Below are 444168 nucleotides of genomic sequence, written 5' to 3' on the forward strand. Positions count from 1 at the left end.
TGCTGGTTGCCGCCGGAGAGTTTGCGGACTTCCGTCTCGATGGAGGGGGTGCGCACCCGTAGGCGGTCGGCGTAGTGCCGGGCGAGTTCGCGCTCCGCGCCGCGGCGCACGAAGCGCAGGCGGCGCAGGCGTTGCAGGACGACGGTGGAGGTGTTGTCGCGGATGGAGCGGTGCAGGAACAGGGCTTGGGCTTTGCGTTCCTCGGGAGCCAGGCCGAGGCCGGCCCGGATGACGGCGCCGGGTTTCCCGGAGGGCAGGCGGTGGCCGTCGAGGGTGACGGTGCCGGTGTGGATGGGGCGGTCGCCGGCCAGGGCGAGGGCGAGTTCGGAGCGGCCGGCGCCGATCAGGCCGGCCAGGCCGACGACTTCGCCGGCGCGCACCTGCAGGTCGATGTCGTGGACGTCGTCGGTGCTGACGCCGCGGACGTCCAGGACGATGCGGTCGGTGGCGACGTGTTCGCGGGAGAACATGGCGGACAGGTCGCGGCCGACCATCAGGCGTACCAGTTCGCCCTCGTGGGTGGCGGCGGTCTCCAGGACGCCGGCCAGGGCGCCGTCGCGCAGCACCGCGATGCGGTCGGCGAGTCGGAAGATCTCCTGCATGCGGTGGGAGACGTAGATGACGGCGATGCCGTTTTCGCGCAGGCGGCGGATGAGGGCGAAGAGCGCTTCGACCTCGTGGTCGGAGAGCGAGGAGGTGGGCTCGTCGAAGGCGATGACCTTGGCCTGGCCGGTCAGGGCGCGCATGATCTCGACCAGTTGGCGTTGGGCGGGGGTGAGTTGGGAGCCGAGCAGGTCGGGGTCCAGGACGCCGGCGAAGCCCAGGTGTTCGAGGTCGGCGCGGATGCGGCGGCGTAGTTCGGCGCGGTCCAGGCGGCGTCCGGCCGCGCGGGGCAGGGAGCCGGCGTAGACGTTCTCGGCGACCGAGACGTGCGGGATGATCTCGGGTTCCTGCGGGATGATCCGGATGCCGGCGCGGCGGGCGTCGATGGGCGAGGAGAGCTGGACGGGCTCGCCGTCCAGCAGCACCCGGCCCTCGGTGGGCTGGTGGTCACCGGTGAGGATCTTCAACAGGGTCGACTTCCCGGCCCCGTTCTCCCCCATCAACGCGGTCACCCGACCGGCCGGGAAATCCAGGGTGACACCGGCAAGAGCCTGCACGGCATCGAAGCGTTTGACGAGGTTCTCGACGCCTGCGCCGCTGCCGGGGCTGCCGGTGGCGGGGGAGGGCGGCCTCTCGGCGGGTGTGGTCATGGCGGGCCTCGCTGGAGAGTCTGGGCGGTGGGGCGGAGGGAGAAGGGGTGCCGGTGCGGCCCGCGAAGGGGTGGACACGGGGCCGCACCGGCGGTCACGCGGGGAGCGTCAGCTGCAGGAGGCGCCGGCGCTCTTCCAGGTGGTGGCGTCGACCATGGTGGTGGGGGCGAACGCCTCGGCGGGGAAGTCCTTGCCGTTCTTGAGCTTGTCGTACATGGTCTGGACGGCCAGCGCGCCGACGTCCTTGCCGTTGATGAACAGCGCCGCCTTCATCCCGGTCGGCGCGGCGCTCTGCCAGTCCTTGCACGCCAGGTAGGCGCCCAGGCCCACACCGATCACGTCGTCGGCCTTGAAACCGGCGTTGGCCAGCGCGGTCACACCGCCCTGCACGTTCTCGTCGTTGCAGCCCCACACGATCCAGTGCTTGACCCCCGCGTTGGCCGTCACCGTCGCGGCGATCTTGTCCTGCGCACCGGTGGGCGTGTTGTCGGTGGCCACGTCGATCTTCTGCACCTGCGCGCCCGCGGCCGCCGCGAACGCCGCGTCGGCCGCGCCGACCCGGTCGCCGCACACGGTGACGTCCTGCTTCCACGCCGAGACGATCCGGGTGTCGGCCGCGCTCCAGCCCGCCTTCTTGAACTCCTCCGCGGCCCGCTTGCCCACCTCCCCGCCCATCTGCTGGCCCGAGAACCCGATCCGCGCGATCAGCCCCGCCTTGTCACACGAGGACGGGTCCGGGCCGGTCGCGCAGATCTGGTCGTCCGAGGTCAGCAGCGCCACCTTCGCGTCCTTCGCGGTCTGCACCACCTGCGGGCCCACCGCCGGGTCCGGCACTACGATGATCAGACCGTTGCTCTTCTGCGCGATGGCCGACTGCACCTCGCTGATCGTCTTGTTCGCGTCGTTGCCCAGGTTCACGACCTTCAGGTCGATCCCCAACTCCGCGGCCTTCGCCTTCGCACCGTCCGCCTCACCGATGAAGTACTCCTGATCACCCTGCTTCTGCAGGTACGTCAACGAGATCTTCCCGTTGACCGGGGCCACGCTGCCGGCGGAGGAGGTGGACTCCTTGCCGGTGGAGCAGCCGGTCAGCGCGAGGGAGGCGACCAGGGCGGCGGCGCCGAGGGCGGCGGCTCTCCGAGTGGTGGGGGTGAGGGACATGTTCGGCTCCAGGAGGGGTGGGGGTGCTGAGTGGAAGGGGCGGTACGGGGGAAAGGTGGTCGGGGGCCCGGGCGGCGGCGGTGGCGCGGCGCTCAGGCGAAGCGGGCGGAGACGCCGCCGTCGACGGGCCAGTCCGCGCCGGTGACGAACCCGGAGAGGTCGGAGAGCAGGAAGGCCACCACGGCGGCGATGTCCCCGGGGGTGCCGAGGCGGCCGAGGATGTGCTTGTCCAGCGCTTCCCGGCGGACCTGCGGGGGGTTCTGGGCGAAGTACTCGGCGAGCAGGTCGGTCTCGATGTAGCCGGGGCTGACCGCGTTCACCCGCACGCCCCGGGGTCCGACCTCCAGGGCCAGGCTGCGGGTCAGGCCGACCAGGCCGGACTTGGCCGCCGCGTACGGGAACATGCCGGGGCAGGTCAGCGAGGCGTGCATGGAGGCGATGTTGACGATCGAGCCGCTGCCGCGGTCGAGCAGGTCGGGCAGGACGGCGCGGGCCACCAGCCAGGCGCCCTTGAGGTCGACGCCGAACACCTCCTCCCACTGGTCGACCGTCATGGCGACCGGGTCGGCGTAGGAGTTGCGGCCGGCGTTGTTGACCAGGCCGGTGGCGGGGCCGAGCCGCTCGCGCAGGGCCGCGACGGCGGTCGCGACCCGCGCCTCGTCGGTGATGTCGCAGGCGGCCGCGGCGGTGGCCGGGCCGAGCCGGTCGGCGAGCCGGGCGGCGCCGTCGCCGTCGATGTCCAGCAGGCCGACCCGGGCCCCGGCGCCCACCAGGGTGGTCGCGATGGCGGCGCCGATGCCCCGGGCGGCGCCGGTGACGAGGACGGTGTGGCCGGAGAGGTCGATCATGTGGTGCTTCCGTTCCGGACGGGGTGCAGGAACTCCTCGAACTCGGCGAGGAACCGGTCGACGCCGGCGGTCTCCTGCGGGTCCAGGGCGCGCGCGGGGCGGCGGCAGTACGGGCTGTCGATCAGACCGCGGCGGAACGAGACCAGCTTCTCGACCGCGATGATCAGCTCGACCTCCTGCATCCAGTACGCGAGGTAGGGGGTGAGCCGGGCGTGCAGTCGCAGGGCGTCGTCGTGCGCCCCATCGTGCCAGAGCTCCCATATCCGCTGGTAGACCTCGGTGAAGGAACAGCCCGGCTGCACCCCGGTGATGCCGCGGCGCAGGCCGTCGGCCAGTTGCAGGCCGGCGTAGCCGACGAAGGCGCGCAGGGCGGGGGTGCCGCCGGCCAGGTCCTCGGCGAGGCGGCCGGGCAGCGCGGTCTCGATCTTCACCGCGACCAGGTTGGGGTGCTCGTCGGCCAGGCGGCGCAGCCCGTCCGCGGTGAACGAGGAGCCGGTCTGGGCGGGCGCGTACTGGAGGATCACCGGGACGGGGGCGACGGCGGCCAGCACCGCGGTGACGTGCCGGTGGACCTCGGCGGCCGACGGCCCGAGGAAGTGCGGCGGCAGCAGGTTGACCGCGTCCGCGCCCGCCCCGACGGCCTCGGTGGCGCGCCGGACGGCCAGCCGGGTGGCGTGGTCGGGGATCGAGACCACGGCGGCCACGTCGGGCCGGGCGCCGGTCAGGTCGAGCAGCCGGTGGGTGAGCAGTTCCCGTTCGGCGTCGGAGAGTTTGTGGAACTCGCTGGCGAAGCCGGGGAACATGACGGCGCTGACGCCGGTGTCCAGGACGTGGCGCACCACCCGGTCGAAGCCCTCGAGGTCGAGGTCGCCGTCGTCGGTGAACGGCACTTCGAGCACCGGCATGACGCCGCGCAGCAGGCTCGCGGCCCCGGGCCGGTCGGTGGAGGCCGGGCCGGTCGCGTCGGTCGGGTCGGTCGCGCTCATCAGAAGGGGGCCTTTCCGGGCTGGTCGCCGCTGCGGCCGACCAGGAAGTCCAGGTCGACGCCCTGGTCGGCCTGCAGGACGCGCTCGACGTACAGCCGGGTCCAGCCGCGCTCGCCCTGGGCGGGGCGGGGCGGGGGCGTCCAGGCGGTGCGGCGGGCGAGCAGTTCGCCCGGGTCGACGTCCAGGTGCAGGGTGCGGGCGGCGACGTCGAGTTCGACGGTGTCGCCGGTGCGGACCAGGGCGAGCGGGCCGCCGACGGCGGCCTCGGGCGCCACGTGCAGCACGACGGTGCCGTAGGCGGTGCCGCTCATCCGGGCGTCGGAGATCCGCACCATGTCGGTGACGCCCTGGGCGAGCAGCTTGGCGGGCAGCGGCAGGTTGCCGAGTTCGGGCATGCCCGGGTAGCCGCGCGGGCCGAGGTTGCGCACCACCAGGACGGTGTCGGCGTCGACCGCCAGCTCCGGGTCGTCGGCGGCGCGCAGGTACTCCTCGATGCCGTCGAAGACCAGGGCCGGGCCCCGGTGGTGGAGCAGCGCGGGGGAGGCGGCGGACTGCTTGAGGACGGCGCCGCCGGGGGCCAGGTTGCCGCGCAGCACGGCGGTGCCGTTGTCGGCGCTCTGCACCGGGTTGTCCAGGGGCCGGATCACCTCGCGGTCCCAGACCCGGTGCCCGGCGAGGTTCTCGCCCAGGGTGCGGCCGGTGACGGTGGGCGCGCCGAGGTCCAGCAGGTCGCCGAGCTCGGCCATCAGGGCGGGCAGGCCGCCGGCGTAGGCGAAGTCCTCCATCAGGAAGCGGCCGCTGGGCATCAGGTCGGCCAGCAGCGGGACGCGGCGGCCGATCTCGTCGATGTCGTCCAGGGCCAGCGGGACGCCGACCCGGCCGGCGATGGCGAGCAGGTGCAGGACGGCGTTGGTGGAGCCGCCGATGGCCGCGTTGACGACCACGGCGTTGGTGAACGCCTCCCGGGTGAGCAGGTCGGAGGGGCGCAGCCCCTCGCGGGCCAGCTCGACGGCGCGGGCGCCGGACTGCTCGGCGAGCTGGGCGCGGCGGGCGTCGGCGGCGGGCAGCGCGGCGGCGGCGGGCAGCGACAGGCCGAGCGCCTCGGTGACGCAGCCCATGGTGGAGGCCGTCCCCATCGTCATGCAGTGGCCGGCCGAGCGGGCCAGGCAGCCCTCGAACTCGTCGAAGTCGTCCTGGGTGATGCGCTTGGCCCGCAGGTCCTCGCTCATCTTCCAGATGTCGGTGCCCGAGCCGACCGTCCTGCCGCGGAAGCGCCCGGTGAGCATGGGGCCGCCGGACAGCGCGATGGCGGGCAGGTCGACGCTGGCCGCGCCCATCAGCTGGGCGGGGAGGGTCTTGTCGCAGCCGCCGAGCAGGACGACCGCGTCCAGCGGGTTGGCCCGGATCGTCTCCTCGACGTCCATGCTCATCAGGTTGCGGAACATCATCGACGTGGGCCGCATCAGCGGTTCGCCGATCGACATGGTCGGGAACTCCAGGGCCAGCCCGCCGGCGGCGGTGATCCCGCGCCGAACCGACTCCGCGAGGGTGCGCAGGTGGGCGTTGCACGGGGTCAGTTCCGACCAGCTGTTGCAGATGCCCACGACGGGCTTGCCGCGCAGCTGGTCGCGGGTCAGGCCGAGCTGGCGCATGTGGTGGCGGGCGATGAAGCCCGCCTTGCCGGGGTCGTCCCACCAGGTGGAACTGCGCAGGGGGCTCATGGCTGACCGCCCTGGCGGGATGCTGCGGCGTGCTGTCGGCGCATCGGTGCGCGCCTCCTCAGAAAGTGCTCGGGGTCCGGACCGCGGAAGGGGGCCGGCGGACGGCGGGGCCGGCACCCGGGGCGGGTGCGGCGGTGGGCCGCCGGGGGATGTGGATCGATCGTGATACCTAGCAGCTAAGCTGTCAATGCTTCTCTTCATAACTTCTTAGCAGCTAGGCTCGGACCCCGCTCCGGCGCGTTCGAACGAAAGGGGAATGGCCTCATGACCATCGCGAGGGAGACCCTGAGCGACCTCGTCGTCCGGGAGATCATCGGGGAGATCGCCCAGCGGCGGCTGCGGGAGGGGGACGAGATCCCCTCCGAGGGCGAGCTCTCCGAGCGGCACGAGGTGAACCGGCTGGTGGTCCGGGAGGCGATCCGGATCCTGGTGGCCCGCGGCGTGCTGGCCTCCAGCCAGGGCAGGCGGGCCAGGGTCGCGGTCCCCAGTCCGGCGGTGCTCGGGCAGATCCTGGAGTTCCGGCTCAACCAGAACTCCATGGACGTGCGCGACCTGCTGGACACCCGCCGGGTGATCGAGGGCGAGCTCGCCCGGCGCGCCGCGATCCGGATCGCCGCCGGGCAGGGCTCCGCCGCTGGGGCCGCGCGGGCCCTGGAGGTGATGCGCGAGTCGGCCGCGGACAGCGAGGCGTTCGTCGCCGCCGACCTGGCCTTCCACCAGGCGGTGGCCGAACTGGCCTCCTCCGAGGTCTTCTCGTTCATCCTGGCGGCCATGAACGGCGCCCTGCTGGAGGCCCGGCGCGCCAGCTACCGCGGCCGGCAGCGGCGCGGCAGCGGCCAGGGCGACACGGTCGAGGCCCACCGGCTCATCCTGGACGCCATCACCTCGGGCGACGCCGAACGGGCCTCGGCGGCCATGACCGGCCACCTGGAGGAGACCAGCCGCGACCTCGGCCTGCTGTGAGCGCCGCCGACTGCGCGCCCGGCCGACCGTGCGCCCTGTCGTCGCGGGGCAGGCCCCTTGGCAACTAGGCTGCTAAGCAGCTATAAGTAGGGGGTTGGGCCCACCGGTGCACCCCAGCGCACCGGCGGGCCCGGCATCCAGGCCCGGCCTCCCGTGCCCCGTCCGCACCGCGACCGGCCTGCACCGCGACCGGCCCGCACCGGTCCGCCGCGCCCGCGACCGCCCGGCCAGTCCGCGACCGCCCGGCCCGCCCCCGGCCACCCTCCGGCCGCACCCGCCGCCCGGCCCCGGCCGCCACCGCGCCACCACCCAAGGGACCCGCCATGCTCACCGACCTGCCGTACCGGACGATCGCCATCGTGCGCGGGAAGGACCGCGACGCCGCGCTGCGCACGGTGCTCACCCTCGCCGAGGAGGGCATCACCGCCGCCGAGGTGTCGTTCACCACCCCCGACGCCCCCTGGGTGATCGACCGGGCCCGCCGCGAACTCGGCCCCGACGCCCTGCTCGGCGCGGGCACCGTACTGACCGCCACCGCCGCCGCCCGCGCCGCCGACGCCGGGGCGAACTTCCTGGTCACCCCCGGCCTGGGCACCGACCTGCGCCGCGCCGCGCCCTTCGCGCTGCCCCTCCTCGCCGGGGCCCTCACCCCGGGCGAGGTGATGGACGCCGTCGAGCACGGCGCCACCGCCGTCAAGCTCTTCCCCGCCTCGTTCGGCGGCCCCGACTACCTCGCCGCCCTGCGCGCCCCCTTCCCGGACGTCCCGTTCGTCCCGGTGGGCGGCGTCGACGCGGACGCCGCCCGGGCCTACCTGGCCGCCGGGGCGGTCGCCGTCGGCGTCGGCTCCCCGCTGATCGGCGACGCCGCCGACACCGGCGACCTCGGCCCGCTGCGGGCCCGGATCGCCGCCTGGCGCACCGCGCTCGCCGAGGAGGCCGCCGCGTGAGCGCCGCCACCGCGCCCGAGGTCGTCACCGTCGGAGAGGCGATGGCCGCGCTGCGGGCCACCGGCCCGATCAAGCTCGGCCCCGCGATGGAGCTGTCCGTGGCCGGTGCGGAGTCCAACGTCGCCATCGGCCTGGCCCGGCTCGGCCACCGGGCCGCCTGGGTGGGCGCGGTGGGCGACGACGCGTTCGGCGCACTGGTCCTGCGCACCCTGCGGGCCGAGGGCGTCGACACCACCCACGCCCGCACCGACCGGGAGGGGCGGCCCACCGGCCTGCTGATCCGCGAGAACGGCATCGGCGACCTGGCCCGGGTCGGCTACTACCGGGCGGGCTCCGCCGGGTCCGCGCTCCGGCACCACGACGTCCTGCCCGCGCTGGACCCCGCCGTGCGGATCCTGCACCTGACCGGCATCACCCCGGCGCTGAGCGGGACCGCCGCCGAGGCGGTCCTGGCCGCCGCCGAACGGGCCCGCACGCTCGGCATCCTGGTCTGCCTGGACGTCAACTACCGGGCCCGGCTGTGGAATCCGGACCGGGCCGGGAAGGTGCTGCGGCCCCTGGCCCGGTTCGCCGACATCCTGGTCGCCTCCGCCGACGAACTGCACCTGGTCTGCGACCGGCCCGGCCTCGACGAGGACGACGCGGTCGCCGAACTGCTCGCCCAGGGCCGCCGCGAGGTGGTCCTCACCCGCGGCGCGGACGGCGCCGGCGTCACCACCGCCGACGGCACCGTCACCGCCGCGGCCCGCCGGGTGCCGGTCGCGGACGTGATCGGCGCCGGCGACGCCTTCGTGGCCGGGTACCTCTCCGCCACCCTCGACGGGCTCGACCCGGCGGCCCGCCTGCACCGGGCCACCGCCACCGGCGCCTTCGCCGTCGCCACCCGCGGCGACTGGGAGGGCCTGCCCGTCCGCGACGACCTCGACCTGCTGGACCGGCCCGCCGGCACCACCCTGCGCTGAACCCGGAGACCGCCCATGGCACCGGAACCCACCCCCCGCACCGTCCACGCCCCCGGCGACCACGAGCTCGCCGAAGGCGCCCGCTGGGTCGACGGGCGGCTGGTCTTCGTCGACATCCCGACCGGACGGCTGCTCGAACTCCCGCCCGCCACCCCGCACACCCCCCGGGAACTGCTGCGCCTGGACGTCCCCCTCGGGGCGGTCGCGCCGCTCGCCGACCGCCCCGGCCACTGGATCGCCGCCGCCGGGACGGGCATCGCCCTGCTCACCCCGCACGGGCTGGTGCGCTGGCTGGCCCGGCCCGAGGACGGACGCCCGTTCCCGGTCCGGATGAACGACGGCGTCTGCGACCCGGCCGGCCGCTTCTGGGCGGGCAGCATGTCCGAAGGCGGTGCCGTCCCCGGCGCGGGCTCGCTCTACCGCACCGACCCGGACGGCTCGGTGCACCGCGTGCTGAGCGGGCTGACCGTCGCCAACGGCCCGGCCTTCAACGCCGACGCCACCGTGCTCTACCTCGCCGACAGCGCCCTCGGCACGATCCACCGCCTCACCCTCGACCCGGACGGGGAGCCCACCGGCACCGAGGAGTTCACCCGACTCGCCGCCGGCGCGCCCGACGGCATGACCGTCGACACCGAAGGCTGCCTGTGGGTGGCCGTCTGGGACGGGGCGGCCGTCCACCGCTACCACCCCGACGGCGCCCTGCTCGACGTCCTGCGCCTGCCCACCCCCCGGCCCACCTCGGTCTGCCTGCGCCCCGAGGGCGGCCTGCTGCTGGTCACCACCGCCCGCCAGGGCCTGAGTGGCGACGTCGGCCCCGCCGGGTCGGTGCTCGCCGTCCCCGTGGACGCGGCGGCACCCCCCGCCGCCGCCTTCCGCCTGCACTGACGCCTGCGCTGACGCCTGTCCCGACGCCTGCGCCGACCACCCCCGCACCCCGGGGGAGCTCCACCGCCGACCGCCGCGCCGCACGACCTGCCGCGGCGGTCGTCGGCATGCCCGCACGCGTTCCGACCAGGGCGGCAGTCGGCGGCGGGAGCCGGCGGTCCGGCAGCGGGCGGGAGGCGGGAAACGGCGGCGGGCGGGTGGCGGGTTGGCGGAAATCCGCCGGAAACATCTGCTGCGCGGGGTATTGCCGCCGGGGCCCGCGTCCCCTTATATCTGCTTAGAAGCTTAGCTGCTAAGAAAGGCACGCCGGTGACGCCACCCCGCCACACCGCCCCCACCCCGTCCGACTCCACCGGTGGCGGCTTCTCGCGCCGCGCCGCGCTGAAGGGCCTCGCCGCCGCCGGACTGCTCACCGCCGTCGGGACCGGCGGCCTGTTCCTCGCCGCCCCCGCCGGCGCGGCCACCGCCACCCCCGAGATCCCGCCGCTGCCCGACACCGTCTCCGGGGTCGCCACCCCCCGGCTGCCGATCACCTCGGGCTGGCGCTACACCACCACCCCGCCCGCCTCGTTCTGGACCACGGGCACCGACACCTCGTCCTGGGCGCAGGTCACCGTCCCCGGCGAGCCCGCCCTACAGAGCCAGGACGTCAAGTCCGGCACCGAGTGCGCCTACTCCGTCCAGGTCACCGTCCCCGCCGACTACGCCGGACGCCGCGTCCTGCTGCGCTTCGACGGCGTCTACAACTACGCCCGGCTGTGGGTCAACGGCACCCTGGTGCGCACCCACGACGGCGGCTTCACCACCTGGTACGCCGACATCACCTCGCTGGTCACCCCCGGCCAGCAGGCCACCGTCACCCTCGGCGTCACCGACAGGCCCACCAGCATCGCCGGGCAGTCCGACTACGCGCACCACGTCATCGGCGGCATCCTGCGCGACGTGACGCTGGTGGCGCTGCCCGCCGCCTACCTCACCCGGCTGCACGCCGACACCACGTTCGACTCCTCCTACACCAACGCCACCCTCACCGTCACCGCCGCCGCCGCGCTGCTGCCGGCCGGCACCAGCGGCACCGTCGCCCTGACCCTGACCGACCCCGACGGCCAGCAGGTCGCGCTCTCCCCGGCCACCCTCACGGTCAGCGCCACCGCGCCGCAGACCTCGGTGGCGATCCCGGTCACCGCCCCGCGCAAGTGGGACGCCGAGCACCCCGACCTCTACACCCTCAAGGCCACCTTCCAGGCCCAGGGGCAGACCCAGACCGTCACCCGGCAGATCGGCTTCCGGCAGGTCAAGGTCCAGGGCAACCAGCTGCTCGTCAACGGCAAGCCGGTGCACCTGCTGGGCGTCTGCCACCACAGCATCACCGAGACCCTGGGCCGCTCCACCACCCCCGCCCAGGAGGAGCAGGCCGCCCGCCTCTACAAGGAGGCGAACTGCAACTTCATCCGCACCTCGCACTACCCGCCGACCCCCGCCCTGCTGGAGTGGGCCGACAGGCTGGGCCTGTACGTCGAGGTCGAGGCGCCGGTCTGCTTCCAGTACAACACCGTCGACGACGCCAACTACACCGAGCAGTACATGACGCAGTACGCCGAGATGCTGGAGCGCGACCGCAGCCACGCCTGCGTGGTGGAGTGGTCGGTCGGCAACGAGAGCGGGATGGGCACCAACTTCGCCCAGGAGAACACCTACTCGCACCAGACCGACCCGTCCCGGCCCACCGTCTTCGAGGACGTCAGCCAGAAGAACGGCGGCACCCAGACCGACGTCTACAGCGGCCACTACCCGACCCTGACCAACTCCAACGGCAACGCCAACCAGCCCGTCCAGTACGGCGAGTTCTCCCACGTGCCGTGCTACAACACCGGCACCCTGCAGGTCGACCCCGGCGCCCGGGACTTCTGGGGCCACAGCATCGCCAAGCACGCCGAGAAGTTCCGCACCACCAGCGGCGTGGTCGGCGGCGCGATCTGGGCGGCCATCGACGAGGTCTTCCACCTCGACTCCGGGCCGATCGGCTACGGCGAGTGGGGCGTCATCGACCTGTGGCGCCGCCGCAAGCCGGAGTTCTGGCTGACCAAGAAGGCGTTCTCGCCGGTGCGGATCGCCGACGGCGTGCTGACCGGGCTCACCCCCGGCGGGGCGATCCCGGTGCCGGTCACCAACTGGTACGACCACACCGACCTCTCCGAACTGACCATCACCTGGAAGATCGGCAGCCGGTCCGGCACCCTCACCGGCGTCGGCGTCCCCGCCCGGCAGAGCGGCACGCTCACCGTCCCGGCCGGCGCCTGGTCCGCGGGCGACGCGCTGCGGCTGACCTTCTCGCGCTCCGGCGCCCTGGTCGACGACTACAGCCTGTGGCTCAACACCCGCACCACGCCCAGCTTCCCCGCCCCCGGCGGCACCACCCCCACCGTCCAGGACGCCGCCGGGCGGATCACCGTCACCGGCGTCGACACCCCCTTCACCGTCGTCTTCGACAAGGCCACCGCCCGCCTCGTCCAGGCCACCGCGGGCAGCGCCACCGTCCTCACCGGCGGCCCCGACCTGGTCATCTCCCGCACCTCCCCCGGCCAGTGGACCGGCAGCTCGGCCGCCGTCACCACCACCGGCGGCCAGGCGGTGGTCACCCTCACCGGCCAGTTCGGCTCGATCAACACCACCGTCAAGATCGCCATCGACGGCCGCGGCCTGCTCACCACCACCTACACCATCGCCAACCCGCCCGCCGGCTCGCCCAGCGACGTCGGCATCCGCTACACCCTCGCCGAGGGCACCGACACCCTGAACTGGCAGCGCGACGCCCAGTGGACGGTCTACCCCGACGACCACATCGGCCGGGCCGCCGGCACCGCCACCAGGACCCGGGCCTCCGGCACCGACGGCTACCGCACCGCACCGACCTGGCCCTGGTCCCAGGACACCCACAGCTACTTCCTGTTCGGCAAGGACAGCGCCGCCCACTGGACCAACGACTTCCGCAGCACCAAGGCGAACGTCCGCCTCGCCAAGGCCACCGCCGGAGCCTCCGGCCCCGGCGCCCAGGTCGAGTCCGACGGCAGCGACTCGGTCCGCCTGGAACCCGCCGCCCCGGCCGTCATCGACGACTCCTCGTCCCAGATCGTCTACACCGGCGCCTGGACCCACGCCGACCCGTCGAGCAGCTACACCGGCGGCGACCTCTTCTCCACCGAGTCCTTCAGCAACGCCACCGGCGCCAACGCCCAGCTCACCTTCACCGGCACCGGCGTCGGCCTCTACTCCGCCCGCGCCAACAACCTCGGCATCGTCAAGATCTCCATCGACGGCACCCAGGTCGCCACCGTCGACCTCTACGGCCCCGGCAAGATCCCCGCCCAGCTGGTCTTCCGCAGCGCCGACCTCCCCTACGGGCAGCACACCGTCAAGGTCGAGTGCACCGGCACCAAGAACACCGCCTCCAGCGGCACCTACGCCCTGATCGACGCCTTCAAGGTGGTCAGTTCGGTCATCGACGACGCCTCCGGCCAGGTCACCTACACCGGCACCTGGACCCACGGCGACGCCACCCAGTCCTGGACCTCCGGCGACCTGGCCCGCACCGAGTCCTTCAGCCGGACGAACGGCGACACCGCCACCACCACCTTCCGCGGCACCGGCATCCGGGTGATCGCCCCCAAGAGCTCCAACCAGGGCATCGCCGAGATCTCCGTCGACGGCGGCACCCCCACCCAGGTCGACCTGTACGCCGCCGGCAAGCAGTTCGCCCAGACCGTCTTCGAGAAGACCGGCCTCACCGACGGCCTCCACACGGTGAAGATCAAGGTCACCGGCACCAAGAACGCCTCGTCCTCCGACACCTACGTCGTGCTCGACGCCTTCGAGGTCATCACCCCCGACCCCTACGCCGCCCTGCCCGGCGTCAACCTCGTCATCAGCTCCAAGCTCAACTACCCCGACCTCGCCTGGGGCAACTACACCGACCCGGCGATCACCCTGCCCGCCAACTACAGCGCCACCGCGAAGCTGCGGCTGCTCGGCTGACGGGCCGACCGGCCGTTCGCCGACCCGTGACACCGGCCGGGGCCGCTTCCCGCGAGGGGGAGCGGCCCCGGCTGCTTTCGGTGCGGGGAGGGCGCAGCGGGTGCCGTGCGGGCGCGTCGGTCAGGAGTCGACCGACGGGCCGGCTGGTGTGCCGACCGACGGGCCGGCCGGTGTGCAGACCGACGGGCCGGAGGACGGGCCGGCCGGTGTGCCGCAGCGGGCCGCCAGGACGGCGCCGGCCCGGTACAGCCAGTGCGCCGGCTCCCGGCAGGCGGCGGCGGACGAGCCCGCCAGGGCGGAGAGCGTCAGCACCTCCGGGGCGTCCGCCGCACCCGCCACCACCACCGAGGGGACCCCGGCCGCCGAGGCCAGCCGCACCACCTCGCCGACCGCCTTCCCCTGCAGGCTGGTCGCGTCGAACCGGCCCTCCCCGGTGATCACCAGGTCGGCCGAGGCCACCGCCGCGGGCAGCCCCAGCAACCGCGCCACCGCCGCCGCACCGGGCTCGACCACCGCGCCCCAGCCGGCCGCCAGGCCGTACCCGGTGCCACCGGCCGCCCCCGCGCCCGGCGCGGCCGGGTCGCCGCCCAGCAGCTCGGCCAGCCGCGCCAACCGCCGCTCCAACAGGGCGACCTCGGGCTCACCGGCCCCCTTCTGCGGGCCGTACACGGCCGCCGCGCCGCGCCCGCCCAGCAGCGGGTTGGTCACGTCGGTCAGCAGCACCACCCCGCCGGGCGGCGCCGTCCGCAGCGCGGAGCGGTCGAGCACCCGGGCCGCCTCCAGGGCCCGGTCGAGACCGGCCGGACCGTCGTCCAGCACCCGGCCCGCGCCGTCCCGCAGCCGCGCGCCGAGCGCGGCCAGCAGCCCGTAGCCGCCGTCGGTCGACGCCGACCCGCCGAGGCCGATCACCAGCCGCCGGGCACCGGCGTCCAGGGCGGCCGCGACGGTCTCCCCGGTGCCCCGGGTGGTGGCCGTCAGCGGGCGCAACCGGCCGCCCAGCAGCGGCAGTCCACTGGCCACCGCGAGCTCCACCACCGCCGTCCCGTCCGGCAGCAGGGCGAACCGCCCCCGCACCGGCCGGCCGTCCGGCCCGCTCACGTCCGGCACCTCGACCAGCCGTACGCCCGCGCCCGCGCCCGGGGCCGGGGCCGCTTCCGCGTCGGTGTCGGTGCTCGTGCCGGTGCTCGTGCCGGTACTCGTGCTCGTGCCGGTGCTCGCCGAGACGACCGCCGCGAGGGTGCCCTCGCCCCCGTCCGCCATCGGCAGGCAGCGCAGCTCGTCCCACCCGCGCACCGAACGCCACCCGGCGGTCAGCGCACCGGCCGCGTCCGCCGCGTCGATCGTCCCCTTGAACGAGTCCGGTGCCACCACGACCCGCATCAGCCCGCCTCCGCCCTGCCCGCGCCCATCGCCGTCAGCACCGGACGACGTGCGTCCGGTGGCGCTCCCGCACCGTCGCCAGGGTCTGCGCGCCAGGAGTGTTCCACACCGCCTCGTTGAACAGCTCGACCTCGATCCAGCCGGTGTAGCCGGCCTCCGTGACCCGGTCGGTCAGCCACCCGAAGTCGATGTGGCCGTCGCCGACGTGCCCCCGGCCCAGCAGCGCGTCCGCCGGCAGCGGCAGCGTCCAGTCGCACACCTGGTAGGCGGCGATCCGGCCGCCCGCCCCGGCGCGGGCCAGCTGCCGCGCCAACTCCGGGTCCCACCACACGTGGTAGCTGTCCACCACGACGCCCACCCGGTCCGCCGGGTGCGCCTCGGCGAGGTCGAGGGCCTGGCCGAGGGTGGAGACGACGGCGCGGTCCGCGCAGAACATCGGGTGCAGCGGCTCGATCGCCAGCCGGACGCCGAAGTCCCCCGCGTGCGGGGCCAGTTCACCGATCAGGTCGGTGACCTGGCGGCGGGCGCCCACCAGGTCCCGGCTGCCGGGCGGCAGGCCGCCCACCACCAGCACCAGGGTGTCGGTGCCGAGTTCGGCGGCCTCCTCGATCGCCGCCAGGTTGTCCGCCAGCGCCGCGCGCCGCGCCGCCTCGTCACCCGCCGTCAGGAAACCGCCCCGGCACAGGCTGCTCACCGCCAGGCCCGCGTCCCGGCACAGCCGGGCCGCCCGGGCCACGCCGGTCTCCGCGACCTTGTCCCGCCACAGTCCGATCGCCGGGACGCCCGCCGCCACGCACCCGCGCACCGCCTCCTCCAGCGTCCACCCCTTGGTGGTGATCTGGTTCAGCGACAGCCGCTCGCAGCCCTCGGCCGCCCCCGGCGCCCGCCCCGCGCTCACGCCCGCACCCCCGCCAGCGCCAGGAACTCCCGCATCCGGCCCGCGGCCAGCTCCGGATCGCCCAACACCCCTGCGGCGTCCGCGAGCCGGAACAGCTCCACCAGGTGGCTGACCGACCGCCCGCTCTGCGCGCCCGCGACCATCGTGAAGTGCTCCTGGTACCCGCACAGCCAGGCCAGGAACACGATGCCCGTCTTGTAGTGGAACGTCGGCGCCGCGAACAGGTGCCGCGCCAGCGGCACGGTCGGCGCGAACAGCGCGTCGTAGCGCGCCGGGTCACCGGCGTCCAGCGCGTGCAGCGCGGCCGCGGCGACCTGCGCGATCGGGTCGAAGACGCCCAGCAGTGCGTGGCTGTGGCCGAGTTCGTCGCCCTTGACCAACTCCGGGTAGTGGAAGTCGTCGCCCGTGTACAGCCGCACCCCGGACGGCAGTTCGCGCCGCAGCGCGACCTCCCGGCCCGCGTCCAGCAGCGACACCTTGATGCCGTCGATCCGCCCCGGGTGGCTGCGGATCAGCTCCAGCACCGTCGCCGCCGCCGCGTCCAGGTCGTCCGCGCCCCAGTAGCCGGCCAGCGCCGGGTCGAACATCTCGCCCAACCAGTGCAGCACCACCGGCCGCTGCGACTGCTCGACCAGCCGCCCGTACACCTCCAGGTAGTCCTCCGGCCCGCGCGCCGACGCCGCCAGCGCCCGGCTCGCCATCAGGATCGGCTGCGCCCCGGCCTCCTCCACCACCGCCAACTGCTCCTCGTACGCGGCCAGTACCGCCGTCAACGGGACGTCGGTGCCGTTCAGTTGGTCGGTGCCCGCGCCGCAGGCCAGCCGCCCGCCGACCGAGCGGGCCGCCGCGCCCGAGCGGCGGATCAGCTCCCGGGTCGCCGCCCAGTCCAGGCCCATGCCGCGCTGCGCGGTGTCCATCGCGTCGGCCACCCCCAGGCCCAGCGACCACAGCCGGTGGCGGAACGCGAGCGTGGCCTCCCAGTCCACGGCCGCTGGCGCGCCCGGCGCGTTGCCGCCGAACGGGTCGGCCACCACGTGGGCGGCGGCGAACGCCACCCGGGAGGCGGCCGGCTCGGACGGGACGCCGTCCAGCGGCTGCGGGTCGCGCAGGCGGTACCGGCCGGTGCCGGGCAGATCGAGATGCGTCATGGGTCAGACCTCGCTGGTCGGGCGGTCCCGCGCGGGCGGGACCGGGGTGGGAGCGGGGGCGGGGTGGGAACGGCTTGAGCGGCGGGATCGCGGGGATCGCCGGGATCGCTGGGAGCGCTGGGAGCGGCGGGGCCGGGTCAGAGGCTGAGCTCGGGCACCTCGAGGCGGCGGCCCTCGCGGGCGGAGCGCAGCCCCAACTCGGCGAACTGCACGCCCTTCGCACCCTCCAGCAGGTCCCACCGGTACGGCGCGCCGGTCGCCACGTGCCGCAGGAACAGCTCCCACTGCACCTTGAAGCCGTTGTCGAACTCGTCGTTGTCCGGCACCTGCTGCCACTGCCCGCGGAACCGCTCGGTGGCCGGCAGGTCCGGGTTCCACACCGGCTTCGGCGTCGAACCACGGTGCTGGATGCGGCAGTTGCGCAGACCGGCGACCGCGCTGCCCTCGGTGCCGTCCACCTGGAACTCCACCAGCTCGTCCCGGTCGACCCGCACCGCCCAGGACGAGTTGATCTGCGCGACGATCCCGCCCTCCAGCTCGAACACCCCGTACGCGGCGTCGTCCGCCGTCGCCCGGTACGGCCGGCCCGACTCGTCCACCCGCTGCGGGACGTGGGTGGCGGTGTGCGCGTACACCGAGCGGACCGGGGCGATGATGCCGTCCAGCACGTACCGCCAGTGCGGGAACATGTCGAGGATCATGCCGCCGCCGTCCTCGGCCCGGTAGTTCCAGGACGGGCGCTGCGCGCTCTGCCAGTCGCCCTCGAACACCCAGTAGCCGAACTCGCCGCGCACCGACAGGATGCGGCCGAAGAAGCCGCCGTCGACCAGCCGCTTGAGCTTCAGCAGGCCCGGCAGGAACAGCTTGTCCTGCACCGCGCCGTTGCGGACCCCGGCCTCCCGGGCCAGCCGCGCCAACTCCAGTGCGCCCGCCAGCGATTCGGCGGTCGGCTTCTCCGTGTAGATGTGCTTGCCGGCGGCGATCGCCGCCTTGATCGACGCCTCCCGGGCCGGGGTGACCTGGGCGTCGAAGTAGATCTCCGCGAGCGGGTGGGCGAGCGCCTCGTCCAGCGAGGTGCTCCAGTGCTCCAGCCCGTGCCGGGCGGCCAGCGCCTCCAGCTTGGCGGCGCTGCGCCCGACCAGGATCGGCTCGGGCCACAGCACCTCGCCGTCGCCGAGCGGCAGGCCGCCCTGTTCGCGGATGGCCAGGATCGAGCGCACCAGGTGCTGGCGGTAGCCCATCCGACCGGTGACGCCGTTCATGACGATGCCGATGACCTTGCGGGACATGGGGGTTCCTTGTCTGAGTGGTGACGAGGGGGCGGGGAGGGGGAAGAGGGGGTGACGGCGGAGGAGCCTCCGGGTCCGGACGGCCGGAAATCGCTCTCCGAACCGGCTTCCGACCGGGGCGGGACGTGGCGTCCGGGAGGTTCGGAGGCAAGATGGAAAGCGCTTTCCGGGATGGCCCTCAGAGGTGCTGGAAAGCGCTTTCCAAGCACTGAGGCTAGGCGGCCGGATCGCCCCGGTCAAGGCGCTCCGGTCAGGCGGTAGCCTGTTCCCTCGGTCAGCGAGGGAACAGGGCGAGGGAACGAGGAGCACCCGTGGCAGTCACTCTCGGCGACGTGGCCCGGCACGCCGGGGTCTCGCTCGCCACCGCCTCCCGGGCCCTGAACGGCTCGGCCCGCTCGGTGACGGAGGAACTGTCGGCGCGGGTGCGGGCGAGCGCCGCCGCCCTCGGCTACCTCCCCAACGCCCCGGCCCAGGCGCTGGCCCGCTCCTCCGGCACGACGGTCGGTGTGCTGCTGCACGACGTCGCGGACCCGTACTTCGGCGGGATCGCCCGCGGCGTGGGCGACGCCGCCGCCCGGGACGGGCTGCTCACGCTGGTCACCAGCACGGACGGCGATCCCCGGCGGGAGTTGCAGACCATCCGGATGCTGCACGCGCACCGGGTACGGGCGATCGTGCTGGCCGGGTCGGCGTACAGCGACGTCACGGCGGTCCGCGAACTGGACGAGGCGCTGACCGCCTACGAGGCCCAGGGCGGCCGGGTGGTGGCGATCGGCGACCACGGCCCGCTGTACGACACCGTGCACGTCCACAACCGCGAGGGCGCCGCCTCGCTGACGTACGCGCTGGCCCAGCTGGGGCACCGCCGCTTCGCGGTGATCACCGGGCCGTGGCGGCTGCGGGTCTCCGCCGACCGGCTGGAGGGCGTGCTGGAGGCGCTGGGCGAGGCGGGCCTCACGCTGCCCGAAGGGATGGTCCAGCACACGGAGTTCACCCGCGAGGGCGGGAAGGCGGCCATGGCGCGCATCCTGGACACCGCCCGGGAGCACGGCACCCCCGGCCCCACGGCGGTGATCGCCCTCTCCGACATCTGCGCCGCCGGGGCGCTCGCCGAACTGCGCGACCGGGACATCCCCGTCCCGGCCGGGATCTCGGTGGCCGGCTTCGACGACATCCCCCTGGCGACCGACCTGGCCCCGGCCCTCAGCACCGTCCGACTGCCGCTCACCGCGATGGGCGAGTCCGCCGTCCGGCTCGCCCTCCGCGAGCGCGGCGCGACCGCCCAGCGGAGCGAGGTCTTCGCCGAGGTGGTGCTGCGCGACAGCACTGCGGCCCCGGCGAGGGACTGAGGCCCTGGCAGCCGCCGCCGGTGGCGGTGGCGGTGGCGGTGGTGGTCGGCGGGAGCCGGGTTCGGCGGCGGCCCGGCCGTCCCGTGGGTTCGGGGCGGGGTGCGTCCGCCCGGCGGGAGGGTCGGGGCGATCGGTGGCCTGGGGCGCGGCAGCCCGGAGGTCGGATGCCCGCCCCGCTGAGTTCGCCGCCGTGTCGGCGGCCGTCCTGCTCCGTCCGTGCGGGAAGAGCGCTCTCGTCCGGGTCCGTTCCGTCCGGGTCCGTTCCGGCCGGGGCCGGGGCTGCGTGCTCTCGGATCCGTGGACGGCGCCGCCGTGCCCGGTGGTCGGCGGGAGCCGGGTTCGGCGGCGGCCCGGCCGTCCCGTGCGTTCGGGGGTGGGTCCGCCCGGGGGCGGTGGTTGGGGGCGGGCGGTTCTCGCTCGGGCCCCGGTACCGGTCGGGGCGGTTCGGACGGTCGGTCGGCGGGGTCAGGGGTGCGGCCGGGTGGCCAGGTAGGCGAGCCAGTCGCCGTGGTGGGTGATGTCGGGGCCGGTGGCCGCGGTGTGCGGGTCGCACTGGAAGCCCAGGACCCAGGTGGCGTCGTCGAGTTGGATGCGGCCCAGGGACATCGGGGCGGGGAGGTCGGCGAGGAAGCGGCCCAGGGCGGCGGGGGAGAGGGTCCACCGTTCGCCGGTGACCGTGCCGCCCCCGTCCGGGCCGACGTGGACCAGGCCGGGTTTGGGGGGTGTGGTGGGGAGGGCGGTCAGGCGGTAGGCGGGGGCGGTGCGGACGGGGCCCGCGTAGCGGGCGCCGGGGTCGGTGAGGTGGTGGTTGAGGGGCTGGCCGCGGCGGTGGGCGCCGAGCACGACCAGGTCGATGCCGGTGTCGGGAAGGGGGGTCGGGAGGTCCTCGCCGGTGAGGCGGGCGGCCAGGTCGAGGCCGACCTGGTCGTCGAAGGCGCGGGTGAGGACGCTGACGCCGAACGGGCTGCCGTCCGCCTCGCCGGCCGGGACGGCGACGGCGGCCAGGTCGAGCAGGTTGACGAAGTTGGTGTAGGTGCCGAGCCGGGAGTTGACGCCGACGGGGTCGGCCCGGACGGCGGCGAGGGTGGGGTGCTCGGTGGTGGTGGGCAGCAGGAGCGCGTCGAAGCCGGCCAGCAGGCGGGCGGCGTCGGCCCGGTGGCGGTCGAGGCGTTCCTGGTCGGCGGCGAGGGCGTGGGCGGGCAGGTCGGCCGCGGCGAGGACGATGGCGGCGACGGTGGGGTCGGCGCCCTCCGGGTCGCGGGCGAGGAACTCCCCGACGGCCGCGTACCGTTCGGCGACCAGGGCGCCGTCGTAGAGCAGCCGGGCCGCCGCCAGCAGGGGCGAGACGTCGACGGCGGCGGTCTCCGCGCCGGTCTCCCGCAGGCGGGCGGCGGCCGCGTGGAAGGCGGCCCGGGCCTGCTCGGACAGCGGCGCGAGGTCCTGCTCGCGGGGCAGCGCCACCCGGGGCCGCTCCGGTGCCGCCAGCCGGACGGCGTCGGGCCAGGCGCGGCTGCGCGGGTCGGCCGGGTCGGGGCCGGTCAGCACGGCCAGCGCGGGCAGCGCCTCGGCCAGGGTGCGGGCGAAGACGGTGACGGCGTCGTAGGGGCGGGCGGCGGGGACGACCCCGGTGGTGGGGACCAGGCCGAGGGTCGGTTTGACGCCGACGATGCCGTTGAACGCGGCGGGCACCCGGCCCGAGCCCGCGGTGTCGGTGCCGAGCGCGAAGTCCGCGATGCCGAGCGCGACGGCGACCGCGGAGCCGGAGCTGGAGCCGCCGGAGACCTTCTCCGGGTGGTGGGCCGCGCGCACCGCGCCGTACGGGCTGCGGGTGCCGACCAGCCCGGTGGCGAACTGGTCCATGTTGGTCTTGCCGAGCACGATCGCGCCTGCGGCGGCCAGCCGCCGCACGGCGGTGGCGGACACCTCCGGGTGCCGGGCGTAGCCGGGGCAGGCGGCGGTGGTGGGCAGGCCCGCGACGTCGATGTTGTCCTTGACGGCGTACAACAGGCCCCGCAGCGGCAGGAGTTCACCGGCCGCCGCGCGGGCGTCGAGGGCGCGGGCCTCGGCCGCGACCTCCTCCCGGGGGCGCAGGGTGATCCAGACCTCCGGCCGGTCGGCCTCCGCGATGCGCCGGTAGGCGGCGGCGACGCGCTCCTCGGCCGTGGCGGCCGTGGCGGCCGTGGCGGCCGTGACGGTCCCGGCGGTCCCGGCGGTCCCGGGGGCGGGGGCGGCGGGGGCGGCGCTCTCGGGGGTGGTGCGGTTCACGCTGCTTCCTCTCGCAGGACGACGGTCAACGGGGTGCCGGCGTCGATCTGCTGGCCGGGGGCGACCAGCACGTCGGCGACGACGCCGGCCGACGGGGCGCGGACGACGACCTCCATCTTCATGGCCTCCAGCACGATCAGCGGCTGCCCCGCCGCGACCCGGGTGCCGGGCGCGGCGGCCACCTTCCACACGCTGGAGCTGAGCGGCGCCTCCACCAGCCCGGCGCCGGGCGGCAGCGCGCGGGGCGCCGCCGCCGGGGCCGGGACGGGCTCGGGCCGGTCGGCGAGTTCGCCCGCGGCCTCCCAGGCCCGCCGCTCGGCGGCGAAGGCGGCGGACTGGCGGGCCCGGAAGGCGGCGATGCCGTCGGCGTTCTCGGCCAGGAAGCGTTCGTGCGCGGCCAGCGAGAAGGTGCCGGGGCGGATGTCGAGCGCGCGGCGGCCGGCGGCCAGGTCCGCCCGGACGTCGAGGAGTTCGGCCGGGGAGACGGGGTGCCAGACGATCCGGTCGAAGAAGCGCAGCAGCCAGGGGATGCCGTCCGCGAAGGACCGGCCGGGGCGCAGGCCGCCCCAGATCGGGACGGTGCGGCCGATCAGCTGGTAGCCGCCGGGGCTCTCCATGCCGTAGACGCACAGGTAGGAGCCGCCGATGCCGACGCCGGCCTCGGCGGTCCAGGTGCGGGCCGGGTTGTACTTGGTGGTGACCAGGCGGTGGCGGGGGTCGAGCGGGGTGGCGGCGGGGGCGCCCAGGTAGACGTCGCCGAGGCCGAGCACCAGGTACCGGGCGTCGAAGACGGTCCGGCGGACGTCGTCGACCGAGTCGAGGCCGTTGATCCGGCGGATGAACTCGATGTTGGACGGGTTCCACGGGGCGTCGTCGCGCACCGAGGTGCGGTAGCGGGAGATCGCCTCGTCCACCGTGGGGTCGTCCCAGGACAGCGGCAGGTGGACCTCCCGGCTGGGCACGGTGAGGTCGTGCGCGGCGGGGAGCCGGTCCTCGGCCTCCTGGAGCAGGCCGAGCAGGGTGCGCAGCGGGAGCGCGTCGGGGTCGGTGTGCAGGTGCAGCGAGCGGACGCCGGGGGTGATGTCGACCAGGCCGCGGGGCCGGTGCGCGGCGAGGTGCCCGGCCAGGGCGTGCACCCGCATCCGCAGGGCCAGGTCGAGGGCCATCGGGCCGTACTCGACCAGGATGTTGTCGTCGGCGCCGCGCCGGTAGACCACCTCGGGCGCGGTGTCGGTGGCGGGGCGGCGGGCGAGGACGCCGTCGTCGGGGTCGGGGCCGTCGGCGGGCAGGGTGCGCGGGGCGGGGGAGCGGCGCAGCTCGGCGGCGCGGGCCTCGGTGACGGGGACGAAGCGGACGGTGTCGCCGGGGCGCAGCTGTCCGGCCTTCCAGCGCTCGCCGGCCACCACGGTGAACGGGCAGGCGAAGCCGCCGAGGCTGGGGCCGTCGGGGCCGAGGATGGCGGGGGTGTCGCCGGTGAGGTTGACGGCGCCGACGGAGTACGCGGTGTCGTGGACGTTGGAGGGGTGCAGTCCGGCCTCGCCGCCGTCGGGCCGGGCCCACTCGGGGCGGGGGCCGATCAGCCGCACGCCGGTGCGGGCGGACTGGGCGGAGACCTTCCAGTCGGCGCCGTACACCGTCCGCAGGCCGGCCCGGGTGAGGAAGTCCGGTGCGGGGTGCGGGCCTTCGGAGACCGCGAGCCGCCAGCGGGTGGTGAAGTGCGGGCGCCGGGCGGCGGGGACGGCGGCGGGCGCGGGCGCGGCGGGCGCGGGGTCGGCCGGGCGCAGCACGTCGCCGGTGCGCAGGGCCCGTCCGGCGTGGCCGCCGAAGCCGCCCAGGGTGAAGGTGGCGGTGCTGCCGAGGTAGGCGGGCAGGTCGAGGCCGCCGCGCACCAGCACGTACGTCCGCATGCCGGGCCCGGCGGAGGTGCCGACCTCCAGCAGGGCGCCGGCGGGCAGGTCGAGCGGCTCCCACTGGGCGGCGGGGGCGCCGTCGACCGTGACCGGGGCCGGGGCGCCGGTGACGCAGACGACGGCGGGCCGGGAGAAGCGCAGGGCCGGGCCCTCCAGGGTGCACTCCAGGCCGGGGGCGCCCTGCGGGTTGCCGACGGCGGTGTTGCCGAGCCGGAAGGAGAGGTCGTCCATCGGACCGCCGGGCGGTATGCCGACGTCCCAGTGGCCGGTGCGGCCGGGCCAGTCCTGCACGGTGGTGAGGGTGCCGCCGCGGACCACGTCGATCCGCGGGCGCGGGTCGGTGACGCCGGCCAGGGTGGCGGTGGTGTGCCGGGCCGCCAGCACCTCGGGGGTGCGGCAGGCGGCGCGCAGCAGACCGAGGTTGGTCTCGACGCCGTCGATCCGGGTGGCTTCCAGGGCCTCGGCCAGCCGGGCGAACGCCTCGGCGCGGTCGCGGCCGGTGGCGATCACCTTGGCGAGCATCGGGTCGTAGGCGGGCGAGACCTCCTGGCCGGTCTCCACCCAGCCGTCCACCCGCACCCCGGCGCCGGGAGCACCGCCGGTGGCGCCGTCGGGAGCACCGCCGGGGAGTTCGACCCGGGTGAGCAGGCCGGAGCTGGGCCGGTGGTCCTGGCCCGGGTCCTCGGCGTAGAGCCGGGCCTCGACGGCGTGCCCGCGGACGGGCGGGCCGTCGGGGCCGACGCCGGCCAGCAGGTCCCGCTCGCCGCGGGCCAGCCGCAGCATCCAGCCGACCAGGTCGACGCCGGTGATCTGCTCGGTGACCGGGTGCTCCACCTGGAGGCGGGTGTTGACCTCCAGGAAGGCGGCCTCCTCGCGTTCGGCGTCGTAGACGAACTCCACGGTGCCGGCCGAGCGGTAGCCGACCGAGGCGCACAACTCCCGCGCGCTGCGGTGCAGTTGCTCGCGCAGTGCGGCCGGGAGGCCGGGGGCCGGGGCCTCCTCCAGGACCTTCTGGTGGCGGCGCTGCAACGAGCAGTCCCGGTCGCCCAGGCTGACGACCCGTCCGGTGCCGTCGCCGAAGACCTGCACCTCGACGTGCCGGGCCCGGGCGACGTACCGCTCCAGGAAGACCCCGCCGTCGCCGAAGTTGCCCCGGGCCAGCCGGGTGACCTGGTCGTGGGCGGCCCGCAGTTCGTCCGGCCCGGCGCAGGCCCGCATGCCGATGCCGCCCCCGCCGCCGGTGGCCTTGAGCATCACCGGGTAGCCGATCTCCTCGGCCGCGCGCAGCGCCTCCTCCGGTCCGGCCAGCAGCCCGGTGCCGGCCAGCAGCGGAACCCCGGCGGCCTCGGCCGCCGCGCGGGCGGTGTGCTTGGCGCCGAAGACCTCCAGCTGGCGGGGGGTGGGGCCGACGAAGACCAGGCCGGCGGCCTCCGCGGCAGCGGCGAACGCCGCGTTCTCGGACAGGAAGCCGTACCCGGGGTGGACCGCCCCGGCGCCCGTCGCGCGGGCCGCGGCCAGCACCAGGTCGGCCCGCAGGTAGCTCTCGGCGGCGGGCGCCGGGCCCAGCCGGACGGCCTCGTCGGCCATCCGGACGTGCGGGGCGGTGCGGTCGGCGTCGGAGTACACGGCGACGGTCCGCAGACCGAGCGCGGACGCGGAGCGGATGACGCGGCAGGCGATCTCGCCGCGGTTGGCGACGAGCAGGGTGTCGAACACGACGGCGGCTCCTCAGGGGCGGGCCGGACGGGGCCGGGCGGGGTCGGGCGGGCCGGTACGGGGCGGGCCGGTCCGCCCCGTACCGGTGGCGGAGCGGGTTACGCGGTGGCGGACGCGGCGGGCGTGACGGGTGCGGCGGGCGCGGCGGGCAGCACGTGGTCGCCGACCCGGTCGGTGCTCAGGCACAGCGAGCAGACGATGGCGTCGTGGGTGGCGCAGGCGGCCAGGTCGGGGCGCTCGTACGGCTGGTGGCAGACGTGGCAGACCAGGGTGGCCGCGCTCGGGTTGCCCTCGTCGTCCAGCAGCGGCTCGGCCAGGCCGTCGTCGGTGCGGCGCAGGTAGTACCGGCCCCGGGTGAGGACGGCCATCAGCGGGGTGAGGACGAAGGCGATCAGGGCGGCGGCCACCGGGGAGTACGGCTGGAGGGTGTCGCCCAGGGCGTGGAAGTACAGCGCGATGGACAGGCCCGAGGCGGCGGTGAAGGCGACCACGCCGACCGGGTTGACGGCGTACAGCATGCCGCGGCGGAACTCCGGTCGCAGCGGGGAGATCCGCAGCAGGTGCTTGTTGACGCCGATGTCGGTCGCGACGGTGACCACCCAGGCGATCGCGCAGTTCGAGTAGAAGCCCAGGACCCCGTTGAGGAAGCTGAACATGTCGGCCTCCATCAGGACGAGCGCGATGCCCAGGTTGACCAGGACGAAGACCATCCGCCCGGGGTAGCGCCGGGTGACCCGGGTGAAGGAGTTCGTCCAGGCGAGCGAGCCGGAGTAGGCGTTCGTCACGTTGATCTTGATCTGGCTGATCACCACCAGCACCACCGCCAGCGGGACGACCAGCCAGGACGGCAGCATCGCGTCGAAGGCGCCCTTGAACTGCCGGATCGGCTCGGGCGCGAGGCCGGGCCCGACCGCCGAGAGGATGTGCACGGCGAGGAAGACCCCGATCGCCTGCTTCAGCGCGCCGACCACCACCCAGCCCGGGCCGGCCAGCACCACCGCCGTCCACCACCCGCGCCGGTTGGCCGCCGTCCGGGGCGGCATGAAGCGCAGGTAGTCGATCTGCTCGCCGATCTGCGCGATCAGCGACAGGCAGACCCCGGCGCCCAGCAGCACCGAGGCGGTGTTGACCCCGCCCGCGCCGTCGGTGCCCGGGTAGGACAGGAAGCGGTGCACGCTGCCCGGGTCGGTGGAGATCAGGTACACCAGCGGGGAGACCATCAGCACCAGCCAGACCGGGGTGGTCCACACCTGGAGCCGGCTGAGCGCCTTCATGCCGTAGACCACCAGCGGGATCACCATCAGGGTGGAGACCAGGTAGCCCAGCCAGAGCGGCAGACCGAGGCCCAGCTTGAGGCCCTGGGCCATGATCGAGCCCTCGAGGGCGAAGAAGATGAAGGTGAAGCTGGCGAAGATGACGCTGGTCAGCACCGAGCCGTAGTAGCCGAAGCCGGAGCCGCGGGTGATCAGGTCCAGGTCGATGTTGTAGCGGGCGCCGTAGTACGCCAGCGGGTAGCCGGTGACGAAGATGACCACGGCGGCCACGGCGATCGCCACCAGCGCGTTGCCGGTGCCGTGGGCCAGGCCGATGCCGGCGCCGATCGAGAAGTCGGCCAGGTAGGCGATGCCGCCGAGGGCGGTGGTGGCCACCACCATCGGGGTCCAGCGGCGGTAACTGCGCGGCGCGAAGCGGAGGGTGTAGTCCTCCAGGGTCTCCTTCACCGCCTGCCCGGTGCCCGGTGCCGCCGACTGCGGGGGGCCGGGCTCGGCGGCTTTCACCAGGCGTGGCTCGACGTTCATGCGGTGCCTCCTTGCCGTGCGGAAGAGCGGAAGGGTGCGCGGGTACGCAGGTATGCGGGTGCGGGTGCGGGTGCGGGTGCGGGTGCGCGGGCATGCGGGTGCGCGGGACGGCGTGCGAAGGGGGCACGCGGCGGCGACGGGCGGTGCGCGGGCGGAGCGGCCGGACGGGGCGGACGGGGCGGACCCGGGGTCAGACCCGGTCCGCGTGCAGGGCCATCTGCGTCAGGGCACGCCGGGCGCGCTCCAGGACGACGTCCATGGAGGCCCCGACGTGGCTGTGCAGGGCGCGGTACGCCTCGTCCAGACGGCCGTCCCGGACGTGCTCCATGATCTCGATGTGCTCGGTGACGGTGGAGTCCACCCGGTCCCGGGTGAGGAAGTCGTACATCCGGACCCGGCGGATCCGCCGGTTGACCGCGACCAGCGCCTCGGTGAGCGCGGGGTTGCCCGCGGCCCGGGACAGCGCGGTGTGGAACTCCTCGTCCAGCACGACGAACCGGGGGTCCGGCTCGGGGGGCGCCTCCCGGATCGCGTACCAGCGCCGCAGCTCCGCCTCGACCACCGCCGGGTCGTGCCGCAGCGAAGGGTCCTCCAACGCCCGTGCCACGCCGCGCAGTTCGAGCGTGACGCGGAGCTCGTACAGGTCCCGCAGCTGCGGGAGGTTCGGCACCACCGGGAAGTAGCCGCCGTCGCCGCGCTCGATCATCCCGTCCGACCGCAGCCGGGCCAGCGCCTCCCGCACCGGCGTCCGGGAGACCCCGAACCGGGCCGCCAGCCGCTCCTCGGTCAGCCGTTCGCGCAGCCCGATCCGACCGGACAGCAGCTCCTCGCTCAGCTCCGCGTGGACCCGCTCGCGGTGCGGGAGGCTCGGTGTGTCCGGGGATGTATACAGCGCTGTGTCCATGGCCGGAGACGCTAGGCAGCGGCCGTTTCCGCCGGACGCGCCCCGGGTGAAGGAGGCGTTTCGGAAGCCTCCCCGGGCAACGGCACGGTTAACGGCGCTGCTCACGGCCGGGCCTGACGGCCGCTCAGCCGCTCAGCCGTGCTCCCCGGCCCCGCCCCCGCCCCCGGCCCCGCCCCCGCCCCCGGCCCCGCCCCCGGCCCCGGTGCGGGCGGGGCCGAAGCCCTCGCTGGTGAGCAGGTAGAACGCGGGCACCAGCAGGAACACCCCCAGCGCGACCAGCGGGGCCAGCGCCGCGCCCAGCACGCCGGCCGCCGCGTAGAGGCCCACGCCGATCCACGACCGCAGGCTGCCGTGCCGCAGGTAGGACGGCTCCACCCCGGTGGCGAGCAGCTCCGGGCGGCGGCGCAGGCAGTGGTAGAGCACCACCCAGCTCAGGCACATCGCCGCGGCGACGCCCGCGTACAGGGCCACCGCCGTCCGGGCGTCCGCGCCGTCGAAGTCCTCCTGCAGCGCGCGGGAGAGCACCCCGGTGGGGAACGGCAGGGCCGCGGTGGTGAACAGCACCAGCAGGTTCGCGGCCTGCAGGCCGCGGTCGAGCGAGCGCACCCGGACGAACGCCTGGTGGTGGTTCAGCCAGATCACCGCCACGTAGCTGAACGAGGCCGCGTAGCCGACGTAGGCCGGCCACTGCTGGGCCAGCGCGTGCGCCAGACCCCCGCTGCGGTGCGGCGGGTCGGACAGGTCCAGCACCAGGATGGTCACGGCGATGGCGAACACCCCGTCGCTGAACGCCTCGGCCCGCGCGGTGTCCGACCGGGTGAAGCGCGTCCCGGCGCGCATCACCGGCCGCCGTCCGGCACGGGCACTCCCCGGGGGACCGCCACGAGGACCGCCACCAGGACCGACACGAGCGACTCCACCGGGGCCGTCACCTCACCTTCGTCCGCCACCGGCGCCGGGCCGGCGGTCCGTGCCGCCCGCGGGCACGGGCGGCGCGGCATCCGTTCCCGCTGTCGCCGCCCGCCCCGGCCGCCGGGGCCCGACGTCCTCCGACCGGCCCACCCGCGGCCGCCCGGTCAGGCCACTGCGCCGTCCGCGCCGCCCGCGCCGTGCGGGCTGAGCGCGGCGAGCCGGGCGAGCAGCAGGTCCAGCACGTCCGGGAAGGCGGAGCCGGCCATCTCGGGCAGGTGGTCCCGGACGGCGTGCAGGTGCGGGTACTCCGCGGCGGGGAGGTTGCCGTGGACGGAGCGCCAGGAGCGGTCCTGCTGGTCGCGCTGCTGCGCGGTGAGGGTGCGGACGTCGGCGTCGAGGGCGGCGTGGGCGAGGACGGTGTCGATGAAGGCGCGGTAGTGCCGCACCGCGTCGGCGGGGGAGAAGCCGGCCGCCAGCAGCAGGCCGATGCCGGTGTCGACCGCGCGGCACTCGGCCGGGCCGGCGGTGACCCGGGAGGCGCGGACGGCGGCCAGCCGCGGGTGGCGCAGCACCGAGCTGTGCACCCGCACCCCGAACTCGCGCAGGTCGGCCCGCCAGTCGGCGGTGGGGGCGAAGCCGTCGAGCGAGTCGCCGATCAGCCGGTCGGCGACCGCGAGCAGCAGGGCGTCGGTGTCGGCGAAGTAGCGGTAGACGGTGGACGGGTCGCAGCCGAGGGCGGTGCCGAGCCGGCGCACGGTCAGGGCGTTCCCGCCGGGCGCCTCGATCAGGTCGAGCGCCGCGGTGACGATCAGCTCCTCGGTGAGCACGGTGCCGTTGCGGGTGGGGCGCCTGCGGCGGCGTTCGGCGGGGATGCGCGTCGGTTCCGGCACGTCGGGGCTCCTGGGGCGGGATCGGCGGCGCTGCGGGGCGTCCGCTCTTACGACAACTTATTGACGTAACTATGGCAGGGTTGTTTCATCGGTGCACCCCCCTCCGCCCGCCCCGCGCCGCTCAGGCCCGGGCGGAGGGTCCCCCACGAGTCGAGGAGACCGACATGGCCGCTGGCATCCCCGCCAGGCCCCCCGCACCGGAGCTGCGGCGCACCCTGGGCGTGCGCGACGGCGTGGCGATCGCGGCGTCCAGCACAGCCGCCACCACCAGCATCGGCATCGGCATGGGCGCGCTCGCGGTGTACGCGGGCCGGCAGACCCCGGCGCTGCTGCTGGTCGCGTTCCTGCCGATCCTCGGCATCGCGCTCTCCTACGCCCGGCTCAACCGCACCGAGCCGAACTGCGGCAACGGCTACACCTGGGTCGGCCGCTCGGTCGGCGCCTGGCCGGGCTTCCTGACCGGCTGGGTGGTGCTGGTCGCCAACGTGGTCTTCATGGCCTACACCAGCGCGATCACCGGCTCGGTGGTGCTCCAGTTCGTCAACAAGGCCGGACTGCACCGCCTGCTCGGCGTCGGCCTCGACCCGGGCTCCACCGGGATCAGCACCGTGGTCGGCCTGGTCGCCCTGGTCGCCGTCACCGTCACCGCGGTGACCGGCGTGCGCTCCGCGACCCGCCTGCAGTGGGCGCTGCTCGCCTTCGAGTACACCGTGCTGCTGGTGTTCTGCACCTGGGCGATGCTCGCCGGGCACGAGTCGTTCTCCTGGAACTGGCTCGACCCGTTCGCCATCGACTCCTTCCGCTCCCTCGCCCAGGGCCTGGTGCTGGCGGTGTTCGTCTTCTGGGGCTGGGACGCCGCCTTCACCGTCAACGAGGAGACCAGGAACGCCTCCGACGCCTCCCGGGGCGGCCTGATCGCCCTGCTGGCGATGCTCGGCCTGCTGGTGTTCGCCGCGATCTCCTTCCAGCGCATCCTGGGCAACGACGAACTCGTCGCCCAGGGCCCGCAGGCCCTCACCTACCTCGGCGCGAAGCTCGCCCCCGAGCCGTGGGCCTCGCTCCCGCTGGCCGCGCTGATGTGCTCGGCGTTCGCCTCGCTCCAGTCCAGCGTCATCCCGACCGCGCGCGGCGCGCTCGCGATGGGCCGGGACCGGACCCTCGGCCGGCTGTGGACCAGAGTGCACCCCCGCTACGGCTCCCCGGCCGTCGGCACCCTGCTCATCATGGCGACGTCCGCCGCCGTGGCCGTCCTCGCCGTCGGCATCCCGAAGATCAACCTGATGATCCTCACCGCCGTGAACTCCATCGGCCTGATCGTCGCGCTCTACTACGGCCTGACCGCCCTGGCCTGCGCCGTCCGCTTCCGCGCCGACCTGCGCGCGGGCCTGTCGCCCGCCCTGCGCGGCGTCATCGTGCCCGGCCTCAGCGCCCTGGTGCTGTTCGGCCTCGGCGGGTACCTCGCCTACCAGTACGCCACCATGAGCGACCACTTCGAGGCCACCCCCGACAACGGCTGGTTCATGCTGCTGATCCCGGCGCTGATCGTCGGCTCCGGCCTGCTCGTCGCCGCCGTCGCCAAGTGGCGCCGCCGCTCCCCGTACTTCACCACCGGCCGGGGCACCGACGCCGACGCCATCGCCCTGCCCATGGACGCCACCGCCTGACCCGCCCGTCCGCCTTCTGCCCGTCCTCCGCCCGCCCTCCGTCCGTCCGCACCCCCGTCCTGGAGCCCGCATGCACGCCGCCACCGCCGACCTCGTGTTCACCGGAGGGCCGGTCCACACCGTCGACCCGGTCCGCCCGTACGCCACCTCGGTGGCGGTGCGCGGCGACCGCGTCCTCGCGGTCGGCCACGACGAGGTGCGCGACCTGGTCGGACCGGCCACCGAGGTCGTCGACCTGCGCGGCCGGCTGCTGATCCCGGGCTTCCAGGACGCCCACGTCCACCCCGTCGGCGCGGGCGTGGAGGCGGGCCAGTGCGACCTGTCCGGCGCCACCGGCCCGGCGGAGTGCGCCGCCCGGATCCGCGCCTACGCCGACGCCCACCCCGACCGCCCCTGGATCACCGGCGGCGGCTGGTCGATGGAGTCCTTCCCCGGCGGCACCCCCGACCGCCACCTGCTCGACACCCTGGTGCCGGACCGCCCGGTCTACCTGGTCAACCGCGACCACCACGGCGCCTGGACCAACACCCGGGCCCTCGAACTCGCCGGCCTCGACCGCCGCACCCCCGACCCCGCCGACGGCCGGATCGAACGCGAGGCCGACGGCACGCCCGGCGGGACGCTCCAGGAGGGCGCCATGCGCCTGGTTGCCGACCACGTCCCCGCGGTGACCGCCGACGAGCAGCTGGCCGGCCTGCTGCACGCCCAGGCCGTCCTGCACGGGTACGGCATCACCGCCTGGCAGGACGCCCTGCTCGGCACGCACGCCTCCACCCCCGACGCCGCGCCGGTCTACCGCCGCGCCGTGCGGGAGGGGCTGCTGACCGCCCGGGTCCGCGGCGCGCTGTGGTGGGAGCGGTCCGAGGGCCTCGGGCAACTGCCCGAACTCCTGCGCCGCCGGGAGGAGTTCACCCTCGGCGGGCTGAACGCCCACACCGTGAAGATCATGCAGGACGGCATCGCCGAGAACGGCACCGCCGCCCTGCTCGGCCCCTACCTGGACGCCTGCGGCTGCGCCTCCGGCAACTCCGGCCTCTCCTTCGTCGACCCCCGCGAACTCGCCGAGGCCGTCACCGCGCTGGACGCCGAGGGGTTCCAGGTCCACTTCCACGCCCTCGGCGACCGGGCCGTGCGCGAGGCGCTGGACGCCGTCGAGGCCGCCCTCCGGGCCAACGGCCGGCGCGACAACCGGCACCACCTGGCCCACCTCCAGGTGGTCGACCCGGCGGACGTCCCGCGCTTCCGCGCGCTCGGCGCCACCGCCAACGTCCAGGCCCTGTGGGCGGCCCACGAACCCCAGATGGACGAGCTCACCATCCCCTTCCTCGGCCGGGACCGGGCCGCCCGCCAGTACCCGTTCGCCGACCTCGTCCGCAGCGGCGCCACCCTCGCCGCCGGCAGCGACTGGCCGGTCTCCAGCCCCGACCCGATCGCCGCCCTGCACACCGCCGTCAACCGCCACCAGCCCGGCTCCGACCGCCCGGTCTTCCTCCCCGAGCAGCGCATCCCGCTGCACACCGCGCTCGCCGCCTACACCGCGGGCAGCGCCCACGTGAACCACCTCGACGACACCGGCACCATCACCCCCGGCAAGCTCGCCGACCTCGCCGTGCTCGACCGCGACGTCTTCGCCCGCCCCGCCGAGGAGATCGCGCTGGCCCGCGTCCTGGAGACCTTCGTCGGCGGCCGCCGGGTCCACCGCGCCCCCGACGCCTGACCCGGTGCGGCGACCGGCTCCGGGGGCCGGGCGTCAGGCGTGCGGGGCCCGCTCGGCGCCGACCCGGACCTCGCGCTGCCGGGCCGCCCACGCGCGCATCCGCTCCACGGACTCCGGGTCGTCGGCCGCGCCGGTGTCCAGCACCGTGGTCGCGCCGTCGCCGAGGTCGACGAACCGGTGCTCCATGGTGCCGGTGGCGACGATCGACAGCACGGCGAGGAGTTCCTCCTCCACCTCGCGGGTCAGGTGCGCCCGGTCCTCGGGGGCGAGGTCGAGGACGTGGTCCTCGGCGGGGGCGGCGAGGGAGGCCACCGCGGGGGCGAGGAGGCGGCCCAGCACCCGGAACTCGTCGGGGGACATCCGGGCCCGCAGGGTGTCGAGGTAGAGGCGGACCCGCTCGGCCCGGGTGGGGGTGGTGTCGTCGTGCACCAGGCCATCCTGCCAGCGCCCGCGTCCCGCTCCAGGCCCGGGGAGGAGAACGTTTCCGATCCGGGCGGTGAACCGTGCCGCTTCCCCGGGGTGCACCCCCTGACGCCGGGGGCGGGTCCGGGCGGGACGGCGGAGGGAGGGCCCGCCCGCCGCACCCGCTGGAAGCGATCGCCGTGGCCGCGACCGAGATCCCGACGGCTCCCCGCCCCGCCCGTCCCGGCCGTCGTCCCCGGGCCGGGACGGGCGGGGGAGTGCCGGGCGGCAGGTCAAGATTCGGCAATGATTTTCATCTCGGCCATGAACTCGTGGTGATGAAAACCGTTTCCATCTATGGTGAGGGGGTTCGCACCCCCCTGCCGAGGAGCACCACCGCCATGCGCATCTCCGCGCCCGCCCGACCTGCCCGATCCGTTCGACCTGCCCGATCCGTTCGACCGGTCCGGCTCGCCGCCGCCACTGCCGCCGCGCTGGCGCTGGCCGCCACCGCCGCCTGCTCGACCAGCCCCGCCAAGTCCGACGCCGCCACGGGGGCGGCGGACGCGGCGGCGGGTGTGGCGGCGGGTGCGGCAGGTGCGGCGGGGAGGACCATCCGGGTCGCCGCCGCGGAGAGCTTCTGGGGGTCCCTCGCCGCCCAACTCGGCGGCGAGCACGTCGAGGTGAGCGACATCATCAGCAACCCGGACGCCGACCCGCACGACTACGAGCCGACCGCCGCCGACGGCCGCACCGTGGCCGGCGCCCGGTACGTCATCACCAACGGCATCGGCTACGACGCCTGGGCGGACAAGCTGCTCGCCGCCAACCCCGCCCCCGACCGCACCGCGCTCAAGGTCGGCGACCTGGTCGGCGTCCAGGAGGGCGGCAACCCGCACCAGTGGTACTCCCCGGCCGGCGTGCACCGGGTGATCGACCGGATCACCGAGGACTACCAGAAGCTCGACCCCGCCGACGCCGCCTACTTCGACCAGCGCCGGACCGAGTTCCTCGGCACCGCGCTCGCCCCCTACGACCAGCTGATCGCGCAGATCAAGGCCACCTACGCCGGCACCCCGATCGGCGCCTCCGAGTCGATCGTCACCCCGCTCGCCGAGGGCCTCGGCCTCCGGCTCCTCACCCCCGAGGGCCTGCTCGACGCCGTCAGCGAGGGCGCCGACCCGACGGCCGCCGACAAGTCCACCGCCGACCGGCAGATCAGCGGCAGGCAGATCGGCATCTACGTCTACAACAGCCAGAACGACACCCCGGACATCAAGGCCCAGGTCCAGGCCGCCAAGGCGCAGGGCATACCCGTCGCCACCGTCACCGAGACGCCGGACCCGGCCACCGCCTCCTTCCAGGACTGGCAGCTCGCCGAACTCCGGGGCATCGCGGACGCGTTGAAGCAGGCGACCGGCAAGTGACCGCCGCACCCGCCGAGCGCGCCACGACCCGCCCGTCCGACCCCGGTCCCGGCCCCGCCGCCGGAAGCGGCCCCGACCCCGACCCCGGCCCCGCCGTCCGCCGGCCCGTGCTCGAACTGCGCGGCGCCGCCGCCCGGGCCGGTGGGCGCACGCTCTGGTCCGACGTCGAACTCACCGCCCGGGAAGGGGAGTTCACCGCCGTCCTCGGCCCCAATGGGGTCGGCAAGTCCACCCTGGTCAAGCTGCTGCTCGGCGCGGTGCCGGCCGCCGCCGGCGAGGTCCGCGTCCCGGAGCGCACCGCCATCGGCTACCTGCCGCAGCGCCGCACCTTCGACGCGGGCGTCCGGATCCGCGGCACCGACCTCGTCCGCCTCGGCCTCGACGGCCACCGCTGGGGCGTCCCGCTCCCCGGACTGCGCGCCGCCACCCGGGCCCGCCGCCGCCTCGCCCGCCAACGCGTCGACGAGGCCATCGAGTTGACCGGTGCCACCGGCTACGCCCGGCGGCCGGTCGGCCAGTGCTCCGGCGGCGAGCAGCAGCGCCTGCTGCTCGCCCAGGCCCTGGTCACCCGCCCCCGGCTGCTGCTGCTCGACGAACCGCTCGACAGCCTCGACCTGCCCAACCAGGGTGCCGTCGCCGCGCTGCTCGGCCGGATCTGCCGGGAGAGCGGGGTGTGCGTCGTCATGGTCGCCCACGACGTCAACCCGATCCTGCACCACCTCGACCGGGTGGTGTACCTCGCCGAGGGCCGGGCCGTCTCCGGCCCGCCGGCCGAGGTGATCACCTCCGCCACCCTCAGCCGCCTGTACGGCGCCCCCGTCGAGGTGCTGCGCACCGGGGACGGCCGACTGGTCGTGGTCGGCGTGCCCGAGGACTGCCGGAGCTGTGGCCCGTGCTGCTAGCCGACACCGCCGCACCGGCCTTCTCCTGGAACCTCGCCGCCGACCTCCGGGAGATGTGGTCCTACCTCTTCATGGTCAACGCGTTCCGGGCCGGGGCCGTGGTCGCCGTGGTCGCGTCCGCCGCCGGCTGGTTCATGGTGCTGCGCCGGCAGACCTTCGCCGGGCACACCCTGTCCGTGGTGGCCTTCCCCGGCGCCGCGCTCGCCACCCTGCTCGGCCTGCCCGTCCCGCTCGGCTACCTCGGCGCCTGCACGGCCGCCGCCCTCGGCCTCGCCCTGCTGCGCGACAGCGGCCGGGCCGGGGCGGCGCAGGAGTCCGCGGCCACCGGCACCGTGCAGTCGTCCGCCCTGGCCTGCGGCTTCCTCTTCGTCACCCTCTACAAGGGCCTGCTCGGCGGCCCGCAGGCCCTGCTGTTCGGGACCTTCCTGGGCATCACCACCGGCCAGGTCGTGCTGCTCACCGCGGTCGGCGCGGCCGTCCTGCTGGCACTGGCCCTGATCGCCCGGCCGCTGCTGTTCGCCACCCTCGACCCGGACGTCGCCGCCGCCCGCGGCGTCCCCGTCCGGCTGCTCGGCGCCGCCTTCCTGCTCCTGCTGGGCACCGCGACGGCCGAGGCCGGGCAGATCACCGGCAGCCTGCTGGTCTTCGCCCTGCTGGTGATGCCCGCCGCCACCGCCCAGGTGCTGACCGCCCGGCCCGCCCTCGGCCTGCTGCTGAGCGCCCTGATCGGCCTCGCGGCCTGCTGGCTCGGCCTGTTCGCCGCCTACTACCAGCCCTACCCGCTCGGCTTCTTCGTCACCACCTTCGCCTTCGCCGGCTACCTGCTGGCCCACCTCGGCCGCGCCCTGCACACCGCCCTCGGCCGCACCCGCGGCCCGCTGCCCACCGGAGCACCGGCATGACCGACGCCCGCCGCCGGTCCTGCCACCGGCTCCTCCACCGGCCCGCCCCGTCGGCCGGCACCGCGATCGCCGTCGCCGTCGCCGTCGCCGTCGCCGTCGTCCTCGCCATCGGTGACGCCTTCGCCATCGGTGACGCCCCGCCGCCCGGTGCGTCCGGCCGCCGCCCGCCCCTCGGAGCACCGGAACGATGAACGCCCTCCACCAGCCCTTCTTCCAGCACGCCCTGCTGGCCGGCACCGCGATCGCCCTCGCCTCCGGCCTGGTCGGGTACTTCCTGGTGCTGCGCGCCCAGACCTTCACCGGCGACACCCTCAGCCACGTCGCCTTCACCGGTGCCATGGCCGCCCTCGCCGGCGGCTACGACCTGCGGCTCGGCCTGTTCGCCGCCACGGTCGGCGCCGCCCTGCTGCTCGGCGCGCTCGGCCGCCGGGGCCGACCCGACGACGTGGTCATCGGCACCCTGTTCTCCTGGATCCTCGGCCTCGGCACCTTCTTCCTCACCCTGTACGCGACCCACCGCGGCGCCGACCGGGGCAACGCCGGGATCAGCGTCCTGTTCGGCTCCGTCTACGGCCTGGACGGCGCCCGGGCCGCCACCGCCGCCGCGATCGCGGCGGTCATCGCCGCGGCCGTCCTGCTGATCGCCCGCCCGCTGCTGTTCGCCACCCTCGACGAAGCCGTCGCCGCCGCCCGCGGCGTGCGCACCGGCACGCTCGGCCTGGTCTTCCTCGCGCTGGTCGGCGCCTGCGCGGCCGAGGCCACCCAGGCGGTCGGCTCGCTGCTCCTGCTCGGGCTGCTCGCCGCGCCCGCCGGCGCCGCCGTCCGGCTCACCAACCGCCCCTACCGGGCGCTCGGCCTCTCCGCCGCCCTCGCCGTCCTGGAGATGTGGGCCGGACTCGCCCTCTCCGTCACGGTGCCCCGACTGCCGCCCAGCTTCAGCATCATGGCGGTCGCCACCACCTGCTACGCCACCGCGCTGCTGGTCCGCCCGCAGGCCCGGGTCCGTCCGGCGGCAGGCTGATCGCGCCCCACGGCCGGGGCGGAAACCGCTCCCCGGAAACTGACCCCCGGAAACAGGGTGGGTTCGGGGCCGACGGAGAGTAACCTGGAGATCACCGAAGGCACTTCGCATGCCGGCACCGGATACTGGCGTCGTCTCCGGCGAACGGCAATGCCGGACCGGCCCGTTCGGGCCAGGCCCGGAGACAGGTGCTTGGCCATGACCGCGATGCTCGATCGTGCGACGACGCCCACCGCCCTGGAATCCACCCCACGGCTCTCCCTCGCCCCCCAGGGGGTCCGGCCCGGCCGGCTGGACGGGGCCTGGTGGCCCCGCTCGCGGGACCTCCTCCTCGAACTGCCCTCCCTGGCCGCCGAACTCGACCGGCGGTGGGGCCGGGTCACCCGGATCACCGTCAACCCCGCGCAGTGGCCCGTCATCCCCCGGCGCATCCCGGTCACCGGGCACGTCGTCCACGCGGGCTGGTTCACCGTCGAGCAGGACGAGCACCTGATCAGGGTCTGCTCGTACACCCCGCGCAGGCTGGACCTGCTGGTCGTCCCGCCGGAGACGGACCCCGCCGACGCGGCCCGGCTGATGACCGCGGCGGCCGACCCGGCCAACGTCCGGACGGCGAGCGCGCTGCTCGCCGCGCCCGCGCAGCCGGACGACGACCCGGCGGGGGAGGCGGCCCGCTCCGGCTTCCTGCCGTCGGCCGCCGAGCCCGCCGACGGAGCCGGCGCGGCCGGGGAACGGGCCGAGGTCGCCCGCGACCGGGCCGCCGCCTGGCCCGGACGGGTGTAACGAGGGGCGGCCGACGGGCCGTTCGTGGGCGCGGGGCGCCCGGTCGATCGTGACCGGGCGCCCCGTCCGTGCTGCGGGTGGACGGTGCCGGGTCACCAGTAGTGGCGGCGGCCGGCGATCTCGTGCCCGAGCGCGCCCGCGAGCATCAGGCCGAGGCCGATGACCGCGAGGATGATGCCGATGGTCCACAGGACCGGGATGCCGGCGATGAAGCCGATGACGAGGAGGATGACTCCGAGGGTGATCATGGTGGCCTTCGTTCCTGTTCCCCCTGGTGAAACGGTGCTCCGCTGGGCGGAGGCGGTGCTGTTCCCTTCGATGGCGGTGGCGGTCCCCGGTGCGACGGAGGTCAGGGCGGTGCGGCGGGGGTCAGGGCGGCTCGGCGGCGAGGCCGGAGAGGAGGAGGTCGAGGCCGCGTTCGAGTTCGGCGGCTCCGTCGTAGCAGACGAGTGCGGGGGCGAGGCCGCGCAGGACGGGGAACTCGCGGATCGGGAGCCGGTACAGGCCCAGCCGGAGTAGGGCGTCGGTCTCGTCGGGGTTGTCGACGAGTTCCTGCAGCTCGTTGAGGACGTGACCGTGCAGCAGCCCGATCAGGGAGCGGTAGGCGTGCAGGGCGGCGGTGCCCGTGAAGCCCGCCCTGACGAGCAGGGCGAGGATGGCTTCGAGCGGGCGGAGGGTGCCGGTGGGCCGCAGTGCGAGCGGCGTGGCGAGGGGACGGGTGACCAGGAGGGGGACGGCGTTGGGGTGGTCGAGGGCGAGTCGGCGGTAACCGCGGGCGAAGGCGCGCAACTGGCCGGTCCAGTCCGGGTCGTCGGCGTCGACGGTGAGCCGGCGCAGCAGCGTGTCGGCGACGCCGTCGAGCAGGGCGGCCTTGTTGGGGGCGTGCCGGTACAGGCTCATCGGATCGCGACCGAGGGCCCGGGCCAGCCGCCGCATGGACAGCTTCTCGACGCCGTCCCGGTCGACGATCTCCAGCGCGCAGCCCAGCACCCGCTCCAGGCTGAGCCGCTCCACGGCGGGTGGTTCGACCTCCCGCGCGGAGGCGGGAGCCTCGGAAACGGCCATCGTGGCGCCTCCTCGTCGGGCGGGCCTCGTCGTGCCGGGGTGAGCACCGGTGACGCAAAGTTCGTGGACATCCGGTGTGGACACCAGTGTAGTCCGGACGTTGACTGTAGGCATACGACGTAGACCCCTTGGGAGCACGTCATGCTCGTCATCCTCGGACTTGTCCTCCTGGTCGTCGCGGCCGTCGTCGCGGTGGCGGGAATCCTCGGCAACACCGGCAGCGCGCACCAACTCACCGACTCCTTCGCGGTGTTCGGACACCACATGACCGGCTCCACCGGAATGCTGTTCCTCTGGGGCGTCGTGGTCGGAGCGGTCGGCATGCTCGGCCTGGCCCTCCTGCTGGCCGGCGCCCGGCGCGGCGCGACCGCCCGGCGCGGACCGCGACACTCCCGCCGCGCGGCGGCGGACGCCCGCGAACGCCGCGACACCCTTGCGGAGGAGCACGCCCACGCGGAGGAGCGCGCCCGGGACGAGGAACGTGCCGAGGTCGAGGAGCATGCCCGCGCCGAGGAGCGCGTCCGCGCCGAGGAACGTGCCGAGGTCGAGGAGCATGCCCGCGCCGACGCGGAGTCGGCCGAGGGGCGCCGCGAGAAACGCCGCGGGGAGCGTCGTGAGGCGTACCGCCAGGAGTTCGCCCGACAGCGCGAGGCCCTGGCCAAGGAGCCGGATCACGCGCGGGAGCAGACCGCGGGCACCCGGACCGGCCCGATGCCGCAGGACGGCCCCGAACCCGGGAGCGCCGACCGGAGCCGCCACTCGCACCTGCTGTGACCCGGGACGTCGCCGACGCGCGGGACGGTCGGGCAGCGAGGCGGCGGGGCGGCCGGGCCGCCGGGCCGCCGGTCGGGCGTCGGCCGCCGGTCCGTTCTCCGCCGCCTCCTGGAAGTTGACGACGGCCTCCCCGTGCGCCCGCGCCCAGTCCGGCAGGGCGGCGATCGGCTCGACGAGGGTCGTGCCCAGTGCGGTCAGGCGGTACTCGACCCGTGGCGGGGCCTCGGCGTACGCGCGGCGCTCGACCAGGCCGTAACCCTGCAGCCTGCGCAGCGTCTGGGTGAGCACCTTGCGCGAGACGCCGCCGATCAGGTCGACGAGTTCGCCGTGCCGGCACGGTCGGCGGCTGAGCGCGAACGGGACGACCACCGCCCACTTGTCGGCGATGATCTCGATGGCCGGCCGGGCCGGGCAGTCGGCGCGGAAGACGTCCTCCGCAGGGTCGCGCACGGGCCGAAAGGTACCAAGGGGTACCTGTCGGCTGCGTAGCGTCCTGGACATGAGTACACCGCGAACGGAAACCTACATCCTCGTCCACGGCGCCTGGCACAACGGGCGCGTCTGGGACCGGGTGGCACCCCTGCTGACCCGGGCCGGGCACCGCGTCCTCGCCCCCTCGCTCACCGGCCACGGCGAGCGGGAGCACCTGCTCGGCCCGGAGGTCGGGCTCGACACCCACGTCGCCGACGTCACCGGCCTGATACTGGCGGAGGACCTCACCGACGTGGTGCTGGTCGGGCACAGCTACGCGGGATTGGTCACGTCCGCCGTGGCCGACCGGCTCCCGGACCGGATCGCCGCACTGGTCCACCTCGACGCGATGGTTCCGGCCGACGGCGAGAGCGCGCTCGACATCATGCCCGTGACCGAGCACCTGCTCGAACTCGCCGCCGGCACCGACACCCCCTGGCGCATCCCGCCGCTGCCGGAACTGCCGCCGCCCGCCGGCCTGTTCGGCGTCACCGACCCGGCGGACGCGGCCTGGCTGCGCACCCTGCTCTCCGACGAGTCCGCGCGCTGCTTCCAGCAGCCGGTCCGGCTGACCGACCCGGCCGCGGACGCCATCCCCCGCACCCACATCCACTGCGTCGGCAGCGTGCCGGAGGGCGTCGTCCGCCGCCCCGTCCCCGCGACGCAACCCAACGGCACCCCGTCGCGGGTGTGGCAGCTGAGGAGCGGCCACGACTGCATGGTCACCGTGCCGGACCAACTGGCCGAACTCCTGCTGAAGGTCGTCCACGGCAGCGAGGAACCGCAGCCCGCCTGATCGTGCGGCGGGTCGGTCGGAAGGTGCGCCGTGGGTGACTGCCGGGTGCCGACGGATTCCCGGCGGGGTCGTCAGCCTGGCGCAGACCTGGCCGCCACGGGGGAGGCGGCTACGGGGGGACGATGTCCACCACTGTGCACGAGATCGGCTGTGGACCGGGCGAGGACCGCCAGGGGGCGGCGGGTGCGAGAGGAAGTGCAGCTCGCCTGATTGTGCGGCGGGTCGGTCGGAAGGTGCGCCGTGGGTGGTTCCCCGGCGTCGACGGATTCCCGGCGGGGTCGTCAGCCCGGCGCAGACCCGGTCAGCACGGGGGAGGCGGCCCCGGGGAGGACGTCCACCGCCGCGCACGAGACCGGCTCCGGACCGGACGAGGACCGCCAGGGGGCGGCGGGTGCGACGGGAACGGTGAGCGGGACGGGTGCGGCAGGCGTGACCGGACGGTGGCTGCCCCGCTCGGCCGGATGCTGACGGGAGGGTCGGCGTCGGCGTGACCTCGGGGCTGACGGCGACCGGGCCCGGCGCCAGTGCCGGGCGCGGTCGCCGCCGACGCGCGGGCCGCCGAGGGGGGATGTCCGGTGCAGGTCCGACCGGACCCCGGTCGGTCGAGGCCCTCGACGATGCGGACGTCGCGCTCGACGCCGTTGGGGAGCACGGCCAACGCCTCTCGGTAGGCCGCGCTCTCGCGTGCCGCGACGGTCTGCTCGAAGCTGTCGAACTCGATCAGGACGGTGCGCTCGGCGAGTCCGGCCTCGTGCGCCACGACCCGGCCGTCACGGGCGAGGACCCGGCCGCCCTGCGGCCCGGGCGGTCGGGCTTCTCCGGGTCCGACACGGCGCGGTAGACGCTGACCCAGTGGCCCTCGGGCATGGCACCTCCAGCGGAGGGGCGGGTCCATGGTGCATCCCGCTCACGGGTCTGCCCCGGACGGGGATCGGGTCGACGCTCTGCGAACCGGCCCGCCGTGGACCGGCCCGCCGTGGACCGGCCCGCCGTGGACCGGCCCGCCGTGAACCGGGACCCGCGCGGGCGGTGGCGCGGCGGACTCCCAACTCGTCTTCCTCCAGCCGGACTTGATCCATTCGGCCGCGCGGAGCCACCCCGTTTACACGCACTTGACCGCCCGTTACTTTGGGCCTTGGGAGCGCTCCCACAGAACCCTCCGCTCATGGCATGAGCATGGCTTTTCCCCAGTCAGACGGCCTGCCCGGCCGGGACGGCACGGGCGGGTCCCCTCCACCAAGGCGGTGAAAGTTTCATGTCACGACGCAAGACCTCATCGATCGTCGCGGCCCTCGCAACCGCGGCCGCGACGATCTGCGCGCTGCTGCTGGGGCTGCCCTCGGCGCACGCGCACGGCGTGGCGATCGTGCCGGGCTCGCGCACGTACCTGTGCTACCAGGACGGGCTCACCGGGACCGGTGCGCTGACGCCGACCAACCCGGCCTGCAAGGCCGCCGTCGCGCAGAGCGGGACGACCCCGCTCTACAACTGGTTCGCGGTGCTGGACTCCAACGCGAACGGACGCGGCCAGGGCTACGTCCCGGACGGCACCCTGTGCAGCGCCGGCAACAAGTCCCCCTACGACTTCTCCGCCTACAACGCGGCCCGGGACGACTGGCCCAAGACGCACCTCACCTCCGGTGCCGCGATCGAGGTCGACTACTCCAACTGGGCTGCCCACCCGGGTGAGTTCAGGATCTACCTGACCAGGCAGGGCTGGTCCCCGACCACCCCGCTGGCCTGGGCCGACCTGAGCCTGCTCACCACCGTCGCCAACCCGCCGCAGGTGGGCACCCCCGGGACCGACGGCGGCCACTACCGCTGGAACATGACCCTCCCGTCGGGTCGCAGCGGCCCCGCCGAGATGTTCATCCAGTGGGTGCGCTCGGACAGCCAGGAGAACTTCTTCTCCTGCTCCGACCTGGTTTTCGACGGCGGCAACGGCGAGGTGACCGGCATCCACCTGCCGACCTCCCCGTCCTCGCCGACGCCCTCGCCCTCCCCGTCCGCGTCCGCGTCCCCGTCCTCCTCGCCGACGCCCTCGCCCTCCCCGTCCTCCCCGGGCAACTCCCCTTCCCCGAGCCCCTCGTCCTCCCCGAGCAGCTCGCCCACCGGTCCGATGCCAAGCAGCGGCTGCATGGCGACGTACAGCGTCGTCAGCTCCTGGAACGGCGGCTTCCAGGCCGCGGTCGAGGTGATGAACCACAACACCTCGCCGATCAAGTCCTGGACGCTCCAGTGGCAGACGGGCACCGGCACCACGATCACCAGCCTGTGGAACGGTGTGCTGACCACCTCGGGCAGCGGCGTGACGGTGAAGAACGCCGCCTACAACGGCACCATCGCGGCGGACTCCAGCACCACCCTCGGCTTCACCGCCAACTCCACCGGCAACAACTTCCCGACCGGCTCCATCTCCTGCACCGCCGCCTGACCCCCGCGCCCCGGTCCGGGCCCACCGCAGCCCGCGGCCGGTCCGGACCGGGGCCCGCACGACCGTACGACCCACAGCCAACGTACCGACGACACAAGGAGGTTCGACATGGTGCGGAGTGACGCGAGCGCGCGCGGTGGTCGGCGCGGCCGGGAGGTGGTGTTCGCCGTGTGCACGGTGCTCGCGGTGGCCCTCGGACTGCTGACCGGGCTCGGCCAGCGTCCGGCCCCGGCCTGGGGCGCGGGCGGCGGGGCCTGCCAGGTCTCGTGGACGGGCAACCAGTGGACCGGCGGCTTCACCGCCCAGGTGTCGATCATCAACTCGGGTGCTGCGGTGAGTAGTTGGACGCTGACCTGGACGTTCGCAGCCGGTCAGCAGGTGACCTCGGGGTGGAACGCGCAGGTGAGCCAGAGCGGCACGGCCGTCACGGCGAGCAGCCTGAGCTACAACGGGTCGGTGGCCGCCGGTGGTTCGGTGGCCTTCGGGTTGCAGGGCACCTGGTCGGGCGGCAACCCGACCCCGACCGACTTCGCCTTCAACGGCGCCTCCTGCCAAGGCGGTTCGGCCACCGCGTCCCCGACCCCGTCCCCGTCCCCGACCCCGTCTCCCACCCCCAGTCCCAGCCCCACCCCCTCGCCCTCGGCCAGTTCCGGTGGGGGCTCCGGCTGTTCCGCGGCCGTGGTCTGCTCGGGCTTCGAGGACCAGAGCGGCAGCAGCCTGGGCGGTGACTGGACGGTCGCCGCCCCCGACTGCTCGGGCGCCGGCACGGTGACCGTCGACACCGCGGTCGCCCACGGCGGCAGCCGCTCGCTGCGGATCGACGGCCGGGCCGGCTACTGCAACCACGTGTTCGCGGCCACCACCAAGAACGTCTCCGCCGTCGGCCCCGTGGTCTACGGCCGGTACTGGGTCCGCCACACCACCGCGCTGCCGGCCGACCACATCGCCATGGTCACCATGGAGGACGCCGCCAACGGCAACAAGCACCTGCGCCTGGGCGGCCAGAACGGCGCCCTGCAGTGGAACCGCGAGTCCGACGACGCCACGCTGCCCGCGCAGAGCCCGGTCGGCGTCGCGCAGAGCGTGCCGCTGCCGGTCAACCAGTGGTCCTGCGTCCGCTTCGCCGTCGACACCACCAGGCAGTCCATGGACACCTGGCTGAACGACCAGCAGGTGCCCGGCCTGCACGACGACGGCGTCCCCACCGCGGACATCGACCAGCAGTGGCTCACCCGCACCACCGCCCCGCGGCCGACCACCCTGGACCTCGGCTGGGAGTCCTACGGCAACGGCGCCGACACCCTCTGGTACGACGACGTGGCCCTGGGCTCCGCACCGATCGCCTGCTGAACCGCGCCACCGTCGTTCCTGCGGCTGCCGCGGCAGCCGTCACCGCCGCCCCGCCGGAGAGCAGACCGGGGCCGGTTCGGCAAGGGTTTCGGCAGAACGTCCGATTATCGATCGTACTGGAAGGGGTAGCTGAGGTTCCGTCAGTTAATGGAGCGGGAGCGGCCGTACGGGGTGCGGCCCGCTCCCGCGTGATTCCGTCGGCTGACGAAAGACCAGGAGACCACCGTGCGCATGCTCTTCACCGGACCGGCCGCGCCCACCCACCTGTTCCCGATGGTGCCGACCGCGCAGGCGCTGCGGGCCGCCGGGCACGAGGTGCTGTTCGCCTCGCCGGCGCCCTTCGACCAGCTCCGCCAGGCCGGGTTCCCGATCGTCGAGATCGGTGACGGCCGTTCGCTGCGCGACTCGTTCGAGGCGGTCACCCCCGCGGGGGAGTCCGTCCGCTACGCCCGGCCGCACCTGACCCAGGACGAGATCCTCGACCGGGCGGCGGTCGCCTTCGCCCACGCCTCCCGGGCCACCGTGGACGGCCTGTACGCCGTCGCCGACGAGTGGGGCGCGGACCTGCTGGTGCACGACTCCTGCCTGGCGTCCGCCCAACTGGTCGCCGCCAAGCTGAAGATCCCGGCGGCGCTGCACAACTTCGGCTTCACCTCCGGCCTGGACCTGGCGGCCCGGCTGGCCGACCACTTCACCGACCTCTACGCGGCGCACGGCGTCGCGGGACCGGCCGCCACCACCCCGCTGAACATCGTCCCGGAGTCGCTCGGCGGCGACCCCGGCGGGCTGCGGATGCGCTACCTGCCCTACAACGGCGGCGGCGTGGTGCCGGCCGACCTGCTGCGCCGCGGCGGGCGGGCCCGGGTCGCCGTCACGCTGGGCACCGTGGTCACCGAGGTGGACGGCGTGGACGCGATCGCCCGGCTGGTGGCCGCCGCCGCCGAGGTCGACGCGGACTTCCTGCTCGCCGTCGGCGGCGCCGACCTCGCCGCCCTCGGTACCCTCCCGGCCAACGTCCGGCCGCTGCCCTGGGTGCCGCTGGCGGAACTGCTGCGGGTCTGCGACGCGGTGGTGCACCACGGCGGTTCCGGCAGCGCGCTCACCGCCCTCCAGGCCGGCATCCCGCAGCTCGTGCTGCCCCAGGGCGCCGACAACTTCACCGTCGCCGACACCCTGGTCGCGGCCGGCGCGGGCCTGCGCGCCACCTCCGGCGACGTCGACACCGCCCTGCTCGCCCGCCTGGCCACCGACCCGGCCCTGCGCGCCGCCGCCACCCGGCTGCGCGTCGAGAACGAGGCCCTGCCGACCCCCGCCGCGACCGTCCCCGCGATCGAGGCCCTGGCGGCCGACCGCCGCTGAGCCCCGGCCGGGGCCGCCGGGCGCCCCGATGCGCAGTCCGCCGTTGCCGGCGGCCGGGAACCGGCCTTTCCCGACCGCCGGCAACGGCGGTGGCGGTGGGCGGGGCGGCGGTGGCGGAACGTGTGCGGAAACATGTGCGGAAACGGGTACCGGGGCGGTCGTGGAAAGGGCGGGGAGAGAATGATCTGACGGGCAGTAATTCCTATCGCCGGATGGGCACTTCAATCAATTCCTGGTGCGCGGAGTATTTGCATTCGGGTACTCTCTGTCCGAACGGCATGGAATTCCGGGTCGGTTCGACGGGCCTGGCGTGCGCGGCGGTGGGTGAAGGTGGGCGAGCTCGGTGAACGGTTCTGCGGCTGACCCGGAGGGGGCGGCGGAGGGGGCGTCGGCGGAGGTGCGGGCCGCCTTGGAGGCGGTCTTCGACCCCGGGCTCCGGGCCGATCCGTACGGGCCGCTGGCGGTGCTGCGCGAGGCCGCCCCGGTGCTGTACGACGAGGAGTCGGGGACGCGCTTCCTGACCGGGTTCGCCGACTGCCAGGCCGTGCTGGCGGGCCCCGACTTCGTGGTGCCGGACGGGCCGTGGCTGGCGCGGGAGCACCCCGAGTGGGCGGCCCGCCCGGCGGCGGACTTCTTCTACGCCTCGCTGCTGGGGACGAACGGGGCCGCGCACGAGCGGCTGCGCGGGCCGCTGACGGCCGTGTTCGGGCCGCGCCGGGCGGCGGAGCTGTCGGCGGGCGTGGAGAAGGTCGTCGACGAATTGCTCGACCGTTTCGAGGACGCCACCTCGGACGGCGGGGCGGCGGATTTCCAGGCGCTGGTCGGGTACCCGCTGCCGGTCGCCGTGGTCGGCGAGCTGATCGGCGTGCCCCGGGCGGAGCAGGAGCGCTTCCACCGGCTGGGGCGGGACGCCGCGCGGCTGCTGGAGCCGGTGCGCTCGGACGAGGACTGGCGGCGGGCGGACACCGCGGTGACCGCGCTGCGGGAGTACTTCACTGGCCTGCTGCGCGAACGCCGCGCCCGCCCGGCCGAGGACCTCGCCTCCGCGCTGCTGGCCCGCGAGGGGGCGGCCGGTTCCGCCCCTGCGCGGCGGGTCCGCGAGCCGGCCGCCGGTCCGTCCGGCGGGCGCGCGCGGCCGTCCGCCGCCCGCGAACGGCCGCCCGCCGAGAACGGACACCCGCTCGGCGAGCGGGAGCTGGCGGATCTGCTGCTGCTGGTCTTCGTCGCCGGGTTCGAGACCACGGCCGGCCTGCTGGGCACCGCGGTGTCCGCGCTGCTGGCCCACCCGGAGCAGGCCGCGCTGCTGCGGGCCGACCCGGGGCTGCTGCCCGGCGCGGTCGAGGAGGCGCTGCGCTGGGACGGGCCGGTGCTGATGGCCGAGCGGCTGGCCGCCCGTCCCACCGAGGTGGGCGGGGTGGCCGTCCCGGCCGGGGGCAGCGTGACCGCGGTGCTGGGCGCCGCGAACCGGGACCCGCGCCGCTACCCGGACCCGGACGCGTTCCTGGTCACCCGCCCGGACGTCCGCGTGCTGAGCTTCGGCGCCGGGCCGCACTACTGCTTCGGCGCGGCCCTGGCCCGGCTGGAGGCGGCCGTCCTGCTGGGCCGGCTGTCGGCCCGCTTCCCCCGGCTCGCCCCGGCCGGCCCGCCGGTGCGCCGCGCCTCCGCCTGCCTGCGCTCGTTCGACGTGCTGCCGCTGGCGGCCACCGGCTAGCGCCGCGCCGGTCGCCCGCCGAACGACCCCAGGCCGGGTCGTACCGCCCCTCCCCGAAGGACGTGCCCGTGAACTTCCTGCACCGCGAACGCGCCGAACTCGAAACGCTCATGCCCGGGTTGGACCGGGCGCTGGCCCGCCACCCGCTGGCCGAACTGGAGCAGGCGCCCAGCCCGGCGATCGCCGCCTTCAAGGAGGCCGGCGGCCCCGGGCTGCTGGTGCCCGCCGCCCACTCCGGCGCCGGGGCGAGCGCGCTGCAGGCCGTCCGGGTGCAGCGCGCGGTCGGCGCCCGCTGCCCCTCGCTCGCGGTGGCCACCACCATGCACCACTTCTCGGTCGCGGGCCTGGTCGAGGCCGCCGAGTACTCCGACGGCCCGGAGGGGATGCTGCTGGAGACCGTCGCCAAGCAGCGGCTGCTGGTCGCCTCCGCCTTCGCCGAGGGCCGCCCGGGCCGGAACATCCTCACCCCGCACCTCACCGCCGAGCGGCGCGGCGACCGGATCGTGCTGAACGGCAGCAAGATGCCGTGCAGCCTCTCCCGCTCGATGGACCTGCTGACCGCCTCCGTCGCCCTGCCCGGCCCGGACGGCGTACCGCGGCTGGCGGTCGCGCTGATCCCGGCCGACAGCCCCGGCATCACCGTCCACCCGTTCTGGGGCACGCCGATCCTGGCGGGCGCCGAGAGCGAGGAAGTCCGGCTCACCGAGGTCGAGTTGGACCCGAGCATGGTGGTGGCCACCGAGGTCACCGCCGACGCGGTGCCGGACGCGCTCAACGTCGCGGGCTTCCTCTGGTTCGAACTGCTGCTGACCGCCGGCTACCTCGGCGTCGCCAGCGCCCTGGTCGAGCGCGTCCTCCGGCGTCCCGGCGCCGACCGGGACGACCCGACGCCGTACCTCGTCCCGGTCGAGGGCGCGATGCTGGCCGTGGAGGCCGTCGCCCGGGCGATGGCCGAGGAGGAGTGGGACGAGGCGCTGCTGGTCCGGGCGCTGACCGCCCGCTACGCCGCGCAGGACGCGATCGCCGAGACCACCCGGACCTGCCTGGCCGCGCTCGGCGGAATGTCCTTCATCGGCTCGCCGGACGGCGCCTACCTCGCCTCCGCCGCCGTCGGCCTGACCTTCCACCCGCCCGCCCGCACCAGGATGGCCCGCCCGCTGCGGGAGTACCTGGACGGCCGCCCGCTGCGGATCGGCTGAACCGGTGGAACGAGCGGACGCGCCACCGGCCGATCGTTCGGACGCGCCACCGGCGGAGCGGTCGGACGCGCCACCGGTCCGGCTCGAAGTGCTGCGCAGCATCGACCAGTTGCCGCCCGGCAGCTGGGAACGGCTGGCCCCCGCGGGCGACCCGATGTGGTCCCGGAGCGTCTTCCGGGCCCTGGAGCGCAGCCGGGTCGGGCCCGCCGGGTACGCCTACCTGACGGTGCGCCGGGGCGGCGAGACAGTCGCGGTGCTGCCGCTCTGCCTCTTCCCCGACCTGCGGCTGGACCGGATCGTCGGCCCGCACGAGCGCCGCCTGCTCGCCCCGCTGCGCCGCCTGGCGCCCCGCCTGCTGCGGGTGCCGATGCTGTTCTGCGGCCACCTGCTCGGCCAAGGCCACGTCCTGGCGGCCGAGCCGCTCGACGGGCCGACCGGGCGGCTGCTGGTCACCGCCGTCCTGGACTTCGCCCGGCGCGAACGGCTCGGCACCGTGGTCTTCAAGGACTTCGCCGGGCCCGACCTCGCCCCGCTGCGCGCCCCGCTCACGGAGGCCGGCTTCTTCCTCGCCCCGAGCCTGCCCGACACCGAACTCGCCCTGCCCACCGACTCGTTCGAGCAGTACCTGGCCGCCCTCCCGGCCAAACCGCGCCGCAACGCCCGGGCCAAGATCCGCCGCTTCGGCTCCCGTCCCGGCCTGCGGATCGAGGTACTGGCCGCGTTCGACCACCTGCTGCCCGACCTGCTCGCCCTGTACGGGCAGGTGATGGACCGCGCCGACCAGACCCTGGACGTGCTGGACCACGCCTTCCTGGCCGCCCTCGCCGCCGACCCGCTCAGCCGCCTGGTGGCCTGCTTCGAGGGCGAACGGCTGGTCGGCTTCCTGCTCTGCCTCTTCACCGCGCAGCCCGGCGCGGGCGGTGCGGGCGGCGCGGGCGGTGCGGGCGGCGCGGGCGGTGCGGAGAGCGCGGGCCGCGAAGGCGGTGCGGGTGGCACGGGCGGCGCGGACGGGATCGCGCCGGGGGCGACTGGGGCCCGGATCGGCCTGGACTACCGGCTGGCCCACGACGCCGCGCTCTACCACAACCTGCACTACGCGGCCGTCCGGCTGGCGATGGACACCGGCTGCCGGCACATCCGCTTCGCCCAGACCGCGTACCTGCCCAAGGTGGAGATGGGCTGCGCGCTGATCGAGCAGTGGCACGCGATGACCCACGTCCGGCCGCTGCCCCGCGCGGTGCTCCGCCGGCTCCTCCCGCCCGCCCTGGCCGCCGCCCGCGCCCAGGCGCTGGACCCGCCCGGCGGCACCGGCCCCGCACCCCGTCCCCACACCGAAGAGAGGCCCCCGCATGCCGCACGTTGAAGTGGAACTGCCCGTCGCCGCGGCGCCCGAGGACGCCTGGCCGGTGGTGGTGGACGTCCTCGGCTACCCCGACTGCATGGAGAGCGTCGACTCGGTCGAACTCGTCGAGCAGCCCGACGAGCGGCACCGCACCACCGCCTGGTCGGTCCGGCTCAAGGGCTCGGTGCTGCGCTGGACCGAGGCCGAGGTGATCGACCACGCCGCCCGCCGCTTCGACTTCGAACAGGCCAGCGGCGACCTCGGCGCGTTCACCGGCCACTGGTCGGTGTCGCCCGCGCCCGGCGGCGGCAGCACCGTCGCCCTGCACGTCGACTTCGACATCGGCATCCCGCTGCTCGCCGAGATGCTCAACCCGGTCGCGGCGGACGCCCTGCGCGAGAGCGCCGCCCAGATGCTCGGCGCCCTCGAACAGCGGCTCCTGCTCCAGGGGGCCGCCCGGTGACCACCACCGTCCCCGGCACCGCCACCGACCCCGCGGTGGTCTTCGACCGGCTGCGGCGCCACCTCTCCCCGAAGCTCGCCCTGACCGGCGGCTTCGCCGGGCGCGGCGCGGTGGAGGCGGCCGGCGAGGGCTGCCGGGTGACGCTCTCCGACGGCCGGACCGCGCTGGACTTCGGCTCCTACGCCGTCACCCTGCTCGGCCACCGCCACCCCGCGGTCACCGCGGCCGTCCGCGCCCAGCTGGACACCATGCCCACCGCGACCCGCAGCCTGGCCAACCCGGTCACCGCCGAGGCCGCCGCCCGGCTCAGCGGCTACCTCGGGGACGTCCTCCCGAAGGTGTACTTCGGCCTGAACGGGGCCGACGTGGTCGAGGTCGCCGTCAAACTGGCCCGGCTGGCCACCGGCCGCCCCCGGGTGCTGGCGGTGCGCGGCGGCTTCCACGGCAAGTCGCAGGGCGCCCTCGCGCTCACCCACAGCCCGCTCTACCGCCGGGGCCTGCTCGGCTGCGAGGTGGACGTGGTCCACGTCGACGCCGAGGACCCGGCGGCGGTCGGCCGGGAGACCGCCGGCGGCCGGGTGGCCGCCGTGGTGCTGGAACCGGTGCAGGGCGAGAACGGCGCCCTGCCGCTGCCCACCGGGGTGCTGCGGCAGTGGTGCGCGGACGCGGCCCGGCACGGCGCCTTCGTGATCGCCGACGAGATCCAGTGCGGCCTGCGCCGCTGCGGCGAACGCTCGGTCGCCCTCGCCGACGGGCTGCCCGTCGACGCGGTCCTGCTCGGCAAGCCGCTGGGCGGCGGCGTCGTCCCGCTCTCCGCGCTGCTCTGCTCGGAGCGGCTGTACGCGCCGCTGGCGGCCGACCCGTTCCTGCACTCGGCGACCTTCGGCGGCCACCCGCTGAGCTGCGCCGCCGTCCCCGCCGCCCTCGAAGCGATCGAGGAACTCGCCGACCACGGACGCGAGTTGGCCGCCCAGCTGGACGCCGCACTGACCGGCCTGCACGAGCGCCACCCGGACGTGGTGCGGGCCGTGCCCGGCCGCGGCCTGCTGCGCGGCCTCGACTGCGCCTCCCCGCAGGCGGCCGGCGCGATGGTGCTCGAACTGGCCGCCGCCGGGCTGCTGGTCTCCCCGTGCCTGAGCCGCCCGACCACCGTCCGGCTGCTCCCGCCGCTGATCGGCACGGCGGCCGAACTCGCCGAGGCGACCGCCATCCTGGACGCCGCGCTCACCGCCACCGGACGCACCCTGCGGACGGGCGGCACCGGCTGACCCCGGGACGCCGGGACGCCGGCTGAGCACGCCCGGCGCACGTGCACGGGCACGGACACCGGCCGACCGCGGCCGGTGCGGAGTACGGAGCAAGCCGCCCGGTGCGGCGAAAGGAGCGAACCCAGGTGCCCACACGAGAGGAACTGGCCGTGACGGTCAGGGCGGTCATCTCCGACGTCCTCGGCACGGACCCGGACGAGCTGCGGGAACGGACCAGCCTGGCCGAGGACTACGGCGTCGACAGCCTCGAACTCATGGAGATCGGCGCCCGGTTGGAGCGGACGCTGCGCCTGCGGATCGACCCCGACGACCTGGTCTCGGCCCGCGACGTCGGCCACGCCATCGACCTGCTGCGCGCCCGGCTGGACGACCCCGCGACCGCCGCGCCCGGCAGCCGGCTGCACGGCGCGGTGATCGACCTGTCGGCCCCGGCACCCGTCCCCGCCCCGCCCGCCGCCGTCGCCGTCACCGCCGCCCCGGCGCCGGAGGGCCCCGCGTGAGCCCGCAGGACCGGCACCCCTCGGGCGGGCACCGGGTCGCCGTCACCGGCATCGGCGTGAAGTCCCCGGCGGGCAACAGCCTCGACGAGGTGTTCGCCGCGGTGCTGGCCGGCCGGTCCGTCGCGGCCCGGGTGGAGCGGCTGGTCGAGGCCGACCTGCCGGTCCACTTCGCCTGCCTGGTACCGGAGTTCGACCCGGAGCGCTACCTCAGCCGGCGCGAGGCCCGGCAGATCGACCGCCCGGCCCAACTGCTGCTGTGCGCCGCCGACGACGCGCTGGCCGACGCCGCCCTGCCCGCCGACCGCCGGCCCGACCGGATCGGCGTGCAGATCGGCACCGGCATCGGCGGGCTGTCCAGCATGGAGGCCGCCACCGCGGGCTTCGTCGACCGCCCCCGGGACCTGCCGGTGCACACCGTCCCGCGCACCATGGCCAACTCGCCCGCCTGCCGCATCGCGCTGCGCCACGGCTTCCAGGGCGTCTGCACCACCTACTCCAGCGCCTGCGCCAGCGGCGGCACCGCCCTGGGCGAGGCCGCCCGACGCATCCGGTACGGCGAGCTGGACGTGGCGGTGGCCGGCGGCGTCGACGCGGCGGTCAGCACGGTGGTGATGGGCGCCTTCGCCCGGATGCGCGCGCTCTCCACCCGCAACGACCGGCCCGCCCTGGCCAGCCGCCCGTTCGACGCCGACCGGGACGGCTTCGTGATGGGCGAGGGCGCCGCCGTCCTGGTGCTCGAACGCTGGGAGTCCGCCCGGGCCCGCGGCGCCGTCATCCACGGCGAGATCGCCGGCTACGCCGAGAACTGCGACGCCTTCCACATCGCCGCCCCGCACGAGGACGGCGAGGTCGCCGCCCGCTGCATGCGGCAGGCCGTCGCCGACGCCGGGCTCTCCCTCGCCGACATCGGCCACATCAGCGCGCACGGCACCTCCACCGTGCCGGGCGACCGCGCCGAGGCCCGGGCCATCGAACGCTGCTACGACGGCCAGTCGCCGCCGGTCACCGCGGTCAAGGGCGTCACCGGCCACCTGATCGGCGCGGCGGGCGCGCTGGCGGCCGCCCTCGCCCTGCGCAGCGCGTCCCGCGCGCTGGTGCCGCCGATCGCCAACCTGCACGACAGCCCCGAGGGCGGCCGGATCGACCTGGTGCACGGCGCGCCGCGCGCCCTCGCGCCCGCGCCGGTGCTCTCCAACGCCTTCGGGTTCGGCGGCCAGAACTCCTGCCTGGTGCTCGCGCCCCCGCCCTGAGCCGCTCCCGCTCTGAGCCGCCCCGTCCTGACCCACCCCCCGTCCTGACCCACCCCTCCAGCAGACCTCCAGCAGAGGAACCAAGCAGATGCGAGTCCTTCTCACCGGGGCGACCGGAGTGGTCGGCACCGAACTCGCCCACCAGCTGCGCACCGTGGCCGCCGCCCACGGCCGCCCGCTCGACCTCGTCCCGGTCGCCCGGCGCGGCGGCGGCACCGCACTGCCCTGGCGGATGGGCGCCGAACCGCCGCCCGCCGCCCTCGCCGGGCACTGGGACGTCATCGTGCACGCCGCGGCCAGCACCCGCTGGACCCTCGGCCGGGACGAGGCGGTCGCCGCCAACCTCGACCCGCTGCGCGCCGTCCTCGCCCTCGCCGACCGAGAGACCCACCTCGTCCAGGTCTCCACCGCGTACGTCGGCGGCGAGCGCAACCCCGAGGACCTGCGCGGCGCCGAGTTCGAGGGCTACCGCAACGGCTACGAGTGGTCGAAGGCCCGCTGCGAGGAGATCGCCCGCGACGAGCACCCCGGACCGCTCACCCTGGTCCGCCCGCCGCTGGTGGTCGGCCGCCGCACCACCGGCGAGATCGCCCGCTTCTCCGGCCCGTACACCATGCTCCAGGCCCTCGTCTCCGGCACCGCCGCCGTGGTGGTCGGCGACCCGGCGGGCCACGCCGAGATCAGCCCCGTCGACGAGGTCGCCGCCGCCCTGACCGCCGCGGTCCTGGACGCCCCGCCCGACCGGCCGCGCACCGAGGTGATCGCCGCCGGCCCCGACAGCCTCGACCTCGACACCCTGCTCGACGTCATCTGCACCACCCTCAACGACTTCCGCGCCGCGCACGGCGTCACCCCCGTCGAACGGCCGCCGCTGGTGTCCGTCGACAGCTGGGAGCGCTTCTTCCTCCCGCTCTCCGACCAGTACCTCTCCCCGATCCAGAGCCAGGCCGTCAGACTCCTCGCCATGTTCCAGAGCTACACCAGCATGCGCCGCCCCTTCGAACCCACCTGGAAGGTCCCCGACCCGGCCGCCGCCATGGCCGCCTCCGTCCGCCACTGGGCCGAACGCCGTCCCCGCCTCGCCCTGGCCCGCCCCGAACCCTGGACCCTGCTCGGCCCCGGCCGCTGAGCGCACCCGCCGGTGCGCCCGACGGCCGGGGCCGGGGGAGTCGTGATCAGCCGGTGGTGCAGGTGGCGGTGGGCCAGGTGGTGGAGCCGTTCTTCATGATGGTCATGCCCCAGGTGTTGCCGGAGCCGTTGGGGGTGGCGACGAGGGTCTGGGCGTCGGGGTAGGTGGTGGTGGCGTTCCAGGTGGAGCTGACCTTCTCCGGCGAGGGCACCTTGACGGTGACCTTCCAGGTGCTGGAGCCGGTGACGGCGACGTTGAGGTTGTAGCGGTCGCTCCAGGAGGTGCTGGCGGAGAGGGTGGCGGTGCAGCTCCCGCCGCCGGTGCCACCGCCCCCGGTACCGCCGCCCCCGGTGGAGGAGCCGAGGGTGAGGTTGGAGCTGCCGCTGCTCTGGTAGCCCTCGGTGGCCAGGATCTCGTAGTTCATGCTGCCGAGGTTCATGCCGTACTTGGCCCACGCGTCGAAGTGGTTGCCGACCGTGATGGTGCCGCCGGTCCGCTTCGACTGGCGGACGCTCCAGTACTGGTTGAAGGTCTTGTTGCCCTCGATGGAGGGGGCGTTGACCCGGGTGGTCTCGTAGATGTCGTAGGTGCCGCCGTCGCTGGTGACGGTGCCCTTGTAGGTGCCGGTGGGCTTGTACGAGCCGTAGTTCTCGACCACGTAGTACTCGACCAGCGGGTTGGTGGTCCAGCCGTACAGCGACAGGTAGGCGTTGCCGCTGGTGCTCCAGGTGCCCGAGTAGGTCACCGGGTTGCGCGAGCCGGTGCTCCAGCCCTTGCCGGCCACGAAGTTCCCGGCGTTGGTCCAGGAGGTGCTGTAGTTGCCGCCGCCGTTCAGGGACATCGAGGCCGCACCGCTGCCCTCGGTCCAGAACGAGTAGAAGTACCCGCCGTCGTTGCCGGTCTGGTTGCTGGTGACGGTCGCGGCGTCGGCGGTGCCCGGCAGCACCACGACCGCCGCGAGGGCCAGCGGGAGGATGCGTGCCTTGCGGACCAGCCGCCACATCCGGCCGGCTCGGGGGCTCTTGGGGTGGGGGAGTGTCACGAGGGGATCCGTTCTGCGAGGGGTGGGTGGGGGTGCCGCGCCGCGCTGTCCCTGATCCAGCGTCAACAGGCGTGCGCCGGACGCGGATTGGCGCGTACGGCCCGGGCCCTGGGCCGTACGGACTTGTCGACGGCGACAGTGTTGGGCGGCGCTCGACGGGCTGTCAACGCTTTCGACAGGACTTCCGAATGCGTCGGTCGCCGACTCGGCGGGGTGTGGTCGGTGAAATCGCTGGTGGGGGCGGTTTTTCCGGCTTCCGGCCTCCGGTGTCGAGCGCGGATCGTGCGGTTTCGATGGCGTTCGGCTGGTCAGCGCGGCACAATTTTCGGCAACATGCTTTCGAAACTTTCGAAGCCGGGGAGGGATGGGCCGGGGCTCCGGAGCGGCTCGGCAGGAGGGTGGGAATTCCCCGGGGAGGGCGGCGCGGATGCGGCGGGATTTCCCCGGCGGGGAATTCTTTCCGCCGCGCTCGATTTCTTCTGGTGCGTACACGGTTCAGCGGCGGGGAATTCCCGGTGCGGCCCCGGCGGCGGGGGTCAGCTGGTGGTGCAGGTGGCGGTGGGCCAGGTGGTGGAGCCGTTCTTCATGATGGTCATGCCCCAGGTGTTGCCGGAGCCGTTGGGGGTGGCGACGAGGGTCTGGGCGTCGGGGTAGGTGGTGGTGGCGTTCCAGGTGGAGCTGACCTTCTCGGGGGTGGGCACCTTGACGGTGACCTTCCAGGTGCTGGAGCCGGTGACGGCGACGTTGAGGTTGTAGCGGTCGCTCCAGGAGGTGCCGGCGGAGAGGGTGGCGGTGCAGCTCCCGCCGCCGGTGCCACCGCCCGTGCCCCCGCCGGTACCGCCGCCCGTGCTGCCGCCGCCGTTGTCGGTGGGAGCGACGGCGCGGCCGGTCTGCGGGGAGATCATGCCGGCGCACAGCCCGCGGGAGGCCAGGTTCTGGGCGATCTGCGGGATCGCGGCCAGGGTGTTGGCGGGCCACTCGTGCATCAGGATGACCTGGCCGTTGCCGAGCCGGCCGACGGCCTGCACGATCGCGGCGGTGCCGGCGCCGTTCCAGTCCTGCGAGTCCACGTCCCAGATCACCTCGGTCAGGCCGTACTTGGCCTCGACCGACTTCAGGGTCGCGTTGGTCTCGCCGTACGGCGGGCGGAACAGCTTCGGCGTGCCGCCGCCCGCGTTGGCGATGGCCGACTGGGTGCCGCCGACCTCGGAGTCGATCTGGGCCTGGCTCTCCTGGGTCAGGTGGGGGTGGGTGTAGCTGTGGTTGCCGATCCACATCCCGGCCGCCGACTCGGCCTTCACCTGGGCCGGGTAGGCGGCGGCGAACTGGCCCTCGTTGAACACGGTGGCCCGCAGCCCGTTCTGCTTGAGTGCGTTCAGCAGGGCCGGGGTGTGGTCGTTGGACGGGCCGTCGTCGAAGGTCAGCCCGACGTAGCCGGTGCAGGCGGCGGCCCGGGCCGGGGCGGGATCGACGGCGGTGGCGGTCAGGCCGGCCGCCACGGTGGCGGCGACGGCGAGGCCCGCGATCAGCGGGCGCGGCGAGAGGCTGGTGCTGCGCATGGGGGTGCGACTCCTCGTGGTTCGCTGGGGAGCCCGGGAGGCGGATGGAACCGGCGACCCGGCTCGACTGGAAGGTCGGCGACGGCCGACTGCGAAGAGTTTTGACCCGGGCAGTTCACGTGTCAATGATCCGGTTGAAACTTTCGGATGCTATTCGGTGCGCGACGGCAATGACGGCCGGAAGCGGCAGCCGTTTCGGCCGGAATAGGGGCGTGCGCCGCTCCGGAACGGCGGGAAATGTGCGTCCGGGCGGGTCCGATCCGCACCGATCGTCTTTCGGGCGGCGGGCGGCGGACGGCGGGCGGGTCACAGCGGGTGGGTGACAGCGGGCGGGGGCGGGGGCGCCCGGGCAGCCTGGATCGGCCGTCGGCGGGTTCCGCGCCGTTGCGGGCCGACGGCCGATCGGCCCGGCCCCGGTGCGTGCCGCGGGCCCGGCCGTGCCCGGGCCGGTGGCCGGGCGCGGGCGGTGCGGCGGAGCAGGGGGACGGGCACCGTCGGCCGGGCGGGCGAAGCGGGGTGCCGCCCGGCCGACGGAGTGGCGGGCGTCGGCCGGGGCGGCCGACGCGGGGGAGGAGACAGGGGGGAGGAGACAGGGGACGGGGACGGGGGAGCGGCGGCGGCCGCGGGGTCAGTCGGCGGTTCCGGCCAGCTGCTCGGTGAAGCGGTTGGCGAACTTGCCGTCCGGGTCGAGTTCCCGGCGCAGCGCCAGGAAGTCGCCCAGCCGCTCGTAGGCGGTGCCGACGGCGGCCCGCGGCGCGTGCGTGATCTTCCCCCAGTGCGGGCGTCCGCCGAGCGGCAGGAGGGCGCGTTCGACCGCGGCGAGGGCCGGGGCGACGGCGGCGGGGTCGGGCTTCCAGGTGAAGTGGAAGGCGACCGAGTCGCGCCCGTGGGAGGGGCTCAGCCAGAGTTCGTCGGCGGCCACCGTGCGCACCTCGGAGATGTGCAGTACTGGCGCCAACTGCTGTCCCAGCGAGCGCAGTTCGGCGACGGCGGCGCGGGCCGCGGCGCGCGGCAGCAGGTACTCGGACTGGAGTTCCGCGCCGCTGCTGGGGGTGAACTCGGGGCGGAAGTGCGGCAGCCGCCGGTACCAGGGGCCGGGGGCGCCGAGCTGCGGGGTGCAGGCGTCGGTGGGCAGGCCGGGCACCGGGTGCTCGGGGCGGTCGGCGGGCCGCGCGCCGGGGACGGCGGCGGGCGGGGTGCCGTCGTCGAGCTGCTTGACCCAGACCCGGCCGGTGTCCGAGCCCCAGTCGGTGAACAGGCTGACGCTGTAGCCGACGGCGTGGATCTCGTCCAGGTGGGCGGTGTAGTCGGCGAGGGCGAGCCCGGTGTGGACGTACTGCCGGACGTCGAAGGCGGGCACCGTGTCGAGGGTGAGCGCGGTGACGATGCCGAGCGCGCCCAGGTGCACCACCGCGCCGGGGTGGGTGGTGGTGCGCAGTTCGCCGTCGGCGCCGACGACCTCCAGCGAGCGGACGGCGGCGGCGAGCGAGCGGCGGGTGTCGCCCGAGCCGTGGGTGCCGGTCGCGGTGGCCCCGGCGACGGAGATGTGCGGCAGCGAGGCCAGGTTCTCCAGGGCCAGGCCCGCCGCGTGCAGGACGGTGGCGAGTTCCGCGTAGCGGGTGGCGGCGGAGACGGTGACGCTGCGGCGGTCGGGGGCGATCTCGATCCGGGTGGGCAGGCCGTCCAGCCGGACCAGGTCGCCCTCGGTGTCGGCGACCGGGCTGAAGGAGTGGCCGCTGCCCAGGGCCCGGACGCGGTCGCTGCGCCGGACCAGTTCCCGCAACTCGTCCAGGTCGCGCGGGCGGTGGACGGCGCGGGCGCCGAAGGTGAGGTTGCCCGCCCAGTTGGTCAGCGGGCCGGCGGGCGGCGTGCCGTCGGGCGGCGGGCCGACCGGCCGGGGGCCGGTGGTGGACGGGCCGGTGTCGGAGGAGCCGGTGGTCGTCATCGGGTCACACCCAGGGGGTCGGGGGCGGGTCGCCGGAGCGGGCGGACGGCCGCCCGTCCGGCACCCCGATTCGTCATGGCGGAAAACAAATTAGTCCGCCCAGGTCGACGGGGCAAGGGCGGCCGGACCTCGAAACTTTCGAAACCCGATGCTGGGCGGTCCGGGTCGCGGCCCGGGTCGCAGCCCGGTCGGTCCGGGCGGTCCGGTCAGCCCCCGGCGGGGCCGGGTGCCACGGTACTGGAGCGCACCACCAGGGTGGTGGAGAGTTCGAGCCGGGTGGGGGCGGCCGGGGCCTCGCCGGTGCGCAGGGCGAGGATCAGCCGGGTGGCCTGCTCGGCCATCTCGCGCAACGGCTGGCGGACGGTGGTCAGCGCGGGGCTGGTCCACTGGGCGATGTCCAGGTCGTCGTAGCCGACCACGGACAGGTCCTCGGGGACGCGCAGCCCGCGGACCCGGGCGGCCTCCATGACGCCGAGCGCCTGTAGGTCGCTGCCCGCGAAGATCGCGGTGGGGCGGTCGGGCAGCTCCAACAGTCGCTTGGCGCAGGCGAGTCCGCCCTCGGCGTGGAAGTCGCCGAAGGCGATCAGGGCGGGGTCGGTCTCCAGCCCGGCCATCGACATCGCCGAGCGGTAGCCGTCGAGCCGGGCCAGCGAGCAGAGGGTGTCCTCGGGGCCGGTGACGATGCCGATCCGCCGGTGGCCGAGCTCGATCAGGTGCCGGGTGGCGGCGAGGCCGCCGGCCCAGTTCGCCGAGCCCACCGAGGGCACGTCCGGGTCGGGGTTGCCGGCCGGGTCGATGATGACGAACGGGATGGAGCGGGCCCGCAGTTGGCGCTTGAGCTCGGGCGGGAGGCCGGAGAGGACCAGCACCACGCCGAGCGGCCGCCGCCGCAGCACCGCGTCGATCCAGCCGGGCCCCGGCGCGTGCCGGGAGCCGCTGTGGGCGACCACCACGGCCGCCCCGTGCTCGTTGGCCACCGTCTCGACGCCGCGCAGGAGTTCCATCGCCCAGAGGCTGTCGAGCTCGTGGAAGACGATCTCGATCAGCGGGGCCTCGCCGCCGTTGCGGGCGGCGCGCTGGTAGTCGTGCTCGCGCAGGACCCGTTCGACCCGGCCGCGGGTGGACGCCGAGACGTCGGTACGTCCGTTCAGGACCTTCGAAACCGTCGAAACGGAGACTTCGGCCTCTCGCGCGATGTCCGCGAGGGTGACCCGTCCCAGTTCATCGCCCTTTTCCATGCCCGCAGCATAGGGCACGGGCGGCGCGGGACGACCCCCGGATCACGCTTCAGTAACCCTCGGTACGAGGGGTTGACCCGAAACATGCCCGCAACTTAACGTCCCGGCCAGGCACTGATTTCGAGAATGGCCTCGAAACTTTAGGAGACTCCTGATGAAGAGACGCGCGTTCGCTGTGGCACTCGGGCTGTCCCTGGCGACGGTGGGGGTGACGGCCTGCGGCAGCGGCGCCTCCACCGGCGGCGGCTCCAACACGATCCACGTGCTGGTCTACGGCGACGCCAGCAACAAGGTCGAGAAGCAGATGGTCGACACCTTCAACAAGACCTCGAAGGTCAAGGTGGTGCTGGACACCATCCCCGGCGCCGACTACCAGGCCAAGCTCAACACCATCATCAACACCGCCCAGGCGCCGGACGTCTTCTTCAACTGGGGCGGCGGCAGCATCCAGCCCTACGTCAAGGCGGACCTGCTGCTCCCGCTGGACGACATGATCGCCGCGGACCCGGGCCTGAAGGACAACTTCCTCTCCTCGGTGTTCAACACCGCCGTGATCGACGGCAAGTCGTACGGCATCCCGATGCGCGGCACCCAGCCGGTGCTGCTGTTCGACAACAAGAAGGTGCTGGCCGACGCGGGCCTGAGCGTCCCGAAGACCTGGGACGACCTGCTGAACGCCGTGCAGGTGCTCAAGGGCAAGGGCGTCACCCCGTTCGCCCTCGGCGGCGGCGACCAGTGGCCGACCCTGATGTGGTACGAGTACGTCTTCGACCGGGTGGCCGGCCCCGAGCTGTTCCAGCGGGCGCTGTCCGGCGACAAGGCCGCCTGGGAGAGCGAGGACGCCAAGAAGGCGCTGGGCATGCTCAAGCAGCTGGTCGACGCCGGCGCGTTCGGCTCGAACTTCGACTCGGTCAAGTTCACCGACGGCGGCTCCCCGGCCCTGCTGGCCAAGGGCAAGGCGGCGTTCGAGCTGATGGGCTCCTGGGCGTACTCCACCCAGCAGGACGCCAACCCCGACTTCGCCAAGAACGACCTCGGTTACAGCGGCTTCCCGTCCGTCGCGGGCGGCAAGGGCGATCCGGCGGACGTGGTCGGCAACACCAACAACTTCTACTCGGTGCTGAAGAAGAGCAAGCACCCCGAGACCGCCGCCGCCTTCCTCAAGCTCATGTACTCCGACGAGTTCGTGAAGGCCCAGCTGGCGATCGGCAACCTGCCGACCACCACCAACACCGAGCAGTTCCTCGACACCGCCGCCAGCCCGGACTACTCGAAGTACCAGTACGAGCTGGTCAAGGCCGCCCCGTCGTTCCAGCTCTCCTGGGACCAGGCGTACCCGCCGGCCGCCACCACGCCGATCCACACCGCCGTCCAGCAGTTCTTCAACGGCAAGCTCGACGTGGACGGCTTCATCAAGGCCATGCAGGCCCTGCCCGCCTCCTGAGACGAATGCCGATGAGTGCTCCCTCCTTCGCGTCCGCGTCCGGCCGCCGCCCGCGGGCCGGGCGCCGGACCGGCGTCGGGGTGACCCGCCCGGGCCTGGTCTGGGCGGTCCCCGCGACCGTCTTCTTCCTGCTGTTCGCCCTCCTGCCGCTGGTGCTGGTCGCGGTGCTCTCCTTCACCAGCTGGGACGGCGTCGGCGCGCCCCGCTTCAACGGCCTGGACAACTGGACCGAGCTGCTGCACGACCCGGTGATGACCCAGAGCGTCTGGCTGACCCTGGTGCTGACCGCGGCCGGCGTGCTCGTGCAGACCCCGGTCAGCGTCCTGCTGGGCGTCTGGGCGGCCGGCCACCAGCGCAACCGGGCCGTGCTGTCCGCGGTCTTCTTCATCCCGCTGCTGCTGTCCGCGACCGCGGTCTCGGTGGTCTGGCGGGCCATCCTCGACCCCAACTTCGGCGTCCCCTCGCAGCTGACCTGGCTGTTCGGCGACGGCAACCTGATGGGCAGCCGGAGCGGCGCCATCGCGGTGCTCACCTTCGTCGGCATGTGGCAGTGGACGCCCATGCACGCCCTGCTCTACCAGGGCGGCGCCCGGGCGATCCCGCAGGTGCTCTACCAGGCCGCCGCGATCGACGGCGCCGGCAAGTTCCGGCAGTTCGTCCACATCACCCTGCCGCAGCTGCGCAACACCATGATCACCTCGGTGATCCTGATGCTGGTCGGCGGCCTCACCACCTTCGACACCGTCCTCATCCTCACCCAGGGCGGCCCCGGCACCGACACCACGAACAGCGCCTACTACATGTACCAACAGGCTTTCAAGAGCTTCGACTTCGGCTCCGGCTCGGCCATCGCCCTGGTCCTGGTGGTGGTCGCCACCCTGATCTCGCTCGCGGTCGTCCGGTTCTCCGGCTACGACAAGATGCGCGGCACCACGGAGGGACTGTGATGCGCAGGCGTCCCAACCACCTCGCCGGGCTGGGCTCGCTGGTCTGGCTGGTCCTGGTCGGCTTCCCGCTGTACGTCCTGCTGATCTCGACCTTCCGGACCCGCTCCAACTACTCCACCCAGGGCCCGCTCACCTTCCCCTCGCAGCTCACCCTGCAGAACTACGTCGACGACTTCTCCAACGGCTTCGGGCAGGACTTCCTCAACACCGTCGTCGTCACCGCGAGCGTGGTCGCGATCGTGCTGCTCGTCGTGCCCCCGCTGGCCTACGCGATCGTCCGGGCCCGGGGCAGGACCATCAGCACGGTCTTCCGGATCTTCCTGCTGGGCCTGGCGATCCCCGCGCAGGCCGTGATCGTGCCGATGTTCTACGTCATCAGCAAGGCCGGCCTGTACGACCACCTGATCGGCGTGATCCTGCCGACCGCCGCGTTCTGCCTGCCGGTGTGCACGCTGGTGCTCACCGGCGCGATGCGGGACATCACCGGCGAGCTGTACGAGGCGATGGCCATGGACGGCGCCAGCCCCTGGCGGGTGTTCTGGCAGCTGGTGGTGCCGCTGTCCAGGGGCGGCCTGTCCTCCGTCGTGGTCTTCTCGGCGCTCCAGGCGTGGAACGGCTTCCTGTTCCCGCTGATCCTCACCCAGTCGGAGAGCAGCAAGGTCATCACCCTCGGCCTGTACGACTTCCAGACCGAGCACGGCGTCGACGTGCCCGGCCTGCTCAGCGCCGTCGTGCTGTCGATGCTCCCGATCTTCATCGTCTACCTGTTCGCCCGGCGTGCCTTGGTCCAGGGCCTCATGGGCGTCGGAGGAAAGTGACCGACAAGATGAACCTGGCCGTTCCCGCCGAAGCCCCCACCCCGCCCGCCGCGACCGCGGCCCCCCGCTGGCGCGACCGCGCACTGGGCCCCGAGGAGCGCGCGGACGCCCTGATCGCCGAGCTGACCCTGCCGGAGAAACTGGCCCAGCTGGTCGGCGTCTGGGTCGGCGCCTCCGACGAGGGCGGCGACGTCGCCCCGCACCAGCACGACATGGAGGAGCCGCCCGACCTCGACGACCTGCTCCCGAACGGACTGGGCCAGCTGACCCGCCCGTTCGGCACCGTCCCGGTCGACCCGGCGCTCGGCGCGCTCTCGCTGGCCCGCAGCCAGCAGCGGATCGCCGCCGCCAACCGGTTCGGCATCCCCGCCCTGGCCCACGAGGAGTGCCTGGCCGGCTTCGCCGCCTGGGGCGCCACCGCCTACCCGGTGCCGCTCTCCTGGGGCGCCACCTTCGACCCCGAGCTGATCCGGCGGATGGCGGCGGCGATCGGCCGCGACATGCGCGCCGTCGGCGTCCACCAGGGGCTGGCCCCCGTCCTCGACGTGGTCCGCGACGCCCGCTGGGGCCGGGTCGAGGAGACCATCGGCGAGGACCCGTACCTGGTCGGCACGGTGGCCACCGCCTACGTGCAGGGCCTGGAGTCCGCGGGCGTCGTCGCCACCCTCAAGCACTTCGCCGGCTACTCCGCCTCCCGCGCCGGACGCAACCTCGCCCCCGTCGGCATGGGCCCCCGCGAACGCGCCGACGTCATCCTGCCGCCCTTCGAGATGGCCGTCCGCGAGGGCCGCCCCCGCTCCGTCATGCACGCCTACACCGACACCGACGGCATCCCCTCGGCCGCCGACGAGGCCCTGCTGACCGGACTGCTGCGCGACACCTGGGGCTTCGACGGGACGGTGGTCGCCGACTACTTCGGCATCGCCTTCCTCCGACTGCTGCACGGCGTGGCCGGCGACTGGGCCGAGGCCGCCGCGCTCGCCCTGGCCAGCGGCGTGGACGTGGAGCTGCCCACCGTCAAGACCTTCGGCGAACCGCTGCTGCGGGCCGTCGAGGACGGCACCGTCCCCGTCGCGCTGGTCGACCGGGCGCTGCGCCGGGTCCTGGTGCAGAAGGCCCAGCTCGGCCTGCTCGACGCGGACTGGGACGCCGTCCCCGCCGCGCTGGCCGGCCGCCCGCTGGACGACCCGCGCGCCCTGCGCGGCACCGTCGACCTGGACCGCCCCGAGAACCGGGAGCTGGCCCGGGAGATCGCCGAACGGGCCGTGGTGCTGCTCAGCAACGACGGCACCCTGCCGCTGCGCGCCCCCCGCCGGATCGCCCTGATCGGCCCCAACGCCGACACCCCGACCGCGGTGCTCGGCTGCTACGCCTTCCCCGTGCACGTCGGCAGCCAGCACCCGGACACCCCGATCGGCATCGAACTGCCCACGCTGCGCCAGGCGTTGGCGGCCGAGTTCCCCGACAGCGAGATCCGGACGGCGGCCGGGGCGGGCATCGACGGCACCGACACCTCCGGCTTCGCCGAGGCCCTCGACGCGGCCCGCCGGGCCGACGTGGTGATCGTCGCGCTCGGCGACCGGGCCGGCCTGTTCGGACGCGGCACCAGCGGCGAGGGATGCGACGTGGAACTCCTCGAACTGCCGGGCGTGCAGCGGCAGTTGCTGGACGCCCTGCTGGACACCGGCACCCCGGTGGTGCCGGTGCTGCTGGCCGGCCGGCCCTACGCGCTGGGCCGCGCGGTCACCGAGGCGGCGGCCCTGGTGCAGACCTTCTTCCCCGGCGAGGCCGGGACCGAGGCGGTCGCCGCCGTGCTCAGCGGACGCACCAACCCCTCGGGCCGGCTCCCCGTCAGCATCCCGGCCCGGCCCGGCGTCCAGCCCTCCACCTACCTGGCCGCCCGGCTGGCCGGACCCAGCGAGGTCTCCAGCACCGACCCCACCCCGGCGTTCGGCTTCGGACACGGCATCGGCTACACCTCGTTCGACTGGAGCGGCCTCGAAGTGGAGCGCGAACTCGCTTCCACCGACGGCGAGTTCACTCTCTCCTTCACCCTGCGCAACACCGGCGACCGGGCCGGCAGCGAGACCGTCCAGCTCTACCTGCACGACCCCGTCGCCAGCGTGGTCCAGCCCGTCCAACGACTGATCGGCTACCGGCGGATCACCCTCGACGCGGGCGAACACGCCCGGGTCGAGATCACCGTCCCCGCCGACCTCGCCTCCTTCACCGGCCGCGACGGCCACCGCGTCGTCGAGCCCGGCGCCCTGGAACTCCGCCTCGCCGCCTCCAGCACCGCCCCCCGCCTCACCACCACCGTCCACCTGGAAGGCCCGCCCCGCGTCCTCGACCACACCCGCCGCCTCCACGCGCACTTCCGCACCACCTGACGGCCCGCCCGGCACCACCACCCCGGCCGCGCCCCTTCCCGGAGGGGTGCGGCCGGTGCGTGTCCGGAACACCGGCGGTCAGACGGGTAGTCGCCAGGCCGGCCCCGACGGGGAGCCGATCCACACCCGCTGTTCCTCGCCGTCGACAGTGAGCCCGAAGGCGTCCTGGGCGGGTGCGCCCACCTCCTCCCACTGCGCGAAGGCGTGCTCGACGGCGTCCCAGAGCGGCAGCGGCCCGTGCTGGTGGACGATCGGGCCGGAGCCGGTGTCCTCGGTCCACGCCTGGGAACCGGTGGCGGTGTCCACCAGGATCGCCCTGGGGCCGGCGCCCAACAGTTCGGCGGACGGCGCGGCGAGCTGGGCGAGGAAGCGGCCGGTCCACGACCAGATCCGGGCCGGGGCGAGAAAGGTCCTCCGCTCGTGGCCCGTGTGCAGGGTGAAGGTCGGCCGGGGCGGCGGCTGGTGGGCGCGGGCGAGCATGAACGCCACCTCTTCGCCGGTGAACCTTCCCTCCGCGGTGCCGTCGCCCCGGACAGTGAGGTTGACCAGGCCGGAGGCCTGCGACCAGCCGCCGAGGCAGGTCGTGACGGTCCCGCCGGGACGGACCTGCCAGACCCAGGGGTACGGGATGCCGCGGACCGAGCACGTGGCGACGATCCGGTCGAAGTCGGTGCCGGCCTCGCGGGCGTCGAGGCCGTCGGCGATGACGAGGTCCGGGGCGTGCCCGGCCGCGTGCAGGGCGTCGCGGGCCCGGGCCCCGGTGGCCGGGTCCACCTCGACGGAGGTCACCTGCCGGTCGCCGACGCGATGGCAGAGGATCGCCGTCGAGTAGCCGGTGCCGGTTCCGATCTCCTGTACGCGGTCGCCCTCACCGATGTCCGCGGCCTCCAGCATCCGGACGACGAGCGAGGGCAGGGTCGAGGAGGAGGTCGGCAGGCCGTACACCGGCCCGGTCGCGGTGACGGCGTCGACGCCTCCGACCTGGGTCACCCAGGTCTCGTTGCGGTAGGCCATCGAGAGCCATTCGGCCTCCGGTACGTCCTGGCGCCGCACCGGATGGTAGACGGTCGAGCCCCGGGCGTCGGTGGCGGGCCGGAACACGGCGTCGCCGAGGAAGACCTCCCGGGGTACGGCTTCGACGGCCTTCCGCCAAGCAGGGTCGGTCAGGCCGTGCCCGGTGATCCGGTCGGCGAGCCGCTGCCGCAGGCGCGCGGTGCCGGTCATGCGGTTCCTCGCTGGAGCAGGTCCGCCAGAGCGGCGGTCATCGGCAGTCCGGTCGGCGGTTCCATCCAGGCCCATTGGCCGGACGGGTTGCACTCCATCCACACCCAGCTGTCCTCGTCGTCGGTGGGACCGGTGAGTGCGAAGTCGAACGCGCCGAAGACCAGACCGAAGTGCGCGAGGTAGGCGAAGATCGCGCGTTCGACGCGCTCGGGGACGGAGGTCGCGGTGTAGGTGTGGGTGGAGTAGTCGACCCGCCAGTCCAGCAGACCGCTGTCGATGCGGACGGCGAACACCTGCTCGCCGATCACGGTGACGCGGATGTCGGCGGTCTTGTCGACGCGCTGCTGGAACAGGTGCATGGTGCCGGACACGGTGCCGTCGATCTCGTCGGCGGTGACCTCGGTGACGGGCACGGTCTGGGCGATGCCGTCGACCAGGTACGTCGGCATGCTGATGGGTTTGTGGACCACGGGCCCGTGGGCCCTGACGAACTCGCGGGCCCGGTCGGGCTCGTTGGTGACGACGGTCGGCGGCAGTCGAAAGCCGCACGCCGCCGCGGCGGCGAGGCCGGCGGGCTTGTACTCCGCGTCGCCGATCCGGTGAGGGTGGTTGACGTACAGGCAGTGGGGGAGGGACACCAGGACGCCGCCGAGTCCGTAACGCGCCTGGGCGGCGGCGACGCGTGCGTCCTGCGGACCGAGGTGGGCGAACGTGAACGCGGACGGGCGCCGGTAGTACAGCGACCGGACCGCGCCGAGCCCGGCCTGCCGGGTGGGCGTCCGCAGGCTACCCCGCCACCCGGTGTCCTCGCCGCCGACGAGGGCGGTGCAGGACAGGGCGGCCGGGAAGTCGCCGGCGTCGAACCGTACGACCGGGACGTTCCGGCGGTGCAGCTCGGCGATCACCAGGTCGGCGGTCGGGTCCTGCAGGTTGGTGACGACCGCCACCGGTCGTGCGTCGGGAACGGTCATTGGTCGGTGTCGTTCCCGGTGTCGCTGTCCGGAGCGTCCCCACCCTGGGTGTCGCCCTGACCGGTGGTGCCGGTCGGCGGATTGGTGCCCGAGGAGGTGCCGTGCTCCGGCGTCATCAGCGGTTCGCCGTCGAGGCCGAAGTAGCGGGCGGTCTGGGAGGCCGGGTCGAGCGTGATGCGGCCGACCGCGGGGCCTCCCCGGAACGGCGGGTACGGGGCGATCCGGCCGAGAACGAACGGGGCCGGAGTCGGGCGGCCCTGGGGGAGCGGGCTCCCGGTCGGGAACCGCTCGGCGTGAACGAACATCGACTGCCTCCTGCTGTGCGTCAGCTGTGCCGGTGCCTCCGGAAGGCGGTGTCCTTCGGGTCCCCCGGGCGAACCGGTGCCGCTGCCCGTGGCCACCACGAGGAGTTCCCGCTCGTCCGCCGGGCCTTCCTCCGTGACACGACGTTAGGGGCGGGCCGACCGGGCCCTCCAGCGAGTTGCACGCGGTTGCACGAGTTCACCCGACAGCGTTGACCGCCGTGGTGACCAACGCCCGGGCGCCGTCGCCGTGCACGGCCAGCTTCGCCAACTCGGAGAACGCGCGCAGGTAGGTCCGGATCTCTCCGGGCGCGGTGATGTTGATCTCCGCCGTCAGTGTCTCGACCGCCACGAGGGATTCGTCGAAGGCGTAGAACGCTTCGAGGGGCCAGACGGTGCGTCGGCGCCGGAACGGGATGACGCCGAGCGACACGTTCGGCCGGGCCATGACGGCCAGCAGGTGGCGCAGTTGCCCGACCATCACCTCGTCGTCGGCCACGGCGTGGTACAGCGCGGCTTCCTCCAGGACGAGGGCGAAGCGATGATCCCCCTCGGTGAGGACGCGGGAGCGGCTGAGGCGGGCTGCGACGGCCTGCTCGACGTCGTTCGGCGTTCCTTGGAACGCCGCGATCGAGCCGAGCAGGCCGGCGGCGTACGGCCCTGTCTGCACCATGCCGGGCACGACGGTGGAGGCGTAGACCCGGAAACCCCGGGTGCGCTGGTACAGCGGCACCGTCCTCCGGTGGACGTGCCGCATTCCGTCGCGGTGGATATCGGTCCACTGGGCGTACATCGACTCCGCGGTACGTGACGCGGCGATGATGTCGGCAGCCTGGTCCTCCGCGCCGCAAGCCGCGCACCACGCCCGGACATCGGCATCGGACGGCACCGTCCTGCCGTTGGCGATCCGGGACGACTTCGACTTGTGCCACCCGCACAGTTCGGCCAGTTCGAGCCCTGAGATCCCGGCACCGCGGCGCAGGGCGTCAAGCCGTTCGGCGACGGCGAGGCGCGCTGCCCGCGCGTTGGAGAGGGGGGAAGTGGACATGTGCCGGCTGAACCGCGACTCGGCGGATCAGACGGTGAACCGGTCGTGCGGAGTGGCCCGCTCCCAGACCGCGTCGAACGCGGAGGAGCAGAAGAGCGCCACCGCCGGGTCGTCCGTCTCGTCGGTGTGCACCCACCGCCCTTCGCCGTCGAAGACGTTGAACTGCACGGTCCGGCGGTCGAAGACCCAGAAGTCGTTCCCCGGCAGGGGCAGGACCGAGGCTTCGCGGCGCGGAAGCCACCGGATCTCCTCGCCGGCCGCGATGTTGGTGAAGGAGAACGAGTGCTCGTACGCGACGTACTCGGACACCGGCTCCGAGACGACCCGGGCCCGACGGACCGAGACCCCCTTGGCGGTCACCTCCCTCACGAGGTCGAGCCACGGGCGCCACCAAGTCCCCGGAGCACTCGGATCGAGCCGGTGCCCGTCCTTCCACGACCGGAAGCCCACCGCCTCGCTCTCGACGGTGTACACGTCGCGCAGTTCGAGGTGCACGGCGGACTCCTCCGCGGAGCGCAGGAGAGCCGCGAAGTCACTCAGCGTCTGCGACACCCAGGGCCTCCTTCAGGTACTTCGCCATCCGAGCCGGAACGCGAACGACGGTCTCGTGAGCGGGAATCGGTCCGGCGGCCCGTACCTCGGCCTCTGTACCCGGGTCGAGCTTCCAGCCCTGGACGATGAGATCGGACGTCTCCTCGTCAACGAAGATCGTCGGCGAGCCGTGGTCGCCCGACTTGTCATCCTTGCCCACGAACCGTAACGCCATCTGGGGCCTCCCCGGACCGATTGCGGCTGGTCGTTCTCGGAACCCATGGTGGCTTCTCCGTGCCCCGGCCGCCCGGGGTTCGGCGGAAGTGAGGCGGCCCGCGGGGACGCCCCGTGGGGGGTTACCGCGGGTCCTGGTGTGCGCCGAGGGCCCGTCCGCGCCGTCCGCGGGCGCGGTACCGGGGGCGTGCGGGTACCGCGGGCGTGGTACGGCGGGTGTCTGCGGGCGGGGGACGACAGGGGGCGGCTCGGGACCGCAGGGTGGAGGAGACCGGGAGAAGGCCGAATTCTGGAGCGCGCATGTCCGTTCTCGCCCGCTGGTGCCATCGGCACCGGCTCGTCACCGTGCTGTTGTGGCTGGGCCTGCTGGTGGGGCTCGGAGCCGTCTCCGGCGCCGTCGGGACGAAGTACAGCGACAGCATGGCGATGCCGGCCACCGAGTCCAGCCGGGCGATGGACCTGCTCAGGGCGCAGATGCCCGCCGCGGCCGGCGACACCGACACCGTGGTGTGGCACACCGCGAACGGGACGGTGCGCGACCCGGCCGTCCAGGAGCGGATGACCGGAGCCCTGGACGCCATCGCCCACAGCCCCTCCGTCGCCTCGGTCGGCAGCCCGTACGCCGAGCAGGGCGCGGCGCAGGTCAGCGCCGACGGCACCACCGCCTATGCGCAGGTGACCTTCAGCGGTGCCGCCCACGACGTCCCCAAGGCGGACGTCGAGCACGTGGTCGACCTGGCGAAGCAGGCCCGCGCCGACGGCCTGGACGTCCAGCTCGGCGGGCAGGCCGTGCAGAACGCCGAGACCGAGATGGGCGGCACCAGCGAGATCATCGGCATCGTCGCCGCGCTGATCGTGATGACGCTGGTGTTCCGCTCGGTGTGGGCCGCCGCGCTGCCGATCCTCACCGCCGTGGCCGGCGTCGGCACCGGCGTGATCGGCACCGGCCTGCTCAGCCACGGCATGAGCATCGCCTCGGTCGCCCCCACCCTGGGCGTCCTGGTCGGTCTCGGCGTCGGCATCGACTACGCCCTGTTCATCGTCAACCGGCACCGCAAGGGCCTGATGGCCGGCCTGGAGGTCGGGGAGGCGTCCGCCAAGGCGCTGAACACCTCCGGCCGCGCGGTGCTGTTCGCCGGACTGACCGTGGTGATCGCCCTGCTCGGCATGCTGATCCTCGGCATGGGCTTCCTCAACGGCATGGCGGTCTCGGCCGCCCTCACCGTCGCGCTCACCGTGCTGGCCGCGATCACCCTGCTGCCCGCCCTGCTCGGCCTGCTCGGCCACCGGGTGCTCAGCCGCGCCCAGCGCCACCGCCTGGCCGAGCACGGCCCCGGCGAGGCGCACGCCACCGGCTTCTGGCCGCGCTGGGCCGCCCGGGTGCAGGCCCGGCCGACCGGCAAGGCGCTGGTCGCCCTGGTGCTGATGCTCGCCGTGTCGCTGCCGGTGCTGTCGCTGCGCCTGGGCAGCTCGGACGCCGGCAACAACCCGAGGACCACCACCACCCGGCAGGCGTACGACCTGATGGCCGACGGCTTCGGCCCCGGCTCGAACGGCCCGCTGCTGCTGGTCGCCGAGGCCCCCGGCGCGGCGGACCGGGCCGCCCTGGACGGGCTGGTGGCCGACCTGAAGGGCCTGGACGGCGTCGCCCGGGTCGCGGCCGTGCCGATGCGCGAGGGCCAGCAGGTCGGCATCGTCCAGGTGGTGCCCACCACCTCCCCGCAGTCCGCGCAGACCTCCGCGCTGATCACCGAGCTGCGCGAGCACACCGTCCCCGGCGCCGAGGCCGGCACCGGCCTGCGGGTGTACGTCGGCGGCGCGACCGCGACCGCCGCGGACTTCGCGGACGTGCTGATCTCCAAGCTGCCGCTGTTCATCGCGATCATCGTCGGCCTGGGCTGCCTGCTGATGATGGTGGCCTTCCGCAGCCTGCTGGTGCCGCTGATCGGCGTGGTGATGAACCTGCTGACCATGGGCGTGGCGTTCGGCGCGATCGTCGCGGTCTTCCAGTGGGGCTGGGGCTCCGAGGCGCTCGGGGCCGGCGCGGCCGGGCCGGTCGAGGCGTTCGCCCCCGTGATGATCATCGCGATCCTGTTCGGCCTCTCGATGGACTACCAGGTCTTCCTGATCAGCCGGATGCACGAGGAGTGGACCCACACCCGGGACAACCACCGCGCCGTCCGGGTCGGCCACGGCGAGACCGGCCAGGTCATCACCGCCGCCGCCGTCATCATGGCCTGCGTGTTCGCCGCCTTCCTGTTCGGCGGCCAGCGCATGATCGCCGAGTTCGGGCTCGGCCTGGCCCTGGCCGTCCTGCTCGACGTGCTGGTGCTGCGGATGGTCCTCGTCCCGGCCCTGATGCACCGCTTCGGCGCCGCCAACTGGTGGCTGCCCGGCTGGCTCGACCGCCTGCTGCCGCACGTCTCGGTGGAGGGCGAGCCCGACCCGGCCCCCGCCCCCGCCGCCGTCCGGCAGCCCGAACCGGCCGACGCCGGGCGTTGACACCCCGCGGGGCCCGGCCGGTCAGTGCCACCGGCCGGGCCCTGCTGCGTACGGTGAAGGAGTGCGAATGACGCAGACGGTCAGACGGTGGTGCGGCGGACGGCCGGGGCGCACCGACGTGGCGGTGGCGCTGGCCTGCTTCGTGCTCGCCACGCCGATCACCGCCGCCACCGCGTACCACCGCGACGCCTCGATCACCGGCTACCTGCTGTTCCTGCTGCTGTCCTGCCTGCCGCTGCTGGCCCGCAGCCGGTGGCCGGTGCCGGTGGCCGCCGCGACGGTGCTGATCGGCGTGGTCGAACTGGTGCTGATCCCGTTCTCGCCCGGCCCGCGCCCGGAGGCCCTCGGGATCTCGATGTTCGCCGTCGGCGTCGCCCTGTACGCCGTCGCCACCCGCACCGACCGGCCCACCGCCTGGCGCACCGGCTGCTGCGCCGCCGCCGCGCTCACCCTCACCGCGCTGATCGTCCGCCCCGGCCTGGAGGAGATCCCGCAGAACCTCGGCCTGATCGCCTGGCCGTTCCTCTCGGTGGCGATCGGCGACGCCGTCCGCAGCCGCCGCGAACTGCTCGCCTCCGCCGTCGAACGCGCCGAACGCGCCGAACGCACCCGCGAGGAGGAGGCCCGCCGCAGGGTCACCGAGGAACGGATGCGGATCGCCCGCGAACTGCACGACGTGGTCGCCCACCACATCACCCTGGTCAACGCCCAGGCCGGCGTCGCCCACCACCTGATGCGCACCGACCCCGACCACGCGTACCAGGCCCTGGAACGCATCCGCGACACCAGCCGCGCCGCCCTCGACGAACTGCGCGCCACCGTCGGCCTGCTGCGCCACAGCGGCGAGCCGGCCGCGCCGCGCGAACCCGCCCCCGGCCTGGCCGGACTCGACGACCTGCTGGACGCCTTCCGGCACTCCGGCCTGGACGTCACCCTGGAACGCGACGACGCCGCCGGCCTCGACGACGCCCCCGCACGCGACGACGCCCCCGCACGCGACGGCGCTGCCGGACCCGACGGCGCCGCCGGACGCGACGGCCCCTCCGCGGTCCTGCCGCCGATCCTCGACCTGACGGCCTACCGGATCATCCAGGAAGCGCTCACCAACACCCACAAGCACGCCGGGCCCACCACCGCGCGCGTCCGCCTCGACTTCGGCCCCGACACGCTGCGGCTCACCGTCGAGGACGACGGCCGGGCCGACGGCGGCGGGGCGCCCGACGGCACCGGCACCGGTCACGGCATGATCGGCATGTACGAGCGCGCCCGCGCCGTCGGCGGCACCCTGAGCGCCGGACCGCGCCCCGGCCGGGGCTTCCGGGTCCACGCCGAACTGCCGCTGCCCGCCGGCCCCGCCCGCAAGGCCGGCCGACCGTGAGCCGCCCGGCGGTCGGGGGTGCGGCACCGGCTACCGCGGGAACCCCGCGAACCCCGCGAACCGCACGAACCGCACCGAGGACCACCCGAAGGAGCCGCCGACCATGACCGTCCGCGTCCTGCTCGCTGACGACCAGGCCCTGCTGCGCGGCACCTTCCGCCTGTTGATCGACTCCGCCCCCGACCTGGAGGTGGTCGGCGAGGCCGGCACCGGCCGGGAGGCCGTCGCGCTGGCCCGCACCCTGCGCGCCGACCTGGTCCTGATGGACATCCGGATGCCCGACCTGGACGGCCTCGCCGCGACCAGGCTGATCACCGCCGACGAGGACCTGGCGGGCGTCAAGGTGCTGGTCCTGACCACCTTCGAGAGCGACGAGTACGTCGCCGAGGCGCTGCGCGCCGGGGCCAGCGGCTTCCTCGGCAAGGGCATCGACCCGGAGGAGCTGCTGGACGCCATCCGGGTCGTCGCGGCCGGGGACGCCCTGCTCTCCCCGGCCGCCACCAAGGCCCTGATCGGCCGCTTCCTCGCCCAGCCCGACCCGGGGCGGCGCGCCGCGCTGCCCCGGCTGGACGTGCTCACCGCCCGCGAGCAGGAGGTGGTCGCCCTGGTCGCGGCCGGCCTGTCCAACGACGACATCGCCGAACGGCTGTTCGTCACCCCGCTCACCGCCAAGACCCACGTCAACCGCGCGATGACCAAGCTCGGCGCCCGCGACCGCGCCCAACTGGTGGTCATCGCCTACGAGACCGGCCTGGTCCGCCCGGGCGGGGCGTGAGCTGCGGGCCGTGAGCTGCGGGTGCGCGACCGGCGGGACGCGCGGCCCGGCCGGTCAGCCCGCGCCGCGGTCGGCGGACAGGTAGGCGAGGACGGCCCGGACCCGGCGGTTGGTGTCGTCGTCGTTCGCCAGGCCGAGCTTGGCGAAGATCGTGGTGGTGTACTTGCTGACCGAGCCCTCGGAGAGGAACAGCAGCGCGCCGCGCACCCACAGGAAGGGCGTGGTCGGCTGCCCGGCCAGCGCCAGCACGGCGACGGTGCCCAGCACCACCGCGCCGATCGCGCCGAACAGGGTCACCCAGGTCCGCGCGGTGTCGAACACGTCCTGCGTGCGGGTCTCGGTCTCGGTCACTGCCATCGTTCCGCTCTCCTCCGTGGCGTCGTCTCCTGCCGACCACGACGCTACGGAGCCGCCGCCCGCCCCGACATGGGCCTGCCCGTACACCGGGGTGGGCCCAGACCCACTCCCGCCCCCGCCCCCGCCCCCGGCCCCGGGCGGGAGCGGGAGCGGGGGCGGGGGCGGGAGTGGGTCCGGTGGGGGCGGGGCGAGGGTTCAGTGCCGAGCGGTGAGGGCCGGGTCGGTGGCGTCCAGGGACTGGAGGATCTGCTCGACGCTCTGCCGGGCGTCGCCGAAGAGCATGGCGGTGTTGTCGCGGAAGAACAGCGGGTTCTGGACGCCCGCGTAGCCGGAGGCCATCGAGCGCTTGAAGACGACGACCCGGTCGGCCTCCCAGACCTTGAGGACGGGCATGCCGGCGATCGGGCTGGCGGGGTCGTCGAGGGCGGCGGGGTTGACGGTGTCGTTGGCGCCGATCACCAGGACGACCGAGGTGTCCGCGAAGTCCTCGTTGATCTCGTCCATCTCCAGCACGATGTCGTAGGGGACCTTGGCCTCGGCGAGCAGCACGTTCATGTGGCCGGGCAGCCGGCCGGCCACCGGGTGGACGCCGAAGCGGACCCCGACGCCCCGCTCGCGCAGCCGGCGGGTGAGGTCGGCGACGGGGTGCTGGGCCTGGGCGACGGCCATGCCGTAGCCGGGGGTGATGATCACGGACCTGGCGGCGGCCAGCAGCTCGGCGGCCTCCCGGGCCCGGATCTCCTGGTGCTCGCCCTGCTCGGCGTCGCCGCCGGAGGGGGCCTCGATGCCGAAGCCGCCCGCGATGACGGACAGGAAGGAGCGGTTCATCGCCCGGCACATGATGTAGGAGAGGTAGGCGCCGGAGGAGCCGACCAGCGCGCCGGTGACGATCAGCAGGTCGTTGTCGAGCAGGAAGCCCGCGGCGGCGGCCGCCCAGCCCGAGTAGCTGTTGAGCATCGAGACCACGACCGGCATGTCGCCGCCGCCGATCGAGGCCACCAGGTGCCAGCCCAGCAGCAGGGCCAGCACCGTCACGGCGACCATCAGGCCGAGGCCGGGGGAGGCGGTGAACCAGACGGTCAGGGCGAGGAACGCGCCCAGCGCGCCCAGGTTGAGGGCGTTCTTGCCGGGCAGCACCAGCGGGCGGGAGGCGATCTTCGCGGAGAGCTTCAGGTAGGCGACGATCGAGCCGGTGAAGGTGACCGCGCCGATGAAGATGCCGATGAACACCTCGGCGTGGTGGATCGTCAGCAGGTCGGCGGCCACCGCGGTCTGCGCGGCGCCGTGCCGCTCCACCTCCAGGTAGCTGTTCCAGCCCACCAGCACGGCGGCCAGGCCGACGAAGCTGTGCAGGACGGCGATCAGCTCCGGCATCTGGGTCATCTCGACCCGGCGGGCCCGCCACAGGCCGATCGCGGCGCCCAGCGCCATCGCGACCAGGATCAGCGCGACCGCGCCCGCGCTGATGCTGCGGGAGGCGACCACGACGGTGGCGACCAGCGCCAGGGCCATGCCGGCGATGCCGTAGACCACCCCGGCCCGCGAGGTGCGGTGCTGGGAGAGCCCGGCCAGGCTCAGGATGAACAGCAGGGCGGCGACCAGGTCCGCGGCGTGCGCGGCGGTGAGGGACGTCATCTCGGCTCAGCCTTTCGAGAACATGCTCAGCATGCGGCGGGTGACGGCGAAACCGCCGAAGACGTTCACGCTGGTCAGCAGGATCGCCACCGCGGACAGCACGGTCACCAGGGCGCTCTCGTGCCCGATCTGCAGCAGCGCGCCGATCACCACGATCCCGGAGATCGCGTTGGTCACCGACATCAGCGGCGTGTGCAGGGCGTGGTGGACCTTCCCGATCACGTAGTAGCCGATCACCACGGCCAGCGCGAACACCGTGAAGTTCTCCGCCAGTTGGGCCGGGGCGAAGGCGATCAGCAGGAACAGCGCGAGCATCCCGAGACCGATCAGGCCGAACCGGACGGCGGGCGTGACCCGGGCGGGCCCCGCCCCGGCGGCGGCCGGGGGAGCCGCGGGCGGCGCGGCGGGCGGCGCGGCGGGCGCGGCCGAGACCGCGACCGGCGGGGGCGGCCAGGTGGTCTCGCCCTCCCGGACGACCGTCACCGCGCGCTGCACCACGTCCTCGAAGTCGATCGCCAGCCGCCCGTCCCGGCCCGGGGTGAGCAGCTTCAGCAGGTTGACCAGGTTGGTGCCGAACAGCTGCGAGGCCTGCGCGGGCAGCCGGGACGCCAGGTCGGTGTAGCCGATCAGGGTCACCCCGTTGTCGGTGACCACCGTCCGCCCCGGCACCGTGCCCGCCACGTTGCCGCCCTGCGCGGCGGCCATGTCGACCACCACGCTGCCGGGCTTCATCGCCGCCACGTCCTCGGCGGTCAGCAGCCGGGGCGCGGGCCGGCCGGGGATCAGCGCCGTGGTGACCACGACGTCCACGTCCGCGGCCTGCGCCCGGTACAGCACGGCCGCGGCCCGGTCGTAGTCCGCCGAGGTGGCCTTCGCGTACCCGTCGGCGCTCGCCTCCTGGACCGCCTCCACCGCCAGGTACTCGCCGCCCAACGACCGCACCTGGTCCGCGACCTCGGGACGCGGGTCGGTGGCCCGGACGATCGCCCCGAGGCTGGACGCGGCCCCGATCGCGGCCAGCCCGGCCACGCCCGCGCCCGCCACCAGCACCTTCGCCGGCGGCACCTTGCCCGCCGCGGTGACCTGCCCGGTGAAGAACCGGCCGAAGGCGTGCGCGGCCTCGATCACCGCCCGGTACCCGGCGATGTTGGCCATCGAGCTGAGCACGTCCATCGACTGCGCCCGGGAGATCCGCGGCACCGCGTCCAGCGACAGCGCCGTCACCCCGCGCGCCGCCAGCGCCGCCAGCAGTTCCGGCCGCTGCGCCGGGGCCAACAGCCCCACCAGCACGGCCCCTTCGCGCAGCCGCCCGACCTCGGCCTCCGACGGCGCGTTCACCTTCAGCACCACCTCGGCCGCCCAGGCGTCCCCGACGGCGGCGCCCGCCGCCCGGTACGCCGCGTCGTCGAACCCGGAGGCCGCGCCGGCCCCCGACTCGACGACCACCTCGTAGCCCAGGCCCAGCAGTCCGCGCACCGTGGCCGGGGTCGCCGCGACCCGGGTCTCCCCGGGCACGGACTCGGCGACCACGCCGACCCGTTGGGGCGGGCGTGCGGAGGAGTCGTTTCCAGACATCGCTCGTTCTCTCTCGTCGGAGGAGGTGGTGCCGGACGTGTTCCGCGCTCGAAGGGGAGTACTTCCCCCTGGTCGCAGGAACCTAGACTCCCGACCCCCTCCGGCAGAACCGGGCGAACGGTGAAATGTGTCACCACAACTCCCACCGACCGGACTACACCCCGCCCTCCGGGGACGGTCGGCGCTCAGGACGCGGGGGCCTCCTGCTCGGCCTCGACGACGGCGTTCCACTCCCGCTTGGACGCCTGCCAGCCGTCCTCGTCGTGGCCCAGGCGCCAGTACCCGGAGACCGACAGGTCCTCGCGCGGCACGCCGAGCTCCACCCGCAGCAGCGCCCGCAGCTCCTTCACGAACCCGGCCTCGCCGTGCACGAACGCCTGCACCCGGCCCGCCGGGAACTCCAGCGCGCGGACCGCCCCGACCAGCGCCTCGCCGACCGGCCGGTCCCCGCGGTGCAGCCAGACCACCTTCGCGGCGGTGTCGACCGGCTGCTCGTCCCCGGGCCCGGAGACCTCGACGAAGGCGTGCACCAGGGCGTCGGCGGGCAGCGCCTCCAGGGCGGCGGCGATCGCGGGCAGCGCGCTCTCGTCGCCCGCCAGCAGGTGCCAGTCGGCGGCCGGGTCGGGCGCGTAGCCGCCGCCGGGGCCGAGCAGCCGCACGGTGTCGCCGGGCCGGGCGCGCACCGCCCACGGCCCGGCCAGGCCCTGGTCGCCGTGCACCACGAAGTCCAGGGTCAGCTCGCGCCGCCCGGCGTCCCAGGCGCGCACGGTGTACGTCCGGGTGGTCGGCCACTGCTCGCGCGGGAACTCGGCCCGGATCCGCTCCAGGTCGTACGGCTCCGGGTAGGCCGCCCCCGGCGCGTCGAACAGCACCTTCACGTAGTGGTCGGTGTACGTGCCCGCGTCGAACGCGGCCAGCCCGTCGCCGCCGAGCACCACCCGCTGCATGTGGGGGGTGAGCCGCTCAGTGCGGACGACCTGCGCGGTGTGCGGCGTGCGGGGCTTGCGGGGCGGACGCTCTGCCATGGGACGGCTCCTCGGTGGACGGACCGCTCGGCCGGCCGGCCGGGTCGGTGCGGGACCAGTCTGCGCCACGGGCCCGCCGCCCCCGGCCGCCCGGGGCTGCGCGGACCGGCTCCGGGGCCGGATCATCGAGGTGGGCGGATCGGCGGCCGGGGGACCGATGAGTTCGCCCGCCCCGATCCGTCCGTACTCGTGACCGGACCACCGACCGACCCCCAGGGGAGCACGTCATGGGCTTCATCCACATCGAGCTGTTCACCACCCTCGACCTCGTCGGCCAGGCGCCCGGCGGGCCCGACGAGGACCCGGTCGACTTCCCCTTCGGCGGCTGGCAGGCCCCGCTGGTGGACGACGTCTCCGGTGCGCAGGTCGACGCCGCCTACGCGGGCACGGACGCCCTGCTGCTCGGCCGCCGCACCTACGACATCTTCGCCGCCTACTGGCCGAAGGCCGGGGACAACCCCTTCGCCAACCTCTTCAACGGCATCCCCAAGTACGTCGCCTCCCGCGGCGAGCCCGAGCTGACCTGGGCCGGGTCCGAACTGCTCGGGCCGGACCTGCCCGCCGCGGTGCGCGGCCTGCGCGAGCGGCACCAGCAGGTGACGGTGGTCGGCAGCCTGGACCTGGTGCAGACCCTGCTCCGGGAGAAGCTGTACGACCGCCTGGACCTGTGGGTGCACCCGGTCATCCTCGGCACCGGCAAGCAGGTCTTCGCCGGGGGAGCCGTCCCCACCAACGTCACCCTGCTGGAGCCGCCTGCCGCCGGCCCCCGCGGCACCGTGCTGCTGCGCTACGGGCTGGCCGAGGGCGTCCCCGCCACCGGCGACATGAGCGCGCCCCGCGAGGACTGAGCCCCGGACCGCGACCACCGGCCGTCGGCTGCCCGCGCACCGGCCGTCGGCGTCCCGGCCGCCCGCGCGGCGGCCGGGACGCCCGGCGCTTTTCGAACGGCGGGTTCGCCTCGCCGCCGTCCCGGGGCTATCCTCGGGCCCAGGTTTCGGGCATGGGGCCCAAAAGGTGTCTTGGGGGTTGGCATGGTTGCCGGTCGCGTGGTGCGGTTCGACGGTTCGCGGGGTTACGGGTTCATCGCTCCGGATCAGGGCGGGGAGGACGTCTTCCTGCACGTCAACGACCTGCTGATCCCCGAGTCGTACATCCGGGCGGGCCTGGCGGTGGTCTTCGAGGTCGAGGAGGGCGACCGCGGCCCGAAGGCGTCCTCCGTCCAGCTCGCCCCCGGCGCCGAGCTGAAGGCCCCCGGCGCGCCGGTCGCCGAACGCGTGGTGCGCGCGCCCGTGGACGACGACGAGCAGCTCGCCTCCGACGACTACCTGGACGACGTCACCGAGGCGCTGCTGGAGTACGCCCCGTCGCTGACGGGCACCCAGATCCTCCAGGTCCGCTCGGCGATGCTCCAGCTGGCCAAGAGCCACGGCTGGATCGGCTGAGCAGGGCGAGGGCGGCGGCGGACGGGCTGTCGGGGGCGGCACCGTAGAGCAGGACGCGGTGGGTGGTGCCGTCGGAGAGCGGCAGGCTCTCGAAGTGCAGCTCCATCGGGCCGACCAGCGGGTGCCGGAAGGACTTGCTGCCCACCGCGCAGTCGCGGACCGGGTGGCGGGCCCACAGCGCGGCGAACTCCGGGCTCTGGATGGCGAGTTGGCCGACCAGGTGGGCCAGTCGCCGGTCCTGCGGGTGGCGGCCGACGGCGAGCCGGAGCGCCGCCACGGCGACCTTCGCGTCCTCCTCCCAGCGGGCGTGCAGTTCGCGGGTGTGCGGGTCGAGGAACAGCAGCCGGGTGAGGTTGGGGCGGTCGGCGGGCCGGTCGGGGGCGGTCGGGTCGAGGTGGCCGGCCAGCAGGGCGTGGCCGAGGGCGTTCCAGGCCAGCACGTCGTTGCCCCGGTCCAGGACGACGGCGGGCACTTGCGGCATCGCGTCGATCAGGTGCCTGGTGGCGGGCCGGACCCTGGCGGGCCGGTCCTGCGGGGTGCGCCCGGCCCGGGCGGGGCGGGCCAGGTCGTACAGGTGGGCGCGTTCGTCGCCGGTCAGCCGCAGGGCGCGGGCGAGCGCGTCCAGGACGCCGTCGGAGGCGTTGGCGCTGTGGCCCTGTTCGAGCCGGGTGTAGTAGGTGACGCTGACCCCGGCGAGCATGGCGAGTTCCTCGCGGCGCAGCCCGGGCACCCGGCGCCGGTTGGGGTAGGGGGTCAGCCCCGCGTCCTCGGGACGCAGGCGGGCGCGCCGGTTGCGCAGGAACTCCCCGAGGGCGGTCGATGTCTCCATGCCCCCAGTCTGCCCGGGCGGGGCGCTCCGGTGGCCGCCGCAGGGTATCCCCGCGAGTGCTACCTTCCGCAGGGCCCTGGGTGGGCCGTCCGGTCCGGTGCAGGCTCCTTCCCGTCACGCCGAACCCGACGAGAAGGAGGCCCGCCATGGCGACGGCCGAAGCGACCGGAACAGTCGAACGACCGCAACAGGCAAGCGGCACAAGCAGATTGACGAGCCGTCAGCGCGTCGTCCTGGTCGTCCTGCTGGTCGCCCAGTTCATGCTGGCGGTGGACTTCTCCATCCTGAACGTGGCCCTCCCGGCGATCGGCGCGGGCCTCGGCTTCCCGCTGGGCGACCTCCAGTGGATCGGGACGGCGTTCGCGCTCTCCGCCGCCGGGTTCACCCTGCTGTTCGGCCGGGTCGCCGACCTGTTCGGCCGACGGCGGCTGTTCCTGCTCGGACTGGCCCTGCTCGGGGCGTCCTCGCTGGCCGGCGGCCTGGCCACCGGACCGGCGGTGCTGATCGCCGCCCGGGTCGCCCAGGGCCTGGCCACCGCGGCGGTCACCCCGGCCGGGCTGGCGCTGCTGACCACCTCCTTCCCGGAGGGGCCGCTGCGCGACCGGGCGCTGGGCCTCAACGGCGCGCTGATGTCGGCCGGGTTCACCGCCGGAGCGGTCCTCGGCGGGGTGCTCACCGACCTGCTGTCCTGGCGCTGGGCGTTCTTCGTCAACGTGCCGGTGGCGCTCGGGGTGCTGCTGATCGCGCCCGGCGTGATCCGGGAGAGCCGCCCGGACGCCCGTCCGAGGCTCGACCTGCCCGGCGCGCTCTCGGTCACCCTCGGCCTGCTCTCCCTGGTGTACGGCCTGACCCGGGCCGGGCTGGCCGGCTGGGGCGACCCGCTCGCGCTGGGCGCGCTCGGCCTGGGCGCCGCCCTGCTGCTGGTCTTCCACGCCGTCGAACGGCGCGCCCCGGCGCCGCTGGTGCCGGTGGCGGTCCTGCGCCGCCGCAGCGTGGTCTGGGGCAACCTGGCCGGGCTGATCGCCTTCCTCACCGAGACCTCGCTGGTCTTCCTGCTGACCCTCTACCTCCAGGAGGTGCTGGACTTCTCCGCGCTCGCGGCGGGCCTGTCCTTCGGCGTGCTGGGCCTGGGCACGGTGCTCGGCGGCGCCACCGCCGCCCGCCTGATCGCCGCCACGGGCACCCGCGCCACCCTGGTGGTCGGCGGCCTGGTGCAGGCCGCGGCCACCGCCGCCCTGCTGCTGCTCGGCCAGGGCCAGTCCTCGCTGTGGCTGCTGCTGGCGGCGACCTTCGTCGGCGGCGTCGGCAACATGTTCGTCATCGTCGGCTTCATGGTCACCGCCACCTCCGGCCTGCCCGACCACGAACAGGGCCTGGCCACCGGGCTGGCCACCATGACCCAGCAGATCGGCATCACCCTGGGCACCCCGGTGATGAGCGCGATCGTCGCCGCCCGGGCCGGCGGCGCCCCGTCCGTCCCGGCCGTCCTGGACGGCATCGCCCTCGCCGTCCTGGTGAACGCCGCCCTGGTCCTGGTCGGCGTCCTGGCCACCGCCTTCCTCCGGCCCCGCGAGGGCTGACGCCGACCGGCACGCCCCGGCACCGGCCCCCGTCCCGATCGGACGGGGGCTCAGCGGCGGGCGGCGGCCAGCCGGAGGAAGTCGGCGGCCAGCGCGCCCGCGTCCAGGGCGTCCGGCTCGCGGCCGCTGAGGATCCAGAAGAAGACCGGCCCGACCAGCAGCGCGGTGGCCTGCGGCATCGGGACGGCCAGGGCGTCGCCGGGCAGGGCGCGGTCGATGACGGCCGCCGCGCTGGCGCCGATCGGGTCGGTGCCGCGCAGCAGGTCGCGGACGGCCGTGTCGTGCTGGGCCTCGCCGACCAGGGCCCGGTAGGCGGCGCCCGCGTCGGAGGTGGTCAGGAAGGCGACCAGGGCCCCGAGGTAGGCGGCGAGGTCGGCGGCGGGGTCCTCGTGCGGGGGGACGTCCAGCTCCTGGCGGGCGTCGATCGCGCTGGCCTCCAGCAGGATCTCGGCCTTGGTCGACCACCAGCGGTAGACGGTCTGGCGGGAGACGCCCGCGCGCTCGGCGATGCCCTTGAGGGTGACCGCGCCGTAGCCCAGCTCGACCACCAGGTCGTCGACGGCGTGCAGGACGGCCGCCCGGGCCTGCTCGCTGCGCGGACGACCGACCTTGCCCTGTTCGCCGACCATGCCGCTTCCTCTCCCGGACCTCTGGTCCGGCCATCGTAGGTGACGAGAAAGAATGTACACAAATGTGACAAAAGCCTTGCCCGGCCGCCCGGTTGGCGGCCCGGTGCCCGTGGCGGCGTCCACCGTGGTGCCCGTGGCCGGGTCCGTCGCGGCGTCCGCCTATTAATGGACACTGTGCACCGGATCTGTTAGTTTCGGTGCATCGTGAACAGTAATTGTCGGCGACGCCGGCACCGTGCCCGACAGGGCAGAGAGGAGACCGCGCGATGCGCGTCTTCGTGACGGGTTCCACCGGCTGGATCGGCTCGGCCACCGTGGACGAACTGCTCGCCGCCGGCCACCAGGTCCTCGGGCTCGCCCGCTCCGACCGGGCCGCGGCCGCGCTGGCGGCCAAGGGCGCCCAGGTCCACCGGGGCGACCTCGACCACCCCGACTCCTTCCGGGCCGGCGCGAGCGCCGCCGACGCGGTGGTGCACCTGGCCAACAAGCACGACTGGGCCGACCCGGCGGGCACCGACCGCGCCGAACGGGCCGCCGTGGAGGCGATCCTGGACGGCCTCGAAGGCTCCGGGAAGCCGTTCGTGATCGCCAACGGCCTCTCCGGCCTCGTCACCGGCCGCCCGGCGCTGGAGACCGACCCCTCGCCCGAGGTCGGCCCCGGCGCCGACCGCGGCGGTTCGGAGAACCTCGCCCTGGAGGCCGCCGCGCGCGGCATCCGCCCGATCGCGGTCCGCTTCGCCCCGAGCGTGCACGGACGCGGCGACTGGGGCTTCGTCAACTGGCTCACCGCCGCCGCCCGCAAGCACGGCGTCAGCGGCTACCTCGGGGACGGCACCAGCGAGTGGTCCGCCGTCCACGTCACCGACGCGGCCCGGCTCATCCGCCTCGGCCTGGAACGCGCCCCGGCCGGCACCCGCCTGCACGCCGTCGCCGAACAGGCCGTCACCACCAAGGCGATCGCCGCGGCGCTCGGCACGGCCCTCGACCTGCCCGTGGTCGCCGTCGACCCCGCGGACGCCGCGGAGCACTTCGGCGTCGTCGGCCACTTCTTCGGGCAGACCCTGACCGGCTCCAGCGAACTGACCCGCGAGCTGCTCTCCTGGCAGCCCGCCGGCCCGACGCTGCTCGGCGACATCCTCGCCGGCGCCTACACCACCGACTGACCAGGCCCGCTCCCGTGAACGAGAAGCCCATGACCGCGACACCCCCCGACCGCGCCGCCTCTCCCGGCACCGCGACACCCGCTCCCGTGACACCCGCTCCCGCGCCGACCGCCCCCGTGACACCCCCCGCCCCCGAACCGGCCGCCCCCGCGGGCGTGCGGCGCGCCGAGACGCTCGTGCTGGCCTGCGTCTCGGTCTGCAGCGTGCTGGTGGTCGGCCTGGTGGCGGCGATCAACCTGGCCGTGCCGATGCTGGCCGCCGGGCCGCTGCACCCCAGCTCCGCGCAACTGCTGTGGATCATCGACGCCTACGTCCTGGTCTTCGCCTGCCTGGTCATCCCCGGCGGCGCGGCGGGCGACCGGTTCGGCCGCAAGGGCACCCTGCTCGCCGGGCTGCTCACCTTCGCCGCCGGGGCCGCGCTCACCGCGCTGGCGCCGAACATCGGCGTCATGCTCGCGGGCCGGGTGGTCAGCGGGGTCGGGGCCGCGCTCGTCCTGCCCAACAGCGTCGGCGTGCTGGTGCACGCCACCCGCCCGCAGCGGCGCGGCCACGCCCTGGCGCTGTGGGGCGCGGTCACCGGGCTGGGCGGCCTGGTCGGCAACCTCGGCGGCGGCGCGCTGCTGTCGTCCGGCTCCTGGCGGCTGCTGTTCTGGGCCGTCGTCCCGCTCGCCCTGGCCTGCGCCCTGGGCGTCGCGCTCGCCGTCCGCCGCAGCGGGCGCAGCCCCCGCTCGCTCGACCCGGTCGGCACCGTCCTGCTCGTGCTCGCCACCGTCGCCCTGCTGATCGGCATCATCGAGGGCCCCGGCTCCGGCTGGGGGAGCCCGCTGGTGGTCGGCGCCTTCGCGGTCAGCGCCCTGCTCTGGGCGGCCTGGGTGCTGGCCGGGCTCCGCACCGCGCACCCGCTGCTCGACCCGCGGCTGTTCCGGATCCCGATGCTGAGCGCGGCGAGCCTGGGCATGTTCGTGATGTTCTTCGGCAGCTTCGGCCTGTTCTACCTGAACGCCTCGCTGCTCCAGTACGGCCGCGGCTTCTCCCTGGTGCAGACCGGGTTCGGGGTGCTGCCGGTCGCGCTGCCGATCGTGGTGGTGGCCCGGTTCGTGCCCGCGCTGGCGAAGCGGATCGGCTTCGCGGCCGCCCTGCTGATCGCCTTCCCGTGCATCGGCGGCGGCCTGTTCGGGCTGGCCTCGGCCGCGCACGCCCCCTACCCCGTCTACGCGCTCTGGCTGGTGGTGGTCGGCGTCGGCTTCGCCCTCGCGATGCCGGTCCTGACCGTCGAACTGACCTCGTCGCTGCCCCCGCACCGGGCGGGCGTCGCGGGCGGCCTCCAGTCCGCCACCCGCGAACTGGGCAGCGCCCTCGGCGTCGCCGTCGTCGGCACCGTCCTCACCGCCGCGTTCACCGCCGCCCTGCCCGCCGCCGCGCACGGACAGCACTCCGTCCCCGCCGCCCTGGCCGCGGCACCGGCCGAACGGACCGCCGTGGTCGACGCGTTCGTCACCGGGGCGGGCAGCGCCCTGCACGTCGCGGGCGCGGTCACCCTGGCCGCCGGAGCCGTCGTCGTCCTCGCCGCCCGGCGGGCCGCCCGCAAGCCCGCGGGCGCGGACACCGCCGCGCCCTGACGTCCGTACGATGGCCCGCCTGTACGCCTGTACGCCTGCACCCTTGCCCGCCCGTACGTCCCGCCTGCCCGCCCGTACGTCCGCCCGTACGTCCGCCCGGAGAAGGACCCCCATGCCACGCCGCCTGCTCGACGCCTTCCTGCTCCCCGCCACCGTCGCCGCCAACGAGCCGCTGGGCAGGCGCTGGCGCGCCCTCACCCTCGAAGGGCCGCGGCTCGCGGACCTGACCGCCCTGCCCGGGCAGCAGGTGCGCGTCCAGGTCGGCGCGGCGAACCCGCTGGTCGACCGGCTGGTCGGCACCCTGCGCACCTACTCGGTCTGGGCCCACCGCGGCGAGCGGCTCGACCTGCGGGTGCTCGACCACGGCGGGGGTCCCGGCGCCGCGTGGGGCCGCACCGCGCGGCCCGGCGACCGGGTGCACCTCGGCAAGCCGGAGGGCAGGTTCGTCACCCGCCCCTCCTCGTACCACCTGTTCGTCGGGGAGGAGACCGCCTCCGCCGCGTTCGGCCCGATGCTGGCCGCGCTGGGGCCGGGGGCCGAGACGCACGCCGTGGTCGAGGTCGACACCGAGGACGACCAGTTGCCCGTCCCGGGCGTCCGGTGGGTCCGGCGCGACGGGCGGTCCGCGGCCCGCTCGGCCGGACTCGTCGCGGCGGTCGCGGCGCTCGACCTGCCGGCCGCGCCCGGCACCGCCTACCTGGCGGGCGAGGCCGGGACCATCCAGCTCGTCCGCGACCACCTGGTGCGCGAACGGGGCTGGGACCGGCGCGACGTCCTCACCAAGCCGTTCTGGACGCCCGGCCGCACCGGCCTGGAGTAGCGGGCGGCCGGGGACGTGGCTGGGTACGTGGGCGGGCACGTGGGCGGGGGCTGGCATGATCGGGGGATGGTTGAACGAGTCATCGCCGCCTGCGACGGAGCGGCCAAGGGCAACCCCGGGCCCGCCGGGTGGGCCTTCGTGGTCGCCGACGGGAACGGCGCCCCGCAGCGCTGGGAGGCCGGTCCGCTGGGCCGCAACACCAACAACGTCGGGGAGTTGACCGCCCTGCAACGCCTGCTGGAGGCCACCGACCCGGCGCTGCCGCTGGAGGTGCGGCTGGACAGCACCTACACCCGGGACGCGGTCACCAAGTGGCTGCACGGCTGGAAGCGCAACGGCTGGAAGACCGCCGCGGGCAAGCCCGTCGCCAACCAGGAACTGATCCAGCGGATCGACGCGCTGCTCACCGGCCGGGACGTCGCCTTCGTCTACGTGCCCGCCCACCAGGTGGACGGCGACCCGCTGAACGCCATCGCCGACAAGGCCGCCAGCGACGCCGCCCGCACCCAGCAGGCCGCCGCCGGCACCGCCGCCGACCTGCCGGTGCCCGACCCGGTGACCGCCCCCGCCCCGCGCGCCCGCCGCACCGCCCCGTCCGCTTCGTCCGGCTCGGCGTCCGCGGCCTCGAACGGCGGTGCGGCCCGGCGCAGTTCGGGCGGTGGTGGCGGCGGCCGGACGCTGGCCGCGAAGTTCCCCGGCCGGTGCCCGTGCGGGCGCCCCTACGGCAAGGGCGAGAAGATCACCAAGGTCGGCGGCAGCTGGGGCCACCCGGAGTGCGCCGCCGCCCACGTCTGACCGGAGGACCCGCCCGGACCGGGCCGGGCCGGACCGGGTGCCGCGTGCCCGGTTCCGCCCGGCCGCGCCCGGTCCGGCCCGGTCTGTCAACGGCGTTTGTCCGCGCCGCCGCCGGTGTGTCAGATTGCCACGGAGCGCGTGCTCCCGTACCCGCACTGTCACCCGAGCGAAAAGGACCCCATGAGCACCGAGACGCTGGAGTTCCAGGCCGAGGCGCGGCAACTGCTGCAGCTGATGGTCCACTCGATCTACTCGAACAAGGACGTCTTCCTGCGCGAGCTGATCTCCAACGCGTCGGACGCCCTGGACAAGCGGCGCCTGGCCGGCCTCACCGAGGAGCGGCTGCGCGCCGACGACCTGCACATCGCCGTCGACACCGACCCGGACGCCCGCACCCTGACCGTCCGCGACAACGGCATCGGCATGACCCGCGACGAGGTCGTCGCGCTGATCGGCACCATCGCCCGCTCCGGCACCGCCGAGACACTGCGCCGCCTGCGCGAGAGCAAGGAACCGGCCGAGCTGATCGGCCAGTTCGGCGTCGGCTTCTACTCCACCTTCATGGTCGCCGACCGGGTCACCCTGCTGACCCGCAAGGCCGGCGAGCCCACCGGCACCCGCTGGGAGTCGGCCGGCGGGGGCACCTACACCGTCGAGACCGTCGAGGACGCCCCCGAGGGCACCTCGGTCACCGTCCACCTGCGCCCCGAGGACGGCGAGGACGGCCTGCACGACTACACCGACCCGTCGACCGTCCGGCGGATCGTCAAGCGCTACTCCGACTTCATCGCCTTCCCGATCCGCACCACCGGACCGGACGGCACCGAGCAGACCCTCAACTCGATGAAGGCGCTCTGGGCCCGGCCGCGCGCCGAGGTCGCGGACGAGGAGTACCGGGAGTTCTACCGGCACGTCGCCCACGACTGGACCGACCCGCTGGAGACGATCCGGATGCGGGCCGAGGGCACCTTCGAGTACGAGGCCCTGCTGTTCATCCCGGCCCGCCGCCCGCACGACCTGTTCCAGCGCGACGGCCGCCACGGCGTCCAGCTGTACGTGAAGCGGGTGTTCATCATGGAGGACAGCCGCGAGCTGCTCCCCGACCACCTGCGCTTCGTCAAGGGCGTGGTGGACGCCGCCGACCTCTCGCTCAACATCTCCCGCGAGATCCTCCAGCAGGACCGGCACATCCAGCTGATCCGCCGCCGGCTGGCCAAGAAGGTGATGGCCACCGTCAAGGAGATGATGACGGCCGACGCCGACAAGTACCGCACGTTCTGGCGCGAGTTCGGCCCCGCCGTCAAGGAGGGCCTGCTCGACCCGGCCGAGGACCGCAAGGCCATCCTCGACGTCGCCTCCTTCCCGAGCACCGCCGGCGAGGAGCCCACCACGCTCGCCGACTACCTGGCCCGGATGAAGGACGGCCAGGACAGGATCTACTACATGACCGGCGAGAGCCGCGCCCAGGTCGAGAACTCCCCGCACCTGGAGGCGTTCCGGGCCCAGGGCTACGAGGTCCTGCTGCTCACCGACCCGGTGGACGAGATCTGGATCGAGGGCGTCCCCGACTACGAGGGCAAGGAGTTCAGCTCGGTCGCCCGCGGCGCCGTCGACCTCCCCGCCGAGGACGTCCCCGAGGAGCGCACCGGCTCCTACGCGCCGCTGCTCGGCTGGCTCGGCGAGACGCTCGCCGACGTCAAGGACGTCCGCCTCACCACCCGCCTCACCAACTCGCCCGCCTGCCTGGTCAGCGACGCCGACGGGCTCACCCCCACCCTGGAGAAGATGTACCGGGCCATGGGCCAGGACGTCCCGCCCGCCCGCCGCATCCTCGAACTCAACCCCGACCACCCCCTGGTCACCGCCCTGCGCACCGCCCACGAGGAGCGCCCCGAGGACCCGGCCCTCCCCGAGACCGCCGAACTCCTCTACGGCACCGCCCTGCTGGCCGAGGGCGGCGACCTCGCCGACCCCGCCCGGTTCGCCAAGCTCCTCGCCGACCGCCTCACCCGGACGGTCTGACCGCCGCGCCGTCCCCGCCGGCGCCGTCCCCGCCGGCGCCGGCGCCGTTCAGGCGGTCTCCTCCTGGCGGCGTCGGCGGCGGGGGCGGCGGGGGCGGAAGCGTTCGCCGCGGGCGAGGCGGCGCAGGCCCGCGAAGCGGGAGAAGCGGTCGCGGTTGGCGACCGAGGCGCGGTCGAGCTCCTCCATCAGGCGGCGGCCGCGGTGTTCGAGGTCGAGTTCGTCCAGGATGCGGTCGACCTCGGCGAGCAGGGAGCCGTGCAGCTGCCACGCCTCGGGGCTCTCCTGGACGCGGCGCAGCAGCAGTTGGGCGACGTTCTCCCGGACGGACCAGGCGGCGGCGAGTTCGGCGGCCAGCCGCTGCTCGGCCTCCTCGGCGTTGCGGCTGACCTGGGTGGTGACCAGCACCGCGAAGCTCACCAGCGCCCCGCCGACGTGTTCGAACAGCTCCTCCAGGGCCACCGCGACGTCCGCCGGGAAGAGCCGTTCGCCCGGGGCGCGGCGCTTGGCCAGGTCGGTCAGCGAACGGGCGATGACCCGGATGACGACCACGCAGATCTCCAGCGTGTCCAGCCCGGTGCGCAGCACCAGCCGGGACAGCAGGCCCTCGCTGATCCGCGGGTTCAGCCGCAGGCTGTCCTCGGCCTGCCGCAGCGCCCCGTCCACCTCGGCGATCGCCTGGTCCAGCTGCCGGGCCTCGTGCAGCCGTTCGGCGGCCCGCTCGACCGGGACGGGGCGGTCCAGCTCCTCGGCCAGGCCGAGCAGCAGGTGGCGGGCCCGGCGGGCCAGGTCCTCGATCGACTCGCCGGCCTTGTCGACCCAGACCGGTGGCGCTATCACCAGGTTGAACACCAGGCCGACGGTCGCGCCGATCACCGTCTCCAGCACCCGGTCCCACGCCTGCGTGGTGACCTGCGAGACGCCCAGGATCAGCATCGCGCTGATCGCGACCTCCTGGACGAACTCGTCGACCCGGACGAACCGTCCGACCACCAGCGAGGCCATGATGATCAGCCCCAGGCTCCACCAGGACAGCCCCACCACGGCCGAGAACCCGATCGCGATCAGCACCCCGACCACCACCGAGTTGACCCGCCGGATGCTGGTGGTCAGCGTCGAGTAGACCGTCACCTGCACCACCAGCAGCGCCGTCAGCGGCGCGGTCAGCGGCACCGGTTCCCTGCTCAGCCAGGTCGCCACCACGTACGACAGCGTCGCCGCGACGGTGGCCCGCACCGTCTGCACGACGAACGCATCCCTGGCACCACGGCGTACCACCGCGGCCACCGACTCCGGAACAAAGCGCATGCTGTCCCTTCTATCCCTCCGGTGTCCGCACACACCGCCGCGACCCGCGCAAAAGGGGCTGATGGGGACGGTGGGGCTGGTGGGGCGGCCGGTACCTCAGGCCGTCGGGCGCGGCGGGCGGGCGGCCAGGCCGGCCATCCGGGCGGTGTCGGCGGCGGTGGCGGGGGTGAACAGCAGGACCAGCGCGGACGGGTCGTCGACGGGGTGGAAGGAGCTGAGGGCGAGGCGGACGGGACCGACGCCGGGGGGCTCCACCAGGACGGTGCGGGCGGTGAGTTCGGCGACCGAGTGGCAGCCCCACCAGTGGCGCAGCTCGGGGGCGTCGGCCTCCAGGCGGCGGTAGACCTGGTCGGTGCGCGGGTCGGCGAGGGCCGGGCCGGCCTGGGCGCGGAAGTGCTGGAAGACGTTCATGGCGAGCGGCTCCCAGTCGGGCAGGACGCCGCGCAGGCGCCGGTCGACGGCCATCAGCCACATCAGGTTGCGGCGGTCGGCCGGGACGGCCTCGGGGGCGCCCCACAGCGCGGACCAGGCCGCGTTCCAGGCCAGCAGGTCGAAGTGCCGGTCGACCAGGACGGCGGGGCTGGCGGGCCAGGAGTCGAGCACCGGGCGGACCGTGTCGGCGAGCCGCCCGGCGGCGGTGCGGTCGGTGTCGACGGGGACGGGCTCGTGGTGGCCGGCCAGCCGCATCGCGTGCCGCAGACCCGCCGCGTCCAGGCGCAGCGCCCGCGCCACCGCCTCCAGCACCTGCCGGGAGGCGCTGACCCGGCCCTGTTCGAGCCAGGTGTACCAGGCGAGGCCGACGCCGGACAGCGAGGCGACCTCCTCGCGGCGCAGCCCCGGGGTGCGCCGCCTGGCGGTGGCGGCGAGGCCGACGTCGGCGGGTTGCAGCAGGGCGCGGTGGGCGCGCAGGAACGCGCCGAGTTCCTGGCCGGTGGCGGGGGTGGACACGGTGCTCGCTCCTCGTCGCGGACGGTTCTCCGGTGCGGTGACCCGCCCGGGGCGTCGGTGGGCGGGTACGTCGACATGCCAGTACGTCGGTACGCCGGTACGTCAGTAGGTCGGTACGCCGGTACGCCGGTACGCCGGTCCCAGGCTAGGCCGGACCGGGGGCCGGTTCCGCTCCCGGCAGCGGACTCCTCGCGTCCGGCCGGTCCTATGACCACCGGTACCCGTACGAACGCCTGCCTGGCTGCCCCGCCCGCCGTCCGCGAGCCTCGTCCGAACAGCCCCGACGGCCCTCGCCGCCCTCGCCGCCCTCGCCGCTCGATGGCGCCGCCGTCCGAACCGGAGGACCCGCCCCGTGACCGCCACCGCCACCGCGACCACCGCCACCGCCACCGCCCGCCAGCCCGCCTGGGGCATCACCCTGCCGCTGCCCGGCCTGACCGTCGACCGGCACCGCTTCCTGGTCGAACGGCTCCCCGACCTCGGCTACGGCGACGTCTGGAGCGCCGAGGGCGGCGGCACCGACGCCTTCACCCCGCTGGCCGCCACCGCCGCCTGGTCCCCGCGCCTGCGGATCGCCACCGGCGTCGTCCCGGTCCACACCCGCGGGCCCGCCGTGCTCGCCCAGACCGCCGCCACCCTCGCCCAACTCGCCCCCGGACGCGTCCTGCTGGGCATCGGGGCGTCGGTGCCCGCGCACGTCACCGACATCAACGGCATCCCGTTCGACGAGCCCTTCAAGCGCACCCGCGACGTGCTGCGCTTCCTCACCGCCGCCCTGCGCGGCGAACACGTCGCCGGCGACTTCGACACCTTCTCCATCGCCGGCTACCGCCTGCCCCACCCGCCCGCCGCCCCCGTCAAGGTCATCCTCGGCGCGCTGCGCCCCGGCATGCTCCGGCTCGCCTTCGCCGAGGGCGACGGCGCCATCACCAACCTGCTGCGCGCCCGCGACCTGCCCAGGGTGCTGGACGCCGTCGGCCCGCAGCCGCCCGGCAAGGAACTCGTGGTCAAGGTGTTCGTCTGCCCCACCGAGGACACCGCGTACGCGCGCCGCACCGCCCGGCCCTTCCTCGCCTGGATCCTCAACCGCGAGCCCTACCGCAAGTTCCACCAGTGGCTCGGCAACGGCGACCTGCTCGCCGAGACGCACCGCCGCTGGGCCGACGGCGACCACGCGGGCGCCCGACGCGCCCTGCCCGACGAACTGGTCGACGCCCTCTTCCTGCACGGCTCCCCGGAGCAGTGCCACGAACAGATCCTCCGCTACCGGCAGCCCGGCGTCACCGCCATCCAGCTCTACGTCTCCCCGCCCCCCGAGACACCCGCCCACCACCCCCACCTCCTCGACACCCTCGCCCGCCTCGGCCCCGCCGCCCGCTGACCGCCCCCGCCGGCCCGCCGGCCCGCCGGGCCCGGCCCACCGGGACCGGGCGGGTCAGGGGAGGAGGCGGAGTTTGTCGGGGTTGGAGATCGCGTGGATGCCGGAGATCAGGTCGCTGTCCGGGAGCAGGTCCAGGACCAGGACGGCGAAGGGGCGGCCGGAGGCGGAGAAGAGGACGGCGGGGGCGCCGTTGACGTCGCGCCAGGTGAGGGAGAGGCCGGGGCCGGACTCGGGGGCCAGGGCGGTGAGCAGCCGGGCGACCTTGGTGCGGCCGGTGAGGGGGCGACGGCCGCCGGGGGCCTTGCCGCCGCCGTCGCCGACGAGGGTGACGTCGGGGGCGAGGAGCCGGAGGAGGGCGGCCAGGTCGCCGCCGAGGGCGGCGGCCAGGAAGCGTTCGGTGACCTGGCGGCGCAGGCCGGGTTCGGGCTCGTAGCGGGGGCGGCGGGAGCGGACGTGCGCGCGGGCCCGCTTGACCAACTGGCGTACCGCGGCCGGGCTGCGGCCCAGGATCGCGGCGACCTCCGGGCCGGTGTACCCGAACACCTCGTGCAGGACGAACGCCGCGCGTTCCAGCGGTGAGAGCGTCTCCAGCACCACCAGCAGGGCCAGCGACACCGACTCGGCCCGTTCGGCGGCCAGCGCCGCGTCCCCGGCCGCGCCGTCCGACCCGGCCAGTGACCCGGTCAGCGATCCGGTCAGCGACTCGGACGGTGATCCGGTCGGCGGGCCGATGAGCGGTTCCGGCAGCCACGGGCCGACGTACGTCTCGCGCCGCCGGCTGACCGCGGCCCGCTGGGCCAGCGCCCGGTTCACCGCGATCCGCACCAGGTACGCCTTCGGGTGCTCGATCGGCTCGGCGGCCGGGCCGGTGGCCCCGGTGGCCCCGGTGGTCCGGGTCGCTCGGGCGGCCCAGGCCAGCCAGGTGTCCTGGAGGACGTCCTCGGTGTCGGCGACGCTGCCGAGCAGGTCGTAGACCAGAGAGAACAGCAACCCCCGGTGCTCCGCGTACTGGTGCGTCGCCCGCTCCGTCGCTGTCGCTGTCGTCGTCGCTGTCGCCGCCGGGTCCGCCCCGTCCGGCCCGCCCCCGTCGCTGCCGCTCATCCCGGTCGGCCTTCCTCTCGATCGTGTCGGGAACAGCGAGCCCGACCGGCCCGCCGGATGTCACGCGAAACCCGCGAATGTGGCCCGGATCACAACGGTGTCCCGGGTTCGAACGGCCGTGCGCGCGGCTCAAGTACGCTGAGCGCGGCCGGAAGTGACGGTGCCGCGACGAACCGGGGAACACCCGGCTCCGCCCGGGCACCCGCCGAGGGGGACGGCCGACGGGGAACGAGCACGGGGGACTGGCACCAGTGGACAGCGACAACCGCACCGGCGTCCGACTCGCGGACCGGGCGGAGGACGGCACCCCGGAACGGGGCGGGCCGGCGGTCTGGCAGTACCTGCTGGACGACGGCCTCGACCCCGCCGGACGGATACCCGTGCACGCCGTCCGCGGCAGCACCCCGCCCGGCAGCGGCCCCGGTGACAGCGGCAGCACCTACCGCCCCCACCCGCGCCACGGCCGCCCGCTGCCCCCGCCCCCGGCCGCGCCCGCCGACGCCCCCGCGCCCGGCCTGCCCCCGCTCGGGGCGGGGCGCCGCCCCGCCGGGCGCGCCCTGCTGTCCTGGCTGGAGGACGGCCGCGCGCCCCGGCTGTGCCGCATCGCCGGCTCCTCCGGCAGCGGCCGCACCCACCTGCTGACCTGGCTCGCCGCCGCCTGCCCGCCCGACCACCCGCGCCCCGGCCGCCGCGTCCACGCCCTGCTGGACGCCGAGGGGCTGACGGTCCGTTCGGCCACCGCCCGGCTCGCCGACCTGCTCGGCCTCACCGCCGGCGAACCCGCCGACCTGCTCGAAGCGCTCCAGGACGGCACCCCGCGCACCGTCGTGGTCACCGACCTCGACCGGGCCGGCGGCCCCCGACTGCCCGGCACGCCCGAACGGCTGGCCCGCGAACTCCTCGTCCCGCTGCTGTCCGTCCCCTGGCTGCTGCTGATCGTCGAGGCCGCCCACGGCCCCGCCGCCGACGCGCTCGCCGACGCCGCCCCCACCGGCGCCGTCCTCGACCTCGACCAGCCGCAGTGGACCGACCCCGCCCCGTACGCCGCCTGGTGCGCGGGCCTGACCGGCCACCCCGTCGACCCGGCCGCCACCCACCCCAGCCCCGGCCTCGCCCAACTCGCCGCCCGCACCCCCGGCGCCGCCCCCGACCCCGCGCTGCCGCCCGCCGACCGGGCCGCCGCGCTCGCCGCCGCCTGGTGGCGGGCCGTCCCCGCCCCCGAACGCGCCGCCCTCACCGCCCTGGCCGCCGCCGACGGCCCGCTCAGCACCGCCCTGTGGGCCACCCTCCCCGGCGCCGACCCGGCCGCCGTCGCCGCCGCCGCGGACCTGCTGCCGCCGCCCCCGATCGCCGACCGCTGGCGGCTGCGCCCCGCCGCCCTCGCCGACCTGGTCGCCGCCGACGGCCCGCCGGTCGACCACGCCGCGATGATGTGGGCGGTGGCCGGCGGCATCCCGGTCCGCGCCGACGGCGGCCCCGACCTCGCCGCCAGCGACCCCGAACGCCTCGCCCTGCTGGTCCGGCACGCCTCCGCGGGCGACCCCGGCAGCCCGATGCTCGCCGAGATCGACCTGCTGCTGCACGCCGAACCCGCCACCGTCACCGCCGCGTTCCAACGCGCCGAGGACGCCGGACTGCCGCCCACCCCGCTCGCCGAAGCCTGGCGCCGGGCCGCCCCCGACCGGGCCGCCGCCGCCCGTCCCGCCGACCGCGCCGCCGTCCTGCACGCCCACCTCACCGGCCGCCACGACGCCGCCGCCGCGCACTGCGCCGACCTCGCCCGGCAGGCCGACACCCGCTGGCGCGCCGTCTGGCAGCACGCCCCCGCCGCCGGCCCGTGCGCCGCCGCCCTCGGCACCGGCCCGCTCGCCGGACACCTGCTGCTCGCCGACGGCGCCGGACTGCACCTGGCCGACCCCGCCACCGGCCGACCGCTGGGCCCGCCCGAACCGCTGGTCGAACCCCACCCGCGCGCCCTGGCCGCCACCCCGTTCGGCGGCGCCCTGCTGCTGAACGCCTCCGGCACGCTGCGCCCGCTCACCGTCCGCGGCGCACCGGCCCTCCCGCCGGCCCTCCCGGCGGCCGGCGCGCCGGCCGTGCCGGTGGTCGTTCCCGCGGCGTGCACCGCCGTCGCCGGGCACCAGGGCGTGCTGGTGTTCGGCGGTCCGGACGGGCTGGCCACCTGCACCGAGACCGCCACCGGCGCCGTCCACCGGCCCGAGCACCCGCTGCACGAGGGCCCGGTCACCGCCCTGGCCGCGGCCGCGGCCGACGGCGGCACCCTGGTCGCCAGCGGCGGCGAGGACGGCCGGGTCTGGACCTGGATGCCCGGCCGCCCGCCGCTGCCCGCCCCGGTCGACCGGCGCCCGTGGCCGGTCACGGCCGTCGGCCTCGCCGCCACCCCCGCCGGGCTGCTGCTGGCCGCCGCCTGGTCCGACGGCCTGCTGCGGCTGCGCCGCTGGGGCGAGCGCCACCGCGGCGCCGACCTCCGGCTCGGCGCGGCCGTCCGCACCCTCGCGGTCACCCCCGACGGGCTGGTGGTCGCCGCGCTGCCCGGCTCGGTGCTCGCGCTCACCCTGGTCGGCTGAGCGCCGCCGTCCGAGCGGTGACCGGCGGCCGATGTTGAAAGCCGTCGAAATCGACGCGATCTTCAACCGAAGACCGCGCAATTCGCCGTTTCCGGGTGGTTCCTGATCGAGTTTGATCACCGGAAGGGCATTCAGCGTCAACGAGGCCGCTGCTCCTTCCCCCTCAACGGATGAATCCCCTGCTGGACCCCCAGAGAACACGCACCGCGCGTCGCGGACCAAGCCCGACCGGAAACGAGGAATCGATGTCTGACCACCGAGACGGGGCCGACCACGTGGAGAAGGAGTGCGCCGCCCTCGCCGGGCTGCCCGCCGCCCAGCGGCTGGCCGAACTGGAGAAGCTCTGCCGCCGCACCGAGCGGGCCCTCGGCCGGGCCGTCCTGGACACCGCCGCCGAGGTCTACGAGCAGGGCCACGACACCGCCCTGCACCGCTCCCCGTACGCCTACGGCTACCTGCGCCGCAGCCTGGGCTTCCGCAGCGAACACCGAACGGACGGCTGACCGTTGTACACCTACATGTGCCGCACCCGCTGGGGCGACATGGACGCCTTCGGCCACGTCAACAACCTCAAGGTGCTCCAGTACGTCCAGGAGGCCGTCTACTGCCTGCTGTACGACGACACCGAGGGACAGGACCTGTTCGAGGACGGGTTCATGATCGCCCGTCACGAGATCGACTACCGCTCCCCGCTCTACCACTGCCCCACCCCGCTGCCCGTGCAGATCTGGGTGGAGCGCCTCGGCCGGTCCTCGATCAGCACCACCTGCGAGGCCCGCCGACGCGGACAGCTGGTGTTCCAGGCCCGGACGGTCACCGTGCCGACCGACGCCGCGACCCGGCGCAGCCGGCCGCTGCGCGAGGCCGAACGCCACCACCTCAACCGCTACCGGGTCCGCCCGGCCGGACCGGTCGCCCCCGTCGCCCCCGTCGGCCGCGTCCCCGTGCGCTCCCCCGGCCGGATCAGGGTCCCCGTCCTCGGCGAACGGGCCTCCTGAGCGCGGCACGGGAACACCCTCCCCGCCCCCGGGAGGAGCACCGCCGGCCCCGGCCCGGGCACCCCACCCCGGCCCCGGGGCCGGCCCCGTTCCGCCGGTGCGCCGCCGTCCACCGCCGGAGCCCCGGGCGCCCCGGGGACTCCGGGGGCCGGTGCGGGCTCCGGGGACGGTGCCTCCGGCGCCTCCGGGGACGGCGGCCACGGGGGGACGGGTGAGACCAGCGGGTAGTACGAGGGATCGTTCATACCCCCATTGACCACCCGCCGCCCCGGCCCGCCAAGCAACCGGCCCGCCCGGCTCACCCCCCGGCCCGCCCGGCTCACCCCCCGGCCGGGCCGGGCCTCCGCCTGCCCCCGGGCCTCCGTCTGCCCCCGGGGCGGGCGGGCCCGGGGAACTCGGCTACCCGCCCAGCCGGGCGAACCGGCTCTCCAGGCGCGACAGTCGCAGCGTCGTCGCCGGGGAGCGCAGCGCGTCCTGCCGCTCCCGGAAGCTCGTGTACGCCCGCCGGGCCTGGTGGATGTTCCCCGCGTCCAGCTCCAGGTGCGCCAGTTGCAGCAGCGACACCCCGATCGTCCGGTGCTCGCCGGCCGGCCGGGCCCGCAGCGAGGCCCGCAGGTACGACAGCGACAGATCGGTGGCCCGCAGCGAGCGGTGCACCTGCGCGGCCTGGTAGAGCAGGGCGGGCTCCGGGTACCGGTGCGGGCCGCCCTCCGCGGTCGCCCGCCCGGCCCACTGCTGCGCCCCCTCCAGGTGCCTGAGCGCCTCCGCCGCCCGGCGCAGCCGGGCCGCCGCCACCGCCTGCTGGGCCAGCACGAAGGCCCGCACGCCCGGTGCCGCGTCCGGCGGCAGGTGCTCGGCCGCCGCGTCCGCCAGCCGGGCCGCGTACGCCTGGTGCCCGAGCGCCCCGGCCTGGGTGCTCTGGTCGCGCAGCGCCATCGCCTGGGCCTGCCCGTCCTGCGCCTCGGCGGCCAGCTGGTACGCCAGCCGGTAGTGCCGCTGGGCCTCGCCGTGCCGGTTGTCGTCGGTGTACGTCCGCCCGACCAGGCGGACCAGCTGGGAGGCGGCGACCAGCAGTTCGCGGTGCCGCGCGCCCCCGGCGGGGGACTTCGCCCAGGGCAGCACGTGGTCCCGCAGGTAGCCCAGCAGCAGGCTCCGGGCGATCGCCCCGCCGTACCCGTCGTAGTGCCGGGCGCCGAACGCCGTCATCTCCCGCACCGCCTCCACCTGCCGGGCCCCGACCCGCTCCGGGCCGGGCCGCCGTCCGGCCGGGACCAGCGGCGGCCGGGGCGCGGATTCCGCGGCCGGGGCGGATCCCACCGGGGAGCGGGGGGAGGGCAGCGTCCGGATCTGGAACAGCGGGGGCTGGGACGCCTCGTCCTGCGGTTCGCCGGAATTCGGCCAGGAATGCAGCAGGCGCAGCCCCGTCAGGGCGTCCGTCGGATCGGTCTCCGGCTCCTCGGCGGCGCTCTGCTCGGTCGGCTGGAGACCGAGTTCGCTCTGGGAGACCGGGCGGCCCAGCCGCCGGGCGAACGCCTCCTCCAGCAACTGCGGCCCGGGCGGGCGGGGCTGGGTGCCGGACAGCCAGTGCGCCACCGTCGTCCGGTCGTAGCCCACGCTGAAGCCGCTCTCCCGGGCCACCTTCTGCAACGCGGCCGCCAGCGCGGGGCCGTTCCACCCGGCCTCCGCCATGCAGCCGCGCAGCGCGACGTTCGGACCGCGGGCGTGTGACATCGACGACTCCTCGTGCGGACCACCTCGGGGCTGGCCTCAGAATAACGGGCGGCGCCGACCGCGAATACCGATTTCCGGCGAATACCGGCCGTTCCACGGCCGGGACGGAAATCGACATCGCGGCGGCCGTCTCCGTTCGGTGGCGAAGGAGTGATTGACGCTGCGGTGGCCGGGTTCTCGGCCGTGGAGAATGTGATGACCCGACAGGAATATGATCGGCCCGGTGTTATTCGTATTTCTCCGGTCCCACGGCCTCGGCCAGAATCCGGCGCAGCAGCCCCCCGGCGTCCAGCAGCAGGTGCTCGGTGCCGGCCGGCACCACCCGGTGGGTCAGCTCCAGGAACTCGCGGACCGGCCCGGCCGGGGTGTGCAGCACCGCGGTCTGCCCCGGCGTGCTCAGCGCGATCGCCAGCAGGTCCCCGTCCGCGCTCGACCGCCGGATCGTCACGTCGCCGATCCCGGCCCACCCCTCCAGGCCCTCCACCAGCAGCTCGCGGGCGAACAGCCAGGTGATCGGCTCCTCCAGGTCCACGTGGCAGTCCAGGTGCACGGCGTACGGGTCGGCCCGGTGGTAGCGCAGCCGGGCGGGCACCGAGACCCGCAGCCCCGGGCACGGCAACACCGTCACGTCCAGCAGCAGCACGCAGTCCGGCCCGCCGTTGCGCCGGAGCCAGGCGCGCGGGGTGTTCTGGTGGGTCACCGGTCCTCCCTCGGACGGACGACGGACGGGGTGGTGGGGGACGTGACGGGCGGGGCGGTAAGCGGAGCGGGTGGCGGGGCGGCGGGGGCCGGATCGGGCGGGGGGTGCGGGGAGAGGCGCTCCCGTTCGGGGGCCGGGTGGGCGGAGAACCGGGGCGGGGTGACCAGCCGGGACCACTCGTGGTCCCGGCGGCCGGGCACGGTGCGGCCGGACTGGTGCCAGAGGGTCACCAACCGTGCGTAGATGGGAGCTTGCTGAATCGTTTCGTCTCGGACGCCCATAGGGGCCCATGGGTCGGCACTCACGTTCGGGGATAACGACCGAACCCGGGGGCGGTCACGGCACTCGTCACCCCTCGCACCGGACGGGTGCCGTCCCGCCGCCACGGCCCCGCCGCGGTGCCCCCGTAGTGGTGAACCGGCCGCCCCGGACGCCCGTCCGACTCGTCCCGACGACGGGCGCCGGGAGGGAGGGGCGTGGCGGGGGACGGGACGCGGGGCCGGGTCAGGCGGGCGCGGCCGTCCGGTCGTCGCCCGTCCCGTCCGCGGCGGCCAGGGACGCGGCCAGCGCGCGGGCCCGGTCGAAGGCCCGGACCGGGTCGGGCCCGGCCGACCACGGGTGGGCGCCGCACCACGGGCCGATCCGCCGGAACTGCTCCAGCGCCAGCGCGGGCTGTCGGGACGTCAGGGCGAAGTGCGCCAGCAGGTGCCGCAGCAGCGGCACCTGGTCGTTCGACGCGGGGGTGCCGTCCAGCGCCGCCGCCACCCGGGGCAGCAGCTCCCGGTACCGGCGACCGCCGGGCAGCCCGCGCGGGCCGTGCCGCGACTCCAGCTCGGTGAGCGCCTGGAGGTACAGCCCGGGCAGCGGAGACCCGGCCGGGGCGGAGTGCACCGCGCGCACCGCGAACCGCAGCATCAGCGCGTCGCTGCCGTGCCACTTGGCGCACCAGTACTGCATCGCCTGCCAGTGCCCGCCGACGTGGTGCGGGGCCCGCGCGACCACCTCCCCCCACAGCTCCCGGAACTCCCGCCGCGGCAGCCGCACCCCGCGCGCCGCCGCGATCATCACCACCCACGGGCCCGGATCGCGCCCGTCCGACTCGGCCGCCCGCCGCGCGAGTTCGTACGCCGCGGTCAGCTGCGTCCGGAACGCGGCCAGCCGCTCCGGCGCGACCTGCGCCGGGAAGCCGCTGCCGCGCGCCTCCCAGGCCCGCTGCACCAGCAGCCGGGCCCGGACCGTCGCGGCGGCGCACGGCGCCGTCCCCGCCTCCTCCCAGGCGGTCAGCCAGGCGTCGCGCTCGGCCGCCACCCGGGTCAGGAAGTCCAGCCGGGACCAGCGCTCGTCCCAGTCCGTCCCCGCCGCCGCCACGTACGCCTCGGCGGCCCGCCAGCCACCCGCCAGGCAGGAGTCCGCCAGCGCCCCCAGCTCCTTGCGGCGCAGCAGCCGCATCGGCGGCCCGGCCCGCCCCGGGTCCAACTCCGCCGAGGGCACCAGCCCGTACGCGGCCGGATCGAACCCCGCCGGGACGGCCCCCGCCCGCTCCGCCACCGGCCCCGGCCGGGGCCCGCCGGTCCGCCGCCGCGTCCACAGCATGATCATCGCGGCGAGGCCGAACACCAGAACGGGGGTCATACCGAGAATGATCGCCCACCCCCGCCCGACCCCCGGCCACGACCGCCCGTCGGCAGGCTCACCCCGCCACCGACCAGTCGAGGCCCCCGTCCGCGCCGACGACGGCGGTGACCGGCGGGGCGGAGCCGCCGAGGGCGCGGTGGCCGAGCAGGGCGGGAGCGCCGGTCGTCAGGGCGCGCGCGATGTCGTGCAGCATCGCGGTGACGGACGGCCACAGCGGGGCGTCCGGCCGCCAGGTCTCGTGGTCCCAGAGCCGGACGGCGCCGCGGGCGTCCCCCGGGCCCAGATCCACGAACAGGGTGTCGCCGCCCGGGCTCTCCGCGATCGGCAGGAACTCCGGCCGGTAGCGGGGCGCGGGACGGCCGTCCGGGCCGACGGACTCGCCCTCGGCCGCGGCCACCTGGAGCTGGACCTCGCGGTACTCCAGGGCCGCCGGGAGCGCGAGCGGCGCGAAGGCGCCGGGGAGCCAGTGGTCCCCGTCCACGTCCGGCAACAGCCACCAGCACCGCAGCTCGGCGGGCAGCGACAGCCCGAGCGCCGCCCCGGCGGCGTCCAGCGCGTCGGGACCGGCGGCCGGCCGGAGCGGGCCCGGGCGGGTGCGGTCGTCCAACCAGGCGCGGATCGGGGCCCAGACGGCCGGGAGCGCGGATGCGGAGGTGTTCACGGCGGGTCAGTCTGCCGTACTCCGCCGACACCTCGCGGGGTGGCTCAGGACAGGTCGTGGCAGAGGCGGAACGGGTGCCCGGCCGGGTCGAACAGGGCGCGGACGCGGGGCTGCGGCTGGTGGTCGGTGAGGGTGGCCCGCTGCTGGTAGGCGAGTTGGATCGGCAGTGGGAGGCGAAGGAGTGGTGCGGATCGGGCCGGATGGCGGACGGCCTGGCCCGGTTCGGCCCGGCCGCCGCGGCGGCGGCTCGGTCGCTGCACCGGTTCTGGGCGCACACCCCGCACAGCTACGAACGCCCCGCCCACCTGCGGGCGTTGCACGCGATCGACCCCGGTGCGGCGGGCCCGCTGCTGGTCGAGTCGCTCTGGGACTGTGAGGCGGACGCCCGGCACTACGCCGTCCGGCACGCACCCGGGGGCGGGCGGCCCGGCGGATGGCCGGGTTGCGGGACAGCCCGCTGGAGTCCGCGGAGCTGCGGGCGGACGCCGCGCGGCGGGTGGGGTGAACGTGCCGGCGGGCAGGGCGGAGGTGTCGAGGCCGTGGTGGACCGCGTACCCGCCCGGGTGGCCGCCGGTGCGGAAGCGGTCGAGCATCCGGTGTACGTCCGCCGGGTGCTGCTCGAACATGGAGCGGACGGCCAGGTGGCCTCACGGGCCGGCCCGGGTGGAGTCGGCGTTGTCGTACGTGTTCTGGAGGACGGTGGACAGGCGGGAGGTGTGTTTGCCTGCCTCGGCCACTGCCCGGGTGTCGGTGGCGCCCTTCAGGCCCTAGACCATGAACGCGGTATCACACGGCGGGGGAGTGGGCCGCGCGGTGGCCGGGCCTGGGCTCAGGTGCGGGGTGGGCGGAACGTCCGGGTGGCCCAGTCGTGCAGGTGGGGGGCCTCGCCGGCGAGTTCCCGGTATGCGGCGGTGGCGGCCCCGGACAGGGTGTCGGCCAGGTCCGGGTCGATCGCGGCGCGGCGCCGCAGCAGGACGTGGCGCAGCCACAGGGGCGTTCCCAGCAGCGGCCTGACCGCGACGCCCGGTACCGGTGCGGTGCTGCCCGGCACCGGCGCCGCGCCCAGTCCGGGGGCCACCGGGTCGAGCACCTCCCGTCGCCCGTAAGGCAGTTCGCGTACCGCGGCGGGGGTGAACGGGGTCGACTCGTGGGCTGCCCGGAACAGCGCGAGCCAGCACCCGCCGTCGGCGGTCGGCAGCAGCCGGCACTCGCCGGCCAGGTCGGTCGGCGCGGGTTCGGCGTGGTGGCGCAGTGGGTGGGCGGCGGGCAGGGCGACGAACACCGGCTCGGTGGCGCCCGCGCGGCCCGCCGACGGTGGCGTCGGGCGCAGTCCGGAGCCGGGGTGGTCGAGCAGCAGCGCGAGGTCGGCGGGCGGTTCGGCGTCCCCGGGCGGGGTCAGGACGAAGCGCAGTTCGGGCCGCAGGTGCCGGACCCGGGCCAGGGTGCCGGGCAGCAGGGCGGTCGGTCGGCGGCAAGCCGCAGTTCGCGGTGCGGGCGCCCGCCGCCCGGGATGGCGCCCCGCCCGAGCCGGTCGACCCGGGCGAGTACCTCGCGGGCGGCGGCCAGCACCTCGGCCCCGAAGATGGTGGGCACCACCCCGGCGGCCGTCCGGTCGAACACCGCAGCACCCAAGCGCCTTTCGATCCGCCGCAGTTGGGTGCTGGTGGCGGGCTGGGACACACCGATCGCCGCCGCCGCCCGGCCCACGCTGCCACTGTCGGCGATCGCGCAGAGCACCCGCAGGTGTCGCAGTTCCAGATCCACGGCCGACCCTCCTCGCGCGCGGGCGGCCCCGCCCCGGCGGTGACATCGGGCACTCCACGCAATGCCGCACGCGACATGTCAGTCGATTTCGCTCGCCTTCGTCTCCCGGAACTGCCGCGTCGAGCCCCCGGACGCCGAGGGCGCGCCCGGCAGCGGGTGGTGCTGGTACCACTCGGTGCCCGCCATCCGGGCCCGGTCCGCCGGGGTCGCGGCGGCCAGCCGCCCCGGCAGGGCGCCGCGCTCCACCTCCGAGCGGTGCGCGAACACCGCCGCGAGCTTGCGGTCCAGCCAGGGGGAGACGTCCAGCGCCGTCACCTCCGCGTCCGGCACGGTGTACGCCGTCCGGCCGGGGCGCAGCAGCAGCGGGGCCAACTCGCGCGCCGCGCCGTCCGGATGGGTGGCGAGCAGCAGGCGCCGCACCCGCCAGGGGTCGCCGAGCTCCGGGTACAGGGCGGGCAGCGCGGCGGCCTGGACGGCGAGCAGCGTCAGCCGGTGGGTCTGCCGGTGGTCCGGGTGTCCGGTCATCCCCCCGTACGCGTCGTGCGTCACCACCCAGTCCGGCCGGAACTCGCGCAGCTGCGCGACCAGTTGCCGCACCGCCGGTTCCACCGGCACGTCCACCAGCCGGTCCGCGCCCGGGGCCGACTCCGGCACCTTCGCGTCCGCGTACCCCAGCAGCCGCGGCGCACCCGCCCCCAACTCGGCCAGCGCCCGAGCCAGTTCCGGCACCCGGTGGGTCCCCTCCGCCCAGGTCGCGGTCACCACGCCGGTCCGCGCCCCCGCCGCCGCGTGCCGGGCCAGCAGCCCGCCCGCCGACAGCGACTCGTCGTCCGGGTGCGCGAACACCCCCAGTACGTCCGGCAGTTCCATCCCGCCACCCACCTCTCCCGCTCCGCGCCACCGCGCGCACTCGCCGTCACGCTAGCCGGGGTGGGTCGGCGGAGGCGGGGGAAAGGGCGCGGAGACGCACCGGCGGGTGAGGGGAGGCGAACGCCAGATCAGGTCGGGGGGCCGTCGAGTGCGGTGCGGGGGTGTTCAGGGGGTCGGGGCGGCGGGGCAGGTGCAGAGCGGGGCGAAGGCGCGGGTGGCGGCCGTGGCGAGGGCGGTGGCGACGGTGGCGGGCGGGTCGCCGGCCAGGACGCGGCGGCGCAGTTCGCGCAGGGTCGCCCGGTGGAGGCCGGCCAGGGCGCCGGCCAGCAGGGGCGCGGTGGGGGAGGGGGGCAGGGCGGCGGCGAGGGCGGACTCGACGCGTTCGCCGATCTCGCGTTCGCGGGCGCGCAGCGCGGGGCTGGCCTCGACGGTGCGGAAGAAGCCGGCCGAGCCGGGGCCGAGCCCGATCGCCGGGTCGCCCCGTTCGAGCGCGGCGCACAGGTCGTCGCGGACGGCCGCCGCCGGGCAGCAGGTGCCGGGCGGCAGCGGGTCGACCAGGGCGGCGAGGTGGCGCTCGACCTCGGACTGCCGGTCGAAGAACAGGTCCTCCTTGGTCGGGAAGTAGTTGAACACCGTGTTGGTCGACACGCCCGCGTGCCGGGCCACCTCGGCGACGGTGACCCGGTCGAAGCCGTGCTCCAGGAACAGCGGGAGCGCGGCGTCCGCGATCGCGGTGCGGGTCTGCTGCTTCTTGGTCTCGCGAAGGCCCATGGCGCCCATCGTACGGAATGGTAGGGTCACTGAAAAATTGGTGTGACACCAAGATTCTCTCGGGGTGCCCGGTGCCGGGCGGTGAGGAGGCCGGAATGAACGGAACGACCGGAGCGAATGGGACGGGCGGCTCCGGGTTCGGGTTCGGGATCTACCCGGGCGCGCTGCTCGGCGACGAGCGCGGCGTCCTCCACCCCGTCCGGCCCGACGACCCGGTCCGGCTGGCCCGGGCGCTCGACCTGTTGCAGGGCGCCGAACCCGGCTTCCGGATCCGGATCTACCGGTCCTTCGCCCGCACCGTCACCCCGCCGCCGCAGACCCCCGACGGCTGGCAGCCGTACCTCGACCGGCCGGGTCGACGGATCGACCTGGTCCTCCAGTTCCGCGAACCGAGCGGCAGCCTGGACGGCTGGGAGGCGTACGTCCGGGCCCAGGTGCGCGAACTCGGCGGCCGGCTCGGCGCGGTGCAGGTCTGCGAGGAGCCCAACGCCGACCAGCCGGTGCTGGACGGCAGCACCCCCAACGTGCTGGCCGCCCTGGTCGCCGGGGTGGTCGCCGCCAAGGACGAGGTGCGCGCGCTCGGCCTCGACGCCGTCGTCGGCTTCAACGCCGTCCCGTCCTTCGATCCCGCCGCGACCTTCTGGCCCGAGTTGGGGCGCCTCGCCGACCGGGCCTTCCTGGACGCGCTCGACTACGTCGGCCTGGACTTCTTCCCGGACGTCTTCCACCCCGTCCCGCCCGAGCGCCTCGCTGACGCCACCGCCTGGGTGCTGCACGCCTTCCGGCACGCCGACCTGCCGAAAGCCGGCATCCCGGCCGGAACGCCGATCCGGATCTGCGAGAACGGCTGGCCCACCGGACCCGGCCGCCCCGAGGACGCGCAGGCCAGGGCGCTGGAGACGGTGATCCGCACCGTCGCCGACCGGGCCGGGCCGCTCAACATCGACGGCTACAGCCTGTTCGCCCTGCGCGACGCGGACAGCTCCGGCGAGAGCCTGTTCCACCACTTCGGACTGCTGCGCGACGACCACTCGCCCAAGCCGGCCTTCGACACCTACTGCCGCCTGATCGCCGAACTCGGGCCAGAGCTACGGGGGTTGGTGAGGGAGGGCTGAGGTCGGGGGCCCGACGGCCACTCAGGGCGCGGGTACCTCACCCGCCTTGTCGGTGACCGCGCGGCGCAGCACGGCGGTGTCGAAGGTGGCACCGACGGGGTCGCCGCCCTCGAAGGTGACGAGGCGGACGCTGTGGCTGCCGAGGTACTCGCAGCTGTGTGGGTCGAAGATCAGCTCCGTCCGGTCGGTCGCGTCCGCCCGGATCACGCCGATGCCGTGACGCCCGGTCAGGTCGACGGCGGCGAGGTCGAAGGTGGCGCCCGGGACGGCGGCGGCGGCCTGGCAGAAGGCGGCGGCGGTCCGGGGGGTGAGCAGTTGGGTGGAGACGAGGTTGGAGATGACCCGGAACGCGGCACCGTCCGCGTCGCCGTCGCCGCCCTCGGGGTGCTGGGCGCGGATCTGCTCCAGGAGTGCCTGCGGGTCGGTGGGCAGGGCGGCCAGGTAGGCGTGGTTCGGGACGAGCAGACCGGTCGGCAGGCCACCGGAGTTGGGGCTGAAGGACATCCGGCCGTTGTGCGGATCGATGATCACGCCGTCGGTGCGGCCGTCCAGCGCGATCCACTCCCGGCGCACGCAGGCGTCCTCGCCGGAGAAGCGCTGGAGCGTCTCGCTGTAGAGGAACTGACTGTCGTCCACCTGCGGCACCGGCTTCGACGCGGCGGCCTGCGCGGCGGCGGCGAACGCCTGCCGGGCGTCCGTCACCCCGGCGGGCGCGGAGCCGGGTGCCGGGGTGGCGGGCGCGGAGGCCCGGTCGGTGGGGGCGGTGCCGTCCGGGCAGGTGGAGGGGGTGGCGGAGGTGGGGAAGAGGGGTGCGGCGCCGGCCCGGGTCGTCGGGGCCGGGTCGCCCGCCGGGTGGCCGGTGGCGAGCAGGGCCACGGCCGCGGCCAGGCCGACCACCAGCGGGGGCGCGACCAGCCAGCCCCGCCGCCTGCGCGGCCGTCGCGCCGCGGTGGTGGCGTGGTCCCTGGCGATCTCGTTCATCAGGTGCTCCTTCAGCAGCCGCTCGCGGTCGGCGGGGAGCGTTCCGGGTTCGTGGTTCATCGCGCGTTCCCCTGGATCGACCGGGCGACTCCGTAGCCGCCGTCCCGTACCTGTCCGCCGCTCGGCCCGGGTTCCCGGTCCTCCGTCAACTCCCGTTCGGCCAGGGCCCGCAGCCGCGCCCTGGCCCGGGACAGCCGGGACCGCACGGTGCCGACCGGCACCCCGAGCGCCTCGGCGGCGGACGCGTAGTCCAGCCCGACCCACACGCACAGCCGGAAGACCTCCCGTTCGCCGCGCCGCAGCCCGGCCAACGCGCGCTGCACCGCCGCGAGTTGGGCGTGGTCGTCGAGCCGGGTCACCAGCTCCTCGGCGAAGTCCGGCACCGGCTCGCGCTCCGGCAGCCGGGCCATCGCCGCCCGGTGCCGCCGCCCGGCCCGCGCCGTGTTCCGCAGCACGTTGGTGGCGATGCCGAACAGCCACGGCCGGACCGACTCCCCGTCCTCCCGGAGCTTCCCGCGCAGCCGCCACGCCTCCAGGAAGGTCAGCGACACCACGTCCTCCGCCGCCGCCCAGTCCCCCAGCGCCCGCAGCGCGTAGCCGTACAGGGCCTGGGCGTGCTCGTCGAAGAGCTCCCCCAGCGCCGTCTGTTCCCCCGCCCGCAGCCGGGCCCGTTGCGACAGTTCCACACCCCTCCCTGTCCGTCCGCCCGCCCGGGTTCCCGTGAGCCGCGTCACACCGGGGATCGACGGGGATCGACGGGGGCCGGGGCCGGGAGAACGTCAGGGGAGCCGGACCACCGTCCTGGCGCCGGTGTGCTTGACGCAGGTCACCCAGCGGTTGGCGGCGAGTGCGTCGTGGGGTTCGGTGCGCAGGCGGGAGGCGGGGGCGTGGTCGAAGGGGGTGCGGACGGTGGTGGTCCAGCCGTGGGCGGCCAGGGTGGCGGCGGTGTTCGGGCGGGGGCCGGGGGCGAACAGGGCCAGCAGGTCGACGCCGAGCCGTTCGCGGGCGTCCGCGTAGACGGGGGCGGCCCGGACGGTGGGGGACTCCAGGCCGGTCTTGATCTCGTAGGCGAGGGTGCTGCCGGGGGCGCTGAGGCCGTCCAGGGCGGTGGCGACGGCGAGTTCGCTCTCGGCGGGGAGGTACAGGAACAGGCCCTCGGCCAGCCAGGCGACCGGCCGGGACGGGTCGAGTCCGGTGGCGGTCAGGGCGCCCGTCCAGTCGTCGCGCAGGTCGACCGGGACGGTGCGGCGGTGGGCGGTGGGGGCCGCGTCCAGGCGGTCCAGGACGCGCTGCTTGAAGCGGAGCACCTCGGGGCGGTCCAGCTCCCACACGGTGGTGCCGGCCGGCCAGGGCAGCCGGTGGGCCCGGCTGTCCAGCCCGGCGCCGAGCAGGACGACCTGCCGGGTGCCGGCGGCGGTCGCGGCGAGCAGGTGGTCGTCCAACACCCGGGTGCGCAGGGCGAAGTAGGTGGCCAGCCGTTCCCAGACCGGGTCGCCCGGGACCACCCGGGCCGGGTCGTCCGGCCAGTCGGCGCAGCCGGGCGAGGCGCGGACGAAGTGGGCCGCGAACGGGTCGACGGCCAGCGCCTCGCTCCGGCGCGCCTCCAGCGCGCGGGCGTTGGCGACCAGCAGGGCGGTCCGGCCGACCCCGGCTTCGACCCCGGGATCGGGGCGGGCGGAAGCGGGGTGGGCGGGGCCGGTGGTACCGGGGCTGGTGGTGCCGAGTGCGGTCACTGCCGGACCGCCGTGGTGCGGTGGGTCTCGTGGGTCCCGTGGGTTCCGGGCATGGCTCTCTCGCAGAGGGTAGGTGTGCGGGTGGTGCGGGGTGCGGCCGGGCGGGGGTGGTCACCGCCGGGTCGCTGCGGCCCCGGTCTGCTCCGGCTCCGCGCCGGTGGCACCGGCGGGACGGATGGGCTCGGCGGGCTCGGCGGGCTCGGCGGGGTCGGGGAAGGCGGGGAACTCCGTGAGTTCGGTGAAGGGCCGGCGGTCCAGTTCGGTGATCCGCGCGCCGTAGACCCGGCTCATGAAGCGCAGGATGTCGGCGTCCGCCAGGTGCAGGGCGGTGGTGCAGTCGCGCAGCACGGTGAGGTGGAAGCCGCGCTGGAAGGCGGTGCGGGCGGTGGAGTCCACGCAGACGTCGGTGAACAGGCCCGCCAGGACGAGGTGGCGCAGGCCGCGGCGGCGCAGGTGGGGTTCGAAGTCCGGGTCCTGGAAGGTGTCGAAGCAGGCGCGCTTGGTGAACACCGCCTCCTCGGGGCGGGGCCGCACGCCGTGGAACTCGGCGCCCCAGCTGCCCTCCAGGCACTTGGGCCGCTTGCCGAGCCGGGCGTCCCGGCGCTGCCAGGCCGAGCCCTGGTAGGCGGGGTCGCCGAGGAAGCGGACGAACAGCACCTCGACGCCCGCCTCCCGGGCCAGCCGCACCGCGCGGACGCTGCCCTCGACGGCCCGGGCCAGCAGCGCGGGGTCGCCGGGGAAGCGGGCGGCGGCGACCTCGCCCGCGCAGAAGTCGTTCTGGAGGTCGACCACCACCAGCGCCGTCCCGGCGGAGGCGTCCGGGCCCCGGTCGTCCCGGTCGTCCCGGTCGTCCCGGGCCCCGGGCACCGCGGCGGCCACGCCCTCAGCGCCCTCAGCGCCCGCCGGGCCCGCCGGACCTGCCGCGCCCTCAGTGCCCGCCGCGCCCTCAGCGTTCATCGGGAGCCCGCCGGCGCGGCAGCGGTGTCGGCCGTGGCACCGTCGGCGGCTCCGGCCGGGCTCGGCACGAACGTTCCTGCAAAGGCGGAAAGGACCGCGTCCACGACCGCGGTGGTCCCGGCCGTCCCGCCGAGGTCGGGGGTGCGGGCCCCGGCGGCCTGGGCGGCGGTGATCGCGGCTTCCACGGCGGCCTCCGCGCCCGGGCAGTCGGCGTGCCGTTCGGCGATCCGAGCGGCGGCCCGGATGGTGGCGACGGGGTTGACCAGGTCGCGGCCCGCGAGGTCGTCGGCGGAGCCGTGCACGGTCTGGTACTCGGTGAGTCCGGCCAGCTCCGGGTGCAGGTGGACGTTCTCGGTGCAGCGGTTCTCCTGCCGCTCGGAGCCGTAGCGGTCGAGCAGGACGACGTGCATGATGTCGGCCCACTCGTTGCCGGCGACCAGCAGGGTGCGGTCCTCGGGGCCGTGCGCGATCAGGTTGCGGTTCACCGTGTCGGGCTGGAACAGGGCGACGTCCAGGCCGAGTTCGGCGGACAGGCCCTCCGCCCAGTCATCCAGCGCCCCGTCCAGCAGGTGGTACTTGTAGGCGAGTTGCACCCGGGCGGGGCCCTCGGCCCACAGTTCGCGGGCGCGGCGCACCGCGTAGCGCACCACCTGTTCGGTGACGTCGCGGCTGAACTCCATGGTGCGCACCACCCTGCCGGGGGTGTGCAGGTTCTCGCCGGTGTAGAAGCCCTGGGCCTGGTCGCGGACCAGCAGCAGCCGGGCCGTCCCGGCGGTGAGCGGTTCGACCTTGACGGCGGCCAGCCGCTGCCGGACCAGGTACAGCGACTGGGCGTTGATCGCGGTGCGGAAGACCGCCCGGGCCCCGGCGGCGGCCTGGTCGCGGCAGAACCGCTCGTAGTGCGCGGCGTCCTGCTCGGTGAGCGCGGCGATCTCCGCGGTGCCGGCGGCCTCGGCGCGCAGGGACACGTACGAGTGGTAGGTGCGCGGTGACCGCTCCACCCGGACCGGTCGGCCGTGCAGCCGGGTGATCCGGTCGAGCACCCGCTCGAAGACGGGGGCGAGGTCCGGGCCGGTGCCGCGGCCGACGGCGAGGGCGATGAGGGGTGCGGTCACTGCGGGGCTCCTTGGGAGGTGGTGCGGGAGGCGTCGGCGGCCGGGTGGTTCCGGCCGCCGTCCGGCCGGGCACTCGGGGTGCCGAGTACCCGGCTGGACGGCGGCGTGGCTGGCGCCGGCGCCGGCGGGGCCGGCGTCGGTGCGGACGTTCCGGTGTCGGAGGGGACGTTCCGGTGTCGGGGCGGCGGGTCGGGTCAGAAGGTCTCCGGGACCAGCTGGTCGCCGGGGATGCCGGTCTTCTCGGGGGAGTAGTAGTCGCGGATGCCCTCGGCCCACACGCCGACGGTGATCCGGTCCTCGGCGTCCGGCCCGAAGGCGTCGAACAGCGACTCGATGTTGGGCTTCTCGAAGCCGATCGCGGTCATCAGGGAGAGGAACCGGGGCCGTTCGATCAGGCCGTCCCCGTCCGGGTCGCCGAGGACGGCCAGCGCGTCGGCGAAGGCCGCGGCGGTGGCGCCGAACACCTCGGTGTTGAGCACGAAGCCGCGGAACTCCTCCGGGCTGATCAGTCCGTCCCGGTTGGTGTCCAGCGTCTCCGCCAGCACCTGCCAGTAGCGGCTGAGGCTGTCGGCGAGCGCCTGCCGGTCGGCGGCCGGCGAGTCGTCGGCCACGGTCAGCAGGCGCTCCGTCATCAGGTCGAAGTCCTCGACGTCGAGCACCCCGTTCCCGTTGGTGTCGAACAGGGTGAACACCAGTGCGGCCCGCTGGAAGGCCTCATGTCCCATGGGTAGTCGTCCCGTCGCTCGCGGCGGGCCCGACCTGCGCGGCCTGGCCTCGGCCGGGAACTCCTACTCTGCCGGTAAACCGGGCCCGTTGTCCCGGAAACTGACCGCTCGTCACTCACGGGAGTGACTAATGTTACCCAAGTGATTATTGTCACGTCCTGTGACCGTTCGGGCGGCAACTGACGGGCCGTCATGTCCGGTGGTCCGTCCGGCCCGACCGGCCGCCGCCGGAGGGCGGTGTGGCGGCCGTCACGCCCGGTGGGCCGCCCGGGGGCGGGCGGGCGCGGGCGGCCGGGGGGAGCGGCACCGGGCGGGCGCGGAAGCCGAAGCTAGCATGGGGCGCGCCTTAGCTCGGCCAACCCTCAGAACCGGCCGACCCTCAGCTCGGCCCACCCCCCGAAAGTTGAATTGTGACTGTCAACGACGACGTGTTCACGGACTGGAAGAACCGCGAGGAGCTCGCGGAGACGATGATCCCGATCATCGGACGGCTCCACCGCGAGCGGGACGTCACCGTCCTGCTGCACAGCCGCTCCCTGGTGAACAAGTCGGTGGTCAGCATCCTGAAGACGCACCGCTTCGCCCGCCAGATATCCGGCGAGGAACTCTCGATCACCGAGACCTTCCCCTTCCTCCGGGCCCTCTCCTCGCTCGACCTCGGCCCGTCCCAGATCGACCTCGGCCTGCTCGTCGCCGCCCACCGCGCCGACGACCGCGGCCTGTCCGTGGCGGAGTTCACCGCCGAGGCGGTGTCGGGTGCGACCGGCGCCCACAAGATCGAGCGGCAGGCCCCGCGCGACGTGGTGCTGTACGGCTTCGGCCGGATCGGCCGCCTGCTGGCCCGCCTGCTGGTCGAGAAGGCCGGCGGCCTGCGGCTGCGCGCCATCGTGGTGCGCGACGGCGGCGGCGACGACCTGGTCAAGCGCGCCTCGCTGCTGCGCCGCGACTCCATCCACGGCCAGTTCCAGGGCACCATCACCGTGGACGAGGCGACCAACACCATCGTCGCCAACGGCAACGCGATCCAGGTGATCTACTCGAACGACCCGAGCGAGGTGGACTACACCGCGTACGGGATCGACGACGCCATCCTGATCGACAACACCGGCCGCTGGCGCGACCGCGAGGGCCTGTCCAAGCACCTGCGCCCCGGCATCGCCAAGGTCGTGCTGACCGCCCCGGGCAAGGGCGACGTCCCGAACGTCGTGCACGGCGTCAACCACGACACCGTCAAGCCGGACGAGCGGATCATCTCCTGCGCGTCCTGCACCACCAACGCGATCGTGCCGCCGCTCAAGGCGATGGACGAGGCGTACGGCGTGCTGCGCGGCCACGTGGAGACCGTCCACTCGTTCACCAACGACCAGAACCTGCTGGACAACTACCACAAGGCCGACCGCCGGGGCCGCTCCGCGCCGCTCAACATGGTGATCACCGAGACCGGCGCCGCCTCCGCCGTCGCCAAGGCGCTCCCGGACCTCAAGGCGAAGATCACCGGCAGCTCGATCCGCGTCCCCGTGCCGGACGTCTCGATCGCCATCCTCAACCTCCAGCTTGCCCGCGAGACCACCCGCGAGGAGGTCCTCGACCACCTGCGGGACGTCTCGCTGACCTCCCCGCTCAAGCGGCAGATCGACTTCATCGACTCGCCCGACGCGGTCTCCAGCGACTTCATCGGTTCCCGGCACGCCTCGATCGTGGACGCGGGCGCGACCAAGGTCGAGGGCGACAACGCGATCCTGTACCTGTGGTACGACAACGAGTTCGGCTACTCCTGCCAGGTCGTCCGGGTCGTCCAGCACGTCTCCGGCGTCGAGTACCCGACCTTCCCGGCCGCGCACTGACGCGACGGCGGACGGCGGTAGCGGACCCCGGTCGGCCTGCGGGCCGGCCGGGGTCCCCGCATCTCCCCGACGGCCCGTCAGCCCTGTTCCGCCGCGCGCTTCCTGGCGTAGGCGCGGGCCGCCCGGACGCGGTCGCCGCAGCGGGTCGAGCACCAGTGCCGGGCGGCGTGGGTGCGGACGTAGAACCGGGTGCACGGGGTGCCGCCGCAGCGGGCCAGCCGGGCCGCGTCCGGGCCGGTGAGCAGCTCGGCGGCGTCGGCGGCGAGCCGGGCCATCGCCCCGTCGGCGATCCGGTCGGCCGGGTGCGGCGGGCTGCGGTGCAGGCCCCGCTCGGCGTCCCAGCGCAGTAGCGGTACCGCCGGGGCCGCGGTCAGCGCCCCGTTCACCGCCGCCAGCGCCCCGGGCGGGGCGGGCCGCCCGGCGACCGCGGCGTCCAGCAGCTCGCGCACCGCGTTCCGGAACGTCCGCAGCCGGACGGTGCACGGCTCCAGCACCCGCCCGCCCTCCGGGGCCAGCCCGTGCTCCACCAGCCACGCGGAGGCCGGTCCGGGCGCCGCCAGCAGGTCCAGCGGCCCGGCCGGGAGGGCCAGGAGCGAGTTGGCGAAGTCCAGCGCCGGGTACTGCTCGGCCCCGGGCGCGGGCGGCGGCGCGGCGGGGGCGGCGGAGGTGGTCGGGCTCATGTCCCTCATGGTAAAGGCCGGTATTGGCCGTGAGGAGGGGTGTGGAGGTTGATATGTCGACTGATCGATCCGCGGTGGGAGGTGGCCGTCCCCTCGCTCGATCTCACGGGAAAGCTTGCCGTTCTCCGTGAGGTGTCGCTAGATTCTCCTCACGGAGAAAATCCAGTTTTCCCGTGAGGGAACTGACGTCGCGTGAGGTGCGCCATGACCGCTGTCCCCGCTCTGCCCACCGTTCCCGTCCGGGTCTTCGGCGGCCCCACCGCCCTGATCGAGTACGGCGGCCTGCGCCTGCTCACCGACCCGACCTTCGACGCCCCCGGCGACTACCCGCGCGGCGACGGCCGGTTCCTCACCAAGACCCTTCCGGGCACCGTCGACCCCGCCGCCCTCGGACCGGTCGACGCCGTCCTGCTCTCGCACGACGAGCACCCCGACAACCTCGACCACGGCGGGCGCGCCCTGCTCGCCGACGTCCCGCTCACCCTCACCACCCGCGGCGGAGCCGAACGCCTCGGCGGCACCGCCCGCGGCCTCGCCCCCTGGGAGCGCGTCGAGTTGGGGCCCGTCACCATCACGGCCGTGCCCGCCCAGCACGGCCCCGACGGCAGCGAACCACTGGTCGGCGAGGTGATCGGCTTCGTCCTCACCGGCGACGGCCTGCCCGTCGTCTACGTCAGCGGCGACAACGCCTCGCTCGACGTCGTCCAGCGGATCGCCGACCGGGTCGGCCCCGTCGACACCGCCGTCCTGTTCGCCGGCGCCGCCCGCGTCGGCATCCTCGACAACGCCCTGCTCACCCTCGACAGCACCCGCGCCGCCCGGGCCGCCCGCATCCTCGGCGCCCGCCGCGTCGTCCCCGTCCACTACGACGGCTGGGCCCACTTCACCGAGGGCCGCGAGCCGCTGCTCGCCGCCTTCACCGAGGCCGGGCTCGCCGACGTCCTCGAACTGCCCTGACCCCGTCCGCGCCGACGGGAAGCCCGCACACGGCCCCGGCCCGGCACCCGAACGAATCGGGCCTCGGGCCGGTGGGTGCGGTGGGGAAGCTCTGCCGGAGCGAGAGGTTGAACAGGTGGGCGAACAGGCCGTCGGTCTGGAAGAACCGGTCCAGTTCGTCCGGCAGTTCGAGCGGGATCGGCCGGTCCGCCGTCTCCACGTCGGCGATCACGGTCTTCCCGCGCCGGAGTTCGTCGGCGAGCATCGCGGGGGAGGGGCCGCGCTGCTTGCGGAGCTTGCGCAGTCGGTAGCCGAAGAGGTCCCGTGCCGAGCGGTCGGGGTGGAGGACTCGTTCCGGCGTGACCATGGTTCTTCTCCCTGGGTGCGCGGCGGGGTGCGTGCGGTCCAGGCTAGCCGCAGGCGGTTACGCGCTGAGAGGAGAGCGTGACAAAAGGTCATCAGGGAACGTCCGTGCGGATTCGGCCCTCGATCGGCCTGGGAGACAACGCATGGTTGTGGAGGGGGCGCGTGCTGGTTGTTTGACCTGCGGTTGCCCTGCTTGCTTGGCTCTCCCCGGTCAACGGTGGTGTGTGCGACGGGGAGCGGCCGGGTGGGCAGGAGAGCGCTGGGGCGGCGGTTCGACCGGCTGTGGGCGGCGTACGCGGTCAGTGCGTACGGGTCCGGGCTGGGGTTCGGGGCGCTGCCGCTGATCGCCGTGCTGGTGCTGCACGCCGGGCCCGCCGAGGTGTCGGTGCTGTCGGCGGTGGGACCGGCGGTGGGGGCGCTGGTCGCGGTGCCGTTGGCGCCCCGGGTGGAGTTCCGGCGCAAGCGGCCGGTGATGGTGGCGGCGGACCTGGCCCGGTGCGCGGCGATGGCGAGCGTTCCGGCGGCGTACGCGCTCGGCCTGCTCGGGTTCGGCCAGTTGCTGCTGGTCTCGGTGGTGGTCGCCGCCGCGAAGATCGCGTTCAACGCGGCCAGTGGCGCCCACCTCAAGGCGCTGGTCCGGCCGGAGGACCTGCTGGTGGCCAACTCCCGGCTGGAGTCGACCAACTGGAGCTCGATCGCGATCGGCCCGCCGCTCGGCGGGGCCGCGATCGGGGCGTTCGGGCCGGTCGTCACCGTGCTGGCCGACGCGGTCAGCTACCTGCTCTCCGCGCTCGGCATCGCCGCGATCGGCGGCCGGGAGGAGCCGCCGCCGCCCCGGCCCGGCGGCCCCGGCCCGGTCCGGGCGGGCGGGGTGCTCGACGGCTGGCGGCACCTGCTGGGCGACCCCGAACTGCGGGCGCTGTACCTCAACAACCTGCTGGTCTCCGGCCTGATCATGGCCACCGAACCGCTGCTCGCCGTCCTGCTGCTGCGCCAACTCGCCTTCCCCCCTTGGCAGTACGCCCTCGCCTTCGCCGCCCCCTGCCTCGGCGGCCTGCTCGGCTCCCGGCTGGCCCACCGGGTGGTGGCCCGCTACGGCCGCCCCGCGGTCTTCCGGACCGTCGGCACCCTGCGCGCCGTCTGGCTGATCGGCCTGGTGTTCGTCCGCCCGGGCCTGCCCGGCCTGCTCACCGTGATCGCCGTCGAGCTGGCGATCGTCGTCCACATGAGCCTCTACACCCCCGTGCTCGCCACCCACCGCCTCGAACGCACCCCCGCCCACCTGCTGGCCCGCACCCTGACCGCCTGGTCGATCGGCCAGCAGGCCGCCACCGCCGCGCTCACCGCCCTCGGCGGCCTGCTCGCGCACGCCACCGGCCCCCGCACCGCCCTCGCCACCGCGGGCCTGCTCATGCTCGGGACCCCGTTCCTGCTGCCCCGCCGCCCCCGCGCCCCGCACCCCGCACCGGCCCCCGCGCCCGGCCGCCCGTGACCCCCGCCCGGCCCCGGGCCCCCCGCCGCCGCCCCGGGCGACGGTGGCGGGTGCCAGGATGGGCGGCCGGGCGGAGTGGTGAGCGCGGAGGAGCGGCAGGTGGCGGGACGGAGCGGGCGGTGGGCCAGGGAGGTCCTCGCGGTGGCCGGGCGGCAGCGGGCGGCGGCGCGGGCGCTGGTCGCGGACCACGCGGCGGCGGTCGCCGAGGTGGCACTGGCCCACGGGCTGATCTTCGAGCGGCTGGTGCGGGCCGAGCTGGCGGCGATCCCGGTCGAGCGGCTCAAGGACGTCACCGAGGGGCGGTTGCAGACCGGCACCCTGCGCGCCGCCGGCTACACCACCGTCGCGGCGGTCCACGACGCGACCCGGCAGGACCTGCTGCGCGTCCCCGGCATCGGCGGCCCCACCGCCGCCCACCTGCTGGGCGCCGCCGGGCAGATCGCCGCCGCCGTGCAGGAGGGCACCGCCGTCCGCCTCGACCCGGCGCACCCCGACGCGGCGGCCACCGCGCTGGTCACCGCCCTGCACCGGCTGGTGCTGGCCGGGCCCGCCGCCCGGCGGGCCGCCGCCGAGGCCGCCGACCTGGACGACCGCTACCGGGCCCCGCTCGCCGAGGCGAAGTACGCCCGGGGGCGGCTGCGCGGGCTGCTGGTCGGCGCGCAGAAGCGCGAACTGGCCTGGCAGGCGGTCGAGTCGCTGGCGCGGGAGGGGGAGCGGGCCGAGGCGGACGGAGTGGCGCTGCGGTTCGCCCAGGCGTCCGCGGACCTGCTGCGCCCGCCCGCGGGGGAGGTCGAGGTCTGGGTCGAGTTCGAGCACCGGGCCGCCGAGTTCTACGCCGAGCTGGCGCTGCTCGCCGAGGAGGGCCGACTGGCCGGTCCGACCGCCACCGACGGCCGGGCCGCCGCCGAGGGCCACCTGCCCGACGGCCTGGCCGAGCAGGTCCGCGCCCAGCCCTTCGACGACCGGGGCTGCACCGTCTCGCTCCGCGGCTACCAGGCGTTCGGCGCCCGGTTCGCGCTGGCCCGCCGGAAGGTGGTGATCGGCGACGAGATGGGCCTGGGCAAGACCGTGCAGGCGCTGGCGGTGCTCGCCCACCTGGCCGCCGGCGGGGCGCCGCGCCGCTTCCTGGTGGTCTGCCCGGCCTCGGTGCTGGTCAACTGGCAGCGGGAGACCGCCGAGCGGACGGTGCTCACCCCGCACCGCTACCACGGCCCCGGCCGGGGGGCCGCCCGGGAGCGCTGGCTGGCGGGCGGCGGCGTGCTGGTGGCCACCTACGAGTCGCTGCGCACCCTGGCCGCCGACCCGGTGGACGCGCTGGTCGTCGACGAGGCGCACTTCGTGAAGAACCCGGCCGCCCGCCGCACCCGGCTGGTCGCCGAGTGGGCCGCCCGCACCGAGCACGTGCTGTTCCTGACCGGCACCCCGATGGAGAACCGGGTCGAGGAGTTCCGCACCCTGATCGGCCACCTCCAGCCCGACCTGCTCGCCGACCTCCCGGCCGGTCTCGGCGCGCTCGGCCCGCTGGCCTTCCGGCGCGCCGTCGCCCCCGCCTACCTGCGCCGCAACCAGCAGGACGTGCTCACCGAACTCCCGGACGTGGTGCGGGTCGACGAGTGGGACGAGCTCTCCGGTCCGGACCGGGCCGCGTACGCCGCCGCCGTCGCCGAGGGCAACTTCATGGCGATGCGCCGGGCCGCGTACGCCGCGCCCGCGCACTCGGCGAAACTGCGACGGCTGCGCGAACTCGTCGCCGAGGCCGCCGAGTCGGGGCACAAGGTGGTGGTCTTCTCGTACTTCCGGGAGGTGCTCGCCGCCGTCCACGGGGCGCTCGGCGCGGCCGTCGCCGGCACCGTCGCCGGATCGCTGCCCGCCGAGGCGCGGCAGGGGCTGGTCGACGCGTTCACCGCCGCGGACGGGCACGCCGTGCTGCTCTGCCAGATCCAGGCCGGCGGGCTCGGCCTCAACCTCCAGGCCGCCAACGTGGTGATCCTGTGCGAGCCGCAGCTCACACCCACCCTGGAGGACCAGGCGGTGGCCCGCGCCCAGCGGATGGGCCAGATCCGCCGGGTCCGGGTGCACCGGCTGCTCGCCACCGACAGCCTGGACCGGCGGCTGGTCGAACTGCTGAGGGGCAAGGCCGAGTTGTTCGATCGCTACGCCCGCCGCAGCGACCTCGCCGAGGCCGCCCCCGAGGCCGTCGACATCTCCGACCGGGCGCTCGCGGTGCGGCTCGTCGAGGACGAGCAGCTGCGGCTGGCCGGACCGGCTATCTGACGGGCCGTCAGATCCGCACCAGCATCTTGCCGGTGTTCGCGCCCGCCAGCACGCCGAGGAACGCCTCGACGGTGCGGTCGAATCCGTCCAGCACCGTCTCCGCGGCGAGCACCCGGCCGGAGCGCAGCTGCGGGCCCAGCAGGGCGTACAACTCCTCCTGGGCGTCCAGGTGGTGGCGGACCAGGAAGCCCTCCAGCCGGATGCTGCGGGCCACCAGGTCGAACAGGTTGTGCGGGGCGGCGGGCGGGGCGGCGGCCCCGTACTGGGCGATCGCCCCGCACCAGGCGATCCGGCCGAACTCGCGCAGCGCGCCGATCGCCGCCGCCAGGTGCTCGCCGCCGACGTTGTCCAGGTACACGTCGATGCCGTCCGGGGCGGCCCCGGCCAGCAGCTCGGCCACCGGCCCGGCGTGGTGGTCGAAGGCCGCGTCGAAGCCCAACTCCCCGGTCAGGAAAGCGGTCTTGGCCGGGCTCCCGGCCGAGCCGACCACCCGCCGGGCCCCCAGCAGCCGGGCCAGCTGCCCGGCCGCCGTGCCCACCCCGCCGGCCGCCGCCGAGACGAACAGGTCCTCGCCCGGCTTCAGCCGCGCGATCCGGGTCAGCCCCACGTACGCGGACAGGCCGGTGCCGCCCAGCACGCCCAGGTGCGCGCTCAGCGCCACGCCCGGCAGCTCGGGCAGCACCCGCGCCTGCTCGGGCGCCAGCACCGCGTGGGTGCGCCAGCCCTGCCGGTGCAGCACCGGCGTGCCCACCGGCAGCGCCGCCGAACGGGACTCCACCACCCGCCCCACCGCCCGCCCCTCCAGCGGGGCGTGCAGCGGGTAGCCGCCCTCGCCGCCGCCCATCAGGCCGAGCATGTACGGGTCGACGGACAGGTAGGCGTTCTCCACCAGCACCTGTCCCGCGGCGGGCGCGGGCAGCGTGCCGTCGACGAAGGCGAACAGGTCGGCGGTCGGCCGGCCGCTCGGGCGGGCGATCTGGTGGACGGCGCGGAAGGGCACGGACATGGCGGAACGCTCCGGAGGGGAGGGGGAGTTGACGTGCCAGGACGCTACGGCGCGGGTGACTCCCCCGGGCAGGGGGCGGCGTCGATGGCCGCCCCCGATCCATGAGCGCTGTTCATGTCTGGGCGCTCGGGAGCTAGGGGGCTAGGGGGTTCGGAAGCTCGGGTGCTCGGGCCCGGGGCGCCGGGCCGTGGTCGGCTCGGGCGGTGGTCAGCTCGTCCCGTGGCAGAGGACGAAGTCGGCGAACGGGAACCGGCCGTGCCGCCCGGCCACCTCGGTCAGCGCCTTCCTGATGTCCAGGAGCCGCTCGACCGGCAGCTGGAGCGGGAGTTCGGACGGCTGGTGGACGGTGCGGATCGGGTAGTCCACCCCCGGCTCGTCGGTCATCTCGACGTGGCAGCCCAGCAGGTGGCTGACCGGGCGGGTCCGGGCGAAGTCGATCAGCCGGTCCAGCGTCGCGGTGTAGGCGTCCCAGTCCTGGATGTAGAGCCGCCCCGGGTAGACCGTGTCGCCGGTGAGCAGGAACCCCGTGTACGGGTCGTAGTAGGTGACCGCGGCCGGGTGGTGCCCGGGGCTGGCCAGGCACTCCAGTACCCGCCCGCCCAGGTCGAGCGGCACCGGCCGGTCCGGGTCCGGCCCGAGCCCCAGGTACCGGGTGACGCTCTCCAGCCCGGCGTCGACCAGCACGGTGTCCGGCCGGTCGGCGAACTGCGGGTCGCCCGCGACGTGGTCGCCGTGCCCGTGGGTGTGCAGCACCACCAGCTCGTACGGCTCCCGCCCCGGTCCGGCCGTCCGGCCGTGCCGCGCGCACCACGCCGCGACCAGCTCGTCCACCACCCGGCGCAGCGGGAAGTACGCGGGTTCGGCGGTGGCGCCGGTGTCGAGGAGCACCGCCCGGTCGCTCCCGAAGAGCAGGAACAGGAACGGCGCCTCGTAGTTGACCGCCATGTTCTGGCGCAGGATCACGGTGTGGGCGTCGTAGTGGTGGACCTGGATCTCGGGATCGGTGTCGTGCTTCGCCGAGACCGAGCCGTGGATCCACCGGACGTCGAGCGAGCGCCCTTCGACCGGGGTGGCGAAATCGACCGGCCGGCGGCCGGGGGCTTCGGCTGTCATGGCTCTCCTTCGGGCGGGTGAGGGGGAAGCCGGGCGGCTGACCGGCTGACCGGCGGGGACCGATCGGACCCGAACGTACACCAGCCGGAGACGGCCCGTCGGGCCCCAGCCGCCGTACCGACGGGCTGAGTTGGCCCCTGCTCGCCGGTCCGGTCCGGCCGAGCCCGGACGTCCGCCGTCCACCGTCCGGCGTCCGGCGTCCGGCGTCCACCGTCCGGCGTCCGGCCCGCGCCGGGCCGCCAGGTCGCCGCCCGACCGGGCAACTAGGCTGCGCGGGTGGCAGACGATCTCCTCCCGCAGGAACTGCGGATCCTGGTCGCGGTCGCCGACAGCGGCGGCTTCACGGCCGCCGCCGAACGGCTCGGGCTGACCCAGTCCGCGGTGTCGCACGCCGTCCGGGGCTGCGAGCGCAAACTCGGCGCGGTGCTGTTCGAGCGCGGGCGGCGCGGCGCGCGGCCCACCCCGGCCGGGGAGCGGGCGGCCGGGCACGCCCGGCGGGTGCTGCGGCTGCTGGCCGCGCTCCCCGGCGAGGTCCGGCAGGCCGCCGCCGGGGACGGGGCCGGGCCGAGCGGGCCGCTGCGGATCGCCGCGTTCCGCAGCGCCGCCGTCCAGGTGCTGCCGCCGGTGCTGGCGGTGCTCGCGGCCCGCTGCCCCGCGCTGGTGCCCGAGGTGCGGATCGTGCGCGACCTCGGCCGCGGCACCGCGGGCGAGGTCGCCGACGGCCGGGCCGACCTCGCCCTGGCCACCCTCGACGCGCGCGGCACCACCGCCACCCTGCCCGGACTGCTCGCCGCGCCGCTCTACCGCGAGGAGTACGCGCTCGTCCACCGCCGGGGCCACCCCGACCCGCGCGGCCTGCCGCTGGTCGACTGGGACGAGAACTGCGGCTCGTACACGGCCGACTGGTGGCGGCGCCAGGACTGGCTGCCGACCGCCACCATCAACGTCTCCGACGACACCGTGGTGCTCTCGCTCGCCGCCCAGGGGCTCGGCATGGCCGTCATGCCCCGGCTCAGCCTGGACCGGCCGCCCGCCGGGCTGGCCGTCACCGACCTCGGCCCGGACCGGCCCGCGCGCCGGGTGGGCTACGTCACCACCCCCGAACTCGCCCGCACCGCCGCCGTCCGCGCCCTGGTCCGGGCGCTGCGCGAGGCGCCGCTGCCCGCCGGGGCGAGCGCGCTGGAGGGGTGAAGCCGGAGGGGCGACGGGTCCCGCCGCCCGTGCGGGGGCGCCCGGCCCGGGAGAGCAGGAGTGGGCCGGGTGGGCGGCGGGACGTGGAGTGACGAACCCCGCCACCGAGTCTCCGCGGCTCCGCTCACGTTCCGCTAACGTCCCGCTGACGTGCGGAAACACCCGGCGGCTGTGGTTGACTTGACGGCGGGTCGAACGGCGGGGGAGGGTACGCCGGGCGGCCCCGGCGGGCGGTCCGCAGAGGTGGTCGGGGACGGCGGGACGGGGGGAGCGATGCTGGCGCTCGCCGAAGTGCGGGACGAACCGATGGCGGCCGACGGGCTGGTGCTGCGCAGACCGCGCCCCACCGACGCCGCCCTGGTGCACCGCGGCACCCACGACCCGCTGGTGCGGGAGTTCCTGCAGGCCGTCGTCCCGCACCGGGACACCGCCGCCGCCGAGCAGTGGCTGACCGACATCCCGCCGATGCTCTGGGAGACCGGCCGGGCCGCCTACTTCGCCGTCGAGTCGGCGGAGACCGGCGAGGCCCTCGGCTGGGCCGAACTGGTCAACCTCGACCCGGAGCTGGAGCGCGCCGAGGTCGCCGTCTGGCTGCTGCCCGAACACCGCCGGCTGCGCACCGCCAAGGCCGCTCTCCGGCTGGTGTGCCGCTTCGGCTTCGAGCGGATCGGCCTGCGCCGGATCGACGCCTTCGCCGCCGCCGACAACATGCCCAGCCAGCTCACCGGCGCCGCCATCGGCTTCCGCCGGGCCGGCTACCGTCCCGCGCTGTTCCGCAGCTCCCGCACCCACCGGCTGCACGACGCGGTGCACGCGACACTCGTACCGGAAGACCTCTGCTGACCCACGGGGCTCCCAAACTCCCCGCACCGAACCAGGAGTGACGACATGTCAGGAAGCGTACGGCTGGAAGACGGCAGCCTCGGCGAACTGGTGATCACCGCCGACGGCGCCTTCCGGGCCACCCGCGCCGACCGCGAGCGCACCGGCCGGATCGACCCCGCGCTGATCCGCCGGGTGCTCGCCGGAGCCGGCCAGGCCCCCGCCCCCGCCCCGGACGGCACCCCGGCCGCCGCCCGGCGGCTCACCATCCAGGGCCAGCCCGGCCAGCCCGACCGGCAGTGGACCGACGGCACCGACGCGGCCCTCCCGGCCGCCGCCGCCACCCTCGTCGCGCTGCTCGACCAGGCCCTCGGCGAGCCCGCCGCCCCGGCCGCGCTGCCCCCCGTGCTGGCCCGCACCGAGCCCGCCGTCGGCACCGCCCGCAGCGCCGCCGCCGTCGGCACCGTGGCCGGCCGCGCCGCGTACGCCCTGGTCGAGGAGGACGGCGCGTTCGGCCTCACCGCGCTGGACGACGCCGCCCCGCTCGGCGGCTCCGACGCCGACGCCGGGCTGGCCCCCACCGCCGTCGCGCTCGGCGAGGCCGGCGGGCGCTCGCTGTTCGCGGTCGGCAGCACCGACGGCTCGGTCCAGGTCTGGGACGCCGCCACCGGCCGGGTCGCGCACGGCACCACCGGCGGCGAGGGTGCGCAGGCCGTCGCCGCGCTGGTCTGCCGCGACATCCCGGTGGCCTTCTCGGCCGGGCAGTCCGGCGACCTGCGGGCCGTCCGGGCCGACGACGGCCGGGTGCTGGGCACCCTGCCCACCGGCGGGCAGGGCGCGACCGCGCTGCGCGCCGCGCACTGCGCCGGGGTCGACCTGCTGGCCGCGGCCTCCCCCGACGGCACCGTCCGGGTCTGGGACGCGGGCACCGGCGAGCTGATGCACCTGCTGGTCGGCCACCGCGGCGAGGTCGCGGCGCTGGCCGTGCTCACCGTCGGCAACCAGGCCGTGCTGGCCTCCGCCGGGCAGGACCGCCGGATCCGGCTGTGGGACCTGGCCACCGGCCAGTCGGTGGCCGAACTCGACGGCCACACCGGCACCGTGACCGGCCTCGCCTTCACCACCCTCGACGACCGCCCGGTGCTGGCCTCCTGCGCGCTGGACGGCACCGTCCGCACCTGGGACGTGTACGACGGCCGCCCGCTGCACGGCTGGCCGGCCGGCGAGTGGCTCACCGGCCTGGCCGCCGTCGAGGACCTGCTCTACACCGGCGACGAGACCGGCCGGATCACCGTCTGGGAGGCCGCCACCGGCCGCCCCGCCGCCGCGGCCGCGGTGCCCGCCGGACGCCCCGGCAGCCCGCTGGCCGCGCTGGCCGCCGGGACCCTGCACGGCCGTCCGGTGCTGGCTGCCGGGTTCGGCGACGGCTCGGTCGCGGTCTGGGACGCCCCCACCGGCGGCCAACTCCTCGACCTGCCGGGCGAGGGCGGGCCGGTGCACACCCTCGACCTCACCGCCGACCTGCTGCTGTGCGGCACCGTCGCGGGCGCCGTCCGCAGCCACCGGCTGGCCGACGGCGGCGCGCTGCCGCTGCCCGTCCCGCACGCCGGGCCGGTCGCCGGGATCGCCTTCACCCCCGGCGAGCAGCCGCTGCTGGCCTCCGCCGGGCGGGACGGCGCGCTCTCGGTCCGGGACGCCGCCACCGGCGCCGACAGCCGCCGCTTCGCCACCGGGCGCGGCCCGTTCACCGCGCTGGCCGCCACGGTGGCCGGCGGGCAGCCGATCCTGGCCACCGCCGGGGAGGACCTGACGGTGCGGCTGTGGCACGCGGGCAGCGGCGCGGCCGGGCCGGTCTGCGCCGGACTGCCGCGCCCCGCCGAGGCGGTGGCGTTCGCCGAGATCGGCGGCCGTCCGGTGGTGATCGCGGGCGCGGGCGACGGCACGGTGCTGGTCTGGGACGTCCAGGACGGCAGCCGGACCGCCGAACTGACCGGCGGCGGCGCGGCGGTGCGGGCGGTGGTGGGCCGGGAGTTCGACGGCGAGGCGCTGCTCGCGGCGGGGGACGCCGCCGGGACGCTGCGGCTGTGGCACCTCTCCAGCGCGACGCTGCTCAACGAGGCGGCGCTGGACGGCACTCCACTGGCCATCGAGCTGGACGAGGCGGGCCTGCGGATCGTCACCCCGAGCGGGGCCGTCACCCTCTAGCGCCCGATCTCCCCAGGATCTCCACGAAACACCCGGAGTGCGCACTTCCGCTCTTTACTTCCCTTACGGTTTCACGCCGTGAATTTACCTGATGCATGCTTTCCAGCCCCTTGCGGAGACGGAAAGCTCTGCGAAGCTCGTGTCGGGATGACGTGACGTCATCCCGGCACGCTGGCTTGGCTGTGCGCGCTCATGCAGCAGGTTAGGGTTGCCTGGGATCAAAGGGCCGGTGCGGGCATGGCACGGGCACGTCCGGAGCCGTACCCGGCTCCGGTGTTCTTGCATGCCCGACCGGGCCACCGGTGCGGACGCGTACCGACCGGGGGCGGGCGGAGTTCGGGAAGGTGTGCGGTGGCGGACGAGAAGACGGTGTGGATCGACCTCGACGAGGTCGAGGCGGCAGCCAAGAAGATCATGGGGCTGCTGGACGAACTGAACGGACCGGCCAACAAGTTGGAGGCCGCGGTCAAGCAGGTGCAGGAGTCCGTCTACGGAACCGACCTGCTCGGCAAAGCGCTGCTGGGGGGCAGTTCCTCGGTGGGCGGCCTCGCCCAGCACCAGGAACAGGTCCTCGCGGGCATCCGCACCCTGATGCAGAACGCCACCGCGGTGGGCGAGAACCTGCAGAGCATGGTCGCCCGGCACCGCGCCAACGACGACGAACAGGCCGCCGTGATCGGCCGGATCACCGACACCGGCGCCATGCCGACCGACCCGCAGCTGCCCGGCGCGCTCTCCTCGACCGTCGGCACCACACCGGTCGGCACCGTTCCGGCCTCGTTGCCCGACGGCCCCCGGCTGCCGCTGCTCGAACCGGACGGCGTCCAGGCGGTACCCGCCTCGCTGCCCGACGCGCCCCTGCGGCCGCTGCTCGAACCGGACGGCGTGCAGCACCCGACGCCGCCCCCGCCGCCGACCCCGATCACCCCGATCGGCGACACCAACCCCGGCGTCGGCTACCACGACCCGGACGCGCCCGAGCTCGACTACAACCACCCCAACCCGCTGATGCGGCCGGGCTACGCCGGCGGCGCCGGACCGAGAGTCATCTGACGGACCGCCGGACGGCGGCACCGGGCCACCGCCCGGCACCGCCCGTCCGCACCGTCCGCGCCGTCCCGCCGCCGCGGGGCGGCGCGCACCGCGCACCAACCACCGCGCACCGTCCGCCGCTGCCGCCGACCGCGCCGCACCGGCCCCGGGCCACCGGCCACCCGCTCCGCACCCGACCTCCCCTCTCCGGAGACCTGCCGCCATGATCGAGCTGCCCGCCGACCTCGCCGAAGTCCTCAAGACCGTCCAGAGCAACGAGAACGGCGCGGACATCGCCTTCCCCGACGGGGACGAGGACCTGCTCGCCACCCTCGCCGACGCCTGGAAAGCCTGGAACGAGGTGGCCGACACCCACGTCCGGGCGATCACCGAGGCCGCCCAGCGGGCCATGTCCAGCATGTCCGGCCCCGCGGCCGACAGCTTCGCGCAGTACCTGCAGAAGTTCGCTGCCGGGGACGGCTCGCACGTCGCCACCACCCTCCAGTCCGGCCTGGCGATGGCCGACTCGCTCCAGGGCGCCGCGCAGGCGGTGAGCGGCACCAAGTCCGAGATGGTGCGCGAACTCCAGTACGCCAAGGAGTACATGGAGGCCCATCCGGCCGGCAAGCACGACGACATCGCGCAGTCCGAGGGCGTCAAGCAGGCCGCCGCCGTCTACCACCAGTACATCGGGCAGGTCGGCAACAACGTCGACGGCATGCTCCGGCAGAGCGCCGGCCACATCACCGACATGACCGGCATGGGCCAGACCTGCGCCCTCAACGGGACGTCCGCGGGCGGCGGTTCGGGCCCGGGCGGGACCGGCGGGACGGGCGCCGACGGCACCATGACCGCGATGAGCGGACGGGCCGGCACCCTGCCCGGTGACCCGTACGCCCCGAGCACGACCGGCCTCGACGGGCTCGGCGGCACCGGCGCCCCGGGCGCGCCGGGCGGTGCGGACGGCTTCGGCGGCACGGGCGCGCTGGGCGGCGTCGGCAACCCGGGCGGCCTGGGCGGCGCGGCCGGCGCGGGCGGCGCGGGCGGCTTCGACGGGCTCGGCGGCACCGGCGGGGGCGCGGGCGGCGGGGTCGGCGGCGCGGGCTCGTACAGCGGCATGGCCGGAGTCGGCGGCGCGGGCGGCTTCGGCGGCGGCAGCGGCGGCGGGGCCGGCGGCGGCTCGGGCTCCGGACTGGCGCCCTTCACCCCGCTCACCCCCAACCTGCCCAGCTTCGGCGGCGGTTCGAGCTCCGGCGGCGGCGGCTCCGCCCCGGTGTTCACCCCGCTCTCCACCGGCGGCGCCGGCTCCCTCGGCCTGGCCGGACTCGGCGACCTCGGCGGCGGCGCGGGCGGCGGCACCGGCGGCAGCGGCTACAGCCCGCTCGGCGGCTACAGCCCCAGCAACCCCGGCAGCCTCGGCATCGGCGGCACCAACACCGGCGGCGGCACCGGCAGCAGCTTCAACCTCGGCGGCGCCCTCGGCGGCACCCTGGGCTCGCTCGGCGGCGCGGGCGGCGTCGGCGGCTCGACCACCGGCCGCGGCCTCACCCCGTTCGGCGGGACGGGCAGCAGTCCGTTCGGCCTCGGCGGCGCCAGCGGTGCGGGCGGCGCGGGCGGTGCGTCCGGGCGCGGCGTCGGCGGCGCGGGCGGCACGGCCAGCCGCGGTCTCGGCGGGGCCGGCGGCACGGCCGGACGCGTCGGTGGCGCGGGCGGCTCCGCGCTGCGCCCCGGCGCCGGCGGGGCCGGCAGCCTCGGCGGATCGACCCTGCGCGGCTCGGGCGGCGGCATCGGCGCGGGCACCAGCGCGCTGGCCGGACGCGGCGGCGCCGGTGCCGGCAGCCTCGGCGCGGCCGGCGGAGCCTCCGCGAAGGGCGCGGCCGGAGCCGGTTCCGCGGTCGGCCGGGCCGGCGCGGGCGTCCTGGGCGCGGGCGGCACCAGCGGCACCGGTGGCCGCACCGGAGCCACCGGCGCGGCCGGCGCCGGCGGCCACATGCCCGGCACCGGCGGCGGCGGGCGCGGCGGCGGCAAGGACCACAAGGGCGGCAACCGCTTCGTCAGCCCCACCCGGTTCGGCGAGGAGGGCGAGGAGGACGAGGAGCTGTTCGGCGACGCCGGCATCCTCGGCCAGGCCGCCGACGTCGACCCGCGCGACCGTCACTGGCACCGGGCCCGCCGCCGCTGGCTGGACGACGCCCGCGCCGAGGGCACCTTCGCCGCCCCCGAGCCCGAGCCGACCACGACCGCCCCGGCCGGGCCCACCAGCGAGAGCGAGATGATCAACCAGCTGGCCGGCGTCCTGCTCGGCGGCGGCGCGGGCACCCCCGACGGCACCGGGACCGACGGCGCGTCGGACTCCGACCGGGCCGCGGGCGGGTCGGACGCCTCGACGGACACCCCGGTCGGCACCGTCGGCACCACCGGCACCACCGGCACCACCGCTCCGGCGGAGAGCTCCGGCGGCACGGACGACGCCTACCTGGAGCGTTCGCGCAGCGCCGCCGCCCGCCGCGGCCACCCCGACGCGCCCGAGGCCACCGTGGCGTCCGCCGTGAGCGCGGGCGCGGGGGGCGGGTCCGGGTCGGGCTCGCGCTCGGGCTCCGGTTCGGGCTCCGCCTCCGCGGAGGGGGCGGCGGCCACCGGGCAGCGGGCCCCGCTCCGCGAGGAAGGCGGCTACCAGGTGCCCAGTCCGTTCCTGCGCGCCGCCCTCTCCCGGCTGGCCGCACCCGCCGCGGACTGACCCGCGCCCGCCGCCCGCCGCGCCCGCCCTGACGAAGGAACCCTCCCATGAGCAACGACGAGTCGGCCTGGTACACCGCCGACGCGCTGACCGAGCCCACCCGGACCGCCCGCCTGCTGCCCGAGGAAGCGATCGAGCCCACCCGGTTGCGGGTCGGCACGGTCATCCCCGACAGCGCCCCGCTGGAGCCCCTGCAGCCGTTCCAGCGGGCGGAGAGCGTGCCGTTGCAGCCGGTGGAGCGGGGCGTTCCGATGCAGGAGGGGACGGCGCGGCTCCAGCCGATGGAGCAGGGCGTCCCGATGCAGGAGGCGACGGCGCGGCTCCAGCCGATGGAACAGGGCGTCCCGGCGCGGGAGGCGACCGAAGCGCTGCGTCCCATGGAGCGGGGCGTTCCGATGCAGGAGGGGACGGCGCGGCTCCAGCCGATGGAGCAGGGCGTCCCGGCGCGGGAGGCGACCGAGCCGCTGCGTCCCATGGAGCGGGGCGTCCCGGCCGGGCAGGCCGAGCCGCTCCAGCCGTTCGAACGGGCGGCGGAGCAGGGCGAGCCCGCGCAGCCCCTCCAGCGGGCCAGCGCCGTCGCCCGTGACGCGGCGGCCCCGGCGTCCTCCGAGCAGGGCGCCGCCAAGCGGAGCGCGTCCTCCGCGAGCGGCGGAGGATCGGGGGGTGCCGGGTCGGGCTTCCAGGTCGACCCGGCGCAGTACCGGGCGGCCGTCTCGCCGATGCTCGCGGCCTCCGAGCAGGTGGCCAACGTCTACCGCTCGCTGAGCGCCTTCCTGCCCTCGATGGAGGCCCAGAACCCCTGGGGCAACGACGAGTCGGGCAAGAAGTTCGCCGAGGGGGAGAAGGGCTACCTGAAGTACAGCCACGACACCATGGACGTCGTCAAGGGCCTGCCCGACGCGCTCAAGGGCATCGCCGACGGGCTGAAGGCGATGGCCGAGAGCTACCAGAACGCGGACGAGAACGTCATCTCCGAACTCGACGGCATCGACAGCACCGTGCAGATGCCCACCGCGCCCTCGCTCCCGTCCGCCCCCGTCCAGCCGATCATCAGCACGCGGCCCATCCAGAGCGGAAGGCACTGAACCCATGGCTGTCGAACTCCCGGAGCCGCTCCAGTGGGTCCTGTTGCTGCTCGCCGGAACGCGTTGGCCCGAGGCCGACGAGGACCAGCTCCGCGACATGGCCGAGCACTGCCGCAAGGCGGCCGACTCCCTCAAGGACGCGGCGCAGAGCGCTGATTCGACCATCAAGCGCGCCCTGGACGGCCAGAAGGGCGCCGCCGCCGACGCCCTGGGCACGTACTGGGACAAGTACTCGGTCGGCAAGGGCACCGAGCAGGACCCCGGCTACCTGCCCGGCGCGATCAACGCGCTCAACGGCATGGGCGACATGCTGGAGCAGGTGGCCAACTCCGCGGAGACCGCCAAGATCCAGATCATCGCGCAACTCGGCATCCTGGCCTTCGAGTTGGCCACCGCCGAGGCGGAGGCCCCGTTCACCGCGGGCGCCTCGCTGCTCGAGGTGCCGGTGATGATCGCGGCCAGCCGGGTGGTCGTCTCGCAGCTGCTGAAGAAGCTGCTCAAGGAGATGCTCGAAATGGCGGCCAAGCAGGCCGCCCAGATGGCCGCGATCAACTTCCTGGCCCAGGGCATCGAGCTGGCCGAGGGCCACCGCAAGAGCATCGACATGAAGGAAGTCGGCCAGAACGCCCTCGGCGGCGCGGTCGGCGGCGCGTCCGCCCACCTGATCGGCAAGGGCATCGGCGCGGCCGGCAAGAAGATCGGCGCGGAGAGCGCGCTCAACTCCACCGCCGGCAAGATGGCCACCGGCGCGGCGGTCGGCGTCGGCGCGGACGTCTCCACCCAGCTGATCACCACCGGCAAGGTCGACAGCGAGTCCCTGCTCGGCTCCGGCCTCTCCGGCGGCGCGGGCGCGGGCCTGCACGCGGGCGCCTCCGCGATCAAGGGCCACGCCAACGCCCCCACCCCCGCCGAGGCCCCCAAGCTCGACCTCCCCGGCAGCACCGGCAGCACCGGCGGCGCGGGCCACGACGGTCCGCCCACCTTCAACAAGCCCGCCACCTCCTCCGGCGACAGCGCCTACCACGGCCCGTCCGGGACGACCTCCTCCGCTTCCGACAGCGGTGGCAGCACCGGTGGCGGATCGGGGGCGGGCACGCACGGCAGCAGTGCCGATACCGGCTCGCTGCTCGGCGCGAGTGCCGGTGCCGGTGCGGGCGCGGGCGCGGGCGCGGCGGTGGCCGCCGGTGCCGGTGCCGGTTCGTCCGGCGGGCACAGCTCCGGGACGACGGGCGCGGGCGAGTCGAAGGTCAACGGCCTGACGCCGTTCGGCTCGGCCCGCAGCGCCGGGGACACCCCCGACACCCACCCGACGACCACGGCCACCTCCTCCGCCGCGCACGAGACCCCCGCGCCCACCTCTTCCGCCGCGCACCAGACGGCCGCGCCCGCGTCCCACGAGCAGGCGGGCGTCCGGAGCCAGGACAACTCCGCGCCCCGCGCCGACACCCCGGCGGCGACGCCGAAGGTCGAGTCGGTGATGCCGCGCCAGGAGTCCGCGCCGACGCACGAGACCGCCGCTCCCCGGCAGGAGTCCGTCCCGCAGGCGCACGAGGCCGCCGCCCCGCGTCAGGAGCAGTCGGCGCCGGTCGCGCACGAGACGGTGACGCCGCGTGCGGAGCAGGTCGCCCCGCAGTCGCACGAGACTGCCGTTCCGCGTCAGGAGTCCGCTCCGGCGCACGAGACGGTGACGCCGCGCGCGGAGCAGGTCGCCCCGCAGTCGCACGAGACGGTGACCCCGCGTCAGGAGCAGTCGGCACCGGTCGCGCACGAGCAGGCCGCGCCGCGGGTGGAGCACAACAGCACGCCGGTGCACGAGACGGTGACGCCGCGTGCGGAGCAGGTCGCGCCGCAGACGCACGAGACCGTCGTTCCGCGTCAGGAGTCCGCTCCGGCGCACGAGCAGGCCGCGCCGCAGTCGCACGAGACGGTGGTTCCGCGTCAGGAGTCCGCTCCGACGCACGAGACGGTGACCCCGCGTCAGGAGCAGCCGGCTCCGGTCGCGCACGAGCAGGCCGCGCCGCGCCACGAGCAGGCGGCCCCGGTCGCGCACGAGGGTGCCGTGCCGCGGCAGGAGTCGGCTCCGGCGCACGAGAACGTGCCGACGCACCAGGAGCAGTCCGCCGCACCGCGTCCGGAGCACACCGCCGCGCCGCGTCCCGAGCCGGTGGCCGCGTCCGTGGCCGCCGGGTCCGGTGCGGTGCACGAGAGTGTCCAGCCCGGTTCGCAGGGTGTCGGTGGGCTGGGGTCGGTGCCCGGTCTGTCCGGTGCCGCCCACCTGGGCAGTGTCGGGGAGGGCGCCACCCACCTCGACGGCGGGACCCGGATCGCGGGTGGTCAGGCCCACGCGCAGTCCCGGCCGGGTACGCAGAACACCCCCGACCAGACCGTCCCGAACGGCCTGGCCGACGGCGCCGTCCCCACGGGCGTGCCGCAGAACCAGGCGCCGACGGGCGCCCCGATGACCGGTGCGGGCTTCGCCCCGGGAGCGATGGGCGGCGGCGGGCACCCGGGCGGCGGGTCGTCCCGCGGCCCGGTGGGGACGGGTACCCCCAAGGCCGGGGGCACGGGGACCGTCTCGGGCGGGACCAAGCGTTCGCACCAGGAGGCGTTCGGCAGCGAGCACGCCGGCGGGAACACCAACACGCTGGGCCGCAGGATCGCCAACCCGCGCCGCCGGCCCGCCGGGGCGACCCCCGAGCAGCCGCCGGTCCGCACCGACCACCAGGCGACCGGCCCCGCGCGGCAGGAGCCTTCGCAGCACGAGCCCGCGTCGACCACCGGCAACCGTTCGACCGGTCCCGTCGAGCAGCGGCCCCACCAGGACACCGGCACGCCCGGGACGAACGACCGCAAGCGCGGCCGGGACGACCGGGACGACGAGGGCGGCGCCGAGCGGGACGCCAAGCGGCGCCGTACCCCGGCGTACGAGAACACCGACGGGGTGATGAACGACCGCGGCTACCGCTCGTTCGGTCCGGAGCACCCGCTGAGCCAGGACCTGGTCGGCTACCTCGGCGGTGAGCCGAAGGTGCACCCGGCGATGAGCAACTCGCTGCTCCAGAAGGTCAATCCGCACCAGGAGCCGGTCAACGCCGAGGCGGGCTTCCGGCGCGGCAACGACCTGAACGCGTGCCTGGAGAACGTGGAGGCGTACCGGGACACCCACTTCGGGCGTCCGCGGGTCTCGGGGCAGACGTTGCACGGCACGGTGGAGCCGATTCCCGGCAACACGCTGTGGAAGCGGCACGACGGTCCGGCGCTGTTCGGTGAGGGCGGTCCGGCCGTCCAGAAGCTGATGGAGCAGGTCAAGGCGGGTGGTCCGGGTACCTTCGCCACGGTGCTGGGTGCGGGCAAGCAGGGTGACGGTCACGCCGTCGCGCTGGTCCACGACCAGGACGGCACGCTGCGCTGGGCCGACCTGACCGACCGCAAGGTCACCCCGGCGGACGGCAACCTGCCGGAGAACTTCGGCAAGGACTGGACGGTCTGGGCCTCCGTCGCGGACCCGCACGAGAACAACATCTCCGGGCCGCACGACCAGAACTTCATGGACACCTACTCCAGCTTCACCCGCCCCGAGGAGCGGCCCGTCCCGGAGCAGTCGCACACCGACCAGTCGCACACCGACCAGTCGCACGTCGAGCAGCCGCACACCGACCAGCCGCGCACCGAGCAGTCCCGTCCGGACGACGGCTTCGGCACGGTGACGAACTCCGGCCAGCGCCAGGACGAGACGGACATCATCCAGCAGCACGACAGCGAGGCCGCGGCCTCCGGCGACGGCCCGGTCAAGCTGAAGTGGAACGCGGACGAGAACAAGTGGACCAGGTCCGAGGACGGCCCGGCCGACCCGAACGCGTTCTCGAAGTGGATGGACGAGGACTTCGGCACCCGGAAGAAGACCCCGGTCGAGGTCGACGTCGACCGCCTGTCGCAGCCCGAACTCCACCAGTTCGCCGACATGCTGATCCGCAGCGACTACCCGCAGACCGCCACCAAGGTGCTGGAGCGGGCGCACTGGCTGGACGAGCAGGCCCGGCAGGGGAACGGCGAGGTCGCCGACCCCCGCAAGCACCTGTTGGCGACCGGCGACGAGATCGTCGGCAAGGGCGGCCAGCTGCGCGACCGGCTCGAACTCCTGACGGACCACCAGCGCTTCGAGGCGGAGTACCCGTCGCCGCAGGAGCGGCTGCAGTACGCGCGGGAGACGGTGCGGCAGGGCCAGGAACTGGACCGCCTGCTCAAGGGGCACGTGACGGGTGCCGCGGACCACGGCGGCCTCTACCACCTGCGCAACGAGTACGGTCCGCTGAGCGGCCTCTCCGAGACCCTGTTCGATGCGCACCCGACCGGCGGGGGGCAGCGCACCCCGCTGGCGCTCGACCCGCAGAAGATGGACATGGTGCGGAACAAGCTGCGCGAGTTCCGCCGCGACCAGGCGTACGCCGACGTGCCCACCGGCACGCAGTGGAAGACCGTCCAGGACGAGATCAGGAACGGCGCCGGCAACGAGCGCCCGCCCGGGTCCGAGACGCCCAGGACCGACGACCCGAACGCGCCGAAGCCGGAGAACTCGAACGCCCCGAAGTCCGAGGACCCGAGGACGCTCACCCCCGAGGACCTGGCGAACCTCCCCGAGGACCTGGCGACCCTCCCGCCGGAGAAGCGGGCCGACTTCGTCCGCGCGCTGTCCGAGCGCAACCTCGGCGACCTGCACGCCCAGGTCGACCCGCACCTCAAGGCCGACCCCGAGCTGCGGGGGCTCTACGACTCCCTCCAGGACCTGCCCTACCGGCTCAAGCACTCCACCCCGGCCTACCACGCCATCGCCAACTCCGGCATGCTCTCCTCGCAGGGCGACCTCAAGCGGCGCGACTTCAAGTTCATGGCGTCCGGGAAGAGCAGCGGCACCAACACCAGCAGCCTCGGCAACGACGACTTCGCCTTCTTCCGGATGGAGGTCGGCAACGAGAGGATGGTCACCCGCTACGGCCCCACCACCATGGTGTTCGGCCCCGAGATCCTCTCGCACTACGACGGCTGGGTCTCCCTGCACGACCAGCTCGAACCGCTGGACCGCAAGGCCATGCAGGAGTTCAAGCTGCCCGACGGCGAGGTCGTGCGCACCACCGAGTACGCCAACGGCGCCACCACCACGGGCCAGAAGAGCAAGTGGGAGCACACCTACCCGGGCAGCGGCGGCACCAAGCAGCCGACCACCTTCGACCGGGAGGTCTTCCACGGCAAGGACGTGGTCGAGGGCCTGGCGCTGTCGGTCGTCCAGGAGGTGCACCGGGCCGGGCCGGCGCTCAAGGAGCACGCGGTCAAGCTCAACCAGGAACTGACCGCCGCCAAGGGCGAGTTGGAGACGTCCCGGGGCACCGACGGCGAGGCCGCCGCCCAGGCGCGGGTCAGCAGGGCCGAGAAGGACCTCGGCGACCTGGTCTCCCGGCTCTACCGCCCGGAGGCGAAGTTCGGCTCCGGACTCCCGATCGACCCGCGCCCCGGCCATGAGCCGAACCCGAACGGCGAGGCCCGCCCGCCGTTCCGGCCGCTGCTGGTCCACAACGCGGACGGCGACGGCCGCTACCGCGGCGACGGCACCCTCGACCCGCTCGCGTTCACCGCCGCCCGGATGTCCGACCGGGTCGACGACCGGCAGCGCGAGGGCGAGAAGAACTACGCCAAGGGCGAGACCAGGTCGAACCTCGGCGACGCGCTGCGCCAGTACGAGCCCGCCGTCTCCGCCGCCCGGAAGTCCGTCGCCCGCACCGAGGAGTTCGTCCGGCAGACGGAGGAGGAGGTCCGGAACCTCCGGCAGGAGCCCAACCCCGGCCCCGACCACCGCAACCGGCTGGACGCCGCCGAGCAGCGCGCCGAGCAGGCCCGGACGATGCTGGAGGAGCGCCGCGCCAAGGAGCGGGAAGTCACCGAGCGCACCGCCGAACTCCAGCAGCGCAAGGCCGAGTTGGACGAGCAGCACCGGCAGCAGCAGGAGGAGCGGCAGCGGATCGAACGCGAGGAGCGGGAGGAACGGCAGCGCAAGGCCGAGGAGAAGCAGCAGCGGAGGCAGGAGAAGGCCGCCCGCCGGCAGGGCGTGGTCCAGGCCCGGGGCGACGAGAACACCGGCTCGCCGAGCACCGGCGAGAACGCGCCGAAGGCGTCCAAGGGCCAGCAGGCCGAGGAGTACATGGGCCGCTTCCGCAGCACCGACTCGGAGACCCTCTCCGTCCCGCTGACCGGACACGACGAGGCGAGCATCCGCCGCAGCGTGCTGGAACTGCACGACCTCCGCACGCCCGAGGACGCCAAGAACTTCGGCAAGCACTTCGCCACCTGGATCGACGGGAACCGGCAGGGCCCGCTCGCCGGCATCGAGAAGCAGACCCTCGACGGCGTGATCAAGAACCTGGTGAAGCCCGGCAGTACCGGCCTGGACACGCCCGGCCCGTTCCGCGACGCCTACTTCACGGCACTGGCGAAGAACCTCGGCCGCGACGTGGTGCTCACCCACGACGGGAACGAGCTGAACCGCTACTCCGGTACGGAGGGGGGCGGCCCGGGACGCGAACTCCGCCTGGAACAGCCGAACGCCGACACCCCGCCGGTCACCCGGCCGGAGGGCAGCGGCACCAGCACCCCGGCCCACCACGGCAACGACGGCACCCCCGGCCCCTCGCGCGGCTTCGGATCGGCCCCCCGCACCACGGCGCCCACCGGCCAGCAGGGCACGGACCACGGCGGCCCGTCCGTCCACAGCACGAACCAGCACGACCAGGTCCAGCACGATCCCGCGCAGCACGACCAGGTCCAGCAGCAGACCGACCACCAGGACACCGACCAGCAGCAGCACGTCCAGGAACCCGCGCCGGGCCACGAACCGCTGCTGCCCCCGGTCGGCACCGCCGAGCACGGGCTGGTCCGCGACCCGGTGGAGTTCCTGTCCCACACCCCGGTCTCGGTCTCCTTCGCCGACGGCGTCATGAGCCGCACCCCGGGCCTCCAGCAGCGGGACGCGTTCGCCTTCGTCGACGCGTTCGAGCGCAGCAGCGAGCACTGGTTCACCCTGGAGCGGGACCCGAACGCCCCGGCCGGGCGCGACGCGTACGTCCTCACCCCGGCGTGGGAGAAGTACGCGGAGCACGACCCGTCGTTCCCGCGGCCGTCGAACGGGGTCGCGCTGCCCGCGCCGAAGCCCGACCACGAGTACGTCCGGGCCGGCTACATCCCGTACAAGCAGGGCCGGCCGGTCAGCGACGCCGCGATCGGTAGCGTCGACGTGGTCCGCAACCCCGACCCGGCGCGGCCGGGCGACGGGCTGGTGTTCACCGGCGGCATGAACGGCTGCGCGCTGGCGGTCACCGACGTGGGCCCGAACTCCTTCAAGGTCTGGCACGTCCAGTCGTACTCGGCGACCTCCAACCTGGGCCCGGCCGCCGACTTCCGGCTGCGCCACCCCGCCACGGACTGGTTCGGCGTCGACGAGTACGTGACGCCCGGCCAGGGCCAGCTGTTCGAGGCCACCAACGTGCTGCGGCACGGCCCGGACGGCTGGGAGGTGATCAGCCAGGAAGTCGTCAAGACCCCGGGCGACCACCACATCGGGCGGCAGAGCAGCCGGCCGCTGAACCTGACCCCGCCCACCGGGCCGGAGTTCACCGGACGCACCGTGGGCCTCTACCACCCGGTGGCCACCGAGCAGGTCCAGCGCTTCGACGGGAAGGCCGCCCGGCTGCTCCGGGAGGTCCCGGAAGGCTGGATGCGGGACACCGTGCGCAACGAGATCGACGGCCTCCACGACCGGCTGGCGGCCCAGGAGCAGACCCTCGCCGACCTCCGGCAGCCCGGCACGACGCCCCAGCAACTGCGGACGGCCGCGGACACCCTGCGGAACAACGGGGTGCTGAACGAGCAGGCGGCGAACAACAGCGCGATCATGCTGGAGAGCGCCCTGCGGATGGCCTTCAACGAGCCCGCCAGCAGGCCGTTCTCCTTCAAATCGCACGTCGAGGCGCTGGTCGAGGAGTTCCAGCCCGGCCAGAACGCGGGCTGGATCGACGGCCTGCACCGCGAGACCGACGCGTACCTCCAGTCCGCGCCCGCCCCCGTGACCGCGCACCAGCCCGGGTTCGGCTCGGTGCCCACCCCGACCACCGACCACGTCCCGGCCACCGACCACGTCCCGACTACCGACCACACCCCGGCGCCCGGCGGCGACACGCCGCGCGGGCACACGCCGGACCCGATGCAGCTGGACAGCCCGATCGAGCCGACGGCGTCGATCCCGTCGGTCGAGCACCGGACGGAGCCGGAACCTGACCCGATGCAGCTGGACAGCCCGACCGTCGCGACGGCGCCGATCCCGTCGGTCGAGCACCGGACGGAGCCGGAACCTGACCCGATGCAGCTGGACAGCCCGACCGTCGCGACGGCGCCGACCTCGCCGGTCGAGCACCGGACGGAGCCGGAACCTGACCCGATGGTCGTGGACCGGGACGGTGACACGGCGCAGGACCTGCCGAACCCGCGCAAGCGCGGACGTGAGGACGACGAGGACGGGCAGAACGCGCAGATCCCGCAGAACGAGCGGAGCGAGCGGGACGAGCGGGACGAGCGGGACGAGCGGGACGAGCAGGACGGGGCGACCGCCGAGCGGGACGCCAAGCGGCGCCGTACCCCGGCGTACGAGAACACCGACGGCGTGATGAACGACCGCGGCTACCGCTCGTTCGGCCCGGAGCACCCGCTGAGCCAGGACCTGGTCGGCTACCTCGGCGGCGAGCCGAAGGTGCACCCGGCGATGAGCAACTCGCTGCTCCAGAAGGTCAATCCGCACCAGGAGCCGGTCAACGCCGAGGCGGGCTTCCAGCGCGGCAACGACCTGAACGCGTGCCTGGAGAACGTGGAGGCTTACCGGGACACCCACTTCGGGCGTCCGCGGGTGTCCGGGCAGACGTTGCACGGCACGGTGGAGCCGATTCCCGGCAACACGCTGTGGAAGCGGCACGACGGTCCGGCGCTGTTCGGCGAGGGCGGTCCGGCGGTGCAGAAGCTGATGGAGCAGGTCAAGGCGGGTGGTCCGGGTACCTTCGCCACGGTGCTGGGTGCGGGCAAGCAGGGTGACGGTCACGCCGTCGCGCTGGTCCACGACCGCGACGGCACGCTGCGCTGGGCCGACCTGACCGACCGCAAGGTCACCACCGCCAACGGGTCGATGCCGGAGCACTTCGCCCAGGACTGGACGGTCTGGGCCTCCGTCGCCGACCCGCGCGAGAACAACATCTCCGGGCCGCACGACCCCGCCTTCATGGAGCGCTACAGCACCTTCGGCGGCGAGCGCCCGCACGACGACACCGCCGACCCGATGGACATCGACGGGTTCGGCACGCCCCGCCCCACCGGCTCGGAGCAGACCGACGCCGCCGTCAAGACGCCGGAGCAGCAACTCCCGCGCGAGAACCGGCCGGACGGACCGGAGGACGACGGCTCCGGCCCGCAGCCCGTCAAGCCCGTCGGCGGCGGCCCGCTCGGCGGCAACGGCGGCAGCCACGTCGGCGGCCCCACCACCAACGCCGGGGGCCACCCCGGCAACGGCGCGACGACCCGCCCCCGGGCGGCCTCGGCCCCGCCGGAACTCCGCTCCCAGCCCGGACCCGTCCGCGAGCAGCGACCGCCGTCCCCCGAGACGTCGCAGGCCAAGGACGGCAAGAGCGGCAAGAGCGGCAAGAGCGACGAGGAGACCGTCAAGGACGCGGCCAAGGACACCTCGGAGGTCAAGACCGAGGTCAAGCCCGAAGCCGTGGTCAAGCCTGAGACCGAGTCCGAGGGCACGGTCAAGTCGGAGGGCGCGCCCGAGGACGCGGCCAAGGACGCGGTCAAGGACACGACCGGGGACGTCGTCGAGCCGCCCGCGCAGAAGACCGAACCGCCGCTCGAGACAGCGGAGTTCCCGCCGGCCGGGCCGCTGGTGAAGGTCTCGGCGGACGGTCTCTGCCTGCTCCACTCGCTCGCCGTCGGCCTGCCCGAGCTGGCGGGCAACGGGAGTGCGGCCCGGCGGCTCCAGGCCGTGGTCGAGGAGCACTTCGCCACACTGCCCCCCGAGCACTGGCCGACCGAGGTCGTCACCAACTACCGCAACGACTTCGTCGCCCGGGGCAACGCGACCGAGCGGCAGCTGCTCGAGTACCTCCCGGTCGCCGACCGCGACGGGTACCGGGGGCTGCCGATCAACGAGCTGCGGGAGATCGTCGGCGCCCACCTCACCGAGAACGCCCCGCCCCCGTTCCCGCACGAGCGGCAGGCGCTGCTCGACACCGTCCGGGGCTGGGAGTCCCGCTGGCGGACCAACCCGGGCGAGATGCTGCCCGCCGCGGCCGCCCACGCACTCGACCTCCGGCTGCGCGTCCTCGACCACGACGGCGCCACCCTGGCGGTCTTCGGCCCCCAGGACGGCCGGCAGGTGACGGTGTACCGGCAGGGCGACCACTACGACGGCAGCGTCCCGCCGTCGTCCCCGGGGGAGACCCACATACCCCCGGTCGAGAAGTCGACGACCACGACCACGACCGCGCCGGAGCAGCAGCCCGCGCCGGAGCAGCAGCAGGAGCAGAAGCCCGCCCCGGAGCAGGAACCGAAGCAGGAACCGAAGCAGGAGCAGGAGCAGAAGCCCGCGCCGGAGCAGCAGCAGGAGCAGCAGAAGCCGCCCGCCCCCGAGGGGGCGAAGACGGCCGCGGTGGACGGGGCGCCCCGGCCGATCGCCGGGACGGACCTGGTGGTCGGGCTGAGCGAGAACGAGGCCGCGGTCCGGGACCAGGTGATCGCGGCGATCGAGCACGCGGTGCCGGGGGACCGGGCGGCCGCGCGGGCGTTCGCCGAGGCGTACTTCGGTCCGGCGACGCTGCGTCCGGTGCTCGGGGCGCTGTCCCGGGGCGAGGTGTGGACGGCCCCGTTCGAGGGTGACGGGTGGAGCGGCAGCGTGAAGTTGCGCGGCCGGGTCACCGAGTCGACGCACCTGCGGACGGAGAAGATCGAGTTCGAGAACGGCGCCGACCGCACGGTGGCGACCGGCGGCAACCGCGACTCGCAGTGGCAGTACAACGTGGGCCTCCAGGCCAAGCAGACGGCGGGGATCACCGAACCGGCCGAGCTGGTGGGGTACTTCCACGACCGGGGCCAGGCCGAGGTCAGCATGGACCTGGGCGGGATGGTGGCGCGGTCGAAGACCTCCGAGCCCGCCGACGTGTTCAGGTCGACGATGCGGCTGGAGCTGGACTTCGGTGACCTGCGCCACGAGGACGTTCCGGTGCGGACCGCGTCCGGCGGGCGCACCGCGCAGGTGGACCTCGGGATGACCGTGGCCGTTCCGGTGCGGCCGGCGGTCGACGCGGGCGGCGAGCAACGGGTGCCCCCGCAGCGGCTGTTGGACGGCCGGGTCGGCGGGCAGGAGGTCGTGCTGGACCTGTCGCCGCAGGGCGGCGGCGGCCGGGGCGGGCGCCGTCCGGTGGAGGCGCTGCTCGACCACGTCGACCAGGCGGGCAAGCAGGAGTTCGGCAAGGACTGGCCCGCGATGCGGGAGAAGGTCCTCAACGAGGTCGACTTCGCGCGCCTCCAGCGGGACTTGAAGTCCATGACGGCGGACGAGCCGGTCGCCGTCACGCTGAGCGACCGGCGCGGCCGGACCCTCGGTACGGTCGAGATCCGGGCCCGGGTCGGCGAGTTGCACCAGGTCGGCACGACCAAGGAGACCGAGTTCAACATCGGCACCACCGTCCAGCAGGTCCGCAGCACGGCGACCACCCGGGGCAACGCGGGCCAGCTCGGGCTGTCGAACGTGCTGAAGCCGGGCGCGGCCCTGGCCACCGTCGGCGGCGCCGGGCGGCTGGGCCGGGACCGGGTGGAGATCACCGGTGACAGCCGGGTCTCCCAGCTGACCAGCAAGTCGAAGGTGCCCGGAGTGCTCTACGACGGCTCCGTGCACTACGAGTTGACCTTCAACGGCAAGGGCGCGGCGCACGACGCGGGCACGGCCGACGTCCGGCTGCTGGTCGACCGCGCGGACACCAAGCCCGCCACCGAGAACGTCAAGTCCGATGCGGTGGAGCCCAGTTCCACCAAGGGCGAGTCCGCGAAGACCGAGTCCGCGAAGACCGAGGCGGCCAAGACCGAAGCCGGGACGGCGCCGGTGCTGCACGAGGTCACCAGCCCGCCGGACTCGGTGTGGCGCGGCGGCGACCGGGGCGGTCTCGGCGAGAGCGTCGTGGTCCGTGACCTGGAGTCGACGGCCGCGCTGCGCCAGGCGGTGGACGCCAAGGGGCGGGAGCGGTTCGGCAAGGACTGGGACGCCGTCCGCGAGCAGGTGCTCCAGGGCTTCGGCCAGCCGAACCTGGCCGCCCGGCTGACCGGGATGACCCGGGGCGAGCCGCTGGTGGTGAAGGTCCCCGGCAAGGAGGACCTGGTGGTCACGGCCACCGCCCGGGTGCGGGAGATGACCTACCGGCGGGAGGACGGCAAGGCCGAGCTGAACACGGTGAACGAGTCCAGCGCGTTCAGCGTGGAGCGGCAGCTGCTGGCGCGCACCGTGGCGGGCAACGGCCAGCTCGGCGGCACCGTCCCCAAGGGCACGCCCGGCGCGGACCTGCTGGCCACCGGTTCCGGCCAGCAGCGCGAACGCGCGGGCGGGCAGGGCCGGCAGGCCGACCGGGTGTACGCCAACGGCAAGTACAGTGCGGCGCAGGTGATCTACGGTGCGGAGCTGACCGTGGACGTGCACTTCGGGCGTCCCGGCGAGTCGCTGCCGGGCGGGCGTTCCGAGACCTCGGCGCCGGTCCGGGTCGAGGTCGGCCTGGAGGCCGGGGACACCGTCAAGGTGCAGGCGCCGCGCACCGAGGACGGCACGGTCTCCTTCCAGCGGCCGAAGAACCCGGCCCAGGGCACCGCGGCGTCCGCCGCCGCGAAGACGCCCAAGCCGGACGCGACGCACACCGCGCCGCCCCGCATCCGCGCGCAGGGCGAGCTGAACGCCTCGTACGTGGTGCACAGCCTGAGCGGCGCGGACAAGGTGCGCGCCACGGTGGAGGAGGCCGTCCGCTCGAAGTACGGCGAGCCGTCGGAGGAGGTGCGCCAGCAGCTCGGGGCGGCCTTCGACCGGGTCGCGCTCAAGACGCAGCTGTCCCAGCTGACCCGTGGCGGGAAGCTCACCGAGACGGTCTCCGGCACCACCTGGAAGGCCGAGGTCACCGTCACCGCCCGTACGGGGGAGTCGAGTTACCACTCCTCGACGTCCAAGTACGAGTTCGAGTCCGGTACCCGCACCTCCAGCGGTCAGGGCAACCTGCGGGACCGCCGCAACCGTCTGGACGGCGGCGGCATGTTCAAGGCGAAGACCCCGGTGCTGGACGTCGCGGGCGGCTACACCTACCGGGTGGACCGCACGTACGGCCGCAACACGGAGACCGTCGGCTCGACCTCGAACCGCGGCAAGCACGTCGAGCCCGCCGTGCTGTTCGACGTGAACACCGCGTACGACGTCAAGGTCGAGTTCAAGCGGCTGGGCGTCTCCGACGGCTCGGTCACCCACCAGGTCGACACGGTGGCCCGGGTGGCGGTGCCGGAGCGCGACGCCGTCCCGGTGTCCGGGGCGGTCGAGCGGACCACCGCGAAGCAGCCCAGGGGCTTCGTGGAGGGCCGCCGGCTGGACTCCTCGGCCATCGTCACCGACGTGCACGCCCTGTCGGAGCGGGTCCCCCGGAAGGGCAAGGACGGCAGGGAGGAGCAGCGGCCGAGCCTGGGCGAGTCGATCCGGGCCCAGGTGGAGTCCGGCTGGAAGCCCGGGCGGGGCGGCGCGCGGCCGTCCGGGCCGGGCGGGACGGAGCGCAACCCGTTCAGCAGCGACTGGACGGGCATCAGCCGGAAGCTGGACGAGGAGCTCACCCCGGACCGGCTGCAGTCCCGGCTGAAGGGCATGACCGCCGGTGACGAGATCGTGGTGCGGCACGGCCGGACCACCGTCCGGGTCGGCGCCGTGCTGCGCGACCGGATGGAGCACCTCGGCGACTCCGGCACCACCGAGTTCAACGCCGGCACCGACGTGCAGCGCACCTTCGCGCACACCGACGGCACCGGCACCGCCCACAACGGCACCGTCGGGCTGACCGGCGCGGCCCCGGTGGGCCACGGGGTGGTCTCGGTGACGGCCGGCCTGACCGGTAGCGGCGGGCGCGGCCACGACCACGGCGACGTCCGGACCGGCTCGACCTCGGCGGGCATGGCCACCAAGGCCAAGCTGCCCGGCAGCGCCTACCGGGGCGAGGCGGAGCTCCAGTTCACCATCACCCGCAAGCCGTGGGTGGGCCCCTCGGTCCACCAGCGGCGCACCGCGACGGTCGGCTTCGAGACCATCGTGGAGAGCGGCGAGACGGTGCCCGTGAAGCCGGTCGCGGACCCGAAGGCCGAGGCCGCCGCGAAGGCCGCCGAGGCGCCGCCGGCCACCGTCCCGGCGAAGGCGCCGGAGGCGGTCAAGGTCCCCGTCCCGCCGGAGCGGGTCTGGGACACCGGGCTGCGCGACACCGACGTGCTGCGCTGGCTCGGCGACGTCGGCGGCGTCCAGGACCTGGTGCGGCTGCGCGGCCCGGAGTACTTCGGGAAGTCGGCCTGGCAGGACATGGCGCCCGTGGTCGGCACCGTCACCACGCACAGCCACCTGTCCGCGCTGTTCGGCACCGCCAGCCAGGGCGGGGAGATCGCCGCGACCGTCCCGACCAAGCGGGTCGCGCTCGGCGGCGGCAAGGGCGTCGAGGTCGGCGTCAAGGTGGTCTCGCTCGAACACCGCGACAACGACAACGCGGTGGAGCTCAGCCCCGCCAACACGACCGCGTCCGGCACCGTCCACTCCGAGCTGTCCTCGAAGTACGCGGGCGTCCAGGGCCAGGTCGGCGCCAAGATCACCGGCGACGTCACGCACAACCCGGCGCTCACCGGCGGGGCCCAGCGGCTGTGGCGCGAGGGCGGCAGCCAGGGTGACTCCGGCCAGACCGTCTCGAACGGCAAGTTCGGCTCCCCGGCGGCCCGGTACCAGGGGTACGCCGAGGTCGAGGTGACGTTCTTCGACAACGACCGCAAGCCGGTCACCGAGAAGGGCGTGGTGCCCTTCACCGTGGACATCCCGCTCTCCGAGACCGGCACCTCCGAGGTCCCCGGCGACCAGTACCTCGCGTTCACCGGCGACCGGCGCGGCGGCGAACCGCGCTTCACCGAGGGCAGCCGCCCGTTCGACGAGGTGCTCGGCGAGGTGCACGGAGCGGTGGACGGCGGCGGCCGGCCGTACGACCACGCCACCAGCACGCCCGCCCAGCGCGAGCAGCTGGCCGGCACCGCCCGGCTCGGACGGGCCGTCTACGGGCGGGAGTTCACCGCGGACACCGCGAAGGGACTGGCCCACGTCCGGGCCGCCCACCGGCTGGTCGAACTCTCCGGCGGCAGCTCCGAGTCCGCCGCCCGCCTGCTCGGCAACCTGCTCGGCACCCCCGCCGGGGAACCGCTGCCGGTCACCGAGGCGCGCAAGGTGCTCGACCACGTCGAACGGCGCAGCACCGAAGGGCCGTTCACCCTCGACGACCTGGTCACCGGCGCCGAGCAGGGCTGGTCCGCCGAACAGCCGTACGACGTCCACCGCGAGACGTGGACCGACCACGGCCCGGCCAACGGGCTGCTCACCGCCGCGATGGCGACGGCCGCCGACGCGTTCGTCCCGCTGCTCGGCAACGGGACGGCGAACGGCGCGGCGGCGAACGGCGCGGCGCCGGGCGGCGGCGGGGTGCTGCACCTCACCGTCAGCGGCGAGGGCGCCGAACTGCCGATGCACCGGCAGTTCCCCCTCCGGGACGGCAGCGACCCGGTGGAGCAGATCCGGGACCTGGAGGCGTCCACCTACCTCAAGCCGGGCACCTCGCCCCGGGAGGTCACCGTCCGGCTGTCCGGCCCGTCCGAGAACGGCCAGGACTGGGACTACCGGGTCACCACCCGCTCCGACCGCAGCCGCGAGCTGATGCTGCGCCACCGCAGGCCCGAGGAGGAGCCGGTGGTGGAGCAGGAGCAGGGGCAGGAGCAGGGGCAGGTACAGGAGCAGGCCCCGCAGCAGGAGCAGGCGGACGTGCAGGTGCAGGCGTCGGAGCAGGCGGACGTGCGGGGCGGTGGCGGCAGCTCCCGGGCCGACGCCGTCGCGGCCCGCGTCGCGGCGCTGCGCGCGTTCGTCGGGGGCCTGGGGACGCCGCCGGAGGTGTCCGCCTGACCGCACCGCGAGGAGACGGCCGCCTGACCCGGACCCGAGCCCCGGCCCGGGTCCGGCGGCCGTTCCGGCCCGTCGGGCCGCCGTTCCGGCAGGCCCGGTGGCATGCACCGGATAACGACCGGATAGCCTCCCTGACCGGACAAGGCACCACGGTGGGGGGTACACGGTGAAATTCCGGCTGCTCGGGGCGGTGGCCGCAGACGGCGCCGAGGGCGAGCTGCGGCTCGGACCGGAGAAGCGGCGCAGCCTGCTCGCGCTCCTGCTGCTGCGCCGCAACCGCGCGGTGTCCGTCGCCCAGCTCACCGAGGCGCTCTGGGTCGACGAACCGCCCGCCAACGCCCGCACCGTCGTGCAGAGCCACGTCTCCCGGCTGCGCGCCCTGCTCGCCGAGGCCGGAGCCGACCGGCACGGCGTCCGGCTCACCACCGCGGGCGACGCCTACACCCTGCGCCTGCCCGAAGGGCTGCTCGACGTCGAGCAGTTCGACGCCCTGGTGGCCGCCGCCCGCACCGAGCGGCGCTCCACCGAGGTGGTCGGCGCCCTCGAACACGCCCTCGGCCTGTGGCGCGGCCCCGCCCTCACCGGCACCGTCCCCAGCACCTCGCTGGAAGCCTGGCGGCAGACCCTGGAGGAGAACCGGCTCGCCGCCGTCGAGAGCCTCGCCGACCACCTCCAGCGGCTCGGCGAGCCCGCCCGCGCCGCCGAACTGCTGCGCGCCGAGACGGTCGCCCACCCGCTGCGCGAGTCCCTGGTCTCCGCGCTGATGCTCGCCCTGTTCCGGGCCGGCCGGCAGTCCGACGCCATCACCTGGTACCACCGCACCCGGGACTCCCTCGCCGACCGCCTCGGCGTCGACCCCGGCCGGGCCCTGAACGCCGCGTACGAGCGCATCCTGCGCGGCGAGGGTGCGCCCGGCGGCCCGGACGCCGGGTCGGACACCGGTCCGGACGCCGGGTCGGGCGCCGGGTCGGGCGCCGGTCCGGACATCAGGTCGGACGCCGCCGCTGTGGACACCGCGTCTGCCTCCGCGTCCGGGACCGCCCCCGCCGGTGCGCCGGGCGTCCCCGGGCCGCGCACCCGGTCGCGGTCGGCCGCCCCCGTGCTCACGCTCGCCGCGCCCGTCGAGGCCGCGGACCGGGCCGCCGCGCTGCCCGCCGTCGACCTGCTGCCCCGCCCGCCGCGCGGCTTCTACGGCCGCTCCGCCGAACTCGCCGCCCTCGGTGACGCGCTGCGCCCCGGGCCGGACGGCGCGATCGCCCTGGTCACCGGCCCCGCCGGGGTCGGCAAGACCGCGCTCGCGCTGGACTGGGCGCACCGGCACGGCCACCGTTTCCCCGACGGGGTGCTGTTCGCCGACCTCGGCGGGTTCAGCGACCGTCCCGACCGCGAACTCGGCGACGTACTGGCCGAGTTCCTCGCCGCCCTCGGTACCGCCCACGAGGACCTGCCGCCCACCCTGGCCGGCCGCGCCGCCCTCTACCGGCGCGCCACCGCCGACCGCCGGCTGCTGGTGGTGGTCGACAACGCCCGCGAGTCCGAGCAGGTCCGCCCGCTGCTCCCGGCCGGCACCGACTCCGCCGCCCTGGTCACCAGCCGGCACCGGATGCTCGGCCTGGTCGCCTCCGAACTCGCCCGCCCCGTCCCGCTGTCCGTGCTGCGCCCCGAGGAGTCAGCGGCCCTGCTGGCCCGGGTGCTCGGCCCGTCCCGGATCGCCGCCGAACCCGAGGCCGCCCGCGAACTCGCCGACCTGTGCGACGGGTTGCCGCTCGCGCTGCGGATCGCCGCCGCCAAGGCCGCCGCCGACCCGCGCCGGGGCCTGGCCGCCGTCACCGAGCAACTGCGCCACGAACAGCGCCGGTTGAGCCACCTGGCGGCCGAGGAGATCAGCGTCACCAGCGCCCTGCGGATCTCCTGCGAACAGCTCCCGCCCACCGCCGCCCGGCTGTTCCGCACCCTGGGCCTGCACCCCGGCCCGATGGTCGACCCCTACGCCGCCGCCGCCCTCGTTGACCTCGAACACCCGGACGCCGCGCGGGCGTTGGAGCAGCTCGCGGCCACCCACCTGATCACCGAGACCGGCGCCGAGCAGTACACCCTGCACGACCTGGTCTGGCTGTACGCCCGCCAACTCGCCGCCGAGACCGACCGCGCCGAGCAGCGCACCGCCCGGGCCCGGCTCGCCGACCAGTACCTGTACACCGGCCTGGCCGCCGCGCAGTGCGCCGAACCCGGCAGCAAGCCCTGCTGCGAACCGCCCGCCGCCAGCCACCGCCCGCGCGCCGTACCCGAGTTCACCGCCGTCGAGGACGCCCTGCACTGGCTCGGCGCGCACCGCGAGACGCTCGCCGAGGTGATCGCCACCGCCGGCCCCGAACGCGCCTGGCGGCTGGTGCTCACCCAGTGGCCGCTGATCCTGCGCCGGGTCCGCGACGGCTGGGTGCCGCAGCTCCAACTCGCCCTGGAGGCCACCGTGGAGACCGGCCACCTGGACGGCGAGAGCCAGGTCCGGGCGCTGCTCGGCTGGGTGCTGGTCTCCAACCGCCGCCTGCACGAGGCCGCCGCCTGCCTCACCCCCGCCGCCGAACTCGCCGCCCGGGCCGGCAACCAGGTCGGCCGGGCGATCGCGCTGATCAACCTGGCCGCCGTCCACTCCGAACTCGCCGACCACACCGCCGCCGGAGCCGGACTCGCCCAGGCCCTGGAGATCGCGCTGGCCGCCGACCACCCGCACACCGTCGCCCTCGCCCTCCAGCACCTCGCCCGCCACCACCTGGACGCCGGACGCCCCCGCCCCGCCCTCGACCACGCCCTGCACGGCATCTCGCTGAGCACCGGCGAACGGCCCGGCCCGCGCCGCGTCCTGCTGCACACCGCCGCCGGCGAGGCACTCTCCGCGCTCGGCCGCCACCCCGAGGCCCGGGCCCGGCTCGGTGCCGCTCTCACCGAGGCCGAACAGGTCGGCCACGACGAGGCCACCGCCGAGGTCCTGCGCGCCCTCGCCCGCGCCGAGGACGCCGCCGGACACGCCCACGCCGCCACCGCCCACCGCCGCCGGGCCGACCTGCTGTCGCCCGTCTGACCGGCCGTCAGCCACCGCCGTCCGCGGCGTGTTCCGCGTCACCTCCGGCCGTGGCAGCGGAACGTTAACCAGGCGCAGCCGAAAGGCAAACGCCCCCCGGCAGGATGGCGGCACGGCAGTGCGGACCCGCCCGGCCGGCCCCAGGCGCGCGCACGGCTCCGGACCCGCCCCGCCCCCCGGACCGGCCCGGCACCCTCCGCCCGCCGGAACGGACCGCGCCGACCCGCAGCGGCGCGCGGTCCGCGGACACGGGAGACCTGAAGACCCTGGAGGGGCGCGGTGGCGGGCGAGACGGTGCAGATCGACCTCGACGAGGTGCAGGCGGCGGCCACGGCCATCGCCGGACTGCTCGACGAACTGAACGGGCCGGTGAACCAGCTGGAGGCCGAGGTCAAGCAGGTCCAGGACGCGGTGTACGGCACCGACCTGCTCGGCAAGGCCCTGGTCGGCGACAGCTCCGCCGTCGGCGGCCTCGGCGCCCACCAGACCCAGGTCCTGGAGGGCATCAAGGCGTTCCTGCAGAACGCCGCCGCCGTCGCCGCCAACCTCCGGACCATGGCCGCCCGCCACCAGAGCATCGACGAGGAGCACGCCGCCGACCTGCGCCGGATCACCACCACCGGCGGCGGCGACGGCGGTACGGGGAGCGGCGGTACGGGCGGCGGGGGCGCGGGCGGGACGGTGCCGCTCCCCGTCACCGCGCCGCCGTCCGGGCCGCCGTCCGGGCCGCCGTCCGGGCCGGTGCCCGCCGCCGTACCCGAGCCCGGGCCCGCGCCCGAGACCGCGCCCGGCATCGGGTACCACGACCCGACCGCACCCGACCTCGACTACAACAAGCCCGTCCCGCACCCCGAGGTCCACCCGGGCGGCGGAGGCGGCCGGCTCAACTACATCTGACGCCCCGTCTCCGTCTCCGTCATCCGGCCCTGCCGCGCCCCGCCCTGCCGCTCCGCGCCCGCCGCCTCCCCGACCGTCCCCGAGAGAGCCGCCCGCCATGATCCAGCTGCCCGCCGAACTCGCCGACGTGCTCAAGACCGTCCAGAGCAACGAGAACGGCAAGGACATCTTCTTCCCCGACGGCAACGAGGACCTGCTCGCGGACCTCGCCGCCTCCTGGGACCGGTGGAACGAGGCCGCCGACGGCCACGTGCAGGCGATCGTCCAGGCCGCCCAGCGGGCGATGGCCAGCATGTCCGGGCCGGCCGCCGACAGCTTCGCGCAGTACCTGCGGAAGTTCGCCTCCGGGGCCGGTTCGCACGTCGCCACCACGCTCCAGGCCGGGCAGGCGATCGCCCTGACCCTGCACGGCGCGGCCCAGGCGGTGACCGGCACCAAGAACGAGATGATCCGCGAACTCCAGTACGCCAAGGAGTACATGGCGGCCCACCCGGCGGGCAAGAAGAGCGACATCGCCCAGTCCGAGGGCGTCAAGCAGGCCGCCGCCGTCTACCACCAGTACATCGGGCAGGTCGGCAACGGCGTCGACACCATGCTCCGGCAGAGCGCCGGCCACATCGCCGAGATGACCGGCATGGCCAGGACCTGCGCCCTGAACGGCAGCGGCGGCGGCCCCGGGACGGGCGGCCCCGGCGGGAGCGGCGGCCCCGGCACCGGGCTGGACGGGATCACCCCGCCGCCCGGCGGCGACGGCGCGGACGGGGCGGGCGGCTCGGGCAGCGGCCCGGACGGCGGCGGCTTCGGCTCCGGGGCGGGCGGCGGCGCGGGTGGCGGCGCGGGCGGGACGGGCAGCGGCCCCGGCGGTCTCGGGGGCCTCGGGGGTCTCGGCGGGGGGAAGACGTCCAAGATCCAGCCGTTCACACCGCTCACCCCCGGCGTCCCCGACCTCACTTCCGGCAGCGACGGCCTGCCGGTCTACTCCTCCCGCCCGCTCAGTCCCAGTGGGGGCCTGAGCCTGGCCGGACTGTCCGGGCCGGACCCGGGCGGCGCGCTCGGCGGGGGCTCCGGCTCCGGCGCGCTGTCCCCGTTCGGCGGGACCGGGTCCGGGGCGGGGGCCGGGGCGTTCGGCCTCGGCGGTGGCGGTGGCGCCCTGGCGGGTGGGACCGTCGGCGCAGCCGCCAACGGCCTCGGCGGAGCCGCCTCCGCCGTCGGCCGCGCCGGGGCCGGACTCCTCTCCGCCGCCGGGTCCGGACGTGGGGCCGGACCCGGCGGCACCGCGGGCGGCGCGCACGGCCCCGGCGGCACGGGCGGCGGACGCGGCGGCGCGGGCAAGGACGGCAAGAAGGGCAACCGCTTCCTCAGCCCGACCCGCTTCGGCGCCGAGTCCGAGGACGGGGAACGGCCCCAGGGCGACAGCGGCATCCTCGGCCAGGCCGCCGAGACCGACCCCCGCGACCGAAAGTGGCAACTGGCCCGCCGCCGGTGGCTCGACGACGCCCGCGCCGAAGGCGCTTTCGCCGTCCCCGAGACCGAGGCCGCCCCGGCCGAGACCCCCGTCACCCCCGCCAGCGAGAGCGACGCACTCGCCCTGCTCACCGGAGTCCTGCGCGGCACCGACGACGCCGCGGGCGACGACCCGGACGTCCTCGCGGACGGCACCACGACGACCGCCGACGCCACCAAGGGCCGGGACGCCACCACCACCGCCCCGGCCACCGACCGCGACGACGCCTACCTCGACCGCGCCCGCTCCGCCGCCGCCCGCCGCGGCCACCCCGACGCACCGGACGCACCGGACGCACCGGCCGTGCCGGACGCACCGGCCGCCACGCGCCCGGCCACCGCGGCGGCCAAGCCCGCACCCATCCGGGAGGAAGGCGGCTACCAGGTCCCCAGCCCCTTCCTGCGCGCCGCGCTCACCCGCCTCGCCGTCCCGACCGCCGACTGAACCAGGAGAGGAACCCATGACCACCGACGAGCCCGCCTGGTTCACCACCCCGGCCCACACCATCCGCCGCCACCCCGCCGACCCTGTCCCCGCCCGGTTCGGCCTGCCCGACGGCGTGGAACCGGCCCGGACGGGGACGGCGCTGCCCGAGGGCGTGGAGCACGCCCGGACCGGAACGGTCCTGCCCGAGGGCGTCATCCCGGCGTACTCGGCGCGGACGGCTCCGGAGGCGGGAGTCCCGGCGGAGTTCGGCGACGGCACCACGCCCGCGTACTCGGCGCGGATGGTGCCGAAGGCGGGGATACCGGCGGAGTCCGTCGAGGGTACGACTCCCGCGTACCGGGTCGGGGGGCTCGCCACGGCCGGGGTGCCGGCGGAGGGTGCCGGGACGGTGGACGCGGTGTTGAAGCAGGGGGCCGGGGTGCCGGCCGGTGCGGCGTTGACGCCCCGTCGGCAGACGGCCGCCCCGGCCGCCCCGGCGGCGCGGGCCGGGGGCACCGGGAACGCCGGCGCGGGCTTCCGGGTGGACCCCGGGCAGTACCTGGCGGCGGTCTCGCCGCTGCTCGCGGCGTCCGAGCAGGTGGCTGCGCTGAGCAGCGCGCTGGGCGGTTACCTGCCGTCGCTGGAGGCGCAGGACCCGTGGGGGAAGGACGACTCGGGCAAGAAGTTCGCGGAGGGCGAGAAGGGCTACCTGAAGTACAGCCACGACACCCTGGCCGTCCTCAAGGAGCTCTCCGGCGACCTCAGGAACATCGCGGACGGCCTGAAGTCCATGGGCGAGAACTACCAGGACGCCGACGCCGCCATCACCTCCGGTTTCGGCGGCCGGGACCAGGGCGGCGCGCCGCTCCCCCCGCCGCCGTCCGCGCCCGGTAACCCCGTGCACGTCCCGATGACGCCGCACCTCACCCAGAGCGGAAGGCACTGACCCACGATGGCTGTCGAACTCCCGGAGCCCCTCCAGTGGGTGCTCCTGCTGCTCGCGGGCTGCCGCTGGCCGGAAGCCGACGAGGACCAGCTCCGCGACATGGCCGAGCACTGCCGCAGGACCGCCGAGGGGCTCAAGGACGCCGCACGGGGCGCGGACACCGCGATCAAACGCTCCCTGGACGGCCAACAGGGCAACGCCGCCCAGTCGTTGGGCACCTACTGGGTCAACTTCTCGGTCGGCAAGGGCACCGAGAACGACCCCGGTCGGCTGGGCGGCACGGTCAACGCGCTGAACGGCATGGGCGACATGCTGGAGCAGATGGCCAACTCGGCGGAGACCGCGAAGATCCAGATCGTCGTCCAACTCGGCATCCTGGCCTTCGAGATCGCCACCGCCGAGGCGGAGTCCGTGGTCACCGCCGGAGCCTCGATGCTCCAGGTGCCGGTGATGGTCCAGACCCAGCGGCAGATCGTCATGGGCATCCTGAAGAAGCTCGCCGTCGAGATGGTCAAGATGGCGGCCAAGCAGGCCGCCCAGATGGCCGCCATCAACCTGCTCGCCCAGGGCATCGAACTCGCCGAGGGCCACCGCAAGAGCATCGACATGAAGGAGGTCGGCCAGAACGCCCTCGGCGGCGCGATCGGCGGCGCCACCGGGCACCTGCTAGGCGCGGGCATCGGCGGCATCGGCAAGAAGCTCGGCATGGAGGCCGCACTGGGCTCCACCGTCGGCAAGATGGGCACCGGCGCGGCGGTCGGCGTCGGCGCCGACGCCCTCACCCAGCTGATCACCACCGGCGAGGTCGACGGCTCCTCCCTGCTCGGCTCCGGCCTGTCCGGCGGCGCGGGCGCCGGCCTGCACGCGGCCGGAGCCGCCGCCAGGGCCCACGGCAACGCCCCCAAGCCGGGCGAGGGCCCGCACCTCGACATCCCCGGCCCCGCCGCCCCCGGCACCGGCGGACGCCAGGACGGCCCGCCGCCGTCCTTCGTCAAGCCCGACTCCGCCGGTGGCGGCGAGAACAGCTACCACGGCCCGGAGGGCAACGGGAGCACCGGTTCGACCGAGACGGGTTCCGGCAGCGGCAGTAACGTCGGTCCCGGCAGCGGCACGGGCACCGGCAGCGGAAAGCCCGGCGACCTCGCCCCGTTCGGCTCCGGCCGCACCGACACACCCCCGCCGTCGTACGCCGAGGCGACCGGCAGCCACACCGCCCCGCCGCCGTCCCGCCACGAGGCGACGGCCGGCACCGGCAGCACGGGCAGCACGGGCAGCCACGACACGCCCGGCGGCTCGGGTAGCCACGACGTTTCCCCGCCGCCGTCGTACGCCGAGGTGGCGGGTGGTGCGGGTCGTCACGACGCGTCGCCGCCGTCGCACGCCGACACGGCGGGCGGCTCGGGCAGCCACGACGCGCCCAGTGGTTCCGGCCGTGCCGGTGACGTGCTCCCGCCGTCCCACGGCGGGGCGACGGGTGGGCACGACGGCCCGTCCGGCCACGAGTCGGGCGGTTCGCACGGAGCGGCACCGTCCTCGTCCCCGTCCCAGCCGAGCGTCCGTCCGGATGTCCAGCCCGTCCACGGGACGGACGCCGCGCAGGGCGGCTCGCCGGAGCACGCGTCCCCGTCAGGCGGTCGGCAGGAGGGCGTCCCTTCACGGGAGTCGGACGCGCCCCGGCCCGTCTCCGCGCCCGCCGCCGCCCCCGCTGCCACCTCGGGTGGCGGTGCGGGCGCGGTGCCCAACCTCGCGGGGGCCGCGCACATCGACGCCGGGTCCCGGTTGGCGGGTGCCGGAGCGACGGCGGTCCGACCGGCGCAGCCGGACGCGGCGACGGGGGCGGGGTACCCGGGTGCCGACGCGGCGCCTCCGACGGGGGCCGGTGCGCAGTCCGGTCCGGCGCAGGTGCCGATGACGGGCGGCCTCGGAACCGTCCCGACGGATGCCGGTCACACCGGCGGCGGTGGCGGCCACCAGCCGTCGCGCCCGACCGCACCGGGCCCCGTCCGTCCGGAGCCGTCCGCCCGCCCGTCCGGCCCGTCCGGTGCCACGGAACGCCCGGTCGGCGGTTCGATCCGCCCGGACGCGGGACGCCCCGACCGCCCGTCCGCCGACCACTCGCACGCCGACCACACCGACCACGCCGACTACACCGACCACGCCGGCCCCACCCCGAAGCCGGAGGCCGTCCGTCCGGCGGACGCGGACCGGCTGCGACGGGAGTTGCCCGGCATGTCGCCGCGCGAGCGAGCCCAGGAGATCGCCAACCTCAGCCCGGAGAACCGGCGTTGGCTGGCGCGTGACCCGCGGACCGTGGACGCGCTGCGCGACGGGCTGCCGCCGCACGAGTTCGCCCGGACGGCGTCCGAGCTGATCGTGCACGTCGATCCGCGGGCCGAGCGGGCCGCGTCCGCGCGGCTGGAGGCGCAGCAGCAGGTCGCCCGGATGCTCCGGGACCCGGACACCGCCGCGCGGTTGCTGAAGAACGGCGCGGACGTGGTGATCGTGCCGAAGGACGTCCGGATGACCGACGTGCCGAGCCTGCACGAGCTGCGCACGGTGCGGAACGACTCCGAGGCGGCGGCCGGCCGGGCGTACGACGACATGCGCGGTTCGGGCGGGCGGCACGCGGCCGTCACCGAGGAGAACCTGCTCGGCGAGGACACCTCGATCGGGCACGGCGGCCACTACGAGGACGGGTACTCCACCACCACCCACGAGTTCAGCCACACCCTGCACCGGCACGGCCTCGACGAGGCCGGGCAGCGGCTGATCACCGAGACCTTCCGCAGGAAGGATGCGGACCCGGACGCGGTCTGGCCGGACGGCCCGCGCCACGGCGCGAACGGGGAGAAGAACTACTCCGCCCGGGACGAGCAGGAGTACTTCGCCCAGCTCACCAACGCCTACCTGGGCACCAACCACGGCACTGACCCGTACACCGGCGCGCCGCGCAACAACGGCGCGGACTGGGTGCGGCGCAACGAGCCGGAGATGCTGCCGCTGCTGGAGAAGCTGTACGGCCCGGCCCCGGACCGGCAGGGCGGGGCCAACCCGGTGCACGCCACCGCCGCCGAGAACGACATGTACGCGGGCCTGCGCGAGTTCACGGCCCACGTCGAGGGCAACGACGCCAGCACCGCCGAACCGCACCCGCAGCCGCACCCCGAGCCGCACCCGCACCCGCACCCGGACCCCGAGCCGCACCCGCGTCCGCACCCGGACCCCGAGCCGCACCCGCGTCCGGAAGCACCGGCGCGGTCGCACCCGCAGCCGGACGGGGCCCCGCGCCCCCGGGCCGCCGACGGCGAGCTGCCCGCGCCGCCGCCCGAGCAGCCGAGGCCGAGACCGACGGTCAAGCCGCTGCACGAGGCGCCCACCGCCGCCGAGTTGGCGTTCCTGCACGCCCACCCGAGCGGTGTGGCGCTGGTGATCCCGCCGACCAGGAGCGCGTTCGACCTCGGCGTGAACCGGCTGGCCGACAAGTTCCGCAGGACCCCGGACGACCCGCGGCTGGAGCTCGTCAACTCGCACCTCCCGGTGGCGTCCCCGGGCGGGAACGGCTCGGTGACGCCGGGGGCGAACGGCAAGCCGGACGTCCGGTACAGCCGCAAGGACCACGCGCTGAAGGTGCAGCAGGACCCGCTGACCTTCACGACCGTGTACAAGGAGTTCAACCCCTCGACGGTCCCCGTCCTCCGGGAGCACGTGCCGAACTCCATGGTGATGCCGGGCAACCAGGTCCTCGCGGCTGGCAGCCGGCTCGACTACCGGACCGAGAGCCACCACGCGCAGCAGGACGTCCGCCGCAACATCTTGGAACGGCAGGCGTACCAGGACGCGCGGACCTCGTGGCGGCCGGTGCCCGAGGCCCGGGTCGCCGACCGGCTCTCGGGGTCGCCCTCCGCGCTGGACGGCGTGCAGCGGCTGCTCCAGGACCACGGCGGCATCGTGCTGGGCGAGAAGCACGGCGACACGGCCAGCTGGGGCTTCCTCCACGACAACATGGCGGCGCTGAAGGCGGCGGGCGTCGAGACCCTCTACCTGGAGGCGCTGCGCGACGAGTCCGCGCAGCACCTGCTGGACGCCTACCTGCACGGCCCGGCCGACGCCCCGATGCCCCACAACCTCGACCGGATGGTCGCCGCCTACGACGACAGGTGGAACAGCGGCGACGGCTCCGCCGGGGCGAACCAGAACGGCGGCAAGCTCCGCCGGACGCTGGAGGCCGCGAAGGCGCACGGCGTCGACGTCCGGGCGGTGGACGGGTACCCGGCGTCGGCGGACACCCAGAGCTCCGACGCGGCGAAGGAGAACCGCGCCCGGATGCTCAACTCGTACATGCGGCACACCATCGACACCCACCAGCGCCCGAACAAGTACCTGCTGGTCACCGGCCTCGCCCACGCCTACGACCACCCGGTCGGCAGCGGCGCCCCGATCCACGGCGTGGCCGACATGCTGGGCGTCCCCCGGGTGAAGCTGACCGACCCGTCCGGGGAACTGGCCGCCTACCGGACACCGCCCGGCGAACTCCGGCTGAGCCCGCTCGACCCGACGCCAACAACGACTCCGACACCGACTCCGACACCGGCGACCGGGCACCAGCCCGCCGCCGACCAGCACGCCACCACCCAGCCCGCGGACCTGGCCGCCGCACCGCCCCCGCCGCCCCCCGCGGCGTCGCACCCGTCCCCGCCGTCCCCGCCGCCGCCCCCGCCGACCGGCACCGCGCGGTCGGCCAAGCGCGCGCTGCCCGACGACTCGGCGCCGCCCTACGATCCCACCCCGCCCACCGAATCCGCGCCCCGCACCGAGCCCACCTCGCCCACCGAGCCCACCCCGCCTGTCGAACCCCCGGCGAAGCGCCGCCGCACTCCCGCGTACGAGAACGACCCGGCGGTGCTGGCAGGGCGCGGCTTCCGGGCGGTCGGGCCCGAGCACCCGCTCGCGCACGAGCTGGTGGACTACCTGGGCGGCGAGCCGAAGCTGCACCCGCCGATGAGCAACACGCTGCTGCAGAAGGTGAATCCGCACGAGGCGCCGGTCCACCAGAGCCCGGACGCGCCCCGGCCGGGCCGGGACCTGAACGCCTGCCTGGAGAACGTCGAGGCGTACCGGGACACCCACTTCGGGCGGCCCCGGGTCTCCGGGCAGACCCTGCACGGCGAGGTCGAGCACGCGGGTGGCGACGCGCTGTGGAAGCGGCACGACGCCCCGGCCCGTTTCGGTGAAGGGCCGGGCGCCGTCAAGGAGTTGACGGCTCGGGTGGAGGCCGGCGGCCCGGGCAGCTTCGCCACCGTGATCGGTGCCGGCCCGCACGGCGACGGCCACGCCGTCGCGCTGGTCCACGACCGCGACGGCACCCTGCGCTGGGCCGACCTGACCGACCGCCGGGTCAGCACCGCCGACGGGCGGCTCCCCGGGGGCTTCGGCGAGGACTGGACGCTCTGGGCCTCCGTCGCCGGCCCGCACGAGCAGAACCTCTCCGGCCCGCACGACCCGGCCTTCATGGACCGCTTCGGCACCCTGACCGCCCACGGTACCGACCCGTCCGACGGCATCGGCGTCAGCCACACCGCGCCCGCGGGGGCCGCCACCGCGGGGACGTTCTCGCCGCTGCCCAAGCTGCCGAAGCCGCCCTTGACGCTGAAGTTCCGGGGCCAGTACGACCAGGAGGTGCGGAGCCGGAAGAACGCCGACCAGGACCTGGACCGCGCCGCCGACGACCTGCGGGACCTGATGACGCGGGACCACGTCGACCACCACCGCGGCCGGCGCGTCGGCGACGTGATCGAGCTCGGCCCCGCGGGCGACCCCGACGTCACCTTCGACGTGCGCACCCGGGAGTTCTCCTCCAAGCTCGACCCGACCACGCTCAGCGACCGCTATCCGGGGGTCGCCGGTCCGGCCCGCAGACTGCTGGAGAACGGTCTGCGGCGCAGCGGCGGGACCGTCACGAACGGGCACCTCCTCGGCGACTCCGAGTTCCTGGCCGCGTACGGGGCGCAGGACCCGGCCACCCGGGGGTACTGGCACGAGCAGGACACCCGCCTGGAGGAACTGGACGCCCTGGCCGCGGACCTGGCGGCCCGCCGGCACTCCGGTCGGCCCGCCCCGGACGCCGTGGGCCAGTTGCTGACCCCCCAGGCGGACGCCGTCCGGCACGCGCAGGACCTGCTCGGGCAGCACCAGGGCTTCGTGCTCGGCGAGAAGCACGGCGACCCCGCGACCTGGACCTTCCTCCGCGACAACATGGCGGCCCTGCACGCCAACGAGGTCAGGACGGTGTACCTGGAGCAGTTCCGGGACGACGCCTTCCAGCGCGAGCTGGACGACTACCTGGCGGGGGACGGCACCAGGAGCGCGCTGTTCGAGCAGATCGTCCGGCGCCAGAGCGGCCGCAACGCCGACGCCGTCCTGGACGTCCTCGAGCAGGCCAGGGTCAACGCCGTCGACGTCCGGCTGATCGACGGCTACCCGGCCCGCAAGCCGAAGGACCCCGTCCCGCCGGGGCTCCCGGTGGACCCCAACCTGTACCAGCGGGCCCGCCGGATGAACGCCTACGCGCACGAGGTGATCAACACCCACCGGGAGGAGCGGGGAACCGCGGGCCGGTACCTGGTCGTGGTCGGCGCGCACCACGTCGGCACCCATCCGGCACCGCCCGGCAGGCCGCCGGCCCCCGGCATCGCGGACACCCTGGGCATCCCCGGAGTCCGCTTCCGTCCCGGCCCGGACGGGCTGGCGGCCCCGGACCCGTTCCTGTCCATGGAGCCGGTCCAGTAGCCCGGTGCCGCCCGTCCCGGCCCGTTCTGCCCGTCCGGCCCGTTCTGCCCGTCCGGCCCGTTCTGCCCGGCTTGCCCGTCCCCGTCCCCGGGCCGTCCTCGGACGGGACGGGGACGTCATTGACAGGCCGTCAGCGCGGTCGGTCTAATGCTGCTTCGCCGAATGACCAGCTCACCGGGGGAGCCGTCGTGGGACGTTCCAGGATCGACGCAATGTTCGAGCGCGACCGGGCCGCCGGCGGGGCGGGCATCGTGCTCGAGGAGGTGTCCGGAGGGCGCGCGGTGGCGCGGATGAAGGTCACCGAGGAGATGGCCAACGCGCACGGCATCGGGCACGGCGGGTACGTGTTCCTGCTCGCCGACGCCGCCTTCTCCTACGCCTGCAACAGCTACGGGCCGGTCGCGCTCGCCCAGGGCGCGCAGATCAGCTTCCTGGCCCCGGCGCAGCTCGGCGACGAGCTGGTGGCGGAGGCCGTGGAGCGGACCCTGGCGGGCCGGCAGGGCGTCTACGACGTCACGGTGCGGACCGCCGCGGGCGCGGTGGTCGCCGAGTTCCGGGGCCAGAGCGTGCTGGTCGCCGGGGTGCCGCACAGCAGCTGAGCCGCCGGGGCCCGCGGGCGCGGGCGGCCCCCGTGGACGGCCCCGGCGGGGCGCAGGGGCCCTCACCGGGCGGCCCGCCCCGCTGTGCGGCCGGTGTAACCGCGGGCCGTGCGCCGCGGAGACAGCCGCGAAACGCGCCCTTCCTACAGTCGCCGCAGGCAGGTGCAGGTCGAACGGAAGGGCTCCCGTGGCCGGACAGGTGGCGCAGGACGCAGCGAAGCCGCAGCGACCGGGGACCGGACAGGTCAGGTCGGTCTGCTCCTACTGCGGGGTGGGCTGCGGCCTGCTCCTGGACGTCGGCACCGGCCCGGACGGCCGCCGCACCGTGCGGAAGGTCTCCGGCGACCCGGACCACCCGGCGAACCGGGGCCGGCTGTGCACCAAGGGCGCGACCACCGCGGACCTGCTGGCCGCGCCCGGACGCCTGACCACCGCCCTGGTGCGCACCGTCCGCGGCGAGGACCCGGTGCCGACGCCGGTTGCCGACGCGATCGCCGCCACCGGGCGGCGGTTGCGGGCAATCGTGGACGAGCACGGGCCGGACGCGTTCGCGCTGTACGTGTCGGGCCAGCTGAGCCTGGAGGCCCAGTACCTGGCCAACAAGCTCGCCAAGGGGTACGTCCGGACCAACCAGATCGAGTCCAACTCCCGCCTGTGCATGGCCAGCGCGGGCACCGGCTACAAGCTGTCGCTGGGCGCGGACGGCCCGCCCGGCTCGTACCGGGACCTCGACCTGGCGGACGTGTTCCTGGTGATCGGCTCCAACACGGCCGACTGCCACCCGATCCTGTTCCTGCGGATGATGGACCGGGTCAAGGCGGGCGCCAAGCTGATCGTGGTCGACCCCCGGCGCACCGCCACCGCCGCCAAGGCCGACCTGTTCCTGCAACTGCGCCCCGGCACCGACCTGGCCCTGCTGAACGGCCTGCTGCACCTGCTGCACGCGGACGGGCACACCGACCCGGAGTTCATCGCCCGGCACACCGAGGGCTGGGAGGCGATGCCGGAACTCCTCGCCGACTACCCGCCGCACCGGGTCGCCGAACTCACCGGCCTGGCCGAGTCCGACATCCGCCGGGCCGCCGAACTCATAGGCGAGGCAGGGGAGTTCACCAGCCTGTGGACGATGGGGCTGAACCAGTCCACGCACGGCACCTGGAACACCAACGCGCTGGTCAACCTGCACCTGGCCACCGGCACCATCTGCCGCCCCGGCAGCGGCCCGTTCTCGCTGACCGGCCAGCCCAACGCCATGGGCGGCCGCGAGATGGGCTACATGGGCCCCGGGCTGCCCGGCCAGCGCTCCGTCCTCGCCGCCGCCGACCGGGAGTTCACCGAGCGGCTGTGGGACCTGCCGCCGGGCACGCTGCGCGCCGACGGCGTCGGCAGGGGCACCGTCGAGATGTTCCGGAGGATGGCCGACGGCGAGATCAAGGCGTGCTGGATCATCTGCACCAACCCGGTCGCCTCGGTCGGCAACCGGCGCACCGTCATCGAGGGCCTGGAACGGGCCGAACTCGTCGTCACCCAGGACGTGTTCACCGACACCGAGACCAACGCCTACGCCGACGTGGTGCTCCCGGCCGCGCTGTGGACCGAGACCGAGGGCGTGCTGATCAACAGCGAGCGCAACCTCACCCTGGCCCGCCCCGCCGCCGACCCGCCCGGCGAGGCGCTCCCGGACTGGCGGATCATCGCCGAGGTCGCCCGCGCCATGGGCTACTCCGAGGGCTTCGACTTCACCGACGCCGAGCAGGTCTTCGAGGAGCTCAAACGGGCCCACAACCCCGTCACCGGCTGGGACCTGCGCGGCGCCTCCTACCCCCGGCTGCGCGACACCCCCGTCCAGTGGCCCGCCGCCGACCCCGAGGGGCCCGACCGCAACCCGATCCGCTACCTGCGGCCCGACGGCACCCCGCGTTTCCCCACCCCCTCCGGCCGGGCCGCCTTCCACCCCCGCCCGCACCTCGACCCGGCCGAACTCCCGGACGACGACTACCCGTTCGTCCTGAACACCGGCCGCCTCCCGCACCAGTGGCACACCCTCACCAAGACCGCCAAGGTCGCCAAGCTCGCCAAGCTGAACCCGTCGCCGTTCGTCGAGATCCACCCCGAGGACGCCGCCGCGCTCGGCATCGGCGAGGGCGACGGCGTCGAGGTCTCCTCCCGGCGCGGCCGGGCCGTGCTGCCCGCCAAGGTCACCGACCGGGTGCAGCGGGGGAGCTGCTTCGCCCCGTTCCACTGGAACGACCTGTTCGGCGAGTACCTGTCGGTCAACGCCGTCACCTCCGACGCCGTCGACCCGCTCTCCTTCCAGCCCGAACTCAAGTACTGCGCGGTGGCGTTGACCAGGGTCCCGACGCCCGCCGTCACCGCGCCCGCGCCCGCGCCCGCGACCGCGCCCGTACCCGTGCCCGTGCCCGCGCCCGTGCCCGCCGTCCCGCTCGCCGTTCCGGTGGCCGCCCCCGGGTCCGCCGCCGCGGTGTTCGGGCTGGATGCCGCGCCCCCGCCGGTCCTCGCCGAGGGCGAACGCCGCTACCTGGCCGGCTTCCTGGCCGCCATCCCGACCGGACGGCCCGGCGTGCCGGTGCTCCCCGCCGACGCGCCGTTCGACCCCGGGCACGCCCAGTGGGTCAACGGCGCCCTGGCCGGCCTGTACTCGCGGGCCGCCGAACCCGCCCCGGCCGCGCCCGCCGCGCCGACCCGGCAGCTCATCGTGCTGTGGGCCTCGCAGACCGGCACCGCCGAGGAGTTCGCCACCACCGCCGTCGCCCGCCTCACCGCCGACGGCCACCCCGCCGCGCTGCACGCGATGGCCGACACCGACCCGGCCGCCCTGCCGGGCGACGCCGACCTGCTGCTGATCACCTCCACCTACGGCGACGGCGACGCCCCCGACAACGGCGCCGGCTTCTGGGACGCCCTCACCGCCGACCGCCCCGCCCGCCTCGACGGCCGCCGCTACGCCGTCCTCGCCTTCGGCGACTCCAACTACCAGGACTTCTGCGGCCACGGCCGCCGCCTCGACACCCGCCTCGCCGAACTCGGCGCCCACCGCCTCGCCCCGCGCGCCGACTGCGAACCCGACTACGAGCGCACCGCCGACGGCTGGCTCGACAGCGTCCTGACCGCCCTCGGCCAGGCCACCGCACCCGCCGTCCCCGCGGACCCTGCTCCCACCGCCCCCACCGCCCCCACCGCCCCCACCGTCACCACCGCGGCCCCCGCAGCCCCGCGCCGCAGCACCGTCCCCGTTCGGCTGGCCGGCAACCGCCTGCTCTCCGGGGCCGGTTCGGGCAAGGAGGTCCGCCGCTTCACCTTCGACACCGGCGAACTCGGCCTCCCGCTCGACTACGCGGCCGGCGACGCGCTCGCCGTCCACCCGGTCAACTCGCCCGCTCTGGTGGACGAATGGCTCTCCGTCACCGGCCTGTCCGGCGACAGCGCCGTCACCCTCCCCGGCCCCGGCGAGCTGCCGCTGCGCGAAGCGCTCGCCCGGCACCTCGACATCACCAGGGTCAGCCCCGCGCTGCTCCGCTTCACCGCCGAACGCACCCGCGACGAACGCGAGTTGCGCGCCCTGCTGCGCGCCGACAACACCGACGCGCTGGCCCGCTGGACGTGGGGCCGCCAGGCCGTGGACGTGGCCGCCGAGTTCGCCGTCCGGGCCTCGGCCCAGGAGTGGGCCGAGGTGTTCGGCAGGCTCCAGCCCCGCCAGTACTCGATCTGCTCCAGCCCGCTCACCGACCCCCACCAGGTCTCGCTCACCGTCTCGGTGGTCCGCTGGGACAGCCTCAAGGGCCGGCCGCGCGGCGGCGTCTGCTCCACCCACCTGGCCGACGCCGAACCCGGCGCCACCGTCCCCGTCCACCTCCAGCGCTCCCCGCACTTCCGCCCGCCCGCCGACCCCGCCACCCCCATGGTCATGGTCGGCCCCGGCACCGGCGTCGCCCCCTTCCTCGGCTTCCTGGACGACCGCCGCGCCCGCGGCCACCGGGCCCCCAACTGGCTGTTCTTCGGCGAGCAGCACGAGGCCACCGACTTCTACTACCGCGAGGAACTCGCCGCCCACCTCGCCGACGGCACCCTCACCCGCCTCGACACCGCCTTCTCCCGCGACCAGCGCGCCAAGGTCTACGTCCAGGACCGGATGCGCGAACACGGCCACCACCTCTGGTCCTGGCTCCAGGACGGCGCCCACTTCTACGTCTGCGGCGACGCCTCCCGGATGGCCAAGGACGTCGACCGCGCCCTGCGCGACCTCGCCACCACCCACGGCGGCCTCACCCCGGCCGACGCCGCCGCCTACGTCAAGTCCCTCGCCGCCGAGAAGCGCTACGTCCGCGACGTGTACTGAGCGAGGCCCGCGCCAGCTATTTGAACGCGTTCAGGAGTGCGGTAGCGTACGGGTCGGGCGCCGCCGAACCGTGGTGTTCGTCCCGGTATGCCCGCGTGCCGTCGGCGCGGCGGGCGCAGCACAGGCACGAGAGCGGGGGCGCAGCCATGCCCGGAAGCGGATTCGGTGAGTGGGTGGCGGAGTTCGAGGCGGAGCGGGCGCGCCGGGAGTGGATCGCCGATCCGGAGTGGGGGCACGGGGTGCGGCTGCCCGCGGTGGTGGCGCGCAGCCTGCAGAAGTTCCAAGTGGGGGAGAACGGGGACGGGGCCAACCTGCGGGCCAAGGCCGACCTGGCGGGGGACGCGGAGTACTCGGCGGCGGTGCGGCTGTTCGTCGCCGAGGAGCGCAACCACGCGCGGCTGCTGGCCGAGCTGCTGGGCGCGGCCGGCGTCCCGCTGCTGGACGGGCACTGGAGCGACGGGATCTTCGTCCGGGTGCGCCGACTGCTGGGCCTGCGCACCGAGTTGATGGTGCTGATGGTCGCCGAGCTGGTCGCCGTCGAGTACTACCGCAGCCTGCGGGACGGCCTCGCCGACCCGCTGGCCCGCGAGGTCACCGACCGGATCCTGCGCGACGAGCGCCGCCACATCCCGTTCCACGTCCGCCGGCTGCACCAGTCCGCCACCGAACTACCGCCCGCCGCCCGGCCGTTCATGAACCTCGTCTGGCTCCTGCTGGCGCTGGCCGGCGCCCTCTTCGTCGCCGTCGACCACGGCCCCGCCCTGCACGCCGTCCGGGCCTCCCGGACCCGCTTCCTGCTCGCGGTCACCCGGCACGCCTGGTCGGTCGGCGCCCGGATGACCGCCCGCCCCGGGCGGGTCGCGGCGGACCCGCTCACCGAGTAGGGCGGCCACCCGTCGGCGCTGCCGCCGGTGCGCCGCGCCCGGGCCGGGGCGGTCAGTGCGCGGGACGCTCGTCGATGACCTGGCGGAGCTTGCCGGTGCGGGGGTTGGTGACCAGCTCGCCGCGCGGCACCCATTCGACCCGGAGCGGGTGGATCGCGCCGATCGCGGTCTCGGAGACGTACGCGGGCCGGGCGTCCAGGACGGCCTGCCGCAGTGTCTCGGTGAAGGCGGCGGAGGGCGGGGCGTCGGTGGTGTGGCCGAGCCGGATGACCAGGCCGTCGCGGCCCTCCCAGCGGCGTTGGACGAACTGGAGGCCGGTGATGCGGTGGTCGGGATCGTGGGCGAGCAGCACGTCGCGGACGTCCTCGGTGGGCATGGTGACGATGCCGATCCGGGCGCCCTCGGTGGAGCGGCCGAGCAGCCGGAAGGTGCCGCGCTCGGTGTCCGTCCACTCGGCGCGGTCGCCCGCCGGGTAGCGCAGGATCGGCACCAGGGTGCGGAACAGGTTGGTGACCACCACCCGCCCGGGGACGCCGGGTTCGGTGATCGGCTCGCCGGTGGCGTCGTCGACGAGTTCGACCACCGTCCGGTTCGGGAAGGCCCGGTGGACCCGCAGGTCGTCCCCGGCCGGCACCGGCCCGGCCACCAGCCCGGCGTCCACCGAGGCGTAGCCGATCGAGGAGAGCGCGGCGTTCGGGAAGGCCGAACGCAGCAGCGGGCGAAGGTCGTTGAAGAGGATGTCGCCGCCGAACAGGATCAGTTCGACCTGCGGGGCGGGCCGGTCCTGCTTGAGCAGCGTCTCGGCGACGGCGGACAGCTTCATCGGCTCGCCCGCCAGCACGTCGACGCCGAAGGAGTGGATCAGGTCGGCGACGTACTCGTCCGGCGCGGTGGCCACCGGCAGCCGGACGTTGTCGATCGGCGCGTGGTGCAGGGCCCCCTCGATGAACAGGAAGCCGCTGTAGAACTCGCCCGCCCGGAACAGGTTGGCGACCTTCTGCCCGGGCTTGAGCCCGGCGTCGACCAGCCCGGCGCCGAACGCGCTGACCGAGTCGACGTGCTCGGAGCGCGTCCACGGCGAGAACTTGGGCGCGCCGGTGGTGCCGCCGGACTTGTAGACGGCGGCGTCGGTGAGCGGGCCGGTCAGCAGCCGGTTGTCGGGCCAGCGGTTGGCCGACCAGAACGCGACGTGGTCGATCAGGGGCAGCTGGGCGAGCGAGGTGACGACGGCGGGCACGTCGCGGTACAGCTCGGCGTAGAACGGCGAGTGCCGCCGGGCGTGGTCGACGAGCGCGTGAAGTGGCAGTGCGGGCATGGCGGTTGCTCCTCAGGGCAGGGGGTTCAGGCCGATCCAGTCGTGGGCGAGCCGCTGGACGGCGCTGCCGTCGCGGTCGGCGAGCTTGGCGTCCAGGTAGGCCGCCGCCCACGGCCCGGTGGGGATGCGGAACGGCGGCCGCTCCTCGGCCAGCGCCCGCAGCACCGCCTCGGCGACCTCCGCGGCGGGCTGCCCGGCGCCCGCCCAGTGCGCGCCGATCCGGGCGCCGTACGCGGCGAAGGTCTCCGCGTACGGGCCCGAAGCGGCCTGCACGGTACGGCGGTTGACGTCCGGGAAGATCCCGAAGCGAGTGTCCGGGACGTAGCCGGGCACCAGCACCGACACCCGTACGCCGTGCGCGGCGGCGACCGGGGCGAGCGCCTCCATGAAGCCCTCGACGGCGAACTTGGCCGCGCAGTACGCCTCGTTGAAGGGCTGGCCGACCACGCCGTGCACGCTGCCGATGGTCAGCAGCCGCCCGCCGGAGGCGCGCAGCAGCGGCATCGCGGCCCGCGAGACGGCCACGGTGCCGAAGAAGTTCACCTCCAGGTTGGCGCGCAGCGCCTTCGAGGTGGACATCTCCAGCGTCGGGTCGAAGTTGGAGATCCCGGCGTTGTTGACCAGCGCGTCGAGCCGCTCCAGCCCGGCGAAGCAGTCGGCCACCGACTCCTCGTCGGTGACGTCCAGCCGCCGCACCCGCGCGCCGGGCGCGGCGGCCCGCAGGGCGTCGGCCCGCCCCGGGTCGCGGACGGTGGCGACCACCGCCCAGCCCGCCCGGTCGGCCGCCGCGGCGGTGGCCAGCCCGATGCCGGAGGAGCAGCCGGTGACCAGCAGCACCTGGCGGCCCGTCACTTCACGACCTCCGCGGGCTCGGCCGGGCCGCCGGCCCCCGCCGGGCCCGCGCCCTCCGCCGGACCGCCCGCCTCCGCCGGACCGCCCGCCTCCGCCGGACCGCCCGCCTCCGCGGCGCCGTCGGCCTGCGCCGAACCGCCGTCCTGCGCCGGCCCGGCGATCCGGTCCACGGCCTTCGGCAGGTCGGCGTCCATCCGGGACTGGATGCCGAGCGCGGGCAGGAAGGAGCAGGCGGCCAGCAGGGTGCCGCCGACCATGGTCCAGCGGGCCGCGTCCAGGACGCCGAGCGGGCCGGTGAGCAGGGAGACGGCGAGGCCGCCGGCCAGCGCGGCCAGCGGGATGACGCCCCAGGTGGCGGTGCGGAAGGCGGCGTGCATGACGCCCTGGTGCTGCGCGGACATCCGGGACTGCCGGGCGGGCGCGGAACACACGTTGATGCAGGACATGAAGAAGCCGTAGCAGCCCATGGTGGCCGCGATGACCAGCCCGGAGGGCAGCGCGGGCGCGGCCAGCACGCCCAGGCCGACCAGGCAGTGCAGCAGCAGCGCCCAGGCCAGGGTCCGGCCGATGCCGAGCCGTTCGCCGATCTTCGGGGCGACCAGCGCGCCCAGCAGCGCGCCGACCGCGGCCGTGGACATCGCGGCGCCGTAGACGCCGACGGTGACGCCCAGGCCGCGGTAGGCGAGCACCGGCATGACGGTGACGAACACCGGGCCGCCGGAGTTGAGCGTGACGGCGGCCAGCACCACCCGGCGCAGCACCGGGTCCTGCCAGTTCAGCCGGAAACCGAGGGTGAGCCGCTGCCACACCGAGCCCTGGGCGACGGTCGGCTGTCCCCACGGCCGCATCCAGCGGAAGCAGACCGCCGAGACCAGGTAGCTGGCGGCGTCGACCAGCAGCGAGGCCGCGCCGAGCGCCGCGTACAGGGCGGCGGCGATCGACGGCCCGGAGACCTCGGCGACCGAGCCGCTGCCCTCCAGCCGGGAGTAGGCGCGCACCAGGTGCGGCTGCTCGACCACGGCCGGGACGGCCACCAGGTAGCCGACGTTGAAGAAGATCGTGGCGCCGGAGACCGCCGCCACGCAGCAGAACAGCAGCGGCGTGGAGAGCAGGTCCAGCCAGTACGCGACCGGGATCACCGCGACGGCCGCCAGCCGGACCAGGTCGCAGGCGATCAGGGTGCGCCGCTTGTCCCAGCGGTCCACCAGGACGCCCGCTACCGGCCCGAGCAGCGGGATGCCCAGGTACTGGGCCATCGCCACGACGCCGACCTGGAACGCGGAGGCGTGCAGGACGAAGATCATCAGGGTCGGGACGACGAACACCGTCACCCGGTCGCCGACGTTGGAGACCGACTTGCCGAACCAGAACAGGTTGAACGCCCGGCCCAGCTGCTCGGGGCTGCGCAGTTTCACAGTTCCTCCCGGACGGCGAACCCGGCGGTCTTCCCGGTGCGGTCGTTGCTGATCAGCGCGTCCACCACCCGGACCCGCACGTTCTCCGGGTCGTGCACGAAGGCGGTGCTCAAGGTGAAGGTGGCGGACAGCAGTTCGCGCCGCAGCGCGTCCGGGTCCGGCAGCTCGCCGAGCACCAGGACGTCCACCCCCTTGGCCCGGCCGCCCTGTTCGGTGACCAGCACCTGGGCCCGGGTGACGCCCGGCTCGCGCTCGACCCGGGCCAGCAGCTCGTCCACGTGCAGGCCCAGGCCGCGGACCTGCACCACGTTGTCGCGGCGCCCCAGCACCCGCATCGCCGGGCCCGGCCGCCCGCACGGGCAGGGCACCAACTCGCCCGCGTCGCCGGTGCGGTAGCGCAGCACCGGGTTGAGCATCGCCGGGTCCAGCGAGGTGAAGTCCAGCAGCCCGTCCGCGCCGACGTGCACCAGCTGGTGCGGGAACGGGTGGAAGGTGTCGGCCGGGCAGTCGGGGGAGTTGGAGCCCACCACCCAGGTCTCGGTGGAACCGAACATGCCGTGCCGGCGGGCCTTCGGCGCGACGGCCGCCAGGTCCTCCTCCAGCTGCGGCTGCCACGCCTCGCCCAGCCACAGCACCTTGCGCAGCGAGGGCAGTTCGATCCCGGCGGCGCGGGCGTGCGCGAACCACAGCCGCAGCACGCTCGGGGTGCCGCCGATCGCGGTGACCCTCCGGTCGGCCAGGAAGCCCAGCCACTCCGGGTACTCCTCGGCCGTCACCGACCCGAGCGCGATCACCCGGCAGCCGGACAGGTCGGCCAGGCCCGCCGCCAGGAAGTGCGCGCCCCACATCCGGCCCGCGCCCCAGGCGTTGACGAACACGTCGTCCCGCTCCAGCGGCTGCCAGTGCTCGTGCACCTTCGCCATGTAGAACCCGGTCGGCGCGTAGCCGACCTTCGGCGCGCCGGTCGAACCGCCGCTCTGGAACAGCCAGGTCGCGCCGCTCTCGGCGGCCGGCTCCAGGTGCGCCAGCGCCGTGTTCAGGTCGTCCTTGGCCAGCGGCGGCAGCGCGGCCAGCTCCGCCAGCGAGGACGGCGCCGTCGCGTCCGCGTACCGCTCGCCGAACTCCGGTACGCCGCGCAGCAGTTCCAGCGTCCGCCGGGCCACCGCCAGGCCGTCCGCCGCCTCCGCTTCGGTGAGGGAGAAGGTCATCGCCGCGCACCGCCGTCCACGAGACCGTCCGCGAGACCGTTCGGAAGGCCGTTCGCGGGGCCGTGCGCCGGGCCGCCCCCGCCCGCCAGGAAGGCCGCGTGCGCGTCCCGGTAGGCGGCGAACCGGGCCCGGGTGACGTCCCGCTGCACCGGCCGGCCGGGATCGTCCAGGTCCGGGGCGATCACTCCGTCCGGCTCCAGCTCGGAGAACCAGAACCGCTCGCCGTCGTGCAGGAAGTCCACGCAGAAGAACGGGATCGGCAGCTTCTTCGCGAAGTAGCCGGTGGCGTCGACCAGTTCGGGCGGGACCTCGCAGAACTCCATCGAACCGCCCCGGCTCGCGTTGGCCACCGGCGAGCCCGCCTCCGGGGTGCGCCGCAGCGCCGCGTACGGCCGCCCGTCGATCACGTACACCCGGTAGTCGACCGTGCCGTCCCCCAGGTACGGCTGCGCCACCAGCACGGTGTCGCCGCCCTGGGCCAGGCTGGCCAGGCCGCGCACGTCCTCCCGGGAGCGGGCCAGGCAGATCCCGCCGCCACCGCACCAGCCGGACGGCTTCACGATCGCCGGGAAGGTCAGGCCGTCCAGCGCCGCCTCGTACTGGTGCTTGGAGACGTCCCGGCCGGAGCCGATCCGCACCGACGGGACGGGCGGCACCGGCGAGTCCGCCAGGAACAGCACCGTCGCCAGCTTGTCGTTGCCCAGCAGCGACACCTGCGCCGGGAACGGCAGGTAGAACCCGGCCTGCTCCAGCACCGCGCACAGCGTCAACTGGTTGAACACGTCCATCGACTGGTACGGCAGCGAGTACAGCGCCGTGATGAACAGGGTGTCCCCGGGCGTGACCGGCTCGCCGTCCACGTACACCCGCGGCCGGCCCGGGTCGGTGCCGTCCACCGTCACCGCCTCCGGCGCGTGCATCGTCCACGCCAGGCCCAGCTCGGCGGCGATCTCCGCGTACATGTCCCAGAAGTAGTGCTTCCACATCGCCCCGGACCGGCTCGACTCCCGGTCCGGGAAGATCCAGCACATCCGGCGCAGCGGCGCCTGCGGCTCGCTCACTCGCTCTCCTCCAGTTCGCTCAGGTCGAATTCCCGCTCGGTGCCGGCCCGTTCGGCCCACCAGGCGCGGCCCTCGGGCGGCAGCGTGTCCACCGGGTCCACGTACGGGTAGCGGTGGTCCAGCCCGTCCCCGCCGCCCGGCCCCCCGGCCCCGCGCAGCTCCAGTCCGGTGCGGTAGTTCTTGGTCCAGTACGAGATGCCGCGGACCCGGTCGTAGCCCACCGCCTGGTGCACCCAGCGCTTGCCGACGTGCGGCACGTCCGCGACCAGCCGGGGCGTGGCGTAGCCCGGCAGGTAGCCGAGGATCGCCTCCTGGAGGCGCTGCGCCGCGGCCAGCGGCAGCCGCCAGTGCTCGGCGTTCGGGATCACGTCGCACAGGTAGAAGTAGTAGGGCAGGACGTTGGCCTCGCCCTGCAGCGCGAAGCACAGGTCGAGCAGCGCCGCCGGGGTGTCGTTCACGCCGCGCATCAGCACGCCCTGGTTGCGCACGTCCCGCACGCCCGCGTCCAGCAGGGCCCGGGCCGCCTCCGCGACCAGCGGGGTGACGGACGCCGCGTGGTTGGCGTGGGTGTGCACCGCCAGGTTGACCGAGCGCCGCGCGGCCAGCCGGGCCACCCGCTCCACCCCCGCCAGCACCCGGGGCTGGAGCCAGTGCTGGGGCAGGCCGACGACCGCCTTGCTGGCCAGCCGGACGTCCCGCACCGAGCCCAGCTCCAGCAGCCGCAGCAGGAACGACTCCAGCCGGGGCCACGGCACGTTCGCCAGGTCGCCGCCCGACACCACCACGTCCCGCACCGACGGGGTGCGCTTGAGGTAGTCGAGCATCTGCTCCTCGCGGTCCGCCGGACGCAGCACCAGCCGGGTCTTGGCGACCTGCGGGGTGGAGCGGCCCACCAGGTCCATCCGGGTGCAGTGCCCGCAGTACTGCGGGCAGGTGGACAGTAGCTCGGCCAGCACCTTGGTCGGGTAGCGGTGGGTCAGCCCCTCCACCACCCACATCTGCGCCTCGTGCAGCGAGTCCCTGGCCGCCAGCGGGTGGCTCGGCCAGGACGCCAGCCGGTCCGCGCGCACCGGCAGCATGTAGCGGCGCACCGGATCGGCCAGGAACGCCTCGGTGAACGCGCCCGGCACCAGCGGCGCCCCGACCGCCATGGTGTTCAGCATGTGCGGCGGCACCAGCACCGACATGGTGGCGAACTCCCGCTGGTCGGCCGCCAGTTCGTCGTAGAACCGGTCGGTCAGCAGCGGCCCGAACACCTGCCGCAACTGCCGCTCGCCCTGCACGCAGTGCGCCCGCTGCCACTGCGCGTCCCGCCACTGCGCGGCCGTCACCTCCCGCCAGCCCGGCAGCCGCCGCCAGTCCGGCTCCACCAGCGGCTGCCGCACGTACTGGTAGGGCTGTGGCGGCGGCTGACCGGAGCCGCTGTGCCGCTCCATCAGGAGACTCTCGACGTGAGCAGGCCGGCGTGCCGGGTGCGCAGCTCCCGCTTGAGCACCTTGCCGGTCGGGCCGAGCGGGAAGTCGCCGTCCGCGCGGGCCACCAGCAGCGCGGCCAGCTCCGCCAGCCCGGCCCGGCCGAGTTCGGCGTTGGCCGCCTTCAACAGCTCGGCCTCGTCGGCGGACCCGGCTCCCGGCTGGAGCCGCACCACGGCGATCGGCCGCTGCCCGCCGTCCGGGTGCGGGACGCCCACCACCGAGCAGTCCTGCACCAGTTCGGCGCAGTCGGCCAGCAGCACCTCCTCCAGCGGCAGGCTGTACACCGGCCCGTCCAGGGTGTCGATCACGTCGACCGTCCGGTCCAGGTGGAAGAACCGGCCCTCGGCGTCCCGGCGGGCGACGTCGCCGGTCAGCCAGTACCCGGACAGGTGGAAGCTCTCGGTCAGCCGCGCGTTGTTCCAGTACCCGGGCGTGATCGAGGGCGCCCGCACCGCCAGCAGGCCGACCGCCCCGACCGGCAGCTCGGCCCCGTCCTCGTCCAGCACGGTGGCGTGCTCCACCACCTCGGACGGCTTGCCCACGCAGCGGTCGGCGCGCTCCGTCTCCGGCGAGGTGACCTGCCCGAACAGTGCCATGCCCATCTCGGAGGAGCCCAGCCCGTCCACGAACTGCGAACCCGGCAGCGCGGGTTGCTCGGCCTTCTCCTGCGGGAGCAGCCACGGCCGGATCAACCCGGCCGGGCGCTCGCCCAGTCGGACCAGCCGCCGGACGTGCCCGTAGTGCGCGCTGTCGCCGGTGTTGAACCAGGAGTGCACCTTGGCGGCGCCCCTCACCGGCAGTTCGCCGGTCGCCAACTCCACGAAGGTGCGCGGGAAGGAGGCCACCATGGTCGGCTGGAACGCCTCCATCACCGGCTCCACCACCGACCGCCGCCAGCCCGCCATCACCACCGTCGGCAGACCCAGCAGCGTCGCGGTCAGGAAGTAGCTCAGACCGCCCGCGTGGGTGTGCGGCATCAGCGACATCAGCCGGTCGGACGACTCGGCCGGGAAGCGGACCATCCGCGGCTGCTTGCCCTCCCAGAACTGCCGGTGCGCCAGGATCGTCGACTTCGGGGTGCCCGTCGTCCCCGAGGAGTGGATCAGCGCCACCACGTCCTCGGCCGCGTGCCGGTACGGGTACTCCGCCGGCAGCGGCGCGGCGGCCGCGTCGAACGCCTGCACCTCGGCGGTCAGCGCCAGGAACCGGGGCCGGCGCTGCGGGTCCTGCCGGTACGCGGACGCCAGCCGGGTGGTGTCGTCCGCCACCACCCCGACCACGCCGACGTGGTTCAGGTACCGCACCATCACGTCCGGCCGCATCGCGTCGTTCACCAGCGCCGGGACGGCCCCCAGCGCGGTCAGCGCGAAGAAGTGCAGCAGCGGCTCCAGTCCCTCCGCGACCACCACGGCCACCGGCTCGCCCGGCCGCACCCCCATCGCGTGGTACCAGGCCGCGTACCGGTCGCGCAGCGCCACCAGGTCCAGCAGGCTGTGCCCGACCAGCACCACCTCGCCGCGGTGGTCGAGCCGGTGGGAGAACGCGTACGGCACCGCCCGGTTCGGGTTCGCCTCGACCGCCCGGTCGAGGAAGTTCCCCGCGCCGAGGTCCGGATCGGTCATGAACCGCTCCCGGACGGACAGCGGGGCGAGGGGCGTCTGGTCGCTCATGGGGGTCTCCAAGCAGGACGGGTCGCCGGGACGGCCCTCGTGGGGCGTGCACCGGTCCGGGGGAAAATGGTCCGAAGGCTTGCCGGGATGGTTAACTGATGGAACGTCAGGTAGCGAGCAGTTCGGCGGCCGCCCGGCGGCCGGAGCGGATCGCGCCCTCCAGCAGGCCGAAGAACTCGGTGCTGGTCTCGGTGCCCGCGAACCGCACCCGGCCGTGCGGGGCGGTCAGCGTCGGCCCGAGCGCCGACCAGTCGCCGGGGCCGAACAGCGCGGCGTAACAGCCCCTGCTCCACGGCTCGTTGACCCAGTCGGTGAGGTGGAAGCCGACCGGCTCGGGCAGCATCGGGAACAGCCGCCGGGCATGGTCGAGCGCCGACGCCCGCTGCTCGGCGGGCGGCAGGGCGGCGTAGCGGTGCGCCTCCGCGCCGGTGACGAAGCCGGTCAGCACGCCGGGCGAGCCCTCCGGCGGGGTGTCGTCCACCGTGGACAGCAGCGGACCGGCCGCGTTCACCGACCAGCCGGACAGCCCGTGCGCCCGCCACACCGGCTCCGGGAACACCAGGTGCAGCTTCACCGCGCAGCCCCGCCCGGTCCGCGAGGCGGCCCGCCGCACCGGCAGCCCCGGCCGGTACTCGATCGCGTCCGCGAGCAGCGGCGGCACCGCCACCACGGCCGCCTCCGCCCGGTAACTCCCGTCCGGCGTGCGGACGGTGACCTCGGCGTCGGACTGCTCGACGGCCAGCACCGGCTCGGCGGTGCGCAGCACCCCGCCGGCGTCCAGCAGCCGCCGGACCAGCCGCTCGCACAGCCGGTGCGCGCCGCCCGCCACCCGGTCCTGCTGGGCGCCGCCCGCGAAGGCGTTCAGGTAGCGCAGGCCGCCGCCCGAGCGCAGGTAGAAGGCCATGTGCAGGACGGAGACCTTCGCCGGGTCGGCGGCCATCATCTCGCCCAGGAACAGCGGGAAGAACAACCGGGCGTCCGGGTGGGCCAGTTGCCGGTCCGCCCAGTCGGCGGCGGTCAGCGCGTCGAGCCGCCCGGCGTCCGGCGTCAGCCAGGGCGCGTCCGGGCGGACGGCCGCCGCCAGCTCCTCCAACTGCTCGAACAGGTCGCCCAGGGCGACCGCGTTCAACGGCGGGAACCGCCCGTCGGTGGTCGCCGCGGGGCCGCCCGCGCCGTCGCCGCCGTCCGCGCCCAGCGCGAACCGGCTGGCCCCGACCATCTCGGTCGGCGCGGTCTTCAGGTCGCAGGCGGACAGCAGGGCGTGCAGCTCGGTGTGCCGGTCGCCCAGGTACGCGGCGCCCGCGTCCACCCAGCGCCCTGGCGCCACCTCGATGCCCCGGGCCCGCCCGCCGACCCGCTCCCGGGCCTCCAGCACCGTCACCCGCACGCCCCGCTCGGCCAGCTCCACGGCGGCGGTCAGCCCGGCCAGGCCCGCACCGACCACGACGGCCGAACGCGGGACGGCGGCCGGACGCGGCGCGGCGGGGGAGGGCGTGGCGGCGCTCACCGGACGGCCGTGGCGGCGGCGGTGGCCGTGGCGGCAGTGGCGGTGGCGGCAGTGGCGGTGGCGGCCGTGGCGGCCGTGGTGACGCGGTCGGCGAGGCCCGCCGGGGTCGGATCGGCGAGGAAGTCCTCGAAGGTCAGTTCGATCCCGTGGGTGCGCGCCACCGCGCTCAGCACCCGGGTGGCGACCAGCGAATCCCCGCCCAGCAGGAAGAAGTTGCCGTCCGGCGGCACCTCCGCCAGCTCCAGGACGCGGCGGAACACCGCCGTCAGCGCGTCGAGCAGTTCGGCGCCGGGGACACCGGCGGGGGAGGGTGGGGCGGCGGGCGTGACGGCGGGCGTGTCGAGGCTCATCAGCGGGTCTCCTTCGACCGGTGCGGGGTGCGCGTGGTCCGGTGGTGCCAGCGGTGCGTGGTGCGCGGTGCTGTGCCTGAACGGTGGTGCCGCGTCCGGTCGGTGGTGCGCCCGGACGGGTGGTGCGCGGTGCGGTGGTGGGCGGTGCGCGGTGCGATGGTGCGTGGTGCGGTGGTGGGCGGTGCGGTGGTGCGCGGTGGTTCAGCCAACGACGGTGGCCGTGGCGGCAGTCGCGGCGGCGCCGCTGTGCAGCAGGTGCGAGCCCGCGCGGTCGATCTTCCCGCCGGGGGTGCGGGCCAGCTCGGGGACGACGGCGAGTCGGCTCGGGACGAGGTGGGCGGGCAGCAACTCCCGCAGGTGGCGCAGCAGTTCCTCGGAGGTCGGCGGCGTCGGCCGGTCCGCTCCGGGGCGCGGGACGACGTAGGCGACCAGCGCGGTGCGGCCGGCCAGGGTGGTGGCGGTGACGGCCGCCAGCCCCACCCGGGGGTGGGTGCCCAGGGCGGCCTCCACCTCGGCCGGGTCGACCCGGATGCCGCGGATCTTCACCTCGTGGTCGATCCGTCCCCGGTGGGTCAGCACCCCGTCCGCCGCCCGGGAGACCCGGTCGCCGGTCCGGAACCAGCGCCGTCCGGCCCGTTCGGTGAACCGCTCCGCGGTGACCTCCGGCAGCCCGGGGTAGCCGGCCGCCAGGGCGGGGCCGCCGATCAGCAACTCGCCCTCGGAGGTGAGCAGTTCCTCGACGTGCGGCAGGGCGCGGCCGATCGGCGCGCGCTCCGCCTGGCCCCACCGGCGGCCGGGCTCCGGGGTGTCGGGGCCGAGCAGGTCCACCGCGTGGGTGATCAGGGTGGTCTCGGTGCAGCCGTAGGTGTTCAGCAGCCTGATCCGGCCGCTGTCCGCCAACCGGCTCCAGTCCGCCAGCCGGGCCGGGTCGGCGGCCTCGCCGCCGATCACCACCAGCCGCAGGCAGGAGGGCAGTTCGGCGTCCGGGCCGTCCTCGGCGAGGTGCAGCACCAGCTCGTGCCAGAACGCGGTGGGCAGGTCCAGTACGGTGATCCCGCGCCGCTCCACCGCCCGCAGCAGTCGGGGGAAGGAGCCCGAGTGCGCCTCCGGCTCGAACACCAGCCGGGCGCCGGAGACCAGGGTCGGCAGGATCTCCTCGAAGCAGGTGTCCCAGTTCAGCGAGGCGAACTGCAGCACCCGGTCCCGCGGCGTCACCCCGAACAGCCCGCGCAGCGAACCCACCACCGCCGAGATCGCCCGGCGCGGCGTCAGCACCGGCTTCGGCCGCCCCGTCGACCCGGAGGTGAACAGCAGGTACGCGGGCTCCTCCGGCCCGACCGCGACGGCCGGACGCCACGGCGCACCGCCGTCCGCCGCTCCGTCCGCAACTCCGTCCGCCGTCCCGTCCGTTGCCGCCGCGAGTCCCGCCCCGACGTGCGGCAGCCCGAGCAGCGCGGCCTGTTCGGCCGACCCCACCAGCGCGGTGCAGCCGGCCGCCGCCGCCATCGCGCGCTGCCGCTCCACCGGGAAGGCCGGGTCCAGCGGGACGTACGCGCCGCCCGCCGCGAGGATGCCCAGCAGGGCGACCACGGTCTCCGGGGCGTGCCCGGCCGAGACCGCCACGGGGCCCGGCCGGTCGCCCAGTGCGTCCGCCAACTGGCCGACATAAAACGTGAGTTGACGGTAGCTGAGCGTACAAGCGGGAGACTCGATCGCGGTTAGTCCGGGCCACCTGAGAGCGGTTTCCTCGAACGCGTCGAGCAGATCGGAGCCCGGTCTGTTGACGCCGCCGTTCTTTGACATGCGCGCTCCAAGAAAATGCCCAGAGGTGCCCGTCCGTGCTTCGGCGAACCCGGACTCTACCTCCCGCGATCCGGCCCCACAATGGTTGTTGGGCGGGCGGTCCGAAGAATCCGCGGCCGCGCCGTGAACGCCCCGTGCCCGCCTTCCGGCCACGTTCCGTGATCGCTCCGACCGGGCCGGTACGGACCGGCGACCGCCCGGCCGGTGCGGCCACGAACCCGGCCGCGTCGCGCAGGTGACGGTGCGTCAGCGAATCGACCCGCTTTTCCGCATCCCGACCGGAATTCGCGAAAAGGACGCGCCCGCACGATAACCACCCCGACCGAACAAGCACGCTTGGTGCCCGAACGTACTTTTCCCGCCGGAAGTCGGAGCGCCGAATTCCCCGGACGGAGAGCGACCCCGCGAAACCGCCCCGGCAACCGCCCGCCCGCCGCCCGGACACCCCCGGTCCCGGTGACGCGCCGTGACGGCCACGGCCGCGACCCCCACCGGGCACCGGCGGGGCGCCGGCGTCGGCGTGGCGTCGGCGTCGGCCGGGGGCCGGGCAACGGTCCCCCCGCCGCGCGGTCAGCGAGGGCGGTGCCCGGTGAGCTGCTGCCAGCGGTCGTACGCGGCGTCGCGGCTCTGCCGCGCCGCCGGGATGCGGAGGTCGCCGCCCTGCCGGGCGGTGACCTCCTCAAGGCGCCGCCGGGCCGCCTCCTGCTCGGCGGTGTCGTTCGTGGCCCGGCGCAGCTCGGCCCGCGCCTCCCGGAGCTGGGCGGGCCGGTCCCGCCGGAACGACTTGGCCTCGGCGATCGCGTTGTGGACGTCCACGACGAACTGGCGGACGTGCCCCTCCGGGGTCTCCGCCGCGGGGTAGGTCACCAGGTGCTGGCGCCCGTCCGGACCGATCACGTAGAGGTGGCTCGCCCTGGGGGTGTGCTCCGACCGGACCGCCGTCTCGTGCAGCGGCAGGTCCCCGCTGTACTCGTACGTCGAGACCACCAGGACGTGCTCGTACAGGCACAGGTCGCCGAGTTCGGCGCGGTAGCCCCCGCGGCCGGGGTCGCGCAGGTACGCCACCTGCTCCTCGGCGTCGCGCACCCGCCGCCCGTGGGCCGCGACGGCGGCCTTGACCGCGCCCTGCGCGCCGGACAACTCCTGCCGCGCGGACCGCTCCAGGCCCGACAGTTCACCGCGCGCCCGGTCGAGGTCACTGCGCGCGGCGCCGTACTCGGCGCTGAAGGCGAACCGCCAACCGCCCGGGTAGCGGCGCAGCTGCCGGAGCACGAGCGCGGCCACGGCGACCAGCACGAGCAGGAGCGTCCAGCCCCAAGCCTGCATGACGATGCCCTCCCCCTGAGGCAGTCGGCGCCCCGGACCGTACGGTGGCCCGGCGCTGCCCACCCCGACGATTACCGGCAGCGGAAGCCGCCCGTCAAACCCATTGCGGCCCGCCGGGGCCCCGGGGCTCCGGGGCACCCGGCCGCCAGCCCGCCAGCCCGCCAGCCCGCCAGCCTGGCAGTCCGGTAGCGGGCCAGCCCGCAGTAGCATCTCCCGGATGACGATCACCGCGCTGCTGGTCGACGCCGCCGTCCTCGGTTCGACCGGCGCCGCCCTGCTGCTCGGCCCCCGGGCCCTGCGTGCATCGGCCGGGAACGCCGCCACCACCGCCCGCCCCGGGCGCGGCGTGCGGCCGGAGGTGCTGCTGGCGGCGGTGACCGGGCTGATCTACCTGAACCAACTGCTCTGCTCCGCCTACCTGCTGCGGGTGCACGGCGGGGACGCCGGGTACGTCACCCGCTACCTGCCGCCCGGATGGTTCGCCGAGCCGACGGGACACCCGGTGGTCCGGGCGCTGGCCGCGCACCTGCCGGCGCCCGGGCTGTTCGCGCCGACGGTGCTGCGGGTGCAGGCGTTCCTGGAGCTGCCGTTCGTGCTGTCCGCCTACGCCACGGTGCTGTACCGCCTCAGCCCCGCGCTGCTGCGGGCCGTCCTGGGCTCGCCCGCCCTGGTGTGGGCGACCGCCGCCTCGTACACGCTGGTGTTCGGGGTGGTCGAAGGGGCGCTGCGCAACCCGTGGACCGGCCAGGACGTGGTGATCCGGGTGCTGTCCGCGCTGCTCACCGCCCCGCTGCTGCTCCGCGCCGCCCGCCGCGCACCCGGCCCCGAACGGCGGTCGGACACCCTCGGGCTGTTGCGCTTCACCGCCGAACTGTGGGCCGTCGGCACCCTGGTGATGGCGGTCTACGACACCGCGCTGCTCTACAACCTCCGCCACCTGTCCGACCGTTGGCCCGAGGCCGCGCTCGCCCCGGCCCTCCTCGCCGCCACCGCCCGCGACCGCCGCCCCGGGCCCGCCACCACCGGCCCCGGCACCGCCGCCCTCGACCTGCTGCTACGGCGGACGCTCGTCCTGTTCCTGCTCCCCGCCCTGGCGATCCGCTACGGCCTCGGCTTCGCGCACCCCCGACTCTCCGCCGCCGCAGCCCTGGCCGTCGCCCTCGCCGCCCTCGCCACCCCCCGCCTCCGCCCGGCCGCCCGCCCGCTCGCCCTCGCCTGCGCCGCCGGACTCGCCGCCGCCCACCTCGCCCTGCACCTGCGCCACGACACCTACCCCGAGAACGCCCTGCTGCGCGCTGTGGTCGCCCTCCCCGCCACCGCCGCCCTCCTGCTCGCCCTCACCGACCTCCGCCGCGACGGCCCCGCTTCCCTTCCCCCTGCGGCTACTCCTCGTCGTCGTTGACGTCGCCGAGGTGCAGCGGGGACGGGCCGGGGCCGTCGCGGAGCAGGTCGGTGAGCAGCGGGGCCAGGTCGCGGGGGCGGATGGTGAGGTCGGTGGCGGCCAACTCCTCGATGCTCCACCAGTGGTGGCCGTACGCGGCCTCGACGGGGTCGACCCGGACGGCGGCGGTCTCGGCGGGGGTGAGCCGCACCAGGCGGTACTCCTCCCACTGGTGGGAGAACCGGCCGTCGAAGGTGAAGGAGGAGCGGCGGGTCCAGACCACCGGGCCGAGTCGTTCGGCCGGCAGGTCGAGCCCGGTCTCCTCGCGCAGCTCCCGGACGGCGGCGGCCAGGGCGTCCTCGCCCTCGTCCACGCCGCCGCCGACGGTGAACCACCACCGCCCGCCCGCCGGTCGCGGGTCGCGGGCGCAGAGCAGCAGCAGGCGGTCCTGGTGGTCGAGCAGCAGGATGCGCGAGGTGTCCCGGGTGTCCGACGTCATGCCCCCGACCCTACCGCCGCCGGTACCGCTCCCGGCCCGAAAGCCCTTGCCAGGCAGCCGAGTTGCGGGTTCCGGATTCCGGGTTCAGGCCCCCCGGCCCGCCCCTCCGGCGGGGATCAGTCGTTGACCTCCCAGGTCTCGTGCATCGAGGTGACGGCGCCGCTGCCGTCGGTGGTGTAGATGAAGAGGCCGCCGCACTGGAGCCCGGCCGGCCGGTTGTCCGGCTCGGGGGTGTCGAAGCACGGCTTGTGGCTCTTCGCGTAGTCGGCGAAGGAGACCTTCTGCACCTCGTAGCGCGGGTACCCCTTGGAGTTGGAGGAGCCCGCCGTGGGCCTGACGAACATGACGACCGTGGCACCGGCGGCGAGCTTGAAGGTGCCGCTCGGGTTGCTGCCGGTGTCCAACTGGAGCCCGTACGGGCCGCATTCGGTCTTCACCTTGACGCCCTTGAGCTGCCCGGCACTCGCCGACTCGACCAGCAGCACCTGGTGGGCCTTGTAGTACGCGGCGCAGCCGTTGGCGTCCATGCTGGCCTTCTCGAACGCCCCCTCCTCGGCGGAGCTCACCCCCTGCCCGTCGGCGGACGCGGCAGCCGACGTGGCTCCGGACGCGCCGGCCGAGGCGGCACCGGACGCGGCGGGGGAGGAGCCGCCGGCCGGGTCGGCGGACGCGGTGGCCGACGGGGTGCCGGACGCGGCGGGCGGGGCGGCGGCAGTGGTCGAGCCGGTGCCGGAGGAGTCGTCCGGGCCGCAGCCGGCGGTGGCCAGCGCGACGGTCAGCAGGGCTGCGGAGGCGACGAGTCGACGGGTACGCATGCTGGTGGATTCCCCCATGGAACAGCTGTGGCAGCAGTGACGGTCCGAGAACATACCAACCCGCCGCCCACCCGCCGCACGCTGGTCAGCGGACGGCGTCCGCCGCGTCGGCCGCGCCGATCCCGGCAGGAAGCCGGCGGGACGGCAGGAGAACTCCCGCGCAACGGGACGTCCGTCCCCACCAGCCCGCGCCGCCCGGACGCACTCCCTCGATGATCATCGGGGCAGGGCGGCGGAGAGTCGGCCCGGACGACCCGCGGGTTCCGGTGCTACGGGGCGTGCACGAGCTGGATCAGGTTGCCGCAGGTGTCGGCGAACACCGCCGTGGTGACCGGCCCGGCGGCCACCGGCTCCTGGGTGAACACCACCCCGAGGGCGCGCAGGCGCTCGTACTCGGCGGGCACGTCGTCCACGGCGAAGGACGCGGCGGGAATCCCGTCCTCGCGCAGCGCCGCCCGGTACGCCGGAACGGCCCGGTGCCCGGAGGGCTCCAGCAGCAGCTCGGTGCCGTCGGGCTGCTCGGGCGAGACGACGGTCAGCCACCGGGCGCCGCCGCCGAGCGGGACGTCGTGCTTCTTCACGAAGCCCAGCACCCCGGTGTAGAACGCCAGTGCCTCGGCCTGGTCGTCGACGAAGACCGAGGTGAGATGGATGCGCATGCGGATCTCCTACGCGAGAAGGTCGGGACACGGCCCCGCCGGGCGACCGCCGGGCGACCGCCGGCCGACCGCCGGACGGCTGTCGGCCCCGTCGGGTGCCGTCCGCCGAAGCTACCCGCCGGGGGCGACATTCCGGCTCAGGCTCGACACCGGGGCGGCCCGCCGCCGGCACCGCGCACCTCAACCGCTTCCACGACACCGGCGTGCTGCGCCCCGGGAACCTCGCCGACCCGGTCGTCCTGGACCGCGACCCGTTCGCCGCGCCCGCGGCGGAGATCGCCGAGACCCGGGTGCCGCGCACCCACGGCGGCGGGCGGGCCGTGCACACGGCCGAGTGAGCCCGGACACGCTGTCAGGCCGGGCGGGGACGGCCTGCCAGGGTGTCCGTTGCCCGGCCCGCGACCGCCCGGCTAGCGTCCCAGCACGCACCCCACCCCCCGTCTCGCCCCCCGTTCCCCCACCCCCGGACCCAGGACAGGCATCATGACCACCGTCAACGGCGGCGTCTCCTTCTGGTACGCGGCCACCGGCCTGCCCGAGCGCGGCGCCCCGCTGGACGGCGACACCACCGCCGACGTCTGCGTGGTCGGCGGCGGTTACACCGGGCTGTGGACCGCCTACTACCTCAAGCAGGCCGCCCCCGACCTCGAAGTCGTCCTGCTGGAGGCCGAGTTCTGCGGCTACGGGGCCTCCGGCCGCAACGGCGGCTGGCTGTACAACGGCATCGCCGGTCGTGGCCGGTACGCCCGGCTGCACGGCGAGGACGCCGCCCGTCGGCTCCAACTCGCCATGAACGACACGGTCTCCGAGACCCTGCGGGCCGCCGAGGCGGAGGGCATCGACTGCGACGCGCACCGCGGCGGTGTCCTGGAGGTCGCCACCACCCCCGCCCAACTCGACCGCCTGAAGGCCAGGTTCGCCCACGAGCAGGCGTTCGGCGCGGACCGCGTGCAGCTACTGGACGCCGACCGCACTGCCGAACGCCTCCACGTCCCGGGCGCGTTGGGCGCGACCTGGACGCCCCACGGAGCCCGGGTGCACCCCGCCAAGCTCGTCCTCGGCCTGGCCGCCGCGGTCCGCCGGCTCGGCGTCCGGGTGTACGAGTCCACCCCCGCCACCGCGCTCGCCCCCGGCCGCGCCACCACCCCGCACGGCACCGTCCGGGCCCGCGCGATCCTCCGCTGCACTGAGGGCTTCACCGCCAACACCGCCGGGAACAAGCGCAGTTGGATCCCGATGAACTCCTCGATGATCGCCACCGAACCGCTGCCCGCCGACGTCTGGGAGGCGATCGGCTGGCAGCACCGCGAGGTGCTCGGCGACGAGGCGCACGCCTACATGTACGCCCAGCGCACCGCCGACGACCGGATCGCCCTCGGCGGCCGGGGCCGCCCCTACCGCTACGGCTCCCGGATCGACCAGGACGGCGCCACCCCCGCCGGCACCGTCGCCCAACTCCGCGAGATCCTGGCCCGGATGTTCCCCGCCGCCGCCGACGCCCGGATCGACCACGCCTGGTCCGGCGTGCTCGGTGTCCCGCGCGACTGGTGCGCCACCGTCGGCCTCGACCCCGCCACCGGACTCGGCGCCGCCGGCGGCTACGTCGGCAGCGGCGTCGCCACCGCCAACCTGGCCGGCCGCACCCTGCGCGACCTGACCCTGCGCCACCTCGGCCGCGGCGGCCCCACCGCACTCACCGCCCTGCCCTGGGTCGGTCACCGCGTCCGCCGCTGGGAACCCGAACCCCTGCGCTGGCTCGGCGTCCACACCCTGTACGCCGTCTACCGCCACGCCGACCGCCGCGAACGCGCCACCACCTCCCCGCTGGCCACCCTCGCCGACCGGATCTCCGGCCGCGGCTAGAGCCTGTCTTCAAACCCCCGCCTGCCCCGCAACGCCCGGCACCCACTCCCGTCGCACCGGGCAGAGAGCCGAGTACATCCAGTACGAGGCCCTTCGCCCGGCACGCCGAGAGCACGCACCAGACGCCGCAGGGCTACGACGGGGGTTCGAAGACAGGCCCCAGGCCCCGCCCGGCCCGGCGCCCCCGGAAAACCCTTCGCACACCTGTCGCCCGGACGTGATAGGAATCTCCGTCCGGGGACCGCCGCATACGCGCCCCCGCGGGAACGCATCGCACATCGGAGGGGACCCGGGAATGGGACTGTTCGCACGGCTGCTCGGCCGCCGGGACACCGGCGACGACCGGTCGGCCGGCACGGGGGCCCCGGGGCTCCCCGCCATCGACCCGGCGTTCGGCGACGCCGAGCTGGCCGGGCTGCGCGCCGCCGTCGGGGCCGGCTCCTGGGAGGGCGCCCGGAGCATCCTCGACATCGCCGCCGACCAGGACGACCTGACCCTGATGGTCGAGGCCGTGGCCGACGTCACCGGCGCCGAGGTGCCGCTCGCCGAGGCACTAGACGCCGCCCCCGACGACCCGCTGCTGCGGCTCGCCCAGGGCGCCCGGCACGTCAGCTGGGCCTGGGAGGCCCGCACCGGCGCCCGCGCCCAGTACGTCGGCGAGGAGCAGTGGAAGCTCTTCCACGAGCGCCTGGAGATCGCCGAGGAGCACCTCTTCCGGGCCGCCGAACTCGACCCCGACCTGCTCGGCCCCTGGTACTTCCTGCAGATCAGCGGTCGCGGCGCCTCCCTGGAGCGGAACGCCGCCCGCCACCGCTTCGAGGCCGCGCTGCGCCGCAGCCCCGGCCACGTCGCCTCGCACCGCCAGCGCCTCCAGCAGCTGTGCGAGAAGTGGCAGGGCTCGCACGAGCGGATGCACGCCTTCGCCCGCGACGCGATGCTCGCCGCCCCCGAGGGCAGCCCGCTCGGCCAGCTGGTCGCCCGCGCCCACATCGAGCACTGGCTGTCGCTGCCGGTCGAGGAGGACGCCGCGTACATCGGCCAGGAGCACGTCCGCGAGCAGCTGCACGAGGCCGCCGACCGCTCCGTCCGGCACCCCGCCTACGTCCGCGGCCGGGACTGGCCGGTCGCCCACAACGAGTTCGCGATGGCGTTCGCGCTCTCCGGGCAGCCCGCCGCCGCCCACCTGCTGCTCGGCGAACTCGGCGACCGGGTCACCGAACTGCCCTGGGCGTACTGGGGCGACCCGGTGGAGGTGTACCAGCGCACCCGCCGGCAGTGCGCCGGGTACTGACCACCCGCCCCGCCGCCGGACCGCCCCACTCCGGGCCGCCCCGCCGCCGGACCGCCCCACTCCGGACCGCCCCACTCCGGACCGCCCCACCGCCGCACAGCGCGTCGCGGGCCGCGCCGCCCGCACCCCCGACGTCCCGACCGAACCAGCCGAAGGACCAGCCCGGTGACCCCGAACGACCCCAGTGCGCACACCTTCCAGGTGGACCTGCGCGGCCTGGTCGACCTGCTCTCCCACCACCTGTACTCCAGCCCCCGCGTCTACCTGCGCGAACTGCTGCAGAACGCGGTCGACGCGATCACCGCCCGGCAGGCCCTCGACCCGGCCGCGCCCGCCGAGATCACCGTCACCACCGGCGACGGCTTCTCGGTCTCCGACACCGGTGTCGGCCTCACCGAGGCCGACGTGCACACCTTCCTCGCCACCATCGGCCGCAGCTCCAAGCGGACCGCCGACGGCGACCTGGACGCCGGGCAGCTCGCCGACGCCCGAAGCGAGTTCATCGGCCAGTTCGGCATCGGCCTGCTCGCCTGCTTCGTGGTCGCCGACGAGATCACCGTCACCACCCGCTCGGCCCGCACCCCCGACGCCCCGGTGGTCGAGTGGCGCGGACGCTCCGACGGCCGCTACACCATCACCACCCTGCCCGCCGACGCCCGCCCCGAGCCCGGCACCACCGTCACCCTCACCCCGCGCGCCGACGCCGAGGAGTGGACCGCGCCCCGCCGGGTCCTCGAACTCGCCCGCCACTACGGCAGCCTGCTGCGCCACCGGGTCACCGTGGTCGACGGCGCCGGGCGCGCCACGCAGATCAACCGGACCCCCGCGCCCTGGGCCCGCCGCCACGACACCCCTGCCGCCCGGCGCGAGGCGCTCACCGCGCACTGCCGCGACACCTTCGACTTCACCCCGCTCGACACCATCGACCTCGACCTGCCGCTGGTCGGCCTCAGCGGCGTCGCCTACGTGCTGCCCGAGGCCGTCCCGCCCTCCCGCCGGGCCGGGCACCGGGTGCACCTCAAGGGCATGCTGCTCTCCGACCAGGCCGACGAACTGCTCCCCGAGTGGGCGTTCTTCGTGCGCTGCGTGGTCGACGCCGAACGCCTGCGCCCCACCGCCTCCCGCGAGGCGCTGTACGCCGACGAGACGCTGGCCGCCGTCCGCGACGCCCTCGGCCTGCGCATCCGCGACTGGCTGACCGACCTGTCCGCCAGCGACCCCGGCCTGCTGCACCGCTTCCTGTCCGTGCACCACCTGGCCGTCAAGTCGCTGGCCCGGCACGACGACCAGCTGCTGCGGATGCTGCTGCCCTGGCTGCCGTTCGAGACCACCGACGGCAACGTCACGCTGGACGAGTTCGCCCGCGCCCACCCGGTGGTGCTGGTCACCCGTACCGTCGAGGAGTTCCGCCAGGTCGCCCCGATCGCCGGCGCGGCCGGCCTCGGCGTCATCAACGGCGGCTACACCTACGACCGGGACCTGGTGCACCGGCTGCCCGAGATCCGCACCGGCACCACCGTCGCCGACCTCGACCCGGCCACCGTCACCGCGCACCTCGACAACGTCGACCCGGCCACCGAGCTCGCCGCCGCCGCGTTCCTCGCCACCGCCCGCGAGGTGCTCGGCCGGTTCGACTGCGACGTCGCGCTGCGCACCTTCCACCCCAGCAGCGCCCCCGCCCTGCTGCTCGACGACCGGGAGGCCCGGCACGAGCGCACCCGCACCCAACTCGCCGACCAGGCAGACGGGTTGTGGGCCGACATCCTCGGCTCGCTGGGCAGCTCCGCGCCCCGCGCCCAGCTCGTCCTCAACCACCTCAACCCGCTGGTGCGCCGGGCCGCCGCGATCCGGCACCGCGAACTCACCACCACCACCGTCGAAGCGCTCTACGGCCAGGCCCTGCTGCTCACCCGGCGCCCGCTCAAGGCGAGCGAATCCGCCCTGCTGAACCGTTCCTTCCTCGCCCTGCTCGACCACGCCATGCTCGGCCACGCCCCCACCGAGCCCGCCCCCACCGAGCCCGCCCCCGACGGGCCCGCCGCCCCCGACGGGCCCGCCACCGGCCACCCCGGCCCGACCACGCCGCACCAGGAGCCGTGATGCTCGACACCACCGACGCCGTCCGCGCCGCCCTGCGCGCCAACGACGAGCTGCCGCACGGCCGCCCGCGCACCGTCACTGCCGAGGAACTCGTCGACGCCGCCGAGCAGTTCGACGACCCGCAGCTGCTCGCCTTCGCCCTGCTGGAACTCACCGAGGCGTACGAGTACGACGCCGAGCAGCGCAAACTGCCCGTGGTGTTCGCCCGGATCGCCAAGCTCCGCAAGGAGCACCCCGACAGCTTCGGCGACTGGGAGAACCACGCCACCGACTGGCGCTACAAGTGGGTCGCCGCCGCCCTGCTGAGCGTCCCCGACGTCCCGCTGGAGGCGGTCCGCCGCTGGCACGGCGAACTGCGCGCCCACTACCTCGCCCGGGGCCACGACCTCCAGCCCTACTACGCCCGGCAGTACCTGCTGGCCGCCCACACCGGCGAGGGCGTCCAGGACGCCTTCGAACTCTGGGCCGGCCGCTGGCGCTCCCGCTACAGCGACTGCCACGCCTGCGAACTGCGCGAGCAGGCCCGGCACTTCGTCACCCTCGGCGAGGACGAGCGGGCCCTGGAGATTTGGCAGCCGGTGTTCTCCGGCGAGCGCTCCTGCTCCGAGGAGCCGCACGTCAGCCGGGCCCTCGCCCTGCTGCCGCTGCTGCGCACCGGCCGCCTCGACCAGGCCCGCTCCGCGCACCTGACCGGCTACCGCTGGGCCCGCGGCCGCTCCGCCGCCGCCGAACCGATCGGCCTGCACCTGGAGTTCTGCGCACTCACCCGCAACGAGCCGCGCGGCCTGGAGATCCTGGCCGAGAACCGCGACCTGTTCGACCGGCACGGCGACCCGCTCTCCCGGCTGCACTTCCTCACCGGCGCCCAACTCCTGCTGTCCCGGCTGGTCGAGGACGGCCACGGCGACGTCCCGGTGGCCGGCCCGCCCGGCGCGCACCGCACCGCCGCCGCCCTGCACGCCGAACTGCGCACCGAGGGCGACGCGCTGGCCGCCCGCTACGACGCCCGCAACGGCACCGACGCGGTCGGCGCGGCCCGCCGCGCCAGGCTGGCCCGCACCCCGCTGTTCGCCGAGCCGCTGCCGCTCGGCCTGCGCGCCACCGGCCCCGCGCCCGCCGCCCCGCGACCCGCCCCGGCCGCCACCGACCGGGCCACCGCCGACCCGGCCGTCGGCACCGCCCCGGACGGGCCCGCCGACCTGGCCGAACTCGCCGCCAAGGCGCGCGAGTTGAGCGTCACCAACCACCCCGACGCGATCCTGCACTGGAACCGGATCGGCGCCCTGATCGAGGCCCCCGACCACCGGCACCCCGAGGACGCCGAGCGCTCCGGCCTCGGCTCGCTCGCCCAGCTCCGGGCCGAACTCGCCCTGGAACGCGCCTTCGAGGAGCGCACCTCCGACGAGGAGGCCGCCGCCCTGTACGCGGGCGCCGCCGAACTGTTCGAGCAGGCCGGGCTGACCGCCCGCGCCCTCGGCTGCCGGGCCCGGCTGGCCGGCCCCACCGGCGACCACCCGGGCGACCTCGCGGTGATCCGCGAACTGCGCGGGAAGATAGCCGAGTTGGCCGAGGACGACGCCCCGTTCGGCGGGCGCGAACTGGTCGCCGTGCTGCAACTCCAGGCCAACACCGAACTGCGGGCGGTCTTCGAGGCCGCCGCCCAGGCGGGCGGCCCGGACGGCCCCGGACCGGACCCGGCCGCCCTCGCCGAGGCCGAGGCCACCCTCGACCTGCTGTACGCGGAGGCGGCCCGGCACGGCTTCCCGCACCGCCAGGCCAACGCCCGCCTGCTCGGCGCCCGGGCCCGCTTCCTGGCCGGCCGCCACCAGGAGGAGGGCGACGCCTTCGCCGAGGCCGACCGGCTGATCACCGAGGCCGAACAGCTGGTCGAACGGGCCGGCGCCCCCTGGCGGCTCACCCAGGTGCACGGCCAGCGCGGCGAACTCGCCCTGTACACCGGCGACCTGGCGACCGCCGAACGCTTCCTGCGCAAGGCCGCCGACAGCGCCGCCCGGTACGGCGACCGCTCCTCCAGCGTCGCCCGGGTGCACGACGGTCTCGGCCGCGCCTACCTCGGTCTGGACCGCCCCGCCGAGGCGGCCCGCGCGTTCACCGAGTCCGCCGCCCGCTACGACCGCAACGGCGACGCCGCCGAAGCCGTCTCCGTGCGCATCATGCTCGGCCAGGTCCTGTGCTGCTCCGGCCGCGCCGACGACGGCGTCGCCGTCCTCGAATCCGTGCTGCTGGAACCGGCGTTCACCGGGCTCGACGTCCGCGAACAGGCCCAGACCCGGCTCAACCTGGCCCGCGGCCTGCGCGAGATCGACGAACCCCGGGCCGCCGCCGAGGAGTACCTGCTGCTCGCCGACCAGGTCGCCGGGTTCGAGGACCGGCACATCCTCACCATGGTCGCCGCCGAGGCCGCCGCCGCCCTGGCCGCCGCCGAGCAGTGGCCCGCCGCCGACCTCGCCCGGCAGCGCGCCCTCGACAGCCACCGCACCGCCCCGCACCCCGACGCGGTCTTCGACATGCTGCTGCGCCAGGCCCGCCACACCGCCGAGCGGTACGACCCCGACCACCCCGAGGCCGCCGACCAGGCCCTGGCCCGGCTCGACGAGGCCGCCGAGGTGGCCCGCACCGCCGAACGCGAACAGCAGGACTTCAGCAGCGGCTGCCCCGACGGCACCCTGCACGACACCCGCGCCCGCACCCTGAGCACCCTGCGCCGCGACGAGGAGGCCCTCGCCGAGATGGAACGCGCCATCGCCGCGTTCGCCGCCCACGGCCCCGGCGCCCACCACGGCCGGGCCGAGTCGATCCGGGTCGCCGCCGTGCTGGAGGCCAACCGGCTCGACCGCCGCCCCGCCGCCCTGGCCCGCCTCGACGCCGCGATCGCCATGTTCCGCGCCGCCGACGCCGCCGACGCGGCCGAACCGCTCACCGAACTCCGCGCCCACCTCACCCGCCGCTGAACCGACCGGCGGCCCGTCCCCGAACCGACCGACGGCCCGCCGGGGACACCCCCGGTGGGCCGCCGAACCCGCTTCCCGCGCGGGCTACTTCCTCAGGTGCAGCACCGAGGTCTCGAAGGCCCGGAACGCCCCTTCCTGCTTCCACTCCAGCGCCGCCTTCGGGCTGGCCGCCAGCAGCGCCGCGCACTTCGGCGCCGGGTTCTCCGACCCGAGGGCGCGGCCCTGGCACTCCGGCACCGGCTTGAACCCGTCGCGGTCCCGCCACAGGCTGCGGCCGGCCACGAAGCCGTACTCCAGCGAGTTGCGCGCCAGGTCCTTCAGGTCCGGGTAGCCCAGGTGGTAGGTCCGCGCCGCGCGGACGTACTCGTGGGTGATGTCGATCCGCTCCACGCCCGGGTCGTCGGTGGCCAGCGCCGTCGGCACCCCGTACTTGCGGTACAGCGGGAACGGGTGCTCCCGGCCCTCCACCTGGAGGATCTGCGCGTTGGAGGTCAGCGGCACCTCGACCAGCACCTTGCGCTCGGCCAGGGTGCGCAGCAGGTCCGCCGCGTCGTCCTCGTGGGTGACGTCCACGCCGTGGCCGATCCGCTCGGCGTGGCCGGTCAGCACGGCCTGCCGGATGTGGAAGGTCAGGTCCTCGGGCTTCACCAGGCCGGGCACCAACTCGCCCGCGTGCAGGGTGATGTGGGCGTTCGGGTAGAGCGGGTGCAGGAAGTCCAGCATCTCCATCTGGAGCCGGTAGTTGTCCAGCGAGGGCTGGTAGTCCTCCGGCTGCACCAGGTTCACCGCGACGAACCGCTCGTCCTGGGAGGCGAGTTCCAGGCCGATCAGCAGCTGGGCGAACACCCGCGCCGGAGTGGACGCCCGGCTGGCCTGGGACTGGATCCGCACCGTCACCGAACAGCCCGGCCGGGCCTGCTCGGTGCCGCAGTGCTCGGTGGCCTGGTACTCGGCCATCGCGGCGTCCAGGTCCGCGCGGGCCGAGTCCACCAGGGCCTGCATCCGGCCGCCGGCCAGCAGCTTCTGCCGCAGCGCCGCGAAGTCCGGGTCGAAGCCGACCTCGGCGGCCAGCGCCGCCACCCCGCCGGAGGCCGGAGTCAGCATGGTCTCCAGGTAGCTCTGGTGCTGGGCCGCCAGGGTGTCGGTGACCTCGGCGATCATCGTGCCGGGGTGGCGCCAGCTGGCCTCGCCGAACTTGCCGAAGGTGGCGAAGAAGTGGTCGTGGCCGGACTCCTCGCCCGGGGTGAAGTCCTGCATCGACCAGGCCCGGATCACCTGGGTGCGGAACTCGCCCTCGGCCAGCGCGTCCCCGGCCGGGCGCAAGGTGCCCCGGCAGGGGCCGGTGGCCGCGGTGGAGGTCACCGAGTCGATGCACAGGCCGTCCTGCGCGGCCAGCCGGATCAGCAGCTCGGTGGAGACCGCGCCGGACAGGTGGTTGTGCAGGTCCCCGCCCTTGGGCATCGCCCGCAGGAAGGCGTCCAGCCGCGCCGGGTCCTGCCGGATCCCGTCCAGCAGACCGGCGACGGCCGCTTCGGTGGGACGGGAGCCGGCCCAGTCGGCGGCGTGGGCGGTGGGAGCGAGCGGCAGCAGCAGGGCCGCGCAGGCGACGAGAGCTGCGGTGCTGGTACGGCGTAGCGACGTCATGGCCGCCATGCTGACGGACCGTCAGCTCACGTACTGTGCACCGCCGTTCATGTCGTACCCGCATCATCCGAAAGGGTGCCGACGCGCGCGGACGCCGCTGGAACGATCAGATCGTGTTACTTCCGGCCGGACTTGGCGGCGGTGGCCCGGCCCGCGGTCCGGGCGGCCTTCACCGCCGCGGCCTTCGTCTCCGCCTCCTTCGCGCGCTGCGCCTCCTTGCGCACGTCGGCCTGGGTGGCGCGCTCGCGGCGCAGCCACTCCGGGTCCTCGTCGCGCAGCGCGTCGATCTGCTCGGTGGTCAGCGCCTCGGTGATCCCGGCGCGGCCGAGGCCGGTGACCGAGATGCCGAGCCGGGCGGCCACCACCTGGCGCGGGTGCGGACCGTTGCGCCGCAGGTCGACGAGCCACTGCGGGGGCTCGGCCTGCATCGCGTTGAGCTCGTCGCGGGTGACGACGCCCGCCTGGAACTCGGCGGGGGTCGCCGCCAGGTAGATCCCCAGCTTCTTGGCCGCGGTCGCGGGCTTCATGGTCTGGGAGGTCTTGGGCTTGGGCGTAGTCATGGGCCCAAGGGTATCGCCCCGGGGGTGCGGCGGACGCCCACGCCCAGGTCACGGCCCCCGCCCCCCGCCGGTCCCCACCGCCCGGACCCGCCGCCGCTCTCCCGGCCGCCTTGCTGTCGTCCCGCCGCCGTCCCGCCGCCGTCCCCACCGGTCCGGACGGGACGGGCCCGGGCGCCGCGGCCCGCTAGCCTGGAACGCGTGACCGAGATCGAGCAGTCCCCCGCCCCCTTCCGCCTGGTGTACGTGCCGGGGGTGACGCCCACCAAGTGGCTGCGGGTGTGGGAGGAGCGGCTGCCGGGCGTCCCGGTCGAACTGCTGCAGTCGGCGCCCGCCGACGGCCGCGCCCTGCTGCTCTCCGGCGGGGCGGACGCCGGGCTGGTCCGGCTGCCGGTGGACCGGACGGTGCTGAGCGCGATCCCGCTGTACACCGAGACCACCGTGGTGGTGTTCCCCAAGGACCACTGGCTGGCCGCCGCCGAGGAGGTCACCGCCGCCGACCTCGCCGAGGAGATCGTCTTCCACCCGCAGGACGACACCCTCGACTGGCCCGAGCTGCCCGGCCGCCCGGCCTTCGAACGCCCCGCCACCACCGCCGACGCGGTCGAACTGGTCGCCGCCAACGTCGGCGTGCTGGCCGTCCCGCAGTCGCTGGCCCGGCTGCACCACCGCCGCGACCTCACCTACCGCCCGCTGGTCGACGTCCCGCAGTCGCAGGTCGCACTGGCCTGGCCGGAGGACGCCACCACCGACCTGGTCGAGGAGTTCATCGGCATCGTCCGCGGCCGGACCGCCAACAGCTCGCGCGGTCGCACCGCCGCCGCCGAGGAGCAGCGCCGCCCGTCCACCAAGAAGCCCGCCCGCCCGCAGCCCGCCCAGTCCCAGCACCGCACCGGCCAGGGCGCCAAGCCCAAGCCGGGCCAGCCCCGCCGCGCCGGCGGCACCCGCACCGCCCAGCCCAAGCGCGGCGGCAGCGGCGGCGGCGGGGGCCGCAAGAAGTAGCCGAGGCCACTGTGGGGGGCTCAGGCCAGGAAGGCGCGGATCGCCGGGGCGACGGCCCGGGCGAGGTCCTCGGGCGTTCGGAGGTCGGCGTCGATCGCGGACCGGACCCAGGGCGGGCGACGCGGAGCCCGGTACCCGGAAAGCCGCCGACCGATGCCGCCGTCCCGCCACCCGCCGTCCCCCGCGTCGCCGCCGCGCGTCGCCCGCCCCGCGCCGCCCGCCGCGTACGGTGTCGGTGGTGTGCACGGGGGGTAACGGCCGGGTCGGCGGGGTAGTCGCGTCACGCGTCCGCCGACGGGGTGCCGTCCGCGCGCTTCCCGGCGTTCCCGCAGATGGGGTGCCGCGGCCCGCATGATGGTCGCGGGCACTGTTGCCGTACCGAACGAGGAGAGTAGCCACGATGGTGCACGCACGGGCCGGGCAGCCGGCCCAGCCGCAGGACCTGATCGACGTCGCCCGCCTGGTGACGGACTATTACACGCTGCACCCGGACCCGGAGGACGTCGCCCAGCGGGTCGCCTTCGGCACCTCCGGCCACCGCGGCTCGGCGCTGCGGACCGCCTTCAACGAGGACCACATCGCGGCCACCGCGCAGGCGATCTGCGACTACCGGGCCGAACAGGGCACCACCGGGCCGCTGTTCCTGGGCATCGACACCCACGCGCTGTCCGAGCCCGCCCGGGCCACCACCCTGGAGGTGCTCGCCGCCAACGGCGTCACCGTGCTGCTGGACACCGCCGACGGCTACACGCCGACCCCGGCCGTCTCGCACGCGATCCTCACCCACAACCGCACCCGCCCCGCCGCGCTCGCCGACGGCATCGTGGTGACGCCCTCGCACAACCCGCCCGCCGACGGCGGCTTCAAGTACAACCCGCCGCACGGCGGCCCCGCCGACTCCACCGCCACCGGCTGGATCGAGCGCCGCGCCAACGCGCTGCTCGCCGCCGGCCTGGAGGGCGTCCGCCGGATCCCCTACGCCCGGGCGCTGGCCGCCGACACCACCGGCCGCTACGACTTCCTCGGCACCTACGTCGACGACCTGCCCGCCGTCCTCAACCTGGACGCCGTCCGGGACGCCGGCCTGCGGATCGGCGCCGACCCGCTGGGCGGCGCGTCCGTCGCCTACTGGGGCCGGATCGCCGAGACCCACCGGCTCGACCTCACCGTGGTCAACCCGCTCACCGACCCCACCTGGCGGTTCATGACCCTGGACTGGGACGGCAAGATCCGGATGGACTGCTCCTCCCCGTACGCGATGGCCTCGCTGATCGACAAGCGCGACGCGTACGCGCTGGCCACCGGCAACGACGCGGACGCCGACCGGCACGGCATCGTCACCCCCGACGGCGGGCTGATGAACCCCAACCACTACCTGGCCGTCGCCATCGACTACCTGTACCGCCACCGCGAGGGCTGGCCCGCCGCGGCCGCCGTCGGCAAGACCCTGGTGTCCTCCTCGATGATCGACCGGGTGGCCGCCGGGCTGGGCCGCGAGCTGCTCGAAGTCCCGGTCGGCTTCAAGTGGTTCGTCGACGGGCTGCTGAACGGGAGCGTGGCGTTCGGCGGCGAGGAGTCCGCCGGGGCGTCCTTCCTGCGCCGGGACGGCTCCCCGTGGACCACCGACAAGGACGGCATCCTGCTGGCCCTGCTCGCCTCCGAGATCACCGCCGTCACCGGCAGCACCCCCTCCGCGCTCCACCGCGAGCTGGTCGCCCGCCACGGCGATCCCGTCTACGCCCGGGTGGACGCCCCCGCCGACCGCGAGCAGAAGGCCGCCCTGGCCGCGCTGGACGCCTCCCGGGTCACCGCCGACAAGCTGGCCGGTGAGCCGATCACCGCCGTGCTCACCCACGCCCCCGGCAACGGCGCGGCGATCGGCGGGCTCAAGGTGACCACCGAGAACGCCTGGTTCGCGGCCCGGCCCTCCGGCACCGAGGACGTCTACAAGATCTACGCCGAGAGCTTCCGGGGCGAGCAGCACCTCGCCCAGGTCCAGTCCGAGGCCCGCGAACTGGTCGGCGACGTCCTCGCCAAGGTCTGACCGGCTCCCCCCGCGCCGGACCGTTCCCCGGGCTACCCGTCGCCCGCCGCCGTCCCGCCGCCGTCCCCGCCACGACACCCCTCCGGCTGCCACGCCGGAGGGGTGTTGCATTGTGATGCTGTCTGTTCGAAGATGTTTGATGTGTCGGCTCACCCTGTCCTGCCCTGCCCGAGCCGCGCTGCGAACCACGAGGAGTGCCGCCGTGCACAAGACGGTGACCGAGCTGGCCGACGGCCGCGAGCTGATCTACTACGACACCGAGCCCACCCCCCGCGACGCCGTCGACCGGCGCCCGCTGGAGCGGGCCGCGAGCGCCTCCGAGGTCCGGGTCGACCCGTTCAGCGGCGACGCGGTCACCATCGCCGCGCACCGCCAAGGCCGCACCTACCACCCGCCGGCCGACGAGTGCCCGCTCTGCCCGTCCCGGGACGGCCGGCTCAGCGAGATCCCGGCCGCCGACTACCAGGTCGCGGTGTTCGAGAACCGCTTCCCGTCCCTCGCCGACTCCTCCGCCACCCACGTCACCCCCTGGTCGGACGGCCCGTACGCGCTCACCCCCGGTACCGGCCGCTGCGAGGTGGTCTGCTTCACCGCCGACCACGACGCCTCCTTCGCCGACCTCACCGAGGAGCGCGCCCGCCTCGTCCTGGACGCCTGGACCGACCGCACCGCCGAGCTGTACGCCCGCCCCGGCGTCCGGCAGGTCTACTGCTTCGAGAACCGCGGCGCCGACATCGGCGTCACCCTCGGCCACCCGCACGGCCAGGTCTACGCCTTCCCGTTCACCACCCCGCGCACCGCCCTCGCCCTCGACCGCGCCGCCGCCCACCTCGCCGCCACCGGCCGCAACCTGTACGACGACGTGCTGGCCGCCGAACGCGCCACCGCCGGCAAGCCGGACTCCCGGGTCGTGCTGGCCGGCGAGCACTGGACGGCCTTCGTCCCGTTCGCCGCCCGCTGGCCCTACGAGGTGCACCTCTACCCGAACCGCCGGGCCGCCGACCTCACCGCCCTGGACGAGGCCGCCCGCGCCGAGTTCCCCCGGGTCTACCTCGACCTGCTGCGCCGCTTCGACCGCCTGTTCCCCGCCCCGGCCCCCTACATCGCCGCCTGGCACCAGACCCCCCGCCCCGCCCCCGCCGAACTCGCCCTCCACCTGGAGCTGTTCACCCTCCGCCGCACCGCCGACAAGCTCAAGTACCTGGCCGGCACCGAGTCCGGCATGGGCGCCTTCATGAACGACATCAACCCCGAGACCGCCGCCCGCACCCTCCGCGAGCTCTGACCCGCGGCCCCGCACGGAAGCCCCGCCCGGCACGGAACCCCCGCCCCGCACGGACAGGGCCCGCCCGGCACGGACAGGGCCCGTCCGAGAACCTCCCGGACGGGCCCGCGGCCTTCCCCACCGCCACCGCACCCGCTACCGCACCCGGTGGGCGCCCTGCGAGGGCACCGCCGGGAAGGCGTGCGGGTCGGCGTACCCGGCCGCCGCGAACGCCTCGCGCACCGCCCGCTCGACCTCCGCCAGCCGGTCGGTGTCCACCAGGGCGAGCACCGAGCCGCCGAAGCCGCCGCCCATCATCCGGGCGCCCAGCGCGCCCGCCGCGTTCGCCGCGGCCACCGCCAGGTCGGTCTCCGGGCAGGAGACCCGGTAGTCGTCGCGCAGCGAGGCGTGCCCGGCGGTCAGGACCGGGCCCAGCGCCCGCGGGTCGCCCGCGTCCAGCAGCGCGATCGCGTCCAGCACCCGCTGGTCCTCCGTCACCACGTGCCGTACCAGCGGGCGCAGTTCGGCCGGCAGCCGCTCCTGCGCCGCCGCCAGCTCCGCCACCCCCAGGTCGCGCAGCGCCCGCACCCCCAGCAGCCCGGCCGCCCGCTCGCAGCCCGCCCGCAGGCCCGCGTACGCGCCGTCGCCCAGGTCGTGCTTGACCCGGGTGTCGATCACCAGCAGGGAGAGGCCGACCGCGGGCAGGTCCAGCGGCACCTGGCGGCCGGCCAGCGTCCGGGTGTCCAGGAAGTAGGCGTGGCCCGCGACGCAGCAGCTCGACGCCATCTGGTCGAGCGCGCCGCACGGCACCCCGACGTACGCGTTCTCGGCGCGCTGGGCGAGCAGCGCCCGGCCGGGGGCGTCCAGGCCCAGGCCGTACAGCTCGTCCAGGGCGAGCGCGGTGGCGCACTCCAGCGCGGCGGACGAGGACAGGCCCGCCCCGGACGGCACGTCCGAGTCGAACGCCAGGTCGGCCCCGCCCACCGGGTGCCCGGCCTCGGCGAGCGCCCAGAACACTCCGGCGGGGTACGCCGCCCAGCCGGACACCGACCCGGGGGCCAGGCCGTCCACCGCGAACTCCGCCACCGCGCCGTCGCCCTGCGCGCTGAACAGCCGCACCAGGCCGTCGGAGCGGCGGCGGGCCGCCACCCGGGTGGCGTGCGGGAGCGCGGCGGGCAGCACGAAGCCCTCGTTGTAGTCGGTGTGCTCACCGATCAGGTTGATCCGGCCGGGGGCGGCCCACACGCCGTCGGGGGCGTCGCCGAAGGCGGAGGCGAAAACGGCGGCGGCATCGGTGGCGGCATCGGTGGCGGCATCGGTGGTCATCGGGCACTCCAGCGGGCGTTCAGCGGCGTTCACGGGCGGTCGCGGGTGTTCACGGGCCGTTCACGAGCAGTCGGGCGGCATATCCAACACATTCAAACACACAACCCCACACCCGAACAGGGTCGGCGCGGCCCCGGCGAACTATGCTGATCCTCTCCCACCCCCAGCACCCGTGGAGGACCACAGTGACCACCGACGGCGGACTGCTCGCCGACCAGCGCCGGGCCCTGATCCTCGACCTGGTCCGCCGGGACGGGGCCGTCAAGGTCGCCGAACTGGTCGACCAACTCGGCGTCTCCGACATGACCGTCCGCCGCGACCTGGACGCCCTCGCCCGCACCGGCGCCGTCCGCAAGGTCTACGGCGGCGCGGTCGCCCGCACCACCACCGCGGACGAGCCCGCCTTCGAGGCCAAGTCCAGCCTCGCCGCCGACACCAAGGCCGCCCTCGCCGAAGCCGCCGCCGCCCAGGTCCAGCCCGGCAGCGTGGTCGCCGTCTCGGCCGGCACCACCGCCTACGCCGTCGCCACCCGCCTGCTCGACGTCCCCGGCCTCACCGTGGTCACCAACTCGCTCCCCGTCGCCGAACTCGTCCGCACCCGCGGCGACGACGGTCCCGCCCTCCTGCTCACCGGCGGCGCCCCCACCCGCTCCGCCGCCCTGGTCGGCCCCCTCGCCGACCAGGCCATCCGCTCCCTCCACGTCGACCTCCTGATCATCGGCGCCCACGGCGTCAGCGAACGCGCCGGCCTCACCACCCCCAACCTCGCCGAGGCCCAGACCAACCGCGCCCTGATCGCCTCCGCCCACCGCACCGTCGCCGTCGCCGACCACACCAAGTGGGGCATCGTCGGCCTCAGCAGCTTCGCCGCCCTCACCGACCTCGACTGCTTCATCACCGACCAGGCCCTCCCCCCCGAAGCCCGCACCGCCCTCACCGAATCCTGCGGCACCCTCCTGCTGGTCTGACACCCCGCGGCCTGACGCCCCGCGGCCCGCGCACCACCGCCCGGAGCAGGGTCGGGAGCGCGGAGGTGAACGGGGACGGGCGCCGTGGCGCGGCGGGCGGTGCGGCGGCGGCCGGTGCGGTCCCTGGTGCCGGGGTTGCCATGGCGGGTGCGGGCGCTGCCGGTGACGGGGCCGTGCAGGGGACGGTGGTACTGGCGGTCGGACGGTCCGCGCCGTCGGCAGCGGCGTCCGCACCGCGACCACACGCCCTGCGGGGCCGCAGCGGGGGAGCGCGGCCCCAGCCGGGGCAGCGCCGGGACGCGAGGCGGTCGGCCGCCGCGACCGCGCAGCGGGGCGGGCGGAGCAGCAGCGAGAGCGCCACCGCGGCCCCGCCGCGCCGCGCCGCACCCGCCCGGGCCGAGGTCCGCGAGCAGCCGGCCCGGCAGCGGACTGGCCGTCCAGCGCAGTCATGACACCCAGGCGGAGGCCCGATGGTGGCCCTTCCCCGCCCACCCCCCTCCATCGACCCTCACCCCCTCGCTTGCCGGTGCGTGCCGGTTGGGCTGGGCCGCTGGACGGTTCGCGGGGCGTTTGCGCACACTGGCTCGATGAGGCTCCGACCGGCCAGCGGCCTGGAACTGCACGACCTGGACGTGCCCGACCCGGGGTTGCTGCCGTTCGCGGCGGGCAGCTTCGACGCCGTCGGGCCGCTCTCCCGGGCGGACTTCCCGCACCGGCACTCGTTCTACGAGCTGGTCTACGTCACGGCGGGGGGCGGGACGCACGTCATCGACCTGGTCGAGCACCGCATCCAGCCGCCCACGCTGTACGCGGTGCTGCCCGGTCAGGTGCACCGCTGGTCCGGGGCGGGGCGGCTCGACGGGTGGGTGCTGCTGTTCAACGAGGACTTCCTGCACCGGCATCCGGAGGACCTGGCCCTGCTGCGCGCCCTGGCCAGTGGCCCGGGGGTCCGGCCGGAGGGACGGGAGCACCGCGAGATCCTGGGCCTGCTGAGGGAGTTGACGCAAGAGCACGAGGCCGGTCTGGACGGTGCGGTGGGCGTGCTGCAGGCGCTGCTGCACGTCCTGCTGGTGCGTGCGCTGCGGGTGGCCCGCGGTGGCGGCGGGGCCGCGGTTCCGCGGGCGGCCGGTCATCCGCTGGTCGCCCGGTTCACCCGGATGATCGCCGACGCCGAACGCGCCGACCGCTCGGTGCTCGCCATCGCCCGTGAACTCGGCGTCTCCACCGGCTACTTGCACGAGGTGGTGAAGGAGGCCACCGGCCGCACCCCGGCCCGGCTGGTCCGCGAGCAGCAGACCCTGGAGGCGAAACACCTGCTCACCACCACTGACATGACGGTCCGTCAGGTCTCGGTGGCGGCCGGATTCTCCGACCCGGCCTACTTCTGCCGCTTCTTCCGCCGCGAAGTCGGCCGCACCCCGGGCGAGTTCCGCGAGCAGGCGAGCTGACGGCCCGGCGGCCCGGCGGCTCGACGGCTCGACGGCTCGGCGGCTCGAAAGTCCGGCGGCCCGAAAGCCCGCTAGCCCGGCGGCGGTTGAGGAATGCACCACGTCCCGCCGACCCCGTCCATCGACGGTCCGGCCGGGCAGGGCCTAGCGTCGGAGGCACCCCACAGCGCCGCCGCGCCGGGAGGCCCGACCTCGCCTCATGTCATGTCCCGTCCAAGAGATCCCGGGCGGGCGGCGACCACCGCAGCAGTCGAACGGAGAGCCATGCCCACCCCCCACAACCCGCTGGACGGCCTGAGCGAACTGGCCGATCGCCGGATCAGCCGCAAGGGCCTGCTCAAGGCGGCCGCCCTGGCCGGCGCCGCGCCGGTCCTGATCGGCGGCGGCGTCGCCCTGGCCCGCGACGCGGTCGCCGCCGACGTCCCGGCCCCGCTCACCCCCCAGTGCACCGACGGGCACGTCACCGAGGAGCAGATCGAGGGCCCGTACTTCAAGCCCGGCTCCCCGCTGCGCACCAACCTGGTCACCAGCGGCACCCCCGGCACCCCGCTGACCGTCAGCGGCTACGTCTTCGGCCGGAACTGCCTGCCGATCCCCGGCGCACTGCTGGACTTCTGGCAGGCCGACACCAACGGCACCTACGACAACTCCGGCTACACCTTCCGCGGCCACCAGTTCAGCGCCGCCAACGGGGCGTACACGCTGACCACGATCGTCCCCGGCCTCTACCCGGGCCGCACCCGGCACCTCCACGTCAAGGTGCAGGCCCCCGGGCAGCCGATCCTCACCACCCAGCTGTACTTCCCGAACGAGCCGCGCAACTCCACCGACACCATCTTCGACCCGGACCTGGTGATGACGGTCCGCCAGGTCGGCAACGGGCGCGAGGCCAGCTTCGACTTCGTGCTCAACGTCAACGGCACCGGCACGCCCAGCCCCAGCGGCAGCCCGACCCAGGGCTCGCCGAGCCCCAGCCCGAGCCCCTCCACCCCCGGCGGCTCCACCACCTGGGCGGTCGGGGCCAGTTACAAGGCCGGCGACCTGGTCACCTACAACGGCGTCGGCTACGTCTGCCTCCAGGGCCACATCGCGTACGCGGGCTGGGAGCCGCCGAACGTCCCGGCCCTCTGGCAGCGCCGCTGACCACCCCGTTCCCGTCGCTGACCGACCCCGCCCCCACGCGGGGCGGTCAGCGACGACAGCCACCCGAACCGGCGGCGCGGCCCGCTCCCCGGGAGGGGAAACCCGGGCGACCGGGGCCGCGCCCGCCGAACGCCGTGACGGCCCGCGTGCGGGGTGCCCGGGCCGTCACGGCACCCCGGCCCCGGAACCCGCCGGACCACCGGCCCGGAACCCGCCGGACCACCGGCCCGGAACCCGCCGGACCACCGGCCCGGAACCCGCCGGGCCCCGTACGCTCGGCCCATGACCGAGCAGCAGCCCCAGCCCCCGCACCGGTACCTGGTGGTGACGACCACCCACGAGGACGAGGCCGCCGCCCGCGCCCTCGCCGCCACCCTGGTCCGCGAACGCCTCGCCGCCTGCGCGCAGTTGCACCCCGTCCGCTCGGTGTACTGGTGGGACGGCGAGGTCCGGGACGCCCCCGAGTGGCGCGTCGACCTCAAGACCCGGGCCGCGCTGGCCGACCGCCTCGTCACCCGGATCGGCGAACTGCACAGCTACGACACCCCGGAGGTGATCGCCGTCCCGGTGACCGCCGGATCCCCCGCCTACCTCGCCTGGCTCGACACCGAGACCACCCCCGAGGCCGGATGACGCTCCGGCAGGCGCTTCGCCGCGCGTCCCGCCGGTGGGTGGCCGCCGGGCCGTTCCCACCGGCGGGTCACCTAGCGGGTCACCCCCTGGATCGCCGCGCGGGCCGCCTCGCGGATCACTTGGCCACCGTGAAGTACCCGGTGAGGTCGGCGATCGCGTGCGTCCAACCGGCGTGGTTGTAGACGGAGAACGAGTCGCCGTTCAGTCCGGTGGTCACCGAGTTGGACACGGTCTGCCACGGCACGAAGTTGAGGTTCGAGGTGTCCGGCCGGGTCGTGTTGCTCGGGAACACCGTGAAGTGGCCGGACTCCGAGGGCGCGGTGGCCGTCACGTTGACCTCCGCGGCGAGGGCGCCGGCCGGGGCCCCGGCGCCGGTGGGGACCTGGAGCGTGGAGAACGGCGCGAGCTCCTGCGAGGGACGGCCCTCGTACAGGTTCGGACGGGTGTCGGCCAGGCGCACCGGCACCTTCAGGGCGCTGAACAGCCCCTGGCCGCTGGGGCCGTAGAAGCCCACGATGTCGATGACGACGTTCTGCGAGCCGATGTGGTTGAAGACGTCGACCTTCCCGTCCTGGCCGACCGGCACGACCACCTGGTTCGGCACCGTCCCGCCCGGCTTGACGTTGAGGTTGGAGCCCCACTCCGGCCGCTGCCGACCGGTCGGGTAGACGGTCAGGAAGGTGTCGCCGGTGCCATCGGTGGCGGTGACGTTGAGGACCACCGCCCGGGCGTCGGCGGTGCCCAGCTCCGGCTTGGCGACCTGGACCGAGCGGACCCCGCCCTGCTCGATCCAGTGGCCGTCCGCCCGGCTGTCGACCAGCCGGGTCGGGGTGACCGCACCGTACTTGTCGGTCGCGCCCGGCCGGTAGTAGCCGACCACGTCGAGCACGACGTGGGTGTAGCTGCCGTTGTTGTAGACGTTGATCGCGGGGGCGGTGCCCGGGGTGATCGCGACGGTGACCAGGTTGGCGACCGTCTGGCGGGGCGCGAAGCTGATGCTGGAGGTGGCCGGGGTGACGCCCGGCGCGTTCGGGTCGGCGGTCAGGGTCAGGTAGCCGTTGTCGGTGGCGTCGGCGACGGTCACGTTGACCACCACCGCCGTCGCGTCGGACGGCACCACCGGGACGCCCTGCCCGTGCGCGCGGCCGGCGACGTCGAGCAGCTGCGCCCGGTAGTTCTCCCCGGGGCTCAGCGGGCCGTCCACGCCGCTCGCGTTCCAGTAGCTGTTGCGGGTGTCGAGCACCCGGGTCGGAGCCATCCCGACGAAGCCCGCCGGGGCGCTCGCCTCCACGGTGCCGGCGGCCGGGGCCGCCTGCGCCTGTCCGACGGCCAGCACCGGGCCGGTCAGGGCGATCGCCGCGAGCACGGCGAGGCCGGAGAAGATACGGCTGCGCATGGTGAGTTGTTCCCCCACTGGTAGTGACGCCCTCCGTTCGTCATCGGAGGGTTCGTACCTGTAGGACGTCCGGAGTGCCCGCCGGTTGCGCCTCGATCCGAAGAATTTCCGATCACCCGGACGGGGCCCCCACCGGCCCCGCCGACCGCGCCCGCGCGCCGGTGCGGTCAGCGCTCCCGGGCCCAGGCGCACAGCACCGGCACGCACCGCTCCGCGAAGTACTCGTAGTCCTCCGCCGTGTTGTACGCGTGCGTGGACAGCCGGAAGTACCCCGTCCCGCCGAAGCTGGTGAAGGCCGCCTCGACGCCGAACTCGGCGGCCAGGCGGTCGCGCAGGCCGTCGGCCTCCAGGCGGGTGCGGCCCAGGCCGGCCGGGAGCCTGACCAGGCGGAGGGCGCCCACCGGCATGCCGACCTCCGCCGTGGCCGGTTCGCCGGTCGCGGCGGTGATCGTCTCGCCGATCAACTGCTCGGCGTAGTCGGCGAGTTCGCTCATGTATTGGCGGGTGTCGGCCCAACCCCACTGCTCGGCGACGAAGTCGAGCGCGGTCGGTGCGGCCAGGTAGCCGGTGACGTCCACGGTGCCCTGGGTGTCGAAGCGCTCCGGGAACGGCTCCTCCGCGCCCCAGGAGTCGATCAACGGGTAGAGGGAGTGCCGGAGTTCGCCCCGGGCGACGAGCGCGGCGGTGCCGCGCGGCGCGCAGCCGAACTTGTGCAGGTTGCCGACCCAGGCGTCGCAGTCCGCCCCGGCCAGCGGGTCCTCGTCCAGGCCGGGCACGTGCGCGGCGTCGACCAGCAGCGGGACGCCGCGCTCGCGGGCGAACGCGCCGATCAGGTCGACCGGCAGGTAGCGGGCGGTCGCGGAGGTGATCCGGTCCAGCACGATCAGCGCCGTCCGTCCGGTCACCGCCCCGGTCACCGCCGCCGCCGCCTCCGCCGGACCGGCCGCCAGCGGCACGTGCGCCGTGCGCACCGAGCCGCCCCAGCGCCGGGCCAGCCGGGCCGCGCCCATGGTGACGGCCCCGTAGCCGTGGTCGGTGACCAGCACCTCGCCGCCGTCCCGGTGCGGGAGGCTGCCGTACACGGCGCTCGCCCCGGCGCTCGCGTTCGGCACCAGCGCGGTGAACTCGGCCGGTACGCGCAGGAATGCGGCGATCGCGGCCCGCGCGGCGGCGACCCGCCGGGGCAGCCCGGGGAACCACACCACCGGCGAGGCGTCCATCTCCTCGCGCAGCCGCTGCTGTTCGCGCTGCGCGACCAGCGGCACCGCGCCGAACGAACCGTGGTTGAGGTGCCGCATCCCGGGGTCGAGCGACCACCCGGCGGCGGCGGGACGCCCGTCCCGGAGCAGCAGGGGCTTGGGGGCGACGGCGGTGGGCACGGCTGTTCTCTCCGATCCGGCCGGGAGCGACGCTGTCCCGATGACCTGCGGAAAATCCTGACACAGCCGACACCGCCCCCGCCCGCCGCCCCACCCACCGCCCGGCCCGGCACGACGCGCCGCCCGCCCCGGACGGAACCGGGACGGGCGGCGGGACGAGCAGCGGCGCGGCCCACGACGGCGCGGCCCACGACGGCGCGGCGCGCCCTACGACATCGGCTGCGGCTTGATCATCGCGAACGGCGCCCCCTGCGGGTCGGCGACCACCGTCATCCGCCCGGCCATCATGTCGAACGGCGGCGCGAGCACCGTCCCGCCCCGCCGGACCAGCGCGTCCACGGTGGAGTCCACGTCGTCGACGGCGAAGTAGGTCAGCCAGTGCGCCGGGGTGCCGGGCGGGTCGTTGGCCAGCAGGGTGACCCCGCCGACCGCCCGGCCGCCGACCCGCAGCTCCCAGTACGAGTCCGCGCCGTCCAGCGGCTCGATCTCGATGCCGAACGCCTCGCCGTAGAACGCGGTGGCGCCCGGCACGTCGCTGGTGTGCAGCTCGTTCCAGGTCAGCGCGCCGGCCTCGTTGACCACCCGCGCGCCGAAGAACTCGCCGGGCTGCCAGACGCCGAACACCGCGCCCTGCGGGTCCGCCGCGACCAGCATCCGGCCCAGGTCGCCGACGTCCACGGTCGGGACGATCAGCGTGCCGCCCGCCGCGACGATCGCGTCCTGGGTGGCCTGGGCGTCGGTGCTGGCCAGGTAGCCGGTCCAGACGGTCGGCGGCTCCGGCATCCCCTCCGGCGCCATCGCCGGGCCGATCCCGGCCACGGCCTTGCCGTCCAGTTCGCAGACCGCGTACCCGCCGAACTCGGCCGGGCCGGGCTGCCCCTGCCAGCCGAGCAGGTCGCGGTAGAAGTCCAGCGCCGCCTGCTGGTCCTTCGCCATCAGATCGACCCAGCACGGGGTGCCGGTCGCGTACGGGGTGGTGACTTCGGGCATCTCTCGCTCTTTCCGGTTCGGGACATCCGGTGCGTCCCCCGCCAGCCACCCTCCCGGCGCCGCCCCGGTTCCGCCACCGGAGCCCGGCCGACCGTCCCCACCCGGGGGAGTCGCCCCACCCGGGGGAGCCGCCCTCGCCCGGCCGGCGCCGTCCCCGCCCCGGCTGACGCCCTCGCCCGGCCGGCGCGTCAGCCGGCCCGCGCCCGGGTGAGGGCGATCAGCGCGATGTCGTCCGACAGCTGGTGCGTCCAGTCCCGGACGTCCGAGACGAGGCCGGCGATCAGGCGGCCCGGGTCGGCGGCGCCCAGCACGGACAGCCGCTCGTCCAGGGGGTAGAACTCGCCGGAGGAGTTGCGCGCCTCGCTCAGCCCGTCCGTGTGCAGCAGCAGCGCCGAGCCGCCCGGCAGGGCCAGCGGGGTCGGGGCGGGGGCCGGGCCGTGCCCGAGCGCGCCCAGGCCGAGCGGCAGCAGCGCCGGGACGGGGACGGCGCCGGCCCCGTCCGGCCCGACCCGGAGCGGGGCGAGGTGCCCGCAGTTGACCACTTCGACCTGGTCGACGCCGTCCCGGTGCTGGAGCAGCAGCGCCGTGGCGAACAGCTCCTCGTCGCCGCGGGCCGCCGCCAGCCGGGCGAGCTGGCGGTCCAGCCGGGCGGCCAGCTCGCCCAGGTCGGCGGTCTCGTGCGCCTGGGAGCGGAAGCAGCCCAGCAGCTCGGTGACGGTCTGGACGGCCTGCAACCCCTTGCCCCGGACGTCGCCGATCAGCAGCCGGGTGCCGTGCGGGGTGCGCACCGCCTCGAAGAAGTCGCCGCCGACGCCGGTGCCCGCCGTCGCGGGCTGGTAGTGGCCGGTCAGGCGCAGCTCGCCCAGCCGGGCCGGGATGGGGTGCAGCACCGCCTGTTGCAGGGCGATCTCGCTGGCCCGGACGCGGGCCAGCCGCTCCGACTGCTGGCGGCGGCTCCAGGCCACCAGCCCGGCCGCCGCGCCCACCGCCAGCGCGGCCACCGCCGCCCCGGGGCGGTCGGCGACCCGTTCGCCGGCCAGCGCGACCAGCAGCAGGTGCTGCAGCCCGGCCGCCGCGGCGACGGTCAGCGACACCACCGGGCGGCCCAGCACCATCGCCACCAGCGCGACCGCGCCGCAGGCCACCCAGAGCACGGTGCTCAGCGCGTCCGGGTCGTGGGTGCCGGTCAGCAGCGCCGAGCTGCCCGGCACGGTCTGGGCCAGCACGCCGCCGAGCAGGACCGCCACCGGGTACAGCGCCGAGGCGGCGGCCCGCCGCTGGCGGGGCAGCGCGGCCAGGAACCCGGCCAGGTAGGGGATCTGGGTGATCACCAGGCCGAATCCGACCAGCACCGCCACCGCGCCCGCGACCAGCGCGGCCCGCCCGGCCCCGTCCGGCAGGAAGTGCAGCGAGGCCAGGCCGACGGCGGCCAGCGGCAGGCCCAGCGAGGAGCTGGTCAGCGGGGTCAGCCGCCAGTGCCGGGCGGTCAGCCCGGCCGCCAGCATGCCCAGCCCGTAGCCGGACATCGACAGCGTCACGTGGGCCGGCGGCACCCCGCGCTGGAGCAGCAGCACGGGGACGGCCGCGGTCAGCCCGAGCTGGGTGAAGCCCAGCGTGGCGCCCGCGGCCAGCGCCCCGGCCGCGGCCCGGGCCGGGACGCCGGGCACCGCCGGGCCCGGACGGCTCCGGGCGCGCCGGACGGCCCGCACCCGGCCGGCCGCGAACAGCGCCGCCGCGGCGGCCAGCAGCCCGCCCACCACCGGGTCCGACCAGCCGCGCAGCGGCCCCAGCTCCAGGCCCGCGACGGCCGGCAGCACCGCCGCCGCCACTCCCGGCCCGCCCACGGGCGCCGAGCGGACGGTCGAACGGGGCAGCCGGTCGCGCGGCAGCAGCCGCAGCGCGACGAGCAGCAGCAGCGCGGCGGCGGCCGGGACCACCGCCTCGCCGAGCCGCCAGCCGGCCGCCGTGTCGATCCGCACCGCGACGTTCGCGCCGAGCACCAGCACCACGGCGACGCCCGCGACCGCCCCGCCCACCACCCGGGTGATCCGCCCGGGCAGGTTCAGCAGCGGGACGGAGGCCAGCGCGGCGATCAGCACCCCGGCCGACCCGGCGTCCGCCACGGCCCGCCCCGCCAGGTACGTCCAGGAGTGCCCGGCCGTGACCGCGACCGCGCCCCCCGCCGCCATCACCCCCAGCGCCCACCGCAGCACCCGCGGCCACCCCCAGGCGTCCACCGCCCGCCCCGACGCCAGCAGCGCCGTCAGCAGCGCCAGCGCCGACCCCAGCTGCGCGGCCACCCCCGTCCCGCGCCCCGCCCCGAACTCGGCGAACGCTCCCGCCGTCGTGGCGCCGCGCAGCAGCGGCAGCAGTACGGACAGCGAGGCCGCGGCCATGAGCAGCAGACGGACAGCGCGCCGGGGGGTGCCGGTCACGGGGGTCTCCTTCGGCAGGTCGGATGCGGACCAGGCTTGCAAACACCCGTACCGCCCAGAAGGGAAGAAGGTCACATACGTCACATTTATTGCTCATCGCCCACCCGGTGAACACCTGCCCCGCCCCCACCGGCCCCCACCGGCGTCCACCGGCGTCCACCGGCGCGTCCACCGGCGCGTCCAGGGTGCGTCCACGGGGCGGAATTCGCTGTGCGGGTCCCGCCGGCGCCGCTAGCGTGTCGCGACCACTGACGGACCGTCACCCCCGGAGGCCGCGCCATGGCGCTCACGACCGACTCCCACCCCGCCGTGCTGGCCGCGATCGCGCGCGGGTGCGCGGCGCTCGGGTTCGAGATGTCCTGCGACCCGGTGACGGGACGACTGCTGCGGACGCTGGCGGCGGCCCGCCCCGGGGGCCGGCTGCTGGAGCTGGGGACGGGCGCGGGGGTGGGCACGAGCTGGCTGCTGAGCGGGATGGACCCGGGCGCGACGCTGCTGAGCGTGGAGCTGGACGCGGCGGTCGCGGCGGTCGCGGCCGAGCACCTGGCGGCGGACCCGCGGCTGGAGCTGGTGGTGGGGGACGGGGCGGAGCTGATCGACGCGCTGCCGCCCGGCGGCTTCGACCTGGTGTTCGCGGACACCTGGCCGGGCAAGTTCCACCACCTCGACCAGGCGCTGGAGCTGCTCGCCCCGGGCGGCCTGTACCTGGTCGACGACCTGCTGCCGCAGCCCACCTGGCCCGCCGACCACGCCGCGGCGGTCGACGCCCTGGTCGAGCGGCTGACCGGCGACCCCCGCCTGCACGCCACGCCCCTGGACTGCGCCTCCGGCCTGCTGCTGGCCACTCGCCGCCCGTAGGCCCCCGCCGCCCCGAGACCGCGGCCGCCCCGAGACCGCCACCGTCCGCACGGCCCGCCCGCGGCCCGTGGGCCGCCCGGGTGACCGCTGGCGTGGGGGCCGGGGCGCCGCTCGCGCCGGAGCCTACGGTGGCCGCCATGTGGCAGGACATGTTCGACGCGGGCATCCCGTACGGCGAGAAGACCGTCCGCACGGTGCTGGTCTACCTGGCCCTGCTGGTGCTGCTGCGGGTGATCGGCAAGCGCGGTCTGGCCCAGCTGAACACCTTCGACCTGGTGGTCATGCTGCTGCTCTCCAACGTGGTGCAGAACGCCGTGATCGGGAACGACGACTCGCTGGCCGGCGGCCTGTACGGGGCGCTGGTGCTGCTGGCCACCGACTGGCTGCTGGTGCGCCAGGCGGTGCGCTGGGACTGGTTCAACCGGCTGCTGGACGGGACGCCGACGGTGCTGGCCCGGGACGGGGCGTACGACCGGCGGACGATCGCCCGGCAGGGCATCCGGGTGGCCGACCTGGACGTGGCGATCCGGCACCAGGGCGGCGACGCGGTCGAGGAGACCGCGCTGATCGTGCTGGAGCCCGGCGGGACGCTGCTGGTGAAGCTCAAGCCGGGCGACCAGGTCGCGGACAAGTCCGACGTGGCGGCGCTCCGGGCCGCGCTGGCCGCGATCGAGGCCCGGCTGCCCCCGGCCGGCTGACCTTTTCCGACCGTTTCCGACCGCTTCGTCCCATGCCTCCGCTCGATATTGACGAATCCTTAACGGGTGGCCCCCGCCACCCCCGGCCTTCGATTCGATCACCGAAACCGCCTCTGGCCTGCGGAAACTCGGGAAACGAGCCTGCTGGACGGGCGGCTTGCCGGGTGGACGGGCCACATACGCTCCCGTGCTGTGCTCAACCTCCCCCAGGCGCTCAAGCGCCTCGTGATCGGCCGCGCCATGCGCAGCGAGGAACTCGGCGAGACGCTGCTGCCCAAGCGGCTGGCGCTGCCGATCTTCGCCTCCGACCCGCTCTCCTCGGTGGCCTACGCGACCGGCGAGATCCTGCTGGTGCTCACCGTCGGCGGCACCGCGTTCCTGTACCTGACGCCGTGGATCGCGCTGGGCGTGGTCGCCCTGATGGCCGTGGTGGTGCTCTCCTACCGGCAGGTGGTGCACGCCTACCCGAGCGGCGGCGGCTCGTACGAGGTGGTCTCGCGCAACCTCGGGGCGAACGCGGGGCTGGTGGTGGCCGCCTCGCTGCTGGTCGACTACGTGATGACGGTGGCCGTCTCGGTGGCCTCCGGCGTGGACAACATCATCTCCGCGTTCGGCTCGCTGGCCGACCACCGGGTGGCGCTGGCGCTCGGCTTCACCGCGCTGCTGACCGCGGTGAACCTGCGCGGCGTGCGCGAGTCCGGCCGGGCGTTCGCCGCGCCGACGTACCTGTTCATCGGTGCCATCCTGCTGATGGTGGCCACCGGCCTGGTCCGGCTCGCGTTCGGCGACAGCCCGCAGGCGCCGACCGCGCACCTGGGCGTCGCGCCCGAGCACGGCAAGGACGCGCTACAGGGCCTGGGGCTGCTGATGCTGGGCCTGCGCGCCTTCGCCTCCGGCTGCACCGCGCTGACCGGCGTCGAGGCGATCTCCAACGGGGTGCCCGCGTTCCGGGCCCCGAAGTCCCGCAACGCCGCGGCCACCATGGCGGTGATGGGCGTCGTCGCGGTGGTGATGTTCGCCGGCGTCACGCTGCTCGCGCTGACCTCGCACGTCCACTACGTCGAGGACGCCTGCCGGCTGACCGGCCTGGCCGGGGACTGCCGCACCCACACCCAGCAGACCGTGATCGCCCAGCTCGCCGCCACCGTCTTCGGCGGCTCGGACAGCGTGCTGTTCTACGCCGTGCAGGCGGTGACCGCACTGGTGCTGATCCTGGCCGCGAACACCGCGTTCAACGGCTTCCCGCTGCTCTCCTCGATCCTCGCCCAGCACCGCTACCTGCCCCGGCAGTTGCACACCCGCGGCGACCGGCTGGCGTTCTCCAACGGCATCATCGCGCTCGCCGTGGTGGCCGGGGCGCTGCTCTGGTTCTACCGGGCGGACGTCACCAGCCTGATCCACCTGTACATCCTGGGCGTGTTCACCTCCTTCACGCTCTCCCAGATCGGCATGGTCCGGCACTGGAACCGGGCGCTGGCCACCGAGGCCGAGCCCGCCGCCCGGGCCGCCGCGCGCCGCTCCCGGGTGATCAACGGGCTGGGCGCCGGCACCACCGCGCTGGTGCTGGTGATCGTGCTGATCACCAAGTTCACCCAGGGCGCCTGGCTGGCCGTGGTCGCCGCCCTGCTGCTCTGGCTGGCCATGCGCGGCGTCCGCCGCCACTACGACGCCGTCGCCGCCGAACTCGCGGCCGAGGAGCCCGGCGCCGACCGGCCCCGGCGGGTGCACGCCGTGGTGCTGGTCTCCAAGCTGCACAAGCCCACCCTGCGGGCGCTCGGCTACGCGCAGGCGATGCGCCCCGACACGCTGGAGGCGCTCACCGTGGACGTCGAGCCGGAGGCCACCGCCGACCTGCGCGCCCGGTGGGACGGCGGCGGGGTCGAGGTGCCGCTGCGGGTGCTCGACTCGCCGTTCCGGGAGATCACCAAGCCGGTGGTCGCCCACGTGCGGGAGCTGACGGCCGCTCACCCCGGCGACGCGGTGGCCGTGCTGGTCCCCGAGTACGTGGTCGGCCGCTGGTGGGAGAACCTGCTGCACAACCAGACCGCCCTGTGGCTCAAGAGCCGGCTGCTGTTCACCCCCGGTGTGATGGTCATCTCGGTGCCCTGGCAGCTCACTTCGGCGCACCGCGCCGACCGCCCCGCCGGCCGGGCCCCCGGCGCGGTGCGCCGCGGCGAACCCACCCGGAGCCGCTGACCACACCGACAAGGCGGGAGCGTGAACACTGGGTGAACACCGGGAGTACTCCGGCGCGCCCACCGGTTGACGCCCCGTCAGCCCGGCCGCCCGCCCACCCCCCGCAACCAGCCGCGCAGCGGCGCGGGCCGACCACCCGCCCGCCCGCGCCCGGCCCCCGCCCGCCGTCCCGGCCCCCCGCCCACCGGTCCGCCGGCCCGCCGCCTCCGGCCCCGCACCCCGCCTGACCGGTAAACTTGCCCAGGTTGTCTTGCTTTCGACGCCTTCGGTTGACCGCCGGGGAACCCAGGACGAGGACCGTGTGGCCGTGATGACCGTTCCCGATACCGCGCTGTTCCGCGCCCAGGCCGCCCCCGCGCCGCGCACCCTGGTCGACGTGCTGGCCGCCACCGCCGCCGCCCACCCGCAGGAGCCGGCCCTGGACGACGGGCGCGAGACGCTCAGCTACGCGGCGCTGCTCACCGAGGTGGAGCGGGTCCGCCGGCACCTGGCCCGGGCGGGCGTCGGCCTCGGCGACCGGGTCGGCGTCCGGGTGCCCTCCGGCGGCAACCAGCTGTACGTGGCGATCCTGGCGGTGCTGGCCGCGGGCGCCGCCTACGTGCCGGTGGACTTCGAGGACCCGGACGAGCGGGCCGAGCTGGTCTTCGGCGAGGCCGACGTGAACGCGGTGATCGGTGCCGACCACCGGCTGGAGAAGGTCAAGCCCTCCGGCCACGAGGCCCGGGAGCCCGGTCCGGAGCACGACGCCTGGATCATCTTCACCTCCGGCTCCACCGGCAGGCCCAAGGGCGTCGCCGTCACCCACCGCAGCGCCGCCGCGTTCGTCGACGCCGAGGCCGCGATGTTCCTCCGGGAGGAGCCGATCGGCCCCGGCGACCGGGTGATGGCCGGGCTGTCGGTGGCCTTCGACGCCTCCTGCGAGGAGATGTGGCTGGCCTGGCGGCACGGCGCCTGCCTGGTGCCCGTCCCGCGCGCCCAGGTCCGCTCCGGCGCCGACCTCGGGCCGTGGCTGGCCGAGCAGGAGATCACCGTGATCTCCACCGTCCCGACCCTGGCCGCGCTCTGGCCCGCCGAGGCGCTCAACGAGGTCCGGCTGCTGATCTTCGGCGGCGAGGCGTGCCCGCCCGAACTCGCCGAGCGCCTGGTCACCGAGGGCCGCGAGGTGTGGAACACCTACGGCCCCACCGAGGCCACCGTGATCGCCTGCGGCGCCCTGCTGACCGGCCGGCCCCCGGTCCGGATCGGCCTGCCGCTGGACGGCTGGGAGCTGGCCGTCGTCGACGAGGCCGGCGAGCCCGTCCCGATGGGCGGCAGCGGCCAGCTGGTGATCGGCGGCGTCGGCCTGGCCCGCTACCTCGACCCGGCCAAGGACGCCGAGAAGTACGCCCCGCTGGAATCCCTCGGCTGGGAGCGCGCCTACCGCTCCGGCGACCTGGTGCGCGCCGAACCCGAGGGCCTGGTCTTCCTCGGCCGCGCCGACGAACAGATCAAGCTCGGCGGCCGGCGGATCGAGCTCGGCGAGGTCGACGCGGCCCTCCAGGCGCTGCCCGCCGTCTCCGGCGCCGCCGCCGCCGTGCGCACCGCCCGCGGCGGCAACCAGCTGCTGGTCGGCTACCTGGTCACCCAGGACGGCTTCGACCGGGACGCCGCCGTCGCCCGGCTGCGCGCCGAACTGCCCGCCGCCCTCGTCCCGCTGCTCGCCCCCGTCGACCACCTGCCCACCCGCACCTCCGGCAAGGTCGACCGGGACGCGCTGCCCTGGCCGCTGCCCGAGCTGGAGACCGCCGGGCCCGCCGAGCAGCTCTACGGCACCGAGGCGTGGCTGGCCGAGCAGTGGACGCAGATCCTCGGCACCCCGGTGCGCGGCGCCGACGACGACTTCTTCGCGATCGGCGGCGGCTCGCTGGCCGCCGCCCAGCTCACCACCCTGCTGCGCGCCCGCTACCCGGCCGCCTCCGTCCTCGACGTCTACCAGCAGCCCACCCTGCGCAAGCTCGCCCGGCTGCTGGAGAAGTCCGCCCAGTCCGGGGGAGCGGCCCGCACCGTCGCCCCCGTGCCCCGCCGCGCCCAGGCGCTGCAACTGCTGCTGACGCTGCCGCTGGCCACCCTCACCGGCCTGCGCTGGTCGCTCGCCCTCGGCGCGCTCGGCACCGTCCTGCACCTGCTCGGCGACTACCCGTGGGCCCCCCGCGCGCCCTGGTGGCTGCTGGCCGCCGGCGCCCTGCTGCTGTACTCCGCGCCCGGCCGGCTGGCGATCGCCGCCGGCGGCGCCCGGCTGCTGCTGCGCGGCGTCGGCTCCGGCAGCTATCCGCGCGGCGGCTCCGTCCACCTGCGGCTGTGGGCCGCCGAACGGCTCGCCGAAGCCTCCGGCGCGGTCGGCCTCTCCGGCTCCTGGCTGATCCGCTACGCCCGGGCGCTCGGCTGCCGGGTCGCCCCCGACGTCGACCTGCACGCCCTGCCACCGGTCACCGGCCTGCTGCGCCTGGGCAAGGGCTGCGCGGTCGAGAACGAGGTCGACCTGTCCGGCCACTGGCTGGACGGCGACCGGCTGGAGATCGGCGCGCTGCGGATCGGCGCGGGCGCCGTGGTCGGCACCCGCTCGACCCTGCTGCCCGGCGCCAAGATCGGCAAGCGCGCCGAGATCGCCCCCGGCTCCGGCGTCACCGGCGCCGTCCCCACCGGCCAGCGCTGGGCCGGCGCGCCCGCCGCCAAGACCGGCAAGGCCCAGCGCGGCTGGCCCGAGCAGCGCCCCCCGCGCACCCGCCGCTGGGCCGCCGCCTACGGCGCCACCGGCTTCGCGCTCTCCCTGCTGCCGCTGCTCGCCGCGCTGCCCGCGCTGCTGATCGCCGGCCGGTTCGTCCACCCCGGCGACGGCCCGGAGGCGGCCGTCCGCGGCGCCCTGACCGCCCTCGTCCCCGCCACCCTCGCCTACGGGCTGGCCTACGCCGCGCTCGTGCTGGCGGGCGTCCGGCTGCTCTCGCTCGGCCTGCGCACCGGCTACCACCCGCTGCACGGCCGGGTCGGCTGGCAGGCGTGGACGGTCAGCCAGCTGATGGACCTGGCCCGCGAGACGCTGTTCCCGCTGTACGCCGGGCTGATCACCCCGGTCTGGCTGCGGCTGCTGGGCATGCGGGTCGGCAAGGGCGCGGAGGTCTCCACCGTGCTGGCGCTGCCCAGCCTGACCAAGGTCGGCGACGGCGCCTTCCTCGCCGACGACACCCTGATCGCCCCGTACGAGCTGGGCGGCGGCTGGCTGCGGATCGGGCGGGCCGAGATCGGCGAGCGGGCCTTCCTCGGCAACTCCGGGATGACCGCGCCCGGCCGGGCCGTCCCCGACCGCGGCCTGGTCGGGGTGCTGTCCGCGACGCCCAAGAAGGCCAAGCGCGGCAGCTCCTACCTGGGCATGCCACCGGTCAAGCTGCCCCGGGCCGCCGACACCGCCGACCTCGCCCTCACCTACGAGCCGCCCGCCCGGCTGCGCTGGGCCCGCGGCCTGACCGAACTGGCCCGGATCGTCCCGGTGCTCGCCTCCGCCGCGCTGGCCGTGCTCACCGCCGCCGCGCTCTGCGCCCTGGACGCGCCGCTGCTGTCGGGCCTGGTGCTGCTGGCCGCGGGCCTGGCCGCCTGCCTGGTCTCCGCCGCCGCCAAGTGGCTGCTGGTCGGCCGGTTCCGGGCGGTCGAGCACCCGCTGTGGTCCGGCTTCGTCTGGCGCAACGAGCTGGCCGACACCTTCACCGAGGTGCTCGCGGTGCCCTGGCTGGTCGGCCGCACCGCCGGCACCCCGCTGATGAACCTGTGGCTGCGCGCGCTCGGCGCGCGGATCGGCCGCGGCGTGTGGTGCGAGAGCTACTGGCTGCCCGAGGCCGACCTGGTCACCCTCGGCGACGGCGTCAGCGTCAACCGCGGCTGCGTGCTGCAGACCCACCTCTTCCACGACCGGATCATGCGGCTGGATACTGTGGAGCTCCGCGCGGGCGCCACCCTGGGCCCGGGCGGGATCGTGCTGCCCGGCAGCACCGTCGGCGAGCGCTCCACCCTCGGCCCGGCCTCGCTGGTGATGCGGGCCGAGACGGTGCCCGCCGACACCCGCTGGCTCGGCAACCCGATCGAAGCCTGGCAGTAAAGCAGTGACCGCCCCCGCGCCAGGAGGACCCCCCGCGTTGAGCTCCAAGCCGGCCCCCGCCGCCGACCCGTACTTCCCCCGGCACGGGGACCCGCGCTACCGCGCCCACCGCTACGAACTCGCCCTCGACTACCGGCCCGGCCCCAACCGGCTGGCCGCCTCCGCCCGGATCGCCGCCATCGCCGGGCCCGAGCCGCTGCGCGAGTTCACCCTCGACCTGGCCGACTTCCGGATCGGCCGGGTGCTGGTCGACGGGAAGGCCGCGCACTACGCGCACCGGGACGGCAAGCTCCGGATCAGGCCCGCCAAGGCCCCCGCCGCCGGGGCGGTGTTCACCTGCGAGGTGCACTGGTCCGGCAACCCGCGCCCGGTGCGCAGCCCCTGGGGCGGGATCGGCTTCGAGGAGATCACCGACGGCGCGCTGGTCGCCTCCCAGCCGGTCGGCGCCCCGTCCTGGTTCCCCTGCAACGACCGGCCCGCCGACAAGGCCGCCTACCAGCTGACGGTGACCACCGCGACCCCGTACGCCGTGGTCACCGGCGGGCGCCTGCTCAGCCGCACCACCCGCTCCTCCGCCACCACCTGGGTCTACGAGCAGCCCGCGCCCACCGCCCCCTACCTGGTCGGGCTGGCGATCGCCCCGCTGCGGCAGGTCCCGCTGACCGAGCGGGCCCCCGGCACCGTCCCGCAGAGCGGCTGGGTGCCGCAGCCGCTGGCGGCCCGGTTCGAGCACGACTTCGCCCGGCAGCCGCAGATGATGCGCCTGTTCGAGGAGCTGTTCGGCCCGTACCCGTTCGACGGGTACACCGTCGCCGTGGTCGACGAGGACCTCGACGTGCCGGTCGAGGCGCAGGGCATGGCCACCTTCGGCCGCAACCACCTCGACGGGCGGCGCGGCTGGGAGCGGCTGGTCGCCCACGAGCTCGCCCACCAGTGGTTCGGCAACAGCGTCACCGTCGCCGACTGGCGGCACATCTGGCTCAACGAGGGCCTGGCCAAGTACGCCGAGTGGCTCTGGTCCGAGCGCACCGGCGGCCCCACCGCCCAGCGCCTGGCCGCCGACGCCCACCTCCAACTGCGCGGCCTGCCGCAGGACCTGGCGATCGGCGACCCCGGCAAGCGGCACATGTTCGACGACCGGGTCTACGAGCGCGGCGGCCTGACCGTGCACGCGCTGCGCTGCGCCCTCGGCGACCCCGCCTTCTTCCGGCTGCTGCGCGACTGGGCCACCGCCTACCGGCACGCCGTGGCCGCCACCGCCGACTTCGCCGCGCACGCCGCCCGCTACACCGACCGCCCGCTCGGCCCGCTGCTGGACGCCTGGCTGCACCGGGGCGCGCTGCCCGACCTGCCCGTCCCGGAGCCGGAGCCGTCCCCGGCCCCCCGGCCTGGTGTACTGGGAGGCACGGGCCGTGAGGCCGTCCGTCGCTTCCTGAAGGATCGAGGAACATGAGCACGCACTACGACGTGGTCGTCCTGGGCGCCGGCCCCGGCGGCTACACCGCCGCCGTCCGCTCCGCCCAGCTCGGCCTGCGCACCGCCGTGATCGAGGCCAAGTACTGGGGCGGCGTCTGCCTCAACGTCGGCTGCATCCCCTCGAAGGCCCTGCTGCGCAACGCCGAGCTCGCGCACACCGTGCTGAACGAGGCCGAGCTGTACGGCATCCAGGTCGACGGCAAGGTCTCCTTCGACTACGGCAAGGCGTTCAGCCGCTCCCGGCAGGTCGCCGACGGCCGGGTCAAGGGCGTCCACTACCTGATGAAGAAGAACGGCATCACCGAGTACGACGGCTGGGGCACCTTCGTCGACGACCACACCCTCCAGGTCAAGCTCGCCGCCGGCGGCTTCGAGATGGTCACCTTCGACCACTGCGTCATCGCGACCGGCGCCACCACCCGGCTGCTGCCCGGCACCTCGCTCAGCGAGCGGGTCGTCACCTACGAGGAGCAGATCCTCACCGAGCGGCTGCCGGAGTCGATCGTCATCGCGGGCGCCGGCGCGATCGGCGTCGAGTTCGCGTACGTGCTGCACAACTACGGCGTCCAGGTCACCGTCGTCGAGTTCCTGGACCGGATGGTGCCGCTGGAGGACGCCGACGTCTCCGCCGAACTCGCCAAGCAGTACCGCAAGTTGGGCATCAAGGTGCTCACCTCCACCCGGGTCGACGCGATCGACGACTCCGACCCGGCGGGCCCGGTGAAGGTCACCGTCACCCGGGACGGCAAGCAGGAGGTGCTGGAGGCCGACAAGGTGCTCCAGGCGATCGGCTTCGTGCCGCGCGTCCAGGGCTACGGCCTGGAGGCCACCGGAGTGCGGCTCACCGAGCGCGGCGCGATCGCCGTCGACGGCCGGGGCCGCACCAGCGTCGAGCACATCTTCGCGATCGGCGACGTCACCGCGAAGCTGATGCTCGCGCACGCCGCCGAGGCGATGGCGGTGATCGCCGCCGAGACCATCGCCGGGGCCGAGACCATGGAGATCGACTTCGTGATGGTCCCGCGCGCCACCTACTGCCAGCCGCAGGTCGCCAGCTTCGGCTACACCGAGGCGCAGGCCCGCGAGCAGGGCTACGCCGTCAAGGTGCAGAAGTTCCCGTTCACCGCCAACGGCAAGGCGCACGGCCTCGGCCAGCCGGTCGGCTTCGTCAAGGTCATCGCCGACGAGACCCACGGCGAACTGCTCGGCGCCCACCTCATCGGCCCCGAGGTCACCGAGCTGCTGCCCGAACTGACGCTGGCCCAGCAGTGGGACCTGACGGTGCACGAGGTCGGCCGCAACGTGCACGCCCACCCGACGCTGGGCGAGGCCGTCAAGGAGGCGATCCACGGCCTGGCCGGGCACATGATCAACATGTAGTGCGGCCTTCCGGGTGCGCGACCGCCGCCCCGGTGCCCGCCGACGGTACGGCGGCGCGCCGGGGCGGTGCGTCTCCGGTCCCGACGCCGTGAGGAGCCCGCCGATGGACGCCCCCGCCCCCTGCCGGACGGTCGCCGAGCGCACCGGGGCCGGTCGCGCCGCCCGGGCCCGCGCGGCCCGGCCCCCCGGTTTGCGGACCGTCCGGCGGCGGGGGGTGATGGAGGGAAGCAACGTCCGCACCACTGCCGGAGGCAACCGTGTCCCACCACAAGTCGAACAAGGCGGTCGAGGGCGACCCCGACACCGGCCACGGCGGCGGCCTGCCGCGGCGGCCCGACGAGACCGAGCTGGAGGAGCGCACCGAGGAGGACCGCGAGGAGGTCGGCCTGGACCCCGGCGACGGGGACGGCGTCGACGACGGGGAGGGCGACGGCGACGGGGACGGGGTGTAGCCCGGCCCGCCGGGCGCACTCCGCCGGGCGTCCCCGGTGCGGCACGGTCCGCACCGGGGACGCAGCGTGAGTGGAGACGGCGAATTCGCCCGATTTCGGTCACTTTGCGTGAATGTGTCCCGGAAGCGGGTTTCAGTCCGGCGGAGCGGGCCACGCGCCCAGTGCTGGAATGTGAAGGAGGCGTGAGCACATGATCACCGAACAGCAGATCCGTTCCATGCTGAACCACCCCGTGCACGACGCTCAGGGCAACAAGATCGGTAAGGCCGACCACCTCTTCCTCGACGACGCCACCGGCAAGCCCGAGTGGGTCAGCGTGAAGACCGGGTGGTTCGGTTCGAGCGAGTCGTTCGTCCCGATCCGGGACGCCGACGTGGTCGACGGCCACCTCCAGGTCCCCTACGCCAAGGACAAGGTCAAGGACGCGCCGAACGTCGACGTGGACAACGGCGGCCACCTCTCCGAGCAGGAGGAGCGCCGGCTGTACCAGCACTACGGCATCGCCTGGGACGACGCGTGGAAGGCCGCCAACCAGCCCGGCGAGGGCGGCTGGGCCAACCGGGAGGGCGGCACCGGCACGACCACCGGCACCGCCGCCGGTACGGCGGGCGCCGCGGGCGCGGCCGGTGCGGCGGGCGCGGCGGCGGCCAAGTCGAAGACGGGCCGCTCCGCCGACACCCGGATCGCCGGGACCACCAGCGCCGCCGGAACCACCGGAACCACCGGAACCGGCAAGGCCGCCGGAACCGCCGGTGCGGCCGGGACCACCGCCGCCGGTGCGACGGCGGGCGGCCGGATGGACGCCCGTTCCGACCTGGACGCCCGCTCCGCCGCTGCCGCCGCGCCCGGCCCCGCCGTCCGGGGGACCGGCCGCACCGAGCGCGACGACGACGCGATGACCCGCTCCGAGGAGCGGATGCGTGTCGGCATCGAGCGGTACGAGACCGGGCACGCCCGGCTGCGCAAGTACGTCGTCACCGAGGAGGAGCAGCAGACCGTGCCGGTGCGGCACGAGGAGGTCCGGCTCGAGCGCGAGCCGATCACCGAGGCGAACCGCGGCGAGGCGCTGTCCGGCGAGGTCATCTCGGAGGCCGAGTACGACGTGACCCTGCACGGGGAGCGCCCGGTCGTGCGCACCGAGGCCGTCCCGGTGGAGCGGGTGCGGCTGGTGACCGAGGAGCACGTCGAGGAGCAGACCGTCACGGGCGAGGTGCGCAAGGAGCGCATCGAGGCCGAACTGCCGGATGCCGAAGGGAAGTTGCCGCCGAACACCGGCAAGGACGACCCGGGTCGGGGACGCCGCCGGTGACGCCCTCCGGCGGGGCCCGGCCCTCGGGCTGAGCCCCGCCGGACGCGCCGGGTGCGGGACGAGCGAAGGAGGCCGAGATGGTGTGGTTGCTGCTGATCGTGCTGATCGCCGTGGTGTGCGGCTTCGTCGGCGCGCTGGTGAAGGGCCTGCTGTGGCTGCTGGTGATCGGCGCGGTGCTGTTCGTCGGCGCCCTGCTGGTGGCGGGCGTCCGGATGGGCCGCAGGAGCTCCGCGCCCCGCTAGGCCCCCTGCACGTGAGCGGCCCCCGGCACGCGCCGGGGGCCGCTCCGCGTGCGGGGTGTCAGGAGGCGGGGCAGGTGTCGGCCGTGGTGAGCAGGGCCGCGGTGCTCTGGGCGACGGTCAGGCTGGTCCCGGTGAGCAGGGTCAGCGAGAGCGCGGTGACGGTGACGCCCCGGCCCCCGGCGAGCGGGGTCCGCTGGTTGACGACCAGGGAGCCGACCAGCGGGAGGCCGATGGTGGTGTTCGGCGCGGCGTCGGCGGCGACGGGGAGCCCGGCGACCCGGAGGTTGACCAGGGTGGTGGTACCGCTCGGTTCGACCGCTCCCGGGCCGGTGGCGGTGAGCGGCTGCCGGGCCCGGGCCGAGGTGCCGACCAGGTCGGCGGTGACCAGCCCGCCGAGCAGGCTGACCCCGGTGACCTGGGCGTGGGCGGCCGCGGTGCGGGTGCCGTCCGGGTCGACGGTGCCGGAGGCGTCGGTGGTGAGCACGCCGAGGGTGCCGACGGTGCCGAGCCCGGCGCTGAGCACCGCGTGCGCGTCCTGGCCGGGCAGCGGGGTGCAGGAGTGGGCGGAGGCGGGCAGCGGGCCGAGGCCGCCCAGCGGGGTGGTGAGCCGCACGCCGTGCGCCCGGGCGTCGAAGACCGGCGCGGTGAAGGTCACCGAGGTGCAGCCGGGCGGGTCGAGGCCGATCCGGGCGGTGACGTCCGCCGCGCACACCCGGTAGGTGCCGCCGGTGAGCGAGGTGAGCCGGACGGTGGCCGTGCAGGACGGCTGTCCGGCGGCCAGGTCGCCGTGCACGGTCACGGTGCCCGGCCCGGGGTCCGCGACGGCCGTGCCGGAGCCGCAGTCGGTGGTGGCGCTGCCGGGGTCGAGGACCAGCCCGGCGGGCAGTCGCCCGGTGAACGACCAGCCCTCCTTGGCGGCCAGTTCGGCGGTGTTGGTGACGGTGAAGGTCAGCGTGGCGGGCGCGCCCACGGGCAGCTGGGCCGGGGCGAAGGACTGGTCGAGCTGCGGGGTGGCGTCCAGCAGCCGGATGTTGTCGATCGCGCCGTCGTTGCCGCCGCCGCTGGGCTGCTCGTTGACCAGCCGGATGCCGGCCGAGTCGCCGCTGAACAGGACCGATCCGTTGCTGGCGTACGTGCCCACCGAGGTGCCGCCGATCACCTGGCCGGGGTTCTGGCAGGGGTCGATGGGGGAGCTGAACGCGGCCCGCGCGGTGCCGCCGTCGAGCAGGTAGAAGGCGAGCAGCGGGTGGCTGGCGAAGCAGTTCTGGGCCGCCGCGTCCACCGAGAAGGTCAGGAAGCGGTTCTGCGCGCTCAGCGGGACCGGCCGGACGGTCTCCAGCTCGGTGCGCCCGGCGCCCGGGTCGGCCGAGGTGTAGGCGGTCAGCGAGTGGTTGGTGGCGGCGTCGCCGCCCGCCCAGCTGCCCAGCGCGGCGGCCATCTGCTTGTTGGCGGCCCAGTAGCTGCCGCAGTAGACGCCGGGCGGCGGGGCTGCCGGGCCCTGCGCGGAGACGATCAGCCCGTTGCAGGCGGTCAGCCAGGCCGGGTCGGCGGTGTACTGCTCGGCGGCCGGTGCGGCGCCGGTGTAGTCGGTCAGCAGCGTGACCGCCGGGCCCTGGCCGTTCTCGAAGTCCTCGGTGAACACGGTGACCGGCGCGCTCGGCGTGCCGGGGTTCCCCGGCGCGTTCGCCGCGGCCGGCCCGATCCCGGCCAGCGTCCCGGCGGCCAGCGCGGCGACGCCCAGCAGGGCCGTCGCCGCCCGGCCCCGCCACCGTCCGCGGGCCGCCCCCGGCACGTCACCCCTCGGTCCGTAACCCCTCATCCCGCACCCCTTTCGTGCCGCCCCTCCGCTCGCCCCGGCCACACCGGGACGACGCGACGGACGTCCCGGCCACTGTCCCGGTCCGGGGGCCCTTCGCACACCGGCGTGCGGCGTCCCGGCCGGTGCGGCCGCGCGCACGCGCGCCGTGCGAGCCGGTGCGTGCCGCTACGAGCCCAGGGGTGCGGAGGAGCGGGGGAGCGGGGGAGCCGGGAGCGGCGGGAAGGGGGGCTGCGCGGGTCAGGAGGGCTCGGGGCGGCCGATCGAGCAGACCAGTTCGCCGTCCCGCGCGTCGGCGACGATGGTGTCGCCGGGCCGCAGGTCGCCGCCGAGCAGCATGGTGGCGAGCCGGTTGTCGAGCTGGGTCTGGATGGTGCGGCGCAGCGGGCGGGCGCCGAACTCGGGCTGGTGGCCCTTGTCGACCAGCCACTCCTTGGCGGCCTCGGTGACCTCCAGCTCCAACCCCTGGGCCCTCACCCGGCGTTCGGAGTTGGCCAGCATCAGGTCGACGATCCGCATCAGGTCGTCGGCGCCCAGCGCGTCGAAGACGATGATGTCGTCGATCCGGTTGAGGAACTCGGGCAGGAAGCGCCCGCGCAGCTCCTCCATCAGCCGGTCGCGGATCTCCTCGGTCTCGCCCCGGTGGGAGAGGATCAGCTGCGAGCCGATGTTGGAGGTCATGATGACCACGGTGTTGCGGAAGTCGACGGTGCGGCCCTGGGCGTCGGTGAGGCGCCCGTCGTCGAGGACCTGGAGCAGCGCGTTGAAGACGTCCGGGTGGGCCTTCTCGACCTCGTCGAACAGCAGCACGCTGTACGGGCGGCGGCGGACGGCCTCGGTGAGCTGCCCGGCCTCCTCGTAGCCGACGTACCCGGGCGGGGCGCCGACCAGGCGGGAGACGGTGTGCTTCTCCTGGAACTCGCTCATGTCGAAGCGGACCAGCCGGTCCTCGTCGCCGAAGATCAACTCGGCCAGGGCCTTGGCGAGTTCGGTCTTGCCGACGCCGGTCGGGCCGAGGAACAGGAACGAGCCGACCGGGCGGTCCGGGTCGGCCATGCCGGCCCGGCTGCGGCGCACCGCCTCGGAGACCGCGACCACGGCCCGGTCCTGGCCGATCACCCGGTCGTGCAGTTCGTCCTCCAGCTTGAGCAGCCGGGTCTTCTCGTCCTCGGTGAGCTGCGAGACCGGGATGCCGGTCTGCCGGGAGAGCACGTCGGCGACGTCGTCGACGGTCACCGAGACCACGCCCTCGCGGCGCTCCTCGACCTCGGCGGTCTGCGCCTCCAGGTCGGCGATCCGGCCCTTCAGCTCGGAGGCCCGGGAGAAGTCCTCGGCGGCGACCGCCTCGTCCTTCTCGCGGCGGAGCTTGGCCAGTTCGTCCTCGCGGCCGATCACCTCGGTGGAGCGGCCCAGGCCGCGCAGCCGGACCCGGGCGCCGGCCTGGTCGATCAGGTCGATCGCCTTGTCGGGCAGGAAGCGGTCCGAGACGTACCGGTCGGAGAGGTCGGCGGCGGCGCGCAGCGCCTCGTCGGTGAAGCGGACCTGGTGGTGCGCCTCGTAGGAGTCGCGCAGGCCCTCCAGGATCTGCACGGTCTCCTCGACCGAGGGCTCGGGGATCAGCACCGGCTGGAAGCGGCGCTCCAGCGCCGGGTCCTTCTCGATGTGCTTGCGGTACTCGTCGATGGTGGTGGCGCCGATGACGTGCAGCTCGCCGCGGGCCAGCGCGGGCTTGAGCATGTTGCCCGCGTCCATCGCGCCCTCGCCGCCGGCGCCCGCGCCGACCACGGTGTGCAGCTCGTCGATGAACAGCACGGTGGAGTCGGCGGCCTCGCGGACCTCGTCGATGACGTTCTTCAGCCGCTCCTCGAACTCGCCGCGGTACTTGGAGCCCGCGACCAGTCCGGACAGGTCGAGCGAGACCACCCGCCGGTCCTTGAGGGTGGAGGGGACGTCGCCGGAGACGATCCGCTGGGCCAGGCCCTCGACGATGGCGGTCTTGCCGACGCCGGGCTCGCCGATCAGCACCGGGTTGTTCTTGGACCGGCGGGAGAGGATCTCGACGGTCTGCTCGATCTCCTCGGCCCGGCCGACCACCGGGTCGAGCCGGCCCATCCGGGCGTCCTCGGTGAGGTCGCGGCCGTACTCGTCCAGGGTCGGCGTCCTGCTCTCGGGCTTGGCGGGGGAGCGCTCGCCCCGGGCGGCGGCCTCGGCGCCGCGCTGGAGCCGGGAGGGGTCGGCGCCCTGCGCGCCGAGCAGGCGGCCGGCCGCCGAGTCGGGGTCGTCCAGCAGGGCGGCCAGGATGTGCTCGGGACCGATGTAGGAGACGCCGGCGGCCTGCGAGCGGGCGTGCGCGCCGATCAGCACCCGCTTGGCGGCCGGGGTGAGGCCGGGGTCGACCGAGGGGTCGGCCGCGCCCGCGGGCAGGCCGCGCTCGATCGCGGCGGCCAGCCGGTCCGGGTCGGCGCCGGACTGGGCGAGCAGGCCGCGGGACGGCTCGACCCGGGTGGCGGCCCAGAGCAGGTGCGGGGTGTCCAGGTCGGTGCTGCCGTCCTCCTGGGCGCGCAGCTCGGCGCGGGCGATCAGGTCGCGGGACGACTCGGTCAGCAGCCGCCCGATCGGGACGCGCTGGACGGCGGGCGGGGACGCGGCCGGGTTGAGGCCGAAGAAGCGGTTGAGCAGTTCCGAGAAGGCGTCGTCGGAACCGAAGGAGCCGAAGCCGGGCATGGTCATCGTGCGGGCACTCCCCTGGGCGGGCGGGCAGCGGTCCCCCCGAACTATGCCAACGCGTGGTATGTCCCGCTCAGCGGATGATCCGGACAGGTGGCGACCGGCCCGCCCGGCGGGCTTCGGTGAATTTGGGACAGGCATTACCCGTTCATGGGACTCTGATGACCTTCGACTCCGGCGGACCGACGGGCCGACCGCCCGCGGCACCCGTACGCGCCACCGTGACCACCGTGAGGGGAGACGGCCATGCCGACGACGGACCGTGCCACCGGGGGACGGCGGAACATCGACGCCCTGCTGCGGCGCTCCCCGCTGCAACCGGTCTTCCGGGCCCGCGCCGCCCGCCGCCTCGCCGTGCTCGCCTACCACGGCGTCGACGACCCGGCGGCGTTCCGCGCCCAGATGGAACGCCTGGCCCGCACCGCCCGCCCGGTCGGCCCGGACGAGGTCGCCCGGGCCGCCGAGCACCGCCGCCCGCTGCCCGCCCGCAGCGTGCTGGTCACCTTCGACGACGGCGACCGCACCGTGCTCACCGAGGCGCTGCCGGTGCTGGCCCGGCTCGGCATCCCGGCCGCCGCCTACGTGATCACCGACCTGATCGGCACCGACCAGCCGTACTGGTGGACCGAGGCCGCCCACCTGGTCCGGCACGGCGCCCGCGCCGAACCGCTGCACGGCCTCGGCCCGACCGCCGCCGTCCGCCGCCTCAAGGACCTGGCCGACCCCGAACGGCGGCGCGCCCTCGCCGAGTTGCGCGCCACCGCGACCCGGCAGGCGCCCCGGCAGCGGCAGTTGAGCCGCGCCGACCTGCACACCCTGGCCGACGCCGGGGTGGCGATCGGCAGCCACACCGCCTCGCACCCCTGCCTGGACCGCTGCGCCGACGCCGACGTCGACGCCCAACTCCGGGGCGCACACGAGCGGCTGACCCGGTGGATGGGCCGCCCGCCGACCACCTTCGCCTACCCGAACGGCAACTACGACCCGCGCGCCGACCGGGTCCTGCGCACCCTCGGCTACCGCACCGGATTCCTCTTCGACCACCGGCACGCCGAACTCGCCCCGGCCCACCGGCTGCGGATCAGCCGCCTGCGGGTCAACTCGCACACCGGCCGGGACCGCTTCGACACCATCCTGTCCGGACTGCACCCGGCCGTGCACCGGCTGCGCGGCGGGAGGTGAACTCCCCTTTGGGCAGCGAGGGTTGACAGCGGTCGGGCCGGGACGGACGGTGCGGGGCGGAAGGGGCGGGACGTGACGGGCGGGAGAGGGGGCGGGGCGGTGCCGGAGATCCACCGGACGCCCGAACTGGGCGGGGAACTCGTGCACGACTGGCGGGAGTTGGTCGCCGCAGACCCGGACGGCTCGTGGTTCGCCGGGCCGGACTGGGTGCTCGCCTGGTGGCGCACGCTGGGGGCCGGGCAGCCCGGGGAGGTCGCGGTGTGGCGGGGCCCGGACGGGCGGGCCGAGGCGGTGCTGCCGCTCGGCGCCGCCCGGCTGCGGGTGCACCGGCGGGCGCCGGTCGAGGTGCCGGTGCTCACCCTGCTCGGCGCCGGGCCCGGCGCCGCCGACCACTGCGGGCCCGCCGCCCGCCCGCACCGGCGGGCCGAGGTGGCCGCCTGGCTGGCCGACCGGGCCCGGCGCGAGACGCTCTGACTGCCCAACCTGGACCCCGCGCACGCCGGCCTGCCGCCCGTCGGCGCCCGCCCGGTGGCCCGGACCGCCTGCCCGCGCGCCGACCTCACCGCCGGGCCCGACCGGCTCGGCTCGCGGGACTTCCGGGCCGCCAACCGGCGCGCCCACCGGCGGCTCGCCGCGGCCGGGATCGACTTCCACTGGCTGCCGCCCGCCGCCGCCCGGCCCGAGCTGCTGGACGAACTGCTGCGCCTGCACCGGCTGCGCCGGGAGGCCGCCGCGGGCGGGGCCAGCAGCTTCGGGGCCGACCGGCTGCCGCTGCACCGGCTGCTGGTGCAGGGCTCCGCCCCCGGGCGCGGACCGGCCTTCCAGCTCGCCCGGCGCGGGGACGAGGTGGTGGGCGTGCTGTACGGCTTCCGCTGGGCCGACCGGTTCGCCTACTACCAGACCGGCTGGGACCCGCGCTTCGCCGCCGACTCGCTGGGCACCGCGCTGGTCGACGCGGCGATCCGCGCCTGCGCGGCCGAGGGCGTGCGCACCTTCGACTTCCTGCGCGGCGCCGAACCGTACAAGTACCGCTTCGGCGCCGTCGACCGCACGGACACCGGCTGGCTGCGCCCGCGCGGCCCGGGCGGGGCGCTGCTCGGCCTCAAGCACCGTCTGGTGAAAGGCGGTTGACGGGCCGTCAGGGCGTGGTGTCGCCGTCCAGGTAGACCCACTCGCCCCGGTGGCGGACGAAGCGGCTGCGCTCGTGCAGCGCGCCGGGCCGGCCGCCCTCCAGGTAGTGGGCGCGGAACTCGACGGTGCCCTCGGTGTGGAACGGGCCGCCCTCGCCGGAGCCGAGGATCTCCAGCCGCTCCCAGCGCAGCGCGGGGTCGAAGTCCACCGCGGCGGGCCGGGTGTCCGGGTGCCAGGAGCGCAGCAGGTACGGCTCGTCGTGGACCGCGAAGGCGCTGAACCGGGAGCGCATCAGCTGCTCGGCGCTGCCCGCGGCGGCCTCGCCGCGGTGCAGCCGGCCGCAGCAGTCGGCGTACCGGGCGGGCAGGCCGCACGGGCAGTCGGCGGGGGCGGCGGGAGCGGCGGGGGCGGGGGTGCGTCGGCGGGCCATGGGGTCCATTATCGCCGCTCCGCCCGGGGGCCCGGCGGTGCGGCCGCCGCCGTGGGCCCGCTCCCGGCGGCGCGGCGCGGGCATGGGTCCGGGCGGCGCGGGCAGGATGGGCCCGTGCTGTGTCCGGCGCGGCGCGCCGGGGCGGGACGACTGTCGGCAAGGCGAAGGGAACCGCGATGAGCGACCACCACGACCACCACCACAACGTGCTGCTGCTCGGCTTCGAGGACCGGGCGCGGTGCCGCCTGGCCTACGAGGACGCGATGCACCTGCCCGGGGCCCGGCAGGTCGCGGTGCTGGAGCGCGACGCGGAGGGCATCCTCGACGTCCCGGAGAGCCACATCCGCGGCGCGGGCGTCCCCACCGTCGGCTCCGGCCTGGTCGGCGGCCTGGTCGGGCTGCTCGGCGGCCCGATCGGCGTGCTGCTGGGCTTCGCCGCGGGCGCGGCGATCGGCAACGCCGCCGAGCAGGCCGAGATCACCGACGGCGGCGCGGGCCTGATCGTGCTCTCCTCGCGGGTCGAGAACGGCCGTGCCCTGCTGGTGGTCGACCTGGTCGAGGACGAGACCGGGCCCGCCGACGCGCTGGCCGCGAAGTACGGGGCCGCGGTGGAGCGGATCTCCGCCGAGCAGTTCGCCGAGCAGGTCCGGGTCGCCAAGGAGCGGGCCGACCGGGAGCCGGCCGACGGGGAGTGAGCCGCGTGGAGCGGGCCGCTGTCGGGGGGCGGGGCGCGGGCGGGGCTCAGAAGTACGGCCGGTAGCCGTCCTTGAGCCTGTCGAGGTCGCGCCGCTCGCGTTTGGTCGGCCGCCCGGCGCCCCGGTCGCGCTGGGCGACGGCGGCCGGGCGCTCGGTGCGCGGCGGCGGCGGGGGGCTGTGGTCGACGTAGCAGGTCTCGGCGACGGGCGCGCCGACCCGCTTGGCGATCGGGCGCACCACCTGGACGATCCGCTCCCGGCCCTCGATCCGGACCCGGACGTCGTCACCCGCCTTGACGTGCTGCGCGGGCTTCGCGGTGGCCCCGTTCAGCTTGACGTGCCCGGCCCGGCAGGCCGCGCCCGCCGCCGAGCGGGTCTTGATCAGCCGGACCGCCCAGATCCAGCTGTCGATCCGCGCGCTCGTCTCGTCCGCACTCATGCCACGACTCTAACGCCGGGCCCGGCCCGGGCGGTCCGGACGCGGGGACGGGGGTGGGGGCGGGCTGATGCCGGGTCAGGCCGTTTCGCCCGGTGGCCCGGGGGCAGCCGGGGGCCATGGACACCACTGAGCGCACCGAAGAGCCGATCGAGACCCAGGGCGGCGAGGACCACCTCCTGCTCAGCGCCGACACCAACGGTGACGGCAGGCCCGACGTCTGGCTGACCGACACCACCGGCGACGGCAAGGCCGACCTCTACCAGTTCGACACCACCGGGGACGGGGAGGTCGACGTGACCATAGTGGAGCGGTCCGAGGAGCCCGGCGCCGACCGGGTCGTGGTGGGGGGCGACGCGGGCCACCCCCGGCACGGGTGACCCGCCCGGGCAGCCGCGTGACACCGACACCGACACCGTCCGCGGGGCGCGGCCGCCGGGCCGCCGCCCCGCGGACCCGTGCCGCACGTCGAACCCGAGGAGGGGTGATGGCCTCGTACCAGGTCCGGCTCACGGCCGTGACGGCCGGCATGTCGGCGTTCTGCGCCGCGTTCGCCGCGGCCCACCACTTCTGGCTCGCGGGGCTCGGCCCCGGGCGGGCCTGGATCGCCTGGGCGGCCGTGGTGGCCGCCGCGGCGGGTTTCCTGGCGTTGGCCGTCCCCGCCGTCCGGTGGGCGGAGAGCACCCGGCGGGGGCGGCGGCGGTGACGGGGGGAGCCGCCGGTCCGCCCGCGTTTGTGCAACTAGTTGCATAGCTGGTCCACCGCGCCCTACCGTTGGGTAACAAATCCCGACCGGAGGCGTCGATGACTGCTGCGTACCCCCACCTGCTGGCCCCGCTCGACCTGGGCTTCACCACCCTGCCGAACCGGGTGGTGATGGGCTCCATGCACGTCGGGCTGGAGGAGGCCGAGGACGGCTTCGCGCGGATGGCGGCCTTCTACGCGGAGCGCGCCCGCGGCGGCGTCGGCCTGATCGTCACCGGCGGCATCGCCCCCAACGAGGCCGGCCGGCCCTGGTCGGGCGGCGCCAAGCTCACCACCGCCGCCGAGGCCGCCGAGCACCGGGCGATCACCGACGCCGTGCACGCCGCGGGCGGGAAGATCGCGCTGCAGATCCTGCACTTCGGCCGGTACGCCTACCACGAGGACCTGGTCGCGCCGTCCGCCCTCCAGGCCCCGATCAGCCCGTACGTCCCGCACGAGCTGACCGCGGAGCAGATCGAGCGGACCGTCGAGGACTTCGCGCGCTGCGCCGAACTCGCCCGCTCCGCCGGGTACGACGGCGTGGAGGTGATGGGCTCCGAGGGCTACCTGATCAACGAGTTCGTCGCCGCCCAGACCAACCACCGCACCGACGACTGGGGCGGCTCCTACGAGAACCGGATGCGCTTCCCGGTCGAGATCGTCCGCCGGGTGCGCGAGCGGGTCGGGCCGGACTTCATCCTGATCTACCGGCTCTCCATGCTCGACCTCGTCCCCGGCGGCTCCACCTTCGACGAGGTGGTCCGCCTGGCCCGGGAGGTCGAGGCGGCCGGGGCCACCCTCATCAACACCGGCATCGGCTGGCACGAGGCCCGCATCCCCACCATCGCCACCTCGGTGCCGCGCGGCGCCTACGCCTGGGTGACGAAGAAGCTGATGGGGAAGGTCGGCATCCCGCTGGTCACCACCAACCGGATCAACACCCCCGAGGTCGCCGAGCACCTGCTCGCCACCGGCCACGCCGACCTGGTCTCGCTGGCCCGGCCGATGCTCGCCGACCCCGCCTTCGTCAACAAGGCCGCCGCCGGCGCCCCCGAGGCGATCAACACCTGCATCGGCTGCAACCAGGCCTGCCTGGACCACACCTTCAGCGCGAAGATCACCTCCTGCCTGGTCAACCCGCGCGCCTGCCACGAGACCGAACTCGTCCTCGCCCCCACCCGCCGGGCCAAGCGGATCGCCGTGGTCGGCGCCGGACCGGCCGGCCTCGCCTTCGCCACCTCCGCCGCCGACCGCGGCCACCACGTCACCCTGTTCGACGCCGCCGACGCGATCGGCGGGCAGCTGAACGTCGCCCGGCGGGTGCCCGGCAAGCAGGAGTTCGACGAGACGCTGCGCTACTACCGGCACGAACTCGCCCGCACCGGCGTCGAGTTGCGGCTCGGGACGGTCGCCGACGCGGACACCCTGACCGGCTGGGACGAGGTGGTGCTGGCCACCGGCGTCACCCCGCGCGTCCCGGAGATCGACGGCGTCGACCACCCCAGCGTGCTCGGCTACCTGGACGTGCTGCGCGACGGCGCCGAGGTCGGCGACCGGGTCGCGGTGATCGGCGCGGGCGGCATCGGCTTCGACGTCGCCGAGTACCTCACCGACCCGGGCAGCGGCGCCGACTTCCTCGCGCAGTGGGGCGTCGACCGCGAGCACACCGCCCCCGGCGGCCTGGCCGCCCCCGTCCGGGCCGCGAGCCCGCGCAGCGTCTTCCTGCTCCAGCGCAAGGACGGCAAGGTCGGCGCGGGCCTGGGCAAGACCACCGGCTGGATCCACCGCACCGAACTGCGCCACCGCGGCGTGGTGATGGTCCCCGGCGTCGAGTACCGCCGGATCGACGACGCGGGCCTGCACGTCACCGTGGGCGGCGAGGAGCAGGTCCTGCCGGTCGACACCGTGGTGCTGTGCGCGGGCCAGGAGCCCCGCCGCGAGCTGCTCGACGCGCTGCGCGGGCGCGGCGTCGAACCGCACCTGATCGGCGGCGCCGACGTGGCCGCCGAACTCGACGCCAAGCGCGCCATCGACCAGGGCACCCGGCTGGCCGCCGCGCTCTGAGCGCGCGCCGACGCCCACCGGGGCCGGGGCTCCGGTGGGCGTCGGGCGGGCGTCGGGCGGGCGTGCGGCGGGCCCGGTGGGGCGGGCCCGCGCCGGGGTCAGTAGAGCGAGACCCCGTACGCCGACAGCGCCTCGGTGACGGGCTGGAAGAACGTGGTGCCGCCGGAGGTGCAGTCGCCGCTGCCGCCGGAGGTCAGGCCCAGCGCCTTGGTGCCGTCGTACAGCGGGCCGCCGGAGTCGCCGCCCTCGGCGCACACGGTGGTCTGGATCAGGCCGCTGACGGTGCCGCCGTCGGAGTAGCGGACGGTGGCGTTCAGGGCGGTGACCTTGCCGCTGTGGGTGCCGGTGGTCGAGCCGGTGCGCTTGACGGACTCCCCGACGACGGCGTTGGCGGCGGTGAAGCCGCCCGGGTGGCTGAGCGAGGTGTTGGTGTAGCGGACCAGGGCGTAGTCGTTGCCCGGGAAGCTGGAGCCGGCGGTGGTGCCGGCCACCGTGCTCTGGCCGGAGTTGGTGTACCAGGTGCTGGCGATGTTGCCGCAGTGCCCGGCGGTGAGGAAGTAGTACGTGCTGCCCTTGACCACGTTGAAGCCCAGCGAGCAGCGGTAGCCGCCGCCGTAGATCGCGGCGCCCGCGGACAGTTTGGGGCTGAAGGTGCCGGAGGTGCGCTCGACCTTGAGGCGGGCGGCGTCCGCCCCGGCGGCCGCGGTGAGCCGGGCCAGCGCGGCCGGGGTGACGGTGCTGTCGGCGGTCACCACGATCCGTCCGGTGGCGGTGTCGGTGTGCCAGGCGATGCCGTTGACGCCGCTGAGCTCGACCGAGTCGCTGACCCGGGCCAGGGTCGCGGCGTCCGGCGCCGGGGTGGCGGCCCCGGCGGCGGGCACCGCGAGGGCGGTCGCCGCCGCGAGGGCGGCGGCGACGGCGAGCAGGCGGCCGCCGGTGCGGCGCGGGCGGGAGGTGGTGCGCGTGGTCCTCACAGATCTCCTCCTGGGGGAGTGGGAGAGGCCCTGGGGTAGGGGCCGTGAGGCGCGGGCAGGAGCGATCGGGACCGGCCTCATGGGCCGGTTTTTGATGTGCTCCTGACAGGCGCTATCCGGGAGTATGCGGACCGCCGGCGGGGCTGCGCAAGACCCCGCAAGAGTTTTCCCGCCCGGCGGCCCGGCGTCAACGCCACTGCGACGGGCCGCACTTGGCGTCCCGTCACCGCGCGCCGCCCGGCCCGCGCCGCGGTCCGGACCGGCCCCACCCGTACGATCGCCGCATGTCACTGCCGCACGCGATCCTCACCGCCCTGCTGGAGAAGCCGTCCTCGGGGCTGGAGCTGACCCGGCGGTTCGACCGGTCGATCGGGTTCTTCTGGTCGGCCACCCACCAGCAGATCTACCGCGAACTGGGGCGGCTGGAGCGCGAGGGGCTGGTGCGGGCGTCCGGGCCGGGGGCCGGGCGGGGGCAGCGCAAGGAGTACGAGGTGCTGCCGGAGGGACGGGCGGAACTGGCCCGGTGGACCGCCCTGGCGCAGGACCCGAAGCCGGTCCGCGACCCGCTGCTGCTGCGGCTGCGGGCGGCCGCCGTGCTCGGGGCGGGCGGGCTTGAGGCGGAGCTGGCCCGGCACCGCGAGCTGCACCGGGCGCAGTTGGCGGAGTACCTGGAGATCGAGCGGCGGGACTTCCCGCCGGAGCGGGCCGGGACGGAGAACCGCCCGCAGCACCTGGTGCTGCGGGCGGGCATCCAGCTGGAGTCGTTCTGGCTGGCCTGGCTGGACGAGGCGCTGGCCGGCCGGGCCGGGGACGGTGCGGGCCCGGCCGGGGACGGTGCGGGCCCGTCCGGGGAGGGCGTCGGTCCGGGCGGGAGCGGTGCGGGCCGGGCCGGGGGCGGCGCGCGCCCGAGCGGTGCCGGCCCGGCCGGGGGCGGCGTCAGATGATCCGGTCGAGGTAGCCGTTGGCGACCAGCCAGGCCACGTTCAGCCGGCTCGGCGCGCCCGGCACCAGGGCGCCGTCCAGCTGGTACTGGAGGCCCAGGCCGGGCTGGCCGAACCAGGGCGCGATCGGGCCGGAGTGCACCTCGAACGGCTTGAGCACCCGGTAGTCGTGGTAGTTGCACCCGGCCGCCGGGCTGCCGTCCAGGCTGGACGGCGGGATCGAGCGGTTGGCGTACGGCAGGCCCTCGGGGGCGAGGAACGCGCCGTACTCGCTGCCGTAGCGGTCGACGGCCTGGCCGGGCCGCAGGGTGGTCTCGCCCTCGATCGGGGTGCCGTCGGGCAGCAGCAGGTAGCCGTCGGAGGGCGGGTACTTCCAGCTGCCGGCCGCGCTGTCGTAGTAGGTGCTCAGGAACTGCTGCTCGCCGAGCAGCCCGGTGCGCAGGTAGCCGAACAGCTGGCGGCCGACCGGCCCGGCGTCGGGCAGCCGGTCGGGGCCGAGGCGGGCGTCGTCGTGCCGGAAGGCGGCGGAGCACTCGGTGCCGAGGCCGAGGCCGATCCGCACCTCGACGGGGGCGGCGGACGCGCCGGGCGCGGCGGTGGCGAACAGGGCGACGGCGGCGACGAGCGGGGCGAGGAACTGGCGCAGGCGCACGGACACTCCGGGACGGTCGGGCGGGACGCGGGAGGGCTCCGGCGCGGCGGGGTGACCGTCCGCGTCCGGTGCCGCACATCAGGTAAGCGGACGAGCGGACGGTCGGTCAACTCTGCGTGTCCGGACGACTGCTGAGAGTGTCGGCGATTCGGTCAACCCCGGGAGCGCGGTGGCGGGAATAGGTCGGAGTGGCGTCCCGTTGTCGCGAGTGGTTGAATGTTGAATCAACCTCGAAGGAGTTGAGAACGGTGCAGTTCGGCATCTTCAGCGTCGGCGACGTGACCACCGACCCCACCACCGGGCGGACCCCCACCGAGCACGAGCGGATCAAGGCCATGGTGGCCATCGCGCTCAAGGCCGAGGAGGTCGGGCTCGACGTGTTCGCCACCGGCGAGCACCACAACCCGCCGTTCGTCCCGTCCTCGCCGACCACCATGCTCGGCTACGTCGCGGCCCGGACCGAGAAGCTGATCCTCTCCACCTCCACCACGCTGATCACCACCAACGACCCGGTGAAGATCGCCGAGGACTTCGCGATGCTCCAGCACCTCGCCGAGGGCCGGGTCGACGTGATGATGGGCCGCGGCAACACCGGCCCGGTCTACCCGTGGTTCGGCAAGGACATCCGCCAGGGCATCCCGCTCGCGATCGAGAACTACGCGCTGCTGCACCAGCTCTGGCGCGAGGAGAACGTCGACTGGCAGGGCCGCTTCCGCACCCCGCTGCAGTCCTTCACCTCCACCCCGCGCCCGCTCGACGACACCCCGCCGTTCGTCTGGCACGGCTCCATCCGCAGCCCCGAGATCGCCGAACAGGCCGCCTACTACGGCGACGGCTTCTTCGCCAACAACATCTTCTGGCCCAAGGAGCACTTCCAGCGCCTGATCGAGCTCTACCGGGAGCGCTACGCCCACTACGGCCACGGCACCCCCGAGCAGGCGATCGTCGGCCTCGGCGGGCAGGTCTTCATGCGCGCCAACTCCCAGGACGCGGTCCGCGAGTTCCGCCCCTACTTCGACAACGCCCCGGTCTACGGCCACGGCCCCTCGCTGGAGGAGTTCACCGAGCAGACCCCGCTCACCGTCGGCAGCCCGCAGGAGGTCATCGAGAAGACGCTCGCCTTCCGCGAGACCTTCGGCGACTACCAGCGCCAGCTCTTCCTGATGGACCACGCCGGGCTCCCGCTCAAGACGGTCCTGGAACAGCTCGACCTGCTCGGCGAGGAGGTCGTCCCGGTGCTGCGCAAGGAGTTCGCCGCCGGCCGCCCGGCGCAGGTGCCCGACGGCCCCACCCACGCCGCGCGGGTCGCCGCCCGCGAGGAGGTGACCACCCCGTGAACACCCTCAACCTCGTCGTGGTGACGGCCGGCCTGAGCGTCCCGTCCTCCACCCGGCTGCTCGCCGACCGCCTCGCCGAGGCCACCGCCCGCGACCTGCGCGCGGCCGGCCGGGAGGTCGACGTCCGGGTGGTCGAACTGCGCGGACTCGCCCGGGACATCGCCGACAACCTGGTCACCGGCTTCCCGCCGCCCGCGCTGCGCGACGCCGTGCGGGCGGTCGAGGAGGCGGACGGGCTGATCGCCGTCACGCCGATCTTCTCCGCCTCCTACAGCGGGCTGTTCAAGTCCTTCGTGGACGTGCTCGACAGGGACGCGCTGACCGGCAAGCCCGTGCTGATCGCCGCCACCGGCGGCACCGCCCGGCACAGCCTCGCCCTCGAACACGCCCTGCGCCCGCTGTTCTCCTACCTGCGCGCCGCCGTCGTCCCCACCGCCGTCTTCGCCGCCTCCGAGGACTGGGGCGCCGACGGCACCGGCGGCGGCGACGGCTCGCTCGCCGGACGGATCGCCCGGGCGGCCGGCGAACTCGCCGAGAGCCTCGCCGGCCGGCCCGCCACCCCCCGCACCCGGCCGACCGAGCAGGTCGTCCCCTTCGCCCGGCAACTCGCGGCGCTGCGCGCCCACTGACCCGAGGAGCAGACACCGATGGAACCCCGAATCCACGACAACACCGAGCAGTCCCGCTTCGAGATCAGCACCGACGCCGGCCCCGCCGGTTTCGCCGAGTACCAACTCCGCGACGAGGGACGGACGTTCGCCTTCGTCCACACCGTCATCGACCCCGCCTTCGAGGGCCAGGGCCTGGGCGGCAAGCTGGCCCGCGCCGCGCTGGACACCGTCCGCGACCGCGGCGCGAACGTCCTGCCGTACTGCCCGTTCATCCGCGGCTGGATCGCCAAGCACCCGGAGTACGTGACGCTGGTGCCGGAGGAGAAGCGCGCCGCGTTCGACCTCTGAGCGCACACGCCTGACGGCGGAACCAGGGGCGCGGGGACCTGCGCGCCAGGGCGGGCACGCACAGCCGGATCGCGACGCAGGACGGTGTCCTGCACGGTCGCGCGACCTGGCCGGTGTGCTCCTGCCGCGGCGCGCAGGTCCCCGCGCCCCTGTCACCCGTCGTGCCGGGCCTTGCCGGGGGGCTGCGGGGCGTGGACGAACCGCCCGGGGAGGGCTATCGTCGCCGGTCGTGACCTTTTCCATCGTGGCCCGGCAGGGCAGTGCGCTCGGTGTGGCAGTGGCGAGCAAGTTCCTCTCGGTGGGGGCGTTGGTGCCCGCGGCCGAGGCGGGGGTCGGGGCGTTGGCGACGCAGGCGTGGGCCAATCTGGCGTACCGGCCGCAGGGGATGGCGATGCTGCGCAGCGGGGCCTCGCCGGCGGAGGCGGTGGCGGCGCTGCTGGCGGCCGACGAGCGGCGGGCGCACCGGCAGTTGGGCGTGGTCGGGGCGGACGGGCGGGCGGAGACGTACACGGGGGAGGAGTGCCTGCCCTGGGCGGGGGGTCTGGCCGGGGACGGGTACGCGGTGCAGGGGAACATCCTGACCGGGCCCGAGGTGGTGCGGGAGATGGCCGCGGCCTGGCTGGCCTCCGCCGAACTGCCGTTCGCCGAACGGCTGGTGGCCGCCCTCGCGGCCGGGGACGCGGCGGGCGGGGACGCCCGCGGGCGGCAGGGCGCCGCGCTGTACGTGGTGGACCCGGGCCAGGGCGTCGGCGGGTGGGGCGACCTCGCGTACGACCTGCGGGTGGACGACCACCCGGACCCGGTGGGCGAGTTGGGGCGGCTGCTGGCCGTCCACGAGGTGCTGCACGGGGTGTCCGACCCGGCCGAGCTGCTCCCGCTGGAGGGTGAACTGGCCGAGGAGGTGCGGCGGTTGCTGGGCGGGCTCGGGTACGACTCGCTGGACCGCTGGGCCGGGGTGGAGAACCTGGAGGGCCGCCTCGCCGAGGGCCGGATAGACCCGCTGGTGCTCGACCACCTGCGGGCGGCCTCCGGGGTGCGGTGACGGCCCGCTCAGTGCAGCAGTGCCTTGGCCAGGTCGGCGATCAGGTCGTCCGGGTCCTCCAGGCCGACGGAGAGCCGCAGGACGGCCCCGGCCGGCTTGTGCGCGGCGGCCACCGGGCGGTGGGTGAGCGAGGCGGGGTGCTGGATCAGGGTGTCGACGCCGCCGAGCGAGACCGCGTGGGTGATCAGTTCGCAGCGCTCGGCGATCGCCGCGGCGTGCGGGTGACCGCCGGCCGCCTCGAAGGCCAGGGTGCTTCCGCCGCCCCGGAGTTGGCGTCCGAGCAGCGGCGAGCCGGAGCGGCCCGGGTAGTGCACGGCGGCGACCTCGGGCTGTTCGGCCAGCCAGTCGGCGATCCGGGCGGCGGAGGCGGAGGCGGCGCGCACCCGCAGCGGCAGGGTCTGCAGGCCGCGGTGCAGCAGGTAGCCGGCCAGCGGGTGCAGGACGGCGCCGGTGACGGCCCGGACCCGGCGCAGCCGCTCCGCCCAGGCGGCGGTGCAGGCCACCGCCCCGGCCAGCACGTCGCCGTGGCCGCCGATCGACTTGGTCGCCGAGTGCAGCACCAGGGTGGCGCCGAACGCGGCGGGGTTCTGCAGGACCGGGGTGGCGAAGGTGTTGTCGACCAGCAGCGGGACGCCGCCGCAGCGTTCGGCGGTCGCGGCCAGGTCGAGCAGGTCCAGGGTGGGGTTGCCGGGGGTCTCGACCAGGACGAGCCCGGTGTCGGGGCGCAGCGCGGCGGCCAGCGTGCCGGGGGCGGCCCAGGTCACCTCGGTGCCGAGCAGGCCGGAGTCCAGCAGGTGGTCGGAGCCGCCGTACAGCGGGCGCAGCGCCACCACGTGCCGGCGGCCCTCTGCGGCGGCGGCGAGCAGGCAGGCGGAGAGCGCGGCCATGCCGGAGGAGAAGGCCACCGCCTCGGCGCAGCCCTCCAGTTCGGCCAGCGCCTGTTCGAAGCGGGCGACGGTGGGGTTCCACAGCCGCTGGTAGACCAGGCCGCCCTCGGCGGGCGGGCGTCCGCCGGTCGCCAGCGCCTGGTAGGCGTCGCCGCCGGTGGTGAGGTCCGGTACGGGGTAAGTGGTGGACAGGTCGAGCGGGGGGACGTGCGTGCCGAGTCCGGCGAGGTCGTCGCGGCCGGCGTGCACGGCTCGGGTGTCGAGTCGGCTCATGGCGCTCGATGGTGAACGGGTGGGCGTCGAATGGCCAGAGTGACGGCAGATGATTCGGCGGGGGCGGCGGCACCCTTGCGGATGTTCGGCGCGGGCCGCCACGCTGGTGGCGTGCCGAACATTCCACGGGCCCGCGCGGCGGAGCTCGACGAGGTCGACCGCGCGATCGTGCGGGCGCTGCTGGCCGACGCCCGCACGCCCAACAACGCGCTGGCCGAGCAGGTCGGGGTGGCCCCGTCCACCTGCCTGGCACGGGTGCGGGCGCTGCGCGGGCGCGGGGTGATCGCCGGGTACCACGCGGAGGTGGACCTGCCGGCGGTCGGGCTGCCGCTGCAGGCGATGATCTCGGTGCGGCTGCGGGCGCACACCCGGGAGCAGAACGGCAGCTTCCGGGCCGCCGCGCCCGGGCTGCCGGGCGTGCTGGCGGTGTTCCACATGGCGGGCAGCGACGACTACCTGCTGCACGTGGCGGTGGCCGATCCGGAGGCGCTGCGCTGCTTCGTGGTCGACCACCTGACCACCCACCCGGCGGTCGCGCAGACCCGCACCAACCTGGTCTTCGAGCGCATCCCCGGGGCCGGATCACCGATCTGACGCCCCGTCGGCCCGGCCTGCGGCCGGCCTCGTCCAGCGGCCATCGGGGCGGCCGGCGGCGGCGGAGGGCGCAGCGCGCCGGGCGGGGCGTCCACCGGCTCCGCGGGACGGGCGGAGGCGGAGCGCGGCGCGGCTCGGCACCCGCAGGTGCGGTGGCGCTCTCCGGCGGACCGGGGCCGAGGGGTTCCGGCAGGTCGGCGGACATGATCCCCAGGAGGCGCGGGATGGTGGCGAGTTGTGGCCACTGTCCAGCATCCGCCGCCGCAGTCGGGCCCGTTCGGCCTTACCGTACTGAGTATCGGTGATCTGTCCGGTTCGCTCGGACGGGGCAGGGCTGCCGAGCCCCGACGCGGCCGGACGACGGCGCCCTTCCGCTCCCACCCCGGTCGCCCCCGTTGCGAAGGGACCGACCATGGCTGTCGCGGACCCACCCCAGACCGTGCGCTACTGCCTGAGCCTGGCGACCGTGCCCGCGTCCGTACCCGAGGCGCGCCGGGGGGCGCGCGCCGAACTGGCCGCCCGCGGGATCGGCCCGGACGATCCGCTGACCGACACCGTGCTGCTGGTGGTCAGCGAACTGGTCACCAACGCGGTCCGCCACGCCGCCCCGCGCTCGCCCCGCACCGTGCTCCAACTCGACTTCGGCGCGGGCGAACTGGCGATCCGGGTGCACGACCGGCACCCGCACTGCCCGCAGCGCCCCGAGGTTCCGCACCAGGACGGCAGCGGCGGCTGGGGCCTGGGCCTGGTGCACGAGCTGGCCGCACTGGCCGGCGGGGTGACGGAGACCGTCGCCGATCCGGACGGCGGCGGCAAGACCATGGTGGTGCGCCTGCCGGTCGGGCGCTGAGCGCGCCGGGGCGGGTGGGCGCTGAACGCGCGGGGTGCGGGCGGGTGCTGGGCCGGGCGGGCGCGGGGGAGAGGTCTGGCGCGGGGCCGGCGCCGCGTCCCGGCGGACGCCGGTTGGGAAGACGATCGTCGGACGACCCCGCGGCTCCACTCTGCTGCATGCCAACTGTTATTGCAAGTAAGTCGCAATAAGCCGGAGCGCCGGACCCGGCGCTCAGCAGCGCCGCAGTGCGCCCGGCGCGCGCAGGCTCTCCAGCGACGGGTACCCGTCCACCGCCATCAGCAGGTCCGCCTCCGCCAGCAGCGAGCGCAGCACGTGCACCGCGCCCGCCTCGCCGCCCAGCGCCAGCCCGTACACGTACGGCCGCCCCACGCCCACCGCCGTCGCGCCCAGCGCCAGCGCCTTGACCACGTCCGCGCCGCTGCGCACGCCCGAGTCGAACAGCACCGGCCGGCCGTCCGCCGCCTCGACCACCTCGGCCAGCGACTCCAGCGCGGGCAGCCCGCCGTTCGCCTGCCGACCGCCGTGGTTCGAGCAGTAGACCCCGTCCACGCCCGCGTCCACGGCCCGGCGCACGTCCTCCGGGTGGCACAGGCCCTTCAGCACGATCGGCAGCCCGGTCAGCGAACGCAGCCACGGCAGGTCGTCCCAGGTCAGCGGGTTGCCGAAGACCTGCACCCAGTCCATCACCGCGCCGCGCGGGTCCCCGTCCGGGTCCTGGAGCCGGGCCCGGAACACCGGGTCCGAGGTGTAGTTCGCCAGGCAGTGCCCGCGCAGCTGCGGGAAGCTGCCGCTGCCCAGGTCGCGCGGCCGCCAGCCGGTCACCCAGGTGTCCAGGGTGACCACCAGCGCCTTGAACCCGGCCGCCTCCGCCCGGTGCACCAGCGACTCGGCCAGCGCCCGGTCGGTCGGCGTGTACAGCTGGAAGAAGCCCGGGGTGTCGCCCAGCTCCGCCGCCACCGCCTCCATCGGGTCCACCGAGAGCGTCGAGGCCACCATCGGCACCCCCGTGCGGGCCGCCGCCCGGGCCGTCGCCACGTCCCCGTGCCCGTCCGGCGCGCACAGCCCCACCACCCCCACCGGCGCCAGGAACAGCGGCGAGGCCAGCTCCAGCCCGAACAGGTCCACCCGCAGGTCCCGCTCCTTCGCGCCCACCAGCATCCGCGGCACCAGCCCCCACCGCTCGAACGCCGCGGCGTTCGCCCGCTGGGTGTGCTCGTCGCCCGCCCCGCCCGCGACGTACGACCACAGCTCCGGCGCGAGCGCCGCCCGGGCCCGCTCGGCCAGGCCCGCGTACGTCATCGGGTACTTCGGGGCGACGCCGAACAGCGCCTCGAAGTAGATCTCGTTCTGGTAGTCGCCGAACTGGGGGGCCATCCGCGCTCCTCGGGGGTGGGTGGGGGAGGCCCCACGTTCCACCGGCCGCCGGGCGGTGGTCAAGGGCCGCGCCACCGGGCCCCGGGGCCGCCGGGCCGCCGGGCCGCCGGCCTCCCGCGCCCCCGCGCCCCCGCGCTCCCGCCCTCCCGGTGGAAGATCGACCGGAGGTAGCCTGGCAGCGGATGTGGTGACCATGCGAGCGAACCAACCCCAGACGTCCGGGACGGCGATCCCCGAGGTCCCGTTCACCGCGCCACCCGGCGGACCGGCCGGCGTCGAGGTCATGACGCTCGCCGACCTGCGCGCCCGCCGGGCCGCCGCCACCGACGGGGACTTCCACCGCCCGCAGCGCCCCGCCTTCCACCACCTGCTCACCCTGGAACGCGGCCGGCTGCGCCACACCGTCGACTTCACCGCGCACACCGTCGAACCGGGCAGTTGGCTCTGGGTCCGGCCCGGCCAGGTCCAGCAGTGGGGCGAACTCGGCGACGCGGACGGCACCCTGGTGCTCTTCGAACCCGGCTTCCCCGACCCGGCGACCGTCGCCGCCGCCCGGCTCGACGACCCCTTCGCCGCCGCCGTCCTGCACACCGACGGCACCGACCGGGAGGCCCTGCTCCACGCGGTGCGCCACCTGCACCGCGAGTACGCCTCCGGCGCGGACCTGCCCGCCGAGGTCCGCCACGCCCTGCTGCGCCACCTGCTGGCCGCGCTGCTGCTGCGGCTGGCCCACCCCGCGGTGCTGTGCGGCAGCGCCGCGGGCGAACCCGGCGAGACCTACCGGCGCTTCCGGCAGGCCGTCGAGCACCACTTCACCCGCACCCGCCGGGTCGAGGACTACGCGCGGCTGCTCGGCTACTCCCCGCGCACCCTCTCCCGGGCCACCCTGGCCGCCGCGGGCGTCGGCGCCAAGGAGTTCGTCGACCGCCGGGCCGTCCTGGAGGCCAAGCGCCTGCTCGCCCACAGCGACAGCTCCGCCGCCCGGATCGCCGACCACCTGGGCTTCGCCGACGCCGCCAACTTCGCCAAGTTCTTCCACCAGCGCACCGGCACCACCCCCACCGCCTTCCGCGCGGCCGTCCGCGGCGGCGTCGACCGGCACTGACCGGCACTGACCGGCGCTGACCGGCGCTGACCGGCGCGGAGGGGCGCTGACCGGCGCCCGTGTCCGCAGTGCGTCACCGTCAGGTTCCGATCCGGTCTGGAAAAGGGCCCGGCGGTGTCGTCGGGAGGGGGTGGACCCCTAGGGTGCCCGGTGAAGGTCCTGTGATCGGTCGCGGGGGCTTCTCCTGACAGCGGCGCGGAACCAGCCTAGGAGCACGGAACGTTGGAGACTCTCGGGGCGGGCGATCCGCACACGGTCGGCCCGTACCGGCTGCTGGGGCGGCTGGGGGCCGGCGGCATGGGCGAGGTGTTCCTCGGGCGGACGGCGGGCGGCCGGACGGTGGCGGTGAAGACGGTCCGCCAGGAGTTCGCCGGGGACCGGGAGTTCCGGCAGCGCTTCCGGCAGGAGGTGGCCGCGGCCCGGCGGGTCGGCGGCCGGTGGACCGCGCCGGTGCTGGACGCCGACACCGAGGGGCCGCAGCCGTGGGTGGCCACCGGCTACGTCGCCGGGCCCTCGCTGTCGGACGCGGTGCGGCAGTTCGGGCCGCTGCCGCCGGTCACCGTGCGGGCGCTGGGCACCGGCCTGGCCGACGCCCTGGCGGCCGTGCACGAGCTGGGGCTGCTCCACCGGGACGTCAAGCCGTCGAACGTGCTGCTGGCGCTGGACGGGCCGCGGCTGATCGACTTCGGCATCTCCCGGGCGCTGGACGCGACCTCCGCCCTGACCAGGTCCGGCTACGTGGTCGGCTCGCCCGGGTTCATGTCGCCCGAGCAGGCCCGGGGCCGACCGTCCGGACCGGCCGGCGACGTGTTCGGGCTCGGCGCGGTGCTCGCCTTCGCCGCCACCGGGCGGGCCCCGTTCGGCGAGCAGGACAGCGCCGCCGGACTGCTCTACCGGATCGTCCACGAGGAACCGGAACTCGACGGCCTGGACGGCGAGTTGCTCGAACTGGTGCGCAACTGCCTGGACAAGGACCCGGAGCGCCGGCCGACCCCGGCCGCCATCCGGGAGCGGCTGGTCCGCAGCGCCGCCGGCCAGACCGGGCTCGGCGACCGGAGCTGGCTGCCCGGCGCGGTCTCCGAGGAGGTGGCGCGGATGGCCGTCGCCCTGCTCGACCTGGAGTCGCGGCCGCTGCCCCCGGCCACCGTCCTGGCCGCGCCGCCGACGCCCGCCGCGCCGCCGACCGCCCCGTACCAGGCGGCCACCGCCCCGTACCCGCCGTCCCCGGGCTTCGGCCCGCCCCCGCCGGGCTACCCGGCCGCCGCGCCCACCCCGCCCGGCCAGTACCCGTACCCCCACCCGCACACGCCCCACCCCGCCCCGCAGCCGCCGGCCAAGCGCCGGGTGGCGCCGCTGGTCGCCACCGGTGTCGTCGCGGCGGTGCTGGCGGGCCTGGGCGTGTGGGTCGCGACGGGCGGGACGGGCGGGACGGACGACGTCGCGGACGGGCCGTCCGGCAGCCCGGCGGTCACCAGCAGCGGGAGCGCCCGGCCGACCGGGACGGTCACCCCGGCCGGGCACGACAGCAAGAAGGCCGAGCCCGCGCCCTCGCCGTCGTCCTCGCCCTCCCCGTCGGCGTCCCCCTCGCCCTCGCCCCCGGACGACGGGGACGCCGTCGCGGACGCGTTCCTGGGCATCTTCGAGGGGCCGATCAGCGCGTCCGGGAACGGGCCGCGGCTCGTCATCCGGATCACCGTCCACCAGGGCGCGGTCGGTGACACGATCGCCTTCGTGGAGAGCGACGGCGGCCTGGGCACCAACCAGGTCGTGTGCACCAACGAGGCGGCCCTGGTCTCCGCGACCAAGACCCGCCTGGTGGCCCGCTCGCTGCCCGAGACGGTCAGCGCCGGCTGCACCCCGCTCTCCGGCGACGGCGTCCTCACCCCGAACAAGGACGGCTCGCTGCACTTCGTCCAGCAGGGCTTCACCGGGGACCTGGCGCGCCACTCCTGACACCGGCGCGCCGTGGTGTCGAGGTCACCCGCGCCGGGTGAACGCGGCCCGGTAGGCGGTCGGGGTGAGGCCGGTGCGGCGGGCCAGGTGGTGGCGCAGCGAGTCGGCGGTGGCCAGGCCGCTGAGCTCGGCGACCCGCGGGACGGGCAGGTCGGTGGTCTCCAGCAGCTCCCGGGCGCGGTCGACCCGCTGGTGCAGGAGCCACTGGAGCGGCGTCAGGCCGGTCTCGGCCTCGAAGCGGCGGGTCAGGGTCCGGACGCTGACCTTCGCGTGCGCCGCGAGGGCGGGGCGGCCGAGCGGTTCGTGCAGGCGTTCCAGCGCCCAGGCGCGGGTCGGGGCGAGCGAGGCGCCGGCCCGGTCCGGCGGCAGCGGCGACCGGATGAACTGGGCCTGCCCGCCCGGCCGGACGGGCGCGGCGACGATCAGCCGGGCGGCGGCGTTCGCGGCGGCGGCGCCGTGGTCCAGCCGGATCAGGTGCAGGCACAGGTCGATGCCGGCGGACAGCCCGGCCGAGGTCAGCACGGTGCCGTCCTCGACGAACAGCACGTCCGGGCGGAGCGTCACCGCCGGGTAGCGGCGGGCGAACTCCGCCGACCGGGCCCAGAACGTGGTGGCGGTGCGGCCGTCCAGCAGCCCGGCCTCGGCGAGGACGAACGCGCCGGTGCAGATCGAGGCGATCCGCGCGCCGTTCGCGTGCGCCCGGCGCAGTGCGGCCAGCACCGCGGGGTCGACGTCGTCGCGGGCGCCCGTGCCGGTGACCAGCACGGTGTCGGCGTCGTCGACGGCCTCCAGCCCGTGCGGGACGGCCACCTGCAGGCTGCCGCCGGAGGCGACCGGCCCCGGCGCGCTGCCGCAGACCCGTACCCGGTAGGCGCGCCGGCCGTCGACCCGGGCCTCGCCGAGGACCAGGTCGGGGATCGACAGGTCGAAGGCGGTGACGGGCGGGACGGCGATGACGGCGACGCGGTGCATGACCCGGACCTCCGGAGGCGCTGGTGTGCGGGCCGCCAGGCTACGGGCCGTCGGGAGCGGCCCCGGGCGCGGGAGCGGCGGGTGGCCCGAACTTCCGCAGGAACGGCATCCGGGCCACTGCCCGGCGCCCGGCCCGGGGAGCAGGCTGGCGGGGCCGGGGCGCGCAAGGCCCCGGCGTTCCCGGAGCGAGAGAAGAGCACGCATGTCCTCCCTGTACGTCGTCGTGGGCGCCGGAGCGACCGGAGCCGCCACCGCGCTGCTGCTGGCCCGGGCCGGTGAGCGGGTCCGGCTGGTGACCCGCCGGGGCGCGGGCCCGGTCCACCCGCTGATCGAGCGGATCGCCGCGGACGCCACCGACCCGGTCCGGCTGGCCGGACTCGCCTCCGGCGCCGCCGCGCTGGTGAACTGCGCGATGCCCCCGTACCACCGCTGGCCGGAGGAGTTCCCGGCGCTGGCGGCCGGGCTGCTGGGCGCGGCGGAGCGGACCGGCGCCGGGTACGTGATGCTGGGCAACGTCTACGGCTACGGGCCGGTGGACGGCCCGGTCACCGAGGACCTGCCGCTGCGGCCGAGCAGCGTCAAGGGCGAGGTGCGGGCCCGGATCTGGGCGGACGCGCTGGCCGCCCACCGGGCGGGCCGGGTGCGGGCGACGGAGGTGCGGGCCGGGGACTTCCTCGGCGCGGGCGCCGTCTCGCCGTTCACCCTGCTGGTGGCCGCGCCGGTGCTGGCGGGCCGGCCGGTCGCCTACCCCGGCGACCCCGACGCCCCGCACAGCTGGACGTACACCGGGGACGCCGCCCGCACGCTGGTCGCCGCCGCCCGCGACGAGCGCTCCTGGGGCCGGGCCTGGCACGTGCCGTCCGCCTCGCACGCCCCGGCCCGCGAACTCGCCGTCCGGCTGGCCCGGTTGGCGGGCGCGCCCGCCCCGGAGCTGAACCGGATGAGCGCCGAGGCGCTCGCCGGGGCCGCCCGCGCGGACGTGGTGATGGCCGAGGTCCCGGAGATGCTCTACCTGTACGACCGCCCGGCCCTGATCGACTCCACCGCCACCGAGACCGCCCTCGGCCTCCCGCCCGCCACCCCCCTGGACACCGCCCTCACCGAGACGGCGGCCCGCTGACCGCCACCGCGCCCGGCCCCGCCGTGCGGCTCAGGTGGCCGCCCGGACGGGGGTGCCGGGCGTCTCTCGGGGGTGGCCGGTGGTGGAGTTCCACAGCCGCAGGCCGACCCGGGTGCCGTCGGGGAGCAGGGCGTCGGCCGGGTGGCCGCCGGCGGACGCGGCCGGGGCGCTGCCGGGGGTGCAGGGAGGGAAGGCGGTGGTCGGGTCGGTCGGGTAGCTGCGCCGCCGGGCCGGGGGTGGCGGTGAGCAGCGGGACGCTGGTGCGGCCGTCCACCGACACGTCGGCCCGGATCCGGCCGGGCAGGTCGGTCGCGGTCCGGCCGGTGTCCGGGCGGGCGCCGCCGAGCAGCGGGGTCAGGGCGGCGAGCATCCGGTCGCCCGCGGAGCCGGGCCGGTCCGGCGCCAGGAGGGGGGCGGCGTCCAGGCCGTCGAACGCCCGCTGCCGCGGCGCGGCGGTCGCGGTCCGGGTCAACGCGGCGGCGTCCGGCGGGACTTCCCGGGCGGAGCCGTCCCCGGCGCGTTCCCGGACCTGCGCCCGGCGGCCGTTCGGCAGGGTGGGCAGCACGGTGAGGTCGAACTCGTCGGGTCGGGGCCGCCGGCGGTGCCGGTCGTCGTCGGGCTGTCCGTGGCCCTCGCGCGCGGCGGCCCCCGGTCCTTGTCGCACCACCGGCCGATCGTGCGGCGCAGTGGCGGGGTGTCGGACCGGACAGAACGGGACGAAGTGTGACGATGCGAGGGTGACCACCTCCAGCCAAGTCAGCCAGGCAGCCCCGCCCGTCCTCGACCGGCGGCAGCGGAACGTCGTGTTCGGCACCATCGTGCTCGGCATGCTGCTGGCCGCCCTCGACCAGACCATCGTCGGCACCGCGCTGCCCACCATCGTGGCCGACCTCGGCGGCGCCGCCCACATGTCCTGGGTGGTGACCTCCTACCTGCTCGCGGAGACCGTCACCACGGCGCTGGTCGGCAAGATGGGCGACCTGTTCGGCCGCAAGATCGTCTTCCAGGTCTCCACGATCGTCTTCATCATCGGCTCGTTCCTGTGCGGTCTGTCCACGAACATGCTGCTGCTGATCGTCTGGCGGGCGGTCCAGGGCGTCGGCGCCGGCGGTCTGATGGTCACCTCGATGGCGCTCATCGCCGACGTCATCCCGCTGCGCGAGCGCGGCAAGTACCAGGGCGCGATCGGCGCGGTGTTCGGCGTGGCCACGGTGATCGGCCCGCTGCTCGGCGGCCTGTTCACCGACCACCTGTCCTGGCGCTGGGCGTTCTACGTGAACGTGCCGATCGCGATCGTGGTGGTGATCGCCGCCGCCCGGAACATCCCCGTGGTCAAGTCCGCCGTCCGCCCGGTCATCGACTACCTGGGCATCACGCTGGTCGCGATCGGCGCCAGCGCCCTGATCCTGGCCACCAGTTGGGGCGGCAACGAGTACGCCTGGGGCTCGGCCGTGATCATCGGCCTGTTCGTGGCCGGGGTGGTCGCGCTCGCCCTGTTCTGCCGGGTCGAGACCAGGGCCGCCCAACCGACCCTGCCGATGCGGCTGTTCCGCAACCAGGTGTTCACGGTCTGCTCGATCCTCAGCTTCATCGTCGGCTTCGCCATGCTCGGGGCGCTGACCTTCCTGCCGACCTTCCTGCAGTACGTCGACGGCGACTCGGCGACCGTCTCCGGCGTGCGCACCCTGCCGATGGTGCTCGGCCTGCTGATCGCCTCGATCTTCTCCGGCAACGTGGTCTCCAAGACCGGCCAGTACCGCTTCTTCCCGATCGTCGGCTCGCTGGTGATGGCCGCCGGCCTGTACCTGCTCTCGCTGCTGGACGTCGGCACCAGCGCCTGGCTCGCCAGCCTCTACATGTTCGTGCTCGGCACCGGCATCGGCCTGTGCATGCAGGTGCTCACCATCGCCGTGCAGAACACCGTCGACTACGCGGACCTGGGCACCGCCACCTCGGGCGTCACCTTCTTCCGCACCCTGGGCTCCTCGTTCGGCACCGCCGTCTTCGGCACCATCTACGCCAACACGCTCAAGACCAACCTCGCCGACGGCGTCGCCGGGTCCGCCCGGGCCACCGGCGCCGACCCGCGGCTGCTCGGCGCCGCCGCGCAGAGCCCGCACGGCGTCCACGACCTGCCCCCCGACCAGGCCGCGCCGATCATCCAGGCGTACGCCGACTCGCTGCACACCGTCTTCCTGTGGACCATCCCGGTCGCCCTGGTCGGCTTCGTGGTCGCGCTCTTCCTCAAGCAGGTCAAGCTCCGCGACTCCGCCCGGGCCAGCTCCTCCGACATGGGAGAGGGCTTCGCCCAGCCCTCCTCCGGCGACTCCTCCCGGCTGCTCGAACTCGCCGTCGCCAAACTCCTCGGCAGCGCCGGGCTGGACACCGCCCGGGAGGTCGTCCACGTCTCCGGCACCCGCCTCGACGTGGCCGGCGCCTGGGCCGTCATGCAGGTCGAACTGTTCACCCGCACCGTCGGCCACGCGAGCCTCAACCTGATCGCCGCCCGCCGCCGCATCCCCCCGGAGGTGCTCCAGCCGGTCTTCGACCGGATGGTCGCCGAGGGCTACCTGGAGGGCGACAGCGGCTTCTACCAGCACACCCCGGCCGGCGCGCAGGAGGCCGCGACCATCACCCGCACCTGGGCCGACTGGCTCAACCGCCGCCTGGAGGAGGACCGCGGCCGCCCGCGCAGCGCCGAACTGCGCGCCGCCGCCGACACCATCGCCAAGCGGATGATCGCCGAGGACCTCGCCGAGGGCATCCCGGTGGTCGGCAGCACCCTCGCCGGCCGCCGCTGACGCCCCGCCACCGACCCCGGCCCGCCGCGCCGCGCCCGGCCCCGTCCCGCCCCGTCCCGCCCCGTCCCGTGGGCGGGGCCGTCGGGCGGTGCGAGGACAGGCCCTAGGCTGCCCCCATGCTCCTGTACGCCCTCGCGCTCGTCTTCCTGTTGCTGTTCGGCGTCGGCGTGCTGCGCGACCGGCGCCGCTTCGGCAACGCCGTCTGCCTCGGGCTCTCCGTCACCCTGCTCACCCTCGCCCTGCTCGCCACCCTCCACCGGGCCGACTCGGTCGCCGCCGAGGCCGTCCTGATCGTGGTGGTGCTGGCCCCCGCGCTGGGCAGCCTGGTGCTCGCCGGGCTGCTGATCGCCAACGGGCTCAAGATGGTCCGCAAGGAGGGCCGCAGCCTCGGCAGCCTGCTCGCCCTGCTGGCCGGCCTCGCCATCCTGGCGGTGTTCGCCCTGCTGCTGGCCGCGACCGGGGCCGACTCCGAGGTGCTGGTCGTGATCGCCCGCACCGTCTTCGTGCTCGCCTGCTACCTCTCCTTCCTGTTCGTCTGCTTCGTCGGCTACGCCTACCTGTACGGCCGCCTGACCCCCCGCGAGGACGTCGACTACGTGGTCGTCCTCGGCACCGGCCTGCGCGACGGCAGCCGCGTCCCGCCGCTGCTCGCCAGCCGCCTGGAGCGCGGCCGCCGCCTGTACGAGCGGCAAGTCGAGCGCGGGCGCTCCCCGTTCATGATCGTCTCCGGCGGCAAGGGCTCCGACGAACAGCTCCCCGAGTCCCACGCCATGGCCGACCACCTGGTCGAACACGGCTTCCCCGCCGACCGGATCATCCGCGAGGACCGCTCCCGCACCACCGAGGAGAACCTCCGCTTCAGCCACGCGATCATGGCCGCCGCCGACCCCGACTACCGCTGCGTCGTCGTCACCAACAACTTCCACGCCTTCCGCGCCGCCGTGTTCGCCCGCCGCGAGGGCGTCAACGGCCACGTGGTCGGCTCGCCCACCGCCGCGTACTTCTGGCCCAGCGCGACCATCCGCGAGTTCGTCGCCGTGCTGGTCACCTACCGGTGGGCCAACCTCGCGGTGGCCGCGCTGCTGGTGCTGGAGTCGCTGAGCGTCTGAACCGTCAGCCGTCCTTGCGCAGTTCCAGCATCGACACCGGCAGCCACGGCCCGCCGTACCAGTACGCCGGGCCGAGGCCGCGGACGGTGCCCGCGCCCAGGTGGGCGGCGTAGCGGCGGACCATCGGGGAGAAGTCGGCGAGCAGCAGCCGGCCGCCCGGGCGCAGCACCCGCAGCGCCTCGTCCAGGGCGCGCAGGCGGGCGGCGGGATCGGGGACATTGTGCAGGACCAGGGCGGAGGTGACCAGGTCGAAGGCCGCGTCCGGGAACGGCAGCGCGGTGACGTCGCCGGTGTGCACCTCGACCCGCTCCCGGACCCCGGCCGCGGCGGCGTTGGCGAGCGTCGCGGCCGGGGTGTTGCCGCTCTGGTCCTTCGACGCCCACAGGTCCACCCCCACCGCCCGCCCGCGCGGCAGCCGCCGGGCCGCGCCGATCAGCACCGCGCCCCGGCCGCAGCCCAGGTCCAGCAGCTGCTCGTCGCCGCGCAGCCCCAGCGCGTCCCACTCGCGCTCCCACACCCGCAACTTGCCGCGCAGCGTGGTGTGCAGGTACACCCCCGCCTGCGCCAGCAGCCCGGCCCCCAGGCCCGCCACCGCCGCCCGGCCCCGGAACGGGCGGGCGGCGGCCGTGAGCGCGCAGGCCGCGCCGAGGGCGGTGGTCGAGGAGACGAAACCGGGCGCGTCGACGCCGTACCGGGACAGGGAGGTGAACAGGTTCTCGGTCATGCCCGCAGTCTCGCGGCCCGGACCGGGACGGGTCTTGGACGAATGTTCCGGTGTCCCGGTGTTTCGGCCTTCCGGCGCTACCCGTTCAGGTAGCCCGGGGCGGACCAGGCCACCTCGTCCACCGACAGCCACGGCTCGCGCGCCACCGCGGACGGCGTCACCCGGGCGAAGTCGGCGACCTCCCGGTGCAGGTGCGACTGGTCCGCGTACCCCGCCTCCGCGGCGACCGCCGCCGGGCGGTGGCCCGCCGCCAACCGGTGCGCCGCGTGGTCGAACCGCACCAGCCGGGCCGCCTGCTTCGGCGACAGCCCCACCTGCGCCCGGAATCGCGACCACAGCCGCTTGCGGCTCCACCCCGCCGCCGCGGCCAGCCCGTCCACCCGCGCCGTCCCGTGCGAGCGCGCCAACTCGCGCCACGCGTAAGCGACTTCCGGGTCCACCCGGCGGCCCTCCGGGAACCGGGCGGTCAACGCCCCGGCCACCAGCGCGAACCGCGACTCCCAGGACGGGGCCGCCCGCAGCCGCTCCTCCAGCCGGACGGCGTCCCGGCCCCACACCTCGTCCAGCCCGACCAGCGGGCCGCCCTCCGCCGCGAAACCCGCCAGCACCGCGTGCGCGACCAACGGCGACAGGCGCACCTGTAGGCACTCCACCTCCCGCCCGCCCCCGCGCAACCCCTCCGGGGCCAGCCCCACCACCGCGCTGCCGCCCACCCGCCGCCCCCCGTCCGCGACCACCAGCGGCTCCGCCCCCAGGTCGATCGCCAGCGTCACCGCCGGGAACGGCACCACCCCCAGATCCGCCGCCCCCCGCGCCCGGAACCCGGCCATCGCCACCCCGGGCAGCCGCCAGGCCCGCGACGGCGTCGCGATCTCCCACAGGGCGAGCGGCTCGACGGGCTGCACCCCTCCAGCCTAGGGAGCCGAACGGCCGGGGAACAGCGGGTCGAGGCCGCTGCACGCCGGAGCCGTCGGAAAGCCCGTACCACTGGCGGCTTCTGACGCCAGGAACCCCGACAGCCCAGGTGCCGTCGGGCAGTCCCGCTGCACCTCCGGACGCGTCCGGTTCCGGGCGACCCGTCGGAGTGGCCGGGCTGGCGGAACGCACCGGTGCGCGGCGCCGCCCGGGTGCGGTCAGGGGGTGAGGGAGGCGGTGGCGTCGACCCGGGTGGCGGTGAGGGTGGCGCGCAGGTGGTGGTAGGCGGGGGTGTCGAAGTGGCCGGCGCGGGGGTGCAGGACGGTGGCGGCGGAGAGGGCGACGGCGTCGGGGAGGACGGCGGGCCAGCCCGCGTTGCCGGAGAGGCCGGCGGCGAGGGCGGCGACCACGGAGTCGCCCGCGCCGGTGGGGTTGCCGGTGACGGCGGCGGGCGGGGCGCAGCGCCAGGTGCCCTGGCGGTCGACGGCGAGCAGGCCGTCCGGGCCGAGCGAGGCGAGGACGGACTCGGCGCCGCGCCGGATCAGCACCCGGGCGGCGTCGCGGGGGTCGGGCAGGCCGGTGGCGGCGGTGAGTTCGGCGGCGTTCGGCTTGATCACGGTGGGGCCGGCCGGGAGCGCGGCGAGCAGCGCCGGGCCGTCCGCGTCGAGCACCACGGGCAGGTCGAACCGCCGCCCCAGCGCGACGAGTTGACCGTAGCCGTCGGCGGGGGCGCCGGGCGGCAGGCTGCCGGAGAGCACCAGGACGGCGGCCTGCGGCAGCTGCCGGGCGGTCTCGTCGAGCAGGGCGTCCCACTCGGCGGCGGTCAGCGCCGGGCCGGGTTCGTTGAGCACGGTGGCGTCGGCGCCGTCCGCGACGGTGACGGTGCGCCGGGTGTCGCCGCCGATCGGCACCGCGGCGTGGTCCAGCCCGGCGGCGGCCAGGTCGGCGCGCACCGCCTCCCCGGTGGGGCCGCCGAGCGGCAGCACGCAGCGGACGGGGCGGCCCAGCGCGGCGAGCACCCGGGCCACGTTGACGCCCTTGCCGCCCGCCTGGGCGGCCACCTCGGTGACCCGGTGGCTGGTGTGCGGGCGGAACCCGGGGACGGTGTAGGTGACGTCCAGCGCCGGATTCGGCGTGACGGTGAGGATCACGGCGGACGCCCCCAGGGTGGTGGTCGGTTGTTCGTCGGGCAGGTGCACGGGTGGTGTGCATGACTGAATCTGCGTGATCATATCGGTTTTCGAGCAGATTCGAGCAGGGAAGTGGGATTCTCGGCCGTCCGGCCCGCGGGTGGGGGGCGGCCGGGGTGCGGCCGGAGCGGGGGCGGTGGTGGGCGGGACGGCGAGGGGCGCTAAGTTGGCTGTACATCTTTTGGGGTCGGACCGTTGTGGAGGGAGAACCCGTGAGTCAGGGCGCCGTCCCGTTCGTGGTGCTCGCCGCCGCGCTGCTGCACGCCGTGTGGAACGCGCTGGTGCACGGGGTGCGCGACCGGATGGCCGGAATCGCGCAGATGAACCTGGTGTTCGTGGCCTTCGGCGGGGCGCTCGCGCTGTTCGTCCCGCCGCCCGGCGCGGGCGCCCTGCCGTACCTGCTGGCCTCCGCCGCGCTCCAGACCGGGTACCAGCTGCTGCTGGTCCGCGCCTACGGGCTCGGCGACTTCGGCCAGCTGTACCCGATCGCCCGCGGCACCTCCCCGGCGGTGGTCGCGCTGCTCTCCGCCACCGTCCTGCACCGCCCGCTGCCCGCCGGGCAGTTCGCCGCCGTCGTGGTGATCTCGCTCGGCCTGGCCGGGCTCGCGCTGGTCGGCGGCGTCCCCGGCCGGGACCAACTCCCGGCGATCGGAGCCGCGTTGGGCAACGGCGTGCTGATCGCCGGGTACACCGTGGTGGACGCGGGCGGGGTCCGCGCCGCGCACTCGGCCGCCGGGTACATCGCCTGGATGTTCCTCCTCCAGGGCCTGGCCGTCCTCGCCGCGGTGGTCGCCGTCCGCCGCGGCACCCTGCGGCCCGCGCTGCGCGAGGGCCGCGCCGTCGGACTGGCCGGCGGGCTGATGTCGCTCACCGCGTACGGGCTGGTGGTCTGGGCGCAGACCGTCGGCGACCTGCCCACCATCGCCGCGCTGCGCGAGACCTCCATCGTCATCGCCGCCCTGATCGGCACCCTGGTCCTGCGCGAACGCCTCGGCACCCTGCGACTGGCCGCCAGCGCGACCGTGCTGGCGGGCATCGCACTGCTGGAACTCGTCCACTGAGGGGAAAGGGAAGACGAGTTGACGGTCCGTCAGTCGAAGGACTCCAGGGCGGCGGCCAACCGGTCGGCGGCGGTGGCGAGTTGGGCGGGATGCTCGGCGGCGGCCAGGCTGACCCGGGCGCGGGGGCCGGGCTCGGCGGTGAAGTAGTTCTGGCCGGGGGAGAGGGCGACGCCGTGGCGCAGGGCGGCGGCGGTGAAGGCCGCCGGCTCGACCCGGTCGGGCAGCGGCAGCCAGAGGTGGAAGCCCCCGCGCGGCAGGCCCGGCGGCAGCAGGGCGGGCGCCCGGGCGGCCAGCGCGGCCGCGAAGAGCTGCCGCCGCTCGGTCAACTCCCGTGCCAGCGACCGCAGGTGGCGCGGCCACTCGGCGGCGGTGACCAGCTCCAGGGCGGCCTCCTGGAGCGGACGGGGCACGAAGAAGGAGTCCACCGCCTGGACGGAGCGCAACCGGGCCAGCGCCGGGCCCCGGGCCACCAGCGCCCCCACCCGCAGGCTCGGCGAGGCCGCCTTGGTCAGCGAGCGGACGTGCACCACCACGCCGTCCGGATCGTCGGCGGCCAGCGGCGCGGGCAGCTCGCCCGCGTCGGTGTGGGCCAGCAGCCGGGCGAAGTCGTCCTCCACCACGAACGCCCCCGCCCGCTTCGCCGCCGCCAGCACGGCCCGCCGCCGCCCCGCGGGCAGAACGGAGCCGGTCGGGTTCTGGAACAGCGGCTGGCAGACGAACAGCCGCGCCCCCGACGCCGCGAACGCCTCCTCCAGCAGCTCCGGGAGCACCCCGTCCGCGTCCACCGGCACCGGCACCGGGCGCAGCCCCGCCGCCCGGGCGATCGCCAGCAGGCCCGGGTAGGTGGGGGATTCGACCAGCACCGGCGCGCCGGGCGGGGCCAGCGAGCGCAGCGCGCAGGTCAGCGCGCTCTGCCCGCCCGCGGTGACCAGCACCTCCGCCGCCGTGACCCCGCCGCCCACCTCCCGGGCGAACCAGCCGCGCAGCTCCGGCAGCCCCTCCAGCGGCGGACGCCCCCACGCCCCGGGACGCCGGGCGGCCCGGGCCAGCGCACCGGCCAGCGCCCGCTCCGGCAGCAGCGAGGCGTGCGGGTAGCCGCTGTTCAGGTCGATCACCTCCGGCGGGGCCAGCGCGAGCGCCGCCAGCACCCCCGAGGCGTCCACCACCCGGGCGGGCGGCGCGCCCGCCTGCGCGCTCAGCGCCACCTCCTGCCAGGAGAAGTCGCCCCGCGCGGCGGGCGCCGGCCGCGGACCGGCCCGGAACACCCCCGCGCCCGGACGCGACACCACCACGCCCTCCGCGACCAGCTCCCGGATCGCCCGCGACACCGAGACCGGGCTGACCCGGTAGCGCTCCACCAGCTCCCTGCTACTGGGAATCCGCTCCCCCGGGGAGTAGCGCAACACCGTGCCGCGCAGCGCGTCGGTCAGCTCCTGGACGGTCATCTGCTCTTCTCCTCCGGGGGCGGGACAGCCCTTCCGAGCGGCGGGCGGCAACTGCTACCGTCCTGTATGTCAGACAACGATAGCGCTACCGCACTTCGCCCGATAGCGGTCGGCGGCACCGCCCAGGCCGCCCTCGGGGTGTTCGCCTTCTCGTTCAGCTTCCCCGCCACCGCCTGGGCCCTGGAGGGCTTCGGCCCGTGGACGGTCACCGGCCTGCGCGGAATCCTCGCCGGACTGCTCGCCGGGGCCTGCCTGCTGGCCACCGGCGCCCGCGTCCCGCCCCGGTCCGCCTGGCCGGGCCTGGCGGCCGTCGCGGTGGGCTGCGCGGTCGGCTTCCCGCTGCTGTCCACGCTCGCCCTGCGGCTCTCCTCCACCGCGCACTCCGCCGTGGTGATCGGCCTGCTGCCGCTGGCCACCGCAGCCGTCGGCGCCCTGCGGGCCGGGGCGCGGCCCCCGCGCGCGTTCTGGGCCGCCGCGCTGGCCGGGGCCGCCGTCGTCCTCGCCTTCACCGTCCAGCAGAGCGGCGGCGCGGGCCTGACCACCGCCGACCTGTACCTGTTCGGGGCCCTGCTGGTCTGCGCGTTCGGCTACGCGGAGGGCGGGCGGCTGGCCCGGCGGATGCCCGGCTGGCAGGTGATCGGCTGGGGCGTGGTCGCCGCGCTGCCCGTCACCGCGCTCACCGGCGCGCTCGCGCTCACCGTCGAACCCGTGCAGTGGAACTGGCACGGCGTCACCGGACTGGCCTACCTGGCGGCGGTCTCCCAGTTCGGCGGCTTCGTCGTCTGGTACCGCGGCATGGCCGCCATCGGCGTCCCCCGCGCCAGCCAACTCCAGCTCGCCCAGCCGCTGTTGACGCTCTGCTGGGCCGTCCTGCTGCTCGCCGAGACACTGCCGGCCACCGCCGTCCCGACCGCCCTCGCCGTCGTCGCCTGCATCGCGGCCACCCAGCGGGCCGGGCGGAAGCGGGCCGGACGGAAGTGGACCGGACGGAAGCGGGCCTGGTGGAAGGGGAAAGCGGAGGAGAGGGCGGAGGAGAAGGTGGCGGAGCGGGTGCGGGCGGCGGACGGTCAGGCGGTCAGGACGCAGTAGAGGTGCTGCCCGTCCTGCTGCGCGCGACGGGCCAGGACGCCCAACTGGTGGATCAGCTTCATGAGTTCGATCCGCTCGACGCTCTTCACCTCTTCGGTGCGCGCCCACTGGCTGGTGAGCTGGGGCAGCCGCTTGCGCTGCACGCCGGCCAGGGCGTCCCGGGTCTCGTCGGAGAGTTCGACCACCCAGGGGCCGGTCATCCACGGGTCCTCGAAGTCGACGGCGGTGGCCGGGGCCTCCTCGTGCCAGGGCTGCAGGCCGGTCGGCCACACCGAGCGGTCCGGGCCGTCCTCGGCGGGGGCCGGGGCGTCCTCCTCGCGCAGCGCGGACACCAGGCGGGGCAGGACCACGGTCGGGTCGATCCCCCAGGCCCGCACCGACTCGAACACCTCGGCGGCCGGGCGCTCCCCGCTCGTCATCACCTTCCGCACGGCGGCCTCGTCGGCGGCCCGGAAGTAGTCGGTCTGCAAGTCCATGGCGCGACGCTCCCCATCGTTCGGCAAGGCGCCCAGTGCATCACAGCCCGGACCGCCGCGGGTACCGCGTCGCCGTCCTGTGATCTCGCTCCCAGTCGCCGGGAGGACGTTCCGCCACGGCACTGGCTTCCGCCTGTGAGCGCCGAGCCGAACCGTCCGCTGCGGGTGCTGCTGGGCGCGTCCGTGCCGGCCAACACCGGCGACGGCGTGCTGCGCACCGGCCTGCTGCTGGTGGTGGCGCACCTGACCGGCTCCGTGAACGCCTCGTCGCTGGTGATGGCGGTGAGCACGGTGCCGTGGCTGCTGTTCGGGATCCCCGCCGGGCTGCTCGCCGACCGGGACGGACGAACCGGTCGGACCGGCCGAGACGGGTGAACCGGCCGGGACGGGCGGTTCCGTCGAGGTGGAGCGGGCGGGGCGGCACCCCCGCACAAGGTGCCGCGCCGCCCGCTCCGGTCAGTAGGAGCCGGGGATGCCGGCGTCCTTGCAGGCCTTGGCGAACTGCGGGGTGCAGATGTCCTCGGCCTTGTAGAGGCCGCCGTCGATCACCGTCTCGGTGATCTTGTCCTTGGTGACGACGACCGGGGTGAGCAGCATCGAGGGGATCTGCTTGTCGCCGGACTGGGTGACGGCCGCGGCCACCGAGGTGATGTCGATGCCCTTGACCAGGTAGACCGCCATGTTGGCGGCCGCCTCGGCCTCCGGCTGGTACGGCTTGTAGATGGTGTACGCCTGATCGCCGGTGAGGATCCGGCGGATCGCGTCCAGCGAGGCGTCCTGCCCGCCGACCGGCACGTCGGTGCGCCCGGCCTTGTGCAGGGCGTCGATGATCGCGCCGGCCATGCCGTCGTTGGCGGAGTACACGGCCTGGAAGCCGTTCTTGCCGAGCTTGGAGACCGCTTCGTCGATCTTCGCCGAGGCGACCTCGGGCTTCCACTCGCCGGACTGCTCGTAGGCGATCCGCTTGACCTTGCCGTCCAGCGCCAGGTGCGCGCCGGTCTTGAAGGAGGCGGCGTTGGGGTCGGTCTCCGCACCGTTGATCATCAGGATGTCGGAGTCGGCGGGCTTCTTGCCGGCCTTGCCCATCGCGTCCAGCAGGGCCTGGCCCTGGAGTTCGCCGGTGCGCTGGTTGTCGAAGGAGATGTAGGCGACCACGTCGCCGGCGGCCAGCCGGTCGTACGCGATGACCTTGGTGCCCTTCTTCTTCGCCTCCTCGACCCACGGCGCGGTGACGGCGGCGTTCACCGGGTCGAGCAGGATCACCTTGACCCCGCGCGAGAGCAGTGCGTCGAACTGCTCCTTCTGCACCTTCTCGTCGCCGTCGGCGTTGGCGTAGTCGAGGGCGCACTTGGTGCACAGCCCCTCGACGGACGCCTGGATCAGCGGCTTGTCGAACGCTTCGTAGCGGGTGGACGAGGATCGCTCGGGCAGCAGCAGTCCGATGGACTGGTTGCCCGAGGACGAGGGCTTGTCGTCCCCGCAGGCGGCGAGCGACAGCGCCATCGACACGGCGGCCGTGCCGATGACGAGTCGACGCGTCATCGAGTTCATGGTGGGTGGTGCCTCCCTGACAGCGCCGTGTCCCTACGGCGAGGTGAAGGGGAGTCAAGCCCACCCATCATGTGTCGTCAAGAAGTAAATCATTGGTGGGGGTGATTCAGCCAAGTCGTTACCTTCTTGAATGCAATCCGGGAGATTTGCCTACGGAGCGTTCATCGCTCGTTACGCGCCACCAGGAACACGCCGCCGACCACGATCGCGCCGCCGAGCATGATCGGCCAGGTCAGCGCCTCGGAGAGGAAGAGCCAGCCGAGGAAAACCGCCACCACCGGATTGACGTACGCGTAGGTGGCCACCAGGGTCAGCGGCGCGCGCTGCAAAAGCCAGGCGTAAGACGTGAACGCGACAATGGATCCGAACAGCACCAGGTACACCAGCCCCGCCCACGATCCGGCGGACACCGCCCCCGGGGCGAACCGGCCCGGCTCGCCCCGGACGAACGACAGCGCCAGCGCGCCCAGCGCGCCCGCCAGCATCTCGTACACGCTCGCCACGAACGGGTCGGCCGGCATCGGCAGCCGACCCGCCAGCACCGAGCCCAGCGCCCACACCACCGCCGCGACCACCACCAGCAGCAGCCCCGACAGCCCGACCTCGCCGGTCAGGCCCGGCGCGGTCAGCACCCCCAGGCCCACCAGCCCGAGCAGCACCCCCGCCAGGGTGGCCCCGCCGGTCCGGACCCCGAACACCCGGCGCAGCAGCACCACCCAGAGCGGCACGCTCGCCACCATCAGCGCCGCCAGCCCCGACGGCACGGTGCGCTCGGCCAGCACCACCAGCCCGTTGCCGCCGACCAGCAGCAGCGCGCCCACCAGGAACGCGGAGCCGAACTGAGGCCACGTCACCCGCAGCGCCCGCCACCCCTGACGGACCGCCAGGCCCGCCCCGAGCAGCAGCGCCGCCGCGCCGAAGCGCAGCGCGCCCGACAGCAGCGGCGGCATGGTCTCCACCACCACCCGGATCGCCAGGTAGGTCGATCCCCACACCACGTACACGATGCCGAGCGCCGCCCACACCGCCGCCCCGAGCCCGCCCGGGCGGACGGCGGCCTTGGTCGCGGTCGCGGGGCCGGTGGCGGAGGCGGGGACGGGGGACGCGTCGGAGGGGGGTGCCCCCGGGGTCGGACAGTCGGGGTCGGCGTCGGCCGGGGTCTGCGGGGAGGGCGCGGACATGGGCGTCTCCTGGTCTTGGTCCTGACACGGGCGTTCGGCGGAATGACACCACACTCCGCCCGCGCCCGGCAGGGAGTTTCGGCACCCGGTACGGGTCACTACGGGCGAATCCCCTCCACCGCACGCCGGACAGGGCCGACCGGATGAACCGGCGCACCACCGCGCCCCCAGCCGGGCCGCCCCGGCCGCGCCGGATGGTAGGCATGGGGGCGGGCCCTGGCGCAGCCGATCGGAGGAGCGGCCGCATGGCATGGTTCGCCGCACCCGAGTACCGGCTCGCCCGCGAGCTGTTCCTGCGCCTGCTCGCCCTCGTCTACGGCTGCGGATTCCTCGCCGCTGCCCGGCAGTTCCGCGCCCTGCTGGGCAGCCGCGGCCTGCTCCCGATCCCGCGTTTCCTGGCCCGCGTCCCGTTCCGCCGCGCCCCCAGCCTGTTCCACTGGCACTACAGCGACCGCCTCTACGCCGTCCTCGCCCGGACCGGTCTGCTGCTGTCCGCCGCCCTGCTCGCCGGAGCCGCGAACCTGCTGCCGCTCGGCGCGGCGATGGCGCTCTGGGCGCTGCTCTGGGTCCTCTACCTGTCGATCGTCAACACCGGGCAGACCTGGTACGCCTTCGGGTGGGAGTCCCTGCTGCTGGAGGCCGGGGCGCTCGCCGTGTTCCTCGGCAACGACCGGGTCGCCCCGCCGCTGCCCGTGCTGTGGCTGCTGCGCTGGCTGCTGTTCCGGGTCGAGTTCGGCGCCGGACTGATCAAGTGGCGCGGCGACGCCTGCTGGCGCAAGCTCACCTGCCTCTACCACCACCACGAGACCCAGCCCATGCCCGGCCCGCTCAGCTGGTTCTTCCACCACCTGCCCCGGCCGCTGCACAAGGTCGAGGCCGCCGCCAACCACGTCGTCCAACTCGCCGTCCCCTTCGGCCTGTTCCTCCCGCAGCCGATCGCCTCCGACGCCGCCCTGCTGATGGTCGCCACCCAGCTGTGGCTGATCGCCTCCGGCAACTTCGCCTGGCTGAACTGGCTCACCGTCGCCCTCGCCCTGTCCGTCCTCGACACCGGCACCCTGCGCCGCGCCCTGCCGATCGGCCCCGACCACGGGTACCCGGGCCAACCCGCCTGGTACCAGGCCCTGGTGGCCGCGTACGCCCTGCTGGTGCTCGCCCGCTCGTGGCAGCCCGCGCGCAACCTGGTCTCCCCGCGCCAGCAGATGAACCGCTCCTGGGACCGCCTCCACCTGGTCAACAGCTACGGCGCGTTCGGCTCCGTCAACCGGACCAGGTACGAGATCGTCATCGAGGGCACCCGCGACGCGCGCGGCGCGGACGGCTGGCAGGAGTACGAGTTCCCCGGCAAACCCGGTGAAGTGCGCCGCCTGCCACGGCAGTTCGCGCCCTACCACCTGCGGCTCGACTGGCTGATGTGGTTCGCCGCGATCTCCCCGTCCTACGCCCGCCCCTGGTTCCTCCCGCTGCTCGCCCGCCTGCTCGTCAACGACCCCGCCACCCTGCGCCTGCTGCGCCGCAACCCCTTCCCCGACGCGCCGCCCGCGCTGGTCCGGGCCCACCTGTACCGCTACCGCTTCACCGACGGCCCCGAGCTGCGCGACACCGGCGCCTGGTGGCACCGCGACCACGTCCGCGACCACCAGCCGCCCGTCGGGCTCGCCGAACTGCGCCGCTTCCTGCCCGCGGACGCCTCCCCCGGCCGTGCCCCCGGCGCCCCCGGCCGGACGAGCGGAGAGCGCCGATGACCCCACCCAACGCCCGGCCCCCACCCCGGCGGGGCGTACTGTCGGTGCCGCTCCCTACCATACGGACCACACGGACGGGCCCGCGCCCACCGCCACCGGTCCGCCGCGGCCCGGTATTTCACGGAGGGCCGGTGCGTGCACGGCTCGAACGCGCACCCGTATTCTGGCCTCCCGCGACGCCACCACCGCCGCAACCACCCCACCCGCCCCGCCAGTCCTTCTGCCCGCCAAACGCCACGAACCGGACTTCACATGACAGTGCGCACCCTGAACGACGCCGACGACGCCGCGTCCGAGACCGCGTCCGCGACGGACGGCGAGACCCGCCAGAGCACCCGTGAGGAACTCGGCCGCTTCGCCGACCAGGGCGGCTTCACCCTCACCGCCGACGCCAACCCCTGGCTGGAGGCCGCCGAGACGCTCACCGGGCCCGAGGACGCCCGCGCCGCGTCCACCGTCCTCGCCGAACTCCGCAGCCGCGACACCCGCGCCATCGGCCGGGCCGCCAACGCGATCGCCGCCAAGGCCGGCCTCGACATCCCCGACACCCTCGGCGGCCTCAGCACCCTGCTCGAACTCCTCCAGCGCGTCCACGCCACCAGCGCGACGCTGCGCACCGAGGTCTACGAGCAGGACCTGGTCGAGCTCGCCGCCGCGACCGGCAGCGCCGCCTACCGCAAGGACAGCGGCGCCAAGCTCGGCTGGAACCGCCGCCGCCAGCTCCGCGCCCAGGCCCGCGCCCTCGCCGCCGCCGGCACCCGCCCCGGCCGCGCCGACCTGCACGCCGCGCTGGTCGCCGCCGCGGCCGCCCACCGCGACTGGAACATCCTCTCCACCGCGGCCTCCCGCCCCGCGGTACCCGTGGACGGCACCCTGCTCACCGAGACCGCCAACGTCGTGGAGTCGCTCACCGACGCGGTCCGCTCACTGGCCCGCCTCCTCCCCGAGCGCTCCCTCGACTCCCTCCCGCTCGCCGAACTCGCCGAACTCGTCGACCGCCTGGCCGCGGACGAGGGCACCCTCTACCGCCTCTCCGCCCTGCGCCAGCTGCGGTTGGAACTCGCCGAGCAGGGGCTCACGGAGCTGCTGGACGAGTTGCACGAGCGGCAGGCCGACAAGGACGCTGCGCTGGCGGCGTACGACCGGCACGTCGCCGCGAAGGCCGCGCTGGCGGCGGGGCCGCGGACGGCTGCGGAGGCGGAGGTCGAGACCGCTGTCGAGGAGACGGTGGTGGAGACCGAGGCTGTCGCGGTGGAGACCGTGACCGTGACCGAGGTGGAGACCGAGACCGAGGCTGAGGCTGAGGTTTCGGAGCCGGTGGCCGAGGAGCCGACGGTGGAGACCGAGGCTGAGGTCGCCGTCGAGGAGTCGGTGATCGAGGTCGAGGCTGCCGCTGAGGAGCCCGAGGCGGAGATCGCCGTCGAGGCCGTTGAACCGGTGGCGGAGACCGAGGTCGAGGCCACGGTCGAGATTGCGGAGCCGGAGGCCGTCGAGGCTGAGCCCGTTGTGGCCGAGCCGGAGCCTGTCGCCGTTGAGGCCGTTGTGGCGGAGCCGGAGGCCGTCGAGATCGAGGTTGTGGCGGTCGAGGCTGAGGCTGTTGTGGTCGAGCCGGAGCCTGTCGCCGTTGAGGCCGTTGTGGCGGAGCCGGAGGCCGTTGAGGTCGAGGCTGTCGCCGTTGAGGTCGAGGTCGTGGAGCCGGAAGCCGTTGTGGCGGAGCCGGAGCCCGAGCCCGAGGTCGAGCCCGTTGCGGTGGAGCCGGAGGCCGTGGAGCCCGAGGCTGCTGTAGCCGAGCCCGAGCCGGAGCCCGAGCCCGAGGTCGCGGAGCCCGAGCCGGAGGCTGTTGTGGTGGCGGCCGGGCCGGTCAAGCCCGAGTTGACGCCCGGCAAGCCGATCACCGGGTACTCCGCGGAGGAGCTGGTCGCGCTGGTGGCCTGGCTGGACGCGGACGGGGAGAAGCGCAGTGACGACGAGTTGCTGCGGGCGGCCATGAAGGAGCTCGGGTTCGGTCGGCTCGGGCCGCGGATCAAGGAGGCGCTGGGGGCCGCGGTGGCTTCCGTGCGGGCCTGACGCTCCGTCAGGAGTGGGGTGTTCCGCCCGTCGTCGTGCCTGGTGCGCGGCGGCGGGCGGTGCCGTTCCGGCGGGGGCGGTCGGGGGTCATTCGCCGATGTCCTCGGACCAGAGGTCGGGGCGGGCGGTGACGAAGTCGGTCATCAGGCGTACGCAGCGCGGGTCGTCGAGCAGGGTGATGCCGGTGCCGTGGGCGGCGAGCCAGTCGTGGCCGCCGGTGAAGGTGGTGGACTCGCCGATCACCACGTGGCCGATGCCGAACTGGCGGACCAGGCCGGAGCAGTACCAGCAGGGCGAGAGGGTGGTGACCATCACCGTGTCGCGGTAGCCGCGCAGCCGTCCGGCGTCCCGGAACGCGGAGGTCTCGGCGTGCAGGGACGGGTCGCCGTCCTGGACCCGCCGGTTGTGTCCGCGTCCGAGGAGCCGTCCGTCCCGCCGGAAGAGCGCGGCCCCGATCGGGATGCCGCCCTCCGCGAGTCCGGCCTCCGCCTCGGCCACCGCGACGTCCAGCCACGTCCGGGCCTGCTCCGCCGTCACCCCACCGTCCACCGGCCACCTCCGTCGTCCGTCCCGCCGCTCTTCGGCGTCCACCTTCTCCGGGTACCCGGTGCGGGGCGGTCCGCCACGCCGGGCGGGGTCAGACGACGGTGACGGCGACGCCGGCGGCTTCGAGGGCGGCGAGTTCGGCGGGCGGGGCGGTGGGGTCGGTGACCAGGGTGTGCAGGTGGTCGGTGGGGACGGCGCGGGCGAAGGCGGTGCGGCCGAGTTTGCCGCCGTCGGCGGCGGCGAGGGTGCGGCGGGCGGCGGCGGTGGCGGCCCTCTTCACGGTGGCGTCGTCGAGGTCGTAGGAGGTCAGGCCGTCGGCGGCGCTGAGGGCGCAGCAGCCGAGGACGGCGGTGTCGAAGCGCAGGGCGGAGAGCGAGGCGAGGGTCAGCGGGCCGGTCAGGGCGCCCTCGGTGGCGCGGGGTTGTCCGCCGGGGACGATCAGGGTGGCCGGGCCGGGGGTGTCGCCGAAGACGTGGACGGCGGGCAGCGAGAGCGGCATCACGGTGACGGGGCGTTCGCGCAGCAGGCGGGCGAGTTCCAGGCAGGTGGTGCCGCTGTCGAGGACGACGGTCTCGCCGTCGGCGATGAGGGCGGAGATCCCGGCGGCGATCCGGCGCTTGGCGTCGACTGCCGCGCGGGCGCGCAGCGCGAACGGGGGTTCCTCGCCGCGCAGCAGCAGGGTGCGGGCCCCGCCGCGGAAGCGTTCCAGGACGCCCTGCGCGGAGAGGGCGTCCAGGTCGCGCCGGATGGTCATCTCGGAGGCGCCGGTCAGCTCGGCGAGTTCCGGGACGGTGGCGCTGCCCGCGTCCCGGACGGTCTGGGCGATCAGGGCGTGCCGCTCCGCGTTGTTCATACCGAGATTGAACCGCACCGCACAACGCACAGGCAATCTGTTCGATAACGCCACTTTCGAACATCGAGGATGTTCGTTATGGTCGTCCGCATGGAACGCTCGCTCCGGGCCGCTCGCGTGGCGACCTACGTCTACTTCGTCCTGTGCGGCACCCTGATGGGCGCGTGGGTCGTGCACATCCCCGCGATCGAGACCCGGGTCGGCATCGGCCACGCCGCGCTCGGCGGCCTGCTGGTGCTGCTGGGCCTCGGCGCCTTCGGCGGCATGCGGGCGGCCGGGCCGCTCACCGACCGCCTCGGCGCCCGGGCCGTCGTCCCGGCCTCCGGCGTCCTGTGCGCCGCGTCGCTGGTGCTGCCCGCCCTGGCCCCGGACCCGTGGACGCTGGCCGGGGCGCTGCTGGTCTTCGGCTTCGCCAACGGCTGCCTGGACGTGAGCATGAACGCCCACGCCGTGCACGTGGAGCAGGCGTACGGGCGTCCCGTCATGTCCGGCTTCCACGCCACCTTCTCGGTCGGCGGCGTGATCGCGGCCGGGGCCGCCGCCGCGTCCGCCGCCGCCGGGCTCGGCCCGGCCGCCACCCTCGCCCTCCTCGGCGCGGCCGGTGCCGCCACCGCCCTGCTGACCGCCCGCAGCCTGCTGCCCGGCGGCGCGGCGCCGACCGGGGACGGGCCCGCGCCCGAGGCACCGGGCGGGTCGTCCGAGACACCGGCCGCGCCGGCCGTGCCGGTCGGGTCGTCCGCCGACAGCGGCGTCCGCCGTCGGATCCGGGTCCTCGCGGTGCTGGCGCTGATGGTGATGCTGAGCGAGGGCGCGGCCAACGACTGGAGCGCCCTGCACCTCAAGGACGTGCTCGGCGCGCCCGCGAGCACCGCCGCGTTCGCCTACGGCACCTACGCCGCCGCGATGACCACCGGGCGCCTGCTCGCCGACCGGGTCTCGGCCCGGTACGGGGCGGCGGCCGTCCTGCGGTACGGCGCGGCCACCGCCGCCGTCGGCATCACCGTCGCCGCCCTGACGCCCTGGGTGTGGGCGGCGTTCCTCGGCTGGGCGCTGTTCGGCCTGGGCCTGTCCGGGTGCGTCCCGCAACTGTTCAGCGCCGCCGGGCACGCCGACCCGGCCGCCGCGGGCGCCAACGTCTCGCGGGTCGCCGGGCTCGGCTACCTCGGCATGCTGGCCGGCCCCGCCGTCATCGGCTGGCTCACCCACCTGACCGCCCTCAACCACGCCTTCCTGCTGCTCACCCTGCTGTGCGCCGTCACCGCCGCGGCCGCGGCCGTCCTGCGCCCCGCCGGGCCCGCCACCGCCCCCGCCGCGCAGACCCGCGCGTCCGCCCCGGCGGGCGGCCCGGCGGGCGGCCCCCACTAGACCACCCGTGCGGCCCGGGCCGGGGCCGCACGGGTCTGCGCGCCCGGCGCCGACGGCCCGTCAGGGGCGGGTGGGCGCCCGCCGGAGTCGACGGTTCCTTTAGGGTGCGGGGATGCGAGATTTCGGGGCGGGACTGCGGTTCCTGTTCAGCGGGCAGCGGTGGGTGGCGCGGCACGGGCGGTGGTGGGGCTTCGGGATGATCCCGGCGCTGATCGCCCTGGTCGGGTACGTGGTGGCACTGGCGGTGCTGATCGTCTACGCGGGCGACCTGGCCGCCTGGGCGACGCCGTTCGCGGACGGCTGGAGCGAGCCGTTGCGCGACGCCGTGCGGACGGTCGTCGCCGTGCTGGCGGTCGTCGCGGGCGGGCTGCTGTCGATGCTGACCTTCACGGCGGCGGCGCTGCTGATCGGCGAGCCGTTCTACGAGTCGCTGTCGGCGAAGGTCGAGGAGACCGAGGGCGGCGGCCCGCCGGAGCCGGACGTTCCGCTGTGGCGCCAGCTCTGGGTCGCGGCGCGGGACAGCCTCGCGGTACTGCTGCGGGCGGCGGCGTTCGGGATCGTGCTGTTCCTGTGCGGGTTCATCCCGGTGCTGGGGCAGACCGTCGTCCCGGTGGTGGCGCTGTGCGTGTCCGGCTTCTACCTGGCCGTCGAGCTGACGGGCACCCCGCTGCAGAAGCGCGGCCTGTCGCAGAAGCAGCGGCTGCGGCTGCTGCGCTCCCGGCTGCCGATGACGCTCGGCTTCGGCGCGGGCCTGGCGCTGCTGTTCCTGATCCCGGTGGTGACGGTGCTGGCGATGCCGGGCGGGGTGGCGGGCGCGACGCTGCTGGCCCGGGAGCTCTCCCCGTACGAGCCCGAGGGGGCGCGGCGGCCGGAGGACGCGGACGCGGACACCGGCGCGGACGCGGACACCGGCGCGGACGCGGAGGACGGCGGCGGCGAGCTGCCGCGGCCGGGCCGGGGGCCGTACGCCAACCCCTACGCCGCCGACCCGTACGCCGCCGACCCCTACCGCGCCGACCCGCGGGCCTGACGGCGAGCGGCCTGGCCGGCCGGGGCGGTCGGGGCGGTCGCCACGCGTCACGGTGACTTGACTCAGCGTCACCGATTGCGCGATAACGTCCCCATGGCCGTAACCGTGCACGCCGCCCCGCGCGGCATCGATCTCGGCGACCCCGCGTTCTGGCGGCTCCCCGAGGAGGCCCGGGCCGCGGCGTTCGCCCGGCTGCGCGAGCGTCCCGGCCCGGTCGGGTTCACCGACCGGGCGACGGGGCGGCGCTGCTGGGCGCTGGTCCGGCACGCCGAGGTGACGGCGGCCGGCCGCGCGCCGGAGGTGTACCTGTCCGGGCCGGGGGCCGGTGGGCCGGAGCCGGGCCGGTGGGTGCGGGCGCTGTTCGGCGACTCGCTGCTCGACCTGGACGACCCCCGGCACGCCGACCTGCGCCGGACGGTCGGCCGGGCGTTCACGCCCCGGCTGCTGGCCGCGGTCGAGCAGGACGTCCGGGCCACCGCCGCCGAGCTGGTCGACCGGCTGGAGCGGGAGCGCCCGACCGACTTCGTCGCCGCCGTCGCGGCCGAACTCCCGTACCGGGTGCTCTGCTCGATGCTGGGCCTCCCTCCGGAGCGCCTGCGCCGGGCCGCGGGCCGGTCGGACCGCGACGCCGCCGCCGCCCGGGCCGGGCTGGCGCTCCGGCTGGCGGTCCGGCGGGCGGTGGCCGCCCCGGCTCGCGAACGCCGCCGCCGACCGGCCGACGACCTGATCTCCGCCCTGGTCGCCCCCGGCCCGGACGGCCGCGGGCTGGACGTCCGCGAACTCGCCGCGTTCTGTACGCTGCTGCTGGACCTCGGCGTCCGGGCCACCCGCGACGCGCTCGCCCGCGGCCTGCACCTGCTGACCGTCCACCCCGCCCAGCGGGCCCTGCTGCTCGGCGACCTCGACGCCCACCTGGGCGGCGCGGTCGAGGAGATCCTGCGCTGCGCCATCCCGGTCGACCGGCTGCGCCGCGCCGTCGCCGTCGACCACCGCCTCGCCGGCCTCCGGCTGGCCGCGGGCGACGGGGTGCTCCTCTGCTACGGCTCCGCCAACCGCGACGAGTCGGTCTTCCCCGCCCCCGACGCCTTCGACATCACCCGCTCGCCCAACCCCCACCTCGCCTTCGGCGGCGGCGGCCCGCACTTCTGCCTCGGCGCCCACCTGGCCCGCCACCAACTGCGCGCCCTGCTCCGCGAACTGCTCACCCGCCTCCCGGAGATCCGCGCCACCACCGCCCCCGACACCGTCCCGTCCGCGACCGGCTCGCGGGTCCGCTCGCTGGGGTTCACCTTCTGAACGACGGCGGGGCGGCCACCGCCGTGCGCGGTGGCCGCCCCGGGGGTCTCGGGCGGCGGGGTCAGGACGGGCGGCTGCCCACCGCGTCGCGGACCTCGGCGCCCAGGACGCTGTTGGCGCGGGCGCAGTGGGCGCCGCAGAAGAAGCGGCCGGCGACTTCGACGCCGTGGCCGACGATGCGGACGGTGCACTGTTCGCAGCGGGGGGCGAGCTTCTCCATCGCGCATTCGAAGCTGTCGAAGACGTAGGTGTCGCCGGTGATCGTCTTGATCTCGAAGGACAGCCAGTAGTCGTTCTGGCACACCACGCAGATCGCCATGTCGGGGCTCCTCTCGTCGTACGGGTCCACCGCCGAGTCTTGGCCCGGGGCGGGCGGGCGGCAATCGGCGGCGGTCCGAACGGAGAAAACCGGAGGAACCGGAACGAAACGGCGGGGTCCGTCCGATAATGGGCAGCAGGGTCCGGGGTCCAGCCGAGGAGGCCGAGATGATCATCCGAATCTGGGAGGCGCAGGTCGCCCCGCACCGGGCCGAGGACTTCTGCGCCAGGCTCGCCTCGACCGTGCTGCCCGGCCTCGGCCGGTGGGACGGCTTCCTCGGCGGCGAACTGCTGCGGGCCTGCGCCGACGGGGACCACCGGGTGCAGATGATCACCCGCTGGCGGGACGAGGAGGCGCTGCGGGCGTACGCCGGGCCGATGTGGCGGATCCGGCCGGTCTGGTCGGAGGGCGAACTGCGCGAGCTGGAGCACCCGCCGACGGTGGTGCACTTCCACTCGCTGCGCCGGATCGAGCAGGCCTCCGGGGAGTCCGCGGCCGCGGCCTGAGCGGCGCGGAGGCGGCGCGCCGGTGCGAGGGGGGGACCGGCCGGGGGCTCAGGCCACGGGGATGCCGGTATCGGCCTTCACCTGCTTCATCGTCAGGTGCGAGTGCACCTGCGCGATGCCCGGCAGCCCGGAGAGCACGTCGGTGACGAAACGCTCGTACGCGGCGAGGTCGGCCACCGCGACCCGCAGCAGGTAGTCCGGGTCGCCGAACAGGCGGTGCGCCTCGACCACCTCCGGCAGCTCGGCTACCCGGCGCTCGAACTCGGCGACGGTGGCCCGGTCCTCGTGCCGCATCACCACCGTGACGAAGGGCTGGAAGCCGCGTCCGACGGCGGTCGGGTCGAGCCGGGCGCGGTAGCCGCGGATCACGCCCTGCTGCTCCAGGTGACGCACCCGGCGCAGGCACGGGGACGGGGTCAGGCCGACCCGGTCGGCCAGGTCGGCATTGCTGATCCGGCCGTCCTGCTGGAGCTCGTGGAGGATTCTGCGGTCGAGGCGGTCCATGGCGCAACATTCTGCCAGAGCAGGGCGGTGACCAGCGAAAACGGGACATCGGCTGCCAACGGTGGACGGCTAGCGTCCGGGTGCTGAGATTTTCCCCTCCCGGTGGCCCCCCCCGAACGCTCTCCCGAAGGTGCCCATGGACCCGCACGCCTTGCTGCTCTTCCTCGGCGTCGACGTGCTGCTGGTCTGCACGCCCGGCCCCGACTGGCTGTACATCGCCGCCCGCGGCCTCGGCCAGGGCCGCCGCGCCGCGCTCACCGCCGTCACCGGCGTCTGCGCGGGCTACGCCGTGCACACCCTGCTCTCCGCCGCCGGGCTGGCCGCCGCGCTGCGGGCCGTCCCCGCGCTGCTGCCCGCCCTGCGCCTGGCGGGGGCCGGCTACCTGGTGCTCCTCGCCGCCGGGATGCTGCTGGCCCTGCGCCGGGACGGCGGCGGCGCCCGGGCCCTGGCCGCGGCCGGTCCGCAGCCGGCCCGGACGGTGCTGCGGCAGTCGCTGCTGACCGCGCTGCTCAACCCGAAGGGCCTGCTGCTCTACCTGTCGCTGGTCCCGCAGTTCGTCACCCCGGACGGCGCGCTGCCGGTCGGCGGGCAGGTCGCGGCGCTCGGCGCGGTCAACGTCCTGTGCTGTGCGGCCGTCTACTCGGCGGTCGCCCTGGCCACCGCCCGCCTCGGTGGCCGGTTCGGCGCCACCCCGGTGGCGGCGCGGCGCCTGTCCGCGGTCTCGGCGGTGCTGCTGCTGGCCGTGGCGGGCGTGACGGCGACCGCCTGAACCCGCGCCCCCCAGTCGGGGTGACGGGGCGTCAACTGCCTTGAGGCGCGCTCGGAGTGGAGCCGGAGCGGAGATCGGGGGCCGGGGCGGACTCGGGAGTCGGCGGGCTCAGGAGTCGGCGTGCTCCGACAGGACCTCGATGGCGATGGCGAGCTGCTTGCGGAAGGAGGCCAGGTCATGGTCGTCGAAGGAGTCCATCAGGCGGCGCTCCACGGCCACGGCTTCGCGGTCCGCCTTGCGGAGCAGGGCCGTGCCGGCCCGGGTGAGGCGGAGCAGGAGGACCTTGGCGTGGTCGGGCGAGTTCGTCCGGCTGATCAGCTTGCGCTGGTCGAGCAGCGAGATGACCCCGTTCATGGCCTGCGCGGTCACGCCGCAGATGCGGGCCAGCCGGGCGCCCGAGATGTTCGGGTTCTCCGCCAGGAGGAGCAGGGCCGAGTACTGGGGGACCGTCAGGCCGAAGGGGCGCAGCACCCGGTTCTTCTCGGCGATCAGGGCCTGCTCGGCCTGCTTGATGAGACTGCCGAGCCGCTGGTCGAACGGCAGCTCCGACTCCGTCGTCGGCATCTTTCCTCCTTGGTGGGACCCCGGTGCGCAGTTCGGACATCCGTGCACGGTTCGGACGTCGGCGGCCCATTGGTTGCTCCAGGCTACCGGTTCGGATGCGTCGGGTGAAGCTCCTGACCTTGTCTTGTGTCAGGGTCAGGGGAGAAAAAATCTAATGACACTTGAATCAAGGTCATGATAGCTTTCAGTCGCCGCCGGAGAGTGGCGGCAGGTCACACGGGGGGTAGCCATGTATTTCCGGGAGGTAAAAGGCGGTGGTGAGAGCAGAAGCGGAATACGTTCTGCTGTTCTGCATCTCCCACCCCGGCACGACACATCGGCCGCCGCCGTGCTGGCCGGTCGGGCCGACGCCGACGAGGTGCGGCGGGACGGCTACCGCCGGCTGCCGGTGGACGACCGGCGCGCGGCACCGGACCTCGCCGTCGAGGCGGGGCGGACGGCGCTGGAGCGCGCGGGGCTGACGGCCGACCGGCTGGGCCTGGTCGCGCACGCCTGGATCCACCACCAGGGCCACGACTTCTGGTCCCCGGCGCACTACGTGGCCTCCTCGCTGGGGGCGCGCAACGCCGAGCCGGTCGGCGTGCAGCAGATGTGCAACGGCGGCGCGGCCGCCCTGCGGATCGCGCTCGACCGGATGGCGGCCGACCCCGGGGTGGAAGCCGCCCTGGTGACCACGGCGGACAGCTTCCCCGCTCCCGGGTTCGAGCGCTGGCGCGCCGACTACGGTGTGGCGTACGGCGACGGAGGCACCGCCCTGCTGCTCACCCGGGAGCACGCCCGCTACCGGGTCGCGGGCCTGGCGACCGTCGCCGCGCCCGAACTGGAGCTGATGCACCGGGGGGACGACGCCTTCTCCGCGGCCCCGCGGCAGCACGGTGCGGCGCTGGACGTGCGGCGCACCAAGAAGGCGTTCCTGGTCCGGGCGGGCAAGGAGGTGTTCGCAGAGACGGTCGACCGCTCGCTGCGCCGTGCGGTGACCGGCGCGCTGGAGCAGGCCCGGCTGGGCCCGAACGCCACCCTGCCGGTGGCCCTGCCGCGCCTGGGCCGCTCGGTCCTGGAGAGCGCGTACCTACCCGCCCTGGCGGGGCTGGTCGAGGGCGAGGTGCTGGACTTCGGCCCGGACACCGGCCACCTCGGCGCCGGTGACGCCGCCGCCTCGCTGGCGGAGGCCGACGCCCGGGGCCTCGTTCCACCCGGCGGCCACCTGCTGGTCATCTCCGCCGGTGCGGGCTTCACCTGGACCGCCCTGGTCGTCCAGGCCCTCTGACACCCCGACGTCCCGACCCGGCCCGGCGTCCCGAGCCGGCGTCCCGACCCCGCGTTCCGATCCAGCGTCCGGGCACAGCGCCCCGATCAGACCTCCCGACCCGTCCCCCTGACCCGTTCTCCCGACCCCGCGTCCGGTCTCCGGCGCTCCCGTCCGATTCCCGACGGGCCGGGTCCGCAGCACAGCCAGGTCCCCTCCTCCTCCCGGTGCGGCAGCGACGCCGCTCGCCCGGGCCGAGCCGTCGGCCACCGAGCCGACCCCTTCGCTCCCCTCCTCGCGTCCTCGTGGACCCCGCGTGCAGTGCGGCACGCCGGAGGGGACGCCCCCCGTACGTCCTGACCCCACCGGAGCCGTCCGGCACGCCGTCGTGCCCGGTCCGGTGCCGGACGATCCCGCGACTCCCCGCGGTGAGCCCCGTCGTCGCCGTGCCCGGCACGCGGTGGCCGGTCGTTCCGGAGCCCTCGGTGATCCCTCTTCGATCCCTCTTCAAGGAAGGTGTCCCAGTCATGCCGTCCACCGCTCCATCTCGCCAAGAGGCGTCCGCTCCCGTGTCGACACGGATCTCCACGGTGCTGCCGCCGGCCGGCACGGCCCTGCCGCGGACCGACAGCACCATCGACCGCGCCCTGGTGCACCGCAGTGCGCTCAGCGAGGTCTTCGTCACCGCGATGGTCCCCGACCCGCGCGGCGGCACCCTGGCCTCGGCCCAGCTGCCGAGATCGCACGCCTACTGGGGGGACCACTCGCTGGCGCCCGCCTGTCACGATCCGGTGCTGCTGATGGAGGTCTGCCGCCAGGCCGCCCTGGCCGCCTCGCACCTCCAGCACGGGGTGCCCCGGACCGACAAGTTCATCCTGACCCACCAGGACCTGCGGATCACCCGGCCCGAGCTGCTCGCCCGCGGCACCAGGCCGACCACCCTGCTGCTCCGGCTCGACCCGGAACGGGTCCGGGAGCGCGACGGCCGCACCACCGGCGTCGACTACGTCCTCGCGCTGGCGGTGGCCGACGGCTCCGGCGCGGTCCAGGACGCCGGGCGGGCCACGGTCGGCCTGCGCTTCAAGGCGGCGGGGGAGTACCAGGAGCTGCGGCTGCGCGGCCGGGAGGGCCGACCGATGGGCTCCACCGCGGACTTCGCCACCGGCGCGATGGCCGGGGAGCCGGTGGCCGCGCCGCTCGTCGGCCGGCGGCTGCCGGAGAACGCCGTGCTGCTGGACGTGGCGGCCACCGGCCGGGGCGCGACGGCGACGCTGCGGATCGCCGGCGACCACCCGAGCCTGTTCGACCACCCGCAGGACCACCTGCCCGGCATGGTGCTGATCGAGGGCGCCCGCCAACTCGCCCTGTACACCGTCCGGGAGCACATCGGACTGGCGCCCGGGAAGGTCCGGGTGCAGGCGGTCGACGCCCGGTACGAGCGCTTCGCGGAGCTGGACTCGCCGCTGCGCCTGGAGGCGCTGCTGCCCGACTGGGAGGCGCTGCTGTCCGGCGCGCCCATCCCGGTCGAGGTGCTGGCCACCCAGGACGGGGTCGCCAACTGCCGGATCGTGGTGGACCTGGAGCTGGCGTGCCGCTGACCCTCGCACCGGCCGGGGCCCCCGCCGCCGTGGCGGCCCCGATGGCCTTCTTCGACGTCGACGAGACGCTGATCGCGGTCAAGAGCATGTTCTCCTTCCTCCGGTTCCACCTGGAGCGCAGGGGCGAACGGCCGGAGACCTACGACGCGTTGGTCGGGCAGCTGCACGCGGACGCCGCCGCCGGGACCCCGCGCCACGAGATCAACCGCCGCTACTACCGGCTGTTCGCCGGGGAGCGGGCGGCCGAGCTGGCCGCGTCCGGCCGCGCCTGGTTCGAGGACGCCCGGCGGGGCGCGGCGGAGGCCGGCGGGTCGCTGCTGCTGGCGGAGCCGGTCGCGCACCTCAGGGCGCACCGGGCCCGCGGCACCGCGGTGGTGCTGCTCTCCGGGTCGTTCTTCGCCTGCCTCGACCCGGTCGCCGAACTGCTCGGCGCGGACGGGGCGTTGGGCACCCGGCCGATCGTCCGCCGGGGTGAGCTGACCGGCGAGGTGGTCGGGCCGATGATCGGCGGCCGCAAGGCGAGGGCCGCCACCGCGGCGGCCTGGCTGCGCGGCGCCGACCTGGACGCCTGCCTCGCCTACGGCGACCACGCCAGCGACCTGCCGCTGCTGGAGGCCGTCGGCCGCGGCCTGGTGGTCGGCGCGGACCCGGTGCTCGCCGAGGCCGCCCGCACCCGCGGCTGGCAGTTCCTGGACGCCGCCCCCGGGCACTGAGCCCCGGCGTCCGCCGACCGCCGCGCACCCCCAGGGCGCTGAGCCCCGGTGCCCGTCCGCCGCCGCGCACACCGCCGTGCGCGGCGGCCGGCGGACCGCACCGCAGCGCCCCCGGCACGACGCACCAGCACAGCCGGCACCGCCAGCACAGTCAGCACAGGAGGAGAACACCCCATGCCCCCGTACAGCCAGGCCGACCAGGCCCCCGCCGTCGGCATCCTCGGCACCGGTTCCTACCTGCCCGAACGCACCGTCCCCAACGAGGAGATCGCCCCGGCGGCCGGGATCGTCCCGGAGTGGATCGAGAACCGCACCGGCATCGTGGCGCGCCGCCGGGCCGCGCCGCACCAGGCCACCTCGGACCTCGCCGCGCTGGCCGCGACGCGCGCCCTGGCGGCGGCCGGACTGCCGGCCGACCGGATCGACGTCATCGTCCTGGCCACCTCCACCCCCGACCACCCCCAGCCCGCCACCGCCAGCATCGTGCAGCACCTGATCGGCGCCGGGCAGGCCGCGGCCGTCGACGTCAACGCGGTGTGCAGCGGCTTCGTCTACGCGCTGGCGATGGCGGAGGGCCTGCTGCGGGTCCGCGGCGGCGGCCACGCGCTGGTCATCGGCGCCGACGTCTACTCCCGGATCCTCGACTACTCCGACCGCCGGACCGCCGTCCTGTTCGGCGACGGGGCCGGCGCGGTGGTGCTCGGCCCGGTGGCGGCCGACCGCGGCCTGCTGCACACCGTGCTGCGCGGGCACGGCGACGCGCACCGCCTGATCAGCGTCCCGGCGGGCGGCAGCCGGACGCCGCCCTCGGAGAGCACGGTGCGCGAGGGCGGCCACTTCTTCCGGATGGACGGGCGCGGGGTGCGGGAGTTCGTCTCCGCCGAGCTGCCCCAGGCGATCGCCGAGCTGCTGCGGGAGAACGGGCTGAGCCCCGAACAGATCGACCACTTCGTCCCGCACCAGGCGAACGGCGAGATGCTGCGCAGCCTGCTGCCCAGCCTCGGACTGCCGGAGTCGGCGCTGCGCCTGACGGTGCGGGAGTTCGCCAACACCGGGTCGGCCTCGGTGCCGATCACGCTGGACGCGGTGTTCGCCTCGGGCGAGCTGCGCCCGGGCCAACTGGTGCTGCTGGCCGGTTTCGGCGGCGGCATGAACGTCGGCCTCACCCTGCTGCGCTGGGGCGTGGACGCGCCCGCACCCGTGCTGAGCAGCGGCCGGAGCGGTCAGGAGCGGCACGTCCTGACCGTCTGACCGGCCGGTCGGCCGACCGGCCGGCCCGGTCGTCCACGCCATGGCATGTGTCAGGGTCTTTATATTTGATCGACCATCGCTATAGACTCAACCCTCGATACCGCGTGAAGCGTCTATGGCCAATCAAGGACAAACCAGGAGTCCACCGTGACCGTCGTGCAAGACCTCGAACCGGTGCAGACCGGTGACGAGCAGATGTCGCAGCGTCAGAAGGCGATCCTGCTCGTACTGCTGGCCACCCAGTTCATGCTGGCCGCAGACTTCTCCATCCTGAACGTCGCGGTGCCGGAGATCGGCTCCTCGCTGCACTTCTCGCTGAGCAGCCTGCAGTGGATCGTCACCGCCTTCGCCCTCACCGCGGCCGGGTTCACCCTGATCTTCGGACGGGTCGGCGACCTGCTCGGCCGCAAGCGGCTCTTCCTGGGCGGCATGGCGCTGCTCGGCCTCTCCTCGCTGCTCGGCGGCCTCGCCCAGACGCCCACCCAACTGATCGTCGCCCGGGTCGGGCAGGGCCTGGCCACCGCCATCACCACGCCCTCGGCGCTGGCCCTGATCACCACGTCCTTCCCCGAGGGCAAGCTCCGCGAGCGGGCGATGGGCCTCAACGGCGCCCTGATGTCGGCCGGCTTCACCGCGGGCGCCATCCTCGGCGGCGTGCTGACCGGCCTGCTCGACTGGCGCTGGGCCTTCCTGATCAACGTGGTCGTCGCCGTCGCCGTACTGGTCGCCGCGCCCCGGCTGCTGACCGAGAGCCGCTCCGGTCAGCGGGTCTCGATCGACCTGCCCGGCTCGCTCACCGTCTGCACCGGCCTGGTCGCCCTGGTCGTCGGCATCACCCGGGCCGGCGAGCACGGCTGGACGGAGACCTGGGTCCTCGTCCTGCTGGCCGCCGCCGCCGCGCTGCTGGTCGCCTTCTGGGCGATCGAGCGGGTCACGGCCGAACCGCTGCTCCCGGTGCGGCTGCTGGCCCGCCCCACCATCAGCTGGGGCAACCTCGGCGGCCTGGTCACCTTCACCATGATGTCCTCCGTGGTGTTCCTGATGACCCTCTACCTCCAGGACGCCCTGCACTACTCGCCGCTGGTCACCGGCCTGGCGTTCAGCGGCCTGGGCACTGCGGCCTTCTTCGGCGGCCTCCGGACCGCCCGGATCATCGGCCGCCTCGGCAGCCGCACCGCGCTGGTCCTCGGCCTGGTCATCCAGGGCGTCTCCACCGCCGCGCTGCTGCTGATCGGCACCGACCACGGCCCCGGCCTGGCCCTGATGATCGCCGCCACCACCGTCGGGGGCTTCGGCCACGTGCTGTCGATCGTCTCCTTCATGGTGACCGGCACCCTCGGGGTCTCCGACGACGACCAGGGCCGCGCCACCGGCATCACCTCGATGACGCAGCAGGTCGGCATCACCATCGGCATCCCGATCATCAGCACCCTGGCCACCAGCCGGATCGCCGCCGCTGGCCACGGCGAGAGCGCGGTCGCCGAGGGCGTCCGCACCGCGATCGCCGTCGACGCCGGGGTGGTGCTGCTCGCCGCCCTGCTGATCGGACTGTTCCTGCGCAAGCGGCACCTCTCGGCCGCGGCCTGACGGCCCGACCCGCCGACCGGTCGGCACCGTCCCTGACGGCCGGTCACCCGGGGGCGGGCGGCGCCCCGTGCCGCCCGCCCCACCGTCCCACCGCCCCACCGTCCGACGGAGTCCGCACCGTCCGACCGCGTCACGCACGTCCGCACCGTCCGCACCCACCGCACCGGAGGAGAAGAGTTGAGCGCCATGGAGCCCGATCGGCCGGTCGGCAGCAGCGAGGTGTTGATCGTCGGCGCCGGCCCGGTGGGCGTCGCCCTGGGCTGCGACCTGTTGCAGCGCGGCGTGCGGGTGCGCCTGGTGGACAGCGCCGCCGCGCCCGCCCCGGCTCCCCGGTCCCGGGCCGTGCTGGTCTGGCCCCGCACCCTCGAACTGCTGCGCGGCATCGGCGTCGCGGAGCGCCTGGCGGCCACCGGGCACCGGCTGACCGGCATCGGCTACCGCTCCGAGGGCCGGCTGCTCGGCCGGGCCGCGGTCGACCGGATCGCCGACACCCCGTACCCGTTCGCCGCCACCCTGCCCCAGTACGAGACCGAACGCCTGCTGCTGGAGCGCCTCGCCGAACTCGGCGGCACCGTCGAGCGCGGCGTCGTCCTGGAGGACCTGCGCCAGGACGCCCGCGGCGTCACCGCGCGGCTGCGCCACCCCGACGGCAACGAGGAGCAGGCGCACGCCCGTTGGCTGGTGGGCGCGGACGGCGCGCACAGCTCGGTGCGCAAGCAGCTGGGCATCGGCTTCGACGGCGACACGGTGGACGTCACCTTCGGCATCGCCGACGCGCCGATCGACGGCCCGGCCGCCCGCGACACGCTCCACTACTGCTACACCGCCGACGGCGCGCTCGGCGTCGTCCCGCTGCCCGACGGCCTGTTCCGGGTCGCCATCAGCATCCCGCACCGCGACCCGGCCGAACCGCCGCCCGCCGGGGTGTTCGCCGAAGCACTGCGGCGGCGCGCCCCCGGCCTGGGCGAACTGGGCGAACCCCGTTGGACCGGATCGTTCCGGGTCCGCTGCCGGATCGCCGACCGCTTCCGCGACGGCAACTGCTTCCTGGCCGGCGACGCCGCGCACATCATCAGCCCGGCCGGCGGCCAGGGCATGAACTACGGCCTCCAGGACGCCTTCAACCTCGGCTGGAAGCTGGCCGGCGTGCTGCGCGGCACCCTCGACGCCGCGGTGCTCGACAGCTACCACCGCGAACGGCACGCCGCGGTCGCCCGGGTCGCCGCCGTCACCGCCGCCCAGACCCGCTGGGGCATGATCGCGGGCGGCCCGCGCCGGGTCCTGCGCGACACCCTGGTGCGCGGCGCGGCCCTGGGCGGCCTGCTGCGCCGCCGGATCGCGCCGATGATGGCCCAGACCGACGTCAGCTACGCGGCGGACGGCCTCCGGCGCGCCCGCCCCGGCCACCCGCGGCCGGGCGACCGGCTGCCGGTCTTCGCCCCCGAAGCCCTCGAAGCCCCCGAAGCCCCCGGCGGACCCGCTGCCGCCGCCACCGCCGCCCCCGCCCCGGCCGACCCCGCGCTCGACCGCGACGGCTTCACCGTCCTGGTCCGCCGCCCGTCCGGCCCGTCCGGCCCGTCCGGCCCGTCCGGCCCGTCCGGCCCGTCCGGTCCCGCCGGACCGGGTGACCGGGGCAGCGCCGCGGTGGCCGCCGCGCTCGTCGGCCGCCCCGCCGTGGTCCGCACCGTGGACGACACCGCGTCCGCCACCCTGCTCCGCGCGCTCGGCCCCCGCCCCGTCCTGGTGGCGCTCCGCCCGGACGGCCACGTCCAGTACGTCGCCCCGGCCACCCGCAGCGGCCTGGCCGACCTGGTCCGGCACCTCGACGGCCTGGCCCCGCGCACCCGCACCGCCCCGGAGCCCGCCGCCGCCCGCGGCTGACCCCGCGCCGGCTCCTCCGGCCCGCTCCGCCCCACCCGCCCCGCACCTCCGCACGACGTCCAGGGAGACGAACCGCAATGCACACCACCACCCTCGGTACCGCAGGACCCGCCGTCGGCCGGATCGGCCTCGGCTGCATGGGCATGTCCTGGGCGTACGACGAGCCCGGCCGGGACGACGCCGCCTCGATCGCCGTCGTCCACCGCGCCCTGGACCTCGGCGTCAACCTCATCGACACCGCCGACGCCTACGGCCCGTTCACCAACGAGTACCTGGTCGGCCGCGCGCTGGCCGGGCGGCGCGCGGACGCGGTGCTCGCCACCAAGGTCGGCCTGGTCGTCGACGGCAGCCGCACCATGCACCGCAACGGCCGCCCCGAGCACATCCGGGCCTCCATCGACGCCTCGCTGCTGCGCCTGGGCACCGACCACGTCGACCTCTACCAGCTGCACCGGGTCGACCCGGCCGTCCCGCTGGAGGAGTCCTGGGGCGCGATGGCCGAGGTCGTGAAGGCGGGCAAGGCCCGGGCCATCGGCCTCTCCGAGGTGAGCGTCGCGGAGATCGAACTGGCCGCCGCCATCCACCCGGTGGCCTCCGTGCAGTCCGAGTTCTCGCTCTGGTCCCGGGACGTCCTGGAGAACGGGGTGCTGGCCCACACCGCCGCGCACGGCATCACCCTGCTGCCCTTCTCGCCGCTCGGCCGCGGCTTCCTGACCGGCGCGATCCGCAGCTCCGCCGACCTCCCGGCCGGCGACTGGCGGCACGGCAGCCCGCGCTTCCAGCCCACCGAGATCGACGCCAACCAGGCGCTGGTGGAGCGGATCGAGGGCGTCGCCGCCCGCCTGGAGACCACCCCGGCCCAGGTGGCGCTGGCCTGGCTGCTCGCCCAGGGCGAGCACGTCGTGCCGATCCCCGGCACCAAGACCGCGCGCTACCTGGAGCAGAACGCCGCCGCGGCCGAACTCGCCCTGGACGCCACCGTCCTGGCCGAGCTGGACACCCTGCCCGCCCCGGCCGCGCCCCGCTACTGACCCGGCTTCGTCCGCCCCACCCCACCCCGTCCCACCTCTCCCCAGGAGCAGACCCCATGCGTGCCGTCCTCTTCGACCGCTACGGCGACCCCGACGTCCTCACCGAGGCCGAACTGCCCGTGCCCGAGCCCGGCCCGGGCCAGATCTCCGTCGACGTCACCCACGCCGGGGTGAACTTCGCCGAGGTGATGTTCCGCCGCGGCCAGATCCAGGTCGGCCTCCCGCACGTCCCCGGCCTGGAGGCGACCGGCACGGTGCGGGCCGTCGGCGAGGGCGTCACCGGGCTGCGCCCCGGGCAGCGGGTCACCGCGCTCACCCTGGACGGCGGCGGCTACGCCGAGGTCGTGCTGGCCCGCGCCGACCTGACGGTCGTCCTGGAGGGCCCGCGGGCGATCGCCGACCCGGCCCTCGCCGCCGCCTTCCCCTGCAACGTGCCGGTCGCCCTGGGCCTGCTGGAGTCCGCCGCCCGGCTGCTCCCCGGCGAGAGCGTCCTGGTGCTGGCCGCGGCCGGTGGGGTCGGCACCGCCGCCGCGCAGATCGCCCGCCGGGCCGGGGCCTCCCTGGTGCTCGGCGCCGCGAGCACCGTCACCAAGGCCAAGTACGCCGCCGACTTCGGCTACGACGAGGTCGTCCCCTACGAGGCGCTGGCCGAGCTGGTCGCGGACCGCACCGACGGCCGCGGCGTCGACGTGGTCCTCGACTCGGTCGGCGGCGAGCAGCGCGCCGCGGCGGCCGGGCTGCTCGCCCCGCTGGGCCGCCAGCTGATCTTCGGCGACGCCGCCCAGCAGGACGCGCCGGTCCAGCCCGACCACCTGTGGTTCGGCTCCCGGGCCCTGGTCGGCTACAACATCGGCGACCTGGCGCACCGCGCCCCCGAGCTGGTGCGCGGGCACCTGGAGCGGGCCGCCGAGCTGGTCGCCGCCGGTGACGTCCGGGTGGACTTCACCGAGTTCGCCCTCGCCGACGCCGCCGAGGCCCACCGCACCCTCACCGACCGCTCCTCCACCGGCAAGCTGGTGCTGCGGGTGAACGGCTGATCCGGATGCTCCTGTTCTCCTTCCCGGCCGGCGGCTTCGGCACCAACTGCTACGTGCTGGCCGCCGAACCGGGCGGGCCCTGCCTGGTGGTCGACCCCGGGCAGGCCGCCACCGAACCGCTGCTGCGGCTGTTCGCCGAGCACCGGCTGGAGCCGGCGGCGCTGCTGCTCACCCACGGGCACATGGACCACAGCTGGTGCGCCCGGGAACTGGGCGCGCGGACCGGCGCGCCGGCCGTGCTGCACGCCGCCGACCGCTTCATGCTCGCCGACCCGGCCGCGCCGCTGCCCCCGACCTTCCCCGGCCGCCTGCTCGCGGGCTACCCGGAGAGCGAACCGGAACGGCTGACCCTCCTGGAGGGCTCCGCCGACCTGGAACTGGCCGGACTGCGGGTCCGGGCCCACCACAGCCCGGGGCACACCGAGGGCTCCACGATGTTCCGGGTCGACCCGGTCCGGGACGGCGACCCCGCCCTCCTGTTCACCGGCGACACCCTGCTCGCCGACCGCCTCGGCGACTCCGGCCTCCCCGGCGGCAGCCGCACCCGGCTGGAGTCCTCGCTGCGCCGCGTCTGCGGCCCGCTGGACGACAGCACGGTGCTGCTCCCCGGCCACGGCCCGGCCGCCGCGCTCGGCACCGCCCGCCGCGGCCTCCCGCTGCTGCGCGGCGAGGCCGCCTGAACCCCCGTCGCGCCACCGGGCTTTCCCCCGGACCCGGTGGCGCGACGGGCCCATGTCCGGGGCGGGCGCACGTCCGGGACGGGACGGGCTCGCGGGCGGGACGGGACGACGGGACGGACGCCGCCCGCCGACGCCGGGTCGGGCGCCCGTCAGGGCAGCGCCGTCGCCGTGTCGTGCGCGGCGAGCGCGGCGCGCAGGGTGAGCAGGTCGGGGCCGCGGACGGCGTCCAGGCCGGTGAGGTCGGCGGTGCGGCGCAGCCGGTAGTCGACGGTGTTGGGGTGCACCTGGAGGTGGGTGGCGGTGCGCCGGCGGTCGAGGCCGCAGGCGAGGAACGCCCGCAGGGTGGCCAGCAGTTCGGGGCGTCCGACCAGCGGGGCGAGCAGCGCGGCCAGCGCGTCGCGGGCCGGGCCGGGGCGGCTGAGCTGGTACTCGACCAGGACGTCGTCCAGCAGGTGCAGGCCGGGGCCGCGGCCGGTGGCCTCGGCGACCCGGCGGACCCCGGCGGCCAGCCGGGCGGCGTCGGCGACCTCCTCGGGGACGGCGCGGGCGGCCCCGGCCGTCAGGTCGGCGCCGCAGGCCCGGGCGAGCCGGTCGACCAGGTCGGTGAGCGCGGCGCGGTCGGGGGCCGGGTCGGGGGAGTCGTCCGGCAGCAGCACCGGGCCGCCGTCGGCGGCCAGCGCGGCCAGCGGTACCCCGTCCGTGCGGCGCTCCAACTCGGCGCGCAGCCGCCGGAGTTTGCGCCGGGCGACGACCGAGCGGTTGACGCCGGGGCGGGACTCGTCGGGGTGCGGGCCGACGGCCAGCGAGAGCACCAGGTAGCGGGCGGGCAGCCGGATGCCGGCCCGGTCGGCGGCGGCGCGCGGGTCGCCGCCCTCCAGCAGCCGGGAGAGCAGCGCCTGCCGGGAGACCTGCTCGTCGCCGAGCGCGGCCTGCCGCTCCTGCACGTACCCGGCGGCGACCGCGCAGCTGACCACCCGCAGGTAGCCGAGCAGCCGGTCCTGGGCGGTGGCGATGTCGGGCAGGTCGGCGGGGGCGGCCTCGGCCAGCACCCGGGCCGCGCACAGCTGGGCGCCCAGGTGGTAGGCGCCGACCACGGACTCCAGCGGCACCCCCTCGTCGGCGCGGCGGGCCGAGGACTCCCTGATCCGGGCCAGCTCGGCCTCGCCCGGCAGCTCGCCGGTGCGCATCACCTCGACGAACGCCCGGATGCCGCGCTCGACCTGACGGGCCACCTCGCCGCGCAACTGCTCGGGCGGCAGCGCGTGGTAGGCCGGCAGCCGGTCCAGCAGCCGGGCCATCACCTCGCCGGCCAGCACGGGGGCCAGCGCGAGCAGCCGCAGGTGGACCGGCCGGCCGCCGAACCGGGGGCCTTCGACGGCGGGTTCGGGGACGGGTTCGGGGGCGGGCCCGGCGGCTTCGGCGGCGGACACCGGCGCGGGGCCGGGCCCGGCGGCGGTCCCGGCTCCGGTCCCGGCTCCGGTCGCGACCCCGTCCGCGGTTCCGGTGGTGGTGAGTTCGACGGTGGTGAGTCCGGCGGCGGGTCGGGCGTTGGGCGCGGTCACAATCCACCTCGCGAATCTCTGTGCGGCGGCCCGGCGACGGGGCCGGGCGGCGCGGTCATCATGGTTTCCCGGAGGTTACCTACCCGTAGGTAACTCCCGCGAGCCCCCACCGTTGTTCAGGTCGCGCGCCCCCACCCCCACCCAGAAACGGGAACCGCCATGAACCGAGCCGCCCGGTTGATCGCCACCGCCCTCGCCGCCGCCGCGGTCGCCACCGCAGCCCCCGTCGCCACCGCCGCCGCGGCGACCGCCACCACCGCGGCCGACCCGTTCTACCGCTACGACGGCAGCGCCCCGCTGTCCTCGATCGCGCCCGGCACCGTGCTCAAGACCCGCACCCTCTCGTACCACCTGCTCGGCCTGGCCACCCCCGTGCGGGCCGTCCAGCTGCTGTTCCGCACCACCGACGCGCAGGGCCGCCCCAGCGCGGGCGTCACCACCGTGGTGCGCGGGCTGGGCAGCGACGGCTCCAAGGCGGTCTCCTACCAGTCCTTCTACGACTCGCTGAACCCCGAGCACGCCCCGTCCCGGGCGGTCGCGGGCGACGTCAGCCTGGGCGGCGCGATCGCCAACGCCGAGTCGCTGTTCGTCGTCCCGTTCGTGCTCCAGGGCTACGACGTGGTGATCCCCGACACCGAGGGCCAGACCGCGGACTTCGCCGCCGGGCCCGAGTACGGCACCACCACGCTGGACTCGATCCGGGCCGCCTCCGCCTCGTCCGCCACCGGGATGAACGCGGACACCCGGTTCGGCATGCTCGGCTACTCCGGCGGCGCGATCGCCACCAACTGGGCCGCCGCCCTCGCCCCCGGCTACGCCCCCGACGTCAACCGCCGCCTGGTCGGCTTCGCCGAGGGCGGCCTGCTGGTCGACCCCGCGCACAACCTCAAGTACGTGGCCGGGGGCGTGGTGTGGCCCGGCGTCATCCCGATGGCGGTCACCGGCGTGGCCCGCGCGTACGGCTTCGACCTCCAGCCCTACCTGAGCGACTACGGCAAGCAGGTGTTCGCGAAGATGCAGGACGCCTCGATCGCCAACGCGCTCGGCCAGTACCCCGGCCTGACCTGGCAGAAGCTCGCCAAGCCCGCCTACGCCGACCCGAACTCGATCCCCGAGTTCCTGGAGGCCGTCAACAAGGTCAACCTCGGCTCGGCCGCCACCCCCACCGTCCCCGGCTACATCGCCCAGGGCAACGGCGGTGTCCTGGAGGGCACCTTCAGCAACGTCTCCGGCATCGGCACCGGCGACGGCGTGATGGTGGCCGGCGACGTCCGGGCGCTGGCCCGGCAGTACTGCGCCACCGGCAACGGCAGCATCAAGTACCAGCAGTACGACCTGCTCAGCCACCTCGGCGCGGCCGTCCCGTGGGCGCCCACCGCCGTGCTCTACCTGAACGACCGGTTCGCCGGGAAGGCCGCCCCGTCCGACTGCGGGCGCATCCCGGCCGGCAACTCGCTCGCCCCCGAGCGGCCCGCCGCCGCCGGGAGGTGACCCGCCGCGCGCCCGCCCCGCACCACGCCGGGGCGGGCGCGCCCGCGTCCGGGCCTACGTCCAGGCGACGGACACCACGACGGCGGCCGCGGTGAACGTCCCCACCGCGTAGAACGCCCACGGCCGCCGGGTGCGCATGCCCACCAGCGCGACCACCGCCACCAGGGCGTCCAGGCCGAGCTTCACGCCGATCTTCGGGTACAGCACCGGCAGGTCCAGGGCGTGCCGGGTCCAGACCAGCCCGGCGCCGGTGACCAGCTGCACCACCGCGCTGGACACCATGTACCCGCCCGTCACCGGGTCCTTCCCGCGCAGTTGGTAGAACAGCCCGCCCAGGATCGCGGCGAAGCCGAACAGGTGGAAGACGAGGAGGACGTACCGCAGGATCTCCATGCCAGTGATCTCTCCAGAACCGGTGGACACTTTCCGGTACTGAGAGCGATCCGCGGCCGGTCCCGTGACACGACAGGGCCGGTCGGCGGGGAGACGTGCGTCACACCGCGTCGTGTCACAGGCCCGGGAGCCGCCTCGTCCTGAGGGGTGGAGGCAGCAACCGAGCACGGAGGAGCACACGATGGACGCACGACTGGACTACTTCACCGACCCGGCCGCGGGCAGGGTCCTCAAGCACGTCATGACGGCCGGCCGGGAGCTGAAGGCCCTGCCGCTGCCCGCGGCCACCCAGGAACTGGTCGCCCTGCGGATCAGCCAGCTCAACGGCTGCGCGGTCTGCATCGACATGCACACCAAGGACGCCGCGCACGCCGGGGAGACCCAGCAGCGGCTCAACCTGGTCGCCGCCTGGCGCGAGGCCACCGTCTTCACCGGAGCCGAACGCGCCGCCCTCGAACTCGCCGAGCGGGGCACCCGGATCGCGGACGGTGCGGCCGGGGTCGACGACCGGGTGTGGGAGGCAGCCGCCCGGCACTACGACCGGGAGCAGCTCACCGCCCTCGTCATGCTGGTCTCGTTCATGAACATGGTGAACCGGTTGAACGCCATCACCCGGCAGCCCGCCGGCGACTACGTCGCGGGCTCGTTCCACTGAGCACGCCGAACGGCCGTACGAGGGAAGGGAGTTCCGAGATGAACAAGGTCGAGGAATTCGAGGAGCTGCGGCCGCTGCTCTTCTCGATCGCCTACCGGATCCTGGGCAGCGTGGCCGAGGCCGAGGACGCGGTGCAGGAGGGCTGGCTGCGCTACGCCGCCACGCCCACCCGGCCCGCGTCGGCCAAGGCGTACCTGTCGACCACCGTGACCAGGATCGCCATCGACGTGCTGCGCTCGGCCCGGGTCCGGCGCGAGGCCTACGTCGGGCCCTGGCTGCCCGAACCGCTGCTCGACGACCCGTACCAGGACCCGGCCCGCGCGGCCGAGCTGGCCGACTCGGTGTCGATGGCGGCGCTGCTGCTCCTGGAACGGCTCAGCCCGCTGGAGCGGTCGGTGTTCGTGCTGCGGGAGGTCTTCGCGTTCGGCTTCGACGAGGTCGCCGCGGCCGTCGGACGCTCGGAGGCGGCCTGCCGGCAGCTGCTCGTCCGGGCCCGCCGCCACATGGACGACGGCCGGCCCCGGTTCGAGGCCGACCGCCGGGAACAGCGGGAACTCGCGGAGCGCTTCTTCGAGGCGCTCTCCCGGGGCGACGTCGACGGTCTGCAGAACCTGCTCGCCGCCGACGTCCAACTGGTCGGGGACGGCGGTGGCAAGGCCCCGCAGCTGGCCCGGGCCGTTGCCGGGGCCGAGAACGTGGCCCGGCTGCTCGCGGTCGTCCACCCGCTGATGCTCCGCACCGGCATCGGCTGCGAACCGCGGCAGGTCAACGGGCAGCCCGGCGCGCTGTTCCGCGACCGTGACGGCCGGATCCTGCACACCCTCGTCCTGGACGTGCTCGACGGACGGATCCAGACCGTCCGCTCGGTCATCAACCCGGACAAGCTCGGCCACCTCGGTCCGGTCGCCGACGCCTGGGCCGTCGACCGGGAGGTCCGGGAGGCCCGCCGGTCGGAGCGCGAGCAGTAGCCGCACCGGAGGGGCCCGTCCGCAGCGCTGCGGACGGGCCCCTCCGGGGTACGACGCGGCGTCAGAGTTCGCGCGGGTACTGCTTGGCGCCGCTGCGGATGCGAAGCGCCGCGACGATCTCGGTGACGCCGATCACCACCAGGCCGCAGGCCGCCAGGATCGCCAGCGCGGTGATCGAGTGGGCGGGCCAGACCATCAGCACGACGCCCGCCAGCACGCTCAGGCCGCCGACGAAGCCCTGCCAGCCGCGGGCCGGCATCATCGGGTCCGAGGCCACCGCCGCCAGGTGCGTGATGCCGCGGAACAGCCAGCCGATGCCGATCCACAGCGCCAGCAGCAGCACCGACTGGGCCGCCGAACGGAAGCACAGCAGGCCCAGCAGCACGCAGATCGCGCCGCTGATGAACGCCAGCACCCGCAGCGCCGTCGACGCGTGCGTGCCGAACGCGCCGACCAGTTGCACCACGCCGATCACCAGCAGGTACAGGCCGAACAGCACGCCGACCACCCACAGCGTCTGCTTCGGCCACGCCAGCACGACCACCCCCAGCGCCAGCGAGATCAGCCCGCCCGCCAGCACCGCCTGCCAGGCCAGCCGGGCCAGCTGCTGGAACGGCCCGGGCAGGTCGTCGCGGGAGTCGATCCGGTACGGGGCACTCATGGCTCCTCCGAAGGGCGGGACGGAAACGGGCATGACACCCCCCAGCCTCCGCGCCCCACCACCCCCGGGGCGCGGCGGGATGCGCCGGACGGACGAACGGGCCGCCCCGTCCGCACCCGGATCCGCTACCGTCCGTTCACCCACCCGCCCTGACGGGCCGTCTACCATCTGACGGTATGACGGACCAGGGGCGGGGGAGCCCGGAGGACGGGGCCGAGCCGGGCGGGACGGAGCCGGACGCGGTCACGGGGACGGAAGCGGTCACGAGTACGGACGCGGACGCGGCGGGAACGGACGCGGCGGCCGAGCCGGACGGGCACTACATCGTGTGCGGCGGCAACTCGCTCGCGCACCGGCTGATCCTGGAGCTCACCGAGCAGTACGAGGTCCCGGTGGTCGCCGTGGTCCCCGACCGGTCCCGCGAGCACGCGCCCGCGATCGCCCAGATACCCGGCGTCACGGCCGTGCTGGAGCACTCCACCGTCACCGGCGAGGCGCTCGCCGCGGCCCGGGTCGAGCAGGCCCGCGGCATCGCGCTGATGGACGGCACCGACCAGGAGAACATCCACGCCGCGCTGGCCGCCGAGAACCGCAACCCCGGCGTCCGGATCGTGCTGCGGATCTTCAACCAGCGCCTGGGCGAGCACCTGGAGAAGCTGCTGCCCAACTGCGCCGCGCTCTCCGGCTCCGCCACCGCCGCGCCCGCCTTCGCCAACGGGGCCCTCGGCCACCCGCACACCGTCGAGGTCGGCGGGCGGCAGCTGTACGTCGCCTACGACGCCGACATCCGGTCCGACCAGATATGCCTGGTCGCCGACCGGATCGACCGCCAGGACCTCGGCCGGCTCCGGCTGCTGCCCGAGACCGGGGGCCGGGCCGCCGACTTCATCCGGATCGCCGAACTCCTGGGCGGCGGCGAGGTGCTGGGCCCGGTCGGCCGCCCCGACCCGGCGCCCGCCCGGGAACCCGGCGGCCTGGCCGCCCTGCAGCGCCTGGACACCGAACCGCCGCTGCGCCCGCCGCTGCGCAAGCGGCTCAAGTGGTGGCTGCTCGACAGCCTCAAGTACTTCACCAACACCCGGCTGCGGATGATCCTGATCACCGCGTTCGCGGCGATCGTGGTCGGCGGCCTGGTGCTGGCCACCCACACCACCCACCCCGGCGGCCTCGGCTGGACGGTGTACTTCACGCTGCTCGACGCGGCCGGCGCCGTCCAGCCCGACGTCCCGGGCGAGCAGGTGCTCGGCGACTCCTGGGCCCGGGCCGCCCAGGTGCTGATCACCTTCTGCGGCATCACCTTCGTCCCGGTCGCCACCGCCATCGTGGTCGAGGCGCTGGCCAGCGGGCGCCGCGGCCTGCCCCGCCCGCCCGGGGCCCGCACCCGCGACCACGTCATCGTGGTCGGCCTCGGCAACGTCGGCACCCGGGTCGCCACCCTGGTGCACGGCACCGGCCTGCCCGTGGTCTGCTTGGAGCGCGACCCGCAGGCCCGCGGCATCGCCGCCGCCCGCGCCCTGGGCATCCCGGTGCTGATCGGCGAGGGTCCGCTGGAGGCCCAGCTCAAGCAGGCCCGGGTCAAGCACGCCCGCGCCGTGGTCGCCGTCACCTCCGACGACGCCGCCAACCTGGAAGCCGCCCTGGAGGCCCGCGCGGTGCGGCCCGAAGTCCGGATCGTGGTGCGGCTGTTCGACGACGACTTCGCCCACCACGTGTACGCCACCCTGGGCAACGTCGCCTCCCGCTCGGTCTCCTACCTGGCCGCGCCCGCCTTCGCCGCCGCCCTGATGGGACGCGAGGTGCTCGGCACCCTCTCGGTCTTCCGCCACGTCCTGCTGATCGCCGAACTCGCGGTCGAGGAGGGCTCCGCGCTCGACGGCCGCAACACCGGCGACCTGGAGGGCCCCGGCGGCGTCCGGGTGCTCGCCGTCCGACTGCACCGGCGCCCCCACGACTACCAGTGGAACTTCGCCGACCGCTCCCGGCGGCTCGCCCCCGGCGACCGCGTGGTGATCGCCGCCACCCGGGCCGGACTCGCGCGCGTCATCCAGTGACGGTGTGTACAGTGACGGTTCGTCCGATGGCGGGGCGGGGGCCGCGGCGGCGTCGATGAGGGGACACCGGCACCGCAATCCCCCTCCTCCCACGCATCGGTGACGCAGCGTCAGGGCGGGCGGGGGGAGCCGTGCCGGTCCGGTCGCGCGCACCGGACCTCCCCTACGGAGCACTAATGATCCGCGCCGCCCTGCACGGCAACCCCGGGATGATCCCGGCCTTCCTGGTCCTCGCCCTGCTGCTCGCCGCCGCCGGGCACCGGCTCGCCCGGCGGCACGGCCTGCCGCGCCGGGCCGTCCTGCTGCTCGCGGTCGCCCTGGCCGGGGAGGTGGCCGTCACGCTCTACCCGACCTTCAGCGGGGGCGCCCCGGACCCGTCCTGCGCCTGGAGCGGCGACCCCGGGCTGGCGTTCTGCACCGAGCAGGGGCGGCTCAACCTCCTGATGTACCTGCCGATCGGCCTGTCCGCGGTCCTGGCCCTGGGCCGGCCGCTGGCCGCCGCCTGCGGGGTGCTCGCGCTGAGCGCCACCACCGAGACCGTCCAGGGGCTGCTGCCCGCGATCGGACGGGCCTGCGACAGCGCCGACTTCACCGTCAACGCCACCGGCGGCCTGCTCGGCGTGCTGCTCGGCTGCGCGGTGCGGCTGGTCCGGCGCCGCCGGATCGCCCCGGACCGGCGGGAGTGGCGGCTCACCGGCCTGCTGGTGGCCGCGGCGGGCGTGCCGGTGCTGCTGCTCCAGTCCTTCGTGCTGACGCCGACGGCCGCCACCGGCGCGGTCGAGGTGAGCGCGGAGCAGGAGCGGCTGGCCCGGCAGGACACCGCGCTGCTGTTCGGCCCGGACGCCCGGCTGATCCGCACCCAGCGCCTCCTGGACGCCGGGGTGGACCGGCTGACCGCCACCGTCGACCGGGGCTTCTTCACGGTGGACTGGCCCTCCGGGCGGCTGCGCGACCTCATCACCTTCCCCGCCGACCCGGGCGCCGCGCCGCCCGCCGTCCCCGCCGAGCAGGCCGCCGCGTCCGCGCGGGGCGTCCGCCCGGTGGCCGACGCTTTCGCCGTCCGCTGGCTGCCCGACCTCGCCCCGGCCACCGAGCCCGTCGTCACCCCCGGCGGCGGGCAGGACGGCAGCCACCGCTTCACCTACGGCACCGGCCCGGACGCGTTCTCCCTGGACGTCGCCCCGGACGGCCGACCGGTCCGGTTCGGCATCCGGCGCTGAGGGGGGCGGGGAGGCCCGGCCGGGCCGTCGGTGGCGCCGCGTAGGGTGCCCGTGACCGTGCCGGCGGGCGACCCGACAGGCGACCCGCCGGGCCACCCGACGCAGTGGGGAGCGCGCCCGTGCCGCAGCACCTGGCCGGCGGAGGACCGGCCACCGACCGACAGTCCGCGGACCCCGACGGCCTGGAGGCGCTGGCCCGCGACCTGTACCGGCGCAACGCCGAGCACCGCGGCGAGTGGACGCTGGACGGCGGCGGCCTGGTCCGGCGGCTCCGGGCGCTGCCGGTCGAGCGGCGGGTGTCGCTGCTGGTGCGCCTGGGCGAGGGGCTGGAGCAGGCGGCGGTGCACGCCCCGCCGGAGCGCCGCGGCCTGGCCGCGCTCCACGTGCTGCTGGCGGACGGGCTCTCGGACCGGGAGCTGGCGCCCTGGCGGGAGCCGCTGCTGGCCGAGGCGGCCGGGCGGCTGGCGCTGTGGGAGGGCTGGCGGCTGACCGCCCTGGTGGAGGCCGACCTGGCCGCCGGGCGGGAGCTGCCCGCCGCGGTGGTGGCGACCGTCCGGCGCTCGGCCGTGCTGGCCGCCGACCCGGCCGGACTCCCGTCCCTCGCCGCCCGGTTCACCGAGCCGCCGCTCAACCCCGGTGAGCCGTGGGCCGATCGGGCGCTCGCCGACCTGGCCGGTGCCGGGCCCGCCTGGCGGGAGCTGCTGGCCCACGCGCTGACCGCCACCGGGGCCAAGCCCGCCGCGCGGTGGCTGCGGGCCGGACGGCCGCTGGTGGACGCGGTCGGGCCGGGGCCGCTGCGCGAGGCCGTCGCCGGGTGGTTCGCGCTGACCGGGCAGCCGCGCCGGGACGGCCTGCCCTCCCCGTACCGCTCCGGCCCGGCCCTGCACGACCCCGACCCGTTCAACTGGCGCGCCCTGCAAGGGCTGTCCGCCCTGCTGGCGCTCACCCCGCCGCACCCCGACGGCGCCCGGGCCCTGGGCGTCCTGGCGGAGGCCGCGCTGATCCCGGCCCGCGGCCTGGGCCCGCGCTCGCCGCTGACCGCCGCGGCCGCCGTCCGCGCCCTGACCGCCCTCGGCGGCCCGGACGCCCGGGCCGAACTGGAGCGGCTGGCTGGGGCGTCGGCCCACAAGCCGACGCTGAAGGCGGTCGCGGCGGCGCTCACCGGCTGGGCGGACTGACCGGTTGGGCGGACCGACCGGCTGGGCCGGCCTACCGGCCCCGCCTACCGGCCCCGCCTACCGGCCCCGCCTACCGGTGGGTGAAGGAGGCCGGGCGCTTCTCGGCGAAGGCCGCCATGCCCTCCTTCTGGTCCGCGGTCGCGAAGGCGGCGTGGAACAGCCGCCGTTCGAAGCGGACGCCCTCGGCGAGGGTGGTCTCGAAGGCGCGGTTGACGGACTCCTTCATCATCACGGCGGCGGGCAGCGACATCGCGGCGATGGTCCCGGCGACGGCGACCGCCTCGGTGAGCAGCTGATCGGCGGGGACGATCCGGGAGACCAGGCCCGCCCGTTCGGCCTCCTCGGCGCCCATCATCCGGCCGGTCAGGCACAGGTCCATGGCCTTGGCCTTGCCGACGGCCCGGGTCAGCCGCTGCGAGCCGCCGATGCCGGGGATGACGCCGAGGGTGATCTCGGGCTGGCCGAACTTCGCGGTGTCGGCGGCGATCAGCACGTCGCAGAGCATCGCCAACTCGCAGCCGCCGCCCAGCGCGTAGCCCGCGACCGCGGCGACCACCGGCTTGCGCAGCCGGCCCAGCTCGTCCCAGGGGCCGAGCCAGTCGTCGAGGTAGACCTCGGGGAAGCGGTTGTCCTGCATCTCCTTGATGTCGGCGCCCGCGGCGAACGCCTTGGCGGAGCCGGTGATCACCAGCGCGCCGATCTCCGGGTCGCGGTCGAAGGACCGGGCCGCCGCCACCACCTCGTTCATCAGCTCGGTGCTGAGCGCGTTGAGCGCCTTGGGCCGGTTGAGGGTGATGATGCCGACCCGGCCCTCGCGGTCCACCAGGATCGTCTCGTACTCGGTCATCGCCGGTTCTTCCTCTCCACGCTGAGCGGGAACTCTGCCGCTGGATACGATCTCCGAACGCCGGACCGGATGCCAGTCTCGACAGGCGAGACGATGGTCACCCCGGCGTCACCGGGCCAGGCCCAGGTCGCCGTCGGCGGGCGGCTCGAAGAAGCGGGCGACGTCGGCGGCGGAGACCCCGGCCAGGGTGGCGGGGGACCAGCGCGGGTCGCGGTCCTTGTCGACGACCTGGGCGCGGATGCCCTCGACCAGGTCGTGGTGGGCCAGCGCGGCGCAGGAGATCCGGTACTCCTGGTCCAGGGTGGCGGCCAGCGAGGGCAGCGCGCGGGCCCGGCGCAGCGCGGCCAGGGTCACCTTGAGCATGGTCGGGGACTTGGCGCGCAGCTGCTCGACGGCGTCCAGGGCGGCGGGCAGGCCGGTGGCGCGCAGCCGGTCCAGGACCTCCTCGACGCTGTCGGCGGCGTAGCAGTGGTCGATCCAGCCGTGCTGCTCGGCGAGCGCCGAGTGCGGGGCGGGCGCGGCGAGTTCGGCGACGGCCTTGGCGGGGTCGTCCCCGGCGGCGAGCCGGTCGGCGAGGGCGGGCAGCGCGGCGGAGGGCACGAAGTGGTCGGCGAAGCCGCAGTGCAGGGCGTCACCGGCGGTCATGGTGGCGGCGGTGAGCGCGACGTGGGTGCCGAGCTCGCCGGGGGCCAGGGCCAGCAGGCGGCTGCCGCCGACGTCCGGGACCAGGCCGATCCGGGTCTCCGGCATGGCGACGGCCGAGCGCTCGGTGACCACCCGGACGCCCGCGTGCCCGGACAGGCCGACGCCGCCGCCCATGGTGATGCCGTCCATCAGCGCGACGTACGGCTTGGGGTAGCGGGAGATCAGCTCGTTGAGCGGGTACTCGACCCGGAAGAAGGCCCGGCCGCCGGCGCCGCCGCGCTTGGCGTCGTCGTGGATCGCCCGGATGTCGGCGCCCGCGCACAGGCCGCGCTCGCCCGCGCCGGTGAGCAGCACGGCCGTCACGGCCTCGTCGGCGGCCCAGGCGTCCAGGGCGGCCCGGACGGTCTCCAGCATGGCGTGGGTGAGGGAGTTGAGGGCGCGCGGCCGGTTGAGGGTGATCCGGCCGAGCGGGCCGGTCCGCTCGACCAGCACGTCCCGCTGGGTGTCCTGGGTGTCCTGGGTGTGCACCGTCACCGCTCCCGTCCGTCCGGAAAGTACGAAGATCCTCCGTCGCACCGTACCGGGCGTCCGGGAGCGGCGGTCGGCAGCCCCGTCAGGGGGCCCTCAGCAGGGGTGCAGCGGGGTGGCGAGCAGGACCGGGGCGGCGGCGGGGGCGAGCGGGCGCGGGGAGAAGGCGCAGAGCGCCACGGGGTGCGGGGCCAGCGGGAGGGCCTGGGCCTGGGGGACGGGCAGCAGCAGGTTGGCGGCGGCGAGCGCGGCTCCGCAGACCAGGGTGCGCAGCTTCATCATCGGGGGTTCCTCCGGGGAAGAGAGTTGTCCGCGAACGGTCGCGGCCTGCCCCTTCGGCGCCGGGCGTGGGAGGCCCGGCTCGGGGGGAGGTCGCTGGAATGTCGGGTCAACTTCTAGCGGTGGAGTGGTGTGCGGCCCCGGAATCTCACCCGTTCGGCGGCGTGCTGCGGACGCGCCGTTGACGGGTCCGCAGCACGCCGGAGGGATCGGTCCGCTGTCAGGTCGGCCGATCGTCCTTCCGGCGGATCAGCCGATGACCGTCCCGGTGACCTCGCCGAACCCGACCCGCAGACCCCCCGGCCCGGGGGCGGTCGCGGTGACGGACACCTCGTCGCCGTCCTCCAGGAAGGTCCGGCCGGTGCCGTCGGGGAGCTTGAGCGGCTGCTCGCCGTTCCAGGTCAGCTCGATCAGCGCGCCCCGGGTGTCCGGCCCGGGGCCGGAGACCGTGCCGGAGGCGTACAGGTCGCCGGTGCGCAGGCTCGCCCCGTTGGCGGTCAGGTGGGCGAGCTGCTGGGCGGCGGTCCAGTACATGGTGGCGAACGGGGGCCGGGAGACGGGGTGCCCGTTCAGCGAGACCTCCAGCGCCAGGTCCAGGCCCCAGGGCTCGGCCCCGCGGTCGTCCAGGTAGGGCAGCGGCGCCACGTCGCGGGCCGGCGGCTGCACCCGGGCGTGCTCCAGCGCGTCCAGCGGCACCACCCAGGGGGAGAGCGAGGTGGCGAAGGACTTGCCGAGGAACGGGCCGAGCGGGACGTACTCCCAGGCCTGGATGTCGCGCGCCGACCAGTCGTTGAGCAGGCAGACGCCGAAGACGTGCTCGGCGAAGTCCGCCAGCGCCACCGGGTGGCCCATCGAGCTGGGCGTGCCGACCACGAACGCGACCTCGGCCTCGATGTCCAGGCGGCGGGACGGGCCGAAGCTCGGCGCGGCGTCGGCGGGGGCCTTGCGCTGGCCGTGCGGGCGGACCACCGGGGTGCCGGAGACCACCACGGTGCCGGCCCGGCCGTGGTAGCCGATCGGCAGGTGCTTCCAGTTCGGGGTGAGCGGCTCCTGGCCGGGCCGGAAGAGCTTGCCCAGGTTGGTGGCGTGGTGCTCGGAGGCGTAGAAGTCGACGTAGTCGGCGACCTCGAACGGCAGGTGCAGCTCGACCTCCGCCAGCGGCAGCAGACAGGGCTCGACGGCCGCCCGGTGGGCCGGGTCGGTCAGCCAGGAGGTGAGCGCGGCGCGCACCGCCCGCCAGGTCGGACGGCCGGACGCCATCAGCGGGTTGAGGTTCTCCGCCTCCAGCAGCGCCGAGGACGGGCCGACCGCCCGGGCGGCCGCCCCGGCGTCCAGCACCAGCTCCCCGATCCGCACGCCGATCCGCCGCCGGCCGGGCCGGTCGGCGGCGGTGAACACGCCGTAGGGGAGGTTGTGGACGCCGAACGGGGAGTCGGCGGGCAGGTCGAGCCAGGCGGCGGTGGTCAAGGGGTCTCCAGGAGGCCGAGTCGGGCGAGGTCTTCCAGCGGCTCGGCGATGCTACAGGTGCCGAACGAGGTGAACGAGGCGCGGATGCCGGACACCTGACGCCCCGTCAGTGACTCGACGGCGGTGGCCAGTCGGGCCCCGTCCCGTTCGGCGAGCAGGGCGACGGCCTGCTCCCGGCTCGAACTCCCGGCCGCCAGGAGCAGGTTGAGGAAGCCGTGGTGCTCGTGGCCGGTGCCCGGGTCGGTGTACCGCACCGCGTGGTGCAGCCCCGCCGTGCACTTGTACGGCAGCGCGCGCTCCGCGCAGCCCCGCAGGAAGCCGGCCAGCTCGGCCACCGACGGGAAGGCCGCGTGCGCCAGGCCGCCGGTGCGGTACTTGGCGCGGTAGCGGGTGCCGGCCAGGGCGTCCAGGCCGTCCTCGATCCGCGCCGAGCGGGGCAGTTCGACGGCCGCCCCGACGCCGTCGGGCAGCAGCGCGTCCAACTCGGCCACCGCGGCCCGGACGTCCGGGCCCGCCGCGTACTCGACGGCGGTGACCGGCAGGCCGTCGGCGGCCTTCAGCGCCTCCGCCAGCCGGCCCGGTCCGACCACCAGGCCGACGGCGAACTCCGGCTCCAGCGCGCGCAGTTCGGCCAGCCGGTCGACCGGCGCGAGCAGCGGGCCGACCGCGTCGGCGTACCGGGCGGCGCGGTGCGCCCGGTGCGCCGGGACGGCCTCGGCCAGCGGCAGGTCGCCGGGCGGGAAGACCGCCGCGTCGTCGAACAGCCCGCGGTACAGCTCGGGTACGTTCATCGCCTCGCCCAGGTCCACGCGTAGTCCGGGTCCTCGCTGGCGGTGGCGGCCTCGCCGAGCTCCAGCGGGCGGAAGGTGTCCACCATCACCGCCAGCTCGTCGAAGAACTCCACGCCGATCGAGCGCTCGTACGCGCCCGGCTGCGGGCCGTGGGTGTGGCCGCCGGGGTGCAGCGAGATCGACCCCTGTCCGATGCCGGAGCCCTTGCGGGCCTCGTAGTCGCCGCCGCAGTAGAACATCACCTCGTCGCTGTCCACGTTCGCGTGGTAGTACGGCACCGGGATCGACAGCGGGTGGTAGTCCACCTTGCGCGGCACGAAGTTGCAGATCACGAAGTTGGTGCCCTCGAAGACCTGGTGGGCCGGCGGCGGCTGGTGCACCCGCCCGGTGATCGGCTCGTAGTCCGCGACGTTGAACGCGTACGGGTACAGGCAGCCGTCCCAGCCCACCACGTCGAACGGGTGGTGCGGCACCGTGTAGCGCGTCCCGACCACGCCGCCCGGCCCGCGGTGCTTGACCAGCACGTCCACCTCGCCGCCCTCGACCAGCAGCGGGCCCGCGGGGCCGCGCAGGTCCCGTTCGCAGAACGGCGCGTGCTCCAGCAGCTGGCCGAACTTCGACAGGTAGCGGCGGGCCGGGGCGATGTGGCTGTTGGCCTCGATGCAGTACGCGCGCAGCGGCCCGTCCCCGGTCGGCACCCAGCGGTGGGTGGTGGCCCGGGGGATCAGCACGTAGTCGCCCGGCCCCACCTCCAGCGCGCCGAACACCGTCTCCAGCACGGCCGTCCCGGACTCCAGGTACACGCACTCGTCGCCCAGCCCGTTGCGGTACAGCTCGCTGGGGGCGCCCGCCGCGACGTAGGAGATCCGCACGTCCGCGTTGCCGAGGACGAGCCGGCGGCCGGTGACGGCGTCCGCCGACTTCCACTCCTCGCCCGGGAACAGCTCGTGCAGTTTCAGGTGGCGGGGGAGCAGCGGGAGGTTGGCGGTGGTCGACTGGTCCGGCAGCTCCCACACCGAGGCGGCCGTCACCGCCGAGGGGATGTACCGGTGGTACAGCAGGGAGGAGTCCGAGGAGAAGCCCTCCTCGCCCATCAGCTCCTCGTAGTACAGGCCCCCCTCGGGGGTGCGGTGCTGGGTGTGCCGCTTGGGCGGCACCGAGCCCAGCTGCCGGTAGTACGCCATCGTCCCGCTTCTCCCTGTCGCCTGGGTGTGACTGCCCGTCAGAGGTTGCCGCGCCGGTCCTGCTCGCGCTCGATGGCCTCGAAGAGCGCCTTGAAGTTGCCCTTGCCGAAGCCCAGCGAACCGTGCCGCTCGATGAACTCGTAGAAGACGGTCGGCCGGTCGCCGATCGGCTTGGTGAAGATCTGCAGCAGGTAGCCGTCCTCGTCGCGGTCCACCAGGATGCCGCGCGACTGCAGCTCCTCGATCGGGACGCGGACGTGGCCGATCCGCTCGCGCAGCTCCGGGTCCTGGTAGTACGAGTCCGGGGTGGTCAGGAACTCCACGCCGCGCGCGCGCAGCACGTCCACCGTGGTCAGGATGTCGTTGGTGGCCAGCGCCATGTGCTGGCAGCCGGGGCCGGTGTAGAACTCCAGGTACTCGTCGATCTGCGACTTCTTCTTCGCGACGGCCGGCTCGTTCAGCGGGAACTTCACCCGGTGGTTGCCGCTCGCCACCACCTTCGACATCAGCGCCGAGTACTCGGTGGCGATGTCGTCGCCGACGAACTCCGCCATGTTCACGAAGCCCATCACCCGGTTGTAGAACGACACCCACTCGTCCATCCGGCCCAGCTCGACGTTGCCCACCGCGTGGTCCAGCGCCTGGAACAGCCGCTTCGGCGCGCCCTCGGGCCGGACCACCGTCGACGCGCGCGCCACGTAGCCCGGCAGGTACGGGCCGGTGTAGCGGGAGCGGTCGACCAGGGTGTGCCGGGTCTCGCCGTACGCGGCGATCGCGCCCCGGCGCACCGTGCCGTGCTCGTCCGAGACGTCGTTCGGCTCCTCCAGGACGGTGGCGCCCTGGGCGCGGGCGTGCGCGATGCACTTGTCCACGTCCGGGACCTCCATGGCCAGGTCGACCACGCCGTCGCCGTGCCGGCGGTGGTGGTCCAGCAGCGGGCTGTCCGGCGTCACCCCGCCCTCGATCACGAAGCGGCAGGAGCCCGAGCGCAGCACGAAGGACTTGCGGTCGCGGCGGCCGGTCTCCGGGCCCGAGTAGGCGACCAGCTCCATGCCGAACACGGCCTGGTAGAACTGCGCCGTCTGGGTCGCGTTGCCCACCACGAAGACGACCGCGTCCTGGGCGGTCACCGGGAACGGGTCGGTCGAGGCGTCGTACTCCACCAGGCCCACCAGGGTGCGCAACTGCTCGGCCGTCAGACCGGCCTGGAGCTCCTCGGGGGTCAGTTCAACAGCGGCGTCGGCGGTCATGGGGCATTCCTCCACGTCGAGGTCGGTTGCGCAGAGCTTGCTCCTGCTCGGTGAGGTGGGCAACAGGTCCGAATCCGGCTGCTCAATGTGTACAAGGTGAGCAGCCGGTCGGGGTGCGGGCTGTACGGATTGCTCAGTCACCGGCCGGTTCGCCTCCCCGGTCGCCCGCCCGCCCGCCGTCCCGCCCGCGCTCCGGTCCGGCGGGCAGCCGGCGGACGAACCAGCCGGCCGCCAGCTCGGCGACCGCGTCCAGCGCGCCCGGCTCCTCGAACAGGTGCCCGGCGCCCGGGACGACCTGGAGGGCGCCCTCGCCGCCCAGTTCGGAACGGGCCTGCCGGTTCCACTCCACCACCTCCTGGTCCGCCCCGCCCACGATCAGCAGGGTCGGCACCGTCACCAGCGGCAGCCGCGCCGCCGCCAGGTCCGGCCGGCCGCCGCGCGCCACGATCGCGTACGGCCCGCCGTCCGGCCCGCCGCCGTCCGGCCCGGCCGCCGCCCACAGGGCCGCCGCCGCGCCGGTGCTCGCCCCGAACCAGCCGTACGGCAGGCCCGCCAGCGCCGGGTGCCGCAGTGCCTCCCGGGTCGCCCCGGTCAGCCGCCCGCCCAGCAGGCCCGGGTCGAACACCTTCCAGCGCTCGTCCGCCTCGCCGGGCGCCAGCAGGTCGAACAGCACGGTCGCCAGCCGCTCCCGGTGCAGCCGGGCGGCGACCGCGCGGTTGCGCGGGCTGTCCCGGCCCGAGCCGCTGCCGTGCGCGAACAGCACGACGCCGCGCGGGCGTTCGGGCACCGCGAGGACGGCCGGGCCGGTGCCGAGCCGGAGCGCGTACGCGACGGGCGCGGACGCGGGGGCCGGGGCGAGCGCGGCCAGCACCTCGGCGTCGGTGGTCTGCCGGAAGTCCCGGTAGTACTCGCCCACGGCCCGGAAGCCCGCCGGGGTGTGCACGGCCAGGTAGCCGTCGGCCGCGTCGCCGAGCCGCCGCGCCCAGTCCGGCGGGGCGACCGGCACCGCCAGCACCACCCGCGCGGCGCCGCGCGCCCGGACGATCCGGCAGGCCGCCAGCGCGGACGAGCCGGTCGCCACCCCGTCGTCCACCACCAGCACCGTCCGCCCCGCCAGCGGCACCGGCGCCCGCCCGCCCCGGTAGAGCGCCGCGCGCCGGGCCAGCTCGGCCCGCTCCCGGGCCTCCGCCGCCGCGAACTCCCCCGGCCGGACGCCCGCCGCGTCCACCACCTCCTGGTTCACCACCCGGGCGCCGTCCTCGCCCACCGCGCCCATCGCCAGCTCCGGCTGCCCGGGCACCCCGACCTTGCGCACCACGCACACGTCCAGCTCAGCGCCGAGCGCGGCGGCGACCTCGGCGGCCACCGGCACGCCGCCGCGCGGCAGCGCGACCACGACGGCGTCGCGCAGGCCGGGGACGCGCTCCGGGTCGAGGGCCGCGGCGAGCCGGCGTCCGGCGTCGGTCCGATCGGTGAAGTGCATGGCGGAACCCCTTCCCCTCCCACGGTACGCGCGTAAGGAAAAAATAAGGGCAAACCGGCGGGTAGCGTTATTTACCGCCCAGGGCGGGTAGCGACCAATTGGCTCGCATGTCCTGACTACGAGGAGGTGGTCCAGGTGTCGACCCATGCGCCCTCGGGCATGGAACACCATCCGGACATCCTGGCCCTGCGTGAACACGCGGAGCGCGTCACATCCACCACCGCCGGGCAGGGGACGGAAGCACTCGCCGTCTGCGCCGGCCTGTTCCTGGCGATCTCCCCCTGGGTGGTCGGCTTCTCCGGCTTCACCGGGCTGGCCGTCAGCAACCTGGTGCTCGGCATCGCCTACGCCGTCCTGATGGCCGGCTACGGCTCCGCCTTCGGCCGCACCCACGCCCGGGCCTGGGCGTGCGTGGCGATCGGCGCCTGGACGGTCGTCGCCCCCTGGGCGGTCAACGGCGGAGCGCACATCCGCCGCACCATCCTGACCAACGTGATCACCGGCGGAGTCATGACCTGCCTGGCCCTGGCCGCGGTCGGCCTGGTCGCCGCGGGCATGTCCGGCCGACGCCGGTAGGACCCGGAACCGGGGCCCGGAAGCCCCCGGCACGGCGGGGCCCCCACGGGCCCCGCCGTCACGTGCGGACAATTTTCCGTCAAGTTCTGGTCAAAAAGCGGCTCGGACCGGAAATCGGCGTCGAGGCCCGTCGCACACGTCCCACCGGTGGTTCGTGCCCGGCCGGGAGCAGTGGTGATCCCGATTTCCCCGTCGAAACCTCCGGCCGCCCGGGCGGCCGGGACCGGACGCCCCGGGCGGCGCGGCGGGAGGGACGGAAGTGCAGGCCGGGGACGCCGGGGGCGGGGTGTGACGGGTGGGGCGCAGGTTGGCCGGGACCACACTCACCACATCGTGGGAAGCCGGGAAACAGTGGTGCCTCGCGCCGGGCCGGACCACCGTCCGGACCGGACACCGCCCGGGCCACCGTTCCGGGCGGACCCACGAGCCCTCAGGAGGGGATATGCGCACCGAGATCACCGTGCAGTCCGACACCGCCGACCTCGACCTGGACCTCCGCATCGCGGACGTCGCGGAGCAGACCCAGGAGTTCGGCCGGGGCACCTACACCTCGCCGAGCAGCTACGCCATCGGCACCCGCTGCCCGGTCTGCTGCTGACCGGACGGCTGTGCGCGCGGGGCGGGTTGCGGCCCGCCCCGCGCGCTCCCGCCCGCCGGGCGGCTCGTCCCGCCCGGACGCCCTCCTTCCCGCCCGCGAAGCTCTTCCCACCCGCGAACCCGAGGGGCCCCACGAACGTGCGCGCAGAGCTGGACCTGTTCGAAGTCCGGGAACCGGTGCTGGTGCGGACGGCCGGCACCCCGCGGACCGGCGCCGAGCCCCGGATCGACCCGGCCGACCCCGCCCCGGGCGCCCGCCGCCTGGCCGCCGACCCGCTGCTGCGGCAGGCCGTCGAGGTCGCCAGCGGCAGCCTCGCGCTCAGCCTCCGGCGGCTCGCCGAACCCGGCGGCGCCGCCGCCCTGGGCCGCAAGCGCACCGTCAGCGCCGCCCGCACCCTGACCCGCTACGCCCGCCGCGCGGGCGGCCGGCCCACCCCGTTCGGCCTGTTCGCCGGCGTCGGCCGGGCCCGGTTCGGCGCCGTCGCCAAGATCCCGCCGCCCGGCCCCGGCCGGGTCCGGGTCCGCCTCGACGGCGGCTGGCTGCACCGCCGGGTGCTGGACTGGCTCGCCGTGCCCGAGGTCCGCCGCCGGGTCGACGTGGTCCTCGACGACCTGTGCGTGCTGCGCGACGGCCGCCTGCTGCGGCACACCGGCGAACGCGAGGTCTCGGTGCGCGACAACGCCCTGGTCGCCCGGGTCCGGGAGGCCGCCGCCCGCCCCGTCGGGTACGCCGACCTGCTGGCCGACCTGGCCGGCCGCTTCCCCGCCGTGGCCCCCGGACGGATCGACGGCCTGCTCGCCGGACTCGTCCAGCACGGCTTCCTGCTCACCTCGCTCACCCCGCACCGGATCGACGACGCCCTGCTGGACCGGATCGACGCCGCCCTCGACGGCGCCCTCCCCGCGGCCGCGGAAGGACTGCGCGCCGTCCGGGCCGCCGCGACCGCCCACGAACGCGACCGCCCCGGCGCGGGCCTGGCCTCCTGGCGGCACCTGCTGGACCGCGTCCGCGCCCTCGACCCCGACGGCCGCGCGGGCGAACGCCCGCCCGTCCAGGTCGACCTGCGCACCGGCGCCGACCTGGTGCTGCCCGAGGAGGTCGGCGCCGAGGCGCGCCGCTACGCCGCCGCGATCTGGGCGATCACCCCCGAGTGGACCACCCTGCACCACCTGCGCGACTACCGGGACCGCTTCGTCGAGCACTACGGCACCGCGAGCGCCGTCCCGCTCGCCGACCTCGCCGACCCGCACCGCGGCCTCGGCCTGCCGCCCGAGTACGGCGGCGCCGCGCCCGCGCACTCCCGCTCCGGGCCCGGCCAGGACGCCGACCGGCCGCGCCGCAACGCCGTCGCCGAACTCGTCCAGCAGGCCGTGCTGGCGGGCGGAGACCTGGTGCTCGACGACGCCGACATCGACCGCCTCGCCGACGCCGCCGGCCACGCCCCCGGCGGCAGCCGCCCGCCGCGCACCCTGGAACTCTGCTTCCAGCTCCTCGCCGACTCCGCCGCCGCCCTCGACCGCGGCGAGTTCCTGCTGCTCGGCAGCCCGCACACCGGCTCCTGGACGGCCGGGGCCACCGCCGGCCGGTTCGCCGACCTGGCCGGCCTCACCGACGGCCTGGCCGCCCTCGCCGCCGGGCCCGCCGACGGGCGGGCGCTGCCCGTCCAGGTCGAACTCGCCCCGCGCGACCCGCGTTCGCTCAACCTCGTCCAGGTGCCGCCGCTGCTGCCGCACCGCCTGCCGATCGGCGTCGCCGCCGACCGCGGCGACCCGCACTGCCTGGACTGGCGCACCCTGCTGGTCGCCGCCGGCGAGGACGGCCTGCGCCTGCTGCACCCGGACACCGGCCGCCCGGTCGTCCCGGTCCTCCCGCACATGCTCGCCCTGGACGCGCAGGCCCCGCCCGTCGCCCGCTTCCTGGCCGACCTGGCCGCCGCCCGCCCCCGGGTCTGGTCCGGCTGGGACTGGGCGGGCCTGGACACCCTGCCCTACCTGCCCGCCGTCCGCTACGGCAAGGTCCTCACCACCCCGCGCCGCTGGCTGCCCGGCCGCCGCCTGCGCGACGCCGCCCGCACCGCCGGACCCGCCGCCTGGACGGACGGACTGCGGGCCTGGCGCGAGCGCTACCGGGTGCCCGACCGGCTCCAACTCGCCAGCAACGACCGGACCTTCCCGATCGACCTGCGCGAGAGCTGGGACGCCGACCTGCTGCGCGCCGAACTCACCGCCCCCGAACCGAGGTTCCAGCTCTTCCAGGACCTCACCGCCGACGGCGCCGGACTCGGCTGGAACCACGGCCACAGCACCGAGATCGTCGTCCCGCTGTTCCGCGCCGCCCGCCCGGCCCCCGCCGACGCCGCCGCCGACGCCCGGCCGCCGCTCGCCAGGTCCGCGGTCCGCACCGCCCCCACCCGGGTCCACCTCCCCGGCGAGGACTGGCTGTTCGCCAAGCTGTACGCCGAACCCGGCACCCACGACACCCTGCTCGCCGAGCACCTGCCCGCGCTGCTCGCCGAGGTCGAGGACGACGTCGACCGCTGGTTCTTCCTCCGCTACCGCGACCCCGAACCCCACCTGCGGCTGCGCCTGCACGGCGACCCCGCCGCGCTGGCCGGCCGCGTCCTGCCCGCCCTCACCCGGCACGTGCGCCGACTCGTCGGGAACGGCGCGCTGCGCACCATGGCGCTCGACGCGTACCGGCCCGAGACCGACCGCTACCTCGGCCCGGACGCCCAGGAGAGCGCCGAACGGCTCTTCCAGACCGACAGCCGCTCCGCGCTGCTCCAACTGCGGGCCCGCCGCGCCGGAGCCGCCGCCGTCCCCGACGAGGTGCTCGCCGCCGTCGGCCACGCCGTGCTGCTGGACTCGCTCGGCGACTGGGACTGGTGCGCCTGGGCGGTCCACCTGTTCGAGAAGGGCGACGACCACCGCGCCTACCAGCGCCACCGCGCCCTGGCCGACCGGCTGATCCGGCCCGGCGACGCCGCCCGGCACGCCGCCGAACACCTCGGCGTCCCCGACCTCGCCCCGCTCTGGACCGACTCCCCGGCCCCGCGCGACTTCGGCCGACTGCTGCTCGCCGCACCCGAGGCCGACCGCGACGAGGCGGTCATGTCGCTGCTGCACATGCGGCACAACCGCCTGTTCGGCATCGACCCGGCCGCCGAGGCCCGCGGCTACGCCGTCCTGCGCGGCGCCGCCCGGACGCTGACCGGCCGGGCGGCGCACGGCGGGCGGCGGGAGTGACGACCCGTCGGACCGCCCGTCCCCGACCCGCCACCGACGACCGGAGCCCCCGATGACCGCCGCTGTACCGATGACCGCCGCCGTGCCCGCGGAACGCGCCCGGTCGCGCGAGGCCGCCGGGCGGCTGTCCGACCTGATCCTGGACCGGCTCGCCGACCCCGCCGCGACCGCGGCCGCCACCCGGATACCCGCCGAAGCCGCGGACGGCGGGGCGGCGGGCGGCGGCGCGGGCGAGAACGTCTGGGCCGAACTGACGCTCGGCAGCGGCAGCCCCGGGCTCTCCCTGGCGTTCAGCGGCGGCGCCCGGCCCGGCACCGAGCGGACGGCCCGGGCGCACGGCTACCTGGCGGTGGCGACCCGGGCCGCCGCCGACGGCGACACCGTGCCCAGCGGGATCTTCAAGGGCCCCGGCGCGCTCGCGTTCGCCGTGCTGGCCGCCCACCGCGCCACCGGCGGCTACACCACCGCGCTGCACCGGCTCGACGCCTACCAGCGGCAACTGGTGCGCACCGCGCTGCCCGCCGTCCCGCCCGGCCCGCTGGCCACCATCGGGCACTACGAGGTGGTGCGCGGCATGACCGGCGTCGGCCGCTACCTGCTGGCCCGCGCCGAGACCTGCGGCCCGGAGCTGGAGCAGGTCCTCGGCTACCTGATCGCGCTGGCCCGCGGCACCACCCGCCACCGCGGCGCCCGCGTCCCGCGCTGGTGGGCGCTGGACGCGCCCCGGGCCGGCTCCGAGCACCTGCTGCCGGACGGCCACCTCAACCTCGGCCTCTCGCACGGCGTCGCGGGCCCGCTGATGCTGCTCGCGCTGGCCTGGCGCGACGGCGTCCGGCTGCCCGGCCACCGGGAGGCGCTGGAGGAGACCGCCGACCTGCTGGTGCGCTGGGCGGTGCGCGACGGGCACGGCACCTACTGGCCCGGCTACCTCGGCCTCGACGCGTACCTGGCCGGCCCCGACGCGTACCGCGAGCCCGCCGGCTGGCCGTCCTGGTGCTACGGCGCGCCCGGCGTCTCGCGCGCCCTGCAGACCGCCGGGGCCGTCCTGGACCGGCCGGACTGGACGGCCACCGCCCGCGACTCGGTCGAGCGGCTGCTGCGCCTGCCGCTCGACGACTGGGGCGTCGCCGACCACGCGCTGTGCCACGGCTGGGCCGGTGCGCTGCACCAACTCGGCCGCCTGAACGAGCACTTCGCCGACGAGCGGATCGAGCGGCGGCGCGACGAGACCGCCACCCGGCTGCTGGACGCCTTCGACCCGGACGCCCCGTTCGGCCTGCGCTTCACCATGACCCGCCGGCCCTTCGCCAGCGACGTCTCCGGCTACCTGGACGGGGCGGCCGGTGTCGCGCTCGCCCTCGACTCGTACGCGGTCGGCGGCACCCCGCGCGACTGGGACATGCCGCTGCTGCTGTCCTGACCGGCGGCCGACCGACCGGCCGCCCGCCGACCGGCCGCCCGCCGGCCGCCCGCCGGTCGGCCGCCCGTCCGTCCGTCAGTCGGCGTCCCGCGGGCGGGTCATCCGCAGCACGTCGAGCGCCGCGTCGAGCTGCGCCTCGGTGAGCAGGCCGCGCTCCACGTAGCCCCGGTCGAGGACCACCTCGCGGATGGTCCGGCGCTCGGCCAGCGACTGCTTGGCGACCTTCGCGGCCTCCTCGTAGCCGAGGTACCGGTTGAGCGGGGTGACCACGGACGGGGAGGACTCGGCGTACTCGCGGGCCCGGTCGACGTTCGCGGTGAGGCCGTCCACCGCCCGGTCCGCCAGCAGGCGGGCCGAGGTGGCGAGCAGGCGGATCGACTCCAGCACGTTCCGGGCGATCACCGGGAGCATCACGTTGAGCTCGAAGTTCCCGCTCGCACCGGCCACCGTGACGGTGGTGTCGTTGCCGATCACCTGGGCGGCGACCATCAGCACCACCTCGGGCAGGACCGGGTTGACCTTGCCCGGCATGATCGAGGAGCCGGGCTGGAGGTCGGGCAGGTTGATCTCGGCCAGGCCGGTGCGCGGGCCGGAGCCCATCCAGCGCAGGTCGTTGGCGATCTTGGTGAAGCCCGCGGCGATCGTGCGGAGCTGGCCGCTGAGCTCGACCAGGCCGTCCCGGGCGCCCTGGGCCTCGAAGTGGTTGCGGGCCTCGGTCAGCGGCAGGCCGGTGGCGCGGGCCACCTCGGCGATGACGGCGGCCGAGAAGCCCGGCGGGGTGTTGATGCCGGTGCCCACCGCCGTGCCGCCGAGCGGGAGTTCGGCGACCCGGGGGAGCGTCGCGCGCAGCCGCTCGACGCCGTACCTGACCTGGGCCGCGTAGCCGCCGAACTCCTGGCCGAGCGTCACCGGCGTGGCGTCCATCAGGTGGGTGCGGCCGGACTTCACCGTCTCGGCGTGCTCCGCGGACTTGGCCTCCAGCGCCCGCGCCAGGTGCTCCAGGGCCGGGACCAGCTCGTGCAGGACGGCGCCCGTCGCGGCGATGTGGATCGAGGACGGGAAGACGTCGTTCGAGGACTGCGAGGCGTTGACCTGGTCGTTGGGGTGGACCGGGCGGCCCAGGCGCTCGGCGGCCAGAGTGGCGATCACCTCGTTGGCGTTCATGTTGGAGGAGGTGCCGGAGCCGGTCTGGAACACGTCCACCGGGAACTCGTCGTCCCAGCGCCCCTCGGCGACCTCCTCGGCCGCGGACCCGATCGCCGCCGCGGTCTCCGCGTCGAGCACGCCGAGCCCGGCGTTGACGGTGGCCGCCGCCGCCTTGATCCGGGCCAGCGCCGCGATGTGGGCGCGCTCCAGGCGCTGCCCGGAGACCGGGAAGTTCTCCACCGCGCGCTGGGTCTGCGCCTGCCACTTGGCCGCCGCCGGGACGCGGACCTCGCCCATCGAGTCGTGCTCGGTCCGCCACTGCTGCTGTTCGTGCTGTCCGTCCGCCATGGTCGGTACACCTCCTGGACCGGTCAGCCTTCCACGGACGCCCGGCATTCCCGGCGCGCCGCCGCCGCGTGTCGGCGGACCGGGCCGGCGGACCGGGCCCGCCGTGGCGCCCTTGACCGCGCGGCGTACCGACCGGTAGGGACAGCGGTGACGCACCCGCGCCTACCCCGAACACGCCCGAACACCCCCGCGCACCCCCCGTACCCTCCGAGGAGCCCGCCCATGGCCACCGCCGCACCCGCCGGCCGCCCCGACCCGCTCGACCTGCTCGGCGTCGACGAACTGCTCACCGAGGACGAGCGGCTGATCCGCGACACCGTCCGCGCGTTCACCGACCGGCACGTCCGCCCGCACCTCGCCGACTGGTACGAGCGGGGCACCTTCCCGGTGCGCGAACTCGCCCCGGAACTCGGCAAGCTGGGCGTCCTCGGGATGCACCTGGAGGGCTACGGCTGCACCGGGTCGACCGCCACCGAGTACGGGGTGGCCTGCATGGAGCTGGAGGCCGCCGACTCGGGGCTGCGCAGCTTCGTCTCGGTGCAGGGCTCGCTCGCCATGCGCTCGATCCACGCCTTCGGCTCGGAGGAGCAGAAGCGGCACTGGCTGCCGGAGTTGGCCGCCGGACGGGCCGTCGGCTGCTTCGGGCTGACCGAGCCGGAGGCCGGCTCCGACCCGGCCTCGATGCGCACCCGGGCCCGGCGCGACGGCACCGACTGGGTCCTGGACGGCGCCAAGCTGTGGATCACCAACGGCTCGGTCTCCGACGTCGCGGTGGTCTGGGCCGGCACCGAGGACGGCGTGCGCGGCTTCCTCGTCCCGCGCGGCGCCCCCGGCTTCACCGCCCGCGACATCCCCGGCAAGCTCTCCCTGCGCGCCTCCGTCACCAGCGAACTCGCCTTCGACGGCGTCCGGTTGCCCGCCGACGCGGTGCTCCCGACGGCCCGCGGCCTGCGCGCCCCGCTCTCCTCGCTCGGCGAGGCCCGCTACGGCATCCTGTGGGGCACCGTCGGCGCCGCCCGGGACTGCTACCGGGCCGCGGTCGACTACGCCCGCGACCGGGTCCAGTTCGGCCGCCCGATCGGCGGCTTCCAGCTGACCCAGCAGAAACTCGTCGACATGGCACTGGAGTTGGAGAAGGCGTACCTGGTCGCGGTCCGGATCGGCCGGCTCAAGGACGAGGGCCGGGCGCAGGCCGCGCACATCTCCTTCGGCAAGCTCAACAACGTCCGCACCGCGCTGGAGATCGCCCGCACCGCCCGCACGATCCTCGGCGCCAACGGCATCACCACCGCCTACCCGGTGCTCCGGCACGCCAACAACCTGGAGTCGGTGCTCACCTACGAGGGCACCTCGGAGGTGCACACCCTGGTCCTCGGCGAGGCGATCACCGGCGAATCCGCCTACCGCTGACCGGAGTCCGCCGGCCGGCGCACCGGACCGGCGGCGGGGCCGTCCGCGCGCACCGCCGGTCCTCCCGCCGGGTGGTCGCGGGTCCGCCGGAAGTCGGGGGCCCGGCCCCCGGTCTCCGACTTCCGGCGGACCCCGCTCGGTACCTGGTGCGCATGGATCGGGCCCCCGCCCGCACCCACCATGGAGGGGAAGGACCGGAACGGCGGGAAAAGGGACGAGGGGCGATGGGCGGCGGACGGACGGCGGCGACGGTGGTGCTCGGCGGAGCGGCGGCGGCGATGCTGCTGGTGATGGTGGCGCCCGCCGCGATCCAGCGGGCGCAGGACCGGATGGACCAGACCGTCCGCTACCCCAGCGGAGCCGCCGCCAAGGCCGACCGCACCGAGGTGCCGCGCTGGCTCCCCGACTCCGCCACCGGCATCGCCTTCCTGGCCCCCGGCGAGCAGGGCGAGCGGCTGATCCGCGCCACCCTCCCGGGCCGCGCGCTGCCCGCCGACTGCACCCCGGCGAGCCCGGCGCCCGACCCGCACCTGCGCGCCCACTGGTTCCCGACCGACACCCCGCGCCGGGCCACCGCGCACTGCGGGCAGTACGACGTCGCCCTGGTCGGCGACCAGCTCTACGGCTGGCGCGGCGCCCCGGCCACCGCCGGGGCCCGCACCGCCGGGCCGACCGGGTAGCCGCCGACCGGGTAGCCGCCGAGCGGGCGGCGGCCGAGCGGGTGCCGGGTGGCGGCCCGGCGGGTCCGGTTTCCGCCCGGGCGGGTGGATGGGATAGGACGGTGCGCACACCCGCCATCCGTGAGGAGCCCCATGCCAGGCCCGACCGTCGACCCCGACGGCGACCAGACCGCATCCGACCTCCCGCTCCGGCCGGAGGAGGTGGGCGCGGAGACCCCGCGGCCCGCCCCGTTCGCCACCGCCACCGTGATCACCCTGGGCTGCCTGGTCGCGCTGGGGCCGTTCACCACCGACCTCTACCTGCCCGCGCTGCCCGACCTGACCGCCGACCTGCACTCCACCGCCCCGGCCGCCCAGCTCACCCTGACCGGCTCGCTGCTCGGCATGGTGCTCGGCCAGCTGCTGTTCGGCCCGCTCAGCGACCGCCTCGGCCGCCGCCGCCCGATCCTCACCGGCCTGGCCGCGTACACCGCCGCCAGCCTGCTGTGCGCGTTCGCCGACTCGATGCCGCTGCTGGTGGCCGGCCGGGTGGTGCAGGGCGCCGCGGGCTCCGCCGCGCTGGTGGTGGCCCGGGCGGTGGTCCGGGACCGGCTGGAGGGCACCGCGATGATCCGGTTCCTGGCCACCATGGGCCTGATCTCCGGCCTCGCCCCGATCGTCGCCCCGCTGGCGGGCGCCCAACTGCTGCACGTCACCGACTGGCGCGGCACCTTCGTCGCCCTGGCCCTGCTCGGCGCGGTGCTCACCGCGGCCTGCGCCCTCGGCGTCCGCGAGACGCTGCCGCCCGAGCGGCGGCACGGCGGCGGCCTCGGCACCACCGTCCGGGCGATCGGCGGGCTGCTGCGCGACCGGGTGTTCCTCGGCTACCTGCTGGTCAGCACCTTCGCGTTCGGCGCGCTGTTCGCGTACGTCGGCGGCTCCTCGGTGGTGCTCCAGGAGGTGTACCGGATCACCCCGCAGACCTACAGCCTGGTCTTCGCGGTGAACTCGATCGCGCTGCTGGCGGTCACCCAGTTCAACGGGCGCTTCCTGGTGCACCGGTACTCCGAGCGGACGCTGCTGGTCTGCGGCCTGTCCGCCGCGGCGCTGGCCGGGGCCGCCGTGGTGCTGTGCACCACGGTGTGGGACACCGGGCTGGCCGGGGTGTGGCCCGCGCTGACCGTGCTGATGGGCGCGATGGGCGTCATCCTGCCGAACGCCAACGGCCGGGCGCTGACCATGGCCCCGCACGCCGCCGGTTCGGCGTCCGCGCTGCTGGGCACCGGCACCTACCTGTGCGGCGCGGTGGTCGCCCCGCTCAGCAGCCTGGGCGGGCGGCCGTCGGCGACGGTGCTCGGCGCGGTGGTGCTGGGCTGCGCGGTGCTGGCGCTGGCGTCCTTCCTGCCGCTGTGCCGGGAGCGCTGAGCGGCCGGGCTCCCCGTGGTTCCGGGCCCTCCGGCGGTTCCGGACTCCCCGTGGTTCCGGGCCCCCCGGTGGTTCCGGAAGCGGCCCGGCCCGGCCGGTGGCGGGGTGCCACCGGCCGGGCCGGGTCCGGGGGTGGAGCGGGGGTCAGGCGATCGAGAAGTCGTCGCCGTAGACCGCGCCCTGGCCGTACCAGCCGTGCAGGTAGACCGTGACGGTGCCGTTGGCGCCGGTGGTGAACGGGACGGTCAGCTTGGTCCAGGAGGTGCCGTTCGCCCAGGAGGAGGCGGTGGCGCCGCCGCTGACGCCGACGTACGAGTACGGGCCCTGGACCCAGGCGGTCAGGGTGTACGCGTGGTTCGGGGCCAGGGTGACGGTCTGGTCGCACTCACCGGTGGCGCCCGCGGTCGGGACGGCCTTCAGGGCCTTGGAGCCGCCGTGCACCGGGGAGGTGACGACCGCGCCGCCGCTCTGGCAGGTCCACGGGGCGAGGTTGCCGCTCTCCAGGTCGCCGTTGGCCAGGCCGGTGGGCGGCGGGGTGGTGCCGGTGACGGTCAGCGCGTAGGTGGCGGTGTGGGTCTTGCCCGCGCCGGTGCCGGTGACGGTCAGGGTGTAGGTGCCCGGGGCCGCCGAGGCGGTGGTGGAGACGTTCAGGGTGGCGGAGCCGCCCGCGGTGACGCTGGAGGCGCTGAGCGCGGCGGTGACGCCGGCCGGGGCGCCGGAGACGGTCAGGTTGACGGTCGCGGCGGTGCCGGAGGTGACGGCGGTGCCGACCGTCGCGGAGGTGGCGGCGCCGGCGGCGACCGAGCCCGCGGCGGGCGACAGCGCGACCGAGAAGTCGGAGGCGGTGCTGCCGCCGGTGACGGTCAGGGTGTAGGTCGCCGAGTGGGTGCCGCTCGCGCCGGTGCCGGTCACGGTCAGCGGGTAGCTGCCGTTGGCGACGCCCGGGGCGGTGGAGACGTTCAGGGTGGCCGAGCCGCCCGCGGTGACGGTGGAGGCGCTGAGCGACGCGGTGACGCCGGCCGGGGCGCCGGTCACCGACAGGTTGACGCTCTGGGCCGAGCCGGAGGTGACGGCGGTGTTGACCGTCGCGGAGGTGGCGCCGCCGGCGGTGACCGAGCCGGTGGCCGGGCTCAGCGCCACCGAGAAGTCGTTGGCCGGGACGGAGGAGCTGGTGAACTTCGAGAAGATGTGGCTGAAGTCCCAGGTGCCCTGCGCGATGCCGGAGCAGCTGTCCGAGCCGGCGGTGCCCGGGCAGCCGCCGTTGTCGCGCTGCAGCGCCCAGAAGGACAGCGTGTTGATGCCCTTGGAGACGGCCCAGTTGTAGACCGTGGTGGCGTTGGCGACGGTGAAGGTCTCGGCCGGGCCGTAGTCGTCGATGCCGGCCATCTCGGTGATGCCGATCGAGTTCCACAGCTGGGCGGAGGTCTTGGTCGGGTACAGCTTCGCCAACTGGTTGTACAGGCCCTGCGCGGAGGTCTGGGTGTCCGCCGCCATGTCGTGCGAGGCGCCGTCGTAGTAGTCGAAGGTCATCATGTTGACGACGTCGATCCGCGCGTTGTTGGTGACCGCGTTCTTGAGCACCGCCAGGCCGCTGGAGGCCAGGCCGCTGGTGGTGGTCGGCAGGGTGTAACTGAACTGGATGCTGCGGCCGTTGGCGGCGGCCCAGTCCTCGACGATCTTGATCGCCTTGTTGCGGCGGTCGATGCCGGCCGTGTTGGTCAGCGAGTTGTCCTCGATGTCCAGGTCGATCCGGGAGACGTCGTAGGTGGTGATCAGGTTCTCGAACTGGGCGGCGATCTGGTTGACGTCCGTGCAGGAGTCGGCGATCTCGGTGCCGGTGTTGTCGGCGGTGTAGCCGCCGAAGGACGGGATCACGTCGCCGCCGTTGGCGCGGATGGTGGCGATGTCGGCGCCGAACACCGAGTTCGAGATCGGCATCGAGGTGTCGCCGTTCCACAGGGCGGTGCAGGAGCCCTTGGTGGCGGCCTGGAGGAACGCCATGGTCAGGTGCTTGGCACCGGACTGGGCGGCCAGGGCGGCCGGGCTCTCGCCGGTCCACGCCTCGAAGTACGGGGCGAAGACGTGCTGCGGCAGCGGGGTGGCGGCCTGCGCGGGGGCGGAGATCAGCCCCAGCGAGGCGGCCGCCATCGCGCCGGTGGCGAGCAGCGCTTGGAGTGGTCGGTGAAGGCGCATCGAGTCTCCATCAGGCATGGGAGGGGGGCCCGCGTGCCGGTGCTCGGGCACGGGGGCGTGGATCGGCCTGGTACAGGGAGTGCCGGGGTGGTGCGGGGCAAGGCTCGCCCCGGCCGGTGGTCACACCCCCACGATGCGTCCCGGTCGGGAAGTACAGCGGACTCATGTTTGGTCTGGACCACTGCATCTGTCAAGACTCTTTACAGTTCGCTGGGGCGGCCCTCCGAGAGCTTTGCCAACCCTTGGGAATCAGGGTCCTGACGTGCCGTCGGCCCCGCACCCGACTGCTCGGTGCGGGGCCGACGGGCGGCGCGGATCAGCTCAGGCCGCTGGACTTCAGCCAGTCCTTGGCGACCGCCGCCGGGTCCTCCTTGTCCACCGCGACGCGCTTCATCAGCGCGGTCAGCCCGGCCGTGTCGAGCTTCGCGGAGACCGCGTTCAGCGCGGCCGTCCCGGTGGCGTCCAGACCGCCGGTGTTCACCAGCGGGGTGACGTTCTGCGAGCTGAACACGTTCTTCGGGTCGTCCAGCGACACCAGCTTCAGCTGGACCACCTTCGGGTCGGTGGTGAACACGTTGCCGACCTGGACGGTGCCGTCCTTCAGCGCGTTGGCGGTGGTGTCGCCGGTCGGCTTCCACTCCTTGAAGGTCAGCCCGTAGGCGTCCTTGAACTGCTGCTCACGACGGGACTTGAACTCCGGCGGCCCGCCGACCACCAGGTCCTGCGCCTTGCCCGCCAGGTCGGCTATCGACTTCACGCCCAGCTTGTCGGCGGTCTCCTGGGTGACCGTCAGCGAGTCCTTGTCCTCGGCCGCCGCCGAGTCCAGGATCGCCAGCCCGGCCGGCAGCTTGGCCTTCAGCTCGGCGTTCACCTGGTCCTCGCTGGCGGCGGTCGACTTGGCGTCCAGGTAGGCCAGCAGCGCGCCGTTGTACTCCGGCAGCACCGTCAGCGCGCCCGACTGCAACTGCCCGTACAGCAGCTCGCGGCTGCCGATGTTGAACTTCTCCTCCACCTTCACGCCCTTGGCCTGCAGGGCCTGCGAGTAGATCGAGGCGAGCAGCACGTTCTCCGGGAAGTTCGCCGAGCCGACCACCACGGTCTTCCCGGAACCGCCCGCCGGGCTGGAGGGCCCGCCGGAGGTCGCCGGGGCGGAGGACTTCGCGGCCAGCGGGTCGCCGCCGCCGGAGGAGGAGCAGGCCGCCGCGCCCGTCAGCAGGAGGGCGGCGAGGGCGATTCTGACCGGACGGGTCGTCATGGGGATTCCTTCACGAGTGCGGGGGAGCCCGCGGGGTCGTCGGTGTCTACGGGTACGGGTTCTGCGGTGGTGCGGCCGGCGCGCGCGCCGGGCGGCGACGCGAGCCGGATGAACAGGGCGAACAGCAGTTGGACGGCCACCGCCAGCAGCACCACCAGCAGGGCGCCGCCGACCGTGGTCGGGAAGTCGCGGGTGGCCAGCCCGTCGATCACGTACCGGCCCAGGCCGCCCAGGCCGACGTACGCGGCGACCGTGGCGGTCGCGATCACCTGCACCGACGCCGTCCGCACCCCCGCCAGCAGGGTCGGCGCGGCGGCCGGCACGCACACCCGCAGCAGCGTCTGCGGGTGGGTCAGGCCGATGCCGCGGGCCGCGTCCCGGACGTCCGGGTCGGTGCCGCGCACCCCCTCGGCGGCGGCCACCAGCATCGGCGGCGCGGCCAGCGCCGTCAGCGGCAGCAGCACCGCCGTCTCGCCGACGCCCGCCAGCAGCACCGCCAGCGTCACCAGGCCCAGGGTCGGCAGGGCGCGCGCGACGCCGGCCAGCGCCGTCACCAGGAACAGGCCGCGCCCCGAGTAGCCGATCAGCAGGCCCAGCGGCAGCGCCACCAGCGCGGCCAGGCCCAGCGCCTCGGCGGAGAACACCAGGTGCTCCAGCACCCGGTGCAGGATCGAGTCCGGACCCGAGCGGTGCGCCGGGTCGGCGAAGAAGTCGTGCAGCCAGCCCAGCCAGTTCACCGCGCCACCCCCCGTGACCACGGCGCCAGCACCCGGCGGGCCGCCAGCAGCACCAGGTCGGCGGCCAGCGCCAGCAGCGCCACCAGGGCGATCCCGGCCAGGATCGGCGTCGGGAAGGTCCGCTGGAAGCCGTCCACGAACAGGTAGCCCAGCCCGCCCCGGCCGACCAGCGCCCCCACCGCCGCCAGCGAGATCGAGGACACCGCGGCGACCCGCAGCCCCCCGATCAGGTACGGCACCGAGGCCGGCAGCTCGACCGCCGCCAGCCGCCGCCACGGGCCGTAGCCCATCGCGGTGGCCGCCTGCCGCACGGGCTCCGGCACCGCGCGCAGCCCGTCCACCGCGGTCGGCAGCAGCACCGCCAGCGCGTAGCAGGTCAGCGGCACCATCACGGTCTCCCGGGTGGCCAGCCCCGTGTACGGGATCAGCACCACGAACACCGCCAGCGAGGGCAGCGCGTACACCACGTTGAACACCGCGGCCAGCGGCTGGTACAGCCGGGGGAAGCGCGCGCAGGCCAGGCCCAGCGGCAGCGCCAGCAGCAGCGCGATCAGCACCGGCACCAGCGCGATCACCGCGTGGTCGGCCGTCAGGTCGCCCAGGTAGCCGAGGTGGTCACCGAGCCAGCGCCAGCGGATCAGCGGCTCACCGTCCAGCATGCGGCACCTGCGCAGACTCGGGGGAGCTTCCGGCCGGGGCCTGCGCGGCCTCCGCGGCCGGGGCCTCCGCGGCCGGTGCGGCCTGGCTCAGGGCCAGCGCCTCGACGACGGCGGCGCGGCTCGCGGTGCCGACCGCCCGGCCCTCGGCGTCCACCGCGACGGCCAGGCCGGACGGGGCGAGCAGGGCCGCGTCCAGCGCGGAGCGCAGCGAGTCCCGGGACGGCGCGAAGACCGGGGCCGGGTGGCGTTCGGCGCCGCGCGCCCAGTGCTCCGGGCGGCCCTCCGGGTCGAGCGCCAGGGTCCACTCGCCGTAGGAGGGCCGGAGCCCGTCCAGCGGGACGGTGCCGGCCGGGCGCAGGCCCAGCCCGCGCAGGCCGCGGTCGCGGCCCAGGAAGGCGGCCACGCCGTCGTCCGCCGGGGCGGTCAACAGGGTGTGCGGGTCCGCGAGTTGGGCGATCTCGCCGTGCTCGCGGAGCACCACCACCCGGTCGCCGAGCCGGACCGCTTCCTCGATGTCGTGCGTCACGAACAGCACCGTCTTGCCCAGTTCGGCCTGTAGGCGCAGCAGTTCCTCCTGGAGCCCGGCGCGCACCAGCGGGTCGACCGCGCTGAACGGCTCGTCCATCAGCAGCACCGGCGGATCGGCCGCCAACGCCCGTGCCACGCCCACCCGTTGCTGCTGGCCGCCGGAGAGCTGCGCCGGGTAGCGGCGGGCGGTCTCCGGCGACAGGCCGACCAGCTCCAGCAGTTCGGCGGCCCGGGCCCGGGCCCGCTTGCGGTCCCAGCCGAGCAGCCGGGGCACCGTCGCCACGTTGTCGATCACCCGGCGGTGCGGGAACAGCCCGGCCTGCTGGATCACGTACCCGATGCCGCGCCGCAACTGCGCCGCGGGCAGCCCCGCCACGTCCGTCCCGTCCAGCAGCACCCGCCCGGCGGTGGGCACCACCATCCGGTTGACCATCCGCAGGATGGTCGTCTTGCCGCAGCCGGACGGCCCGACCAGCACGGTGGTCCGGCCCGCCGGCACGTCCAGGTCCAGGCCGCGGACGGCGACCGTGCCGTCGGGGTGGCGCTTGGCGGCGCCCTCGAATCTGATCACGGAAGGGTCCTCGGAAGGTCGGCCGGAACGGCTGGCTCGGCCGGAACGGCGCTGTGCCCGGCGCGCACGGCCGGCACAGGTATCGAACAATGGTCTGAATGCGTCGCCTGTCCGGCTTCCCGCGGTGGCATCACCGCAAACCTTGATCAACCGAACGGGTGGGCAGCCCGGCCGCCGCCCAGGCCACGAACCCGCCGTCCAGGTCGGTCGCCCGGTACAGCCCCAGCTCCTGGAGCGAGGCCGCGGCCAGCGAGGACGCGTACCCCTCCGAGCAGACCACGATCCAGCGCACCCCGTGGTCCACCGCCTCCGGGATGCGGTGGCTGCCGGTCGGGTCCAGCCGCCACTCCAGCACGTTCCGCTCGATCACCAGCGCCCCCGGGATCTCCCCCTCGCGGGCCCGCTGCGCCGCCGGGCGGATGTCCACCAGCCGCGCCCCGTCGGTCACCTCGGCCCAGGCCCGGGCCGGGTCCGGCCGGTCCAGGCCCGCGCGGGCCGCCGCCACCAGCTGGTCCACCGTCCGCGTCACCGGGCCGCCCGCTGCCGCCGCTCCGTCCGTCACCGCTGCTCCGTCCGTTCCGTCCGCCACTGTCGCTGCCGCTCCGTCCATCACCACTGCGCCGCCTCCTCCGTGGAGGTCTTCACCAGGCCGTTGACCCGCAACTGGTAGTGCGACATCTCGTTCAGCGGCGGCGAGTACGCGTGCAGCGTCACCGCCGGACCCTGCGCGGTGTTGCGGACGTCGTGCAGGTACTGCGGCCCGAACGCCCGCTCGCTGCCCGACGGCAGCCGGCGCACGGTCAGCCCGTGCTCCGGCCCGGCCAGCGCCAGCTCCTCCAGCTCGCCCAGCGCCACCGTGAACGCCCCGCGCGAGCCGCCGTGGTCGTGGAACCCGGTGGACTGCCCCGGCAGCCAGCTGATCAGCCACACCTCGTAGTCCTCCGCCAGCTCCAGCCGCTCGTACCAGCGCTCCTCCGCGGACAGCCGCACCCGGTGCAGCCAGCGCTCGGGCCGCTCGGCCAGGTCGCGGACGATCCGGCGCAGCGCGTTCGGGGACAGCGGGGGGCGGGCGGGCGTGGCACCGCCGGCGGCGGTGGCGGGGACGGCGGTGGTGGTGGCGGGGGCGGTTTCGGGGGTGGCGACGAGGCCGGTGCTCATGGAATTCCTCCGGGGTGTGCCGGGGCGGCCGTCGACGGCGCCGACACCCGTGCCGGGGCACGGGCGGGGAGACGCGGACAGCGGGGGAAAGGGGGTGTCTGGCGGCGGGGGCGCGGAGCCCTGGGTCAACTCACAGGGCACGCGCGGAGGTTACGCGGTGAGCGTCAACAGGCACACATGTCGCTCGCCTGGCGTCGCAGATCGACGTGCAGGCGGCAGACCAGGAAGGTGCCGGAGTTCATGCCGCTGATGCTTCACGACCCGGCGGCAGCGCGTCAAGTTCCGCCACGCTCATGATCGCATCCCGGACGTTTCCGTCCCGCTGGCCGGACAGGCCGACGGCCCGCGCTCCGGGGAGAGCACGGGCCGTCGGGGCGGTCGGGGGCGCGCCGCGCCCTCAGTTGCCGGGGTCGGAGGCGCTGCCGGAGGCCGGAGCGCCGCTGCCGCCGGTGCCGGTGCCGGTGCCGGTGCCGGGGTCGGTGCCGCCTCCGGTGCCGGTGTCCGCGTCGGGTTGGGCGGCGTCGGACTCGGCCTGGGCGGCGGCGCTGTCCGCGGCGTCCACCCTCTGCTGCATCTGCTGGACCTGCCGCGCGTCGTCGGGCCCGGCACCCCCGGACGGCCCGCCGGAGGTCGGGCCGCAGGCCGACAGCAGGGCGGCCGAGGCCAGCGCCAGCGCCGCCAGGGCCGCTCGCCCGGCGGCGGGCCGGCGGGTCACTTCCCGGCCGCCGGGGCGTTCTTCGCGCACCAGTCGGCCACCGGGCCGAGGTCCGCCTTGCGGGTCTGGAGCGTCGGCAGCAGGCCGCGGCGGAAGGTCAGCCGGTCGTTCAGGTACTTCTCGATCTCGGCGTGCCCCGCCTTGTGGGCGTTGTCCACCCGCTGCTGGAGCCGCGCCACCGACCCCACGACGGTGGCGTCCCCGTTCAGCCGGGTCAGCGCCTTGTCGACCCGCTCCTGGGTCTTCGGCAGCCGCTTGCACACCGCCTTCGCCCCGTCCGACTTCGGCGCCCCGGCCGCCGCCTGCGCGGGCCCCGCCGCGAGCAGGCCGCCCGCCAGTGCCAGTACCCCGACAGCGGCCGCCGCCGCCCGGTCGATCCGCATGGCCGTCCCCTTCCGTTCCGGACCCCGACCGGCTCCCCGGCCGGACCCGACCGACGGTAGGGGCCCTTCTTGTGGAAACCCTGTGGAACGGAGGGGTGGGCGAGCGGGCACCGGCCCGGCGGACGTCGTACCGTCACGGGTGGGCGCGGTGCCACTCCAGGGCGGCGGTGACCAATTCACGGCGCCGCTCTGAGATCAGGGCAGGGGGCAACCCGCTCCGGTGCTTCAACGCCTGCGGGTCACCGGCGAAGCGGCCCGCCACCTTGTCCATCACACCCTCGAACACCGATGGCCACTGAGCAGGGTCTACGCTCCGGCCCGGAGGCCGACCTCACTCGGCACGGTCAAGGCCGGCGTCAGACCGGCCGTCCGCTGTCAGAGGGTGGCAGCACGCAGCACGATCAGGGCGACGGAGGCCACGGTGAGGACCACCGCCGGAGACGCGCCCCTGCGGTCGCCGACGCGCAGGTGGAAGGCGACCGCCCCGGCGAAGTAGAGCGTCAGGCCGATCGCGGCGGCGATTCCGACGGGTCCCCACCGGAGCCCGGCGATCACACCGGCCGCGCCCGCGATCTGAGCGCCGATCAGGAGAGCCATCATGCTCTTCGGCACTCCGAGGGTGGACATCTGCTCGGTGATGTGCCGCGTCCGTAGGGACTTGGCCCCGGCCGATACCAGGAGGAGCGCCGACATGAACACGGTGACGACGGCGAGGGAGACGAACATGGCTGAAACCTCAATCGTGCGAGAGGCGAGCAAGGGGGCGTGCGCACCTCGACGACGATAGGCGGCCACCAGGTACCTCCAGGTAACCTTCGGGGCATGAGCCTGCGACCCGGAATCGCCTTCCTCGCCGACTGCCCCGCTCTCCTGGCCATGGAGATCATCGCCAGCAAGTGGTCCATGGTCACGCTCTTCGCGTTGACCGAAGGCCCGTTGCGCCACGGTGAGTTGGTCGAGCTGAGCGGTGGCATTTCGCGCAAGGTGCTGACCCAGACGTTGCGCCGGCTCCAGGCCAACGGGCTCGTCGAGCGGCACGCGTACGCCGAGGCGCCGCCGCGCGTGGAGTACGGCCTGACCGCTCTCGGGCGAACCCTGGAGGAGCCCATCAGGATGCTCACCGCATGGGCGCGGGAGAACGGCGAGGCGGTCGTCACCTTCCGGGAGGCAGCCGAGGCGGCCAGGACCAGTGATCAAGAGCTGCGGCTGGAGCGCTAGGCGACAGGCATCGTGGCGGGGGTCTGGGGGCGGAAGGCGGGGTAGCCGGGCAGGGGTTCGACCGGCCAGGTGTCGGCGGTCCGCCGCAGCAGCCGTTCGAAGGTCTCGGTGAGGGCGGGGAGGCCGTCCAGGCGGGTGGCCGACTGCCAGCGGTGGCGCAGGAGTTGGCGGCGGGTCGGGACCGGGCGGCGGGTGGGGTGCAGGGGGGCGTCCTCGGCGGCGAGGGGCAGCAGGCGGACGGTGACGTTGACGGTCCACACGGCGGTGGCGTCGCGCATGCCGGCCTCCCAGCGGGCGTCGTCCGCCAGCGCCGGGTGGACCGGGACGACCTCGGCCCGGTAGGCGGCCTCGACCCGCCGGGCCAGCTCGGGCGGCAGGGAGAAGACGCACCAGCAGGAGGAGAACGGCATCCGGCAGTAGGCGGCGGTGAGGAAGACCGATTGGAAGCAGGCGGCCTCGAAGTCGAGCAGCCGCAGGCCGTCCGGGGTGAGCAGGTTGTTGTCGGGGCAGGTGTCGCCGGGGGTGAACGCCAGGTACTCCGGGCCGCCGACGGCGCCGACCGCGGCCAGTTCCGCCGCCAGCCCCGCAGGGGCGGGGACCCCGGCCGCGGCGAGCACCTCGGGGAAGTCGGCGGCGTTCTCCACGATCCAGGGCTGCTCCGCCCAGGTCGGCACTCCGACGTCGAACCGCCGCCACAGCGCGGCGAGTTCGGGTTCGCGGCCGACGGCCCGGGCGGCCAGCCCGCCCAGCCCGCGGGCCCAGGCGAGCAGGCCCGCCTCGGCGGCCCGCGGGTCGGTGCCGAGCAGCACGTCGGCGAGGGTGGGTGCGGGGCCGAGGTCGCCCAGCACCAGCAGCGGCACCTCGGGGTCGACCGCGAGCAGCGGCGGACCGGCCACCCCGAGGGTGAGCCCGGCGGCCTCGGCGGTGAAGCTGCGTAGCGCGTCCGGGCCGCCGGGGTACGCCTTGACGACGACCGAGCCGCCGTCCTCGGTGCGGCAGCGCAGCACGGTGGTCCGGCGGCTGCCGCCCAGGTCGACGGGGTCGGACAGGCCGCTGCCCAGCAGGCGGGCGGCGGCCGCGAGGATCTGCTCCATCCGGGCATCCTGCCACCCGCCTCCGGCGGCCGGTCCCGCTGGGGGTCCGGCGGGTACGGCTCGGCGGGCGGCAGGGGGCGGACCTACAGGCCGAGCGCCTCGGCGGCCAGCGCGGTGCCCTTGATCCGGGCGTCGATCTTGGCGAAGGCGGTCTCGCGGGAGGTGGAGGTGTCGTCGGCGAACGGGGCGAAGCCGCAGTCGTCGCAGGTGCCGAGCCGGTCCACCGGGAGGTGGCGGGCGGCGGTCAGGACCCGGTCGCGGACCTCCTCCGGGGTCTCCACCCGGGGGTCGATCGGGTCGGTCACGCCGACGAACACCCGGGCGCCCGGGCGGAGGTGCGTGGCGATGACGCTCAGCACCCGCTCCGGGTCGGCCTCCCCGGCGAGCTGGACGTAGAAGTTGCCGACCTCCAACTGGAAGAGGGTGGGCAGCAGTTCGGCGTAGTCGACGTCCAGGCTGTGGGTGGAGTCCTGGTCCCCGCCGGGGCAGGTGTGCACGCCGATCCGGGCCCGCTCGGCCTCGGTGAAGCGGCTCAGCACCCGGTTGTTGAGGGCGACGAAGTCCTTCAGCAGGCCGCCGCTGGGGTCGAGCTTGAGCGACAGCCGGGCCTCGGTGAAGTCGAGCTGGACGGCGTGCGCCCCGCCCTCCAGGCAACCGCGGATGTCGGCCTCGGCCTCGTCGGCCAAGTCCCGCAGGAAGTCCTCGCGCGGGTAGCCGTCGATGCCGTCCGCCGGGTAGAGCAGGCTGAGCGCGGACGGGGCGATCACCGCCTGCTTCACCGGCAGCCGGGTGTGTCGGCGGGCCTCCCGCAGGTACTCGGCGGCCCGCACCCGGTAGCGGAACGGACCGGCGGTCAGGACGGGCAGTTCGCGGGTGTGGCCGTCCGCGAACGGGATGATCGCACCGCCGGGCGCGAGCGAGTCGAGGCCCGCCACCGGGTAGGTGAGGAAGCTGGGCTTGGCCTGCTCGCCGTCGACCAGGACCGGGCTCCCCAGCTCGGCCAGCCGGGCGAGGGTGTCGGCGGTGGCGGCCTCCTGGTGCTTGGCCAGTTCGGCGTCGTCGATCCGGCCGGCGGCGTGGTCGGTGAGGGCGTTCAGCAGGGTGCGCGGGCGCGGAAGGGAACCGATCGCCTCGGTGGGAATGGTCATGATCCGGACCTTAGGAAGCCCGCGCGGACCGGCACAAGGGGGCGCGCGAGGCGCGCGAGCGTCCCAACTGCGCCGCTGGGAAGAGAAAGTGACGCTGTTTCACCTCATCGAGCGAGATTGCCGGACCGGGGGAGTGGGCATGCGGACCGGCCCGGCGGGGCCGTCCGCCCTCGGGTCCGCGCTCGGGTCCGCGCTCGGTTCCGCCCTCAGGGCCGTCCTCAGGGCCGTCCTCAGTGCCGTTCGCGGTCGCTCAGCCAGTCGCGGGGGGAGGGGAGCCGTACGGTCGGCGCGTCCGGGACGAGCAGCGGCAGGCGGACCTCCAGGCGGCAGCCGGGGCGGTCCGGCCGGTCGGTGGCCAGGACCGATCCGCGGTGCAGGGCGGCCTGCTGGGCGACCAGGGTCAAGCCGAGGCCGGACCCCGGACTGTCCGGGCGGCGGTGGAAGCGGTGGAAGACGGCGGCGCGTTCGGCGGGCGGGATGCCCGGGCCGGTGTCGTCCACGGTGAGTCGGGCGGCGCCGTCCCCGACGCGCAGCCGGACGGTCACCTCGGCGGAGCAGGCGTCGTCCGGGGCGTCGTCCGGGCCGGTGGCCGGGCCGGTGTCCGGGCCGGTGTCCGGGTCGGTGCCCGGCGTGTCGTTCCGGCCGGCCTCGCGGCCGTGCGCGGTGGCGCGGCCGTGCACGGCGGCGTTGCCCAGCAGGTTGGCGAGCAGGATGCGCAGCCCCGCGTCCCAGCCGAACACCCGCACCTCGGAGGGGAGTTCGCCGATCCGGAAGACGGTGTCCGGGTGGCGGCGGGCGGCCTCGGCGACCGCGGCGTCCACCAGCTCCGCGAGGTCGACCGGCCCGAACGCGGAGAGTTCCACCAGATCGCCCCGGGCCAGGGCGGACAGCGCGCTCAGCAGGTCCAGCATCCGGGCGTGGTCCTGCTGCAACTCGACCAGCACCTCGGCCCGTTCGCCCGCCGGGAGGTCCGGGTGCGCGGCCAGCACGTCCAGGTTGGTGCGCAGGCTCATCAGCGGGGTGCGCAGCTCGTGCGAGGCCGCGGAGGAGAACGACCGGGCGGTGTCCAGGGCCTGCGCGGTGCGGTCCGCCTGCTCGTCGTACCGGGACAGCAACAGGGCGATCGCGGACGAGAGTTCGTCCACCTCGGCGGTGCCCGTCCGGGCGTGCGCGAACGCCGCGTGCCCCGCCCGCGGGTCCAGGACGGCCGCCCGGCGGCCCAGCCGGCGCAGCGGCAGGGTGGCCCGCTCGGCCAGCCCGAAGCCGATCAGCCCCGAGAGCGGCGCCGCGACCAGTGCCACCAGCAGCACGCGCCGCCGCACCGCCCGCAGTTCGTCCGCGGGCTCCCCGGCCGGGGCCAGCACCCACAGCGTCCCGGCGGTGCTCCCGCCGCCCACCTGCACCGCCAGCACCCGCCAGGCCGAACCGCCCTGGCGGACCGTCACCGCGCCCCCGCTCGGGGCGGCCGGGAGCCGCGCCGGGTCGTCCGGCTGCGAGCCTGCCGAGAGCAGCACCGTGCCGTCGGCGGCGACCACCCGCACGCCCGCGTCCAGCGCCGCGTCCAGCAGCTTGCGCTGCTGGTTCTGCTCGACCTTCGGACGGTTCCGGCTGTCGGCCGCGAGCAGCGCCCGGGCGTTCGGCAGGACGGCCGCCGCCCGGGCGCCCAACCGGTCGTCCTGGCGGCGGTGCAGGTCCGCCCCGACCAGCGGCAGCAGCAGCACCCCGGCCGCCGCCACCAGCAGCGGCACCAGCACGGCCGCCCCGAGCGCGATCCGGGTCGACAGCCTCACCGTCCCGCCCCGCCCTCGTCCGGCGCCCGCAGCACGAAGCCCACCCCGCGCACCGTGTGCAGCACCCGGGGGCGGCCGTCGGCCTCCAACTTCCGCCGCAGGTACGAGACGAAGGTGTCCACGGCGTCGCTGCGCACCTCGAAGTCGTAGCCCCAGACCCGGTCCAGCAGCACCTCCCGGGAGAGCACCAGGCCGGCGTTCCGGGCGAGTTGGGCGAGCAGCTCGAACTCCCGCCTGGTCAGCCGGAGTTCGCTCTCCGACCAGAACGCCCGGCGGGTCTCCGGGTGAATCCGCAGCGGCCCGACCCGGATCAGGTCCGCGGACTGCGGCGGGCGGCGGCGCAGCAGCGCGTGCAGCCGCAGCACCAGTTCCTCCAGCGCGAACGGCTTCACCAGGTAGTCGTCCGCGCCCGCCTGCAACCCGGCCACCCGGTCGGCGAGCTCGTCCAGCGCGGAGAGCATCAGCACCGGGGTGTCGTCCGCCCGCGCCCGCAGCGTCCGGCACACCTCCGTCCCCGACAGCCCGGGCATCCCCACGTCCAGCACCAGCACGTCCGGCGGCTCCTCGGCCACCGCCGCCAGCGCGTCGGCGCCGTCCGCCGCCGTCGAGACCCGGAACCCGCTCAGCCGCAGCCCGCGCTCCAGGCTCCGCCGGATCGCCGCGTCGTCGTCCACCACCAGCACCCGCCCGGCCACTCGCGCCACCTCCACCGCCGACTGTCGCACAGGCGGCCGCGCGGGGGCGGGGAGGGGCCCCGGTGGGCGGCGGTCGGTGGGCGGTGGGCGGCCGGTGGTGGGCGGTTACGGCTCGTCGTGCCAGGAGAAGGCGGTGATGCGCCAGCCGTCCGGGGTACGGGCGAACTGGAAGGTCTTGGTGCCGCCGCCGACGTACGGTTCGCCGTCCAGCAGGCCGGACTTGCGGTAGCTGCCGATCCGGCAGGCCACGCCGTCGGCGATCTCGGTGCGCTCGTCGACCTCCCACTCGTGGAAGTCGGTCAACCGCCCGTCGGAGAGCAGCAGTTCGCGCGGAGCGATGAACTCCTCGACGCCGTACACGGCGTAGCGGGGCGCCGTCACCACGATCACCCCGCCGGGCAGCATCAGCCGCCGCAACCGCCCGACATCGGCGGCCCCGCCGTCCCGGTTGTCGAACGCGCCGAAGAACTCGGCGGTCAGCCGGTCGAGTTCGGCCTTGACGGTGGAGACGCTCTCGGACATGGACCGCACCGTAACACCGCACCCCGCGCCCCCGCCGCGCGGGCCGGAAGGGCCGGGCGGGAATCGGGTTGCCGGTCCCACCCCGGCGGTCGACAATCCGGGGCATGACTTCCTTGATCAGGCACGTGACCGTTGACAGCCTCGACCCGTACCGCCTCGCCTCGTTCTGGTCGGAGGTGCTGGGGCAGCCGCTGCACGAGGACGACTTCCCGGGAGACCCGCAGGCGCTGATCGAGGGCGCCGGGCTGCTGTTCGTGACCGTGCCCGAGGGCAAGGCGGGGAAGAACCGGATCCACTTCGACCTCCAGCCGCAGGAACGGACCAGGGACGAGGAGGTCGACCGGCTGATCGCCCTGGGCGCGGTACGGGTGGACGACCAGCGGCGCCCGGACGGCACGGGTTGGGTGGTGCTGGCCGACATCGAGGGCAACGAGTTCTGCGTCGAACGCAGCGCGGCCGAACGCGCGGCCTGACGCCCCGGCGGCGGGCGGGGCGGTGCGCGGTGAGCGGGCGGGGCGGCTGCCCGGTGCGCGCTCGCGGGCACATCATCGGATGAGCGGTGGTATCCGCCGGGCGGGGGAACGGCCGACGGTTCTGCGCCGTCCGGACCTGGGGTTCCAGCAGACTCGTGCCGTCGGCGGCCGGTCCGTCCTGGTGGGCGGTTGACGCGTGCTCCGGCGGGAAGTTGACGCGCGTCCCGGGCGGTCGGGCGGGGCGCGTCCCCCGGCGACCCGTCGATCCGGGCGTGTCCGCGGTCGGCCCCGCCCGTGCCCGGCGTTCCCGGGCGCGGTGCCCACGCACGCGAACGGACCGGAGGATCCCGCCATGAGCCGAGCCACCGTGCAGCGCCTCCCGGTCGGGCCGTCCGCCGGGCCACTGGGCGCACTGCTCGACCGGATTCCGTCCCCCGAGCCGCACCCGTACGCCGACGCGCTGCGCGAGGAACTCGCGCACTGGCTGGCCGGCACCGGCCTGCTCGACCACGAGGGCACCCAACGCCTGCTGGAACAGGGCCACTTGGAGCTGGCGTCCCGCTGCTGGGGCGACCTCCCGGCCGGGCCGGGGCTGCGGACCGCCACCCAGTGGCTGCTACTCGGCTGGATCCTCGACGACCACTTCGACCGGCACTGGCTCGGCGACCCGTCCGACGAGGCCGACCGCACCGTCCGCGAACTCGCCGCCCTGCTCGTCCCGGAACTCGCCCCCGACGCCGCCGCGCCCGCCCCGCGGACCGCCCTGGCCCGGGCCTTCCGCACCCTCTGGCAGGACAGCGTCGCCCTCACCGGACCGGCCTGGCGGGCCCGCCAGACCGCCGACTTCCGCTGCTACCTGGAGAGTTCGCTCGAATTCCTGCGGCTGCGCGGCGCCACCCCCACCGTGCCGCAGTACCTCTCCCACCGGGACCGGGGCGGCGCCACCCGCTGCGCGGCCGGCACGGTCGAGCTGGCCCACCGCCTCGACCTGCCCGAGCAGTTCCACCACCACCCCCAACTCGTCGACCTGCGCAACCGGTTCGACCACCTGGTCGGCTGGGCCAACGACCTGTGCTCGTACCGGACCGAGACCGCCACCGGCCACGGCAACAACCTGCTGTCCGCGCTGGAGGTGCACGAGCGGCTGCCGCAGGCCGCCGCGGCCGCCCAGGTGGCCGCGCTCTGCGGGGCCGAACTCACCACCCTGGAGTTCCTGGCCGAGGGAATCGCCCGGGGCTCGCACTGGCCGCCGCCGGTGCGCTGCTACGTCCGGGCGCTGGTCCGGTTCGCGCACGCGCTGCTGCACTGGATGGCGACCACCGTCCGCTACCGCCCCGAGGCGGTGCCGCTGCCCCGGGCCCGCTGAGCGCCGTCCGCGCCCGCTCGCGTCCGCGCCTGCTCGCGCCCGCCCCGCTCGCGTCCGGGTCCGTTCACGCCCGCTCGCGTCCGTCCGCGCTCAGGTGGCCGGAACCGCGCGGTGGCAGGCGCGCGTCCCTCCCGGTGAACGGGCGCGGGTGGTTGCCCGTCACGGCGCGGGGGCAGGAGAACGGACATGGGAATCGTCAGCTGGATCATCCTCGGGCTCCTCGCGGGAGCCGTCGCGAAGCTCCTGCTGCCCGGCAAGGACCCGGGCGGCATCATCGTCACCACCCTGATCGGCATCGCCGGTTCCTTCATCGGCGGCTGGCTCTCCTCGAAGATCCTGCACAGGTCCGTGAACGTGCACTTCTTCGACCTGCCGACCTGGATCTCCGCGATCGCGGGCGCCCTCGTCCTGCTGATCGCCTACCGACTGGTGTTCGGCAGGTCCCGCGACTGACCGGGCCGTCCACGGCCGACCGGCGCCCCTGCCCGCTCAGCGCGGCCGCAGGGGCTCCTGCGCGTCCGGTCGCGGCGCTTGCGTCCCGCCGCGTCCGGCCCCGTCCCGCCGTAAGCGCCGTGGCTGCCCGGGGCGCCCGCCAGCGGGTTCGTGCGACCGGTACCAAAGGCTGATCCGCGGTCACCCATCGGGCGGGGTTCGCTCGATCGTGGGCGATTCGTGCTGCCGAACCGCCCCCGTGGGTCCAAGGTGGGAGCAGGACGCACTCGGAAGACCGCGTCCCGCTCGCCGCACCAGGCCCGGAGCGGTGCGCGCGCCCCGGTGGATCCCGTCCGCCGGGCGCGCGCCCCCCGACCCGTCGCGGCGCGCCGAGCGGCAGGCCACCTCGCAGGGAGACGAACCGATCTTCTAGGCTCGCTCAGGTCCCCTGCCCCGGTGCCCGTCCGCGCCGAGGAACGGAGACCCACGTCCCCGGGCCCCGGGCCGAGCCGGAGCCGCGGACCGAGCGAGGAGGACGAAGTGTTGCCCAGTCCCAGGCCGCCCCGTACACCGCGACCGAGCCCGACGCCGCGCAGGACCCGCCGGACGCCCGTCCCGCCGATACCACCGGGCGCCCCGCGGCCCGCCGGGGGTGAACGGTGAGCCCGCATACCGTGGCCCCCGAGCCGCACCCCGCCGAGCCGCATCCCGACGGAGCCCCCGCGGCCGCTCCCGCCCCCGCCGGAACCTCCGCGCCACCCGCCGCGGACACCGCCGAACCGCCCGCCGCCGCACCGGCGGTGACCCCCACCGCCGCCCTGCCCGGCCTCCCGCGCACCCTCGCCGCCCGGGCCCGCACCCTCACCGCGGCCGTCCGCAAGCGCTGCGCCGACCTGGCCCGGATCGAGTCCCCGTCCGGCGACGCCGCCCGGCTCGACTCCCTCGCCGAAGAACTCGCCGCCGGTTACGCGGCGACCGGCGCCACCGCCGTCCGGCAGCGCTGCGAGCACGGCGACCACCTCGTCCTCGACTGGCCCGGCCAGCAGGAGGACCTCCCGCACCTGCTGGTGGTCGGCCACCACGACACCGTGTGGCCGGTCGGCACCCTCGCCGACTGGCCGGTCGAGGAGCGCGACGGACGGCTCACCGGCCCCGGCATCCTCGACATGAAGGGCGGACTCGCCCTGCTGGAAGGCGCGTTCGCGCTCCTCGCCGACCTCGGGCAGCGCCCGCACCGCCCGGTCCGGATGGTGATCGTCTCGGACGAGGAGGTCGGCAGCCCCGACGGCCGCCGCCAGGTCGAACGCCACCTGCGCGGCGCCGCCGCCGTCCTCGGCCTGGAACCCGGCCACCCCGACGGCCGCCTCAAGACCGCCCGCCGCGGCTCCACCCGGGTCCGGCTCACCGTCACCGGGCGCGAGGCCCACGCGGGCAACGACGCCGCCGAGGGACTCTCCGCGATCGACGAACTCGTCGACCAGCTGATCGCCGTCCGCGGCCTCGCCCGCCAGCCCGGCACCGAACTCAACACCGGCCGCATCGACGGCGGCACCCGGGCCAACGTCATCGCCGGGCACGCCGAGGCCGAACTCGGCCTGCGCTTCGCCACCACCGAGGCCCAGCGCCGCACCCTGGACACCCTCGCCCACCTCACCGCCAACCGGCCCGGCGCGGACGTCCGCACCGAGGTCCTCTCCAGCCGCCCCGCCTGGCCCGAACGCACCGGCAACCCGCTGCTGCGCCACGTCCGCTCGCTGGCCGCCGCGCTCGGCCAGCACCTCGACGGCGCCCCCGCCGGCGGGGCGGGCGACACCAACCTGGCCGGTGCGCGCGGCCTGCCCACCCTGGACGGCCTCGGCGCGGTCGGCGCCGGCCCGCACGCCCGCCACGAGCACCTGCGGGTCGACCAGCTCGGCCCGCGCATCGCCCTGCTGGCCGCGCTCCTGGCGGTGCCGCTGCCGCGCCTGCGCGAGCGCTGACGGGGCACGGCGACGGGACGGCGGGGAACTGCGGCCCAGGCGGCCGTCCCCGCCGTCCCCGCCGTCCCCGCCGTCCCCGCCGTCTGTCTCCCTGGTTCCCCTGGTTCCCCTGGTTCCCCGCCCTTGCTTGTCACGGTGCTGTCCCTGTGTACAGAATGGAACCGACCGAACGGTCAGTCGGGAGGTGGGCAGTGGAGACCAGCACGGCGGCGGAGGCGGCGGCGCAGTCGCGGTTCGAGGCGGTGGTGGCCGCCGATTCGCGGGTGGAGCCCCGGGACTGGATGCCGGAGGCGTACCGGGCGACGCTGGTGCGGCAGATCGCGCAGCACGCCCACTCGGAGATCATCGGGATGCAGCCGGAAGGCAACTGGCTGACCCGGGCGCCCTCGCTGCGGCGCAAGGCGATCCTGCTCGCCAAGGCCCAGGACGAGGCCGGGCACGGGCTGTACCTGTACGCGGCGGCGGAGACGCTCGGGGTCGACCGCGCCGAGCTGACCGAGAAGCTGATCGACGGCCGGCAGAAGTACTCCTCGATCTTCAACTACCCGACGCTGACCTTCGCGGACGTCGGCGTGATCGGCTGGCTGGTGGACGGCGCGGCGATCTGCAACCAGGTCCCGCTGTGCCGGTGCAGCTACGGCCCGTACGCCCGGGCGATGGTGCGGATCTGCAAGGAGGAGTCCTTCCACCAGCGGCAGGGCTACGAACTGCTGATGACGCTGATGGCCGGGACGGACGCGCAGCGCGCCATGGTGCAGGACGCCGTGGACCGCTGGTGGTGGCCCTCGCTGATGATGTTCGGGCCGCCGGACGGGGCCTCGCCCAACAGCGAGCGCTCGATGGCCTGGCGGATCAAGCGGCACAGCAACGACGAGCTGCGCCAGCGCTTCGTCGACATGACCGTCCCGCAGGCCGAGCACCTGGGCGTCACGCTGCCCGACCCGGCGCTGGCCTGGAACGAGGAGCGCGGCGGCTGGGACTTCGGCGAGCCGGACTGGTCGGAGCTCCAGCAGGTGATCAAGGGCGGCGGCCCGTGCAACGCCCAGCGGATCGAGCGCCGGCGCACCGCCCACCGGGACGGCGGGTGGGTGCGTGAGGCGGCCACCGCGTACGCGGCCAAGCGGGCCGCACGGGAAGGGAGTTCGGGATGAGCGGGGAACGGGCCTCCTGGCCGCTGTACGAGGTGTTCGTGCGGCCCCGACGCGGGCTGAACCACGTGCACGTCGGCTCGCTGCACGCGGCCGACGACCGGATGGCGCTGCTCGCGGCGCGCGACCTGTACACCCGGCGCAACGAGGGGGTGAGCCTGTGGGTGGTCCGCTCGGACGCGATCGCCGCGTCCAGCCCGGACGAGCAGGACCCGTTCTTCGCGCCGAGCGGCGACAAGGTCTACCGGCACCCGACGTTCTACCCGATCCCCGAGGACGTCCCGCACATCTGAGGAAACTGACGGTCCGTCAGGAACCGAGCAGGGAAGGCGACATGACCGACGAACACGTGTACCTCTCGCTGACCGAGGCGGGCCCGGAGCCGGACGGCGAGGCCCGCTGGGCGTACGGCACGGGGTTCGCCGATCCGCTGCTGGGGGTGGACGCGGCGCCGCCGGAGGGGATCGACCCGGCCGACCTCGCCGCGTACTGCCTGATGCTCGGCGACGACGCGCTGGTGCTCTCCCAGCGGCTGATCCAGTGGATCACCCGGGCCCCGGAGCTGGAGGAGGAGGTGGCGCTCGCCAACCTCGGCCTCGACCTGCTCGGCCAGGCCCGCCGTCTGCTCACCCGGGCCGGGCAGCTGGACGGCAGCGGCCGCAGCGAGGACGAACTCGCCTACTGGCGCGAGGAGTCCGACTACCGCAACGTGCGGCTGGTGGAGCTGGAGAACGGCGACTTCGCGCAGTGCGTGGTGCGGCTGCTGCTGTTCGCCACCGCCCGCGAGGAGCTGTACCGGCGGCTGGCCGGCCACGCCGACCCGGTGCTGGCGGCCGTCGCGGCGCTCGGCGTCAAGGAGTTGGCCTACCACCGGGAGTACGCGGCCTCCTGGACGGTGCGGCTCGGCGACGGCACCGAGGAGTCGCACCGGCGGATGCGGGCCGCGCTGGAGGTGCTGTGGCCGTGGCTGGACGAGCTGTTCACCCCGCACGAGGCCGAACTGCGGCTCGGCGTCGACCCGTCGGAGCTGCGCGCACCCGTACTGGCCGTCCTGGAAAGGGTGTTGGCCGAGGCCGCGCTGCCCGTCCCGGAGCCGGCGGGCCGGGCGTACGTGAACGGGCGGGCCGGGCGGCACGGGGTGCACACCGAGGCGATGGGGCCGCTGCTGGCCGAACTCCAGGTACTGGCCCGGGCGCACCCGGGGGCGACGTGGTGAGCACCCTGGAGCGGGCCCGGGAGGTCGCCGCCGCCGTGCCCGACCCCGAACTGCCCATGCTCACCCTGGCCGACCTGGGCGTGCTGGCCGGGGTCGAGGAGGCCGACGGCACGGTCACCGCCTGGCTGACGCCCACCTACTCGGGCTGCCCGGCCGTCGCCGAGATGGCCGCCGACGTGGCCCGCCGGCTGCGGGCCGCCGGGTTCGCGCAGGTCGAGGTCCGGCTGCGGATCGACCCGCCGTGGTCCAGCGACCGAATCAGCGCCGAGGGCCGCCGCAAGCTCGCCGCCGCAGGCATCGCCCCGCCGACGCCCGGCGGACTGCCCGCGCCCGGCGGGCTGCTCGCGCTGGGCCCGACCCGCCGGGCGGTGGCCTGCCCGCAGTGCGGGTCCGAGGACACCGAGGAGCTGTCCCGGTTCGGCTCCACCGCCTGCAAGTCGCTCTGGCGGTGCCGCAGTTGCCGCGAACCCTTCGACCGGATCAAGGAGATCTGATGGCCGTCCGCCGCCCGCGGTTCCACCCGCTGCCGATCGGCACCCTGGAACGGCTCTGCGAGGACGCCGTCGCGGTCACCTTCGACGTCCCCGCCGACCTGGCCGGGGAGTTCGCCTTCCGCCCCGGCCAGAGCCTGACGCTGCGCCGGATCGTCGACGGGGCCGACGAGCGCCGCTCCTACTCGCTCTGCTCCCCGGTCGGCGGCCCGCTGCGGATCGCGGTGCGCGAGGTGCCCGGCGGCCTGTTCTCGCACTGGCTGGTCGGCGAGGCCGGGACCGGCGAACTGGTCGACGTCCTGCCCCCCGCGGGCGCGTTCGCCGCCGACCCGGCCGAACCCGGCGAGCACGTGCTGATCGCGGCCGGCTCCGGCATCACCCCGATGCTCTCCATCGCCGGCTCCGTCCTGGCCGGCCACCCCGACTCCCGGGTCACCCTGCTGTACGGGAACCGGCGCAGCGACACGGTGATGTTCGCCGACGAGCTGGCCGACCTCAAGGACCGCCACCTGGAGCGCTTCCAGCTCGTCCACGTGCTCTCCCGGGAGAGCCGGGACGCCGAGCTGCTCAGCGGCCGACTCGACCCCGAACGGGTCGCCGCCCTGCTGACCGCCCTGGTCGACGTCCCCGCCGTCGACCACTGGTGGCTGTGCGGACCGTACGGGATGGTCGCCGGGACGAAGCAGCTGCTGGCCGGGCTCGGCGTCCCCGCCGGGCGGGTGCACCAGGAGCTGTTCCACGCCGAGGACGCCGCCGACGGGATCACCGAGGAACGGCACCTCGAACCCGCGCCGGACGCCGACGCCAGCGAGGTCACCCTCGTCCTGGACGGCCGCTCCAGCACGCTCGCCCTGCCGCGCGACCGCTCCATCCTGGACGGCGCCCAACGCGCCCGCCCCGACCTGCCGTTCGCCTGCAAGGGCGGCGTCTGCGGCACCTGCCGGGCCCTGGTGTGCGAGGGCGAGGCCGAGATGCGGCGCAACTTCGCGCTGGAGGAGTCCGAGGTGGCGGCCGGCTACGTGCTCACCTGCCAGGCCCGACCGGTCTCCGACCGGGTGACGGTCGACTACGACCGGTAGGGGACGGGCGCGGCGGGGACCGGGGCCTCAACCGCGGTCGGCCGCCGCGTCGATCAGGGCGGCCAGTTCGGCGGGCCGGCTGAACATCGGCCAGTGGCCGGAGTCCAGGTCCACGTACGCGATCCGCTCCATCCGGGCCACCTCCGGCGCCGCGCCCGCCGCGACCCACCCCCGGACCTCGGCCGGCGCGGCCTCGGCGCAGACCATCGTCACCGGCACGCCGTAGCGCCGCTCGTCCGCCAACCGGACCGGCGCCAGCGCGACACCCGCCGGAACGGGCACGGCGTTCGCCGCGATCCGCTCGCGCAGCTCCGCGTCCAGGTCGGCGCTGCTCGGCCCCTCGAACGGCTCCCAGCCGGGGAAGGGCACCGCGCCGTCCACCACCGGGAACAGGTCCGCGTACGCCTTCCCGTCCCCGTGCGGGAAGCCGTCCACCAGCACCAGCCCCGCGACCGCCTCCGGGCGGGCGTCCACGGCCATCCACCCCAGCGTGCAGGCCGCCGAGTGCGCCACCAGCAGCGGCCCGCCCTCCGCCGCGTCCACGGCGGCCACCACGGCCGCCAGCTGCTCCGCCAGCGTCGCCGCCGCGCGGCCGTCGCCCTGGCCGGGCAGGGTCAGCGGCACCGGGCGGTGGCCGCGCGCGGCGAGGGCGGGGGCGACCGCGTCCCAGGCGGTGCCGTCCAGCCAGAGGCCGCCGATCAGTAGGACGTCCATGGTGTTCCTCCAGGTGCCGAAGGCCGCGAGCGGCCCGTTCGAGCGGGTCGCTGACCAGGCTAGGGAGGGTTCCGGACGATCGGCTTCCTGATCGGGAGGGACGTTTCGGCCCCCGGGGCCCCTGGCCCCCGGACCGCGCTTCCGTAGGCTGTCGAGTGTGGCGACCACGGAGACCAGCCCCACCGCCCGGGCGCTGCGCGCGCTGGAGATCCTGCGCGACCGGCCCGGGACGACCGCCGAGCAGCTCGCGGAGCGGCTGGGGGTGAGCGACCGGGCCGCCCGGCGGTACGTGGCGATCCTGCGGGAGGCGGGCGTGCCCGTCGAGTCGGAGCGCGGCCCCTACGGCGGGTACCGGCTGGGGCGCGGGGCCCGGCTGGCACCGGTGTCGTTCACGCAGGAGGAGGCGCTCGGGCTGGTGATGGCGGTGCTGGACGGGCGGCCCGCCGCCACCGATCCGGACGACCCGGTGGGGGCCGCGCTCGGCAAGGTGGTCCGGGCGCTGCCCGAGGCGATCGGGCGGCAGGCCGCCGCGCTGCGGGCGCACGCCGCCGCCGCGCCCGACCCGTACCCGGCGCACCCCGACCCGGCGGTCGCCAGCACGCTCGTGGAGGCGATCGCGTCCCGGCGGCGGGCGGTGATCAGCTACCGGAGCCCGGGCGGCGACGAGTGGCGCGCCGAGGTCGACCCGTGGGCGGTGGTGGTGCGGCGGGCCCGCTGGTACCTGCTGTGCCACTCGCACCGGTCGGACGCGGTGCGGACCTACCGGATCGACCGGGTCCGGGCCGCCGAGCGGAGCGGCACGCCGTTCGAGCCGCCGGAGGGGCTCGACCCGGTCGCCGTGCTGGAGCGGCACCTGGGCAGCGGCTGGGCGTTCCGCACCCGGGTGCTGTTCGACGCGCCGTTCGAGCAGGTCGCCCCGTGGGTCGGCCCGACCATGGGACGGCTCCGACCGGCGGGCGGGGGCTGCCTGCTGGAGGGCAGCACCCGCAACCCGGCGATGTACGCGGGGGAGTGGCTGGCGGCCGTCCCGTTCCCGTTCCGGGTCCTGGACGGGCCCGAACTGCGGGAGGCGGTGGCCGCGTTGGCGGCCCGGTTCGCGGCGGCGGCCGCACCGCCGGAGGGTGAACCGCCGGAGGGTGAACCGCCGGAGGGTGAACCGCCGCAGGACCGAGCCGTCAGACCGCGGCGGACCTGGCGGGCGCCGGCGCCGGGGCCCCCAGCAGCCGGACCACCTCGTTGACCGCCGTGCGGCCCGCCCGGTTGGCGCCGACCGTGGACGCGGACGGGCCGTAGCCCAGCAGGTGCACCCGCGGGTCGGCGGCGACCCGGGTGCCGTCCATCCGGATGCCGCCGCCCGGGCCGCGCAGGCCCAGCGGGGCGAGGTGGGTGAGCTCGGCCCGGAAGCCGGTCGCCCAGACGATCGCGTCGACGGGCAACTCCTCGTCGCCCCAGGCCACTCCGCGCTCGGTGAGCCGGTCGAACACCGGGCGGCGGCGCAGCACGCCCAGCTCCTCGGCCCGCCGGTAGGCGACGCTCGGGCCCAGGCCCGTCACCGAGACCACGCTGCGCACCGGCAGCCCGGCCCGCACCCGCTCGTCCACCCGGGCGACCACCTCGCGGCCGAACTCCTCGGTGAACGGCCCCGAGTGGACCACCGGCGGGGTGCGGGTCACCCACACCGTCTCGGCCACCGCGCCGAGTTCGGAGAGCACCTGCACCGCCGAGGCCCCGCCGCCCACCACGACCACCCGCTGCCCGGCGAACTCCGCCGGGCCCCGGTAGTCGGCGTAGTGCAGCTGCCGCCCGGCGAAGTGCCCCGGGTAGCGGGGCAGGAACGGCCTGGTCCAGGTGCCGGTGGCGTTCAGCAGGGCGCGGGCGGCCCAGCGCCCGGCGTCGGTCTCCACCAGCAGCCGCCCGTCCGGGCCGCCGTCGGGGCGCCCGTCCGGCCGCTCGCGCACCGCGAGCACCTTCACCGGACGCAGCACCGGCAGCGCGTGCTGCGCCTCGTACGCGGCGAAGTAGCCGGGGACGGCCACCCGGGCCTCGGCGGCCGGGTCGGTGGCGGGGAGCTCGAAGTCCGGCAGGTCGTGGAAGCCGTGCACGGTGGCCATGGTGAGCGAGGGGGAGCGGTGCGCCCAGGCGCCGCCGGGCGCGTCGTCCGCGTCCAGCACCACGAAGCCGGTGTGCGGGGCGAAGCCGCGGCGGCGCAGGTGGTAGGCGGCGGACAGGCCGGCCTGGCCCGCGCCGATCACCAGCACGTCCACCTCGCGGACGGTGCCGTCGCCCCCGGTGCTTGCACGTTCAACAGTCACGCCGGTGAAACACCGGGGCGCGGTCGGGTGTTCCCGGCAGCAGCGCGCAGGCCGCGGCGGCCAGCCGGTCCGGGCCGTCCGGGCACAGGGCGAGGAACAGCCGGGGCTCGGTCAGCTCCAGCTCGATCAGCGCGGGCGAACCGTCCGCCAGGCGGACCAGGTCGACCCGGGCGTACAGCAGCTCGCCCGGCTCCGCCGCCACCGCCAGCACGCGGGCGGCGAGCGCCAGTTGGTCGGCGTCGGGCTCGCGGGCGACGTCCGCGAAACCGCCGCCCAGCATCGGGCCGCGGCGCACCGCGTGGCTGAACTCCCCGCCCAGGTACAGCAGCGAGGTCTCGCCCTCGTCCTCCACCATCGCCAGGTACGGCTGCACCATCGCGGTCCGCCCGGCCGCCGTCAGCGCGGCGACCTGCGCCAGCGCCTCGGCCCGGTCCGCGGTGCGCACGGTGTCCCGCGCGCCGGAGGAGACCGTCGGCTTGACCACCAGCTCCGGCCAGTCGACCGCCGCCACGCCGTCCACCGGGTCGCCCGGGGCGACCCAGAGCGTCGGCACCACCGGCAGCCCGGCGGCGGCCAGTTCGCGCAGGTACGTCTTGTCGGTGTTGCGCTCCAGCACCCGGGCCGGATTGGCCAGCCGGGTCAGCGCGGAGACCCGCCGCGACCAGGCCAGGAACTCCGCGCGGTACAGGATGTAGTCCCAGACGCTGCGCACCAGCACCAGGTCGTACCCCGCCCAGTCCACCCCCGGGTCGTTCCAGAACACCGCCTCCGCGCTCACCCCGAGCCGCGCGAACGCCGCCAGCACCGGCATCGCCTCCACGTCCTCCACCCCGCGGCAGGTGGCGTACGCGACCCGCTGGGGCCGGCGGACGGGCGGGTGCAGGGCGGTGCTCACGGGAGGCTCCTGGCGTCGGGGCGGAAGAGTGCGCAGCGAGCGTCTTATGGGGCCCTGACCAGTGTCAACCGGTATGTCATCCCGTCCGACGAGATGACCGGGGCGTGGCCGGACGGCGCCGGACGGTGATCGTTCCGGTCGGCGCGGGCCCCGGGCGCGTTCGGGTGCGTTCGGGTGCGCTCGAGCGCATTCCGACGCGTGCGGGCGCGTTCGGGCGCGTTCCGGCGCGTTCCAGCGGATCGGACGGAATGCGTCCGGGTGGAATGCGTCCGGGGGAAATCCGTCCGGACGGAATTCTTTCGAACGGGCCCCGGAACGGGCGGGCCGCCGGGCCGGACGGGATTGTCAGTGGGCCGCCGTAAGGTGGGAAACACGCTGGAGGGGGCGCCGGAAGAGGCGTCGGGAGCGGCGTGGGAAAAGGGGCGGCGAAATGTCTGCGAACAGGATCGAGCACAAGGTCAACCACGTCTCGCTGGTGGTCGACAAATCCGGTTCGATGCGCCGGCACGAGGCGCAGCTGGTCCGGGTGGTGGACGAATTCGTGAAGGGCCTCCAGGAGGAGTCCGACCGCCTCGGCCACGAGACCAGGATCAGCCTCTACGCCTTCGACCACGAGGTGCGGAACCTGGTCTGGGACATGGACGTCAAGCACCTGCCGTCCCTCCAGGGCCTCTACGCGGTCGCCAACGGCGCGACGGCGCTGATCGAGGCGGCGGTGAAGTCCGTCGACGACCTCAAGCACGTCTGGGAGGGCTACGGCGAGCACTCCTTCCTCCAGGTCGTCGTGACCGACGGCGAGGAGAACGCCTCCGGCTGCGCGGAGAGCGGCCTGATGCACACCCGGATGAAGAAGACCGAGGGCGCCGCCGTCCTGCGCGGCTGGATGGACCGCATCCGCACCGCCATGGCCGACCTCCCCGACCACTGGACGTCGGCGATCCTGGTCCCCAACTCGCTGGCCAAGCGCACCGCCCAGGAGTACGGCTTCCCGGCGGGCAACATCGCGATCTGGGACGCGGACTCCAGCGGCGGCGTCGAGGAGGCCATCGACACCGTCAAGACCGCCGCCACCAGCTTCCTGCGCGGCCGCGAGAAGGGCGTGCGCGGCACCAAGAGCCTCTTCGCCATGGGGCAGGACCTGAGCGCGGCCGACGTGAGCGCCAACCTCGAAGCCCTGGACACCGGGGCCTACGCCCTCGTCCCGGTCGACCGGCAGGCCCCCATCCGGGAGTTCGTCACCGGCGCCGGGCACCCCTACCGGACGGGCTGCTCCTTCTACGAGCTCTCCAAGCGCGAGAGGATCCAGGGCGGCAAGCAGCTCGCGGTGGCCGAGAAGGACCCGGCCACCGGCCTGATGACGGGCCGGGTCTTCTCCGGCCCGGCGGCCCGCAGCCTGCTGGGCCTGCCCGCCGCGGAGACCACGGTGAAGCCGGGCGACAACCCGGCGTACACCGTGTTCGTCCAGTCGACCTCGGTCAACCGGAAGCTGGTGCCCGGCACCCGGGTGCTCGTCATGCTGTAGGCCCGGCCCGCGCCGGCTCGTACCGGCCCGCGTCGGCCCGCGTCGGCTCGTACCGGCCCGGGCCGGCGGCCCCGGAACGCGCCGGTCCGGGGCCGCCGGAGGGCCGGGGGAGCGGGGCGGGTCAGGCGAGCGGCTCGATCACGGCGGCCGTGCCGTACGCGCAGACCTCCGTTCCGACGTCGGCGGCCTCCGAGACGTCGAAGCGCATCATCAGGACGGCGTTGCCGCCGCGCGCCCTGGTCTGCTCGACCAGCCGCGCCATGGCCTGGTTCCGGGTCTCGACCAGGGTCTTGGTGAGACCCTTGAGTTCGCCGCCCATCAGGGACTTGAGACCGGCGCCGATCTGCGAGCCGATGTGCCGGGAGCGCACCGTCAGGCCGAACACCTCGCCGATCACCCGGACCACCCGGTGCCCGGGCACGTCGTTCGTGGTCACCACCAGTACGCCGCCGGACGGGTCCTGCCCGCCGCCGAAATCGTTCAGTTCGCTCATGCCACCAGCCTCCCGCCCGGACGGCCCGCAGCCCGCCCCGGCGCGCCGGGCGATCGCGCTCCGCGCCCGCGCGCCACCGCCGCCGGACACCGGATCACGAGAGCTGATGGACACCGGGCACCGGGTTTGTCAACCTTGTCGCATGGGCGAGCGAAGCGATCATCCACAGGGGCCGCACGCGGCGGAGGAATCCGGCGCGCAGGAGATCGAGGCCACGGTGGTGCTGGGGCTGCGGATCACCGACTGGCCGGCATTGCGGGCCGCCGCGCGGGCGGCCGTCGAGGAGCTGGACTTCGACGGCATCGACCCCGAGGGCCAGCGCGCCCAACTGCTGCGCGAGGTCGCCGAGGACCCCAACGCGGCCCTCGGCGCGCTGCTCCACCCCGACCGGCTGGTGGCGTCCCTGCCCGGCATCGAGGCGCTCGGCGGCACCCTGGAGATCAGCGTCACCGACGACTTCGCCCCCGACTTCGCCGAGCTGTTCCCGCTCGACGACGACGGCGACACCGGCGACTGGACGCTCACCCCGCGCACCGCCTGCCTGCTGCACACCCAGCTGATCGGCCTCGCCGACGCCGCCTACGAAGACCTGGAGGACCACGGCGACGACCCCGTCACCGTCGCCGACGAGGGCGAGTGGACGGTCTTCGGCCGCCTCCCGCAGCGCACCTGGAGCCTGCACCGCGGCTGGCGGCGCGCCTTCGCCCGGGCCTTCGACGACCTCGCCGACGACCTCGCCATCGGCGAGTGGCCGCTGCCCCGCTGCCCCGCCGAGGACGTCGCGCTGCGCCTGGCCCTGGCCGACGCCCGCGCCCTGCTCGGCGCGCAGCCCGAGTCGGTGGCCGACATGATGGGCGACCTGCCCGCCGACCTGTACGACTACGACTGGGACGGCTGCGGCGACGAACTGTTCGGCGTCTACGGCCCCGACGAGGAGGACAGCGACCTCGACGCGGACCAGCGGATCGACCGGCTGCTGGCCGCCACCCACCCCGAAGGCTGGTTCCTCGGCTACGAGGACGCCGAGGAGCGCGACCCCGGCCGGGGCTACCGCCGCTGAACTGGCATGCTGGACGGGTGAGCTCACCCTTCGACCTCCCCGCCCGGCAGCCCGAACCCTCCGCGTCCGCCGCCCCCGCCGTCGGCGGGCACGCGGAGGACCGCGACACCCGCCCGCAGTACGTGCTGCCGCTGGTGGTCCGGCTGGAGCGGGCCGACCCGCCCGCCCGGACCGACGCGCTGGAGACTTCCGCGCGCGCCGTCCTCACCCTGCTCGCCGACCCCCGGGTCACCGACGCGGACGGCGAGTGGGCCGAGCGGGTCGCCGCCTGGGAGGACGCCCGGATCCGCAAGGTGGTCCGGCGCGCCCGCGGCGGCGAGTGGCGCAAGGCCGCCGAACTCCCCGGCATCACCGTCACCGGGGAGAGCGCCGAGGTACGGGTGTTCCCGCCGATCCCGCTGGACGGCTGGCCCAAGGAACTCGCCAAGCTCCAGGTCTCCGGCACCGACCTCGACGACCCGCGGCCCCCCGGCCCCGCCCCCGAGGGCGTCCCCGTGCTCTGGCTCAACCCCGCACTCGAGATGAGCGCAGGCAAGACCATGGCCCAGACCGGCCACGCCGCCCAACTCGCCTGGTGGGAACTGGACACCCCCCAACGCGAGAAGTGGGCCGCCGACGGCTTCCCCCTGGCCGTCCGCACGGCCCCCGCCCCCGCCTGGCCCACCCTCACCGACGGCCGACTCCCGGTGGTCCGCGACGCCGGCTTCACCGAGATCGCCCCCGGCAGCGCGACCGTCGTCGCCGACCTCGGCGAGCACCACCGTCCCGCCCCGCGCCTCCGGCGCCCGTGAACGCACCACCCTGTCCCGATCGAGTGAAGCCCGCGATCACGTGGATGAGGGTGGCGTGCCGCTTGTCGGAGGAGGGGGCAGAGGCGGTCGCGCTCGCGAGCGGCACGGAAGCATCAGATCCTGCCGCTGATCTGCGGCTCCTGCTGTTCCGTCAGTTCCCGCGCGGAGTCGGTCGATCATGGTTGAATGCTGCGTCGCGGCGCTCCGGGGGGCTGGTGCCGCGTCGCGTCCGCCCTCTCTCCACGAGGTGACGCGGGTCACACCGGCCCCGTGTCACGAACGGAAGGGCAGTGTGCGTCTGGTGGTCGTCCGCAACGCGGGAACGGTCCACACGGAAGAGGCGACAGAGCGATGAGCACGACGACGCAACAGCACGAGGTCCTGGTCCTGGGTGCCGGCTACGCCGGGCTCTCCGCCGCGATGCAGCTCGCGGCCCGCACCGGGAAGCGCGGGAACCTGCGAGTGACGCTGGTCAACCCCCACGACGCCTTCACCGAGCGGCTCCGGCTGCACATGACCGCCACCGGCCAGGAGACGGCCGAGCTGAACATCCCGGAGCTGCTGGACGGCACCGGTGCCGAGTTCGTCCGCGGCTGGGTCACCGCCGTGGACGCCGGTGCGAAGACCGTCCGGATCGACGACGACCGGGTGCTGCGCTACGACACCCTGGTCTACGGCCTGGGCAGCATCGCGGACACGGCCGCCGTCCGCGGCGTGGACGACCATGCCTACACCCTCGACGGTCCGGAGGACGCCGTCCTCCTCGCCGAACGGCTGGCCCGGCTCGACGGCGGGACGGTCGTGGTCGGAGGCAGCGGCCTCACCGGCGTCGAGGCCGCCGCGGAGATCGCCGAACGGCACCCGGAGCTCCAGGTGGTGCTGCTGGGCCGGGGGGAGCCGGGTGCGGGCATGCACCCGAAGGCCAAGGCGTACCTGGACGCGGCGCTCGCCCGGCTCGGAATCCGGGTGCGCAGCGGCGTCGAGGTGACCGAGGTGCTCCCGGACGGCGTCGAACTGGCGGACGGCTCCAGCATCCCGGCGGCTGCGGTGCTGTGGACCAGTGGCACCCGGGTCTCGCCGCTGGCAACCGCCGCGGGCCTGACCGTTGACGAGCGCGGCCGGGTGGTCACCGACAGTGCGCTGCGCTCGGTCTCCCACCCGGACGTCTACGCCGTGGGCGACGCGGCGGCGATCCGGCAGGGCTACGGCGTGATGCACGGGACCTGCCAGGGTGGCATGCCCACCGGCGTGCACGCGGCCCTCTCGATCCTGCGGGTGCTGGCCGGCAAGGAACCCCGGCCCTTCCGGTTCGGCTACTACCACACCCCCGTCAGCCTGGGCCGGGGCGACGCCGTCGTGCAGTTCACCCACCCCGACGACAGTCCGCGCCGGTTCGTACTGACCGGCAAGCGGGCCGCGAAGTACAAGGAGACCGTCACCGCCGCACCGTGGCCGACCTTCGCCCGCATGAAGAAGATGCCCGTCTCGGGCGCGTTCTGGCCGCACGGCGGCCGCTACACCCGGATTCGGAGCGCCAAGTGATCCAGCCGCAGCAGAAGAGCCCTGACCAGCTCGCCTTCCAGCAGTACCGCAGCCTGCTGTTCTCCGTCGCCTACCGCCTCCTCGGTACCGCTGCGGACGCCGAGGACGTGGTCCAGGACGCGTGGCTCAAGTGGTCGTCCGCCGACCGCTCCCAGATCGCCGACCCCAAGGCGTACCTGACCCGGATCATCTCCAACCTGGCGATGGAACGGCTCCGTTCGACCCGCCGTCAGCGCGAGACCTACGTCGGGCCGTGGCTCCCCGAGCCGATCCTCACCGGCCCGGACGTCGCCGACGGCGCCGCCGCGGCGGACTCGGTCTCCATGGCCCTGCTGGTCGTCCTGGAGACGCTGAGCCCCCTGGAGCGCGCGGTCTTCGTACTGAAGGAGGTCTTCGCCTTCAGCTACGCGGAGATCGCCCAGGCGGTGGAACGCTCCGAGGCGGCGGTGCGGCAGGCCGCCCACCGCGCCCGCGAACACGTTCGGGCCCGCCGGCCCCGTTTCACCGCGGACCGCGCCCGCCAGCGCGACGTCACCGAGCGCTTCTTCGCGGCGGCGACGGGCGGCGACATCAACACCCTCATGGAGCTGCTCTCCCCGGACGTGACGCTGTGGACGGACGGCGGCGGCAAGGTCCGCCAGGCCCTCAAGCCGGTCATCGGCCTGGAGACCGTGGCCGGCTGGTTCGCCGCACTCGGCACCGCGACCTACCAGGGCGTCACACCCGATCGGATGCGGGCGGAACTCACCTCGATCAACGGCGGCCCGGGCGTGGTCTTCCGCGGCCCGGACCGCGTGATCGCCACGATGACCTTCGACTTCGACGTGGAAGGCCGCATCTCGGCCATCCACAACGTGGCCAACCCCGACAAGCTCCACGCCGTCGCCGACGGCACCCGGCACGAACTCTCCTGAGCCGCACCGTCGTTGTCGACCCCGGGGAATCCCCGTGAGCGCCCGGGCCCGCCGCCCCGGCCCGGCCCGGGCCCGGGTGAAAGCGGGTACGGCAGGCTCCGGCCTTCATGATCCGCTTCTGCTGATCGGCCTGTCTGCCCCGCCGGTTGCCGCCGCGCGCCCGGCAGTCCGGACCGCCGCCGAGCGGCACCGGTCGAAGGGGGCCTGGGGCCGCAAGACCGACCACCGGGCCGGGGTGCGGGCGCGGATCGCGCTCCGGGCGGCTCGAGGCAGGTCCAACGCGCGTACCGCCGTCGAGGTGGGAGTGCACGTGGACGCCGTGCGCACGTGGCGGGGCCGGTTCGCGGACCCGGACTTCCGGCCCGGGGGGCCCGGGTCCTGGACCGGTACGCCCGCGACCGGGGCCGGGCGCGAGCGGTACTGGTCAACCACGCGGCGTCCACACCGGTCGCCCGGCTGGGAAACCCCGGCCGGGCGACCGGCCGAACTCCTCGCGGCCCGGACGACCGGCCGCGTGTGGCAACCCCCTGGGCACCGGCCGAACTCCTCGCGGACAGGGCCCGGGGGCGTGGTCCTCGGTGCGTGTGGTGACGAGGGCCGGCCGCCGTACGGCACGGTGATGAGTTCCATCGGACCGGGGTTCGGCGCCGAACCGGACGAGGCAGCCCGGCACGCGCAGCGCGGCAGCCCCCAGGAGTGGGGGCTGCCGCGCTGCACGTGCCGGGTGGATCAGGCGTGACGGTGGTGGTGGCCGTGGTGCTTGTTGCCGGTCACCAGCCGGTAGACGGCGAGGAGGATGACCGAGCCGGCGATGGCGGCGACCCAGGTGGAGAGGTCGAAGAAGCCGTCGATGGAGTCGACGCCGAAGATGACCTTGCCGAGCCAGCCGCCGAGCAGGCCGCCCGCGATGCCGATCAGCATCGTGATGATGATGCCGCCCGGGTCCTTGCCCGGCATCAGGGCCTTCGCGATGGCACCCGCGACCAGGCCGATCAGTATCCAAGCGAGGATGCTCATGTGGTTCTCCTGTTCCTACGAGCGTTGTCGGTGACGGGATCCGTCTTCACGCTGCCGGGATTTCCAAACGCCCGACTTCGATCGCGGCGGCTTCGTGGACCGGTCCGTCCCCGAGACGGGCGGCGGCGCACGGGCGCGGAGGCCCCGCCGGTGGTCGGCGACGACCCGGCACCGTGATCGGCGACATCCGGACGCTGTCGGCCGCGCACCGGGCCCGGCAGCGCCTCCCCGCTCCGGCGGCCCCCGCCCGCTGACACCACGACAGGGCACGGACAGGGTCCAGGGTCCGGGGAGTCGGTTCAACTTCTCGGGGCAGACGTGTCCGTGTCCCGGTCCGCCGTCAACTGTCCCTCCCCGCAGGACTTCCCCGCCGCCACCGCCACCGCCTCCGAAAGGGTCCCGATGGATGCCATCGTGCTGTTGAAGGACGACCACAAGACGGTCGAGAAGCTGTTCAAGGAGTTCGAGAAGGCCGGTGAGAACGCGCACAAGCACAAGCGGGACATCGCCGACAAGGTGATCCGGGAACTCACCGTGCACACCTGGATCGAGGAGAAGATCTTCTACCCGGCCGCCCGGAAGGCCGTGCCGGACACCACCGACCACGTGCTGGAGAGCGTCGAGGAGCACCACGTGGTGCTCTGGATGCTCTCCGAACTCGCCGGACTCGACCCGGCGGACGAGCGCTTCGACGCCAAGATGACGGTGCTGATGGAGAACGTGCGCCACCACGTCGAGGAAGAGGAGGAGGAGTGGTTCCCCGAGGTCCGCAAGGCCATGGGCCGCAACCGCCTGACCGAACTCGGCGAGGAGATGACGGCCGCCAAGGCGGACGCGCCGAACGACCCGCTCCAGGTGCCCAGCGCCCGCGAGTAGCCGCTCGTCCGCCCCACCCGACGGACCGCACCCCGCCCTGACCGCCTCCGCGGTGCCCGCGCCGACCGCCGTCCCGGATCACCCGGTCCGGCACCCGGACCGGTCGCAGGCCCGCCCGCCCCCTCCGCCCGGTGCCGGTCGGCGCGGCGGTGGCGGCCGGGTGCGGGAGCGTAGGCTGGGGGTGTCGGTCGCCTTCCGCCGGATCGTGGCCGCCGCCCCGCCGTTCGCAGCCTCCGCTTCCGGAAAACCCTTCCGGGCACGGCCGTCACGGCGTGGGCCCCGCGCTTCCGGACGCGGGGTTCCGGCGGGACGAGGAGGCACCCCATGCCCGCCCGATCGACCGATGCCTGCCCGCACATGTTCCCGCCGGGCACGTCCCCGCGGGCCGTCCCCGCGACCGGCGTGCCGTTCGCGGTCCGCACCGCCCACCTCGGCACCACCGCACTGGTGCACTTCGACGGCGAGTTGGACATGGATGCCGAACCCGCCGCCCGCGCCGCCCTCGCCCGCGCCACGCGGCGCCCGTACGACATGCTCGGCCTGATGCTGGACGACGTCACCTTCTTCGCCTGCTGCGGCCTGGCCCTCCTGCTGCACGCCCGCCAGGAGACCGCCCGCCACCACGCCGCACTCGCACTGATCGCCCCGAGCCCGCCCATGCTGTGCCTGCTGGACGTCTCCGACCTCACCGGGGCCTTCACCTTGCACGCCACCGTCGCCGACGCCTTGGCCGCGCGATCCCGCCGGCCGTGACCACGGGGCGGCCCCGTCCCCGTCGACCGCCTCCGGCGCCCGTGAGCGGCACCGCGCCGAGCCCGGCCCGGCGGCCCGGCTTCGGGCTTTCCCGGTGCGTCCAGGTCAAGTCCTGCGCGTGGGTGCCTCGTTAGTGGGCCGGGGGCTGGTCCAACCGGCGAGGAGGTCGAGGGCGTCGGCGTCGCGGCTGCCGGGAGCGACGCCGCAGACGACGAGGAACAGGCCGTCGTCCGCGGTGAGTTCCATGGTCTCGTAGGTGAAGGTGAGTTCGCCGACCAGCGGGTGGTGGAGGCGTTTGGCTCCGGCGCGGTGGCGGCGGACCTCGTGGCGGGCCCAGCGTTGGCGGAAGGTGTCGCCGCGGGTGGACAGTTCGCCGATCAGGTCGGACAGGGCCTTGTCGTAGGGGTTGCGGCCGGCCTCGGCCCGCAGGGTGGCGACGTTCTGGTCGGCGACGGCGTCCCAGTCGGGGTAGAACTCGGCGGCGGCGGGGTCGAGGAAGGTGAAGCGGGCGGAGTTGGCGGGCCGGGCGGGGCTGTCGAAGACGGGCGCGAACAGGGCGCGGGCGAGGGCGTTGCCGGCCAGCAGGTCCAGGCGGGCGTTGCGGACGTAGGCGGGGACGCCGTTCATCGCCTCCAGCATGTTCCACAGTTCCGGGCGCAGGGTGCGGCGGGCGGGGTGGCGCGGGGTGCGGGCTTCGGCGGCGGTGGCGTTGGCGGCGCGGACGAGGTCGAAGAGGTGGGCGCGTTCGGCGTCGTCGAGGAGGAGGACGCGGGCGATGGCGTCGAGGACGGCGTCGGTGGCACCGCGGGCGTCGCCGCGCTCCAGGCGGGTGTAGTAGGGGACGCTGACGCCCGCGAGCTGCGCGACTTCCTCGCGGCGCAGGCCGGGGACGCGGCGTGCTCCGCCGAGCGGGGAGGGCCTGAGGCCGGCCTGTTCGGGGGTGACGCGGGCGCGGCGGGTGGTGAGGAAGTCGCGGATCTCGGTGCGTCGGTCCATGTCCCGACACTACGGCCGGCTGCCTCGCGGGAGCACGGGCGTGGGGGACCTCGTCAGGGTCTGCCTCCCGCCCCCGTGGGCGGTCGGGGCGCGGTTGGCTGGAGGGCGTGACCGATCCGTCCGTCCGAGGAGTCGCCCCGATGCCTGCCACCGGCCCGGTTCCGGTGCCGGGCGCCGCGGCTGCCGGGTGCCGTCCGGGGGAAGACCGATCCCCGTCCGTCCGCGACACGCTCCGCCCTGCCCGGCGGTGCCCGTCGAAGCCAGGAGAGTGAATCCATGCGAACGACCACGCTGCACGGAGCCGGTGACGTCCGTGTCGAGGACGTACCCGGCCCGGTGATCGAGAACCCGACGGACGCGGTCGTGCGGGTGCCGCGTGCCGCGGTGTGCGGCAGCGACCTGCACCCCTACCGCTCCGCCCCCGCCACCGGGCAGGGCCCACGGATGGGGCACGAGTTCCTCGGCACCGTCAAGGTCCCCGCCGCGCTCGACGAGGCGCTGCCGCCCTCGCCGCCGGCGCTGACCGACGTGTTCTGCACCGGCCGCCACGCCGCCGTCACCGCCCGGGTGCGGCCCGGCAGCAGCGTCGCGGTGGTCGGGGACGGCGCGGGGGACGGCGCGGTAGGGCTGTGCGCGGTGCTGGCGGTCAGGCGGCCGGGGGCCGAGCAGGTCGTGCCGATGGGCCGCCACCGGGAGCGCACCGACCTCGGTGCGGAGTGCGGTGCGACCGACGTCGTCCCCGCCGTCGGCGACGAAGCTGCCGAGCAGGTGCGGCAGTTGACCGCCGGGCGCGGTGTGGGCGCGGTCCTGGAGTGCGTCGGCTCGATGCAGACCCTGGCCACCTCCTTCGCCGTGGTGCGCGACGGCGGGACGGTCAGCCGGGTCGGCGTCCCCTCCTGCGGCGACGGCCCGATCGGCACGGAAACGCCCATGCGGAACATCACCCTGCGAACCACCCCCGGCCCGGCCGGGCGCCCGCAGCGCCTGCGGGGCCGGCCGTCGAACGAAAGGGAACACCGTGAAGCACATCAAGCTGCGTGACCTGGAGGTCTCCCGGATCGGCCTGGGAGCGATGGGCATGTCCCAGGGCTACACCGGTGCCGGCACCGACGACGCGGAGTCGATCCGCACCGTCCACCGCGCCCTGGAGCTGGGCGTCACCTTCATCGACACCGCCGAGGTCTACGGCCCCTACACCAACGAGGAGTTGGTGGGCCGTGCCCTCAAGGGCCGCCGCGACGAGGTGGTGCTCGCCACCAAGTTCGGCCTGATCTCCCACACCGGCCGAGACGGCGGCACCGACAGCAGCCCGGCCAACGTCCGCGCCGCCGTCGAGGGCTCGCTCAAGCGCCTGGGCACCGACCGGATCGACCTGTACTACCAGCACCGCGTCGACCCCGGCACCCCCGTCGAGGAGACCGTCGGCGCGCTCGCCGAGCTGGTCGCCGAGGGCAAGATCGGCCACATCGGCCTCTCCGAGGCCGGACCGGAGACCATCCGCCGCGCCCACGCCGTCCACCCGATCACCGCGGTGCAGTCCGAGTACTCCCTGTTCACCCGCGACCCCGAAGCCCGCGTCCTGCCCGCGCTGCGGGAGCTGAACATCGGCTTCGTGCCGTTCTCCCCGCTCGGCCGCGGCTTCCTGACCGGCGCCATCCGCGACACCCGGCAGTTCGACGCCACCGACTTCCGCGCCGACAACCCCCGCTTCACCGGCGAGAACTTCGAGCACAACCTGCGCCTGGCCGACCGGGTCGCCGCCGTCGCCGCCGAGGTCGACGCCACCCCGGCGCAGGTCGCGCTGGCCTGGCTGCTCGCCCAGGGCGACTCCATCGCCCCGATCCCCGGCACCAAGCGGGTGGCCCGCGTCGAGGAGAACACCGCCGCCGACGCCCTCCGCCTCACCGACGAGCAGCTCACCGCGCTCAGCAGCCTGCCCCCGGCCGCCGGCGACACCCACAACGAGGCCCAGATGCGGATGATGGAACGCTGATGGGCGGCACCAACCCGCGCAGCGCCCCGGACCTGACCCGCCGCCACGCCCCCGAACTCGCCGACCGCACCGACGACGTCCTGCTCGCCGACGTCCGGCAGCGCCCCGGCCCGTCCCCGCGCGAGCGCAGCCCGGTCACCGTCGCCGCCCTGGTCGCCCCCGGGCGCGACGCCCGGCTGCGCCGCTCCCCCGACAACGGCCCCGCCCGCGCCGAACTCACCGAGACCACCACCCACCCGGCCTGCTACGCCGGCCGGCCCGCCGCCACGGGTGCCACCACCGCCGCGGCCCGGGCCGCCGAAGCGGACGACCGCCCCACCACCCCCTGACCGGCCGACTTCTCAGGAGAATCCCGTGCAGTACGTCACCTTGAACAACGCCGTCGAGATGCCGATCCTCGGCTTCGGCGTCTACCAGATCCCCGCGGACAAGACCGAGCGGGCCGTCACCGACGCCCTCGCCGCCGGCTACCGGCTGCTGGACACCGCCGCCGCCTACGGCAACGAGGAGGCCGTCGGCCACGCCATCAAGAACAGCGGCATCCCGCGCGAGGAGCTGTTCGTCACCACCAAGCTGTGGGTCCAGGACGCCCCCGCCCAGGACAACACCCGCCGCGCCCTGGAGACCTCGCTGGCCAAGCTGGGCCTCGACCGCGTCGACCTGTACCTGATGCACCAGCCCTACGGCGACGTCTACGGCCAGTGGCGCGCCATGGAGGCCGCGCAGCGCGAGGGACTGACCCGGGCGATCGGCGTCGCCAACTTCCACCCCGACCGCCTCCTGGACCTGATCATCAACAACGAGACCGCCCCGCAGGTCAACCAGATCGAGACCCACCCGTTCTTCCAGCGCGGCGCCGACCACGCCCTGATGCGCGAGCACGGCGTCCAGCACCAGGCGTGGGGCGGCTTCGCCGAAGGCAAGAACGACCTGTTCACCCACCCCGTCCTCAGCGGGATCGGCGAGGCGCACGGCAAGTCGGTCGCCCAGGTCGTGCTGCGCTGGCTGATCCAGCGCGACATCGTCACCATCCCCAAGTCCGTCAACCCCGACCGGATGGCGCAGAACCTCGACGTCTTCGACTTCGCCCTCACCGACGACCAGATGGCCGCCGTCGCGGCCCTCGACACCGGCAAGACCCTGTTCTTCGACCACCACGACCCCGAGATGGTCGCCTGGCTCAGCAAGCGTCGCCTCGACAACTGACCTGTGCCTCCACCCGGCCCCGGGCGCCCCGGCACACCATGCCGGGGCGCCCGCCCGCACCCGGGCCCGGGCGCCCCGGCGGGAACCACTTCAACGGCGGGCGCACCACCCCGGCCGTCGGGACCACCGAACTCCTCGCCCGCAAGGCCGCCGAACGCACCGGCTGCCACGTCCACCGCATCGAGGCCGCCGGCCCTCACCCCGACAGCTACGACGAGACCGTGCACCGCGACGTCCGCGACGTCCGCGACGTTCGTAGGGCGAGTACGGGGCACCGGCGGTGGGGGCGTCATCGGTGGCCGCGGCGGGCCTGCCGTGGTCCTCGCTCGGGGTCGGCGGGGTCGGCGGGGTGGAGTTCGATGGCGCGGCGTAGGGGTTCCATGCGTTGGGGGAGGGGTTGCCAGCCGGGTTGGCCGGCCATGTCGGTGTTGAGGTCGTGGATGGCGCGGGCGTAGGCGCGGGCCAGGCCGCGGAAGTGGAGGGGGAGGCCGGGGCGGGGGTGGCCGCTGGGGGCGATGCTGACCCACAGGGCGTCGGTGGTCTCGTTGCCGGGGCCGGGGGGTTGGGCGGCGTCGCGGACGGTGAGGCGGGCGCGGGCGGCGAGCCAGTGGCGCAGCGCGGCGCGGGTGGTGCCGGAGAGGGCGACTGTCTCGGTGGCGGGCGGGGCGTGCGGGTCGCGGTGCTGGGGGAGCCGGGTGAGGCGGATGGTGCCGCGGCGCAGGTCGACGTCGTGGGTGCGCAGGGCGCAGAGTTCGCCGGCCCGGCACCCGGTGTCCAGCACGGTGCCGATGATGGCGAGGATGCGAGTGCGGGCGTCGCCCTGGCCGGGGCGGGCCGCGTGTTCCAGGTGGGCGAGGAGGATGCCGCGCGGGCGGGCGGCGACCACCGACCGGAGCGCGACCTTGGGCAGGTCGCGTTCGGGGAGGGTGAGGGGGACGCCTGCCTGGACGCCGAGGATGCGCAGGCAGTCCTCCCGCACGCGGATGGACGCGGGCGAGGGGTGCTCCGGCCGTGCGGCGGGTCTGCGCCGCAGCAGGCCCCGTTCGGCGGCCGTGAGGTAGGCGGCGAGGGTGTCCGGGGCGAGGAGCGCGGCGAGGGAGCGGGCGGCCGTCGGCGGGATCGCGCCGCGTTCCAGGGCGGTGCGCAGTTCCCCGGCCACCCAGCGCAGTTGCTTCGCCCGGGAGGCGCCCGTGGGGGGTTCGCAGGCGCGGTCGACCACGGCGCTCAGGTCTTCGAGGGAGGGGGCCGCCGCCGTCGGAGTGTCCGCCACGGGGCCACCCTAGCGCCGGGCGGGACGGGTCCTCGGGCGGACGGTCCCCGGCACGTCCTCACAGGAGGACAATAACTGGCTTGAAGCGCGACCGTCCGATCAGAAACGGTCGGGTGGTGACGGCTCTCCCCGGGCCGTCCCGTCTCCGTGGTGACCGTCCTTCGGCAACGGGCGAGGGGCCCGGAGCCGGACAACCGGTGAGAGGTGATAGGTCGCAGACAGAAGGGGTGCCAGTACTGCCGGAAACGGTTCGGGGCCGACAGGACACATCGACAGGCAACCGGGGGAGGAAGCCGCCCGGTGCCACGGTCCTGGCCGTCGGGGCGGCGAGCCGCGCCCACTGCGAGCAGACCGTCAGGGCCCGGCTCGTCGCCCTCCCGCGGTCGCCGCCGACCGGGACCGGACGGGTCACCGGCACGGGCGACAGCGACGAGTCCGCGATCCGTCCGGCCGTCGACCGCACCGGCACCTCGAGCACTGGGCGCCGGTCGGACGCGGTCGGCCCCTCCGGGGCGTTCAGGCCGCAGGCGGGAGCTCGGCCGGACGGCGGCGCGCGGTGGCCGGCAGGGGGATGAGGGCGAGCGCCGCAGCGCGTCCTGGGCCGGCCGCTCCGGGGAGGCGTCGGCGCGGCGAGCAGCTCGCCGGACGGCAGCGGCCGGACCTGGTACGGCGTCATGCCGCCGTCCTGGCGAGGAGGGTGCGGGCGGCGTGTTCCAGCGCGGCGGCGGCGACGTGTCCGGCCGGGTGGTGCACGCCGTACGGCGGCACGCCGAGCGAGAACGCGTAGCCCTTCGCCGCCGCCACGCCGACCTGGAATGCGCCGGACCGGCCGGGGTCGGTGGTGGCGGCCACCGCGTCGGCGTCGGCGAGGGATAACCAGGCCGGCTCCAAGGCCGTACCGCCGTAGCGGGCGGGCCCGTCCGGGCTGGAGGCCGCCGCCTGCCCGGGCAGCACCCCGTCCCGCACCGGCCGCGCGCCGGTCTCGTCGCAGGACGGCTCGGTCCCCGGCACCACCGGCGACCGCCCGGGGCGCGAGCGCGGGCGGTCGCCGGGCATTCTTGCGAGAAGTAAGCAGTTGCACATTCTCTGCAATAAGGTGGCGAGGTGGACCCTTCGGTGATCGCAGGCGGCCGGACCGGAGCGCAGGACCCGGGCGGACGGACAGCCGGGCCCCGTACCGACCACCCGGACTTCGGCACGCTCGTACGCGACGAGGGCGCCGACCTGGTGGTGTGTCACGTGTGCGGGCAGGGCTTCCGCGCCCTGGGCTCCCACCTGCGCAGCCACGGCCTGAGCGCCGACGAGTACCGCACCCGCTACGGGCTGCGCCGTCTTCGCTCGCTGAGTTCGCGGGCCCTGGCCCGCCACCGGTCCGTGCGCCAGGCGGCGGACTTCCGCACCTCGGCCGAGCTGCGGGAGCGGCTCGCGACCGGCCACGCCATGTCCCGCTCCGGAGAACTCCGGCGTGCCGCAGCGAACAGGGCGGGTGAGCCGCAGCCGGAGGAACTGGTCCGCACCCGCGCGGCCCAGCTGGACGCCGGACGCCGCACCCAGTCCACCCGCAGGGCGCGACGACTGCGCGAAGCACTCGACGGGTTGGGCTTCGACGACCTCGAAGACGCCCTGCGCACCCTCTACGTCCGCCGGGAGGGCGGCATCGACGCGGTCGCCGTCCACCTGCGGGTGGGACGGGCCAGGGTGCGCGCCCTGCTGGAGGAGTACGGGATCCCCCTGCGCCCCACGGGTGTGAACTCCGCCGCCGGACGCCGCTCCCGGGTCGGGCTCAACGACGCGCACGCCGCCCGCCGGGTCGGCACCCACGACATCAGGCAGTGGCTGGCCGAGCGCCGGGCGGCCGGGGCGACCCTGGGCGACCTCGCCGGGGAGACCGGGCGCAGCATCCCGTGGGTCGCGGCCCGGCTCGACGGGCGGCGGTCGGCCAGTGCCGTCCGCGCCTACGGCCCGTAGGCCCCCGCCGCTCCCGTCCCGTCCGAGGCGTCGGGATCCCCGCCCGTGCCACCGCGGACCGCTCGGGCCACCGCGGACCGCCCGGGCGCTTCTCGGAACGACGCCGACCGGAGGGCGGGACCGGTCAGAATGGGCCCGCCATGGCAGCCGCCCCTCGCCTCCAGCCGCCCCGTCCGGCCGCGCTCGACGTGCGGCTGGTGCGGGCCGCCGCGTTCGCCGCGGCGGGCGCGGTGCTCGGTTCGGCCGGGCACGCCGCCGGGTGCGGCGGCCTTGCGTGGCGGCCGCTCGCGGCGGGCTGGCTGTTCGTGTTCTCGGCGTCGGTGGTGGCCGCCGCCCGGCGGCGCGGCCCGCTGGCCGCCACCCTGGCCGCCGCACTCGGACAGGTGCTGTTCCACCTGCTGTTCCGGCTCGCCTGGAGGCCGGACGGCTCCGCCCCGGTGCTCTGCCCGGTGCCGGGTTGTCGGCGGCGGACGTGCCGCGAGCAGGTGCCCGGGCCGCTCGAACGCCGTCAGCATCGTACGGGCCAACGCGGTTCTGTGGCGAAGGAGTTGGCGGGACGCACCGCTTCGGCGGCCCCTCTCCGGGGCGGTCCGAAACCGCCTCTCGCGGGTGGCGGGCCCCGCCGGGGTCCGGCCGTCGACGGCGGTGGTCGGTGGTGCGGCCCGGGCTCAGCCGTGGCGGGAGGGGGTGGCGGCGAGTCGGGCGAGCAGGGCGATCACGTTGATGCGCGCGGTCTTGTCGTTCGTCGCCGCCTGGTGGGCGTCGATCATCTGCTGGTCCACGTCGTCGCCCGGTGCGGCGAGGCCCACCCGCATCAGGTCGACGGCGTACGCGACGTACCGGGCGTGGTCGGCCGCGGCAGTGGTGGCCGTGACGTGGTCGATGCGGGCCGGGTCCGCGCCGCGGATCAGCGCGGGGGTGGGCGGCGGGCCCAGCACGTCCGCGATCCACTGCACGAGGGCCTCCCGCGAGCAGCCCGGTTCCAGCGCGCAGGACTCCGCGGCGGCGAGCGCCAGGCGGATCAGCAGCAGGCCGAACCACTGGCCGGCCTCGGCGGGAGGCGTCCGCCCGCCGGCCGGTGGCATCACGGACTCGTACAGACCGGCGGTGTCGCCGGCCCGTACGGCGGAGATGACGGCGCCCACGGCCGTGTCGATGGCATCCTGCTCGCTGGTCACGCCGCTGGTTCCCCTCGGAAGTCTGTGACGGGTTATCAACGTAGCGTGCCCGCGGGCGGATGCGTACCGCTTCTCCCGGTTACCGGTACGCCGCGCTGTTGCGGACGGGCGGAGGGACGGGAGCGGCCGGACGCGCCGGAGTCCGGTCAGACCGTGCCGAGGTCGATCTCGACCGGGAACGGGGCGGTGGCCCTGACCGTGCCGGTGAAGACGTCCGCGTCGCGGTAGGAGCGGGTCGCGGGGTCGAGGAGGTGGGTGTAGACGAGCGGGACGCCGTGGGGGGTCTGCTCGATCCGCCAGTAGAAGGCGATGCCGGCCCGGGCGTACTGGTTCACCTTCACGACGCGGTCCGTGGTCTCCGAGCCCGGTGACACGACCTCGACGACCAGCAGGACGTGCTCCGGGCGAGTGGGCGTGAGGTCGATGGTCTCGGCGCGGTAGACCACCACGTCGGGCCGACGGTTGGTGAGCGGCACGTCCTGCAGGCGGACGTCGAAGTCCGTGTCGGCGTTCCACTCCGGCCCGGCGGCCGCGTCCAGGGCGTTCGCCAGGATGCGGGCCAGGCGGTTGTGGCGCTTGGACGCGCTCGGGCTCACGACGACCATCCCGTCCACGATCTCGATGCCCGCGCACTGTTCCTCGGACCAGGAGTCGTACTCGTCCGCGGTGATCTGGTGGTGCATCCACTCGGGAGCGACCGTTTCGGCAGTCATCGGCGCACCTCCTCGGGAAGGGATCACTGGGCCCGGTGCCGGGCCCAGTGTACTGTCCCGCGCCTTCGGGGAACCGCCCCGGGCGGGGCGGGTTTCTTCGGGTTTCTTCCGGTCCCGAGAAGGGGGTTCAGAATATTCCGGGGCCGGGGTTGAGGATGTTGCGCGGGTCGAAGCGGTTTTTCGCCCGTCGGAATGCGGGCCAGGCGTCGCCGTAGTGGGCGATCCAGTCGGCCTTGGTGAATTCGAGTGCGCCGATGGGGTAGCGGGAGCCGCCGACGGCGCGGGCCCTGCGGTAGAGCTCGGCGTTCCGCCGGAGCCGGTCGGCGGCGAATGCCGGGTCCGGGCCGGGGGCGGCGGAGTTGTCGAGGATGTCGAACAGGTACATCCAGGGGGTGGCGTCCGCCCGGGGGCCGCGGAAGGCGGGGTGGTCGACGCCGGTCCGTTTCGCGGGGATGAGCAGGAGCGTGGAGCCGGGGGCGAGGTCGTGCGGGCTGAGGCCGGTGAGGACGTCCCGCAGGAAGCGGTCGACCGTCGAGCTGTTGAGCCAGACGTCGAACCAGGGCTTGACCAGGCGTCCGTAGTCCAGGGCGGCTTCCAGCTGGGCGACCTGCCGGTTGACCTGGGTGACCCAGTCCGGGTGGCTCAGGTCGGTGACGGCGGCGGCGGACGGGGGCTGGCTGAGGCCGCGCAGCAGTTGCCGGCCGTCGGGCGGGGAGCCGGGCGTGAAGGGGACGCTGACGAGGAGCTGCCCCACGAGGGACGTCCCGGTCGGGGCCCAGAGGGCGTAGGCGCCGAGCACCTCGCCGCGTTCGGTGAGGGTCCGCAGGTCGCCGACGGCCCCGTCGCCGGTCGGGTAGGTGAACTGGTAGGTCCGGACCGAGGGTTGCGCCGGCACCAGGTCGAGCCTGGCGCGCACGATGATGCCGCACTGCCCGAGTCCGCCGAGGGCGGCCCGGAAGAGGTCGGCGTGGCGGCGGTCGGAGCAGACCAGGACCTCGCCCCGCCCGGTGACGATCTCCAACTCCTGGACGTGGTCGATCTGCAGGCCGCGGGTGGACCCGGCCCCCGGGGACGCGCCGCCGACCGCGAGGGTGCCGGCGATGGTGAGGTCGGTGTAGCCGGTGAACACCGGCGGTGTCAGGCCGCGGGCGAACGCGGCCGTCATCAGCTCCGTCCACAGCACGCCGCCGTCGACGTCGGCTCCCCGCGGGCCGACCCGGTGGATCCGCCCGAGCCCGCGCATCTCGACGACCAGGCCGTTCTCGTTGAGCGACTGCCCGTGGGTGGTGTGGCCCCGGCCGCGCGCCGACACCTCGATGCCGCGGTCCGCGCAGAACCTGACCATCCTGGCGACGTCGTCGACGGAGCCGGGCCGCAGGACCGCGCCCGGCGTGCGGGCCACGATGCGCCCCTGGTCGACGCTGTCGGCGGCCCTGCTGCCGGTGTCGAGCAGGAGCTCACCGTCCAGGCGCGGCACCCGGTCGAACGGGCCCGCCGCCGCGGCCTCGGCGACCCAGGCCCCGGCGGCGGCGCTGAAGCCGACCGCCGCCACCCCGAGCGCCGCCCCCCTGACCAGCGCGCGGCGCGACATCCCCGGTGCCGTCCCGGGTGCCATCTCCGGCGTCATCCGGGGTGTACGGGTTTCCCTTTCCAACGTTCTCCCCCATGTTCAGGTCGCGAGGGCGCGGCCGACCGGGTGCGGGCAGCGTGCCCCGCCGTGGCCCGGAACGCTCACGCGGCGAGCGAAACAGCTGGAGGCTAACACCGGATTGTGGAGTTCGTATGCGTAGGGAAGGGTTTTCCGAGGGGAGCAAGGGTTATTTTCCATGCGCACGCCAATTCGGAAAAGCGGATTCCGTTCCGGGCGCGGGCGCGGGTGAGGGTGAGGGTGAGGATGAGGGTGAGGGTAAAAGGCGGCGGTCGGGAACCCCGCGGGGCCGTCCGGCACCTGAGCGCCGGGCCGCCCTCGCGGGTCGCCGCCGCGGGTCGTCGCGGGTCAGCCGACCAGGGCGGAGCGGCGGGGGGCGCGGGGGCCGGGCCGGGCGGGGGAGGGGCGGTGGCGGACGAGTTCGCGGGCGTAGGCCCGCATCAGCGGCTCGTAGCGGTAGCGGCCGGGCTCCCGGGCGGTGAGCAGACCGGCGTCGGCGAGCCGTTCGAGGACGCGTTCGGCGCGGACCGGGGACTCGCCGAGCAGCCGGGCGGCGGTGGCCAGGCCGACGGTGCCGGTCGGTGCGAGGGCGAGCAGGTGGAAGGCGCGGACGGTGGGCGGGTCGAGGGCCGCGCAGCCCGCCGTGAAGACGGCCCGGACGTCCAGGCTGCCCAGCCGGAGCTCGTCCAGGGCCCGGTCCTCGTCCGCGAGCCGCTCCACCAGGTGCCGCACGGCCCAGGACGGCCGGGCGGCCAGCCGGGCCCCGCAGATCCGCAGCGCGAGCGGCAGCCCGCCGCAGACGGCCGCGAGTTGGGCCAGGGCCCGCGGTTCGGCGGACGCCCGGGCCGGGCCGAGCAGCCGGGCCAGGAACTCCCGGGACTCGTCCGCGGGCAGCGGCCCGAGGTGGACGGGGTGCGCCCCGCCGAGGTCGGGCAGCCGGGTGCGGGCGGTGACCAGCGCGGCGTTGCCGGGGCCGGCGGGCAGCAGCGGCCGGACGTGGGCGCCGTCCCGGGCGTCGTCCAGGACCACCAGCGTCCGCCGCCCGGCCAGCAGCGAGCGGAACAGCGCCGTCCGGGCCTCGGTGTCGGCCGGCACGACGGCGGCCGGCACCCCGAGGGCGAGCAGGAAGCCGCCGAGCACGGCGTGCGGGGTGGCGGACCGCGGCCGGCTGCCGCGCAGGTCGGCGTAGAGGGTGCCGTCCGGGTACCCGGCGCGGGCGGCGTGCGCGGCGTGCTGGACCAGCGCGGTCTTGCCCGCGCCCGGCTGGCCGCTGACGACCGCGATCAGCGGCGCCCGGCACCCGGCGCCCCCGCCCGCCTCGGCCAGCCGGGCGGCGAGGTCGGCGACCTCGGCGGTCCGGCCGGTGAAGTCGGTCAGGTCGGGCGGCAGTTGGAAGGGGGTGACGAACCCGGCACGGGCCCGGGCGGGCCGGACGGGTGCGGCCAGGGCCGGGTCGGCGCGCAGGATCGCCCCGTGCACGGCGCGCAGCTCGCGGCCCGGGTCGACGCCCAGCTCCTCCGCCAGGACCCGGCGGACCCGCCCGTACACGGCGAGCGCCTCCGACTGGCGGCCGCTGCGGTACAGGGCCGTCATCAACTGCGCCCAGAGCCGCTCCCGCTCCGGGTGCGCGGCGGTCAGCGACCGCAGCTCGCCGAGCAGTTCGGTGTGCCGGCCCAGCGCCAGCCCGGCCTCGGTGCGGCCCTCCACCACGTCCAGCCGGGCCTCGGTGAGCCAGCCGGTCTCGGCCCGGCGCAGCGTTTCGGAGGGGACGTCGACCAGGGCCGGTCCGCGCCAGAGCGCCAGCGCCTGCTCGTAGTGGGCGGCGGCCCGCCCGGGATCGTCCTCGCGCAACCGGGCGTGGCCGAGGTCGCGCAGCCGGGTGAACCGGTCGGTGTCGAACTCCTCGGCGCGGACGTCGAGGAGGTAGCCGCCCGTCTCCGTGGCCAGCCGCTCACCGGCCTCGCCGAGCGCCTTGCGCAGCCGCATCACGTAGTTGCGCAGCGTGGTGGCGGCGGTGCGCGGCGGACACCCGTCCCAGACCGTGTCCGCGAGCACCTCGGTCGGCACCACCTGCCCCCGCCGGACCAGCAGCGCCGCGAGCAGCGCCCGCTGCTTGGCCGCCGGGACCGAACGGCTCCCCCCTTCGTCCCGTACGAGCAGCGGTCCGAGAATCCCGAACTCCATCCCCCACGCCTCCCCTGACACCTCGGCCTGCTTCGCCGGACGGCGGGGCCCGTCCCCCGACGGCCACCCGGCGTGGTCCGTTCTATGCCCGGGCGGTTTTGACCGGCGGATCTCGCGGTGTCGGTCAATCAATTCCGGTCTTCGCGATGGCCTTCGGGATGGTCTTCGGGGCCGAGGTCGAGGCGGCGGGGGTGGGGGTGGGACGGTGGGGTGACAGGTGGCGAGGGTGGGGCCGGGGGCGGATTGACCGGGGGGTCGGGGCCGCTCGGTCAATCAATCCCGTGCGGCGGGAGCTCAGCCGCTGGTCCAGATGGTGTCGAGGTAGCCGCCGCCGCAGAGCCGGGCCGGGGTGTACGGGGTGTGCGGGGTGGCCGCGACCGGGGTGGCGTAGCCGTCGTGCGGTAGCCGTCGGCGGGGTCCGGGGTGGCGGGGGCGGGGATCGACACGGCGGACGCGCTCCGCACGGACCCGGCCTCGCCGACGCAGCTGTGCTCGAACTCGTTGCTGCCCGGGAGGGTTGTGGGCCGGAGCGTCCGCGCAGGTGCGGCCGACACCGGCGGAGGCCGTGGTGGCAGTGACAGCGGCTGGTGCGGCGTCCGGGGCGGTGAGGGCGCGTGCGGCGGTGGCCAGGACGTCTGCGCGACGCGGGAAGCGGGTGGGTCTCACCGTTCTCCTCGGGTGGCGGAAGGCGGTTGTGGACACGACGGCGACGGCGGGCCGGCGCCCGCCGCCGCCGCCGGTTCACATCCTGCACGCCCGCCGTAGCGTCTGAGTCGCGCGGGGATCGCGGCCCCTCCCGGTGCGCGCTTTCCGGCGGTCGCCTCGCCTGTTGGGCGGGTGCTCTCCGGGGGCGCCTCTTCCCGGCTCGCGTGTTCTCCAGCCGCTGCCGTTTCCGGCGCGTGCTCTCCGGGGACGTCCCTTCCCGGTTCGGGTTCCCAGCCGATGTCCCTTCCCGGCTTGCGTGTTCTCCGGCCGACGCCCTTTCCCGGCCCGCGCTCCGGCCGCCGCCTCCCGTCCGCGCGTGTTCTCCGGCCGTCGGCGTTCCGGGTTGCGCCGTCTTCGGCGGGTCTTGTCCGGGGTCGGGGCAACCGCGCGGCGGGTCGGGGGCCGGAATGTCGCGGCCCGGCTGCTGCGTCGCGCGGCTGCGGGGTGGAGGGGGCCGGGCCGGTGGGGGGTCAGCCGCGGGCGGTGTCCGGGTAGCGGCAGGCTGCTTTGCGGGCGCGGGCGAGTTCGGTCTCGCCGAGTTCGGCGACCTGGAGGGGGCCGGTGACCGTGCGGGGGACGAGGCGTTGGTCGGCGATGCTGCTGGGGCCCTCGCCGCCGAAGCAGGCGACGGCCACCACCCCCACCGCGGTCTGCGGGTCGGTGCCGTCCGGGGCCGGGCCGGGCTGCCAGGGCACGGGGAACCCGGCGGAGGCGTCCGCGGACATGCCGATCTGCTGCCACTGGGACGTGCTGCCCGTCCTGGGCAGGTACGCGGCGTAGCCGACGATGCCCAGGCGGTCTCCGGTGGCGTGGAGTTCGTAGCGGCCGGGCGTTTGGCCGGAGCCGGAGCCCGGTGTGACGGTGAGTGTGATCGAGGCGGGCGGGGCCACCGCATCGGGACAGTCGGTGGGTTGGAGGTCGCCGGGCGGGTTGCCGTGGATCACGGCGGAGGAGACGTAGCCGCCGGTCGCGGTCCTGAACCAGCGGACGTCGGGCGAGCCGGAGGTGGCGTCGATCACCATGTCGCCCAGGCAGAAGCCGGTGAGCTGGAGGCGGCAGCCCGCGGGCAGTTGGAGGACGACGTCGGCGCTGAGGCTGGCTCCGGCGCGCAGCCGGGTGCTCTCGATGTAGGTCGTGCCGGAGAACACGGCCGTGGACGGTGTGAGGGTGGCGACCGGGCAGTCGGCCGCGTTGGGGTTCGGCGTCGCGTTCGCGGCGGACACGGTCGAGGTCAGGGCGTTCTCGGTCGCGCTCCGGCTGTGGCCGAAACCGGACGTCCGTGCCGCGACCAGGGCCAGGACGACGGTGAGGACGAGCAGGGCGGCCGTCCCGGCGGTCGTCCAGCGCGGCCGTCGACCGTCGTGCACCGTCTCGGCCGACGGGTGTCCGGACAGCGGGACCGCCCCGGTGACGACGTCGCCCGAGCCCGAGCCCGGGGCGTCGTCCGTCGTGGTCCCCTCGACGGCCGGCTTCTCCGCAGCCGCCGGTGCGGTGTCCGCCGCCTTCTCCGCAGCCGGGGCCGGGGCCGGAGACGAGGCCCCGGCGCCGCGGCCGAGTTCACGGTCGAGTTCGTTCCAGCGCCGCGTCCACTCCTCGACGTCGCCGCCGCAGGCCCCGACGTAGGCCTGGGTCACCTCCAGGCTGGGCAGCCGGACGCCGCCGGCCGCGTCGCTGAGGGTGGTGGCGCCGAATCCGGCCCGTTCGGCGAGCACGCGGTAGGTGGGGTTGCCGGCCCGTTCCCGGACCAGTCGGAGGTCGTGGGCGAAGGCGGGGACGGGCCCGTCGGCGGGATCGACTGGACGCGGTCTGCGGGCCACGGGCTCTCCTCACCTGGCGGATCGACAGTTCGTTCCGGGGAACTTCCGATGAGGCGGGGAGTTCCTTCACCATGTGCACGGACAGCGGAGATCCGGGCAGGCCGGACAGCCGCCCCGGGGGCGGTGCACGTGTGATCATCATAACTCCCGCCGACGTGGCGTCAGCGGGAGTCCGGGTGATTTGCCCGTGATGCGAACGGCTGTGATGTCCCGTCAGCAGCCGCCCCCGGGCGGCCGGTCGCTCGGCCGGCCGTCACCCGGGCCGCCGCCGCCACCTGGAACTCCACCGCGGCCTTCGCCTTCGCCGTCGCCTCCGGGTCGGCCTCGATCACCTGCCGCCGGTAGCCGGCGTCCGCGGTGGCGGTCCTCAGCTCCTGCGGGGTCGGCCGCGGCGTCCTGCGCCACCGCGGGTCGCTCAGGGCCGCGAGCGGGTCCGGGCAGTCGAAACCGGCCTCCGTCGTGCACGGCGACCACTGGCGGATCACCGCCCGGTCCGCTCGTCGTTCTGGGCCTGCTCCAGCGTCGTGAAATCGGCGTCCTCCGCGAACACCGGGCCGCCGATCTCACCGTCCGCGGCGCCGGTCGGCTCCCGGACCGCCGCGCCGACGCAGCCGCGCTCCGGCACCGCTCGCCCGCCCGCCCGTTGACGGTCCGTCCGTCCGCCCGAACCGGCCCGCGCCGCCTGGTCGTCGGTGCCCCGGAGGACGAGTTCCAGCTGCGCCGTCACCGAGGGCCGGCCGGCTGCGCGCCCGCCCCGGCCGGCCGCCCGCCCTCGGGGTGGTAACCCCAGGTGGCCGGCAGGGCCGCGCTCGGGTGGCCGTACCGGGCGTCCACCCGGGTGGTCGGGGCACCGCTTGCGCGGCGACCCCCGGGCCGCCGGGTGGCGAGGCCCCGCCGATGAGCACGGGGCCGGTGGCGGACCCGTGCTGACGAGGGGAGGCGGCGCGGCCGGATCGCTCCGATCGCGCGGCCTCCCGGGGGCCGGACGGCGGTCGCGACCGGGCCCGGGAAGCCGCGATACGGCCGCGCTATCCCGGCCTCCTAACGTCCCGGACGGGTGCGGACCTCGGCGGAGGCCCCACCGACTCCCCGTCAGAAGAAGCACGTTCGAAGGAGAACACCCGTTGCGCACGTTCACGGGCCGCGCCACCGCGGCCGCCCTCCTGTCGGCGGCCTCGGTGGCCGGCGTGGTCCTGGCCCCCGGCACCGCGGAGGCGGCCTCCTACAACAGCGCCTGCGGCAGCGGGTACCGGGAGATCGACCACCTCACGCTGAACGGCTACGGCACGGTCTTCCTGACCTACAGCAGCGCGACCGGGAAGAACTGCGTCGTGACCGTCCGGAACCAGCCGGGCGCCGCCCTCTACATGAACGCCCTGGTCAGGCTGGCCGGTTCGGCCAACTGGATCGGCGACTACGGCGACTACACCACCTACGCGGGCCCGGTGTACGTCTCCGCGGCCGGCCGGTGCATCGACTGGGGCGGCGAGATCGAGACCGCCTACGAGTACCGCCTGGACGTCCACTGCGGCTGAACTCCCGTACCGGAATCCCCTCTCCACCGCAGCGCCCCCACCGCAGCGCCCCCACCGCACCGGACCGCGCCCCGACCCCCAGGAGTACCCCCATGCGCAGGACGTTCTCCGCCCTGGCCGCCGCCGGCCTCGTGCTCCTCGGCGGCATCTCCCTCGCGCCGCAGGCGAGCGCCGCCGACACGTACGGCTGCAGCGGCAGCCTGGTCGGCACCTACGACCTCAAGACCGACAACGGCACCGGCACCAAGTACGGCGAGCTGTACCTCTACTACTCCAGCGCCAACGGCGGCACCAACTGTGCGGCCGCCGTCGACACCCACTTCGCCTCGGGCGTCACCAAGTACCAGGCCGTCTACCTCTGGCGCTGCGTGGCCGGCACCCACGCCGGTGACTTCTGCAGCTACGACCAGTCCGACAGCGACGACGGCAACTTCGCCTGGTACGCCGGTCCCGCGAAGGTCACCGGCACCGCGAACCGCTGCGTCATGGTCTACGGTCGCGTCGACGACCCGAGCAACAGCAAGGTCGCCGACACCACCGTCCTGGCCTCGCACTGCGGCTGACCGGACGGAGGGACGGAGGGACGGACGGGCGGACGGGGGGGGGGGGGGGGGGGGGGCGCCCCGCCCCCCCCCCCCGGCCGCCCCCCCCCCCCCCCGGCCCGGGCCCCCCCCGCCCCCCCCCCCCCCCGCCCCCCCGGGCCCCGGGGGGGGGGGGGGGGGGGGGGGGGGGGGGGGGGGGGGGGGGGGGGGGGGGGGGGGGGGGGGGGGGGGGGGGGGGGGGGGGGGGGGGCGGGGGCGCCCCCCCGGCCCCCCCGTCCCGTTCAGCCCGCGCGCAGCTCGGCCCGGGCCAGCGCCGTCACCGACAGCAGCAGGACCGCCGTGCCCAGCAGCGCCGCCGGGGTGAGCGGCTCGTCCAGCACGGCCGCGGCGAACACGGTGGCGCTGAGCGGCTCGATCAGCGCCACCACCGAGGCCGTCGCGGCCCGGATCACCGCCGCGCCCGCGAAGTACAGCGCGTACGCGAGCGCGGTCGGCACGGTGGCCAGGTAGCCGAGCAGCAGCAGCGTCGAGGGCAGCGCGCCGGTGGACGGCAGCGGGCCCTCGGCCAGCGCGAACGGGAACAGGCACACCGCGCAGACCGCGAACGACCACAGGGTGGTGGTCGCCGGGTCGTCCGGGACGGCGGTGCGCGAGGCCCGGTGGCGGGTGGCCACCGTGATCGCCGCGTAGCCCGCCGCCGAGGCCAGCGCCCAGGCCAGGCCGACCGGTTCGACCCCGCCGCGGCCGGAGCCGCCGCCCAGCACCAGCACGCCCAGGCCCAGCAGCGCCCCGGCCACCGCGGCCAGCCCGGCCCGGCCCAGCCGCTCGCCCATCAGCAGCCGCCCGCCGAGCGCCACCAGCACCGGCGCCGCCCCCAGCGTCACCACGGTGGCGACGGCCAGCCCGGTGTGCCGGACGGCCAGGAAGTACGCGCTCTGGAACAGCGTCAGCCCCAGCCCGTTGAGCAGGACGCGGCCCGCGGCGGGGCGCGGTGCGGGCCGGGCCGCCCGCCCGGTGAACGGGCGCAGCGCCAGCAGCACCGCCACGCCGCCGACCGAGCGCCAGAACGTGAGCGCGAGCGGCCCCAGACCGCTGCGCGGGAACAGCAGCGCGGCCGCCGCCCCGGCGGTGCCCCAGGCGGTGGCGGCGAGGGCGACGTACAGCAGGCCCCGCCGCGCGGGCAGGGCGGAGGGGTGCGAGGAAGGAAACGAGGACACGGGTGGACTCCCGGAAAGCCGTCATGGTCGGTGGGCCACGGAAGCGGGCGGCACCGACCGGCCCGGGGCGGCCGTCCGGAGGGGACGACGGGCCCGGGCGGGCTCAGGAAGTGGCCGGCCGCCCGCTCAGCGAGCGGGAGGGGGCAGGACGCCGCGATGCATGGCCGCCACTGTACGCGAGGGCGGGCGGCACGCGGACCGCACGCGGACGGCACGCGGGCCGCGTGCTTCACGGCACGCGAACGGCGCGGTCCACGGCCCGGGGGAGCGCCTGGTTCAGGCCGGGTAGGCGTGGGTCTGGGTGGCCTTGACGGCGGCCCAGACCCGGGTGCCGGGGGTGAGGTCGAGCTCGGCGGCGGCGGTGGGGGTGAGGTCGGCGGCCAGCGGGAGGGGGCCGGTGAGGTCGACCCGGAAGCGGTCGCCGTGCAGGTCGAGGCCGGCGACGGTGCAGGGGAAGAGGTTGCGGGCGCTGGTCTCGGGGCGGTGCCGGTGCAGGGTGACCGCGTCGGGCGGGAAGGCGACGAACGCCGGGCCGGTCAACTCCTCGTCGGTGCTGAGGACCTGGCCCTCGGGGAGGGTGACCTGCCGGCCGGCGGCGGTGCCCTGGTAGAGGTTGAGGCCGACCAGCCGGGCGATGTAGTCGGTGCGCGGGTGGCGGGCCACCTCGGCGGGGCGGCCGGTCTGCACGACCCGGCCGGACTCGATCACCACGAGGCGGTCGGCGAGCACCATGGCGTCCAGCGGGTCGTGCGTGACCAGCACCGCGACGGCTTCGAACTCGGCCAGGTGGCGGCGGAGTTCGGCCCGGACGTCGAGCCGGGTGCGGGCGTCCAGCGCGGCCAGCGGCTCGTCCAGCAGCAGCAGCCGCGGGCGGACGGCCAGCGCCCGGGCCAGCGCGACCCGCTGGGCCTGGCCGCCGGAGAGCTTCGCGGGGCGGTGCCCGGCGTGCTCGGCCAGGCCCATCCGCTCCAGCCAGGGCAGCGCCTCGGCGCGCGCGGCGGCCCGGCGCAGGCCCCGGCTGCGCGGGCCGAAGGCGACGTTGTCGAGCGCGGACAGGTGGGGGAAGAGCAGGTAGTCCTGGAAGACCACGCCGATCGGCCGCTGCTCGGCGGGCCGGAACACGCCGTCCGCGGGGGAGTCCAGCGCCGTGCCGTCCAGGTGCAGGTGCCCGTCGGTGAGCGGCAGCAGCCCGGCCAGGGCGCGCAGCGCGGTGGACTTGCCCGCGCCGTTCGGGCCGAGCAGGGCGAGCACCTCGCCGGGCTCGGCGGCCAGCGGCACGTCGAGGGTGAACGTGCCCCGGGTGACGCGCAGTTCGGCGTCCAGGGCGGGAGCGGGAGGCTTCTTCGCGGGGTTCACGGGGTTCACGGGGTTCACGGGGTTCACGGGGCTCGCGGGGGTCACGGGGTTCACGGGGTGGACATCCAACGGTCGCGCAGCCCGGCGAGGACGGCGACGGAGACGGTGAGCAGGATCAGGCTGAGCGCGATGGCCGCCTCCGGGTCGGACTCCATGGCCAGGTAGACCGCCAGCGGCATGGTCTGGGTCCGGCCGGGGAAGTTCCCGGCGAAGGTGATGGTCGCGCCGAACTCGCCCAGCGCCCGGGCCCAGGCCAGCACCGCACCCGCCCCGATGCCCGGGGCGACCAGCGGCAGGGTGACCCGGCGGAACGCGGTCAGCCGGGAGGCGCCGAGGGTGGCCGCGGCCTCCTCGTAGCGCGGGTCGGCGGCGCGCAGCGCGCCCTCCACGCTGATCACCAGGAACGGCATCGCGACGAACGCCTCGGCCACCACCACGCCGGTGGTGGTGAACGGGAGGGTGACGCCGGTCCAGGCGTCCAGCCAGCGGCCCAGGATGCCGTTGCGGCCGAGCACCAGTAGCAGCGCCACGCCGCCGACCACCGGGGGCAGCACCAGCGGCAGGGTGACCAGGGCGCGCACCAGCCGCCGCCCGGGGAACTCGGTGCGGGCCAGCAGCCAGGCCAGCGGCACGCCCAGCACCAGCGCGACGCCGGTGGCCAGGGTCGCCGAGAGCAGCGAGAGCTTGAGCGCCTGCCACACCTCGGTGCCGGTCAGCAGCGAGGGCAGCGCGCTCCACGGCGCGCGCACCAGCAGCCCGAGCAGCGGCAGGACCAGGAAGGCCAGGCCGAGCAGCGCGGGCAGCAGCAGCGCGGCGGGGACCCGCCCGGCCCCCCGGGGCCGCCGCCGGCCCCGGGGGTGTGGTGCGGGTGTGGTGCGGGGGGTGCCGGGCCGGGTCACGGCGTCTGGAAGCCGGCCTCGGTGAGCACCCGGCGGGCGTCCGCGGAGCCGACGTAGCCGAGGAACGCGGCGGCACCGTTGCTGTTGGGCGCCTTGGCGAGGGCGGCGATCGGGTAGTCGTTGACGGCCTGCGCGGCCTCCGGGAAGTTCACGCCCTCGATCTTGTCGGCGTCGGCCTTGACGTCGGTCTGGTACACCAGCGACGCGTCGACCTCGCCCAGCTCGACCTTGGTCAGGGCGCCCTTGACGTCCTGCTCGTAGGTGACGGGGGTGAGCTGCACGCCGGCCGCGTTCAGCGCGGTGACGGCGGCGGCGCCGCACGGCACCTCCTTGGCGCACAGCGCGGTCTTGACGCCGGTGAGGTCCTTCAGGCCGGCGATGTGCCGGGGGTTGCCCTTGGCGACGGCGATCTCCAGCGTGTTGCGGACGAACACGGTCGGGTCGCCGCCGGTCAGCTTGGCGTCGGTGACGGTCTTCATGGTGGCCGGGCTGGCCGCGGCGAACACGTCCACCGGCGCGCCGGAGACGATGCTCTGGGCCAGCGCGGAGGAGCCGCCGAAGTTGAAGGTCACGGTGGTGCCCGGGTAGGCCGCCTCGAAGCGCTTGCCCAGCTCGGTGAAGGACTCCTTCAGCGAGGCCGCCGCGAACACCGTCACGGTGCCCTTGACCTCGGGGCGGGCGGGGGCGGAGCTGTTCGAGGCGGAGCCGCTGCCGGAGCTGCTGCACGCCGTCAGGCCGGCCGCGAGGGCGAGGACGGCGGAGGCGGCGAGGAGTCGTCTGACGCTGCGCATGGATGGTTTCCCCTGGTCGTGGTGGACGGTGGCGGGCCGGAGCGGAGTGCGAGGGTGGGGTGCGATCAGGCGATCATAGTGCCGCAGCTGCGGGGTCCAGGACTGCTGTCTCATCGCACAAGCGACCTTAAGCCGAACTTAAGGGTTGCATGTGCAATACCTCAAGACCCCGCCGTCCCCGCCGCGCTGCCCCCTCGCCCCCCGACGGCCGCCCGGGAGATACTGACGCGGTTTCAGCGAACCTCCACCGCACGGGGGTTCGTCCGACGGAGGGGACCCCATGACCGCCACCCGCGTGCCCGGCCCGGCCGGGCTGCCGCTGATCGGCTCCCTGCTCGACCTCAAGCGCGACGCGCTCGGCACCTACCTCGCCGCCCGCCGCGACCACGGCGACGTGATCCGGGTGCAGGCCGGCCCGCCCGGGCTGCGCGCCGAGCTCTGGATGGTCTTCTCGCCCGAGGGCGCCCAGCAGGTGCTGGCCACCGAGGCCGCCAACTTCCGCAAGGACAACGTCTTCTACGGCGAGATCCGGGAGAGCTTCGGCAACGGCCTGCTCACCGCCCAGGACGCCGACTACCTGCGCCAGCGCCGCCTGGTCCAACCGCTGTTCACCCGCCGCCGGGTCGACGGCTACGCCGACGCGATCGGCACCGAGACCGCCGCCCTGGCCGCCCGGTGGGCCGCCGCCCCCGACGGCGTCGTCGACCTCGGCGAGGAGATGAACCGCTTCGCCCTGCGCACCGTCGCCCGGATCCTGTTCGGCCAGGACGTCGAGGAGGCCGTCGAGACGGTCCACCACGCCTTCCCGGTCCTGAACGGCTTCGTCCGCGACCGCGGCTTCTCCCCGCTGCGGCTGCCCCGGCAGTGGCCGCTGCCCGGGCACCGCAAGGCGCTCGCCGCCGAACGCGCGCTGTACGAGGTCTGCGACGGCATCATCGCGCGCCGCGCCGCCGAAGGGGCCGAAGGAGCGGACGGAGCGGACGGGAAGGGCGAGGGCCGGGACCTGCTCGCGCTGCTGGCCGCCGCCCGCGACGAGGACGGCAACCGGCTGGACCCCACCGAACTGCGCGAACAGGTGCTGATCTTCCTGCTGGCCGGCCACGAGACCACCGCCACCTCGCTCACCTTCGCCCTCCACCTGCTCGGCAAGCACCCCGAGCAGCAGGCCCGCGCCCACCGGGAGGCCGCCGAACTGCTCGCCGACGGCCGCCGCCCCACCGCCGCCGACTACGCCGAACTCCCTTACCTGACAAGGGTGCTGAAGGAGACCATGCGGCTCTTCCCGGCCGCGCCCTCGGTCGGCCGCCGGGCCGTCGAGGCCACCACGGTGGGCGGTGTCACCATCCCGGCCGGCGCCGACGTCCTGGTCGTCCCGTACGTCACCCACCGGCACCCCGGGCACTGGGAGGACCCGGAGCGCTTCGACCCCGAGCGCTTCACCCCCGAACGGGAGGCCGCCCGGCACCGCTACGCCTGGTTCCCGTTCGGCGGCGGCCCGCGCGCCTGCATCGGCCAGCACTTCTCGATGCTGGAGTCGGTGCTCGCGCTGGCCGCCCTGCTGCGCGAGTTCGAGGTCACCGCGATCGACCGGGACGTCCCGCTCGCCCAGGGCATCACCCTGGAGCTGCACGGCCCCGTCCGGGTCAGGCTCACCCCGCGCGGCTGACGGCGGACGGCGGACGCCGCACCGCCCGCCCCCGACGCGGCGGGCGCGGGGACGGGCGGTGCGGGTGTCACGGGGGGCCGGTGTCACAGGGTGCCGGTGGCACGGAGCACCGGCGGTGCGGGGCGGCTCAGGGCGTGACGCTGGCCAGGCACAGGGTGTACGAGCTGCTGCCCTTGTCCACCCAGTAGCCGGCCTCGGCCTCGGGGAACGCCGTGCAGGCGTCGGCGTCGGAGGAGGAGAGCCGGCCCACGACCCGGAAGTCGGCGTCCGAGCCGCCGCAGTCGACGACCGAGACGTCCGGGGACAGGGTGGACCCGCTGTTGTGGACGCAGTCGCCCACGTCGGCGTAGTCCGGGTCCTGCTGGATGCTGTAGAGCAGCGCGCCGACGGCGACCACGGGTATCAGCAGGCCGAGGACCTGCGGCCGCAGGTACAGCGGGCGGCCGGTGGGCAGCGGCGTGCCCGGGGCGCCCGGGACGGGGGCCGGCAGCTTCCGGAGCTTGAGCCAGACGACCAGGTTCATCAGCATGGTGACCGGGTTGATCACCGCGGAGGCCACGCCCCACCAGCCCTGCCACAGGCTGTCCGCGGTCATCCGCCGCAGGGTCGCCGTCCCGCAGTCCCGGCAGAACGGGCCGGGCACCCGCAGGAACCGCATCATCACCAGGAAGCCCTGGTGGCCGCGGACCGTGACGTTCGCGGCGGGCACGGAACCGCAGAAGCGGCAGAACGGGCCCGGCTGGGGGCCGGACGCGGCGGGCGCCGCCCACCCGGCCGGTTCGGCGCCCGCGGGCGGCGCGGCGGGGAAGGCCGCCGGCGCGGCGGGGTCGGCGGGCGGGGGCGTGACGGGTACGGACACGGAGTTCCTCTGGCGGGGGCGTGCGGGAGCACGCGGGGGAAGGCGGACGACGGCCGTCGGCCTCCGGCGGCAGCGGGACTCCGCTGCGCCGCGCGACGGTTCGGCCGGAGAGTAGCGGGTCCGGAGGACAGTGCGCACTCCGGTTTCGCCGGGCCGTTCGTGCCCGGCCGGCGCGCGCCCCGTACGCGGTCCGGTCCCGGCCCGTCCCGGTGCCCGTCCCGTTGCCCGTTCGGCTGCCGGTCCGTCCGTCGCCCGTCCGTCGCTCGTCCGTCGCCCGGCGGGGCAGGAGGCCGGGGCGCGGCGGGGGTCGGAACGTGCGCGGGGCGCGTGCGGGGGCGTGCGCGGAGGCACACGTCGTCGCGCCATTCGAGCACACAACGCCCATCGTCCGTAGTGCTTTTCACATCTTCTGGTGACCATTCGTCAACTCTGGGTAGCGTCCACGATTCCTGGACCGCACGAGCTCGGGCGAGCGGCGTCCGTCCCTCGCAGGAGGCACCCGATGGGATCGATGGACCACTTCAGTTTCGGCTGGCTCACGCCGCTGCTCTCCTACGCGATGGCCTGCGCCGGTGCCGCCCTCGGCCTGCGCTGCACCCTGCGGGCGCTGTCCGCCACCGGCGCCTCCCGGCGGAACTGGCTGCTCACCGCCGCCGCCGCGATCGGCTCCGGGATCTGGATGATGCACTTCGTCGCGATGTTCGGCTTCACCGTGGACGGCACCGCGCTGCGCTACGACGTCCCGCTGACCGTCCTCAGCCTGCTGGTCGCGGTCGCCGTGGTCGGCCTCGGGGTGTTCGTGGTCGGCTACGGCCGCCACCGGGGCCGCAGCCTGCTGCTCGGCGGCCTCATCACCGGCGTCGGCGTCGCCGGGATGCACTACCTAGGGATGGCCGCCGTCCGGATGCACGGCGAACTGCGCTACCAGGCGGGCACGGTGGCGCTGTCCGTGCTGATCGCGGTCGGCGCCGCCACCGCCGCGCTCTGGGCCGCCGTCACCATCCGCAACGCGTACGCGGCGGCGGCCGCCGCGCTGGTGATGGGCGTCGCCGTCAGCTGCATGCACTACACCGGGATGGCCGCCGTCCACGTCCACCTGGAACCCGCCCGGACCGGGCTCGGCGGCGCCACCCCGCTGGAGTTCGTCTTCCCGCTCGCGGTCGGACTCGGCTCCTTCCTCTTCCTCACCTCCGCCTTCGTCGCGCTCTCCCCGACCGCGCAGGAGCACGCCGCCTACCGCGAGGCCGGCGAACTCGCCGTCGAGGAACTCGGCCGCGCCGCCTGACCCCCGCGCCCGCCTTTCCGCCGCACCCGACCGCGCCCGTACGCCCGCGGCGCGTCCGCAGCCGCGCGCCCGACCGCGCCCGTACGACCGCCGCCCCGACGACCCCCCGAAGCCCGAAAGGCCGTCCCACACCCATGCGCGCAAGCCGAGGCACCTCCCGCAGCGGACCGCCCGCCCCCAGCCACCCGCGCGGCCCCGCCCGCACCCGGCCCGGCGCACCCCGGCGCGGGGCCCACGCCGGGCCGCCCGCCGACGAGACGCCGCTCACCGCCCCGGCGCCCGCCCGGCCCGGGCTGCGGCCGCGCACCGTCCGGGCCCGGATCGTCGCCGTGCTGATGGTCCCGGTGGTGTCCGTGATGGCGCTGTGGGCGTTCGCCACCGTCACCACCGCCGGCGACGTCCGGGACCTGCGGCGGATCAAGAGCGTCGACGCCGCCCTGCGCACCCCCCTCGACCGCACCGCCGCCGCCCTCCAGGCCGAACGCGCCGCCGCCGGACAGTTCCTCGCCGCCCCCGGCCCCGACCAGGAGGCCGCGCTGCGCGGCACCGCCCGGCAGACCGACCTGGCCGCCGCCCCGCTCACCCTGGCCCCCGACTACAACCGCGCCGACGCCGAAGGGCTCGGCCCCGAGGCCGCCGGCCGCCTCGACACCCTCGGCCGCGCCGTCGCCGCCCTCCCCGCGCTGCGCGCCCGCCTGCTCGACCGCGACGTCCCCTGGAGCGACGCCTTCACCGTCTACACCGCCGCCGTCGACGACGCCCTCGCCGTCACCGGCTCGCTCACCGCGCTCCAGGACCACCGGGTCGCCGCCGACGCCCGCGTCCTGCTCGAACTCGCCCGCTCCCGCGAGCAGCTCGCCCGCGAGGACGCCCTGCTGCGCGCCGCCCAGCGCGCCGGCCGGCTCACCGAGGCCGGGTACCGGCAGATCGTCCAGGCCGCGTACGCCCGCGCCCAGTTCGAGCGGACCGCCGTCCCCGACCTGCGCCCCGCCGACCGGGCCGCGCTCGCCGTCCTCACCGACGGCCCCGAGTACCAGGAACTGCGCCGCTACGAGGAGGCGTTGCTGGCCGCCGCCGACCCGGACGCCGCCCTCGCCGCCGTCCCCGCCACCCGCTGGGCCGCCGTCACCGACACCACCGGGCAGGCCCTGGCCGCCCTCGAACGGCAGGCCGGCGCGACCGCCGCCGCCCGCGCGGACCCGTACGCGCTGGGCCTGTTCACCCCCTCCGGCGCCACCGTGCTGCTCGGCCTGCTCGCGGTCCTCGCCTCGCTGCTGGTCTCGGTCCGGGTCGGCCGCGGCCTGGTCGCCGAGCTGCACGCCCTGCGCAACTCGGCGCTCGAACTCGCCGGGCGCACCCTGCCCGCCACCATGCGCAGGCTGCGCTCCGGCGAGGAGGTCGACGTGGACGCCGAGGTGCCGCCGCGCGAGCACGGCGGCGACGAGATCGGCCAGGTCCACCAGGCCCTCGACAGCGTCCAGCGGGCCGCCGTCACCGCCGCCGTCGAACGCGCCGAGGTGCTCTCCGGCGTCTCCGGCGTGTTCGTCAACCTGGCCCGCCGCAGCCAGGTCCTGGTGCACCGCCAACTCACCCTGCTGGACGCGATGGAGCGCCGCACCGAGGACCCGGCCGAACTGGACGACCTGTTCAAGCTCGACCACCTCACCACCCGGATGCGCCGCCACGCCGAGGGCCTGATCATCCTCTCCGGCGCCGCCCCCGGCCGGGCCTGGCGCAAGCCCGTCCCGCTCACCGACGTGGTCCGGGCCGCCGTCGCCGAGGTCGAGGAGTACGCCCGGGTCGACGTCCACCGCCTCCCGCCCGCCGCCGTCACCGGCCCCGCCGTCGCCGACCTCACCCACCTGGTCGCCGAACTCGTCGAGAACGCCACCGGGTTCTCGCCCCCGCACACCAAGGTCCAGATCCGCGGCGAACAGGTCGGCAACGGCTACGCCCTGGAGATCGAGGACCGCGGCCTCGGCATGGGCCCCGAAGCACTCGCCGACGCCAACCGGCGGATCGACGCCAGCGAACAGGTCGACCTCTTCGACAGCGACCGCCTCGGCCTGTTCGTGGTCAGCCGGCTCGCCAAGCGGCACGGCGTCCGGGTCTCGCTGCGCCCCTCCGCGTACGGCGGCACCACCGCGATCGTGCTGCTGCCGCTCGACCTGCTCGACCTGCGTGAGGGTGACAACCTCTCGGACGTGCGGGAGTTGGCCGCCGTTCCCGAACTCACGCCGACGGTACGGACGTTGTCCCAGGCGCTCGCCCCGGTCCCGGCTCCGGCCCCGGCTCCGGCCCCGGCGCCGAACCCCGCCGGGTCGCGCCCGCGGTCCGCGCCGTCCGCGCCGCCCGCTCCGGTGGTTCCGGCCGCCGCCGTCGGGCCGGAGGGCGAACTCCCGCGCCGGGTGCGGCAGGCCAGCCTCGCCCCGCAGCTGCGCGACGCCCCCGCCCCGGCCCGCCCCGGGCTGCGCCCCGCCGACCGGGCCGCCGACCGTGACCCCGAGCAGGCCCGCACCGCGATGGCCGCGTTCCAGCGCGGCTGGCAGCGCGGCCACGCCCAGCCGCCCGCGGACCGGCCCGCCGGCCGGCCCGCCGACCACCCCGCCGACCGCAACGACTTCGACAGAGGAGACCGGGCCCGATGATCGGCACCCCCCACCAGAGCGGCGAACTCAACTGGCTGCTGGACGAGTTGGCCACCCGGGCCGCCCGGGTCAGGTTCACCGTCGTGCTCTCCGCCGACGGACTGCCGATGGGCAACTCCACCGGCCTCGGCCGCGAGGACGCCGAGCACCTGGCCGCCGTCGCCTCCGGCTTCCGCAGCCTGGCCAAGGGCGCCGGACGGCACTTCGACGCGGGTGAAGTCCGCCAGACCATGGTCGAGTTGGAGCGCGGCTACCTGTTCGTCGCCGCCGGACAGGGCTCCTGCCTGGCCGTCTTCGCCGAACCCGACGCCGACCTCGGCCTGGTCGCCTACGAGATGGCCCGCCTGGTCCGCCGGGTCGGCGAACACCTGCACGCCGCCCCGCGCGGCTTCTAGTGCCGCATCGGGCGACCTCCGCCCCGTCGCGGAGCGGTGTCCGGTGCGTGCGGCGGGAACGCGCGCACCGGGCACCACTCCGCGACGGGGCCCGGACCGGCCGGACCGGCACCGCACCGCCCAGTAGCCAGTAGCCAGTAGTACGTCGACCGTCCGTCAGAAGGGGTGACCTCCGATGGCCTACCCGCCCCGGCGCTACCTGCCCGGCTCCCCGTTCGGCTACCCGCCGCCGCCCGCCCGCCCCGTCCAGTGGTACGACGAGGACGCCGGTCCGATGGTCCGCCCCTACGCGCTCACCAAGGGCCGTACCCGCCCCGGCCGGTCCTTCGACCTGATCGCGCTGGTCGTCACCGACGTCCCCGACCCGACCGTGCTGCCGGTCGGCCCCGAGCAGGCCGCCATCCTGGCGGTCTGCCGGGGCAACGCCCTCTCCGTCGCCGAGATCGCCGCCGACCTCGACCTGCCGCTCGGCGTGGTCCGGGTGCTGCTCGGCGACCTGCTCGACGCCGAACTCATCCGGGTCAGCCGCCCCGTCCCGCCGGAGCTGCTCCCGCACGAACACGTCCTCCAGGAGGTCATCCATGGGCTCCGCGCCCTCTGACAGCACCGACCTGGCCCTGAAGATCCTGGTCGCGGGCGGCTTCGGCGTCGGCAAGACCACCCTGGTCGGGGCCGTCAGCGAGATCAAACCCCTGCGCACCGAGGAGCAGTTGACCGCCGCCGGCACCCACGTCGACGACCTCGGCGGCGCCGAGCGCAAGACCACCACCACGGTCGCCATGGACTTCGGCCGGATCACCATCCGCGCGGGCCTGTCCGTCTACCTGTTCGGCACCCCCGGCCAGGACCGCTTCTGGTTCCTCTGGGACGAACTCGCCCGGGGCGCCCTCGGGGCCGTCGTCCTCGCCGACACCCGCCGCCTCACCGACTGCTTCCCCGCCGTCGACTTCTTCGAGCACCGCGGCATCCCCTTCGTGGTCGCCGTCAACCGCTTCGAGGGCAGCCGCGCCTTCCGCCCCGAGGACGTCTCCCGGGCCCTGGACCTCGACCCGGCGACCCCCGTGGTGCTCTGCGACGCCCGCGAACGGGCCTCCGGCAAGGACGTCCTGATCAGCCTGGTCGAACACGCCGGGAAGGCGCACGCGGCCCGGGTGCTGGCCCGGACCCGCGGCTGACCGGACCCGCGGCTGACCGGGGACGGACCGGCGGGGACGGACCGGCGGGGACGGACCGGAAAGGGGGAGGCCGGGGCGGGCCCGCGCCGCTAGCATGACCGGCATGTTCCCCACCCGTGACTAGGGACCGCACCGCGACCGCACGCCGCACCCGGCGTCGCGGTCGCTCCGGCGTCCCCGTCCACCGGCGCACCGCGTGCGCCGTCCCCGCTGAGGAACCACTCCGCCATGTCCGCGTCCTACCTGGCCGTGCTGCGCGCCCCCGGCGCCGCCCGGCTCCTCCCGGCCGCCCTGCTCGGCCGCCTCTCCTACGGCACCCTGCCGCTCTCCCTGCTGCTCGCCACCGCCGCCACCACCGGCTCGTACGCCCGGGCCGGCTGGCTGACGGCCCTGTTCTCGGCGGTCAGCGTCCTGCTCTTCCCGACCCGCGCCGGACTGGTCGACCGGTACGGGCCGCGCCGGGCCCTGCCGCCGATGGCCGCCGGGTACGCCGCCGCCCTGCTCGCGCTGGCCGCCGCGACCTGGCGCCCCGGCGTCCCCTACCCGGCGCTGCTGGGCCTCGCCGCCGCCGCGGGCGTCCTCGCCCCGCCGCTCGGGCCGGTCACCCGGGCCCAGTGGAGCGTGCTGGCCGCCGATCCCGAACTGCGGCGCCGGGCCTACAGCCTGGACACCGTCGCCGAGGAACTCCTTTACGTCACCGGCCCGTTGCTGGCCGGGCTGCTCGCCGCCGCGGCCCGCCCGGCCGCCGGGGTGCTGCTCAGCGCCGCCCTCGTCCTGGGCGGCACGCTGACCCTGGCGGCGGTGGCCGTCCAGGTGCCCGTCCCGGTGGCCGTCCCGGTGCCGGTCCGGGGCGCGGCGGCCACCGCGCGCTCCGGCACCCGGCACCTGCCGGCCCGGGCCCGGCAGCCGCTGTCCGCCGCGGCGGGCGCCGGTGCGGGCCTGGCGGCGTTCTCGCTGCTGGCGGTGGTCTTCGCCGGGCGCCACGGCAGCGCCGCGGACGTCGCCTGGGTGGAGGCGGCGCTGGCCGCCGGCAGCGCTACCGGCGGGCTGGTGCTCGGCGCGGTCGACTGGCGCGCCCCGGCCGCCACCCGGCTCACCGTGCTGACCGCGGCCCTCGCCGCCGCCCTCGCCCTCGCCGCCCTCGCGCCCACCCTCCCGGCCCTGGCCGCCGTCGCCGCGCTGGCCGGCCTCGCCGTCGCCCCGACCCTCACCACCGCCTACCTCCTCACCGACGAACTCGCCGCCCCCGCCGAACGCACCCGGGCCGGGGCCTGGGTCAACTCCTCCTTCAACGCCGGGAGTTCCACCGCCACCGCGCTCACCGGCGCGCTGCTCGCCCACCTCCCGCTGTCCAGCTGCCTGCTGCTCGCCGCCACCCCGCCGCTGGCCGCCCTCGCGCTGCGCCGGAGGGCGTAGCCGCCGGACGCCACGGGCCCCCGCCGAAACTCCCTCCCGCCGCGACGACGAGTTCCGGCGGCGGGCCCCGTCCCACCTGGTATGACTCGCACCATGACCACCGCCACCACCACCGGTCCCCACCTCGGCCCCGGACCGCTCCGGAGCGCCGGGACACCGGGCCCGACCCGCCACGTCCGCCGGGTGGCCCGATGAGCACCGTCGAGGTCAACGGAACCGTCCTGGGGATCGAGTCCTTCGGCGCCCGCGACGCGCCGCTCCTGCTGCTCGCGGGCGGGCCGACGATGCTCTCCTGGCCCGACGCGCTGTGCGAGCGCCTCGCGGCCGGCGGGCGCCGGGTGGTGCGCTACGACCTGCGCGACAGCGGGGAGTCGGCGACGGCGGACCCGGAGGCGCCCGCCTACACCCTGCGCACCCTGGCCGCCGACGCGGCGGCCCTGGCGGGCGCGCTCGGCGGGGGCCGCGCCCACCTCGCGGGCATCGGGGTCGGCGGGATGGTCGCGCAGGTCGCCGCCCTGGACCACCCGGACGCGTTCGCGGCCCTCACCCTGGTCGGCACCCGCCCGGTCGCCCCCGGCCCGCCCGACCCGGACCTGCCCGACCACGACGGGCCCACCATGGCGCGGCTGTTCGCCGGTTCGATGCCCGACTGGACCGACCGCGCGGCCGTCGCCCGGTTCGCCGCGGCCGGTGCGGAGATCCTGGGCGACGACCCCGCCGCCGCACGGACCACCGCCGCCCGGATCTGGGACCGCGCCTCCGCCACCACGGCCCCCGTCCAACTGGCCAACCACCTGGGCACGGTCTTCGCCCGCCTCGACTGCACCCCCCGCTGGCGCGAACGCCTTCCCGTCCTGTCCCTGCCCGCCCTGGTCGTCCACGGCCGCCGCGACCGCTTCTTCCCGCTCGGCAACGGCGAAGCGCTCGCCCGCGAGATCCCCGGCGCCCGCCTCCTCGTCCTCGACGGGGCCGCCACCGCGCTCCCCGCCACGGCCGCCGCCGAGGTCGCCGCGGCCATGCTCGCCCTCGACCGCCGGGCCCCGACCGACTGAGCCCGACGGCCGGTTCGGTCGGCCGGTTCAGCCGGTCGGCTCAGTCGGTCGGCTCAGTCGGCTGGTTCAGTCGGTCGGTTCAGCCGGTCGGCCCGGTGCGCGCGGGGGAGTGGAACGGGCCGCCGGGGGCGAAGGCGTGGGCGGCGAAGCGCTCGCCCATGCGGCGGTAGGCGGCGGGGGAGGGGTGCAGTCCGTCGGGGAGGTCGTCGGTGTCGGCCGGGCCGAGCAGCTCCCGTCCGTCGAGGTGGTGCAGGTGGGGGTCGTGCGCCTGCCGGAGGGCCACGATCCTGGCCAGCTCGTCGCGGACCACCTGGAGCGAGAGCGCCCCGCGCTCCAGCTCGGCCGGGTCGCCCAGGGCGGTGATCCTCCCGTCCGGGCCCACCGAGGTCGGGCCGGGGCGGGTGTCGAGGGCGGGGCAGCTCACCGGGGAGACCACCAGCAGCGGGGTGTCCGGGTGCCCGTCCCGGATCGTGTCCAGGAAGCCGTGCACCGCCGGGCCGAAGGTCCGCAGCCGGAAGGCGGCCAGGCCCACGATGTTGATGCCCGTCTTGAGGCTGATCAGGTCGGCGGGCAGGTCGCGGATCGTCCGGGCGACGTAGGGGTCCAGCAGGTCGTTGCCCGGCTGGCTGAGGTTGGTCACCTCCACGCCCCCGAGCCTGGCCGCCACCACCGGCCAGGTGCCGGTGGGCCCGTCGGCGCCGGGGCAGTGGCTGATCGAGCTGCCGTGGTGCACCCAGCGGGGCCGGCCGTCGGGCAGCGGGGCCAGGACCTCGCCGTCGGCGCGGAGCGCCACCAGCTCGGTGGGGGTCTGCTGCGGCAGCCAGAGTTCGATCCGCTTCATCCCGGCCGGCAGCCCGGCGAAGCGCACCGTCCCCGGCTTCCCCGGCACCAGCCGCTGCTCGGCCCCGGGGCCCGCCATCCGCAGCACGTGGCCCAGCGGCGCCCGGCGGCGGTCGACCAGGGCGCCGTCCACCGTCAGTTCCAGCATCCCGGGCGGCTGCGGCTCGGGGGCGCCGTCGAGCTGCCCCGTGGAGGTGAGCACCTCGAACTCCAGCACCCGCGCGTCGGTGCGGAACACCAGCCGCACCCCCGAGGGCAGCAGGGTGCCGCCGTAGACCGACCGGTCCTGGTACTGCTCCTTGGTCCAGGCGGGCAGCCGGCGCGGCATCACCCCCGCCGGCGTCCGCTCCAGGTCCAGCGCGCCGCGCACCTCCACCGGCCCGTCCACCAGCGGATACTCCCGGATGGCCACCACTGTCATCGCTCCTCGGCTCCGGCCCGCTCGACCCGTCCGGCCCGCTCGACCGCCCGGCCGGACCGGCCGGGGCCGGCGGGCTCCTCACCGAACCTACTGCCCCCGAACCGCCGTGCTCAGTGCCGCCGGGCGCGGGCCGCGCACCGGCTTCTCGGCGACGGCCGGGTTGAGCAGCCAGGAGACCCGGGCACCGGAGGCGTGGACGGCGGCGGCCGGGAGGGGGTCGGGGTGAGCCGGAGGAGCCAGCGGCGGAAGGTGACGGCGGTGAACACCAGGGCGCAGGAGCGGAGCATCCGGGCCCGGTGGGCGGCGAGGCGGCGAGGCGGCGGTGGCGGGCGTGGTGCAGGCCGAGGGCGGTGGTGGCCAGGGTGGGCAGGGCGAGGACGGTGAAGCCGAGCGGCGCGACGGGCGGGTGGAGGCCGTGCGGGGCGGGGAGCAGGCCGCCGGTCGACCCGGGCCCGCCGGCGGCGCTCACCGTCCGCGAGCGCGAGGTGCTGCGGCCGGCCGCCGAGGGGCACCCCGACGGGGAGATCGCCGCGCTGCTGCACCTCGCCGAGTCCACCGTGAACACGCACGTCAAGCGGGTCCTGGGCAAGCTCGGCGCGCGCGCGACCGCTCGCAGGCGGTGGCCGTCGCGTACCGGCACGGCCTGATGGGCGCGCAGCCCTACCGGCCGGGCGGGCCCGGCGTTCCGTGACACTCCGTCACCGGCGGGGTGCCGGTCGATCGCGCCGGTACGGTCGTACATTGAGCGGATGATCGTGGAGAACGGGCCGGGGCCCGCGCGGCCGGAGCGCTACGGGTGGGGCCCGTCCGGGCGGCGGCTCGCCGACCAGGGCCGCTGGGACGAGCTGCTGGAGCGCTTCCGGCTGGCCCGGGCGCTCGGCGACCCGCTCTCCGGGCCGCTCGGCCACCTGGTCGCGTACGGCGCGCCCGCCGCCCTCGCCGCCCGGCTGTTCGACCCCGACGGCGGGCCCGGCGCCCCCGCGACCGCCGCCGACCACGACGCCGGACCGCTCTGGGAGGTGCTGGCCACCCGCCACCCCCGGCCCGTCCTGGACGCCCTCCCGCTGCCGCCCGCGATCCGCCGCCTGGCCGCGCACACCCGCGCCCTGCTCGGCGAGGACCCCGGCGACGACACCCCGGACGAGACCGGGGTCCCGTACCGGCTCCAGCCCTGGGAGGAGGGCGGCTGGGAGCGCGACACCCGGGTCCGCGAGTACCTGCCCGGCGGCGGGGCCCGGCGCGCCCTGCACCTGGCCCCGCCCACCCGGGAAGGGCTCGCTGTCCTCGAACTCCCCAACCCCGGCGCCCGGTTGACCGGCCTCGCGGCCACCGAGGCGCTCGCCGCCCTGGCCGGCTGGACCACCGCCGTCTGCGTCCGGGGCCGCGCCGCCGACGCAGCCGCCCAACTCGCCGGCGGCCCCGAGGTCACCGGCGGTCGGCTCCCGTTCGCCGCCCTCTACCCCGCTCTGGTCCACCTCGCCTCCGCCCGCCCCGACCGCGGCACCGCCCAGGGCCGCCTCGCCGTCTGGCGGCTCCTCACCGCGATGGACGGCGCCACCGCCCCCTCCCGCCCCCGCGCCGAGGCCCTGGTCGCCCGCCTGCACTGCCTCGCCTGGACCGAGCCCGCCGACGACCTCCGCCACCTCCACCTCGCCCTGGAGGACCCCGCCACCGGCCTCGCCTGGGCCCTCTCCGGCACCACCCCCGACCCGGCCTGACCGCGCCTGTCCGTGCCTGACCGGGCCTGACCGGGTCTCAGGGCCCTTCCGTGCTCCGGCTCAGGAGCCGGTGACGGGCTGCTGCGCGGAGGGGGCCGGCGACTGCGCGGGCAGGTCGGCGGGCGCGGGGACGGCGGTGGCGGTCTCGTCGTAGGGGAGCGCGCCGGAGAGGACGGCGGTCAGCCGGATGCGGTCGAGTTCGCCCGTCCAGTGGCCGATCAGGACGGTGGCGACCGCGTTGCCCGCGAAGTTGGTGAGCGCCCGGGCCTCGGACATGAAGCGGTCGATGCCGACGATCAGGCCGACGCCGTCGACGAGTTCCGGCTTGTGCGACTGCAGGCCGCCGGCCAGCGTGGCCAGGCCCGCACCGGTCACGCCCGCCGCGCCCTTGGAGGCGAGCACCATGAACAGCAGCAGGGAGAGCTGCTCGCCCAGCGACATCGGCCTGTCCATCGCCTCCGAGACGAAGATCGACGCCATGGTGAGGTAGATGGCGGTGCCGTCCAGGTTGAAGCTGTAGCCGGTGGGCACCGTGATGCCGACCACCGGGCGGCTCACCCCGAGGTGCTCCATCTTGGCGATCAGCCGCGGCAGCGCGCTCTCCGAGGAGGACGTCGACAGGATCAGCAGGAACTCCCGGCCGAGGTAGCGCAGCAGGGCGAACACGTTCACCCCGGCGGCCAGCCGCAGCAGCAGGCCCAGCACCACGACCACGAACAGCACGCAGGTGGCGTAGAAGCCCATCATGATCACCGCGAGGCTCTTCAGCGCGGCGGTGCCGGTCGCCCCGACCACCGCCGCCATCGCGCCGAACGCGCCGACCGGCGCCACCCACATGATCATCGACATCACCTTGAACACCAGCTTCTGCAGGTGCTCCACCCCGCGCAGCACCGGCGCCCCGGCCGCGCCCAGCGCCTGCAGCGCGAACCCGACCAGCAGCGCCACCAGCAGGGTCTGCAGCACCTGGCCCGCGGTCAGCGCCGAGACCAGGGTGGTCGGGATGATCCCGAGCAGGAAGTCGGTGGTGGACTCCGCGCCCGCCGCGGCCTGCGCGTGGCCCGAATCGGCCAGCGCCGCCGTCAGGTGCAGGCCGCTGCCCGGCTCCAGCAGGTTGCCCACCAGCAGGCCGATGCCCAGCGCGACCGTCGAGGTCAGCAGGAAGTACCCGAGCGCCAGACCGCCGACCCGGCCGACCTTCGCCGCCTTGGTCACCGAGCCCACGCCCAGCACGATCGTGCAGAAGATCACCGGGGAGATCATCATCTTGATCAGGTTGACGAAGCCGGTGCCGACCGGCTTCAACTCCACCGCGAACCCCGGCGCCGCCAACCCGACCACCACGCCCGCGACCACCGCGGCGATCACCGCCAGGTACAGGTAGGGGGTGCGGTCGGCCCTTCTCGCGCCGGACGGTGCTCCGTGCTGGGTCGGCTCCATGCTCGCGGCTCCTTCGCCGTAGGCTCGGTTCACGCCCCGGGGGAGGGCGCCCGGCCCGTGGGTGGCGGGCCGCGCACGACTATCCGGCCGGGCCGCGACCGGAGCACGCTTGCGTTCATACTGTTCACGCCCTTGCGGCCGCCACCGCCACCGCCACCGTCGCCGCCACTGCCGCCCCCGCCGTCCGCGAACGGCCTTCGGCGCACCGGCCCCGGCGTGCACACTGGTCGGCATGCACCCGACCAGCAGCCCGCCGCCGTCCCGCCGCCGGCGCAGCCTGGCCGCCCGGCTGCTCGCCGTCCAGGTCGTGATCGTCGCGGCCGTGGTCGCGGGCGGCGCCGTCCTGGCCTACCTGTTCACCGCCCAGCGCGCCGAGGACGCCGCCCTCCGGCAGGCCACCGCCGTCGCCCTCGCGGTCGCCGACACCCCCACCGTCCGGGAGGCCGCCGTCCGGCCCGACCACAGCACCGTCCTACAGCCCTACGCCGAGCAGGTCCGGGCCGACACCGGCGTCGACTTCATCACCGTCATGGACCCGGACGGCATCCGCTGGACCCACCCCGACCCCGGCCGGATCGGCCTGCCCTTCCTCGGCCACACCGACCGGGCCCGGGCCGGCCGCACCCAGCACGAGACGTACACCGGCACCCTCGGCCCGTCCGTCCGGGTCGTCACCCCCGTCCTCGACCAGCGGCACCGGGTGGTCGCCCTGGTCAGCGCGGGCATCACCGTCGACAACATCACCGCCCGGCTGCGCACCCCGCTGCTCGCCCTGACCGGCGTCGCCGCCGCCGCGCTCGCCCTCGGCGCCGCCGCCAGCTACCTGCTCGCCGCCCGGCTGCGCCGGCACACCCACGGCATGGACGCCGAACAGCTCGCCCACCTGTACGACTACCACCAGGCGACGCTGCACTCCGTCCGCGAGGGACTGCTGCTGCTCGACCGCGACCACCGCGTCCTGCTGTGCAACGACGCCGCCCGCGAACTCCTCCAACCTGCCGATTCAGTAGACGGTTTGACGGTGCGTCAGCTCGACCTGCCGGAGTCGCTCACCCGCGCGCTGGAGAGCGCCGAACCGGTCCGGGGCGAGGTGCACCTGACCGCCGAGCACGTCGTGCTGCTCAACACCTCCCCGGTCGGGCCCGGCCTCGGCACCGTGGTCACCCTCCGCGACCACACCGAACTCCAGGGGCTCACCGGCGAGTTGGACAACGTCCGGGGCATCGCCGCGGCCCTCGACGCGCAGGCCCACGAGGCCGCCAACCGGCTGCACGCCGTGGTCTCGCTGATCGAACTCGGCCGCCACCGCGAGGCGGTGGAGTTCGCCACCGCCGAACTCGCCCTCGCCCAGCGGCTCACCGACCAGGTCGTCGGCGCCGTCGGCGAACCCGTGCTCGCCGCCCTGCTGCTGGGCAAGGCCGCCCAGGCCGCCGAACGCGGCATCGACCTGCACCTCACCGAGGACAGCCGGATCGACGACGGCGTGCTGCCCGACCGGCTCACCCCGCGCGACCTGGTCACCCTGCTCGGCAACCTGATCGACAACGCCATGGACGCCGCCGTCGAGAACGCCGCCCACGCCGCCCCCGAAGTCCGCGTCACCGCCCGCACCGACCACGGCCACCTGCTGCTGCGGGTCGCCGACAGCGGCCCCGGCGTCGACCCCGCCGCCGCCGAGGACGTCTTCCGGCGCGGCTGGACCACCAAGCAGCACGGCCGCGGCCTGGGCCTCGCGCTGGTCGCCCAGACCGCCCGCCGCAACGGCGGCGACGTCCGGCTCGGCGGCCGACCCGAGGGCGAATCCGGCGGCGTACCCGGTGGTGGTCCCGGCGGGCACGGGGAGCGCGGCGCCGTGCTCACCGTCCGGCTCCCGCTGCACCTCCCGGCCCGGCGCGAGGCGGTGGAGGCCCGGTGACCGGACAGCCGATCCGCGTCCTGGTGGTCGAGGACGACCCGGTCGCCGCCGACGCCCACGCCCGCTACACCGCCCGCACCCCCGGCTTCGCGGTCGCCGCCGTCGCCCACTCCCGGGCCGAGGCGGTCCGCGCCCTGGAGCGGGCCCGCACCGCCGGCGCCCCCGTCGACCTGGTCCTGCTCGACCTCTACCTGCCCGACGGCCACGGCCTGCAACTGTGCGCCGCGCTGCGCGCCGCGGGCCACGGCGCGGACGTCATCGCCGTCACCTCCGCCCGCGACCTCGCCATGGTCCGGCAGGCCGTCAGCGCGGGCGTCGTCCAGTACCTGCTGAAGCCCTTCGGCGCCGCCGCCCTGGGCGACCGCCTGCGCCAGTACGCCCGCTACCGGGCCAACCTCGACCGGCCCGGCCGGGCGCTCGGCCAGGACGAGGTGGACCGGGCGCTGGCCCTGCTGCGCGGCAGCGACCGCAGCAGCCTCCCCAAGGGCCTGTCCGCCGACACCCTCGACACCGTCGCCGCCGCGCTGCGCGCCGCCCCCGACGGCCTCTCGGCCGGGGCCGCGGGCGAGGCCACCGGCGTCTCCCGGATCACCGCCCGCCGCTACCTCGAACACCTGGTCGCCACCGGCCGCGCCACCCGCGAGCCCCGCTACGGCCAGGTCGGCCGCCCCGAGCTGGGCTACCGCTGGAGCGGCGGCTGAGGCGTCCCGGACCGGGCCGCGCTGGCCGCCGGGTGGCCGGGCCGCCGGGTGGTTCAGGCGCGCTCGGCGAGGACCAGGTAGCGGGTCGGCTCGTCGACGTAGGAGAGCGGGGCCCAGCCGTTGGCGGCGAGCAGCGGGAAGAGGTGCTCGCGGGCGCGCAGGTCGTCGGGGGTGAGCGGGCGGCCCTTGCGGGCGGCCAGCGCGGCCCGGCCGAGCGGGTGGAAGAGCGCGAGCCGGCCGCCGGGGCGGGTGACCCGGGCGAGTTCGCGCAGGCCGGCGGCGGGGCCGGGCAGGTGGGAGATCAGCCCCGCGCCGAACACCAGGTCGGCGACCGCGTCGGGCAGCGGCAGCCGGGTGCAGTCGGCCAGCAGCAGGGCGGCGTCCGCGCGGTGGGCGCGGGCCCGGTCGAGCATCTCGGGCGTCAGGTCGACGCCCAGGACGGTGCCGTCCGGGCCGACGGCGGCCCGCAGCAGCGGGAGGGCGCGTCCGGTGCCGCAGCCCGCGTCCACCGCGAACTGCCCCGGGGCCAGGCCGGTGTCGGCGATCGCGGCGGCGTAGCGCGGGCTGTCGTCGGGGTACGTGCTGTCCCAGCGGGCGGCGCGTTCGGCGAAGAAGGCGCGGGTCCCGGCCAGTTCGCGGGTGTGGGCGGCGGACGGCGGGGGCGGCGAAGTGTCCATGGACGGGAGGGTACTTGGGCGGGGGAGCGGCCGGGCGGCGGCCGTGACCCGGGGCGCTCCGGCTCGTTGGAGGGGCGGGGGGTCCGTCGGGGTGTCCAGCGGTGCCCGATCGGGGGAGCCGGGCTGTCGCGCTCACCCGGACGGGTGATCAAAGGGCCCGGCGGCGGCGAGCGCCGACCCCTCGGAGATAAAGTTAGGCTTACCTAACTTCCCAAGGGAGCTCCTGCTGTGACCCTCACCGTCGGCACCCCCGCCGCACCGGCCGGCGACGCGATCCTGCGCCGCCAGCGCATCCGCGAATCGGCCGCCCGCACCTACGCCCGGTCCTTCCCGATCGTCCCGGTGCGCGCGAACGGCATGACGGTGGAGGGCGCCGACGGACGCCGCTACCTCGACTGCCTCTCCGGCGCCGGCACCCTCGCGCTCGGCCACAACCACCCGGTGGTGCTCGACGCGATCCGCCGCACCCTGGACAGCGGCGCCCCCCTGCACCTGCTCGACCTCGCCACCGCCGAGAAGGACGACTTCACCACCGCCCTGCTGGAGAGCCTCCCGGAGAAGTTCGCCGCCCGGTCCCGGGTGCACTTCTGCGGCCCGGCCGGCACCGACGCCGTCGAGGCCGCCCTCAAGCTGATGCAGACCGCCACCGGCCGGCGCGGCGCCCTCGCCTTCACCGGCGCCTACCACGGCATGACCGCCGGCGCCCTCGCCGTCACCGGCAACACCGCCGTCAAGGCCCCGCTGCCCAGCGGCGGCGAGGTCACCCGGCTGCCCTACCCCTACGCCTACCGCTGCCCGTTCGGCGTCGGCGGCGAACGCGGCGCCGAACTCGCCGCCGCCTACACCGAGCGCCTGCTGGACGACCCGGCCGGGGGCGTGCTGCCGCCCGCCGCGATGATCCTGGAAGCCGTCCAGGGCGAGGGCGGCGTCGTCCCCGCCCCCGATGCCTGGCTGCGCGAGATGCGCCGGATCACCGCCGAACGCGGCATCCCGCTGATCCTGGACGAGGTGCAGACCGGCGTCGGCCGCACCGGACGGATGTGGGCCGTCGAGCACAGCGGCATCGAACCCGACGCGATGGTGCTCTCCAAGGCCATCGGCGGCAGCCTCCCGCTCGCCGTCGTGGTCTACCGCGACGAGTACGACGGCTGGCAGCCCGGCGCCCACACCGGCACCTTCCGCGGCAACACCCTGGCGATGGCGGCCGGCGCCGCCACCCTCCGGTACGTGGCCGCCAACGGCCTGGTCGCCCGGGCCGAGACCGTCGGCGCCCGGATCGCCGCCCGCCTCGACGGCGCCCGCGACCGCCTCCCGGTGATCGGCGACGTCCGCGGCCGCGGCCTGATGCTCGGCGTCGAACTCGTCGACCCCGCGGGCACCCCCGACAGCTGCGGCGCCCACCCCGCCGACCCGCGCCTCGCCGTCCGGGTCCGCGAAGCCTGCCTCGCCCGCGGCCTGATCGTCGAACTCGGCGGCCGCCACGACGCCGTCCTGCGGCTGCTGCCCCCGCTCACCATCACCGACGAGCAGGCCGAGGCCGTCCTCGAACGGCTCTGCGAGGCGATCGAGTCCGCGATGCGGCAGCCGGGCGACAAGTGATATCCAGGACACCGGACGTGACGGAACGTCATGTGCAGCATCGGATGGGAAGGTTGGCGGGCGGGGCATGAGCGGGACGACCGAACTCTCCGGCGAGCACGCCGAATTCTCCGGCAGGACGACCGAACTCTCCGACGGGCGCGCCGAACTCTCCGGCGGAACCGCCGGGCCGGCGGCCCTGCGGCCGCTGATCGACGAGGTGCTGGCTGGGCTCGCGGCCGGCGCGGCGCGGCGCGGCGGGCCGATCGCCCCCGGGGCGCCGGAGGAGGTCGCGGCGGCCGTCCGGGAGGCGCTGGCCGGGGCCCGGGGGCCGTCCGCGCTGGGCGAGTTGGCGCACCTGCTGGCCTACGGCGCCGCCGACCCGGCCGACCCCGGGTGCGCCGCGCACCTGCACTGCCCGCCGCTGGCCGTCGCGGTCGCCGCGGACCTCGCCGTCAGCGCGCTCAACCCGTCCCAGGACTCCTGGGACCAGGCCCCCGCCGCGACCGCGCTGGAGAGCGAACTGCTCGCCGAACTCGCCGCGTCGGTCGGCTTCCACCCCGACCGGGCGGCTGGGGTGCTGACCACCGGCGGTACCGAGTCCAACCTGATGGGCCTGATGCTGGCCCGCGACCAACGCCTCGGACCCGACGTCGAGTTGAACGGTCTGCCGGCCGGGGTCCGCCCCCGCATCCTGGCCTCCGAAGCCGCGCACTTCTCCGTCCAGCGCGCCGCCGCCCTGCTCGGCCTCGGCGAACGCGCCGTCCGCACCGTCCGGGTCGACCGCCAACTGCGGATGGACCCGGGCGCGTTGGCCGACGCCTTCGCCGAAGCGGGCCGGGAGGGCGCCACCCCCCTCGCGGTGGTCGCCACCGCCGGCACCACCGACACCGGCGCGATCGACCCGCTCCCCGCCATCGCCGACCTCGCCGCCCGCCACGGCACCTGGCTGCACGTCGACGCGGCCTACGGCGGCGGCGCCCTCTTCTCCGAACGCCTCGCGCCCCTCCTCGACGGCATCGACCGGGCCGATTCGGTCTCCCTCGACTGGCACAAACTCGGCTGGCAACCCGCCGCCGCCGGCGTCTTCCTGGCCCGCGAGGCCCGCACCTACGCCTCGCTCGCCCGCCGCGCGGTCTACCTCAACCCCGCCGACGACGAGGAAGCCGGCTACCCCAGCCTGCTCGGCCAGTCCCTGCGCACCACCCGCCGCCCCGACGCCTTCAAACTCGCCGTCACCCTCCGCGCCCTCGGCCGGGAAGGACTCGGCGCCCTGGTCGACCGCTGCCACCGGAGCGCCCTACGGGCAGCCGAACTCATCCGCGCCACACCCGAGTTGGAACTCCACTGCGACCCGGTCCTGACCACCGTGGTCTTCCGCTACCTCCCCCCCGACCCGGCGGACAGCGACCGGATCAACGCCCAACTCCGCCGCGACCTCCTCCGCACCGGCCGAGCCGTGATCGGCCGCACCGAAACCCCCGGCCACGGCCCGGGCCGAATCCGCCTCAAACTGACCCTGCTCAACCCCCACACCACTGAAGCCGACCTGACCGCCCTCCTGCACGCGGTGGTCGACGCCGGCACCAAGATCCACGACTAGCCCTCCGGCCGGGACGAATCCTTCCGGCCACGCCACCGGACGGCTGTCCGGCCGACCACGCGCCAGCAGCGGCCATGCCAGTACGCGGTACCGAGAGCGTCGGCGAGGTCGGTCGCCGCACCATGGAGGTCCTCCGAGGCGACCGGCACCACCTTGTCGCGCAGCGACCACATGCGGTGGAGCGGCTCACTCGGCCGGTCCGCACCGTCGCCGACGACATGCTCGATCGCCTGGTGGAACGGTCTCCCGCCCGCCGGCGGGCTCGGGCACATCGTGCTGGACGATCCGCAACCATGGCAGGACCACGGCTGCTTCGTCCCCGAGCCGCGGGAGGCGGTCGTCCCGTGGTCTCGGCCGGTTCGCGCGACAGGCCCCGGCTGTCTCCGGACGCACCTCAAGGCGCGGGGGCCGTCCCGCCCGCGCGGCGGTGGGTTCGGTCAGAGCCCTTTCAGGAGGATCTCGCGGAGGGTCTCCCACTGGTCCGGGTCGGTGGCGACGAGGAGGCCGTTGGTGCCGCCGGGGGGTTCGGGGCGGTAGGGGGTGCCGTCGAAGCGGGCGCTGCGGCCGCCCGCTTCGGTGACGAGGAGGGAGCCGGGGGCGTGGTCCCAGGGGAGGGTGCGCCAGTAGAGGACGAAGTCGTGGGCGCCGGTGGCGATCAGGGGGTACTCGATGCCGGCGGCGCCGCGGCCGGGGTCGAGGGGGCCGAGGGCGAGTGTGTTGGCGAGCAGGCGGTGGCCGGTGGGCGGGGCGAAGTAGCGGGTCTTGAGGATGCCGGTCCACTTCTCGGGGGCGGTGGTGGCCTTGGGGAGGGTGAGCCGCCGGTCGTCGCGCCAGGCGCCGGAGCCGAGTTCGGCGGTGTACGCGGTGCGGGTGCAGGGCTGCCAGATCCAGGAGGCGACGGTCTCGCCCTGGCGGACCAGGGAGGCCATCACCGCGTACGTGGGCCGTCCGGCGACGAAGTTGCGGGTGCCGTCGACCGGGTCGACCAGCCAGGCGGCGGGTTCGGTGGACAGGGCGCGGGCGAGGTCGGGGTCGGCGGCGACGGCCTCCTCGCCGACGACCGGGACGGGGAGCAGTTCGCGCAGGCGGCGGGCGATGATCCGTTCGGCCTCCCGGTCGGCGACGGTGACGATCTCGCCGGGGGCCTTCTCCATCACCTCGCCGTCGGTCAGCGCCCGGAACCTCGGTTCGACCGCCTCCGCCGATGCCTCGACGAGGATCTCGGTGACCTTCTCCATCAACACGCCCGTGCTCCCTTCACCGACCCCACTCTCCCACGCCGGGGCGGTACGGACGGTGCGCAGGTGGCGGGTGGGGCGGGCGTCGGCGGCCGGGCGCGGTTCAGTCCTCGGTGAGGCAGTCGTACTCGGCGCGCACCCGGCGGTCCATGGCGAGCGCGAACTGGGCGTCGTTGACGGCCCGGGCGAGCGGGCGGACGCGCTGGATCTGCTCGGTGAGCCGGGCCGCCTCGGCGGGCGTGAGGTCCTGGACCCGGGTGAGCGCGCCGAGCAGCCGGTCGCGGATCAGGGCGACGAAGATGTCGGCCATCGCGTCCGCGTACTCGCTGGCCCGGCGGCTGACGTCCAGGACGGCGGCCAGCGGCACGCCCTCGTCGACCAGGGCGACGGTGGCGTCCATCAGGCGGCGGCTGACGTGGGTGATGCCGTCGGGGTGGACGGTGATGTAGCCCTGGGCGATGGACTCGGCGGTGTTGGCCTCGGTGAGCTGGTCGCCGAACGCGGCGCGCAGCTCGTCCCAGTCGAGGTGGACCGGCGTCTCGTCGGACCAGGGGGCGACCAGCGCGGCCTGGAGCCCGATCAGTTCGGCGACGTCCCGGCCGTCCTCGCCGGCGCCGATCAGTTCGGCGATGCCGCCCAGGGCGTGTCCGCGGTCGAGGAGTTCGGCGATCAGGCGCAGCCGGGCCAGGTGCTCCTCGCCGTACCAGGCGATCCGGCCCTCCTTGCGGGGCGGCTGGAGCAGGCGGCGCTCGCGGTAGAAGCGGACGGTGCGCACGCTGACGCCGGCCGCCTCGGCCAGTTCGGCGACGCGGTAGGCGCGGGGGCGCTCGTGGTCCTGTTCGGTCTCCGCCACGCCGGTCAGCATAGGGCCGTCGGGCGGCGCGGAAACAGTCGCGTCCCGCGCTATTCCACTCGGTGTCAACAAGGGCTACTCTGCCAAACGCGCCAGTGATTACTGGCAGCGTCGGCGGGCCCACCCGAAGCACGCGCACCACCCCCGGGACCGCCCGCAGCACCGCCGGCCACCCGCACCCCCCACCCTCGCCAGGAGGCCCGCCCATGGCACCCCGCAGCAAGAAGCCCACCGCACCCGCGCCCGACCGCCCGGACGGCACCGGGCCCGCGCCGCACGTCCGGGTCGCCGTCATCGGCTCCGGCTTCGGCGGCCTCGGCGCCGGCGTCCGGCTGCGCCGGGCCGGCATCACCGACTTCGTCATCCTGGAGCGCGCGGACTCCGTCGGCGGCACCTGGCGCGACAACTCCTACCCGGGCTGCGCCTGCGACGTCCCCTCGCACCTGTACTCGTTCTCGTTCGCGCCCAACCCCGAGTGGCCCCGGGTCTTCTCCGGCCAGCCCGACATCCGCGCCTACCTGGAGCGGGTCGCCGACACCTTCGGACTCCGCCCGCACCTGCGCTTCGGCGCCGAGGTCACCGAACTGCGCTGGGACGAGGAGCACACCCGCTGGCAGGTCACCACCGCGGTCGGCAACTGGACCGCCGACGCCGTGGTCTCCGCCGCCGGACCGCTCGCCGACCCGCAGATCCCCGACCTGCCCGGCCTGGACGCCTTCCCCGGCAAGGTCTTCCACTCCTCCCGCTGGGACCACGACTACGACCTCGCCGGCAAGCGGGTCGCCGTGGTCGGCACCGGCGCCTCCGCCGCCCAGATCATCCCCGCCATCCAGCCCGCCGTCGGCCGCCTGACGGTCTTCCAGCGCACCCCCGCCTGGGTCCTGCCGCGCGCCGACCGCGAGGTCAGCGGCCTGGAGAAGTGGCTGCACGCCAAGCTCCCGCCGACCGGACTGCTGCGCCGCGCCGGGCTGTTCGCGATGCGCGAGCTCCAGGTCGACGCGTTCGTCCGCCGCCCGCAGCTGCTCAAGCTCGTCCAGCAGGTCGCCCTGCGGCACCTGCGCAAGGCCGTCGCCGACCCGGCCCTGCGCGCCACCCTCACCCCCGACTACCGGATCGGCTGCAAGCGCATCCTGCTCAGCAACACCTACTACCCGGCGCTCGCCGCCCCCAACACCGAGGTGGTCCGCGGCGGCCTGCGCGAACTGCGCGGCTCCACCCTGGTCGGCGCGGACGGCAGCGAGCACGAGGTCGACGCGATCGTGTTCGGCACCGGCTTCCACGTCACCGACCTGCCGATCGCCGAACGGGTCTTCGGCACCGGCGGCACCGCCCTCGCCGAAGCCTGGAAGGACGGCATGGAGGCGCTGCGCGGCTCCACCGTGCGCGGCTTCCCCAACCTGTTCTTCCTGATCGGCCCGAACACCGGACTCGGCAACAACTCGATGATCCTGATGATCGAGTCCCAGCTGAACTACCTGATCGACGCCCTCACCACCCTCGACTCGGTCGGCGCCACCGCCATGCAGCCCACCGAGCGCGCCCAGCGCCGGTGGAACCTGGAACTCCAGCACAAGATGGGCCGCACCGTGTGGACCACCGGCGGCTGCCGCAGCTGGTACCTCGACGAGGGCGGCAAGAACACCGTGCTCTGGCCCGCCTCCACCAGCGCCTTCCGCCGCGCCACCCGGCACGTCGACCTCGCCGAGTACGAACTCGTCAAGCGCACCGCCCCGCAGGCCGCGCCCGAGGCCGAGGCGGTGTCCGCGTGAGCCGCCGCATCCCCGCCGACTGCGTGCTGCCCGACCCGGCGGCCGTGCGCACCGTCCGCTCCGCCGACGGCGCCGAGCTCAACGTCGAGGAGTACGGGCCCGCCGGCGCGCCGCTGGTCGTGCTCGCCCACGGCTGGACCTGCTCCACCGCGTTCTGGGCGCCGGTCGTCAACCGGCTCGCCGCCGACTTCCGGGTGGTCGCCTACGACCAGCGCGGACACGGCCGCAGCCCCGCCCCGGCCGGCCCCGCCGGGTACGCCACCGCCAAGCTCGCCGAGGACCTCGAAGCGGTGCTCACCGCCACCGTCCCCGACGGGCGGCGCGCCGTGGTCGTCGGGCACAGCATGGGCGGCATGACCATCATGGCCGCCGGCGACCGCCCCGCCGTCGCCGCCCGCACCGCCGCCAACGTGCTGGTCAACACCGGCCCGGGCGCGCTGATCGCCGAACTGACCGTGCTGCCGCCCGCCGTCCGGGCCAAGGCGCTGCGCCGCTTCCTGCACCGGCAGATCCTGCGCTCCCGGCTCCCGCTCGGCCCCGTCACCGGCCTCACCCGGGCCGCGCTCAAGTACGCCACCATGGGCCCCGCCACCCCCGCCGACCGGGTCGAGGCCTGCGCGCAGGTGGTGCACGCCTGCCCGGCCAGGGTCCGCTTCCACTGGGCGACCGTGCTCGACACCCTCGACGTGCAGGACGGGCTGGCGAAGCTCACCGCCCCCACCGCCGTCATCGCCGGCAGCCACGACCGGCTCACCCCGCCGGTCCACGCCCGCCGGATCGCCGCCGCCCTCGCCGACCCGCGCGGCCTGCTCGAACTGCCCGGCACCGGGCACATGAGCCCGCTGGAGCGGCCCGCCGAGGTCGCCGCCGAGATCCGCCGCGTCGCCGCCCTGGCCACCGCGGAACCGCCGACCGCGGAAGCACCGACCGCAGCACCGCTGACCGCAGAACCGCTGGAGGAGACCGCATGACCCCGCCGCTGTCCTCGCAGGTCGTCGTCATCACCGGAGCCGCCCGCGGCCTCGGCGCGCTGATGGCCCGCAAGCTGTCCGAACGCGGTGCCAAGGTCGCGCTGGTCGGCCTGGAGCCCGCCGAACTCAAGGCGGTCGCCGCCCAGTGCGGCCCGCACGCCTCCGCCTGGGAGGCCGACGTCACCGACCTGGACGCCCTCACCGACACCGCGAACCGGATCAAGGACCGCTACGGGCGGATCGACGCCGTGGTCGCCAACGCCGGCATCGCGCTCGGCGGGCCGATGCAGGACAGCGACCACCGGGCCTGGACCCGGGTGGTCGAGGTCAACCTGTTCGGCTCCGTCGCCACCGCCCGGGCCTTCCTGCCCGCGCTCGCCGAGAGCCGCGGCTACCTGCTGCAGATCGCCTCGCTCGCCGCGCTCACCCCCGCCCCGCTGATGTCCGCGTACTGCGCCTCCAAGTCGGGCGTCGAGTCCTTCGCCCACGCGCTGCGCGCCGAGGTCGCCCACCAGGGCGTCAAGGTCGGCGTCGGCTACCTGAGCTGGACCGACACCGACATGGTGCGCGGCGCCGACCAGGACGCCGTGCTGCGCCAGATGCGGGCCAAGCTGCCCTGGCCCGCCAACAAGACCTACCCGATCGGCCCCGCCGTCGACCGCCTGGTGGCCGGCCTGGCCCGCCGCTCCGCCCACGTCTACGCCCAGGCGTGGCTGCGCGGCATGCAGCCGATCCGCGGCTTCCTGCCCGGCCTGATCGCCGCCGTCGGCTCCCGCGACGTCGCCCGCCTCGCCCCCGAGCTGAAGGCCACCGCCGCCACCCGGCTGGCCCCCGTCGGGGCGGGCGGACAGGCCGACCAGGAGGCCCGGGCGAGCCGGGCGGCCGGGGCGGAGTGACCGGCTGGTGAGAACCGGGGGATGAGAACCGGGGGATGAGAACCGGGGACGAGGACGGGCGGACGGTCGGCCCGGAGGGGAGCCGACCGTCCGCCCGTTTCCGCGTGCTGATGTGCCGTCAGGTGCCGTGCACCGAGACCTCGTTGACCGAGTATCCCCACTGGGTCGCCCGGGCCGTCCCGTGGAAGCGGACGTAGCGGGCGGACGTCGGGGCGAAGGCCGCGGTGTCCAGACCGCCGTCGCCCGCCGCGGTCGACCAGGCGGTGTGCCAGGTGGTGCCGTCGGTGGAGAGCTCGATCCGGTAGGACCGCGCGTACGCCCGCTCCCAGTCCAGGGTGACCCGGTCGACGGTGCGGACGGCGCCCAGGTCGAGGCGCAGCCACTGGTCGTCGCTCCAGTCACTGGCCCAGCGGGTGGCGCGGTCGCCGTCCACGGCGCGGCCGGGCTGGTACGAGGTGAACGGGCTCCACTCCGCGGAGCTGGCCGAGGCCGCCGCGCCGGTGGCCAACTCCCTTCCGGCGGTGTGCCGTTCGGTGGCCCGCCAGGTGTCCAGGTAGGACTCGGCGCCCTTCATCAGGTCGTCCACCACGCCCTGCCCGCCGGAGAGCCGGATCTGCTCGATCCAGTCCGGCAGCAGCCCGGCGTGCGCCAGGCCGTCCGTGTTGACGTCCCAGGTCCGCTCGCCGGTCACCTGGCGGTCCAGCAGCGAGCCGCCGTCGGCCGAACGGAACGGGTACACCACGGCATCGGGCGCGTCCGGGCCGACCGGGCCGGGCCAGCCGCCGACGCCGTTCAGGTCGCTGCCGTAGCCGTAGCCGACCCCGTACCGCTCGCGCAGCGCCTTCGTCCGGTTCGCCTCGGCGACGAAGGCGGTCGCGTCGTGCGGGTACTGGGCGGCGAACCCGCCCAGCCGGTACAGGCGTTCGGTCCAGTCGAGGTCCATCCAGCTGTGGCTGGAGAGCACCCCCGGGTAGCCCCTGGACTCCAGGAGCTCGAAGGCGCTGCGGGCCGCCTTGACGCTCATGTGGTCGACCTCCAGCATCATGTGGCGCTTCACCATGCCGTCGATCGCGTACGCGCCCAGCTCGGTCAGGCCGCGGGTGTTGCACTGCGCGGCGGCCGCGTAGGCGGGCACGCTCACCCCGGCCGGCAGCAGCGCGTCCGCCTGCGCGGTGGGCAGGCCGATCGGGTTGTCGCGCTGCGGGCCGGTGCACTGCTCGGTCGCCCAGAAGGTGCCGGTGGACAGGAACTGCCCGGCGTTGACGGCCACCCCGGTGGTGCCCTCGTCGAAGCGCACCCCGCACAGCGCGTTGTCGAACTTGTGGCACAGGAACATGCTGCGCACGCCCAGCGCGTACAACTCGTCCAGGCCGCGGTCGATCGCCGCCCGGTCGCACTGCGGCACGTCCAGGACCTGCTTGCAGCCGAACGGCTCCGAGGTCTCCACCCCGAGCACCACGGCCAGCTTGCCCTGCGCGACGACCTGGCGGGCCTGCTCGGAGTCGGTGACGATGCGGAACCAGCCCTTGCCGGGGCCGCCGTACATCCGGTCGACGTAGTCCTGGAGCCGGTACGACTTCTGCGCCTCGGTGCGGATGGCCGCCATCTCGTCGCAGGGGCGGTCCTTGTACGGGTAGATCGAGCAGAGCAGCCCGTTGGTCACCAGGTCGTCGACCAGCACGCGCTCGCCGCCGCGCCAGGCCCGCTCCACCCAGGCGTAGTAGTCCTGCTGGTGGCTGAGCGAGTCGTGGGCGGGCCAGTCGGCGAAGGTCGGCCAGCCCACCGGGTCGTGGTGGCCGTCCGCGCCGCCGGTGACGTTCTCGAACAGGGCGAGCGAACCGTCCGGGTAGTGCTCGGGGCAGTCCTTCAACGCGTCCGCGGCGCCCTGCTCGGAGAACGCGGAGCCGCAGATCACCCGGCCGCCGAAGCCCTCGGCGGACATCAGGTGGTTGTGCGCGTCGACGAACCCGCGGACGGCGCCGTCGGGGCCGGTGCCGCGGAACGGTTCGCCGGTCACGTCGATCCGCGAGTCCGGGACGGGTCTGGCGGTGGGGTCCCACCACCCGCCGGCGGCTCCGGCGGCGGGGCCGGGCGCGGCGCCGGTGACGAGGGCGGCGGCGAGCAGCAGCGGCGGCAGCAGTCGGGCGAGGACGTTCCTGGCGCGGTGGTTCCGGTTCCCGGTCATGGACACCTCTCGGCTCGGGGGAGGCGGCGGCGGGGGAGTGGGCCCCCACCCGGGTGCGGTCTCCCGAGAATCCCGAGCGCCTGACGGGCCGTCAAGCCGTCCGACCGGATTCACCGATCGCCTCGGGACGGGGTGCGGAGCTTGCGCAGGCACCTGATGCCGCCGATGGACGGAGGCCGGGAACGGCCGCGCCCTACAATCGTGCGGAAGGCGAAGCGCCGGGCCGGGGTTCCGGCACCGGCGCGAGGGAGGGGTCGGGATGTTCGGTTCGAGTAAGAAGCTCAACGATCTGGTGGCGCAGCTCAGACCCGACCTGAGCCGGGAGTCGCTCGGCGTCGGGCCCGACTTCCCGGGCATCGCCCCGAACCCGCTCCTGAGCCGGGACGCACGGAAGCGCACCGCGGAACTGCGGACGGGGGTGCTCGCGCTCGGCGTTCTCGTCGACTGGCGGGAGGTCAGCAGCGACGGCAGCCCGCGCGTGGTCCTGATGCTCGACGTGGACACCGCCGAGGGCACCTCGTTCCGCGGTATCGCCGACGAGGACCTCACGATCACCGAGCTCACCCGACTCGCCCCGGGACAGACGCTGCCCGTGCGCTACCGGCCGGCCGTCATGGACCACTACGTCGCCCTCGCCCGGGACGCGGACCCCGCCCACGTGCAGCGGCTCTCCGACGAGATCGCCGGCCGCAGGCGGAACTGAGCCGGAGCCCGCCCGCGCCGCGAGGCGAGCCGCGGCCACCGTCGTGCGGCAGCGGCGCCCACCGACCGGCACCGGACGCGCGTCGGGCCCGGCCCCGTGGGGAGGGGCGGGCCCGGAGGTGCGAAGGCGGTGCCGGTCCGTCAGTGCCGCGCGGGGCGGCGGGGGCGGGCCGGCGGTACGACTTCTATGGAGCGGGCAAGGAGCCGAACGGACATCAGTTCTCCTGGGAGGGAAGGGCGCCGCGTGGGACTGCGGCGCTGCCCGAAACCGTAGGGTGATCGGACGAACGCCGGTGCGGGGCGCGCCGCCGACGTCCCGCGGGTCGCCCGAAGGGCCGAGAGACCGGTGGCCCGGTCGGTCGATGCGGCCACCGGCTACCGCCCGGTACGGTCGGGTCATGACCACCGCTCTCATCACCGGCGCCACCGCCGGCATCGGCGCCGCCTACGCCAACCGCCTGGCCCGCGACGGCCGCGACCTGGTGCTGGTCGCCCGCGACGGCGACCGCCTCGCCGCCACCGCCGCCGAACTCACCGCCCGCCACGGCGTCCAGGTCGAGACGCTCTCCGCCGACCTCGCCACCGAGGCCGGCATCGAAGCCGTCGAGGACCGGCTGCGCGACGCCTCCCGCCCCGTCGACCTGCTGGTCAACAACGCGGGCTTCGGCCACCGCGGCACCTACCTGGACGTCCCCGTGCAGGACGAGCTCGACATGCTGAAGGTCCACATCGAGGCGGTGCTGCGGCTCACCACGGCCGCCGTCCCCGGCATGCGCGAGCGCGGCTTCGGCGCGGTCGTCAACGTCGCCTCGGTGGCCGCGTTCCTGCCCCGCGGCACCTACGGCGCGACCAAGGCCTGGGTCGTCAACTTCACCCTCGGCATCGCCCGCGACCTGGCCGGCAGCGGCGTCCGCCTGCAGGCCCTCTGCCCCGGCTTCACCCGCACCGAATTCCACCAACGCGCCGGCATGGGCACCTCCTCCATCCCCGCCTGGGGCTGGCTCACCGCCGACCGCGTCGTCGACGCCTCCCTGCGCGACCTCGCCCGCAACCGCCCGCTCTGCGTCCCCAGCAAGCGCTACAAGGCCGCCGTCACCGCCGCCCGACTCCTGCCGCCCGGCGGCCTCGGCAAGATCTCCAACACAGCGGGACGCGACTACGGCAAGAAGCCCTGACGGGAGGCTGCCATCGGGCGGCTGGGGTGCGTTCTCCGGCACGGCGGGGCGTGGCTGCGGCAGGAAACCCTGGCCGGGCGGCGGGGGACGGGGGAGGGGCTGCCGTCCGGCGGCCTCGGCGAGATTTTCCATACTGCGGGGCCTGACTACGGCAAGAAGCCCTGACGAGGGCGGGGGAGGGTCGTTGCCGTGGCTGCGGCAAGAAGGCCCTGGCAGGGTGCCGGGGGACGGGGCACGCCCTGACGGGGGGCTGCCGTCGGGCGGCTGGGGTGCGTTCTCCGACGGCGGGGGAGGCCCTGGCCGGGCGGCGGGGGACAGGGACAGGGACAGGCGGCTGCGGTGCGTTCTCCGGTGCCGCGAGGTGTGACTACGGCGAGGCGTAGCCGCTGCCGCCGTTCCCTGCGGGCCCGGTTCCGGCTCCGCCGTCCGTGACGGGTTCGCCGTGGTGCAGGAGCGGCAGTCCCCGTCCCGCGTGCCGGGCGGCGAGTGCCTGGCGGACCCGGCGGGCGGTGTACGGGGCGAGGCCGGGGTGGGTGTCGAAGTCGTCGGGGTGGACCCACTCGTACCCGGCGACCTCGTCCGCCGCGGCCGTGGGCACCCGGAGCGCCGCCGCTCGCTCAGGGGTGAGGACGCCCGCGTCGAAGACGAAGTTGACGCCCTCCGCGGCGCCGGAGGCGGGGTCCGCGGGCACCTGGTCGACGGCCAGCAGGACCCCCGGCTCCAGGTGCAGGCCGGTCTCCTCCCACCACTCCCGGCGGGCCGCCGCGTCGAACCACTCGCCCGGGTGAGCCGCCCCGCCCGGCAGGATCAGGCCCTTGCCGTACCCGGTCCGGACGAACAGCACCCGCCCGTGCCCGTCCCGGACCAGGCCCAGGCAGCCCGCCCGACGTCGCGGGTGCCGGTCCTCCGGGACCTCCGGAAACCCCTGCTGCGTCATGCGCGTCGCCCCCTCGGTACGTGCCGGTGGCGGCCGGACCGCCCGCGCGGCGGGCACGGACGCCTCTCGGAGAGGATTGTCCACACCGACCGGCCGGACGCCAGAGGGCGTCGCCTTCCGCGTCCGCAATCCTCGGGTCGGCTGCCCTCGCGTCCGCCGCCTCCCGAATCTGCTGTCCTCACGTCGGCTCTCCTCGTACCGGCTGCCCCCGGCTCCGCCGTCCCCGCGTCCGCCACCCTTGCGTCCGCCGCGTCCACCACCCCGCGCGGGTCGTCTCTGTGTTGGCCGTCCCTGAGCCCGCCTCCCCGGCTCCGCCGTCCCCGTACTGGCTGTGCCCTCGGGCTCGTCGCCCCGGCTCCACCGTTCCAGGGCCCGTCGTCCCCTGGCTCCGCCGCCCTCTCACCGTCCCCCGCGTCCGCCGTCCCCGCGCCGACGGTCCCTGGCTCCGCCGTCCCCGTACCGGCTGCCCCCTGGCTCGTCGCCCCGCTCCGCCGCCCCCGCCGGCCGCCCCCGGCGCCGTTGCCGGGAATGCCGAGAAGTTTAGGTTTGCTAATGATGAGCAAGGCTCGTTAAACTCGTCCCGTCCCGCCCGCCGACCCCCAGGAGGCCCCGTGCGACCGAACCGGATCGACTGGACACCGCCCGAAGGGCAGTCGAAGCAGCCCGCCGAGGTGCGGCGCATCCTGCGGCTGTTCCGGCCCTACGCCGGGCGGCTGGGGGTGGTGGGGCTGCTGGTGGCGGCCTCCGCCGTGGTGTCGGTGGTGACGCCGTTCCTGTTGCGGGCGGTGCTGGACACCGCGATACCGCAGGGGCGGACCGGTCTGCTCAGTCTGCTCGCGCTCGGGATGATCGCCGCCTCGGTGGTCACCAGCGTGCTGAACGTGCTCCAGACGCTGATCTCCACCACCGTCGGCCAGCGCGTCATGCACGACCTGCGCACCTCCGTCTACCGGCACCTCCAGCGGATGTCGCTGGCGTTCTTCACCCGCACCCGCACCGGCGAGGTGCAGTCCCGGATCGCCAACGACATCGGCGGCATGCAGGCCACCGTCACCGGCACCGCCACCTCCCTGGTGTCGAACCTGACCGCGGTGGTCGCCAGCGTGGTCGCGATGGTCGCGCTCGACTGGCGGCTGACGATCGTCTCGCTGCTACTGCTCCCGGTGTTCGTCTGGATCAGCCGCCGGGTCGGCCGGGAGCGCAAGAAGATCACCGGCGAGCGGCAGCGCCAGCTCGCCGAACTGTCCTCCGCCGTGCAGGAGTCGCTGTCGGTCAGCGGCATCCTGCTCGGCCGCACGATGGGCCGCTCCGGCTCGCTGACCCGCGAGTTCGCCGAGCGCTCGGACGAGCTCGCCGAGCTGGAGGTGCGCTCCAGCATGGCCGGGCGGTGGCGGATGTCCACCATCGGGATCGTGATGGCCGCGATGCCCGCGCTGATCTACTGGGCGGCCGGCCTGGCCTCCGCCGCCGGGGCGCCGATCGTCTCGCTGGGCACCCTGGTCGCCTTCGTCTCGCTCCAGCAGGGCCTGTTCCGGCCGACCATCGGCCTGCTCTCCACCGGCGTGGACGTGCAGACCTCGCTCGCCCTGTTCCAGCGGATCTTCGAGTACCTCGACCTGCCGGTGGACATCGAGGAACCGGAGCACCCCGTCCGCCTGGAGCGCGTCCGCGGCGACGTCCGCTTCGAGGACGTCGAGTTCCACTACCGCCCCGACCAGGACCGCCCCACCCTGACCGGCATCGACCTGACCGTCCCGGCCGGCGGCTCGCTCGCCGTGGTCGGCGAGACCGGCTCCGGCAAGTCCACCCTCTCCTACCTGGTGCCGCGGCTGTACGACGCCACCGGCGGCCGGGTCCTGATCGACGGGGTGGACGTGCGCGAGCTGTCCTTCGAGACGCTCGCCCGGGCGGTCGGCGTGGTCTCCCAGGAGACCTACCTGTTCCACGCCTCGGTCGCCGACAACCTGCGCTTCGCCAAACCGGACGCCACCGACGCCGAACTGGTCCGGGCCGCCCGGGCCGCCCAGATCCACGACATGATCGCCGCCCTCCCCGACGGCTACGACACCATGGTCGGCGAACGCGGCTACCGCTTCTCCGGCGGTGAGAAGCAGCGCCTGGCGATCGCCCGCACCGTGCTGCGCAACCCGCCGATCCTGATCCTGGACGAGGCCACCAGCGCCCTCGACAACCAGACCGAGCACGCCGTCCAGCAGGCCCTGGACGCGCTCGCCGCCGGCCGCACCACCATCACCATCGCGCACCGGCTCTCCACCGTCCGCGACGCCGGGCAGATCGCCGTCCTCGACCACGGCGAGATCGCCGAACTCGGCACCCACGACGAACTGCTGGCCCGCGACGGCCGCTACGCCGCCCTGCTCAACCGGGAGGCGCTGCCGGTACCGGCCGCCTGACGCCGCCGGGCCGCCGCCCGCGGCCAGGACCGCCGGCCGCCCGACGCGCACCGGCCCGGGGCGCGCACGCACCCCGGGCCGGTCGGTGGCCGGTCGTGGCCGGTCGGTCAGCCGCGGAAGTTGGCCGGGCGCTCCGGGGAGGCGGCGGCCAGGGCCTCGGTGACGCCCTCGACGCCCGCGCGCAGGCCGTAGACCGGCGTCTCGGGCTGCTGGCGCCAGGAGTCGTCGATGCCGCCGGCGTCGACCGTGTCGAAGCCGAGGGCGTCGATCAGCTCGCGCACCACCTGCTTGGCGGCCGGGTCGTCGCCGGCCACCGGGAGGGCGATCCGCTCGGGGTCGCCGGCCGGGCGGGGCGCGTCCAGGATGTCCTGGGCGTAGGTGCCGTTGAACGCCTTGACCACGGGGTGGCCGAGCTGCCGCTCCACCCAGCGGCTCTCCGTCAGCCCCTCGTCCTCGATGGCGGCGATCCGGCCGTCCCGCTCGCGCGGGTAGTAGTTGTTGGTGTCGAGCAGGACGAAGCCGTCGGCCGCGCCGGCCAGCAGGTCGTCCGGCAGGGCGGGGACGTTCTTCAGCGGGATGGTGACCACGACCAGCTCCGCCCCGGCCGCCGCCTCGCCGACCGGGACGGGCGTCGCGCCGGTCTCGGCCGCCAGGTCCGCCAGGGTCTCGGGGCCGCGCGAGTTGGCCACCGTCACCTGGTGGCCGAGGGCGGTGAGGCGGCGGGTCAGGTTGCCGCCGATGTTGCCCGCTCCGATGATGCCGATCTTCATGGGGTGTGCTCCGTGCTTCTCGGGCCAGTGCCGCGGTTCGGTTCGTGGACGGCTGGGCGCGCCCACGTGGATGCCGAACCGGCGGACCCGGCCGGATGTTCCCGGCCCGGAGAAGTCGTACTGACGGAGGGTCAGGCGGCCTTCGGCGACTCGTTGTACTGCGCGGCCGGCTCCTGCCCGGAGAGCGCCTGGATGGCGGCCATCACCTCGTCGGTGACCTGGCGGCGGGCCTTGGCCGAGCGGGCCTGGCCGTGCAGCTCGTCGAAGTGCAGCGGCTCGCCGAACGTGACGCGGATCTTCCGCAGCCGGGGGATCCGCTTGCCGACCGGCAGGATGTGCTGCGGGCCCTCCAGGGCCACCGGCACCACCGGGACGCCGGCGGTCAGCGCCAGCCAGGCCACGCCGGTCTTGCCGCGGTACAGGCGGCCGTCCAGCGAGCGGGTGCCCTCCGGGTAGATGCCGAAGGCCCGGCCGGAGTTCAGGATCTCCAGGCCCTCGTCCAGCGAGGCGGTGGCGGCCCGGACGCTGCCGCGCTCCACCGGGACGGCGTTGATCACGTGGGTGAAGAAGAACCGGGAGACCGCGCCCTTGACGCCCTTGCCGGTGAAGTACTCGGCCTTGGCCAGGAAGAACACCTGGCGCGGCGCGGCCAGCGGGATCACCACGCTGTCCACGAACGACAGGTGGTTGCTCGCCAGGATCACCCCGCCCTTGCGCGGCACGTTCTCCAGGCCCTCGATCGTCGGCCGGTAGAGGGCCTTGGCGAGCGGCTTGAGCACGAGCTTGGTGACGAGGTCGATCACGGTGTGGCCCTCCCTGGCCGGACAAACGGTACGGCCGGGGGACGTCCCCGGCCGGGGTCTCGCCGCGGGGCGAGGCGCGCGGCTCGGAGCAGGGCCGAACCGCGCGGGTACCGAACCACTGGGTAACGGACCGCAGACTACGACATGCACCCCGAGGTCCGTCCACATTCCGTGCGGCGGTGGCGCTGCGATCCTCGTCACGACCGCCTGTCGGTCACCCGCCGTCCCGCATGGTGAGACGGCGGGACGGCGAGACGGCGGGGTGCGCGGCGCGCGCGGGGCGGGCGGTCAGGACCGGAGCGGGAAGATCCGGCTGACCACCCGCTCGGCGGCCCGGCCGTCGTCCCACGGGCAGAACCGCTCGCGGAAGCGCCGCCGGGCCTCCGGCTCCGGGTCGCCGGCCAGCAGCGCCCCGGTGAGCGCCTCCTGGTCGGTGGTGACCGCGCCGGGCGGCTCCTTCATCAGGTCGAAGTAGACGCCGCGGACCTCCTGGTACTCCTCCCAGTCGGGGGCGTACACGGCGATCGGCCGGTCCAGCACCGCGTAGTCGAACATCATCGAGGAGTAGTCGGTGACCAGGACGTCCGCGGCCAGGTAGAGGTCCTCCACCGACGGGTGGTCGGAGGCGTCCAGCAGGGTCGCCGCGCCGGGGCCGGTGGTCAGGTCGCCCGCGCCGCCGTCGTGGAAGTAGTGGGTGCGCACCAGCACCGTCCAGCCGGGGCCGAGCCGTTCGGCCAGCGCGGGCAGGTCGAGCAGCGGCAGGTAGCCGCCGCGGGACTCGCGGTGGGTCGGCGCGTACAGCACGGTGCGCTGCCCGTCGGCGATGCCCAGCGCGCGGCGGGCGTCGACGCACTGCTCGGGGGTGGCCAGGGCGAGCCGGTCGTTGCGCGGGTAGCCGGTGTCCAGGATCTGGTAGGTGCCGGGGAAGGCGCGGGCGAAGTGCCTGCTGGTGTGCGGGTTGGGCGAGACCAGGTAGTCCCAGCGCCCGACCACCTCGCGCAGCCGGTCGAAGTCCATCCCGTCGGCCGCCAGCGGCCGGTCCACCAGGTCCATGCCCATCGCCTTCAGCGGCGTGCCGTGCTGGGTCTGCACGTGCACGGTGCCGGTCCGCTTGGTCATGGTGTGCGGGAAGTTCACGTTGTTGACGAAGTACTTGGCGGTGGCCATCGCCTTCAGGTAGGCGGGGGTGTTGACGATCACGTACGGCACCCCGGCGGGCAGCGTGGCGGCCCGCTCGGCGTTCTCCACCACCCACACCCCGTGCACCTGCGGGGCCAGCTCCCTGGCCTTGGCGTAGATCGCCGCCGGGTTGCAGGCGTACCCGCGGTGCCAGTACGCCGCGTACACCGCCAGGTTCTCGTCGATCGGCAGCCGCTTGAACGCGTTGTACGCGGTGAACCGGGCCCCGCTGCGGACCACCTTCTTCACCCCGGGCGCCACCGACCGGGTGCCGCGCTTGACCGCGCCGGGCAGCCGGCCGCCGCGGCGCAGCTCGGCGTAGGCGCGCCGGGAGCCGCGGGCGGCCAGCCGGTACTGGACGCCGCGCACGCCGGACGGGTAGCGGTAGCCGGCCGGGCGGTGCCTGGCGAAGTGGTCGGTGATCCGGGCGAAGAACTCGGCGCGCAGCTCGGCGGGCACCAGGCCGGGGGTGTCGTAGACGGTGAGCGCCTGCTTGACGGTGCGGTCGAAGACCAGGGTGCGCAGGGCGTCCGCGCGCTCGTTCCGGTCCAGGAAGGCGAAGATCGCGTCGTACTGGGCGAAGGCGTCGGCGTGCTTGGGGGAGGCGGTGGCGGTGATCGCGCCGGGGCGCCCGCGCCGGTAGTTGTAGCAGGGGCGGTCGAGGTAGAGCAGCCGGTCGGCGGCGAGCAGCAGCGGGTAGGTGACCGAGATGTCCTCGTAGTGGCCGCGGCCGAAGCGCACGTCCAGGCCGAGCAGGTACTCCCGGCGCATCACCTTGTTCCACACCGCGAGCACCGCGTTGAACAGCGCCGGGTGCTCGGCGGCGGTGCAGCCGGAGACCAGCGGGGAGCCGGCCAGCACCTTGCGCCAGGGGTTCGGCTCCCGGCCGCCGTCGGGGTAGACGTGGGTGAAGTCGGTGAGCAGCACGTCGGCGGGCAGCTCGCGGGCCGTCTCGGCGCGCAGTTCGCCGAGGACGGCGTCGATGCTGCCCTCGGGCAGCCAGTCGTCGCTGTCGACGAACCAGACGTAGGTGCCGGTGGCCTCGGCCAGGCCGGCGGTGCGGGCGCCGCCCAGGCCCCGGTTCTCGGCCAGGTGCAGCACCCGCATCCGCGGGTCGCCGGCGGCGTGCGCGTCGAGCAGCGCGCCGCAGCCGTCGGGGGAGCGGTCGTCCACCGCGATCAGCTCGACCTCGCCGGGGGCGGCGCCGTCGGCCCGGAGCGAGTCCAGGCACTGCGGCAGGAAGCGTTCCACGCCGTGAACGGGCAGGACGATGCTGAGCAGAGGTGGCACGTGCGTTCACTCCGCGAAGGGAAGGAGGGTGGCTGCCGGCGGGTCGCCCGGTACGGACACTCTACCGAGCGGGACTGGGCGCTCCCTGGGAGCGGGGCGGCTGCGGGCCCGGGCCGGTGGCGCTCCGCGCCGGGCCGCGGCACCCCGGGCGCAGGTGGTCGGGGTGACCGGGGTGTCGCGGACGGCGGGGAAACGCGACCGCCGGTGCCGCGCCGTACCAGCGGCGGCACCGGCAGCCCGGTTGGCGATCCGACCGACCCTCAACGGTCGACCGCCGGTCCGTCCACCACAGGGGAGCCGGGCCGCCGCAGCGTCGAGACGGCCTGACAGTGACTCACCGTGGTGTCGGAAGCATAACGGGATGGTCGGGTGATTCGTTCATACTCGAAATCACCCGACCGGGGATGGGTGGGTGTTCCCCGCTATCCCGTGTCGATACAGATATTGCTTGGAGGTTTCGGCCACGTCAATCCCTCGTATGTGTTCAATTTCTGAACACAGGATGTCCTGCGCGCGGGGACGCCGTGTGCGGAGCATTGCCCGGCCCGCGGGCCGCTCCTATATTGACGCCACGTCTCACAAGTGGGGGGTACACCGAGGATGGCCGCCACACCGCCCGTACGACCGGCCAGCCCGCTCCTCAAGGCCCTCCTGCTCGGTCCGCTCGCCCTCGCCGCCGGCTGGGCCTTCCTGGTCCTGTGGCCCGCCGCCGGCGCCACCGGCGACCTGTTCGCCTGGACGATGTCGCCCGTCACCGCCGTCCTGCTCGGCTCCGCCCACGGCGGCGCCGCCGCCATGCTGGCCCTTGCCACCCGGGCCCGCTGCTGGGCCGAGGTCCGGGTGGCCACCGCCGCCGGCTGCCTGCTGATGCTGCTGATGCTCGCCACCACCCTGGCCGGCCGCCGCGACCTCCACCTGGACGGCGGCCCGCTGCTCGGCTTCCTGGCCGCCTGGGGCTGGCTCGCCGTCCACCTCGCCGCCCCGCCGGCCGGCCTGGCCGCCCTCGTCGCCCAGCTGCGCACCCCCGGCCCGGCCCCCGCCCGCACCCCCCGGCTGCCCTGGTGGGTGGCCGCCCCGATGGTCGGCGCGGGCGCCCTGCTCGCCCTGCTCGGCCTCGTCCTCGTGCTGCGCCCCGACCGGCTCGCCGCGCACTGGCCCTGGACCGCCCGCCCGATCGACGTGCGCGCCCTCGGCGCCTGGACCCTCGCCTTCGGCGCCGGTCTGGCGGCGGCCTCCCGCGAGTGCGACCTGCGCCGGGTCCGCGGCGGGATGGCCGCCATGGTGCTCACCGGACTGCTCGGGCTGACCGGCCTGGTCCGCTACGGCGCCCGGGTCTCCTGGCACCAGCCCGGCGGCTGGATCGCCGTGCTGGTCCTCACCGCGCTGCTCGGCCTCGGCCTGTGCGGCTACGGCGTCTCCGCCCTGATCGACCCGCCGCCCGGCGCCGGACCGCGGCGCGAGCGGGAGGAGTTCGGGGAGGTCGAGGAGGCCGAACTGCGCTGACCCGGGGCCGGAGCGGCCGTCCGCGCGCCCGGCGCACCCACCACGCCCCGGCACGCCCCGGCAACGCCCCGGGCCGCCGCAGGGCCTGACGCCCGCTCAGGGCTTGGATGGTGCACCATCAACCGATGCGCAGTCGTGACCGAGACCACCGGCCCCTGGTGAAGCGTCAGTTCCGTTCGCACGGTACGGTGGCGGAACACCAGGACGGTTGTGTGAAGGCCGTCGTAGCCGGATAGTCTTCGCCTCACGGCCCTGGCGCCTCGTAGGGGTGGGAAACAGATGGAACAGATGCAAGTGCGGCCGCGGCCCCGGGTGCCCGCGATCCAGTGCGGTGTCGGCACGACCGGCCGCCGGATCGACCGACACCTGTCCGTCCTCGGCGCGCCCGCGCTCCCGGTGGTGGACACGGCGGAAGCGCTCGGCCTGATAAGGGAACTGACGCCGCGCGGGCCCAGCGCCCCCGCGGCCGCCGCCTCGCCGCGCCGCAGCGCCCGGGTCTCCCTGATGGCCCCGCTGCGCCGCCTCAAGCGGAGCCTCTTCGGCAGCCGGGGCTGACCCGGCGGTCCGGACGCGCGAGCGCCCGGACCGGTCGACGGGCCGCCCGCTGCCACGACCCGACGGACGGGGAGTCCGTCGGGCCTTCGGCGTCCCCGGGCGCGGTCCGGCCCGGTGGCCGGACCGGCCCGGCGCGCGGTGGCGGTGCACTGGCGCGCCCTGGCGGGCCCCTGGCGGTCGGGTGGCGTTCGGCCGGCGCCCCTACGGGGTCCGCACCAAGATCGGCCAGGATGGCCCCATGTCCGACACCTTCCACACCCAGACCCTCGACGTCGCCACCGGCCGGGACGAGGTCGCCCTCGACGTCACCGACCGCTGCCACGCCTTCCTCAGAGAAGTCGCGGACGGCCGCGACGGACTGCTCAACGTCTTCGTCCCGCACGCCACCGCGGGCATCGCCGTGATCGAGACCGGTTCCGGCAGCGACGACGACCTGCTCGCCGTGCTGCGCGAACTGCTCCCCCCGGACGACCGCTGGGAGCACCGGCACGGCAGCCCGGGCCACGGCCGCGACCACGTCCTGCCCGGCCTGGTCGCCCCGCACGCCACGCTGCCCGTGATCGGCGGCCGGATGGCGCTGGGCACCTGGCAGTCCGTCGTCCTGATCGACACCAACCGCGACAACCCGCAGCGCAAGCTCCGGCTCTCCTTCCTCGGCTGACCCCCGCCCGCTCCCGACAGCCGGGCCCGCCGGGTGGGGCGGGGGCCCGGCCGGGCGGGGCCGTACCCTTGGACGCATGGGAGAACCCGCAGCGGACCGGCGGCAGCCGTCGTCCTCGCCGCAGCCGTCGCCGCAGTCCTCACAGCAGCAGTCCTCACGGCAGCAGTCCCGGGAGCCGTCGCAGCAGCCGGAGGACCGGGTCTGCGAGGTGTCCGCCGACCCCGGGCAGGCGCTGCGCGGACTGCGCCCGGGCGGTGCGGGGGAGCGGGCCGCGTGCGTGCTGTGCGGCGAGCCGACCGAGTACCCGGCCGACGCGTCCGGCAGCCCGCTGTGCCCCGTCTGCACCTGGCAGCAGGCCCAGCGCGCCGCCTGCTCCGGCTGACGTGACGCCGGCCCCCGGCGCGGGGCGGCTGGCGCGGCCGCACGCCACCCTCGCCTACTCCACCACCGGCCCCCGCCACGGCCCGCTCGCCGTGCACGCGCACGGGGCGCTCTCCAGCCGGGCGCACGAACGGCGCGCCGGGCTGTTCGACTGGACGGCCGTCACCGCGACGCACCGGCTGGCCCGGTACGACGCGCGCGGCCACGGCGAATCCACCGGCCGGGCCGTCCCCGCCGACTACCACTACCCCGTGCTCGCGGACGACCTGCTGGCGCTCTGCGACCACCTCTCGCCCGACGCGCCCGTCACCGGCTTCGGCGCCTCGATGGGCACGGCCACCGTGCTGTGGGCCGCGCTCGCCCGCCCCGAGCGCTTCGACCGCCTGGTGCTGGCCGTCCCCGCCGTCGCCTGGGCGGCCCGGGAGCCCCGGCGCAGCGGGCTGCGGGCCGCCGCCACCCTGGTCGAGCGGCGCGGCCGGGGCGCGCTGGACGCCGCCGCGAAACTCTCCGGCCCGCCCGCCGTCCTCGCCCAAGCCCCGCAGTACACCACCGAGTTCGACCTCGCCGAACCCCTCCTCCCGGCCGCCCTGCGCGCCGCCGCCGCCTCCGACCTCCCCATCCCCGAGACCCTGCGCGCCCTCCCCCACCCCACCCTCCTGCTCGCCTGGGACACCGACCCGCTCCACCCCCTCACCACCGCCCGCACCCTCGCCGCCCACCTCCCGAACGCCCGCCTGCACGTCGCGGACACCCTCGCCGACGTACGGAGTTGGGACCGGCTGGCGGCCGACTTCCTGGCGGAAGGAGGGCGGCGGCACGGGAACGATCCAGGTGCCGGGGCCTGAACCGGACTGGGAGGAGGCGCCCGCCCACCGGGGCGGCAAGCGCGATCCGGCCTTCCGGCAGAGCCTGCTGGAGCACGCGCTCGGTACCTGCCGGGTGATCGCCGGCCTGCGGGTGCCCCCGAACCCCTCGCCACCCGCCTGCGACTGACCGTGGAGGAGGGCTGGGACGGCCTCGGGCGCGCCAGAGCCGCCGCGTTCGTGATCGAGCGCACCCGCTCAGGCCCGAGCCGGAGCGACGGCGGCACCTGCGCCTTCGTCCCCGCCGACCGCGCCGTCGTCGAGGGCGGCTTCGCGCATGCCAACGGCTGGACCGGCTGGACCGGCTGGACCGGCTGAGCGGGCTGCTCCGGGCGCGGCGTCCGGGCGGGGTCAGGCGTTCTCGCGGGTGGTGTGGTGGACGGTCGAGCCGGTGCGGTGCTTGCGGACCAGGAGTTGGGCGGGGATGCGGGTGCGGAGGTCGGCGACGTGGCTGACGATGCCGACGGCGCGGTCGCGTTCGCGGAGGGAGTCGAGGACGTCCATGACCTCTTCGAGGGCGTTCTCGTCGAGGGTGCCGAAGCCCTCGTCGATGAAGAGGGTGTCCAGGGGCATGCCGCCGGCCTCGTCGGTGACGACGTCGGCGAGGCCCAGGGCGAGGGCCAGGGAGGCGAAGAAGGACTCGCCGCCGGAGAGGGTGGCGGTGTCGCGCTCGCGGCCGGTCCAGGCGTCGACCACGTGCAGGGAGAGGCCGGAGCGGCGGTTGCCGGAGACCAGGCCGTCGCTGTGGACCAGGGTGTAGCGGCCGCCGGACATCCGGAGCAGGCGCCGGCTGGCGGCGGCGGCGACCTGCTCCAGCCGGGCGGCCAGCACGTAGGACTCCAGGCGCATCCGCAGGGCGTTCTCGGCGGGGGCGCCGGCCAGCAGGGCGGAGAGCCGGCTGATCCGGGCGTGGGCGTCCAGGACGGGGGCGAGTTCGGTGGCCAGCGCGGCCAGTTCGCGGCCGATCCGGGCCAGGTCGGCGACCCGGCGGCGGGCCTGGTCGTGGGCGGAGTGCGCGCGGGCGAGGAGTTCGTCGGCGCGGGCGGCGGCGGCCCGGGCGGGTTCGGCGTCGGCGGGCGGGAGTTCGGCGGCGGCGCGCAGGGCGGGGTCGGCGAGCTGGGCTGCGGCGAGTTCGAGGTCGGCATCGAGCTGCTTGAACTTCCCGCGCAGCACGTCGAGTTCGTACGGGGGCAGGACGGCGGCGTCCAGCGCGGCCAGGTCGGCGAAGCCCGCGGCGCGGGCGGCGCGGCGCAGCGCCTCGGTGCTCTCGTCGCGGTGGGCGCGGGCGGCGGCGGTGGCCCGGGTGGCGTCCAGCAGGGCGGTGGTGGCGGTGGACAGCGCGGTGACGGCGGCGGTGCGGGCGGCCACCGACGGGGCGTCCCCGCGGACGGTGGCGAGCCGTTCCTCCAGGGTGGCGAGTTCGGCGGCCAGCGCGCCGAGTTGGCCGGTCAGGCGGGCGCTCTGCTCGCCGGCCTGGCGGAGCTGTTCGCGGTGGGCCGCGCCGTCCCGCTCGAGTCGTTCGAGCTGCTGGCCGAGCGGCAGCCAGCGTTCCGCCGCGTGCAGGAGCGCGTTCCGGCGGCTGGTCAACGCGTGGATGCCGGAGGTGAGTTCGTCCACGGTGTGGCCGCCGGCGGCGGCCTCGGCGGCGGCGGCCGCCGCGGTCAGGGCGCTCAGGTGCCGGGCGGCGGCGGCGAGTTCGTCCTCGGCGGCGTGCTGGGCGGCGCGGGCGCGGCGCTCGTCCCCGGCGGTGACCTGGTCGGCGGAGGGCTCGGCGGGGGCCGGGTGCGCGGGCGAGCCGCAGACCCGGCAGGGGGCGCCGGGGGCCAGGGCGGCGGCCAACTCGGCGGCCATGCCGGTGAGTCGGCGTTCCTGGAGGTCGAGGGTGCGCTGCCGGGCGGCCTGGGCGGCGTCGGTCAGGGCGCGGACCCGGTCCTCGGCTCCGGTGCGGTCCGCCAGCAGCCGCAGGTGCCGGTCGGCGGACTTCCGCTGCTCGGTCAGCTCCTGGTGCCGGGCGTCGAGCTGGTCGAGCCCGGCGCGGGCCTCGCGGGCCGCCTCGCGGTCCTGCTGGAGGCGTTCGTGCCGGTTCTCGAAGTCGTCCAGCCAGCGGCGGGAGTCGGCCGCGAGGTCGTCCGCGCCGTCCCGTCGGCGGGTCAGTTCGGCGCGCTCGGCGAGCAGCGCGCGGTAGCGGGTCTCGTCGGCCCCGGCGGCCTCCAGTCGGCCCACCTCGGCGCGCAGCACCCCTTCGGCGGCGCGCAGTTCGTCGACGGTGCCGAGCGGGCCGGACCAGCCGGCGGCGGAGGCGCGGGCGGCCAGCTCGGCGCGGCGGGCGGCCTCCTCGGCCTCGGCGCGCTCCAGTGCGGCCAGCGCGGCGCGGTGCGGGGCGCGCAGCGGGGCCGGGGCCTCGGCGGCCAGCGCGGCCTCCAGCCGGGCCCGTTCGGGGGCCGAGCGGGCGGCCAGGTCGGTGAGCCGCAGGCGTTCCCGCTGGGCCAGCCGGTGCCGCGACTGCCGTTCGGCCAGGGCGTTCTGCCGCTCCAGCCGGGTGCGGGCCGCGGCCCGTCCGGCCTCGGCGGCGGCCAGCCGCAGCGCGGCGGACTCGGCCCGCTCGGCGGCGGTGACGCGGAGCATCGCCGCCCAGGCCAGCACCTCGCCGACCGGGGCGTCCTCGCCGGGGCGGTGCGCGGCGGTGTCCCAGCCGGGCCCGGCCAGCGGCCCGGCGGCCTCCTCGGCGCGGGCGGCCAGGGCGTGCAGCCGCTGCCGCCCGCCCTGCACCTCGCGTTCGTGGCGCAGCCGCAACTCGGCCGTCCAGCGCTCCAGTTGCTCGAACCGGCCGGTGTCGAAGAGCCGGCCCAGCAGGTCGGCGCGCTGCTTGGAGTCGGCCCGCAGGAAGCGCGCGAAGTCGCCCTGCGGGAGCAGCACGACCTGGCAGAACTGCTCCCGGCTCATGCCCAGCAGCCGGGTCAGCTCCTCGCCGGCCTCCTGGTGCGAGCGGCTGACCGCGACCCAGCCCGGCTCGCCCGCCCCGGCGTCGGCGGCCCACTCGCGCAGCAGGGTCTGCGCCTTCTCCGGGGTCAGGCCGGTGCCGCGCTTCTTGGGCCGCCACTGCTCGGGGCTGCGGGTGATCTCCAGCCGCCGCCCGCCGAGCGTCGCCTCCAGCACCACCTCGGTGCGCACGCCCGGTGCGGCGTGGTCGCTGCGCACCCCGTTGCTCCGGCGGGTGCCGGGCAGTTCGCCGTACAGCGCGTAGCAGACCGCGTCCAGCACGCTGCTCTTGCCCGCGCCGGTGGCGCCGCGCAGCAGGAACAGGCCGGCGGCGGAGAGCAGGTCGAAGTCGATCCGCTCGGTGCCCGCGAACGGGCCGAAGGCGGTGACGGTGAGCCGGTGCAGCCTCATCGGGTGTGCTCCAAGCGGAGGGGGCGGGGCGTCATCGGGCGCTCTCCTCGGCCCGGCCGGCCGCCGCGCGGCGCACCGACTCCAGGCCCTCCAGCAGCCAGGACTGCTCGTCGCCGTCCAGCTCCCGGCCGGGGCGGACGTGGGCGACGAAGCCCTCCACCACCTCCTGGTCGGTGCGCCCGCGCACCCGCTGCGCGTAAGAGGTCCGGGCGGCCCGCTCGCCGCCCTCCGGTTCGAAGAGCAGTTGCAGGGTGTGCGGGAAGCGGGCCCGCAGCCGCTCCATCGCGTCGGCCGGGCGGACCGGGTCGGTCAGGGTGGCCTGCACCCAGCGGTCGACGGCGTACGCGTACGTCTCGGCGGCCAGCAGCTCGTCCAGCCGGCCCCGCAGCCGGGCGAGGCGGCGCGGCACCGGGCAGGGCACCCGGCGGGCCTCGACGGCGCCCGCCGCGTCCAGCTCGACCAGCCACATCGACTTCTCGTGCGCCGTCTCGGAGAAGGAGTACGCCAGCGGGGAGCCGGAGTAGCGCAGGTGCGGGGCGAGGGTCTGGCAGCCGTGCAGGTGGCCGAGCGCCGCGTAGTGCACGCCGTCGAACACCGCGGCGGGGACGGACTCCACCCCGCCGACCGCGATGTCGCGCTCGCTGTCGCTGGCCGCGCCGCCGGTGACGAAGGCGTGCGCCAGGACCACCGCGCGGGTGCCCGCGGGGCGGGCGGCCAGGTCGGCGCGGACCCGGTCCATCGCCGCGGCCAGCACCTGCTCGTGGCCGCCCCGGGCCAGCCCCAGCCGTTCGCGCACCAGGGCGGGCTCCAGGTAGGGCAGCCCGTAGACCGCCACCGGCCCGTGCGCGTCGGCGAGCAGCACCGGCTCGGCCAGCGCGCCGGGGTCGGTGCGCAGGTGGATGCCGGCCCGGTCGATCAGCCGGGACGCGACGCCCAGCCGCCGGGCCGAGTCGTGGTTGCCGGAGATGAACACCGTCGGCACGCCCAGCTCGGCCAGTCGCCACAGCACCTCGTCGAAGAGCGCCACCGCCTCCAGCCCGGGCAGCGCCCGGTCGTAGACGTCCCCCGCGACCAGCACCGCGTCCACCCGCTCGGCCGCCGCGGTCGCCACCAGGTGCTCCAGGAACACCCGCTGGGCCTCGTGCAGGCTCTCCCGGTGGAAGGACCGCCCCAGGTGCCAGTCCGAGGTGTGCAGCAGTCTCACGCCGACGCTCCCCGCAGCATGTCCCGTCACTCCTCGTCGATTCGGTGGTCCGGTCCGGCCGAGTACGAGTATCACAGGTGGCGGACAGCGCTCCGGGCGCGCGGCGGTGCGGGCGGTGACCCGGGTGGCGGCCGGGACTGTTCATCGGTCGGGTGTTCGGGGAAGATCATCAGGTGGTGCCGCGGGCCTACCGGGAGAGCGGAGGGAGTGGGATGGGCATCGAGTACAGCCCGGAGATCTCCGAACTGCTCGGGCGGGTGCGGCGCCGGCCGAACGCGGGGTGGCCGTGGCGGCCGGCGGAGGCGGTGCCGGCCGGGCTGCCGGTGAAGCAGTCCTGGGGGTGGCTGTTCGCGCCGGACGGGCGGGTGCTGACGCTGGTGAACCCGCGCGACGGGGTGGTCAGCCTGCCGGGCGGCTCGCTGGAGCCGGAGGACGCGGGGGACCCGGGGCGGGCGCTGGCCCGGGAGGCGGCGGAGGAGGCGCAGGCGCTGATCGGCGGGCCGGTCTACCTCGGCTACCTGTACGACCGGGTGGGGTCGGCCAACGGCGGGCACGAGTGCGCGCGGGTGCGGATGGCGGCGGCGCTGCTGGGGGCGGGGCCCTCGGCGCCCGACCCGGCGTCGGGGCGGCACTACCGGCGGCTGCTGGTGGCGCCGGGCCTCGCGGTGGAGCTGCTCGGCTGGGGTCTGCCGGGGCTGCGGCAGGCGCGGGCGGCGGTGGCGGCGGCCGCCGCCCGGTGGGGGGTGCCGGTGCGGGCGGACGAGACGATCGAGGAGCTGCCGGCCGCGGGCTGCCGACTGCGCTGAGCCCCGCCGCGCCCCCGCCGTTCCCCGGCCGCTCCCCGGTCGTCCCCCGCCGGGCGGGTCCGGCGGTCCGACCGGACGTCAAGCACCCTTTCCGATGGTGCGATCACCCGCTGATGGTATTTCCGCAGCCCAGGTCAGGGGTGGGTCTGCGCGCGTAGCTCCCCGTTGGGGCGGCATTCCGTGAACGTTCGTCAACTTCTTTGGCATGAGCGCTTCCCCCCGGACCTACCGACTGGTATCCAATGTGTGGCCTGCGTCACTCATGGAGGATCAGATGTCTCGCGTCCGTGCCGTTTCCGTCGCCCTCACCGCGGCGGCCCTGTCCCTCACCACCCTCGCCGCCGCCACCGAGGCGAACGCCGCCGGCGTGCGCTACGCCGCGCTCGGCGACTCCTACTCGGCCGGCGTCGGCTCCGGCAGCTACACCAGCGAGAGCGGCAGTTGCAGCCGCAGCACCAAGGCGTACCCGTACCTGTGGAACGCCGCGCACGCGCCCACCTCGTTCTCGTTCGTGGCCTGTTCGGGGGCCAGGACCGACGACGTGATCGCCAACCAACTGGGCGTCCTGAACACCTCGACCACCCTGGTCTCGATCACCATCGGCGGCAACGACGCGGGCTTCGCCTCCACCATGCAGACCTGCGTGCTGAACAGCGAGAGCTCCTGCCTGAGCGCCGTCAACACGGCCAAGAGCTACGCCACCAACACCCTGCCGGGCAAGCTCACCAACCTGTACGGGCAGATCAAGTCGAAGGCGCCCAACGCGAAGGTCGTGGTGCTGGGCTACCCGCACCTGTACAAGGTGCCCGGCAGCTGCATCCTCGGGATCTCGGACACCAAGCGGACCGCGATCAACGGCGCGGCGGACACCCTGGACACGGTCATCGCCAAGCAGGCGGCGAACGCCGGGTTCACCTTCAAGGACGTCCGGACGGTCTTCGCCGAGCACGAGATCTGCGGCTCCTCGACCCAGTGGCTGAACAGCACCGCGCTGCCGATCAGCGACAGCTACCACCCGAACGCGAGCGGCCAGGCCGGCGGCTACCTGCCGTCGTTCAGCGCCGCGGCCTGACGCACCGGCGGTAGGCGGCAGCCCGTCCGGGGGGACGGACGACCGGTGGCCGGGCTCGTGGAAGGAGCCCGGCCACCGGCGTTCCCGGGGCGGCGCTCAGCGCAGGTGGTCGCCGAGCGCGGCGGGCCGCAGACCGGCCTGCCCTGCCGCGTCCAGCGCGCGCCGGAGGTCGTCGGCCAGGGTGTCGGTGAAGTGCATGATGATCACGTCGCCGGGCTGGAGCGGGCCGCCGTGGTAGACGTTCGCGGCGCCCGAGGTGAAGTCGGCGGTCGCGGTCAGCACGTGCGCCATGCCGCAGTTGGCGGCGGCCTGGAGGGTGTCGTCGTCGAAGGCGAAGTAGGGCGGCCGGAAGACCGTCGGGACGGTGCCGTAGCGCGCGGTGACCGCGTCCCGGGCGTCGCAGATCTCGGCCTGCTGCTCGGCCGGGGAGAGCGTGGTCAGGTCGCGGTGCGAGACGCCGTGGTCCTGGATCGAGGAGCCGGGCGCGGCGGTGACCCGGCGGAAGTAGTCCGGCTCGAAGCCCTCCGGCATCGGCAGCGGGAAGGCGGTCACCGGCAGCGCGCGGTCGGCGATCAGCCGGGCCGCCTCCGGGGTGCGGGTCCAGCCGTCGTCGACGGTCAGGAAGACGACCTCGTCGTCGGTCGGCACGTTCCAGGTGGCGGGCGCGGGCGCCGGGCGGTCGCCGGTGACCGCCACGTCGTCCACCGCGACCGGGCCCTGGCCGTACCAGCCGTGCACGTACAGCTGCACCGAGGTGGTGGCCGGGCCGGTGGTGAAGCCGGTCGACAGCCGCTGCCAGCCGTCCCCGGTGGACGCCGTCCAGGCCGGGGCGACGTCGTGGCCGGTGCCGGTGGCGCCGAGGAAGGCGTACGAGCCGTGCACCCAGGCGCGGTACGTGTAGGAGGTGTTCGGGCGCACCGCCAGGGTCTGGGTGCACTGGCCGGTGGAGTCGCCGGCGGCGGGGGTGATCACCAGGGCGGCGGTGCCGGTGCGGGCGGCGGTGGTGAGCGCGCCCTCGCCGGGCGCGCAGTGCCAGCCGGGGACCGAGCCCCAGTCGGCCAGCGGCAGGGTGGGGATCTCGAAGCCGGGGTTGGTGGCCAGGTTCGGCGCGGGGGCCGGGGCGTCCGCGTGCGCGGCCGGGACGGTGGCGGCGGAGGCCAGCGCGGCGGTGGCGGCGAGCGCCGCGAGACGGCGACGGGCGGAACTGAGCACGGGTCAACTCCAGTGTGGGGGACGGGCGGAGGGGTGAACCCCGGAGGGGCGGGGATCGGGTGGGGGTCCTGCCGTACCAGGCCGGTGCACACAATGGACTGGACCAATCCCGGCGGTCAAGCGGAACCCGCCGACCGGCCGCCGAGATCGGTCAACCGGCGTAGAGCTCCTCGATGTCCGCCGCGTACCGCTCTGCCACCGCCGCCCGGCGGATCTTCAACGAGGGCGTCAACAGCCCCTCCTCCAGGGAGAACTCGCGCGGCAGCAGCCGGAACGCCCGGATCGACTCGGCCCGCGACACCGTGGTGTTCGCCGCCCCCACCGCCCGCTGCACCTCCTGGTGCAGCTCCGGGTCGGTGAGCGCCTGCCACGTCTCCAGCGGCGGCCGTCCGCGCGCCCGCAGCCAGTGCGCCAGCGCCACCGCGTCCAGCGTGATCAGCGCCGCCAGGTACGGCCGGTCGTCGCCCACGATCAGGCACTGCGCGATCAGCGGGTGCGCCCGCACCCGCTCCTCCAGCACCGCCGGGGCCAGGTTCTTGCCGCTGGAGGTGACGATCACCTCCTTCTTGCGGCCGGTCAGCGTCAGGTAGCCGTCCTCGTCCAGCACCCCCAGGTCCCCGGTGGCCAGCCAGCCCCGGCACAGCGCCTCGTCCGAGCAGCGCGGGTGGTTGAGGTACCCGGAGAACACGCCCGGGCCCTTCACCCACACCTCGCCGTCCTCGGCGATCGCCACCGTCGAACCCGGCAGCGGACGCCCCACCGTGCCGAACTTCGGCCGCCGCGGCGGGTTCGCGGTCACCGGCGCGGACGACTCGGTCAGCCCGTAGCCCTCGTACACCGTCATGCCCGCGCCCGCGAAGAACAGCCCCAGCTCCCGGCCCAGCATCGACCCGCCGGTCATCACCGCCCGCACCCGGCCGCCCAGCACCTCCCGCACCCGCTGGTACACCAGCCGCTCGTACGCGGCGTGCCGCACCCGCAGCGCCGGCGAGGGGCCCGGGCCGGTGCGGTGCGCCCGGCGCTCCCAGGCCGCCGCCCACTCGACGGCCACCCGCTCGGCCTGCTCGAACAGCTCCAGCCGGCCCGCCGCCTCGGCGGCCTCCCGGGCCCGTCGGTGGATCTTCTCGAAGACGTACGGCACCGCGTGCAGGAAGGTCGGCCGGAACGCGGCCAGGGCCGGCAGCAGGCTGTCCGAGGCCAGCTTCGCGTGGTGGCCGATCCGGATCCCGCCGCGCACCGCCGCCACCTGGGTCAGCCGCCCGAACACGTGCGCCAGCGGCAGGAACAGCAGGGTGGCCGGCTGCCCGCCGTCGGTGTCGCGGAACACCTCGTCCCAGCCCGCCAGCAGGGCGTCCGCCACCGCCGCGAAGTTGCCGTGGGTCAGCAGGCAGCCCTTGGGGCGGCCGGTGGTGCCCGAGGTGTAGATGACGCTGGCCAGCGAGTCCGCCGTCACCCCCAGCCGCTGACGGTGCACCAGCGCGTCCGGCACGCCCGCGCCGTCCGCCGCCAACTGGGCCACGCAGCCGCGGTCCAGCTGCCAGATGCCGGTCAGCTCCGGCAGCGCGTCGCACACCGCGCCGACCGTCATCGCCTGGTCCTCGTCCTCCACCACGCAGGCCACCGCCGAGGTCTCCGCCAGGATCCAGCGGACCTGGTCGGCCGAGGCCGTCGGGTACACCGGCACCGGGATCGCCCCCACCGACCAGAGCGCGTAGTCGAACAGCGTCCACTCCCAGCGGGTCGCCGACATCACCGCGACCCGGTCGCCGTAGCGCACCCCCCGGGTCAGCAGGCCCTTGGCCAGCGCCAGCACCTCGTCGCGGAACCCGGCCGCCGTCACCGGCGTCCAGACGCCGTCCACCAGCCGCGACATCAGCGACAGCCGCGGCTCCCGCTCGGCCCGGTCGAACACCGAGTCGGCCAGCCCGCCGGCCGGCCCGCCGCCCAGCGCGGGGCTGCTGAACTCTCGCACGGTACCCCCCGATCCCGCCCCGATCCCGCCCCGAACCACCCACCCGGACCCGGCCCGCACGGCCCGGTCCGCCCGGCCGGCCGAGGGCCGGACCGCGGTACCGGCGAAGCTACCCGATCGGCGCGGCGCTGCCCAGAGTCACCGTCCGGCGACGCCCCGCACCGGAGGAAGCCCCGCAGGTCGGGGCCATGCCAGACCCCGGCGGGGAAATTAAAGGACGATCCGGACAACAGCCGATCACGATGCACTTCCACCCTACGAACGGGCGGTCAGGAAGTAGTAGGCTCGCGGCTCTCGAACCCGCCCGCACCCACCCCTGCCCGCGCGCACCCGCCCCCGCCCGCCCGCGTCCGACAACCTTCCCGCCCGAGGACCACTAAGGACCCGTATGCGCCTGCGCCGCAGCTCGATCCGCGCGAGGATCGTCGCGCTGCTCCTGGTGCCCATCGCGGCGCTCAGCGGCCTGTGGGTGTACGCCACGCTCGTCACCACCGGCGACGTGTGGAGCCAGATCGACCTCGGCTCCACCTACACCGCCTTCGGCGACCCCGCCGACCGGTACGCCTACGACCTCCAGCAGGAACGCGCCGCCGCCGTGCTGCGGCTGGCCGCCCCCGCGAACGCCGGCTACGCCGCCGCCTACGACAAGGCCCGCACCACCACCGACCGCGACCTCCAACTGCTGCGCTACCAGGGCACCAGCCACGACGCCGGCAAGCTCGACGCCGACCAGCGCGCCCGCTACCAGGACGTGCTCGCGGTCGCCGACCAGCTCGGCGCGATCCGCAACCAGATCGCCCAGTCCCGGCAGAGCTGGGACGGCGCGCTCAAGGACTACAGCGACCTGATCAACCCGGTCTTCGCGTTCCGCTCCTCCTTCATCGCCAAGCAGACCGGCTCGCTGCCCCGCCAGGGCACCATCCTGGTCGAGCTCTCCCGGGCCGGCGAGTACCTCTCCCAGGAGACCGCCGCGATGCGCGCCCTGCGGGCCGCCACCCTGGCCGACGCCCAGGACCCGCGCAAGCAGCAGGTCGCCCTGGACGCCATGAACGCCCAGCAGGCGCTGTTCCGGATCTACATCGCCGAACTCGACGACCAGGACCGGCAGGCGTACAACGCGCTGCGCCTGGGCTGGAACTGGAGCTGGCTCACCGCCGCCGAGACCGGCTTCGACAAGGCCGCCGACCGGGCCCTGGAGGTGCGCGGCGGCCCCACCGACTCCTGGGGCGACCCCGCCGACAAGGTCCTCACCGACATCGACGCGATCAACTCCCGGCTGGCCAAGGAACTCGGCGACCGGGCCCGCGACAGCGCGATCGACGCCCTGGTGCGCGGCGGCACGGCCGGCCTGATCGGCCTCACCGCGGTCGTCCTGTCGATCGTCATCTCCTACCGCACCGGCCGCCGCCTGGTGCGCGAACTCGTCGGCCTGCGCAACGCCGCCGCCGACCTGTCCGCCACCCGGCTGCCCTCCGTGATGCTCCGGCTGCGCCGCGGCGAGGCCGTCGACGTGGTCACCGAGGTGCCCCAACTGGAGTTCGGCGCGGGGGAGATCGGCCAGGTCGGCCGGGCCTTCAACGAAGTCCAGCGGGTCGCCGTCGAGGCCGCCGTCGAACAGGCCGAACTGCGCCGCGGCGTCTCCGCCGTCTTCGTCAACCTGGCCCGCCGCTCCCAGGTGCTGCTGCACCGCCAGCTCACCCTGCTCGACACCATGGAGCGCCGCACCGAGGACCCGCGCGAACTGGAGGACCTGTTCCGGCTCGACCACCTCACCACCCGCATGCGCCGCCACGCCGAGGGCCTGATCATCCTCTCCGGCGGCTCGCCCGGCCGCGCCTGGCGCAAGCCGGTCCGGATGGTCGACGTGGTGCGCGCCGCCGTCGGCGAGGTCGAGGACTACGCCCGGGTGCAGGTGCGCCCGTTCCCCGGCACCGGCCTGCTCGGCTCCGCGGTCGCCGACGTCACCCACCTGGTCGCCGAACTCGTCGAGAACGCCACCGTGTTCTCGCCGCCGCAGACCCAGGTCACCGTCCAGGGCGAGGTGGTCGCGCACGGCTTCTGCCTGGAGATCGACGACCGCGGCCTCGGCCTGGGCGAGCAGCACCTTGAGGAGATCAACCAACGCCTGTCCGTGGAGCAGGAGTTCGACCTCGCCGACACCGACCGGCTCGGCCTGTTCGTGGTCTCCCGGCTGGCCCGCCGGCACGGCATCCGGGTGCACCTGCGGCCCAGCCCCTACGGCGGCACCTCCGCGGTCGTGCTGATCCCGCGCGAACTGCTCGCCGAGACCGTCGAGACCGCCCCCGACGCACCCCGGCAGGGCGCCGAGGACACCGGCACCCACCGCCGCCCGCCCGCCCCGGCCGCCGCCTCCACCGCGGTCGCCGTCCCGGCCCGCGGCCAGGGCGCGCACGCCGCGCCCGCCGCCGCGCTCGGCGGGCCCCGCCCGTCCGAGGCCGAGCCGTCCCGCACCCCCGGCGGGCTGCCCCGCCGCCGGGCCGCCGCCGCGGCCCCGCAGGCCGCCGCCGGGGGCACCGGGCGCCACCGCCGCCCCGAGGAGGACGGCGAGCGGCCCGCGCTGCCCGCCGCCGCCTCCACCGCCACCGCCGCCGGACCGGCCGCCGGACCGGCCGCCGGACCGGCGCTCACCCCGGTGGCCGGCGGGCTGCTGCCCAAGCGGGTCCGGCAGGCCAGCCTGGCCCCGCAACTGCGGCCCGGCGCCGAACCGGAGGCCGCCGAACCGGCCCGCGAGCGCGACCCCGAGGAGGCCCGCTCCGCGTTCGCCTCCTTCCAGCGCGGCTTCGCCCGCGGCCGCGGCGACCGGCTCCAGCCCGCCTCGCTCACCGTGGTGCGCTCCGAGCCGGAGTCCCCCGACGGCGCCCGCACCCCCGAGCGGCCCGCGCCGCTCCGCCCCCCGGGGCCCGGACAGCCGCCCCGGCTCCGGATCGCGCTGCCGTCCGCACCGGTGCCGCACGCGCTGCCCGCCGCCCCCGCCCGCTCCGTCCCGCCGGCGCACCCGACGCCGACCGCACCGCCCGCACCAGCAGAAGGAACCGAATCATGACCGCAACAACACCGCCGTCCGGGGACCTCGACTGGCTCCTCAACGACCTGGTCGGCCGGGTGGCGACCCTTCGGCATGCGGTGATCCTGTCCAGCGACGGCCTGGCCACCGGCGTCTCCAGCGGCCTGGACCGGGAGGACGCCGAACACCTCGCGGCGGTCGCCGCGGGCTTCCACAGCCTCGCCAAGGGCGCCGGACGGCACTTCCGGGTCGGCGGCGTCCGGCAGACCATGGTCGAGCTGGACGACGCCTTCCTGTTCATCACCGCCGCCGGCGACGGCAGCTGCCTGGCCGTGCTCAGCGACGCCGAGTCCGATGTGGGCCAGATCGCCTACGAGATGGCACTGTTGGTCAAGCGCGTCGGCGAGCACCTGGCCGCCGAGCCGAGGACCGACACCACGCCGCCCGGGAGATGACCGATTCGATGAGCGAGCCCGAGCCGACCGAGCCGACCGGGGCCCCCGCCCCGGCCGACCTCAGCGGTGCGACCGCGGACGGGCAGGCGGCCGGCGAAGGACCGGCCGACCTGTTCGCCCCCCGCACCCCGGTGGACGACCGCTGGTTCGACGACGAGGCCGGACCGGTGGTCCGGCTCTTCTCCATGACCAGGGGGCGCGCCCGCCCGGTCGACGACGGCCTGTTCGACCTGATCTCGCTGGTCACCGCCGCCGGGCCGGACCCCGGCCCCGGCGGCGCCCGGCCCGAGCTCACGCCCGACCTCACGCTCGACCCGGAACACCACGCGATCCTCGAACTCTGCCGCGACGAGCCGCTGAGCGTCGCCGAGCTGGGGTCCTACACCGACCTGCCGGTGAGCGTGGTCCGGGTCCTGCTCGGGGACCTCCACGACGCCGACCTGATCAGCGTCACCCGACCCGTCCAGCTCGCCCAACAACCGGACGAGCGCCTGCTGCGAGACGTGATCAATGGCCTCCGTGCACTCTGACGCCCCGTCGTCCCCCGCCGCCCGCAAAGCCCCCTGGGGCGCCGACGCGGTCAAGATCCTGATCGCCGGCGGCTTCGGCGCGGGCAAGACCACCCTGGTGGGCGCGGTCAGCGAGATCCGCCCGCTGCGCACCGAGGAGCTGCTCAGCGAGGTCGGCCGGCCGGTCGACGACACCGCCGGGGTGGAGGCCAAGCGCACCACCACCGTCGCCATGGACTTCGGCCGGATCGACCTCCGGCCCGGCCTGGCCCTCTACCTGTTCGGCACCCCCGGCCAGGACAGGTTCTGGTTCGTCTGGGACGAGCTGGCCCGCGGCGCCCTCGGCGCGGTCGTCCTCGCCGACACCCGGCGGCTGGCCGACTCCTTCCCCTCGGTCGACTACTTCGAGCAGCGCGGCATCCCGTTCGTGGTCGCCGTCAACTGCTTCGAGGGCACCGAGGTCTACGCCCCCGAGGACGTCCGCGCCGCGCTCGACCTGCCGGCCGGGGTGCCGGTGCTGCTGTGCGACGCCCGGCGGCGCGAGGACGGCAAGGAGCTGCTGATCCGGCTGGTCGAGCACGCGGCGGCCCGTGCCGGGGTGCGGCTGTAGCACCGCCGGGGCGCGCCCGCAGCACCGCCGCGGCACCGTCGTGGCGCGCCCGTGACGCGGCCGTCGTGGGGCTGTCGTGGGGCTGTCGTGTGTCCGTTGCACTGCCACTGAAGACTTCTGACGTCCGTGCAGGTCAGCGCGGTGGCGTCCGGATGGTGGACGGTTTCCGTCTCGGTCTGCGGATGGGGTGGTGCAGTGGGTTGCCTTCCGGGCACCGGGCGTGGAAGTCTCGTACCCGTGCCCGCCGCCGTTCCGCCGCGGGCCCGACACCATTTCGGGGGAGGAGCAGCGCCATGACCGTCTCGGTCCGCCTCGCCGCACTCCCCGTGCTCACCGTCCGCCGGTACATCGACCACGGCCGGATCTACAGCACCTGCTGTCGCTGACGCACCGCCACTCCTCCCCGCTCGACGCCGGGGAGTGGCGGTTCCGTGCGTCCCGACGACCCCCTGCCGCGCTCCGGAGAGCAGCCGTGCACCTTCGCACCCTCCTCGAACCGTTCTGGCCCTCGCGCCGGAACCACCACTTCGACCAGACCTGTCGGCGCGCACCCCGCGCCTCCCGGCCCCGGACCTGACCCACCGTCAACCCCCGTGCGCCGGAAGCGCAGACGACGACCACCCCCCGACCGTCACGCGCGAAAGAGCCCTCACATGTCGTACGCCACCGCCACCGCCACCGCCGCCACCACCTCGACTCCGCACCTGCGCGCGGTCCGCGCCCTCCCCAACCTCGCCCCCGCCACCACCGTGACCGAGCACCGGCGGCCGATCCCGCCGCGGTCGGTGGGCGCGGCCGTCGCCCCCGCCCCGGTGTCCGTCGCCCCGGCCCCCGCGCCGGAGAGCCTGCTGGCCGGGCTCCAGGACGGCGCGGCCGTGGTCGCCGCCCTCCCGCAGTCCGTCCTGCCGCAGGCGCTGCTGGCGCAGCTCGGCGCGGCCAACTCCCCGCTGGTGGGCTACCTGGTGCTGGTGCCCGCGGAGAGCCAGAGCGCCGCCGCCACCACCGCCGCGGTCGCCGAGGCCCCCGCGGCCCGCCCGTTCACCCGCCCCGCCGACAGCGGCATCTCCGTCGACCTGGACCGCCGCAACGCGTACGTCGACGGCTCCCTGCTCGACCTCACCTACCTCGAGTTCGAGCTCCTCGCCCACCTCACCGAGCACCCGCACCGGGTGCACACCCGCGACCAGCTGGTCCACACCGTCTGGGGCTACGGCCACGTCGGTGACGGCCGCACCGTCGACGTGCACGTCGCCCGCCTGCGCCGCAAGCTCGGCGCGGCCTACCGCGACACGATCGTCACCGTCCGCCGGGTCGGCTACAAGTACGCGCCGGCCGCGTAGCGGGCGCGACGCGCGACGGGGGAACGCGCGCGAGCGGTACCCACCGGCGAGGCCGTGGCCGGGACGACGACAGGTCGTCCCGGCCACGGCCTCGCCGCGTGTTCAGCGCTGGTCCGGGGGGAGCAGGAGGACCGCCAGGGCCCGGGCGCAGGTGTGGGCGTGGGCGAGGGTGCGGGGGAGCGCCTCGTCGGGCAGGTGGGCGGGGGTGGAGCGGACGGCGAGGGCGAAGCGGGCGGTGCCGGCGCGGTCGAGCACGGGGACGGCCAGGGTGCGGACGCCGGTGGCGGACTCGCCGTCGTTGAGGGCGTAGCCGCGCTCGCGGGTGCGGGCGAGTTCGGCGTCGAGGGCGGCCGGGTCGGTGAGGGTGCGCGGCGTGTAGGCGGGCAGCGGTCCGCGCAGCGGCGTCTCGGCGGGGGAGGGCCAGGCGAGCAGCACCTTGCCGAGCGCGGTGGAGTGCAGCGGGCGGCGCAGGCCGAGGCCGATGGAGGGCAGGACGGAGCCGCCGACCAGGATCACGGCGTGCGGGCCGGAGCGGATGGCGAGGTCGGCGGTGGCGCCGGTGCGCCGGGCCAGCTCGGTGAGTTCGGGGCCGGCCAGGTGCAGTCCGCGTTGGTGGAAGCTGAGTTGGCCGAGTTCGGCGACGGCCGGGCCGAGCCGGTAGCGGGCGGTGCGCTCGTCCTGGTCGAGGAAGCCGGTGGCGACCAGGGTGCGGGCCAGGCGGTGCGCGGTGGAGACGGACAGGCCCATCCGGCGGGCGAGTTCGGAGGCGCTCAGGTCGGGCCCGTTGTCGTGGAAGCAGTGCAGCAGGCCCAGCGCCCGGTGGACCGCCTGGGCGCCGGTCGGCGGGGCGGGGAGGGTTCCGGGGCCGGGCATCGCACCTCTTCGTGGGTCGGCTCGTCGGGTCAACTTCCGTGCTTTTACCAGGATATGGGAGTGATCACTGCGGCAGTGTGTCGGCAGTATTGCGGCTGTCCGGCCTTCCGTGAACAGGTGATCCCATCATCTGGCAAGGCTTGATTCCACCCCCGGCCGGGTGGAACGCTCAGCTCACCAGCCGGTCCGAACAGGAAGGAGTCCACCGTGAAGACGTACCGGGGCCACTCCTCCTGTTGTCGCTGACCGCGCCCGAAGCCCTCTTCCCGCCGCGCCCGCCTTCCCACCATGCGGAAGGCTCGGCGCGCGCCGCCCGCTGATCCCCGGAGCCCCGCCATGAGCACGTCCCCCGCCGCGCCGCCGTACCCCGACACCCTGTGGTTCACCCGCTGCCCCGTGCCGACCGCCACCGGCATCGCCGCCGACCGGGGCTGGCTGGCCGAGGAGTTCGCGGCCGAGGGCATCGCGGTGCGCTCCCTCCAGGACGTCCCGCCGGAGGTCGCCGCCGACCACCACTACACCCACGCGCTGGCCGGGCTCTTCCGCGAGGGCGGCAACGTCCCGGCGCTGTGGGCGCGTTCGCGTGGCGAGCGGACCAGGCTGATCGGCCTGACCTGGATCGAGGAGCGGCAGAGCGTCCTGGTCCGGGAGGGCAGCGGCATCACCTCCGCCGAGCAGCTGCGCGGACGGCGGCTCGCCCTGCCCCGGCACCCGATCGCCATCGACTTCTGGCGGGCGATGGCGCTGGCCGGCCACCACGGGGCGCTCGCCTCGGCCGGGCTCACCCTCGACGACGCCGAACCGGTCGACGTCGAGGCGGCCCCCGGCGGCGGCCAGTGGGAGGCCGAACTCGCCGCGCTGGCGGACGGCCGGGTGGACGCCGTGTACGTGAAGGGCGCGCTCGCCGTCGAGGCCGCCCGCCGCCACGGGGCCGTCCCCGCCGTGGAGTTGGACGCGCTGCCGGACCGCCGGCACCGGGTCAACAACGGCACCCCGCGCCCGATCACCGTCCACCAGCAACTGCTGGACGAGCACCCCGAGCTGGTGGCCCGCTTCTTGGCCGTCCTGCTGCGGGCCGCCGACTGGGCGGCCGGGCAGCCGGGCGAGGTGGCCCGCATCCTCGGCGCCGAGACCGGCGCCGGTCCCGAGGGCGTCGCCGGCGCGTACGCCGAGGGCGGCCACCGCACCCTGCACCCCGACCTGTCCGCCGACCGCCTCGACCTGCTCGCCCGGCAGGAGGAGTTCCTGCACGCCCACGGCTTCCTCGCCGACCGGGTCGACGTCCACGCCTGGGCCGACCCCGCCCCGCTGGCCGCCGCCCGCGACCTGCTCGCGCGGCGGCCGTGACCGCCCGCCCCCTCCGGCCCTCCTGATCCCCCGCTGACCCCCGCTCGGCACCCCCCTGTTGGAGAGACCCATGCACACCCCCGTCCGCCGCCGCTCCCTGCTCGCCGCCACCGCCCTGACCGCCGTCGCCGCACTCGCCCTGACCGCCTGCGGCTCGTCCGCCGAGAACGCCGCGGCCTCGGCCGACGGGAAGGGCGGCGCGGAGGTGGTGCTGAGAGTGCCGGACCCCGGCAACTCCGGCTTCCTCGCCAAGGGGAAGCAGGACGGCTCGCTGGACAAGGCGCTGGCCGCCGTGCACGCCAAGGTGACCTGGACCGGCAGCGCCGGCCCGTTCGCCCCCGCCGCGCAGGCCCTGAACGCCGACCAGCTGGACGTCGCCCAGGGCTCGATCACCTCGGCGGTCGCCGCGCTCGCCCAGAAGCCCGGCTTCAAGCTGTTCTCGCAGACCGAGCCCGACCAGGCCGGCGAGGGCATCCTGGTGAAGAACGGCTCGCCGATCAAGGAGGTCAAGGACCTGGTCGGCCGGAAGGTCGCCGTCTCGCAGGGCGGCACCTCCGAGTACCTGCTGCTCAAGGCACTGGAGAAGAACGGCATCCCGGCCGACAAGGTCGAGCGGGTCTACCTGCGGGCCGACCAGACCTCCGGCGTCTTCAACTCCGGGCAGGTCGACGCCTGGGCGACCTGGAACACCTTCTCGATCCCCGCCATCGCCAACGCCGACGCGCACTTCCTGGTCGACGGCAAGGCCGTCGGCAGCGACAACTACGCGGTGTGGGCGGTGCGTTCGGCCTTCGCCGACAAGCACCCCGAGGTGGTGCGGGCGTTCTACGACTACCTGCACGAGAACGGCGCCAAGGAGAAGGCCGACCCGGCCGCCTACCTCAACGTCTTCACCGACGCCGGGCCGACCGCCGTCACCCCCGCCGAGCGGACGATCGCGGTCGACTTCGGCAGGCAGCGCGCCGTGGACGCCCCGATCACCGCCGCCGACACCGCCCGCTTCGACGTGGTCGCCAAGTTCTACGCCGACCAGGGCGTCACCAAGACCCAGGTGGACGTCAAGCCCTACCTGATCGACATCAACTCCCTCGCCGGGAGCGGGAAGTGACCACCGCCACCACCACCGGCGGGGCCACCACCGGCGGCACCGAAGCGGCGACCGGCACCGAGGCGGCCCGGGCCGCCGGGCTGGTCGCCCCCCGGGCCCGGGCCGCCACGACCCGGCCGCGCGGCGTCTCGCTCGCCCTGCGCACCCTGGGCCCGCTGGTCCTGCTCGCCGCCTGGCAGATCTCCTCCGCGACCGGCGCGCTCACCCCCGACGTGCTCGCCTCGCCCGGCCAGGTCGTCCAGGCCGTACGGGAGTTGTGGGGCAACGGGCAGCTCACCGACGCGCTGTCCACCTCGCTGACCCGGGCCGCCCTCGGCCTGCTGTTCGGCGCCGGCGCCGGCCTGGTGCTCGGCGTGGTCACCGGCTTCTTCCGGCTCGGCGAGGAACTGCTCGACTCCGCCGTCCAGGTGCTGCGCACCGTCCCGTTCCTGGCGCTGGTGCCGCTGTTCATGGTCTGGTTCGGCATCACCGAGACCGCGAAGATCGCGCTGATCGGCGTCGCCACCTCCTTCCCGATGTACGTCTCCACCTCCGGCGGCGTCCGCAACACCGACCGCAAGCTCGTCGAGGCGATGCGCAGCTTCGGGCTCTCCCGCTGGGCGATCGTCCGCGAGGTGGTGCTGCCCGGCGCGCTGCCCGCGCTGCTGTCCGGGCTGCGGCTGTCGATGACGCTCAGCGTGATCGCGCTGATCGCCGCCGAGGAGATCAACTCCACCGAGGGGATCGGCTACCTGATGGCCCAGGCGCAGAACTTCTCGCGCACCGACGTGCTCGCCGTCTGCATCCTGATCTACGGCCTGCTCGGCCTGGCCGCCGACGGCGCGGTGCGCGTCCTGGAACGCGTGCTGATGCCCTGGCGCCCCGGCACCGGACGGCGGGGGGCCGGACGATGAGCGACACCCGCACCCCCGCCGTCCACCTCCGGGGCCTGCGCCGGGTGTTCGGCACCCGCGCCGTCCTGGACGGCGTCGACCTGGACATCGCCCGCGGCGAGTTCCTGGCCCTGCTCGGCGCGTCCGGCACCGGCAAGACCACCCTGCTGCGCATCCTCGGCGCGCTCGACCGGGCCGACGGGGGCACCGTGCTCGTGCCGCCCTCGCGGACCGTGGTCTTCCAGGAGCCCCGGCTGATCCCGTCCAAGCGCGTCCTGGGCAACGTCACCGTCGGCCTGCCGCGCGGCGCCGCCACCCGGGAGACCGGCCGCCGGGCCCTGGCCGAGGTCGGCCTCGCCGACCACGCCGACGCCTGGCCCGGCACCCTCTCCGGCGGCGAGGCGCAGCGCGCCGCGCTCGCCCGGGCCCTGGTCCGGGAGCCCGAACTGCTGCTGCTGGACGAGCCGTTCGCCGCCCTGGACGCGCTCACCCGGCTGCGCATGCAGGACCTGGTCGGCGAACTGTGCCGCAAGCACCGGCCCGCCGTCCTGCTGGTCACCCACGACGTGGACGAGGCGATCCGGCTCGCCGACCGGGTGGCCGTCCTGCGCGACGGCGCGCTCGTCCGCGACGAGACCGTCGCCGTCGACCACCCCCGGGACCCGGCCGACCCCGACTTCGCGGCGCTGCGCCGCCGCCTGCTCGCCGACCTCGGCGTGCACCGGGACACCGCACCGCAGCACGCCAACTGACCCACCGCCCGAGAGAAGAGACCGCCATGACCGTCACCGTCGGTGTGCACCGCTCCAACCCGTCGCTCTACCACCTGGCCCGACTCGACTACCTCCAGCAGGAGTTGGCCCCGCTCGGCGAGAGCGCCGAGTTCCACCACTACACGGACGGCACCAGGACCGGCCCCTACCTGGCCGACGGCACCATCGACTTCGGCGGCACCGGCTCCACCCCGCCGATCACCGCCCAGGCCGCCGGCCACGACATCGTCTACACCGCCGTCTCCGCGCCCCGCCCCGACCACGGCGCGCTGCTGGTCGCCGCCGACGGCCCGGTGCACTCCGTCGCCGACCTGAAGGGCGCCACCGTGGTGCTCGGGATCGGCTCCTGGCAGACCCACCTGCTCGCCAAGGCCCTGCACCAGCACGGACTTTCGTACCGCGACGACATCAGCGCCGAGCGCCCGGCCGGGGACGAGGCCGAGCGGCTGCGCGACGGCCGGATCGCCGGCTGGATCGCCCAGGGCGCGGAACTCGCCGCCGCCCGCCGCACCGGCGAGTTCCGCGAACTGATCCGGACCGGGGACGTCATCACCGACCGCTCGGTGTTCTTCGCCCGCCGCGAACTCGCCGTCCAGCGGCCCGAGGTGGTCGCCGCCATCGTCACCGCCCTCCAGCGCGCCGACCACTGGGCCGCCGCCCACCCCGCCGAGGCCGCCGCGCTCGCCGCCGAGGACCAGGGCGGCGAGGCCGCCGACTGGCACACCGCGCTCGCCGCGCTGCCCTGGCGGCTGGAGCCCGCCACCGCCGCGTTCGTCGCCGAGCAGCAGGAGGCCGCCGACATCTTCCACGGCGTCGGCTTCATCGACCGCCCCGTCACCGTCGCCGACATCCACCTGCCCGAGCTGGAGCAGCCCGTCGCCGCCGCCATCGCCCGCGCCGCGCAGGAAGGCTGAGCGCCGTGGCCACCGAAGTCCTCTGGTACCTGATCCCGCGCGAGGGCCACTACCCGTGGGAGCCCGAAGGCCGCCGCCCGGTCGACCTCGGCTACCTCCAGCACCTGGCCGCCACGGTCGAGCGGCTCGGCTACACCGGCGCGCTGCTGGCCACCGACCAGTACGACGTGTGGGCGCTCGGCTCCGCGCTGGCCGCCGCCACCGGCCCCGGCTTCCAGCCGCTGCTGGCCGTCCACCCCGGCCTGATCTCGCCCACCCTGCTGGCCAAGATGGCGCTCTCCTTCGAGCACCTGCACGGCCCCGGCCGGCTGCGCTTCAACGTGGTCAACGGCTCCACCGGCCAGCTGCGCGAGTACGGCCTGCACGTCGAGCACGACGACCGCTACCGGCTGTCCGCCGAGTACTGGAGCCTGGTCAAGCGCCTCACCAGCGGCGAAGTCTTCGACCACGAAGGCGAGTTCTACCAGCTCAAGAACGCCGGGGCCTCGCTGCGCGACCTGCCGCCGCTGCGCGAGGGCCACATCCCGCTCTGGTTCGGCGGCTCGTCCCCGGCCGGCATCGAGGTCGCCGCCGAGCACGTCGACGTCTACCTCACCTGGGGCGAACCCCCGCACCTGCTCAAGGAGAAGCTGGAACGCGTCCGCGAACGCGCCGCCGCCCACGGCCGCACCCTGCGGCTCGGCCTGCGCCTGCACCTGATCGTCCGCGACACCGAGGAACAGGCGTGGGCCGCCGCCGACCGGCTGCTCGACGTCACCAGCGAGGCCACCTACGCCCGCCAGCTCGGCGGCCGGGCGGGCGAGGACGGCGTCGGCTGGCAGCGCCAGTTCCGCCAGCACGGCGGCCGGGTCCCGGCCCGCGCCCGCGAGCTGGAGACCCACCCCAACCTGTGGCCCGGCATGAGCCTGTTCCGCCCCGGCCCCGGCACCGCCGTGGTCGGCTCCACCGAGCAGGTCGTCGAACGGCTGCGGGAGTTCCAGGAGTTGGGCGTGGACACCTTCATCCTGTCCGGCAACCCGCTGCTGGAGGAGGCGTACCGGGTCGCCGAGACCGTCCTGCCGAAGCTGCACCCCTGAGTGCGCCCCTGAGCCCGGACCGCCCGAGCCCGGACCGGCGGGCGGCCGAACTTCCCCCGGCCGCCCGCCCGTCCACCCGGCTCCTCGCCCGGCCGGCCGCCTACCCGGTCGGCTACCTGCTCAGCCGGTCGATCTCGGCCAGCTCCTCGGCGGTCAGCGGACCGGCCGCCAGCGCGTCCAGGTTCTGGTCCAGCTGCTTCACGCTGGAGGCGCCGATGATCACCGACACCACCCGCTCGTCCCGCAGCACCCAGGACAGCGCCAGCTGCGCCAGGCTCTGCCCGCGGCCCTCCGCGACCTTCGCCAGCGCCCGCAGCTGCTCCAGCTTGGCGTCCGTCAGCGCCTCCTCCTTCAGGAAGTGGCCCACCGACATCCGCGACCCGGCCGGCACGTCACCCGACAGGTAACGGTCCGTCAACAGGCCCTGCGCCAGCGGCGAGTAGGCGATCAGCGCGGTCTGCGTCTCGCCCACCGCGTCCAGCAGGCCCTGCTCCGGCTCCCGGTTCAGGATCGAGTAGCTGGCCTGGTTCAGCAGGCACGGCGTGCCCAGCTCGCGCAGGATCGCCACCGCCTCCCGGTGCTGCTCCGCCGGGTAGTTGGAGATCGCCGCGTACAGCGCCCGGCCCGAGCGCACCGCCGTGTCCAGCGCCCCCATGGTCTCCTCCAGCGGGACGGTCGGGTCCCACCGGTGCGAGTAGAAGACGTCGACGTAGTCCAGGCCCATCCGGCCCAGCGACTGGTCCAGGCTGGCCAGCAGGTACTTGCGGCTGCCGCCGTCCCCGTACGGGCCCGGCCACATGTCCCAGCCCGCCTTCGAGGCGATGAACAGCTCGTCCCGGAACGGGCGGAAGTCCTGCGCGAACAGGTAGCCGAAGTTGCGCTCCGCGCTGCCGTACGGCGGGCCGTAGTTGTTCGCCAGGTCGAAGTGGGTCACCCCCCGGTCGAAGGCCCGGCGCAGCACCGCGCGCTGCACGTCCAGCGGCTGGGTGTCACCGAAGTTGTGCCACAGGCCGAGCGACACGGCGGGCAGCTGCACGCCGCTGCGCCCGGCGCGGCGGTAGGTCATCGAGGCATAGCGGTCGTCCGCAGGGAGGAAGCTCATGACCAGCATCCTGCCAGGTGGCGACCCCCGGCGGGACCAACGGCCCTGCCCCCGGACACCGCCCCGGCGTAGCCTGGCCGGGCGGGCACCGCGGCGCGCCACCGCCCGTGACAGCGCGTGAGGGCGGGTGACGGCGCGCGTGACGGCCCGCGTGACAGCACCAGGAGGACACCGCCGTGGCACTGCCGGACATCACCAGCCGGGCCGACCTGGAACGGGCCCTCCGGCTCTTCTACCGCGCCGCCTTCGCCGACCCGCTGATCGGCCCGCACTTCACCGAGGTCGCCCGCCTCGACCTGGAGGCCCACCTCCCCCGGATCACCGACTTCTGGGAGAGCGCCCTGCTGCGCACCGCCGCCTACCGCGGCAACGCGCTCGCCCCGCACGCCGCCCTGCACGCCGTCGCCCCGCTCACCGCCGCGCACTTCGGCCGCTGGGTCCAGCTCTGGCGCGCCACCCTCGACGGCCGCCACACCGGCCCCGTCACCGAACGCGCCAAGGCCCAGGCCCAGCGGATCGCCGTCGCCATGCTGCGCCGCCTGGACGGGGGCGGCACCGACGGCGGCAGCGGCGGCTTCGTCCCGCTCGCGGCCGTCCGCCTGGCCTCCGGCGGCGCCGCGCCCTGACGGCCGGGCGACGCGTTCCGACGGCCGGGCGCCGGGTTCCGACGGCCCGGTCAGGTGTTCGCCACCGGGCGCGGCTCGACCGGGCGCGGCTCCACCGTCCGGGCCTTCGGCGCGGCGGGCTCCGCCGCCCGGGGCTCGCGCAGGTCGGGGATGCGGCGCAGGCCGCCGCTGACGGTGCTGTAGAGGGCCAGCGCCAGCAGCACGCCCGCGTTCAGCAGCAGCACGGTGGACGCCGAGAAGTGGTCCAGCAGGGCGCCGCTGACCAGCGGGCCGAACGGGACGAACAGCGCGGGCGCGATGCCGCAGGCGGTCTGCACCCGGCCCAGCAGGTGGTCCGGGACGGAGTGCAGCCGGGCCGCGGAGATCACCGCGTTCGCGGCGGGCGAGGTCAGGCCGCACAGGCCGATCACCAGCGCCGTGAACGCCACCCCGTAGCCGAGCGCGAGCAGCGGGGTCAGCAGCGCGGTGCTCCAGCAGACCGCCAGCACCAGGGTGCGCGGGGCGAGGGTCCGTCCTGCCTTGGCGGAGAACACCGCGCCGACCAGGTTGCCCGCGCCGGACATCGCGATGATCAGCCCGTTGTGGTAGCTGCCGCCGGGCCCGGCCTGCGCGCCCTGCGCGACCAGCACCACCACGATGCCGCTGAACACGAAGTTCACCAGCGCCGCGTTCACCAGCGTGTACCGCAGGAACGCGCTGCGCCGCACCTCCACCAGCCCCGTGGTCAAGTCGCGCAGGAACGGCGGGCGTTCGGCCTTCGGACGCCCCGCGCCCGGCGTCTCCTTCGGCAGCCGCACGAACAGCACGCACAGCGCGGACGCGGCGAACGAGGCGGCGTCGACCACGAACGGCAGCACCGGCGTGACGGCGTACAGCGCGGCACCGAGCATCGGCCCGCCCAGGGTGGCGACCGCCGAGCGGGCCTGCGCCATCGACACGGCGGTGGTCAGCTGGCTGCGCGGCACCACGTGCCGCAGCGCGGCCGAGGCGGCCGGCCCGAACGGGGCGCTGAGCAGGCTGTTCAGCACGGCCAGGCCCACCGCGAGCGGCAGGTTCACCCGGTCGGCGAGCACCGCCAGCGCGAACAGCGCGAAGGCCGCGGCCCGGGCCAGGTCGCAGAAGAGCATCACGGTGCGGCGGCTCAGCCGGTCGACCAGCACGCCGGCCGGGAAGCTGGCGAACAGCGAGGAGACGATCTCGGCGAAGGTGACCAGGCCGAAGTCGGTGATCGAGTGGGTGGCCGCCAGCAGGACCAGGGGAAGCGCGATGTACGTCGCCTGCGAGCCGAACGCGGACAGGGCGTGGGCCAGCCACAGGCGCTGGTAGTCGGGGTTGCGGTACAGCGGGGTGGGCGGGGCGTCTGCCACGGCGGTCCTCCCGGATCCGGAGCGGGCGGGGAATCGGGACTGGGAATCGGGACTGGGAATCGGGCTGGAAATCGAGCGGGGAACGGAACGGCCGGGGCGGGCCGGCCCCCGGAGGTGGCCGCCCCCCCCCCCCGCCCCCCCCCCCCCCCACCGGGGGGGGGGGGGGGCCGGGGGGCCGTGTAAGGCGCGGCACACACAGCCGCCACGAACAAAT

Annotated in this window: 369 protein-coding genes and 2 pseudogenes; 205 read left to right on the top strand and 166 right to left on the bottom strand. The window is 75.4% G+C overall.

Going from position 1 to position 444168, the window contains the following annotated elements:
- From ACIQVD_RS07660 to ACIQVD_RS07680, 5 genes are all read right to left on the bottom strand, one after another.
- Positions 1 to 1253 (bottom strand): sugar ABC transporter ATP-binding protein (locus ACIQVD_RS07660; RefSeq protein WP_402286732.1); only part of this gene is annotated, 1253 nt, incomplete at its 3' end.
- 108 nt (positions 1254 to 1361) lie between these two features.
- Entirely contained in the window at positions 1362 to 2414 is a 1053-nt protein-coding gene (locus tag ACIQVD_RS07665; RefSeq protein ID WP_402286734.1) for a substrate-binding domain-containing protein, read from the bottom strand.
- A 92-nt stretch (positions 2415 to 2506) separates the two neighbouring features.
- On the bottom strand, positions 2507 to 3262 hold the full coding sequence (locus ACIQVD_RS07670; protein WP_400678521.1) for an SDR family NAD(P)-dependent oxidoreductase: 756 nt from the start codon (positions 3260 to 3262) through the stop codon (positions 2507 to 2509).
- Positions 3259 to 4248 (bottom strand): dihydrodipicolinate synthase family protein, encoded by a 990-nt coding sequence (locus tag ACIQVD_RS07675; RefSeq protein ID WP_400678522.1) that lies wholly within the window; start codon positions 4246 to 4248, stop codon positions 3259 to 3261. Before ACIQVD_RS07675 ends, ACIQVD_RS07670 begins: the two co-directional genes overlap by 4 nt.
- Entirely contained in the window at positions 4248 to 5969 is a 1722-nt protein-coding gene (locus tag ACIQVD_RS07680) for an IlvD/Edd family dehydratase (protein WP_400678523.1), read from the bottom strand. The genes ACIQVD_RS07675 and ACIQVD_RS07680 overlap by 1 nt, the downstream gene beginning before the upstream one ends.
- Before the next feature lie 264 nt (positions 5970 to 6233).
- Here ACIQVD_RS07680 and ACIQVD_RS07685 point away from each other — a divergent pair, with 264 nt between their 5' ends.
- The 5 genes from ACIQVD_RS07685 to ACIQVD_RS07705 all read left to right on the top strand — a co-directional run bounded on the left by ACIQVD_RS07685 (position 6234) and on the right by ACIQVD_RS07705 (position 13761).
- Positions 6234 to 6932: a FadR/GntR family transcriptional regulator gene (locus tag ACIQVD_RS07685; protein ID WP_400678524.1), complete on the top strand. Its 699-nt coding sequence runs from the start codon at positions 6234 to 6236 to the stop codon at positions 6930 to 6932.
- A gap of 323 nt (positions 6933 to 7255) precedes the next feature.
- A complete protein-coding gene (locus tag ACIQVD_RS07690) occupies positions 7256 to 7879 on the top strand; it encodes a bifunctional 4-hydroxy-2-oxoglutarate aldolase/2-dehydro-3-deoxy-phosphogluconate aldolase (protein ID WP_402286739.1) in 624 nt (207 codons plus the stop codon).
- Between the two features lie 41 nt (positions 7880 to 7920).
- Entirely contained in the window at positions 7921 to 8841 is a 921-nt protein-coding gene (locus ACIQVD_RS07695) for a sugar kinase (protein ID WP_402287715.1), read from the top strand.
- 15 nt (positions 8842 to 8856) lie between these two features.
- Positions 8857 to 9729 (top strand): SMP-30/gluconolactonase/LRE family protein, encoded by an 873-nt coding sequence (locus tag ACIQVD_RS07700; RefSeq protein WP_400678528.1) that lies wholly within the window; start codon positions 8857 to 8859, stop codon positions 9727 to 9729.
- A 309-nt stretch (positions 9730 to 10038) separates the two neighbouring features.
- Positions 10039 to 13761: a glycoside hydrolase family 2 TIM barrel-domain containing protein gene (locus ACIQVD_RS07705; protein WP_402286741.1), complete on the top strand. Its 3723-nt coding sequence runs from the start codon at positions 10039 to 10041 to the stop codon at positions 13759 to 13761.
- Between the two features lie 120 nt (positions 13762 to 13881).
- On the opposite strand, the gene ACIQVD_RS07710 is transcribed toward ACIQVD_RS07705, so the two are convergent.
- From ACIQVD_RS07710 to ACIQVD_RS07725, 4 genes are all read right to left on the bottom strand, one after another.
- Entirely contained in the window at positions 13882 to 15141 is a 1260-nt protein-coding gene (locus ACIQVD_RS07710) for a glycerate kinase (RefSeq protein ID WP_402286743.1), read from the bottom strand.
- Positions 15142 to 15175: 34 nt separating this feature from the next.
- The gene (locus ACIQVD_RS07715; RefSeq protein ID WP_402286745.1) at positions 15176 to 16039 is read right to left on the bottom strand and encodes a sugar phosphate isomerase/epimerase family protein; all 864 of its coding nucleotides are present in this window, start codon (positions 16037 to 16039) and stop codon (positions 15176 to 15178) included.
- The gene (locus ACIQVD_RS07720; protein ID WP_402286747.1) at positions 16036 to 17187 is read right to left on the bottom strand and encodes a dihydrodipicolinate synthase family protein; all 1152 of its coding nucleotides are present in this window, start codon (positions 17185 to 17187) and stop codon (positions 16036 to 16038) included. Before ACIQVD_RS07720 ends, ACIQVD_RS07715 begins: the two co-directional genes overlap by 4 nt.
- A 137-nt stretch (positions 17188 to 17324) precedes the next feature.
- Complete coding sequence (locus ACIQVD_RS07725; RefSeq protein ID WP_400678537.1) at positions 17325 to 18476, bottom strand: Gfo/Idh/MocA family protein; 1152 nt, start codon at positions 18474 to 18476, stop codon at positions 17325 to 17327.
- A gap of 311 nt (positions 18477 to 18787) precedes the next feature.
- Between ACIQVD_RS07725 and ACIQVD_RS07730 the strand changes: the two genes are divergently transcribed.
- On the top strand, positions 18788 to 19825 hold the full coding sequence (locus tag ACIQVD_RS07730) for a LacI family DNA-binding transcriptional regulator (protein WP_402286750.1): 1038 nt from the start codon (positions 18788 to 18790) through the stop codon (positions 19823 to 19825).
- Between the two features lie 465 nt (positions 19826 to 20290).
- On the opposite strand, the gene atzF is transcribed toward ACIQVD_RS07730, so the two are convergent.
- The 6 genes from atzF to ACIQVD_RS07760 form a co-directional block, all read right to left on the bottom strand.
- Positions 20291 to 22090 carry an allophanate hydrolase gene (atzF, locus tag ACIQVD_RS07735; protein WP_402286752.1) on the bottom strand — a complete coding sequence of 600 codons (1800 nt, stop codon included), beginning with the start codon at positions 22088 to 22090 and terminating at the stop codon, positions 20291 to 20293.
- Entirely contained in the window at positions 22087 to 25716 is a 3630-nt protein-coding gene (uca, locus tag ACIQVD_RS07740; protein WP_402286755.1) for an urea carboxylase, read from the bottom strand. Before uca ends, atzF begins: the two co-directional genes overlap by 4 nt.
- Positions 25717 to 25814: 98 nt before the next feature.
- Positions 25815 to 27515 (bottom strand): allantoin permease, encoded by a 1701-nt coding sequence (locus ACIQVD_RS07745; protein ID WP_402286758.1) that lies wholly within the window; start codon positions 27513 to 27515, stop codon positions 25815 to 25817.
- Positions 27516 to 27705: 190 nt separating this feature from the next.
- Positions 27706 to 28419, bottom strand: a complete 714-nt coding sequence (locus ACIQVD_RS07750) for a GntR family transcriptional regulator (RefSeq protein WP_400678544.1) — start codon at positions 28417 to 28419, stop codon at positions 27706 to 27708.
- 132 nt (positions 28420 to 28551) lie between these two features.
- Positions 28552 to 29259: a TMEM175 family protein gene (locus ACIQVD_RS07755; protein ID WP_402286762.1), complete on the bottom strand. Its 708-nt coding sequence runs from the start codon at positions 29257 to 29259 to the stop codon at positions 28552 to 28554.
- Between the two features lie 236 nt (positions 29260 to 29495).
- The gene (locus ACIQVD_RS07760) at positions 29496 to 30221 is read right to left on the bottom strand and encodes a TetR/AcrR family transcriptional regulator (protein ID WP_402286765.1); all 726 of its coding nucleotides are present in this window, start codon (positions 30219 to 30221) and stop codon (positions 29496 to 29498) included.
- 164 nt (positions 30222 to 30385) lie between these two features.
- Between ACIQVD_RS07760 and ACIQVD_RS07765 the strand changes: the two genes are divergently transcribed.
- Both ACIQVD_RS07765 and ACIQVD_RS07770 read left to right on the top strand, forming a co-directional pair.
- Positions 30386 to 31885 (top strand): APC family permease, encoded by a 1500-nt coding sequence (locus ACIQVD_RS07765; protein ID WP_402286768.1) that lies wholly within the window; start codon positions 30386 to 30388, stop codon positions 31883 to 31885.
- A gap of 70 nt (positions 31886 to 31955) precedes the next feature.
- A complete protein-coding gene (locus ACIQVD_RS07770; protein ID WP_402286771.1) occupies positions 31956 to 33602 on the top strand; it encodes an amidohydrolase in 1647 nt (548 codons plus the stop codon).
- 33 nt (positions 33603 to 33635) lie between these two features.
- On the opposite strand, the gene ACIQVD_RS07775 is transcribed toward ACIQVD_RS07770, so the two are convergent.
- Positions 33636 to 34031, bottom strand: coding sequence for a hypothetical protein (locus ACIQVD_RS07775; protein WP_402286773.1), 396 nt, complete (start codon positions 34029 to 34031; stop codon positions 33636 to 33638).
- A 374-nt stretch (positions 34032 to 34405) separates the two neighbouring features.
- Between ACIQVD_RS07775 and ACIQVD_RS07780 the strand changes: the two genes are divergently transcribed.
- From ACIQVD_RS07780 to ACIQVD_RS07805, 6 genes are all read left to right on the top strand, one after another.
- Entirely contained in the window at positions 34406 to 35431 is a 1026-nt protein-coding gene (locus tag ACIQVD_RS07780; protein WP_402286776.1) for a metal ABC transporter solute-binding protein, Zn/Mn family, read from the top strand.
- Positions 35428 to 36333 (top strand): metal ABC transporter ATP-binding protein, encoded by a 906-nt coding sequence (locus ACIQVD_RS07785; protein WP_402286778.1) that lies wholly within the window; start codon positions 35428 to 35430, stop codon positions 36331 to 36333. Before ACIQVD_RS07780 ends, ACIQVD_RS07785 begins: the two co-directional genes overlap by 4 nt.
- A complete protein-coding gene (locus ACIQVD_RS07790) occupies positions 36324 to 37235 on the top strand; it encodes a metal ABC transporter permease (protein WP_402286780.1) in 912 nt (303 codons plus the stop codon). Before ACIQVD_RS07785 ends, ACIQVD_RS07790 begins: the two co-directional genes overlap by 10 nt.
- Positions 37232 to 37426, top strand: a complete 195-nt coding sequence (locus ACIQVD_RS07795; RefSeq protein WP_402286781.1) for a hypothetical protein — start codon at positions 37232 to 37234, stop codon at positions 37424 to 37426. The genes ACIQVD_RS07790 and ACIQVD_RS07795 overlap by 4 nt, the downstream gene beginning before the upstream one ends.
- On the top strand, positions 37423 to 38256 hold the full coding sequence (locus ACIQVD_RS07800) for a metal ABC transporter permease (RefSeq protein ID WP_402286783.1): 834 nt from the start codon (positions 37423 to 37425) through the stop codon (positions 38254 to 38256). Before ACIQVD_RS07795 ends, ACIQVD_RS07800 begins: the two co-directional genes overlap by 4 nt.
- A gap of 198 nt (positions 38257 to 38454) precedes the next feature.
- A complete protein-coding gene (locus ACIQVD_RS07805; RefSeq protein ID WP_402286785.1) occupies positions 38455 to 39039 on the top strand; it encodes a DUF5994 family protein in 585 nt (194 codons plus the stop codon).
- Between the two features lie 92 nt (positions 39040 to 39131).
- Here ACIQVD_RS07805 and ACIQVD_RS07810 read toward each other — a convergent pair whose 3' ends face one another.
- Together ACIQVD_RS07810 and ACIQVD_RS07815 are read right to left on the bottom strand one after the other, a co-directional pair.
- Positions 39132 to 39287 (bottom strand): DUF6131 family protein, encoded by a 156-nt coding sequence (locus ACIQVD_RS07810; RefSeq protein ID WP_402286788.1) that lies wholly within the window; start codon positions 39285 to 39287, stop codon positions 39132 to 39134.
- 121 nt (positions 39288 to 39408) lie between these two features.
- Entirely contained in the window at positions 39409 to 40104 is a 696-nt protein-coding gene (locus ACIQVD_RS07815) for a WHG domain-containing protein (protein WP_400678587.1), read from the bottom strand.
- Between the two features lie 141 nt (positions 40105 to 40245).
- On the opposite strand from ACIQVD_RS07815, the gene ACIQVD_RS07820 reads away from it, so the two are divergent.
- Positions 40246 to 40878: a hypothetical protein gene (locus ACIQVD_RS07820; RefSeq protein ID WP_402287750.1), complete on the top strand. Its 633-nt coding sequence runs from the start codon at positions 40246 to 40248 to the stop codon at positions 40876 to 40878.
- An 87-nt stretch (positions 40879 to 40965) separates the two neighbouring features.
- Here ACIQVD_RS07820 and ACIQVD_RS07825 read toward each other — a convergent pair.
- Positions 40966 to 41328, bottom strand: a pseudogene (locus ACIQVD_RS07825) (winged helix-turn-helix transcriptional regulator); the annotation flags it as partial.
- Between the two features lie 49 nt (positions 41329 to 41377).
- Here ACIQVD_RS07825 and ACIQVD_RS07830 point away from each other — a divergent pair.
- Positions 41378 to 42145: an alpha/beta hydrolase gene (locus ACIQVD_RS07830; protein WP_402286790.1), complete on the top strand. Its 768-nt coding sequence runs from the start codon at positions 41378 to 41380 to the stop codon at positions 42143 to 42145.
- A 601-nt stretch (positions 42146 to 42746) separates the two neighbouring features.
- On the opposite strand, the pseudogene ACIQVD_RS07835 reads toward ACIQVD_RS07830, so the two are convergent.
- A pseudogene (locus ACIQVD_RS07835) lies at positions 42747 to 43012 on the bottom strand (DUF1330 domain-containing protein); the annotation flags it as partial.
- 388 nt (positions 43013 to 43400) lie between these two features.
- On the opposite strand from ACIQVD_RS07835, the gene ACIQVD_RS07840 reads away from it, so the two are divergent.
- From ACIQVD_RS07840 to ACIQVD_RS07890, 11 genes are all read left to right on the top strand, one after another.
- Entirely contained in the window at positions 43401 to 44579 is a 1179-nt protein-coding gene (locus tag ACIQVD_RS07840; protein ID WP_402286793.1) for a lytic polysaccharide monooxygenase, read from the top strand.
- Between the two features lie 108 nt (positions 44580 to 44687).
- Positions 44688 to 45929, top strand: a complete 1242-nt coding sequence (locus ACIQVD_RS07845) for a cellulose-binding domain-containing protein (RefSeq protein ID WP_402286795.1) — start codon at positions 44688 to 44690, stop codon at positions 45927 to 45929.
- A 231-nt stretch (positions 45930 to 46160) separates the two neighbouring features.
- Positions 46161 to 47288, top strand: coding sequence for a nucleotide disphospho-sugar-binding domain-containing protein (locus tag ACIQVD_RS07850; protein WP_402287718.1), 1128 nt, complete (start codon positions 46161 to 46163; stop codon positions 47286 to 47288).
- 343 nt (positions 47289 to 47631) lie between these two features.
- Positions 47632 to 48999, top strand: a complete 1368-nt coding sequence (locus ACIQVD_RS07855; protein WP_402286798.1) for a cytochrome P450 — start codon at positions 47632 to 47634, stop codon at positions 48997 to 48999.
- Positions 49000 to 49067: 68 nt separating this feature from the next.
- Entirely contained in the window at positions 49068 to 50198 is a 1131-nt protein-coding gene (locus ACIQVD_RS07860) for an acyl-CoA dehydrogenase (RefSeq protein ID WP_402286800.1), read from the top strand.
- Positions 50199 to 50202: 4 nt separating this feature from the next.
- Complete coding sequence (locus ACIQVD_RS07865) at positions 50203 to 51561, top strand: GNAT family N-acetyltransferase (protein WP_402286802.1); 1359 nt, start codon at positions 50203 to 50205, stop codon at positions 51559 to 51561.
- Positions 51548 to 52003, top strand: a complete 456-nt coding sequence (locus ACIQVD_RS07870) for a type II toxin-antitoxin system RatA family toxin (protein WP_402286804.1) — start codon at positions 51548 to 51550, stop codon at positions 52001 to 52003. Before ACIQVD_RS07865 ends, ACIQVD_RS07870 begins: the two co-directional genes overlap by 14 nt.
- Positions 52000 to 53271: an aspartate aminotransferase family protein gene (locus tag ACIQVD_RS07875; RefSeq protein WP_400678600.1), complete on the top strand. Its 1272-nt coding sequence runs from the start codon at positions 52000 to 52002 to the stop codon at positions 53269 to 53271. Before ACIQVD_RS07870 ends, ACIQVD_RS07875 begins: the two co-directional genes overlap by 4 nt.
- Before the next feature lie 125 nt (positions 53272 to 53396).
- Positions 53397 to 53771 (top strand): acyl carrier protein, encoded by a 375-nt coding sequence (locus ACIQVD_RS07880; RefSeq protein WP_402286806.1) that lies wholly within the window; start codon positions 53397 to 53399, stop codon positions 53769 to 53771.
- Positions 53768 to 55021, top strand: coding sequence for a beta-ketoacyl synthase (locus tag ACIQVD_RS07885; protein WP_282203106.1), 1254 nt, complete (start codon positions 53768 to 53770; stop codon positions 55019 to 55021). Before ACIQVD_RS07880 ends, ACIQVD_RS07885 begins: the two co-directional genes overlap by 4 nt.
- An 88-nt stretch (positions 55022 to 55109) precedes the next feature.
- A complete protein-coding gene (locus ACIQVD_RS07890) occupies positions 55110 to 56150 on the top strand; it encodes an SDR family oxidoreductase (protein ID WP_402286810.1) in 1041 nt (346 codons plus the stop codon).
- Positions 56151 to 56196: 46 nt separating this feature from the next.
- On the opposite strand, the gene ACIQVD_RS07895 is transcribed toward ACIQVD_RS07890, so the two are convergent.
- The 4 genes from ACIQVD_RS07895 to ACIQVD_RS07910 all read right to left on the bottom strand — a co-directional run bounded on the left by ACIQVD_RS07895 (position 56197) and on the right by ACIQVD_RS07910 (position 61934).
- Positions 56197 to 57153, bottom strand: a complete 957-nt coding sequence (locus ACIQVD_RS07895; protein ID WP_402287721.1) for a glycoside hydrolase family 11 protein — start codon at positions 57151 to 57153, stop codon at positions 56197 to 56199.
- Positions 57154 to 57728: 575 nt separating this feature from the next.
- Complete coding sequence (locus ACIQVD_RS07900) at positions 57729 to 58751, bottom strand: polysaccharide deacetylase family protein (RefSeq protein ID WP_402286812.1); 1023 nt, start codon at positions 58749 to 58751, stop codon at positions 57729 to 57731.
- Between the two features lie 628 nt (positions 58752 to 59379).
- A complete protein-coding gene (locus tag ACIQVD_RS07905; protein ID WP_402286815.1) occupies positions 59380 to 60696 on the bottom strand; it encodes an FAD-binding protein in 1317 nt (438 codons plus the stop codon).
- Positions 60697 to 60902: 206 nt separating this feature from the next.
- Entirely contained in the window at positions 60903 to 61934 is a 1032-nt protein-coding gene (locus ACIQVD_RS07910) for a LacI family DNA-binding transcriptional regulator (protein WP_400678608.1), read from the bottom strand.
- 154 nt (positions 61935 to 62088) lie between these two features.
- On the opposite strand from ACIQVD_RS07910, the gene ACIQVD_RS07915 reads away from it, so the two are divergent.
- The 4 genes from ACIQVD_RS07915 to ACIQVD_RS07930 are packed head-to-tail and all read left to right on the top strand — an operon-like array spanning position 62089 to position 67533.
- Positions 62089 to 63378, top strand: coding sequence for an ABC transporter substrate-binding protein (locus ACIQVD_RS07915; protein WP_400678609.1), 1290 nt, complete (start codon positions 62089 to 62091; stop codon positions 63376 to 63378).
- 11 nt (positions 63379 to 63389) lie between these two features.
- On the top strand, positions 63390 to 64325 hold the full coding sequence (locus ACIQVD_RS07920; protein WP_402286818.1) for a carbohydrate ABC transporter permease: 936 nt from the start codon (positions 63390 to 63392) through the stop codon (positions 64323 to 64325).
- Positions 64325 to 65143, top strand: a complete 819-nt coding sequence (locus tag ACIQVD_RS07925; RefSeq protein ID WP_400678612.1) for a carbohydrate ABC transporter permease — start codon at positions 64325 to 64327, stop codon at positions 65141 to 65143. The genes ACIQVD_RS07920 and ACIQVD_RS07925 overlap by 1 nt, the downstream gene beginning before the upstream one ends.
- An 8-nt stretch (positions 65144 to 65151) precedes the next feature.
- A complete protein-coding gene (locus ACIQVD_RS07930) occupies positions 65152 to 67533 on the top strand; it encodes a glycoside hydrolase family 3 N-terminal domain-containing protein (protein ID WP_400679895.1) in 2382 nt (793 codons plus the stop codon).
- Positions 67534 to 67611: 78 nt separating this feature from the next.
- On the opposite strand, the gene tgmC is transcribed toward ACIQVD_RS07930, so the two are convergent.
- From tgmC to ACIQVD_RS07960, 6 genes are all read right to left on the bottom strand, one after another.
- A complete protein-coding gene (gene tgmC, locus ACIQVD_RS07935; RefSeq protein ID WP_402286821.1) occupies positions 67612 to 68757 on the bottom strand; it encodes an ATP-grasp peptide maturase system methyltransferase in 1146 nt (381 codons plus the stop codon).
- Positions 68754 to 69728 carry an ATP-grasp ribosomal peptide maturase gene (gene tgmB, locus ACIQVD_RS07940; RefSeq protein WP_402286824.1) on the bottom strand — a complete coding sequence of 325 codons (975 nt, stop codon included), beginning with the start codon at positions 69726 to 69728 and terminating at the stop codon, positions 68754 to 68756. The genes tgmC and tgmB overlap by 4 nt, the downstream gene beginning before the upstream one ends.
- Positions 69725 to 70033: a putative ATP-grasp-modified RiPP gene (gene tgmA / locus ACIQVD_RS07945; protein WP_402286827.1), complete on the bottom strand. Its 309-nt coding sequence runs from the start codon at positions 70031 to 70033 to the stop codon at positions 69725 to 69727. Before tgmA ends, tgmB begins: the two co-directional genes overlap by 4 nt.
- Positions 70034 to 70229: 196 nt before the next feature.
- Positions 70230 to 71078 carry a helix-turn-helix domain-containing protein gene (locus ACIQVD_RS07950; protein WP_402286830.1) on the bottom strand — a complete coding sequence of 283 codons (849 nt, stop codon included), beginning with the start codon at positions 71076 to 71078 and terminating at the stop codon, positions 70230 to 70232.
- A 27-nt stretch (positions 71079 to 71105) separates the two neighbouring features.
- Positions 71106 to 71630: a DUF6879 family protein gene (locus ACIQVD_RS07955; RefSeq protein WP_400678620.1), complete on the bottom strand. Its 525-nt coding sequence runs from the start codon at positions 71628 to 71630 to the stop codon at positions 71106 to 71108.
- Positions 71611 to 71844 (bottom strand): hypothetical protein, encoded by a 234-nt coding sequence (locus ACIQVD_RS07960; RefSeq protein WP_400678622.1) that lies wholly within the window; start codon positions 71842 to 71844, stop codon positions 71611 to 71613. Before ACIQVD_RS07960 ends, ACIQVD_RS07955 begins: the two co-directional genes overlap by 20 nt.
- Positions 71845 to 72143: 299 nt before the next feature.
- Here ACIQVD_RS07960 and ACIQVD_RS07965 point away from each other — a divergent pair, with 299 nt between their 5' ends.
- The 3 genes from ACIQVD_RS07965 to ACIQVD_RS07975 all read left to right on the top strand — a co-directional run bounded on the left by ACIQVD_RS07965 (position 72144) and on the right by ACIQVD_RS07975 (position 76498).
- Complete coding sequence (locus ACIQVD_RS07965; protein WP_402286834.1) at positions 72144 to 74345, top strand: MMPL family transporter; 2202 nt, start codon at positions 72144 to 72146, stop codon at positions 74343 to 74345.
- A 67-nt stretch (positions 74346 to 74412) separates the two neighbouring features.
- Positions 74413 to 75723, top strand: a complete 1311-nt coding sequence (locus tag ACIQVD_RS07970) for a sensor histidine kinase (protein WP_402286837.1) — start codon at positions 74413 to 74415, stop codon at positions 75721 to 75723.
- A gap of 103 nt (positions 75724 to 75826) precedes the next feature.
- The gene (locus ACIQVD_RS07975) at positions 75827 to 76498 is read left to right on the top strand and encodes a response regulator transcription factor (protein ID WP_100839827.1); all 672 of its coding nucleotides are present in this window, start codon (positions 75827 to 75829) and stop codon (positions 76496 to 76498) included.
- Positions 76499 to 76552: 54 nt separating this feature from the next.
- On the opposite strand, the gene ACIQVD_RS07980 is transcribed toward ACIQVD_RS07975, so the two are convergent.
- From ACIQVD_RS07980 to ACIQVD_RS07995, 4 genes are all read right to left on the bottom strand, one after another.
- Entirely contained in the window at positions 76553 to 76855 is a 303-nt protein-coding gene (locus ACIQVD_RS07980; protein WP_402287753.1) for a hypothetical protein, read from the bottom strand.
- A 195-nt stretch (positions 76856 to 77050) separates the two neighbouring features.
- Positions 77051 to 78490, bottom strand: coding sequence for a Re/Si-specific NAD(P)(+) transhydrogenase subunit beta (gene pntB / locus ACIQVD_RS07985; RefSeq protein WP_402286840.1), 1440 nt, complete (start codon positions 78488 to 78490; stop codon positions 77051 to 77053).
- Positions 78491 to 78496: 6 nt separating this feature from the next.
- Positions 78497 to 80065: a Re/Si-specific NAD(P)(+) transhydrogenase subunit alpha gene (locus ACIQVD_RS07990; protein WP_402286843.1), complete on the bottom strand. Its 1569-nt coding sequence runs from the start codon at positions 80063 to 80065 to the stop codon at positions 78497 to 78499.
- 185 nt (positions 80066 to 80250) lie between these two features.
- Positions 80251 to 81090 carry a siderophore-interacting protein gene (locus ACIQVD_RS07995; protein ID WP_402286845.1) on the bottom strand — a complete coding sequence of 280 codons (840 nt, stop codon included), beginning with the start codon at positions 81088 to 81090 and terminating at the stop codon, positions 80251 to 80253.
- Positions 81091 to 81317: 227 nt separating this feature from the next.
- Here ACIQVD_RS07995 and ACIQVD_RS08000 point away from each other — a divergent pair, with 227 nt between their 5' ends.
- Together ACIQVD_RS08000 and ACIQVD_RS08005 are read left to right on the top strand one after the other, a co-directional pair.
- Positions 81318 to 81938 carry a dihydrofolate reductase family protein gene (locus ACIQVD_RS08000; RefSeq protein WP_402286848.1) on the top strand — a complete coding sequence of 207 codons (621 nt, stop codon included), beginning with the start codon at positions 81318 to 81320 and terminating at the stop codon, positions 81936 to 81938.
- Positions 81939 to 82121: 183 nt separating this feature from the next.
- Positions 82122 to 82532, top strand: a complete 411-nt coding sequence (locus ACIQVD_RS08005; RefSeq protein WP_400678637.1) for a cold-shock protein — start codon at positions 82122 to 82124, stop codon at positions 82530 to 82532.
- Here the strand turns inward: ACIQVD_RS08005 and ACIQVD_RS08010 are convergent.
- Positions 82426 to 83361 carry a helix-turn-helix domain-containing protein gene (locus ACIQVD_RS08010; RefSeq protein WP_400678638.1) on the bottom strand — a complete coding sequence of 312 codons (936 nt, stop codon included), beginning with the start codon at positions 83359 to 83361 and terminating at the stop codon, positions 82426 to 82428. The two genes, ACIQVD_RS08005 and ACIQVD_RS08010, sit on opposite strands and share 107 nt — an antisense overlap.
- Positions 83362 to 83507: 146 nt before the next feature.
- Here ACIQVD_RS08010 and ACIQVD_RS08015 point away from each other — a divergent pair, with 146 nt between their 5' ends.
- The gene (locus ACIQVD_RS08015) at positions 83508 to 84941 is read left to right on the top strand and encodes an MFS transporter (protein ID WP_402286851.1); all 1434 of its coding nucleotides are present in this window, start codon (positions 83508 to 83510) and stop codon (positions 84939 to 84941) included.
- Between the two features lie 50 nt (positions 84942 to 84991).
- Here the strand turns inward: ACIQVD_RS08015 and ACIQVD_RS08020 are convergent, their stop codons facing one another.
- Complete coding sequence (locus ACIQVD_RS08020) at positions 84992 to 85570, bottom strand: TetR/AcrR family transcriptional regulator (RefSeq protein ID WP_111554084.1); 579 nt, start codon at positions 85568 to 85570, stop codon at positions 84992 to 84994.
- Positions 85571 to 85836: 266 nt separating this feature from the next.
- On the opposite strand from ACIQVD_RS08020, the gene ACIQVD_RS08025 reads away from it, so the two are divergent.
- The 5 genes from ACIQVD_RS08025 (at position 85837) to htpG (ending at position 91989) form a co-directional block, all read left to right on the top strand.
- Positions 85837 to 86733: an SDR family oxidoreductase gene (locus ACIQVD_RS08025; protein WP_400678641.1), complete on the top strand. Its 897-nt coding sequence runs from the start codon at positions 85837 to 85839 to the stop codon at positions 86731 to 86733.
- Between the two features lie 86 nt (positions 86734 to 86819).
- Positions 86820 to 88352, top strand: a complete 1533-nt coding sequence (locus tag ACIQVD_RS08030; RefSeq protein ID WP_402286854.1) for an MFS transporter — start codon at positions 86820 to 86822, stop codon at positions 88350 to 88352.
- 112 nt (positions 88353 to 88464) lie between these two features.
- Entirely contained in the window at positions 88465 to 89172 is a 708-nt protein-coding gene (locus ACIQVD_RS08035) for a siderophore-interacting protein (RefSeq protein WP_400678643.1), read from the top strand.
- A 66-nt stretch (positions 89173 to 89238) separates the two neighbouring features.
- Positions 89239 to 89967 (top strand): ribonuclease H, encoded by a 729-nt coding sequence (locus ACIQVD_RS08040; RefSeq protein WP_402286856.1) that lies wholly within the window; start codon positions 89239 to 89241, stop codon positions 89965 to 89967.
- Positions 89968 to 90147: 180 nt separating this feature from the next.
- A complete protein-coding gene (gene htpG / locus ACIQVD_RS08045) occupies positions 90148 to 91989 on the top strand; it encodes a molecular chaperone HtpG (RefSeq protein WP_400678646.1) in 1842 nt (613 codons plus the stop codon).
- A gap of 48 nt (positions 91990 to 92037) precedes the next feature.
- Here the strand turns inward: htpG and ACIQVD_RS08050 are convergent, their stop codons facing one another.
- Both ACIQVD_RS08050 and ACIQVD_RS08055 read right to left on the bottom strand, forming a co-directional pair.
- A complete protein-coding gene (locus ACIQVD_RS08050; protein ID WP_400678647.1) occupies positions 92038 to 93294 on the bottom strand; it encodes an aromatic acid exporter family protein in 1257 nt (418 codons plus the stop codon).
- Positions 93295 to 93390: 96 nt separating this feature from the next.
- Positions 93391 to 94242, bottom strand: coding sequence for a helix-turn-helix domain-containing protein (locus ACIQVD_RS08055; protein WP_402286860.1), 852 nt, complete (start codon positions 94240 to 94242; stop codon positions 93391 to 93393).
- Between the two features lie 352 nt (positions 94243 to 94594).
- On the opposite strand from ACIQVD_RS08055, the gene ACIQVD_RS08060 reads away from it, so the two are divergent.
- Positions 94595 to 95623 carry an LLM class F420-dependent oxidoreductase gene (locus ACIQVD_RS08060; protein ID WP_402286863.1) on the top strand — a complete coding sequence of 343 codons (1029 nt, stop codon included), beginning with the start codon at positions 94595 to 94597 and terminating at the stop codon, positions 95621 to 95623.
- Positions 95624 to 95677: 54 nt separating this feature from the next.
- Here ACIQVD_RS08060 and ACIQVD_RS08065 read toward each other — a convergent pair whose 3' ends face one another.
- Positions 95678 to 96613: a sigma factor-like helix-turn-helix DNA-binding protein gene (locus ACIQVD_RS08065; protein WP_402286866.1), complete on the bottom strand. Its 936-nt coding sequence runs from the start codon at positions 96611 to 96613 to the stop codon at positions 95678 to 95680.
- Positions 96614 to 96975: 362 nt separating this feature from the next.
- Here ACIQVD_RS08065 and ACIQVD_RS08070 point away from each other — a divergent pair, with 362 nt between their 5' ends.
- The 3 genes from ACIQVD_RS08070 (at position 96976) to ACIQVD_RS08080 (ending at position 100310) form a co-directional block, all read left to right on the top strand.
- On the top strand, positions 96976 to 99312 hold the full coding sequence (locus ACIQVD_RS08070) for a hypothetical protein (protein WP_402286869.1): 2337 nt from the start codon (positions 96976 to 96978) through the stop codon (positions 99310 to 99312).
- 245 nt (positions 99313 to 99557) lie between these two features.
- Complete coding sequence (locus ACIQVD_RS08075) at positions 99558 to 99815, top strand: hypothetical protein (protein WP_146616469.1); 258 nt, start codon at positions 99558 to 99560, stop codon at positions 99813 to 99815.
- Between the two features lie 3 nt (positions 99816 to 99818).
- Positions 99819 to 100310, top strand: a complete 492-nt coding sequence (locus ACIQVD_RS08080; protein ID WP_100839806.1) for a thioesterase family protein — start codon at positions 99819 to 99821, stop codon at positions 100308 to 100310.
- A 399-nt stretch (positions 100311 to 100709) separates the two neighbouring features.
- Here the strand turns inward: ACIQVD_RS08080 and ACIQVD_RS08085 are convergent, their stop codons facing one another.
- From ACIQVD_RS08085 to ACIQVD_RS08130, 10 genes are all read right to left on the bottom strand, one after another.
- Positions 100710 to 102041, bottom strand: a complete 1332-nt coding sequence (locus tag ACIQVD_RS08085; RefSeq protein ID WP_402286873.1) for a hypothetical protein — start codon at positions 102039 to 102041, stop codon at positions 100710 to 100712.
- Between the two features lie 226 nt (positions 102042 to 102267).
- Complete coding sequence (locus ACIQVD_RS08090) at positions 102268 to 102741, bottom strand: SsgA family sporulation/cell division regulator (RefSeq protein ID WP_402286876.1); 474 nt, start codon at positions 102739 to 102741, stop codon at positions 102268 to 102270.
- Entirely contained in the window at positions 102738 to 102971 is a 234-nt protein-coding gene (locus tag ACIQVD_RS08095) for a hypothetical protein (RefSeq protein WP_402286879.1), read from the bottom strand. Before ACIQVD_RS08095 ends, ACIQVD_RS08090 begins: the two co-directional genes overlap by 4 nt.
- A gap of 274 nt (positions 102972 to 103245) precedes the next feature.
- Complete coding sequence (locus tag ACIQVD_RS08100) at positions 103246 to 104373, bottom strand: hypothetical protein (protein ID WP_402286881.1); 1128 nt, start codon at positions 104371 to 104373, stop codon at positions 103246 to 103248.
- 58 nt (positions 104374 to 104431) lie between these two features.
- A complete protein-coding gene (locus ACIQVD_RS08105; RefSeq protein WP_400678656.1) occupies positions 104432 to 105037 on the bottom strand; it encodes an SMI1/KNR4 family protein in 606 nt (201 codons plus the stop codon).
- Between the two features lie 44 nt (positions 105038 to 105081).
- On the bottom strand, positions 105082 to 105297 hold the full coding sequence (locus ACIQVD_RS08110) for a hypothetical protein (RefSeq protein WP_402286884.1): 216 nt from the start codon (positions 105295 to 105297) through the stop codon (positions 105082 to 105084).
- A 569-nt stretch (positions 105298 to 105866) separates the two neighbouring features.
- Positions 105867 to 106493 carry a LysR substrate-binding domain-containing protein gene (locus ACIQVD_RS08115; RefSeq protein WP_402287723.1) on the bottom strand — a complete coding sequence of 209 codons (627 nt, stop codon included), beginning with the start codon at positions 106491 to 106493 and terminating at the stop codon, positions 105867 to 105869.
- Positions 106433 to 106801, bottom strand: a complete 369-nt coding sequence (locus tag ACIQVD_RS08120; protein ID WP_402286887.1) for a LysR family transcriptional regulator — start codon at positions 106799 to 106801, stop codon at positions 106433 to 106435. Before ACIQVD_RS08120 ends, ACIQVD_RS08115 begins: the two co-directional genes overlap by 61 nt.
- Positions 106802 to 106879: 78 nt before the next feature.
- Positions 106880 to 107671: a PIG-L deacetylase family protein gene (locus ACIQVD_RS08125; protein ID WP_402286890.1), complete on the bottom strand. Its 792-nt coding sequence runs from the start codon at positions 107669 to 107671 to the stop codon at positions 106880 to 106882.
- A gap of 165 nt (positions 107672 to 107836) precedes the next feature.
- Positions 107837 to 108442 carry a TetR/AcrR family transcriptional regulator gene (locus ACIQVD_RS08130; RefSeq protein WP_402286893.1) on the bottom strand — a complete coding sequence of 202 codons (606 nt, stop codon included), beginning with the start codon at positions 108440 to 108442 and terminating at the stop codon, positions 107837 to 107839.
- Between the two features lie 95 nt (positions 108443 to 108537).
- On the opposite strand from ACIQVD_RS08130, the gene ACIQVD_RS08135 reads away from it, so the two are divergent.
- A complete protein-coding gene (locus ACIQVD_RS08135) occupies positions 108538 to 109557 on the top strand; it encodes a hypothetical protein (RefSeq protein WP_402286895.1) in 1020 nt (339 codons plus the stop codon).
- A gap of 21 nt (positions 109558 to 109578) precedes the next feature.
- Here the strand turns inward: ACIQVD_RS08135 and ACIQVD_RS08140 are convergent, their stop codons facing one another.
- The 6 genes from ACIQVD_RS08140 to ACIQVD_RS08165 form a co-directional block, all read right to left on the bottom strand.
- Entirely contained in the window at positions 109579 to 110598 is a 1020-nt protein-coding gene (locus ACIQVD_RS08140) for a CU044_5270 family protein (RefSeq protein WP_402286898.1), read from the bottom strand.
- The gene (locus ACIQVD_RS08145; protein WP_400678665.1) at positions 110595 to 111224 is read right to left on the bottom strand and encodes an RNA polymerase sigma factor; all 630 of its coding nucleotides are present in this window, start codon (positions 111222 to 111224) and stop codon (positions 110595 to 110597) included. Before ACIQVD_RS08145 ends, ACIQVD_RS08140 begins: the two co-directional genes overlap by 4 nt.
- Positions 111225 to 111317: 93 nt before the next feature.
- The gene (locus ACIQVD_RS08150) at positions 111318 to 112271 is read right to left on the bottom strand and encodes an SAM-dependent methyltransferase (RefSeq protein ID WP_402286901.1); all 954 of its coding nucleotides are present in this window, start codon (positions 112269 to 112271) and stop codon (positions 111318 to 111320) included.
- A gap of 111 nt (positions 112272 to 112382) precedes the next feature.
- The gene (locus tag ACIQVD_RS08155; RefSeq protein ID WP_402286903.1) at positions 112383 to 113150 is read right to left on the bottom strand and encodes a cysteine hydrolase family protein; all 768 of its coding nucleotides are present in this window, start codon (positions 113148 to 113150) and stop codon (positions 112383 to 112385) included.
- Between the two features lie 74 nt (positions 113151 to 113224).
- Positions 113225 to 114343: an isocitrate/isopropylmalate family dehydrogenase gene (locus tag ACIQVD_RS08160; protein ID WP_400678668.1), complete on the bottom strand. Its 1119-nt coding sequence runs from the start codon at positions 114341 to 114343 to the stop codon at positions 113225 to 113227.
- Positions 114344 to 114537: 194 nt separating this feature from the next.
- Positions 114538 to 115068, bottom strand: coding sequence for an EF-hand domain-containing protein (locus tag ACIQVD_RS08165; protein ID WP_402286906.1), 531 nt, complete (start codon positions 115066 to 115068; stop codon positions 114538 to 114540).
- A gap of 410 nt (positions 115069 to 115478) precedes the next feature.
- Between ACIQVD_RS08165 and ACIQVD_RS08170 the strand changes: the two genes are divergently transcribed.
- Positions 115479 to 116912 (top strand): glyceraldehyde-3-phosphate dehydrogenase, encoded by a 1434-nt coding sequence (locus tag ACIQVD_RS08170; protein ID WP_400678670.1) that lies wholly within the window; start codon positions 115479 to 115481, stop codon positions 116910 to 116912.
- Between the two features lie 77 nt (positions 116913 to 116989).
- Here the strand turns inward: ACIQVD_RS08170 and ACIQVD_RS08175 are convergent, their stop codons facing one another.
- On the bottom strand, positions 116990 to 117601 hold the full coding sequence (locus tag ACIQVD_RS08175; protein ID WP_402286909.1) for a CGNR zinc finger domain-containing protein: 612 nt from the start codon (positions 117599 to 117601) through the stop codon (positions 116990 to 116992).
- 195 nt (positions 117602 to 117796) lie between these two features.
- Here ACIQVD_RS08175 and ACIQVD_RS08180 point away from each other — a divergent pair, with 195 nt between their 5' ends.
- Positions 117797 to 118549, top strand: a complete 753-nt coding sequence (locus ACIQVD_RS08180; RefSeq protein ID WP_400678672.1) for an MBL fold metallo-hydrolase — start codon at positions 117797 to 117799, stop codon at positions 118547 to 118549.
- Here ACIQVD_RS08180 and ACIQVD_RS08185 read toward each other — a convergent pair.
- Positions 118509 to 118895: a helix-turn-helix domain-containing protein gene (locus tag ACIQVD_RS08185; RefSeq protein ID WP_402286912.1), complete on the bottom strand. Its 387-nt coding sequence runs from the start codon at positions 118893 to 118895 to the stop codon at positions 118509 to 118511. The two genes, ACIQVD_RS08180 and ACIQVD_RS08185, sit on opposite strands and share 41 nt — an antisense overlap.
- A gap of 243 nt (positions 118896 to 119138) precedes the next feature.
- On the opposite strand from ACIQVD_RS08185, the gene ACIQVD_RS08190 reads away from it, so the two are divergent.
- Both ACIQVD_RS08190 and ACIQVD_RS08195 read left to right on the top strand, forming a co-directional pair.
- On the top strand, positions 119139 to 120386 hold the full coding sequence (locus ACIQVD_RS08190) for an MFS transporter (protein ID WP_402286914.1): 1248 nt from the start codon (positions 119139 to 119141) through the stop codon (positions 120384 to 120386).
- A gap of 99 nt (positions 120387 to 120485) precedes the next feature.
- Positions 120486 to 122660 carry a DEAD/DEAH box helicase gene (locus tag ACIQVD_RS08195; protein WP_402286916.1) on the top strand — a complete coding sequence of 725 codons (2175 nt, stop codon included), beginning with the start codon at positions 120486 to 120488 and terminating at the stop codon, positions 122658 to 122660.
- Positions 122661 to 122667: 7 nt separating this feature from the next.
- On the opposite strand, the gene ACIQVD_RS08200 is transcribed toward ACIQVD_RS08195, so the two are convergent.
- On the bottom strand, positions 122668 to 123666 hold the full coding sequence (locus ACIQVD_RS08200) for an NADP-dependent oxidoreductase (RefSeq protein WP_402286919.1): 999 nt from the start codon (positions 123664 to 123666) through the stop codon (positions 122668 to 122670).
- 207 nt (positions 123667 to 123873) lie between these two features.
- The gene (locus ACIQVD_RS08205) at positions 123874 to 124779 is read right to left on the bottom strand and encodes an MBL fold metallo-hydrolase (RefSeq protein ID WP_402286922.1); all 906 of its coding nucleotides are present in this window, start codon (positions 124777 to 124779) and stop codon (positions 123874 to 123876) included.
- A gap of 276 nt (positions 124780 to 125055) precedes the next feature.
- Here ACIQVD_RS08205 and ACIQVD_RS08210 point away from each other — a divergent pair, with 276 nt between their 5' ends.
- The 15 genes from ACIQVD_RS08210 to ACIQVD_RS08280 all read left to right on the top strand — a co-directional run bounded on the left by ACIQVD_RS08210 (position 125056) and on the right by ACIQVD_RS08280 (position 169614).
- Positions 125056 to 125970, top strand: a complete 915-nt coding sequence (locus ACIQVD_RS08210; protein ID WP_400678678.1) for a LysR family transcriptional regulator — start codon at positions 125056 to 125058, stop codon at positions 125968 to 125970.
- 273 nt (positions 125971 to 126243) lie between these two features.
- Positions 126244 to 126813 (top strand): GNAT family N-acetyltransferase, encoded by a 570-nt coding sequence (locus ACIQVD_RS08215; protein ID WP_400678679.1) that lies wholly within the window; start codon positions 126244 to 126246, stop codon positions 126811 to 126813.
- A 45-nt stretch (positions 126814 to 126858) separates the two neighbouring features.
- A complete protein-coding gene (locus ACIQVD_RS08220; protein ID WP_402286926.1) occupies positions 126859 to 128997 on the top strand; it encodes a WD40 repeat domain-containing protein in 2139 nt (712 codons plus the stop codon).
- Between the two features lie 351 nt (positions 128998 to 129348).
- A complete protein-coding gene (locus ACIQVD_RS08225; RefSeq protein ID WP_400678681.1) occupies positions 129349 to 130050 on the top strand; it encodes a hypothetical protein in 702 nt (233 codons plus the stop codon).
- Positions 130051 to 130252: 202 nt separating this feature from the next.
- Positions 130253 to 132766 carry a hypothetical protein gene (locus ACIQVD_RS08230; protein ID WP_402286928.1) on the top strand — a complete coding sequence of 838 codons (2514 nt, stop codon included), beginning with the start codon at positions 130253 to 130255 and terminating at the stop codon, positions 132764 to 132766.
- Between the two features lie 47 nt (positions 132767 to 132813).
- On the top strand, positions 132814 to 133851 hold the full coding sequence (locus ACIQVD_RS08235) for a hypothetical protein (RefSeq protein WP_402286931.1): 1038 nt from the start codon (positions 132814 to 132816) through the stop codon (positions 133849 to 133851).
- A gap of 4 nt (positions 133852 to 133855) precedes the next feature.
- On the top strand, positions 133856 to 150136 hold the full coding sequence (locus ACIQVD_RS08240; protein ID WP_402286933.1) for a hypothetical protein: 16281 nt from the start codon (positions 133856 to 133858) through the stop codon (positions 150134 to 150136).
- Between the two features lie 166 nt (positions 150137 to 150302).
- Entirely contained in the window at positions 150303 to 153215 is a 2913-nt protein-coding gene (locus ACIQVD_RS08245) for an AfsR/SARP family transcriptional regulator (protein ID WP_402286935.1), read from the top strand.
- Positions 153216 to 153494: 279 nt separating this feature from the next.
- Positions 153495 to 154112 (top strand): WXG100 family type VII secretion target, encoded by a 618-nt coding sequence (locus ACIQVD_RS08250; RefSeq protein ID WP_402286938.1) that lies wholly within the window; start codon positions 153495 to 153497, stop codon positions 154110 to 154112.
- A gap of 97 nt (positions 154113 to 154209) precedes the next feature.
- The gene (locus ACIQVD_RS08255) at positions 154210 to 156060 is read left to right on the top strand and encodes a hypothetical protein (RefSeq protein WP_402286940.1); all 1851 of its coding nucleotides are present in this window, start codon (positions 154210 to 154212) and stop codon (positions 156058 to 156060) included.
- A gap of 16 nt (positions 156061 to 156076) precedes the next feature.
- A complete protein-coding gene (locus ACIQVD_RS08260; RefSeq protein ID WP_402286942.1) occupies positions 156077 to 156988 on the top strand; it encodes a hypothetical protein in 912 nt (303 codons plus the stop codon).
- A 6-nt stretch (positions 156989 to 156994) separates the two neighbouring features.
- Complete coding sequence (locus tag ACIQVD_RS08265) at positions 156995 to 163774, top strand: toxin glutamine deamidase domain-containing protein (protein ID WP_402286944.1); 6780 nt, start codon at positions 156995 to 156997, stop codon at positions 163772 to 163774.
- A gap of 212 nt (positions 163775 to 163986) precedes the next feature.
- On the top strand, positions 163987 to 164373 hold the full coding sequence (gene paaI / locus ACIQVD_RS08270) for a hydroxyphenylacetyl-CoA thioesterase PaaI (RefSeq protein ID WP_400678690.1): 387 nt from the start codon (positions 163987 to 163989) through the stop codon (positions 164371 to 164373).
- A gap of 187 nt (positions 164374 to 164560) precedes the next feature.
- A complete protein-coding gene (locus tag ACIQVD_RS08275) occupies positions 164561 to 168730 on the top strand; it encodes a molybdopterin-dependent oxidoreductase (protein WP_402286947.1) in 4170 nt (1389 codons plus the stop codon).
- 146 nt (positions 168731 to 168876) lie between these two features.
- A complete protein-coding gene (locus tag ACIQVD_RS08280; RefSeq protein WP_402286949.1) occupies positions 168877 to 169614 on the top strand; it encodes a ferritin-like domain-containing protein in 738 nt (245 codons plus the stop codon).
- A 52-nt stretch (positions 169615 to 169666) separates the two neighbouring features.
- Here ACIQVD_RS08280 and ACIQVD_RS08285 read toward each other — a convergent pair whose 3' ends face one another.
- The 11 genes from ACIQVD_RS08285 to ACIQVD_RS08335 form a co-directional block, all read right to left on the bottom strand.
- Positions 169667 to 170929 (bottom strand): phenylacetate--CoA ligase family protein, encoded by a 1263-nt coding sequence (locus tag ACIQVD_RS08285; RefSeq protein WP_400678693.1) that lies wholly within the window; start codon positions 170927 to 170929, stop codon positions 169667 to 169669.
- Between the two features lie 12 nt (positions 170930 to 170941).
- Positions 170942 to 171781 carry an SDR family NAD(P)-dependent oxidoreductase gene (locus ACIQVD_RS08290; protein ID WP_400678694.1) on the bottom strand — a complete coding sequence of 280 codons (840 nt, stop codon included), beginning with the start codon at positions 171779 to 171781 and terminating at the stop codon, positions 170942 to 170944.
- Positions 171778 to 173196 (bottom strand): MFS transporter, encoded by a 1419-nt coding sequence (locus ACIQVD_RS08295; RefSeq protein WP_402286952.1) that lies wholly within the window; start codon positions 173194 to 173196, stop codon positions 171778 to 171780. Before ACIQVD_RS08295 ends, ACIQVD_RS08290 begins: the two co-directional genes overlap by 4 nt.
- The gene (locus ACIQVD_RS08300) at positions 173193 to 174404 is read right to left on the bottom strand and encodes an AMP-binding protein (RefSeq protein WP_402286955.1); all 1212 of its coding nucleotides are present in this window, start codon (positions 174402 to 174404) and stop codon (positions 173193 to 173195) included. Before ACIQVD_RS08300 ends, ACIQVD_RS08295 begins: the two co-directional genes overlap by 4 nt.
- Positions 174401 to 175465, bottom strand: a complete 1065-nt coding sequence (locus tag ACIQVD_RS08305) for a RimK family alpha-L-glutamate ligase (RefSeq protein WP_400678700.1) — start codon at positions 175463 to 175465, stop codon at positions 174401 to 174403. Before ACIQVD_RS08305 ends, ACIQVD_RS08300 begins: the two co-directional genes overlap by 4 nt.
- Complete coding sequence (locus ACIQVD_RS08310; protein WP_402286958.1) at positions 175462 to 176901, bottom strand: KamA family radical SAM protein; 1440 nt, start codon at positions 176899 to 176901, stop codon at positions 175462 to 175464. Before ACIQVD_RS08310 ends, ACIQVD_RS08305 begins: the two co-directional genes overlap by 4 nt.
- Positions 176901 to 178610 (bottom strand): class I adenylate-forming enzyme family protein, encoded by a 1710-nt coding sequence (locus ACIQVD_RS08315; protein ID WP_402286961.1) that lies wholly within the window; start codon positions 178608 to 178610, stop codon positions 176901 to 176903. Before ACIQVD_RS08315 ends, ACIQVD_RS08310 begins: the two co-directional genes overlap by 1 nt.
- A gap of 106 nt (positions 178611 to 178716) precedes the next feature.
- Positions 178717 to 180117 (bottom strand): flavin monoamine oxidase family protein, encoded by a 1401-nt coding sequence (locus ACIQVD_RS08320; RefSeq protein WP_402286963.1) that lies wholly within the window; start codon positions 180115 to 180117, stop codon positions 178717 to 178719.
- Positions 180114 to 180467, bottom strand: a complete 354-nt coding sequence (locus ACIQVD_RS08325; RefSeq protein WP_402286965.1) for an acyl carrier protein — start codon at positions 180465 to 180467, stop codon at positions 180114 to 180116. Before ACIQVD_RS08325 ends, ACIQVD_RS08320 begins: the two co-directional genes overlap by 4 nt.
- Positions 180468 to 180668: 201 nt before the next feature.
- Positions 180669 to 182270: an AMP-binding protein gene (locus tag ACIQVD_RS08330; RefSeq protein WP_402286968.1), complete on the bottom strand. Its 1602-nt coding sequence runs from the start codon at positions 182268 to 182270 to the stop codon at positions 180669 to 180671.
- Between the two features lie 570 nt (positions 182271 to 182840).
- A complete protein-coding gene (locus ACIQVD_RS08335; RefSeq protein ID WP_402286971.1) occupies positions 182841 to 183596 on the bottom strand; it encodes a hypothetical protein in 756 nt (251 codons plus the stop codon).
- 217 nt (positions 183597 to 183813) lie between these two features.
- Here ACIQVD_RS08335 and ACIQVD_RS08340 point away from each other — a divergent pair, with 217 nt between their 5' ends.
- Positions 183814 to 184998 (top strand): hypothetical protein, encoded by a 1185-nt coding sequence (locus ACIQVD_RS08340; RefSeq protein WP_402286974.1) that lies wholly within the window; start codon positions 183814 to 183816, stop codon positions 184996 to 184998.
- On the opposite strand, the gene ACIQVD_RS08345 is transcribed toward ACIQVD_RS08340, so the two are convergent.
- From ACIQVD_RS08345 to ACIQVD_RS08355, 3 genes are all read right to left on the bottom strand, one after another.
- Positions 184979 to 185476 (bottom strand): NUDIX hydrolase, encoded by a 498-nt coding sequence (locus ACIQVD_RS08345; protein ID WP_400678716.1) that lies wholly within the window; start codon positions 185474 to 185476, stop codon positions 184979 to 184981. The two genes, ACIQVD_RS08340 and ACIQVD_RS08345, sit on opposite strands and share 20 nt — an antisense overlap.
- A 116-nt stretch (positions 185477 to 185592) precedes the next feature.
- Positions 185593 to 186291: a hypothetical protein gene (locus ACIQVD_RS08350; RefSeq protein WP_402286977.1), complete on the bottom strand. Its 699-nt coding sequence runs from the start codon at positions 186289 to 186291 to the stop codon at positions 185593 to 185595.
- 269 nt (positions 186292 to 186560) lie between these two features.
- Positions 186561 to 186950: a VOC family protein gene (locus ACIQVD_RS08355; protein WP_400678720.1), complete on the bottom strand. Its 390-nt coding sequence runs from the start codon at positions 186948 to 186950 to the stop codon at positions 186561 to 186563.
- Positions 186951 to 187153: 203 nt separating this feature from the next.
- Here ACIQVD_RS08355 and ACIQVD_RS08360 point away from each other — a divergent pair, with 203 nt between their 5' ends.
- The 5 genes from ACIQVD_RS08360 to ACIQVD_RS08380 all read left to right on the top strand — a co-directional run bounded on the left by ACIQVD_RS08360 (position 187154) and on the right by ACIQVD_RS08380 (position 195176).
- A complete protein-coding gene (locus ACIQVD_RS08360) occupies positions 187154 to 187288 on the top strand; it encodes a hypothetical protein (RefSeq protein ID WP_402286980.1) in 135 nt (44 codons plus the stop codon).
- A 145-nt stretch (positions 187289 to 187433) separates the two neighbouring features.
- On the top strand, positions 187434 to 188813 hold the full coding sequence (locus ACIQVD_RS08365; RefSeq protein ID WP_402286983.1) for an NAD(P)/FAD-dependent oxidoreductase: 1380 nt from the start codon (positions 187434 to 187436) through the stop codon (positions 188811 to 188813).
- A gap of 295 nt (positions 188814 to 189108) precedes the next feature.
- Positions 189109 to 190104, top strand: coding sequence for a hypothetical protein (locus ACIQVD_RS08370; protein ID WP_402286989.1), 996 nt, complete (start codon positions 189109 to 189111; stop codon positions 190102 to 190104).
- A gap of 165 nt (positions 190105 to 190269) precedes the next feature.
- The gene (locus ACIQVD_RS08375) at positions 190270 to 192204 is read left to right on the top strand and encodes an HSP90 family protein (RefSeq protein ID WP_402286992.1); all 1935 of its coding nucleotides are present in this window, start codon (positions 190270 to 190272) and stop codon (positions 192202 to 192204) included.
- Positions 192204 to 195176: a tetratricopeptide repeat protein gene (locus ACIQVD_RS08380; RefSeq protein ID WP_402286994.1), complete on the top strand. Its 2973-nt coding sequence runs from the start codon at positions 192204 to 192206 to the stop codon at positions 195174 to 195176. Before ACIQVD_RS08375 ends, ACIQVD_RS08380 begins: the two co-directional genes overlap by 1 nt.
- An 84-nt stretch (positions 195177 to 195260) precedes the next feature.
- On the opposite strand, the gene ACIQVD_RS08385 is transcribed toward ACIQVD_RS08380, so the two are convergent.
- Both ACIQVD_RS08385 and ACIQVD_RS08390 read right to left on the bottom strand, forming a co-directional pair.
- The gene (locus tag ACIQVD_RS08385; protein ID WP_402286997.1) at positions 195261 to 196829 is read right to left on the bottom strand and encodes an adenosine deaminase; all 1569 of its coding nucleotides are present in this window, start codon (positions 196827 to 196829) and stop codon (positions 195261 to 195263) included.
- Positions 196830 to 196936: 107 nt separating this feature from the next.
- Entirely contained in the window at positions 196937 to 197380 is a 444-nt protein-coding gene (locus ACIQVD_RS08390; protein ID WP_100839757.1) for a DUF5997 family protein, read from the bottom strand.
- A 198-nt stretch (positions 197381 to 197578) separates the two neighbouring features.
- On the opposite strand from ACIQVD_RS08390, the gene ACIQVD_RS08395 reads away from it, so the two are divergent.
- The 3 genes from ACIQVD_RS08395 (at position 197579) to galT (ending at position 201708) form a co-directional block, all read left to right on the top strand.
- Positions 197579 to 198379: a LysR family substrate-binding domain-containing protein gene (locus ACIQVD_RS08395; protein WP_402287002.1), complete on the top strand. Its 801-nt coding sequence runs from the start codon at positions 197579 to 197581 to the stop codon at positions 198377 to 198379.
- Positions 198380 to 198779: 400 nt separating this feature from the next.
- Positions 198780 to 200423, top strand: coding sequence for a phosphoglucomutase (alpha-D-glucose-1,6-bisphosphate-dependent) (gene pgm / locus ACIQVD_RS08400; RefSeq protein WP_402287005.1), 1644 nt, complete (start codon positions 198780 to 198782; stop codon positions 200421 to 200423).
- 202 nt (positions 200424 to 200625) lie between these two features.
- The gene (galT, locus tag ACIQVD_RS08405; protein ID WP_400678739.1) at positions 200626 to 201708 is read left to right on the top strand and encodes a galactose-1-phosphate uridylyltransferase; all 1083 of its coding nucleotides are present in this window, start codon (positions 200626 to 200628) and stop codon (positions 201706 to 201708) included.
- Between the two features lie 135 nt (positions 201709 to 201843).
- On the opposite strand, the gene galK is transcribed toward galT, so the two are convergent.
- Positions 201844 to 203013: a galactokinase gene (gene galK / locus ACIQVD_RS08410; RefSeq protein WP_402287008.1), complete on the bottom strand. Its 1170-nt coding sequence runs from the start codon at positions 203011 to 203013 to the stop codon at positions 201844 to 201846.
- Positions 203014 to 203198: 185 nt separating this feature from the next.
- Here galK and ACIQVD_RS08415 point away from each other — a divergent pair, with 185 nt between their 5' ends.
- The 4 genes from ACIQVD_RS08415 (at position 203199) to cutA (ending at position 207205) form a co-directional block, all read left to right on the top strand.
- Positions 203199 to 203981: a DeoR/GlpR family DNA-binding transcription regulator gene (locus tag ACIQVD_RS08415; protein ID WP_402287011.1), complete on the top strand. Its 783-nt coding sequence runs from the start codon at positions 203199 to 203201 to the stop codon at positions 203979 to 203981.
- Between the two features lie 587 nt (positions 203982 to 204568).
- Positions 204569 to 205429 carry a helix-turn-helix domain-containing protein gene (locus ACIQVD_RS08420; protein WP_402287013.1) on the top strand — a complete coding sequence of 287 codons (861 nt, stop codon included), beginning with the start codon at positions 204569 to 204571 and terminating at the stop codon, positions 205427 to 205429.
- A gap of 264 nt (positions 205430 to 205693) precedes the next feature.
- The gene (locus ACIQVD_RS08425; RefSeq protein ID WP_402287016.1) at positions 205694 to 206572 is read left to right on the top strand and encodes a carbohydrate-binding protein; all 879 of its coding nucleotides are present in this window, start codon (positions 205694 to 205696) and stop codon (positions 206570 to 206572) included.
- A 282-nt stretch (positions 206573 to 206854) separates the two neighbouring features.
- Positions 206855 to 207205, top strand: a complete 351-nt coding sequence (gene cutA / locus ACIQVD_RS08430) for a divalent-cation tolerance protein CutA (RefSeq protein ID WP_400678747.1) — start codon at positions 206855 to 206857, stop codon at positions 207203 to 207205.
- A gap of 115 nt (positions 207206 to 207320) precedes the next feature.
- On the opposite strand, the gene ACIQVD_RS08435 is transcribed toward cutA, so the two are convergent.
- The 4 genes from ACIQVD_RS08435 to ACIQVD_RS08450 form a co-directional block, all read right to left on the bottom strand.
- Positions 207321 to 208601 (bottom strand): hypothetical protein, encoded by a 1281-nt coding sequence (locus ACIQVD_RS08435; RefSeq protein WP_402287018.1) that lies wholly within the window; start codon positions 208599 to 208601, stop codon positions 207321 to 207323.
- A gap of 167 nt (positions 208602 to 208768) precedes the next feature.
- Positions 208769 to 209980, bottom strand: coding sequence for an aminotransferase class V-fold PLP-dependent enzyme (locus ACIQVD_RS08440; RefSeq protein ID WP_402287021.1), 1212 nt, complete (start codon positions 209978 to 209980; stop codon positions 208769 to 208771).
- Between the two features lie 207 nt (positions 209981 to 210187).
- Positions 210188 to 210970 (bottom strand): VOC family protein, encoded by a 783-nt coding sequence (locus tag ACIQVD_RS08445; protein WP_400678751.1) that lies wholly within the window; start codon positions 210968 to 210970, stop codon positions 210188 to 210190.
- A 188-nt stretch (positions 210971 to 211158) separates the two neighbouring features.
- Positions 211159 to 213405: a PP2C family protein-serine/threonine phosphatase gene (locus ACIQVD_RS08450; protein ID WP_402287023.1), complete on the bottom strand. Its 2247-nt coding sequence runs from the start codon at positions 213403 to 213405 to the stop codon at positions 211159 to 211161.
- Between the two features lie 279 nt (positions 213406 to 213684).
- On the opposite strand from ACIQVD_RS08450, the gene ACIQVD_RS08455 reads away from it, so the two are divergent.
- The 9 genes from ACIQVD_RS08455 (at position 213685) to ACIQVD_RS08495 (ending at position 226139) form a co-directional block, all read left to right on the top strand.
- The gene (locus ACIQVD_RS08455) at positions 213685 to 214263 is read left to right on the top strand and encodes an O-methyltransferase (RefSeq protein WP_402287025.1); all 579 of its coding nucleotides are present in this window, start codon (positions 213685 to 213687) and stop codon (positions 214261 to 214263) included.
- A 137-nt stretch (positions 214264 to 214400) separates the two neighbouring features.
- Positions 214401 to 214961, top strand: a complete 561-nt coding sequence (locus ACIQVD_RS08460) for a DUF421 domain-containing protein (RefSeq protein WP_400678757.1) — start codon at positions 214401 to 214403, stop codon at positions 214959 to 214961.
- A 240-nt stretch (positions 214962 to 215201) separates the two neighbouring features.
- Positions 215202 to 217157 carry an APC family permease gene (locus ACIQVD_RS08465; RefSeq protein ID WP_402287726.1) on the top strand — a complete coding sequence of 652 codons (1956 nt, stop codon included), beginning with the start codon at positions 215202 to 215204 and terminating at the stop codon, positions 217155 to 217157.
- 310 nt (positions 217158 to 217467) lie between these two features.
- Positions 217468 to 221280 carry a Pls/PosA family non-ribosomal peptide synthetase gene (locus ACIQVD_RS08470; RefSeq protein WP_402287029.1) on the top strand — a complete coding sequence of 1271 codons (3813 nt, stop codon included), beginning with the start codon at positions 217468 to 217470 and terminating at the stop codon, positions 221278 to 221280.
- Between the two features lie 37 nt (positions 221281 to 221317).
- Complete coding sequence (locus tag ACIQVD_RS08475; protein ID WP_400678760.1) at positions 221318 to 222733, top strand: M1 family metallopeptidase; 1416 nt, start codon at positions 221318 to 221320, stop codon at positions 222731 to 222733.
- A complete protein-coding gene (gene lpdA, locus ACIQVD_RS08480; protein ID WP_402287031.1) occupies positions 222730 to 224136 on the top strand; it encodes a dihydrolipoyl dehydrogenase in 1407 nt (468 codons plus the stop codon). The genes ACIQVD_RS08475 and lpdA overlap by 4 nt, the downstream gene beginning before the upstream one ends.
- Positions 224137 to 224393: 257 nt before the next feature.
- Complete coding sequence (locus ACIQVD_RS08485; RefSeq protein WP_402287033.1) at positions 224394 to 224588, top strand: hypothetical protein; 195 nt, start codon at positions 224394 to 224396, stop codon at positions 224586 to 224588.
- 190 nt (positions 224589 to 224778) lie between these two features.
- Entirely contained in the window at positions 224779 to 225897 is a 1119-nt protein-coding gene (locus ACIQVD_RS08490) for a PRC and DUF2382 domain-containing protein (RefSeq protein ID WP_400678765.1), read from the top strand.
- A gap of 77 nt (positions 225898 to 225974) precedes the next feature.
- Complete coding sequence (locus ACIQVD_RS08495) at positions 225975 to 226139, top strand: DUF4175 domain-containing protein (RefSeq protein ID WP_146616465.1); 165 nt, start codon at positions 225975 to 225977, stop codon at positions 226137 to 226139.
- A gap of 58 nt (positions 226140 to 226197) precedes the next feature.
- On the opposite strand, the gene ACIQVD_RS08500 is transcribed toward ACIQVD_RS08495, so the two are convergent.
- Both ACIQVD_RS08500 and ACIQVD_RS08505 read right to left on the bottom strand, forming a co-directional pair.
- Entirely contained in the window at positions 226198 to 227958 is a 1761-nt protein-coding gene (locus tag ACIQVD_RS08500) for a choice-of-anchor P family protein (RefSeq protein ID WP_402287036.1), read from the bottom strand.
- 237 nt (positions 227959 to 228195) lie between these two features.
- The gene (locus tag ACIQVD_RS08505; protein ID WP_400678767.1) at positions 228196 to 230685 is read right to left on the bottom strand and encodes an ATP-dependent Clp protease ATP-binding subunit; all 2490 of its coding nucleotides are present in this window, start codon (positions 230683 to 230685) and stop codon (positions 228196 to 228198) included.
- A 243-nt stretch (positions 230686 to 230928) separates the two neighbouring features.
- Between ACIQVD_RS08505 and ACIQVD_RS08510 the strand changes: the two genes are divergently transcribed.
- The 3 genes from ACIQVD_RS08510 to ACIQVD_RS08520 all read left to right on the top strand — a co-directional run bounded on the left by ACIQVD_RS08510 (position 230929) and on the right by ACIQVD_RS08520 (position 232995).
- Complete coding sequence (locus ACIQVD_RS08510) at positions 230929 to 231864, top strand: polysaccharide deacetylase family protein (protein WP_400678768.1); 936 nt, start codon at positions 230929 to 230931, stop codon at positions 231862 to 231864.
- A 99-nt stretch (positions 231865 to 231963) separates the two neighbouring features.
- The gene (locus ACIQVD_RS08515) at positions 231964 to 232338 is read left to right on the top strand and encodes a hypothetical protein (protein WP_402287038.1); all 375 of its coding nucleotides are present in this window, start codon (positions 231964 to 231966) and stop codon (positions 232336 to 232338) included.
- A gap of 54 nt (positions 232339 to 232392) precedes the next feature.
- The gene (locus tag ACIQVD_RS08520; protein ID WP_402287041.1) at positions 232393 to 232995 is read left to right on the top strand and encodes a GNAT family N-acetyltransferase; all 603 of its coding nucleotides are present in this window, start codon (positions 232393 to 232395) and stop codon (positions 232993 to 232995) included.
- A 7-nt stretch (positions 232996 to 233002) separates the two neighbouring features.
- On the opposite strand, the gene ACIQVD_RS08525 is transcribed toward ACIQVD_RS08520, so the two are convergent.
- Positions 233003 to 233425 (bottom strand): YchJ family protein, encoded by a 423-nt coding sequence (locus ACIQVD_RS08525; protein WP_400678770.1) that lies wholly within the window; start codon positions 233423 to 233425, stop codon positions 233003 to 233005.
- A 176-nt stretch (positions 233426 to 233601) separates the two neighbouring features.
- Here ACIQVD_RS08525 and ACIQVD_RS08530 point away from each other — a divergent pair, with 176 nt between their 5' ends.
- Positions 233602 to 234120 carry a histidine kinase gene (locus ACIQVD_RS08530; RefSeq protein WP_400678772.1) on the top strand — a complete coding sequence of 173 codons (519 nt, stop codon included), beginning with the start codon at positions 233602 to 233604 and terminating at the stop codon, positions 234118 to 234120.
- Positions 234121 to 234166: 46 nt separating this feature from the next.
- Here the strand turns inward: ACIQVD_RS08530 and ACIQVD_RS08535 are convergent, their stop codons facing one another.
- Complete coding sequence (locus ACIQVD_RS08535) at positions 234167 to 234559, bottom strand: RNA-binding S4 domain-containing protein (RefSeq protein ID WP_400678774.1); 393 nt, start codon at positions 234557 to 234559, stop codon at positions 234167 to 234169.
- A gap of 116 nt (positions 234560 to 234675) precedes the next feature.
- Between ACIQVD_RS08535 and ACIQVD_RS08540 the strand changes: the two genes are divergently transcribed.
- From ACIQVD_RS08540 to ACIQVD_RS08550, 3 genes are all read left to right on the top strand, one after another.
- Entirely contained in the window at positions 234676 to 234936 is a 261-nt protein-coding gene (locus ACIQVD_RS08540; protein ID WP_100839727.1) for a hypothetical protein, read from the top strand.
- Between the two features lie 107 nt (positions 234937 to 235043).
- Positions 235044 to 235262 (top strand): hypothetical protein, encoded by a 219-nt coding sequence (locus ACIQVD_RS08545; protein WP_402287045.1) that lies wholly within the window; start codon positions 235044 to 235046, stop codon positions 235260 to 235262.
- Positions 235263 to 235360: 98 nt separating this feature from the next.
- Positions 235361 to 237364, top strand: coding sequence for an FAD-dependent oxidoreductase (locus tag ACIQVD_RS08550; RefSeq protein WP_402287048.1), 2004 nt, complete (start codon positions 235361 to 235363; stop codon positions 237362 to 237364).
- Positions 237365 to 237462: 98 nt separating this feature from the next.
- Here the strand turns inward: ACIQVD_RS08550 and ACIQVD_RS08555 are convergent, their stop codons facing one another.
- On the bottom strand, positions 237463 to 238338 hold the full coding sequence (locus ACIQVD_RS08555; protein ID WP_400678779.1) for a S1 family peptidase: 876 nt from the start codon (positions 238336 to 238338) through the stop codon (positions 237463 to 237465).
- Between the two features lie 284 nt (positions 238339 to 238622).
- Here ACIQVD_RS08555 and ACIQVD_RS08560 point away from each other — a divergent pair, with 284 nt between their 5' ends.
- Entirely contained in the window at positions 238623 to 239282 is a 660-nt protein-coding gene (locus ACIQVD_RS08560) for a PadR family transcriptional regulator (protein WP_402287051.1), read from the top strand.
- Here the strand turns inward: ACIQVD_RS08560 and ACIQVD_RS08565 are convergent.
- Positions 239275 to 239937 carry a TNT domain-containing protein gene (locus tag ACIQVD_RS08565; RefSeq protein ID WP_402287053.1) on the bottom strand — a complete coding sequence of 221 codons (663 nt, stop codon included), beginning with the start codon at positions 239935 to 239937 and terminating at the stop codon, positions 239275 to 239277. The genes ACIQVD_RS08560 and ACIQVD_RS08565 overlap by 8 nt on opposite strands.
- Before the next feature lie 242 nt (positions 239938 to 240179).
- Here ACIQVD_RS08565 and ACIQVD_RS08570 point away from each other — a divergent pair, with 242 nt between their 5' ends.
- The 4 genes from ACIQVD_RS08570 to ACIQVD_RS08585 all read left to right on the top strand — a co-directional run bounded on the left by ACIQVD_RS08570 (position 240180) and on the right by ACIQVD_RS08585 (position 243269).
- The gene (locus ACIQVD_RS08570) at positions 240180 to 241268 is read left to right on the top strand and encodes an LLM class flavin-dependent oxidoreductase (RefSeq protein ID WP_400678782.1); all 1089 of its coding nucleotides are present in this window, start codon (positions 240180 to 240182) and stop codon (positions 241266 to 241268) included.
- Complete coding sequence (locus tag ACIQVD_RS08575; RefSeq protein WP_402287056.1) at positions 241265 to 241897, top strand: FMN reductase; 633 nt, start codon at positions 241265 to 241267, stop codon at positions 241895 to 241897. Before ACIQVD_RS08570 ends, ACIQVD_RS08575 begins: the two co-directional genes overlap by 4 nt.
- Before the next feature lie 18 nt (positions 241898 to 241915).
- On the top strand, positions 241916 to 242227 hold the full coding sequence (locus ACIQVD_RS08580) for a GNAT family N-acetyltransferase (RefSeq protein ID WP_400678784.1): 312 nt from the start codon (positions 241916 to 241918) through the stop codon (positions 242225 to 242227).
- Between the two features lie 229 nt (positions 242228 to 242456).
- Positions 242457 to 243269, top strand: a complete 813-nt coding sequence (locus ACIQVD_RS08585; protein WP_402287062.1) for a DUF1028 domain-containing protein — start codon at positions 242457 to 242459, stop codon at positions 243267 to 243269.
- 8 nt (positions 243270 to 243277) lie between these two features.
- Here the strand turns inward: ACIQVD_RS08585 and ACIQVD_RS08590 are convergent, their stop codons facing one another.
- Positions 243278 to 244429, bottom strand: coding sequence for a trans-sulfuration enzyme family protein (locus ACIQVD_RS08590; RefSeq protein WP_402287063.1), 1152 nt, complete (start codon positions 244427 to 244429; stop codon positions 243278 to 243280).
- A gap of 111 nt (positions 244430 to 244540) precedes the next feature.
- Here ACIQVD_RS08590 and ACIQVD_RS08595 point away from each other — a divergent pair, with 111 nt between their 5' ends.
- The gene (locus tag ACIQVD_RS08595) at positions 244541 to 245023 is read left to right on the top strand and encodes an Lrp/AsnC family transcriptional regulator (RefSeq protein WP_233533582.1); all 483 of its coding nucleotides are present in this window, start codon (positions 244541 to 244543) and stop codon (positions 245021 to 245023) included.
- A gap of 412 nt (positions 245024 to 245435) precedes the next feature.
- Positions 245436 to 245873 carry an ATP-binding protein gene (locus tag ACIQVD_RS08600; protein WP_400678788.1) on the top strand — a complete coding sequence of 146 codons (438 nt, stop codon included), beginning with the start codon at positions 245436 to 245438 and terminating at the stop codon, positions 245871 to 245873.
- 213 nt (positions 245874 to 246086) lie between these two features.
- Here the strand turns inward: ACIQVD_RS08600 and ACIQVD_RS08605 are convergent, their stop codons facing one another.
- Positions 246087 to 247250, bottom strand: coding sequence for an alpha-hydroxy-acid oxidizing protein (locus ACIQVD_RS08605; protein WP_402287067.1), 1164 nt, complete (start codon positions 247248 to 247250; stop codon positions 246087 to 246089).
- Positions 247251 to 247443: 193 nt separating this feature from the next.
- Here ACIQVD_RS08605 and ACIQVD_RS08610 point away from each other — a divergent pair, with 193 nt between their 5' ends.
- Both ACIQVD_RS08610 and ACIQVD_RS08615 read left to right on the top strand, forming a co-directional pair.
- Positions 247444 to 248355, top strand: coding sequence for a helix-turn-helix domain-containing protein (locus ACIQVD_RS08610; protein ID WP_402287070.1), 912 nt, complete (start codon positions 247444 to 247446; stop codon positions 248353 to 248355).
- A gap of 222 nt (positions 248356 to 248577) precedes the next feature.
- Entirely contained in the window at positions 248578 to 250308 is a 1731-nt protein-coding gene (locus ACIQVD_RS08615; protein ID WP_402287072.1) for a serine/threonine-protein kinase, read from the top strand.
- 24 nt (positions 250309 to 250332) lie between these two features.
- Here the strand turns inward: ACIQVD_RS08615 and ACIQVD_RS08620 are convergent, their stop codons facing one another.
- Positions 250333 to 251280, bottom strand: a complete 948-nt coding sequence (locus ACIQVD_RS08620) for a GlxA family transcriptional regulator (protein WP_400678793.1) — start codon at positions 251278 to 251280, stop codon at positions 250333 to 250335.
- Positions 251281 to 251482: 202 nt separating this feature from the next.
- Here ACIQVD_RS08620 and ACIQVD_RS08625 point away from each other — a divergent pair, with 202 nt between their 5' ends.
- Complete coding sequence (locus ACIQVD_RS08625) at positions 251483 to 252400, top strand: NAD-dependent epimerase/dehydratase family protein (RefSeq protein ID WP_402287075.1); 918 nt, start codon at positions 251483 to 251485, stop codon at positions 252398 to 252400.
- Here ACIQVD_RS08625 and ACIQVD_RS08630 read toward each other — a convergent pair.
- Positions 252378 to 253067, bottom strand: coding sequence for a hypothetical protein (locus tag ACIQVD_RS08630; RefSeq protein WP_402287078.1), 690 nt, complete (start codon positions 253065 to 253067; stop codon positions 252378 to 252380). The genes ACIQVD_RS08625 and ACIQVD_RS08630 overlap by 23 nt on opposite strands.
- Before the next feature lie 70 nt (positions 253068 to 253137).
- On the opposite strand from ACIQVD_RS08630, the gene ACIQVD_RS08635 reads away from it, so the two are divergent.
- Together ACIQVD_RS08635 and ACIQVD_RS08640 are read left to right on the top strand one after the other, a co-directional pair.
- On the top strand, positions 253138 to 255201 hold the full coding sequence (locus ACIQVD_RS08635) for an MDR family MFS transporter (RefSeq protein ID WP_400678797.1): 2064 nt from the start codon (positions 253138 to 253140) through the stop codon (positions 255199 to 255201).
- 116 nt (positions 255202 to 255317) lie between these two features.
- The gene (locus tag ACIQVD_RS08640; RefSeq protein WP_400678799.1) at positions 255318 to 256310 is read left to right on the top strand and encodes a YdcF family protein; all 993 of its coding nucleotides are present in this window, start codon (positions 255318 to 255320) and stop codon (positions 256308 to 256310) included.
- Between the two features lie 4 nt (positions 256311 to 256314).
- Here ACIQVD_RS08640 and ACIQVD_RS08645 read toward each other — a convergent pair whose 3' ends face one another.
- The 3 genes from ACIQVD_RS08645 to ACIQVD_RS08655 form a co-directional block, all read right to left on the bottom strand.
- Positions 256315 to 257034, bottom strand: coding sequence for a class I SAM-dependent methyltransferase (locus tag ACIQVD_RS08645; protein ID WP_402287081.1), 720 nt, complete (start codon positions 257032 to 257034; stop codon positions 256315 to 256317).
- Between the two features lie 77 nt (positions 257035 to 257111).
- Positions 257112 to 257939 (bottom strand): helix-turn-helix domain-containing protein, encoded by an 828-nt coding sequence (locus ACIQVD_RS08650; protein WP_400678801.1) that lies wholly within the window; start codon positions 257937 to 257939, stop codon positions 257112 to 257114.
- A 228-nt stretch (positions 257940 to 258167) separates the two neighbouring features.
- On the bottom strand, positions 258168 to 259100 hold the full coding sequence (locus ACIQVD_RS08655; RefSeq protein WP_402287728.1) for a 1-phosphofructokinase family hexose kinase: 933 nt from the start codon (positions 259098 to 259100) through the stop codon (positions 258168 to 258170).
- A 251-nt stretch (positions 259101 to 259351) separates the two neighbouring features.
- Here ACIQVD_RS08655 and ACIQVD_RS08660 point away from each other — a divergent pair, with 251 nt between their 5' ends.
- Positions 259352 to 260200 (top strand): EamA family transporter, encoded by an 849-nt coding sequence (locus ACIQVD_RS08660; RefSeq protein ID WP_402287084.1) that lies wholly within the window; start codon positions 259352 to 259354, stop codon positions 260198 to 260200.
- 29 nt (positions 260201 to 260229) lie between these two features.
- Here the strand turns inward: ACIQVD_RS08660 and ACIQVD_RS08665 are convergent, their stop codons facing one another.
- A complete protein-coding gene (locus tag ACIQVD_RS08665; RefSeq protein WP_402287087.1) occupies positions 260230 to 261645 on the bottom strand; it encodes a PLP-dependent aminotransferase family protein in 1416 nt (471 codons plus the stop codon).
- A gap of 66 nt (positions 261646 to 261711) precedes the next feature.
- On the opposite strand from ACIQVD_RS08665, the gene ACIQVD_RS08670 reads away from it, so the two are divergent.
- Positions 261712 to 262734 carry a DMT family transporter gene (locus tag ACIQVD_RS08670; protein ID WP_402287089.1) on the top strand — a complete coding sequence of 341 codons (1023 nt, stop codon included), beginning with the start codon at positions 261712 to 261714 and terminating at the stop codon, positions 262732 to 262734.
- Here ACIQVD_RS08670 and ACIQVD_RS08675 read toward each other — a convergent pair.
- The gene (locus ACIQVD_RS08675; RefSeq protein ID WP_402287091.1) at positions 262713 to 263210 is read right to left on the bottom strand and encodes a hypothetical protein; all 498 of its coding nucleotides are present in this window, start codon (positions 263208 to 263210) and stop codon (positions 262713 to 262715) included. The genes ACIQVD_RS08670 and ACIQVD_RS08675 overlap by 22 nt on opposite strands.
- A gap of 135 nt (positions 263211 to 263345) precedes the next feature.
- On the opposite strand from ACIQVD_RS08675, the gene ACIQVD_RS08680 reads away from it, so the two are divergent.
- Complete coding sequence (locus ACIQVD_RS08680; protein ID WP_402287093.1) at positions 263346 to 263585, top strand: hypothetical protein; 240 nt, start codon at positions 263346 to 263348, stop codon at positions 263583 to 263585.
- Positions 263586 to 263666: 81 nt separating this feature from the next.
- Here the strand turns inward: ACIQVD_RS08680 and ACIQVD_RS08685 are convergent, their stop codons facing one another.
- Both ACIQVD_RS08685 and ACIQVD_RS08690 read right to left on the bottom strand, forming a co-directional pair.
- Complete coding sequence (locus tag ACIQVD_RS08685; RefSeq protein WP_400678807.1) at positions 263667 to 264761, bottom strand: sugar ABC transporter substrate-binding protein; 1095 nt, start codon at positions 264759 to 264761, stop codon at positions 263667 to 263669.
- Positions 264762 to 264922: 161 nt separating this feature from the next.
- Positions 264923 to 265942: an EamA family transporter gene (locus ACIQVD_RS08690; RefSeq protein WP_402287096.1), complete on the bottom strand. Its 1020-nt coding sequence runs from the start codon at positions 265940 to 265942 to the stop codon at positions 264923 to 264925.
- A 245-nt stretch (positions 265943 to 266187) separates the two neighbouring features.
- Between ACIQVD_RS08690 and ACIQVD_RS08695 the strand changes: the two genes are divergently transcribed.
- Positions 266188 to 267687, top strand: coding sequence for a lipase maturation factor family protein (locus ACIQVD_RS08695; protein ID WP_402287098.1), 1500 nt, complete (start codon positions 266188 to 266190; stop codon positions 267685 to 267687).
- A 252-nt stretch (positions 267688 to 267939) separates the two neighbouring features.
- Positions 267940 to 269754 carry a hypothetical protein gene (locus tag ACIQVD_RS08700; protein WP_402287100.1) on the top strand — a complete coding sequence of 605 codons (1815 nt, stop codon included), beginning with the start codon at positions 267940 to 267942 and terminating at the stop codon, positions 269752 to 269754.
- A gap of 87 nt (positions 269755 to 269841) precedes the next feature.
- Here ACIQVD_RS08700 and ACIQVD_RS08705 read toward each other — a convergent pair whose 3' ends face one another.
- Both ACIQVD_RS08705 and ACIQVD_RS08710 read right to left on the bottom strand, forming a co-directional pair.
- Complete coding sequence (locus ACIQVD_RS08705) at positions 269842 to 270303, bottom strand: nucleoside deaminase (protein ID WP_402287102.1); 462 nt, start codon at positions 270301 to 270303, stop codon at positions 269842 to 269844.
- Between the two features lie 88 nt (positions 270304 to 270391).
- Positions 270392 to 271153: a DeoR/GlpR family DNA-binding transcription regulator gene (locus ACIQVD_RS08710; protein ID WP_402287105.1), complete on the bottom strand. Its 762-nt coding sequence runs from the start codon at positions 271151 to 271153 to the stop codon at positions 270392 to 270394.
- A gap of 90 nt (positions 271154 to 271243) precedes the next feature.
- Here ACIQVD_RS08710 and ACIQVD_RS08715 point away from each other — a divergent pair, with 90 nt between their 5' ends.
- From ACIQVD_RS08715 to ACIQVD_RS08725, 3 genes are all read left to right on the top strand, one after another.
- Positions 271244 to 272518 (top strand): MFS transporter, encoded by a 1275-nt coding sequence (locus tag ACIQVD_RS08715; protein ID WP_402287108.1) that lies wholly within the window; start codon positions 271244 to 271246, stop codon positions 272516 to 272518.
- Between the two features lie 112 nt (positions 272519 to 272630).
- Positions 272631 to 273548 carry an EI24 domain-containing protein gene (locus ACIQVD_RS08720; RefSeq protein WP_402287110.1) on the top strand — a complete coding sequence of 306 codons (918 nt, stop codon included), beginning with the start codon at positions 272631 to 272633 and terminating at the stop codon, positions 273546 to 273548.
- A 93-nt stretch (positions 273549 to 273641) separates the two neighbouring features.
- A complete protein-coding gene (locus ACIQVD_RS08725; protein WP_402287112.1) occupies positions 273642 to 274844 on the top strand; it encodes a cytochrome P450 in 1203 nt (400 codons plus the stop codon).
- Positions 274845 to 274905: 61 nt separating this feature from the next.
- On the opposite strand, the gene ACIQVD_RS08730 is transcribed toward ACIQVD_RS08725, so the two are convergent.
- The gene (locus tag ACIQVD_RS08730) at positions 274906 to 275163 is read right to left on the bottom strand and encodes a Prokaryotic metallothionein (protein ID WP_100839697.1); all 258 of its coding nucleotides are present in this window, start codon (positions 275161 to 275163) and stop codon (positions 274906 to 274908) included.
- Between the two features lie 167 nt (positions 275164 to 275330).
- Here ACIQVD_RS08730 and ACIQVD_RS08735 point away from each other — a divergent pair, with 167 nt between their 5' ends.
- On the top strand, positions 275331 to 275669 hold the full coding sequence (locus ACIQVD_RS08735) for an antibiotic biosynthesis monooxygenase family protein (RefSeq protein WP_402287114.1): 339 nt from the start codon (positions 275331 to 275333) through the stop codon (positions 275667 to 275669).
- Positions 275670 to 275717: 48 nt separating this feature from the next.
- Here ACIQVD_RS08735 and ACIQVD_RS08740 read toward each other — a convergent pair whose 3' ends face one another.
- Positions 275718 to 276173: an Lrp/AsnC family transcriptional regulator gene (locus tag ACIQVD_RS08740; protein ID WP_400678824.1), complete on the bottom strand. Its 456-nt coding sequence runs from the start codon at positions 276171 to 276173 to the stop codon at positions 275718 to 275720.
- Positions 276174 to 276309: 136 nt separating this feature from the next.
- On the opposite strand from ACIQVD_RS08740, the gene ACIQVD_RS08745 reads away from it, so the two are divergent.
- Complete coding sequence (locus ACIQVD_RS08745; protein ID WP_402287117.1) at positions 276310 to 276942, top strand: LysE family translocator; 633 nt, start codon at positions 276310 to 276312, stop codon at positions 276940 to 276942.
- Between the two features lie 108 nt (positions 276943 to 277050).
- Here ACIQVD_RS08745 and ACIQVD_RS08750 read toward each other — a convergent pair whose 3' ends face one another.
- Positions 277051 to 277506, bottom strand: coding sequence for a MarR family winged helix-turn-helix transcriptional regulator (locus tag ACIQVD_RS08750; RefSeq protein ID WP_400678827.1), 456 nt, complete (start codon positions 277504 to 277506; stop codon positions 277051 to 277053).
- A 328-nt stretch (positions 277507 to 277834) separates the two neighbouring features.
- On the opposite strand from ACIQVD_RS08750, the gene ACIQVD_RS08755 reads away from it, so the two are divergent.
- The 9 genes from ACIQVD_RS08755 to ACIQVD_RS08795 all read left to right on the top strand — a co-directional run bounded on the left by ACIQVD_RS08755 (position 277835) and on the right by ACIQVD_RS08795 (position 288530).
- Complete coding sequence (locus ACIQVD_RS08755; RefSeq protein WP_233533578.1) at positions 277835 to 278773, top strand: ketoacyl-ACP synthase III family protein; 939 nt, start codon at positions 277835 to 277837, stop codon at positions 278771 to 278773.
- Between the two features lie 548 nt (positions 278774 to 279321).
- Positions 279322 to 280350 carry an AfsA-related hotdog domain-containing protein gene (locus ACIQVD_RS08760; protein WP_402287121.1) on the top strand — a complete coding sequence of 343 codons (1029 nt, stop codon included), beginning with the start codon at positions 279322 to 279324 and terminating at the stop codon, positions 280348 to 280350.
- A complete protein-coding gene (locus tag ACIQVD_RS08765) occupies positions 280341 to 281063 on the top strand; it encodes an HAD family hydrolase (protein WP_400678830.1) in 723 nt (240 codons plus the stop codon). The genes ACIQVD_RS08760 and ACIQVD_RS08765 overlap by 10 nt, the downstream gene beginning before the upstream one ends.
- A gap of 174 nt (positions 281064 to 281237) precedes the next feature.
- A complete protein-coding gene (locus tag ACIQVD_RS08770) occupies positions 281238 to 282314 on the top strand; it encodes a 3-oxoacyl-ACP synthase III family protein (protein WP_402287123.1) in 1077 nt (358 codons plus the stop codon).
- Between the two features lie 195 nt (positions 282315 to 282509).
- The gene (locus ACIQVD_RS08775) at positions 282510 to 283901 is read left to right on the top strand and encodes an MFS transporter (protein WP_400679902.1); all 1392 of its coding nucleotides are present in this window, start codon (positions 282510 to 282512) and stop codon (positions 283899 to 283901) included.
- Positions 283902 to 284087: 186 nt separating this feature from the next.
- The gene (locus ACIQVD_RS08780; protein ID WP_402287731.1) at positions 284088 to 285782 is read left to right on the top strand and encodes an FAD-dependent monooxygenase; all 1695 of its coding nucleotides are present in this window, start codon (positions 284088 to 284090) and stop codon (positions 285780 to 285782) included.
- 77 nt (positions 285783 to 285859) lie between these two features.
- Positions 285860 to 286813: an aldo/keto reductase gene (locus tag ACIQVD_RS08785; protein ID WP_402287125.1), complete on the top strand. Its 954-nt coding sequence runs from the start codon at positions 285860 to 285862 to the stop codon at positions 286811 to 286813.
- A 56-nt stretch (positions 286814 to 286869) separates the two neighbouring features.
- The gene (locus ACIQVD_RS08790; RefSeq protein WP_400678833.1) at positions 286870 to 287850 is read left to right on the top strand and encodes a zinc-binding alcohol dehydrogenase family protein; all 981 of its coding nucleotides are present in this window, start codon (positions 286870 to 286872) and stop codon (positions 287848 to 287850) included.
- A gap of 5 nt (positions 287851 to 287855) precedes the next feature.
- Positions 287856 to 288530, top strand: coding sequence for an MBL fold metallo-hydrolase (locus tag ACIQVD_RS08795; protein WP_400678834.1), 675 nt, complete (start codon positions 287856 to 287858; stop codon positions 288528 to 288530).
- Between the two features lie 149 nt (positions 288531 to 288679).
- Here ACIQVD_RS08795 and ACIQVD_RS08800 read toward each other — a convergent pair whose 3' ends face one another.
- The gene (locus ACIQVD_RS08800) at positions 288680 to 290092 is read right to left on the bottom strand and encodes a PucR family transcriptional regulator (RefSeq protein ID WP_402287128.1); all 1413 of its coding nucleotides are present in this window, start codon (positions 290090 to 290092) and stop codon (positions 288680 to 288682) included.
- Positions 290093 to 290251: 159 nt separating this feature from the next.
- Between ACIQVD_RS08800 and ACIQVD_RS08805 the strand changes: the two genes are divergently transcribed.
- The gene (locus ACIQVD_RS08805; protein WP_402287131.1) at positions 290252 to 291583 is read left to right on the top strand and encodes a lipase family protein; all 1332 of its coding nucleotides are present in this window, start codon (positions 290252 to 290254) and stop codon (positions 291581 to 291583) included.
- Positions 291584 to 291637: 54 nt separating this feature from the next.
- Here the strand turns inward: ACIQVD_RS08805 and ACIQVD_RS08810 are convergent, their stop codons facing one another.
- Positions 291638 to 291976 (bottom strand): hypothetical protein, encoded by a 339-nt coding sequence (locus ACIQVD_RS08810; RefSeq protein WP_402287133.1) that lies wholly within the window; start codon positions 291974 to 291976, stop codon positions 291638 to 291640.
- A 181-nt stretch (positions 291977 to 292157) separates the two neighbouring features.
- On the opposite strand from ACIQVD_RS08810, the gene ACIQVD_RS08815 reads away from it, so the two are divergent.
- Together ACIQVD_RS08815 and ACIQVD_RS08820 are read left to right on the top strand one after the other, a co-directional pair.
- Positions 292158 to 292631: a carboxymuconolactone decarboxylase family protein gene (locus ACIQVD_RS08815; RefSeq protein WP_400678840.1), complete on the top strand. Its 474-nt coding sequence runs from the start codon at positions 292158 to 292160 to the stop codon at positions 292629 to 292631.
- A gap of 38 nt (positions 292632 to 292669) precedes the next feature.
- A complete protein-coding gene (locus ACIQVD_RS08820; RefSeq protein WP_400678841.1) occupies positions 292670 to 293599 on the top strand; it encodes an RNA polymerase sigma-70 factor in 930 nt (309 codons plus the stop codon).
- Between the two features lie 61 nt (positions 293600 to 293660).
- On the opposite strand, the gene ACIQVD_RS08825 is transcribed toward ACIQVD_RS08820, so the two are convergent.
- Positions 293661 to 294260 (bottom strand): HdeD family acid-resistance protein, encoded by a 600-nt coding sequence (locus tag ACIQVD_RS08825; RefSeq protein WP_282203253.1) that lies wholly within the window; start codon positions 294258 to 294260, stop codon positions 293661 to 293663.
- 176 nt (positions 294261 to 294436) lie between these two features.
- Here ACIQVD_RS08825 and ACIQVD_RS08830 point away from each other — a divergent pair, with 176 nt between their 5' ends.
- From ACIQVD_RS08830 to ACIQVD_RS08840, 3 genes are all read left to right on the top strand, one after another.
- On the top strand, positions 294437 to 296311 hold the full coding sequence (locus ACIQVD_RS08830; protein WP_402287137.1) for an NAD-binding protein: 1875 nt from the start codon (positions 294437 to 294439) through the stop codon (positions 296309 to 296311).
- Positions 296312 to 296487: 176 nt separating this feature from the next.
- The gene (locus ACIQVD_RS08835; protein WP_402287140.1) at positions 296488 to 297531 is read left to right on the top strand and encodes a VanZ family protein; all 1044 of its coding nucleotides are present in this window, start codon (positions 296488 to 296490) and stop codon (positions 297529 to 297531) included.
- Between the two features lie 119 nt (positions 297532 to 297650).
- Positions 297651 to 298709 carry a hypothetical protein gene (locus ACIQVD_RS08840; RefSeq protein WP_402287142.1) on the top strand — a complete coding sequence of 353 codons (1059 nt, stop codon included), beginning with the start codon at positions 297651 to 297653 and terminating at the stop codon, positions 298707 to 298709.
- A gap of 70 nt (positions 298710 to 298779) precedes the next feature.
- Here ACIQVD_RS08840 and ACIQVD_RS08845 read toward each other — a convergent pair whose 3' ends face one another.
- The 8 genes from ACIQVD_RS08845 to ACIQVD_RS08880 form a co-directional block, all read right to left on the bottom strand.
- Complete coding sequence (locus ACIQVD_RS08845; protein WP_402287144.1) at positions 298780 to 299556, bottom strand: enoyl-CoA hydratase; 777 nt, start codon at positions 299554 to 299556, stop codon at positions 298780 to 298782.
- Between the two features lie 108 nt (positions 299557 to 299664).
- Positions 299665 to 300735, bottom strand: coding sequence for an enoyl-CoA hydratase/isomerase family protein (locus ACIQVD_RS08850; protein WP_402287146.1), 1071 nt, complete (start codon positions 300733 to 300735; stop codon positions 299665 to 299667).
- Positions 300736 to 300825: 90 nt separating this feature from the next.
- Positions 300826 to 301011: a hypothetical protein gene (locus tag ACIQVD_RS08855; protein ID WP_100839678.1), complete on the bottom strand. Its 186-nt coding sequence runs from the start codon at positions 301009 to 301011 to the stop codon at positions 300826 to 300828.
- A gap of 246 nt (positions 301012 to 301257) precedes the next feature.
- Positions 301258 to 302475: a fumarylacetoacetase gene (fahA, locus tag ACIQVD_RS08860; RefSeq protein ID WP_402287149.1), complete on the bottom strand. Its 1218-nt coding sequence runs from the start codon at positions 302473 to 302475 to the stop codon at positions 301258 to 301260.
- Positions 302472 to 303284, bottom strand: coding sequence for a hypothetical protein (locus ACIQVD_RS08865; RefSeq protein ID WP_402287152.1), 813 nt, complete (start codon positions 303282 to 303284; stop codon positions 302472 to 302474). Before ACIQVD_RS08865 ends, fahA begins: the two co-directional genes overlap by 4 nt.
- Positions 303263 to 304450, bottom strand: a complete 1188-nt coding sequence (locus tag ACIQVD_RS08870) for a homogentisate 1,2-dioxygenase (RefSeq protein WP_402287154.1) — start codon at positions 304448 to 304450, stop codon at positions 303263 to 303265. Before ACIQVD_RS08870 ends, ACIQVD_RS08865 begins: the two co-directional genes overlap by 22 nt.
- Positions 304451 to 304488: 38 nt before the next feature.
- The gene (hppD, locus tag ACIQVD_RS08875; RefSeq protein ID WP_400678852.1) at positions 304489 to 305700 is read right to left on the bottom strand and encodes a 4-hydroxyphenylpyruvate dioxygenase; all 1212 of its coding nucleotides are present in this window, start codon (positions 305698 to 305700) and stop codon (positions 304489 to 304491) included.
- A gap of 133 nt (positions 305701 to 305833) precedes the next feature.
- Positions 305834 to 307183, bottom strand: coding sequence for a phosphoribosyltransferase family protein (locus tag ACIQVD_RS08880; RefSeq protein WP_402287156.1), 1350 nt, complete (start codon positions 307181 to 307183; stop codon positions 305834 to 305836).
- A gap of 135 nt (positions 307184 to 307318) precedes the next feature.
- Here ACIQVD_RS08880 and ACIQVD_RS08885 point away from each other — a divergent pair, with 135 nt between their 5' ends.
- From ACIQVD_RS08885 to ACIQVD_RS08900, 4 genes are all read left to right on the top strand, one after another.
- Entirely contained in the window at positions 307319 to 307759 is a 441-nt protein-coding gene (locus ACIQVD_RS08885; protein WP_400678854.1) for an SPW repeat protein, read from the top strand.
- A gap of 442 nt (positions 307760 to 308201) precedes the next feature.
- Positions 308202 to 308357, top strand: coding sequence for an SCO0268 family class II lanthipeptide (lanA, locus tag ACIQVD_RS08890; RefSeq protein WP_100839673.1), 156 nt, complete (start codon positions 308202 to 308204; stop codon positions 308355 to 308357).
- 137 nt (positions 308358 to 308494) lie between these two features.
- Complete coding sequence (locus ACIQVD_RS08895) at positions 308495 to 311602, top strand: lantibiotic dehydratase (RefSeq protein WP_402287159.1); 3108 nt, start codon at positions 308495 to 308497, stop codon at positions 311600 to 311602.
- Between the two features lie 52 nt (positions 311603 to 311654).
- Entirely contained in the window at positions 311655 to 313022 is a 1368-nt protein-coding gene (locus ACIQVD_RS08900) for a lanthionine synthetase C family protein (protein WP_402287163.1), read from the top strand.
- 75 nt (positions 313023 to 313097) lie between these two features.
- Here the strand turns inward: ACIQVD_RS08900 and ACIQVD_RS08905 are convergent, their stop codons facing one another.
- Positions 313098 to 314516: a class II fumarate hydratase gene (locus ACIQVD_RS08905; protein ID WP_400678857.1), complete on the bottom strand. Its 1419-nt coding sequence runs from the start codon at positions 314514 to 314516 to the stop codon at positions 313098 to 313100.
- 222 nt (positions 314517 to 314738) lie between these two features.
- On the opposite strand from ACIQVD_RS08905, the gene ACIQVD_RS08910 reads away from it, so the two are divergent.
- The 3 genes from ACIQVD_RS08910 (at position 314739) to ACIQVD_RS08920 (ending at position 318010) form a co-directional block, all read left to right on the top strand.
- Positions 314739 to 315926, top strand: a complete 1188-nt coding sequence (locus tag ACIQVD_RS08910; RefSeq protein ID WP_400678858.1) for an acyl-CoA dehydrogenase family protein — start codon at positions 314739 to 314741, stop codon at positions 315924 to 315926.
- Positions 315927 to 316150: 224 nt separating this feature from the next.
- Positions 316151 to 316606 carry a hypothetical protein gene (locus ACIQVD_RS08915; RefSeq protein ID WP_402287166.1) on the top strand — a complete coding sequence of 152 codons (456 nt, stop codon included), beginning with the start codon at positions 316151 to 316153 and terminating at the stop codon, positions 316604 to 316606.
- Positions 316607 to 316738: 132 nt separating this feature from the next.
- Entirely contained in the window at positions 316739 to 318010 is a 1272-nt protein-coding gene (locus tag ACIQVD_RS08920) for a multidrug effflux MFS transporter (protein WP_400678861.1), read from the top strand.
- 144 nt (positions 318011 to 318154) lie between these two features.
- Here ACIQVD_RS08920 and ACIQVD_RS08925 read toward each other — a convergent pair whose 3' ends face one another.
- The 10 genes from ACIQVD_RS08925 to ACIQVD_RS08970 form a co-directional block, all read right to left on the bottom strand.
- Positions 318155 to 320203: a glycosyl hydrolase family 18 protein gene (locus ACIQVD_RS08925; RefSeq protein WP_402287170.1), complete on the bottom strand. Its 2049-nt coding sequence runs from the start codon at positions 320201 to 320203 to the stop codon at positions 318155 to 318157.
- Positions 320204 to 320519: 316 nt separating this feature from the next.
- Positions 320520 to 321458, bottom strand: coding sequence for an ABC transporter substrate-binding protein (locus ACIQVD_RS08930; RefSeq protein ID WP_400678864.1), 939 nt, complete (start codon positions 321456 to 321458; stop codon positions 320520 to 320522).
- A complete protein-coding gene (locus tag ACIQVD_RS08935) occupies positions 321455 to 322216 on the bottom strand; it encodes an ABC transporter permease (protein ID WP_402287173.1) in 762 nt (253 codons plus the stop codon). The genes ACIQVD_RS08930 and ACIQVD_RS08935 overlap by 4 nt, the downstream gene beginning before the upstream one ends.
- The gene (locus tag ACIQVD_RS08940; protein ID WP_400678866.1) at positions 322192 to 322854 is read right to left on the bottom strand and encodes an ABC transporter permease; all 663 of its coding nucleotides are present in this window, start codon (positions 322852 to 322854) and stop codon (positions 322192 to 322194) included. The genes ACIQVD_RS08935 and ACIQVD_RS08940 overlap by 25 nt, the downstream gene beginning before the upstream one ends.
- On the bottom strand, positions 322841 to 323953 hold the full coding sequence (locus ACIQVD_RS08945) for an ABC transporter ATP-binding protein (protein WP_402287177.1): 1113 nt from the start codon (positions 323951 to 323953) through the stop codon (positions 322841 to 322843). Before ACIQVD_RS08945 ends, ACIQVD_RS08940 begins: the two co-directional genes overlap by 14 nt.
- 130 nt (positions 323954 to 324083) lie before the next feature.
- Positions 324084 to 324563 carry a rhodanese-like domain-containing protein gene (locus tag ACIQVD_RS08950; protein ID WP_402287179.1) on the bottom strand — a complete coding sequence of 160 codons (480 nt, stop codon included), beginning with the start codon at positions 324561 to 324563 and terminating at the stop codon, positions 324084 to 324086.
- Positions 324563 to 325111: a cysteine dioxygenase gene (locus ACIQVD_RS08955; RefSeq protein ID WP_402287181.1), complete on the bottom strand. Its 549-nt coding sequence runs from the start codon at positions 325109 to 325111 to the stop codon at positions 324563 to 324565. Before ACIQVD_RS08955 ends, ACIQVD_RS08950 begins: the two co-directional genes overlap by 1 nt.
- A 397-nt stretch (positions 325112 to 325508) precedes the next feature.
- The gene (locus tag ACIQVD_RS08960) at positions 325509 to 325826 is read right to left on the bottom strand and encodes a hypothetical protein (RefSeq protein ID WP_402287184.1); all 318 of its coding nucleotides are present in this window, start codon (positions 325824 to 325826) and stop codon (positions 325509 to 325511) included.
- On the bottom strand, positions 325823 to 326209 hold the full coding sequence (locus tag ACIQVD_RS08965) for a hypothetical protein (protein WP_400678871.1): 387 nt from the start codon (positions 326207 to 326209) through the stop codon (positions 325823 to 325825). Before ACIQVD_RS08965 ends, ACIQVD_RS08960 begins: the two co-directional genes overlap by 4 nt.
- A gap of 375 nt (positions 326210 to 326584) precedes the next feature.
- The gene (locus ACIQVD_RS08970; RefSeq protein ID WP_402287187.1) at positions 326585 to 326935 is read right to left on the bottom strand and encodes a DoxX family protein; all 351 of its coding nucleotides are present in this window, start codon (positions 326933 to 326935) and stop codon (positions 326585 to 326587) included.
- 96 nt (positions 326936 to 327031) lie between these two features.
- Between ACIQVD_RS08970 and ACIQVD_RS08975 the strand changes: the two genes are divergently transcribed.
- Positions 327032 to 327427 carry a winged helix-turn-helix transcriptional regulator gene (locus ACIQVD_RS08975; RefSeq protein ID WP_400678874.1) on the top strand — a complete coding sequence of 132 codons (396 nt, stop codon included), beginning with the start codon at positions 327032 to 327034 and terminating at the stop codon, positions 327425 to 327427.
- Here the strand turns inward: ACIQVD_RS08975 and ACIQVD_RS08980 are convergent.
- From ACIQVD_RS08980 to ACIQVD_RS09000, 5 genes are all read right to left on the bottom strand, one after another.
- The gene (locus ACIQVD_RS08980) at positions 327424 to 328521 is read right to left on the bottom strand and encodes a hypothetical protein (protein WP_402287189.1); all 1098 of its coding nucleotides are present in this window, start codon (positions 328519 to 328521) and stop codon (positions 327424 to 327426) included. The genes ACIQVD_RS08975 and ACIQVD_RS08980 overlap by 4 nt on opposite strands.
- 83 nt (positions 328522 to 328604) lie before the next feature.
- Positions 328605 to 329669 (bottom strand): cobalamin-independent methionine synthase II family protein, encoded by a 1065-nt coding sequence (locus ACIQVD_RS08985; RefSeq protein WP_400678876.1) that lies wholly within the window; start codon positions 329667 to 329669, stop codon positions 328605 to 328607.
- 230 nt (positions 329670 to 329899) lie between these two features.
- Positions 329900 to 331459: a sensor histidine kinase gene (locus ACIQVD_RS08990; RefSeq protein WP_402287191.1), complete on the bottom strand. Its 1560-nt coding sequence runs from the start codon at positions 331457 to 331459 to the stop codon at positions 329900 to 329902.
- Positions 331456 to 332169: a response regulator transcription factor gene (locus tag ACIQVD_RS08995; RefSeq protein ID WP_400678879.1), complete on the bottom strand. Its 714-nt coding sequence runs from the start codon at positions 332167 to 332169 to the stop codon at positions 331456 to 331458. The genes ACIQVD_RS08990 and ACIQVD_RS08995 overlap by 4 nt, the downstream gene beginning before the upstream one ends.
- 90 nt (positions 332170 to 332259) lie before the next feature.
- Positions 332260 to 332676 carry a DUF4440 domain-containing protein gene (locus ACIQVD_RS09000; protein WP_400678880.1) on the bottom strand — a complete coding sequence of 139 codons (417 nt, stop codon included), beginning with the start codon at positions 332674 to 332676 and terminating at the stop codon, positions 332260 to 332262.
- A 104-nt stretch (positions 332677 to 332780) separates the two neighbouring features.
- Between ACIQVD_RS09000 and ACIQVD_RS09005 the strand changes: the two genes are divergently transcribed.
- The 9 genes from ACIQVD_RS09005 to paaE all read left to right on the top strand — a co-directional run bounded on the left by ACIQVD_RS09005 (position 332781) and on the right by paaE (position 340860).
- On the top strand, positions 332781 to 333149 hold the full coding sequence (locus ACIQVD_RS09005; protein ID WP_400678881.1) for a VOC family protein: 369 nt from the start codon (positions 332781 to 332783) through the stop codon (positions 333147 to 333149).
- 352 nt (positions 333150 to 333501) lie between these two features.
- On the top strand, positions 333502 to 334515 hold the full coding sequence (locus ACIQVD_RS09010) for a terpene synthase family protein (protein ID WP_402287196.1): 1014 nt from the start codon (positions 333502 to 333504) through the stop codon (positions 334513 to 334515).
- Between the two features lie 186 nt (positions 334516 to 334701).
- On the top strand, positions 334702 to 334968 hold the full coding sequence (locus ACIQVD_RS09015) for a GlsB/YeaQ/YmgE family stress response membrane protein (protein WP_400678883.1): 267 nt from the start codon (positions 334702 to 334704) through the stop codon (positions 334966 to 334968).
- Between the two features lie 638 nt (positions 334969 to 335606).
- The gene (locus ACIQVD_RS09020) at positions 335607 to 336926 is read left to right on the top strand and encodes a M20 family metallopeptidase (RefSeq protein WP_402287199.1); all 1320 of its coding nucleotides are present in this window, start codon (positions 335607 to 335609) and stop codon (positions 336924 to 336926) included.
- A 155-nt stretch (positions 336927 to 337081) separates the two neighbouring features.
- A complete protein-coding gene (gene paaA / locus ACIQVD_RS09025) occupies positions 337082 to 338077 on the top strand; it encodes a 1,2-phenylacetyl-CoA epoxidase subunit PaaA (RefSeq protein WP_400678886.1) in 996 nt (331 codons plus the stop codon).
- Positions 338074 to 338367 carry a 1,2-phenylacetyl-CoA epoxidase subunit PaaB gene (paaB, locus tag ACIQVD_RS09030; RefSeq protein WP_100839651.1) on the top strand — a complete coding sequence of 98 codons (294 nt, stop codon included), beginning with the start codon at positions 338074 to 338076 and terminating at the stop codon, positions 338365 to 338367. Before paaA ends, paaB begins: the two co-directional genes overlap by 4 nt.
- 41 nt (positions 338368 to 338408) lie before the next feature.
- On the top strand, positions 338409 to 339290 hold the full coding sequence (gene paaC, locus ACIQVD_RS09035) for a 1,2-phenylacetyl-CoA epoxidase subunit PaaC (RefSeq protein WP_402287203.1): 882 nt from the start codon (positions 338409 to 338411) through the stop codon (positions 339288 to 339290).
- A complete protein-coding gene (paaD, locus tag ACIQVD_RS09040) occupies positions 339284 to 339784 on the top strand; it encodes a 1,2-phenylacetyl-CoA epoxidase subunit PaaD (RefSeq protein ID WP_400678888.1) in 501 nt (166 codons plus the stop codon). Before paaC ends, paaD begins: the two co-directional genes overlap by 7 nt.
- Positions 339784 to 340860, top strand: a complete 1077-nt coding sequence (gene paaE / locus ACIQVD_RS09045) for a 1,2-phenylacetyl-CoA epoxidase subunit PaaE (RefSeq protein WP_400678889.1) — start codon at positions 339784 to 339786, stop codon at positions 340858 to 340860. Before paaD ends, paaE begins: the two co-directional genes overlap by 1 nt.
- 27 nt (positions 340861 to 340887) lie before the next feature.
- On the opposite strand, the gene ACIQVD_RS09050 is transcribed toward paaE, so the two are convergent.
- Positions 340888 to 341574: an alpha/beta fold hydrolase gene (locus ACIQVD_RS09050; RefSeq protein ID WP_402287207.1), complete on the bottom strand. Its 687-nt coding sequence runs from the start codon at positions 341572 to 341574 to the stop codon at positions 340888 to 340890.
- Positions 341575 to 341731: 157 nt separating this feature from the next.
- On the opposite strand from ACIQVD_RS09050, the gene ACIQVD_RS09055 reads away from it, so the two are divergent.
- A complete protein-coding gene (locus ACIQVD_RS09055) occupies positions 341732 to 342814 on the top strand; it encodes a helix-turn-helix transcriptional regulator (RefSeq protein ID WP_402287210.1) in 1083 nt (360 codons plus the stop codon).
- On the opposite strand, the gene ACIQVD_RS09060 is transcribed toward ACIQVD_RS09055, so the two are convergent.
- On the bottom strand, positions 342750 to 343886 hold the full coding sequence (locus ACIQVD_RS09060) for an FAD-dependent oxidoreductase (RefSeq protein WP_402287212.1): 1137 nt from the start codon (positions 343884 to 343886) through the stop codon (positions 342750 to 342752). The genes ACIQVD_RS09055 and ACIQVD_RS09060 overlap by 65 nt on opposite strands.
- Positions 343876 to 344781: a RimK family alpha-L-glutamate ligase gene (locus ACIQVD_RS09065; RefSeq protein ID WP_402287214.1), complete on the bottom strand. Its 906-nt coding sequence runs from the start codon at positions 344779 to 344781 to the stop codon at positions 343876 to 343878. The genes ACIQVD_RS09060 and ACIQVD_RS09065 overlap by 11 nt, the downstream gene beginning before the upstream one ends.
- 430 nt (positions 344782 to 345211) lie before the next feature.
- On the opposite strand from ACIQVD_RS09065, the gene ACIQVD_RS09070 reads away from it, so the two are divergent.
- Positions 345212 to 346303, top strand: coding sequence for a vWA domain-containing protein (locus tag ACIQVD_RS09070; RefSeq protein WP_402287217.1), 1092 nt, complete (start codon positions 345212 to 345214; stop codon positions 346301 to 346303).
- A 121-nt stretch (positions 346304 to 346424) separates the two neighbouring features.
- On the opposite strand, the gene ACIQVD_RS09075 is transcribed toward ACIQVD_RS09070, so the two are convergent.
- Complete coding sequence (locus ACIQVD_RS09075) at positions 346425 to 346796, bottom strand: YbjQ family protein (RefSeq protein ID WP_100839642.1); 372 nt, start codon at positions 346794 to 346796, stop codon at positions 346425 to 346427.
- 142 nt (positions 346797 to 346938) lie between these two features.
- Between ACIQVD_RS09075 and ACIQVD_RS09080 the strand changes: the two genes are divergently transcribed.
- The 4 genes from ACIQVD_RS09080 to ACIQVD_RS09095 all read left to right on the top strand — a co-directional run bounded on the left by ACIQVD_RS09080 (position 346939) and on the right by ACIQVD_RS09095 (position 351103).
- Complete coding sequence (locus ACIQVD_RS09080) at positions 346939 to 347856, top strand: hypothetical protein (RefSeq protein ID WP_400678897.1); 918 nt, start codon at positions 346939 to 346941, stop codon at positions 347854 to 347856.
- Between the two features lie 17 nt (positions 347857 to 347873).
- Positions 347874 to 348647, top strand: coding sequence for a peptidyl-tRNA hydrolase (locus ACIQVD_RS09085; protein WP_402287220.1), 774 nt, complete (start codon positions 347874 to 347876; stop codon positions 348645 to 348647).
- A gap of 351 nt (positions 348648 to 348998) precedes the next feature.
- Positions 348999 to 350189 carry an NAD(P)/FAD-dependent oxidoreductase gene (locus tag ACIQVD_RS09090; protein WP_402287223.1) on the top strand — a complete coding sequence of 397 codons (1191 nt, stop codon included), beginning with the start codon at positions 348999 to 349001 and terminating at the stop codon, positions 350187 to 350189.
- On the top strand, positions 350186 to 351103 hold the full coding sequence (locus ACIQVD_RS09095; RefSeq protein WP_400678900.1) for an RNA polymerase sigma-70 factor: 918 nt from the start codon (positions 350186 to 350188) through the stop codon (positions 351101 to 351103). The genes ACIQVD_RS09090 and ACIQVD_RS09095 overlap by 4 nt, the downstream gene beginning before the upstream one ends.
- Positions 351104 to 351832: 729 nt before the next feature.
- Here the strand turns inward: ACIQVD_RS09095 and ACIQVD_RS09100 are convergent.
- Positions 351833 to 352120, bottom strand: coding sequence for a GlsB/YeaQ/YmgE family stress response membrane protein (locus ACIQVD_RS09100; protein ID WP_100839635.1), 288 nt, complete (start codon positions 352118 to 352120; stop codon positions 351833 to 351835).
- Positions 352121 to 352522: 402 nt separating this feature from the next.
- Here ACIQVD_RS09100 and ACIQVD_RS09105 point away from each other — a divergent pair, with 402 nt between their 5' ends.
- Together ACIQVD_RS09105 and ACIQVD_RS09110 are read left to right on the top strand one after the other, a co-directional pair.
- Positions 352523 to 352996 (top strand): hemerythrin domain-containing protein, encoded by a 474-nt coding sequence (locus tag ACIQVD_RS09105; RefSeq protein WP_100839634.1) that lies wholly within the window; start codon positions 352523 to 352525, stop codon positions 352994 to 352996.
- A gap of 324 nt (positions 352997 to 353320) precedes the next feature.
- Entirely contained in the window at positions 353321 to 353749 is a 429-nt protein-coding gene (locus tag ACIQVD_RS09110; protein ID WP_402287227.1) for an anti-sigma factor antagonist, read from the top strand.
- A gap of 105 nt (positions 353750 to 353854) precedes the next feature.
- Here ACIQVD_RS09110 and ACIQVD_RS09115 read toward each other — a convergent pair whose 3' ends face one another.
- Positions 353855 to 354745, bottom strand: a complete 891-nt coding sequence (locus ACIQVD_RS09115) for a helix-turn-helix domain-containing protein (protein ID WP_402287229.1) — start codon at positions 354743 to 354745, stop codon at positions 353855 to 353857.
- A gap of 276 nt (positions 354746 to 355021) precedes the next feature.
- On the opposite strand from ACIQVD_RS09115, the gene ACIQVD_RS09120 reads away from it, so the two are divergent.
- The 4 genes from ACIQVD_RS09120 to ACIQVD_RS09135 are packed head-to-tail and all read left to right on the top strand — an operon-like array spanning position 355022 to position 357944.
- Positions 355022 to 355786, top strand: coding sequence for a zinc-binding dehydrogenase (locus tag ACIQVD_RS09120; RefSeq protein ID WP_402287231.1), 765 nt, complete (start codon positions 355022 to 355024; stop codon positions 355784 to 355786).
- Positions 355764 to 356738, top strand: coding sequence for an aldo/keto reductase (locus ACIQVD_RS09125; RefSeq protein ID WP_402287234.1), 975 nt, complete (start codon positions 355764 to 355766; stop codon positions 356736 to 356738). Before ACIQVD_RS09120 ends, ACIQVD_RS09125 begins: the two co-directional genes overlap by 23 nt.
- Positions 356738 to 357067, top strand: coding sequence for a carboxymuconolactone decarboxylase family protein (locus tag ACIQVD_RS09130; protein ID WP_402287236.1), 330 nt, complete (start codon positions 356738 to 356740; stop codon positions 357065 to 357067). Before ACIQVD_RS09125 ends, ACIQVD_RS09130 begins: the two co-directional genes overlap by 1 nt.
- 25 nt (positions 357068 to 357092) lie before the next feature.
- Complete coding sequence (locus ACIQVD_RS09135; RefSeq protein ID WP_402287238.1) at positions 357093 to 357944, top strand: aldo/keto reductase; 852 nt, start codon at positions 357093 to 357095, stop codon at positions 357942 to 357944.
- 289 nt (positions 357945 to 358233) lie between these two features.
- Here the strand turns inward: ACIQVD_RS09135 and ACIQVD_RS09140 are convergent, their stop codons facing one another.
- Both ACIQVD_RS09140 and ACIQVD_RS09145 read right to left on the bottom strand, forming a co-directional pair.
- The gene (locus ACIQVD_RS09140) at positions 358234 to 359214 is read right to left on the bottom strand and encodes a tyrosine-type recombinase/integrase (protein ID WP_402287240.1); all 981 of its coding nucleotides are present in this window, start codon (positions 359212 to 359214) and stop codon (positions 358234 to 358236) included.
- A gap of 672 nt (positions 359215 to 359886) precedes the next feature.
- Positions 359887 to 360225, bottom strand: coding sequence for a hypothetical protein (locus ACIQVD_RS09145; protein ID WP_402287244.1), 339 nt, complete (start codon positions 360223 to 360225; stop codon positions 359887 to 359889).
- 93 nt (positions 360226 to 360318) lie between these two features.
- On the opposite strand from ACIQVD_RS09145, the gene ACIQVD_RS09150 reads away from it, so the two are divergent.
- Positions 360319 to 361182 (top strand): MucR family transcriptional regulator, encoded by an 864-nt coding sequence (locus tag ACIQVD_RS09150; RefSeq protein ID WP_402287247.1) that lies wholly within the window; start codon positions 360319 to 360321, stop codon positions 361180 to 361182.
- A gap of 668 nt (positions 361183 to 361850) precedes the next feature.
- Here ACIQVD_RS09150 and ACIQVD_RS09155 read toward each other — a convergent pair.
- The 7 genes from ACIQVD_RS09155 to ACIQVD_RS09185 all read right to left on the bottom strand — a co-directional run bounded on the left by ACIQVD_RS09155 (position 361851) and on the right by ACIQVD_RS09185 (position 370154).
- Entirely contained in the window at positions 361851 to 362360 is a 510-nt protein-coding gene (locus ACIQVD_RS09155) for a hypothetical protein (RefSeq protein ID WP_400678928.1), read from the bottom strand.
- Between the two features lie 146 nt (positions 362361 to 362506).
- On the bottom strand, positions 362507 to 363073 hold the full coding sequence (locus ACIQVD_RS09160) for a Uma2 family endonuclease (protein WP_400678930.1): 567 nt from the start codon (positions 363071 to 363073) through the stop codon (positions 362507 to 362509).
- Positions 363074 to 363200: 127 nt separating this feature from the next.
- Positions 363201 to 364664 carry an FAD-binding protein gene (locus ACIQVD_RS09165; protein WP_402287250.1) on the bottom strand — a complete coding sequence of 488 codons (1464 nt, stop codon included), beginning with the start codon at positions 364662 to 364664 and terminating at the stop codon, positions 363201 to 363203.
- Positions 364665 to 365069: 405 nt separating this feature from the next.
- Positions 365070 to 366905: a BTAD domain-containing putative transcriptional regulator gene (locus ACIQVD_RS09170; protein WP_402287252.1), complete on the bottom strand. Its 1836-nt coding sequence runs from the start codon at positions 366903 to 366905 to the stop codon at positions 365070 to 365072.
- A 1175-nt stretch (positions 366906 to 368080) separates the two neighbouring features.
- Positions 368081 to 369427, bottom strand: coding sequence for a helix-turn-helix domain-containing protein (locus ACIQVD_RS09175; protein ID WP_402287255.1), 1347 nt, complete (start codon positions 369425 to 369427; stop codon positions 368081 to 368083).
- Between the two features lie 161 nt (positions 369428 to 369588).
- Positions 369589 to 369912 carry a hypothetical protein gene (locus ACIQVD_RS09180; RefSeq protein ID WP_402287257.1) on the bottom strand — a complete coding sequence of 108 codons (324 nt, stop codon included), beginning with the start codon at positions 369910 to 369912 and terminating at the stop codon, positions 369589 to 369591.
- The gene (locus tag ACIQVD_RS09185) at positions 369909 to 370154 is read right to left on the bottom strand and encodes a hypothetical protein (RefSeq protein WP_402287259.1); all 246 of its coding nucleotides are present in this window, start codon (positions 370152 to 370154) and stop codon (positions 369909 to 369911) included. The genes ACIQVD_RS09180 and ACIQVD_RS09185 overlap by 4 nt, the downstream gene beginning before the upstream one ends.
- A 397-nt stretch (positions 370155 to 370551) precedes the next feature.
- On the opposite strand from ACIQVD_RS09185, the gene ACIQVD_RS09190 reads away from it, so the two are divergent.
- Together ACIQVD_RS09190 and ACIQVD_RS09195 are read left to right on the top strand one after the other, a co-directional pair.
- Complete coding sequence (locus ACIQVD_RS09190) at positions 370552 to 370962, top strand: spore-associated protein A (protein ID WP_400678939.1); 411 nt, start codon at positions 370552 to 370554, stop codon at positions 370960 to 370962.
- Between the two features lie 92 nt (positions 370963 to 371054).
- Complete coding sequence (locus ACIQVD_RS09195) at positions 371055 to 371525, top strand: hypothetical protein (RefSeq protein WP_400678940.1); 471 nt, start codon at positions 371055 to 371057, stop codon at positions 371523 to 371525.
- Between the two features lie 260 nt (positions 371526 to 371785).
- Here ACIQVD_RS09195 and ACIQVD_RS09200 read toward each other — a convergent pair whose 3' ends face one another.
- From ACIQVD_RS09200 to modA, 4 genes are all read right to left on the bottom strand, one after another.
- Complete coding sequence (locus tag ACIQVD_RS09200) at positions 371786 to 372721, bottom strand: DMT family transporter (RefSeq protein WP_400678942.1); 936 nt, start codon at positions 372719 to 372721, stop codon at positions 371786 to 371788.
- Between the two features lie 276 nt (positions 372722 to 372997).
- Positions 372998 to 374086: an ABC transporter ATP-binding protein gene (locus tag ACIQVD_RS09205; RefSeq protein WP_402287263.1), complete on the bottom strand. Its 1089-nt coding sequence runs from the start codon at positions 374084 to 374086 to the stop codon at positions 372998 to 373000.
- Between the two features lie 41 nt (positions 374087 to 374127).
- Positions 374128 to 374976, bottom strand: coding sequence for an ABC transporter permease (locus ACIQVD_RS09210; protein WP_100839606.1), 849 nt, complete (start codon positions 374974 to 374976; stop codon positions 374128 to 374130).
- Positions 374973 to 375767, bottom strand: a complete 795-nt coding sequence (modA, locus tag ACIQVD_RS09215; protein WP_400678945.1) for a molybdate ABC transporter substrate-binding protein — start codon at positions 375765 to 375767, stop codon at positions 374973 to 374975. Before modA ends, ACIQVD_RS09210 begins: the two co-directional genes overlap by 4 nt.
- A gap of 280 nt (positions 375768 to 376047) precedes the next feature.
- On the opposite strand from modA, the gene ACIQVD_RS09220 reads away from it, so the two are divergent.
- Entirely contained in the window at positions 376048 to 377433 is a 1386-nt protein-coding gene (locus ACIQVD_RS09220; RefSeq protein ID WP_402287266.1) for a cytochrome P450, read from the top strand.
- A 127-nt stretch (positions 377434 to 377560) separates the two neighbouring features.
- Here the strand turns inward: ACIQVD_RS09220 and ACIQVD_RS09225 are convergent, their stop codons facing one another.
- A complete protein-coding gene (locus ACIQVD_RS09225) occupies positions 377561 to 378292 on the bottom strand; it encodes a hypothetical protein (RefSeq protein WP_400678947.1) in 732 nt (243 codons plus the stop codon).
- A gap of 502 nt (positions 378293 to 378794) precedes the next feature.
- Here ACIQVD_RS09225 and ACIQVD_RS09230 point away from each other — a divergent pair.
- The 7 genes from ACIQVD_RS09230 to ACIQVD_RS09260 all read left to right on the top strand — a co-directional run bounded on the left by ACIQVD_RS09230 (position 378795) and on the right by ACIQVD_RS09260 (position 386263).
- Positions 378795 to 379577: an MHYT domain-containing protein gene (locus ACIQVD_RS09230; RefSeq protein WP_402287269.1), complete on the top strand. Its 783-nt coding sequence runs from the start codon at positions 378795 to 378797 to the stop codon at positions 379575 to 379577.
- A 134-nt stretch (positions 379578 to 379711) separates the two neighbouring features.
- Entirely contained in the window at positions 379712 to 382225 is a 2514-nt protein-coding gene (locus ACIQVD_RS09235) for a nitrate- and nitrite sensing domain-containing protein (protein WP_402287271.1), read from the top strand.
- Positions 382222 to 382620, top strand: a complete 399-nt coding sequence (locus ACIQVD_RS09240; protein WP_402287273.1) for a roadblock/LC7 domain-containing protein — start codon at positions 382222 to 382224, stop codon at positions 382618 to 382620. Before ACIQVD_RS09235 ends, ACIQVD_RS09240 begins: the two co-directional genes overlap by 4 nt.
- A gap of 175 nt (positions 382621 to 382795) precedes the next feature.
- Positions 382796 to 383221 carry a DUF742 domain-containing protein gene (locus tag ACIQVD_RS09245; RefSeq protein ID WP_402287275.1) on the top strand — a complete coding sequence of 142 codons (426 nt, stop codon included), beginning with the start codon at positions 382796 to 382798 and terminating at the stop codon, positions 383219 to 383221.
- Positions 383202 to 383795 carry a GTP-binding protein gene (locus tag ACIQVD_RS09250; protein ID WP_402287277.1) on the top strand — a complete coding sequence of 198 codons (594 nt, stop codon included), beginning with the start codon at positions 383202 to 383204 and terminating at the stop codon, positions 383793 to 383795. Before ACIQVD_RS09245 ends, ACIQVD_RS09250 begins: the two co-directional genes overlap by 20 nt.
- Before the next feature lie 228 nt (positions 383796 to 384023).
- Positions 384024 to 385211, top strand: a complete 1188-nt coding sequence (locus ACIQVD_RS09255; protein WP_402287280.1) for an MFS transporter — start codon at positions 384024 to 384026, stop codon at positions 385209 to 385211.
- Between the two features lie 191 nt (positions 385212 to 385402).
- On the top strand, positions 385403 to 386263 hold the full coding sequence (locus ACIQVD_RS09260) for an alpha/beta fold hydrolase (protein WP_402287282.1): 861 nt from the start codon (positions 385403 to 385405) through the stop codon (positions 386261 to 386263).
- Positions 386264 to 386342: 79 nt separating this feature from the next.
- On the opposite strand, the gene ACIQVD_RS09265 is transcribed toward ACIQVD_RS09260, so the two are convergent.
- The gene (locus ACIQVD_RS09265) at positions 386343 to 387524 is read right to left on the bottom strand and encodes a GDSL-type esterase/lipase family protein (RefSeq protein WP_402287285.1); all 1182 of its coding nucleotides are present in this window, start codon (positions 387522 to 387524) and stop codon (positions 386343 to 386345) included.
- A 362-nt stretch (positions 387525 to 387886) separates the two neighbouring features.
- On the opposite strand from ACIQVD_RS09265, the gene ACIQVD_RS09270 reads away from it, so the two are divergent.
- Together ACIQVD_RS09270 and ACIQVD_RS09275 are read left to right on the top strand one after the other, a co-directional pair.
- Positions 387887 to 388171, top strand: a complete 285-nt coding sequence (locus ACIQVD_RS09270) for a helix-turn-helix transcriptional regulator (RefSeq protein ID WP_400678959.1) — start codon at positions 387887 to 387889, stop codon at positions 388169 to 388171.
- Between the two features lie 102 nt (positions 388172 to 388273).
- Complete coding sequence (locus ACIQVD_RS09275) at positions 388274 to 389242, top strand: hypothetical protein (protein WP_402287287.1); 969 nt, start codon at positions 388274 to 388276, stop codon at positions 389240 to 389242.
- 60 nt (positions 389243 to 389302) lie between these two features.
- Here the strand turns inward: ACIQVD_RS09275 and ACIQVD_RS09280 are convergent, their stop codons facing one another.
- Positions 389303 to 390682: a cation:dicarboxylate symporter family transporter gene (locus ACIQVD_RS09280; protein ID WP_402287289.1), complete on the bottom strand. Its 1380-nt coding sequence runs from the start codon at positions 390680 to 390682 to the stop codon at positions 389303 to 389305.
- 232 nt (positions 390683 to 390914) lie between these two features.
- Here ACIQVD_RS09280 and ACIQVD_RS09285 point away from each other — a divergent pair, with 232 nt between their 5' ends.
- The gene (locus ACIQVD_RS09285; protein WP_402287291.1) at positions 390915 to 392597 is read left to right on the top strand and encodes an ATP-binding protein; all 1683 of its coding nucleotides are present in this window, start codon (positions 390915 to 390917) and stop codon (positions 392595 to 392597) included.
- The gene (locus ACIQVD_RS09290) at positions 392594 to 393298 is read left to right on the top strand and encodes a response regulator (protein ID WP_400678963.1); all 705 of its coding nucleotides are present in this window, start codon (positions 392594 to 392596) and stop codon (positions 393296 to 393298) included. The genes ACIQVD_RS09285 and ACIQVD_RS09290 overlap by 4 nt, the downstream gene beginning before the upstream one ends.
- Before the next feature lie 53 nt (positions 393299 to 393351).
- On the opposite strand, the gene ACIQVD_RS09295 is transcribed toward ACIQVD_RS09290, so the two are convergent.
- The gene (locus tag ACIQVD_RS09295) at positions 393352 to 393975 is read right to left on the bottom strand and encodes a class I SAM-dependent methyltransferase (RefSeq protein ID WP_400678964.1); all 624 of its coding nucleotides are present in this window, start codon (positions 393973 to 393975) and stop codon (positions 393352 to 393354) included.
- A 228-nt stretch (positions 393976 to 394203) separates the two neighbouring features.
- Between ACIQVD_RS09295 and ACIQVD_RS09300 the strand changes: the two genes are divergently transcribed.
- Together ACIQVD_RS09300 and ACIQVD_RS09305 are read left to right on the top strand one after the other, a co-directional pair.
- Positions 394204 to 395574, top strand: coding sequence for a diaminobutyrate--2-oxoglutarate transaminase family protein (locus ACIQVD_RS09300; protein WP_400678965.1), 1371 nt, complete (start codon positions 394204 to 394206; stop codon positions 395572 to 395574).
- A 67-nt stretch (positions 395575 to 395641) separates the two neighbouring features.
- Positions 395642 to 397156: a pyridoxal phosphate-dependent decarboxylase family protein gene (locus tag ACIQVD_RS09305; protein ID WP_402287294.1), complete on the top strand. Its 1515-nt coding sequence runs from the start codon at positions 395642 to 395644 to the stop codon at positions 397154 to 397156.
- A gap of 437 nt (positions 397157 to 397593) precedes the next feature.
- On the opposite strand, the gene ACIQVD_RS09310 is transcribed toward ACIQVD_RS09305, so the two are convergent.
- Positions 397594 to 398394: an inositol monophosphatase family protein gene (locus tag ACIQVD_RS09310; protein ID WP_400679907.1), complete on the bottom strand. Its 801-nt coding sequence runs from the start codon at positions 398392 to 398394 to the stop codon at positions 397594 to 397596.
- A gap of 103 nt (positions 398395 to 398497) precedes the next feature.
- Positions 398498 to 399247 carry a MerR family transcriptional regulator gene (locus ACIQVD_RS09315; RefSeq protein WP_400678968.1) on the bottom strand — a complete coding sequence of 250 codons (750 nt, stop codon included), beginning with the start codon at positions 399245 to 399247 and terminating at the stop codon, positions 398498 to 398500.
- 206 nt (positions 399248 to 399453) lie between these two features.
- Here ACIQVD_RS09315 and ACIQVD_RS09320 point away from each other — a divergent pair, with 206 nt between their 5' ends.
- From ACIQVD_RS09320 to ACIQVD_RS09330, 3 genes are read left to right on the top strand one after another with little or no spacing between them, the layout of a single operon-like run.
- Complete coding sequence (locus tag ACIQVD_RS09320; RefSeq protein ID WP_400678969.1) at positions 399454 to 401016, top strand: flavin-containing monooxygenase; 1563 nt, start codon at positions 399454 to 399456, stop codon at positions 401014 to 401016.
- On the top strand, positions 401013 to 401987 hold the full coding sequence (locus ACIQVD_RS09325; RefSeq protein ID WP_400678970.1) for an alpha/beta fold hydrolase: 975 nt from the start codon (positions 401013 to 401015) through the stop codon (positions 401985 to 401987). Before ACIQVD_RS09320 ends, ACIQVD_RS09325 begins: the two co-directional genes overlap by 4 nt.
- The gene (locus ACIQVD_RS09330; RefSeq protein WP_402287298.1) at positions 401984 to 402883 is read left to right on the top strand and encodes an SDR family oxidoreductase; all 900 of its coding nucleotides are present in this window, start codon (positions 401984 to 401986) and stop codon (positions 402881 to 402883) included. The genes ACIQVD_RS09325 and ACIQVD_RS09330 overlap by 4 nt, the downstream gene beginning before the upstream one ends.
- A 118-nt stretch (positions 402884 to 403001) precedes the next feature.
- Here ACIQVD_RS09330 and ACIQVD_RS09335 read toward each other — a convergent pair whose 3' ends face one another.
- Positions 403002 to 405068: a discoidin domain-containing protein gene (locus ACIQVD_RS09335; protein WP_402287300.1), complete on the bottom strand. Its 2067-nt coding sequence runs from the start codon at positions 405066 to 405068 to the stop codon at positions 403002 to 403004.
- A 259-nt stretch (positions 405069 to 405327) separates the two neighbouring features.
- On the opposite strand from ACIQVD_RS09335, the gene ACIQVD_RS09340 reads away from it, so the two are divergent.
- Both ACIQVD_RS09340 and ACIQVD_RS09345 read left to right on the top strand, forming a co-directional pair.
- A complete protein-coding gene (locus ACIQVD_RS09340; RefSeq protein ID WP_402287302.1) occupies positions 405328 to 405771 on the top strand; it encodes a hypothetical protein in 444 nt (147 codons plus the stop codon).
- Positions 405772 to 406168: 397 nt separating this feature from the next.
- On the top strand, positions 406169 to 406945 hold the full coding sequence (locus ACIQVD_RS09345) for an SDR family oxidoreductase (RefSeq protein ID WP_111556056.1): 777 nt from the start codon (positions 406169 to 406171) through the stop codon (positions 406943 to 406945).
- Between the two features lie 367 nt (positions 406946 to 407312).
- On the opposite strand, the gene ACIQVD_RS09350 is transcribed toward ACIQVD_RS09345, so the two are convergent.
- Positions 407313 to 407882 (bottom strand): NUDIX domain-containing protein, encoded by a 570-nt coding sequence (locus ACIQVD_RS09350; RefSeq protein ID WP_402287304.1) that lies wholly within the window; start codon positions 407880 to 407882, stop codon positions 407313 to 407315.
- Between the two features lie 611 nt (positions 407883 to 408493).
- On the opposite strand from ACIQVD_RS09350, the gene ACIQVD_RS09355 reads away from it, so the two are divergent.
- Positions 408494 to 410296, top strand: a complete 1803-nt coding sequence (locus ACIQVD_RS09355; protein ID WP_400678975.1) for an ABC transporter ATP-binding protein — start codon at positions 408494 to 408496, stop codon at positions 410294 to 410296.
- 107 nt (positions 410297 to 410403) lie between these two features.
- On the opposite strand, the gene ACIQVD_RS09360 is transcribed toward ACIQVD_RS09355, so the two are convergent.
- From ACIQVD_RS09360 to ACIQVD_RS09370, 3 genes are all read right to left on the bottom strand, one after another.
- Positions 410404 to 411132, bottom strand: a complete 729-nt coding sequence (locus ACIQVD_RS09360; protein WP_402287306.1) for an NADPH-dependent F420 reductase — start codon at positions 411130 to 411132, stop codon at positions 410404 to 410406.
- 65 nt (positions 411133 to 411197) lie between these two features.
- A complete protein-coding gene (locus tag ACIQVD_RS09365; protein WP_402287308.1) occupies positions 411198 to 411869 on the bottom strand; it encodes a lysophospholipid acyltransferase family protein in 672 nt (223 codons plus the stop codon).
- A gap of 288 nt (positions 411870 to 412157) precedes the next feature.
- On the bottom strand, positions 412158 to 414338 hold the full coding sequence (locus ACIQVD_RS09370; RefSeq protein WP_402287310.1) for a CDP-glycerol glycerophosphotransferase family protein: 2181 nt from the start codon (positions 414336 to 414338) through the stop codon (positions 412158 to 412160).
- Positions 414339 to 414938: 600 nt separating this feature from the next.
- Between ACIQVD_RS09370 and ACIQVD_RS09375 the strand changes: the two genes are divergently transcribed.
- The 7 genes from ACIQVD_RS09375 (at position 414939) to ACIQVD_RS09405 (ending at position 418619) form a co-directional block, all read left to right on the top strand.
- Positions 414939 to 415841, top strand: a complete 903-nt coding sequence (locus ACIQVD_RS09375; RefSeq protein WP_400678979.1) for a hypothetical protein — start codon at positions 414939 to 414941, stop codon at positions 415839 to 415841.
- Between the two features lie 279 nt (positions 415842 to 416120).
- Positions 416121 to 416396 (top strand): hypothetical protein, encoded by a 276-nt coding sequence (locus tag ACIQVD_RS09380; protein ID WP_100839567.1) that lies wholly within the window; start codon positions 416121 to 416123, stop codon positions 416394 to 416396.
- 238 nt (positions 416397 to 416634) lie between these two features.
- A complete protein-coding gene (locus ACIQVD_RS09385) occupies positions 416635 to 417057 on the top strand; it encodes a secondary thiamine-phosphate synthase enzyme YjbQ (protein WP_100839566.1) in 423 nt (140 codons plus the stop codon).
- A gap of 76 nt (positions 417058 to 417133) precedes the next feature.
- Positions 417134 to 417439 (top strand): hypothetical protein, encoded by a 306-nt coding sequence (locus tag ACIQVD_RS09390; protein WP_402287755.1) that lies wholly within the window; start codon positions 417134 to 417136, stop codon positions 417437 to 417439.
- A 1-nt stretch (position 417440) separates the two neighbouring features.
- Complete coding sequence (locus ACIQVD_RS09395) at positions 417441 to 418283, top strand: alpha/beta fold hydrolase (RefSeq protein WP_402287314.1); 843 nt, start codon at positions 417441 to 417443, stop codon at positions 418281 to 418283.
- Positions 418270 to 418431 carry a hypothetical protein gene (locus tag ACIQVD_RS09400; protein WP_402287316.1) on the top strand — a complete coding sequence of 54 codons (162 nt, stop codon included), beginning with the start codon at positions 418270 to 418272 and terminating at the stop codon, positions 418429 to 418431. Before ACIQVD_RS09395 ends, ACIQVD_RS09400 begins: the two co-directional genes overlap by 14 nt.
- 2 nt (positions 418432 to 418433) lie before the next feature.
- Positions 418434 to 418619 carry a hypothetical protein gene (locus tag ACIQVD_RS09405; protein WP_402287318.1) on the top strand — a complete coding sequence of 62 codons (186 nt, stop codon included), beginning with the start codon at positions 418434 to 418436 and terminating at the stop codon, positions 418617 to 418619.
- A 33-nt stretch (positions 418620 to 418652) separates the two neighbouring features.
- On the opposite strand, the gene ACIQVD_RS09410 is transcribed toward ACIQVD_RS09405, so the two are convergent.
- Positions 418653 to 421691 carry an AAA family ATPase gene (locus ACIQVD_RS09410; protein ID WP_402287320.1) on the bottom strand — a complete coding sequence of 1013 codons (3039 nt, stop codon included), beginning with the start codon at positions 421689 to 421691 and terminating at the stop codon, positions 418653 to 418655.
- A 31-nt stretch (positions 421692 to 421722) separates the two neighbouring features.
- Positions 421723 to 422895 carry an exonuclease SbcCD subunit D gene (locus ACIQVD_RS09415; protein ID WP_400678985.1) on the bottom strand — a complete coding sequence of 391 codons (1173 nt, stop codon included), beginning with the start codon at positions 422893 to 422895 and terminating at the stop codon, positions 421723 to 421725.
- Between the two features lie 212 nt (positions 422896 to 423107).
- On the opposite strand from ACIQVD_RS09415, the gene ACIQVD_RS09420 reads away from it, so the two are divergent.
- On the top strand, positions 423108 to 423701 hold the full coding sequence (locus ACIQVD_RS09420) for a hypothetical protein (protein WP_400678987.1): 594 nt from the start codon (positions 423108 to 423110) through the stop codon (positions 423699 to 423701).
- A 274-nt stretch (positions 423702 to 423975) separates the two neighbouring features.
- Positions 423976 to 424773 carry an SGNH/GDSL hydrolase family protein gene (locus tag ACIQVD_RS09425; protein ID WP_400678988.1) on the top strand — a complete coding sequence of 266 codons (798 nt, stop codon included), beginning with the start codon at positions 423976 to 423978 and terminating at the stop codon, positions 424771 to 424773.
- Positions 424774 to 424869: 96 nt separating this feature from the next.
- Here the strand turns inward: ACIQVD_RS09425 and ACIQVD_RS09430 are convergent, their stop codons facing one another.
- Both ACIQVD_RS09430 and ACIQVD_RS09435 read right to left on the bottom strand, forming a co-directional pair.
- Complete coding sequence (locus tag ACIQVD_RS09430) at positions 424870 to 425985, bottom strand: polysaccharide deacetylase family protein (protein ID WP_400678990.1); 1116 nt, start codon at positions 425983 to 425985, stop codon at positions 424870 to 424872.
- 151 nt (positions 425986 to 426136) lie between these two features.
- Complete coding sequence (locus ACIQVD_RS09435) at positions 426137 to 427957, bottom strand: AMP-dependent synthetase/ligase (protein ID WP_400678992.1); 1821 nt, start codon at positions 427955 to 427957, stop codon at positions 426137 to 426139.
- Positions 427958 to 428345: 388 nt separating this feature from the next.
- Here ACIQVD_RS09435 and ACIQVD_RS09440 point away from each other — a divergent pair, with 388 nt between their 5' ends.
- The 5 genes from ACIQVD_RS09440 (at position 428346) to ACIQVD_RS09460 (ending at position 433896) form a co-directional block, all read left to right on the top strand.
- Positions 428346 to 431021, top strand: a complete 2676-nt coding sequence (locus tag ACIQVD_RS09440) for a nitrate- and nitrite sensing domain-containing protein (protein WP_400678994.1) — start codon at positions 428346 to 428348, stop codon at positions 431019 to 431021.
- On the top strand, positions 431018 to 431437 hold the full coding sequence (locus ACIQVD_RS09445) for a roadblock/LC7 domain-containing protein (protein ID WP_400678995.1): 420 nt from the start codon (positions 431018 to 431020) through the stop codon (positions 431435 to 431437). Before ACIQVD_RS09440 ends, ACIQVD_RS09445 begins: the two co-directional genes overlap by 4 nt.
- Before the next feature lie 8 nt (positions 431438 to 431445).
- A complete protein-coding gene (locus tag ACIQVD_RS09450) occupies positions 431446 to 431967 on the top strand; it encodes a DUF742 domain-containing protein (RefSeq protein WP_402287326.1) in 522 nt (173 codons plus the stop codon).
- Positions 431948 to 432556 carry a GTP-binding protein gene (locus ACIQVD_RS09455; protein ID WP_400678997.1) on the top strand — a complete coding sequence of 203 codons (609 nt, stop codon included), beginning with the start codon at positions 431948 to 431950 and terminating at the stop codon, positions 432554 to 432556. Before ACIQVD_RS09450 ends, ACIQVD_RS09455 begins: the two co-directional genes overlap by 20 nt.
- 653 nt (positions 432557 to 433209) lie before the next feature.
- Positions 433210 to 433896 (top strand): winged helix-turn-helix domain-containing protein, encoded by a 687-nt coding sequence (locus ACIQVD_RS09460; protein ID WP_400678998.1) that lies wholly within the window; start codon positions 433210 to 433212, stop codon positions 433894 to 433896.
- A 102-nt stretch (positions 433897 to 433998) separates the two neighbouring features.
- Here the strand turns inward: ACIQVD_RS09460 and ACIQVD_RS09465 are convergent, their stop codons facing one another.
- Positions 433999 to 434769 carry an IclR family transcriptional regulator gene (locus tag ACIQVD_RS09465; RefSeq protein ID WP_402287330.1) on the bottom strand — a complete coding sequence of 257 codons (771 nt, stop codon included), beginning with the start codon at positions 434767 to 434769 and terminating at the stop codon, positions 433999 to 434001.
- 336 nt (positions 434770 to 435105) lie between these two features.
- Between ACIQVD_RS09465 and ACIQVD_RS09470 the strand changes: the two genes are divergently transcribed.
- The 6 genes from ACIQVD_RS09470 to ACIQVD_RS09495 all read left to right on the top strand — a co-directional run bounded on the left by ACIQVD_RS09470 (position 435106) and on the right by ACIQVD_RS09495 (position 440859).
- On the top strand, positions 435106 to 436116 hold the full coding sequence (locus tag ACIQVD_RS09470; RefSeq protein WP_400679000.1) for an ABC transporter substrate-binding protein: 1011 nt from the start codon (positions 435106 to 435108) through the stop codon (positions 436114 to 436116).
- A 70-nt stretch (positions 436117 to 436186) separates the two neighbouring features.
- Positions 436187 to 437224: an NrtA/SsuA/CpmA family ABC transporter substrate-binding protein gene (locus tag ACIQVD_RS09475; RefSeq protein ID WP_400679001.1), complete on the top strand. Its 1038-nt coding sequence runs from the start codon at positions 436187 to 436189 to the stop codon at positions 437222 to 437224.
- 80 nt (positions 437225 to 437304) lie between these two features.
- Positions 437305 to 438117 (top strand): ABC transporter permease, encoded by an 813-nt coding sequence (locus ACIQVD_RS09480; RefSeq protein WP_402287735.1) that lies wholly within the window; start codon positions 437305 to 437307, stop codon positions 438115 to 438117.
- Positions 438114 to 438848, top strand: coding sequence for an ABC transporter ATP-binding protein (locus ACIQVD_RS09485; RefSeq protein WP_402287333.1), 735 nt, complete (start codon positions 438114 to 438116; stop codon positions 438846 to 438848). Before ACIQVD_RS09480 ends, ACIQVD_RS09485 begins: the two co-directional genes overlap by 4 nt.
- Positions 438849 to 438874: 26 nt before the next feature.
- The gene (locus ACIQVD_RS09490; RefSeq protein WP_400679003.1) at positions 438875 to 439783 is read left to right on the top strand and encodes an ABC transporter substrate-binding protein; all 909 of its coding nucleotides are present in this window, start codon (positions 438875 to 438877) and stop codon (positions 439781 to 439783) included.
- A gap of 5 nt (positions 439784 to 439788) precedes the next feature.
- Positions 439789 to 440859 carry an LLM class flavin-dependent oxidoreductase gene (locus ACIQVD_RS09495; protein WP_400679005.1) on the top strand — a complete coding sequence of 357 codons (1071 nt, stop codon included), beginning with the start codon at positions 439789 to 439791 and terminating at the stop codon, positions 440857 to 440859.
- A 112-nt stretch (positions 440860 to 440971) separates the two neighbouring features.
- On the opposite strand, the gene ACIQVD_RS09500 is transcribed toward ACIQVD_RS09495, so the two are convergent.
- Positions 440972 to 441961, bottom strand: a complete 990-nt coding sequence (locus tag ACIQVD_RS09500; protein ID WP_400679006.1) for an aldo/keto reductase — start codon at positions 441959 to 441961, stop codon at positions 440972 to 440974.
- Positions 441962 to 442137: 176 nt separating this feature from the next.
- Here ACIQVD_RS09500 and ACIQVD_RS09505 point away from each other — a divergent pair, with 176 nt between their 5' ends.
- On the top strand, positions 442138 to 442587 hold the full coding sequence (locus ACIQVD_RS09505; RefSeq protein WP_402287337.1) for a group III truncated hemoglobin: 450 nt from the start codon (positions 442138 to 442140) through the stop codon (positions 442585 to 442587).
- Between the two features lie 50 nt (positions 442588 to 442637).
- Here the strand turns inward: ACIQVD_RS09505 and ACIQVD_RS09510 are convergent, their stop codons facing one another.
- Positions 442638 to 443954, bottom strand: coding sequence for an MFS transporter (locus ACIQVD_RS09510; RefSeq protein WP_400679009.1), 1317 nt, complete (start codon positions 443952 to 443954; stop codon positions 442638 to 442640).
- Positions 443955 to 444168: the final 214 nt, after the last annotated feature.

Source organism: Kitasatospora sp. NPDC090308, from assembly GCF_044769485.1.
Lineage (GTDB): Bacteria > Actinomycetota > Actinomycetes > Streptomycetales > Streptomycetaceae > Kitasatospora > Kitasatospora fiedleri.

Bases quoted from the DNA above. Each gene is read 5' to 3' on its own strand.
- ACIQVD_RS07665 (WP_402286734.1), bottom strand. From the start codon at position 2,414: ATGTCCCTCACCCCCACCACTCGGAGAGCCGCCGCCCTCGGCGCCGCC.
- ACIQVD_RS07670 (WP_400678521.1), bottom strand. From the start codon at position 3,262: ATGATCGACCTCTCCGGCCACACCGTCCTCGTCACCGGCGCCGCCCGG.
- ACIQVD_RS07675 (WP_400678522.1), bottom strand. From the start codon at position 4,248: ATGAGCGCGACCGACCCGACCGACGCGACCGGCCCGGCCTCCACCGAC.
- ACIQVD_RS07680 (WP_400678523.1), bottom strand. From the start codon at position 5,969: ATGAGCCCCCTGCGCAGTTCCACCTGGTGGGACGACCCCGGCAAGGCG.
- ACIQVD_RS07685 (WP_400678524.1), top strand. From the start codon at position 6,234: ATGACCATCGCGAGGGAGACCCTGAGCGACCTCGTCGTCCGGGAGATC.
- ACIQVD_RS07690 (WP_402286739.1), top strand. From the start codon at position 7,256: ATGCTCACCGACCTGCCGTACCGGACGATCGCCATCGTGCGCGGGAAG.
- ACIQVD_RS07695 (WP_402287715.1), top strand. From the start codon at position 7,921: ATGGCCGCGCTGCGGGCCACCGGCCCGATCAAGCTCGGCCCCGCGATG.
- ACIQVD_RS07700 (WP_400678528.1), top strand. From the start codon at position 8,857: ATGGCACCGGAACCCACCCCCCGCACCGTCCACGCCCCCGGCGACCAC.
- ACIQVD_RS07710 (WP_402286743.1), bottom strand. From the start codon at position 15,141: ATGCGGGTCGTGGTGGCACCGGACTCGTTCAAGGGGACGATCGACGCG.
- ACIQVD_RS07720 (WP_402286747.1), bottom strand. From the start codon at position 17,187: ATGACGCATCTCGATCTGCCCGGCACCGGCCGGTACCGCCTGCGCGAC.
- ACIQVD_RS07725 (WP_400678537.1), bottom strand. From the start codon at position 18,476: ATGTCCCGCAAGGTCATCGGCATCGTCATGAACGGCGTCACCGGTCGG.
- ACIQVD_RS07745 (WP_402286758.1), bottom strand. From the start codon at position 27,515: ATGAACGTCGAGCCACGCCTGGTGAAAGCCGCCGAGCCCGGCCCCCCG.
- ACIQVD_RS07750 (WP_400678544.1), bottom strand. From the start codon at position 28,419: ATGGACACAGCGCTGTATACATCCCCGGACACACCGAGCCTCCCGCAC.
- ACIQVD_RS07755 (WP_402286762.1), bottom strand. From the start codon at position 29,259: ATGCGCGCCGGGACGCGCTTCACCCGGTCGGACACCGCGCGGGCCGAG.
- ACIQVD_RS07765 (WP_402286768.1), top strand. From the start codon at position 30,386: ATGGCCGCTGGCATCCCCGCCAGGCCCCCCGCACCGGAGCTGCGGCGC.
- ACIQVD_RS07770 (WP_402286771.1), top strand. From the start codon at position 31,956: ATGCACGCCGCCACCGCCGACCTCGTGTTCACCGGAGGGCCGGTCCAC.
- ACIQVD_RS07780 (WP_402286776.1), top strand. From the start codon at position 34,406: ATGCGCATCTCCGCGCCCGCCCGACCTGCCCGATCCGTTCGACCTGCC.
- ACIQVD_RS07795 (WP_402286781.1), top strand. From the start codon at position 37,232: ATGACCGACGCCCGCCGCCGGTCCTGCCACCGGCTCCTCCACCGGCCC.
- ACIQVD_RS07800 (WP_402286783.1), top strand. From the start codon at position 37,423: ATGAACGCCCTCCACCAGCCCTTCTTCCAGCACGCCCTGCTGGCCGGC.
- ACIQVD_RS07805 (WP_402286785.1), top strand. From the start codon at position 38,455: ATGACCGCGATGCTCGATCGTGCGACGACGCCCACCGCCCTGGAATCC.
- ACIQVD_RS07810 (WP_402286788.1), bottom strand. From the start codon at position 39,287: ATGATCACCCTCGGAGTCATCCTCCTCGTCATCGGCTTCATCGCCGGC.
- ACIQVD_RS07815 (WP_400678587.1), bottom strand. From the start codon at position 40,104: ATGGCCGTTTCCGAGGCTCCCGCCTCCGCGCGGGAGGTCGAACCACCC.
- ACIQVD_RS07820 (WP_402287750.1), top strand. From the start codon at position 40,246: ATGCTCGTCATCCTCGGACTTGTCCTCCTGGTCGTCGCGGCCGTCGTC.
- ACIQVD_RS07830 (WP_402286790.1), top strand. From the start codon at position 41,378: ATGAGTACACCGCGAACGGAAACCTACATCCTCGTCCACGGCGCCTGG.
- ACIQVD_RS07840 (WP_402286793.1), top strand. From the start codon at position 43,401: ATGTCACGACGCAAGACCTCATCGATCGTCGCGGCCCTCGCAACCGCG.
- ACIQVD_RS07845 (WP_402286795.1), top strand. From the start codon at position 44,688: ATGGTGCGGAGTGACGCGAGCGCGCGCGGTGGTCGGCGCGGCCGGGAG.
- ACIQVD_RS07850 (WP_402287718.1), top strand. From the start codon at position 46,161: ATGCTCTTCACCGGACCGGCCGCGCCCACCCACCTGTTCCCGATGGTG.
- ACIQVD_RS07870 (WP_402286804.1), top strand. From the start codon at position 51,548: ATGCCGCACGTTGAAGTGGAACTGCCCGTCGCCGCGGCGCCCGAGGAC.
- ACIQVD_RS07890 (WP_402286810.1), top strand. From the start codon at position 55,110: ATGCGAGTCCTTCTCACCGGGGCGACCGGAGTGGTCGGCACCGAACTC.
- ACIQVD_RS07895 (WP_402287721.1), bottom strand. From the start codon at position 57,153: ATGTGGCGGCTGGTCCGCAAGGCACGCATCCTCCCGCTGGCCCTCGCG.
- ACIQVD_RS07900 (WP_402286812.1), bottom strand. From the start codon at position 58,751: ATGCGCAGCACCAGCCTCTCGCCGCGCCCGCTGATCGCGGGCCTCGCC.
- ACIQVD_RS07905 (WP_402286815.1), bottom strand. From the start codon at position 60,696: ATGACGACCACCGGCTCCTCCGACACCGGCCCGTCCACCACCGGCCCC.
- ACIQVD_RS07910 (WP_400678608.1), bottom strand. From the start codon at position 61,934: ATGGAAAAGGGCGATGAACTGGGACGGGTCACCCTCGCGGACATCGCG.
- ACIQVD_RS07915 (WP_400678609.1), top strand. From the start codon at position 62,089: ATGAAGAGACGCGCGTTCGCTGTGGCACTCGGGCTGTCCCTGGCGACG.
- ACIQVD_RS07920 (WP_402286818.1), top strand. From the start codon at position 63,390: ATGAGTGCTCCCTCCTTCGCGTCCGCGTCCGGCCGCCGCCCGCGGGCC.
- ACIQVD_RS07925 (WP_400678612.1), top strand. From the start codon at position 64,325: ATGCGCAGGCGTCCCAACCACCTCGCCGGGCTGGGCTCGCTGGTCTGG.
- ACIQVD_RS07930 (WP_400679895.1), top strand. From the start codon at position 65,152: ATGAACCTGGCCGTTCCCGCCGAAGCCCCCACCCCGCCCGCCGCGACC.
- tgmC (WP_402286821.1), bottom strand. From the start codon at position 68,757: ATGACCGGCACCGCGCGCCTGCGGCAGCGGCTCGCCGACCGGATCACC.
- tgmB (WP_402286824.1), bottom strand. From the start codon at position 69,728: ATGACCGTTCCCGACGCACGACCGGTGGCGGTCGTCACCAACCTGCAG.
- tgmA (WP_402286827.1), bottom strand. From the start codon at position 70,033: ATGTTCGTTCACGCCGAGCGGTTCCCGACCGGGAGCCCGCTCCCCCAG.
- ACIQVD_RS07950 (WP_402286830.1), bottom strand. From the start codon at position 71,078: ATGTCCACTTCCCCCCTCTCCAACGCGCGGGCAGCGCGCCTCGCCGTC.
- ACIQVD_RS07960 (WP_400678622.1), bottom strand. From the start codon at position 71,844: ATGGCGTTACGGTTCGTGGGCAAGGATGACAAGTCGGGCGACCACGGC.
- ACIQVD_RS07965 (WP_402286834.1), top strand. From the start codon at position 72,144: ATGTCCGTTCTCGCCCGCTGGTGCCATCGGCACCGGCTCGTCACCGTG.
- ACIQVD_RS07970 (WP_402286837.1), top strand. From the start codon at position 74,413: ATGACGCAGACGGTCAGACGGTGGTGCGGCGGACGGCCGGGGCGCACC.
- ACIQVD_RS07975 (WP_100839827.1), top strand. From the start codon at position 75,827: ATGACCGTCCGCGTCCTGCTCGCTGACGACCAGGCCCTGCTGCGCGGC.
- ACIQVD_RS07980 (WP_402287753.1), bottom strand. From the start codon at position 76,855: ATGGCAGTGACCGAGACCGAGACCCGCACGCAGGACGTGTTCGACACC.
- pntB (WP_402286840.1), bottom strand. From the start codon at position 78,490: ATGACGTCCCTCACCGCCGCGCACGCCGCGGACCTGGTCGCCGCCCTG.
- ACIQVD_RS07990 (WP_402286843.1), bottom strand. From the start codon at position 80,065: ATGTCTGGAAACGACTCCTCCGCACGCCCGCCCCAACGGGTCGGCGTG.
- ACIQVD_RS07995 (WP_402286845.1), bottom strand. From the start codon at position 81,090: ATGGCAGAGCGTCCGCCCCGCAAGCCCCGCACGCCGCACACCGCGCAG.
- ACIQVD_RS08000 (WP_402286848.1), top strand. From the start codon at position 81,318: ATGGGCTTCATCCACATCGAGCTGTTCACCACCCTCGACCTCGTCGGC.
- ACIQVD_RS08005 (WP_400678637.1), top strand. From the start codon at position 82,122: ATGGTTGCCGGTCGCGTGGTGCGGTTCGACGGTTCGCGGGGTTACGGG.
- ACIQVD_RS08010 (WP_400678638.1), bottom strand. From the start codon at position 83,361: ATGGAGACATCGACCGCCCTCGGGGAGTTCCTGCGCAACCGGCGCGCC.
- ACIQVD_RS08015 (WP_402286851.1), top strand. From the start codon at position 83,508: ATGGCGACGGCCGAAGCGACCGGAACAGTCGAACGACCGCAACAGGCA.
- ACIQVD_RS08020 (WP_111554084.1), bottom strand. From the start codon at position 85,570: ATGGTCGGCGAACAGGGCAAGGTCGGTCGTCCGCGCAGCGAGCAGGCC.
- ACIQVD_RS08025 (WP_400678641.1), top strand. From the start codon at position 85,837: ATGCGCGTCTTCGTGACGGGTTCCACCGGCTGGATCGGCTCGGCCACC.
- ACIQVD_RS08035 (WP_400678643.1), top strand. From the start codon at position 88,465: ATGCCACGCCGCCTGCTCGACGCCTTCCTGCTCCCCGCCACCGTCGCC.
- ACIQVD_RS08040 (WP_402286856.1), top strand. From the start codon at position 89,239: ATGGTTGAACGAGTCATCGCCGCCTGCGACGGAGCGGCCAAGGGCAAC.
- htpG (WP_400678646.1), top strand. From the start codon at position 90,148: ATGAGCACCGAGACGCTGGAGTTCCAGGCCGAGGCGCGGCAACTGCTG.
- ACIQVD_RS08050 (WP_400678647.1), bottom strand. From the start codon at position 93,294: ATGCGCTTTGTTCCGGAGTCGGTGGCCGCGGTGGTACGCCGTGGTGCC.
- ACIQVD_RS08075 (WP_146616469.1), top strand. From the start codon at position 99,558: ATGTCTGACCACCGAGACGGGGCCGACCACGTGGAGAAGGAGTGCGCC.
- ACIQVD_RS08085 (WP_402286873.1), bottom strand. From the start codon at position 102,041: ATGTCACACGCCCGCGGTCCGAACGTCGCGCTGCGCGGCTGCATGGCG.
- ACIQVD_RS08100 (WP_402286881.1), bottom strand. From the start codon at position 104,373: ATGACCCCCGTTCTGGTGTTCGGCCTCGCCGCGATGATCATGCTGTGG.
- ACIQVD_RS08125 (WP_402286890.1), bottom strand. From the start codon at position 107,671: ATGGAACTGCCGGACGTACTGGGGGTGTTCGCGCACCCGGACGACGAG.
- ACIQVD_RS08130 (WP_402286893.1), bottom strand. From the start codon at position 108,442: ATGGGCCTTCGCGAGACCAAGAAGCAGCAGACCCGCACCGCGATCGCG.
- ACIQVD_RS08135 (WP_402286895.1), top strand. From the start codon at position 108,538: ATGAACGGAACGACCGGAGCGAATGGGACGGGCGGCTCCGGGTTCGGG.
- ACIQVD_RS08140 (WP_402286898.1), bottom strand. From the start codon at position 110,598: ATGAACCACGAACCCGGAACGCTCCCCGCCGACCGCGAGCGGCTGCTG.
- ACIQVD_RS08165 (WP_402286906.1), bottom strand. From the start codon at position 115,068: ATGGGACATGAGGCCTTCCAGCGGGCCGCACTGGTGTTCACCCTGTTC.
- ACIQVD_RS08175 (WP_402286909.1), bottom strand. From the start codon at position 117,601: ATGAGGGACATGAGCCCGACCACCTCCGCCGCCCCCGCCGCGCCGCCG.
- ACIQVD_RS08180 (WP_400678672.1), top strand. From the start codon at position 117,797: ATGACCGCTGTCCCCGCTCTGCCCACCGTTCCCGTCCGGGTCTTCGGC.
- ACIQVD_RS08185 (WP_402286912.1), bottom strand. From the start codon at position 118,895: ATGGTCACGCCGGAACGAGTCCTCCACCCCGACCGCTCGGCACGGGAC.
- ACIQVD_RS08200 (WP_402286919.1), bottom strand. From the start codon at position 123,666: ATGTCCGTGCCCTTCCGCGCCGTCCACCAGATCGCCCGCCCGAGCGGC.
- ACIQVD_RS08205 (WP_402286922.1), bottom strand. From the start codon at position 124,779: ATGACAGCCGAAGCCCCCGGCCGCCGGCCGGTCGATTTCGCCACCCCG.
- ACIQVD_RS08215 (WP_400678679.1), top strand. From the start codon at position 126,244: ATGCTGGCGCTCGCCGAAGTGCGGGACGAACCGATGGCGGCCGACGGG.
- ACIQVD_RS08220 (WP_402286926.1), top strand. From the start codon at position 126,859: ATGTCAGGAAGCGTACGGCTGGAAGACGGCAGCCTCGGCGAACTGGTG.
- ACIQVD_RS08230 (WP_402286928.1), top strand. From the start codon at position 130,253: ATGATCGAGCTGCCCGCCGACCTCGCCGAAGTCCTCAAGACCGTCCAG.
- ACIQVD_RS08235 (WP_402286931.1), top strand. From the start codon at position 132,814: ATGAGCAACGACGAGTCGGCCTGGTACACCGCCGACGCGCTGACCGAG.
- ACIQVD_RS08240 (WP_402286933.1), top strand. From the start codon at position 133,856: ATGGCTGTCGAACTCCCGGAGCCGCTCCAGTGGGTCCTGTTGCTGCTC.
- ACIQVD_RS08255 (WP_402286940.1), top strand. From the start codon at position 154,210: ATGATCCAGCTGCCCGCCGAACTCGCCGACGTGCTCAAGACCGTCCAG.
- ACIQVD_RS08260 (WP_402286942.1), top strand. From the start codon at position 156,077: ATGACCACCGACGAGCCCGCCTGGTTCACCACCCCGGCCCACACCATC.
- ACIQVD_RS08265 (WP_402286944.1), top strand. From the start codon at position 156,995: ATGGCTGTCGAACTCCCGGAGCCCCTCCAGTGGGTGCTCCTGCTGCTC.
- paaI (WP_400678690.1), top strand. From the start codon at position 163,987: ATGTTCGAGCGCGACCGGGCCGCCGGCGGGGCGGGCATCGTGCTCGAG.
- ACIQVD_RS08280 (WP_402286949.1), top strand. From the start codon at position 168,877: ATGCCCGGAAGCGGATTCGGTGAGTGGGTGGCGGAGTTCGAGGCGGAG.
- ACIQVD_RS08285 (WP_400678693.1), bottom strand. From the start codon at position 170,929: ATGCCCGCACTGCCACTTCACGCGCTCGTCGACCACGCCCGGCGGCAC.
- ACIQVD_RS08300 (WP_402286955.1), bottom strand. From the start codon at position 174,404: ATGACCTTCTCCCTCACCGAAGCGGAGGCGGCGGACGGCCTGGCGGTG.
- ACIQVD_RS08310 (WP_402286958.1), bottom strand. From the start codon at position 176,901: ATGGAGCGGCACAGCGGCTCCGGTCAGCCGCCGCCACAGCCCTACCAG.
- ACIQVD_RS08315 (WP_402286961.1), bottom strand. From the start codon at position 178,610: ATGAGCGACCAGACGCCCCTCGCCCCGCTGTCCGTCCGGGAGCGGTTC.
- ACIQVD_RS08325 (WP_402286965.1), bottom strand. From the start codon at position 180,467: ATGAGCCTCGACACGCCCGCCGTCACGCCCGCCGCCCCACCCTCCCCC.
- ACIQVD_RS08330 (WP_402286968.1), bottom strand. From the start codon at position 182,270: ATGTCAAAGAACGGCGGCGTCAACAGACCGGGCTCCGATCTGCTCGAC.
- ACIQVD_RS08335 (WP_402286971.1), bottom strand. From the start codon at position 183,596: ATGCAGGCTTGGGGCTGGACGCTCCTGCTCGTGCTGGTCGCCGTGGCC.
- ACIQVD_RS08340 (WP_402286974.1), top strand. From the start codon at position 183,814: ATGACGATCACCGCGCTGCTGGTCGACGCCGCCGTCCTCGGTTCGACC.
- ACIQVD_RS08345 (WP_400678716.1), bottom strand. From the start codon at position 185,476: ATGACGTCGGACACCCGGGACACCTCGCGCATCCTGCTGCTCGACCAC.
- ACIQVD_RS08350 (WP_402286977.1), bottom strand. From the start codon at position 186,291: ATGCGTACCCGTCGACTCGTCGCCTCCGCAGCCCTGCTGACCGTCGCG.
- ACIQVD_RS08355 (WP_400678720.1), bottom strand. From the start codon at position 186,950: ATGCGCATCCATCTCACCTCGGTCTTCGTCGACGACCAGGCCGAGGCA.
- ACIQVD_RS08365 (WP_402286983.1), top strand. From the start codon at position 187,434: ATGACCACCGTCAACGGCGGCGTCTCCTTCTGGTACGCGGCCACCGGC.
- ACIQVD_RS08370 (WP_402286989.1), top strand. From the start codon at position 189,109: ATGGGACTGTTCGCACGGCTGCTCGGCCGCCGGGACACCGGCGACGAC.
- ACIQVD_RS08380 (WP_402286994.1), top strand. From the start codon at position 192,204: ATGCTCGACACCACCGACGCCGTCCGCGCCGCCCTGCGCGCCAACGAC.
- ACIQVD_RS08385 (WP_402286997.1), bottom strand. From the start codon at position 196,829: ATGGCGGCCATGACGTCGCTACGCCGTACCAGCACCGCAGCTCTCGTC.
- ACIQVD_RS08390 (WP_100839757.1), bottom strand. From the start codon at position 197,380: ATGACTACGCCCAAGCCCAAGACCTCCCAGACCATGAAGCCCGCGACC.
- pgm (WP_402287005.1), top strand. From the start codon at position 198,780: ATGGTGCACGCACGGGCCGGGCAGCCGGCCCAGCCGCAGGACCTGATC.
- galK (WP_402287008.1), bottom strand. From the start codon at position 203,013: ATGACCACCGATGCCGCCACCGATGCCGCCACCGATGCCGCCGCCGTT.
- ACIQVD_RS08420 (WP_402287013.1), top strand. From the start codon at position 204,569: ATGAGGCTCCGACCGGCCAGCGGCCTGGAACTGCACGACCTGGACGTG.
- ACIQVD_RS08425 (WP_402287016.1), top strand. From the start codon at position 205,694: ATGCCCACCCCCCACAACCCGCTGGACGGCCTGAGCGAACTGGCCGAT.
- cutA (WP_400678747.1), top strand. From the start codon at position 206,855: ATGACCGAGCAGCAGCCCCAGCCCCCGCACCGGTACCTGGTGGTGACG.
- ACIQVD_RS08435 (WP_402287018.1), bottom strand. From the start codon at position 208,601: ATGCGCAGCCGTATCTTCTCCGGCCTCGCCGTGCTCGCGGCGATCGCC.
- ACIQVD_RS08445 (WP_400678751.1), bottom strand. From the start codon at position 210,970: ATGCCCGAAGTCACCACCCCGTACGCGACCGGCACCCCGTGCTGGGTC.
- ACIQVD_RS08455 (WP_402287025.1), top strand. From the start codon at position 213,685: ATGGCGCTCACGACCGACTCCCACCCCGCCGTGCTGGCCGCGATCGCG.
- ACIQVD_RS08460 (WP_400678757.1), top strand. From the start codon at position 214,401: ATGTGGCAGGACATGTTCGACGCGGGCATCCCGTACGGCGAGAAGACC.
- ACIQVD_RS08465 (WP_402287726.1), top strand. From the start codon at position 215,202: ATGCGCAGCGAGGAACTCGGCGAGACGCTGCTGCCCAAGCGGCTGGCG.
- ACIQVD_RS08470 (WP_402287029.1), top strand. From the start codon at position 217,468: ATGACCGTTCCCGATACCGCGCTGTTCCGCGCCCAGGCCGCCCCCGCG.
- lpdA (WP_402287031.1), top strand. From the start codon at position 222,730: ATGAGCACGCACTACGACGTGGTCGTCCTGGGCGCCGGCCCCGGCGGC.
- ACIQVD_RS08490 (WP_400678765.1), top strand. From the start codon at position 224,779: ATGATCACCGAACAGCAGATCCGTTCCATGCTGAACCACCCCGTGCAC.
- ACIQVD_RS08495 (WP_146616465.1), top strand. From the start codon at position 225,975: ATGGTGTGGTTGCTGCTGATCGTGCTGATCGCCGTGGTGTGCGGCTTC.
- ACIQVD_RS08500 (WP_402287036.1), bottom strand. From the start codon at position 227,958: ATGAGGGGTTACGGACCGAGGGGTGACGTGCCGGGGGCGGCCCGCGGA.
- ACIQVD_RS08505 (WP_400678767.1), bottom strand. From the start codon at position 230,685: ATGACCATGCCCGGCTTCGGCTCCTTCGGTTCCGACGACGCCTTCTCG.
- ACIQVD_RS08510 (WP_400678768.1), top strand. From the start codon at position 230,929: ATGCCGACGACGGACCGTGCCACCGGGGGACGGCGGAACATCGACGCC.
- ACIQVD_RS08525 (WP_400678770.1), bottom strand. From the start codon at position 233,425: ATGGCCCGCCGACGCACCCCCGCCCCCGCCGCTCCCGCCGCCCCCGCC.
- ACIQVD_RS08530 (WP_400678772.1), top strand. From the start codon at position 233,602: ATGAGCGACCACCACGACCACCACCACAACGTGCTGCTGCTCGGCTTC.
- ACIQVD_RS08535 (WP_400678774.1), bottom strand. From the start codon at position 234,559: ATGAGTGCGGACGAGACGAGCGCGCGGATCGACAGCTGGATCTGGGCG.
- ACIQVD_RS08540 (WP_100839727.1), top strand. From the start codon at position 234,676: ATGGACACCACTGAGCGCACCGAAGAGCCGATCGAGACCCAGGGCGGC.
- ACIQVD_RS08545 (WP_402287045.1), top strand. From the start codon at position 235,044: ATGGCCTCGTACCAGGTCCGGCTCACGGCCGTGACGGCCGGCATGTCG.
- ACIQVD_RS08550 (WP_402287048.1), top strand. From the start codon at position 235,361: ATGACTGCTGCGTACCCCCACCTGCTGGCCCCGCTCGACCTGGGCTTC.
- ACIQVD_RS08560 (WP_402287051.1), top strand. From the start codon at position 238,623: ATGTCACTGCCGCACGCGATCCTCACCGCCCTGCTGGAGAAGCCGTCC.
- ACIQVD_RS08580 (WP_400678784.1), top strand. From the start codon at position 241,916: ATGGAACCCCGAATCCACGACAACACCGAGCAGTCCCGCTTCGAGATC.
- ACIQVD_RS08590 (WP_402287063.1), bottom strand. From the start codon at position 244,429: ATGAGCCGACTCGACACCCGAGCCGTGCACGCCGGCCGCGACGACCTC.
- ACIQVD_RS08600 (WP_400678788.1), top strand. From the start codon at position 245,436: ATGGCTGTCGCGGACCCACCCCAGACCGTGCGCTACTGCCTGAGCCTG.
- ACIQVD_RS08605 (WP_402287067.1), bottom strand. From the start codon at position 247,250: ATGGCCCCCCAGTTCGGCGACTACCAGAACGAGATCTACTTCGAGGCG.
- ACIQVD_RS08610 (WP_402287070.1), top strand. From the start codon at position 247,444: ATGCGAGCGAACCAACCCCAGACGTCCGGGACGGCGATCCCCGAGGTC.
- ACIQVD_RS08620 (WP_400678793.1), bottom strand. From the start codon at position 251,280: ATGCACCGCGTCGCCGTCATCGCCGTCCCGCCCGTCACCGCCTTCGAC.
- ACIQVD_RS08625 (WP_402287075.1), top strand. From the start codon at position 251,483: ATGTCCTCCCTGTACGTCGTCGTGGGCGCCGGAGCGACCGGAGCCGCC.
- ACIQVD_RS08640 (WP_400678799.1), top strand. From the start codon at position 255,318: ATGCTCCTGTACGCCCTCGCGCTCGTCTTCCTGTTGCTGTTCGGCGTC.
- ACIQVD_RS08645 (WP_402287081.1), bottom strand. From the start codon at position 257,034: ATGACCGAGAACCTGTTCACCTCCCTGTCCCGGTACGGCGTCGACGCG.
- ACIQVD_RS08665 (WP_402287087.1), bottom strand. From the start codon at position 261,645: ATGACCGTCCAGGAGCTGACCGACGCGCTGCGCGGCACGGTGTTGCGC.
- ACIQVD_RS08670 (WP_402287089.1), top strand. From the start codon at position 261,712: ATGTCAGACAACGATAGCGCTACCGCACTTCGCCCGATAGCGGTCGGC.
- ACIQVD_RS08675 (WP_402287091.1), bottom strand. From the start codon at position 263,210: ATGGACTTGCAGACCGACTACTTCCGGGCCGCCGACGAGGCCGCCGTG.
- ACIQVD_RS08685 (WP_400678807.1), bottom strand. From the start codon at position 264,761: ATGAACTCGATGACGCGTCGACTCGTCATCGGCACGGCCGCCGTGTCG.
- ACIQVD_RS08690 (WP_402287096.1), bottom strand. From the start codon at position 265,942: ATGTCCGCGCCCTCCCCGCAGACCCCGGCCGACGCCGACCCCGACTGT.
- ACIQVD_RS08695 (WP_402287098.1), top strand. From the start codon at position 266,188: ATGGCATGGTTCGCCGCACCCGAGTACCGGCTCGCCCGCGAGCTGTTC.
- ACIQVD_RS08700 (WP_402287100.1), top strand. From the start codon at position 267,940: ATGACAGTGCGCACCCTGAACGACGCCGACGACGCCGCGTCCGAGACC.
- ACIQVD_RS08710 (WP_402287105.1), bottom strand. From the start codon at position 271,153: ATGAACAACGCGGAGCGGCACGCCCTGATCGCCCAGACCGTCCGGGAC.
- ACIQVD_RS08715 (WP_402287108.1), top strand. From the start codon at position 271,244: ATGGAACGCTCGCTCCGGGCCGCTCGCGTGGCGACCTACGTCTACTTC.
- ACIQVD_RS08720 (WP_402287110.1), top strand. From the start codon at position 272,631: ATGCGAGATTTCGGGGCGGGACTGCGGTTCCTGTTCAGCGGGCAGCGG.
- ACIQVD_RS08725 (WP_402287112.1), top strand. From the start codon at position 273,642: ATGGCCGTAACCGTGCACGCCGCCCCGCGCGGCATCGATCTCGGCGAC.
- ACIQVD_RS08730 (WP_100839697.1), bottom strand. From the start codon at position 275,163: ATGGCGATCTGCGTGGTGTGCCAGAACGACTACTGGCTGTCCTTCGAG.
- ACIQVD_RS08735 (WP_402287114.1), top strand. From the start codon at position 275,331: ATGATCATCCGAATCTGGGAGGCGCAGGTCGCCCCGCACCGGGCCGAG.
- ACIQVD_RS08740 (WP_400678824.1), bottom strand. From the start codon at position 276,173: ATGGACCGCCTCGACCGCAGAATCCTCCACGAGCTCCAGCAGGACGGC.
- ACIQVD_RS08745 (WP_402287117.1), top strand. From the start codon at position 276,310: ATGGACCCGCACGCCTTGCTGCTCTTCCTCGGCGTCGACGTGCTGCTG.
- ACIQVD_RS08750 (WP_400678827.1), bottom strand. From the start codon at position 277,506: ATGCCGACGACGGAGTCGGAGCTGCCGTTCGACCAGCGGCTCGGCAGT.
- ACIQVD_RS08770 (WP_402287123.1), top strand. From the start codon at position 281,238: ATGCCCCCGTACAGCCAGGCCGACCAGGCCCCCGCCGTCGGCATCCTC.
- ACIQVD_RS08775 (WP_400679902.1), top strand. From the start codon at position 282,510: ATGTCGCAGCGTCAGAAGGCGATCCTGCTCGTACTGCTGGCCACCCAG.
- ACIQVD_RS08780 (WP_402287731.1), top strand. From the start codon at position 284,088: ATGGAGCCCGATCGGCCGGTCGGCAGCAGCGAGGTGTTGATCGTCGGC.
- ACIQVD_RS08785 (WP_402287125.1), top strand. From the start codon at position 285,860: ATGCACACCACCACCCTCGGTACCGCAGGACCCGCCGTCGGCCGGATC.
- ACIQVD_RS08790 (WP_400678833.1), top strand. From the start codon at position 286,870: ATGCGTGCCGTCCTCTTCGACCGCTACGGCGACCCCGACGTCCTCACC.
- ACIQVD_RS08795 (WP_400678834.1), top strand. From the start codon at position 287,856: ATGCTCCTGTTCTCCTTCCCGGCCGGCGGCTTCGGCACCAACTGCTAC.
- ACIQVD_RS08805 (WP_402287131.1), top strand. From the start codon at position 290,252: ATGAACCGAGCCGCCCGGTTGATCGCCACCGCCCTCGCCGCCGCCGCG.
- ACIQVD_RS08810 (WP_402287133.1), bottom strand. From the start codon at position 291,976: ATGGAGATCCTGCGGTACGTCCTCCTCGTCTTCCACCTGTTCGGCTTC.
- ACIQVD_RS08815 (WP_400678840.1), top strand. From the start codon at position 292,158: ATGGACGCACGACTGGACTACTTCACCGACCCGGCCGCGGGCAGGGTC.
- ACIQVD_RS08820 (WP_400678841.1), top strand. From the start codon at position 292,670: ATGAACAAGGTCGAGGAATTCGAGGAGCTGCGGCCGCTGCTCTTCTCG.
- ACIQVD_RS08825 (WP_282203253.1), bottom strand. From the start codon at position 294,260: ATGAGTGCCCCGTACCGGATCGACTCCCGCGACGACCTGCCCGGGCCG.
- ACIQVD_RS08830 (WP_402287137.1), top strand. From the start codon at position 294,437: ATGACGGACCAGGGGCGGGGGAGCCCGGAGGACGGGGCCGAGCCGGGC.
- ACIQVD_RS08835 (WP_402287140.1), top strand. From the start codon at position 296,488: ATGATCCGCGCCGCCCTGCACGGCAACCCCGGGATGATCCCGGCCTTC.
- ACIQVD_RS08845 (WP_402287144.1), bottom strand. From the start codon at position 299,556: ATGACCGAGTACGAGACGATCCTGGTGGACCGCGAGGGCCGGGTCGGC.
- ACIQVD_RS08855 (WP_100839678.1), bottom strand. From the start codon at position 301,011: ATGATGAAGCTGCGCACCCTGGTCTGCGGAGCCGCGCTCGCCGCCGCC.
- ACIQVD_RS08870 (WP_402287154.1), bottom strand. From the start codon at position 304,450: ATGGCGTACTACCGGCAGCTGGGCTCGGTGCCGCCCAAGCGGCACACC.
- hppD (WP_400678852.1), bottom strand. From the start codon at position 305,700: ATGACCGCCGACGCCGCTGTTGAACTGACCCCCGAGGAGCTCCAGGCC.
- ACIQVD_RS08880 (WP_402287156.1), bottom strand. From the start codon at position 307,183: ATGCACTTCACCGATCGGACCGACGCCGGACGCCGGCTCGCCGCGGCC.
- lanA (WP_100839673.1), top strand. From the start codon at position 308,202: ATGCGCACCGAGATCACCGTGCAGTCCGACACCGCCGACCTCGACCTG.
- ACIQVD_RS08900 (WP_402287163.1), top strand. From the start codon at position 311,655: ATGACCGCCGCTGTACCGATGACCGCCGCCGTGCCCGCGGAACGCGCC.
- ACIQVD_RS08905 (WP_400678857.1), bottom strand. From the start codon at position 314,516: ATGGCGGACGGACAGCACGAACAGCAGCAGTGGCGGACCGAGCACGAC.
- ACIQVD_RS08910 (WP_400678858.1), top strand. From the start codon at position 314,739: ATGGCCACCGCCGCACCCGCCGGCCGCCCCGACCCGCTCGACCTGCTC.
- ACIQVD_RS08915 (WP_402287166.1), top strand. From the start codon at position 316,151: ATGGGCGGCGGACGGACGGCGGCGACGGTGGTGCTCGGCGGAGCGGCG.
- ACIQVD_RS08920 (WP_400678861.1), top strand. From the start codon at position 316,739: ATGCCAGGCCCGACCGTCGACCCCGACGGCGACCAGACCGCATCCGAC.
- ACIQVD_RS08925 (WP_402287170.1), bottom strand. From the start codon at position 320,203: ATGCGCCTTCACCGACCACTCCAAGCGCTGCTCGCCACCGGCGCGATG.
- ACIQVD_RS08930 (WP_400678864.1), bottom strand. From the start codon at position 321,458: ATGACGACCCGTCCGGTCAGAATCGCCCTCGCCGCCCTCCTGCTGACG.
- ACIQVD_RS08940 (WP_400678866.1), bottom strand. From the start codon at position 322,854: ATGCTGGACGGTGAGCCGCTGATCCGCTGGCGCTGGCTCGGTGACCAC.
- ACIQVD_RS08950 (WP_402287179.1), bottom strand. From the start codon at position 324,563: ATGGACGGAGCGGCAGCGACAGTGGCGGACGGAACGGACGGAGCAGCG.
- ACIQVD_RS08955 (WP_402287181.1), bottom strand. From the start codon at position 325,111: ATGAGCACCGGCCTCGTCGCCACCCCCGAAACCGCCCCCGCCACCACC.
- ACIQVD_RS08965 (WP_400678871.1), bottom strand. From the start codon at position 326,209: ATGCGGATCGACCGGGCGGCGGCGGCCGCTGTCGGGGTACTGGCACTG.
- ACIQVD_RS08970 (WP_402287187.1), bottom strand. From the start codon at position 326,935: ATGTTCGTCTCCCTCGCCGTCGTCACCGTGTTCATGTCGGCGCTCCTC.
- ACIQVD_RS08975 (WP_400678874.1), top strand. From the start codon at position 327,032: ATGAGCCTGCGACCCGGAATCGCCTTCCTCGCCGACTGCCCCGCTCTC.
- ACIQVD_RS08980 (WP_402287189.1), bottom strand. From the start codon at position 328,521: ATGGAGCAGATCCTCGCGGCCGCCGCCCGCCTGCTGGGCAGCGGCCTG.
- ACIQVD_RS08985 (WP_400678876.1), bottom strand. From the start codon at position 329,669: ATGACCATTCCCACCGAGGCGATCGGTTCCCTTCCGCGCCCGCGCACC.
- ACIQVD_RS09000 (WP_400678880.1), bottom strand. From the start codon at position 332,676: ATGTCCGAGAGCGTCTCCACCGTCAAGGCCGAACTCGACCGGCTGACC.
- ACIQVD_RS09005 (WP_400678881.1), top strand. From the start codon at position 332,781: ATGACTTCCTTGATCAGGCACGTGACCGTTGACAGCCTCGACCCGTAC.
- ACIQVD_RS09010 (WP_402287196.1), top strand. From the start codon at position 333,502: ATGAGCCGAGCCACCGTGCAGCGCCTCCCGGTCGGGCCGTCCGCCGGG.
- ACIQVD_RS09015 (WP_400678883.1), top strand. From the start codon at position 334,702: ATGGGAATCGTCAGCTGGATCATCCTCGGGCTCCTCGCGGGAGCCGTC.
- paaA (WP_400678886.1), top strand. From the start codon at position 337,082: ATGGAACCGACCGAACGGTCAGTCGGGAGGTGGGCAGTGGAGACCAGC.
- paaB (WP_100839651.1), top strand. From the start codon at position 338,074: ATGAGCGGGGAACGGGCCTCCTGGCCGCTGTACGAGGTGTTCGTGCGG.
- paaC (WP_402287203.1), top strand. From the start codon at position 338,409: ATGACCGACGAACACGTGTACCTCTCGCTGACCGAGGCGGGCCCGGAG.
- paaE (WP_400678889.1), top strand. From the start codon at position 339,784: ATGGCCGTCCGCCGCCCGCGGTTCCACCCGCTGCCGATCGGCACCCTG.
- ACIQVD_RS09050 (WP_402287207.1), bottom strand. From the start codon at position 341,574: ATGGACGTCCTACTGATCGGCGGCCTCTGGCTGGACGGCACCGCCTGG.
- ACIQVD_RS09070 (WP_402287217.1), top strand. From the start codon at position 345,212: ATGTCTGCGAACAGGATCGAGCACAAGGTCAACCACGTCTCGCTGGTG.
- ACIQVD_RS09075 (WP_100839642.1), bottom strand. From the start codon at position 346,796: ATGAGCGAACTGAACGATTTCGGCGGCGGGCAGGACCCGTCCGGCGGC.
- ACIQVD_RS09080 (WP_400678897.1), top strand. From the start codon at position 346,939: ATGGGCGAGCGAAGCGATCATCCACAGGGGCCGCACGCGGCGGAGGAA.
- ACIQVD_RS09090 (WP_402287223.1), top strand. From the start codon at position 348,999: ATGAGCACGACGACGCAACAGCACGAGGTCCTGGTCCTGGGTGCCGGC.
- ACIQVD_RS09100 (WP_100839635.1), bottom strand. From the start codon at position 352,120: ATGAGCATCCTCGCTTGGATACTGATCGGCCTGGTCGCGGGTGCCATC.
- ACIQVD_RS09105 (WP_100839634.1), top strand. From the start codon at position 352,523: ATGGATGCCATCGTGCTGTTGAAGGACGACCACAAGACGGTCGAGAAG.
- ACIQVD_RS09110 (WP_402287227.1), top strand. From the start codon at position 353,321: ATGCCCGCCCGATCGACCGATGCCTGCCCGCACATGTTCCCGCCGGGC.
- ACIQVD_RS09115 (WP_402287229.1), bottom strand. From the start codon at position 354,745: ATGGACCGACGCACCGAGATCCGCGACTTCCTCACCACCCGCCGCGCC.
- ACIQVD_RS09120 (WP_402287231.1), top strand. From the start codon at position 355,022: ATGCGAACGACCACGCTGCACGGAGCCGGTGACGTCCGTGTCGAGGAC.
- ACIQVD_RS09130 (WP_402287236.1), top strand. From the start codon at position 356,738: ATGGGCGGCACCAACCCGCGCAGCGCCCCGGACCTGACCCGCCGCCAC.
- ACIQVD_RS09160 (WP_400678930.1), bottom strand. From the start codon at position 363,073: ATGACTGCCGAAACGGTCGCTCCCGAGTGGATGCACCACCAGATCACC.
- ACIQVD_RS09165 (WP_402287250.1), bottom strand. From the start codon at position 364,664: ATGTCGCGCCGCGCGCTGGTCAGGGGGGCGGCGCTCGGGGTGGCGGCG.
- ACIQVD_RS09170 (WP_402287252.1), bottom strand. From the start codon at position 366,905: ATGGAGTTCGGGATTCTCGGACCGCTGCTCGTACGGGACGAAGGGGGG.
- ACIQVD_RS09195 (WP_400678940.1), top strand. From the start codon at position 371,055: ATGCGCAGGACGTTCTCCGCCCTGGCCGCCGCCGGCCTCGTGCTCCTC.
- modA (WP_400678945.1), bottom strand. From the start codon at position 375,767: ATGCGCAGCGTCAGACGACTCCTCGCCGCCTCCGCCGTCCTCGCCCTC.
- ACIQVD_RS09220 (WP_402287266.1), top strand. From the start codon at position 376,048: ATGACCGCCACCCGCGTGCCCGGCCCGGCCGGGCTGCCGCTGATCGGC.
- ACIQVD_RS09230 (WP_402287269.1), top strand. From the start codon at position 378,795: ATGGGATCGATGGACCACTTCAGTTTCGGCTGGCTCACGCCGCTGCTC.
- ACIQVD_RS09235 (WP_402287271.1), top strand. From the start codon at position 379,712: ATGCGCGCAAGCCGAGGCACCTCCCGCAGCGGACCGCCCGCCCCCAGC.
- ACIQVD_RS09240 (WP_402287273.1), top strand. From the start codon at position 382,222: ATGATCGGCACCCCCCACCAGAGCGGCGAACTCAACTGGCTGCTGGAC.
- ACIQVD_RS09245 (WP_402287275.1), top strand. From the start codon at position 382,796: ATGGCCTACCCGCCCCGGCGCTACCTGCCCGGCTCCCCGTTCGGCTAC.
- ACIQVD_RS09250 (WP_402287277.1), top strand. From the start codon at position 383,202: ATGGGCTCCGCGCCCTCTGACAGCACCGACCTGGCCCTGAAGATCCTG.
- ACIQVD_RS09255 (WP_402287280.1), top strand. From the start codon at position 384,024: ATGTCCGCGTCCTACCTGGCCGTGCTGCGCGCCCCCGGCGCCGCCCGG.
- ACIQVD_RS09260 (WP_402287282.1), top strand. From the start codon at position 385,403: ATGAGCACCGTCGAGGTCAACGGAACCGTCCTGGGGATCGAGTCCTTC.
- ACIQVD_RS09265 (WP_402287285.1), bottom strand. From the start codon at position 387,524: ATGACAGTGGTGGCCATCCGGGAGTATCCGCTGGTGGACGGGCCGGTG.
- ACIQVD_RS09275 (WP_402287287.1), top strand. From the start codon at position 388,274: ATGATCGTGGAGAACGGGCCGGGGCCCGCGCGGCCGGAGCGCTACGGG.
- ACIQVD_RS09280 (WP_402287289.1), bottom strand. From the start codon at position 390,682: ATGGAGCCGACCCAGCACGGAGCACCGTCCGGCGCGAGAAGGGCCGAC.
- ACIQVD_RS09285 (WP_402287291.1), top strand. From the start codon at position 390,915: ATGCACCCGACCAGCAGCCCGCCGCCGTCCCGCCGCCGGCGCAGCCTG.
- ACIQVD_RS09295 (WP_400678964.1), bottom strand. From the start codon at position 393,975: ATGGACACTTCGCCGCCCCCGCCGTCCGCCGCCCACACCCGCGAACTG.
- ACIQVD_RS09305 (WP_402287294.1), top strand. From the start codon at position 395,642: ATGAGCGGGACGACCGAACTCTCCGGCGAGCACGCCGAATTCTCCGGC.
- ACIQVD_RS09310 (WP_400679907.1), bottom strand. From the start codon at position 398,394: ATGGAGAAGGTCACCGAGATCCTCGTCGAGGCATCGGCGGAGGCGGTC.
- ACIQVD_RS09320 (WP_400678969.1), top strand. From the start codon at position 399,454: ATGGCACCCCGCAGCAAGAAGCCCACCGCACCCGCGCCCGACCGCCCG.
- ACIQVD_RS09330 (WP_402287298.1), top strand. From the start codon at position 401,984: ATGACCCCGCCGCTGTCCTCGCAGGTCGTCGTCATCACCGGAGCCGCC.
- ACIQVD_RS09335 (WP_402287300.1), bottom strand. From the start codon at position 405,068: ATGACCGGGAACCGGAACCACCGCGCCAGGAACGTCCTCGCCCGACTG.
- ACIQVD_RS09340 (WP_402287302.1), top strand. From the start codon at position 405,328: ATGTTCGGTTCGAGTAAGAAGCTCAACGATCTGGTGGCGCAGCTCAGA.
- ACIQVD_RS09345 (WP_111556056.1), top strand. From the start codon at position 406,169: ATGACCACCGCTCTCATCACCGGCGCCACCGCCGGCATCGGCGCCGCC.
- ACIQVD_RS09350 (WP_402287304.1), bottom strand. From the start codon at position 407,882: ATGACGCAGCAGGGGTTTCCGGAGGTCCCGGAGGACCGGCACCCGCGA.
- ACIQVD_RS09375 (WP_400678979.1), top strand. From the start codon at position 414,939: ATGGCCGCCACACCGCCCGTACGACCGGCCAGCCCGCTCCTCAAGGCC.
- ACIQVD_RS09380 (WP_100839567.1), top strand. From the start codon at position 416,121: ATGGAACAGATGCAAGTGCGGCCGCGGCCCCGGGTGCCCGCGATCCAG.
- ACIQVD_RS09385 (WP_100839566.1), top strand. From the start codon at position 416,635: ATGTCCGACACCTTCCACACCCAGACCCTCGACGTCGCCACCGGCCGG.
- ACIQVD_RS09390 (WP_402287755.1), top strand. From the start codon at position 417,134: ATGGGAGAACCCGCAGCGGACCGGCGGCAGCCGTCGTCCTCGCCGCAG.
- ACIQVD_RS09410 (WP_402287320.1), bottom strand. From the start codon at position 421,691: ATGAGGCTGCACCGGCTCACCGTCACCGCCTTCGGCCCGTTCGCGGGC.
- ACIQVD_RS09420 (WP_400678987.1), top strand. From the start codon at position 423,108: ATGGGCATCGAGTACAGCCCGGAGATCTCCGAACTGCTCGGGCGGGTG.
- ACIQVD_RS09425 (WP_400678988.1), top strand. From the start codon at position 423,976: ATGTCTCGCGTCCGTGCCGTTTCCGTCGCCCTCACCGCGGCGGCCCTG.
- ACIQVD_RS09440 (WP_400678994.1), top strand. From the start codon at position 428,346: ATGCGCCTGCGCCGCAGCTCGATCCGCGCGAGGATCGTCGCGCTGCTC.
- ACIQVD_RS09445 (WP_400678995.1), top strand. From the start codon at position 431,018: ATGACCGCAACAACACCGCCGTCCGGGGACCTCGACTGGCTCCTCAAC.
- ACIQVD_RS09450 (WP_402287326.1), top strand. From the start codon at position 431,446: ATGAGCGAGCCCGAGCCGACCGAGCCGACCGGGGCCCCCGCCCCGGCC.
- ACIQVD_RS09455 (WP_400678997.1), top strand. From the start codon at position 431,948: ATGGCCTCCGTGCACTCTGACGCCCCGTCGTCCCCCGCCGCCCGCAAA.
- ACIQVD_RS09460 (WP_400678998.1), top strand. From the start codon at position 433,210: ATGTCGTACGCCACCGCCACCGCCACCGCCGCCACCACCTCGACTCCG.
- ACIQVD_RS09465 (WP_402287330.1), bottom strand. From the start codon at position 434,769: ATGCCCGGCCCCGGAACCCTCCCCGCCCCGCCGACCGGCGCCCAGGCG.
- ACIQVD_RS09470 (WP_400679000.1), top strand. From the start codon at position 435,106: ATGAGCACGTCCCCCGCCGCGCCGCCGTACCCCGACACCCTGTGGTTC.
- ACIQVD_RS09475 (WP_400679001.1), top strand. From the start codon at position 436,187: ATGCACACCCCCGTCCGCCGCCGCTCCCTGCTCGCCGCCACCGCCCTG.
- ACIQVD_RS09485 (WP_402287333.1), top strand. From the start codon at position 438,114: ATGAGCGACACCCGCACCCCCGCCGTCCACCTCCGGGGCCTGCGCCGG.
- ACIQVD_RS09490 (WP_400679003.1), top strand. From the start codon at position 438,875: ATGACCGTCACCGTCGGTGTGCACCGCTCCAACCCGTCGCTCTACCAC.
- ACIQVD_RS09500 (WP_400679006.1), bottom strand. From the start codon at position 441,961: ATGAGCTTCCTCCCTGCGGACGACCGCTATGCCTCGATGACCTACCGC.